This is a genomic window from Haloferax chudinovii (assembly GCF_042663345.1).
Classification (GTDB): domain Archaea; phylum Halobacteriota; class Halobacteria; order Halobacteriales; family Haloferacaceae; genus Haloferax; species Haloferax chudinovii.
The window spans coordinates 164,429-600,866 of the sequence record NZ_JBHTAB010000002.1; the positions used below are offsets into that span (position 1 = coordinate 164,429).

At 67.4% G+C, this 436,438-nt stretch carries 452 protein-coding genes, 12 tRNA genes and 1 pseudogene (2 of these 465 cut by a window edge); 225 read left to right on the top strand and 240 right to left on the bottom strand.

The genetic code is table 11. The features are described 5' to 3' along the window. A protein-coding gene (locus tag ACFQI8_RS05040) for a cation-translocating P-type ATPase (RefSeq protein WP_390243175.1) crosses the window boundary here: on the top strand, nt 1-862 show its end. It extends 1,985 nt beyond the left edge of the window; the window shows 862 of its 2,847 coding nt (coding positions 1,986-2,847); the start codon falls outside the window, past its left edge; its stop codon occupies nt 860-862. Here ACFQI8_RS05040 and ACFQI8_RS05045 read toward each other — a convergent pair. Both ACFQI8_RS05045 and ACFQI8_RS05050 read right to left on the bottom strand, forming a co-directional pair. Continuing rightward, nucleotides 852-1,553: a TVP38/TMEM64 family protein gene (locus tag ACFQI8_RS05045; RefSeq protein ID WP_390243176.1), complete on the bottom strand. Its 702-nt coding sequence runs from the start codon at nt 1,551-1,553 to the stop codon at nt 852-854. The genes ACFQI8_RS05040 and ACFQI8_RS05045 overlap by 11 nt on opposite strands. A 45-nt stretch (nt 1,554-1,598) precedes the next feature. After that, the gene (locus ACFQI8_RS05050) at nt 1,599-2,024 is read right to left on the bottom strand and encodes a universal stress protein (protein ID WP_390243177.1); all 426 of its coding nucleotides are present in this window, start codon (nt 2,022-2,024) and stop codon (nt 1,599-1,601) included. A gap of 170 nt (nt 2,025-2,194) precedes the next feature. Here ACFQI8_RS05050 and ACFQI8_RS05055 point away from each other — a divergent pair, with 170 nt between their 5' ends. From ACFQI8_RS05055 to ACFQI8_RS05065, 3 genes are all read left to right on the top strand, one after another. Next, the gene (locus ACFQI8_RS05055) at nt 2,195-2,665 is read left to right on the top strand and encodes an HTH domain-containing protein (RefSeq protein WP_390243178.1); all 471 of its coding nucleotides are present in this window, start codon (nt 2,195-2,197) and stop codon (nt 2,663-2,665) included. A gap of 176 nt (nt 2,666-2,841) precedes the next feature. Next, the gene (locus ACFQI8_RS05060; protein ID WP_390243179.1) at nt 2,842-3,828 is read left to right on the top strand and encodes a class I SAM-dependent methyltransferase; all 987 of its coding nucleotides are present in this window, start codon (nt 2,842-2,844) and stop codon (nt 3,826-3,828) included. Between the two features lie 92 nt (nt 3,829-3,920). After that, nucleotides 3,921-3,993, top strand: a tRNA-Thr gene (locus tag ACFQI8_RS05065). Between the two features lie 578 nt (nt 3,994-4,571). Here the strand turns inward: ACFQI8_RS05065 and ACFQI8_RS05070 are convergent. Next, nucleotides 4,572-6,749 (bottom strand): amino acid permease, encoded by a 2,178-nt coding sequence (locus ACFQI8_RS05070; protein ID WP_390243181.1) that lies wholly within the window; start codon nt 6,747-6,749, stop codon nt 4,572-4,574. Then, a complete protein-coding gene (locus ACFQI8_RS05075) occupies nt 6,746-7,168 on the bottom strand; it encodes an NAD-binding protein (RefSeq protein WP_390243183.1) in 423 nt (140 codons plus the stop codon). The genes ACFQI8_RS05070 and ACFQI8_RS05075 overlap by 4 nt, the downstream gene beginning before the upstream one ends. A gap of 234 nt (nt 7,169-7,402) precedes the next feature. On the opposite strand from ACFQI8_RS05075, the gene ACFQI8_RS05080 reads away from it, so the two are divergent. After that, on the top strand, nt 7,403-7,882 hold the full coding sequence (locus ACFQI8_RS05080) for an Lrp/AsnC family transcriptional regulator (RefSeq protein WP_390243184.1): 480 nt from the start codon (nt 7,403-7,405) through the stop codon (nt 7,880-7,882). Between the two features lie 354 nt (nt 7,883-8,236). On the opposite strand, the gene ACFQI8_RS05085 is transcribed toward ACFQI8_RS05080, so the two are convergent. Next, entirely contained in the window at nt 8,237-8,446 is a 210-nt protein-coding gene (locus ACFQI8_RS05085; protein WP_390243186.1) for a DUF7542 family protein, read from the bottom strand. 86 nt (nt 8,447-8,532) lie between these two features. Next, nucleotides 8,533-9,108 (bottom strand): DoxX family protein, encoded by a 576-nt coding sequence (locus ACFQI8_RS05090; RefSeq protein WP_390243187.1) that lies wholly within the window; start codon nt 9,106-9,108, stop codon nt 8,533-8,535. A gap of 116 nt (nt 9,109-9,224) precedes the next feature. Between ACFQI8_RS05090 and dph5 the strand changes: the two genes are divergently transcribed. Next, a complete protein-coding gene (gene dph5 / locus ACFQI8_RS05095; RefSeq protein WP_390243188.1) occupies nt 9,225-10,031 on the top strand; it encodes a diphthine synthase in 807 nt (268 codons plus the stop codon). Between the two features lie 37 nt (nt 10,032-10,068). On the opposite strand, the gene artA is transcribed toward dph5, so the two are convergent. Both artA and ACFQI8_RS05105 read right to left on the bottom strand, forming a co-directional pair. After that, the gene (gene artA, locus ACFQI8_RS05100; RefSeq protein WP_390243189.1) at nt 10,069-10,989 is read right to left on the bottom strand and encodes an archaeosortase A; all 921 of its coding nucleotides are present in this window, start codon (nt 10,987-10,989) and stop codon (nt 10,069-10,071) included. A 160-nt stretch (nt 10,990-11,149) separates the two neighbouring features. Further along, a complete protein-coding gene (locus ACFQI8_RS05105; protein WP_390243190.1) occupies nt 11,150-11,929 on the bottom strand; it encodes a VOC family protein in 780 nt (259 codons plus the stop codon). A gap of 135 nt (nt 11,930-12,064) precedes the next feature. On the opposite strand from ACFQI8_RS05105, the gene ACFQI8_RS05110 reads away from it, so the two are divergent. Then, nucleotides 12,065-13,507: an MATE family efflux transporter gene (locus ACFQI8_RS05110; RefSeq protein ID WP_390243191.1), complete on the top strand. Its 1,443-nt coding sequence runs from the start codon at nt 12,065-12,067 to the stop codon at nt 13,505-13,507. 73 nt (nt 13,508-13,580) lie between these two features. Here the strand turns inward: ACFQI8_RS05110 and ACFQI8_RS05115 are convergent, their stop codons facing one another. Then, complete coding sequence (locus ACFQI8_RS05115; RefSeq protein WP_390243193.1) at nt 13,581-14,072, bottom strand: TIGR04206 family protein; 492 nt, start codon at nt 14,070-14,072, stop codon at nt 13,581-13,583. After that, nucleotides 14,069-15,178, bottom strand: a complete 1,110-nt coding sequence (locus tag ACFQI8_RS05120; protein WP_390243195.1) for an OBG GTPase family GTP-binding protein — start codon at nt 15,176-15,178, stop codon at nt 14,069-14,071. Before ACFQI8_RS05120 ends, ACFQI8_RS05115 begins: the two co-directional genes overlap by 4 nt. Nucleotides 15,179-15,335: 157 nt before the next feature. On the opposite strand from ACFQI8_RS05120, the gene ACFQI8_RS05125 reads away from it, so the two are divergent. From ACFQI8_RS05125 to ACFQI8_RS05150, 6 genes are all read left to right on the top strand, one after another. Further along, nucleotides 15,336-15,539 carry a VNG_1110C family protein gene (locus ACFQI8_RS05125; RefSeq protein WP_390243197.1) on the top strand — a complete coding sequence of 68 codons (204 nt, stop codon included), beginning with the start codon at nt 15,336-15,338 and terminating at the stop codon, nt 15,537-15,539. 45 nt (nt 15,540-15,584) lie between these two features. Beyond that, entirely contained in the window at nt 15,585-15,950 is a 366-nt protein-coding gene (locus ACFQI8_RS05130; protein ID WP_390243198.1) for a DUF7541 family protein, read from the top strand. Nucleotides 15,951-16,053: 103 nt separating this feature from the next. Continuing rightward, entirely contained in the window at nt 16,054-16,413 is a 360-nt protein-coding gene (locus tag ACFQI8_RS05135) for a DUF6684 family protein (protein ID WP_390243200.1), read from the top strand. Between the two features lie 98 nt (nt 16,414-16,511). Beyond that, on the top strand, nt 16,512-18,269 hold the full coding sequence (locus tag ACFQI8_RS05140) for a cbb3-type cytochrome c oxidase subunit I (protein ID WP_390243744.1): 1,758 nt from the start codon (nt 16,512-16,514) through the stop codon (nt 18,267-18,269). Nucleotides 18,270-18,685: 416 nt separating this feature from the next. Beyond that, nucleotides 18,686-18,937 (top strand): DUF7520 family protein, encoded by a 252-nt coding sequence (locus tag ACFQI8_RS05145; RefSeq protein ID WP_390243202.1) that lies wholly within the window; start codon nt 18,686-18,688, stop codon nt 18,935-18,937. Nucleotides 18,938-18,991: 54 nt separating this feature from the next. After that, nucleotides 18,992-19,387: a universal stress protein gene (locus ACFQI8_RS05150; RefSeq protein WP_390243203.1), complete on the top strand. Its 396-nt coding sequence runs from the start codon at nt 18,992-18,994 to the stop codon at nt 19,385-19,387. 5 nt (nt 19,388-19,392) lie between these two features. Here the strand turns inward: ACFQI8_RS05150 and ACFQI8_RS05155 are convergent, their stop codons facing one another. The 6 genes from ACFQI8_RS05155 to ACFQI8_RS05180 form a co-directional block, all read right to left on the bottom strand. Beyond that, complete coding sequence (locus ACFQI8_RS05155) at nt 19,393-20,073, bottom strand: thioredoxin family protein (protein ID WP_390243204.1); 681 nt, start codon at nt 20,071-20,073, stop codon at nt 19,393-19,395. Nucleotides 20,074-20,075: 2 nt separating this feature from the next. Then, nucleotides 20,076-20,819: an ABC transporter ATP-binding protein gene (locus ACFQI8_RS05160; protein WP_390243205.1), complete on the bottom strand. Its 744-nt coding sequence runs from the start codon at nt 20,817-20,819 to the stop codon at nt 20,076-20,078. After that, the gene (locus ACFQI8_RS05165; RefSeq protein WP_390243206.1) at nt 20,816-21,574 is read right to left on the bottom strand and encodes an ABC transporter ATP-binding protein; all 759 of its coding nucleotides are present in this window, start codon (nt 21,572-21,574) and stop codon (nt 20,816-20,818) included. The genes ACFQI8_RS05160 and ACFQI8_RS05165 overlap by 4 nt, the downstream gene beginning before the upstream one ends. Continuing rightward, on the bottom strand, nt 21,571-22,752 hold the full coding sequence (locus tag ACFQI8_RS05170) for a branched-chain amino acid ABC transporter permease (protein WP_390243207.1): 1,182 nt from the start codon (nt 22,750-22,752) through the stop codon (nt 21,571-21,573). Before ACFQI8_RS05170 ends, ACFQI8_RS05165 begins: the two co-directional genes overlap by 4 nt. Next, nucleotides 22,749-23,717: a branched-chain amino acid ABC transporter permease gene (locus ACFQI8_RS05175; RefSeq protein ID WP_390243208.1), complete on the bottom strand. Its 969-nt coding sequence runs from the start codon at nt 23,715-23,717 to the stop codon at nt 22,749-22,751. The genes ACFQI8_RS05170 and ACFQI8_RS05175 overlap by 4 nt, the downstream gene beginning before the upstream one ends. A gap of 122 nt (nt 23,718-23,839) precedes the next feature. After that, nucleotides 23,840-25,201 carry a substrate-binding protein gene (locus ACFQI8_RS05180; RefSeq protein ID WP_390243745.1) on the bottom strand — a complete coding sequence of 454 codons (1,362 nt, stop codon included), beginning with the start codon at nt 25,199-25,201 and terminating at the stop codon, nt 23,840-23,842. Between the two features lie 564 nt (nt 25,202-25,765). Between ACFQI8_RS05180 and ACFQI8_RS05185 the strand changes: the two genes are divergently transcribed. Beyond that, nucleotides 25,766-26,374, top strand: coding sequence for a Tat pathway signal protein (locus ACFQI8_RS05185; protein ID WP_390243209.1), 609 nt, complete (start codon nt 25,766-25,768; stop codon nt 26,372-26,374). Between the two features lie 84 nt (nt 26,375-26,458). Here ACFQI8_RS05185 and ACFQI8_RS05190 read toward each other — a convergent pair whose 3' ends face one another. Beyond that, nucleotides 26,459-28,081 (bottom strand): long-chain-fatty-acid--CoA ligase, encoded by a 1,623-nt coding sequence (locus ACFQI8_RS05190; RefSeq protein ID WP_390243210.1) that lies wholly within the window; start codon nt 28,079-28,081, stop codon nt 26,459-26,461. A gap of 176 nt (nt 28,082-28,257) precedes the next feature. On the opposite strand from ACFQI8_RS05190, the gene ACFQI8_RS05195 reads away from it, so the two are divergent. Further along, on the top strand, nt 28,258-28,503 hold the full coding sequence (locus tag ACFQI8_RS05195; protein ID WP_390243211.1) for a hypothetical protein: 246 nt from the start codon (nt 28,258-28,260) through the stop codon (nt 28,501-28,503). A 28-nt stretch (nt 28,504-28,531) separates the two neighbouring features. Here ACFQI8_RS05195 and acs read toward each other — a convergent pair whose 3' ends face one another. After that, a complete protein-coding gene (gene acs / locus ACFQI8_RS05200) occupies nt 28,532-30,520 on the bottom strand; it encodes an acetate--CoA ligase (RefSeq protein ID WP_390243212.1) in 1,989 nt (662 codons plus the stop codon). A 181-nt stretch (nt 30,521-30,701) separates the two neighbouring features. Then, the gene (locus tag ACFQI8_RS05205; protein ID WP_390243213.1) at nt 30,702-32,402 is read right to left on the bottom strand and encodes a methylmalonyl-CoA mutase family protein; all 1,701 of its coding nucleotides are present in this window, start codon (nt 32,400-32,402) and stop codon (nt 30,702-30,704) included. A gap of 222 nt (nt 32,403-32,624) precedes the next feature. Here ACFQI8_RS05205 and ACFQI8_RS05210 point away from each other — a divergent pair, with 222 nt between their 5' ends. From ACFQI8_RS05210 to ACFQI8_RS05220, 3 genes are read left to right on the top strand one after another with little or no spacing between them, the layout of a single operon-like run. Continuing rightward, complete coding sequence (locus tag ACFQI8_RS05210) at nt 32,625-34,550, top strand: NosD domain-containing protein (protein WP_390243214.1); 1,926 nt, start codon at nt 32,625-32,627, stop codon at nt 34,548-34,550. Then, nucleotides 34,543-35,376, top strand: coding sequence for an ABC transporter ATP-binding protein (locus ACFQI8_RS05215; RefSeq protein ID WP_390243215.1), 834 nt, complete (start codon nt 34,543-34,545; stop codon nt 35,374-35,376). The genes ACFQI8_RS05210 and ACFQI8_RS05215 overlap by 8 nt, the downstream gene beginning before the upstream one ends. Next, nucleotides 35,373-36,194: an ABC transporter permease gene (locus tag ACFQI8_RS05220; protein ID WP_390243216.1), complete on the top strand. Its 822-nt coding sequence runs from the start codon at nt 35,373-35,375 to the stop codon at nt 36,192-36,194. Before ACFQI8_RS05215 ends, ACFQI8_RS05220 begins: the two co-directional genes overlap by 4 nt. 26 nt (nt 36,195-36,220) lie before the next feature. Here the strand turns inward: ACFQI8_RS05220 and ACFQI8_RS05225 are convergent, their stop codons facing one another. After that, nucleotides 36,221-36,865, bottom strand: coding sequence for an FAD-dependent oxidoreductase (locus ACFQI8_RS05225; protein ID WP_390243218.1), 645 nt, complete (start codon nt 36,863-36,865; stop codon nt 36,221-36,223). 305 nt (nt 36,866-37,170) lie between these two features. Here ACFQI8_RS05225 and ACFQI8_RS05230 point away from each other — a divergent pair, with 305 nt between their 5' ends. Both ACFQI8_RS05230 and ACFQI8_RS05235 read left to right on the top strand, forming a co-directional pair. Further along, nucleotides 37,171-38,931: a 2-oxoacid:acceptor oxidoreductase subunit alpha gene (locus ACFQI8_RS05230; RefSeq protein WP_390243220.1), complete on the top strand. Its 1,761-nt coding sequence runs from the start codon at nt 37,171-37,173 to the stop codon at nt 38,929-38,931. Further along, a complete protein-coding gene (locus ACFQI8_RS05235; protein ID WP_390243221.1) occupies nt 38,928-39,791 on the top strand; it encodes a 2-oxoacid:ferredoxin oxidoreductase subunit beta in 864 nt (287 codons plus the stop codon). Before ACFQI8_RS05230 ends, ACFQI8_RS05235 begins: the two co-directional genes overlap by 4 nt. 33 nt (nt 39,792-39,824) lie before the next feature. On the opposite strand, the gene ACFQI8_RS05240 is transcribed toward ACFQI8_RS05235, so the two are convergent. Together ACFQI8_RS05240 and ACFQI8_RS05245 are read right to left on the bottom strand one after the other, a co-directional pair. Then, nucleotides 39,825-40,535, bottom strand: a complete 711-nt coding sequence (locus ACFQI8_RS05240; RefSeq protein ID WP_390243222.1) for a DUF6517 family protein — start codon at nt 40,533-40,535, stop codon at nt 39,825-39,827. Nucleotides 40,536-40,681: 146 nt separating this feature from the next. Beyond that, the gene (locus ACFQI8_RS05245; protein ID WP_042663541.1) at nt 40,682-40,879 is read right to left on the bottom strand and encodes a hypothetical protein; all 198 of its coding nucleotides are present in this window, start codon (nt 40,877-40,879) and stop codon (nt 40,682-40,684) included. Between the two features lie 226 nt (nt 40,880-41,105). Here ACFQI8_RS05245 and ACFQI8_RS05250 point away from each other — a divergent pair, with 226 nt between their 5' ends. After that, on the top strand, nt 41,106-41,888 hold the full coding sequence (locus tag ACFQI8_RS05250) for an aldo/keto reductase (protein ID WP_390243746.1): 783 nt from the start codon (nt 41,106-41,108) through the stop codon (nt 41,886-41,888). A gap of 87 nt (nt 41,889-41,975) precedes the next feature. After that, nucleotides 41,976-42,167: a DUF7333 family protein gene (locus tag ACFQI8_RS05255; protein WP_390243223.1), complete on the top strand. Its 192-nt coding sequence runs from the start codon at nt 41,976-41,978 to the stop codon at nt 42,165-42,167. Between the two features lie 31 nt (nt 42,168-42,198). Here ACFQI8_RS05255 and ACFQI8_RS05260 read toward each other — a convergent pair whose 3' ends face one another. The 3 genes from ACFQI8_RS05260 to ACFQI8_RS05270 form a co-directional block, all read right to left on the bottom strand. Next, entirely contained in the window at nt 42,199-43,335 is a 1,137-nt protein-coding gene (locus ACFQI8_RS05260; RefSeq protein ID WP_390243224.1) for a DUF373 family protein, read from the bottom strand. A gap of 43 nt (nt 43,336-43,378) precedes the next feature. Beyond that, entirely contained in the window at nt 43,379-44,380 is a 1,002-nt protein-coding gene (sppA, locus tag ACFQI8_RS05265) for a signal peptide peptidase SppA (RefSeq protein WP_390243226.1), read from the bottom strand. Nucleotides 44,381-44,470: 90 nt separating this feature from the next. Then, the gene (locus ACFQI8_RS05270; RefSeq protein WP_390243228.1) at nt 44,471-45,394 is read right to left on the bottom strand and encodes a coiled-coil protein; all 924 of its coding nucleotides are present in this window, start codon (nt 45,392-45,394) and stop codon (nt 44,471-44,473) included. Between the two features lie 299 nt (nt 45,395-45,693). Here ACFQI8_RS05270 and ACFQI8_RS05275 point away from each other — a divergent pair, with 299 nt between their 5' ends. The 3 genes from ACFQI8_RS05275 (at nt 45,694) to ACFQI8_RS05285 (ending at nt 48,583) form a co-directional block, all read left to right on the top strand. Beyond that, entirely contained in the window at nt 45,694-46,119 is a 426-nt protein-coding gene (locus ACFQI8_RS05275; RefSeq protein ID WP_390243229.1) for a DUF371 domain-containing protein, read from the top strand. Nucleotides 46,120-46,194: 75 nt separating this feature from the next. Continuing rightward, entirely contained in the window at nt 46,195-46,980 is a 786-nt protein-coding gene (locus ACFQI8_RS05280) for an endonuclease III domain-containing protein (RefSeq protein WP_390243230.1), read from the top strand. A 94-nt stretch (nt 46,981-47,074) separates the two neighbouring features. Beyond that, entirely contained in the window at nt 47,075-48,583 is a 1,509-nt protein-coding gene (locus tag ACFQI8_RS05285; RefSeq protein WP_390243231.1) for a DUF7344 domain-containing protein, read from the top strand. Nucleotides 48,584-48,690: 107 nt separating this feature from the next. Here the strand turns inward: ACFQI8_RS05285 and ACFQI8_RS05290 are convergent, their stop codons facing one another. The 3 genes from ACFQI8_RS05290 to ACFQI8_RS05300 form a co-directional block, all read right to left on the bottom strand. Beyond that, the gene (locus ACFQI8_RS05290) at nt 48,691-49,122 is read right to left on the bottom strand and encodes a DUF7332 family protein (protein WP_390243232.1); all 432 of its coding nucleotides are present in this window, start codon (nt 49,120-49,122) and stop codon (nt 48,691-48,693) included. Nucleotides 49,123-49,236: 114 nt separating this feature from the next. After that, nucleotides 49,237-49,620: a methylglyoxal synthase gene (locus ACFQI8_RS05295; RefSeq protein WP_390243233.1), complete on the bottom strand. Its 384-nt coding sequence runs from the start codon at nt 49,618-49,620 to the stop codon at nt 49,237-49,239. A 240-nt stretch (nt 49,621-49,860) separates the two neighbouring features. Then, complete coding sequence (locus ACFQI8_RS05300) at nt 49,861-51,783, bottom strand: beta-CASP ribonuclease aCPSF1 (RefSeq protein ID WP_390243235.1); 1,923 nt, start codon at nt 51,781-51,783, stop codon at nt 49,861-49,863. 248 nt (nt 51,784-52,031) lie between these two features. Between ACFQI8_RS05300 and ACFQI8_RS05305 the strand changes: the two genes are divergently transcribed. Further along, on the top strand, nt 52,032-52,511 hold the full coding sequence (locus ACFQI8_RS05305) for a hypothetical protein (RefSeq protein WP_390243236.1): 480 nt from the start codon (nt 52,032-52,034) through the stop codon (nt 52,509-52,511). 35 nt (nt 52,512-52,546) lie between these two features. On the opposite strand, the gene ACFQI8_RS05310 is transcribed toward ACFQI8_RS05305, so the two are convergent. Then, nucleotides 52,547-53,044, bottom strand: coding sequence for an HTH domain-containing protein (locus ACFQI8_RS05310; protein ID WP_390243237.1), 498 nt, complete (start codon nt 53,042-53,044; stop codon nt 52,547-52,549). Nucleotides 53,045-53,207: 163 nt separating this feature from the next. On the opposite strand from ACFQI8_RS05310, the gene proS reads away from it, so the two are divergent. The 3 genes from proS (at nt 53,208) to ACFQI8_RS05325 (ending at nt 60,444) form a co-directional block, all read left to right on the top strand. Then, the gene (gene proS / locus ACFQI8_RS05315; RefSeq protein WP_390243238.1) at nt 53,208-54,674 is read left to right on the top strand and encodes a proline--tRNA ligase; all 1,467 of its coding nucleotides are present in this window, start codon (nt 53,208-53,210) and stop codon (nt 54,672-54,674) included. A 160-nt stretch (nt 54,675-54,834) separates the two neighbouring features. Continuing rightward, nucleotides 54,835-59,367, top strand: a complete 4,533-nt coding sequence (gene gltB / locus ACFQI8_RS05320) for a glutamate synthase large subunit (RefSeq protein WP_390243239.1) — start codon at nt 54,835-54,837, stop codon at nt 59,365-59,367. An 87-nt stretch (nt 59,368-59,454) separates the two neighbouring features. Further along, entirely contained in the window at nt 59,455-60,444 is a 990-nt protein-coding gene (locus ACFQI8_RS05325; protein WP_390243240.1) for an NAD-dependent epimerase/dehydratase family protein, read from the top strand. 51 nt (nt 60,445-60,495) lie between these two features. Here ACFQI8_RS05325 and ACFQI8_RS05330 read toward each other — a convergent pair whose 3' ends face one another. Further along, the gene (locus ACFQI8_RS05330; protein ID WP_390243242.1) at nt 60,496-61,188 is read right to left on the bottom strand and encodes an HD domain-containing protein; all 693 of its coding nucleotides are present in this window, start codon (nt 61,186-61,188) and stop codon (nt 60,496-60,498) included. A 195-nt stretch (nt 61,189-61,383) separates the two neighbouring features. Here ACFQI8_RS05330 and ACFQI8_RS05335 point away from each other — a divergent pair, with 195 nt between their 5' ends. Continuing rightward, nucleotides 61,384-62,103: an alanyl-tRNA editing protein gene (locus tag ACFQI8_RS05335; protein WP_390243244.1), complete on the top strand. Its 720-nt coding sequence runs from the start codon at nt 61,384-61,386 to the stop codon at nt 62,101-62,103. 25 nt (nt 62,104-62,128) lie between these two features. Here the strand turns inward: ACFQI8_RS05335 and ACFQI8_RS05340 are convergent, their stop codons facing one another. The 8 genes from ACFQI8_RS05340 to ACFQI8_RS05375 form a co-directional block, all read right to left on the bottom strand. Then, complete coding sequence (locus tag ACFQI8_RS05340) at nt 62,129-62,887, bottom strand: FkbM family methyltransferase (RefSeq protein WP_390243747.1); 759 nt, start codon at nt 62,885-62,887, stop codon at nt 62,129-62,131. Between the two features lie 204 nt (nt 62,888-63,091). Next, nucleotides 63,092-63,195, bottom strand: a tRNA-Gln gene (locus ACFQI8_RS05345). A 132-nt stretch (nt 63,196-63,327) separates the two neighbouring features. Beyond that, on the bottom strand, nt 63,328-63,780 hold the full coding sequence (locus tag ACFQI8_RS05350; protein WP_390243245.1) for a metal-dependent transcriptional regulator: 453 nt from the start codon (nt 63,778-63,780) through the stop codon (nt 63,328-63,330). Between the two features lie 4 nt (nt 63,781-63,784). Next, a complete protein-coding gene (locus tag ACFQI8_RS05355) occupies nt 63,785-64,276 on the bottom strand; it encodes a ferritin-like domain-containing protein (RefSeq protein WP_390243748.1) in 492 nt (163 codons plus the stop codon). A 144-nt stretch (nt 64,277-64,420) separates the two neighbouring features. After that, on the bottom strand, nt 64,421-65,629 hold the full coding sequence (sufD, locus tag ACFQI8_RS05360; protein ID WP_390243246.1) for a Fe-S cluster assembly protein SufD: 1,209 nt from the start codon (nt 65,627-65,629) through the stop codon (nt 64,421-64,423). Nucleotides 65,630-65,632: 3 nt separating this feature from the next. Next, complete coding sequence (gene sufB, locus ACFQI8_RS05365; RefSeq protein WP_390243247.1) at nt 65,633-67,063, bottom strand: Fe-S cluster assembly protein SufB; 1,431 nt, start codon at nt 67,061-67,063, stop codon at nt 65,633-65,635. 12 nt (nt 67,064-67,075) lie between these two features. Continuing rightward, a complete protein-coding gene (locus tag ACFQI8_RS05370; protein ID WP_390243248.1) occupies nt 67,076-67,984 on the bottom strand; it encodes an ABC transporter ATP-binding protein in 909 nt (302 codons plus the stop codon). Nucleotides 67,985-68,202: 218 nt separating this feature from the next. Beyond that, nucleotides 68,203-72,210 (bottom strand): DNA polymerase domain-containing protein, encoded by a 4,008-nt coding sequence (locus tag ACFQI8_RS05375; protein WP_390243249.1) that lies wholly within the window; start codon nt 72,208-72,210, stop codon nt 68,203-68,205. A gap of 104 nt (nt 72,211-72,314) precedes the next feature. Here ACFQI8_RS05375 and ACFQI8_RS05380 point away from each other — a divergent pair, with 104 nt between their 5' ends. Genes ACFQI8_RS05380 through ACFQI8_RS05390 form a run of 3 tightly spaced genes read left to right on the top strand, consistent with a single transcriptional unit; the run spans nt 72,315 to nt 73,595 of the window. After that, nucleotides 72,315-72,500, top strand: coding sequence for a DUF7331 family protein (locus tag ACFQI8_RS05380; protein ID WP_390243250.1), 186 nt, complete (start codon nt 72,315-72,317; stop codon nt 72,498-72,500). Between the two features lie 48 nt (nt 72,501-72,548). After that, nucleotides 72,549-73,139 (top strand): DUF7322 domain-containing protein, encoded by a 591-nt coding sequence (locus ACFQI8_RS05385; protein ID WP_390243251.1) that lies wholly within the window; start codon nt 72,549-72,551, stop codon nt 73,137-73,139. 27 nt (nt 73,140-73,166) lie between these two features. Further along, a complete protein-coding gene (locus ACFQI8_RS05390; RefSeq protein ID WP_390243252.1) occupies nt 73,167-73,595 on the top strand; it encodes a DUF7346 family protein in 429 nt (142 codons plus the stop codon). Between the two features lie 24 nt (nt 73,596-73,619). On the opposite strand, the gene rad50 is transcribed toward ACFQI8_RS05390, so the two are convergent. Genes rad50 through ACFQI8_RS05410 form a run of 4 tightly spaced genes read right to left on the bottom strand, consistent with a single transcriptional unit; the run spans nt 73,620 to nt 78,329 of the window. Then, on the bottom strand, nt 73,620-76,301 hold the full coding sequence (rad50, locus tag ACFQI8_RS05395) for a DNA double-strand break repair ATPase Rad50 (protein WP_390243253.1): 2,682 nt from the start codon (nt 76,299-76,301) through the stop codon (nt 73,620-73,622). Then, nucleotides 76,298-77,623: a DNA double-strand break repair protein Mre11 gene (gene mre11 / locus ACFQI8_RS05400; protein ID WP_390243254.1), complete on the bottom strand. Its 1,326-nt coding sequence runs from the start codon at nt 77,621-77,623 to the stop codon at nt 76,298-76,300. Before mre11 ends, rad50 begins: the two co-directional genes overlap by 4 nt. Continuing rightward, nucleotides 77,620-78,033 (bottom strand): hypothetical protein, encoded by a 414-nt coding sequence (locus ACFQI8_RS05405; protein WP_390243255.1) that lies wholly within the window; start codon nt 78,031-78,033, stop codon nt 77,620-77,622. The genes mre11 and ACFQI8_RS05405 overlap by 4 nt, the downstream gene beginning before the upstream one ends. A gap of 26 nt (nt 78,034-78,059) precedes the next feature. After that, entirely contained in the window at nt 78,060-78,329 is a 270-nt protein-coding gene (locus tag ACFQI8_RS05410; protein ID WP_004044086.1) for a helix-turn-helix domain-containing protein, read from the bottom strand. 171 nt (nt 78,330-78,500) lie between these two features. Here ACFQI8_RS05410 and pan1 point away from each other — a divergent pair, with 171 nt between their 5' ends. Continuing rightward, nucleotides 78,501-79,718, top strand: a complete 1,218-nt coding sequence (gene pan1, locus ACFQI8_RS05415; protein WP_004971162.1) for a proteasome-activating nucleotidase Pan1 — start codon at nt 78,501-78,503, stop codon at nt 79,716-79,718. An 87-nt stretch (nt 79,719-79,805) separates the two neighbouring features. Here pan1 and ACFQI8_RS05420 read toward each other — a convergent pair whose 3' ends face one another. Next, nucleotides 79,806-79,940, bottom strand: coding sequence for a hypothetical protein (locus ACFQI8_RS05420; protein ID WP_390243763.1), 135 nt, complete (start codon nt 79,938-79,940; stop codon nt 79,806-79,808). A 101-nt stretch (nt 79,941-80,041) separates the two neighbouring features. Here ACFQI8_RS05420 and nth point away from each other — a divergent pair, with 101 nt between their 5' ends. Further along, nucleotides 80,042-80,725, top strand: a complete 684-nt coding sequence (gene nth, locus ACFQI8_RS05425) for an endonuclease III (RefSeq protein ID WP_390243257.1) — start codon at nt 80,042-80,044, stop codon at nt 80,723-80,725. A gap of 4 nt (nt 80,726-80,729) precedes the next feature. On the opposite strand, the gene ACFQI8_RS05430 is transcribed toward nth, so the two are convergent. Further along, nucleotides 80,730-81,212 carry a DUF7321 family protein gene (locus tag ACFQI8_RS05430; RefSeq protein WP_390243258.1) on the bottom strand — a complete coding sequence of 161 codons (483 nt, stop codon included), beginning with the start codon at nt 81,210-81,212 and terminating at the stop codon, nt 80,730-80,732. 264 nt (nt 81,213-81,476) lie between these two features. Here ACFQI8_RS05430 and ACFQI8_RS05435 point away from each other — a divergent pair, with 264 nt between their 5' ends. The 8 genes from ACFQI8_RS05435 (at nt 81,477) to ACFQI8_RS05470 (ending at nt 86,280) form a co-directional block, all read left to right on the top strand. Next, on the top strand, nt 81,477-82,307 hold the full coding sequence (locus tag ACFQI8_RS05435) for a DUF7319 domain-containing protein (protein WP_390243259.1): 831 nt from the start codon (nt 81,477-81,479) through the stop codon (nt 82,305-82,307). 85 nt (nt 82,308-82,392) lie between these two features. Continuing rightward, the gene (locus tag ACFQI8_RS05440) at nt 82,393-83,031 is read left to right on the top strand and encodes a halocyanin domain-containing protein (RefSeq protein WP_390243260.1); all 639 of its coding nucleotides are present in this window, start codon (nt 82,393-82,395) and stop codon (nt 83,029-83,031) included. Next, a complete protein-coding gene (locus ACFQI8_RS05445; protein WP_007275091.1) occupies nt 83,031-83,420 on the top strand; it encodes a DUF7318 family protein in 390 nt (129 codons plus the stop codon). The genes ACFQI8_RS05440 and ACFQI8_RS05445 overlap by 1 nt, the downstream gene beginning before the upstream one ends. A gap of 3 nt (nt 83,421-83,423) precedes the next feature. Further along, nucleotides 83,424-84,218 (top strand): cytochrome b, encoded by a 795-nt coding sequence (locus ACFQI8_RS05450; protein ID WP_004044094.1) that lies wholly within the window; start codon nt 83,424-83,426, stop codon nt 84,216-84,218. 10 nt (nt 84,219-84,228) lie between these two features. Continuing rightward, complete coding sequence (locus ACFQI8_RS05455; protein WP_390243261.1) at nt 84,229-84,993, top strand: cytochrome b family protein; 765 nt, start codon at nt 84,229-84,231, stop codon at nt 84,991-84,993. 39 nt (nt 84,994-85,032) lie between these two features. Further along, nucleotides 85,033-85,422 carry a DUF7315 family membrane protein gene (locus ACFQI8_RS05460; RefSeq protein WP_390243262.1) on the top strand — a complete coding sequence of 130 codons (390 nt, stop codon included), beginning with the start codon at nt 85,033-85,035 and terminating at the stop codon, nt 85,420-85,422. Next, nucleotides 85,415-85,696 carry a DUF7314 family protein gene (locus ACFQI8_RS05465; protein WP_390243264.1) on the top strand — a complete coding sequence of 94 codons (282 nt, stop codon included), beginning with the start codon at nt 85,415-85,417 and terminating at the stop codon, nt 85,694-85,696. Before ACFQI8_RS05460 ends, ACFQI8_RS05465 begins: the two co-directional genes overlap by 8 nt. Before the next feature lie 140 nt (nt 85,697-85,836). Continuing rightward, entirely contained in the window at nt 85,837-86,280 is a 444-nt protein-coding gene (locus ACFQI8_RS05470) for a DUF7313 family protein (RefSeq protein WP_390243265.1), read from the top strand. A 111-nt stretch (nt 86,281-86,391) separates the two neighbouring features. Here the strand turns inward: ACFQI8_RS05470 and ACFQI8_RS05475 are convergent, their stop codons facing one another. After that, the gene (locus ACFQI8_RS05475; RefSeq protein WP_390243266.1) at nt 86,392-87,117 is read right to left on the bottom strand and encodes an NAD(+)/NADH kinase; all 726 of its coding nucleotides are present in this window, start codon (nt 87,115-87,117) and stop codon (nt 86,392-86,394) included. 126 nt (nt 87,118-87,243) lie between these two features. Further along, on the bottom strand, nt 87,244-88,551 hold the full coding sequence (locus ACFQI8_RS05480; protein ID WP_390243267.1) for a M28 family peptidase: 1,308 nt from the start codon (nt 88,549-88,551) through the stop codon (nt 87,244-87,246). Nucleotides 88,552-88,752: 201 nt separating this feature from the next. Here ACFQI8_RS05480 and ACFQI8_RS05485 point away from each other — a divergent pair, with 201 nt between their 5' ends. After that, on the top strand, nt 88,753-89,919 hold the full coding sequence (locus ACFQI8_RS05485) for a thiolase domain-containing protein (RefSeq protein WP_390243269.1): 1,167 nt from the start codon (nt 88,753-88,755) through the stop codon (nt 89,917-89,919). After that, nucleotides 89,916-90,296, top strand: coding sequence for a Zn-ribbon domain-containing OB-fold protein (locus tag ACFQI8_RS05490; protein WP_390243270.1), 381 nt, complete (start codon nt 89,916-89,918; stop codon nt 90,294-90,296). Before ACFQI8_RS05485 ends, ACFQI8_RS05490 begins: the two co-directional genes overlap by 4 nt. Nucleotides 90,297-90,320: 24 nt before the next feature. On the opposite strand, the gene ACFQI8_RS05495 is transcribed toward ACFQI8_RS05490, so the two are convergent. From ACFQI8_RS05495 to ACFQI8_RS05525, 7 genes are all read right to left on the bottom strand, one after another. Next, complete coding sequence (locus ACFQI8_RS05495; RefSeq protein WP_390243271.1) at nt 90,321-90,464, bottom strand: hypothetical protein; 144 nt, start codon at nt 90,462-90,464, stop codon at nt 90,321-90,323. 72 nt (nt 90,465-90,536) lie between these two features. Then, nucleotides 90,537-91,463: an alpha/beta fold hydrolase gene (locus ACFQI8_RS05500; protein WP_390243273.1), complete on the bottom strand. Its 927-nt coding sequence runs from the start codon at nt 91,461-91,463 to the stop codon at nt 90,537-90,539. A 102-nt stretch (nt 91,464-91,565) separates the two neighbouring features. After that, a complete protein-coding gene (gene meaB / locus ACFQI8_RS05505; RefSeq protein ID WP_390243274.1) occupies nt 91,566-92,693 on the bottom strand; it encodes a methylmalonyl Co-A mutase-associated GTPase MeaB in 1,128 nt (375 codons plus the stop codon). A gap of 2 nt (nt 92,694-92,695) precedes the next feature. Continuing rightward, the gene (locus tag ACFQI8_RS05510) at nt 92,696-93,115 is read right to left on the bottom strand and encodes a cobalamin B12-binding domain-containing protein (RefSeq protein ID WP_390243275.1); all 420 of its coding nucleotides are present in this window, start codon (nt 93,113-93,115) and stop codon (nt 92,696-92,698) included. A gap of 57 nt (nt 93,116-93,172) precedes the next feature. Next, on the bottom strand, nt 93,173-94,999 hold the full coding sequence (locus ACFQI8_RS05515; RefSeq protein WP_390243276.1) for a S9 family peptidase: 1,827 nt from the start codon (nt 94,997-94,999) through the stop codon (nt 93,173-93,175). 39 nt (nt 95,000-95,038) lie between these two features. After that, a complete protein-coding gene (locus tag ACFQI8_RS05520; RefSeq protein ID WP_390243277.1) occupies nt 95,039-95,761 on the bottom strand; it encodes a hypothetical protein in 723 nt (240 codons plus the stop codon). Nucleotides 95,762-95,774: 13 nt separating this feature from the next. After that, entirely contained in the window at nt 95,775-96,032 is a 258-nt protein-coding gene (locus ACFQI8_RS05525) for an MTH865 family protein (RefSeq protein ID WP_390243278.1), read from the bottom strand. 151 nt (nt 96,033-96,183) lie between these two features. On the opposite strand from ACFQI8_RS05525, the gene ACFQI8_RS05530 reads away from it, so the two are divergent. Continuing rightward, complete coding sequence (locus tag ACFQI8_RS05530; RefSeq protein WP_390243280.1) at nt 96,184-97,230, top strand: M42 family metallopeptidase; 1,047 nt, start codon at nt 96,184-96,186, stop codon at nt 97,228-97,230. Between the two features lie 156 nt (nt 97,231-97,386). Continuing rightward, nucleotides 97,387-98,013: a halocyanin domain-containing protein gene (locus ACFQI8_RS05535; protein WP_390243281.1), complete on the top strand. Its 627-nt coding sequence runs from the start codon at nt 97,387-97,389 to the stop codon at nt 98,011-98,013. A 105-nt stretch (nt 98,014-98,118) separates the two neighbouring features. On the opposite strand, the gene ACFQI8_RS05540 is transcribed toward ACFQI8_RS05535, so the two are convergent. From ACFQI8_RS05540 to ACFQI8_RS05570, 7 genes are all read right to left on the bottom strand, one after another. Continuing rightward, the gene (locus ACFQI8_RS05540) at nt 98,119-99,177 is read right to left on the bottom strand and encodes a glycosyltransferase family 4 protein (RefSeq protein ID WP_390243282.1); all 1,059 of its coding nucleotides are present in this window, start codon (nt 99,175-99,177) and stop codon (nt 98,119-98,121) included. 99 nt (nt 99,178-99,276) lie between these two features. Next, the gene (locus tag ACFQI8_RS05545) at nt 99,277-99,918 is read right to left on the bottom strand and encodes a DUF420 domain-containing protein (RefSeq protein WP_390243283.1); all 642 of its coding nucleotides are present in this window, start codon (nt 99,916-99,918) and stop codon (nt 99,277-99,279) included. A gap of 270 nt (nt 99,919-100,188) precedes the next feature. Continuing rightward, nucleotides 100,189-101,235 carry an NAD(P)-dependent glycerol-1-phosphate dehydrogenase gene (locus tag ACFQI8_RS05550; RefSeq protein ID WP_390243284.1) on the bottom strand — a complete coding sequence of 349 codons (1,047 nt, stop codon included), beginning with the start codon at nt 101,233-101,235 and terminating at the stop codon, nt 100,189-100,191. Nucleotides 101,236-101,368: 133 nt separating this feature from the next. Beyond that, nucleotides 101,369-102,016 (bottom strand): LysE family translocator, encoded by a 648-nt coding sequence (locus tag ACFQI8_RS05555; protein WP_390243749.1) that lies wholly within the window; start codon nt 102,014-102,016, stop codon nt 101,369-101,371. Nucleotides 102,017-102,175: 159 nt separating this feature from the next. Beyond that, nucleotides 102,176-102,877 (bottom strand): TMEM165/GDT1 family protein, encoded by a 702-nt coding sequence (locus tag ACFQI8_RS05560; RefSeq protein ID WP_390243286.1) that lies wholly within the window; start codon nt 102,875-102,877, stop codon nt 102,176-102,178. Continuing rightward, nucleotides 102,874-103,569 (bottom strand): metal-dependent transcriptional regulator, encoded by a 696-nt coding sequence (locus ACFQI8_RS05565; protein WP_390243287.1) that lies wholly within the window; start codon nt 103,567-103,569, stop codon nt 102,874-102,876. The genes ACFQI8_RS05560 and ACFQI8_RS05565 overlap by 4 nt, the downstream gene beginning before the upstream one ends. An 86-nt stretch (nt 103,570-103,655) precedes the next feature. Further along, nucleotides 103,656-104,825, bottom strand: a complete 1,170-nt coding sequence (locus ACFQI8_RS05570) for a threonine synthase (RefSeq protein WP_390243288.1) — start codon at nt 104,823-104,825, stop codon at nt 103,656-103,658. A gap of 94 nt (nt 104,826-104,919) precedes the next feature. Between ACFQI8_RS05570 and ACFQI8_RS05575 the strand changes: the two genes are divergently transcribed. Further along, nucleotides 104,920-106,200 carry an NAD(P)/FAD-dependent oxidoreductase gene (locus ACFQI8_RS05575; RefSeq protein WP_390243290.1) on the top strand — a complete coding sequence of 427 codons (1,281 nt, stop codon included), beginning with the start codon at nt 104,920-104,922 and terminating at the stop codon, nt 106,198-106,200. A gap of 51 nt (nt 106,201-106,251) precedes the next feature. Here the strand turns inward: ACFQI8_RS05575 and ACFQI8_RS05580 are convergent, their stop codons facing one another. Further along, nucleotides 106,252-106,944 (bottom strand): metallophosphoesterase, encoded by a 693-nt coding sequence (locus ACFQI8_RS05580; RefSeq protein ID WP_390243291.1) that lies wholly within the window; start codon nt 106,942-106,944, stop codon nt 106,252-106,254. Between the two features lie 130 nt (nt 106,945-107,074). Here ACFQI8_RS05580 and ACFQI8_RS05585 point away from each other — a divergent pair, with 130 nt between their 5' ends. Then, the gene (locus ACFQI8_RS05585; RefSeq protein ID WP_390243292.1) at nt 107,075-107,854 is read left to right on the top strand and encodes a DUF7839 domain-containing protein; all 780 of its coding nucleotides are present in this window, start codon (nt 107,075-107,077) and stop codon (nt 107,852-107,854) included. Nucleotides 107,855-107,895: 41 nt separating this feature from the next. Here ACFQI8_RS05585 and ACFQI8_RS05590 read toward each other — a convergent pair whose 3' ends face one another. Next, complete coding sequence (locus ACFQI8_RS05590; protein WP_390243750.1) at nt 107,896-108,495, bottom strand: J domain-containing protein; 600 nt, start codon at nt 108,493-108,495, stop codon at nt 107,896-107,898. A gap of 77 nt (nt 108,496-108,572) precedes the next feature. Between ACFQI8_RS05590 and ACFQI8_RS05595 the strand changes: the two genes are divergently transcribed. The 13 genes from ACFQI8_RS05595 (at nt 108,573) to ACFQI8_RS05655 (ending at nt 122,858) form a co-directional block, all read left to right on the top strand. Beyond that, nucleotides 108,573-108,821, top strand: a complete 249-nt coding sequence (locus ACFQI8_RS05595) for a DUF8075 family protein (protein WP_390243293.1) — start codon at nt 108,573-108,575, stop codon at nt 108,819-108,821. Nucleotides 108,822-108,938: 117 nt separating this feature from the next. After that, nucleotides 108,939-111,218, top strand: coding sequence for a phosphoenolpyruvate synthase (ppsA, locus tag ACFQI8_RS05600; protein ID WP_390243294.1), 2,280 nt, complete (start codon nt 108,939-108,941; stop codon nt 111,216-111,218). Nucleotides 111,219-111,349: 131 nt separating this feature from the next. After that, a complete protein-coding gene (gene mfnA, locus ACFQI8_RS05605; RefSeq protein WP_390243296.1) occupies nt 111,350-112,423 on the top strand; it encodes a tyrosine decarboxylase MfnA in 1,074 nt (357 codons plus the stop codon). A gap of 49 nt (nt 112,424-112,472) precedes the next feature. After that, nucleotides 112,473-113,039: a YqaA family protein gene (locus ACFQI8_RS05610; protein ID WP_390243297.1), complete on the top strand. Its 567-nt coding sequence runs from the start codon at nt 112,473-112,475 to the stop codon at nt 113,037-113,039. A 286-nt stretch (nt 113,040-113,325) separates the two neighbouring features. Beyond that, nucleotides 113,326-115,452 (top strand): methionine--tRNA ligase, encoded by a 2,127-nt coding sequence (metG, locus tag ACFQI8_RS05615; protein WP_390243299.1) that lies wholly within the window; start codon nt 113,326-113,328, stop codon nt 115,450-115,452. Between the two features lie 158 nt (nt 115,453-115,610). Further along, the gene (locus ACFQI8_RS05620; protein ID WP_390243300.1) at nt 115,611-115,916 is read left to right on the top strand and encodes a DUF7979 domain-containing protein; all 306 of its coding nucleotides are present in this window, start codon (nt 115,611-115,613) and stop codon (nt 115,914-115,916) included. 71 nt (nt 115,917-115,987) lie between these two features. Further along, on the top strand, nt 115,988-116,275 hold the full coding sequence (locus ACFQI8_RS05625) for a DUF7979 domain-containing protein (RefSeq protein WP_390243302.1): 288 nt from the start codon (nt 115,988-115,990) through the stop codon (nt 116,273-116,275). 114 nt (nt 116,276-116,389) lie between these two features. Next, nucleotides 116,390-118,147, top strand: coding sequence for a pyruvate kinase (gene pyk, locus ACFQI8_RS05630; RefSeq protein WP_390243303.1), 1,758 nt, complete (start codon nt 116,390-116,392; stop codon nt 118,145-118,147). A 44-nt stretch (nt 118,148-118,191) separates the two neighbouring features. Beyond that, entirely contained in the window at nt 118,192-118,428 is a 237-nt protein-coding gene (locus ACFQI8_RS05635; RefSeq protein WP_390243304.1) for a DUF7312 domain-containing protein, read from the top strand. Nucleotides 118,429-118,823: 395 nt separating this feature from the next. Next, a complete protein-coding gene (locus ACFQI8_RS05640) occupies nt 118,824-120,056 on the top strand; it encodes a restriction endonuclease (RefSeq protein WP_390243305.1) in 1,233 nt (410 codons plus the stop codon). An 80-nt stretch (nt 120,057-120,136) separates the two neighbouring features. Then, nucleotides 120,137-120,739 (top strand): NfeD family protein, encoded by a 603-nt coding sequence (locus ACFQI8_RS05645; protein WP_390243306.1) that lies wholly within the window; start codon nt 120,137-120,139, stop codon nt 120,737-120,739. A gap of 126 nt (nt 120,740-120,865) precedes the next feature. Continuing rightward, nucleotides 120,866-122,152 (top strand): SPFH domain-containing protein, encoded by a 1,287-nt coding sequence (locus ACFQI8_RS05650; protein ID WP_390243307.1) that lies wholly within the window; start codon nt 120,866-120,868, stop codon nt 122,150-122,152. Between the two features lie 82 nt (nt 122,153-122,234). After that, on the top strand, nt 122,235-122,858 hold the full coding sequence (locus ACFQI8_RS05655) for a winged helix-turn-helix transcriptional regulator (RefSeq protein WP_390243308.1): 624 nt from the start codon (nt 122,235-122,237) through the stop codon (nt 122,856-122,858). A gap of 222 nt (nt 122,859-123,080) precedes the next feature. On the opposite strand, the gene ACFQI8_RS05660 is transcribed toward ACFQI8_RS05655, so the two are convergent. Next, nucleotides 123,081-123,350: a DUF7123 family protein gene (locus ACFQI8_RS05660; protein ID WP_390243309.1), complete on the bottom strand. Its 270-nt coding sequence runs from the start codon at nt 123,348-123,350 to the stop codon at nt 123,081-123,083. A 282-nt stretch (nt 123,351-123,632) separates the two neighbouring features. Between ACFQI8_RS05660 and aglD the strand changes: the two genes are divergently transcribed. Then, nucleotides 123,633-125,507, top strand: a complete 1,875-nt coding sequence (gene aglD, locus ACFQI8_RS05665) for a flippase domain-containing glycosyltransferase AglD (protein ID WP_390243310.1) — start codon at nt 123,633-123,635, stop codon at nt 125,505-125,507. A 9-nt stretch (nt 125,508-125,516) separates the two neighbouring features. On the opposite strand, the gene yjjX is transcribed toward aglD, so the two are convergent. After that, nucleotides 125,517-126,038, bottom strand: coding sequence for an inosine/xanthosine triphosphatase (yjjX, locus tag ACFQI8_RS05670; protein WP_390243311.1), 522 nt, complete (start codon nt 126,036-126,038; stop codon nt 125,517-125,519). A gap of 20 nt (nt 126,039-126,058) precedes the next feature. Then, nucleotides 126,059-126,847, bottom strand: a complete 789-nt coding sequence (locus tag ACFQI8_RS05675; protein WP_390243312.1) for a helical backbone metal receptor — start codon at nt 126,845-126,847, stop codon at nt 126,059-126,061. Between the two features lie 264 nt (nt 126,848-127,111). On the opposite strand from ACFQI8_RS05675, the gene ACFQI8_RS05680 reads away from it, so the two are divergent. The 3 genes from ACFQI8_RS05680 (at nt 127,112) to ACFQI8_RS05690 (ending at nt 129,918) form a co-directional block, all read left to right on the top strand. Then, entirely contained in the window at nt 127,112-128,119 is a 1,008-nt protein-coding gene (locus ACFQI8_RS05680) for a transcription initiation factor IIB (RefSeq protein WP_390243313.1), read from the top strand. Nucleotides 128,120-128,315: 196 nt separating this feature from the next. After that, nucleotides 128,316-129,407 (top strand): DNA-methyltransferase, encoded by a 1,092-nt coding sequence (locus tag ACFQI8_RS05685; protein ID WP_390243314.1) that lies wholly within the window; start codon nt 128,316-128,318, stop codon nt 129,405-129,407. Between the two features lie 115 nt (nt 129,408-129,522). Further along, nucleotides 129,523-129,918 (top strand): DUF7575 domain-containing protein, encoded by a 396-nt coding sequence (locus ACFQI8_RS05690; RefSeq protein ID WP_390243315.1) that lies wholly within the window; start codon nt 129,523-129,525, stop codon nt 129,916-129,918. A 70-nt stretch (nt 129,919-129,988) separates the two neighbouring features. Here ACFQI8_RS05690 and ACFQI8_RS05695 read toward each other — a convergent pair whose 3' ends face one another. From ACFQI8_RS05695 to trpC, 6 genes are all read right to left on the bottom strand, one after another. Continuing rightward, nucleotides 129,989-131,167 (bottom strand): 3-dehydroquinate synthase II, encoded by a 1,179-nt coding sequence (locus tag ACFQI8_RS05695; RefSeq protein ID WP_390243316.1) that lies wholly within the window; start codon nt 131,165-131,167, stop codon nt 129,989-129,991. Between the two features lie 656 nt (nt 131,168-131,823). Continuing rightward, nucleotides 131,824-132,240, bottom strand: a complete 417-nt coding sequence (locus ACFQI8_RS05700; RefSeq protein WP_390243317.1) for a methylated-DNA--[protein]-cysteine S-methyltransferase — start codon at nt 132,238-132,240, stop codon at nt 131,824-131,826. A gap of 80 nt (nt 132,241-132,320) precedes the next feature. Next, complete coding sequence (locus ACFQI8_RS05705; RefSeq protein WP_390243318.1) at nt 132,321-133,121, bottom strand: 2-amino-3,7-dideoxy-D-threo-hept-6-ulosonate synthase; 801 nt, start codon at nt 133,119-133,121, stop codon at nt 132,321-132,323. A 24-nt stretch (nt 133,122-133,145) separates the two neighbouring features. After that, on the bottom strand, nt 133,146-134,063 hold the full coding sequence (trpA, locus tag ACFQI8_RS05710) for a tryptophan synthase subunit alpha (protein ID WP_390243319.1): 918 nt from the start codon (nt 134,061-134,063) through the stop codon (nt 133,146-133,148). Then, entirely contained in the window at nt 134,063-135,331 is a 1,269-nt protein-coding gene (gene trpB / locus ACFQI8_RS05715) for a tryptophan synthase subunit beta (protein ID WP_390243320.1), read from the bottom strand. Before trpB ends, trpA begins: the two co-directional genes overlap by 1 nt. After that, nucleotides 135,328-136,137 carry an indole-3-glycerol phosphate synthase gene (gene trpC / locus ACFQI8_RS05720; RefSeq protein ID WP_390243321.1) on the bottom strand — a complete coding sequence of 270 codons (810 nt, stop codon included), beginning with the start codon at nt 136,135-136,137 and terminating at the stop codon, nt 135,328-135,330. Before trpC ends, trpB begins: the two co-directional genes overlap by 4 nt. A gap of 162 nt (nt 136,138-136,299) precedes the next feature. Between trpC and ACFQI8_RS05725 the strand changes: the two genes are divergently transcribed. After that, a complete protein-coding gene (locus tag ACFQI8_RS05725) occupies nt 136,300-136,755 on the top strand; it encodes an MGMT family protein (RefSeq protein WP_390243323.1) in 456 nt (151 codons plus the stop codon). Between the two features lie 37 nt (nt 136,756-136,792). Here ACFQI8_RS05725 and ACFQI8_RS05730 read toward each other — a convergent pair whose 3' ends face one another. The 3 genes from ACFQI8_RS05730 to lonB all read right to left on the bottom strand — a co-directional run bounded on the left by ACFQI8_RS05730 (nt 136,793) and on the right by lonB (nt 140,340). Beyond that, nucleotides 136,793-137,131 carry a hypothetical protein gene (locus ACFQI8_RS05730; RefSeq protein WP_390243324.1) on the bottom strand — a complete coding sequence of 113 codons (339 nt, stop codon included), beginning with the start codon at nt 137,129-137,131 and terminating at the stop codon, nt 136,793-136,795. Nucleotides 137,132-137,232: 101 nt separating this feature from the next. Further along, the gene (locus ACFQI8_RS05735) at nt 137,233-138,249 is read right to left on the bottom strand and encodes a CPBP family intramembrane glutamic endopeptidase (RefSeq protein ID WP_390243325.1); all 1,017 of its coding nucleotides are present in this window, start codon (nt 138,247-138,249) and stop codon (nt 137,233-137,235) included. A gap of 6 nt (nt 138,250-138,255) precedes the next feature. Next, complete coding sequence (lonB, locus tag ACFQI8_RS05740; RefSeq protein ID WP_390243326.1) at nt 138,256-140,340, bottom strand: ATP-dependent protease LonB; 2,085 nt, start codon at nt 140,338-140,340, stop codon at nt 138,256-138,258. A gap of 169 nt (nt 140,341-140,509) precedes the next feature. Here lonB and ACFQI8_RS05745 point away from each other — a divergent pair, with 169 nt between their 5' ends. Genes ACFQI8_RS05745 through ACFQI8_RS05755 form a run of 3 tightly spaced genes read left to right on the top strand, consistent with a single transcriptional unit; the run spans nt 140,510 to nt 142,528 of the window. Continuing rightward, entirely contained in the window at nt 140,510-141,058 is a 549-nt protein-coding gene (locus ACFQI8_RS05745; protein ID WP_390243328.1) for a nicotinamide-nucleotide adenylyltransferase, read from the top strand. 1 nt (nt 141,059) lies between these two features. Next, entirely contained in the window at nt 141,060-141,848 is a 789-nt protein-coding gene (locus ACFQI8_RS05750) for an SAM hydrolase/SAM-dependent halogenase family protein (protein ID WP_390243329.1), read from the top strand. After that, on the top strand, nt 141,848-142,528 hold the full coding sequence (locus tag ACFQI8_RS05755) for a trimeric intracellular cation channel family protein (RefSeq protein WP_390243331.1): 681 nt from the start codon (nt 141,848-141,850) through the stop codon (nt 142,526-142,528). The genes ACFQI8_RS05750 and ACFQI8_RS05755 overlap by 1 nt, the downstream gene beginning before the upstream one ends. Before the next feature lie 29 nt (nt 142,529-142,557). Here ACFQI8_RS05755 and ACFQI8_RS05760 read toward each other — a convergent pair whose 3' ends face one another. From ACFQI8_RS05760 to ACFQI8_RS05775, 4 genes are all read right to left on the bottom strand, one after another. After that, entirely contained in the window at nt 142,558-143,877 is a 1,320-nt protein-coding gene (locus ACFQI8_RS05760; RefSeq protein ID WP_390243332.1) for an APC family permease, read from the bottom strand. Nucleotides 143,878-144,064: 187 nt separating this feature from the next. Beyond that, nucleotides 144,065-145,627, bottom strand: a complete 1,563-nt coding sequence (gene thsA, locus ACFQI8_RS05765) for a thermosome subunit alpha (RefSeq protein ID WP_390243334.1) — start codon at nt 145,625-145,627, stop codon at nt 144,065-144,067. A gap of 176 nt (nt 145,628-145,803) precedes the next feature. Further along, a complete protein-coding gene (locus tag ACFQI8_RS05770) occupies nt 145,804-146,085 on the bottom strand; it encodes a HalOD1 output domain-containing protein (protein WP_390243336.1) in 282 nt (93 codons plus the stop codon). Nucleotides 146,086-146,139: 54 nt separating this feature from the next. After that, the gene (locus tag ACFQI8_RS05775) at nt 146,140-146,790 is read right to left on the bottom strand and encodes a helix-turn-helix domain-containing protein (RefSeq protein WP_390243337.1); all 651 of its coding nucleotides are present in this window, start codon (nt 146,788-146,790) and stop codon (nt 146,140-146,142) included. 173 nt (nt 146,791-146,963) lie between these two features. Here ACFQI8_RS05775 and ACFQI8_RS05780 point away from each other — a divergent pair, with 173 nt between their 5' ends. Beyond that, nucleotides 146,964-147,788 carry an amidohydrolase family protein gene (locus ACFQI8_RS05780; RefSeq protein ID WP_390243339.1) on the top strand — a complete coding sequence of 275 codons (825 nt, stop codon included), beginning with the start codon at nt 146,964-146,966 and terminating at the stop codon, nt 147,786-147,788. A gap of 6 nt (nt 147,789-147,794) precedes the next feature. Here the strand turns inward: ACFQI8_RS05780 and ACFQI8_RS05785 are convergent, their stop codons facing one another. Both ACFQI8_RS05785 and ACFQI8_RS05790 read right to left on the bottom strand, forming a co-directional pair. Further along, entirely contained in the window at nt 147,795-148,697 is a 903-nt protein-coding gene (locus tag ACFQI8_RS05785) for a glycosyltransferase family 2 protein (protein ID WP_390243340.1), read from the bottom strand. A gap of 70 nt (nt 148,698-148,767) precedes the next feature. Beyond that, the gene (locus tag ACFQI8_RS05790; RefSeq protein WP_390243341.1) at nt 148,768-149,523 is read right to left on the bottom strand and encodes a class I SAM-dependent methyltransferase; all 756 of its coding nucleotides are present in this window, start codon (nt 149,521-149,523) and stop codon (nt 148,768-148,770) included. 114 nt (nt 149,524-149,637) lie between these two features. Here ACFQI8_RS05790 and ACFQI8_RS05795 point away from each other — a divergent pair, with 114 nt between their 5' ends. The 5 genes from ACFQI8_RS05795 (at nt 149,638) to ACFQI8_RS05815 (ending at nt 152,380) form a co-directional block, all read left to right on the top strand. Continuing rightward, nucleotides 149,638-149,799 (top strand): hypothetical protein, encoded by a 162-nt coding sequence (locus ACFQI8_RS05795; protein WP_390243342.1) that lies wholly within the window; start codon nt 149,638-149,640, stop codon nt 149,797-149,799. Nucleotides 149,800-149,920: 121 nt separating this feature from the next. Then, complete coding sequence (locus ACFQI8_RS05800) at nt 149,921-150,193, top strand: winged helix-turn-helix domain-containing protein (protein ID WP_004971253.1); 273 nt, start codon at nt 149,921-149,923, stop codon at nt 150,191-150,193. A 113-nt stretch (nt 150,194-150,306) separates the two neighbouring features. Further along, nucleotides 150,307-151,089 (top strand): MBL fold metallo-hydrolase, encoded by a 783-nt coding sequence (locus tag ACFQI8_RS05805; RefSeq protein ID WP_390243344.1) that lies wholly within the window; start codon nt 150,307-150,309, stop codon nt 151,087-151,089. Between the two features lie 93 nt (nt 151,090-151,182). Further along, nucleotides 151,183-151,911 carry a YkgJ family cysteine cluster protein gene (locus tag ACFQI8_RS05810; RefSeq protein WP_390243345.1) on the top strand — a complete coding sequence of 243 codons (729 nt, stop codon included), beginning with the start codon at nt 151,183-151,185 and terminating at the stop codon, nt 151,909-151,911. A gap of 64 nt (nt 151,912-151,975) precedes the next feature. Then, nucleotides 151,976-152,380: a TRAM domain-containing protein gene (locus tag ACFQI8_RS05815; RefSeq protein ID WP_089778982.1), complete on the top strand. Its 405-nt coding sequence runs from the start codon at nt 151,976-151,978 to the stop codon at nt 152,378-152,380. 176 nt (nt 152,381-152,556) lie between these two features. On the opposite strand, the gene ACFQI8_RS05820 is transcribed toward ACFQI8_RS05815, so the two are convergent. Next, complete coding sequence (locus ACFQI8_RS05820; protein WP_390243347.1) at nt 152,557-154,254, bottom strand: radical SAM protein; 1,698 nt, start codon at nt 154,252-154,254, stop codon at nt 152,557-152,559. A 121-nt stretch (nt 154,255-154,375) separates the two neighbouring features. Between ACFQI8_RS05820 and ACFQI8_RS05825 the strand changes: the two genes are divergently transcribed. Continuing rightward, on the top strand, nt 154,376-154,534 hold the full coding sequence (locus ACFQI8_RS05825) for a DUF7559 family protein (RefSeq protein WP_390243349.1): 159 nt from the start codon (nt 154,376-154,378) through the stop codon (nt 154,532-154,534). Beyond that, nucleotides 154,531-155,025 (top strand): Hsp20/alpha crystallin family protein, encoded by a 495-nt coding sequence (locus ACFQI8_RS05830; protein WP_390243350.1) that lies wholly within the window; start codon nt 154,531-154,533, stop codon nt 155,023-155,025. The genes ACFQI8_RS05825 and ACFQI8_RS05830 overlap by 4 nt, the downstream gene beginning before the upstream one ends. 45 nt (nt 155,026-155,070) lie before the next feature. Here ACFQI8_RS05830 and ACFQI8_RS05835 read toward each other — a convergent pair whose 3' ends face one another. Together ACFQI8_RS05835 and ACFQI8_RS05840 are read right to left on the bottom strand one after the other, a co-directional pair. Further along, a complete protein-coding gene (locus ACFQI8_RS05835; RefSeq protein ID WP_390243352.1) occupies nt 155,071-156,231 on the bottom strand; it encodes an NAD(P)/FAD-dependent oxidoreductase in 1,161 nt (386 codons plus the stop codon). Between the two features lie 263 nt (nt 156,232-156,494). Beyond that, nucleotides 156,495-157,277: a DUF7388 family protein gene (locus ACFQI8_RS05840; RefSeq protein WP_390243353.1), complete on the bottom strand. Its 783-nt coding sequence runs from the start codon at nt 157,275-157,277 to the stop codon at nt 156,495-156,497. 429 nt (nt 157,278-157,706) lie between these two features. Between ACFQI8_RS05840 and ACFQI8_RS05845 the strand changes: the two genes are divergently transcribed. Then, a complete protein-coding gene (locus tag ACFQI8_RS05845) occupies nt 157,707-158,195 on the top strand; it encodes a DoxX family membrane protein (RefSeq protein WP_390243751.1) in 489 nt (162 codons plus the stop codon). Between the two features lie 125 nt (nt 158,196-158,320). Here the strand turns inward: ACFQI8_RS05845 and ACFQI8_RS05850 are convergent, their stop codons facing one another. The 4 genes from ACFQI8_RS05850 to ACFQI8_RS05865 form a co-directional block, all read right to left on the bottom strand. Next, on the bottom strand, nt 158,321-158,917 hold the full coding sequence (locus tag ACFQI8_RS05850) for an NUDIX hydrolase (protein ID WP_390243355.1): 597 nt from the start codon (nt 158,915-158,917) through the stop codon (nt 158,321-158,323). 29 nt (nt 158,918-158,946) lie between these two features. Next, nucleotides 158,947-159,435, bottom strand: coding sequence for a DUF7109 family protein (locus ACFQI8_RS05855; RefSeq protein ID WP_390243356.1), 489 nt, complete (start codon nt 159,433-159,435; stop codon nt 158,947-158,949). Continuing rightward, nucleotides 159,432-160,538, bottom strand: a complete 1,107-nt coding sequence (locus ACFQI8_RS05860; protein ID WP_390243357.1) for a glycosyltransferase family protein — start codon at nt 160,536-160,538, stop codon at nt 159,432-159,434. Before ACFQI8_RS05860 ends, ACFQI8_RS05855 begins: the two co-directional genes overlap by 4 nt. Nucleotides 160,539-160,622: 84 nt before the next feature. Further along, nucleotides 160,623-161,783 (bottom strand): MFS transporter, encoded by a 1,161-nt coding sequence (locus tag ACFQI8_RS05865; protein ID WP_390243752.1) that lies wholly within the window; start codon nt 161,781-161,783, stop codon nt 160,623-160,625. A 156-nt stretch (nt 161,784-161,939) separates the two neighbouring features. On the opposite strand from ACFQI8_RS05865, the gene ACFQI8_RS05870 reads away from it, so the two are divergent. Next, entirely contained in the window at nt 161,940-162,110 is a 171-nt protein-coding gene (locus ACFQI8_RS05870; protein ID WP_390243358.1) for an HVO_0758 family zinc finger protein, read from the top strand. 48 nt (nt 162,111-162,158) lie between these two features. On the opposite strand, the gene ACFQI8_RS05875 is transcribed toward ACFQI8_RS05870, so the two are convergent. The 12 genes from ACFQI8_RS05875 to ACFQI8_RS05930 all read right to left on the bottom strand — a co-directional run bounded on the left by ACFQI8_RS05875 (nt 162,159) and on the right by ACFQI8_RS05930 (nt 175,682). Then, nucleotides 162,159-163,250 (bottom strand): aldo/keto reductase, encoded by a 1,092-nt coding sequence (locus ACFQI8_RS05875; protein ID WP_390243360.1) that lies wholly within the window; start codon nt 163,248-163,250, stop codon nt 162,159-162,161. A gap of 71 nt (nt 163,251-163,321) precedes the next feature. Continuing rightward, complete coding sequence (locus ACFQI8_RS05880) at nt 163,322-164,506, bottom strand: DHH family phosphoesterase (protein WP_390243361.1); 1,185 nt, start codon at nt 164,504-164,506, stop codon at nt 163,322-163,324. 101 nt (nt 164,507-164,607) lie between these two features. Next, on the bottom strand, nt 164,608-165,504 hold the full coding sequence (locus tag ACFQI8_RS05885) for an SDR family oxidoreductase (protein WP_390243363.1): 897 nt from the start codon (nt 165,502-165,504) through the stop codon (nt 164,608-164,610). Next, nucleotides 165,501-165,920, bottom strand: coding sequence for a DUF5791 family protein (locus ACFQI8_RS05890; protein WP_390243364.1), 420 nt, complete (start codon nt 165,918-165,920; stop codon nt 165,501-165,503). Before ACFQI8_RS05890 ends, ACFQI8_RS05885 begins: the two co-directional genes overlap by 4 nt. Before the next feature lie 58 nt (nt 165,921-165,978). Next, entirely contained in the window at nt 165,979-169,044 is a 3,066-nt protein-coding gene (locus tag ACFQI8_RS05895) for a DUF7286 family protein (RefSeq protein WP_390243365.1), read from the bottom strand. Continuing rightward, nucleotides 169,032-169,916 carry a DUF7284 family protein gene (locus tag ACFQI8_RS05900; protein WP_390243367.1) on the bottom strand — a complete coding sequence of 295 codons (885 nt, stop codon included), beginning with the start codon at nt 169,914-169,916 and terminating at the stop codon, nt 169,032-169,034. Before ACFQI8_RS05900 ends, ACFQI8_RS05895 begins: the two co-directional genes overlap by 13 nt. Next, the gene (locus tag ACFQI8_RS05905) at nt 169,913-170,305 is read right to left on the bottom strand and encodes a DUF7285 family protein (RefSeq protein WP_390243369.1); all 393 of its coding nucleotides are present in this window, start codon (nt 170,303-170,305) and stop codon (nt 169,913-169,915) included. Before ACFQI8_RS05905 ends, ACFQI8_RS05900 begins: the two co-directional genes overlap by 4 nt. Next, on the bottom strand, nt 170,283-170,753 hold the full coding sequence (locus ACFQI8_RS05910) for a DUF7283 family protein (protein ID WP_390243371.1): 471 nt from the start codon (nt 170,751-170,753) through the stop codon (nt 170,283-170,285). Before ACFQI8_RS05910 ends, ACFQI8_RS05905 begins: the two co-directional genes overlap by 23 nt. Nucleotides 170,754-170,807: 54 nt before the next feature. After that, nucleotides 170,808-172,583: a pilus assembly protein gene (locus ACFQI8_RS05915; RefSeq protein ID WP_390243373.1), complete on the bottom strand. Its 1,776-nt coding sequence runs from the start codon at nt 172,581-172,583 to the stop codon at nt 170,808-170,810. Beyond that, complete coding sequence (locus tag ACFQI8_RS05920) at nt 172,577-174,559, bottom strand: ATPase, T2SS/T4P/T4SS family (protein ID WP_390243374.1); 1,983 nt, start codon at nt 174,557-174,559, stop codon at nt 172,577-172,579. The genes ACFQI8_RS05915 and ACFQI8_RS05920 overlap by 7 nt, the downstream gene beginning before the upstream one ends. Before the next feature lie 32 nt (nt 174,560-174,591). Then, nucleotides 174,592-175,053, bottom strand: coding sequence for a DUF7311 family protein (locus tag ACFQI8_RS05925; RefSeq protein ID WP_390243375.1), 462 nt, complete (start codon nt 175,051-175,053; stop codon nt 174,592-174,594). Continuing rightward, nucleotides 175,050-175,682: a DUF7310 family coiled-coil domain-containing protein gene (locus ACFQI8_RS05930; RefSeq protein WP_390243376.1), complete on the bottom strand. Its 633-nt coding sequence runs from the start codon at nt 175,680-175,682 to the stop codon at nt 175,050-175,052. The genes ACFQI8_RS05925 and ACFQI8_RS05930 overlap by 4 nt, the downstream gene beginning before the upstream one ends. Nucleotides 175,683-175,801: 119 nt before the next feature. Between ACFQI8_RS05930 and ACFQI8_RS05935 the strand changes: the two genes are divergently transcribed. Together ACFQI8_RS05935 and ACFQI8_RS05940 are read left to right on the top strand one after the other, a co-directional pair. After that, complete coding sequence (locus tag ACFQI8_RS05935; RefSeq protein ID WP_390243377.1) at nt 175,802-176,884, top strand: tubulin/FtsZ family protein; 1,083 nt, start codon at nt 175,802-175,804, stop codon at nt 176,882-176,884. Between the two features lie 204 nt (nt 176,885-177,088). Further along, entirely contained in the window at nt 177,089-178,192 is a 1,104-nt protein-coding gene (locus tag ACFQI8_RS05940; protein WP_390243378.1) for a glutamate-cysteine ligase family protein, read from the top strand. A gap of 21 nt (nt 178,193-178,213) precedes the next feature. On the opposite strand, the gene ACFQI8_RS05945 is transcribed toward ACFQI8_RS05940, so the two are convergent. Further along, nucleotides 178,214-179,563, bottom strand: coding sequence for an alkaline phosphatase family protein (locus tag ACFQI8_RS05945; protein ID WP_390243380.1), 1,350 nt, complete (start codon nt 179,561-179,563; stop codon nt 178,214-178,216). A gap of 430 nt (nt 179,564-179,993) precedes the next feature. Between ACFQI8_RS05945 and ACFQI8_RS05950 the strand changes: the two genes are divergently transcribed. The 3 genes from ACFQI8_RS05950 to ACFQI8_RS05960 are packed head-to-tail and all read left to right on the top strand — an operon-like array spanning nt 179,994 to nt 182,738. Then, the gene (locus ACFQI8_RS05950) at nt 179,994-180,434 is read left to right on the top strand and encodes a DUF5788 family protein (protein ID WP_390243381.1); all 441 of its coding nucleotides are present in this window, start codon (nt 179,994-179,996) and stop codon (nt 180,432-180,434) included. Continuing rightward, nucleotides 180,431-182,182 (top strand): DNA polymerase/3'-5' exonuclease PolX, encoded by a 1,752-nt coding sequence (gene polX, locus ACFQI8_RS05955; protein ID WP_390243382.1) that lies wholly within the window; start codon nt 180,431-180,433, stop codon nt 182,180-182,182. Before ACFQI8_RS05950 ends, polX begins: the two co-directional genes overlap by 4 nt. Then, nucleotides 182,175-182,738 (top strand): Mut7-C RNAse domain-containing protein, encoded by a 564-nt coding sequence (locus ACFQI8_RS05960; protein WP_390243384.1) that lies wholly within the window; start codon nt 182,175-182,177, stop codon nt 182,736-182,738. Before polX ends, ACFQI8_RS05960 begins: the two co-directional genes overlap by 8 nt. Nucleotides 182,739-182,783: 45 nt before the next feature. Here ACFQI8_RS05960 and ACFQI8_RS05965 read toward each other — a convergent pair whose 3' ends face one another. After that, nucleotides 182,784-183,794 (bottom strand): cell division protein CdpA domain-containing protein, encoded by a 1,011-nt coding sequence (locus ACFQI8_RS05965; RefSeq protein ID WP_390243385.1) that lies wholly within the window; start codon nt 183,792-183,794, stop codon nt 182,784-182,786. A gap of 171 nt (nt 183,795-183,965) precedes the next feature. Here ACFQI8_RS05965 and ACFQI8_RS05970 point away from each other — a divergent pair, with 171 nt between their 5' ends. The 4 genes from ACFQI8_RS05970 to ACFQI8_RS05985 are packed head-to-tail and all read left to right on the top strand — an operon-like array spanning nt 183,966 to nt 186,089. After that, nucleotides 183,966-184,247, top strand: a complete 282-nt coding sequence (locus ACFQI8_RS05970; RefSeq protein ID WP_390243386.1) for a DUF5789 family protein — start codon at nt 183,966-183,968, stop codon at nt 184,245-184,247. A gap of 2 nt (nt 184,248-184,249) precedes the next feature. Continuing rightward, nucleotides 184,250-184,921 (top strand): CPBP family glutamic-type intramembrane protease, encoded by a 672-nt coding sequence (locus ACFQI8_RS05975; RefSeq protein WP_390243388.1) that lies wholly within the window; start codon nt 184,250-184,252, stop codon nt 184,919-184,921. After that, nucleotides 184,918-185,583: a GrpB family protein gene (locus ACFQI8_RS05980; protein WP_390243389.1), complete on the top strand. Its 666-nt coding sequence runs from the start codon at nt 184,918-184,920 to the stop codon at nt 185,581-185,583. The genes ACFQI8_RS05975 and ACFQI8_RS05980 overlap by 4 nt, the downstream gene beginning before the upstream one ends. A gap of 50 nt (nt 185,584-185,633) precedes the next feature. Beyond that, a complete protein-coding gene (locus ACFQI8_RS05985; RefSeq protein ID WP_390243390.1) occupies nt 185,634-186,089 on the top strand; it encodes a DUF302 domain-containing protein in 456 nt (151 codons plus the stop codon). 31 nt (nt 186,090-186,120) lie between these two features. Here the strand turns inward: ACFQI8_RS05985 and ACFQI8_RS05990 are convergent, their stop codons facing one another. The 3 genes from ACFQI8_RS05990 to ACFQI8_RS06000 form a co-directional block, all read right to left on the bottom strand. Next, the gene (locus ACFQI8_RS05990) at nt 186,121-186,294 is read right to left on the bottom strand and encodes a hypothetical protein (RefSeq protein WP_390243391.1); all 174 of its coding nucleotides are present in this window, start codon (nt 186,292-186,294) and stop codon (nt 186,121-186,123) included. A 37-nt stretch (nt 186,295-186,331) separates the two neighbouring features. Continuing rightward, complete coding sequence (gene nreA, locus ACFQI8_RS05995; RefSeq protein WP_390243393.1) at nt 186,332-187,594, bottom strand: DNA repair protein NreA; 1,263 nt, start codon at nt 187,592-187,594, stop codon at nt 186,332-186,334. A gap of 97 nt (nt 187,595-187,691) precedes the next feature. After that, nucleotides 187,692-188,672, bottom strand: a complete 981-nt coding sequence (locus tag ACFQI8_RS06000) for a transcription initiation factor IIB (RefSeq protein WP_042663705.1) — start codon at nt 188,670-188,672, stop codon at nt 187,692-187,694. A 118-nt stretch (nt 188,673-188,790) separates the two neighbouring features. Between ACFQI8_RS06000 and rnhA the strand changes: the two genes are divergently transcribed. After that, nucleotides 188,791-189,384 (top strand): ribonuclease HI, encoded by a 594-nt coding sequence (gene rnhA, locus ACFQI8_RS06005; protein WP_390243394.1) that lies wholly within the window; start codon nt 188,791-188,793, stop codon nt 189,382-189,384. After that, nucleotides 189,377-189,937 (top strand): DUF7108 family protein, encoded by a 561-nt coding sequence (locus tag ACFQI8_RS06010; protein ID WP_390243395.1) that lies wholly within the window; start codon nt 189,377-189,379, stop codon nt 189,935-189,937. Before rnhA ends, ACFQI8_RS06010 begins: the two co-directional genes overlap by 8 nt. A 35-nt stretch (nt 189,938-189,972) precedes the next feature. Here the strand turns inward: ACFQI8_RS06010 and ACFQI8_RS06015 are convergent, their stop codons facing one another. Then, nucleotides 189,973-190,332 (bottom strand): PadR family transcriptional regulator, encoded by a 360-nt coding sequence (locus tag ACFQI8_RS06015; RefSeq protein ID WP_390243396.1) that lies wholly within the window; start codon nt 190,330-190,332, stop codon nt 189,973-189,975. A 335-nt stretch (nt 190,333-190,667) separates the two neighbouring features. Between ACFQI8_RS06015 and ACFQI8_RS06020 the strand changes: the two genes are divergently transcribed. The 4 genes from ACFQI8_RS06020 (at nt 190,668) to ACFQI8_RS06035 (ending at nt 194,310) form a co-directional block, all read left to right on the top strand. Continuing rightward, a complete protein-coding gene (locus ACFQI8_RS06020) occupies nt 190,668-191,201 on the top strand; it encodes an inorganic diphosphatase (RefSeq protein ID WP_390243398.1) in 534 nt (177 codons plus the stop codon). 454 nt (nt 191,202-191,655) lie between these two features. Then, entirely contained in the window at nt 191,656-192,555 is a 900-nt protein-coding gene (locus tag ACFQI8_RS06025; RefSeq protein ID WP_390243399.1) for a rhomboid family intramembrane serine protease, read from the top strand. A 1-nt stretch (nt 192,556) separates the two neighbouring features. Next, nucleotides 192,557-193,384, top strand: a complete 828-nt coding sequence (locus ACFQI8_RS06030) for an endonuclease V (RefSeq protein ID WP_390243400.1) — start codon at nt 192,557-192,559, stop codon at nt 193,382-193,384. An 80-nt stretch (nt 193,385-193,464) separates the two neighbouring features. Continuing rightward, nucleotides 193,465-194,310 carry an SDR family oxidoreductase gene (locus ACFQI8_RS06035; protein WP_390243402.1) on the top strand — a complete coding sequence of 282 codons (846 nt, stop codon included), beginning with the start codon at nt 193,465-193,467 and terminating at the stop codon, nt 194,308-194,310. A gap of 39 nt (nt 194,311-194,349) precedes the next feature. On the opposite strand, the gene ACFQI8_RS06040 is transcribed toward ACFQI8_RS06035, so the two are convergent. Continuing rightward, nucleotides 194,350-195,573, bottom strand: a complete 1,224-nt coding sequence (locus ACFQI8_RS06040; RefSeq protein WP_390243753.1) for an ArsA family ATPase — start codon at nt 195,571-195,573, stop codon at nt 194,350-194,352. A 149-nt stretch (nt 195,574-195,722) separates the two neighbouring features. Here ACFQI8_RS06040 and ACFQI8_RS06045 point away from each other — a divergent pair, with 149 nt between their 5' ends. Continuing rightward, a complete protein-coding gene (locus ACFQI8_RS06045) occupies nt 195,723-196,247 on the top strand; it encodes a CinA family protein (RefSeq protein ID WP_390243403.1) in 525 nt (174 codons plus the stop codon). 70 nt (nt 196,248-196,317) lie between these two features. Beyond that, the gene (locus tag ACFQI8_RS06050; protein ID WP_390243404.1) at nt 196,318-196,842 is read left to right on the top strand and encodes a metal-dependent hydrolase; all 525 of its coding nucleotides are present in this window, start codon (nt 196,318-196,320) and stop codon (nt 196,840-196,842) included. 51 nt (nt 196,843-196,893) lie between these two features. On the opposite strand, the gene ACFQI8_RS06055 is transcribed toward ACFQI8_RS06050, so the two are convergent. Next, complete coding sequence (locus ACFQI8_RS06055; RefSeq protein WP_390243405.1) at nt 196,894-197,658, bottom strand: PHP-associated domain-containing protein; 765 nt, start codon at nt 197,656-197,658, stop codon at nt 196,894-196,896. 98 nt (nt 197,659-197,756) lie between these two features. On the opposite strand from ACFQI8_RS06055, the gene ACFQI8_RS06060 reads away from it, so the two are divergent. Further along, nucleotides 197,757-198,059 carry a DUF7565 family protein gene (locus ACFQI8_RS06060; RefSeq protein ID WP_390243407.1) on the top strand — a complete coding sequence of 101 codons (303 nt, stop codon included), beginning with the start codon at nt 197,757-197,759 and terminating at the stop codon, nt 198,057-198,059. A 172-nt stretch (nt 198,060-198,231) separates the two neighbouring features. Here the strand turns inward: ACFQI8_RS06060 and ACFQI8_RS06065 are convergent, their stop codons facing one another. From ACFQI8_RS06065 to ACFQI8_RS06090, 6 genes are all read right to left on the bottom strand, one after another. Continuing rightward, nucleotides 198,232-198,684 carry a transcription elongation factor Spt5 gene (locus tag ACFQI8_RS06065; protein ID WP_004970097.1) on the bottom strand — a complete coding sequence of 151 codons (453 nt, stop codon included), beginning with the start codon at nt 198,682-198,684 and terminating at the stop codon, nt 198,232-198,234. Between the two features lies 1 nt (nt 198,685). Then, nucleotides 198,686-198,859: a protein translocase SEC61 complex subunit gamma gene (locus ACFQI8_RS06070; protein ID WP_004044219.1), complete on the bottom strand. Its 174-nt coding sequence runs from the start codon at nt 198,857-198,859 to the stop codon at nt 198,686-198,688. 231 nt (nt 198,860-199,090) lie between these two features. After that, the gene (gene ftsZ / locus ACFQI8_RS06075; protein ID WP_390243409.1) at nt 199,091-200,236 is read right to left on the bottom strand and encodes a cell division protein FtsZ; all 1,146 of its coding nucleotides are present in this window, start codon (nt 200,234-200,236) and stop codon (nt 199,091-199,093) included. A gap of 158 nt (nt 200,237-200,394) precedes the next feature. Next, nucleotides 200,395-201,714 carry a D-aminoacyl-tRNA deacylase gene (locus ACFQI8_RS06080; RefSeq protein WP_390243410.1) on the bottom strand — a complete coding sequence of 440 codons (1,320 nt, stop codon included), beginning with the start codon at nt 201,712-201,714 and terminating at the stop codon, nt 200,395-200,397. A gap of 57 nt (nt 201,715-201,771) precedes the next feature. Further along, nucleotides 201,772-203,121 (bottom strand): sodium:calcium antiporter, encoded by a 1,350-nt coding sequence (locus ACFQI8_RS06085; RefSeq protein WP_390243412.1) that lies wholly within the window; start codon nt 203,119-203,121, stop codon nt 201,772-201,774. Nucleotides 203,122-203,218: 97 nt separating this feature from the next. Then, entirely contained in the window at nt 203,219-204,190 is a 972-nt protein-coding gene (locus tag ACFQI8_RS06090; protein WP_390243413.1) for a calcium/sodium antiporter, read from the bottom strand. A 162-nt stretch (nt 204,191-204,352) separates the two neighbouring features. On the opposite strand from ACFQI8_RS06090, the gene ACFQI8_RS06095 reads away from it, so the two are divergent. The 5 genes from ACFQI8_RS06095 (at nt 204,353) to ACFQI8_RS06115 (ending at nt 209,167) form a co-directional block, all read left to right on the top strand. Further along, on the top strand, nt 204,353-205,162 hold the full coding sequence (locus ACFQI8_RS06095) for a shikimate dehydrogenase (RefSeq protein WP_390243415.1): 810 nt from the start codon (nt 204,353-204,355) through the stop codon (nt 205,160-205,162). A 44-nt stretch (nt 205,163-205,206) separates the two neighbouring features. Further along, nucleotides 205,207-205,890: a helix-hairpin-helix domain-containing protein gene (locus ACFQI8_RS06100; RefSeq protein ID WP_390243416.1), complete on the top strand. Its 684-nt coding sequence runs from the start codon at nt 205,207-205,209 to the stop codon at nt 205,888-205,890. A gap of 114 nt (nt 205,891-206,004) precedes the next feature. Beyond that, a complete protein-coding gene (pabB, locus tag ACFQI8_RS06105; RefSeq protein WP_390243417.1) occupies nt 206,005-207,519 on the top strand; it encodes an aminodeoxychorismate synthase, component I in 1,515 nt (504 codons plus the stop codon). Further along, the gene (locus tag ACFQI8_RS06110) at nt 207,516-208,226 is read left to right on the top strand and encodes an anthranilate synthase component II (RefSeq protein WP_390243418.1); all 711 of its coding nucleotides are present in this window, start codon (nt 207,516-207,518) and stop codon (nt 208,224-208,226) included. Before pabB ends, ACFQI8_RS06110 begins: the two co-directional genes overlap by 4 nt. Next, the gene (locus ACFQI8_RS06115; protein WP_390243419.1) at nt 208,223-209,167 is read left to right on the top strand and encodes an aminotransferase class IV; all 945 of its coding nucleotides are present in this window, start codon (nt 208,223-208,225) and stop codon (nt 209,165-209,167) included. Before ACFQI8_RS06110 ends, ACFQI8_RS06115 begins: the two co-directional genes overlap by 4 nt. A gap of 21 nt (nt 209,168-209,188) precedes the next feature. Here ACFQI8_RS06115 and ACFQI8_RS06120 read toward each other — a convergent pair whose 3' ends face one another. From ACFQI8_RS06120 to ACFQI8_RS06135, 4 genes are all read right to left on the bottom strand, one after another. Continuing rightward, nucleotides 209,189-209,614, bottom strand: coding sequence for a Rieske (2Fe-2S) protein (locus ACFQI8_RS06120; RefSeq protein ID WP_390243420.1), 426 nt, complete (start codon nt 209,612-209,614; stop codon nt 209,189-209,191). A gap of 339 nt (nt 209,615-209,953) precedes the next feature. Then, a tRNA-Met gene (locus ACFQI8_RS06125) sits at nt 209,954-210,028 on the bottom strand. Between the two features lie 60 nt (nt 210,029-210,088). After that, nucleotides 210,089-210,556: a GtrA family protein gene (locus ACFQI8_RS06130; protein WP_390243422.1), complete on the bottom strand. Its 468-nt coding sequence runs from the start codon at nt 210,554-210,556 to the stop codon at nt 210,089-210,091. Further along, nucleotides 210,549-211,334 carry a glycosyltransferase gene (locus ACFQI8_RS06135; RefSeq protein WP_390243423.1) on the bottom strand — a complete coding sequence of 262 codons (786 nt, stop codon included), beginning with the start codon at nt 211,332-211,334 and terminating at the stop codon, nt 210,549-210,551. Before ACFQI8_RS06135 ends, ACFQI8_RS06130 begins: the two co-directional genes overlap by 8 nt. A 96-nt stretch (nt 211,335-211,430) precedes the next feature. On the opposite strand from ACFQI8_RS06135, the gene ACFQI8_RS06140 reads away from it, so the two are divergent. Further along, nucleotides 211,431-213,794, top strand: a complete 2,364-nt coding sequence (locus ACFQI8_RS06140; RefSeq protein WP_390243424.1) for a DUF2298 domain-containing protein — start codon at nt 211,431-211,433, stop codon at nt 213,792-213,794. On the opposite strand, the gene ACFQI8_RS06145 is transcribed toward ACFQI8_RS06140, so the two are convergent. Then, on the bottom strand, nt 213,791-214,051 hold the full coding sequence (locus tag ACFQI8_RS06145) for an HAH_0734 family protein (protein WP_390243426.1): 261 nt from the start codon (nt 214,049-214,051) through the stop codon (nt 213,791-213,793). The genes ACFQI8_RS06140 and ACFQI8_RS06145 overlap by 4 nt on opposite strands. A 198-nt stretch (nt 214,052-214,249) precedes the next feature. Here ACFQI8_RS06145 and ACFQI8_RS06150 point away from each other — a divergent pair, with 198 nt between their 5' ends. Genes ACFQI8_RS06150 through ACFQI8_RS06170 form a run of 5 tightly spaced genes read left to right on the top strand, consistent with a single transcriptional unit; the run spans nt 214,250 to nt 216,557 of the window. Further along, nucleotides 214,250-214,531 carry a 50S ribosomal protein L44e gene (locus ACFQI8_RS06150; RefSeq protein ID WP_004044234.1) on the top strand — a complete coding sequence of 94 codons (282 nt, stop codon included), beginning with the start codon at nt 214,250-214,252 and terminating at the stop codon, nt 214,529-214,531. A gap of 3 nt (nt 214,532-214,534) precedes the next feature. Then, a complete protein-coding gene (locus ACFQI8_RS06155; protein ID WP_390243427.1) occupies nt 214,535-214,729 on the top strand; it encodes a 30S ribosomal protein S27e in 195 nt (64 codons plus the stop codon). 18 nt (nt 214,730-214,747) lie between these two features. Further along, on the top strand, nt 214,748-215,548 hold the full coding sequence (locus ACFQI8_RS06160) for a translation initiation factor IF-2 subunit alpha (protein WP_390243429.1): 801 nt from the start codon (nt 214,748-214,750) through the stop codon (nt 215,546-215,548). A gap of 4 nt (nt 215,549-215,552) precedes the next feature. Further along, nucleotides 215,553-215,738 (top strand): RNA-protein complex protein Nop10, encoded by a 186-nt coding sequence (locus ACFQI8_RS06165; protein ID WP_390243431.1) that lies wholly within the window; start codon nt 215,553-215,555, stop codon nt 215,736-215,738. 51 nt (nt 215,739-215,789) lie between these two features. Then, a complete protein-coding gene (locus ACFQI8_RS06170; RefSeq protein ID WP_390243433.1) occupies nt 215,790-216,557 on the top strand; it encodes a proteasome assembly chaperone family protein in 768 nt (255 codons plus the stop codon). Between the two features lie 77 nt (nt 216,558-216,634). On the opposite strand, the gene ACFQI8_RS06175 is transcribed toward ACFQI8_RS06170, so the two are convergent. Further along, the gene (locus ACFQI8_RS06175; RefSeq protein ID WP_390243434.1) at nt 216,635-217,534 is read right to left on the bottom strand and encodes a PhzF family phenazine biosynthesis protein; all 900 of its coding nucleotides are present in this window, start codon (nt 217,532-217,534) and stop codon (nt 216,635-216,637) included. A 121-nt stretch (nt 217,535-217,655) separates the two neighbouring features. Continuing rightward, nucleotides 217,656-217,826 (bottom strand): DUF7563 family protein, encoded by a 171-nt coding sequence (locus tag ACFQI8_RS06180; protein ID WP_187367306.1) that lies wholly within the window; start codon nt 217,824-217,826, stop codon nt 217,656-217,658. Between the two features lie 210 nt (nt 217,827-218,036). Between ACFQI8_RS06180 and ACFQI8_RS06185 the strand changes: the two genes are divergently transcribed. The 3 genes from ACFQI8_RS06185 to mtnP all read left to right on the top strand — a co-directional run bounded on the left by ACFQI8_RS06185 (nt 218,037) and on the right by mtnP (nt 220,814). After that, nucleotides 218,037-218,750, top strand: a complete 714-nt coding sequence (locus ACFQI8_RS06185) for a phosphoribosyltransferase (RefSeq protein WP_390243436.1) — start codon at nt 218,037-218,039, stop codon at nt 218,748-218,750. A gap of 162 nt (nt 218,751-218,912) precedes the next feature. Continuing rightward, nucleotides 218,913-219,908: an AEC family transporter gene (locus ACFQI8_RS06190; protein ID WP_390243437.1), complete on the top strand. Its 996-nt coding sequence runs from the start codon at nt 218,913-218,915 to the stop codon at nt 219,906-219,908. 45 nt (nt 219,909-219,953) lie between these two features. Beyond that, nucleotides 219,954-220,814, top strand: coding sequence for an S-methyl-5'-thioadenosine phosphorylase (mtnP, locus tag ACFQI8_RS06195; protein WP_390243439.1), 861 nt, complete (start codon nt 219,954-219,956; stop codon nt 220,812-220,814). Nucleotides 220,815-220,821: 7 nt separating this feature from the next. Here the strand turns inward: mtnP and ACFQI8_RS06200 are convergent, their stop codons facing one another. From ACFQI8_RS06200 to ACFQI8_RS06230, 7 genes are all read right to left on the bottom strand, one after another. After that, complete coding sequence (locus ACFQI8_RS06200; protein ID WP_390243441.1) at nt 220,822-221,298, bottom strand: DUF8108 domain-containing protein; 477 nt, start codon at nt 221,296-221,298, stop codon at nt 220,822-220,824. A gap of 32 nt (nt 221,299-221,330) precedes the next feature. Beyond that, the gene (locus tag ACFQI8_RS06205) at nt 221,331-222,503 is read right to left on the bottom strand and encodes a segregation/condensation protein A (RefSeq protein ID WP_390243442.1); all 1,173 of its coding nucleotides are present in this window, start codon (nt 222,501-222,503) and stop codon (nt 221,331-221,333) included. After that, on the bottom strand, nt 222,496-226,137 hold the full coding sequence (gene smc / locus ACFQI8_RS06210) for a chromosome segregation protein SMC (RefSeq protein WP_390243443.1): 3,642 nt from the start codon (nt 226,135-226,137) through the stop codon (nt 222,496-222,498). The genes ACFQI8_RS06205 and smc overlap by 8 nt, the downstream gene beginning before the upstream one ends. Nucleotides 226,138-226,220: 83 nt before the next feature. Further along, entirely contained in the window at nt 226,221-226,541 is a 321-nt protein-coding gene (locus tag ACFQI8_RS06215) for a DUF7518 family protein (RefSeq protein WP_390243444.1), read from the bottom strand. A gap of 141 nt (nt 226,542-226,682) precedes the next feature. Further along, the gene (locus tag ACFQI8_RS06220; protein ID WP_390243445.1) at nt 226,683-228,020 is read right to left on the bottom strand and encodes an amidohydrolase; all 1,338 of its coding nucleotides are present in this window, start codon (nt 228,018-228,020) and stop codon (nt 226,683-226,685) included. Nucleotides 228,021-228,099: 79 nt separating this feature from the next. Then, nucleotides 228,100-228,564, bottom strand: a complete 465-nt coding sequence (locus tag ACFQI8_RS06225) for a hypothetical protein (protein ID WP_390243447.1) — start codon at nt 228,562-228,564, stop codon at nt 228,100-228,102. A gap of 1 nt (nt 228,565) precedes the next feature. Then, entirely contained in the window at nt 228,566-229,450 is an 885-nt protein-coding gene (locus ACFQI8_RS06230; RefSeq protein ID WP_390243448.1) for a DUF3100 domain-containing protein, read from the bottom strand. A gap of 165 nt (nt 229,451-229,615) precedes the next feature. On the opposite strand from ACFQI8_RS06230, the gene gatB reads away from it, so the two are divergent. Continuing rightward, a complete protein-coding gene (gene gatB, locus ACFQI8_RS06235; protein WP_390243449.1) occupies nt 229,616-231,106 on the top strand; it encodes an Asp-tRNA(Asn)/Glu-tRNA(Gln) amidotransferase subunit GatB in 1,491 nt (496 codons plus the stop codon). A gap of 88 nt (nt 231,107-231,194) precedes the next feature. Here the strand turns inward: gatB and ACFQI8_RS06240 are convergent, their stop codons facing one another. Beyond that, nucleotides 231,195-231,374: a hypothetical protein gene (locus ACFQI8_RS06240; RefSeq protein ID WP_390243451.1), complete on the bottom strand. Its 180-nt coding sequence runs from the start codon at nt 231,372-231,374 to the stop codon at nt 231,195-231,197. A gap of 259 nt (nt 231,375-231,633) precedes the next feature. Between ACFQI8_RS06240 and ACFQI8_RS06245 the strand changes: the two genes are divergently transcribed. Further along, nucleotides 231,634-234,201 (top strand): DNA topoisomerase I, encoded by a 2,568-nt coding sequence (locus tag ACFQI8_RS06245; protein ID WP_390243452.1) that lies wholly within the window; start codon nt 231,634-231,636, stop codon nt 234,199-234,201. A 190-nt stretch (nt 234,202-234,391) separates the two neighbouring features. Here the strand turns inward: ACFQI8_RS06245 and ACFQI8_RS06250 are convergent, their stop codons facing one another. Together ACFQI8_RS06250 and ACFQI8_RS19445 are read right to left on the bottom strand one after the other, a co-directional pair. Next, complete coding sequence (locus tag ACFQI8_RS06250) at nt 234,392-238,102, bottom strand: Eco57I restriction-modification methylase domain-containing protein (RefSeq protein ID WP_417373273.1); 3,711 nt, start codon at nt 238,100-238,102, stop codon at nt 234,392-234,394. A gap of 37 nt (nt 238,103-238,139) precedes the next feature. Continuing rightward, nucleotides 238,140-238,463 (bottom strand): hypothetical protein, encoded by a 324-nt coding sequence (locus ACFQI8_RS19445; protein WP_417373275.1) that lies wholly within the window; start codon nt 238,461-238,463, stop codon nt 238,140-238,142. Between the two features lie 131 nt (nt 238,464-238,594). On the opposite strand from ACFQI8_RS19445, the gene ACFQI8_RS06255 reads away from it, so the two are divergent. Continuing rightward, complete coding sequence (locus ACFQI8_RS06255; RefSeq protein WP_390243453.1) at nt 238,595-239,317, top strand: phosphoglycerol geranylgeranyltransferase; 723 nt, start codon at nt 238,595-238,597, stop codon at nt 239,315-239,317. A gap of 45 nt (nt 239,318-239,362) precedes the next feature. On the opposite strand, the gene ACFQI8_RS06260 is transcribed toward ACFQI8_RS06255, so the two are convergent. Further along, nucleotides 239,363-240,103, bottom strand: a complete 741-nt coding sequence (locus ACFQI8_RS06260; RefSeq protein ID WP_390243455.1) for a DUF4013 domain-containing protein — start codon at nt 240,101-240,103, stop codon at nt 239,363-239,365. Between the two features lie 78 nt (nt 240,104-240,181). Next, nucleotides 240,182-240,733, bottom strand: coding sequence for a cupin domain-containing protein (locus ACFQI8_RS06265; protein ID WP_390243456.1), 552 nt, complete (start codon nt 240,731-240,733; stop codon nt 240,182-240,184). Nucleotides 240,734-240,892: 159 nt separating this feature from the next. On the opposite strand from ACFQI8_RS06265, the gene aspS reads away from it, so the two are divergent. From aspS to ACFQI8_RS06285, 4 genes are all read left to right on the top strand, one after another. Next, the gene (aspS, locus tag ACFQI8_RS06270) at nt 240,893-242,197 is read left to right on the top strand and encodes an aspartate--tRNA(Asn) ligase (protein ID WP_390243458.1); all 1,305 of its coding nucleotides are present in this window, start codon (nt 240,893-240,895) and stop codon (nt 242,195-242,197) included. Nucleotides 242,198-242,454: 257 nt separating this feature from the next. Continuing rightward, nucleotides 242,455-242,907: an SHOCT domain-containing protein gene (locus ACFQI8_RS06275; protein ID WP_390243460.1), complete on the top strand. Its 453-nt coding sequence runs from the start codon at nt 242,455-242,457 to the stop codon at nt 242,905-242,907. Between the two features lie 82 nt (nt 242,908-242,989). Next, complete coding sequence (locus tag ACFQI8_RS06280; protein WP_390243461.1) at nt 242,990-243,823, top strand: pantoate kinase; 834 nt, start codon at nt 242,990-242,992, stop codon at nt 243,821-243,823. 102 nt (nt 243,824-243,925) lie between these two features. Next, a complete protein-coding gene (locus ACFQI8_RS06285; protein WP_390243462.1) occupies nt 243,926-244,684 on the top strand; it encodes a 4-phosphopantoate--beta-alanine ligase in 759 nt (252 codons plus the stop codon). A gap of 94 nt (nt 244,685-244,778) precedes the next feature. Here the strand turns inward: ACFQI8_RS06285 and ACFQI8_RS06290 are convergent, their stop codons facing one another. Next, nucleotides 244,779-245,852: a molybdopterin-dependent oxidoreductase gene (locus tag ACFQI8_RS06290; protein WP_390243464.1), complete on the bottom strand. Its 1,074-nt coding sequence runs from the start codon at nt 245,850-245,852 to the stop codon at nt 244,779-244,781. A 94-nt stretch (nt 245,853-245,946) separates the two neighbouring features. Further along, a complete protein-coding gene (locus tag ACFQI8_RS06295) occupies nt 245,947-246,927 on the bottom strand; it encodes a glutathione S-transferase family protein (protein WP_390243466.1) in 981 nt (326 codons plus the stop codon). Nucleotides 246,928-247,177: 250 nt separating this feature from the next. On the opposite strand from ACFQI8_RS06295, the gene ACFQI8_RS06300 reads away from it, so the two are divergent. From ACFQI8_RS06300 to ACFQI8_RS06310, 3 genes are read left to right on the top strand one after another with little or no spacing between them, the layout of a single operon-like run. Further along, nucleotides 247,178-248,212: a thiamine pyrophosphate-dependent dehydrogenase E1 component subunit alpha gene (locus tag ACFQI8_RS06300; protein WP_390243468.1), complete on the top strand. Its 1,035-nt coding sequence runs from the start codon at nt 247,178-247,180 to the stop codon at nt 248,210-248,212. Continuing rightward, nucleotides 248,209-249,219: an alpha-ketoacid dehydrogenase subunit beta gene (locus tag ACFQI8_RS06305; protein ID WP_390243469.1), complete on the top strand. Its 1,011-nt coding sequence runs from the start codon at nt 248,209-248,211 to the stop codon at nt 249,217-249,219. Before ACFQI8_RS06300 ends, ACFQI8_RS06305 begins: the two co-directional genes overlap by 4 nt. Then, on the top strand, nt 249,220-250,260 hold the full coding sequence (locus tag ACFQI8_RS06310; protein ID WP_390243470.1) for an NAD(+)/NADH kinase: 1,041 nt from the start codon (nt 249,220-249,222) through the stop codon (nt 250,258-250,260). Between the two features lie 7 nt (nt 250,261-250,267). Here ACFQI8_RS06310 and ACFQI8_RS06315 read toward each other — a convergent pair whose 3' ends face one another. After that, complete coding sequence (locus tag ACFQI8_RS06315; protein ID WP_390243471.1) at nt 250,268-251,767, bottom strand: 2-oxo acid dehydrogenase subunit E2; 1,500 nt, start codon at nt 251,765-251,767, stop codon at nt 250,268-250,270. Between the two features lie 90 nt (nt 251,768-251,857). On the opposite strand from ACFQI8_RS06315, the gene ACFQI8_RS06320 reads away from it, so the two are divergent. After that, the gene (locus ACFQI8_RS06320; RefSeq protein ID WP_390243473.1) at nt 251,858-252,781 is read left to right on the top strand and encodes a sulfide-dependent adenosine diphosphate thiazole synthase; all 924 of its coding nucleotides are present in this window, start codon (nt 251,858-251,860) and stop codon (nt 252,779-252,781) included. A gap of 129 nt (nt 252,782-252,910) precedes the next feature. Here the strand turns inward: ACFQI8_RS06320 and ACFQI8_RS06325 are convergent, their stop codons facing one another. From ACFQI8_RS06325 to ACFQI8_RS06340, 4 genes are all read right to left on the bottom strand, one after another. Then, complete coding sequence (locus ACFQI8_RS06325) at nt 252,911-253,624, bottom strand: class I SAM-dependent methyltransferase (RefSeq protein ID WP_390243474.1); 714 nt, start codon at nt 253,622-253,624, stop codon at nt 252,911-252,913. A gap of 12 nt (nt 253,625-253,636) precedes the next feature. Beyond that, nucleotides 253,637-254,536 carry a thiamine-phosphate synthase family protein gene (locus ACFQI8_RS06330; protein ID WP_390243476.1) on the bottom strand — a complete coding sequence of 300 codons (900 nt, stop codon included), beginning with the start codon at nt 254,534-254,536 and terminating at the stop codon, nt 253,637-253,639. Next, nucleotides 254,533-255,120, bottom strand: coding sequence for a dCTP deaminase (gene dcd, locus ACFQI8_RS06335; RefSeq protein ID WP_390243478.1), 588 nt, complete (start codon nt 255,118-255,120; stop codon nt 254,533-254,535). The genes ACFQI8_RS06330 and dcd overlap by 4 nt, the downstream gene beginning before the upstream one ends. A gap of 96 nt (nt 255,121-255,216) precedes the next feature. Then, nucleotides 255,217-255,957, bottom strand: a complete 741-nt coding sequence (locus ACFQI8_RS06340; protein WP_390243479.1) for a YIP1 family protein — start codon at nt 255,955-255,957, stop codon at nt 255,217-255,219. A 97-nt stretch (nt 255,958-256,054) separates the two neighbouring features. Here ACFQI8_RS06340 and pth2 point away from each other — a divergent pair, with 97 nt between their 5' ends. Together pth2 and truD are read left to right on the top strand one after the other, a co-directional pair. Next, nucleotides 256,055-256,393 (top strand): peptidyl-tRNA hydrolase Pth2, encoded by a 339-nt coding sequence (pth2, locus tag ACFQI8_RS06345; RefSeq protein WP_004970196.1) that lies wholly within the window; start codon nt 256,055-256,057, stop codon nt 256,391-256,393. Beyond that, the gene (truD, locus tag ACFQI8_RS06350; RefSeq protein ID WP_390243481.1) at nt 256,393-257,760 is read left to right on the top strand and encodes a tRNA pseudouridine(13) synthase TruD; all 1,368 of its coding nucleotides are present in this window, start codon (nt 256,393-256,395) and stop codon (nt 257,758-257,760) included. Before pth2 ends, truD begins: the two co-directional genes overlap by 1 nt. 21 nt (nt 257,761-257,781) lie before the next feature. Here truD and ACFQI8_RS06355 read toward each other — a convergent pair whose 3' ends face one another. After that, nucleotides 257,782-258,594, bottom strand: a complete 813-nt coding sequence (locus ACFQI8_RS06355; protein WP_390243482.1) for a hypothetical protein — start codon at nt 258,592-258,594, stop codon at nt 257,782-257,784. A gap of 119 nt (nt 258,595-258,713) precedes the next feature. Between ACFQI8_RS06355 and ACFQI8_RS06360 the strand changes: the two genes are divergently transcribed. Then, the gene (locus ACFQI8_RS06360) at nt 258,714-259,439 is read left to right on the top strand and encodes a DUF2103 domain-containing protein (protein WP_390243484.1); all 726 of its coding nucleotides are present in this window, start codon (nt 258,714-258,716) and stop codon (nt 259,437-259,439) included. A gap of 38 nt (nt 259,440-259,477) precedes the next feature. Here the strand turns inward: ACFQI8_RS06360 and ACFQI8_RS06365 are convergent, their stop codons facing one another. Continuing rightward, nucleotides 259,478-260,482 (bottom strand): NAD-dependent epimerase/dehydratase family protein, encoded by a 1,005-nt coding sequence (locus ACFQI8_RS06365; protein WP_390243486.1) that lies wholly within the window; start codon nt 260,480-260,482, stop codon nt 259,478-259,480. A gap of 102 nt (nt 260,483-260,584) precedes the next feature. Here ACFQI8_RS06365 and ACFQI8_RS06370 point away from each other — a divergent pair, with 102 nt between their 5' ends. From ACFQI8_RS06370 to ACFQI8_RS06395, 6 genes are all read left to right on the top strand, one after another. Next, a complete protein-coding gene (locus ACFQI8_RS06370; protein ID WP_008577433.1) occupies nt 260,585-260,854 on the top strand; it encodes an eL43 family ribosomal protein in 270 nt (89 codons plus the stop codon). 34 nt (nt 260,855-260,888) lie between these two features. Further along, nucleotides 260,889-261,023, top strand: a complete 135-nt coding sequence (locus tag ACFQI8_RS06375) for a DNA-directed RNA polymerase subunit P (RefSeq protein WP_390243488.1) — start codon at nt 260,889-260,891, stop codon at nt 261,021-261,023. 1 nt (nt 261,024) lies between these two features. Next, on the top strand, nt 261,025-261,294 hold the full coding sequence (locus tag ACFQI8_RS06380; protein WP_390243490.1) for a KEOPS complex subunit Pcc1: 270 nt from the start codon (nt 261,025-261,027) through the stop codon (nt 261,292-261,294). A gap of 43 nt (nt 261,295-261,337) precedes the next feature. Further along, a complete protein-coding gene (locus ACFQI8_RS06385) occupies nt 261,338-261,721 on the top strand; it encodes a prefoldin subunit beta (RefSeq protein ID WP_390243491.1) in 384 nt (127 codons plus the stop codon). Continuing rightward, entirely contained in the window at nt 261,722-261,976 is a 255-nt protein-coding gene (locus tag ACFQI8_RS06390) for a DUF3194 domain-containing protein (protein WP_390243492.1), read from the top strand. A 184-nt stretch (nt 261,977-262,160) separates the two neighbouring features. Next, the gene (locus ACFQI8_RS06395; RefSeq protein WP_390243493.1) at nt 262,161-262,367 is read left to right on the top strand and encodes an HVO_0649 family zinc finger protein; all 207 of its coding nucleotides are present in this window, start codon (nt 262,161-262,163) and stop codon (nt 262,365-262,367) included. Nucleotides 262,368-262,503: 136 nt separating this feature from the next. On the opposite strand, the gene ACFQI8_RS06400 is transcribed toward ACFQI8_RS06395, so the two are convergent. From ACFQI8_RS06400 to ACFQI8_RS06410, 3 genes are all read right to left on the bottom strand, one after another. After that, nucleotides 262,504-264,417: a DUF2070 family protein gene (locus ACFQI8_RS06400; RefSeq protein WP_390243495.1), complete on the bottom strand. Its 1,914-nt coding sequence runs from the start codon at nt 264,415-264,417 to the stop codon at nt 262,504-262,506. Between the two features lie 255 nt (nt 264,418-264,672). After that, nucleotides 264,673-265,224: a GMP synthase subunit A gene (locus tag ACFQI8_RS06405; protein WP_390243496.1), complete on the bottom strand. Its 552-nt coding sequence runs from the start codon at nt 265,222-265,224 to the stop codon at nt 264,673-264,675. Nucleotides 265,225-265,383: 159 nt separating this feature from the next. Beyond that, complete coding sequence (locus ACFQI8_RS06410; protein ID WP_390243497.1) at nt 265,384-265,920, bottom strand: DUF7097 family protein; 537 nt, start codon at nt 265,918-265,920, stop codon at nt 265,384-265,386. A gap of 102 nt (nt 265,921-266,022) precedes the next feature. Between ACFQI8_RS06410 and ACFQI8_RS06415 the strand changes: the two genes are divergently transcribed. Both ACFQI8_RS06415 and ACFQI8_RS06420 read left to right on the top strand, forming a co-directional pair. Then, on the top strand, nt 266,023-266,370 hold the full coding sequence (locus ACFQI8_RS06415; protein ID WP_390243499.1) for a DUF192 domain-containing protein: 348 nt from the start codon (nt 266,023-266,025) through the stop codon (nt 266,368-266,370). Between the two features lie 207 nt (nt 266,371-266,577). Then, nucleotides 266,578-268,116, top strand: coding sequence for a (R)-citramalate synthase (locus tag ACFQI8_RS06420; RefSeq protein WP_390243501.1), 1,539 nt, complete (start codon nt 266,578-266,580; stop codon nt 268,114-268,116). A gap of 93 nt (nt 268,117-268,209) precedes the next feature. Here the strand turns inward: ACFQI8_RS06420 and ACFQI8_RS06425 are convergent, their stop codons facing one another. Then, nucleotides 268,210-268,389 (bottom strand): hypothetical protein, encoded by a 180-nt coding sequence (locus ACFQI8_RS06425; RefSeq protein WP_390243503.1) that lies wholly within the window; start codon nt 268,387-268,389, stop codon nt 268,210-268,212. 101 nt (nt 268,390-268,490) lie between these two features. Next, entirely contained in the window at nt 268,491-268,655 is a 165-nt protein-coding gene (locus tag ACFQI8_RS06430) for a hypothetical protein (RefSeq protein ID WP_390243505.1), read from the bottom strand. A gap of 102 nt (nt 268,656-268,757) precedes the next feature. Between ACFQI8_RS06430 and bluB the strand changes: the two genes are divergently transcribed. After that, on the top strand, nt 268,758-269,423 hold the full coding sequence (gene bluB / locus ACFQI8_RS06435; RefSeq protein WP_390243507.1) for a 5,6-dimethylbenzimidazole synthase: 666 nt from the start codon (nt 268,758-268,760) through the stop codon (nt 269,421-269,423). Nucleotides 269,424-269,605: 182 nt separating this feature from the next. Here the strand turns inward: bluB and ACFQI8_RS06440 are convergent. Further along, a tRNA-Ser gene (locus ACFQI8_RS06440) sits at nt 269,606-269,690 on the bottom strand. A 210-nt stretch (nt 269,691-269,900) separates the two neighbouring features. Here ACFQI8_RS06440 and ACFQI8_RS06445 point away from each other — a divergent pair. Next, complete coding sequence (locus tag ACFQI8_RS06445; protein WP_390243508.1) at nt 269,901-270,851, top strand: AAA family ATPase; 951 nt, start codon at nt 269,901-269,903, stop codon at nt 270,849-270,851. 50 nt (nt 270,852-270,901) lie between these two features. Here ACFQI8_RS06445 and ACFQI8_RS06450 read toward each other — a convergent pair whose 3' ends face one another. The 4 genes from ACFQI8_RS06450 to ACFQI8_RS06465 are packed head-to-tail and all read right to left on the bottom strand — an operon-like array spanning nt 270,902 to nt 274,189. Next, nucleotides 270,902-271,408: a DUF7519 family protein gene (locus ACFQI8_RS06450; protein ID WP_390243510.1), complete on the bottom strand. Its 507-nt coding sequence runs from the start codon at nt 271,406-271,408 to the stop codon at nt 270,902-270,904. After that, nucleotides 271,396-272,664, bottom strand: coding sequence for a DUF58 domain-containing protein (locus ACFQI8_RS06455; RefSeq protein WP_390243512.1), 1,269 nt, complete (start codon nt 272,662-272,664; stop codon nt 271,396-271,398). Before ACFQI8_RS06455 ends, ACFQI8_RS06450 begins: the two co-directional genes overlap by 13 nt. After that, nucleotides 272,661-273,233 carry a DUF7269 family protein gene (locus tag ACFQI8_RS06460; RefSeq protein WP_390243514.1) on the bottom strand — a complete coding sequence of 191 codons (573 nt, stop codon included), beginning with the start codon at nt 273,231-273,233 and terminating at the stop codon, nt 272,661-272,663. The genes ACFQI8_RS06455 and ACFQI8_RS06460 overlap by 4 nt, the downstream gene beginning before the upstream one ends. Continuing rightward, entirely contained in the window at nt 273,230-274,189 is a 960-nt protein-coding gene (locus tag ACFQI8_RS06465) for a DUF4129 domain-containing protein (protein ID WP_390243515.1), read from the bottom strand. The genes ACFQI8_RS06460 and ACFQI8_RS06465 overlap by 4 nt, the downstream gene beginning before the upstream one ends. 737 nt (nt 274,190-274,926) lie before the next feature. Here ACFQI8_RS06465 and ACFQI8_RS06470 point away from each other — a divergent pair. From ACFQI8_RS06470 to ACFQI8_RS06480, 3 genes are all read left to right on the top strand, one after another. Next, nucleotides 274,927-276,153 carry an orc1/cdc6 family replication initiation protein gene (locus ACFQI8_RS06470; protein ID WP_390243516.1) on the top strand — a complete coding sequence of 409 codons (1,227 nt, stop codon included), beginning with the start codon at nt 274,927-274,929 and terminating at the stop codon, nt 276,151-276,153. A gap of 138 nt (nt 276,154-276,291) precedes the next feature. Next, on the top strand, nt 276,292-277,746 hold the full coding sequence (locus tag ACFQI8_RS06475; protein ID WP_390243518.1) for an ATPase domain-containing protein: 1,455 nt from the start codon (nt 276,292-276,294) through the stop codon (nt 277,744-277,746). Further along, nucleotides 277,743-280,319 carry a PAS domain S-box protein gene (locus tag ACFQI8_RS06480; protein ID WP_390243519.1) on the top strand — a complete coding sequence of 859 codons (2,577 nt, stop codon included), beginning with the start codon at nt 277,743-277,745 and terminating at the stop codon, nt 280,317-280,319. The genes ACFQI8_RS06475 and ACFQI8_RS06480 overlap by 4 nt, the downstream gene beginning before the upstream one ends. A gap of 23 nt (nt 280,320-280,342) precedes the next feature. Here ACFQI8_RS06480 and ACFQI8_RS06485 read toward each other — a convergent pair whose 3' ends face one another. From ACFQI8_RS06485 to ACFQI8_RS06505, 5 genes are all read right to left on the bottom strand, one after another. Further along, entirely contained in the window at nt 280,343-280,744 is a 402-nt protein-coding gene (locus ACFQI8_RS06485) for a DUF7268 family protein (RefSeq protein WP_390243520.1), read from the bottom strand. Nucleotides 280,745-280,750: 6 nt separating this feature from the next. Beyond that, on the bottom strand, nt 280,751-281,686 hold the full coding sequence (locus ACFQI8_RS06490) for an ABC transporter permease (RefSeq protein ID WP_390243521.1): 936 nt from the start codon (nt 281,684-281,686) through the stop codon (nt 280,751-280,753). Then, nucleotides 281,683-282,702: an ABC transporter permease gene (locus ACFQI8_RS06495; protein ID WP_390243523.1), complete on the bottom strand. Its 1,020-nt coding sequence runs from the start codon at nt 282,700-282,702 to the stop codon at nt 281,683-281,685. The genes ACFQI8_RS06490 and ACFQI8_RS06495 overlap by 4 nt, the downstream gene beginning before the upstream one ends. 25 nt (nt 282,703-282,727) lie before the next feature. Next, nucleotides 282,728-284,449: an ABC transporter substrate-binding protein gene (locus ACFQI8_RS06500; RefSeq protein WP_390243525.1), complete on the bottom strand. Its 1,722-nt coding sequence runs from the start codon at nt 284,447-284,449 to the stop codon at nt 282,728-282,730. A 148-nt stretch (nt 284,450-284,597) separates the two neighbouring features. After that, the gene (locus tag ACFQI8_RS06505; RefSeq protein WP_390243526.1) at nt 284,598-287,300 is read right to left on the bottom strand and encodes an ABC transporter ATP-binding protein; all 2,703 of its coding nucleotides are present in this window, start codon (nt 287,298-287,300) and stop codon (nt 284,598-284,600) included. A gap of 169 nt (nt 287,301-287,469) precedes the next feature. Here ACFQI8_RS06505 and ACFQI8_RS06510 point away from each other — a divergent pair, with 169 nt between their 5' ends. Next, a complete protein-coding gene (locus ACFQI8_RS06510; protein ID WP_390243528.1) occupies nt 287,470-287,979 on the top strand; it encodes a DUF7529 family protein in 510 nt (169 codons plus the stop codon). 220 nt (nt 287,980-288,199) lie between these two features. On the opposite strand, the gene ACFQI8_RS06515 is transcribed toward ACFQI8_RS06510, so the two are convergent. From ACFQI8_RS06515 to ACFQI8_RS06530, 4 genes are all read right to left on the bottom strand, one after another. Continuing rightward, nucleotides 288,200-288,595, bottom strand: coding sequence for a type II toxin-antitoxin system VapC family toxin (locus tag ACFQI8_RS06515; RefSeq protein WP_390243529.1), 396 nt, complete (start codon nt 288,593-288,595; stop codon nt 288,200-288,202). After that, nucleotides 288,592-288,792 (bottom strand): DUF7557 family protein, encoded by a 201-nt coding sequence (locus tag ACFQI8_RS06520; RefSeq protein ID WP_390243530.1) that lies wholly within the window; start codon nt 288,790-288,792, stop codon nt 288,592-288,594. Before ACFQI8_RS06520 ends, ACFQI8_RS06515 begins: the two co-directional genes overlap by 4 nt. Nucleotides 288,793-288,979: 187 nt before the next feature. After that, on the bottom strand, nt 288,980-289,447 hold the full coding sequence (locus tag ACFQI8_RS06525) for a zinc ribbon domain-containing protein (protein WP_390243531.1): 468 nt from the start codon (nt 289,445-289,447) through the stop codon (nt 288,980-288,982). 98 nt (nt 289,448-289,545) lie between these two features. Continuing rightward, nucleotides 289,546-289,974, bottom strand: a complete 429-nt coding sequence (locus ACFQI8_RS06530) for a MoaD/ThiS family protein (RefSeq protein WP_390243532.1) — start codon at nt 289,972-289,974, stop codon at nt 289,546-289,548. 132 nt (nt 289,975-290,106) lie between these two features. Here ACFQI8_RS06530 and ACFQI8_RS06535 point away from each other — a divergent pair, with 132 nt between their 5' ends. The 9 genes from ACFQI8_RS06535 (at nt 290,107) to ACFQI8_RS06575 (ending at nt 300,363) form a co-directional block, all read left to right on the top strand. Then, nucleotides 290,107-291,000 carry a UbiA family prenyltransferase gene (locus ACFQI8_RS06535; protein WP_390243534.1) on the top strand — a complete coding sequence of 298 codons (894 nt, stop codon included), beginning with the start codon at nt 290,107-290,109 and terminating at the stop codon, nt 290,998-291,000. Nucleotides 291,001-291,112: 112 nt separating this feature from the next. Further along, nucleotides 291,113-292,894 (top strand): histidine kinase N-terminal 7TM domain-containing protein, encoded by a 1,782-nt coding sequence (locus ACFQI8_RS06540; protein ID WP_390243536.1) that lies wholly within the window; start codon nt 291,113-291,115, stop codon nt 292,892-292,894. Nucleotides 292,895-293,115: 221 nt separating this feature from the next. Further along, nucleotides 293,116-295,479 carry a type II/IV secretion system ATPase subunit gene (locus tag ACFQI8_RS06545; RefSeq protein WP_390243538.1) on the top strand — a complete coding sequence of 788 codons (2,364 nt, stop codon included), beginning with the start codon at nt 293,116-293,118 and terminating at the stop codon, nt 295,477-295,479. Beyond that, complete coding sequence (locus tag ACFQI8_RS06550; RefSeq protein ID WP_390243539.1) at nt 295,476-297,395, top strand: type II secretion system F family protein; 1,920 nt, start codon at nt 295,476-295,478, stop codon at nt 297,393-297,395. Before ACFQI8_RS06545 ends, ACFQI8_RS06550 begins: the two co-directional genes overlap by 4 nt. Further along, nucleotides 297,392-298,105 (top strand): DUF7289 family protein, encoded by a 714-nt coding sequence (locus ACFQI8_RS06555; protein WP_390243541.1) that lies wholly within the window; start codon nt 297,392-297,394, stop codon nt 298,103-298,105. The genes ACFQI8_RS06550 and ACFQI8_RS06555 overlap by 4 nt, the downstream gene beginning before the upstream one ends. Then, a complete protein-coding gene (locus tag ACFQI8_RS06560; RefSeq protein ID WP_390243542.1) occupies nt 298,077-298,667 on the top strand; it encodes a DUF7266 family protein in 591 nt (196 codons plus the stop codon). Before ACFQI8_RS06555 ends, ACFQI8_RS06560 begins: the two co-directional genes overlap by 29 nt. After that, nucleotides 298,660-299,355: a DUF7263 family protein gene (locus ACFQI8_RS06565; RefSeq protein ID WP_390243544.1), complete on the top strand. Its 696-nt coding sequence runs from the start codon at nt 298,660-298,662 to the stop codon at nt 299,353-299,355. Before ACFQI8_RS06560 ends, ACFQI8_RS06565 begins: the two co-directional genes overlap by 8 nt. Further along, on the top strand, nt 299,348-299,821 hold the full coding sequence (locus ACFQI8_RS06570) for a DUF7262 family protein (RefSeq protein ID WP_390243546.1): 474 nt from the start codon (nt 299,348-299,350) through the stop codon (nt 299,819-299,821). Before ACFQI8_RS06565 ends, ACFQI8_RS06570 begins: the two co-directional genes overlap by 8 nt. Then, entirely contained in the window at nt 299,818-300,363 is a 546-nt protein-coding gene (locus ACFQI8_RS06575; protein ID WP_390243547.1) for a DUF7261 family protein, read from the top strand. Before ACFQI8_RS06570 ends, ACFQI8_RS06575 begins: the two co-directional genes overlap by 4 nt. A 436-nt stretch (nt 300,364-300,799) precedes the next feature. On the opposite strand, the gene ACFQI8_RS06580 is transcribed toward ACFQI8_RS06575, so the two are convergent. After that, the gene (locus ACFQI8_RS06580; protein WP_390243548.1) at nt 300,800-301,441 is read right to left on the bottom strand and encodes a TetR/AcrR family transcriptional regulator; all 642 of its coding nucleotides are present in this window, start codon (nt 301,439-301,441) and stop codon (nt 300,800-300,802) included. A gap of 422 nt (nt 301,442-301,863) precedes the next feature. Between ACFQI8_RS06580 and ACFQI8_RS06585 the strand changes: the two genes are divergently transcribed. Together ACFQI8_RS06585 and ACFQI8_RS06590 are read left to right on the top strand one after the other, a co-directional pair. Then, the gene (locus ACFQI8_RS06585; RefSeq protein ID WP_390243754.1) at nt 301,864-303,252 is read left to right on the top strand and encodes a COG1361 S-layer family protein; all 1,389 of its coding nucleotides are present in this window, start codon (nt 301,864-301,866) and stop codon (nt 303,250-303,252) included. Further along, the gene (locus ACFQI8_RS06590) at nt 303,252-305,732 is read left to right on the top strand and encodes an efflux RND transporter permease subunit (protein WP_390243549.1); all 2,481 of its coding nucleotides are present in this window, start codon (nt 303,252-303,254) and stop codon (nt 305,730-305,732) included. The genes ACFQI8_RS06585 and ACFQI8_RS06590 overlap by 1 nt, the downstream gene beginning before the upstream one ends. A gap of 117 nt (nt 305,733-305,849) precedes the next feature. Here ACFQI8_RS06590 and ACFQI8_RS06595 read toward each other — a convergent pair. The 5 genes and pseudogenes from ACFQI8_RS06595 to ACFQI8_RS06615 all read right to left on the bottom strand — a co-directional run. Further along, nucleotides 305,850-306,451 (bottom strand): annotated as a pseudogene (locus ACFQI8_RS06595) (IS6 family transposase); the annotation flags it as partial. A 317-nt stretch (nt 306,452-306,768) separates the two neighbouring features. Continuing rightward, the gene (locus ACFQI8_RS06600) at nt 306,769-307,416 is read right to left on the bottom strand and encodes an MBL fold metallo-hydrolase (protein ID WP_390243551.1); all 648 of its coding nucleotides are present in this window, start codon (nt 307,414-307,416) and stop codon (nt 306,769-306,771) included. Between the two features lie 126 nt (nt 307,417-307,542). Continuing rightward, nucleotides 307,543-307,974: a universal stress protein gene (locus ACFQI8_RS06605; RefSeq protein ID WP_390243552.1), complete on the bottom strand. Its 432-nt coding sequence runs from the start codon at nt 307,972-307,974 to the stop codon at nt 307,543-307,545. 566 nt (nt 307,975-308,540) lie between these two features. Further along, nucleotides 308,541-310,022: a tripartite tricarboxylate transporter permease gene (locus ACFQI8_RS06610; protein ID WP_390243554.1), complete on the bottom strand. Its 1,482-nt coding sequence runs from the start codon at nt 310,020-310,022 to the stop codon at nt 308,541-308,543. Next, nucleotides 310,022-310,537: a tripartite tricarboxylate transporter TctB family protein gene (locus ACFQI8_RS06615; RefSeq protein ID WP_390243555.1), complete on the bottom strand. Its 516-nt coding sequence runs from the start codon at nt 310,535-310,537 to the stop codon at nt 310,022-310,024. The genes ACFQI8_RS06610 and ACFQI8_RS06615 overlap by 1 nt, the downstream gene beginning before the upstream one ends. A 295-nt stretch (nt 310,538-310,832) precedes the next feature. On the opposite strand from ACFQI8_RS06615, the gene ACFQI8_RS06620 reads away from it, so the two are divergent. Then, nucleotides 310,833-311,480 (top strand): MBL fold metallo-hydrolase, encoded by a 648-nt coding sequence (locus tag ACFQI8_RS06620; RefSeq protein WP_390243556.1) that lies wholly within the window; start codon nt 310,833-310,835, stop codon nt 311,478-311,480. 223 nt (nt 311,481-311,703) lie between these two features. Here the strand turns inward: ACFQI8_RS06620 and ACFQI8_RS06625 are convergent, their stop codons facing one another. Then, the gene (locus tag ACFQI8_RS06625; RefSeq protein ID WP_390243558.1) at nt 311,704-312,747 is read right to left on the bottom strand and encodes a zinc-dependent alcohol dehydrogenase; all 1,044 of its coding nucleotides are present in this window, start codon (nt 312,745-312,747) and stop codon (nt 311,704-311,706) included. A gap of 237 nt (nt 312,748-312,984) precedes the next feature. Here ACFQI8_RS06625 and ACFQI8_RS06630 point away from each other — a divergent pair, with 237 nt between their 5' ends. The 3 genes from ACFQI8_RS06630 to ACFQI8_RS06640 all read left to right on the top strand — a co-directional run bounded on the left by ACFQI8_RS06630 (nt 312,985) and on the right by ACFQI8_RS06640 (nt 315,878). Then, on the top strand, nt 312,985-313,995 hold the full coding sequence (locus ACFQI8_RS06630; RefSeq protein ID WP_390243560.1) for a Bug family tripartite tricarboxylate transporter substrate binding protein: 1,011 nt from the start codon (nt 312,985-312,987) through the stop codon (nt 313,993-313,995). A 197-nt stretch (nt 313,996-314,192) separates the two neighbouring features. Then, the gene (locus ACFQI8_RS06635; protein ID WP_390243561.1) at nt 314,193-314,882 is read left to right on the top strand and encodes a 4-carboxy-4-hydroxy-2-oxoadipate aldolase/oxaloacetate decarboxylase; all 690 of its coding nucleotides are present in this window, start codon (nt 314,193-314,195) and stop codon (nt 314,880-314,882) included. Nucleotides 314,883-315,104: 222 nt separating this feature from the next. Then, nucleotides 315,105-315,878: an IclR family transcriptional regulator gene (locus ACFQI8_RS06640; RefSeq protein WP_390243563.1), complete on the top strand. Its 774-nt coding sequence runs from the start codon at nt 315,105-315,107 to the stop codon at nt 315,876-315,878. A gap of 60 nt (nt 315,879-315,938) precedes the next feature. Here ACFQI8_RS06640 and ACFQI8_RS06645 read toward each other — a convergent pair whose 3' ends face one another. Next, nucleotides 315,939-316,835: an NAD-dependent epimerase/dehydratase family protein gene (locus ACFQI8_RS06645; RefSeq protein WP_390243564.1), complete on the bottom strand. Its 897-nt coding sequence runs from the start codon at nt 316,833-316,835 to the stop codon at nt 315,939-315,941. A 330-nt stretch (nt 316,836-317,165) separates the two neighbouring features. On the opposite strand from ACFQI8_RS06645, the gene ACFQI8_RS06650 reads away from it, so the two are divergent. After that, a complete protein-coding gene (locus tag ACFQI8_RS06650) occupies nt 317,166-317,834 on the top strand; it encodes a type I 3-dehydroquinate dehydratase (RefSeq protein WP_390243565.1) in 669 nt (222 codons plus the stop codon). A gap of 569 nt (nt 317,835-318,403) precedes the next feature. Next, nucleotides 318,404-319,078 (top strand): type I 3-dehydroquinate dehydratase, encoded by a 675-nt coding sequence (locus tag ACFQI8_RS06655; protein WP_390243755.1) that lies wholly within the window; start codon nt 318,404-318,406, stop codon nt 319,076-319,078. Between the two features lie 75 nt (nt 319,079-319,153). Here the strand turns inward: ACFQI8_RS06655 and ACFQI8_RS06660 are convergent, their stop codons facing one another. Then, nucleotides 319,154-320,104: a homoserine dehydrogenase gene (locus tag ACFQI8_RS06660; RefSeq protein WP_390243567.1), complete on the bottom strand. Its 951-nt coding sequence runs from the start codon at nt 320,102-320,104 to the stop codon at nt 319,154-319,156. After that, a complete protein-coding gene (locus ACFQI8_RS06665) occupies nt 320,101-320,634 on the bottom strand; it encodes an amino acid-binding protein (protein ID WP_390243569.1) in 534 nt (177 codons plus the stop codon). The genes ACFQI8_RS06660 and ACFQI8_RS06665 overlap by 4 nt, the downstream gene beginning before the upstream one ends. Before the next feature lie 568 nt (nt 320,635-321,202). On the opposite strand from ACFQI8_RS06665, the gene ACFQI8_RS06670 reads away from it, so the two are divergent. Further along, the gene (locus ACFQI8_RS06670) at nt 321,203-321,649 is read left to right on the top strand and encodes an ester cyclase (RefSeq protein WP_390243571.1); all 447 of its coding nucleotides are present in this window, start codon (nt 321,203-321,205) and stop codon (nt 321,647-321,649) included. Between the two features lie 241 nt (nt 321,650-321,890). Here the strand turns inward: ACFQI8_RS06670 and ACFQI8_RS06675 are convergent, their stop codons facing one another. The 4 genes from ACFQI8_RS06675 to ACFQI8_RS06690 all read right to left on the bottom strand — a co-directional run bounded on the left by ACFQI8_RS06675 (nt 321,891) and on the right by ACFQI8_RS06690 (nt 324,639). After that, entirely contained in the window at nt 321,891-322,622 is a 732-nt protein-coding gene (locus ACFQI8_RS06675) for a hypothetical protein (RefSeq protein ID WP_390243573.1), read from the bottom strand. 109 nt (nt 322,623-322,731) lie between these two features. Next, nucleotides 322,732-323,196 (bottom strand): OsmC family protein, encoded by a 465-nt coding sequence (locus ACFQI8_RS06680; RefSeq protein WP_390243574.1) that lies wholly within the window; start codon nt 323,194-323,196, stop codon nt 322,732-322,734. Between the two features lie 64 nt (nt 323,197-323,260). Then, nucleotides 323,261-323,869, bottom strand: coding sequence for a DUF8054 family protein (locus tag ACFQI8_RS06685; protein ID WP_390243576.1), 609 nt, complete (start codon nt 323,867-323,869; stop codon nt 323,261-323,263). Beyond that, nucleotides 323,866-324,639, bottom strand: a complete 774-nt coding sequence (locus ACFQI8_RS06690; protein ID WP_390243578.1) for a nucleotide-binding protein — start codon at nt 324,637-324,639, stop codon at nt 323,866-323,868. Before ACFQI8_RS06690 ends, ACFQI8_RS06685 begins: the two co-directional genes overlap by 4 nt. A gap of 108 nt (nt 324,640-324,747) precedes the next feature. On the opposite strand from ACFQI8_RS06690, the gene ACFQI8_RS06695 reads away from it, so the two are divergent. After that, nucleotides 324,748-324,870, top strand: coding sequence for a hypothetical protein (locus ACFQI8_RS06695; protein ID WP_013035259.1), 123 nt, complete (start codon nt 324,748-324,750; stop codon nt 324,868-324,870). Nucleotides 324,871-325,004: 134 nt separating this feature from the next. Here ACFQI8_RS06695 and ACFQI8_RS06700 read toward each other — a convergent pair whose 3' ends face one another. The 10 genes from ACFQI8_RS06700 to ACFQI8_RS06745 form a co-directional block, all read right to left on the bottom strand. Further along, nucleotides 325,005-326,018 carry a pyridoxal phosphate-dependent aminotransferase gene (locus tag ACFQI8_RS06700; RefSeq protein ID WP_390243579.1) on the bottom strand — a complete coding sequence of 338 codons (1,014 nt, stop codon included), beginning with the start codon at nt 326,016-326,018 and terminating at the stop codon, nt 325,005-325,007. 98 nt (nt 326,019-326,116) lie between these two features. Further along, nucleotides 326,117-326,854 carry an adenosylcobinamide amidohydrolase gene (locus ACFQI8_RS06705; protein ID WP_390243580.1) on the bottom strand — a complete coding sequence of 246 codons (738 nt, stop codon included), beginning with the start codon at nt 326,852-326,854 and terminating at the stop codon, nt 326,117-326,119. Further along, on the bottom strand, nt 326,847-327,869 hold the full coding sequence (cobD, locus tag ACFQI8_RS06710) for a threonine-phosphate decarboxylase CobD (protein ID WP_390243582.1): 1,023 nt from the start codon (nt 327,867-327,869) through the stop codon (nt 326,847-326,849). Before cobD ends, ACFQI8_RS06705 begins: the two co-directional genes overlap by 8 nt. Then, nucleotides 327,859-328,899 (bottom strand): nicotinate-nucleotide--dimethylbenzimidazole phosphoribosyltransferase, encoded by a 1,041-nt coding sequence (locus ACFQI8_RS06715; RefSeq protein ID WP_390243584.1) that lies wholly within the window; start codon nt 328,897-328,899, stop codon nt 327,859-327,861. Before ACFQI8_RS06715 ends, cobD begins: the two co-directional genes overlap by 11 nt. Beyond that, the gene (locus ACFQI8_RS06720) at nt 328,890-329,531 is read right to left on the bottom strand and encodes an NTP transferase domain-containing protein (protein WP_390243756.1); all 642 of its coding nucleotides are present in this window, start codon (nt 329,529-329,531) and stop codon (nt 328,890-328,892) included. Before ACFQI8_RS06720 ends, ACFQI8_RS06715 begins: the two co-directional genes overlap by 10 nt. Beyond that, the gene (cobS, locus tag ACFQI8_RS06725) at nt 329,531-330,295 is read right to left on the bottom strand and encodes an adenosylcobinamide-GDP ribazoletransferase (RefSeq protein ID WP_390243585.1); all 765 of its coding nucleotides are present in this window, start codon (nt 330,293-330,295) and stop codon (nt 329,531-329,533) included. Before cobS ends, ACFQI8_RS06720 begins: the two co-directional genes overlap by 1 nt. Next, nucleotides 330,286-331,194 carry a CobD/CbiB family cobalamin biosynthesis protein gene (locus tag ACFQI8_RS06730; protein WP_390243587.1) on the bottom strand — a complete coding sequence of 303 codons (909 nt, stop codon included), beginning with the start codon at nt 331,192-331,194 and terminating at the stop codon, nt 330,286-330,288. The genes cobS and ACFQI8_RS06730 overlap by 10 nt, the downstream gene beginning before the upstream one ends. Beyond that, a complete protein-coding gene (locus tag ACFQI8_RS06735; protein ID WP_390243589.1) occupies nt 331,185-331,820 on the bottom strand; it encodes an HAD family hydrolase in 636 nt (211 codons plus the stop codon). Before ACFQI8_RS06735 ends, ACFQI8_RS06730 begins: the two co-directional genes overlap by 10 nt. A gap of 64 nt (nt 331,821-331,884) precedes the next feature. Continuing rightward, nucleotides 331,885-332,868 carry an aldo/keto reductase gene (locus tag ACFQI8_RS06740; RefSeq protein ID WP_390243590.1) on the bottom strand — a complete coding sequence of 328 codons (984 nt, stop codon included), beginning with the start codon at nt 332,866-332,868 and terminating at the stop codon, nt 331,885-331,887. A 209-nt stretch (nt 332,869-333,077) separates the two neighbouring features. After that, nucleotides 333,078-333,151, bottom strand: a tRNA-Tyr gene (locus ACFQI8_RS06745). 112 nt (nt 333,152-333,263) lie between these two features. Here ACFQI8_RS06745 and ACFQI8_RS06750 point away from each other — a divergent pair. From ACFQI8_RS06750 to ftsZ (ACFQI8_RS06760), 3 genes are all read left to right on the top strand, one after another. After that, nucleotides 333,264-333,857 carry a double zinc ribbon domain-containing protein gene (locus ACFQI8_RS06750; RefSeq protein WP_390243591.1) on the top strand — a complete coding sequence of 198 codons (594 nt, stop codon included), beginning with the start codon at nt 333,264-333,266 and terminating at the stop codon, nt 333,855-333,857. A gap of 218 nt (nt 333,858-334,075) precedes the next feature. After that, the gene (locus ACFQI8_RS06755; protein WP_390243592.1) at nt 334,076-334,261 is read left to right on the top strand and encodes a ribbon-helix-helix domain-containing protein; all 186 of its coding nucleotides are present in this window, start codon (nt 334,076-334,078) and stop codon (nt 334,259-334,261) included. A 2-nt stretch (nt 334,262-334,263) separates the two neighbouring features. Next, on the top strand, nt 334,264-335,478 hold the full coding sequence (gene ftsZ / locus ACFQI8_RS06760; protein WP_390243594.1) for a cell division protein FtsZ: 1,215 nt from the start codon (nt 334,264-334,266) through the stop codon (nt 335,476-335,478). A 176-nt stretch (nt 335,479-335,654) separates the two neighbouring features. Here ftsZ (ACFQI8_RS06760) and ncsA read toward each other — a convergent pair whose 3' ends face one another. After that, the gene (gene ncsA / locus ACFQI8_RS06765) at nt 335,655-336,620 is read right to left on the bottom strand and encodes a tRNA 2-thiolation protein NcsA (RefSeq protein WP_390243596.1); all 966 of its coding nucleotides are present in this window, start codon (nt 336,618-336,620) and stop codon (nt 335,655-335,657) included. A 134-nt stretch (nt 336,621-336,754) separates the two neighbouring features. Here ncsA and ACFQI8_RS06770 point away from each other — a divergent pair, with 134 nt between their 5' ends. Continuing rightward, a complete protein-coding gene (locus tag ACFQI8_RS06770; RefSeq protein WP_390243597.1) occupies nt 336,755-337,399 on the top strand; it encodes a DUF7095 family protein in 645 nt (214 codons plus the stop codon). Nucleotides 337,400-337,426: 27 nt separating this feature from the next. Here ACFQI8_RS06770 and ACFQI8_RS06775 read toward each other — a convergent pair whose 3' ends face one another. After that, entirely contained in the window at nt 337,427-337,705 is a 279-nt protein-coding gene (locus tag ACFQI8_RS06775; RefSeq protein ID WP_390243598.1) for a hypothetical protein, read from the bottom strand. A gap of 75 nt (nt 337,706-337,780) precedes the next feature. Between ACFQI8_RS06775 and ACFQI8_RS06780 the strand changes: the two genes are divergently transcribed. Beyond that, complete coding sequence (locus tag ACFQI8_RS06780; RefSeq protein ID WP_390243600.1) at nt 337,781-337,996, top strand: zinc ribbon domain-containing protein; 216 nt, start codon at nt 337,781-337,783, stop codon at nt 337,994-337,996. Here the strand turns inward: ACFQI8_RS06780 and ACFQI8_RS06785 are convergent, their stop codons facing one another. Together ACFQI8_RS06785 and ACFQI8_RS06790 are read right to left on the bottom strand one after the other, a co-directional pair. Further along, the gene (locus ACFQI8_RS06785) at nt 337,997-338,749 is read right to left on the bottom strand and encodes a class I SAM-dependent methyltransferase (RefSeq protein ID WP_390243757.1); all 753 of its coding nucleotides are present in this window, start codon (nt 338,747-338,749) and stop codon (nt 337,997-337,999) included. Between the two features lie 138 nt (nt 338,750-338,887). After that, complete coding sequence (locus ACFQI8_RS06790; RefSeq protein ID WP_390243602.1) at nt 338,888-339,769, bottom strand: deoxyribonuclease IV; 882 nt, start codon at nt 339,767-339,769, stop codon at nt 338,888-338,890. A gap of 96 nt (nt 339,770-339,865) precedes the next feature. Between ACFQI8_RS06790 and ACFQI8_RS06795 the strand changes: the two genes are divergently transcribed. Further along, nucleotides 339,866-340,390 carry a redoxin domain-containing protein gene (locus ACFQI8_RS06795; RefSeq protein ID WP_390243758.1) on the top strand — a complete coding sequence of 175 codons (525 nt, stop codon included), beginning with the start codon at nt 339,866-339,868 and terminating at the stop codon, nt 340,388-340,390. Nucleotides 340,391-340,470: 80 nt separating this feature from the next. Here the strand turns inward: ACFQI8_RS06795 and ACFQI8_RS06800 are convergent, their stop codons facing one another. Continuing rightward, a complete protein-coding gene (locus ACFQI8_RS06800; RefSeq protein ID WP_390243604.1) occupies nt 340,471-341,298 on the bottom strand; it encodes a lipoate--protein ligase family protein in 828 nt (275 codons plus the stop codon). 156 nt (nt 341,299-341,454) lie between these two features. Between ACFQI8_RS06800 and ACFQI8_RS06805 the strand changes: the two genes are divergently transcribed. From ACFQI8_RS06805 to ACFQI8_RS06825, 5 genes are all read left to right on the top strand, one after another. Continuing rightward, a complete protein-coding gene (locus ACFQI8_RS06805) occupies nt 341,455-342,105 on the top strand; it encodes a VOC family protein (RefSeq protein WP_390243606.1) in 651 nt (216 codons plus the stop codon). 48 nt (nt 342,106-342,153) lie between these two features. Next, complete coding sequence (locus tag ACFQI8_RS06810; RefSeq protein ID WP_390243608.1) at nt 342,154-343,209, top strand: sensor histidine kinase; 1,056 nt, start codon at nt 342,154-342,156, stop codon at nt 343,207-343,209. A gap of 247 nt (nt 343,210-343,456) precedes the next feature. Further along, nucleotides 343,457-344,368 (top strand): serine/threonine-protein kinase RIO2, encoded by a 912-nt coding sequence (locus ACFQI8_RS06815; protein WP_390243610.1) that lies wholly within the window; start codon nt 343,457-343,459, stop codon nt 344,366-344,368. 397 nt (nt 344,369-344,765) lie between these two features. Continuing rightward, nucleotides 344,766-345,356: a 50S ribosomal protein L15e gene (locus tag ACFQI8_RS06820; protein WP_390243612.1), complete on the top strand. Its 591-nt coding sequence runs from the start codon at nt 344,766-344,768 to the stop codon at nt 345,354-345,356. Nucleotides 345,357-345,463: 107 nt separating this feature from the next. Further along, nucleotides 345,464-345,697, top strand: coding sequence for a hypothetical protein (locus ACFQI8_RS06825; RefSeq protein WP_390243613.1), 234 nt, complete (start codon nt 345,464-345,466; stop codon nt 345,695-345,697). Nucleotides 345,698-345,748: 51 nt separating this feature from the next. On the opposite strand, the gene ACFQI8_RS06830 is transcribed toward ACFQI8_RS06825, so the two are convergent. Further along, on the bottom strand, nt 345,749-346,111 hold the full coding sequence (locus ACFQI8_RS06830) for a rhodanese-like domain-containing protein (protein ID WP_390243614.1): 363 nt from the start codon (nt 346,109-346,111) through the stop codon (nt 345,749-345,751). Between the two features lie 141 nt (nt 346,112-346,252). Between ACFQI8_RS06830 and ubaA the strand changes: the two genes are divergently transcribed. Further along, nucleotides 346,253-347,065 carry an SAMP-activating enzyme E1 gene (gene ubaA, locus ACFQI8_RS06835; RefSeq protein ID WP_390243616.1) on the top strand — a complete coding sequence of 271 codons (813 nt, stop codon included), beginning with the start codon at nt 346,253-346,255 and terminating at the stop codon, nt 347,063-347,065. Nucleotides 347,066-347,112: 47 nt separating this feature from the next. Here the strand turns inward: ubaA and ACFQI8_RS06840 are convergent, their stop codons facing one another. From ACFQI8_RS06840 to ACFQI8_RS06850, 3 genes are all read right to left on the bottom strand, one after another. Beyond that, a complete protein-coding gene (locus ACFQI8_RS06840; protein WP_390243618.1) occupies nt 347,113-348,771 on the bottom strand; it encodes a methyl-accepting chemotaxis protein in 1,659 nt (552 codons plus the stop codon). A 246-nt stretch (nt 348,772-349,017) separates the two neighbouring features. After that, complete coding sequence (locus ACFQI8_RS06845; RefSeq protein WP_390243619.1) at nt 349,018-351,480, bottom strand: methyl-accepting chemotaxis protein; 2,463 nt, start codon at nt 351,478-351,480, stop codon at nt 349,018-349,020. Continuing rightward, a complete protein-coding gene (locus ACFQI8_RS06850) occupies nt 351,477-352,655 on the bottom strand; it encodes an ABC transporter substrate-binding protein (RefSeq protein WP_390243759.1) in 1,179 nt (392 codons plus the stop codon). The genes ACFQI8_RS06845 and ACFQI8_RS06850 overlap by 4 nt, the downstream gene beginning before the upstream one ends. Nucleotides 352,656-352,936: 281 nt before the next feature. Here ACFQI8_RS06850 and mutS point away from each other — a divergent pair, with 281 nt between their 5' ends. From mutS to ACFQI8_RS06875, 5 genes are all read left to right on the top strand, one after another. After that, nucleotides 352,937-355,711 carry a DNA mismatch repair protein MutS gene (mutS, locus tag ACFQI8_RS06855; RefSeq protein WP_390243621.1) on the top strand — a complete coding sequence of 925 codons (2,775 nt, stop codon included), beginning with the start codon at nt 352,937-352,939 and terminating at the stop codon, nt 355,709-355,711. Beyond that, nucleotides 355,708-357,939 (top strand): DNA mismatch repair endonuclease MutL, encoded by a 2,232-nt coding sequence (gene mutL / locus ACFQI8_RS06860; protein ID WP_390243622.1) that lies wholly within the window; start codon nt 355,708-355,710, stop codon nt 357,937-357,939. Before mutS ends, mutL begins: the two co-directional genes overlap by 4 nt. A 118-nt stretch (nt 357,940-358,057) precedes the next feature. After that, nucleotides 358,058-358,360 carry a hypothetical protein gene (locus tag ACFQI8_RS06865; RefSeq protein WP_390243623.1) on the top strand — a complete coding sequence of 101 codons (303 nt, stop codon included), beginning with the start codon at nt 358,058-358,060 and terminating at the stop codon, nt 358,358-358,360. 87 nt (nt 358,361-358,447) lie between these two features. Then, entirely contained in the window at nt 358,448-359,404 is a 957-nt protein-coding gene (gene kdgK1 / locus ACFQI8_RS06870; RefSeq protein ID WP_390243625.1) for a bifunctional 2-dehydro-3-deoxygluconokinase/2-dehydro-3-deoxygalactonokinase, read from the top strand. Between the two features lie 83 nt (nt 359,405-359,487). Beyond that, on the top strand, nt 359,488-360,132 hold the full coding sequence (locus tag ACFQI8_RS06875; protein ID WP_390243626.1) for a DUF6663 family protein: 645 nt from the start codon (nt 359,488-359,490) through the stop codon (nt 360,130-360,132). 151 nt (nt 360,133-360,283) lie between these two features. Here ACFQI8_RS06875 and ACFQI8_RS06880 read toward each other — a convergent pair whose 3' ends face one another. Then, nucleotides 360,284-360,781: a DUF7344 domain-containing protein gene (locus ACFQI8_RS06880; RefSeq protein WP_390243627.1), complete on the bottom strand. Its 498-nt coding sequence runs from the start codon at nt 360,779-360,781 to the stop codon at nt 360,284-360,286. A 260-nt stretch (nt 360,782-361,041) separates the two neighbouring features. On the opposite strand from ACFQI8_RS06880, the gene ACFQI8_RS06885 reads away from it, so the two are divergent. The 9 genes from ACFQI8_RS06885 to ACFQI8_RS06925 all read left to right on the top strand — a co-directional run bounded on the left by ACFQI8_RS06885 (nt 361,042) and on the right by ACFQI8_RS06925 (nt 367,811). Further along, nucleotides 361,042-361,467 (top strand): CopG family ribbon-helix-helix protein, encoded by a 426-nt coding sequence (locus ACFQI8_RS06885; RefSeq protein WP_004970423.1) that lies wholly within the window; start codon nt 361,042-361,044, stop codon nt 361,465-361,467. A 73-nt stretch (nt 361,468-361,540) separates the two neighbouring features. Continuing rightward, on the top strand, nt 361,541-361,801 hold the full coding sequence (locus tag ACFQI8_RS06890; protein ID WP_390243628.1) for a glutaredoxin family protein: 261 nt from the start codon (nt 361,541-361,543) through the stop codon (nt 361,799-361,801). Nucleotides 361,802-361,861: 60 nt separating this feature from the next. Continuing rightward, nucleotides 361,862-362,281 carry a DUF7539 family protein gene (locus ACFQI8_RS06895; RefSeq protein ID WP_390243629.1) on the top strand — a complete coding sequence of 140 codons (420 nt, stop codon included), beginning with the start codon at nt 361,862-361,864 and terminating at the stop codon, nt 362,279-362,281. Between the two features lie 10 nt (nt 362,282-362,291). Further along, complete coding sequence (locus ACFQI8_RS06900) at nt 362,292-362,474, top strand: hypothetical protein (protein WP_390243630.1); 183 nt, start codon at nt 362,292-362,294, stop codon at nt 362,472-362,474. 120 nt (nt 362,475-362,594) lie between these two features. After that, on the top strand, nt 362,595-365,408 hold the full coding sequence (locus ACFQI8_RS06905; protein WP_390243631.1) for an aconitate hydratase: 2,814 nt from the start codon (nt 362,595-362,597) through the stop codon (nt 365,406-365,408). Between the two features lie 120 nt (nt 365,409-365,528). Further along, on the top strand, nt 365,529-365,978 hold the full coding sequence (locus ACFQI8_RS06910; protein ID WP_390243632.1) for a DUF6069 family protein: 450 nt from the start codon (nt 365,529-365,531) through the stop codon (nt 365,976-365,978). A 317-nt stretch (nt 365,979-366,295) separates the two neighbouring features. Next, nucleotides 366,296-367,105: a DUF7260 family protein gene (locus ACFQI8_RS06915; RefSeq protein WP_390243633.1), complete on the top strand. Its 810-nt coding sequence runs from the start codon at nt 366,296-366,298 to the stop codon at nt 367,103-367,105. After that, entirely contained in the window at nt 367,102-367,536 is a 435-nt protein-coding gene (locus ACFQI8_RS06920) for a metal-dependent transcriptional regulator (RefSeq protein ID WP_390243634.1), read from the top strand. The genes ACFQI8_RS06915 and ACFQI8_RS06920 overlap by 4 nt, the downstream gene beginning before the upstream one ends. Before the next feature lie 107 nt (nt 367,537-367,643). Then, a complete protein-coding gene (locus tag ACFQI8_RS06925) occupies nt 367,644-367,811 on the top strand; it encodes a hypothetical protein (RefSeq protein ID WP_390243635.1) in 168 nt (55 codons plus the stop codon). 148 nt (nt 367,812-367,959) lie between these two features. Here the strand turns inward: ACFQI8_RS06925 and dpsA are convergent, their stop codons facing one another. Then, on the bottom strand, nt 367,960-368,490 hold the full coding sequence (gene dpsA, locus ACFQI8_RS06930; protein WP_390243636.1) for a DNA starvation/stationary phase protection protein DpsA: 531 nt from the start codon (nt 368,488-368,490) through the stop codon (nt 367,960-367,962). A 444-nt stretch (nt 368,491-368,934) separates the two neighbouring features. Here dpsA and ACFQI8_RS06935 point away from each other — a divergent pair, with 444 nt between their 5' ends. Next, the gene (locus ACFQI8_RS06935) at nt 368,935-369,615 is read left to right on the top strand and encodes a hypothetical protein (RefSeq protein ID WP_390243637.1); all 681 of its coding nucleotides are present in this window, start codon (nt 368,935-368,937) and stop codon (nt 369,613-369,615) included. 45 nt (nt 369,616-369,660) lie between these two features. Here the strand turns inward: ACFQI8_RS06935 and ACFQI8_RS06940 are convergent, their stop codons facing one another. The 5 genes from ACFQI8_RS06940 to ACFQI8_RS06960 form a co-directional block, all read right to left on the bottom strand. Further along, entirely contained in the window at nt 369,661-370,812 is a 1,152-nt protein-coding gene (locus ACFQI8_RS06940; protein ID WP_390243638.1) for an ABC transporter ATP-binding protein, read from the bottom strand. A 117-nt stretch (nt 370,813-370,929) separates the two neighbouring features. Further along, complete coding sequence (locus ACFQI8_RS06945) at nt 370,930-371,874, bottom strand: carbohydrate ABC transporter permease (RefSeq protein ID WP_390243639.1); 945 nt, start codon at nt 371,872-371,874, stop codon at nt 370,930-370,932. After that, entirely contained in the window at nt 371,871-372,938 is a 1,068-nt protein-coding gene (locus ACFQI8_RS06950; RefSeq protein ID WP_390243640.1) for a carbohydrate ABC transporter permease, read from the bottom strand. The genes ACFQI8_RS06945 and ACFQI8_RS06950 overlap by 4 nt, the downstream gene beginning before the upstream one ends. Before the next feature lie 10 nt (nt 372,939-372,948). Continuing rightward, nucleotides 372,949-374,106 carry an ABC transporter substrate-binding protein gene (locus ACFQI8_RS06955; protein ID WP_390243760.1) on the bottom strand — a complete coding sequence of 386 codons (1,158 nt, stop codon included), beginning with the start codon at nt 374,104-374,106 and terminating at the stop codon, nt 372,949-372,951. Between the two features lie 926 nt (nt 374,107-375,032). After that, a complete protein-coding gene (locus ACFQI8_RS06960) occupies nt 375,033-376,085 on the bottom strand; it encodes a tyrosine-type recombinase/integrase (protein ID WP_390243641.1) in 1,053 nt (350 codons plus the stop codon). A 532-nt stretch (nt 376,086-376,617) separates the two neighbouring features. Between ACFQI8_RS06960 and ACFQI8_RS06965 the strand changes: the two genes are divergently transcribed. After that, nucleotides 376,618-376,881: a winged helix-turn-helix domain-containing protein gene (locus ACFQI8_RS06965; RefSeq protein WP_390243642.1), complete on the top strand. Its 264-nt coding sequence runs from the start codon at nt 376,618-376,620 to the stop codon at nt 376,879-376,881. Between the two features lie 53 nt (nt 376,882-376,934). Here ACFQI8_RS06965 and ACFQI8_RS06970 read toward each other — a convergent pair whose 3' ends face one another. From ACFQI8_RS06970 to ACFQI8_RS07030, 13 genes are all read right to left on the bottom strand, one after another. Beyond that, the gene (locus ACFQI8_RS06970; RefSeq protein WP_390243643.1) at nt 376,935-377,810 is read right to left on the bottom strand and encodes a DUF7961 domain-containing protein; all 876 of its coding nucleotides are present in this window, start codon (nt 377,808-377,810) and stop codon (nt 376,935-376,937) included. Continuing rightward, nucleotides 377,770-378,762, bottom strand: coding sequence for a hypothetical protein (locus ACFQI8_RS06975; protein WP_390243644.1), 993 nt, complete (start codon nt 378,760-378,762; stop codon nt 377,770-377,772). Before ACFQI8_RS06975 ends, ACFQI8_RS06970 begins: the two co-directional genes overlap by 41 nt. 121 nt (nt 378,763-378,883) lie before the next feature. Continuing rightward, nucleotides 378,884-379,264 carry a hypothetical protein gene (locus ACFQI8_RS06980; protein WP_390243645.1) on the bottom strand — a complete coding sequence of 127 codons (381 nt, stop codon included), beginning with the start codon at nt 379,262-379,264 and terminating at the stop codon, nt 378,884-378,886. Next, a complete protein-coding gene (locus tag ACFQI8_RS06985; protein ID WP_390243646.1) occupies nt 379,261-380,124 on the bottom strand; it encodes a DUF8125 domain-containing protein in 864 nt (287 codons plus the stop codon). Before ACFQI8_RS06985 ends, ACFQI8_RS06980 begins: the two co-directional genes overlap by 4 nt. Next, the gene (locus ACFQI8_RS06990) at nt 380,121-380,711 is read right to left on the bottom strand and encodes a hypothetical protein (RefSeq protein WP_390243647.1); all 591 of its coding nucleotides are present in this window, start codon (nt 380,709-380,711) and stop codon (nt 380,121-380,123) included. The genes ACFQI8_RS06985 and ACFQI8_RS06990 overlap by 4 nt, the downstream gene beginning before the upstream one ends. Nucleotides 380,712-380,742: 31 nt before the next feature. Then, nucleotides 380,743-380,916 (bottom strand): hypothetical protein, encoded by a 174-nt coding sequence (locus ACFQI8_RS06995; protein WP_390243648.1) that lies wholly within the window; start codon nt 380,914-380,916, stop codon nt 380,743-380,745. A 1-nt stretch (nt 380,917) separates the two neighbouring features. Beyond that, nucleotides 380,918-382,426 carry a hypothetical protein gene (locus ACFQI8_RS07000; RefSeq protein ID WP_390243649.1) on the bottom strand — a complete coding sequence of 503 codons (1,509 nt, stop codon included), beginning with the start codon at nt 382,424-382,426 and terminating at the stop codon, nt 380,918-380,920. A gap of 111 nt (nt 382,427-382,537) precedes the next feature. Further along, nucleotides 382,538-382,945 carry a hypothetical protein gene (locus ACFQI8_RS07005; RefSeq protein ID WP_390243650.1) on the bottom strand — a complete coding sequence of 136 codons (408 nt, stop codon included), beginning with the start codon at nt 382,943-382,945 and terminating at the stop codon, nt 382,538-382,540. After that, the gene (locus ACFQI8_RS07010; RefSeq protein WP_390243651.1) at nt 382,945-383,313 is read right to left on the bottom strand and encodes a hypothetical protein; all 369 of its coding nucleotides are present in this window, start codon (nt 383,311-383,313) and stop codon (nt 382,945-382,947) included. Before ACFQI8_RS07010 ends, ACFQI8_RS07005 begins: the two co-directional genes overlap by 1 nt. Before the next feature lie 85 nt (nt 383,314-383,398). Continuing rightward, the gene (locus tag ACFQI8_RS07015) at nt 383,399-385,216 is read right to left on the bottom strand and encodes a DUF8148 domain-containing protein (RefSeq protein ID WP_390243652.1); all 1,818 of its coding nucleotides are present in this window, start codon (nt 385,214-385,216) and stop codon (nt 383,399-383,401) included. 153 nt (nt 385,217-385,369) lie between these two features. Beyond that, the gene (locus ACFQI8_RS07020; RefSeq protein WP_390243653.1) at nt 385,370-385,765 is read right to left on the bottom strand and encodes a hypothetical protein; all 396 of its coding nucleotides are present in this window, start codon (nt 385,763-385,765) and stop codon (nt 385,370-385,372) included. A 172-nt stretch (nt 385,766-385,937) separates the two neighbouring features. Next, a tRNA-Ile gene (locus ACFQI8_RS07025) sits at nt 385,938-386,012 on the bottom strand. 98 nt (nt 386,013-386,110) lie between these two features. Then, a tRNA-Asn gene (locus tag ACFQI8_RS07030) sits at nt 386,111-386,183 on the bottom strand. 136 nt (nt 386,184-386,319) lie between these two features. On the opposite strand from ACFQI8_RS07030, the gene cca reads away from it, so the two are divergent. Beyond that, nucleotides 386,320-387,687, top strand: a complete 1,368-nt coding sequence (gene cca / locus ACFQI8_RS07035) for a CCA tRNA nucleotidyltransferase (RefSeq protein ID WP_390243654.1) — start codon at nt 386,320-386,322, stop codon at nt 387,685-387,687. Here the strand turns inward: cca and ACFQI8_RS07040 are convergent. From ACFQI8_RS07040 to ACFQI8_RS07055, 4 genes are all read right to left on the bottom strand, one after another. Further along, the gene (locus ACFQI8_RS07040) at nt 387,666-388,679 is read right to left on the bottom strand and encodes a histone deacetylase family protein (protein WP_390243655.1); all 1,014 of its coding nucleotides are present in this window, start codon (nt 388,677-388,679) and stop codon (nt 387,666-387,668) included. The genes cca and ACFQI8_RS07040 overlap by 22 nt on opposite strands. Beyond that, nucleotides 388,679-389,110 (bottom strand): histone, encoded by a 432-nt coding sequence (locus ACFQI8_RS07045; RefSeq protein WP_004970449.1) that lies wholly within the window; start codon nt 389,108-389,110, stop codon nt 388,679-388,681. The genes ACFQI8_RS07040 and ACFQI8_RS07045 overlap by 1 nt, the downstream gene beginning before the upstream one ends. 199 nt (nt 389,111-389,309) lie before the next feature. Next, nucleotides 389,310-390,782 carry a single-stranded DNA binding protein gene (locus tag ACFQI8_RS07050; protein ID WP_390243656.1) on the bottom strand — a complete coding sequence of 491 codons (1,473 nt, stop codon included), beginning with the start codon at nt 390,780-390,782 and terminating at the stop codon, nt 389,310-389,312. Between the two features lie 192 nt (nt 390,783-390,974). Further along, the gene (locus ACFQI8_RS07055) at nt 390,975-391,484 is read right to left on the bottom strand and encodes a hypothetical protein (protein ID WP_390243657.1); all 510 of its coding nucleotides are present in this window, start codon (nt 391,482-391,484) and stop codon (nt 390,975-390,977) included. A gap of 148 nt (nt 391,485-391,632) precedes the next feature. On the opposite strand from ACFQI8_RS07055, the gene ACFQI8_RS07060 reads away from it, so the two are divergent. After that, nucleotides 391,633-391,705, top strand: a tRNA-Arg gene (locus ACFQI8_RS07060). Between the two features lie 393 nt (nt 391,706-392,098). Here ACFQI8_RS07060 and ACFQI8_RS07065 read toward each other — a convergent pair. Beyond that, the gene (locus ACFQI8_RS07065) at nt 392,099-392,323 is read right to left on the bottom strand and encodes a DUF7564 family protein (protein ID WP_390243658.1); all 225 of its coding nucleotides are present in this window, start codon (nt 392,321-392,323) and stop codon (nt 392,099-392,101) included. Nucleotides 392,324-392,467: 144 nt separating this feature from the next. On the opposite strand from ACFQI8_RS07065, the gene ACFQI8_RS07070 reads away from it, so the two are divergent. Next, nucleotides 392,468-393,079, top strand: a complete 612-nt coding sequence (locus tag ACFQI8_RS07070) for a DUF309 domain-containing protein (protein WP_390243659.1) — start codon at nt 392,468-392,470, stop codon at nt 393,077-393,079. Nucleotides 393,080-393,104: 25 nt separating this feature from the next. Here the strand turns inward: ACFQI8_RS07070 and azf are convergent, their stop codons facing one another. Continuing rightward, nucleotides 393,105-393,893, bottom strand: coding sequence for an NAD-dependent glucose-6-phosphate dehydrogenase (gene azf, locus ACFQI8_RS07075; RefSeq protein WP_390243660.1), 789 nt, complete (start codon nt 393,891-393,893; stop codon nt 393,105-393,107). 101 nt (nt 393,894-393,994) lie between these two features. Here azf and ACFQI8_RS07080 point away from each other — a divergent pair, with 101 nt between their 5' ends. After that, nucleotides 393,995-394,336 carry a dihydroneopterin aldolase family protein gene (locus tag ACFQI8_RS07080; protein ID WP_390243661.1) on the top strand — a complete coding sequence of 114 codons (342 nt, stop codon included), beginning with the start codon at nt 393,995-393,997 and terminating at the stop codon, nt 394,334-394,336. A 94-nt stretch (nt 394,337-394,430) separates the two neighbouring features. After that, nucleotides 394,431-394,868, top strand: a complete 438-nt coding sequence (locus ACFQI8_RS07085) for a DUF5790 family protein (RefSeq protein WP_390243662.1) — start codon at nt 394,431-394,433, stop codon at nt 394,866-394,868. Nucleotides 394,869-394,924: 56 nt separating this feature from the next. On the opposite strand, the gene ACFQI8_RS07090 is transcribed toward ACFQI8_RS07085, so the two are convergent. The 5 genes from ACFQI8_RS07090 to ACFQI8_RS07110 form a co-directional block, all read right to left on the bottom strand. Then, nucleotides 394,925-395,647 (bottom strand): creatininase family protein, encoded by a 723-nt coding sequence (locus tag ACFQI8_RS07090; protein ID WP_390243663.1) that lies wholly within the window; start codon nt 395,645-395,647, stop codon nt 394,925-394,927. Between the two features lie 44 nt (nt 395,648-395,691). Next, nucleotides 395,692-397,629 carry an ABC transporter ATP-binding protein gene (locus ACFQI8_RS07095; protein WP_390243664.1) on the bottom strand — a complete coding sequence of 646 codons (1,938 nt, stop codon included), beginning with the start codon at nt 397,627-397,629 and terminating at the stop codon, nt 395,692-395,694. Between the two features lie 62 nt (nt 397,630-397,691). After that, nucleotides 397,692-398,585: a NosD domain-containing protein gene (locus ACFQI8_RS07100; protein WP_390243665.1), complete on the bottom strand. Its 894-nt coding sequence runs from the start codon at nt 398,583-398,585 to the stop codon at nt 397,692-397,694. A 135-nt stretch (nt 398,586-398,720) separates the two neighbouring features. Then, nucleotides 398,721-398,990 (bottom strand): DUF7538 family protein, encoded by a 270-nt coding sequence (locus tag ACFQI8_RS07105; protein WP_390243666.1) that lies wholly within the window; start codon nt 398,988-398,990, stop codon nt 398,721-398,723. A gap of 40 nt (nt 398,991-399,030) precedes the next feature. Beyond that, complete coding sequence (locus ACFQI8_RS07110; protein WP_390243667.1) at nt 399,031-399,528, bottom strand: DUF192 domain-containing protein; 498 nt, start codon at nt 399,526-399,528, stop codon at nt 399,031-399,033. A 93-nt stretch (nt 399,529-399,621) separates the two neighbouring features. Here ACFQI8_RS07110 and ACFQI8_RS07115 point away from each other — a divergent pair. Beyond that, nucleotides 399,622-399,695: transfer RNA gene (locus tag ACFQI8_RS07115), tRNA-Val, on the top strand. Between the two features lie 97 nt (nt 399,696-399,792). Here ACFQI8_RS07115 and ACFQI8_RS07120 read toward each other — a convergent pair. Then, nucleotides 399,793-399,996, bottom strand: a complete 204-nt coding sequence (locus ACFQI8_RS07120) for a DUF8141 family membrane protein (protein ID WP_390243668.1) — start codon at nt 399,994-399,996, stop codon at nt 399,793-399,795. A gap of 104 nt (nt 399,997-400,100) precedes the next feature. Here ACFQI8_RS07120 and ACFQI8_RS07125 point away from each other — a divergent pair, with 104 nt between their 5' ends. From ACFQI8_RS07125 to ACFQI8_RS07160, 8 genes are all read left to right on the top strand, one after another. Beyond that, complete coding sequence (locus tag ACFQI8_RS07125; protein WP_390243669.1) at nt 400,101-400,499, top strand: VanZ family protein; 399 nt, start codon at nt 400,101-400,103, stop codon at nt 400,497-400,499. 44 nt (nt 400,500-400,543) lie between these two features. Continuing rightward, nucleotides 400,544-401,212: a hypothetical protein gene (locus tag ACFQI8_RS07130; RefSeq protein ID WP_390243670.1), complete on the top strand. Its 669-nt coding sequence runs from the start codon at nt 400,544-400,546 to the stop codon at nt 401,210-401,212. Nucleotides 401,213-401,273: 61 nt separating this feature from the next. After that, nucleotides 401,274-401,347: transfer RNA gene (locus tag ACFQI8_RS07135), tRNA-Phe, on the top strand. A gap of 617 nt (nt 401,348-401,964) precedes the next feature. Further along, nucleotides 401,965-403,506 carry a phospholipase D family protein gene (locus ACFQI8_RS07140; RefSeq protein ID WP_390243671.1) on the top strand — a complete coding sequence of 514 codons (1,542 nt, stop codon included), beginning with the start codon at nt 401,965-401,967 and terminating at the stop codon, nt 403,504-403,506. Between the two features lie 463 nt (nt 403,507-403,969). Continuing rightward, complete coding sequence (locus tag ACFQI8_RS07145) at nt 403,970-404,164, top strand: cold-shock protein (protein WP_004057907.1); 195 nt, start codon at nt 403,970-403,972, stop codon at nt 404,162-404,164. A gap of 160 nt (nt 404,165-404,324) precedes the next feature. Continuing rightward, nucleotides 404,325-404,519, top strand: a complete 195-nt coding sequence (locus tag ACFQI8_RS07150) for a cold-shock protein (protein ID WP_004057909.1) — start codon at nt 404,325-404,327, stop codon at nt 404,517-404,519. 171 nt (nt 404,520-404,690) lie between these two features. Beyond that, on the top strand, nt 404,691-405,416 hold the full coding sequence (locus ACFQI8_RS07155; RefSeq protein WP_390243672.1) for a DUF2270 domain-containing protein: 726 nt from the start codon (nt 404,691-404,693) through the stop codon (nt 405,414-405,416). Between the two features lie 49 nt (nt 405,417-405,465). Further along, nucleotides 405,466-405,539 (top strand) — tRNA-Phe (locus tag ACFQI8_RS07160). Between the two features lie 232 nt (nt 405,540-405,771). Here the strand turns inward: ACFQI8_RS07160 and ACFQI8_RS07165 are convergent. The 7 genes from ACFQI8_RS07165 to ACFQI8_RS07195 form a co-directional block, all read right to left on the bottom strand. Beyond that, a complete protein-coding gene (locus tag ACFQI8_RS07165; RefSeq protein ID WP_390243673.1) occupies nt 405,772-406,164 on the bottom strand; it encodes a helix-turn-helix domain-containing protein in 393 nt (130 codons plus the stop codon). A gap of 93 nt (nt 406,165-406,257) precedes the next feature. Next, nucleotides 406,258-406,905, bottom strand: a complete 648-nt coding sequence (locus ACFQI8_RS07170) for a helix-turn-helix domain-containing protein (RefSeq protein ID WP_390243674.1) — start codon at nt 406,903-406,905, stop codon at nt 406,258-406,260. An 87-nt stretch (nt 406,906-406,992) separates the two neighbouring features. Then, entirely contained in the window at nt 406,993-407,454 is a 462-nt protein-coding gene (locus ACFQI8_RS07175; protein WP_390243675.1) for a pyridoxamine 5'-phosphate oxidase family protein, read from the bottom strand. A gap of 109 nt (nt 407,455-407,563) precedes the next feature. Continuing rightward, nucleotides 407,564-407,710, bottom strand: coding sequence for a DUF7560 family zinc ribbon protein (locus ACFQI8_RS07180; protein ID WP_390243676.1), 147 nt, complete (start codon nt 407,708-407,710; stop codon nt 407,564-407,566). A gap of 106 nt (nt 407,711-407,816) precedes the next feature. Continuing rightward, on the bottom strand, nt 407,817-407,978 hold the full coding sequence (locus tag ACFQI8_RS07185; RefSeq protein WP_390243677.1) for a DUF7560 family zinc ribbon protein: 162 nt from the start codon (nt 407,976-407,978) through the stop codon (nt 407,817-407,819). Between the two features lie 112 nt (nt 407,979-408,090). Then, nucleotides 408,091-408,492 (bottom strand): helix-turn-helix domain-containing protein, encoded by a 402-nt coding sequence (locus ACFQI8_RS07190; protein WP_390243678.1) that lies wholly within the window; start codon nt 408,490-408,492, stop codon nt 408,091-408,093. A 151-nt stretch (nt 408,493-408,643) separates the two neighbouring features. After that, nucleotides 408,644-409,099, bottom strand: coding sequence for a pyridoxamine 5'-phosphate oxidase family protein (locus tag ACFQI8_RS07195; protein ID WP_390243679.1), 456 nt, complete (start codon nt 409,097-409,099; stop codon nt 408,644-408,646). 122 nt (nt 409,100-409,221) lie between these two features. On the opposite strand from ACFQI8_RS07195, the gene nucS reads away from it, so the two are divergent. Beyond that, nucleotides 409,222-410,067: an endonuclease NucS gene (gene nucS, locus ACFQI8_RS07200; protein ID WP_390243680.1), complete on the top strand. Its 846-nt coding sequence runs from the start codon at nt 409,222-409,224 to the stop codon at nt 410,065-410,067. Here nucS and ACFQI8_RS07205 read toward each other — a convergent pair whose 3' ends face one another. Beyond that, entirely contained in the window at nt 410,068-410,718 is a 651-nt protein-coding gene (locus tag ACFQI8_RS07205) for a type 1 glutamine amidotransferase (protein ID WP_390243681.1), read from the bottom strand. It lies immediately after the preceding gene. Nucleotides 410,719-410,925: 207 nt separating this feature from the next. Here ACFQI8_RS07205 and ACFQI8_RS07210 point away from each other — a divergent pair, with 207 nt between their 5' ends. Together ACFQI8_RS07210 and ACFQI8_RS07215 are read left to right on the top strand one after the other, a co-directional pair. Next, a complete protein-coding gene (locus ACFQI8_RS07210; RefSeq protein WP_004970478.1) occupies nt 410,926-411,456 on the top strand; it encodes a 50S ribosomal protein L16 in 531 nt (176 codons plus the stop codon). Nucleotides 411,457-411,541: 85 nt separating this feature from the next. Beyond that, nucleotides 411,542-412,414: an ATP-grasp domain-containing protein gene (locus tag ACFQI8_RS07215; RefSeq protein ID WP_390243682.1), complete on the top strand. Its 873-nt coding sequence runs from the start codon at nt 411,542-411,544 to the stop codon at nt 412,412-412,414. Between the two features lie 24 nt (nt 412,415-412,438). On the opposite strand, the gene ACFQI8_RS07220 is transcribed toward ACFQI8_RS07215, so the two are convergent. Next, nucleotides 412,439-412,801, bottom strand: a complete 363-nt coding sequence (locus ACFQI8_RS07220; protein ID WP_390243683.1) for an Hsp20/alpha crystallin family protein — start codon at nt 412,799-412,801, stop codon at nt 412,439-412,441. A gap of 267 nt (nt 412,802-413,068) precedes the next feature. Between ACFQI8_RS07220 and gap the strand changes: the two genes are divergently transcribed. The 3 genes from gap to ACFQI8_RS07235 all read left to right on the top strand — a co-directional run bounded on the left by gap (nt 413,069) and on the right by ACFQI8_RS07235 (nt 415,990). Continuing rightward, a complete protein-coding gene (gene gap, locus ACFQI8_RS07225; protein WP_390243684.1) occupies nt 413,069-414,121 on the top strand; it encodes a type I glyceraldehyde-3-phosphate dehydrogenase in 1,053 nt (350 codons plus the stop codon). Nucleotides 414,122-414,196: 75 nt separating this feature from the next. Beyond that, complete coding sequence (locus tag ACFQI8_RS07230; protein WP_390243685.1) at nt 414,197-415,402, top strand: phosphoglycerate kinase; 1,206 nt, start codon at nt 414,197-414,199, stop codon at nt 415,400-415,402. 99 nt (nt 415,403-415,501) lie between these two features. Further along, entirely contained in the window at nt 415,502-415,990 is a 489-nt protein-coding gene (locus ACFQI8_RS07235) for a metallophosphoesterase (protein WP_390243686.1), read from the top strand. A gap of 106 nt (nt 415,991-416,096) precedes the next feature. On the opposite strand, the gene ACFQI8_RS07240 is transcribed toward ACFQI8_RS07235, so the two are convergent. Beyond that, nucleotides 416,097-417,164 (bottom strand): type II glyceraldehyde-3-phosphate dehydrogenase, encoded by a 1,068-nt coding sequence (locus tag ACFQI8_RS07240; RefSeq protein ID WP_390243687.1) that lies wholly within the window; start codon nt 417,162-417,164, stop codon nt 416,097-416,099. Between the two features lie 189 nt (nt 417,165-417,353). Between ACFQI8_RS07240 and ACFQI8_RS07245 the strand changes: the two genes are divergently transcribed. From ACFQI8_RS07245 to ACFQI8_RS07270, 6 genes are all read left to right on the top strand, one after another. Further along, nucleotides 417,354-418,313 carry an aminopeptidase gene (locus ACFQI8_RS07245; protein WP_390243688.1) on the top strand — a complete coding sequence of 320 codons (960 nt, stop codon included), beginning with the start codon at nt 417,354-417,356 and terminating at the stop codon, nt 418,311-418,313. Between the two features lie 120 nt (nt 418,314-418,433). After that, complete coding sequence (locus ACFQI8_RS07250) at nt 418,434-419,090, top strand: HVO_0476 family zinc finger protein (protein WP_390243689.1); 657 nt, start codon at nt 418,434-418,436, stop codon at nt 419,088-419,090. A gap of 125 nt (nt 419,091-419,215) precedes the next feature. After that, on the top strand, nt 419,216-420,154 hold the full coding sequence (locus ACFQI8_RS07255; RefSeq protein ID WP_390243690.1) for a class I SAM-dependent methyltransferase: 939 nt from the start codon (nt 419,216-419,218) through the stop codon (nt 420,152-420,154). A gap of 21 nt (nt 420,155-420,175) precedes the next feature. Then, nucleotides 420,176-420,910 carry a protein-L-isoaspartate O-methyltransferase family protein gene (locus ACFQI8_RS07260; RefSeq protein ID WP_390243691.1) on the top strand — a complete coding sequence of 245 codons (735 nt, stop codon included), beginning with the start codon at nt 420,176-420,178 and terminating at the stop codon, nt 420,908-420,910. 119 nt (nt 420,911-421,029) lie between these two features. Continuing rightward, nucleotides 421,030-421,305: a YgaP family membrane protein gene (locus ACFQI8_RS07265; protein WP_390243692.1), complete on the top strand. Its 276-nt coding sequence runs from the start codon at nt 421,030-421,032 to the stop codon at nt 421,303-421,305. 123 nt (nt 421,306-421,428) lie between these two features. Next, nucleotides 421,429-422,712 (top strand): phage NrS-1 polymerase family protein, encoded by a 1,284-nt coding sequence (locus ACFQI8_RS07270; protein ID WP_390243693.1) that lies wholly within the window; start codon nt 421,429-421,431, stop codon nt 422,710-422,712. A 32-nt stretch (nt 422,713-422,744) separates the two neighbouring features. On the opposite strand, the gene ACFQI8_RS07275 is transcribed toward ACFQI8_RS07270, so the two are convergent. Further along, nucleotides 422,745-423,848 carry a pyridoxal-phosphate dependent enzyme gene (locus ACFQI8_RS07275; RefSeq protein WP_390243694.1) on the bottom strand — a complete coding sequence of 368 codons (1,104 nt, stop codon included), beginning with the start codon at nt 423,846-423,848 and terminating at the stop codon, nt 422,745-422,747. Nucleotides 423,849-423,939: 91 nt separating this feature from the next. Next, nucleotides 423,940-424,896, bottom strand: coding sequence for a succinylglutamate desuccinylase/aspartoacylase family protein (locus ACFQI8_RS07280; RefSeq protein ID WP_390243695.1), 957 nt, complete (start codon nt 424,894-424,896; stop codon nt 423,940-423,942). Between the two features lie 70 nt (nt 424,897-424,966). Here ACFQI8_RS07280 and ACFQI8_RS07285 point away from each other — a divergent pair, with 70 nt between their 5' ends. Further along, nucleotides 424,967-425,284 carry a DUF7536 family protein gene (locus ACFQI8_RS07285; protein ID WP_148416006.1) on the top strand — a complete coding sequence of 106 codons (318 nt, stop codon included), beginning with the start codon at nt 424,967-424,969 and terminating at the stop codon, nt 425,282-425,284. 43 nt (nt 425,285-425,327) lie between these two features. Here ACFQI8_RS07285 and ACFQI8_RS07290 read toward each other — a convergent pair whose 3' ends face one another. Next, a complete protein-coding gene (locus ACFQI8_RS07290; protein ID WP_390243696.1) occupies nt 425,328-426,536 on the bottom strand; it encodes a potassium channel family protein in 1,209 nt (402 codons plus the stop codon). Nucleotides 426,537-426,834: 298 nt separating this feature from the next. Here ACFQI8_RS07290 and citZ point away from each other — a divergent pair, with 298 nt between their 5' ends. Continuing rightward, a complete protein-coding gene (gene citZ, locus ACFQI8_RS07295; RefSeq protein WP_390243697.1) occupies nt 426,835-427,974 on the top strand; it encodes a citrate synthase in 1,140 nt (379 codons plus the stop codon). Nucleotides 427,975-428,079: 105 nt separating this feature from the next. Here the strand turns inward: citZ and ACFQI8_RS07300 are convergent, their stop codons facing one another. Further along, a complete protein-coding gene (locus ACFQI8_RS07300; RefSeq protein ID WP_390243698.1) occupies nt 428,080-429,471 on the bottom strand; it encodes an MATE family efflux transporter in 1,392 nt (463 codons plus the stop codon). A 357-nt stretch (nt 429,472-429,828) separates the two neighbouring features. Between ACFQI8_RS07300 and ilvA the strand changes: the two genes are divergently transcribed. Further along, the gene (gene ilvA / locus ACFQI8_RS07305; RefSeq protein WP_390243699.1) at nt 429,829-431,040 is read left to right on the top strand and encodes a threonine ammonia-lyase; all 1,212 of its coding nucleotides are present in this window, start codon (nt 429,829-429,831) and stop codon (nt 431,038-431,040) included. A gap of 43 nt (nt 431,041-431,083) precedes the next feature. Here the strand turns inward: ilvA and ACFQI8_RS07310 are convergent, their stop codons facing one another. Further along, the gene (locus ACFQI8_RS07310) at nt 431,084-431,290 is read right to left on the bottom strand and encodes a hypothetical protein (protein ID WP_390243700.1); all 207 of its coding nucleotides are present in this window, start codon (nt 431,288-431,290) and stop codon (nt 431,084-431,086) included. Between the two features lie 328 nt (nt 431,291-431,618). Between ACFQI8_RS07310 and ACFQI8_RS07315 the strand changes: the two genes are divergently transcribed. The 9 genes from ACFQI8_RS07315 to thsB form a co-directional block, all read left to right on the top strand. After that, a complete protein-coding gene (locus tag ACFQI8_RS07315) occupies nt 431,619-433,043 on the top strand; it encodes a cytochrome ubiquinol oxidase subunit I (protein WP_390243701.1) in 1,425 nt (474 codons plus the stop codon). Next, nucleotides 433,036-434,034 (top strand): cytochrome d ubiquinol oxidase subunit II, encoded by a 999-nt coding sequence (locus tag ACFQI8_RS07320; RefSeq protein WP_390243702.1) that lies wholly within the window; start codon nt 433,036-433,038, stop codon nt 434,032-434,034. Before ACFQI8_RS07315 ends, ACFQI8_RS07320 begins: the two co-directional genes overlap by 8 nt. Nucleotides 434,035-434,071: 37 nt before the next feature. Further along, nucleotides 434,072-434,278: a hypothetical protein gene (locus tag ACFQI8_RS07325; protein ID WP_390243703.1), complete on the top strand. Its 207-nt coding sequence runs from the start codon at nt 434,072-434,074 to the stop codon at nt 434,276-434,278. 84 nt (nt 434,279-434,362) lie between these two features. Continuing rightward, nucleotides 434,363-434,749, top strand: coding sequence for a Rid family detoxifying hydrolase (locus tag ACFQI8_RS07330; protein WP_390243704.1), 387 nt, complete (start codon nt 434,363-434,365; stop codon nt 434,747-434,749). A 1-nt stretch (nt 434,750) separates the two neighbouring features. Next, nucleotides 434,751-434,957, top strand: a complete 207-nt coding sequence (locus ACFQI8_RS07335) for a hypothetical protein (protein ID WP_390243705.1) — start codon at nt 434,751-434,753, stop codon at nt 434,955-434,957. Nucleotides 434,958-434,986: 29 nt separating this feature from the next. Beyond that, nucleotides 434,987-435,067 (top strand) — tRNA-Ser (locus ACFQI8_RS07340). Between the two features lie 470 nt (nt 435,068-435,537). Beyond that, complete coding sequence (locus ACFQI8_RS07345; RefSeq protein ID WP_390243706.1) at nt 435,538-435,720, top strand: hypothetical protein; 183 nt, start codon at nt 435,538-435,540, stop codon at nt 435,718-435,720. 63 nt (nt 435,721-435,783) lie between these two features. Then, nucleotides 435,784-436,176: a DUF7383 domain-containing protein gene (locus ACFQI8_RS07350; RefSeq protein WP_390243707.1), complete on the top strand. Its 393-nt coding sequence runs from the start codon at nt 435,784-435,786 to the stop codon at nt 436,174-436,176. 215 nt (nt 436,177-436,391) lie between these two features. Then, nucleotides 436,392-436,438 carry the 5' end (the start) of a thermosome subunit beta gene (gene thsB / locus ACFQI8_RS07355; RefSeq protein ID WP_390243761.1) on the top strand. 1,597 nt of this gene lie beyond the right edge of the window, so 47 of the gene's 1,644 nt are visible here — the first part of the coding sequence; the start codon lies at nt 436,392-436,394; its stop codon lies beyond the right edge, outside the window.

The following is a 436,438-nucleotide window of genomic DNA, read 5'->3' on the forward strand; positions in this document are numbered from 1 at the left end:
GGTCCGCATCCTCCGGGCGCTCCAAGACGCGGGCTACACGGTGGCGATGACCGGCGACGGCGTCAACGACGCGCCCGCGCTCGGCAACGCCGACGTGGGCATCGCCATGGGCGACCGCGGGACGCAGGTCGCACAGGGCGCGTCGGACGTGGTGCTCCGCGACGACAACTTCGTCACCATCCGCGACGCCATCGCGGAGGGCCGCGGCATCTTCGACAACATCCGCAAGTTCGTCAACTACCTGCTGTCGGCGAACGCCGGCGAGGTGCTCGTCGTCTTCCTCGGGACGCTCCTCGGGGCCGCGCTGTTCCCCGCGGTGTTCGCGTCCGAGTCGGCGCTCGTCATCACGCCGGTCGCGCTCCTGTGGCTCAACCTCGTCACCGACGGCTTCCCCGCGCTCGCGCTCGGCGCGGACCCCAAGTCGAGCGACGTGATGCACAGGCCGCCGCGCCCCCGCGACGAGGGCGTCCTCGACCGCCGGACCGTGGCCTCGATTCTCGGCATCGGCGTCGCGCTCACCGCGACCGGACTGGGCGTGTTCTTCTACGCGCTCGACCGGTCCGGCGACCTCGTCGTCGCCCAGACGGTGCTGTTTACCTTCCTCGTCACCGCCGAGTTGGTCCGCACGCAGTCGGTTCGGCTCCGCTACCGACTGTCGCCGCTTTCGAACCCGTGGCTCCTCGGCGCGGTCGGCCTGTCGCTCGCGCTCCACCTCGTCCTGCTGTACACGCCGGTCGTGGACCTCTTTGGCGTCGTTCCGCTCGGGCTCACGGAGTGGGGCTGGGTCGCGGGCGCGTTCGCCCCGTTCCTCGCGGCGAACCTGTGTCTGGTGTGGCTTAACGACCGGCTGTTCACCCCGTAAGCGACCCGAGTGCGCCCATGAGTCGGTCGCGGTAGAGGTAGCCGAGGACCGAGGCGGCGAGCAACGCGCCCACGAACACCGCGGTGAGTTCGGCGTTGCCGTCGGCGGCGGCCGCGCCCGCGAGGTTCACGAGCAGGAAGCCGGGGAGCCGACCCACCGCCGCGACGAGGACGACCCTGCGGACCGGGATGTCGGTGAGGCCGGCGGCGAAACAGACGGCGTCGTCGGGGAGGCCGGGGACGAGGAAGACGAGAAAGAGGACGGCCAGCCCGTGGGTCTCCATCGCGTCGTCGAACACCGAGAGCGCGTCGACGGTGACGACCCGCTCGACGTACGGGCGGCCGAGAGCGCGCGCGAGGGCGACCGCGAGCGCCGTCCCGAGGACGATGCCGACCATGCTGTAGACCGTTCCCCAGAGCGCGCCGAACAGGTAGCCGCTCGCGAACCCGAGGGCCTGTCCGGGGATGGGCGCGACGATGACCTGCACGATTTGCACGCCGACGAACGCGAGGGGAGCGAGCGCCCCGAATCCGAGGAGCCACGTCCGAAGCGCGGTCGGGTTGGCGAGAAATGGAAAGCGGTCGACGAGCGCCGTTCCGACCAGCGCGACGACCGCCACGACGACGACGGCGAGCGCGAGCGTCCGCCACCGGTCCCGCCGCGATTCGAACAGTTCGGGGACGGATAACACGGGTGGCTACTCGCACGCCGCGGGGAAAAGCCCGGCGCGACCGAATCAGTCGTCGCCAGCCGGCGGCACGCACAGCACCGGGACGTCCGAGAGCCTGACGACCCGCTCTGCGACGCTCCCGAGGAGGTAGCGTTCCAGTCCGCTCGTCCCGTGGGTCCCCATCACCACGAGGTCGATGTCGCGCTCTCGGCCGTAGTCGATTATCGTCTCGTGGGGCAGGCCGACGCGAATCTCCGTCTCGACGGGCACGTCGCGGTCGGCGGCGCGGGCGTCGACATCGCCGACCGCCCTCTCCCCGCGCGTCTGTAACTCGTCGTCATCGGCGGGCGCGTCCGCGTGGGCGACTCGAACGTCGACGACGTAGAGGACGTGCAGGGCGGCCCCGTAAGTCGCCGCGAGGTCGACCGCGTACCCGGCGGCGCGGGCCGCGTGGTCGCTACCGTCGGTGGGGACGAGGATGTGGTCGAACATGTCGTCACAGACGCGAGCAGAGCGAATAAAACCGAACCCGGCCTGCCCCGTCGCCCACCCCACACAGCCGTCGCGTCACGCTCGCTCGCGTTCTCGATTCCCGGCCACCGGGAAGGATACGCTCGCCTTATGGCCGAATCGGGCGTACTCTCTACCGGGTGGTGAGAAGCATGCAGACCAACGGCGAACGGAGGGTGGAACTGTGGATTCGGCCGATTCGAGACGGCCTCGGTGAGGAACACCAAGCGCTGATCGTCCGACTCGAACGACTCACCGACGGGGGGGTCGTCGACGACGTGTGCGTCCGGACGTGGGGGCGGAACGTGGACGTGGAGTCCGACCTCGCACCGACGAATCGAGACGCCGTCGTCCGCGAGCGACTCGCCGAGTGTCGCCACTGGGCGCGAACCGAGGAGGTCGCGCTCCCGACGCTCGACGAGCGGTCGACGGTCGGTTCCGGTCGGATGGGGCCCGAACACGACGCAGTCGTCCTTCCGCGGACGCTGGGTATCGTCTTCCGGGGCGACGAAATCGAGGCCGTCTTCCCCCACGAGCGAGACGAGGGGACTCAAACGTTCGCCGATTGGGTCGAGACCGCGGAGTCGTTCCTCGGCATCGACCACGAACACGTCGAGGTGTGATTCGGGGGTTGCCGCCCGGAACACCCAGCGAATCGGGGGGCGAACCGGGGAAACCCGGATTTTTTCGAACGCCGACCGCCGCGAGCGGCGCGCCCGCCGGAAGGGGTGACTCGCGGCGTCCGCGGAGCCCTGCGGCGAAGCGTCACCCTTACTCGGGACCGCGCAGTGGTGGAGATATGAACGTCCCCTGCGTCCGCGTGCCCCGCGAGTCGGGCGAGGCGGCGCGCCGACGCCTCGCCGACGCCGGCCTGCTCGACCACGACCACGAGATTACCGTCGCCGAGGGGACGCTCTACATCCCCGTCGTCGACGCCGACGCCGTCCCCGACGACCTGGCGGTCGTCGACTACGAACCTCCCGCCCGCGAGACCCAGACCACGCCCGCCGACCTGCTCGGCTTCGAACCCTCCTACGAGCGCCTGGGCGATATCGTCATCCTCGACGAGGACGACCCCGACCGCGCCCGCGACATCGCCGACGCCATCGTCGCCTCCGACCTCACGGCCGAAACGGTCGTCAACCGCGCCTCGAAGGTCAAAGGTGAACTCCGCATCCGCGACTGGGACGTGCTCGTCGGCGAGTCGACCGAGACGGTCCACCGCGAGTACGGCCACGAGTTCCGCCTCGACATCGACACCGTCTACTTCTCGCCCCGACTGGCGACCGAGCGCCACCGCGTCGTCGAGGCGGTCCGCGAGGGCGAGCGCGTCTTCGACATGTTCGCCGGCGTCGGTCCGTTCGCCGTCCCGGCCGCCGCCGCGGGCGCGGCGGTCGTCGCCTGCGACCTCAACGAGGCGGCCGTCGCGTTCCTCCGCGAGAACGCCGCGCGAAACGACGTGGCCGACCGACTCACCGCGATTCACGGCGACGTGCGCGAGGTCGCCGACGACTACGAGGGCTGGGCCGACCGGCTCATCATGAACCTCCCGCACAGCGCCAGCGACTTCCTCGACACCGCCGTCCGCCTCGCGAGCGACGACTGCGTGATTCATCTCTACGACATCCAACACGAAGACGACCCGTTCGGCCCGGGACTCGCCGCCGTCCGCGCCGCCGCCGAACCGACCTACGAGGTCGACGTCGTGACCGAGCACGTCGTCCGGTCGTACGCCCCCCACGAGTACAACGTCTGTCTCGACGTTCGCCTGACGAAGCGGGCGTGAGCGGGCTGGTGACGACCGGCAGACACCGGGCTGATTCGCAAGTCTTAATTACGTAACCGGGGTACGGAAGAATGCGTTCGAAATCCCACCGCGCCGGTGTAGCTCAGCTGGCAGAGCGATTCCTTCGTAAGGAATAGGCCGAGGGTTCAAATCCCTCCACCGGCTCTTTCTATCGAACACAGTGAGGTTGAAGAGCCTTGCGTGGAGGGATTTAAGCCAGCGAGCAACGCGGAGCGTTGTGAGTGAGGTTCACAATCCCCTCCACCGGCTTACTTTTTCACCGAACTAACTCGTCGAACACCTCGTGTGCTCGACCCCTCGTGAACGGATACGGGCGCAACTGGACGGATTCGAGCCAGAGCGAAGCGAACCTTCGCGACCGGAATTCGCATCCGTTCCACCGACGACTACCGATTCCGTCACCGTCCCGCGACGCAACCCCTGAGAGACGCATCCCGGCTCAGGGGTGGGTTCGCCTGACCGTCGACTGTGTCACAGGCAGTTTTGCAGTGAGAAACGGGAGTCTCGGGAAGGCTCTCGCAGAACGCTTCGCCGAGGGGGTGCTTCGGTGGTCCTCACCGCCCGCAGTGAAGACACGCTGAACGAGACGGTGAGCGGAACCACGGCCGCCGGAAACGAGGCCACTGTCACCATCGAACTCGCGGACAAGCCACCGTCCTGAGCGCCGGTCCCCCCGACCGAGGCGAACCCGCGGCCACTGACCCAAACGCAGTACGCGTCGGTTAGAACGTCAGCCGTTCGAGCAGTCGCTGTGCGACTCCCGGCCGGCGCGAGCCGTGCGGGTAGACGGTTATCGTCGTACACCGCGGACTCGAGGCGGGCGGGCGGGCGGCGAAGCGGACGTTCCGAAGCCCGCGGGCGGGGGCGCGACGGACCACCACGTCGACGTTCGTCGGCCGCCCGCCGTCCGCTCTGAGCGACACGGAACGAACCGGGACCGAGAGCAACGCCGAGAGGTCGGCCTGATACTCGCCGACCGTCCGTTCGTGCTGTTCGGTCATCTCCGGGTTCGGCGGGTGCTGAAGCAACAGTTCACTCGCGTTGGCGGCGGCGACGGCCGCCGCGACGCTGACCGCTCGCGGCGGGTACGGCCCGCCGTCTCCGGAGAGCACGACGCGCTCGGGACGGTCGTAGCCGAGGTTATCGACCAAGAGCACGTCGCAATGAGCGTGCCGGACGACCCAGTCGATGGGGTCGCCGAACAGCCGCGAGCGGAGTCGAAGCGGTTCGTGTTCGGCCACGATGGTGTCGACCCCGCGGCCCTCCGCGAAGTTGACGACCGCGTGTTTCGTGTCGTGGCTCACTATCTCGTCGGCCTCGATGGCGACGTCCAGTTCCGCCGCGAGCGCCTCGATTCGCGCCTCGTACGAGCGGTCCGCGGACGACTGCGCCGTGACGGCTTCGGTGAGGGGGACCTGGTCGGGAACCTCCTCGAATCGGACGACGACGACGCGGCCGTCGTCGGGGCGAACGAGGTCTGCGGCGACGGTCACGAGCGACCGCTCGCGCCCGTCATCGAGGTCCTTCGTGAGCGCGACGAGCACCTCGCGAGGCGGCTCGTCCATCGCCGATTCCGTTCGGCTGAGCGCGCTCTCTCCGACTTTCCGGCGAACGGCGTCCGTGACGACACCCTCGCGGCTCACCCGCGGACGGGCGTACAGCACGTACCAGACGACGCTCCCGAGCGTGATGGCGACGGCTCCGAGCAGGGCGGTCGACCCCATCTGCGTCAACAGGAGCGCCGCGGTGACAGCGCCGAACACCTGGAGCCACGGGTACAGCGGCGAGGTGAACTCGGGGTCGTACTCCGCGTTCCCCTCGCGGAAGGCGACGACGGCCACGTTGATGAGACCGAACACCAGAATCTGGAAGGCGCTCGCGAGCTTCGCGATGTCGAGAATCGGGACGAACGCGATGAGCACCAGCAACACCGCCCCGGTGAGCGTAATCGAGGTCACGGGCGTTCCGAACCGTTCGCTCACCGCCGAGAACGACGGCGGCGCGAGCTTGTCTCGGCTCATGGCGAACGGGTACCGCGACGAGGAGAGTACGCCCGCGTTGGCCGTCGAGACGAGCGCGAGGATGGCCGCGAGGATGACCACGACCACACCGACCTGCCCGAGCGTCGCCTCGGCGGCCACCGCCATCGGCGTGAGCGACCCGGCGACGCTTCCGGGGTCGGTCACGCCGACCAGCACCGCCACGATGGCGACGTACAGGACCGTCGTGAACGCGAGCGAGCCGAGGATACCCAGCGGGATGTTTCGCCCCGGGTTTTCGACCTCCTCGGCGACGCTCGCGACTTTCGTCACGCCGGCGTAGGAGACGAACACGAGGCCGGTCGCGGCGAGGAGGCCGCCGAGACCGGCGTCGAAGAAGCCGGCGTAGTTGGCCTGCTGGACGCTGGGGGCGCTCCCCGCGGCGAACCAGCCGAGGGCGGCCAGCATGACGACGACGATGCCGACCTGTAGGCGACCCGTCTGCTTCGCGCCGACGACGTTGACGAGTATCAGCACTGCCGCGACGCCCAGCGCGACCGGTCGAAGCGGGAGGTCGAACAGGAGAAGCAGATACGGGACGCCGCCGACCAGCGCGAGCGCGCCCTTGAACGACAGGGAGAACCACGTGCCGACGCCGGCGACGGTTCCGAGCAACGGACCCATCCCCCGCTCGATGTAGATGTACGTCCCGCCGGCCTTGGGCATCGCGGTCGCCATCTCGGACTTCGACAGCGCGGCCGGCACGACGAGCAGGCCCGCGAGAGCGTAGGCGAGTATCACCGCCGGGCCCGCGACTTCGAGCGCCAGTGCAGGCAGAATGAAGATACCACTGCCGATCATCGCACCGATGCTTATCGCGAAGACCGACGGCAGTCCGAGGTCGCGTTCTAACTCCTTCATACGGCCCCCGCGAGCGTGCCCGACAGGACGGACGTCGCACAGACCGGCTCGTGGCCGGCGTCGGCGAACATGTCGAAGCGGTCCGGCGTGTTGACCAACACGACGACGTGTTCGACGTCGAAGCGGGCCCGGACGAGTTGGGCGATAAGTAGGTTGCGACTGTCGGACGCCGTGGCGACGACAACCGTCGACGCGGCCGCGACACCAGCCGCCTCCAGCGTTCGGACGTCCGCCGGGTCGCCTCGTACGCCGTCGATTTCTGACCGATCGTGGAATTGGTCGATTACGTAGACGGCGCGACCGGCCGCTTGGAGATGTCGGGCGATGGCAGAGCCGAGGTGTCTACCGCCCAAGACGTAGTAGATACGCTGTTCACAGTCCGTGCGTCGCTCGTCTACGACGGGGGGATTCGACGTCATGTGTGTGCTGATTGTGGAGTCGGCATTCGGTCCGGCCGTGTGTCCCCTCGTCGGTGACGGAAGACCTTAAACTAGCGCATTATTTTGACAGTACGTCAAATAAATGGATTAGAAAACCCAATCCGTCATTCCAGCTCGAGTCTCTCGTCGGCGTCGTCGGCGACGGCGAACGACCGCATCGAGCGCGGGTATGGAACAGACTGATAATCACACCGAGTCCAGAGTAGGTCACGTATGAAAGACGGTGAGTTAGACTCGACAGACAAGCGCATCCTCTACTATCTCCAGCAGGACGCCCGAGGAACGTCGTCCAGCGACATCGCGGAGAAACTCGGCCTCTCGTCGAGCACCGTCAGAACGCGTCTCAACAGACTCGAAGACAGCGGTATCGTTCGCGGATATCACGTCGACATCGACTACGACCTCGCGGGCTACCCGCTGTACACGAAGATAATCTGTACCGCGCCCGTGCCCGAGCGCTCCGCGTTGGCAAACCGGGCGCGCGACGTACACGGCGTGACCGCGGTTCGAGAGATAATGACCGGAGAGCGGAACGTGTACGTGAACGCCATCGGCACTGACCACGACGACCTCAACCGCATCAGCGAAGAACTCGACCGAGCCGGGCTGGTCATCGTCGACGAACAGCTCATCCGCGACGAGTTCGTCTGCCCGTATCACGGGTTCCTCGACGAGGACGGCGCTGACCAGTAGGCGACCAGTATATCGCCTTCGCGACTCGCGTTCCGGACCATCGGACGAGGCTATCGAGCCAGCCGAAACAGTCGCTGTCGGCGCACGCACGGCGTCCGCGAGGAGCGGCCCCCGAACCGAGACCGCCGATTACGCCGAAGTGAATCGATTCCACACCGCGCGACAGTCGCTACAGAGGAACCCAGTGAACTCGTCTATCGCGTGCCTTCGGACCGTCGTATCTCGTCCGCACCGTTCACACCACATACCCACTCGTTCGGGGGACTGTCGTATTGTTATGACTCTCATAGTCGCTGACTCGATGCTCGACGCGACTCGGAGCGAGAGCCCGACCCGAATCGGTGGGGGGCCGGTTCAGCGGTTCTCGTCGAGGTTCACGCCGCAGACGCCCGCCTCGTCGCCCATCTGCTCCACGCCGGGGGCGAACCGGCCCAACTCCCACGCGGGGTCGTGGCCGGTCTCGGCGCGGTGTTCTTCGATTCGGAGGCGCGCGTCCGCGAGCTTCGAAAAGCGCTCTTCGAGTCCGCACGTCGGACAGGAAACCGTCGCACGAGGAGTCGACATCAGTCGGACCGACCACGGCACTCGAGATAGTTCCGTCGAGTTCGTCCGCGGAGAACGGTGAAACAAGCGCTCTCGGCGCGCGGCGTTCAGCCCATGACGAGGCCCATCCACCGGTTGCGCCGCACGAACTCCATGTTTTCGAGATAGGCGTCGACACCGAGGATGCGGCCCGCGCCGAACGCGCCGAGGCCGAACAGCAACACCGCGTAGACGATGTGGTCGTCGACGACCCAGCCGTGGGCCAGCGGCAGTCCCGCGAGGATGCCGCCTTCGAGCGCCGCCGCCCAGTAGAACAGCATCATAATCGCGCCCCAGAAGGCGCTGAATCGGACGAACGCGCCGAAGATAATCGCCAGCCCGGCCAGCGTCAACCCCCACATGTTCAGCATATCGATAAGGGGACTACCGGCCATCGAACCCCACACCCCCATCAGGGGATTCCCCTGCGGGATTCCGTTGGCGAGAAAGCCCGCCGCAGTCCAGTTGTTCGAGGGGTCCGCATCCAAGTAGGTTACGAGCTTCGTGACACCGCCCTGGAACAGCGTCCACCCCATCACCACTCTGAGCAGGAACAGCGAGTAGCCGACCCAGCGCTCCGAGTAGTCGAACCGCACCGGCCGCCCGAACAGCTCCGTCTCTAGTGTACGATTATCCGTTGACATACAGAGGTAATATTTTCCGTCAAACTACAATAGTGTGTTGGGTAATCTCACGCAATGAGGTCGGCCGTCTCACCGGAGTTCACGCCGCTTATCACCGCTCGCGACAGAACACGGGCATGCTCACGTTCATCGGACTCGGCCTGTACGACGAGCGCTCCGTCACCGTGGAGGGACGCGAGGCGCTCGCGGACGCCGACCGCGCGTTCGCGGAATTCTACACGAGTCACCTCGTCGGCGCGACCGTCGCGGAGCTCGAAGCCTACCACGACATCGATATCGAGGTCCGGGACCGCGCCGGCGTCGAACAGGACCCCGACCCGATACTCGACGCCGCGGAAGACGAACACGTCGTGTTTCTCACCGCCGGCGACACGATGATTTCGACCACGCACGTCGACCTCCGCCTCCGCGCGGAAGACCGCGGCATCGAGACGCGACTCGTTCACGGCGTGACCGCCCAGTCCGCCGCCAGCGGTCTGACGGGACTTCAGAACTACCGCTTCGGGAAGGCCGTCACGCTCCCGTTCCCGTACGTCCACGGCGGCGACCCGGTGCCGAAGAGCGTCGTCGACTCCCTCGAAGCGAACCGCGACCTCGGCTTACACACGCTCGTCTACCTCGACATCAAGGTCGACTGGGAGGGCCGCCGCGGCGTCGAGGTCGACGGCGACCAGTACATGACCGCCGACTACGCGGCGGAACTGTTCGCCGAACACTGGGACGGCGACGCCCTCGGCGTGGCCGTCTGCCGGGCGGGGAGTCCGGACCCCGTCGTCGCCGCGGACCGCCTCTCGGCGCTCGCGGAACGCGACTTCGGCGAGCCGCTCCACATGCTCGTCATCCCCGGCGAGGTCCACCACGTCGAGGCCGACGCGCTCTCGGCGCTCGGCGGCGCGCCCGAAGAACTGTTCGACGACCACTAACGCGACGCGAGACGGGAAAAAGAGAAAACCGAACCGATTACGCCTGCTCGTCGAGGCCTAACTCGCTTCTGAGGTCGTACTCGTCGCCGGTCACCATGTAGAGCACGTCCTCGATGACGGTGAGGAGCTCCGGAACCTCCTGTACGACGAGATACGTGATGCCGACGAGCGCGACGACCGCGAGCGCCTGGCTGATGATGCGGTCGGAAATGAAGAACGACACCATGTAGGGGTCCGACGAGCCGAAGAGGAACAGCACTTTGTCGACGAACAGTTGGAAGAACTGCTTGCCGACCGAGATGGTGATGAACGTTGTCCGAAGCAGGTTCAGCGCGTAGATGATGGGGACGGCGATGGCGAGTCCGCGGAGCTTCCGGCGCATCGGGGCGTCGACGGCGGCGATGAGGCCGGCGAAGATGGCGATGCTCCCGAGGCCGGTGCAGGCGAGGACGACCGAGATTTCGAGTCGGTGAGAGCCCTGCATCCACAGGAACGTGTTCAGGTAGCCCTCGTCGCCGGGAATCATCTGCGGGGTGTAGCCGAGCGATTCGATGAGGAAGCGCGTCTGCGCCGCGACGGACTCCATGAGAATGCCGCGGGGAGCGGGGACGGTCGTTCCGAGGAGCGTAAACGCGGGTATCGTCTCGAACGGGAGGTAGACCACGCCCATGGCGGCGACGGCGCGCGAGAGGACGAACAGCGTGTCGCGGCCGTTGTAGAGGAGCCAGCCGGCGTACAGCGACGCCGGGACGGCCGCGATGGTCAGCAACCCCTCGATGTAGCTCTTGTGGACGAGCGTGAAATGCGGGATGAGTTGGAGCCAGAAGACCGCGAACAACACCCACGCGGCAGTCATCACCCGTCGCCCGAGTTCGCGGTCCCGCCCGTTTGCGACCGCGCCGGCGACGAAGGTTCCGATGACCACCCACGCGAGGATGTCGGAGAGGAGACCGGGCATACGTATTGGATGTGGTGGACCGATTAAATCCCTTGTCGTTCCGTACACCGACTTCCGGTGCGGCCCGGCGGCCTAAACCCGCAGTGCCGCCGCTGTGTCGATAGTCGACAGTCAACAGCGATGCGAAAACGAGACGCCGGGGCGTCAGAACCGAGGCGGGTTATTCCGGTGACTCGAAGTCGGCCGGGATGACCTCGATTTCGTGGCCATCGGGGTCTTTCGTGAACGCGAACATGTCGTCGCAGGACTCGGGGTCGCGGTAGTCGTCGGCCTCGCGCTCCATGAGCGTCTCCCAGTAGTCGTGGAGGTCGTCGGCGCTGACGGCGAGGTGGCCCCACGCGTCGCCCATCTCGTAGCTCCGACCGTCGTAGTTGTAGGTGAGTTCGACGGCCATCGCCTCTTCGGCCGCGCTCTCGGGCTTCATGAAGTAGTTCGCGAAGGTGTCGGACTCCCAGCGACCGGTGTGCTCGTAGCCGAACTTGCGAGTCCAGAAGCCGAGCGCCTCGTCGGCGTCCTCGACGCGAATCATGGTGTGGTCGAGGCTCCACTTCGCGCCGTGGTCGCGCTTGACGATTTCGACCTCGTGGCCGTCGGGGTCCTTGACGAACGCGTAGCGGCCGCCGCAGGACTCGGGGTCGCGGTAGTCTTCGACGCCCTCGTCCATCAACTGCTGGTAGGAAGATTCGAGTTCGTCCTCGGGGACGCGGACCGCGATGTGGCCCCACGCGTCGCCCATCTCGTAGGTGTGGTCGCCGTGGTTGTAGGTGAGTTCGAGGACCGCGCCCTCCTCGTGGAGGTTCTCGGGGCCGAGGTAGACGTTGGTGAACGTGTCGGCCTCCCAGCGACCCTTCTCCTCGTAGCCGAGGTGGGTCGTGTACCAGTCGAGCGACTCCTCGAGGTCTTCGACGCGAATCATCACGTGGTCGAGGGCTCCGGACATATCGAACAGATGTGTCGCGCCGGCGAAAAACGTACCGAACGCGGAACCGACCGTCGATGGTTGTCACACGCCGTCTACCGGAGCTTTCGGTCCGTTGCGAGGTGCATAAGTACTTCCCGAAGGTACGATTCGGCAGTGTCTCCGGTCCCCAACCCCGTTCGCCTCCTCATCCTCGGCATCGGCCTGGCGCTCGCCCGGCTCGGTCTTCTCGACCGTGAGCGCGCCGTCCGCATCGCCGACCTCTCGTGGCCGCGCGTCGTCACCGGCATCGCCCGGATGTCGAAGAACGCCGTCGACGTGGCGATGGTTGGAATCGCCTCCGGGACCGTCGCCATCACCGGCGTCGGGTTCGCCGGGCCGTACTGGGGACTCGCCTTCGCGCTCGGCGGCGGCATCGCGGGGGGGACCATCGCGCTCGTCTCCCAGCGCTTCGGCGCGGACGCGAGAGACGAGTTGGGGCTCGCGGTCCGGTCGAGCGCGCTTTTGACCGTCGTCGCCACGGTCCCGGTCACGGCCGTCTTCTGGCTGTTCCCCACCGAGCTCATCTCCGTGCTGAGTAGCGACCAAGGCGCCATCGAGCTCGGAGCGGCCTACCTCCGAATCGTCGGTCTCGGCGTCCCGTTCGCCGGCCTGAACCTCATCGGGAGTCGCGTCCTCGTCGGCACCGACGACGCGTACACCGCGATGATTCTCCGCGCGACCGGGGCGGTCATCAACATCGTCCTCAACGCGGTGCTCATCTTCGGGCTCGACCTCGGCGTCGAGGGCGCGGCGCTCGGGACCGTCCTCTCGAACGTCGTCGTCACCGGCGCGTTCGCGGTCGGCCTCTCGCGGGGGTCGCTTCCCGGCGTCGGCGCGTTCCCCGTCACCATCGACCCGTTCGGCCCCTTCCTCGACACCGAGACGATACGCGACCTCGTCAAAATCGGCGTCCCGGTCATGGGTCGAAGCCTCGTCTGGACGGTCGCCGAGTTCCCGATGCTCGCCATCCTCGACAGCTTCGGTCCGGACGTGGTCGCGGCGTTCGTCATCACCCGCCGCATCTGGGGGCTGATGAACACCCCCGGCTGGGGTTTCGGACTGGCGTCGTCGAGCCTCGTCGGGCAGGCGCTCGGGAAAGACGACGAACAGACCGCCGAAGCCTACGGCAACGAAGTCATTCGGTTCGCCGTCGCCACGTACCTCGTCTCGGCGGCGCTCGTGGCGATATTCGCCCGCCCAATCGTCCTCGGGTTCGTCGATAACCCGGCGGACCCGGCGGTCCCCATCGCCGTCAATCTCGTCTACGTCGCCTGTCTCGCCGTCATCTTACAGGGCGTCTCCGGCGGCTCCGCGGGGCCGCTCGACGCCAGCGGCGACACGCGTTGGACGTTCGGAAGCCAGTTCGTCGGGATGTTCCTCGGGTCGATTCCGCTCACCTATATCGGCTCCGTCACCTCGCTCGGCCTCACCGGGCTCTATCTGGCGTTCCTCGCCGAGACGACCATCCCGGCGGTGCTGAACTACTACCGCTTTAAGACCGGGACGTGGAAGGCGGTGAGTCGGAACTACCGACCGAAGGCGGCCGCGGACGACTGAGAAGAGGCGACGCGGCTGTTCGGGGCGGTTCGGGCCGGTCCGATTTGGTTCGTCACAGTCGGCGAGATGCTGATTACGCGCGGCGCGAGGAGCCGTCAGCATCGAGACGCGCGCGTGACCAATACAAGAACCCCGCCGCGGCCCACAGCAGGACCGTACCGACCGGCCACGCGGTTCGACCGGGTTGGACCGAAAAGCCGCGGGCGACCTCCAACTGAGTCACGCCGGCGAGGAGGAGTCCGGCCGCGGTGAGTCGAACGTCCTCGCGGCCGAACAGGACGCCCGAGAGCGCGCTTCCGAGCGCGACGAGGTAACAGGCGACACCGACCGGCCAGACGAGAATGTAGTCCGGCAGTCCCATCGTAAACCGCAGGAAGAAGTCGGTGATGGTCGTCACGCTTCCAGTCGCGGGACCGACGAGTCCCCACGGGAACAGGAGCGTGGCGGCCCCGGCGGTGAACGTCTGGACGGACCACGGAACGAGACCGAGGACGGAGACGATGAGGATGTGGCCACGGCGCGCGGGTGACCGCGGAGCCGACCGAGCCGCCGGGTCGGTCGTCACCGCTGGGCGATGATGCGGAGCACGTCCTCGTCGGCGAGGACGTGGTCGCGGCCGACCTGCTGGTCGTCGTGTTTCGCGCTCGGGCCGGAGACGCGGGCGAACCGGAACCGCTCGTCGAGTTTGGCACCGAGTTCGTGGATGGCGTCGTCGATGGTGTCGCCCTCGCGGAGGACGAGCGGTTCGTCGTAGTCGACGCCGCGGCCCGGTTTGTCCATGTAGATGCGGATGAGCCCGAGCGCGTCCCAGAGTTCCTCTTTGAGCGCGTCGAGCCCCTTCTCGGCCTCGGCGCTGATGAACGTGACCTCGTCGGGGTCGAGACCGACCTCGCGGAGGTTCTCCTCGACCGTCGGGAGGTAGTCCTTATCGATGAGGTCGGCCTTGTTGACGGTGACGATAGACGGCAGGTACACCCGGTTTTTCATGATGCCGTCGACGAGTTCGTCGATGGTCGTCTCGCCGCGGAGCGTCACCTCGGCGTTGACGAAGCCGTGCTCGCGGAGGATGCCCTTGATGGTCTCCTCTTCGAGGTCGACGCTGTCGCTTTTGGTCACGTTGATGCCGCCTTTGCCCTTTTTGTTGATAGAGAGGCTCGGCGGCGACGTGTCGAGCCGAATCTTGTTGTTGTAGAGCTCCTGTTGCAGTCGCTCGTAGCGCTCTATCTCGAACACCGAGAGCATGAACACGACGAGGTCGGCGGTGCGGACGACGGAGAGAACTTCCCGGCCGCCGCCGCGACCGCCCGCGGCCCCCTCGATGAGGCCGGGCACGTCGAGTATCTGGATGTTCGCGCCCTTGTACTTCAGCATCCCCGGATTCACGTTGAGCGTGGTGAACTCGTACTCGCCGGTCTCGCTGTCGGCGTTGGTGAGCGCGTTGATGAGCGTCGATTTGCCGACGCTCGGGAAGCCGACGAGCGCGACCGTGGCGTCGCCGGTCTTCTCGACGGCGTACCCTTGGCCACCGCCGGCCGAACTCTGGTTTTCGAGTTTCTCTTTCAGTTCCGCGAGTTTCGCCTTCAGCCGGCCGATGTGCGCCTCGGTCGACTTGTTGTACGGCGTGTTAGATATCTCCTCGCGGATATCTTCGATCTCCTCCTCCAGTCCCATCGTCAACAGTTCCGCCGCGTCCGTCGAAAAACCCTTTCCTTCCGCGCGGCGGGGTCCGCCGCACCGACGCGTCGGATATCGTGGTCGTCTCGCGTGCGCGAAGCGACGAGTTTCGGCACGGTTATACACGACCCCTTCGACCGCCCGATGAACACCGATGCCCGACCCCCGAACGCTCCGCGACAGCACGCAAATCGTGCTCCCCTGCGACCTCTTGGAGAGCGTGCGCGACGACCTCGAAGCGGAGTTCGTCGTCTCCGTCCACCGGGCGGGCGGAGACACGTGCCGTATCATCGGGAGCCCCGTCGAGATTCGCGCGGTCAGCGACTTCCTCGCCCGACAGGGCATCTCCCTCCGCTAGTCGCGGTTCCGAAGGGCTTGTTACCACACAGTCCAACGGACGCGTATGGACGAAGCGCCGGGACTCTCAGACCAGTACCGCACGGCCAGTCCGTGGCCCGTGTTCATCGCGCTCGGAATCCCCATCTCCGAGTTGGGCCTGTTGTTCGGCCTGTTTCCCCTCGCCGTCGGTGGACTGCTCCTGTTCGGCGGGAGCATCGTCGGCATCCTCAAGGAGTCCGGTTACGTCACCTCGACGATTCGGGCCGTCTCCGCGCTCGCCGCCGTCCTGTTCGTGTTCGGCGTGGCACTCGCGTTCACCGACATCGCCCTCGTGACCCGCGGATACGCGGTTATCGCCGCCGCGATTCTGCTTGTGGTCGGCGGCGTCGTCTTCGAACTGTTCGTCCGCGACCAGCGACAGGCCTTCTGACCGCCACGGACGCCTCCGCGGACGCCTCCGCGGCCGCTCCCACTCGCCTCGACCGGACGAGAAACCAACAATCTATTTGAACGGCGTCCCCCACTGTCCCGATATGGCAACCAAGACGTTCGACAAGGACACCATCCTCGACCTCACGGTCAACATGGTCCCGCTGGCCATCATCCTGTTTTTCGTGGTGGCGTTCACCTTCGTCAATCCGTTTGGGTTCGAATCGCTCACCTCGGGGCTCCAGTACACGCTTCTCATCGCGCCGTTCGTGCTCCTCGCGGCGCTCACCTATCTCTCGGGGAAGGCCATCGCGGGCTCCGAGGAGGAAGGCACCGTCTACGCGCCGGGGCAGGCGACGGTTCCGGGTGCGAAGCCGCTTCACGAAGAAACGGGCGAGGTGACGGCTGAGCTCGAAGAATCGCCGGATGACGACACCGTCGAAGCCGCAGACGAGACGGCTTAAAGCACCTCGAATCGCAGGGCGGTCCCGAATCTTTCATTACCCTGCACTACTCAGGCACTTCCATGGAGGTTAACGGACAGTTAGCACTGACGGTGCTCATGGGGGTCTTCCTCATCGCCGTCGCCGCGTGGCTCGCGCGGGTCGAAGACTGGCGGTCGTACACCCCGCTCGCGGGCGGAGGCACGGTCGGCGGTACCGCAGAGCAGTACGTCTCGGAGGAGAAACCATCCGGGGTCATCCGTTGGTTGACGACGGTCGACCACAAGGACATCGGGATGCTCTACGGCACCTACGCGCTCGTCGCGTTCGCCGTGGGCGGTCTCATGGTCGTCCTGATGCGGATTGAACTGGCGGACCCGTCGATGACGCTTATCTCGAACACGTTCTACAACTCGTTGCTCACAAGCCACGGGATTACGATGTTGTTCCTGTTCGGGACGCCCATCATCGCCGCGTTCTCGAACTACTTTATCCCGCTTCTCATCGGCGCGGACGACATGGCGTTCCCGCGTATCAACGCCATCGCCTTCTGGCTCCTGCCGCCGGCGGCGCTCCTCATCTGGGCCGGGTTCTTCCCCATCCCGGACGTCATCCCGGCGCAGACGGCCTGGACGATGTACACGCCGCTTTCGGCCGGTGTCGGCTCCGGCAACCAGGTGAACGCCGGCGTCGACCTGATGCTCCTCGGCCTGCACCTCTCGGGTGTCTCGGCCACGATGGGTGCGATCAACTTCATCGCGACCATCTTCACGGAGCGTGACGAGAAGGTGTCGTGGGCGAACCTCGACATCTTCTCGTGGACGATTCTGACCCAGTCCGGGCTCATCCTCTTCGCGTTCCCGCTTCTCGGGAGCGCCATCGCGATGTTGCTTCTCGACCGGAACTTCGGCACGATGTTCTTCTCGGTCGACGGCGGCGCGATTCTGTGGCAACACCTGTTTTGGTTCTTCGGCCACCCCGAAGTGTACATCCTCGTGTTGCCTCCGATGGGTATCGTGAGCCTCGTGCTTCCGCGCTTTGCGGGCCGGCGGCTCTTCGGGTTCAAGTTCGTCGTCTACTCCACGCTCGCCATCGGCGTCCTCTCGTTCGGCGTCTGGGCGCACCACATGTTCGCGACGGGTATCGACCCCCGGCTCCGCGCCTCGTTCATGGCCGTCTCGCTGGCCATCGCGATACCGAGCGCGGTCAAGACGTTCAACTGGATCACGACGATGTGGAACGGGAAGATTCGCCTCACGACGCCGATGCTGTTCTGTATCGGCTTCGTCTCGAACTTCATCATCGGCGGCGTGACGGGCGTCTTCCTCGCGTCGATTCCGGTGGACCTCGTGCTCCACGACACCTACTACGTCGTCGGACACTTCCACTACATCGTCATGGGTGCCATCGCCTTCGCCGGCTTCGCCGGGCTCTACTACTGGTTCCCCATCTACACCGGCCGGATGTACCAGGTCACGCTCGGTAAGTGGCACTTCTGGCTCTCGATGGTCGGGACGAACCTGACGTTCTTCGCGATGATTCTGCTCGGCTACGGCGGCATGCCGCGTCGCTACGCGACCTACCTGCCGCAGTTCGCGACGCTCCACCAGGCCGCGACGGTCGGGGCGCTCATCCTGCTCGTCGGCCAGATCATCTTCGTCTGGAACTTCGCCCAGTCGTGGCTCGAAGGCCGCGAGATCGAAGACGGCGACCCGTGGGACCTCGCCGACGACGACCTCACCACCGCCGAGTGGACCTGGTTCGAGCGCAAACTGGAGACGGCCGTCACCGACGGCGGCGAAGAGGAGAGCGAACTCGCCACCGACGGCGGGCAGGCGGTCGACGACACGGACGCGGACTCCGCTGAGGACGCGTAACCGACGCCGCTCGCCCGCGGTTCGGTCGCGACTCATTTTTCGGACGCTGGGCTTCGAGAGCGAACGCGCCCGACGCCGCCGACCGTCCCGTCAGCGCCGCCGGAGTCCTCTCGGGCGTGTCGCGGCGTCCGTCCCATCAGCGCCGCCGCTCACGAGCGAGGGTGGTTACGGTGAATCGAAGCGGCCGCTGTCGACGGTGGTGACGCGGAAAAGCGAGCGCATTCAGACGACGAGGAGAATGCCCGTCGCGAACATCAGTATCGCGATGGCCCCGAGCACGAGTCCGAGGATATCGGTATCCGACATACTCGAACCTTGGTGCGTGCGGTCAAAGGTGCATCGGTACGCGGACGCCGACTCCCCGAGCGACGTGGCGAACGGAAACGCCTAACAGCGTCCGCGCCCGAGCGTGAGCCGTGAGTTCGAACGTCGGCGGTCACCGCTTCGTCCTCGGGTTGTACGCCGCTCTCGTCGCCGTCGCCGGAGTCGCGGGCTACCTCACGGGCACGTTCGTCTCGGGCCTCAGCGCGCCCCGGTTTCTCTTTCTGGTGCCGTTTCCCCCGACGCCGGTCGGCTTCGCGACCTACGGCGCGCTGACCATCGCGCTCGTCCTCGGCGTCCCGCTCGGGCTCGTCGTCTACGTCTCAGCGGGACTCGACGACGACTGATTCAGCATTATCGTTCAGCACAAATACTAAGACGGGCGGCCGGGACGTGGTAGTATGTACCACGTGGTAATCGGCATCGATGACGACACGGAGCACGCGCTCGCGTGCGTCGAAGAGGTCGCGAAACTCCCCGGCGAGCCCGGCGAAAAGGAGGTGACGCTCATCCACAGCTTCACCGACAACCCGACCGGGGCCTCGGCGACACAGATTCAGTCGGTCCGGGAGGCGTCCGAGTTCCTCGAAGACCGCGGTGTCGAGTACGACGTCAACGAGTCGTCGGGCGACCCCGCGGAGGTCATCCTCGAATTCGCCGAAGAAGAGGACGCCGACCTCATCGTCACCGCCGGGCGGAAGCGCTCGCCCGCGGGCAAGGCGCTTTTCGGAAGCGTCACGCAGACGGTGATTCTGAACTCCGACCGGCCCGTCATGGTGACGGGGTCGACGAAGTAGAACCGCTAGTAGACCCGGTCGACGACGGCCGCGACCTCATCTGGGGTCTGGCGGCCGGACGCTCGTTCTCGCAGTTCTCCGTCGCGGACGCACAGGAGCGTCGGCGCCGCGTCGACCTCGAAGCGCCGACAGCACTCGTCGGCCGCTTCGCCGTCGACCCCCGCGGTCGCGACCCCGTCGGGAACGCGGTCGAGAATGGCGTCGAGGTCGTCTTTCATCGCGTCGCAAGGGTCGCAGAAGCGCCGCCACACGAGGACGACGGCGTCCGGGTGCGCGTCGAGGTACGACTCGAAGGAGTCGTCGTCGAGTTCGTCGAGCGCGCTCGGCACCGGCGACGACGAGGTCATTTCGACGAGCAGACCCGCCATGACGAAAAGCAGGTCACGCTCGACCGGCACGTCGAGAAACGACTTCGCCGCGAGGTACGCGACCACGTCGGCTCTGGTGACGTCGAACTCGTCGAGTCGCGCCTCGACGTTCTCGGGCGGGACGCCGAAGAGCTCCGAGACGGTCTGGTGGAACTCCTCGGTCGAGACCGCACCGTAGATGTCGTGGTAAACGGCGAGCGTCTTCTCGAACTCCTCCGTGGTCGAGAGCGTCCCGTCGGGCGCTTCGTCGACTGCACCGGCTTCGATGAGCGTTTCGAGCGCCGTCTCGGGGTCGGCGTCGATGTCGGTTGCGGCCATCGTCAGACCCCCAGATACCGCTCGCGCGTCTCGTCGTCCTCGCGGAGTTCCTCGGCGCTCCCGTCGAAGACGATGCCGCCCTGGTCGATGACGTACGCGCGGTCGGCGAGCTTGATGGCCGCCGCGGCGTTCTGCTCGACGAGGAGAATGGTCGTGCCCGCGTCGCTGATGCGTTCGACCGCGTCCTCCACGTCCTCGATAATCTTCGGCGCGAGCCCCTCGTAGGGCTCGTCGAGAAGGAGCAGGTCCGTGTTCTGCTTCAGGGCGCGTGCGATGGCGAGCATCTGCTGTTCGCCGCCCGAGAGCGTCCCCGCGCGCTGGTCTCGCCGCTCGTCCAGCCGGGGGAACTGGTCGTAGACCTCCTCGGTCGACATCCCCTTGTGGCCGAACGACAGCGCCCGACCCCACGTGTTCGACTTGTTGTTGACGACCTCCGCGAGGTGGAGGTTCTCGGCGACAGAGAGGTTCGGGAAGATGCGTCGCTCCTCGGGCACCAGCGAGATGCCTCGGACCGAGACGTCTTCGGCGGGGACGCCGGTGATGTCGTCGTCCTTGAACCGGATGTTGCCTTTCCGCACGTCGGGCGGCGTCGCCCCGGCGATACACCGGAGCGTGGTGGTCTTGCCCGCGCCGTTGCGGCCGAGGAGCGCGCATATCTCGCCCTCCTCGACGCTCATCGAGAGGTCGCGGATGATGTGACTCTCGCCGTAGTAGGCGTCGATAGCGTCGATTTCGAGGAGGCTCACAGCTCGACACCTCCGAGGTAGGCCTCTTGGACGGCTTCGTTGCCCCGAATCTCGTCGGGGGTGCCCTCGGCGATGATGCCGCCGCGGCTGAGGACGACGATGCGGTCTGAGATGCTGAAGACGATTTCCATGTCGTGTTCGACGAGGACGAACGTGAGCCCGAGGTCGCGTTTGACCTGCTCGATGAGGTCGACCGTCGACTTCGTCTCCTCGGGAGACATGCCGGCGGTCGGTTCGTCCATGAGAAGCAGGTCGGGGTCGCTCGCGAGCGCGATGCCGATTTCGAGGCGGCGCTTGTCGCCGTACGGGAGGTCCGTCGCGACGGTGTTCGCACGGTCCAACAGGCCGACCGAGTCCAGCGTGTCGCGGGCGACGTCGTGGACGTCGGTGAGGCTGTCGCGGTGTTTCAGGAACTCGAAGCCGAACGCACCGCGTTCGGACGCCAGCGCCGCGATTTCCGCGTTCTCCCGGACGGTCAGGTCGGGGAAGATAGAGGCGGTCTGGAACGACTTCGAGACGCCTCGCTGGACCACCTCATGCGGTTCGAGGCCGACGATGGACTCGCCTTTGAACCGGATGTCGCCGTTGGTCGGGTCGAGCCGCCGCGTGATGAGGTTGATGAGCGTGGACTTCCCCGCGCCGTTCGGCCCGATGATGGAGACGCGTTCGTCCTCCTCGACGGTGAGGTTCACGTCGTCGGTGGCGACGAGGCCGCCGAACTCCTTGACGAGGTTCTCGGTTTCGAGGAGCGTCATCGACCGTCACCTCCGTTTCCGGAGCGCGCGCGGAGTCGCTTCGCCGCCTTCGAACCGAGGTCGGCCGCGAGGGTACGGAGCCTGTCCAAGATACCCCACAAGCCCTCCGGGACGACCCAGACGACCACGACGAAGACGAGGCCCAAAAGCAGGTGCCAGTAGAACCCGAAGTCCCTGATGAGCACGATATCCGTGAAGGGAATCGTCAGGGCCTGGATGGTGCTGACGATGTTCTCGATGTAGAGGTACAGTCCGACGCCGAGGACCGGCCCGAACATCGAGCCCGCGCCGCCGAGCACCGTCATGACGACGATGTCGCCGGACTCCGTCCAGAACAGCGACTGGAGCGGGACGTACGCCCCGTGGATGGTAAAGAGGCTCCCGGCGACACCCGCGAACGCCCCCGAGATGATGAACGCCATGAGCTTGTAGCGCCAGACGTTGAGTCCGACGAACTCGGCGCGCTGTTCGTTCTCGCGGATGGCGCGGAACACCATCCCGTACGGCGAGTTGAGGATGCGGTAGGCGACCGCGATTGCGCCGACGAAGAAGACGCCGACGAAGGCGTACAGCCACGTTCCGAGGAGCATCCCACCGACGGACGGAACGTCCGCTTCGAGGTGGATGACGCCGAGGAAGCTCCCGACCTCGACGCCGGTCAGGCCGTTTTCGCCGTTGGTCAGGAACGCCAGCGGCGACGCGGCCATGTAGTAGAACATCTGGGCGAACGCCAGCGTCAGGATGGAGAAGTAGATGCCGCCGCGGCGAAGCGACAGGAAACCGAGTACCCACGCGAGCAACACGGCGAACAGCGTCCCCGAGACGACCATCACGATGGGGTCGCCGCTGACGTTCTTGGCGACGATACCCGCGGCGTACGCCGCGCCGCCCCAGAAGGCCGCGTGGCCGAACGAGAGCAGTCCGGTGTAGCCGAGAAGCAGGTCGAAGCCGATGGCGAAGATGCCCCAGATGAGGATGAGCGTCGCGAGGCTCTGGTAGCCCTGTAGAATCCCCGAGACGACGGGCGCGCGGGCGAAGAGGTACGGGAACACCGCGACGAGGACGGCCGTGATACCGACGACCGTCCCCTCGCGGCCGCGGAGCTTCTCCCAGCGGCCGAAAAGCGAGCCGCCGACGAGCGCGTCCTTCGCGCTCGGGTTGGCGTCCTTTTCGCTCATGGCACTACCTCCTCGTCCCCGAGCAGACCCTGCGGCCGCGCCAGGAGGACGATGGCCGCGATGGCGTACAGGCCGACCTGCGACCACGCGGGCGCGAAGGCGACGAGCGCGGCGGTCGTGAGACCGAAGACGATGCCCCCGACGACCGCGCCGGCGATGCTTCCGACACCCCCGATGACGACGGTCAGGAACGCCGGGACGAGGATGTTCGTCCCGATGGTCGGGTTGACGACGTTCAGCGGCCCGCCGACGACGCCCGCCACCCCGGCGAGCGCCGCGCCGATGCCGAAGACGACGATGTACGGCCGCGTGATTTTGATGCCGAGGAGCCTGACCATCTCGGCGTCGCGAGTCCCGGCGCGGACGACGAGACCGAAGTCGGTGTACTCGACGAGCAGGTACACGAGCGCCACGAGGACGGCCGTGATGCCGATGACCCAGAGCCGCCACTGCGGGAAGTTACCGACGATGGGTAGCGCAATCGGGCCGGAGACGGGAATGCCGGGGAACGAGCCGACAGAGAGGATTCGCTCGGGCTGTTCGAACGGCAGGCTGTTGCTACCGAACAGGACGCGAAACAGCTCTTGGACGACGATTGCGAGGCCGAACGTGACGAGAATCTGCTCGGTGTCGGGCCGGTCGTAGAACGCCCGCGCGAGGTACCGCTCCATCAGCAGGCCGACGCCGAAGACGAAAAGCGGCACGAAAAGCAGGGCCGCCAAAAAGCCGATGTCGAGCCCGAAGCTCGAAAAGCCCCACTCGGCCAGTTTCCCGTTCGAAAGCGGCACGTTCAGCGCGACGAACAGCCCCGCGTAGGTGCCGACGAGGTACAGCGCGCCGTGCGCGAAGTTGACGAACTTGAGCGTGCCGAGGATGATTGAGAGACCGACCGCCAAGAGGACGTAGATGGCCCCCTGCTGTAGTCCGTTGAGCAGGATGACGAGCACGTCCGACAGGAGGCTCATCGACCACCACCCCTCCACCAGCTATTCGAGGCGTGAACTGCCATGGGTATGATAATCTTACTCATTTACGTGTGCGTAGTTGTCTGCGATTAACTTTCATTAAGATAACGGTGGGAGGGTGGCTATTCGTAGGACCCGAGTTCACACTCGGCGGCCGGGCCGGCGTCGCACGCGTAGCCGAGGTCGTCGCGGCTGGTGACGTTGACGATGTTGAAGTACGTCCCCTCGCTCTGTTCGGAGGCGGAAAGGCCCTGGACGACCGGCACGTCGCGCTGTGCTTGGTGGTCACAGCCGCGCATCGTCTCTGCGCCCATGCCGATGTTGTCGTACTCGTAGTCTTCGAGCTGTCTGATGACCTCCGGCGGGTAGAACGTCCCCGCGCGCTCGACAGCGGCGGCGTACTGGAGCGTCTGGGCGTACGCCAACTGGGCCGGACCCGAGGGCGTCCGGTCGTACTCGTCGCGGAACGCCTGCGTGAACTCCTGTGACGGCGTGTTGTCTATCTGGGAGTCCCACGCGACGGTGCCGTAGATGCCCTCTATCGCGCCGCCGGCCGCCTCCGCCATCGGACGGTTGTACAGCGGGACGATAATCTCCATCTCCTCGTCGATACCGGCGTCGATGGCCTGTTGCATGGAGTTCGCGCCGTCGAGCCCGTAGTGGTTCAAGATGAGCACGTCCGCGTCCGAACTCTGTGCGCCCGAGAGGTACGTCGAGTAGTCGGACGTTCCCAGCGGGGTCGCAACGGAATCCACCTGCTCCCAGCCGGCGACATCGGTCATGAACTGCTCCATCGACGCCTGCTGGGTCTGCCCCCAGCTGTAGTCGGCGTAGAGCTGGTAGAACTGCAGGTCCTCGCCGTAGGCGTCGCGGACGACCGGCGCGAGCGCCTGCCCCGTCATGTAGGCGTTGAACATCTCCCGGAAGGAGTAGCGGACGCAGTCCGTCCCGGTGGTGTCGTTCGAGTGCGTCAGACAGCACATGAACATGACCTTCTCGTTTTGACACAGCCCCTGCACCGCGATGGCGACCGCGGAGGACGACCCGCCCGAAATCATGATGGCGTCGTCGCGCTGGATCATCCCCGAGGCGGACTGCCGCGCCTGGTCCGCGTCCGTGGCCGTGTCGCCGTCCACGTGGTCGATGGTGTAGCCGAGGACGCCGTCGCCGGAGAGGTCGTCGAACTGCGAGTCGACCCAGCCGCCGCCCTCGTTGAGATGCTTCACCGCGAGCTGATAGGCTCGAAGCTCGTCTTCACCCTCCGAGGCGTACGGTCCCGACTGCGGGACGTTGAACCCGAACGTGGCCGTGTCGCCCTCGATTGGGAAGTTGCCCAGCGCCGGGTACTCGTCGCCGCCGTCGCCGCTACCGCCATCGCCGCCGCCACCGCCGCCACCGTCGCCGCCGTCGCCGCCGTCGCTAGTGTCGCCGCCGTCGCCGCTACCGCCGTCGCCACCGCCGGTACACCCCGCCAGCCCTGCCAAGCCAGCGGTTCCAACAGCACCAGTCGCCTTCAACACGTCTCGTCGATTGAGGGGCTTGCTATCCCGTGCCATAGACACATCGGCGGATACATCGTTAATAATAGTTATGTATTTATTCCCTATTATTTGTATAATCAATCATTATAGACTGGGCTCGTCTATGGCACAATATAAGGGCGATGTCAAGCGACGGCCGCCGGCCGACTCCCGCGGTGAGTTCTCCGCGTCACGGGACGTGCCACCGGCGCAAACGACACGCCGGTGTCGGACTAGCTCGCCGTAGTCGTCCGCGCCGTACGGGCGTCGAGAGCGACGAGTCAGCCGTGCGGTTCGTCTCGTCTCGAAGCACGTCGCACCAGTCTCACCGCGTCGGCGACCGCGCGAGCGGGCCGAACGGCCGGCGGACAACTATCAGAATACTAGATATATATTCCCGAATAACACCGTTTCAACGCGCTTGCCCCGCGTTCGCTGACCAGTTAATCTCGTACCGTCGTGAATGTGGAGTTTATAACTAACCCCGCAAAGCGCAACTAGCGCGGTAGCCACGCCCGTGGCACCACTATGACAAACGATACGAACGACGGATTCAGACCGACAAGACGCTCCGTACTCCGACTCGGCGCGATGTCGGCGCTCGGCATCGGCATCGGCATCCCCGCGGTCTCCGGCTCCGTGGCGGCGACCATGTGTCCCAAGACGCCCGGCTACTGGGCGAACAACCCGGACTACAGCAGTCCCACCGACAACTGGGCGGTCCTCGGCCCGAATGGCGGCACGAACTATACCCTCCGGGGCGTCACGATGACCCACGACGACTGGCGCGAGTTCCTCGTCGCGCCCACGAAGGGCGACAAGGCGAACATCATGGCGAAACACTACCTCGCCATCGTTCTCAACCTCCGGAACAGACCGGGTGACGACCCGGGATGCACGAGCGACGACGCGACCATTCAGCACGGCGACTACGCGGGCTACACCATCGAGGAAGTCAAAAACATGGCCGGCGCGTGGCTCGGTAACTCCGCGTGGTCGAACGGCGGCCGGCAAAAGAGCTGGTACGTCAGCGTCGGCGGCGACATGGTCGACGGCGAGACGCTCAAAGACACCCTCGACGCGTTCAACAACAGCCCCGGGTCGCTCGGCCTCGACTGCCCCTGCAACGACCGCTGAACCGCGTTCGCTCCCGAAACGAGACACCGCGGCCGCGGTTAAGTGCCCGCTACCCGCCGAAGCGCGAGCTTAACGCGGCCGTTCCTATCCCTCACCCACCATCCGCTCTTCGTCTTCCCACTCGCGTTCGCGCAGTTCGTACTTCTGAATCTTCCCGGTCGCCGTCTTCGGGAGTTCGGCGACGAACTCGATTTCCTTCGGCACCTTGTACGTCGCGATGCGCTCCCGACAGAACGCGATGAGCGTCTCGGCGGTGACGCCCGGCGCGTCGGGGTCGCCGCCCGTCGGCACGACGAACGCCTTCGGCGACTCGCCCCACTCGTCGGACGGGACGGGGATGACCGCCACGTCGGCGACCGCGTCGTGGTCGAACAGCGCGTCCTCCAGTTCGATGCTGGAGATGTTCTCGCCGCCGGAGATGATGATGTCCTTCTTGCGGTCCTGGATGCTGATGAAGCCGTTCTCGTCGACGACCGCGAGGTCACCCATGTGGTAGTAGCCCTCCAGCCGCGCCGAGAAGGCCTCGTCGGTCTCCTCGGGTTTGTTCCAGTACTTCTCCATCACCTGATTGCCCGCGACGACGATTTCGCCGACGGACTGGTCGTCTCTCGGCACGTCGTTTCCGTCCTCGTCGACGACGCGAACGTCGGTTCCGAGGTAGCCGATGCCCTGTTTTTTCTTCACGCCGAAGCGGTCGTCGCCGTCCGTCAGGTAGCGCCCGGCCTCCGAGGTCGTGATGAGCGGGCCGGTCTCGGTGGCCCCGTAGACGTGCATGAGTCGCCAGCCGAACTCGTCTTCGACGGTCCGAATGGTCGCCTCCGGCGGGGCCGCGCCCGCGGTCGCCGCCCGGACGGGGCTCGCGCCGGTCGTCTCGACGCCGCCTTCCTCGCGGTAGTGTTTCATCAGGACGTTCAGCACCGTCGGCGCGGCGCAGAGATACGACACGTCCTCGTCGCGGATGGCGTCCAACACGGCCTCCGCTTCCACCCCGCGGGTGCAGACGTGCTTCGCGCCGTGGCCGGTAATCGCGTAGATGTGGCCCCAGCCGTTGACGTGGAACATCGGGAGCGTCCAGAGGTAGACGTCGTCGTCCGCGATGTCTTGGTGCATCGAGACGAGGTAGGCGTGAATCGTCTCGGCGCGGTGGGTCCGACAGACGCCCTTCGGGTCGCCGGTCGTCCCCGACGTGTAGTTGATGGTGACGACCTCGTCTTCGTCCATCTCGGGGCGGTCGTAGTCGGTCGACTCCGCGACCAGTTCGTCGAAGTCGAGCCACTCGCGGTCGGTCGATTCGGCGGCCTTCTCGGGGTCGTTCGTGATGAAAATCTCCGTCGGAACCTCGTCGCGGACCTCGTCTATCTTCTCGGCGAAGGCGTAGTCGGCGTAGACGGCCGTCACGTCCGCGTCGTTCAGCATGTACTCGAAGTCCGCGGGGACGAGTCGGTAGTTCAGCGGCATGTGGACGGCCCCCAACTGCATCGACCCGTAGGCGGCTTCGAGGTGGTAGTGCGTGTTGGGGTCGAGCACCGCGACCCGGTCGCCCTTCTCGACGCCGCGGGACTGGAGCGCCGCCGAGAAGCCGTCGGCGCGCTCGCCGAGTTCGTCGTAGCTGAAGCGCTCGCCGGTCATCGCCACGACCGCCTCCTCGTCCCCGTAGTACCGCCGCGCGCGGTCGAGGAACTCCGTCACCAGGAGTGGTTTCTTCATACGCGGTATTCTTCACTAACGTTCAAAATAAATATGCGGGCCGGTGTCAGACCGTCCTCGAATGAGAATAATTAGCATATCTGGTCGCAATATATCGCGATTCGGGGCGCGAGGGACTATATTACTACACAATCTATACAGGAAAATACCTTATTCGTGGAGTTCGTAGCGCGCGTATGGCGCTTTCAGACTACACCGGACGCTCGCCGACGGGCCGGGACGAGACCATCGTCCGCGTCGTCCCCCATCGGCTGTGGCGACCGGGCGACGAGCGAATCGAACCGTGTACCTACAGCGGCGAGCAGATTCGGCTCTCCGAGAAGCATCTCCTCGCGGTGGTCGAACACGACGGCGTCCGCGAGCGGCGCTACTTCCGCGACGAGCAGTCGCTGTCGGCGTGGATGAAAGAAAATCCGCAATGAAGCGGGCCGACGGCGGCGGAACCGGTCGTTACTCGCTTTCGACCTGCCGCTGAATCGACTCGACGACTTCGGGGTTCCGAAGCGTCGTCGTGTCGCCGAGTTCCTCGCCGTTCGCAATCTCTTCGAGGAGCCGACGCATAATCTTTCCAGAGCGCGTCTTCGGCAGTTCGGGCGTGAACACGACCATCTCGGGGCGAGCGATTGGGCCGATGGCGTCCTCGACGCCCTCGATGATGCGCTGTCGCATCGCCTCGTCTTCGTCCTGTCCCTCCTCGGTGATGACGTAGGCGTAGACGGCCTCGCCTTTCACCTCGTGGTTGCCGCCGACGACGGCGGCCTCGGCCACGCCCTCGACGCCGACGATAGCCGACTCGATCTCCATCGTTCCGAGGCGGTGGCCCGAGACGTTGATGACGTCGTCCACGCGCCCGAGGATGGTGATGTAGTCGTCGCCGTCGATTTTCGCGCCGTCCTCGGGGAAGTAGACCCAGTCGTCGGGGTCGTCGCTATCGGTGTCGGAGTACTCCTGCCAGTACTCCTGGATGAAGCGCTCGTCGTTGTTGTAGAGCGTCCGGAGCATCCCCGGCCACGGCTTGTTCACCGTGAGATAGCCCGCGCGACCGGCGTCGACCTGTTCCCCGCTCGTGTCGACGATTTGGGCGTCGATGCCCGGGAGCGGCGGCCCGGCGGAGCCGGGTTTCATCTTCTTGACGCCCGGCAGGGTCGTTATCATCATCCCGCCGGTCTCGGTCTGCCACCACGTGTCCACGACCGGACACTCCTCGTTACCGATGTGCTTGTAGTACCACTTCCACGCGCGCGGGTTGATGGGCTCGCCGACCGTCCCGAGCAGGCGCAGGCTCGATAGGTCGTGCTGTTCGGGGAACCGGCTTCCCCACTTCATGAACGCGCGAATCGCCGTCGGCGCGGTGTAGAAGATGTCGACCGCGTACTTCTCGATGATGTCCCACAGGCGGTCGCGGTTGGGAAAGTCGGGCGTCCCCTCGTACATCACCGTCGTCGTACCGAGCGCCATCGGGCCGTAGACGATGTACGAGTGGCCCGTAATCCAGCCGATGTCGGCCGAACACCAGTAGGTGTCTTCCTTCTCGATGTCGAGGACCGCCTGCGAGGTCCACGCCGCGTACGCGAGGTAGCCGCCGGTGGTGTGTTTGACGCCCTTCGGCTGACCCGTCGTCCCCGACGTGTACATGAGGAACAGCATGTCCTCGGCGTCGCGCTCGACGGGGTCGATGCGCTCGCCCGCGTGCTCGTCGAGGAGGTCGCCCCAGTCGTGCTGGTTGCCCTTCAGGTCGTGGCCGAAGCCGTCGTCGCCGAGGCGGTCGACGACGACCGTGGCATCGACGCCGTGGTCGACGCCGTCGAGCCCCTCGTTGGCCTTGTCGAGGTGGTCGAGCGGGTCCCCGCGGCGGTAGTAGCCGTCGCAGGTGACGAGGAACTGAGAGTCCGCGGCGTTCATCCGCGTCGCCAGCGCGTCGGCGGAGAAGCCGCCGAAGACGACCGAGTGCGGCGCGCCGATGCGGGCGCAGGCCAGCATGGCGATGGGTAGCTCCGGAATCATCGGCATGTAGAGCGTGACCACGTCGTCTTCCTCGACGCCGAGGTCGCGCAGGGCCGCCGCGAACTCGTTGACCTCGCGGTAGAGGTCCTGATACGTGTACGTCCGTGTCTCGCCGTGTTCACCCTCCCACTTGATCGCGACGCGGTTCTTGTCGCCGTTTTCGACGTGGCGGTCCACGCAGTTGTACGAGACGTTGAGCTTGCCGCCGGTGAACCACTCGTAGAACGGCGGGTTCGAGTCGTCCAGCACCTCGTCGTACGCTTCGTCCCAGTCGAGCATCTCGGCCGCCCGCTCCCAACACTCCGGCCAGTTCTCCTCGAACTCGTCGTAGACGGCCGGGTCGGAGACGTTCGCTTGCGCGACGAACTCCTCGGAGGGTTCGAACTCCTCTTGCTCGACCAGCCGTGCCTCCAGTTCGGTGTCTCCGTCTGCCATAGTACGTGTTACCTACACTAATCCTCCATGATAAATCTATGTAGTCACGCAGTCCGGACGGCGGCGTTGTCAGCGGGCGGTCGCCGGGCTGTCGGTCGGTTACGAATCCCCGTCGACACGCGTTTCCATCAACCAAAGTCGTGTCATTCCGGTCGGGGGTGGCGGTACCGCGTCGGAGCCCTCACATCACGCCGATGGTCTCGCGGTAGGTGCCGTACTCCTCGGCGAACACGTCCATGATTTCGCCCATCGTGACGTACTCCTTGACGGCGTCGACGAGCACCGGCATGACGTTGTCGCCGTCGCGGACAGTCTCGCGGAGGTCTGAGAGCGCGGCTTCGACCGCCGCGTCGTCGCGGTCGTCCTTGACGGATTCGAGGCGCGCGAGCTGTCGGTCCTGTACCTCGTCTTCGACGTGGAGCAGGTCGGGGCGGGTGTCCCCCTCGGTGTCGTACTTGTTGACGCCGACGACGACCTCTTCGCCGTCTTCGACCCGCGACTGGTACTCGTAGGACGCCTCGCTTATCTCGCGGTGGTAGTAGCCCTCGTCGATACCGGCGAGGACGCCGTCGCGGACGGAGCCGTCGCCCATCTCCCGAATCTCCTCGATGTAGGCCATCGCCTCGGCCTCGATTTCGTCGGTCAGCGTCTCCACGAAGTAGCTCCCACCGAGGGGGTCGATGACGTCGGCCGCGCCGGACTCCTCGGCGATTATCTGCTGGGTGCGGAGTGCGACGGTGACAGCCTCCTCCGAGGGGAGCGCCAGCGCCTCGTCGAAGCTGTTGGTGTGGAGCGACTGCGTGCCGCCGAGGACGCCCGCGAGCGCCTGAATCGTGACGCGGACGATGTTGTTGAGCGGCTGTTGGGCCGTCAGCGACTGCCCCGCCGTCTGGGTGTGGAACTTCAACTGCGTCGAGCGCTCGTCCTCGGCGTCGTACCACTCCGACATCACGTCGTGGTAGATGCGGCGGGCGGCGCGGAACTTCGCCACCTCCTCGAAGATGGAGTTGTGAGAGTTGAAGAAAAACGACAGCTGGGGGGCGAACTCGTCCACGTCGAGGCCGCGGTCCACGGCGTCTTCGACGTAAGCGAAGCCGTCGGCGAGGGTGAAGGCGAGTTCCTGTACCGCCGTCGACCCGGCCTCCCGGATGTGGTAGCCCGACACCGAGATGGGGCGGATGCGCGGGGTCTCCTCGGCGGCGAACTCGACGGTGTCGGTGACGAGTTTGAGCGACGACTCCGGCGGGATGACCCACTCCTTCTGCGCGATGAACTCCTTGAGCATATCGTTCTGGAAGGTACCGCCGATGCGCTCGCGGGGGACGCCGCGGTTGTCCGCGAGCGCGACGTACATGGCGAAGACGACCGGCGCGGAGGGGTTGATGGTGAAGGAGGTCGTCACCTCGCCGATGTCGATGCCGTCGAACAGCACCTCCATGTCGCGGAGGGTGTCGACCGCGACGCCCTCCTTTCCGACCTCGCCGTCCGAAAGCGGGTCGTCGGAGTCCTTGCCCATGAGCGAGGGCATGTCGAACGCCGTCGAGAGGCCGGTCTGGCCGTTCTCGATGAGGTAGTGGAAGCGCTCGTTGGTCTCCGTGGCCGTGCCGAAGCCGGCGAACTGCCGCATCGTCCACGTCCGCCCGCGGTACATCGTGGGGTACACCCCGCGCGTGTACGGGGGTTTACCGGGGAAGCCGAGGTCCGACTCGTAGTCGAGGTCGGCCACGTCGGCGGGGGTGTAGAGGTCCTCTACCCCGTGGTTGGAGACGGTGGCGAACCGGTCTTTGCGCTCGCCGCCCTTCTCCACGAACGGGTCGCGGGTCTCCGACTCCCACTCGTCGCGCGCCTCGCGGATAGACGCCAAATCATCCTCGTCGTACATGCTCCCCAATCCGTATGGATGATGATTAAGGATTTGGGTCGGAATCCGTCCCCCGGCCGGCTCGTCACGGGCCGCGAGAGTTCGACGCACAGACCATCGTACATATCATCCCCGGACCGCCTAGCCCTCGCCATGCACGACCGCGCGACAGCCACGGCGCGCCTCGAAGCGGCGGCTCATCCCGCCGCAGGCCCCGAATCCGTCGGAGCCGAGCGCTGACCGATGGCGCTTCTCACGCCCGAGACGACCCGCTGGGTCGCCGCCGCGACGGCGCTCATGTTCGTCTTCGCCAGCGTCTCCTTTGTCGTCCCCGTCTCCGGGTCCGTCTCGCCGGTCGCCTTCGACGACACGGTCAAAACCGGCGGCACGTCGGTCGACGTTCGCACGGCCGAAGTCGACGGGTTCGAGGTCCCGCTCGCGCAGGCCCACTTCTCGCGGTACCGCTACATCATCGGCTACTACGACGTTCGCACGGCCGCCGCCGACGTGTCCACGCCCGAGAGCGCGCGCCAGTTCGGCGACCCCCTCGCGGTCTTCGTCACCGACTACGCGACCGTCTCGCCCGACCTCGACGCCGACGGCTACCTCCGAACCGAACACAACCGCACCCCCGGCTGGACGAGGGCGTCCGCGGCGTCGTTCGTCGTCGACTCCGGCGCGCGGGTCCCCTCTGGCCCGATTGCGATTCCGTTTTCCGACGCCGACGCGGCGCGCTCGTTCGCGGACGCCCACGGCGGCGAAGTCGTCGATTGGGCGACGCTCCGCGACCGCGCCGGCGACCCGCTTTCGTCCCGGCTCGCCGCCTTCGAGTCGTCGGTCGCCGCCCACCACGAGTGGGCGAACCGGACTACCGCCGCGAGTGACGCACTGTTCGACAGACCCGTCTCGACCGTCGTCGGCGACGACGCGCCGACCGTCGAAGCCGCCGTCGAATCGGCCCCCGCGAACACGACCGTCTACGTCCCCGCGGGCACCTACTCGGTCGACGCGGTCGAACTGAACCGCTCGGTGACGCTCCGCGGTGCCGGAAGCGACACGCGACTCGTCGGCGACGGGAACGGGAGCGTCGTCCATCTCCGCGCCGACCGGAGCGCGGTCGGTGATCTCTCCATCTCCGGCGTCGGCGAGGTGGGGACGCGACGGGTCCGCGCCCAAAACGAGTCCGTCGACTGGGACACCCGCGTCGAACTCGCCTACGGCCGCGGCGACGCCGGTATCGTCCTCGACGGCGCGAACGGGTCGGCGGTCCGCGGCGTGGAAATCGACACGCCCGCGAGCGGAATCATCGCCCGCGAGAGCACCGACAGCGTCGTCGACGGCGTGACCGTCCGCGGGGCCGACGAGCCCGCCGACGGCTTCATGGGCGTCGTCCTCATCGGCGAGCGGGCGGTCGTACGGGACTCGACGTTCCTCGGCGGCCGCGACGGCGTCTACACCCACCGCGCCGACGGGAGCGTCGTCCGCGACAACCGCATGGAAGACGGTCGCTACGGCGTCCACCAGATGTACACCTCCGACGCGCTCGTCGCCGACAACGTCGTCCGCGGGGACCGCATCGGGGTCGTCCTCATGACCCGACCCGTCGGCAATCTCGTGGTCGGAAACGACGTACGCGAGTCGGATTTCGGGTTCATGCCCGCCGGGAGCGACACCTACGTCGCGGACAACGTCTTCGCCGGCAACGACTACGGCATGGACGTGAGCGGCGACCGGCAGGTGTACGTCGGAAACGTCGTCGCCGGCAACGGCGTCGGCGTCCGCGGGAGTTCGACGTTCCCGACGAACGTCGTCGTCCGAAACGACGTCGTCGGCAACGACGTGCGCGTCGAGTCGTCGCTCGGCCCGATGCGGACGTGGACCGCCGGCGGCGCGGGCAACTACTGGGGCGACCTCCCGCTCGAAGACGCCGACGGCGACGGGGTCTACGACCGGGCGTATCAGCCCTCCGGGGCGGTCGACGCCGAACTCGGCCGCGAGCCCGGCGCGCTCGCGCTCTCGGAGTCGCCCGCGATGCGCGCGCTCCGCCGCGCCCGCGACGCGGTGTCCGGCCTCCGCGGGTCGGGCGTGGTCGACGCCGCGCCCCGGACCGAGCCAGTTCGACCGGAGACGCTCGCCAGCCTGAACGCGACGGAGGAGACCGATGACTGACGAATCCACCACGATGCCGAACCCCGAACCCGCGACGACCGCCGAGACCGTCCCCGACGAATCGACGGGCGAGAACGCCGATGTCGACGCTGAGCCTGACGCCGAGGGCGGCCGGCCGGCCGTCGCCGCGACCGACCTCAGACACGCCTTCGGCGACGTGGGCGTCCTCGACGGCGTCTCGCTGTCGGTCGCCCCCGGCGAAATCGTCGCGCTCGTCGGCCCCAACGGCTCGGGGAAGTCCACGCTCCTGCGGTTTCTCGCGCGAGTCCGCGCGCCCGACGAGGGAACCGTCACGGTGGGCTCGACAGATACCGGCGGCGGGCGCGCCCGCGTGGGCTATCTCCCCCAGCAACCCGGCTTCCGCGCCGGCTTCTCCGCGGCCGACACGCTCGAGTTCTACGCGCAGTTCGTGGACGAAGACGTGGACGTGGCCGGGGTGTTGGAACGCGTCGGCCTCGCGGACGCCGCGGGCCGCCGGGTCGGTGCGCTCTCCGGCGGGATGACGCGCCTGCTCGGTCTCGGGCGAGCGCTCGTCGGCGACCCGGCCGTGGTCGTCCTCGACGAGCCGGCCAGCGGTCTCGACCCCGGCATGGTCGAGCGGCTGTTCGACATCGTCTCCGACCTCGCCGACGCGGGCATCGCGGTCGTCCTCTCGTCGCACAACCTCGGTCCCGTCGAGCGGACCGCCGACCGCGTGGTCGTCCTCGACGGCGGGCGGTTCGTCGCCGACGGCGACCCGCGGGCGGTGGTCGAGTCGGTCGGCGCGGCGGACCTCCAGACCGCCTTCGGCGACCTCGTGGCGACCGAGGAGGTGACGGGCAGATGAGCGGCGGCGACCTCGACGGCGTCGGCGACCTGTTCGCCATCGCGGCGCGCGAGCTTCGGACGGTCGTCAGAACGCCGGCGGTCGTCGCGCTCTCGGTCGTCTTCGGGCTGACCGTCGTCGCGGTCGCGGCCGCGGGGTCGGGCGCGCGCGGCGGGTACGTCCCGCTGGTGCTCGACTTGCTCCCGTTCGTGGAGGCGCTCGTCCCGCTTCTCGCCGTCGCGCTCTGTTACCGCGCGGTGCTCTCGGACCGCGAGTCGGGCGAACTCGACGTGCTCCGCACGTTCGACGTGTCTCGACCGGCCTACGTCGGCGGCGTCTACCTCGGCCGGGGGCTCGCGGTCGCCCTCGTCGTCTTCGGGTCGCTCCTCGCCGCGGGGGCGACCGTTCCAATGCTCTCGCCGCCGGATCCGACGTTCCTCGCACTGAACGAGGCCGCCGACTCGCCGGTCGCGTTCCTCCGCTTTTCCGTCCTCGCGGTCCTGTTCGCGCTCGCGGTCGCGGCCGTCGCGCTCGCCGTTTCGGCCGCCGCGCGGACCGCGAGGCAGGCGATTGCGCTCGCCGTCGGCCTGCTCGTCGCCTTCGTCGTCGGCGTCGACGCCGCCGCCATCGCCGGACTGGCCTCGGGGACCTTCGGAGTCGACGCGGTGCCGCTCGCGCTCGCGGTGAGCCCGAACGGGGCGTTCCGGTCGCTCGTCCTCGGCGTCGCCGTCGAGACCGGCGGGGCGGGGTCGCCGGTCGCGGCGCTGGCGGGACTCGTCGGCTGGGTCGTCGTCGCGCTCGCGGTCGCGGTGCTGACGGCGTGGCGACCCGTAGAATAGTGTCGCGGGCGGCGCGCGTGAACCGGTTATCCGAAGTTCTCGACTTTCGCCGCGTCGGCGTCGCCGCCGGCGGCCTCGACGGCGTCGGTCGCGTTCTCGACGAAGTCGGCGAAGCCGTAGACGAAGACCTGTTCGCCCTCGTCGCCGGTGAGCGCATCGACGACGGCGTCGGCAAGGTCGGACTCGTCGCCGGTGACGACGACGCTCGCGCCGTCGTCGCGGAGCGCGGAGAGCCGTTCCTCGTGCGCGGGCGCGTCGTCGAGGTAGACCACGGCGGCCTCGTTGCCGTCGGCGACCGCGGCCTCGGCGATGCCGACCGCGGGGCCGACGCCGGGCCCGCCCGCGAGGACGACCACGCGCGACTCGCCGTCGTAGTAGCTCCGACCGAACGGCCCGGAAATCTCGACATCGTCGCCGGCCGCGAGCGAGTCGAGGTGCCGGCTGAACGGCCCGGCCTCCTCGGGGTCGATGCCGACGGTCACTTCGAAGGTGTCGCCGACGCCGGGCGACGACAGCGTGTAGAACCGCGCGTACGACTCGCCGTCGACCTCGGCGGAGAGCTTGACGAACTGGCCCGGTTCGGCCTCGAAGCCGTCGGGCGTCTCGAACTCGATGGCGACCGTGCCGGGGCCGACGTCGCTGACCGCGGCGACGGTGACGATTGCGTCCATGCGACCGGGTTGGTGGCAGTCTCACAAGGGCCTTGCCTTCCCGGACGCGCGCACCGGAGACCGGTGCGAACCGTGCGAGCCGCCCGCACAGTGTAAGCCGGAAATAATTGTCACGAGAGGTCGAAACACACCATGATTTGACATTCGTTCAATAAAATACCATCTACACACCGTTTGGATAGACAAATACGTCTCAATATCGATATATAACCTTGTTCGTGAGATTCCTATCGATTATCAGCACCGACGTTTAACACCAATTTTCAGAAGGCTTTTGACCCGGCTATGGGTAGATTTTACCCAGCATGCCTGCGGACTTCAACTGGGCCATCGGCGGCGAGGCTGGCGATGGCATCGACTCCACGGGGAAGATTTTCGCTCAGGCACTCTCCCGGGCTGGACGCCACGTGTTCACCTCTAAGGACTTCGCTTCGCGAATCCGGGGCGGATACACCGCGTACAAGGTTCGGACTGCCATCGACCCCGTGCAGAGCGTCGTCGACAGACTCGACGTGCTCATCGCGCTCACACAACGAACAATCGACGAGAACCTCGACGAACTACACGAGGGCTCCGTCATCATCTACGACGGCGACCGCTCCACCATGGCGGACGTCGAAATCCCCGAGGGAATGGTCGGGCTGGACGTCCCCCTCAAGGCGCTCGCCGAGGAGGCGGGCGGCGCAATCATGCGCAACGTCGTCGCGCTCGGCGCGGCGTGCGCCGTCGCGGACTTCCCCATCGAGAACCTCGACAGCGCGCTCCAGAAGCGCTTCGGGGGGAAGGGCGAGGCCATCGTCGAGAACAACAAGAAGGCGGCTCGCGCGGGCCTCGAATACGTCCACGACGAGTACGACCACGAGTTCGACTACGACCTCGAGACGACCGACGAGGACTACGTGCTCATCAACGGCGACCAGGCCATCGGCATGGGCGCCATCGCCGCCGGCTGTCGCTTCTACGCCGGCTACCCCATCACGCCAGCGACGGACGTGATGGAGTATCTCACCGGCCGCATCGAACGCTACGGCGGGCACGTCGTGCAGGCGGAAGACGAGCTCGCGGCCATCAACCTCGCACTCGGTGCGGCACGCGCCGGCGCGCGGTCGATGACCGCCACGTCCGGTCCGGGTATCGACCTGATGACCGAGACGTTCGGTCTCGTCGCCACCTCCGAGACGCCGCTCGTCATCGTCGACGTGATGCGCTCGGGTCCCTCGACGGGGATGCCGACCAAGCAGGAACAGGGCGACCTCAACATGATGCTCTACGGCGGCCACGGCGAGATTCCGCGCTTCGTCGTCGCGCCGACGAGCATCGACGAGTGCTTCTGGAAGACCATCGAGGCGTTCAACTTCGCCGAGAAGTATCAGGTTCCGGTGTACGTCGCCGCCGACCTCGCGATGGCGGTCACGGAACAGACGTTCTCTCCCGAGACGTTCGACATGGACGAGGTCGAAATCGACCGCGGTAAGGTCGTCGACGACGACTCCATCGACGAGTGGCTCGACGAGGAAGGTCGCTTCCAGCCGCACGCGCTCACCGACGACGGCGTCAGCCCGCGCGCGTTCCCCGGCACGGAACAGGGCGCGCACATGTCGACGGGCCTCGAACACGACGAGCTCGGTCGGCGGACCGAAGACCGGTCGATGCGCGTCGACCAGGTCGACAAGCGCGACCGGAAGGTCGAGACCGCAACGGAGACCGAGGACTTCTCGCCGCGCGAGTTCGGCGACGCCGACTCCGACACGCTCATCCTCTCGTGGGGCTCCAACGAGGGCGCGCTCGTCGAGGCGCTGGACCTCCTCGAAGAAGACGGCATCGACGTGCGGTTCCTGTCGGTCCCGTACATGTTCCCGCGACCGGACCTCACCGAGGAAATCGAGGCGGCAGACGAGGTCATCGTCGTCGAGTGTAACGCGACGGGGCAGTTCGCCAACGTCGTCGAGCACGACACATTGACCCGTGTCAAGCGCGTTAACAAATACGACGGCGTCCGCTTCAAGGCGGACGAACTCGCAGACGAAATCAAAGCCACCCTCGACACAGAGGAGGTCTCAGCATGAGCTCAAACGTCCGCTTCACCGACTTCAAGTCAGACAAACAACCGACCTGGTGTCCCGGCTGTGGGGACTTCGGGACGATGAACGGCATCATGAAAGCCCTCGCCAACTCCGGCACCGACCCCGACAACACGTTCATGGTCGCCGGTATCGGCTGTTCCGGGAAAATCGGGACGTACATGCACTCGTACGCCATCCACGGCGTCCACGGGCGCTCGCTCCCGGTCGCCGCCGGCGTCAAGTTGGCGAACCCCGACCTGACCGTCGTCGCCGCCGGCGGCGACGGTGACGGCTACTCCATCGGCGCGGGCCACTTCATCCACGCCGTCCGCCGCAACGTGGACATGGCCTACACCGTCATGGACAACCGCATCTACGGCCTCACGAAGGGGCAGGCCTCGCCGACCTCGCGCGAGGACTTCGAGACCTCGACGACCCCCGAAGGGCCGAAACAGCCCCCGGTCAACCCGCTCGCGCTGGCGCTGGCCGCCGGCGGCACGTTCATCGCGCAGTCGTTCGCGACGGACCACAAGCGCCACGCGGAAATCGTCCAGGAGGCCATCGAACACGACGGCTTCGGCTTCGTGAACGTGTTCAGTCCCTGTGTCACGTTCAACGACGTCGACACCTACGACTACTTCCGCGACAACCTCGTCGACCTCGCGGACACCGACCACGACCCGACCGACTACGACGCGGCCAAAGAGAAGATTCTCGACTCGTCGAAGGAGTACGAGGGCATCATCTACAAGGACGAAAGCTCCGTCTCCTACGAGGAGAAGTTCGGCGTCGACCAGGACATGTCGGACATCCCGTCGGGCGCGCCCGACGACGCGATGGACCTCGTCCGCGAGTTCTACTAACGCCGACCTCGCCGAAGACGCCGCTCCGACCGCTCACCGACCTTCGACCGTTCTTTCGACTGTCCCCGGATGCTCGACAGCGCTCGCGAGCGCCGCGACCGCCTCGGTCTCGTCCACGTCGGCCCCGTGGACCGCGAGGACGACCACCACGTCGCCGTCGTGTTCGACCGTCGCGAGGTGGAGTCGCACCTCGGCCGTCCCGCCCTCATAGGCGACTGTCTCTCCGTCGACGGCGGTCTCGCCGGCTTCGACCTCGACCGTCCCCGCGTAGGTGACGAGTTCCGTCTCCGACCCGAGCATCGTGACGGTCCGCGCGCTGACCTCGCGGACGCCGTTGACCTCGGGGACGTTTCCGAGCGCCTGCGCGTCGGCCAGCAAGTCGAGACCGGCCGCGACGAGTTCGCGGTTGCCGAGGTTCGAAAGCGGGTTGACCGACTGGCCGGCGACCTCGGCGTTCGGCGACGAGACGACCACGAGCGCCGTGATGTCGTCGTCGTCGGTCGTCTTCGAGTACCCGGACACCCAGACCTCCGCGCCGACGGAGCGAGCGGCGGGGCCGACGCCCACGTCGTACGAAAGCGGGACGGCGGTGCTGTTGCCGTGGACGTAGCCGTGAGCCTCGTAGGCCGACGCGGGAATCGTCGCGGGCTGGGCCGCGAACGTGGTCGAACCGCCGACCCCGCCGAGGCAACCGGCGAGGGTGACGACGATCGCGAGTGCGAGGGCTGTGCGTGGTTGAGGCATGCGACCTAGAGGCGCGCAGAGAGTATGACAGTCTCGCCGCCGCGAAAAAGCGCCGAGCGACCGACCGAGTCGGTCCGAGCGGGACCAAGCGGGTCCGGGTGACCGAGGTGACCGAACCGCCGCTGGGTCTCCCGCCGACCCGCCCGTTACTCCACCGTCTCGATGTTGAGCCGGTAGCGCGTCCCACAATCGAGACACCGCGCGTCGTCTGACTCGATGAGCTCCGTCACCAACACCTCGCCGAACTCGCAGTTCGGACACTCGTAGACGAGCGAGTCACCCGCGATGCGGTGTGCGAACGCGTTCGTGTTCTCTTCTGTCAACGGCTCTGATGCGGACGACATTCTTGACCACCGTACATATATGCTATCACATGACACATAAACTATCCGCCGCCGAGCGTCGGTTGACGTCGAGTGACGAACATCCGAGCCCCCGTGTGACACACTCTCAGGCCGTGAAAGCCGGAAATTCGTCCGCCCTTTCGGAACGCCTTTTCAACTCGCGGCCCACCACTCACCCATGACGGAGAACCCTACCTCAGTAGACGACACACCGCGAGCGAACGGGATGCCGATGCTCGGGCTCGGAACGTGGCAGAACACGAACGCCGACGAGTGTCGCAACGCGGTCCAGACGGCGCTTGAGATGGGCTACCGCCACATCGACACCGCCCAAGCGTACGGAAATGAGGCGGAGGTCGGCGAGGGCATCGCCGCCGCCGACGTCGACCGCGACGAGGTGTTCCTCGCGACGAAGGTGTGGATCGACGAACTGTCCCCCGACGACGTCATCGAGAGCACCGAAGCGAGCCTCGAAAAGCTCGGCGTCGACTACGTCGACCTCCTGTACGTCCACTGGCCGTCCCGCGAGTACGACGCCGAAGAGACCCTCGCGGCCTTCGACGAACTCGTCGACCGGGGACTGACCGAGCGCGTCGGCATCTCCAACTTCGAACCCGAACAGGTCCGCGAGGCCGTCGAACTGTCCGACTCCGGCGTCTTCGCCAACCAAATCGAGATGCACCCGCTTCTCCAACAGGAGAGTCTCCGCGAGGTCTGCGCCGAGGAGGACATCGAAATCGTCGCGTACTCCCCGCTGGCCCGCGGGGCGGTGTTCGACGTCGACGTGCTGTCCGATATCGCCGAGAAACACGACGCGAGCGAGGCGCAGGTGTCGCTGGCGTGGCTCCGCGAGAAGGGCGTCACCGCGATTCCGAAGGCGACGAGCGAGGGCCACGTCCGCGACAACTGGGAGTCGCTCGCGCTCGAACTCGACGACGAGGACGTGGCCGCCATCGACGCTATCGAGACCGAAGACCGCCGCGTCGACCCCGACTTCGCGCCCTGGTAAGCGGCCGAACTCACGTTTTCCGGTTCGACGCTCGATTCGCAGTTCAGAGCCGCAACGGATTTGTCGAACGAGTCCCGACAGATTTTCATGGAGTTCGACCTCCCCAAGACAGTCGCGTTGCTCGTCGCGCTCGTCGTCGTCGGAACCGCGGCGCTCGTCGGCATGGGCGCGATGGCCACCAGTACGGTCCTGATGATGGTGACCCCCGCGATGCTCGTCTTCGGGGCCGTCTGTCTCGCCATCGGCGTCAAACACGGCGAGTACCGCGCGTCGGACTAGCGATACGAACAAAAAAGCGGAACGGAAGGCCTCAGCTCTCGTTTTCTCGCGGCGTGTCGACCACGTCGTCCAGCGTCTCGTCCGAGACGCTCGCCGAGATGCGGACGCCCACGACGCTCACGACGATGCCAGCGACGATGAAAATCACCAGCCGCTGGACCGGCGTGAGCGCGAGTCGTCCGAGCAGTTCGAGGTGCGCCAACTCCCCCTGCCGTTCGAGGAGGAAGCCGGCGAAGCCGCGGACGACCAGCCCGATGGCGACGACGCCGAACGGGAGGTTCATGTACGACGTCGAGACGCGCTCGCTCCTGATGAGTTCGTCCAAGAGGCGACCCGCGCTCGCGGTCAGCGCGGCGAGCGCCAGCCACGGGACGCTGTGGTAGACGAACAGAAGCGACGGGACGAGCACCTCCTCGGTCCCACCGACGCCGGGCGACCGAATGGCGAGTGCGCCGAGGAACAACCCGACGATGGCCAGCCCCGCGGCGACCGCGTAGGTGACGACCGACACCTGTCCGGAGTAGAGGGCGTCGCGAACCTGGTCCGGGGCGTCCGAGAGGAACTCGTCGATGGCCAGCCCCTTGTAGAGGAGCACCGCGCCCATCAGAGCGGCGAGGCCGGCCAGCGCGACCGCGGGGGTGAACTGGACGAGAAGCAACGGGACGAGCAGTAGCCCGACGCCGAGCGGGACGAGTATCGTCGAGCGAAGCTCCTCGTCGCCGAGGAACTGCTTGAGCAGGTAGTACGTCGACTCGATGTCGTGGGCCTGCCGGACGACCACGCGGTCGACCGCGTCGACCCGGAGCCTGCTCTCGACGACGGGGACGAGCCGCTCGTCTTCCGCGCTGTCGATGACGACGACCGCGGACTCGACGTCGTACCGCTCGACGAGGTCGTCGAGCTGTCGCGCGACGGCGCGGTCGGCCCCGACAGCGCCGTCGCTCGTCCCCGAGACGACCGCGATTTCGGCGTCCTCGCGCTCGTCTCTGAGTTCGCGCGTCGTCCGCAACGCCGCGAGAAGACAGTTGACGCTCGAATCCTCGGGGTCCGCGAGCCCCACGTCCGTCACGAGCGACCTGACCGCTTCCCAGCCGACGACGGGCGTCGAGAGCCCGGTCTTCCGGCCGATATCGTTCGCCCGGTCGACACAGAGGACGAGCGTTGTCACGTGGCAGACGAACGCGGGCGCGGGCTAAAAAGCCTCCCAGTCGTCAGAACCGAAACGAGAAGCCGTCGTCCGCTTCGACCGACGAGGCGAGGCCCGCACCGAAGGCGTACGCCGCCCCCTCGACGCCGCCCCGGAGGCGGTCCGTGAGGCCGACCTCGGGGGTGAACTCCTCGACTGTGACCTCGTCGCGGTCGAGGCGTTCGGCGAGTCGGTCTTCCACGTCGTCGCGGGTACCCAGCGAGTCGACCAGCCCGAGTTCGTGGGCCTCCTCGCCGAGGTAGACGCGGGCTTCCGTGTCGCGGACGACCTCCGGGTCCATATCGCGACCCTCCGCCACGCGCTCGACGAAGTCGTCGTAGTAGTCGTCGATGAGTCCCTGCAGGTACTCGCGTTCGTCTTCGGTCGGCTCCTTGAGGGCCATCCCGGCGTCCTTGTACTTCCCCGCGGCGAACCGCTCGTAAGAGAGTCCGAGTTTGTCGGCCAACTCCGAGGCGTTGACCGACGAGCCGATGACGCCGATAGAGCCGACGACGCTCACGTCGTGGGACCACAGTTCGTCACAGCCGCTTGCGATCCAGTAGCCGCCCGAGGCGCAGGTGTCGGTGGCATAGGCGACCGTCGGCCCGTCGAAGTCGGCGGCGGCCCGGCGGATGTCGTCGCTCGGTAGTACCTCGCCGCCGGGGGTGTTCAGTTTGACGAGGAGCGCGTCGACGCTCTCGTCGGCGGCCGCGGCGTCTATCTGGTCGACGATGTCGTCGGCGGGCGTGCCGCCGCCGCGACCCGGAACCGGGCCACCGCCGCCGTCGCGGGAAATCGGCCCTTCGACGGCGACCTCGGCCACGTCGTAGTCGGGGAACGCCGAGGCGGCGAGCCTGCCGCCGACGCGGAGCGCGGCGACGACCGTTCCGATGACCAAGAAGAGCCCCGCGAGGTCGGCGAGCGTGTCGGGGACGCTGTAGAACAGGACCCAGCCGACCGCCGCCGCGACGACGGCGAGGACGACCACGATAGCCAGCCGGGAGACGCGCGTGAAGCTGTCGGTCACGGTGAATCACTCATGGCTGTCGCTCGGGCTTCGAACGGGATAAAAATGACACGTCGCAAGCGCGACGAAGAGAGAGAAAGTGACCGGAGTTTAGAGCAGACCGGACTTCTGGAGCTTCATCAGGTCCTCGGTCTCGAGGGTCTCGCCTTCCTTGAACTTCTGGTAGATTTCCTCGGCCTCGGCCTTGGCGGCCTCGCGCTCCTCGGCGCGGGAGTCCTTGCGCTGGCGCTCTTCCTTCTTGTCCAGCTCGCGGAGGCGCTTCTGGACGCGGACGAAGTCCTCGTGGTGACGGTCGGCCGCTTCCTGGGCTTCGACGAAGAGCTCGTGCATCTCGTCGGCCTTGTCGCGGATGTCGTCGGCCTCGCGGTAGGCCTCGATCATCTGGTTGTGGTGTTCCTGGGCGTCGTCGGCCAGCTCGGTCACCTTCTGGTGGTGCTGGGACGCCTCGGAGCGGACCTCTTCTGCCTCTTCGATGAGCTCTTCGAGGTCACCGCTCTCTTCGACCTTGTCCTTTTTCTGGCGAAGGTCTTCGCGCTTGTTCTCGATCTTCTCGATGAGCTCGCGCTCGTCTTCGGTCGAGAGGACTTCGGTCTGCTGGCGGAACTCGAGTTGCTCGATCTCCTCTTTGAGCTCGTCGATGTCCTTGCCGTCGTCGAGCTCGAGGTCGCTTTTCATCTCGTCGACCTCGTCGAACAGCTCGTTGGCCTTCGCGTTGAGCTCGTTGCGGCTCTGCTTGTGTTCCTGCACCTGCGAGTTCATCTCGTCGCGCTTCTCGCGGTGCTTCTGGGCTTCGTCGACCTTCTCGCGAGTCTTCGCGTTGAGGTCGTCGCGCTTGGACGCGCGCTCAGAAGCCATCTGGTTCAGTTCATTGCGGCGGTCACGGAGTTGACCGGCGAGTTTGATGAGTTCGCCTTTCGAGCCGCTCTCGAGCTTTTCGTCTGGGAGATCGATGTTTCGTGCCTCGTCGAGTTCCTGCACGTCGAACTCGCTAAGTACTTCCTGCTTCGTTACCATGCGTAATCAATCCTCGATACCATCACCACTCCGTGCGTGGCGGCTGCTCGTGAGAGTGCGACCGGCCGTGGATAAGAATTCCCGATCATTCTGCGTGCGATGCCGCCGGAACGCCGGAGGCGCTCAGGTACATACACGTACAGGCGACCAGTTAATAAATACTTCGGTGGAAATTCGGGTGAAAACAGTTACCACACCGCTCGTATCGACCGTATTCACCATGTTAGTCATTAGCATAGAGATATATAAATGGGGTGTGAATCGTGGGGGCTAAACCCAGTCGGGTCGGATGCCACGCCATGAGAGAGGTCATTCGCGCACGCGGCCACGAACACGTGCGCGCCGAACACGCGAGCACCTTCGAGGTGACGACAGACGACTGGCTCACCCCCGCGGGAGACTGCATTATCGGCGTCGAGGCCGACCGCACGCCCGCCGACTTCGACCCGGCGTTCGTCGAGGCCTGCCAGTCCCCCGAGGCGACTATCGACGTGCACGTCCGCGTGGCCGCGAGCGACGACGCCTACGAGCAGACCGTCCGCGCCCGCGGGCACCCGGACCTCACGTTCGAGGGCGACCGCAGTATCGTCTTCCGCACGAGCGACTACGTGGACGACCGGACGGGCGCGGTCGGCGCGGCCCACGCCGCGGCCGGCTTCGACCGCGACCTCGTCTCGGCGCTCGCCGACGGCGCGGAACTGACCGTCACTCTCGAAGTCGAGTAACCCCGCGACCGCGACGGGCCGACGCGAGCCGACCGACGGCGTGGGCTTTTCACCGCGCGGTCGTAACCTCCGGCCATGCCCGAAGAACCCTCCGAGAACATCAGCGGCGGCGCGAGCGGCGGCGGCCGAGACACGGCGTTCGACCCCACTGACCCCGAGACTGCGACGCGCGCCGAGGTCGTCGTCGACCGGCTCGGCGAGCGCTACTGGCGGAAGGCCTACGGCGGACAGGGCGGCTTCGAGTGTCTCGTCCGAACCATTCTGAGCCAGAACACGAGCGACAAGGCGAGCCAGCCGGCCCACGACGAACTCACGGCGCAGTACGGCGGCGGCGACCTTGCCGAGTCGCTGGCGGCGGCCGACCGCGAGGGCATCGTCGACGCCATCCGCTCCGGCGGGCTCTACAACCAGAAATCGAAGCTCATCCAGGGTGTCGCAGAGGAGGTGCTGGTCGACTTCGGAAGCGAGGCCGACTTCGACCGCTACGTCCGCGAGGACGACCCCGCGACGGTCCGCGACCGCCTCTTGGAGATGAAGGGCGTCGGCCCGAAGACCGCCGACTGCGTCCTCCTCTTCGCGGGTGGCCGCGGCGGCGTATTCCCCGTCGACACCCACGTCCACCGCATCGCTCGGCGAATCGGACTCGCGCCCGCCGACGCCGACCACGAAGGGGTCCGCGCGGCGCTCGAACGCGATATCCCCGACGAGAAATGTGGCTTCGGCCACACCGCGATGATTCAGTTCGGCCGCGAGTTCTGCAAGGCCCGCAAGCCTGCTTGTCTTGATGGACCAGAAGCGTGCCCGATGGCCGACGTGTGCGATATGGTCGGAGTAACCGACAACTCAGGTCAAGAGACATAGCGTCGATTGCCGAGAGATATCGATGCAGGTCGAACAGCTACGAGAGGAGGTATGACAGAGAAAACGATATGTAAGACGGATAGAATTATTCGGCATGGAGTCGACAGACCGACTGATCGGTCTTGGAACTAAATCCGTCGCAGTCGGGGCATTCATAATTGGCTACGTTCAGTGGGCACCGAGTAGAATTGCGGAACTGCTGAACTCTCCAACGTATATCGGCTATCTGATATCGCTTCAATTCGGTCTCTTAGTCGTCATCGTGTTCTCGATTTTGTACATCATCTCTCATCTGAACGAGGTTCAAAAAGAGATCGAGGACAACATCGACCAGAGCGTGAATTATTATATATCCAACTTGGATTCAATTAATGACGAATTCTTAGAGACGTTCCAAGAGGGAGACGACGACGACCGAGACGAACAAGCCGAAGAGATAGCCACAGACGGTGGCTCTCAACCACTCGACAGTCACGTACAGAAATCGAACAGTGATTCGGCGGTCGGTCAGCAAAACACGGCCGATGACGAAGAAGGACCCCGAGTGGAGACGGAATCCGTGAGCCGTCTCACGACCACGGGGCGAGGGATGTTAGTCGGAATCGTCGTCGGAATCCCTCTTGGGTTGTTGTCTTCTCTCGATGCAACGGTGATCGGCGGGGTACTCGGTGCGCTAGCCGGAAACGAAATCGAATATCAGGCGATTAGACGGCAGGCGCACCAGCGGGAACCGGATACCGATTACCGCACGTCCAGTGAAATCTCAAAAGACGAAGTATTTGACATACTGAAAAGCTCGAGGCGGCGTTCAACCATACGGATGGTATCTCAGTCGGGGTCTCCACTGACCATCGAAGAGATTGCCGAGCGAATCGCCGCTCAAGAGAACGATAAAGCGCGGTCTCAACTGACGTCTGATGAGCGCAAAAGAGTGTACATCGCCCTCTATCAAACGCATCTGAAGAAGTTGTCCGAGAAGGGTGTAATCGAGTTCGATGAAGCGAACGGAACCGTGCGTCGCGGGGAGCTATTTGACGCGTATCTTCGTTCGCTTCGCGAATATATCCCTGAAAACGGCGGAGGACAACGGGAACTGGACAACCGTTTCCACATCCTACAGAACGCGCGGCGTAGAATGGTCATCGATATCCTCGAAGACGTTGATTCTCCGGTGTCTATCGGCGACCTCGCCGAGCGAATCGCATCCAACGAGACCGATAAAGCGATTGGACAGCTCACCTCGTCGGAGCGAAAGAGGGTCTATACGGCCCTGTATCAGGCTCACCTCCCGAAGTTAGACGACGCGAACGTAATCGATTTCGACAAGCACCGCGGGAAAGTGAGCCCGGGAGATAGCTTTGCGGACTATCTCAGAACGAGTGCAGGACGGACATCGCCAAGGAGGCGATGGTTGAATACGAATCTGGGGATGCTCACAGAACCGATATATTATCTCCTCATCGGTATCACTGCTATCGTCATCCTCCTCGGAAACGTCGGCGAGCTAGCGCTGATTTCCAACATCAGTTCGAACGTCTGGTTCGCAATCTATACCGCACTGGTGTTCGTTCCGATCATTTATCGATTCACACGGAGTCCCTGACTGTCTCGGAGTCAAGCCCCGACACTCTGCCTTGCTTGCTGTAGAATTCCCACAGGGTGACTGTTTGAGTTTTCATCGCAGTTCTGTCACCAAACGCAGACGACTGACTAACAGGCCGTCGCGTCGAGTCCGCTCACCGGCGAGCCGTCGTCTTCGTAGCTCGATTCGATGCCAGAGTCGGCGAACATCGGGAGGCGCATCGAGTAGTCGTAGACGACGCTGAACCGCGAGAAGGGGTTCGAAAGGAACGCCGCGGCGGGGCCGACGCCGTCGAACGCGACGCCCGCCCGGAGTTGGACGATGGAGTCGTTGCCGATGGAGCCGCTGGCTTCCATCCCGAAACCGCCCTCGCCGCCGAGGTTCTCGAACACAGAAAGGAAGACCGCGAGGTCGATACCCGCGCCCTCGCCGCCGATGTCGAACTGGTGGCCTTCGCCGGAGAAACACGGCGAAGTCGCGGCGGTCGCGGCGGCGACCGGGGCGGTCGCGACAGTGAGAATCACGGCGAGTGTCAGGGACGCGCGAGTCGCGGCGTGCATACCGTCGCCTCCGGCGCGCTGGTAATTAAGGGTACGCCGCGATTCTCAGGCGTGATACCGTATCTCGAAACGAGGCGATGGACGCGCGCGTCGCGTCGTAGCCCGGTCCCGGTGTTACTCCTCGCCGTCGAGCTGTCTGATGAGTTCGTCGAGGACGGCGTCCGCGCTGGCGAGGTTGGTCGCCAGCGGCGTCTGGTGGACGTCGCAGATGCGGAGCAGGGCGGTGATGTCCGGTTCGTGGGGCTGGGCGGTCAGCGGGTCGCGGAGGAAGATGACGCCGTCGCAGGTCTCGCTGGCTATCTCCGCGCCGATCTGCATGTCGCCGCCGAGCGGCCCGGACTGCTTGCGCTCGATATCGAGGCCCGTGGCGTCGATGAGTCGCTGGCCGGTCGTGCCCGTCGCCATGAGTTCGAAGCGTTCGAGGTCGGCTTTTCGCTCTTCGGCGAACGAGATGAGGTCCGGCTTCTTCTCGTCGTGCGCGATAAGTGCGAGACGCATGGCAACCACTCGTTCGAGAGTACTGATTAATCTTCGCCCGGAAGCCGTCCGTGAGAAACCGTCGCGCGGCGGGCGATTGACGCGTCGATGCGGGTCACCGTGGTCGCGAGTCGTTACCTGAATTGAGGCGCTAAGGCCCCTTCCTCAACGAGCGAGCGGAGCGAGCGAGTAGGGAGGGGATACAGCGCCGCACGAGTAGCAAACACGTTCGACGCTCGGCCCACAGGCCCACCGCCATCTTTATTTGAAGCGGAACGTCTCGAGGTTCTTCGGCGCGAACGTCCGCATGTTGTAGTCGTGGTAGAGCGCCGACGAGAGGTCCTGCACGGACCGCTCGTCACCGTGGACGCACAGCACCTTCTCCGGGCGCGGGTTCATCGTCTTGACGAAGTTTTCGAGGCCCTGCCGGTCGGCGTGGCCGGAGAAGCCGTCGACCGTCTCGACGTCCATCTCGAGCTTCAGCGTGTCCGACCGGCCCATGCCGTCGCGGCCGTTGACCGGAATCTCGTCCCAGCCGTTCTGGATGCGGCGGCCGAGGGTCCCCTGCGCCTGGTAGCCGACGAAGACCAGCCGGGACTTCGGGTCGGGGCCGACGTGGCGGAGCCACGACATGATGGGACCGCCGGTGACCATCCCGGAGGTCGAGAGGATGATGGCCTGCTCGCCGTCGGCGACGTCCTGTCGCTCTTCTTCGCCGCCGTCGATGTGGTTGAACTCCTCGGCGAGGAACGGGTTTTCGTCCTCGTGGAAGATGCGGTCGCGGAGGTCGTCGCGGAGGTACTCGGGGTACGTCGTGTGGATGGCCGTCGCCTCCCAGATCATCCCGTCGAGGTGGACGGGCATCTCCGGAATCTTGCCCGAGCGCATCGCCTCTTCGAGGACGAGCATAATCTCTTGGGAGCGACCGACGGCGAACGCCGGGATGACGACCTTGCCGCCGCGGTCGTACGTCTCGTTGATGACCTCGATGAGGCGCTTTTCGGAGTCCTGCTGGTCGGTCTGGTAGTCGTTACGGCCGCCGTAGGTCGATTCGAGGACGAGCGTCTCCACGCGCGGGAAGTCGTTGACCGCGCCGTTGAACAGGCGGGTGTCCTCGTAGTGGATGTCGCCGGAGAACGCGACGTTGTAGAGGCCGTCGCCGATGTGGAAGTGCGAGACTGCGGAGCCGAGGATGTGACCCGCGTTGTGGAACGTGAGCTTCACGTCGGGGGCGATGTCGGTCACATCGCCGTACTCTAGCGGGATGGTGTGCTTGATTGCCTCGCGGACCATCTCGGACTCGTACGGCGGAGTGCGACCCTCCTTCGAGGCGACGTCGAGGTAGTCGAGCGTGAGCAGACCCATGAGGTCGCGGGTCGGCTCGGTCGTGTAGATGGGGCCGTCGTAGCCGTACTTGAACAGAAGCGGGATGAGCGCCGAGTGGTCGAGGTGAGCGTGGGTGAGAACGACCGCGTCGAGCGAGTTCGCGCCCGACCCGAGCGCCTCGGGGACCTGCAGATACGGTACGTCGTCGGAGCCGGGCTTGTCGCCGCAGTCGACGAGGATGCGGGTCTCGGGCGTCGAGACGATAAACGAGGCGCGGCCGACCTCGCGGCAACAACCGAGGGTCGTGATGCGGACCCACTCGTCGTCCGAGAGCTGTTCGCGGTGAATCTGCCGGCCGGTCCGTTCGAGGATGCGGCGGCGGTCCTCGCGTTCCTGTTTGAGGAAGTTGCGGACGTTCGAGACCGTCGAGGACTCGATGGGCGGGGTGCGGACGACTTCGGGCGTCCAGCCGACTTTCTGCGTGATTTCGCGGAGCGTCGACCCGTGACGGCCGATGACCATGCCCGGTTTCTCGGCCTCGATGACGACTTCGCCGGTGTCGATGTGGAAGTCGAGGTCGGTGACGCCGGCCTCCTCGGGGATGACGCTCAAAATCTTGGGTTCGGCCTCACGGGGGTCCGACAGCACGTCCGGGTCCGGGCGAACCGTGATTCGCTTTCGGAGCTTACTCGCGAGTTTCCGGATGAGGTCGCCGTTCTGAGCGAACTTCTTCGGGTCGCGCGTGTAGACGACGAGTTCGGGACCCTCGTACTTGACGTCGGAAACCGAGATGTCGCGGGGGAGTTCGTTCGTAATCTCTGCCTTCAGATTCTCGAGTTGTTTATCTACGGAGCTCATAGTTACGAGCGACCCGTCCGGTCCTGCGCCGGCAGGTCTCGGGAACCCCTACCTCAGGAACGTCGACGCGAGCCGGTCCACGTGTACGAGTGCCAGTCTCGGCCGACTGCGGAGAGAGCATAGTGAACTGAATACGGTTGTATCTCGACTGCGGGAAGAGGCAGGGAAAACCCGCTTACTCGACAGTACCATGTCGCCAGTATAAAACCCTTCGCAAAGCCGAAGCGTCTCGGGGCCGTTCGACGACCATGGACCTCACACCGGCGGCCGTCTCGGCGGAACACGACTGGGTTCGAGAGCGCGCCGACGTGGTCGTCCCGCTCATCAACGAGACGCGACGGCGGCTCGGCGAGCAGTTCGACACCCGCGTCGGCGACGTCGACGACGCGGCCTACCGCGAGGCGGTCGACGCGGTGTTCGCCGACGGCGAGGTCGGCGTCAACGTCGCGGCCTACGTCCGCATCCTCAAGCAGTTAGACGTACAGGACGACTATCCGGGGTTCGTCGTCGACGAGGTGCTCGGCCGCGAACTCGCGGCGACCATCGCCGGCGGCGAGCCGCTCCGACTCCTCGCGCAGGCGACGTTCCACTTCGCGGACGTGGCCGTCCACACCGACGGCCCCGCCGGGCGCGACGACCTCGACGCCGCGCTCGCCGCGGGCTTTCAAACGCGCCTGCCGGGGTGGTCGTGGCGCGACGGCGACTCGCCGTTCGACAGCCGGCGCTGACGGGGGTATCGCCGAAAAAGCGACGTTCGGGCCGCTTACCACTCGGTTCGGAGGGTTTCCGACGGCCGCTCGGACTCGGATTCTCCCTCCGTGTCGAGTTCGCGGAGCCGTCCCCGGAACGCGCCGACGCACTCCTCGCACGCGGTCACGTGCGCGAGCACGCCGTTTTCGTACTCGGCCATGACCGCTCGCGGGATTCGCCGCGTCACCCGCTCCGGCCCCATCCGCCCGACGCCGCGCACGCCGAGGTCGCCTAATCCCGTCAGCCGCTCGCCGCGCGTCGCCGTCCACTCCGCGTACGACGCGAGCCGGTCGCGGGCGCGGCGCTCGCGCGGGCTCAGCTCCCCGCTGAGGTCCACGAACCGGTCCCACGTTTCGACCGTGTACTCCGAGACGAGGCCGCGCTCAACGGCGTCGTCCAGTCGCTCGATGACCGGTTTGAACTCCGCGCGCCGCCCGCTCGGTACCCACAGTTCGATTCGGACCGTCTCCTCCCGAGGAGTCGGCCGCTCGCCGCTCACAATTGTGTCCATTGTTAGCACGCCAACCACCATGTTCTGGTAGGACTGCCGGCGGTATGTATCTATGTGTCCGCCGGAACCGCCGACCGTCGCCGGCGAGAGACGGTCCGCGCGGCGGGGCGACGCGCCGGCACCTTCGGGGCGTTTAAGGGTTCGCTACGGCTACCGATGGGCAATGAGCGACGAGCAGGAACTCGGTATCACCGAGTCGAAGCAGTACAACACCGGCGAGTGGTACGCCGAGGTCGTCCAGAAGGCGGGCCTCGCGAACTACGGCCCGGAGGGCATGAGCGGCTTCATCGTGACCCGCCCGCGCGGCTACGCGCTGTGGGAATCCATCCAGAACTACCTCGACGGCGAGTTCAAAAAGACGGGCGTCCAGAACGCGTACTTCCCGCTGTTTATCCCCGAGAGCTATCTCGAACGCGAGAAGGACATCGTCGAGGGTTTCGACCCCGAGGTCGCGTGGGTCACCCACGGCGGCCACGAGGAACTCGAAGAACGCCTCGCCGTCCGACCGACCTCCGAGTCCATCATCGCGCCCTACATGGCCCAGTGGGTTCGTAGCCACCGCGACCTCCCGCTCCGCGTGAACCAGTGGGCCTCCGTCGTGCGCTGGGAGGCCACGGAGACGAAGCCGTTCTTCCGTACCAAGGAGTTCCTCTGGCAGGAGGGCCACACGGCCCACGAGACCCGCGACGGCGCGTGGGACGAGACGATGACTCGTCTCTCGCAGTACCAGTCGCTCTACGAGGACGTGCTCGCAATCCCCGTGCTCCGCGGCGCGAAGCCGGAGCACGACAAGTTCCCCGGCGCGGACACGACGACGGCCGTCGAGGCGCTCATGCCCGACGGCAAGTCCGTGCAGGCCGGCACCTCCCACTACCTCGGCACCTCCTTCGCCGAGGCGTTCGACCTCACCTACACGACCGAAGGCGAGGACGAAGAGCCCGCCCACACGACTTCGTGGGGACTCTCGTGGCGCTCGCTCGGCGCGCTCATCATGACGCACTCGGACGACCAGGGCCTCGTCCTGCCGCCGACCATCGCGCCCGAGCAGGTCGTCATCGTCCCCATCTGGCAGGCCGACACGCAGGAGAAGGTCCTCGACTACGCCGAGGACATCGCCGAGGACCTCGAAGCCGCCGGCGTCCGCGTCGAACTCGACGCCCGCGACGAGCGCAACCCCGGCTTCAAGTTCAACGAGTGGGAGCTCAAGGGCGTTCCCGTCCGCTTCGAAATCGGTCCGAACGAGGTCGACGACGGCGTCGTCACCGCCGTCCACCGCCCCGACGGTGAATCGGTCGAACTCGACCGCGAGAACATCGCCGAGGCCGTCGAAGAACAGTTCGACGAGGTGTACGCGAAGCTCTACGCCGCCGCGGAGGAGAACCTCGAAGCGAACGTCCGCGAGGCGTCCGCCCGCAACGAGATTCTCGGCACTATCGGCCAACACGGCGGCTACGTGAAAGCGCCGTGGTGCGGTGACGAGGACTGCGAGGACGAGATTAAAGACCAAATCGCCGCCGAAATCGTCATGGTGCCCCTGAACGACGAGGACGCGGAGATTCACGACGGCGAGGACTGTGCGGTCTGCGGCGACGACGCTGAGGAGACCGCGTACTTCGCGAAGTCCTACTGAGCCGGCCGCCGCGCCGTTCTACACGATTGTTCATATTTTTCGTCGTGCGTCGAATCATCATTAGTCGACATACTATGTATGGATACATCCTTATATGACATTGTAACACCCTTATGGTTTCAGGAAAAGTTGCTTATGGTGGTAGCTGTACCATTGGCGTATGACCAAGCCACACATAGACGCACCCTTCGAGAGCGGGTTAGCCGACCCGACCGACGAGCGGTCGAACTGCGGCGTTGGGGCCGTCGTAGACCTCGAAAACGGCGCCTCGCACCGAGTCGTCGCAGACAGCCTCGAACTCCTGGAGAACCTCGAGCACCGCGGCACCACGGGCGCTGAGGAGAACACCGGGGACGGGGCGGGCATCTTGTTCCAACGACCTGACGAGTTCTTCGATTCGGTCCTCGACGGGGAGCTTCCGGACCGCTACGCGGCCGGTTCGGTGTTCATGCCGACCGACGACGAGGTCCGCGAGCGCGTTTCGGCGGTTGTCGAGGAGTCGCTGGCCGACCACGGGCTGTCCGTGTTCGACTGGCGTGACGTGCCGACCGACAACGCAGACCTCGGCGCGACCGCGCTCGAATCGGAGCCCGACGTCTGGCAACTGTTCGTCGAGCCGGCCGACGAGCTGACCGAAGACGAGTTCGACCGAGCGCTGTACCTCGGGCGTCGAGCCGCCGAGAAGGCGGTCGACGACCTCGTCATCGAGGGCGCGGGACGATTCTACGTCTGCTCGCTCGACCGGAAGACCATCGTCTACAAGGGACTGCTCACGGCCGAACAGCTCCCGAACTACTACCCCGACCTCGGCGACGAGCGGATGACGACCGAGCTCGCGCTCGTTCACGCGCGGTTCTCCACTAACACGCTCGGCGCGTGGCATCTCGCCCACCCGTACCGACAGGTCATCCACAACGGCGAGATAAACACCATCCGCGGCAACGTCAACTGGATGCGCGCCCGCGAGACGGACCTCCGGCACGAGGCCTTCGGCGACGACATCGAGACGCTCATGCCCATCACGAAGGCCGACCAATCCGACACCGCGAGCGTGGACAACGTGGTCGAACTGCTCCTCAAGAGCGACCGCGAGCTCCCGCACGTCCTGCGGATGCTCATCCCCGAGGCGTACCGCAACGACGACGCGATGGACCAGGCGCGCCACGACTGGTACGACTTCCACGCCTCGCTGGTCGAGCCGTGGGACGGCCCCGCGCTCGTCGCCGCGACCGACGGCGACCGCATCGCCGCCGTCCTCGACCGAAACGGTCTCCGCCCGTGCCGCTACGAGGTGACGACCGACGGCCGCCTCATCGTCGCCAGCGAGGTCGGCGCGCTCGACACCGACCCCGCGGAACTCGAATCCCGCGGTCGACTCCAGCCCGGCGAGATTTTCATGGCCGACCCCGAGGAGGGCCGCGTCATCCCCGACGCCGAGGTGTTCGACTCCCTCACCGACGAGACGTACGGCGAGTGGGTCGACGAACAACAGCGCCACCTCGACGACATCGCCGGCGAGGTGGACTCCACCTCGCGCGGACAGGTGGAGTCGCTTCGCGCGACGCAGGCCGCGTTCGGCTACACGCACGACCAGCTCAACCACATGATAGAGCCGATGGCCCGCGACGGCAAGGACCCCGTCGGCTCGATGGGCGACGACACGCCGCTTTCGGTGCTGTCGGACCTCAACCGCCCGCTGTTCACCTACTTCAAACAGCTGTTCGCGCAGGTGTCGAACCCGCCTATCGACTACATCCGCGAGAAGCTCGTGACGAGCCTGGAGTCGCGGCTCGGCTTCCAGCGGAACCTGCTCGACGAGTCGGCCGACCACGCGCGCCAACTCGTCCTCGACTCGCCGGTCCTCACGGACGCCGAGACGGCGGCCATCAAGGACCTCGACGACGACATGCGGAGCGCCGTCGTCGACACCACCTACGAGAAAGGCGGCGACATCCGGGAGGCCATCGAGGCCGTCCGCGAGGAGGCCAAGGAGGTCATCGAAGGCGGCGCGGACATCGTCGTCCTCTCCGACCGCGCGGTCGGCCCCGACCGCGTCGCCATCCCGAGCCTGCTTGCGACGGGCGCGGTCCACCACAGCCTCGTCCGCAACGGCCTGCGGAACCACGCCGGCCTCGTCGTCGAGTCCGGCGACCCCCGCGAGGTCCACCACCTCGCCACGCTCGTCGGCTACGGCGCGGGCGCGGTGAACCCCTACCTCGCCTACCAGACCATCGAGGACGTCGTCGCCGGCCCCGACGGGGCCGACGAGGGCGAGGCCATCGACGCGTACGTCCACGCGCTCGAAGACGGCCTGCTCAAGACGATGGCGAAGATGGGCATCTCGACGGTCGAGAGCTACCGCGGCGCGCAGATTTTCGAAGCCGTCGGCCTCGACTCCAAATTCGTCGCCGAGTACTTCGAGGGCACCGAAATCCGCACGGAGGGTATCGGCCTCGACGTCATCGAGGAAGACCTGCTGACCCGCCACGCCGCCGCCTTCGGCGCGGACCCGAAGCTCGAACGGCAGGGCGAGTACGAGAACCGCTCGGCCGGCATCCACCACGGCTGGAACCCCCAGACCGTCGGCACGCTCCAGCAGTCCGTCCGCGCCGGCGACTACGAGAAGTACCAAGAGTTCGCCGAGCTGGTCAACGACCAGTCGAAACAGCTGAAGGCGCTCCGCGGTCTGCTCGAGTTCGACTCCGACCGCGAGCCCGTGGACATCGACGAGGTCGAACCCGTCGAGGACATCGTCAAGCGCTTCTCGACGGCCGCGATGTCGCTCGGCAGTCTCTCGCCGGAGGCCCACGAGAACAACTCCATCGCGATGAACCGCATCGGCGGCAAGTCCAACTCCGGCGAGGGCGGCGAGCCGCCGGAGCGCTTCGGCACCGAAAAGGAGTGTAACGTCAAGCAGGTCGCCTCCGGCCGCTTCGGCGTCACCTCGGAGTACCTCTCGTCGGCCGACGAGATTCAGATCAAGATGGCACAGGGGTCGAAGCCCGGCGAGGGCGGCCACCTCCCCGGCAAGAAGGTAAACGAGATGATCGCCCACGTCCGCTATGCGACGCCGGGCGTCGGCCTCATCTCGCCGCCGCCGCTACACGACATCTACTCCATCGAGGACCTCAAACAGCTCATCTTCGACCTGAAGTCGGCCAACCCCGACGCCGACATCAACGTCAAACTCGTCTCGGAGGCCGGCATCGGCACCATCGCCGCCGGCGTCTCGAAGGCGAAAGCCGACGTGGTCCACATCTCCGGCTACGACGGCGGCACCGGCGCGTCGCCGAAGACCTCGATCAAGAACGCGGGGCTCCCGTGGGAGCTCGGCCTCGCCGAGGCCAACCAGATGCTCCGCGCGACGGGGCTTCGCTCCCGCATCCGCGTCTCTGTCGACGGCGGCATGAAGACCGGCCGCGACGTGGCCGTCGCCGCCCTCCTCGGCGGCGAGGAGTACGTCTTCGGGACCGCGTCGCTCGTCACCTCGGGCTGTGTCATGGCCCGCCAGTGTCACGAGAACACCTGCCCGGTCGGCGTCGCCACGCAGGACGAGAACCTGCGTCGCCGCTTCCCCGGCGAGCCCGACCACGTCATCAACTACATGACGTTCATCGCGCAGGAACTCCGCGAGATTATGGCCGACCTCGGCTTCACCTCGCTCGACGAGATGATCGGTCGTCCGTCGCTCCTCCGGCAGGTCGAGACGGACCACGAGAAGGCAAAGCACCTCGACCTCTCGTCGGTGCTGGCCGAACCCGAAACGGGCGCGCGCCGCAAGACCGAAGACCAGGTCCACGCGGACATCGAGACGCACGTCGATCACAAGCTCATCGACGAGGCCGCGGAGGCCATCGAGAACCGCGAACCGGTCGTCATTCGCCGCGACCTCTCGAACGTCGACCGCGCGGTCGGCGCGATGCTCTCGAACCGCATCTCCAACGCCCACGGCGGCGAGGGGCTCCCGGACGACACCATCCGCTGTGAGTTCGACGGCATCGCCGGCCAGACGTTCGGCGGCTTCCTCGCCCGCGGCGTCACGATGCGGCTCACCGGGGCCGCGAACGACTACGTCGGCAAGGGGCTCTCGGGCGGCCGCGTCATCGTCAACACGCCCGCCGAGGCCAACTACGAGGCCGCAGAGAACATCCTCATCGGCAACGTCGCCCTCTACGGCGCGACGCAGGGCGAGTGTTACGTCAACGGCCTCGCCGGCGAGCGCTTCGGGGTCCGCAACTCCGGCGTGAAGGCGGTCGTCGAAGGCGTCGGCGACCACGGCTGTGAGTACATGACCGGCGGCGTCGTCGCCGTCCTCGGCGAGACGGGCCGCAACTTCGCCGCGGGCATGTCCGGCGGCGTGGCCTACGTCTACGACCCCGACGACGAGTTCGCCGCGAAGGCCAACACCGAGATGGTGACGCTCGAAGACCACCTCGACGACAAGGACGAGGCGATGGTCACCCGACTCGTCGAGAACCACCTCACGTACACCGACTCCGACCGCGCGGCCGAACTGCTCGACGACTGGCAGTCGGTCCTCGGTGACTTCGTGAAGGTGATGCCCGACGCGTACGCCGAGGTCATCGCCGAAGACGGCCGCGAAGACGTCCGGAACGAGCTCCCCGCGAAGGCGGGCGCAATCGTCGACGCCGGTGCCGACAAGGTCGGCGCGGCGACGACGAGCGACGACTGAGACCGGCGCTCTCGGACCGCGAGGAGGTCCCCGGAATCCGCCGCCGGTTCTCCCACGTTTTTCACCGCGCGCGCCCTCGGCCGAGACATGGACAACGCACTCGTCATCGGCGGCACGCGCTTTATCGGCCGTCACCTCGTCTCGGAACTCCTCGACAGCGGCTACGCCGTGACCATCTTCAACCGCGGGAACCACGACAACCCCTTCGAGGACGACCCGCGCGTCCAGCACGTCCAGGGCGACCGGACCGACGACGAGGCGCTCCGGACCGCGAAGCTGACCGTCGAGCCCGACGCGGTGTTCGACTGCGTGGCGTACAAACCCGCGGAGGTCGCTTCGGCGGTCGACATCTTCGCCGACGTAGACGCCTACGTCTATATCTCCAGCGGCGCGGCCTACGGGTCCGAGGTCATCCCGAAACGCGAAAACGAGACCGCGCTCTGCGACTGCACCGACGAGCAGGCGACGGACGACTCGGGTGCGAGCTACGGCCCGCGGAAGGCCGAGGGCGACCGCGTCGTCTTCGAAGCGGCCTCGCGGGGCATCAACGCGATGTCGGTCCGTCCCTGCATCGTCTACGGTCCCGAGGACTACACCGAGCGCCTCGACTACTGGATTGACCGCGTGCTGAACTACGACCGCGTCGTCGTTCCCGGCGACGGGACGAACGTCTGGCACCGCGCGTACGTCGAAGACGTGGCGAGCGCGATGCGCGTCGTCGCCGAGGCGGGCGAGCCGGGTGAGGCCTACAACGTCAGCGACAGACGGCTCGTGACGCTCGAAGAGCTGGTCGAGGTCATCGCCGACGCCGCGGACACCGACGTCGAGGTGGTGCACGCGGGCGAGCGCGAACTCGCCGCGGCCGACCTCTCGATGGACGACTTCGTCCTCTACCGCGACTACCCGCACGTTCTCTCGACGGACAAACTCGCCCGCCTCGGCTGGGAGTCAACCCCCGTCGAGGAGGCGATGCGCCGGTCGGTCGCCGACCACCGCGAGAGCGACCGCGACGGCTCCGAACACGACCCCGGCCGCGACGCCGAAGCGCGCGTGCTCTCGATTCTCGACACGCTCTGAGTCGGGGTGACTCGCTCGAAAACCTGAGGCAACGAGGCGGCGACGACGAACTCAGCCGCTGAACTGGCCGTCGTGGTCCATCTCGGGGACCTCCTCTTCGAGCCACTCGCGGAACCACTTGACACGTTTGAGCCGCTGGTGTGCGAAGCTCTGGGCCGTGTCGGTTTCGAGTCGCGCGGAGGCGTCGCGGCCGCGTTCGAAGACGCGGTCGACCATCTCGGCGGCGTCCATGTGCGTCCGCGCCTCGTAGCCCATCCGCAGGAGCATCAGCGCGGTGCCGTTCGCGCCGATTTTGTCGAGGATGTCGGCCTCGATGAGACAGCGCGTCTCCAGCGAGACGTCCGTCAGCGACCCCTGATACGAGTGGTCGGAGACGACCTGACACACTTGCTCGACGAACGACTCGGGGTAGTCGCCGTGGCTACTGAGGAACTCGCGGGCGACGCGAGCGCCCTCCTCGGCGTGGACGTCTTGGTCGGCTTCGAGTTTCGAGATGTCGTGAAAGAGGGCGGCCACGCGAACGACGTTCACGTCCGCGCCCTCGTGGTCGGCGATGCGCGTCGCGAGGTCGACGACGTTGAGGATGTGGTTGAACCGGTACTCCGCGGAGTGCCACGGGTACCAGCGCATCCGCCCGCCGTCGTCTTCGTTTTCGACGCTCGCAGAGAGATAGTCCGAGACGAAGCGCTTCATGTCTTCGAACTCCGCGTCAGAGACGGCCGACTCTTTGATTTCAACGCCCACGGCAGAACCTCCGTCGGTGTTGGCACGTGCGTATTCTCATTACACGGAATGAGGGTCGTTCCACTCTTAGGCGTTACGACCACCCTGAGTCGCGGGAACCGGGCTCTCGGGCGAACAGACCGGGTCTCGTGGCCGGTGGTGTGAACCCATGTCACATCGGAGAGAGTTAACTCGCCCGGCCGCATCGTCTCGGCCGTGACCGACGCACGATACCTCGACGACGGAGCGACAGACGAGTTCGAGGCGACCGTCGAGACGGTCCGCGGGAGCGACCGCGTCGTCCTCGACCGAACCTACTTCTACCCGACTGGCGGCGGCCAACCGCACGACACGGGGACGCTCTCGACCGGCGGGGAGCGCTGGGCCGTGACCGACGTCCGGAAGCGCGACCGAATCGAACACGTCGTCGCGGGCGACGCCCCCGAACCGGGAACGACCGTCACCGGGCGCGTCGACGCGGCGCGGCGGCGCGCGCACAGCCGCTACCACACGGCCCAGCACCTCCTCTCTGCGGTCCTCCTCGACGAGTTCGACGCCGAGACGACGGGCAACCAACTGTACGCCGACCGCGCGCGCCTCGACTGCGCTTACGACCGCTTCGACGACGACGACCTCCGGACTATCGAGACGCGCCTGAACGACCTCGTCGCGTCCGACCTCCCCGTCCGGTGGTACAGTCTCGGCCGCGACGAGGCCGAGGCGATGCTCGACCCCGAGCGAACCCGCCTGCACCTACTCCCGGACTCGATTCGCGAGGTCCGCATCGTCGAAATCGGCGACGCGGACGACCCCTTCGACCGGACCGCCTGCGCGGGGACCCACGTCGCATCGACGGGCGACATCGGCGCGGTCTCCGTCACCGGCCGAACGACCCAAGGCTCGGCGCACGAGCGCGTGAACTTCGTCCTCGAATAACTGGGTCGACTCAACGGGCCGCGACTTACGCCGACTGGGTCGCCTCGGTCCGCGCCCGCGGCTCGCACACCCACCCCTCGCGGACCGGGACTAACTCGTAGCCTACCTCGCGGAGCAGGGCCTTCGCCGCCGCCTCGTCGTGGCTCCCGCGGGCGTCGTGCAGTTCGAAATACACCGTCGGCCGGTGCTCCCGGAGGACCGTTTCCGCCCCCCGGAGCACGTTCAGGCCGAACCCTTCGACGTCAATTTTCAGGTGGTCAGGCGACGGGACCGTCCCCGAGTCGACGAGCGAGTCGAGCCGCCGAACCGACACCGACGCCGTGTCGACGACCCGCGCCTCCCACGCGCTCGCGTGGTCCCGCGAGAACGAGCCCAGTTCGTCGTAGCTCGACAGGTGGAACGCCCGCGATTCGTCGGCGTCGCCGAGGCCGCAACCGAGCAGGTCCACCCGGTCGTCGAAGCCGTTGACCCCGACGTTCGCCCGTAACTGGTCAACGACTTCGGGGTGCGGCTCGACGGCGACCACTCGCGCCGAGGACTCGCTGGCCGCGACCGCGAGCGTGTAGGTCCCCGTGTTCGCGCCCACGTCGACGACCACGTCGCCGTCGTCGAGACCGAGCAACAGCGCCTGCAGAAGCACGTCGTTGCCGTGGCGGTTGTACAGTTCGTAGCTCCTGAAGCTCGTCCGCCCGACGTGTTTCTTCGTGGCGACGAGCCGTCGCTCGTAGTTCGCCCGGACGAGCGCGTAGTGGAGGGTGTACGCGAGGTGGCGAGCGGCCGACACCGGGTGCAGGAGAGACACGTTAGTACACTGTCATTGTGTGGCGATAAAAATCGCTCGGCGGCGACGCGACTCGGCGTGTTATGGATTCGCCGGAGTCGTTCGAGTAGTCCCGGGCGGATTCGAACCGCGAGGTCTCGAATCCGCTCGACCTCTGGGCGTCGAATCCGCTGGACTATCCGCTCCTCACGTTCGTTCGTCGCAGGATAGTCCCGGGCGGATTCGAACCGCCGTCAGCGGCTGTCTTCTCGGCACGCATCGAACCGTACCAATCCAAAGGCCGCTATGATTGGCCACTACACCACGGGACTTCGGTCGCGTCGTTCACTCGTCCCATGTGCCTCGCAATCTCTTCGAGATTGCTCACCGCACGGGACTGCGCACTCGTCGGTTATCCGCTGGTAAATGAAAACGCTTCGGTTCCGGTCGGTCGTCGTCGGCGATTAATCGGCGACTTCCGTCTCCGTCTCCGTCTCCGCGCCGCACACGTCGAGATACTCGCAGGCGTCCGTCTCGGGGTCGAAACAGTCGGGACACTCCGAGTTGCGGTCGATGATGGTGTCGAGCCGCTCCGCGATCATCCCGTCGATGACGGGTTCGAGCTCGCGGGCCTCCGCGCGGAACTCCTCGACGTCGAGGACGTTCGAGAGGAAGCGCTCGATGATGCAGTAGGTCTGGAGCGCGTCGCGAGCGCGGACGATGCCGTCGTCCGTGAGCGTGACGCCCTTGTACTTCTCGTGTTCGGCGAGGCCGCGGGATTCGAGTTTGCCGATCATCTCGTTCGCGCTCGCCGGACTCACCTCCATCATGTCCGCGAGCGCGCCGGTGGCCGCCGGGCCGTCCTCCATCTCCTGCAGCAGGTAAATCGCCTTGACGTATTGGTCTGCCGTGTTCATCGTTTCACTCCCGTGCTTCCATGATTCGCGTCACTTCTTCTACGCCCTCCGCCTCCTCGTCGCGAATCGCCGACAGCGTCGCGACGAGTTCCTCGCGGTCGATAGAGAACTGTGCCTCGCTCGCCTCGATGGCCTCGATGACGTCGTCGTAGAACTTGTAGGCGGTCTCCTCGTTGCAGAGCTGGTCGTACAGAACGCCGTCGAAGTCCTCGGGTTTCGTCTGACCGTACTGGGCCTCGACCAGCGCCTCTATCTCCTCGAAGGGGACGCTGTCGACCTCCAGCCGGTCGATGACGGCTTCGAGGCGTTCGCGGTGGTCCGCGGACTCCTCGGCGGCGTGCGAAAGCAGGGCCCGAATCTCCTCGTCGAGCGCGTCTTCGTCGAGTTCCTCGTGGTGGTGATAGGCGCGCGCCTCCACGACCTCTTCGAGGACGATACCGATCTGGAGGAGTCGGGCGAGCTGGTGGTCCGAGCTGACCTGATACCCGACGCTCACGGACTCGTCCCCCTCACCGTTCGAAGACACGGTCCCGCGACGTACATACACACCTCTCCGGGAGTAACCGACTTAAGCGGTTCCCTCGCGGGCGGCGAAACGGCCAAAAAACGGTCGGCGAAGCCGCGCCGCGGAGCGGTCGGACTACCGCAGGCGGGCCGCGATGAGTTCTTCGAGGTCGTCGCGGAACTCGTCGACTGCGATCTCTTCGAGGACGGGCACGAAGAAGCCCTCCACGAGCATGTTACGGGCCTGTTCTTCGGGGATGGACCGAGAGACCATATAAAAGAGGTCCTCGGCGTCGACCTGCCCGACGGAGGCGGCGTGAGACGCCTCGGTGTCGTGGTTGTTGATGATGAGCTTCGGCGACGCGTCGGCCTCGGACTGGTCCGAGAGCATCAGCGTGTTCTCGCGCTGGTAGGAGTTCGTGCTCCACGCGTCGCGGCCGACGTCCTGAACGCCCTCGTACACCGAGCGCGCCTCGTCGTCGAGGACGCCGCGGGTCACGAGGTCGGCCGTCGTGTTCTCGGCTTTGTGCCAGACGCGGGCGTTGATGTCGAGGTGTTGGTCGTCGTGACCGAAGAACGCGCCGACGATTTTCGTCTCCGACGCCTCGCCGTTGAGTTCGGTCTCGATGTCGCTTCGAGTGAGCCGCGAGCCGAGGTTCCCCTCGATCCAGTTGACCGTCGAGTAGGTGTCGGCGTCGGCGCGCTTGAGCGAGTACGTGTACGTCTCCTCGTCGAGGTTCTGCAGGGAGCCGTACTGGACGTACGAGTTCTCGCCCGCGTCGATTTCGACGAGGTTCGAGAAGTACCGCGCGTCGTCGACGCTGTCGCCGGACTCGATGGCCTCGAGGATGGTGACCGACGAGGACTTCTCGGTGACGACGAGCGTGTGGCTGAACAGCGACCGAGAGTTCATCTCGGCGCGAATCTTCACGTCCTCGGCGTCGACGCCCTCGGGGACGTAGATGAACGTGCCCGTGGTGAAAAGCGCCGCCGAGAGGGCGGTGAGGTAGTTCGTCTCGGGGTCGACGACCGAGCCGAAGCGCTCCTCGATGAGGTCGCCGTACTCCGGAAGCGCCTCCGTGAAGGGGAGGACGACGACGCCCTCGGGCGACTCGCGGGTCGTCTCGTCGGCCTGGTTCAGCGGGTCGACGAGCGACTCGAAGTCGAGGGCTTCGAGGTTCGTCCAGCGGCGACCGGGCGTCTGGATGACGTCCGGCAGGTCGAGCTCGTCGAGCGCGTCGAGGGCTTCGAGGCGGGCCTCGAGGAGCCACTCCGGCTCGTCCCGTGCGTCCGAAATCTCTCGTACCGTCTCTGCGGACAGGTTCGCGGGAAGTTGCGCACTCATTGGTTATCCGAGGCTACCCTCCATCTCGAGTTCGACGAGTCGGTTGAGTTCGACCGCGTACTCGATGGGCAGTTCCTCCGTGATGGGTTCGATGAACCCGGAGACGATCATCTGCTTCGCGTCGTCGTCGTCGAGACCGCGCGACTGGAGGTAGAAGATGTCCTCGTCGCCGATCTTGCCGACGGTCGCCTCGTGGGCGACGTCCACCGTGGACTCGTTAATCTCCATGTACGGCATCGTGTCCGAGGTGGACTCGTTGTCGAACATGAGCGCGTCACACTCGACCGCGGTCGAGGAGTTCTTCGCGCCGTTGGCGATGTGGACGAGGCCGCGGTAGTTCGTGCGGCCGCCGTCCTTCGAGATGGACTTCGACTCGATGGTCGACTTCGTCTCGGGGGCGTTGTGGTACACCTTCGCGCCGGTGTCGATGTTCTGGCCCTCGCCCGCGAAGGCGATGGTGATGTGGTTGTCCGACGCGCCGCGGCCCTTCAGAATCGAGGCCGGGTAGAGCATGGTGGCCTTCGAGCCCATCGAGCCCGAAATCCACTCCATGCGGCCACCCTTCTCGACGATGGCGCGCTTGGTGTTGAGGTTGTAGGTGTTCTTCGACCAGTTCTGGACGGTCGAGTACTGGACGTGGGCGTCCTCGCCGACGAACACTTCGACGCCGCCGGAGTGGAGGTTGAACGCGGAGTACTTGGGGGCCGAACAGCCCTCGATGTAGTGGACTTCGGAGCCCTTCTCCGCGACGATGAGCGTGTGCTCGAACTGGCCCATGCCCTCGGAGTTCATGCGGAAGTACGCCTGCACCGGCATCTCGACCGTCACGTCCTCGGGGACGTAGACGAACGAGCCGCCGGACCAGATGGCGCCGTGGAGCGCGGCGAACTTGTTGTCGCTCGGGGGGACGCACTTCGTCATGAAGTACTCCTTGACGATGTCTTCGTGCTCCTGGACCGCCTGGTCCATGTTCATGAAGACGACGCCTTTCTCCTCCCAGCGCTCCTGCATGTTCTGGTAGACGACTTCGGACTCGTACTGGGCGCCGACGCCCGAGAGGGCGTTCTTCTCGGCTTCCGGGATACCCAGTTTGTCGAAGGTGTCCTTGATGTCGTCCGGCAGGTCGCGCCAGTCGTCGACGCCGCCGCGGACTTCCACGTCGGGTCGGATGTACGGGACAATTTTGTTTACGTCGACCTCGGAGAGGTCGGGCTGGCCGGGCCAGTCGGTCGGCATCGGCATCTTCTGGAACTGCTTGAGCGCGCGAAGGCGGCGCTCAAGCATCCATTCGGGCTCGTCTTTGTCCTCCGAGATGACGCGAATGGTCTCTTCTGTGAGACCCTTCTCGGCCACGAACGCGGCCTTCTGCTCCTTCTTGAACTCGAAGCGAGCTTCCGTGTCTGTCTCTTTGAGGTGGTCTTGGTCGGAACTCATGATGTTGGGGGATTACGCGGCTTCGTACACTTCCTCACGGACCCAGTCGTAGCCCTTGTCTTCGAGTTCGGACGCGAGCGAGGCGTCGCCGCTCTTGACGACCTTGCCGTCCAGCATGATGTGGACGTGGTCCGGCTCGACGTATTCGAGGATACGCTGGTAGTGAGTGATCTGGAGGATACCCGTGCCCTGCTCGTCGCGCAGTGCGTTGATACCCTTCGAGACGTCCTGCAGGCGGTCGATGTCGAGACCGGAGTCGATCTCGTCGAGCACCGCAATCGACGGTTCGAGAATCGCGGCCTGAAGGACCTCGTTTTGTTTCTTCTCGCCGCCGGAGAAGCCGGCGTTGAGGTAGCGCTGCATGAACTTCTCGTCCATGTCGAGAAGCTCCATCTTCTCTTTGAGGAGCTTCTGGAACTCGGCGACGCCGACTTCGCCGTCGTCGACGTTACCCTCCATCGGGGAGGTTTCGTAGCCGGCTTCCTCTTCTTCTTCTTCCTCGTCGTCCTCGCCGAAGAGGAGCTCCTCGCGCTCGTCGATCTTCGCGTTGAGCGCGGTGCGGAGGAAGTTCGTCATGGTGACGCCTTCGATTTCCGCGGGGTACTGGAAGCCGAGGAAGATGCCGAGCGCGGCGCGCTCGTTCGGCTCCAGTTCCAGAAGGTTCCACGTGCGGGCGTCGTCCGGGATGTCGAGGTCGCCGAAGTCGTCGTCCTCCAGGTGAAGGAGGATTTCGCCATCGGTTACTTCGTAGGCGGGGTGCCCGGCGATGATTTTAGAAGTCGTAGACTTGCCGGAGCCGTTGGGACCCATCAGCGCGTGGATCTCGCCGGATTTGACTTCCAGGTCGACACCTCGCAGAATCTGCTCACCGTCTTCCTCCGCGACTCGTGCGTGGAGGTTCTTGATCTCGAGAGTTGCCATCGTTGGTTCGTTGCCTCGTACTCGAAAGGTGGGGAGTATCGCCCATAATGCTTGCGCATTCACCCCCGCCACCTTTTACAGAAAGAAAATTTGTTTTCAAATCCGCAAAGAATCGCGCCGGTTCGCGACACGTGTCCGGGTTTCGGACAGCCGAACGACGTTACGGTCCCGCCGTCTATGTAACCGAATATAGTTTCGTTAGCCCCCGTTGCGAACGCTCAGATGAAACTGCCGAGGCCCGTCTGTTCCTGTCCGCTTTTCACCTCGTCCCACGACATCCCGAGCGCCTCGATGACGCGGGAGATGGGGCCTTCGAGCGTCTTGGTGAGCATCGTGTCCCAGTCGACTTCGAACGCCTCGGGAAGCTGGTCCGCGTACTCGAAGCAGATGACGTCGGGGTCCCGCTTGAACTCGCGGTAGAGGTCGTCGACCTGCGGGTCGAACTCGCCGGACTCCATCTCGCGGAACCACGACGGGTGGACTTTCTTGAGGTAGACCCGCTTCGGCTTCGACCCGCGGCCGAAGTTCGTCCCGAGGAAAGCGTTGGCGTACTGCGCCCCGCGGACGTGCGCGGTCGGCGTCTCGTACGCCGAGAGGCGCTTGCCGATGCCGCCGGGGATACCGGCCTGTTCGAGCGGCAGGTTCCCCGACTCGAAGTTGGTGATGATGTCGTGGAGGTAGTCTTTGATGACCTCGGTGTCCTCGCCGTGGACGATCATGTCGATGACGTTCTTCTGGACCTCTTTGGTTATCTGTGCGATGTCCGACCGTTTGTACTCGAAGCCCGTGATGTCGATGTCATCGACGTCCTTGCCCTCCTTCCAGACGATGTGGCCCGCGTAGCGCTTTTTCTTGCCGGCCTGGAAGAACCGCCGGTAGAGCTTCTCGAACTCGATTTGGAAGCGGTGTTCGTCCGCGCCCAGTTCGTCGCGCGCGAAGTCGTCGTAGGCGGCGTTGATGTGCTCCTCGATGTCGAACGACTGCTCGATGGCCTCCTGTTTCGACACGTCGGGGCCGAGTTCGAGCATGACGCTGTCGGTGTTGTGAAGGACAATACCTCCAACACCGTCGACGAAGTTTTCGTTTTCTTCGACGCTCAGGTCGTACACATAGCCGTCGTGGTCGACTTCGGTCAGCACGGGGTCTCGGCCTTTCCGGTAGGTGCCACACGTCCGAATAGTGTACGAGTCTTTGCTGTTGCGATACTTGAGCGAGTGTTTTTTCCCCCGTTGCGTGAGCAACATCGAGAGACCGGCAGCAAGTTCTCGGCTCGTCGTCTCGAAGTCGAAGTTCCGCTGTGCGTACGCTTCGGTGTATCGTGGGAATTCGCGGGACCCGTCGCCTTCGACGAGCAACGTCAGGAACAGGTCTTGCTTCTCCTCAGGAAGGTGGAAGACGAATGAAGGAATCCGTTTACCACGCGACGTCTGCCCTGCGAACTCGCGGAAAAACACAGCAGCGAGTTCGTTCATCATCTGCAGTTTCAGCGTCTCGTCATTGTACGTGACCGACGCACCGCCTGTGTCCGTTTGATACTCGACGGTTCGCTCCGCTCGTCGGTCGCTCGTAATGATACCGGCGGTCGTGTTCTCGAACAGTCGAGAGTAATCTCGCTGGAGTTGGGCTAGCCACTCACGGTCGGATTCAGCGATACTTGCCCCGAATTTCGACGTCGCCGTCTCGCCAGTGGATGCGCTTCCTTCAGGGACGTACGCACCGAGGAGCCGAATGAGTGCTGCACCATCTTCACTGTCGATATCGACGAATCGTTTGACTTTGACGGTCGAGTCGACGTCTCGGTGGTGCTCGTGGCCGAACCAGACATACTCGTCGTCCGCGTGGATTTGTTTCCGCTTCGTTATCGAATTATCGCTCCCGACGCTCCGTCCGTCCTCGTACTCGCGTTCGTACCCACGAAGGACCTCGTAGACGTCGACCCGCTCGACAGGCTCGACGTCGGGCACCCCGGAGACGCGATACGGCTCCGCCACGTCGTCCGGAGAGACAGTTGTGAGGCCGTCTTCACCGGGGACGACGTACGAGTGGTCTCTCGTCGTCGTCGACTCACCGAACTTGTGTTGGAGGTTCACCACCGGTTTGTCCGTTCTATGGCGAATCGCCTGCGCAATCGGTTGCCACTCCGCCTCTCCATCTTCGTTCACAGAGAGGGCGTCCCACCCGTCGAGCGCTCGGCGAGTCTTCCCGGGAGTGGCACTTGCGACGACGTCCCCGTCGGCAGCGATGAGTACCTCAGATTCAGTCGTTCCGCGGGCAAACAAGTCCTCGATAGGAAGGATTCGAACAGTCCCACCGGGGTCTCTGGCGACGACCGGGCGATCTCCCGTCACGCTGTCGCCGTAGGCCACGTCGTAGCCGATTTCGTTCGCGGCCTGTTCCGTGAACTCGATGACCTTCCGGCCGGTCGCCGTCACCGCCGCACCCATCTCCTTGTCGTAGAGGCGGAAGCGGTCCCAGCCCAGCACGCCGTACAGCGAGTTCATGATGACCTTCACCGCGGCCTGCTGGCGGTCGAACTGCTCGTACTGCGACGAGCCGGGGTCGTGGGAGTTCCGCAACGACTTCTTTTCCTCCCGCTCGGTGAGGAGTTCGTCGACCATCTCCCGAATCATGCCGTCAGGCTCCTGTTGGAAGTGCGTCCCGTTGGGCGCGCGGAACATCTCCCCGTCGTAGCTCTCGGGGTCGACCTTCGTCTCCGGCGACGCGTTGATGGTCACCATGCACATCGGGTACAGCGACTTCAGGTCGAGCACCGTGACGTTCTCCTTGACGCCGGTGATGGGGTCGAAGACGGCCCCGCCCTCGTAGTCCTCCGACTCCTGTTTCCCCTTCGAGGGGAGCGCGAACTCGCCGTGGACCTTGTGGAGGACGTAGATGTCGACGGTGTCGCCGGGCGTCGGCGCGTCTTCGAGCTTACAGCCGACGAACGTCCGCACCTCGTCCCAGAAGGCGATGATGTCCTGTTTCCGGTCGATTTCGACGCACAGCTCCACGTCGCGGAGGTTGTATTCGAGCAGGCGCTCGGGGTCTTCCTCCCAGAGGTCGCCGATGTCGCCCGAGTAGCGCTCCTTGCCCGCGTCGAGCTCGAGTTCGCCGACCGCGTCGAGGCGGTAGGATTCGAGTTCGGTGAACTGAGTGCGCTTGTAGGCGTACAGCAGGTCGAAGACGACGCGGCCCTTGATGTCCGGGCCGCCCCAGCCGCCGCGCCAAACCTCGCCGAGCCGCGATATGCGGTTGTAGTCGAGGTTCAGGTCGGTCGTCGGGTCGACCTCCGCCAAGCGGTCGAGGAAGTACGGCGCGTCGAAGTCCTCGAAGTTCCACCCGGTGAGGAGGTCCGGGTCGGTCTCCTCGATGTACGCGAGGAAGGCATCGAGCATCTCGGCCTCCTCGTCGAACGTCCGAACGTCCACGTCCGCGTCCTCCCCGAGAAAGTCGTAGTTCGGAAGCGAGTCGGGACGCTCGCCGAGGCCGTCTTCGGCGACGGCGTGCCAGACGACGTACTCGTCGCGGGAGGAATCGTGGCTGGTCAGACAGACAATCGGCTCTTCGCCGTCCTCGGGGAAGCCGTTCCGGTCGTTGACCTCGATGTCGAAGGTGTTGACCCGGAGATTCGCGTCAACCTCCGCGGGCGCGACCTCCTGATGGGGAATCTGAATCGTCCCGTCGTCGAGGCGGCGCGCGGGGACGCGGACGCCGCTTTTGATGTCCTTGTCGATGAGCAGGCGGTTCGGAAAGAGGATGTCCGCCTCGTAGTGGTCGAACTCGTCGCGAATCTGCCCGACGTCGCGGGGGGTGCGGCCGAATATCTTCGTCAGTTCCTCGCCGCGAATACTCTCGAAACCGTCCTCGGTGCCGGTGATGACGTCCCTGTCGAGCGTGTCGTCGTCGAGGCTGTCGGTCGGCGCGTAGAAGTACGGCCGGAATCCGAGCACGCGGACGTGTTCGGTCTCGTCGTCCGCCGTCCGACCGAAGATATGAATCACCGGGTACTCGTCGCGGCCCGCGCCCTCGATGGTGTAGTCGACCTGCGTGACGGCCAGTTCGACCGTCCCCTCCGGGTCGGGAAACCGCACCTCGTCCGCGTCGATGACGTCGGAGACGTGCTGGCCGGCGTCGCCGGCGACGATGGCGGCCTCCTCGTCAGGCCGCGTGTCGCCCGCGCCGTCGGCGTCGTTCCCCCCGAAGTCGGTCAGACCCGTCTGCGTCATGGCAGTCGCTTCGGCGGCGCGGCTAAAAACCCCGGCGTTTCCGCGAACCGCACCCGAACCACGGAAAGACATTTATCCGAGTATGACATTCCTTGCCACACGATATGACCGACCACGCAACTCCGGAGCGGTGGGATGGCACGATCGACGGCGACGGACCGGTTGGTCCGACAGGAGCCGAGACGGTCGAATCCTACGATATCGACGGTGGCGTGGTGTTCTACGACGCGGAGAACCCACTCGCGTGGGTCGAGGCCTCCCGCTCGATGCGCCTCGACGACTGCGCCTGACCCGGCCGAAACGGACACTTTTTCTCGGCCCGGCGTCTCGACGCGAGCGTGACGGACGACGAGCGACGAGAGGGAATATCCGCCGACGGGACCGACGGGGACGACGACGCGGAGCGTCCGTCGGCGGACATGGCCTCGAAAATCGACCCCGAGACGCGGTGGGGCGACCCCGAGGCCCGCTGGGACCCGGAAGCCCGCTGGGGGAACCCCGAAAAGGACCTCCCGACGATTCCCCGCGTCCGCATCCCCGGCGAAGACGCCGGCGACGCCGGGGACTCCAACGGCGACGGCGACGACGCGCCGGAGTTCTCGCCCGACGTGAACCCCGAGGTCGCCCGGCTGTTCTGGGCGAGCGTCGTGCTCGCGAACGTCGGCCTCGCGGGACTCACGGTGGGCCCGATGCTCGTCTACTTCCGCGGCGACACGCTCCTCGGCGGCGGCCTGTTTCTGTTCGGCGCGGTCGTGCTCGTCCGCGTCTACTCCATCTACCGGGAGTTCAAGCGGGGGGAGTGGCGGGACGACGACGGCGACGGCGACGGCGACGACAGCGACGGGGATGACCGGGACGACGGCGACTCCGCCGAGAGCGACGGCGAGGCGCACGGCCCCGCCACGGACGCCCCCGAGCGCAACCGCTAACAGTCGCCGCACCCTTCGCGGAGACATATGCGAACCGTCCGCGGACCAGACGGCCGGACGTATCTCCTCGTCAAGCAGTCGAGCGACGCCAGCCGCGTCCGCGACCCGGAGACCGGCGAGGAACGACACCTGCCGAACGACGACCTCGAAGCCGTGAGCGGCGAGTCCCCGCTCGAAACCGCCGCGCGCGCCGTTCCCGAGCCGGTCCGTCGAATCCTCGTCGCGGTCCCGACCGAGCGCGGACTGGGCCTGCTCGTCGACCTCGTCGACCGCGGGCCGCTCCCCGTGGTCGACCTCCTCGGAGCCTACGACCTCTGCGAGAGCGACCTCCACGGCCTGCTGACCGAGTTCCGGGTCGCCGGTCTCGTCGCCGAGACCACGGTCTACGGGGAGCGCGGCTACGAGGCGACCGACGCCGCGAAAGAAGGGGTCGAGCTCCTGCGGGCGAGCGAATAAGCGCCGAGGAGAGGACGACCGCCCTCAGTCGTCCGCGAGCGCGCTCTCGACGGTCGCCGCGTCGGTCCGCTCGACCGTCGAGCGGTTCGTCGTCGGGTTCTTCTCCACGCGGACGAGGTCGTCGGCCGCGCCGACCAGGTTGTCGTCGTGGCTGACGATGAGAATCTGCTTGACGCCACGGCTCTGCATGTCCTCGACGAGGCCGACCAGCCGCGAGACGTGGCCGTCGTCGAGGAAGACCGTCGGCTCGTCGAGGATGAGCGGGGGGAGCGGGGCCGCGCCGTCGATGCCCTCGGCGAGGAGCCGGTAGATTGCACACCGGAGGCTGAGGTTGAACAGGGCGCGCTCGCCGCCCGAGAGCTGTTCGGGTTCGAGCGCGGTGCCGTCCTTCTGGAACACCGTCAGCCCGTACTCGCCGTCGAGTCGGATGCGCGAGTAGGCGTCGTTAGCGTAGACGAGGTCGAACGTCTCGTTGAGCATCCGTTCGAGCACCTCGACGTTGCGCTGTCGAAGCTCCGCCCGGAGGTCGCCGTAGGTCGATTCGAGCGTCGAGACCTCCTCGTGGACCGATTCGAGGGCGTCGACGCGCTCGGCGAGGTGGTCGCGACGCTCCCGGAGGATGTCCAACTGTTCGAGTTCGGCTTCGACGCCGCCGACGCGGCTCTGGAGTTCGTCGCGGTCGTCGCGCAACTCCGGAAGCACCTCGTCTTCGACCCGTTCGAGGTACGCCGCCGCGTTTTCCTTGCGCTGTTTCGCCCCCTCGACGGCCTCCTCGTCGACCGTCTCGCGGAGCTCGTCGCGGCGCTCGCGGCGCTCTCGGAGGTGTTCGCGGCGCTCGCGGTTCACCTCAGCGAGCGTCTCGCGCTTCTCCCGGAGTCGGTCCCGCATGTCGATTTTCTCGGCCCGCGCGTCGACCAGCGACTCGACGCGGTCGAGTCGGTCTCGCCTGTCGTCGAGGGCGTCGAGGGCAGATTCGAGCGAGTCGACCGTCTCCGCGACTTCCTCGGCCCGCTCGGCCTGCGTCGTCGCGGCTTCGCGTTTCTCTTCGGCCTCGGCTTCGAGTTCCGCGGCGGCCTCGCGCTTCTCCGCGGCGGCCTCGCGGCGGCTCTCGACGGTCTCCTCGCGGTCGGCGATGCGTTCTTCCACGAGGTCGAGTCTGTCGCGCTGGGAACTCGCGCGGTTCTCGACCTCGACGAGCGCCTCGGCCGCCTCGACGGCCGCCGAGCGCGACTCGACGGCCGATTCGAGCGATTCGCGGTCGGCCTCCAGCGACTCGACCGCGGCCTCGCGCTCGCTGATGGCGTCGACGTGGGGCGACCCCTCGACCGGTTGCCCGCACTCGGGGCACTTGCCCGCGTCGCGGAGGCGCTCGGCCTCGGCGAGGCGCTCGCGCGCGTTCTTCAGTTCGGTCTCCGTCTCCGCGAGCGACTCGCGGGCGTCGGAGCGCGCCTCCCGTCGTTCTTCGAGGAGGTCGGCGGCCTCGCCGAGTTCGACGGGGGCGTCTTCGAACCGCGCTTCGGCGTCGTCGAGCGACGACCGAAGCTCCCCGCGCGTCTCGCAGAACGAGTCGAGTTCTCGCTCGGCCTCGGCGGCGGTCTCCGCGTCGGCCTCGGCGGCCTCGCGTTTCTCCGCGGCGCGGGATTCGAGGTCGTCGGCGCGCTCGGCGAGTCGCTCGGCCTGCGTCTCGAACGCCTGCGCCCGCGTCCGCGCTTCCGAGAGGTCGTCGCGGAGTTCCGCCTCACGCTCCGAAAGCGCCTCCCGCGCGTCGGCTATCGCCTCGTCGCTCGCGTCGGCGAGGTCGGTCCGGGCGAGGGCGTCGTCGATGTCCGATTCGAGCTCGTCGGCGGCGGCGTCGAGGTCGCGGATTCGCTCCGAGAGGTCGTCGCGCTTCGTCTCGTCGGCGGCGATTTTCGCGGTCAGGTCCTCGATGGCCGCCTCGATTTCGTCCAGTCGCTCCCGCTTTTCGGCGTGCTCGTCGAGCGTCGCCTCGGCGGCGTCGAGCGCCGACTTCGCCTTGTCGCGTTGGGCCTCGTAGTTCGAAATCTGCTCGTCGAGGGAGTCGAGTTTGGATTCGAGCGCGTTGAGCGTCGCGTGGAGGTCCGCGTCCTCCTTGGCCTCGATTTGCGACTCGACGTCTTCGAGCACGCTCCGCTTTTTCGTCAGCACGTCTTCGACCCCGAGGCGTGCGTTCCCGGCGCGTTCGCGGTAGGCTTCCAGCTTCCCGAGCTGGAGGAGGTCGTCTATCATGTCCTGCCGCTGGCTGGGCGTCGCGTTGATGAGCTTGTTGACCTCGCCCTGCTGGACGTACGCGCAGTTCACGAACGCTTCGGCGTCCATCCGCAGGAGCGACGCGACGTGCCGGCGAACGTCGCGCGCGCCTTCGACCGTTCCCTCGGGGCCGTCGAGGACGCACTTCGCCGTAGTCGCGCGGTCGCCGGAGACGCGAATCCGGCGGTCGATGCGGTACTCGCCGCCGTCGTGGACGAATTCGAGCGCGATTTCGGCGTCGTCCGCGCCCGTCGTCACCACGTCTTCGAGCGTCCCAGCGAGCGCCTTCGAGCCGTAGAGCGCGAAGAAACACGCTTCGAGGAGCGACGACTTGCCGCTTCCGTTGACGCCGTGGATAACCGTGACGCCGTCTCTGAGGTCGAGTTCGGCGTCCTCGTAGGGCTTGAAGTTCCGGATGGCGATATGGGTGAACCTCACGCGAAATCACCCAGCGAACTGTCGCGGCTCGCCGCCGGTTCCGCGGTGGCCTCCGAATCGGGTTCGGCGGTCGTTTCCGACTCGGTGTCGGTCGCCGCCTCGGCGTCGACATCGGCCGGGTCCGAGTCGATGGTCTCGGCGTTGGCGTCCGACGAGACCGCTGTATCCGCCGCATCCTCACTCTCGCCTTCGCCCTCCCCCTCGGCGGCGACGAAGGCGTCGGGGTCCTCCGAGAGGAGCGATTCGACGCGCTCGCGCACCTCGTCGCGGACGTTCGAGTCGGCGACCTTGCTCGCGCGGACCGTCTCGTCCACGTCGAGGGCGGCGCTCGACAGGCCCATCTCGCGGACCCGCTCGCGCACCGCGTCGTCGGGGTCGGCGAAGGTCACGTCCGCCGCCAGTTCGGCGTCGTCGTCGATGTCGCGTTTGTCGTTGACGCGGGCGACGAGCGCGCCCTCCTCGACGGCGAACGACTCGACTGCCGCGGGCGTGACGGCGTCGCCTTCGCCCCGCAGTTCCACGATGACGACCGCGTCCTCGAGGTCGAACTCGCGGACGCGCTGACGGACGCGCTCGATGCCCTCGTCGCCGGCGAGGTCGACCTCGACGAACGCGAACGGGCGCGTTTCGAGGGTCCGCCGGCGGATGTCGACCGCGTCGGGCGTGAACTCGACGAGGTTGTACCCGCGGGGGTCGCGCTCGCTCGCGCTCGCGCGCTCGGTCGACCCGCAGTAGGTCACCCACGTCCCGTCGAGGTCGGCGGTGTCGGGGACGTGGTTGTCGCCGAGGAGGACCGCGTCGAAGTCGACGTTCGACTCGTCGAGGACGGTTTCCGTTTCCCAGTCGGCGTGCGCGAACGGCGTAAAGAGGCCGTGGGCGACGAGCACTGAGCGCTCGGCGTCGACGGGGTCGAACTGGTAGTCGAGTTCGTCGCGTCGGGAGCGCGGGACGTGGTCGAGGCCGTAGAACGCCACGTCGCCGACGACGTGGGGGTCGCGCCCCAGTCTCGTCGCCAGTCCGAGGCGCTCGAAGAGGTCGAGCCACTGCCCCCCGCGGGTCGACTCGTGGTTGCCGACGATGGCGAGGAAGGGAATCCCGGCGTCGTCGAGGCGGCGGAGCGCGGCGAGCGTCCCGAGGAGGTCGGGAAGTTCGGGGCGGCGGTCGTGGTAGAGGTCGCCCGCGTGGACGACGGCGTCGACGGTTTCGTCGAGCGCGTCCGCGACGACCCGCTCGAAGGCGTCGAGGAAGTCCTGTCGGCGCTCCGGCGAGTGGTACTGCTGATACCCGATGTGGGTGTCGCCGGTGTGTATCACCCGTGTCATCTATCACTCGGTTCGCCACCGCCGCTGAAAACGGTTGTGCGACCGGAGCGGAAGTGGTCGGCGTCCCGCAGTCCTCCCCGAGTGGCGTGGGAAGCCCGGTTGGATTCCTCGGCCGGGCCCGCGTCCCCGAGCGCGCCGCGCAGTCGGTCGAGGTCCGCGAGGAGCGCCCGCCCGGAACGCGCGCAGTCGTGGTGCCCGCGTCGAGTGGCTTCACCGACCGCTCGGCGGAGTGTCAGTTCGCCGCCGTCGGAGAGAAAGCGGGCGGCAGAAGAGAGCGATTGGAAGGCGCTTCGCGCGTCGGCGACGACCTCGGTGGGCGGGCGCGCCGCGGGCCGGTCGTCGATATCGGCGTCGGCGTCGGCGAGCGCGGAGAGCGCGCGGCCGACGTCGTCGGGAGCGGGCGAAGACATACGACGACGTGGCCGCGCCTTCGGATTTAAATGTTGAGCGTGTAGAGCCGCTTGCGCGCGTCGGAGAACGAAAACCGGGAGTCGACCGCACCCTCGTCTTCCAGTCGGGAGAGCGCGTAGCGGACGGTGCGCGGGGGCAGGAGCGACTCCTCGGCGATCTGACTCTGGGTGAGCGTGTCCTCGTAGTCGAGAATCTTCGCGACCAACTTCGCGCTCGGGGGCATGTCTCGAACCGACGCCCAGCGGTCGTCTGCGTCGGGTTCGGACTCGCGTTCGACTGCTTCCGTAGTGCTCATCGTACGAGATACCAAGCAATGCTATTAGATAATATTTGCTATCCAAAAATATTACTGAAAGGAATTTGTGTGACGCACGTCAGACTCGTCATCCGGGCGGCAGACGCGCCCTAGGCGGCGAATCCCTCACACACCCGAAGCCTCTTATGAACCTGCACCCTATGCCGGATGATGACCGATACTGTGGACGACGTCGATCTCCCCTACGATAAGGACTCGGCGTCGCAGCAGGAGAAGATCACCGCCCTTCAAGAGCGGCTCGAAGTTCTCGAAACGCAGAACGAGGAGATGCGGGACAAGCTCCTCGACACGAACGCCGAGAACAACAAGTATCAACAGAAGCTCGAGCGGCTTACCCACGAGAACAAGAAGCTCAAGCAGTCGCCGCTCTTCGTTGCGACGGTTCAGGAAATCACCGACGAGGGGGTCATCATCAAGCAGCACGGTAACAACCAAGAGGCCCTCACCGAAGTGACAGACGAGATGCGCGAGGAGCTCGAACCCGACGCGCGCGTCGCCGTGAACAACTCCCTCTCTATCGTCAAGCGACTCGACAAGGAGACGGACGTCCGGGCTCGCGTGATGCAGGTCGAACACAGCCCCGACGTGACCTACGAGGACATCGGCGGACTCGAAGAGCAGATGCAGGAGGTCCGCGAGACGGTCGAGATGCCGCTCGACCGCCCCGAGATGTTCGAGAAGGTCGGCATCGACCCGCCGTCGGGCGTGCTCCTGTACGGCCCGCCGGGCACCGGCAAGACGATGCTCGCCAAGGCCGTCGCCAACCAGACGAACGCCTCGTTCATCAAGATGGCCGGCTCCGAGTTGGTGCACAAGTTCATCGGCGAGGGCGCGAAGCTCGTCCGCGACCTGTTTGAGGTCGCCCGCGAGAACGAGCCCGCCGTCATCTTCATCGACGAGATAGACGCCATCGCCTCGAAGCGGACGGACTCGAAGACCTCCGGCGACGCCGAGGTCCAGCGCACGATGATGCAGCTGCTCGCCGAGATGGACGGCTTCGACGAGCGCGGCAACATCCGCATCATCGCGGCGACCAACCGCTTCGACATGCTCGACCCCGCGATTCTCCGCCCCGGTCGGTTCGACCGCCTCATCGAGGTGCCCAAGCCGAACGAGGACGGCCGCGAGATAATCTTCCAGATTCACACCCGGAAGATGAACGTCTCCGACGACGTGGACTTCGTCGAACTCGCCGAGATGGCCGACAACGCCTCCGGTGCCGACATCAAGGCCGTCTGTACGGAGGCGGGGATGTTCGCCATCCGCGACGACCGCACGGAGATATACATGCAGGACTTCCTCGACGCCTGGGAGAAGATACAGCAGGAAGCCTCGGACGAGACGGAAGTCTCCCGCGCGTTCGCGTAATCGACGCGAATCGCGTTTCACTCCGTCCGAGCTCGGGTTTCGACTCCGTTCGAGTTCACGTTTCGCGCGACGCCGACCGCCGAGTGGCTACGCGGCGAACGCGACGTACGGAAGGACGAACAGCGCGAGGAACATCGCGACGAGGATGAGGCCATACCCGCCGAGCGTCGCGGCCGCGGTCAACCACGATTCGCGCCGGCCGGGGAGTTCGAACGCGGACATACTCGGTCGGTCTCGGTCGTGAATCATAAATCGTCGGTATTCCGGCACCGGTGACCGCCCTAACCCGAACGACTGAAACCGACCGGGTCGAACCCACGGGTATGGGCACGCCACTCGAAAGCCGCGAGGCGCAGGCCGAGGAGGTCCTCGACCGACTGTACGAGGAGTACCCCGACACCACCATCTCGCTTTCCTACTCGAACCGCCTCGAACTGCTCATCGCCGTCATGCTCTCGGCGCAGTGCACCGACGAGCGCGTCAACAAGGTCACCGCGGAGCTGTTCGAGAAGTACGACGACGCCGCGGACTACGCCGCCGCCGACCAAGCGGAGCTGGCCGACGACATCAGCTCTATCACCTACTACAACAACAAGGCGAAGTACATCCGCTCCGCGTGCGCGGACATCATCGAAAAGCACGACGGCGAGGTGCCGGACACCATGTCCGCGCTGACCGACCTCGCCGGCGTCGGCCGGAAGACCGCGAACGTCGTCCTCCAGCACGGCCACGACATCGTGGAGGGCATCGTCGTCGACACCCACGTCCAGCGGCTCTCGCGCCGCCTCGGGCTGACCGAAGAGGAGTACCCCGAGCGAATCGAGGAGGACCTGATGCCGGTCGTCCCCGAGCCCGACTGGCAACAGTTCACCCACCTGTTCATCAGCCACGGGCGGGCCGTCTGCGACGCACGCAACCCCGACTGCGACGCGTGCGTGCTCGAAGACGTCTGTCCCTCGTCGAAGCTCGACCACGACGTCGACCTCGCCAGCGGCGAGGCGTGGTGAGCGCTCAGCCCAACACGTAGCCGCTCAGGTAGCGATAAATACCGAGCAACCACGCGAGAACCCAGAAGACGACGTAGCCGAAGACGCCGACCCGCAGGCGGCCACGCCACGCGCCCATGTTCTCGTGGAGGTCGTCGAGCGACACGGTCTGGTCCGGGTCGCGGTAGAGGTTCGCCCGCCACTTGGCCTGAAAGATGCGGACGATACCCGTGAGCGCGAAGACGAGCATCGCGTACGCCTGCAGGCCGAGAATCGCGTGGAGGGCGCTGAGACCGTTGAGTTGCTGAAAGAGCCGCGGGAGCATCCACGAGACGACCGGGACCGTGTTCAACACGAGGCCGGGGAAGATGATTTTGAGGTGGTAGACGAGCACGTCCCACGACACCGTCTCGGCGTCAATCATTATCCACGCGCCGTAGAGGTAAAACGGGAAGCTGGCCGTGACGGTGATCGCGGCGAGCGTGGCGAGCGTCGTCTCGTCTGCCATCGCACGCCGTTCGGACCCGGGCGGCCTAAAGGGTCCGATGCGCGGCGTCCCGTTCGAGCGCTAGACCACGGAGCGGGGGTCGAACGTCGGCCGCGACGCCCCCGATTCGAGGGTTGAACCACGGTTTTCGAGCGCCGAACCAACTAGACGCCGCGTTTCGGGGCGTCGCACCGCGTTTCGGAGCGTCGCATGACGAGCCGCACGCGACGACCGCGCGGTTCGGGGTCGGAACACGTTTACCGGCGTGGACCCTACTCCGGGCCGATGTCAGACTCGTCTTCCGCCCCGGCCGGCGACGGCTCGTCACCGGACGCGGACGCCGACGCCGCGATGTCCGACGCGGAGCTCGCGGCCCTCCGCGAGGAGGTCGAAGCCAAGTACGACTTCGAGAACTTCGGCCCGGCCGACATGGCGAAGATGACTCCCGAGGAGTGGGACGCCGCGTTCGACCCCGACTCGTGGGTCGTCGGCGAGGAGCTACTCGACCGGGTCGAACAGGAGCTCCGCTACCGCGTCGCGATTCGAGAGGTGTTCGCCGTCCTCGAACGCGTGACCGAAGACGGCGAGCCCCGGATTCTCGCGTACTCCGACGAGGGCTACGCCGTCGTCTATCCGGACGGGAGCGTCGAGGGCGAGGGAACCGTCCTCCGCGACGTGAAACCGACCGTCGCGCTCTGTTCGATGGAGGAGTTCGAGCTGAACGACGCGCCCGAGACCGTCAGGCTCCCCGAACCCGAGGAGGTCGCACAGGGGACCGGCGACTTCGGCAATCGGATGCTCCAAATCGTCGCGTTCGGGCAGTTGCTCGGCGGGGTCGCGCTCATCGGCGCGTGGCTCGTCCTCCCCGACCTCGACTCGATTATCGCGCCGCTGGCCGGCCTGGGGTTTCTCGTCATCGGCTTTTTCCTCTTCGTCGTCGTGGCGAACGCCCGGCTCTCGGACCGCTTCCGCGCCGAAGAGTACCGGGACAGACTCCGCGTCATGGGTCTCGAAGGCGGGTCGCGTCCCGAGTTCGTGCCCGCGTTCGACGGGGACGAAACCGCCGCGCCGTTGATCGAGGCCCCCGAGGGAGACGCCCACAGTTCTGAGGGCTGAACTCGACACGAACCCGCCTCGGAAACACCCTCCGTGACGGCATAGTCGGTGGGTTTAAGCGCGTCCCATCCTGACGAACGACCGTATGAAAAGGCGGGAGTTTCTCCGAACGGCTGGCGGTGCGACAGCCGCCGCGACCGCTGCCGCCGGGACCGCTGCTGCGCAGGAAGGCGGCGGTGGAGCGCAGGTTCAACCCGACTTCGGTGGCCACCTCGACGGCGTCGACGGAGGATACGAAGACCTCCGCGGCCAAAGCGAGGTCACCATCGAGGTCGGCGCGTCCGGCAACGGCGGGAACCTTGCGTTCGCACCGGCTGGCATCTGGATCGACCCCGGCACGACCGTGACGTGGGAGTGGACCGGCGAAGGCGGCGGGCACAACGTCGTCTCGAGCGAGGGTGCGTCGCTCGACTCGGGCGCGGCCGTCTCCGAGGCCGGAAGCACCTACGAGTACACCTTCGAGAGCGGTGGTATCACGAAGTACCACTGCGTGCCCCACGAGGCGCTCGGCATGCTCGGCGCGGTCGCCGTCGGCGGCGACGTGGCGACCGTCAGCACCGGGGGCGGCGGCGAGAAGGAACTGCACGAACTCGGCGTCCCGATTCAGGCACACTGGGTCGGTTCGGCGACGATTCTCGGCATCATCGTCACCATCATCTACACGTTCTTCATATTGAAGTACGGCGAGTCCCCAAACACGGGTAACACTGGAGGTGGCGAGTAATGTCTTCGACCGGCAGCACGTACGGCGACATTCACCGATACGAACCGGCGCGCGAGAGCACCGCCGCGGCCATCGCAATCGTCCTCCTGACGATTATCGAGGTCGTGTTCGTGTTCCTCTTTACCTACGGCTTCGTCTCCGGGTGGGGACTGACCGACACGGGGAACATGTTCCTCGGCGGCATCCTCGCCGTCATCTTCGTGGACCTCGCGTTCATCCTCGCGCTGTACCGCAAGGAGTTCCTCCCCGACGTGATGATCGTCAAAAAGCGGCGTCGCAAGTGGGAAGACCTCTACGTCCGCGAGGAGGACGTCGACGGAGTCACCTTCAGCAGCGACGACGCGTGGGAACAGGTCAAACGCGCGGTGTACCCCTACTACAAGCGATAAACCATGAGTCTCGAACGCAAAGACGACTACGACCACAAGGCCTGGATGAAAAAGAAGGACCTCACCCCGGTCGAGGCCACCTTCCTCACCACGCTCATCTGGCTGGATAAGCGACTCCGCATCGTCGATTATCTGGAACTTCTGGAGACACTCTACTACCGAGTCAACCTCCAGATGCCAAAGAGCCACACCGAGCAGTACAACCTCGACAACAAGTTCTGGTACTGGTATCCCCTGTACACGCTCGGGTTGTTCTCGACGCTCGCATACGTCGTCGCGGCGATTAGCGGGGCCCTTCTCGGGTTCTACTACTCGCCCGCGACGACCGGCGACCCGACCACGGCCTACAACAGTATCGAGTTCATCATGCGCGACCTGCAGTTCGGCTTCATGCTCCGCTCCGTCCACCGTTGGGCGGCGCAGGTCATGGTCGCGGCCGTGTTCTTGCACATGCTCCGTGTCTACTTCACGGGGTCGTACAAGGAACCCCGCGAGCTGAACTGGCTCCTCGGCATCGTCCTCATCAGTCTGACGATGGTGTTCGGGTACACCGGATACCTCCTGCCGTGGGACCAGCTCGCGTTCTGGGCCGGCCAGATCGGCGTCGAGATGGCGCTATCGGTCCCGCTCGCCGGTGAGTGGGTCGCACAGCTCCTGTTCGGCGGCTTCTCGCTGGGCCAGTCGACGCTACAGCGCATGTACATCATTCACGTGTTCCTGCTCCCGTTCGTCGTGACGACGCTCATCGCGATCCACATCGGCATCGTGTGGGTGCAGGGCATCGCGGAGCCGCACTGAGGTGACAATTATGAGCGACAACGAACCCGAAAACGAGGAGATTCGATCCGACGGCGCGGGCATCGTGGCCCCGGACGACGAGACGCCGACGTGGAGCGAGCGCAAGGCTCGCAAGACCGGCCTCTCTCGGCTTACCTACGAGTACTTCGAGCGCGCACGCCGCGAAGACCAGGACCTGCGCACGGAGTCCGACTACGTCGAACGCGACGTGCTCGCGTTCCCCACGTGGCCCCACGAGACCGTCCGCAACCTCTCTATCGCGTCGTTCTTCGTCGGGATGATTCTGTTCCTCTCGGCGACGATGCCGCCGCACATCGGCAACCCCGCGAACCCGTCGACTACGCCGGCGGTCATCCTCCCCGACTGGTATCTCTACTGGTCGTTCGGCCTGCTCAAACTCGGTCCCCTCAACCCGGAAATCGCCATTCTGGGCGATCAGATGCTGGTGGCAGACCGAACGTACGGCGTGCTGGCGAACGGCGTCGTCGTCGGCTTCATCGCCATGGTGCCCTTCCTGAACAAGGGCTCGGCCCGACGCCCCGTCGAGCAGCCGTTCTGGTCTGCGGTCGGCGTCTTCGGCGTGGTGTTCGCGCTGACCATCTCGCTTCTGGCCATCAAGAACCTCATGCCGATGAACATCCACCTGCTGTTCGACCTGACGTTCCTGCTCCCGTTCGTCTTCGGGACCATCACCTACGCGGTGCTGAAGACGATGCGCGAGGGGTACATGTACAACCTCAACCGCCGCTACTACCGGCTTCGCCCGCCGAGATAGAGCGGAACCACTACCACCCGTCCCTTCTTAGCGCCACTGATGACAGACAGCGACGCAACCGGTCGAACCGGCGAGAGCGACGGGGCGCGAGGCGGACGTCGCGGCCGGCGCGACATCGTCGTCCCCATGCGGCTCTACAAGACGATTACCGTCTTTTCGACGCTCATCGCCGTCGTGGGCGTGGTCCTCGGCTTCGTCTTCCTCGACGCCGCAACGCTCCAAGTGAGCGCCCTCCGCGCGGTCGTCGCCGGCGCGCTCGGCGCACTCGGTATCGGCGTCGCCGACGGGCTACTCAGCACGGCGCTCGCGGTGGTCGGGCTGAGCATCATCGCCTTCGGCGCGGTCGTCTACACGCTCGGGACTCGATTCCGCGCCCGAGGAATGGGAAAGTCTCAAGAGGACTCCGGCGAAGATTCGAACAATGGCTGACGAATTCATCAAGGGACTGGGTATCCTGACCGGGTCCGGGCTCGCGTGGCTGGTGCTCGCGTCGTGGTATCGGACGAGCAGTTTCGAGAGCAGTAAACAGCTCATCGAGCCGCTGTCGTCCGGCGCGACCGAGGGACTGTTCAACATCATCGCCGTCACCCTGATGGACGTGTTCCTCTGGTTCGCACTCCTCGGCGCACTCACTTTCTGGGTGCTCATCCCCGCGGGCCACCAGATCATGTCCGCGCTCGAAGAGCGCCGCAACGCGCAGTAAGCCGACCGGGCGGCGCGGTCAGTTCTCCTCTCATTTCGACTCGTGCCGCGGAAAAGTCCCTCAGAATAGCGGTCGCGCTCGGGGCGGCCCGCCGCGTCGGATTGGAAAAACTCTAATGACTCTCGCTCCGACGGTCCTGTATGCACCCACTACAGTTCCTCGTCCCGCTCGACCAGTTGGCGGCGGTCGAACCCATCGTCCCGCACGTGGCGCTCGTGCTCGTGCTCGCGAACTTCGCGACGCGCTTTCTCGCGCATCGGTCGCACGTCCGGCAGGCCGAGGAGGGTGGTGCGGAGGCTATCTCCCGGTACCTCCCGCACTCGCTCACGTCGGGCGGGCTCGTGCTGGCCTCGTTCCTCTATCTGCTCGTCGAGCCGCACGGCGGCATGGTGCTGAGCGTGCTGGTCGTCGGGATGTTCGTCACCGACTTCTTCGAGTTCGAAGCGCGCCAAGTCGAGGCCCGGACGGACAAGCCGCTCGAACGCCCGAACGGGTCGCTCGTCGCCGCGACGCTCGTGCTCCTGTACGCCGCGTTCCAGAGCCTCTTTTTCCTCGTCTCGGACTACTGGAACCTCATCATCTAAGCACGCGACGCGCTCTTCTCCGCGTCACCGCGCTCGCATCGCTCGCGAGGAACACGTATTTTCGGCGCGTCGAGCCTCGCCGCTCGGCGGTGACGCCGGCGGTTGCGGCGCTCACTCGACGAGAAGCGGGACGCTCCCGTCGCGGTCGACGACCACTGACTCGAACGGACGTATCTCCCGGACGACCTCGTCGTCGGCGACGAGCGAGACGCGGGCGTCGTCGCGTTCGACCGACAGTCTAATCGGGGGCTGGAGGACCCACGAGTTCGTCTGCGTCGCGTAGGGCGAGACGGGTACGACGGCGAGTCCGGCGGCCGGACCGACGACTGCCCCGCCAGCGGCGCGCGCGTAGCCGGAACTCCCGAGCGGGGTGGCGACGACGACGCCGTCGGCGCGGAACTCGTCGACGGGCGTCCAGCGCGTCGCCGCGCGCGACTCGTCGGTCGGGTCTGCTGAGAAGGGGACTGCCCTCTCCGCGTGGGCGACGCCGTACTCGGAGATGTGCGCCGGTTCGCTCGTGACGAGCATCGCGTCGAAGAGCGCGCGAGCCGACGAGTCCCCGCCGACCGAGAGCGTCGGATGGTCGACGACGCGGCCGCCGCCGGCGACGAACGTGGACAGTCGCGGCTCCAGTTCGTCCCGCTGGGGCGACCACGGCGCGGCGCAGTCGACGGGAACGACCGGACACGACCACTCGGAGCCGAGCGCGACCGCCGAGAGCGCCGATTCGCCGACGGCGACGACGGCGTCCGCGTCGGCCGGCTCCGGTTCGACCGACGCATCGGCCGCTCTGACGGCGGTGGCGACCGAGTCGTCACCGACGATACCGAATCTCATCGTCGTCCACCCGCGGCGAGCCCCCGTAGCATCGTCCTGTGCTACGCCGCCGCGAATAAAAGCCCTCGTGGTTCGGTCCGGCGGTGGGAAGCGGGGATGCCGCGGACCGTCCGCGTCGCCGACGCCTCAGAACGGCCAGTCGCCGGTGACCTTCATCCCCTTGGCCTGGTCTTCGGCTTCGAGCGCCGCCGCGATGTCCGCGGGGTCGGCGTGGGGTATCTCGCGGTCGGCGTCGGCGAGTTCGACGGTCAGTTCGGTCAGGAGAATCGCCTGCTCGCGGAGCGTCCGCGACTCCAGTTTCTCGATGGTGTCGGCGTGGGTGTGACCCCAGCCGCGGCCGCGGCCTTCCTTTTCGCTACCGACCATGTACGCCGGGACGCCGTGGGCGACGAATGGCCAGTGGTCGCTGTGGGGGAGCTGTTCGGGGAGCGTCGAGACGTCGTGGTCGAACCGCTCGGCGACGGTGTCGGCGGCGGCTTCGAGCTCATCGAAGCCGTGGGTCGTGAGCTTGAGCGTCCGCCCGGCGACGACGCCGTCGTTGTTGACGATGGCCTTCACGTCGCTTCGGGCGTCGCCGAGACGGTCGGCTTCGTACTCGGAGCCGACGAGGCCGACCTCCTCCGCGCCGAAGCAGACGAACCGGACGCGCGTGTCGAGTTCGTCCTCGCGGGCGGCGAGCGCGCGGGCGACTTCGACCACCATCGCGGTGCCCGCGCCGTTGTCCATCGCGCCCTCGGCGATGTCGTGGGCGTCGAGGTGGCTCGTGACGAGCACCTCCTCGTCGGTATCGGGGCCGAGTTCGGCGTGGACGTTCCCGCTTTCGGCCGCGGGCGCCTCGCAGGTCACGTCGACGGTCACCTCGTCGCCGTCGAACCGGCGGCGGAGGCGCGCGCCGACCTCCTTGCTCACGCCGACCGCGGGGATGTCGCCGATGGGCGCGTCGGCGGTGCCGACGCTCCCCGTGGGCGGGAGTTGGCCGGGGACGTGGTTGGCGAAGACGAACCCGGCCGCGCCGGCCTCGACGGCGTAGTAGTACTTCTCGCGGCGGTGGATGAAGCGGTCGTAGTGGTCGGGGACCGTCGTGGAGACGACGACGACCTTCCCCGAGAGGTCGCGGTCGAACTCCTCGGGCAGGCCGTAGCCGAGGTCGACCAGTTCGCCGCTCGCGGTGCCGGCGGGACTGCGCGGGAGCGCGATGCAGTCCTGCGTGGTATCGGCGGCGTAGACGGCGCTGTCGCCGCGCTCCCAGCCCTGAATCTCGAAGGGGTCGATGCGGACGTTCCGCGCGCCGACGCGGTCGAGGGCGTCTCGGGTCGCCTCCATCGCCTCGCGCTCGCCGGGCGAACCGGTCATTCGGTTGCCGATGTCGACGAGTCGCTCTAAGTGGTTCCAGCCGACCTCGCTGGTGAACGTGTCGCCTATCCAGTCACTCATAATGGACCGTCTCGCGGGGCCGTGGTAACCGTTGCGATGGGTCGAAAACGAGCGTCAGCCGAGGCCGAAAACCGACCGACTTCGACGGGAATCGCGGCACGTCGCGTCGCGGCCGCGAGCGCGGGGGAGCGAGTGCCGAACCGCGATCCGCTCCGCGGGGGAGCGGCAGGTTCAAGGACCATCTATCACGTACGTTCATCCATGACCGACGTGCGAATCGCCGGGGTCGGACTGACGAAGTTCGGCAGTCACCCCGAGCGAACCGGCCGCGACCTGTTCGCGGAGGCCGCCCTCGCCGCCCGCGAGGACGCCGGCGTCTCCCGCGACGACTACGAGGAAATCTTCTACGGCAACTTCATGGGGGAACTCGCCGAGAAACAGGGCCATCAGGGGCCAGTCATGGCCGAGGCCGCCGGCCTCGACTGCCCCGCGACCCGCTACGAGCAGGCCTGCGCCTCCGCGGGCGTCGCCTTCCGGCAGGCCGTCGCGACGATTCGGAGCGGCGCGGCCGACGTGGTCCTCGCCGGCGGCATGGAGCGCATGAACAACCTCGGCACCGCGGAGGTGACGCAGTCGCTCGCCATCGCCGCGGACGAGCTGTTCGAGGTCCGCGCGGGCGTCACGTTCCCCGGCGCGTACGCGCTCATGGCCCGCGCGTACTTCGACGCCTTCGGCGGCGACAGCGAGGACCTCGCGCACGTCGCGGTGAAGAACCACGCCAACGCGATGCAGAACGACTACGCGCAGTTCCACCGCGAAATCACGGTCGACGACGCGCTCGAAAGCCCCATCGTCGCCGACCCGCTTTCGCTCTACGACGCCTGTCCCATCACCGACGGCGCGAGCGCGGTCGTCCTCGTCAGCGACGACTACGCCGAGCGACACGGCCTCGACGCGCCCGTCTCCGTCACCGGGTCGGGACAGGGCGGCGACAAGGCGGCGCTCCAAGACCGGCCCCACCTCGCGCGGACGCCCGCCGCGACCAAAGCCGCCGACGCGGCCTACGCGGACGCCGGTATCGGCCCCGACGACGTGGACGTGGCCGAGGTCCACGACTGCTTCACCATCGCCGAGGTGCTCGCGCTCGAATCGCTCGGCCTCTACGACCACGGCGAGGGAGTCGGCGCGGCCGCCCGCGGCGAGACGACCCGCGACGGCGACCTCCCGGTGAACCTCTCGGGCGGCCTCAAGGCGAAGGGCCACCCCGTCGGCGCGACGGGAACCGCCCAAGTCGTCGAGATGACGAAGCTCCTCCGCGGCGACCACGGCAACAGCGACGCCGTCCCCGACGCTCGGGTCGGCGTCACCCACAACGCGGGGGGGACCGTCGCCAGCGCGGTCGTCCACGTCCTGGAGGTGGACCGATGACCGACACCGGCTACGACGAGTGGTTAGCCGCAATCGCGGACGGCGAGGGCTACTACCTCGCGTGTCCCGACGGCCACGGCTCGCTTCCGCCGCGGCGGTCCTGTCCGCACTGCGGCGCGGCCGAGTTGACCGAGGAGTCGCTCCCGGAGACGGGCGAGATACGCACCTTCACCGAGGTCCACGTCCCCGCGCCGGACTTCGCCGACGAAGCGCCCTACGTGACGGCCATCGCGTCGTTCGGCCCCGTCAAACTCACGGGCGTCGTCCGCGACCTCCCCGCCGACGAGGTCGACCTCGGCACGACCGTCTCGGTCGGCGCGGGCGCGAACGCGACCACCGACGAGCGGTTGCTCGTGTTCCGGCCCGCGAGCGAGTAGCGCCGCGCGGCCGGTTGCCGGTTCTCAGTCATCGCGCGCCTCCACGGCCTCCAGCGGCGAGCGCCAGCCGAAGACGTACGAGCCGAGGAGCCACCCCCAGAAGCCGGCCGCGAGGAGCGCGATGGCTCCGTACAGGAACAGCGAGAACAGCGAGAGGGAGTCGAGCATCGGTTCAGTTCGGATGGTTGTTCGGGTTGGGGTCGGTTCGACTCGTGGCCGCGGCCGCGGCTTCGGCCCCGTTCAGTCGAGAGCGTTTCGGACGGTGTCGACGAAGGCGTTCGGGAACTCGACGTGCGGGAGCAACATCGCGTCGTCGAAGACGACGAGCCTGCAGTCCGCCGCGTCCGCGAGGTCGCGGCCCCGCTTCAGCGGCGTGATGTCGCTCTCGCGGCCCCAGACGAGCGTCGTCGGCACGTCGAGGGCAGACAGCGCCTCCGCGAGGTCGATATCGGTGTTGAGGTAGCCGGAGATGAACGACGCCGGCGCGAAGCGTGCGCCCGCCTGATGGGCGGTGCGCCACTCGTACTCCTGCCACTCCTCGCCCGCCTTCTCGGGGTCGTAGTAGCCGTGGTCGGCGTTGAAGTAGCGAATCGACGGGCGGGAGGCGACGACGTTGAAAAGCGCCTCGCCGACGACCGGCGCGCGGACGAGCTCGCGGAGCCACTCTTTCGGGTCGGGACCGCCGCGCGCCGTGGGGCAGACGAGGACGAACCGCGAGACCGACACGTCGTCCCGCGCCGCGGCGGCGACGGCGTAGGCCGCGGTGAGCGACGAGGCGACGACGGCGGGGTCGTCGTACTCGGCGAGGAAGTCGCCGACGAAGTCCTCGTAGAGCGCGGGCGAGTAGTACAGCGCCGGGCGGTCCGACAGGCCGAACCCGGGGAGGTCGGGCGCGACGACGTGGTAGTCCTCGGCGAGGGCCGAAAACACCTCGCGGAACTCGCCGGACGACCCCGCGGCGTTGATACCGTGGAGGAGAACGAGCGTCGGGTCGTCCTCGTTTCCGGCCTCGACGGACGACACGTCCATGCCGCGCCAGCGGTACGTCCCGTGGGTTCCGGAGAGCGGCGGTTCGAGAGGGCCCACGCGGTTCGAGAGAGCGGCGTTGGTCGCGGCGGTGAGACCGACGCCGGCGGCGGCCAGTCCGATGGCTCGTCGGAGTTTCATGTCACGTTGATGGTGCGCGGTGGCCTTAATTCGCCCGCCCGTGGCGGGGTAGTCGGCGGCGAGCGTCCCGCCCGAACCGCGGCCGCCGCAGTCGCCTCGGTGTCAGTCGTCTCGGTCGTCCAGACACTCCCGGAGCGGTTCGAGCACGTCCTCGGCGACCGCGTAGGGGTCCGTCTCCTTTTCGACGACGGCCTCGGCGAACGCGTCGACCCCGCCGCGTCGGTCGATTTCGGCTTCGAGGAGCCGGTTCACGTCGCTTCGGAGGAGCTGTCGTATCTCCTCGCCGGCGCGCTTGCGGGCCTTCTCGGCCAACTCGCCAGAGGCGTCGAGGTAGTCGCGGTGGTCGTCCAGCGTCTCGACCAACTCGTCGATGCCCTCGCCGGTCGTGGCGACGGTCTCGAGAACCTGCGGCGTCCAGACGAGCGGTTCGTCGGCGTCGGAGGCGTCGTCCTCGGCGTCCGCGTCGGGTTCGGTATCGGCGTGCCCGCCGTGGCCGCCTCCGTGGCCGTCGTCTCTGTGCCCGGCGTCGTCGAGCGCCTCGGTCCCGTGGTGGCCAGTGTCGAGGTTCGCCCGCGGGTCGTCGCGGAGGTGAATCATCTCCTGTAGCTCGGCGACGGTGCGGGACGCGCCCTCCATGTCGGCCTTGTTGACGACGAACACGTCGCCGATTTCGAGGATGCCCGCCTTGAGCATCTGTACGTCGTCTCCGCTCCCGGGTTGGACGAGGACGACGACCGTGTCCGCGGTCTTCACCACGTCCACCTCGTTTTGCCCCGCGCCGACCGTCTCGATGATGATGCGGTCTTTCCCGAAGGCGTCGAGCGCCTTCACGGCGTCCGCGGTGGCCGTCGAGAGGCCGCCGAGCTGGCCGCGGGCGCTCATCGACCGGAAGAACACGTCCATGTCGCCGACGTTCGAGGCCATGCGGATGCGGTCGCCGAGGACGGCCCCGCCGGTGTACGGCGAGGAGGGGTCGACGCCGATGACGCCGACCGTCTCACCGTGGTCGCGGTAGTGCTTCGCCAGCTTGTCGACGAGCGTGGACTTACCGGCACCCGGACTGCCCGTGATGCCGACGACGGACGCGTCGCCCGTGTGCGCGTGAAGTTCCGAGACGATGTCCCGATAGCCCGGCGACTGCGACTCGATTTTCGTGATGGCGCGCGCGAGCGCCCGGTGCTCGCCGTCGAGGAGTCGCTCGACGAGGTCGGATTCGACCGCCCGACTCATCGTCACGCTCGCTCGGGCGCGTGTTCCTTCACGAAGTCGATAGTCTCCTGCATCGGCGTGCCGGGGCCGAAGATGGCGTCGACGCCCTCGTCGAGGAGTCTCGGTCGGTCTTCTTCGGGGATGATGCCGCCGACGATGACGAGCGTGTCGTCGAGCGCGCCGTACTCTTCGAGACCCGCCATTAGCTTCGGGACGAGCGTGTTGTGCGCGCCGGAGAGGATGGAGATACCCAGCACGTCCACGTCCTCTTGGACCGTCGCCTGAATAATCTCGTCCGGGGCGCGATGCAGGCCGGAGTAGATGACTTCGAATCCCGCGTCGCGGAAGGCGCGAGAGATGACGTGTGCACCGCGGTCGTGGCCGTCCAGTCCCACCTTGGCGATGAGACACCGGATCGTTCGCTGTTCGGAGTCCGCGCTCATAGACGGGGATTCGACGTCCCGTGCTTTGACTCTAACGGAAAATGAGGCAGGTCCGGCTCAGTCGTCCGCGGTGGGCGCGTTCCGGACGTACTCGTCGAGGAAGTCGGCTATCTGGGAGTACGCCTCGATGCGGTTTTCCAGCTTCGAGAAGCCGTGACCCTCGTCGTCGAAGATGAGTTCGCGGACGTGGGCGTGTTCTCTCGCCTCCTCGACGAGCTGGTGGGCCTCGCTGACCGGTACCCGGGGGTCGTTCTCGCCGTGGAGGACGAAAAGCGGCGCGCGAATCTTCTCGACGTTGTTGATAGGCGAGATAGATTCGAGGAACTCGCGGTCGGCTTCGAGCGAGCCGTACTCGGCCTCGCGGAGTTCGCGCCGCCAGTCGCCGGTGTTTTCGAGGAACGTCACGAAGTTGGCGATACCGACGATGTCGACGCCGGCGGCCCACAGGTCGGGGTACTCGGTCAGCGCCGCGAGCACCATGAACCCGCCGTACGAGCCGCCCATGGCGACGACTTTGTCGGGGTCGACCGCCGGGTGGTCGTGGAGCCATTCGACGGCGGCCTCGATGTCCGCGACGGAGTCCATCCGCTTTTCCACGTCGTCGAGGTGGCCGTAGGCCTTCCCGTAGCCCGCCGACCCGCGGACGTTCGGCTCGAAGTAGGCGTACCCCCGCGAGAGGAAGTACTGCTTGACCGCCGAGAACGACGGCCTGCGCTGGGACTCGGGTCCGCCGTGGATGTCCACGATGACGGGCGTCTCGCCCTCGGGCGACTCCTCGGGGAGCGTGAAGAACGCCGGGATGTCGCGGCCGTCGAACGTCGGGTAGCGGACGAGTTCGGGCGGGACGAACGTGTCGCGGGGGATGCCCGCGGTCGCCGCGAGCGTCCACCGCTCGGCGTCGCCCGTGGCCAACTCGACCACGTAGACGTTCGCGGTGTCGGCGCTGGCGGTGACGGTGACCGCGGCGCGCTCGCCGTCCGGCGAGAACGAGACGCCGCCGGCGACGCCGTTCGGCAGGTCGGGCTGGGGGAGCGCGTCGATGCGGTCGGAGGTCGTGAGTTCGCCGAAGGTCAGTTCCGTGTAGCCCTCGACGTTCCGCGAGTAGACGAGCCGGCGCGAGTCGTGGTCGATGCTGATGCCCTCCAGTTCGTGGTCACCGCCGGTCTCGACGGTCGTGAACTCCCCGGAGGCGAGCTCGTAGCGGACGAGTTCGAGCGTGTCGCTCCCGCGGTCGGTGACCATGTAGACGTTCTCGCCGTCGGGTCCCCACTCGGGGCTCTGGAAGCGAACCGTCCCCTGATGCGGCGTGAGGTGGGTCAGCTCGCCGGTGGCGAGGTCGAGCACCGACACGTCTTGGTCGAAGTTCGAGTACGCCTCCTGGACGATGAGCTTCGAGTCGTCGGGCGACCATCCGCCGACCGTGAGCCAGCCGTCGCCCTCGTGGACGAGTTCGGCGTCGGTGCCGGTCCCGTCGCGGGCCTGCACGTACACGTCGAAGACGGCGTTGTCGCGGCGGTTCGAGGTGAACGCGAACCGCTCGCCGTCGTGGCTCCAGCCGCCCCAGCGGTGCTTGGCGTCGGGGTGTTCGGTCAGGTTCTCGATGACGCCGGTGTCGGGTTCGAGCCGGAACAACTGCGCGCGCTCGTTGCCGCCTCTGTCCATGCCGAAGGCGGCTTCGGGGCGCTCGGGCGACCACGAGGCGAAGGTGACGCGCTCCTCGTAGAACGTCCGCTGTTCGGGCCACGCGCCGGGCGAATCGACCGTCCAGACCTGTGGGACTCCCGTCGTGTCCATGAGGAACGACAGGCGCTCGCCGTCCGCCGAAAAGGACGCGCCGTAGGCGCTCCTGATGTTCAGGTAGCGCTCGATGTCGTACGTTCGCATACCCCGAATTGCGCCGGCGACGAGAAATCGGTTTGGGTGTCAGAAGTCCGAAAGTCGGGTGTCCTCGCGGTCGGTCCACCCGCGCATCCTCGCGTAGGCCGCCGGGTTCGTCGGCACGCCCTCGGTGTTGAGCAGGCGCTCGGGATACAGTTCGAAGGCGATGCCGATGAGTTGGTACTCCAGTTCTTCGAGGTACGGCCGCGTGTCGGGGTACGGTCCCTCGGTGCCGACCGCCCACGGCTCGACCCAGAAGTACACCGGCTCGCGGAGCCGCGGCGGGTCGGTCGAAGCGAACAGTGCGTCCAGCCAGCGGTCGTACTTCCCCGGCCCGTCGTCGCGGAAGGCGGCCGACGAGAGGTCGCCGAAGTGGTAGTAGTTCCCGTAGCCCCAGCGCGCGAGCTTGCCGTCGTTGGTGTCGACGTTCTTGAGGTTGCTGTTGAGGTCGGTGCCGGACGCGCCGAACTTCCCGCACTTGCCGAGGTACCGGGGGACGACCTCGTCGCCGTCGAGGGTGTACATCATGTAGACGAGCCCCTCGTAGCGACCCTCGCGGCGGTCGTAGTCGGCGACGACGCGCCCGCCGGCCTCGCGGAGCCGGCGCTCCATGCGCTCGCCGCGGCGGAGCGTCCGCCGGCCGGAGCGACCGTACGCGATGGTGTCGACAGTCCCGTCGGCGGCCGCCTCGAAAAGTGAAATCGGGTCCGCGGCGTCGACAAAGCGGTCGACGAAGCGGTCCCAGAGCGCGCGTTTGGTCTCGGTCACGCGACGACCGAACTCAGATGACGCCTTCTTCCTTGAGACCGGCGATGATGTCGTCGACGAGGCTCTCGGCGTCCTCGTACGGGAAGTCCTGATGCTTGCCGAGCTTCGCGGCCAGCTCCATCGCCGTGACGGTCACGTCGTCCGTCTTGAACTTCGTGCCCGGACCGTTCGGGAGCGCGGGGACGAGCGACATCTGGTTTTTCACGGGGAAATCCGCGTTTTCGAACGCGTCCATGAACTGCTCGCGGAGCTGAGATTCGGTGTCGGACATACGGTGTACCTACGGAGAGAAGTGGAAAAGGGTTCCGGAAAAACAATGACTATATTTAGAGTTCTTACGGGACGGCGCGGCGGGCCGTCGAGTGTCGGCACGGTCGCCCGGGAGTGATGGACTTATCTACACCGGCAATTCATGCACTCGCATGGACTTCGATTTCGACCGCCTGAAACAGCTCACCGAGACCAGCGGCGTCCCCGGCTACGAGGACCGAATCCGCGCGCTCGTCCGCGAGGACCTCGAAGCGACGACCGACTCCGTCCGGGTCGACGCGATGGGCAACGTCGTCGGCACCATCGAGGGCGAAGGCGACTACGAGGTCGCCGTCGCCGCCCACATGGACGAAATCGGCTTCATGGTCCGCCACGTCAACGACGAGGGCTTCCTGCAACTCGACGCCCTCGGCGGCTGGGACCCCCGCGTCCTGAAGGCCCAGCGCGTGACCGTCCACGCCGAAGACGAGGACCTCACCGGCGTCATCGGCTCGGTTCCTCCGCACACGCTGACTGAAGAACAGAAGAAGAAGGAGCCGAAGGTCGAGGACGTGTACGTCGACCTCGGCCTGCCCGCCGAGACCGTCGCGGAGACCGTCTCCGTCGGCGACCTCGTGACGATGGAACAGACGACCGTCCGCATGGGGAACCACGTGACGGGCAAGGCCATCGACGACCGCGTCTGCCTGTTCGCCATGCTGGCGGCCGCCCGGCGCGTCGAGAACCCCGAGGTGACGATTCACTTCGCCGCGACGGTCCAAGAGGAAGTCGGCCTCCGCGGCGCGCAGGCGCTCGGCGTCGACCTCGACCCCGACCTCGCGCTCGGCCTCGACACCACCGTCGCCAACGACGTGCCCGGCTTCGACCCCGCAGACCACGTCACGAAACTCGGCGAGGGCGCGGGCATCAAACTCAAGGACTCCAGCGCCATCGCCAACCCGAAGGTCCACCGCCGTCTCCGGCGCGTGGCCGAGGACAACGACATCGCCCACCAGATGGAACTGCTCCCGGCGGGCGGCACCGACACCGGCGGCTTCCAGAACAGCTACGGCGCGAAGCCCGTCGGCGCGATTTCGATGCCGACGCGCTACCTCCACACCGTCACCGAGAGCGTCCACGAGGACGACGTGGTCGCCTACATCGACCTCCTGACGGCGTTCTTGGAGAGCGAGACGGGCGAGTTCGACTACACGCTGTAGGCGGCCCCCGTCGGTGACCGCCCGGCGCGGACGCGACCGACGCCGACGGCGGCGCGGCCGACATCGCGGGGATACCCCCCTATATCGAGGCGCGACACCCTCGACCGGCGGACGAGAACCAAAGTATTCACTACAGGCCCACACCAAGCGGCGGACATGACCGACGGCAACGTGGATATGTCTCGGCGGGCGTTCCTCGGGGCGGCCGCTGGCGGCGCGGCGGTCGCCGCCACTTCCGGAACGGCCGCGGCGCAAACGGAAGAACCAGATTTCGGCGGCCACATCGACGGCGTCGACGGAGGCTACGAAGACCTCCGCGGCGAGAGCGAGGTCACCATCGAAGTGGGCGCGGAAGGTAACGGCGGGAACCTCGCGTTCTCCCCCGCCGGCGTCTGGATAGACGTCGGCACGACCGTGACGTGGGAGTGGACCGGCGAGGGCGGCGGCCACAACGTCGTCGCGAGCGAGGGCGCGTCGCTCGACTCGGGCGCGGCCGTCTCCGAGGCCGGAAGCACCTACGAGTACACCTTCGAAGAGGGCGACGCGGGCATCACGAAGTACCACTGCGTGCCCCACGAGGCACTCGGCATGCTCGGCGCGGTCGCCGTCGGCGGCGACGTGCCGACCGTCAGCACCGGTGGCGGCGGCGGCGGGTCGAACCTCCCGCGGGTCCCCGACAGCGCGAAGTCCCTCGGCGTGGCCACGACGTTCGCCATGGTCGCGACGCTCGGCCTCGCGTACTTCTTCATGAAGTACGGCGGCGACTACGACGTCCAGGACTGACGCGCTCGCCGCGCCTCTCGATTTTCACCAGTCCCGAGCGGCCGCGCTCGCCGCGCTCGCCCGGTTTCGGTCGCCGCCGCGACAGCCGCCGGCGCGGCGGCCGACTCAGAAGAAGCCGTAGTCGTCGCGCTCGGTCTCGTAGACGGACACGTACTGCTCGATGACCCGCCGGAAGTCGTAGGCCGCGAAGTCGTCGTCGACCGTCTCATGGTCGAACCTGCGGGCGGCGACGATTTCGTCCGCCAGCTCTTGGGGGCTCGTGACGAGCGACCCGCGCTCGCGCCCCTCGACGAGTTCGTGGGCCGACGACCGCGCCTGATACTCGACGATAGACACACAGCCGCAGGCGAGCGCCCACAGCAGGTTCGTCGCGAACGGCTCGACCGTCGCGGTCTGCGCGAAGACGTGCGCGCCCTTCATGATTGGCACCGCCTCGTTCGCGGGGAGTTCGCCGAGGAACTCGACGCGGTCGTCGATGCGGAGGTCGCGGGCGGTCTGTTCGGCCGTCGAACGCTCGGGGCCGTCGCCGATGACGGCGGCGGACCAGTCCTTGTCGCGGAGCTCCGCGAGCGCGAGGAGGAAGCTCTCGACGTTCGCGTACTCGTCGAGGTCGCGGGCGTACACCACGTCCGCGCGCTCCTCGGCGTCGGCGCTCCTGACGAGGTCCATGCTAATCGGTTCCGGGACGAGATGGGTCGAATCGACCGCCGCGCCGAGTTCGCGGACCTGCGTGCGGACCATCTCCGAGGGGACCAAGACGGCGTTCGGGGCCTTCGCCGCCCGCCGGTAGGCCCGCGAGCCGCCGCGGTCGTCGCGGGTCCACCAGTCGGCGACGACCGGCGTCCGGAGGAACCGCGCCGCGGTCCTGACCGCCGTGACGTGCGACGGCGGGTAGCTCGCGACTTGAATCACGTCGGGGGAGACCTCGCGGAGGGCGAAGGGGACGCGGGAGGCGAAGCCGCCGACGGAGGGCGCGTCGGTCACGCGGTGGTAGGTCACCCCGTCCTGCTTGAACTCGACGACCTCGCCGTCCCACCACTTCGCACAGAGCACTGTCACCTCGTGGTCGCGCTCGGCGAGGAGCTCTGCCGTCCGTCGGAGCCGTCTGGTCGCTCCCGTCTCCTCGTGGTGCGTCGTGTACATCGAGACGAGCGCGACTCGCATATTCGCCGCCACTACGCCGCGCAATAAAAATCCACAGTTTTCGAGGGCGCGACGCGGGGACGCCGACGCGCCGCCCGGGGGTCGCCGGGGCGACGCGCTTCAGAACCCGACGGCGGGCGCGAGGAGCGCGCCCGCGGACTCGACGGCGGTGACCGTGTACTCCCAGCCGTAGACGTGGTTGAGAAGCAGGTACGTCACGACCCCGAGGGCGAGCGAGACGAGCCACGCGCCCGCCGCGATGCGGCCGACCTTCCGGTGGGGCGTCTCGGTCCGCAGTTCGCGCTCGGAGTGGGTTATCCCGAGAATGAGCGCGTAGAGGACGACCGGCACCGAGACGATAGAGAGGATGATGTGAATCGCCAGCATCGCCAGATACGGGTAGTACGCGAACGCGGGGCCGACGAACTCCTTGGTGCCGCCGCCGCCGATTTTCGCGAGATACATCACGAGGAAGACGAGGATGAGGCCGAACGACGTGACCATCGCGGCCGCGTGCTTCCGGACCTCGTCGCGGCGAATCCAGCGCCAGCCCGCCGCGATGACGAGGACGTTCACCGTGTTCACGACGGCGATGGCGTCCGAGAGGAGGTTCACCTGTGGGAGCGACAGGTCGGGAAAGACCCTCCCGGGGACGACGCCGAGGAACGTCCCGATGACGAGGGCGTACCCGACCACCGAGAGGACGGCGGTCGCGGCCGCGGGGTGTTCCTTCAGGGGGTTGTCTGCGCTCGCAGTTGCCATGGCCGGGGGTTGGGAAGGAGCCGTCTTGCCTCTTCGGGTTCGGGACGGCGTTTGAGAGTGGTACGACCAAGACTCGGCTCAATCCAGCGACTGTGCGAAGTCGACTTGTTACGGTCGGAACCCCGTGTCACGGAGTCCCCAGAGCACCACGTCGTGTGACACGAACGTGCTGTCCCACGAGCGAGGCCGGAGGCCGAGTCTCGTGGCTTTTTGCCTCCAGGTTTTTGCGCCGAGTGGTCGCCCCGCGACCCGAGGCGTAAAACGGTGGGCTCAGATGACGCCGGTGATGGTCGCGGCCTCGATGGCCGCCTCCTCGCTCACGCCGTTGCCGAGAATCGTGTAGCGGTCGCGTATCTCGTGGGCGGTCGTGAGCGCCTCGATAATCGTCCCGTCGTCGATGCCGAGCTCGTCGGCGGTCGTCGGCGCGCCCATCGTCGACAGGGCGTCGCGGATGTCGGTCCACTCGCCGCGCGCGCCGCTGTGGAAGTACTCGGTCATGATGGAGCCGACGCCGACCTGGTGGCCGTGGAGGGCGCGGCCGGGCGCGATGCGGTCGAGCTGGTGCGAAAAGAGGTGTTCCGCGCCCGACGCGGGCCGCGAGGAGCCGGCGATGGACATGGCGACGCCCGAGGAGACGAGCGCCTTCGTCACGATCCACGCGGACTCTTCGAGCCCCGGTTTGATGGAGTCCGCGCTCCCGACGAGCATCTCGGCGGTCATCTGCGAGAGCGCGCCCGCGTACTCGGAGTACTCGACGTTCTTCAGGCGGTGGGCCAGCTCCCAGTCTTTGACCGCGGTGTAGTTCGAGATGATGTCGGCACAGCCGGCGGTCGTGAGCTCCCACGGGGCCTCCGCGAGCAGTTCCGTGTCGGCGACGACCGCGAGCGGCGGGTCGGCGGCGACCGAGTGTCGGGTGTCGCCTTCGGGAATCGACGACCGCCCCGAGACGATGCCGTCGTGGCTCGCGGCCGTCGGGACCGAGATGAACCCGCAGTCGAGGCGGTCGGAGGCCATCTTCGCCACGTCGATGGGCTTGCCGCCGCCGAGGGCGATGAGATAGCCCGCGCCGGCCTCGCGGGCCGCGTCGACGACGCGCTCGACCGACTCGAAGCTCGCGCGGTCCAAGGAGACAGAGGAGATGCCGTCGAACTGGTCGCGGACCCGGTCACCGGCGATGCGGTCGGGCGACGGGCTCGTGACGAGAAACGGGTCGCCAGAGAGGTACAGCTCGTCGACCGCGGCCGAGAGGTCGTCGAGCACGCCGTGGCCCTGAAGCACGTTCCTCGGTAGCTTAATCCACGTCGATTTATCGAACATACGCGGAAATCGGCCACCACGGTTCATAGTGTTTCTCGTCTCGGAGACGGAGGCGCGCCGGGCCCCCGACGGGAATCGCGGGACTGCGAGCCGAGAGAGCGGCCGCGATTCTGAGCAGTCGCGCGTCCGAGCGTCAGAGCGCGAGCGCCCGCACCGCGTCCCAGACGAAGACGACGCCGAAGCCGCCGAGGACGACGGCGCTGACGGCGGCGACGGCGGGCGCGAAGGAGTCGACGCGCTGTTCGGCCGCGACGAGCGCCGCGGGGAAGCCGGTCACCCAGACCGCGATGCCGCCGAAGAAGCCGAGGATGAGCGCCGGGCTCCCCGTCTCCACGATGAGGAGGTTCGACAGCGACGCCCCGAGATACGGCGTGTGGGCGAGCACGTCCACGGTGCCGGTCTCCAAGAGGCCGACGCCGATGGTGAGCCAGAACAGAATCTGGTAGGGGTTCGTCAGCGCGAGCACGAACGCCTTCGTGAAGCCGGCGCTGTCGTCGTCGGGGTCGGCCGCCTCGCGGAACGTGGTGCCGGTCTCCTGTGCCGCGCCGTAGGCGAAGTAGAGCATGAGGACGCCGCCGGCACCGACCATGACGGCCCGCACCGTCGGGAACTGCTCGACGAACGCGACGAGGCCGAGCGCCGCGAGGACGAAAAACAGCGCGTCGGCGCTCATCGCACCGAGGCCGGCGCGAGCGCCCGCGGTCCACCCGCGGACGACGCTCTCCTCGGCGATGACGGCGTTCATCGGGCCGGGCGGCGCGGCGAGCGCCAGACCGAACACCAACCCGGCACCCAGGGATGGAAAGAGGGTAGACATGGCTCTCTCTTGGGCGCGATTCCGTGAAAAGTGGCGCGGAAGCGACGGCGCGGGGGAGTGAGACCGTCCCGCGGGTGGTTAGCCGACCGGGAAAAGAGAGGAGGGGAGGGCACCCGTGGCCGGTCAGAACAGCGCGAGGACGGCGTCGCTGGCGGTGCCGACGAGCGTCTCCCAGACGGAGAAGCCGGTTCCGATGGCGAGCAGGGTGTCGAACGCGAAGAAGCCGAACAGGGCGGCCGCGCCGAGGTACGCCTTGCGTGTGTCGAACCGGTGGGAGAACCGGTGGAAGAAGTACGCGTTGGCGACGCTCACCGGGATGATGGCGAGCATTTCCCCCGCCCAGATAGCCGAAGTCGCGCCGTACTGCACGGCCAGTCCGATGGTGACGAGTTGGGTCTTGTCGCCGAACTCGCCCGCGGCCATCATGGCGAAGATGGGCAGGAAGCCGCCGAACCCCTGCGTCGATAGCTCGCGGCCGAACACCGTCGGCGCGTCGTCGAAGCCGGACACCCCGCCGTCGGTGGTCGCGGCCTCGCCCCCCGCGGACGCGTCGGGCGCGGAGCGGTAGAGCAACACCGCGAAGGTGGCGAACAGGACGGCGGTGATGGCGTCGAGCGCGACCGGCGGGAGCGCGTTTTTGAGCGCCTGCCCGAGCATGATTTCGAGCGCCGTCCAGATGGCGAACGCCGAGCCCGCGGCGGCGACGACGACCTTCGGGTCGAACCGGGTCGAGAGGCCCGCGATGATGAACTGAACCTTCTCGCCCGGCAGGACCGCGAGCTGGGTGACGAGCGCGACGACGAGAATCTCCCACCAGCCGGTCACGCCGGCGACACCTCCTCGCTACTCGGCTCGTCGGGCGGTCGGACGCGAATCGTTCGGGCCACCGATTCCGGGAGGCTCTGCTCGCGGCCGCCGTCGCCGACGCGGACCGTCACCATCCCGAAGGGGGCGATGTCGGTCACCTCGATAATCGTGCCGGGCGTGACGCCCGCCTCGGAGAGGTACTCCAACTCCGCGGGGTCGCGGTCGCTGACGCGGGTGACGATGAGCAGGTCGCCCACCTCGCAGTCCGAGAGCACCGACAGCCCCGAGGAGTCCGGCGGCGTGAGGTCGGCGCTCGGGATGGGGTCGCCGTGGGGGTCGACCTCCGGCTCGCCGAGGGCGGCGGCGACCCGCTTTTCGAACTCCTCGCTGATGTGGTGTTCGAGCGCGTCGGCCTCGTCGTGGACCTCGCTCCACGAGTAGTCGAGGTGTTCGGTGAGATACGCCTCCAAGAGGCGGTGGTGTCGAAGCACTTCGAGCGCGACGGTCTCGCCCTCCGTGGTCAGCTCGACGCCCTTGTACTTCTCGCGGTCGACCAGTCCGCGGTCTTCGAGCTTGCCGACCATGCTCGTCACGGTCGGCGGTGTCTTCCCGAGGTACTCCGCGATATCGGAGGTCGAGACCGGCGGTCCCTGCTCCATCTGGAGCGTGTAGATTGCCTTCAGATAGTCCTCCATCACGTCGCTCAACATACCACGGATTAGATGCGTCTAAAATAAAAGTCTGATGGAGGCAACGAGTGAGTTCGAGCGGGGACCCAGTCGGCTGAATCGGGGGCTCAGACGCCCTGTCCCATCAGGTGGCTACGGAGGATGTCGGCGTTCTTCGTCCCGGACTCGGTGTTGACGACGACGACCGTGTCGTCCTCGTCGAACTCGTCGGCGAGTTCCCACGCGCCGGCGAGCGCGACGCCGCCCGCGGGACCGACTTCGACGCCGACGGTCTGGGCGGCCGTGACGGCGGATTCGAGCGCGTCGTCGTCGCTGACGGCGACGGCCGCGCCGCCGGACTCGCGGACGGCGCGGAGCGCGAGCGACCCGCCGGCGGGGTCCGGAATCTCCAGTTCGCCGACGATGGTGTCCGGCTGGTTCCACGCCTCGTGGGCGTCGCTGTCGGCCTCCCACGCGGTGGCGACGGGCGAGCACCCGACGGACTGCGCGGCGACGAGTTTGGGGACCGACTCGACCAGTCCGAGTTCGACGAGGTCGGCAAAGCCCTTGTAGACGCCGTAGGCGAGTTCGCCGGTCGAGACGGGGACGACGACCCAGTCGGGGACCGACCAGTCGAGGCGCTCTGCGACCTCGTAGGCGATGGTCTTCGCGCCGTCGTGGCGGAAGGGGTTGTCGAACTCCTGCAGGGAGTACCAGTCGCTCTTGAGCTGTTCGTGAAGCGCCGAGACGGCGTCGGGGTAGCGCCCGCCGACGACCTTCATCTGGCCGCCGTGGACGTTCACCATGGCCTTGTTCGGGAACGGGGTCCGCGAGGGGACGAAGCCGTAGGAGCGGGCGTCCACGAGGCCCGCGTAGGAGGCCGCCGACTGCGCGCCGTTGCCGGGCGAGGCGTGCGCGACGACCTCGGCGTCGACCTCGCGGGCGGCGGTGACGGCGAGCGAGAAGCCGCGGTCGAGGAACGTCCCGGTGGGGTTGCGGCCCTCGTCTTTGATGAGAAGCGACCCGACGCCGGCTTCCTCGCCGAGCGCGTCGGCCGCGACGAGCGGCGTCGCGCCCTCGTTGGCCGTCACCGGCTCCGCGAAGGGGAGCAGTTCGCGGTAGCGCCACATCGTGTCGAAGGGGCGCTCGGCGAGCGTCTCGGCGTCCCACTCGACCGCGTCGAGGTCGTAGGTGGGGTCAAGCGGCGCGCCGGCGTCGCTCGCGCCGGTCGCGGCCGCGTCGTACTCGTCGCCGGTCTCCGTGCACACCAGCCCGGAGAAGCTGTCGGACGTCTGCATGGCCGGGGCTTACGGGGGGAGGGACTAAGCCCTTCCCGTCGGTCGATGGCCGCCACCCGTAGCGGCTTTGTGTCGCCCGTCCGAGAGACGTGGTATGGACGATAGCCACATCGCGGTCGTCGGCGCGGGCCTCGCGGGCCTCGTCGCCGCACGACACCTCGCCGCCGACGGGGCCGACGTGACCGTCGTGGAGCGGCGCGACGACGTCGGCGGGCGGGTCCGGACCCGGACGAAAGACGGCTTCACGCTCGACCGCGGGTTTCAGGTCCTCCTCACCGACTACCCCGCGGTCCGGCGGGAGCTCGACCTCGACGCCCTCGACCTCCGGCGGTTCACGCCCGGCGCGACCATCTGCCGACCGAGCAGGCGGGCGGTGCTCTCGGACCCCCTCCGCGACATCGGCGGCCTGTTCGAGTCCGTCCGCAACCCCGAGGTGACGACGAGCGACAAGCTCCGGACGCTGGCGCTCAGACAGGACCTGAGTACCCGCGACGAGGCGGACATCTTCACCTCGGCGGACCGGAGCATCCGGTCGTACCTCCGCGACTGGGGCTTCTCCGAGGACTACATCGAGCACTTCGTCGCCCCCTTCTACGGCGGCATCACGCTCGACCGCTCGCTCTCGTCGTCGAAGCGGGTGTTCGAGTACACGTTCAAGATGCTCTCGACGGGGAGCACCGCGGTCCCCGCGGCGGGCATGCAGGCGGTTCCCGAGCAACTCGCCGACGCCGCCCGCGACGAGGGCGCGACCGTCCGCCTCGGCGAGCGCGTCGAGTCGGTCCAGTCCGACGGCGACGGCGCGGTCGTCACAACGGGCCGCGAGTCGCTCGAAGCCGACGCGGTCGTCGTCGCCACCGACCCCAAGGAGGCGCGCCGGCTGACCGGCGTCGGGTCGGTTCCGACCGAGGCCCACGGCTGTGTCACCCAGTACTACACGCTCCCGAGCGGGAGCGGCCTCGACGCGGGCAAGCGCATCATGCTCAACGCGCCGAATCCCGACCCCAACACGGTCGTCCCGCTGTCGACCGTCGCGCCGGAGTACGCCCCGACGGGCACGGAACTCCTGAACGCGACGTTCCTCGGCGCGGCCGCGCAGGACGAATCCGAGGAGGAGCTGTTCGAAAAGACCCGCCGGACGCTCGAAGCGTGGTACCCGGAGCGCTACTTCGACGACCTCGAACTGCTCCACACCGATTACGTCTCCTTCGCGCAGTTCGCCCAACCGCCGGGGGTCCACGAGTCGCTCCCGGACGCGCGCGACGCCCCCGGTCGCGCGTACCTCGCCGGCGACTACACCGCGTGGTCGTCGATTCAGGGCGCGATGCGGAGCGGAAAAGAGGCCGCCGACGCCGTCCGCGACGACCTCACGTCGTAGTCTCTGACGCGCTTCACCGACGTTTTTCGACTCGCCGCCCGCCTCGGCTACTCAGAGCAACCGCCGAAGCTTCCCCAGCGGCGGGAACGTGAGGGTCTCCCCGGCGTCCTCGTCTCGCACGAGCGGCCGGAACCGACCCGCGTCGCGCACCAGCGGCGAGTCGAAGTCGGCCGTCCGCATCTCGTTTACTTCGACGCCCGCGGCGAGGCGGGTGAACGCCGGCAACATCAGCACGTCGCCGCCGCGGTAGGCGTCGGGGCCGTAGAGAACGCAGGGCCGCCGCCGGCCCTCGACGGCGAGCGTCGGGTGGTCGTGGCCGACGACGTACCGGTCGGCGTCGGGGTCGGGGTCGCGGTGGCCGTGACAGACGAGCGTCCCGTCGGCGAGGCGGTACTCGTCGTGTACGTCGCCCGACCGGACCTCGTCGAGCATCGTGTCGTGGTTGCCGGCGACGAACACCGGGTCGGAACCGGCGTCGTCGCAGGTCGCCGCGAGGGTGTCGAGGGCCGCGACGTGGCGCTCGGAGACGCGGTCGAACCGGTGGAGCACGTCGCCGGCGAAGACGACTTCGCGGGGGGCGAACTCGACGCAGTAAGCTCGCAGGCGCTCCGCGAGGTCGGTTGCCTCGCCGAGCGGGAACGCGACCGCCGAGGCGTCCGCCCGGCCGACGTGCAGGTCCGCGAGGACGAGCGCGTCGGCGTCGGGGAGGAACACGGCTCGCTCGCGGACGGAGACGCGTGTCACGACCGAGTGGACGGCCCTCGAAGACAAATCTCCACCGACAGCGCGCGTCGCACCGAAGCCACCCGAGAGGGCGGTCGAACCGCGTGGTGGAGCAGGGGCCTTTTTACTCGGTGCGTCCCACGTTCGGCATATGAGCGGCGCACTGGAGGACAAGCGCACCGCGACCCGCTTTCGCATCCTCGCCGAGATAGCCGACCGGCAACCGGCCGTGAGCCAAGGCGAGATTGCCGAGGCGGTCGGGGTGACGAGTCAGGCGGTCTCCGAGTACATCCGCGACCTCGTCGAAGACGGGCTCGTCGACAAGCAGGGCCGGTCGCGCTACCGCGTGACGAAAGAGGGCGTCGACTGGCTGTTTCAGGAGGCTCGCGCCCTCCAGCGCTTCGCCGAACACGTCACCGACGACGTGCTGGAGAGCGTCAACGAGGACGCCGCAATCGTCACCGACGACGTCGCGGCCGGCGACACGGTGACGCTGTCGCTCCGCGACGGTCTGCTCCACGCCACGCCCGGCGACGACGGCCCGGCCATCGGCGTCGCCACCACCGACGCCGAGGCGGGCGACGCGGCCAGCGTCACCGGCTTCGAGGGCGTCATCGAGATGGAACCCGGCTCGGTCCGCGTCCTGCAGGTGCCCCCCGCGCGGGTCGGCGAGGCCGACGCGGTCGATTCGGACGCGCTCGCGGCGGCGTGCGACGACGCCGACATCGTCGTCGCCGCGGGCGTCGAGGCCGTCGTCGCCTGCCGCCACGCGAGAGTCGACGTGCGGACGTGGTTCGCGCCGGGCGAGGTCGCCGCCGACGCCGCGGCCCGCGGCCTCGACGCCGCGGTCGTCGCGAGCACGGACGCCGCCGGGCGCGTGACCGATGCGCTCCGCGACGCCGGCGTGCTGTTCGAAGTGACGGAGCCGTAGCTCCGCGCCGAACTCGGCGCGTTTCGTAGTCCGGTTCGCACTCAGCCCTCGGCGTGTTCCCGCGCCATCGTGTACGCCTCCCGTAGCTCGTGGAACCGCTCTCGGTCGCCGCCGTGGTCAGGATGCACGTCCTTCACTCGCGCTCGATAGGCGTCCTGAACGGCCTCCGTGGACGCGTTCGCGGGGAGGTCGAGCCGGTCGAACGCGGCCGACACGGGGTCGTCGAGGTCGGCCAGTTCGGGCTCGACGTCCGGCACGTCGAACGGGAGGCGACGGCCGAGTTGGCCGCCGGGCATCTCGTGTTCGCAGAGGACGGCGTAGACGCCGGCGCGTTCGAGGCGGAAGAACGCCTGCGCGTCGAAGGTGATGGCGACGCCGCGGTCGGGGAGGAAAAACGCCACCGTCTCGCCGCGGACCGGGCGGTCCTCGACGAACCGCTCGTCGATGGAGGTGAGGTAGTCGCGGATTTCGACGCGGCGGCGGCCCGTCCCGTCGACGCGGGGGCCGCGGGAGACCCGCCGCTCCGGGAACACACGGCCGCCGACGACGAAGACGCCGGCGACGACGACGGAGACGACCGCGCCCGCCGCGAGCCCGACGAGGAGCCACGGCGGGAGCAGAAAGACCCACTCCGGAAGCACGCTAGAAGTCACGGGACGAGCGATTATGAACCCCTCGCTGTGCGTAACGATTTGCCGCCGGCGACCCAAGGGCCGGTATGCGACCGATTCGCTTCGAGGAGGCCGACAGCGCGGAGCGCACCCAAATCGGAGAGGGACTGACCCGGCCGGCCGTCGCCGCCGGACGGCTGGAGACGGGCCGCTCGGAGGGGAAGTACTTCCTCCGCCACGACGACGGCTGTGCCGTCTGTGGGAGGCCGGTCGAAGCCGGGTCGCCGTTCTACCTCAACCCCGACGCCGGCGAAATCCTGTGCGAGGAACACGGCCGGGAGCGCAGAGAGTCCTGAGAGCGGCCGTCTCCCCGCCGAGGCCGCAATTTCATACTCGGCTTCGAGTGAGTTTTCATTCATACTTGTTTCGTTCGCAAACTTCTTTATCGGGGTGCGGGACCATACGAACATCACATGGCTGTAGTCTGGCTGGACGACGTACGGGCCGACGACCTCGACCTGGTCGGCGGGAAAGGCGCGTCGCTGGGTGAACTCACGGGTGCGGGGCTCCCCGTGCCGCCGGGATTCGTCGTGACGGCGAGCACGTACCGCGCGTTCATCGAGGACGCGGGCATCGACGACGAGTTGTTCGCCGCGGTCGAGGTCGACCACGAGGACTCCGCGGCGCTACAGGCGGCCCACGAGACGGCTCACAACCTCATCATGGAGACGCCGATGCCGGACGACGTGCGAGAAGAGATTCTCGACGCCTACCGGAGCGTCGGCGGGGGCGACGCCTTCGTCGCCGTTCGGTCGTCCGCGACGGCCGAGGACCTGCCGGACGCCTCCTTCGCGGGCCAGCAGGAGACGTTCCTCAACATCACCGAGGAAGACCTCCTCGACCGCGTCAAGGAGTGTTGGGCCTCGCTGTTCTCCGAGCGCGCCATCTACTACCGCAACCGAAAGGGGTTCCCCCACGACAAGGTCGACATCGCGGTGGTCGTCCAGCAGATGGTCGACGCCGAGAAGTCCGGCGTGATGTTCACCCGTCACCCCTCGACCGGGAAGAGAGAGCTCATCATCGAGGCGGCGTGGGGCCTCGGCGAGGCCGTCGTCTCCGGCACCGTCTCGCCCGACAACTACGTCGTCAACCGCGAGACCGGCGAGGTCGAGACCGCGACCATCGCGGACAAGAAGACGATGTGCGTCCGCGACGAGGAAAGCGGCGAGACCGTCATGCGCGACGTGCCGAACGACCGCCGCCACGAGCGCGTCCTCACCGACGACGAGGTGTCCCGCCTGCTCGAACTCGGCGAGCTGGTCGAAGACCACTACGAGACGCCGCAGGACGTGGAGTGGGCCGTCTACGAGGGAGAGGTGTACATGCTCCAGTCGCGCCCGATTACGACCATCGCGGAGGGCGACGACGGCGAGGAAGACGAAAGCGAAAGCGGCGGGAGTTCGCGGGCGACCGCGACCGGCGACGACGTGCTCATCCGCGGCCTCGGCGCGAGCCCCGGTATCGCCTCCGGCCGCGCCCGCATCGTCACCAAACTCGACCACCTCGACCAGGTCGCCGAGGGCGACATCATCGTCACCGAGATGACCATGCCGGACATGGTGCCCGCGATGAAGCGCGCCGCCGGCATCGTCACCGACGAGGGCGGGATGACCTCCCACGCGGCCATCGTCTCCCGCGAGCTCGGCGTGCCCGCGGTGGTCGGCACCGGCGACGGGACGAAGACCCTCGAAGACGGCGAGATAATCACTATCGACGGCGACAAGGGCACTATCCGCGAGGGCGAGGAACCCGAGGAGAAACAGCGCCAGCCCGTCGAGGAGGCTCGCCCCAAGACGCCCGTCAAGCCGATGACCGCGACCGAGGTCAAGGTCAACGTCTCCATCCCCGAGGCGGCCGAGCGCGCCGCCGCCACGGGCGCAGACGGCGTCGGCCTGCTCCGCATCGAGCACATGGTCCTGACGCTCGGTAAGACCCCCGAACGGTTCATCGAGCAGAACGGCGAGCGCGCCTACGTCGACGAAATCGTCTCGGGCGTCCGCGAGGCCACAGAGGAGTTCTACCCGCGGCCGGTCCGCGTCCGCACCCTCGACGCGCCGACAGACGAGTTCCGACAGCTGGAGGGCGGCGAGAACGAGCCGCGCGAGCACAACCCGATGCTCGGCTACCGCGGCATCCGCCGCGGCCTCGACAACCCGAGCGTGTTCCGCCTCGAACTGCAGGCGTTCCGCCGCCTGTTCGACATGGGCTACGACAACCTCGAAGTCATGTTCCCGCTCGTCAACGACGCCGAAGACGTGCTCCGGGCGAAAGAGCACATGCGCGAGGCCGGCATCGACCCCGAAAAGCGCGAGTGGGGCGTCATGATAGAGACGCCCGCGGCGGCGCTCTGCATCGAAGAACTCGCCGACGCCGGCATCGACTTCGCCTCCTTCGGCACGAACGACCTGACGCAGTACACCCTCGCGGTGGACCGCAACAACGAGCACGTCGCCGACATCTACGACGAACTGCACCCGGCGGTGCTCAAACTCATCGGCGACACCATCGAGACGTGCCGCGAGGTCGGCGTGAAGACGAGCATCTGCGGGCAGGCCGGCTCGAAGCCCAAGATGGTCCAGTTCCTCGTCGACAAGGGCGTCAGCTCCATCTCGGCCAACATCGACGCCGTCCGCGACGTGCAACACGAGGTCAAGCGCGTCGAACAGCGGCTCCTCCTCGACTCGGTCCGCTGAGGACCGCCGAACGTCGAGGCCCGACCACCCGCGTTCCGGTTTTCTCTTGTCCGCGTAGCGGCCGCTGTCGGCTGGGCGACGCGGCGCACCGGAGCGGAACCGATATACTGGGTGTGGGTATAATGGGATGCATGCAGCGCGCGGCACCGCAGGAGTTCGACCGCGTCCTCTCTTCGATGTGCACCCGACCGCATCCGGCCGCCCGGCAGGCCGCAGAGCGGTTCTTCGCAACCAACCCCGGCGACCCGGCGACCTATCAGGCCGTCGCCGCACTCGAAGAAGACGCACTCTCGTACCTCGGCGATATCACCGGGCTCTCGGCCCCCCACGGCTACGTGACAAGCGGCGGGACCGAGGCCAACATCCAGGCCATCCGGGCCGCGCGAAACCACGCCCGCGACGACGACCCGAACGTCGTCGCCCCCGAGAGCATCCACTTCAGCTTCCAGAAGGCCGCCGACGTGCTCGACGTGGAGCTCCGCGTCGTGCCCGTCGACGACGACTACCGCGCGAACGTCGCGGCCGTCCGCGAGGCCGTCGACGACCACACCGTCCTCGTCGCCGGCGTCGCCGGCACGACCGAGTTCGGCCGCGTCGACCCGATTTCCGAGCTGACCGCGGTCGCCCACGACGCCGGCGCGCTGATGCACGTCGACGCCGCGTGGGGCGGGTTCGTCCTCCCCTTTACCGACCACGAGTGGTCGTTCGCCCACGCGCCAATCGACTCGATGACCATCGACCCCCACAAGTACGGGCAGGCGGTCGTCCCCGCCGGCGGCCTGTTGTTCCGAGACAAGGCGGTCGTCGACTCGCTGGCGGTCGACACGCCGTACCTCGAATCCGCGTCGCAGGCGAGCCTCACCGGCACCCGGAGCGGCGCGGGCGTCGCCTCCGCGGCCGCCGCGATGCGCGAGCTCTGGCCCGACGGCTACCGCGACGCCTACGAGCGCCAGCAGGCGAACGCCGACTGGCTCTACGACGAACTCCGCGCCCGCGGCTACGACGCCGTCGAACCCGAACTCCCGCTCGTCGCCGCGACCGTCCCCGACGGGCAGTTCGAATCGCTCCGCGACCTCGGCTGGCGCATCTCGCGGACCGCGAGCGGCGAACTCCGCATCGTCTGTATGCCGCACGTCTCCCGCGAGTCGCTCCGGGGGTTCCTCTCGGACCTCGACGACCTCCGGTCGGGGCCGGCGCACAACTGAGCCGGTCCGAACCTGAAAACTTACAACCGACTGGCTTCGACCCTCTCGTGTGTCCCTCACCGCGTTCGCATCGCTCGCAGACCTGACGTTCAGTCTGTACCCCGACTTCTCGTGGCTCTCGTCGCTCGTCGAGACGGCCACCGGCTGGGTCGGGCTGGTCATCATCTTCGCCTACTCGTTTCTCATCGCCTTCGCCCTCCCGGGCGTGAGCGAAATCGTCCTCGCCGCGCCGCTCGACCTCGGGCTCCCCTACGGCGCGAAGCTGGCGGTCATCATCCTCGTCAGCGGCGCGGGCAAGGCCGCCGGGAGCGTCTTCGCGTTCCACATCGGCCGCCAGACGCGGGAGTCCGGCTACGTCGAGCGGGCGCTCGAACGGCTTCCCGTGGACGTGATGGGCTGGACCGAGCGCAAGGCCGTCCAAATCGCACAGAACTGGGGGTTCGCCGGGCTCGCGGCCGCGCTCTGCGTGCCGGGCTTCCCCGACACGCTCTCGATTTACGCGTTTTCGGTCCTCGAAGACGACTACCTCAGGTTCGCGGCCGCGACGTTCGTCGGCTCCTGCGGCCGACTCGTCGTGACGGTCATCGGCATCGAGGCCGCGCTGGCGTTCCTCTGAGCGGGTCGAGAGGCGCGCGAGCGCCCCGAACGCCCCGGGCGTCGCCCGAGTAGCCCGACAATTTATACGCGCGCTCGGCGTCAATACCGGTGTGACAGCGACGGGGCTCCCCGACAACATGCGTATGCGCGCTCCCTTTTAGCCGCGGGTGGACCCGCCTCCGGCCGTCGACTCGGTAACGTGAGACGACGGTCGGACCCGGCGAACCTCGGGGCGATATCGCACCGCCAAACAGACGCATCCGAAGCGGCGGGCTTTAGGCCCGCTTCCGAGATACACGACACAGATGAGTCACGAGGACTTCCCCACGGAGAACCCAGCGGTGGTGACGTGTGGACTGCCGTACGCGAACGGCGACCTCCACATCGGTCACCTCAGAACGTACGTCGGCGGCGACATCTACAGTCGCTCGCTACGAACACTCGGCCAGCAGACGGCTTTCGTCAGCGGGTCGGACATGCACGGCACGCCGGTCGCCGTCAACGCCGAGAAGGAGGGCGTCACGCCCGAGGAGTTCGCGCTCCGCCACCACGAGAAGTACGAGGCGACGTTCCCCCGCTTCAACATCGAGTTCGACAACTACGGCCACACCCACGACGAGACGAACACCGAACTGACGCAGGAAATCGTCCGCACGCTCGAAGCCGAGGGCTACGTCTACAAGAAGGAGATTCCGGTCGCCTACGACCCCGACGCGGACCAGTGGCTCCCCGACCGCTTCGTCGAGGGTGCCTGTCCGTACTGCGGCGCGCACGCCCGCGGCGACGAGTGCGACGAGGGCTGTGGTCGTCACCTCGAACCCGGCGAAATCGAAGACCCGACCTCGACGCTCACCGGCAACCCCGCGGAGTACCGCGAGCGCGAGCACAAGTTCTTCGCGGTCTCCGACCTCCAAGACTACCTCCAGGAGTTCATCGACCGCCTCGAAGGCACCGCGAACGCCCGGAACCAGCCCCGCGAGTGGATAGAGGGCGAACTGCAGGACTGGTGTATCACCCGCGACATGGACTGGGGCATCGACTACCCGGGTGACGAGGGCGACGAGTCGGACGGCAGTTCGTCGCCGTCCGACACCTCCGACCTCGTGCTGTACGTCTGGGTCGACGCGCCCATCGAGTACGTCTCCTCCACCAAGCAGTACACGGAGCGCGTCGGACCCGACACGTTCGACTGGGAGGCGGCGTGGAAGGACGCCGGCGACATCGTCCACATCATCGGCCGCGACATCATCCAGCACCACACCGTCTTCTGGCCGGCGATGCTCCGCGGCGCGGGCTACGTCGAGCCGCGCGCGGTCATGGCCTCCGGCTTCATCACGCTCAACGGCAAGGGCTTTTCCACCTCGCGCAACCGCGCCGTCTGGGCCGACGAGTACCTCGACGAGGGCTTCCACCCCGACCTGCTTCGGTACTACCTCGCCACCAACGGCGGGTTCCAGCAGGACGTTGACTTCTCGTGGTCGAAGTTCAAAGACCGCGTGAACAGCGAACTCGTCGGCACGGTCGGCAACTTCCTCTACCGGTCGATGCTCTTCGCGTACCGCAACTTCGAGGGGACGCCGGACACGGAGGTGTCCGAGGAGGTCGAAGCCCGCATCGAGGAGGCCATCGACGACTTCGAGGCCGGCATCAACGACTACTCGGTCCGGCAGTCCGGCAACGCCGCCGTCCGCCTCGCGCAGTTCGGCAACGAGTACATCCAGCGCAACGAGCCGTGGAAGCTCACCGACGAGGACCCCGAGGCCGCGGCGCAGGTCATCCGCGACTGCGTCCAGATTGCGAAGGCCATCGCCGTGCTGTTTTTCCCCGTCGCGCCGGGCAAGATGCAGGCGCTCTGGGAACAGCTCGGCGAGGACGGTTCCGTGACCGACACCCGCGTCGACGCCGCCTTCGAGGCCCCACCGGCGACCTTCGACGAGCCCGAGGCGCTGTTCGAGAAAATCGAAGACGAGCGCGTCGAGGAGCTCAACGAGAAGCTCGAAGCGCGCGTGGCCGAGACGGAATCCGAAAGCGACGAGTCCGACGAGGACGCCGAAGCGGATATGGACGCAGATACCGACTCTGACGCCGACATCGACCTCGAACCCATCGCCGACGACCGCATCAGCTTCGAGGAGTTCCAGGAACTCGACCTGCGCGTGGGCGAAATCGTCGCCGCCGAGGGCATCGACGGCGCGGACAAACTCGCCAAGCTCACCGTCGACATCGGCGTCGAAGAGCGCCAAATCGTCGCCGGAATCAAACAGCTCCACGACCTCGACTCGCTCCCCGGGTCGAAGGTCATCATCGTCGCCAACCTCGAACAGGCCGAACTGTTCGGCGTCGAGTCCAACGGGATGCTGTTGGCCGCGGGCGACGAGGCCGACATCCTGACGACCCATGGCGACGCCGTCCCCGGCACGAAAGTCCAGTAAGCGACCCTTCCGACCCGATACGCGACCGCCTGCGACTGACCGCGGCCGCCAGCGGCCGTCCACAACCCGATTTTTTCGACGCGCTGTGTTCGCCCCACATCGCCCCGTGTCAGACGCGGACCACAGCGCCTAACTGCGCCGCCCCCCGAGCGTCGCCCATGCGAATCGGAAGACGGGAAGCGGTCGGAATCGTCGTCGCGCTCGCGGTGTTCGCGGGCGTCGTCGCCGCGGTCACTGGCGGCGGCGCGGGCACCCTGACCGTCGAACGCGTGGACGACCTCCCGCAGGGACAGGGCGCGGTCGCCTTCGGCAACCTCGACCCCGACCAGCGCGAGACGTTCGCGGAGGCCGTTTCGACCGGCGAGCCGGTGGCGATACCGAACGAGGCGGCGCGAAACGAGTTCGTTGACCCCGGCTACGTCCGGTACGACGGCGGTATCTACCGGACGACTGTCTCCGACTGAGCCGGCGTTCGGCGCTCGAATCCCACGCCGAGACCGGAGCGGCTTTTAACGGTGACACTGGAGCGCCGACCATGCGAGTCAGCGTGTTGCTCGCCGCGGCGCTCGTCCTCTCGACGGGCTGTCTCGGCGGCGGAACCGGGACGGCGAGGCTGAGCGTCACCCGAGTCGACGACCTCCCGCAGGGCGAGGGAGCCGTCTCGTATCAGAACCTCGCGCCGGACCAACAGTCGGCGTTCCGGCAGGCGCTCGGAGGCGAGACCGTGACGCTCCGGAAGAGAACGGACAGAAACGAGTTCCGCGACCCCGGCTACGTCAGATACGACGGAGAAATTTACCAAACAACCATTATAGTTGCGTGAGGTCGAACGAGCGGTCAGTTCGATGGGCGAACTATAGAGGGTACGTATGCGAACCCGTTACTCGGCACCGAGTTTATCATCGGGCTTTTTTACCAGTCACTCGTAGGCGACGCCATGAGAAACGCAAAAATCGTCTGTACGCTCGGTCCCGCGTCGTTCGACCGAGAGACGATTCGCGGGCTCGCCGACGCCGGCATGAGCGTCGCTCGGATGAACGCGAGCCACGGCAACGTCGAACACCGGTCCGACGTCATCGACAGCATCCGCGCCGTCGACGACATGACCGACGAACCGCTCGCGGCCATGCTCGACCTGCAGGGTCCCGAAGTCAGAACCGCCGACATCGACGAGGACATCTACCTCGAAACCGGAAGCGAGGTCCGCTTCTACGAGGGCGACGAGGCCACACCGGAGGCCGTCGGTCTGTCGTACTCCATCACCGCCGCGGAGTCAGGCGACACCATCCTCCTCGACGACGGCCGCATCGAGGCGACCGTCGAGTACGTGGAGGATGACGGGGTCCACGCGACCATCGTCTCCGGCGGGAAGCTCAGTTCGCGCAAGGGCGTGAACGTTCCCGGCGTCAACCTCGACATCGACCTCATCACCGACTCCGACTACGAGAACCTGAAGCTCGCCGCGGAGAAGGAAGTCGACTACGTCGCCGCCTCGTTCATCCGCGACGCGGAGGACGTCTACACCATCAGCGACACCCTCGAAACCCTCGGCGCGGAGATTCCCATCATCGCCAAAATCGAGCGCGCCGGCGCGGTCGAGAACCTCGACGAAATCATCCAGGCGGCCCACGGCGTGATGGTCGCCCGCGGCGACCTCGGCGTCGAGTGCCCCCTCGAAGAGGTGCCCATCATCCAGAAGCGCACCATCCGCAAAGCGCAGGCCGCGGGCGTACCGGTCATCACCGCGACCGAGATGCTCGACTCGATGGTCCGCTCGCGCCGCCCGACCCGCGCGGAGGCGTCCGACGTGGCCAACGCCGTCCTCGACGGCACCGACGCCGTGATGCTCTCCGGCGAGACTGCCGTCGGCGACCACCCCGTCCGCGTCGTCGAGACGATGTCCCGTATCGTCGAGGAAATCGAAGCCAGCCCCGAGTACGACGAGAGCCAAGAACAGCGCGTCCCGACCGCCGACGAGGGCTCCCGAACCGAGGCGCTCGCGCGCTCGGCGCGCTACCTCGCCCGCGACGTGAACGCCGCGGCCGTCGTCGCCGTCTCCGAATCCGGCTACACCGCCCGGAAGACCGCGAAGTTCCGCCCCGGCGTCCCCGTCGTCGCCGTCACGCCGAACGACCGGACGCGCCGCCAACTCGCCGTCTCGTGGGGCGTCTCGGCGCAGTACGCCGACTACAGCCCGAGCGTCGAGGGCGTCATGGACGACGCCGTCACCGCCGCGCTCGACGCCGGCGTCGCGGAGTCCGGCGACACCATCGTCGTCCTCTCCGGCATGATGACGGAGCTCGAAGGGACGAACACGACGAACATGCTCAAGGTCCACGTCGCCGCCGAGCCCGTCGCCACGGGCCGGAAAATCGTCGGCGGCCGCGTCGCCGGCCCGCTCTACCGCACCGAGGACGGCGACCTCACGGACGTCCCCGAGGGCGCGATTCTCGCGCTGTCGGCCGAGTTCGACGGCGAGTTCGACGGCGAGGCCGACAAGCTCGCCGGCATCGTCGACGCCCGCGCGGGCATGACCGGCTACCCGGCGCTCGTCGCGCGCGAGCTCGACATCCCGATGGTGTCGGGCGCGCCACTCCCGAAGACCATCGCGCAGGGCGCGACCGTCACGCTCCACGCCGAGCGCGGCATCGTCTACGAGGGCGACGTCATCAACCACGACCGCGACAGCCGGTAGGAGTGCGGTAGCCCTTTCCCGCCGCGACGCCTACGCACGAATCGATGTCCCGCGCACCCTCTCCCGAGGCCGACGACGACCGCGACGGCGACGCCGACGGCGAGTGGCGCTTCGGCGTCGACGACGTCGGTCCCGACGGCATCATCGACGACCAAGCCGAGGTCGAACGGCTCCCCATCGAACCCGAATCGCCCCGGGCCGAGAACGTCGCGTTCGTCCTGCTCGGCGTCCTGCTCGCGGTCGGGCTCATCGCCGTCACCGTGTTCCCGGGCGCGTTCTGAGCGACCCGCCGGACGCCGACCGCGACTCGTCGCGAACGCCGAGTGCGGCCGCTGTCCCGCCTCCGACTTTCCGTTTTGATAATCGGGACTGTTGATTTATGTGACCCCAAGGGAAACCACCGCCAACCACCCGACCGGGACGAGCGAAGTGAGCTACACAGCGCACCCTCCGCGTCGGTCGCCGCGTCGATTCTTCCCGCGGCGACTCGGGTTCCGACGCCGACGGTCCCGCGCCGGGACGGACGCGACCGCGGCGACGGCCTCCCTCCCGGTCATCGTGCGGCCACCAAAACCGGCCGCCGCCGGGACGAACACCGAGACGACAAGATGACACACGACCGACGACCCGGACACGACCGACGACCCGCCCCACCCGAGCCGGAGGGACGCGAGCAGTGACGAGACTCGTCGAACTCGACCCGGCGAAGTTCGTCCGGTTCCTCGCGGACCGCTGGACCCAGCGGAACTGGCAGACGAACGTCCAGCCCCGCGGCGAGGGGAGATACCTCGTACAGGGCCAGCGCGGCGACGGCACGAAGGGACTCATGCTCGCGCTCCCGGCCGTCGAGATGACAGTCGAGAAACAGCACGTCAAGGGCTTCGTCGCGCACGCGAAAAAGCGCGATATCGACACCGTCGTCGTCGCCACCCAAGGCGAGTTCGCCGACGGCGTCCGCGGATTCGCCACGAACCACGACGTGACGCTTCTCGACCGCGACGAACTCGGCCGGACCGTCGCCGACGAGGGCCTCGAACAGACCGTCAAGCAGTACACCGACGGCGAGGTGTTCGAGACGGCGGAAGTCGAGTTCGGCCTGCCGTTCGACCTGCCCGAACCGGTGGAAGAAGCGCTCGCGTCGCTCCCGTTAGCCGCCGCGCGCGAACGGCTCGCCGGACTCGTCGGTGACCGCGGCGGCGACGGCGGAGGCGGAAGCGGCGGCGGAAGTAGCGGTGACGGCGACGGGGGAGGCCGAAGTAGCGGTGACGACGACGGAAGCGGCGGCTGGAAATCCGTTGGGGACACGCTCCACGACAGACTCCCGTCGTCGGTCGGCGACCTGAAATCGGGGTCGCCGCCGAGCGTCCGCGTCGTCGTGGTCGCCGTGCTGTTGCTCGTGCTCGCGCTCGGCTTCGTTGCCGTGGTCGGACCGGTAGTTGACGGACTCGGCGGACCGACCGGCGACGGCGGCGGAGACGAAGGCGGCGTCGCCGTCTCCGCGCTCTCCAGTGCGAGCGTCGACTCGGCCGACGTGGTCGCCCGGTGGAACGCCCGGACCGCCGACACGCTTCAGGTGGGCAATCGAACGTACGCCGCGCCGGAGGGAGAGCGGTTCGTCGTCATCGGGCTCAACGCCACGGCCGCGGGCGACGCGCCGGGGTCGCTCCCGGAGTCGGCGCTCGCGTTCGAGACCGACGGCGTCAGCTACGGCTACCAACCGCTGTCGAACGCGACCGGCTTCCGCAACGGCGGGCTGTTCGCCCCCGACGAGCGAGCGCACGTCTGGACCGTCTTCTCCGTGCCGACGAACGCGACCACCGGGACCGTCTTCGTCCGGCCGACGAACGGGGACACCGTGGCGTTCGTCCACGACCGTTCGGTCTCGACCGATCCGAACGGCGACGACTGAGCGCGGAGCGACCACCCCTCGCAGAACCCGCGCCGCGTTCGACCCTCAATCCTTAATCGGGCGACGGCCCTAGACCCGGTATGGCATACCCGCCGCTCCCGTTACAGACCGGTCTCGTCAGTCCCGAGACGCTCCCGCTTTTGCTCGTGCTCGCGGGGCTCGGCCTGTCGCTCGCGGAGGCCATCGCCCCCGGCGCGCACTTCGTCGTCCTCGGCGTCGCCCTCCTCGCGGCGGGGCTGGTCGGCCTCTTCATCGCGCCGCTCGCAGGCCCGATAGCCCTCGGCCTGCTCGTGTTGGTCTTCGGTGCGCTCGCGCTCTACGGCTACCGGGAGCTCGACATCTACGGCGGGAAGGGGGAAGGAAAGACGAGCGATTCGGACGCGCTGACGGGCAAGATGGGGCGCGTCACGGAGCGCGTCACGCCGACCAGCGGCGAGGTCAAACTCGACGAGGGCGGGTTCAACCCCTACTACGCCGCCCGGTCTGTCCGCGGGGAGTTGGAGGTCGGAAGCGAGGTCATCGTCGTCGACCCCGGCGGCGGCAACGTCGTGACCGTCGAGGGAGTCGGCCCCGGCGAGGACGAAATCGACCGCGAACTCGCCCGCGAGCGGGCGCGACGACGACGCGAGGAGTCCGCGGAGCGAGACGAAGAACTCGAACGGGAGGGCACGGAAGGCGTCTGACCGGCGGCCGCCGCGCGCGGTCGGCGCTCGGTTCGGGTCGACTGCGTCCCCATCGCCGCCGAAATCGTCCGACGTGACGGTCGGACCACACGAATACTTATCATTCTGCCAACCCAAAGCGGGCTTATGGACCTACTTGCCCTCCAGGCGGGGCTGGGTATCGGAGGCGTCGTCGCCGGCCTCCTCGTGCTCGTCCTCGCCATCGTGACGGTGTATCAGATGGTCGAAATCGTGGACGCCTACGAGAAGAAGGCGCTCACGGTGTTCGGGGAGTTCCGACGGCTCCTCGAACCGGGTATCAACTTCATCCCGCCGTTCGTCTCTCGGACCTACGCGTTCGATATGCGGACCCAGACGCTCGACGTGCCCCGGCAGGAAGCGATTACGCGCGACAACTCGCCGGTCACCGCCGACGCGGTCGTCTACATCAAGGTGATGGACGCCAAGAAGGCGTTCCTCGAAGTCGACGACTACAAGCGCGCCGTCTCCAACCTCGCCCAGACGACCCTCCGGGCCGTCCTCGGCGACATGGAACTCGACGACACGCTCAACAAGCGCCAGGAAATCAACGCGCGCATCCGCAAGGAGCTCGACGAGCCGACCGACGAGTGGGGCGTCCGCGTGGAGTCCGTCGAGGTCCGCGAGGTCAACCCCAGCGCCGACGTCCAGCAGGCGATGGAACAGCAGACCTCCGCCGAGCGCCGCCGCCGCGCCATGATTCTCGAAGCGCAGGGTGAGCGTCGCTCCGCCGTCGAACAGGCGGAGGGTGAAAAGCAGTCGAACATCATCCGCGCGCAGGGCGAAAAGCAGTCGCAGATTCTCGAAGCGCAGGGTGACGCCATCTCGACGGTCCTCCGCGCGAAGTCCGCCGAGTCGATGGGCGAGCGCGCCATCATCGACAAGGGCATGGAGACGCTCGAACGCATCGGACAGGGCGAGTCGACGACGTTCGTCCTCCCGCAGGAACTCACCTCGCTCGTGGGTCGCTACGGCAAACAGCTCACCGGCTCCGACGTACAGGACATGGAGGGGCTGTCGAGCAAGCAGTTCGACGAGGAGACCCGCGAACTCATCGGCCTCGACGACATCGAGGAGATTCTCGGGCAGATAGACCAGGCCGCCGAGATGGACGTCGAACAGCTCGAACAGGAGGCGGAGGCCATCAAGGCCGGCGCGGAGGTCAACGACATCAAGTCGCCCGACGAGATCATCGCCGAGGCCGACGAGGACGAACAACCAATCAAGTCGTCCGACGAGGTCGTCGCCGAAAACGAGGGCGCAGACGGCGCGGCCGACGAATCGGCGGACGCGGCCTCCGCGGGCAACGGCCAACCGACCACCGATGCCGCCAACGAGGGCGACGGCGACGACGACGACGAAAGCGAGATGTCCTTCGAGAAGGACCTCGAATAGTCGCATCGACCGACCGTCCGGGATTTGGACGGGTGTGAATGCCGAAGCCCTTTTCTTCGCGCCGTCTCGTATGTGGTGGTAGATGTCGAATCGCCGGGTAGACGAAGACAAGCGCGCGACGCTCCGCCGGTTCGCCGCGCTCGGGGCCGCCACGCCGCTCGTGGGCCTCGGAGGCGGCGACGACGGCGACGACGACTCGTCGGGGTCGAGCGACGCGCGGGACGCCATCGTCGGCTACGTCGCGTCCACGCCCGGCGCGCACTTCTCGAAGGTCCGCGACGACCTCCAGTTGGGGACCGGCGAGACGCAGTACCACCTCCGGAACCTCGTCGACGACGACACGCTCGAGGTGCGCCGCGACGGCGACTACAAGCGGTTTTTCCCCGCGAGTCGGTTCTCGGAGTTCGAGCAGGTCGCCCTCGGCTATCTGCGCCGCGACACGCCGCGCGGGATGCTCGTCCACCTGCTTCGGGACCCCGACGCGACGGGGAGCGAACTCGCCGACAGACTGGGCGTCTCGCGGGCGACGGTGAGCACCTACGCGAAGGAACTCGACGCCGTGGGCCTCCTCTCGCGGGAGGACGGCTACGCGGTCCGCAACCCCGAGACGGTCATCACGCTCCTGATTCGCTACGCCGACTCCTTCGGCTCCGACGCCGCGGCGTTCGCCGACGACGCGGCCGAACTCATTCGGTTCGACCCCTGACCGGGGCGAGAGTCGGGGAGTCGGTGACGGCGCTTCTCCGTCGGTTCGGAACACTCAGCGGCGGCGCTGAGACGCGAGAAAACCCGAAAAGCGGGATGGAACGACGTGGGGGGGGGAGACGACGGCGTTCCGGGCGGGGTGGCGCGAGGGAGGGCGCGCCGGGGTGCACGCCGGGGACGGGGACGGCGTGCGGCGGGGCCGGAGTGAAGCGTCAGCGGGGACTCAGACGGTCACCTTCCAGGTCGTGCCGGAGGAGTAGCCCCACTTCTCGACGGTCACGTCGAAGTCGCCGTCGAGGATGGGGCGCATGTTCGCGCCGACCTCCTTCGCCGAGAGGTCGAGGTCGTCGGCGATGAGGCGGGACTTGAAGTACGTCTTCGCGCCGGCGTTCGAGCGGAGGTAGTCGAGGATGCGGCGCTGTTTCTCCGAGAGGCTGGGTTTGGTGTCGAGGGCATCGCCCTCGACCGCGGCGGCGGAGGCGGTCGTGCTCATACCTACACAGAGAGACGAGACGCCTATCAGGGGTTTGGTACGGGAGCTTAACACGGCGCTGTCTTGCGGTTTTTGCCAAAAACGAGCCGTCGGGGCGGTCCCACCGCGCCGTCGCAGGTACAGTCGCCTAACACCCACGCGACGCGGACACATCAACGGGGAGACAGTCGGGGGTGACCGGCAAGCCGCCGAACGCCCGAGCGTTCCGAACTGTCCGTCTAAGCGGAGCGTAACGACTCCAAGACAGAAAATTCATACGCGGATAGCGGCCATACGACCACAATGGGTCGCCCGACAGAACGACGCCCGGCCGCCGCGACCGCGGCCGGCGTCGAAGTGAGCGTCGTCCTCCCCGCCTACAACGAGGCGCGGACCATCGAGAACACGGTCCGCGTCACCGTCGAGACGCTCGAATCGTTCCTCCCCGCCGACGCCTTCGAGGTCATCGTGGCCGAAGACGGCTGTGACGACGAGACGCCGGAGATAGCCGACCGACTGGCCGCCGAGGACGACCGGATTCGCCACTACCACAGCGACGCCCGCCTCGGCCGCGGCGGCGCGCTCGAACGCGCCTTCGAGGCCGCCGCCGGCGACACGCTCGTCTACTTCGACACGGACCTCGCGACGGACATGCGCCACCTCGAAGAGCTGGTCGAGCGCGTCCGCTCCGGCGAGTACGACGCCGCCACCGGGTCGCGCTGGATGCCCGACCGCGTCGCCGACCGCCCGCGGAAACGCGGCGTACCGAGTCGCGCCTACAACGGGCTCGTCCGGCTGTTCCTCCGCTCGGACCTCCGCGACCACCAGTGCGGCTTCAAGGCCTTCAGCCGCGAGACGTTCGAGGCGCTCCGCGACGACGTGGAAGACGACCACTGGTTCTGGGACACGGAGATGCTCGTCCGCGCACAGCGCGCGGGCTTTCGAGTCGCCGAGTTCCCCGTCGACTGGGAGCCGAAAGGCGACACGAAAGTCGACCTCGTCCGCGACATCCTCGGGATGGGTAGCCAGATTCTCCGGACGTGGTGGCAACTCACGGTCCGGCCGCGCATCACCCGCCGGGTGACCGTCGCCGCCGGCCTGCTTTTGACCGTCTTCGCGCTCGCGCTGATGACGCTGTACATCGACCCCTCGGAGGTCATTTCGGTGCTCGGCGACGCCGACCCCGCGCTCGTCGCGGCCGCCGCGGTAATCTACGTCGTCTCGTGGCCGCTCCGGGGGATTCGCTACCGCGACATCCTCGGCGAGCTCGGCTACCGCGAGAAGGCGAGTTTCCTCACGGGGGCGATATTCATCAGTCAGACTGGGAACCTCGTGTTCCCCGCCCGCGCGGGCGACGCCGTGCGCGCCTACGTCGTGAAGGCGCGCCGGAACATCCCGTACCCCTCGGGCTTCGCGTCGCTCGCGGTCGAGCGCGTCTTCGACCTGCTCACCATCGCGGGGCTCGCTGGCGTCGTCCTCGTCGGCCTCGCGGCGACCGGCGGCCTCGACGACATCGCCACAGTGCTCGCGACCGGTGTGAGCGGCGGCTCGGTCGACGTGTCGGCCGGCGACGTGCGCACCGTCGCCTCCGTCGCCACCGGCGTCGGCGTCGTCGCCATCCTCGGCGTCCTCGGCATCGCGCTGTCGGCCCGCGCCGACCGGAACGTCGTCCGGGCGTTCGTCGGCCGGTTCTCGTCGGACTCCTACGTCGAACTCGTCGCGGGCGTCATCGAGCAGTTCGTCTCCGACCTCCAGGCGGTCGCCGGCAACCGCGCCGCCTTCGGCCGCGTCGGGCTGACGAGCCTCGCCATCTGGACCGTCGACGTGGTGACCGCGGTCGTCGTCCTGCTCGCGCTCGGCGTCGACATCGACCCGGTCGTCCTCGTCGGCGTCTCGTTTTTCGCCGTGAGCGTCGGCAACCTCGCGAAGGTGCTTCCCCTCTCGCCCGGCGGCGTCGGCCTCTACGAAATCGCGTTCACGGTGTTCATGGCCGCGCTCGCGCCGGTCACGCCCGCCGCCGCGCTCGCCGCGGCGGTCCTCGACCACGCCGTCAAAAACGGCGTCACCGTCGTCGGCGGCGTCGCCTCGATGCTGTCGCTCAACGTCTCGTTGACGACCGCGGTCGAAGAGAGCGCGGACGTGCGCGACCGCGACCGCGAACTCGCCGAGTCCGAGTGAGCGAGCCACTCAGTACAGTTCGCAACAGAACGGCGCGAACGCGCCCGTCACGGCCGATTCGAGCGCGTCGGTGCGGGTGAGCCGGCCGCCGGTGAACACGCCCGCCGCGCCCTCGTTTCTCGCGATGTCGTCGGTGCCGAGCACGTCGTCCATCACCGGGCCGAGCTCCTCGCCCGCGTCGATTCGGTCCCCGATGCGGGCGGGAAGCGGGAGGCTCGGCCCCGCCGCGCGGCCGACGCGCTCGCCGTCGGTCACGGCCGCCCACATCACGAGGTACAGGTCGGTCTCGTCCGTGCCGTCGCCGGCCGAGAAGGTCGCAACGCCGCCTTCGATGCCGACGCCGAGGTCGTAGTCGCCGGCGTCGAGCGCCCGCTCAGCGCGGATGACCGCGCCCGCGATGGTCTCGTCGTGGCCCGTCGGCTGTTCGGAGACGCCGGAGTCGACGGCGACCGCCGCCACGGAGGCGTCGGGACAGGTTCGTTCGACCGTGCGCCGCTTCACCGGGTTGCCGCTTCCGACCGCGATGTCCATGTCGGAAGCGCGTCGCCCGGTTATTTCCCTTCGTCGGATTCGGACGGGGTTGCGGCCGCCCACGGGTCGGGGAGGTCGGCGTCGGGGTGCAACAGCCTCGCGAGGCGGTCGACGCCCGAGACGACGGCGGGACTCGGCTGATTGAGAAGCGAGTCGTCGACGGCGTGGACCGCGGCGTCGAGATTCCACCCGCGGGCCTCGAACGCCTCGGGGTCGCCGCGCTCGCCCTTCCCGCAGGGGTGGAGAATCACGTGGTCCGGGTCGGCGGCCGCGACGACCGCGGGGTCGACTTCGGCGGACCGCTCGCCGGGCGCGACGAACGGGGCGGAGCCGCCGGCGGCGCGGACGAGGTCGGGGACCCAGTTGCCCGCGGCCATCGGGGGGTCGGCCCACTCCTCGCAGTAGACGGTCGGCCGGTCGCGGCCGGCGACCGCGTCGGCGACGCGGCCGAGGTGGTCGCGGCAGTCCTCGGCGAGCGTCGCCCCCGCGCCGGCGTCGCCCGCGGCGTCGCAGACGACGGGAAACGAGTCGAACACCTCGTCGAGCGTCGCGGGCGCGACGTGGACCACGTCGTAGCCGCGGTCGCGGGCCGCCGCCGCGACGTCCGACTGGAGGTCGTCGCAGGTGCAGACGGCGTCGGCGTCGAGTTCGTCGACCCGGTCGAAGTCGGGGTTCAGCCAGCCGCCGACGACCGGCTTGTCGGTCGGCGAGTGAACGGTCGCCCCGACGACGTGGGCGTCGAGACCGGCGGCGTCGAGGACGGCCGTCGCGCTCGGAGCGAGCGAGACGACGCGAGGGTTCGCGGCCATGCGTAGTCGTAGCAACGCCCCTTCGCGAAAAGTATGTATCGCGTCACCGGTCGCCGGTGAGCCACCGATGAATCGGCGATGAGCCGCCGAATCCATCACGAACCTCAATCGTCCGTGCGACAGCCTCACACGTGCAAACGCCGCCGCTCGCCGAAAGCGATACCAAACCATTTATGCGGTCGTCTGCGGTTTCTGGTGTTACGGACAGCATCCGGGTTCTAGCCGCCTCTAACACCCCATCCCGGAGCACCCGCCGTCGTATCCATGAGTGAACGAATCTGGACCCGAAACCCCGGCGCACAGGAGCAGGAACAAACCACGCAGAACGGCCGACAGGAGGCCGAGACCGAGCAGGAAGACACGAAGGGCGACACACTGCAGTGCCCCGAGTGCGGCGGTCACGTCGTCACCGACGACGAACACGGCGAGACAGTCTGTAACGACTGCGGCCTCGTCGTGACCGCCGACTCCGTCGACCGCGGCCCCGAGTGGCGCGCGTTCGACGCCCGCGAGAAAGACGAGAAGTCCCGCGTCGGCGCGCCGACGACCAACACGATGCACGACAAGGGGCTGTCGACGAACATCGACTGGCGCGACCGCGACGCGTACGGCAACTCCCTCGGCGCGCGCCAGCGCCAGAAGATGCAACGGCTCCGCAAGTGGAACGAGCGGTTCCGCACCCGCGACTCCAAGGAGCGCAACCTCAAGCAGGCGCTCGGCGAAATCGACCGCATGGCCTCCGCGCTCGGCCTGCCCGAGAACGTCCGCGAGACCGCGTCTGTCATCTACCGCCGCGCGCTCGACGACGACCTGCTCCCGGGTCGTTCCATCGAGGGCGTCGCCACGTCGTGTACCTACGCCGCCGCCCGTATGGCCGGCGTCCCGCGCTCGCTCGACGAAATCGCGGAGGTCTCGCGCGTCGAGAAGAGCGAGGTCGCCCGCACCTACCGATACATCGCGCGCGAGCTCTCGCTTGAGGTCAAGCCCGCGGACCCCGAGCAGTACGTCCCGCGGTTCGCCAGCGAACTCGGCCTCTCCGACGAGTCGAAGATGCGCGCGCGCCAGCTCCTGAAGAACGCCAAGGAGAAGGGCGTCCACTCCGGTAAGTCGCCGGTCGGCCTCGCCGCCGCCGCCGTCTACGCCGCCGCCCTCCTCACCAACGAGAAGACGACGCAGGCCGCCGTCAGCGACGTGGCCGACATCTCCGAGGTCACCATCCGCAACCGCTACCACGAGCTCCTCGAAGCCGAGGAGAACCTCGGCCTCGTCTGAGCGCGCGCGCCGGACGCCCGCGCCGAGTGAGGGTTCGACCGGACGAAACGACTCGATTTTCGCTTATTCGCCCGCCAGCGGCGGCGCTCGACACGATGTCTCCCCTGAGAGTCACACCGCGTGGCCCGGCGACACCGCGGTGACCGCCCCCGCGCCGAGGCGAAGGGTTTTGTTTCGAGGCGAACACGTCCGTACGATGCGCACGACGCACGCCCTCGCGGTGGGCGACGCCGCCGACACCGGACTCGCCGACGAGAGCGTGAACCTCGTCGTCACGTCGCCGCCCTACCCCATGATAGAGATGTGGGACGACCTCTTTTCGGCGCGCGACGACGCCGTCGCGGCGGCGCTCGACGCGGGCGACGGCGACGCCGCCTTCGAGGCGATGCACGAACAGCTCGACGCCGTCTGGGACGAGGTGGCCCGCGTGCTCGCGCCCGGCGGGATGGCCTGCGTGAACGTCGGCGACGCGACCCGGAGCCTCGACGGCTCGTTTCGGCAGTACGCCAACCACGCCCGCGTGCTCACCGCGCTCGCCGAGCGCGGACTGACGCCGCTCCCGGACGCCATCTGGCGCAAGCCGACCAACAGCCTGACGAAGTTCATGGGGTCGGGGACGCTCCCGCCGAACGCCTACGTCACGCTCGAACACGAGTACGTGCTGGTGGTCCGCAAGGGCGACCCGCGGTCGTTCCCGCCGGGCGACGACCGGCGCTACGAGAGCGCCTTCTTCTGGGAGGAGCGCAACCGCTGGTTCTCCGACCTCTGGGAGTTCGGCGGAACCGACCAGCGCCTCGATTCGGGGGCCAGAGAGCGCTCGGCGGCGTTTCCCGTCGAACTGCCGCTTCGCCTGATTCGGATGTACTCCGTCTACGGCGACACCGTCTTCGACCCCTTCGTCGGCACCGGCACCACGACGCTCGCGGCCATGCTCGCGGGCCGGGACTCCGTCGGCTACGACCTCGACGCCGACCTCGTCTCGGGGTTCGAGCGCCGACTCGACGACCTCCCGGAGCGCTCGCGCGCGGAGGTCGAACGCCGACTCGACGCCCACCGGGAGTTCGTCGCCGACCGCGACGAACGACCCGGTCACGACGCCGAACGCTACGACTTCCCGGTCGTGACGAACCAGGAGCGTCGCATCCGCCTGTATCGCGTGTCGTCGGTCGAGGCGTCGGCCGACGGGGCGAACCGCGAGTTCGTCGTCGAACACGAACCGTTCGACGGGGCAGAGGCGGCCGAGTCGTCGGAGCGGCCCGAACTCTCGGAAGACCCGACGACCGACTGAGTTCGGAACGCTCGAATTCGGGGGTTCAGATACATGCCGGCGTGCTTCGGTACGAGTTAACCGACTGTCCGACAATCCAGACGTTTAAGAGCGCGGACGACGACGCCAACGAACAATGCCCGATGCTCGTCGTCGCGCCGTCGTCGCCGCCCTCGTCGGCGTGGTTGGTGCCTCGCTCGGAATCGCCGGGGCGGGGCACGTCTACCTCCGCGAGTGGCGACGCGCGGTCGCGTGGTTCACCTTCGTCTTCGGCGCGGCGCTGGTGTTGCTCTCGACGTTCGCCGACCCGGCGACCGTGACGGTGGACTCGCTCCCCAGAGAGGTGCTGTTCCCCGTCGTCGGACTGCTGGTTCTGAGCGCGCTCGACGCCTACCGCGTCGGGCGTCGCCCGCGGGGTCGCAACGCGAACGGCGAGCCGACCTGCCCGGTCTGCGGCGGCGAACTCGACCGGAACCTCGACTTCTGTCCGTGGTGTGCGACGGAACTCGAATGGTACACGGTCGACGGATAGAGAAGGGCGACGAACGCCGGCCGCCGCGCGCGACGCTGAGTTCGACTTCGAAAAAACGTTCCTCCGTCGGTTACTTCTCGATGATGCTCTCTTCGACCGCCTCGCCGAAGTGGCGAGCCGTATCTTCGTAGTAGATGAGCATCTCGTCGCCGGGTTCGAGGTCGGTGACCGCGGTCCGGCCCTCGCGGGTGTGGACCTTGATCGTCTCGGCGTTCTGGAGGAGCGTCGTGACGCGGTCGCCCTCGTAGTCCGCGGAGATGCGGAACATCGGCCGCTTTTCGATCTTCACGCGCCCGACGATGGCCTCGCGGGTGTTGCCGTTCGTGTCGATGAGCTGTACCTCGTCGCCGCTTTCGAGTTCGGAGAGATAGACCGTGCCGCCGTCGGGGGTCCGCGCGTAGGCGTGGACCGCGCCGGCGTTGACCCTGAACGGCCGAGACGCGACGTACGGAGACTTCGCCGTCTCGGCGTGGACAAAGAACAGGCCGCGAGCCATCGAGCCGACGAGCATCCCCTCGTCGTGGTTCATGATGGTGCCGGTGTCGACGCAGACGCGGTCGGCCATGCCCGTGCGTTCGACCTCCGTGACCTCGGCCCACACGAGGTCGAGCGACTCGCGTTCGGCCTCGTCGCGGACCTCGACGGTCTTTCGAATCTCGTCGGGGTCGTCGCTGTCGAGGAGGACGCCGTCGGAGCCGAGTTCGAGCGTCTCGAAGGCCGTCTTGGCCTCCTCGGCGGTCGTGACGCCCGCGATGAGGTCGGTCTCCTCGCCGATGCGGGCGATGAGGTTCTCCAGCGGGATGATGGTCCAATCCTCGCCGATGACGATGGTGTAGTCGCCGTCGCGGGCGGCCTCCTCGGCGAACGCCTCGTAGTCCTTGCTCAGGATGCGGACGTACGACCCGTTGGTGTGGTCGTCGCCGCGGCGGAGCGTCGTCAGGTCGGCAGACCCGGAGAAGTCCGAGGGGAGTTCGACGGTCGCGTCGCCCTCGCCGTCCTTGCCGACGATGTAGGCGTCGGCGAGCGCCGCGGGCTCTCCGTCGTCTTCCTCTGCTTCCATCACGTGGACGTCCGCGTCGGTCCGGAACGCGGCGACGTTGACGTCGCCGAGTTCGCGCACCGTCTCAACGTCGGCCTCGTCGACGAGGACCCAGTCGACGCCGGCTTCCAGTCCGGCCGTGATGCGTCGCTTCCGCGTCTCCCAGTCGCCGACCGCGTCGTCGGCTTTGAGCCAGACGCTTCGTGTCATTATCGACTTCACTCGGTGGGCGGGCTTGAACGTGGCGAATGAATCAACGGACGGCGAACGGGTCGCGGCGAGACGGTGCGGACGCGTTCTGCTATTCTGTATCGCGTTATGGTGTTTATTTGGCTGGCGGAGACACGATTCAACCCGGATTCGAGCCTGCCGGCGCGAGTCGAAGGTTCGGCGGGCGAGTGTTCAGTGGGCGAGTGTTCGGCGGCGGGGTCAGCCGCGACGGTCAGTCCGGGAACCGAGCCAACCGTATCGGCCCGGAGTCCGTTCGGCCGGCCGACGCTCTCCGGGTTCGGAAGGCGAACCGACCGGGTCGTCGGGAGGCGGTCGGCTCACGGAACATCGGTCGGGAGTCGCCACGCGCACCCCGGTTTGTCGCACGAAACTCCTTGCGGTGGGAAAGACGCACGTCCGTCAGCCGACATCGACGCGGAGGGTCGCGACCCCCTCGCGTTCCGGGAACGGTACGCCGCCGACACGGGCAACGGGGGCAATCGAACGCGGGGTTCGAGCCCGAACGCTCGGCGAGCGTCGCGCGGAGAGTCGGGTGCGCGGGTCAGCCGAGAGTCGTCGAGAAACACCGACCACCTCCGCGTGGGTCGTCCCTCGACTGAATCCGCAATCGGTAAATCAATTACGGCGATATGAAATCAGTCGCGATACGCGTCCAGCCCCGTTTGGACCGCGCCGCGCTCGTGGTCGAGAAGTGCGCGCTTCAGGTCGACGCCGCCGGCCGCGGAGAAGCCGCCGAGAGAGTCAGCGCCGACGACGCGGTGACACGGGACGACGACCGGGACCGGATTCCGCCCGCAAGCCTGTCCGACGGCGACCGCGTGGCTGTCGAGTTCCGCCGCGACCTCACCGTAGGTGCGCGTCTCGCCGTGCGGAATCGACGCCATGACGCGCATCACCTCGCCGGTAACGGAGTCGGGAAACCGAACCTCGATATCGAACTCGCGGCGCTCCCCGCGTTCGTACTCCGCGAGTTGTTCTCGGAGCGAGTCGGCAGAACACCCGACGAGCCGGTCGTCCACGTCGACCGCGAACCCCCACATCGTGACGCGCATGGGCGGAGTACGGACTCGGCGGGTATCTATCTATAGGCCGTCGAACGAAGCCGAAAAGCGTCGGAACGCCGCGAGCCGCGTTACGCCTCGATGCCGAGTCCGGCGCGTTCGAGCGCGGTGTCCACGTCTGCGTCGTCGTGGATGACGGCGCTCACGGCGCGGGTGATGGCCTCGGGGTTCTCGTGCTGGAAGATAGAGCGACCCATGGAGACGCCGGCCGCGCCGGCGTCCATCGTGCCGCGGACCATCTCGACCGTCTCGCGGTCGGTGCCGCGACTGCCGCCGGCGATGACGACCGGCAGGCGCGTGGCCTCGACGACGCGACCGAAGGAGTCGGGGTCACCGCTGTAGGCGGTCTTCACCACGTCGGCACCGACCTCCTCGGCGAGGCGGACGGCGTGGGCGAGCGCCTCGGGGTCCTGTTCGTCGATGCCGGGGCCCCGAGCGTAGGACATCGCGAGGACGGGAACGCCGAAGTCGGCGGCGCGGGAACAGAGGTCGGCGAGTTGCGTCATCTGGTCGGGCTCGTAGTTCGAGCCGACGTTGATGTGGAATGAGACGGCGTCGGCACCCACGCGGAGGGCGTCTTCGACGGTCCCGGTGAGTCGCTTGTCGTTTTCGTCCGGGCCGATGACCGTCGAGCCGTTTACGTGGACGATGTAGCCTTTGCCGTTCTTGTTCGGGTGGACGCGCGGCGCGGTGCCCTTGTGCGTGAGGACGGCGTCGGCGCCGCCGCGCGTGATGCCGTCGATGGTGGATTCGATGTCGACGAGGCCCGTAACCGGGCCGAGGGTGATGCCGTGGTCCATCGGGACGATGAGGTATCGCCCGTCTGTGGAGATGCGTTCGAGTCGTGCGGAGAGTCCGATATCTGTGTTCATGTATGAGAAAGGGTGGCAGAGTGGTTATGTGCGTTCCGGATGCGGTGGGCGTTGCGACGCGCCCGCCACCGCCCCGTCTTTAAGTTCGCGGGCGAGCGCTTCGAGGCGGTCGGCGACGGTTTTCGCGTCGTCGCCGTTCTCGTGACCCCCGGCGACGTCGTCAGACGCGGTCTGACGAGCTGTCCCTTCGGCAACGATGTCCACGAGCGCGCTCCCGACGATGATGCCGTCTGCGCCGCTCGCGACGATGCGCTCGGCGTGGTCGCCGCTACTGATGCCGAAGCCGACCGCCTTGGGCACGTCGTAGTCTGCGAGTCGTTCGAGCGACGAGCCGGTCTGGTCGGAGACGCTCGACTGCGCGCCCGTCGTGCCGAGGCGCGCCTGCACGTAGACGTAGCCCGAGACCTGTTCCATCATGCGGTCGAGGCGGTCGCCGCGGGTCGTCGGCGCGACGATGAACACGAGGTCGAGGCCGAACTCGTCGCAGGCCTCGCGGAGCGGGCCGGCCTCCTCGGCCGGCAGGTCGGGGACGACGAAGCCCTCGATACCGACCTCGGCGGCCTTCTCGACGAACGGCCGCGGACCGTTACTCACGGTTTCACCGCTCGTATTCGAGGCGCGTTGCGCCTCGCTCTCGTCGCCGTAGCGGTAGATGAGGTTGTAGTAGGTCATACAGACCAGCGGCACCGACACGTCGAGATCCTCGACGAACTCGAAAAAGCGCGTCGGCGTCATCCCGCCTTCGAGCGACCGAACCACCGCGTTCTGGATGGTCGGCCCCTCGGCGATGGGCTCCGAGAACGGAAGCCCGAGTTCGATGATATCCGCGCCGCCGCGGTCGAGCGCCTCGACGTATTCGAGCGAGGACTCGTAGTCGGGGTCGCCGGCGGCGAGGTACGGAATGAACGCCGGCCCGTCGGCGAAGGCGTCTTCGAGCGACATCACAGCCCCCCCGTGAACTCGTCCATGTTCGGTGCGATGTCGATGTCGCGCTCGTAAGTCTCCTCGATGGCCGATTCGAGATCTTTGTCGCCGCGGCCGGAGACGTTGACCACGACGTACTTGCCGAGGTCGTCCGCTTCCTCGGAGTCGGGCGCGTCGGGACCGACGACCGATTCGAGGTAGCCGAACGCGTGAGCCGACTCCAGCGCGGGGATGATGCCCTCCATCTGGGAGAGCCGGTGGAACGCGGTCAGCGCCTCGTCGTCGTCGACGTTGACGGCGGTGACGCGGCCGGTGTCGACGAGGTGCGCGAGTTCGGGGCCGACGCCGGCGTAGTCGAGACCCGATGACACCGAGTGCGACTCCATAATCTGGCCGTCGCGGTCCTGTAGGAGTCGGGTTCGCGCGCCGTGGAGAATGCCTTCCGTCCCGGTCGTGAGCGACGCCGAGTTGGGCGCGACGCCGGCTTCCTCGTCGACTTCGAGCGTCGAGCCGCCGGCCTCGACGGCGTAGAGCGCGGTCTCCTCGTCGTCGACGAACTCGGCGAACGCGCCCATCGTGTTCGAGCCGCCGCCCGCGCAGGCGACGACGGCGTCGGGGAGCCGACCCAGTTTCTCTCTGGCCTGCGTGCGGGCCTCCTCGGAGATGACCGACTGGAAGTCCCGGACCATGCTCGGGAACGGGTGCGGGCCGACGACGGAGCCGATGACGTAGTGGGTGTCCTCGACGTTGGTCGCCCAGTCGCGCATCGTCTCGGAGATGGCCTCCTTGAGCGTGCCGCGGCCGACGGTGACGGGGTTCACCTCCGAGCCGTTGAGCTTCATCCGGAAGACGTTGGGGCGCTGGCGGTTGATGTCGCGTTCGCCCATGTAAATCTCGCAGGGCATATCGAGGTGCGCGCAGGCCATCGCCGTGGCGGTGCCGTGCTGGCCCGCGCCGGTCTCGGCGATGATGCGCTCTTTGCCCATGTACTTCGCCAAGAGGACCTGCCCGAGGGCGTTGTTGAGCTTGTGCGCGCCGCCGTGGAGGAGGTCCTCGCGCTTGAGGTAGACCTCGCGGCCGTAGCGCTCGGAGAGCCGGTCCGCGCGCTGGAGGGGCGTCGGACGCCCGCCGAAGTCCCGCAGTCGCGCGCGGAAGTCGTCCATGAAGCCGTCTTCGTTGTCGAGGACGTACCGCTCGTAAGCGTCGGTCAGTTCCTCGATGGCCGGCATGAGGGCCTCGGGAACGTACTGTCCGCCGTAGTCGCCGAATTTGCCGTCTGCGCTCATTGTGTGAGTGTCTCCGTGTTCTGTCGCACGTCGCCGTCCATGATGGCCGTCCCGACGAGGAGGGCGTCGGCACCGGCCCCGCGCATCCGCCGCGCGTCTTCGACCGTCTTCACGCCGCTTTCGGCCACGAGGAGCACGTCCTCGGGCGCTTCGGGCGCGAGTTCCTCGAACGTTCCGAGGTCGACTTCGAGCCGTCCGAGGTCGCGGTTGTTGATGCCGATGATGTCCGCGCCGGCCGCGAGCGCCGCCGTGAGTTCCTCGCGCGTGTGGACCTCTACGAGCGGCTGGAAGCCGCGGTCGCGGGCCGCCTCGACGAGGTCCGAGAGGTCGTCGCGTTCTCCCGGGCCTCGCTCGCTCGAATCGTCCGCGGAACGCCGTTCCGCGCTATCGACGAACCGCGCGATGAGGAGCACGAGGTCGGACTCGACGACGTCCAGTTGGGCCTCGTGCATGATGAAGTCCTTGCGGAGGACGGGCACGTCGACGGCCTCGCGGATGCGTCGAAGCGACTCGACGGAGCCGCCGAAGTGCTCGGGTTCGGTGAGGACCGACAGCGCCGTCGCGCCGCCGGCGACCATCTCGCGGGCCAGTTCGACCGGGTCGTCCTCGCGGACGCCCTCGGTCGTCGGACTCGTGGGCTTCACCTCGGCGATGACGGGGACCCGGCCCGCGGCCTCCGTTTCGGCCACGGCCTCGGGGAAGGACCGCGCGTCGACCGACACGCGGGTCTCCCCGCCGGGTCGCTCCCGCGCGGCCTCCAGGATGGCGCGCACGTCGGGAGCTAATTCGTCTCCACTAGCGTTCATTAATGTACACTAACGCACGTATCTGTACATAAGACTTGCGTCGGCGGGGACACTCACCGTCTCTCGCGTACTCGCGCTCGCGGGCGAGCGCGGGCTGTTAAAGGGGCGAACCCCCACGCCGTCGCCGGAAGGGTCAAGCCTCCGGCGACGGGAGCCGAACGTATGCCCGTCTCGGGAATCTACGCGCGCGAATCGTCGACGCTCGGCCGCCCCGTGCAGGTCGGCGTGGTCAGCGGGAAGGTCATCGACGTCTCGTTTCCGAACTCAGTGCCGGCGGACGCCGAGTCCGACCACGACCACCTCGACGCCGTGTTGGCCGCCATCGACCGGGGCGAGACGGACCTCTCGTCGGTCCCTATCGGCCTGACCGTCCCGACCGACCAGCGGAGCGTGTTGGAGTCCCTGCGGAACGTCCCGCGGGGTGACACGGTCGACGTGGGCCTGCTCGTCCGTATGGCCGGCCTCGACCCCAAAGACGACGACTCGGAGCGCGTCGTCCGCGAGGCGCTCGCGGCGAACCCGGTCCCGGTCGTCGTCCCCGACCACCGGGTGACAGACGGCCCGAGCGCCGCCCCCGACGACGTGGTCGAGGCGCTCCGGACGTCCGAAGGAATCTGAGTTTCGCTACGTTTCGGCGACACCATCGCCGCCGAGCTCAGAACGGCATCGCGTCGGTCTCGCGGCGGAGCGCGAGGTAGCCGAGCAGGCCGCCGAGGAGGAACAGCGTGCTGGCGAGTCCGACCGACTGGACGCCGGTCGCGAGCTCGGCGAACTGCGAGAGCCCCGCGAGGACGAAGCCGCCGCCGGCGACGTACGTGAGTTTGCTGTCGACCGGCGTCCGGAGCGTGACGACGCCGAGGAGGACCGCCGTCAGCCCGAAGGCGGCGTCGGCGGCGAGTCGGAGCGTCGGGTTCCCCGTGGCGAACGCCGCGACGACGAGCGCCAGATAGCCGATGAGCCCCGCCTGCGTCAACTGCCGCGTGTCGATGTCCATACCGGCTACGCGTGGTGCGGACACTTGAACGCATCCCCGCGCCGCGGCCGCGACGGCGGGTGTTCTGCGGTCGTCGCCGACGCCGACGCGGCGACGCCCCGCTACCAGCCGAACAGCTCGTGGCCCGCGAACTCCAGCGCGTTCACGAGGTAGTGGGCGACGACCACGACCAGCAGGCTCTCGGTGAGGACGAACGCCGCCGCGAGAACGAACCCGAGGAGGCCGGTGACGATGATGCCGAGGCGGCCCTGCGCTCCGTGGCCCGCGCCGAAGGCGGCCGACGACACGGCCGCCATGAGCCACGGCGACACGCCGAAGCCGGCGGCGACCGCTCCCACGAGCGCACCCCGGAACAACAGCTCCTCGAAGCCGGCGATGAGGGGAAGCGCGACCGCGAACAGGAACACCCACCCCGCGGTGGTCCGCGGCGTCAACGACTCGCGGACCGCCTCGTCGGGCGCGATGCCGAATCGCTCGCTGACCGTCGAGCCGACCCGGTTGGCCCCGTAGAGCGCGATGCCGAGCGCAACGCCGAGAGCGAGCTTCGTCGGGAGCGCGTCGACGGCGAAGCCGAGCGCCGCGGCCGGGACGCCAGCGTACCACGCACCGAGACCGAGAAAGCCGCCGAGGAACGCCTGCGAGAGCGCGACGTTAGCGAGCAGGAGGTGCGGCGGAAGGTCCCCGGCGGACGCGGGGCGCTCCGAGGCGGCCGAGACAGGGGCCGCGGTGACGCCGGGCGGGGTCGCCCGGTCGGACTCGGGTTCGGAACCGGCCGTCGCGTCGGGGTCGGCGTCGTCCGCACCGTCGCCCCCGGCGAGCGTCGGCGGCTCGGGTCGCGGCGACGCGTCGGTCGAACCGACCGAAAAAGAGGCCAGCGAAACGGTGTCGGGGTCGGCCGACCCGTCGGAATCGGCCGGTTCGGCGGGAGGCGAAACGGGGTCGTCCGGCGTATCGACTCGGGCGTTTTGGGCGGGGTCGGAGTCAGCGTCGTCGGGCGCGGCGGGCGCGGCGGAGCCGGTCCCCTCAGCGTGCGGGACGCCGCGAGAAAAGTGCGCGAGAGAGAGTAAGACGGCGAGGACGAGGCCGGTGAAGCCCGCAAACGCCGCCCAATCGGTCATCCGGCGTTACTGCGGGCTGGGGCTGGACGGCCCTTTGACGCCCTGACCCTTGTTGAGGGCGGAGCCGGTGATGCTCTTGAGGCGGTCCACGAGCGAGTCCTTCTCGGGTTCGCCTTCGAGGGCGACGTCGAGGACCTCGCTGATGTGCGAGACGGGGATGATGTCGACCATCTCCTTGTACTCGTCTTCGATCATCACGTCCTGCTCGTTGGCGGCGGGGATGATGACCGTCGAACAGCCGGCCTTCGCGGCGGCCTCGATCTTGTGGGTGACGCCGCCGACCGGGAGCACGTCGCCGCGCACCGACAGCGAGCCGGTCATGGCGACCGACTGGTCGATGGGGATGTCCTCCAGCGCGGAGATGACGGCGGTCGCGACCGTGATGGACGCGGAGTCGCCGTCGACGCCCTGCTGGCCGGTCTGGACGAACTGCACGTGCACGTCCATCTCCGAGAGGTCCTGGTTGGAGAACTTCTTGATGATGGCCGAGACGTTCTGGACGGACTCTTCGGCCATCTCCTTGAGCTGGCCGGTCGCGATGACCTGACCGGGGCCCTGCGAGGGCGTGACTTCGGCCATCACGGGGAGCATGATGCCCGAGTCCTCGCCCATGACGGCGAGGCCGTTGACGCGGCCGGTGACGAAGCCGTCGTTGACCGACAGCTCGTAGTCCTTGCGGCGCTCGATGTACTGGTCCGCGATCTGCTGTTCGATGGAGCGCGCGCGGCGCTTGGCCTGGAGCACGTGGTCGCGGGTGGTCAGCTCGGCGTCCTCGCCGCGGGCGATGTCGCCGGCGACGCGGACGAGGCCGCCGAGGTTACGGAACTCGAGGGTGAGGTGGCCCTTGCGGCCGGCGCGGCGGCGGGCTTCGAGGATGAGCTCTTCGACCGCCTCCTCGGTGAAGTGCGGGAGCCGCCCGTCGTTGGTGACCTCTTGGGCCACGAAGCGCGCGTACTTGCGGCGCATCTCGGGGGTGTCCTGGATGGTGTCGTCCATGTACACCTCGTACCCGTACCCCTTGATACGGGAGCGGAGCGCGGGGTGCATGTTCTCCATCGCGTCGAGGTTACCCGCGGCGATCATGATGAAGTCCGTCGGGACGGGTTCGGTCTGGACCATCGCGCCCGAAGAGCGCTCGGACTGGCCCGTGATGGAGAACTCGCCCTCCTGAATGGCCGTCATCAGGTGCTGCTGACTGCGCACGTCGAGGGTGTTGATCTCGTCGACGAACAGGACGCCCTTGTTCGACTTGTGAATCGCGCCGGGTTCGACGCGGTCGTGGCTGGGCGTCTCCATGCCGCCGGACTGGAACGGGTCGTGGCGGACGTCGCCGAGGAGCGCACCCGCGTGAGCGCCCGTCGCGTCTTGGAACGGCGCGGACTTCTGGTCGGCGTTGTTCACGATGAGGTTCGGAATCATCGCGTCGCTTCCGCGCGAGCCGTAGCGGAACGCGAGGTAGATGATACCCGCGGCGAGGATGCCGAGCAGGACCTGCTGGGCGATGATGAGCGAGTAGCCCAGCACGACCGCGATAATAATCCACATGAGGAACGAGCGCATCTGGTTGCGCTTGCGTGCCTCTTCTTTGTGCGCCTCGACGATCTGGTCACCCTTGCCCGCGGGGACCGTGCGGACCTTGGGGCGATTGCCGTCGTCGGGGTTGTGGTAGACGAGCACGTCCTGTAGCTCCTCGCGGGGGAGAAGCTCGGACATCGCCTTGGCGAGCATCGACTTCCCCGTCCCCGGGGAGCCGATCATCATGACGTGGCGGCGCTGTTTGGCCGCCTTCATGATGACGTCGCGGGCGTGCTCCTGCCCGATGACCTGGTCGACGAGGCGGTCCGGGACGGGAATCTCGTCGGTCGTCTCTATCTGGAGACCACCGAGGAGGTCGTCCTCGTCCACGTTCTCGGCCACGTCGGCGTCGATTTCGACATCGCTCCCGAGGTCGTCTATCGTCTTCTTGTCGACCTCTTCGGCCTCGTCGTGCTGGAGCGTCCCCCCGTCGTCGATACCCTCTTCCGAGGGCGCGTCGTCGGGTGAATCCTCCCGCTCGTGGAGGCTGTCGTCGGTGTTCGTATCGTTACTCATAGAACTGTCGTCGCTACTTCTAACGTAGGCCCTGCGACTGATATACTTTCTCCCCGGGTGCATCCGGCGTACCTTGCCGTAACCTCGGGTTTCGACCGCCCTACCACCGGAATACCGTGATTTTCGTGACTCGGCGTATTTATAAGTAATCCGGACTAACGGCCGACGCATGCGGGGGTTCTACATCGGCCGCTTCCAGCCGTACCACAACGGCCACCACCGAATGGTCGAAGAGATTGCCACCGAAGTCGACGAACTCGTCCTCGGCATCGGGTCCGCGGGCGACTCGCACTCGCCGCGGAACCCGTTTACCGCGGGCGAGCGAATCATGATGGTCAACAAGGCCGTCTCCGACTTCGACATCACGACCTACGCGGTCCCCATCGAGGACCTCGACCGCAACTCGGTGTGGGTCAGCCACGTCCAATCGATGTCCCCCGCGTTCGAGGTGGCGTACTCTAACAACCCGCTCGTCATCCAACTGTTCACAGAGGCGGGCGTCGAGGTCCACCAGTCCCCCATGTTCAACCGCGAGGTGCTGGAGGGCACGGAGGTCCGCCAACGCATGATAGAAGACCGCGACTGGGAGTCGCTCGTCCCCGACGAGGTGGCCGACGTGGTCCGCGAAATCGACGGCATCGAGCGCCTCCAGCGCGTCACGGCCACCGACGGCTCGGAACGCGTCGGCGACGACGACCGGGACCCGAACCCCTGTTGAGATGATAACGCTCGCGTCCGACTTCGGGCTCGCCTACCCCGCCGCGATGAAGGGCGTCGTCCTCTCGCGGACCGACGCGAGACTCGTGGACGTGGCCCACGACCTCCCGCGACAGGACGTTCGCGCGGCCGCCTTCTGGCTCCGCGAGACGCTTCCGTACTTCCCGCCGGCGGTCCACCTCGTCGTGGTCGACCCCGGCGTCGGCACCGACCGCCGCGCGGTCGTCCTCCGGGTCGGCGACCACGTCTTCGTCGGCCCCGACAACGGCGTCCTCCGTCCGCCGGCGAGGCGCGTTGCCGCCGAACTCGCCGACGACGCAGGCATCGAGGCGTACGAAATCGACGTTCCGAACCCCGACTCGACGACCTTCCACGGGCGGGACGTGTTCGCGCCCGCGGCCGCCGACGCCCACGTCGCCGGCGCGTCGGCGCTGGCGTCGGTCGACCGGTTCGAGCGGGTTCCCGTCGGCTCGCTCGCCGAGTGCCGCCTCCCCGAGGCGACCGTCTCGGCCGACGGCCGCGAGGCGACCGGCGAGGTGCTCGTCGTCGACGACTTCGGCAACTGCATCACCAACGTTCCGGGCGCGTTCGTGCGCGACGCGGCGGGAGACCACGCGACCGTGAACGGCGAGTCGGTGCCGGTCGGCCGCACCTTCGAGGCCGTCCCGCGCGGCGAGCGACTGGTCACCGTCGGCAGTCACGGCAACGTCGAGTGCGACGTGAACCACGGCCGCGGCGACGAGGCGTTCGACCTCGCGCCCGGCGACCGCGTCGAACTCCGGGTCGACTGATGGGGGTCGCCGCTCTCGCCTCCGGTTCCGTTTCCGGTGCCGTTTCCGTTCCCGCCACGGTCGCCGTCCCCGAAATCGACCCCTTCGCGGTGATGAACGTCGTCGGCCTCGTCGCGTTCGCGGTCGCGGGGGCGCTCAAGGCCGCCGAGGCCGGCCTCGACGTGTTCGGCGTCTCCGTGCTCGGCATCGTGACCGCCCTCGGCGGCGGGACGACCCGCGACGTGCTCGTGGACCGACTACCCGCCTCGCTGGCGGGGACGTGGGACATGAGCGTCGCGCTCGTCGGCGTCGCTCTCGCAATCGTCCTCATCCACTCGATAGAAGGGCGCGTCCGCGACCACCCGGGGTTCCTGACCACCGACGCGGTCGGGCTGTCGGCGTTCGCGGCGACCGGCGCGCTCGTCGGCGTCGACGCCGGCGTCACCGCGTTCGGCGTCGTCATCCTCGCGACCATCACGGCCGTCGGCGGCGGCTCAATCGCCGACATCCTCATCGGGCGCGTGCCGGTCGTCCTCCGCGACGACTTCTACGCGACGCCCGCGGTCGTCGGCGGCCTCGTCTTCCTCGCCGCCCGCGCGGTCGGCGCGCCGACCGGCGTCCCCTCGGGAGTGTGCGCCGCGGTCGTCTTCTCGGTGCGGGTGCTCGCGCTCCGCTACGACTGGCGGCTCCCGCGCGTCTGAGGCCGGGACTGGGAGCGCGCGGAGAACCCCTAAAGCTCGTGTTCCACGCGCCGCTCGGCCGAGCGGACCTCGTCTGCGATGCTCTGGCGCTCGAAGTAGAGCACCTCGACGCCCACGACGACCACCGCGAGCGCGAGGACCGTCCAGAACGTCCCGCGCTCGGCGTCGAACAGGTGCCACAGGAGCGCGGCCGCCGAGCCAATTCCGCCGACGGTCCCGACCGCGGGAATCACGGCCGTCGCGAGCTCCTCGCGCTCCCGGAACGCGAGAAGCGAGAGGCCGCCGAAGATGCTGATGAACGCGAGCGACGCGAACGAGCTGATGGCGTCGAGGCTCCCGAGGAAGGCGAACCCGGCCGCGAGCACGCCGAGCGTCACGAGCGGGCGAATCGGTTCGTCGGCGGACTCGTCGCGGAGTCGACTCGGGAGCAGGTCGTCGGCGACGAGGCGCTTCGAGAGCCGCGCGGAGCTGAACAGCGTGGCGTTGATGGCGCTCCCCGTCGAGAACAGCGCCGCGACCGAGATGAGGACGAACCCGGCCTGCCCGAGAAACGGCCGGGCGGCGACCGCGAGCGCGGTCTCGGCGTGCCGTTGGATGGCGTCGATGCCGGCGAGGTTAGTCGTGACGAGCGCCACCAAGATGTACAGAGCCGTCGCGCCCGCGATGGAGATATAAATCGCCTTCCTGACGGTCTCGCGGGGGTCGGCGATGTTCTCTTGGTCGAACAGCAGGAGCTCCCAGCCCTCGAAGGCGACGAAGGAGACCGCCGCGGCGACGAGCGGGCCGATGCCGAGGTTCGACAGGCCGAAGCCGAGGCCGCCGTGGGTCGCGCCGTAGGCGACGCCGCCGACGCCGAACACGAGCAGGATGGCGACCTTGAGGCCGACCAGCACGTCTTCGGCCCGCCCCGAGGCGTGCGCCCCGAAGACGTTGAGGCTCACGAACGCGGCGACGGTGAGCGCGGAGACGAACGGCTGTACCGAGGCCGACGCGACCGTCGAGACACCGGTGAGTTCGACGAAGTAGCCGCCGAAGGCGTAGGCGTACATCGCCATCGTCCCGACGTAGCCGAAGACGAACGTCCAGCCCACGACGCCCGCGAGCGTGGTGTTATCGTCGGTGAACCGCTCGACGTAGCCGACGGGCGACCGCGGCGACTCGCACAGACTGTTCAGTCGAAGCAATGAGTAGCCGGCACAGACCGCGAGCACGCCGGCGACGACGAACGCCGCCCACGCGAGGGTCCCGGCCGCGCCGGCGACGACGCCGAGCACGGCGAAGATACCCCCGCCGACCATTCCACCAATCGCCATCGACACGGCTTCCGGAAGCCCGACTTCGTCGGACATGGAGTGCAGTTCGACGCTCGCGACGGAAGAACGTAGCGGCCAGTTGATAGCTGTCCGTTCGGCGGCGCGGCTCCGGGGCAATCGTCTGCGGGCGGCACGACCGCGGAAGGCGACACGAAGTGGCCCGGCGACGGAGCGCGTCGCCGGTGGGTGGGGTGTGGGGTGAGGTGTTCTGCGGGCGGGTCGGTTACTTGGCGGCGATGACGTCGTCGATGCGGACGATCATCGTCGCGGCCTCGGTCGCGGACTCGATGGCTTCGCGCTTGACCGCGACGGGGTCGATGACGCCGAGTTCGACGGGGTCGCCGATTTCGCCGGAGCGACCCGACGAGATGATGCCGGCGATGCCCTCCTTCTCGTAGCGGGCGCGGAGGTCGACGAGCGCATCGATGGGGTCCATGCCGGTGTTCTCGGCGAGGGTGCGCGGGAGCGCCTCGACGGCGTCAGCGTAGGCCTCGACGGCCAGTTGCTTGCGGCCCTCGATGCCGGCGGCCTCCGAGCGGATGCGGTCGGCGATGGCGATTTCGGTCGCGCCCGCGCCGGGGACGACGCCGCCCTTGTCGATGGCGGCGACGACCACGTCGACGGCGTCCTCGATGGCGCGTTCGAGCTCGTCGACGACGTGTTCGGTGCCGCCGCGGAGGAACAGCGTGACGGCCTTGGCCGCCGCGCCGCCCTCGACGAACGCGAGGTCGTCGTCGCCGAAGGTGCGGATGCTCACGGAGTCGACGCGGCCGAGGTCGGAGTCGTCGAGCTCCGAAAGCGAGCCGAGGCGCTTCGCGCCGGTCGCGCGGGCGAGGGCGCGAGCGTCGGACTTCTTGACGCTCTTGAACGCGAGGATGCCCGCGTCGGCGAGGAAGCCCGCGACGCGGTCGTCGATGGACTTGGTGCAGAACACCACGTCGACGCCGGCGTCCGAGAGGGCCTTCGCGTAGCCGCGGAGTTCGCTGTCCTCGGCGTCGATGGCCGCGGTGAGCTGGTCGACGGACGTGATGTTGTACTCGGTGTCGACCTCGCTCTTGCGAACGTCGAGTGTCATGTCGAGGACCGCGACGGTCGCGTCGGCGACGGACCGGGGCATGTTCTCGTTGACGGGTTCCTTGTCGAGGACGACGCCCGCGACGAGTTCGGTCGCCGAGGAGGACGCGCCCGTGCGGGTGAGCACGCGAACGTCGTCGCGGTGGAAGGCACCGCTGTCGTCCTCGTGGACCATCCGGACCGCCTTGACGACGTGTTTGGCGAGCACGTCGGCGGTCACGTCGCCGGTTCCCTTGCCGGTCATCGACGATTCGGCGACCTTCCGAAGCAGGTCGTCGTCGAGGGCCGCGTCGAGGACCATGTCGTCGATGGCGTCTTGGGCGATGCGGGCGGCCTCGGTGTAGCCCTCGACGATGACCGTCGGGTGGAGGTCGTCGTCGAGGAGGTCTTCGGCGTGCGCGAGGAGTTCGCCGGTGAGGACGGCCGCGGTGGTCGTGCCGTCGCCGACCTCCTCCTCTTGGGTCTGGGAGACTTCGACGATCATCTGCGCGGCGGGGTGCTCGATGTCCATCTTCTCCAGGATGGTCGCGCCGTCGTTCGTGATGACGACCTCGCCCGAGGAGTCGACGAGCATCTTGTCCATACCGCGCGGGCCGAGCGTGGTCCGTACGGCTTCGGCGACCGCCTTCCCCGCGCGGATGTTGGAGTCCTGTGCGGAGCGGCCGTGCGTTCGGTTCGACCCCTCTGCGAGAATATATAATGGTTGTTGCATTCGTGAAGCCATGTTGAAACCTCAACCGCTATCAACGATTGCAGTTCTATAAATACGTTTCGGCGGGAGTGCGCTACGAAATCGCACGACAGGGCGACGCTTTTCCGAATCCCGGAGGAGACGACCGCGGACCGATTCGGCGGTCGAGCGAGGCTCCGCCGAGCCGGGGGGTGTCGCTACTCGTCGAGGGTGTCGACGGTGAGCGTCCCGTCGCCGAACAGCGAGACGAGGTGGCCCGCGTACTGGAACGAGAACCGTCGAGACGGGTCGTGAGAGGGATGAAAGAGAACGTCGAGCGCTTCGGGGTCGACGCCGATATCGGAGAGCGGCGGGAGTTCGAGTGGGCTGAGTTCCGTGGCCGTCGCGACCGCCGAAGCGATGGCGACCGCCACCTCGTCGTACCGTTCGACGGAGGTAGTTACCACGGACCCTGCTCCATCTTCGAGCGGGTCGTCCATACAGTCCGAATGGGTAGTCGGCGACCTATTCGTGTGGGTTGATTATGTAACCCGTTATTGTGGGGGTCGCTCGTCCCGAATCCGCTCTGCGAGCGTCCGGTACGCGCGTTTCAGTCGGGCGGCGACCGCCTGTCGCGAGATGCCGAGTTCCGCGCCGAGTTCGTCCAGCGACGTGCCCCGGTGTTCGTCGAAGTAGCCGCGTTCGAGCGCGAGAAGCAGGGCTTCGAGTTGCGTGTCTGTCAGCCGCTCGCCCGCCGGTGCCTCTTCGGCCGCGACCGACGTGATGCGGTCGAACTCGGTGTCGATGCCGTGTGCCGCCCACTCGCGTCTGAGATCAGTGAGCACGCGGTGTGACGACACCCGGAGCTTGAGCCACCACGAATCGGCGGTCGAGCGACATTCCAAGAGAACCGCATCGCGCGCCACCAACGCCGCCAAAATAGGCGTCTCGGAGACGTTCCACGTGACGCCGTAGAGCGCCCGGTCCGAGACTGACTCGATGAGCGTGAGGTCGTCGACGCTCGGAAGCGACCCCGCTGGCCTCCCGAACGACGCGGCGTCGGGGCCGCGAACCCAGACGAACGACGCCGCCCGCGAGGCGGTCGGGACGGACCGCTCCAGTTCGAGTTCGACGTCGTGTTCCTCGACTGCGGGACCGAACGGGAGCGCGGACAACGGCGCGACGACCTCGACGATGAGGCACACGAGTGATGGTTCGCGGAGGAGGGCAAAAAACCGCGCTTCAGCGTCTCTCCGTACCGTCGTGAACGAATGAACGTCAGGCGTCGGTGAACGAACGACACGGTACTGTGAACTCGGTGAAACGAGCGCGGCGGATTCTGCAACCTATTTGGCGGCCACCGGAGAGTGACTCCACAATGCTGGAGTTGGAACACGGGTTCAGGGTCGTGGACGTGAACGCCCGTCTCGACCCCGACGAGCGGTCGGTCGCGGCGCGCGGGCGGGAGATAAGCCCCGAGCGACTGGAGCGCGAACTACATCAGGCGGGCGTCGTCCGCGCCGTCGTCTCGCCGGGCACACGGCGGGGCGAGGAGAGCTACCTCCGGCCGAACAACGCGGTCGCGCGGATGAGCGTCGACCGACCGTTTCTGGCGTTCGCCCGCATCAACGGCCCGCGCGACCCGAGCGGCCGGCCCTCGGCGCGACTCCGGAACTTCACGTCGTCGCGGGCGGCCCACCACGCCGACCCCGACGACATCGAGCAGTACGCCTACGACGACCGCTTCCACGGCTTTTCGCTCGCGCCGGCGGTCGACGGGCTCCCGGACGACGAGACGCTCGCGATGCTGGAAGACGTGGGGCTCCCCGTCTTCGTCGAAGGCGGACGGGACTTCGAGCCGAGCGCCGTCGCCGAGTCCCTGCTCGGGCGGTTCCCGGTCATCCTGTCGAGCTTCGGCGGCTTCCCGCTCGACCGCGAGCTGATGGACGAGGCCATCGACCTCCTCGACGACCACGACGGCCTCTATCTCGACACGAGTTTCGTCCGCTATCGGAGCGTGCTCGAACGCGCACTGCTCGAACACCCGGACCGCGTGCTGTTCGGGAGCGGCGCGCCCGAGACCCACCCGAACGTGGGCGTCATGGAGATTCTGACGCTCGACGTGTCGGAAGACGCGCTGGCGAAGGCGTTCTCGAAGAACGCGGCACGGGTCATCGAGGCGCTCGCTCCCGGAGAACAGTGACGCGAGTCAGCGCCAGTCGTAGCGGGCGACGGCGCGGTCGGCGCGCTTCGACCGGCCGTGGGGGTTCCGCGTGCGGGTTCGGTCGCGGGCGCGGGCGACCAACCCGTCGGAGACGCCAGTGGCGATACCGCCGAGCACGTCGCGGCCGGTTCCCGCCCACCCCGACGGCGTCACGTCGCCTTTCACGACGCCGAGGGCGGCTCCGACGCCGTCCGAAATCGCGTGTTTCGCCGTCCGCGTGACGGTCCCGGGTCTGACGCCGTAGTTTTTCACGAGTCGATAGGCCAGAGAGCGGTACTTCCAGCCCCAGTCGCGCTCGGAGACGCCGCCGTCGGCCTCGAACTCACGGCGGACGCACATCTCGGGTGCCCACGCGACCGAGCGGCCGAAGCCGGCGAGGCGGTGGGCCGCGTCGCGCGCGCCGCCTGTCTGGAGGTATTCGTCGAAGCCGTCGAGGGCGTCGATGGCCCCTCGGCGGAACGCGACGTTGCCGCCGTTGAAGTACGTCACCGAGCGGCCGCCGATGGCGTTCCGTTCGAGGGACTCGGTCGTCATGCCGTTGCGGAGCGTCTGGTGCATCGGCCCGGTGACCACGTCGGCGTCTGCGATGCCGTCTTCGAGCGCCGACAGCCACGACGACTCGACGGAGAGGTCGTATCGAAGGAGTGCCACCACGTCACCGTCGGCGACTTCGAGGCCGGCGTTGCGAGCGACGTTGAGGTTGCGGTCGGAGATTTCGACCAGCACGTCCACGTCGTCGCGCTCTCTCACCATCCCGGTCGTGCCGTCGGCGGAGGGGCCGTTGACGACGACGACTTCCGCGTCGGGAGCGTGCTCGGCCAGCGCGTCGAGGCTGGTGGCGAGCCGGTCCCGACCGTTGAGCGTCGGGAGCACAACCGAGAGGTCCATACCCGACAGTTGCGGTGGACGTACTTAAATGTGAATCGAGAACCGTGTTAAAAACTGCCGTGAGAACGCCTCACTCGGCGTCGCTCGCCCGCGTCGCCGCGCGGGACGCCTCGTCTGCGGATTCGGCCCGCGCGTCCCAGTACGACACGGACGCGAGGTCGTCGCCGACCGGCGAGTCGCCGACGGCGAGGTCCAGCGACCGGAAAGGCTGTGCGATGCCGTTGGGGACCTTCCGGTAGAAGCCGAACGGGATGACGAAGTCGTGGTTCGCGCCGGCGAGGTCGAGGCCTGCGTCGCCGAGCAGTCGCCGCACGTCGCCCTCCGAGTAGAGACGCGACCCCATCGGGAGCAACCAGTTGTAGGCCACCCGGAGGCTCCCGTCGTTGAAGGTGTCGAAAAACACCTGCCCTTTCGAGACGCGGGCCATCTCGGCTAAGAACTTCGCCGGGGTGTCCGCGAGGTGGAAAAAGCGCATCGCGAACACCGCGTCGAAGTGGTCGTCCGGGAACGGCAGTCGCGCCGCGTCGCCGCGGAGGAACTCGATGCGGTCGGCGACCCCCGCCCTGCGAGCCTTCTCCCGGCCCTGTACCATCATCGCCCGCGAGATGTCCAGTCCGACGACGTTCGCCCCCTCTTGGGCGAGCATCACCGTGAACCGGCCGGTCCCGCAGGCGATTTCGAGGATGTTCTTGTCCTCGACGGGACCGAGCGCCGCGAGGACCGCCTCTTTCTCTCGCCGGTCGATGAGCCGACCGCCCTTGGAGAACCGCTTCGAGTCGTACTCCTGGGCGACCTCGTCGGCCTGGTACCACTCCTTTCCTTTCACGCTACGCATAGTCGCGGGGGGGACCGTAAAACGGTACTGGATACGCGGTGCGGTAGCGGGGTCCGGCGAGCGATGGGAGTGAGGTGTTCGTCCGCTGAGCGCGTATTGTGCGACATGCCAACATGCAGAAACTGTGGAGAGACCTGCGAGACTGACGTGCTAACACGGCACATCGGCGAGGGGCGGCTCGTCGTCCACTGCCCGGACTGTCACGCGCCGCTCGGGAGCTATCGACTCGGCACTCAGCCGGTCGATACGATTCGAAACACGGAGTGAGACGCCTACTCGCGGTCGATTTTCCAACAAACGCACGATATTAATATGTGTATTATGTGTCTGGATTCTTTTCACACACTTGTAGCTAACTCTTAACACGGAGCAACCGACTGTGACGGGTATGAGCACCACCTCTGCAGAGCCAGATACTGAAGACCTGCTCTCGGAAGCCGAGTTCCGAGAGCGCCTCCGCGAGCTTCCCCCGAGCGCGAAGCTCGTCGCGAAAGTCCTCGAAAGCGACGCGCCCCTCTCGCAGGGCCAACTCGCCGAGGAGTCGCTGCTGCCGGACCGCACCGTCCGCTACGCGCTCAACCGTCTCGAAGAGTCCGACCTCGTCGGCTCGCGCTACTCCTTCAAGGACGCGCGAAAGCAGGTTTACTTTCTCAACACGTAAGCGCGCGGTCCACCGATAGCGCGACAGACCACCGCCCGCGGGGGCGCACTCCCGCAGACCAAGCCACCACTTCTCTCGAACCACCTAACACGCCGGCGAGCGTAGCCGCCGCCATGCACGTCACGCGCATCTCCGTCCCAGTCGCCACCCGCGCGCCGACCGGCGCGACCAACGCCTACCTCGTCGCCGAGGGCGGGGATAGCCTGCTCGTCGACCCCGCGGCCCGCACCGACGACCTCGACGACCTCGTCGCGCGCGAGGACGTCGACCACCTCGCGGTCACCCACACCCACGCGGACCACGTCGGCGCGGTGGCCGCCTACGCCCGCGAGACGGGCGCGACGGTCTGGTGTCGCCGCGGCCGCGAGCGCGCCTTCTCGGCGGCGACCGGAATCGAACCCGACCGGACGTTCGCCGAGGGGACGACCGTCCCCGTCGGCGGGGGCGTCGATGTGCTCGACACGCCGGGGCACGCCCGCGACCACGTGAGTTTCGTCGCCGGCGACGCCCTCATCTGCGGCGACCTCGCGGTGGCCGAGGGGAGCGTCGTCGTCGGTGCGCCCGAGGGCGACGTGCGCGCGTACCTCGTCGCGCTCAGGCGACTCCACGCGCGCGGCCCCGAGCGACTGCTACCGGGCCACGGCCCCGAAATCACGGACCCGCGGGCGACGCTCTCGCGGCTCGTCGCGCACCGAAACGACCGCGAGCGGGCCGTCCTCGACGCGGTGCTCGCCGGGAACGCGACGCCGGACGCCGTGACCGACGCCGCCTACGACAAGGACGTCTCCGCAGTGCGCGACCTCGCCCGCGCGACGGTCGTCGCGCACATCGAGAAACTGGCCGCCGAGCGTCGGGTCCGGTGGGACCCCGAGACCGAGCGGGTGGAACCGCGGTAGCTCGTGCGTCGTCGGCATCGGAGTCGTGGGTAGCCGAGGCTCGCGCTCCCCGAAAACCGCGCCCCTCTTTGGGCTCGCGCTCGCATCGCGGGTATGGACCTCGACGCCGAGCTGGACCGCGCCCGCGACCTCGACGTGTCGGAACTCGCCGACGCAATCGAGTCCATCGGCTTCGAATGCACGCGCTGTGGCGCTTGCTGTAAGGGCTACGACGGTGACGACGGCCCCGAACCGCACACGGCGACCGTCTTCCCCGGCGAGGTGCGCGCCCTGCAGGACGCCGCCGGAGCCGCCGACCCCGACGGCGATGGGGCCGGCGGAGACGACTCGGGCGGCGAGTCGGGAACCCCGATGGAGTGGCGAGACGTGGCCCGTCCGATGCCCTACGGCCTCGCCGAGGGCGACGACGGCCCCGAGGGAGAGACGTTCGAGTGGGCGCTCCAGACGACCGCCTGCGGCGACTGCCGATTCTACGAGGAAGACGACGACGGACGGGGTGGCTGTCGAGTCCACGAAAACCGGCCGCTCATCTGCGAGACCTACCCGTTCAGCGTCGCCCTCGGCGGCACGAGCCAGCCGATGGGCGAAGCCGTCGACGAGGAGGGCGTCGTCCGCGCCCACGAGTGCGAGGGCCTCGGCCGGGACATCTCCCGGGAGGACGCCGAGGAACTGGCGCGGACGCTGAAAGAGCGAGCGATTCGAGAGCTACGCGAGGCGCGGGGCGTCACCGACGCCTACGAACCGGTCGAGACCGGCCCGGGCGAGGTCGTCGTCCACGACTCGGAGGGGGCGAAACGGCCCGACGGGACGCGGGTTCAGTAGTCGAATCCGCTGACTGCGGTACATCTTTAACACTCCGGCCTGACCACATATTGGAGGTCTTACGGTGGAAATCTCAGATAAACTCCTGTGTCTGTTCAATGCTGACGTTCGCACCGAGGACGACCGCTACGTCGTCGAAATTCCGCGCCGCGAGGTCGAGACCGGGACCGTCGAACCCGGCGAGACCTACCGCGTCGCGCTCATCTCCCGCGAGTCGAACGAACCCGCCGAGTCCGAATCGAACGCCGGACCGACGCCCACGAACGAACCGCAACCGCCCGTCGAAGCCGGCGAACTCCGCTACGTCGAAATCGAGGACATCGGCAAGCAGGGCGACGGTATCGCCCGCGTCGAGCGCGGCTACGTCATCATCGTCCCCGGCACCGAAGTCGGCGAGCGCGTGAAAGTCGAAATCACCGAGGTCAAGTCTAACTTCGCCGTCGGCGAAGTCGTCGAAGACGACTTCTGACGGCGCTCTTTTCGCGGTTCGACGCCCCTCGCTCGATGGGACGTCTCCCCCGGGTCGACAGACCACGACTGCAAGTGAACGACGCACCACGCTTGCGAGTGAACGCGCCGGGCGTTTCGAGCGCGAAGGGAGAGCGCGGTTGCAGGTGAAGAGCGGAGTTTCGAGGGCTGAAAACCCTACTGAACGTACTTCGTCACGTCGGCGTCGACGCCCACGTCGGCCGCGTCAGTGTAGGGGCGATTCACCACGATGTCGCCGGCGGTCGAGCGACCGATGCCGGGGATGGCGGTGAGTTCGTCCATCGACGCCTCGTTGAAGTCGAGCGGGTAGGGAACGCCGGTGACGGAGCGGTAGCCGTGGTCGACGACGGCCACGTCGATGGTCTTTCCGAGTTCGCGCTCGCCCGGAATCCCGACCAAAAGCGGGTAGGTTCCGAGCTGACGGCCGAACGTCCGACCGTCTTGGTGGTATTCGAGGTGGACGTTCGGGAGGACCGTCCCCGCGGGGGCGACCCGGCGGAGCATCGGCTGGTCGATTTCCTCGCGGACCTCTTTTTTGTACGTCTTGAACAGCTGTTTGTGGTCGCGGGCGATGTCGGCACCCGTGTCGGACATGTCGGTGCCGTCGAACGCCATCACCTGCCGGATGTTGATGCGGCGGACCATGAGGCCCTCGTCGTAGACGCGCTGGAGGAACCGCTTGTTGTGCTCGAACGTCTCCTCGCGCTCGCCTTTCAGCCCGTGGAGGAGGTTGATGCCGGGGAGGAGCTTCGGTAGGCGGCTCGCGGCGTTCGAGCCGTGAGTCGGCGCGTCCGCGGGGTCGTCGCCGGGCCGCCAGCCGGCGACCTCGTTGACGATTTTGACCGCCTCGAAACACTCGTCGGCGGAGACGTTGAGGTTGTTCTCCTCTTGGACCACGGGGTCGGCGGATTCGAGGCCGAACGCCGCGGTGTCGCCCGCCGTGTTGTGCTCGGCGATGATGCGGAGCGCCTCGCGTGACTTCTCGGGCCAGCCGACGATGGTGATGGGGTTGACGTTGTCGAGGTGGAGCGTGCCGAGGTCCGGCGCGACCTCTCGGATACCGCCGTAGAGGCGGCGGAGCGCGTCGGGGTTCGGGGCCTCGCCGTCGCCGCCGAACGCGAGGATGTCGGCCTGCCGGCCGAGCCGGAAGTGTCGCGCGCCGCGGTCGTAGAGGTTCTCGACCTCCTTGACGACGGAGTCAGCGGTGCGGAACGCCGGGTTGCCGTACAGCGGTTCGGTACAGAACGAACAGCGGTAGGCACAGCCCCGCGAGGTCTCCATCTCGCAGATGAGATGGTCGGGGTGGTTCGGGTGCTGTTCGATCACGAACGCGCCCGTGGCGGCCCAGCGGTCGAGTTCCTCGTTGTCGCGCATGCGGTTGCCGAAGCCTTCGAGCCCGGAGTCGACGAGGTCGTAGGCGGCCGCCTCGATGTCGCCTTTGGCGACGAAGTCGTAGTCGAGGTTCTTGCGCTCCATGTCCTGGCCGCCGGCGTTCTCGTCGCCGACGCCGAAGCGAATCGGCCCGCCCATCAGGGCGGTGCCTTCGGCGACCCACGCGAGTTCGCGCACCTCGTCGGGTTCGGCGGGCGTCCCGCCGACGTACTTGCCGGGGACGGTCATGCCGCCGATGTAAATCATGAGGTCGGCGTCGGCCACGTCGCGCCACTTCTGTCTGTCCTCGCGGAGTTCGTCGATGGTGTGGTAGACGACGTTGGACTCGGGGACGCCCGCGTCGACCACCGCACCCGCGGTGAACCTCGGATACGTCGAGATGTACGGCGGCACGCCGAAATGCGCCGGCTCGTCGACGTATCCGTCGACGATAGTCACGGTGAGGTCGGCGGGGTCGGTCATCGGTCGCGGTTCGGGTTCGACGCGGAAAACCCAACCGGTCGGCGGTCGCGGCCCCGCGCCGCGTCGTGGGGGCGCTTCCGCCTCCCGCGCGTTTATGAGCGTGGGAGCGTAACTGACGGCCATGCCCGCGACCCTCGAAGTCAAGTGCGCCAACGAGGACTGCGAACTCGACATGTTCGAGCTGCACTACACCTACGATATGCCCGACGACGTGACGGTGGCGGAGTTCTCCTGTCCGTACTGCGGCGAGTCCCGCTTCCTGGAGGAGATTCAACTATGAGCGACCTGCGGAAGTTCGGCGAGTCGGCGGCCAACGCCGTCCTCGAACGTGTCGGCCGCGGCGTCAGCCAGATGCAGGAGCGCAAGCCGCTGGCCCACGACCTGCTCGAATCCGAAGACGCCTATCTGGTCGTCTTCGACGCGCCCGGCGCGCGCGCAGAGGACGTGCAGGTCCGCTTCCTCGACGGCGAGGTCGAGATTCGCATCGACCGCTTCCGCGACTTCCACGAGGGCTACGAGATGCGGTTCCCCGGCCGCGGTCTCACGCTCTCGGGGAAGGCGACCATCCCCTCCGACGCCTCGGTCGAGGCCGCCGAGGGGACCGCCACGGTCGGCAAGAACGGCACGCTCCAGATTCGGATTCCCAAGGACGAGCGCGCGAGCGACATCGCCGTGACCGAAGAAGAAAACGAAGGCGACGCGGACGCCGACGACGGGTCCGACGCCGACGACGAGGTCGACTTCGGCGACGTGGACGACCAAGACGCCTGAGTCTCAGTTTCGACCGCGACGACCCCGACGCATCTCCTTTTCGCGTTAGTCGCCGTCGAGCGTCATCCCCTCGACCACCGCGAACTCCTCGTCGCCGTCGAAGCGGCGGGGGTCGAACGCGTCCGGTATCGACGCCTCACCGTCGCCGAGCACCGCCTCCGCGAGTCGCTCGCCGATTGCCGGAGCCCACATGAAGCCGTGGCCGTGCCAGCCGGCGGCGACGAAGATTCTCTCGGTGACTGCGCCGACGAGCGGGTTCCGGTCCGGGGTCGCCCCGCAGAGGCCGGCCCACGCGCGGTCGACCGGTGAGTCGGTCTCGACGGTCGCCTCGTCGAAGCCGCCGATGCCGGTTCGGTGTCGAACCGCGTCGAGGGCGTCGGTGACGAACCAGTCGTCCGCGGTCGGGTCCCAGTCGTCGGGGTCGGGTTCGACCGGTTCGACGCCGTCGCCCGCGAGGACGCCCGCGGGGTGCGGCCGCAGGTACGACTCCGCTGTCGCGTCGTAGACGGTCGGCCCGCGGTAGTCGCAGTCGGCGACGAGCGCCTGCGCCCGGTAGGGTCTGAGCGCGATGGGGTGGCCCGCGTCGGCGAGCAGGCGGCGCGAGTGGACGCCGGCCGCGACGACGACGGCGTCGAAGCGGGCGGTCACCACGTCGTCGGCGGCGACGCCGGGCGGGTCGACCCGGAGCGACACCGCGTCGCCGACGCGGAACTCGACGCCCGCGGACTCGCACTTCTCGACGAACAGGTCCACGTAGGCCGCGGGGTCGACCCAGCCGGCGTTCTCGGCGACGCCCGCGAGGAGCACGTCGTCGGTTCGAATCGGGAACCGGTCGGCCAGTTCGCCGGCGTCGACGAGCGACACCGCGCGGTCGTGGACGCGCATTCGTTCGACCGACTCTTCGAGCGCCGCGGCCGCCGCGTCGTCGCCCTCGCGCGCGAGGAAGACGTACGGCGTCTCGTGGAAGGCGAACTCGCCCTCGCCCGAGAGGCTCCGAAAGCGGTCCATCGCGCGGTCGGCGACGGCCACGTCGATGTCCTCGGCGTAAGCGTCGTAGCAGATGCCGGCGGCGCGGCCCGTCGTCCCACCGCCGGGCGCGTCGCGCTCGAACAGCGTGACCCGCGCCCCGCGCTCGGCGAGGTCGAAGGCGGTCGTCAGGCCGACCGCGCCCGCGCCGACGACCGCGACGCGCGCTGATTCGTTCATGCCCCGTCTCCGTCGGCGACCGACTTGAATGGCGGTTGCTCGCCGGTCGTTCGAGTGGTCGAGAACTGCGCGGTGCAGTCGCTCGGGATGTGTAGAGAGACGGGGTAGGTCGGCCGGCCGTGGCCCGCGTGGAAACCACGTGGGTCCGAAAGGAGCCACCCGACCGTGCCGTCACCTGTCCTCTTCGGCGACCGCGTAAAAGGCCACCGGTGTCGGTGGAGAGGACGCGAGGGGAGAGTACGGAGGTGCGGGCGGTGGACGACTTACTCGGCGAACTCGTCGACGCCGCGAGCGGGGTAGCCGACCACGAGGTCGATACCGGCGTCGCGGAGGTCGTCGACGCGCCGGCGCACGTCGGCCACGGAGCCGATGAGCGCGTAGTCGCGCGCGGCCTTCAGGAGCACCTCGCGGGCGCGCCCCTCGGCCGAGGCGTCGGTCGCGGCGTCGTCGGGGAGCGCGCGAGCGACGGGGCGGCGGCGGGAGACGTACGCGCCGACGGCGTCGAGAATCTCGTCGTCGTCGTCGGTGAGGGCGGTCGGGGCGTAGACCGCGACCTCGCCGTCGAAGCCGGCCGCCCGGAGCGCCCGCACGTCTCCCCGGGTCGACCGCGAGAGGAGTTCGTACTGGGTGCCGCCGGCGGCGAGGGCGATTCGCTCGATGCCCTCGGTACCGACCCACGCGTCGGGCGCGCGCTCTCTCGCGGCGCGGAGACGGGGCGCGACCGCGCGACGCGCCTCGTCGTCGGTCAGGTACGCGCCGTGGCCGGCCACGAGCACCTGCCGAATCCCGTCCGGGAGCCACTCGTACAGCGAATCGTCGCCGAGCGGGTCGAAGCCGTCGGCGCGGACCGGCGTGGTCAGTCGGACCTCTTTTTCGCCCGCGAGTTCGCGCAACACGTCCTCGTCGGGGAGTCGCTCGCGGCCCTCGTAATCGATGGCAACGACGTCGAGCGGGACCGAAAGCGCCTCGCGCACGTCGCACTCGGCGGGCTTGAGTGCGACTGCGTCCAGACCGGCTTTCGAGACCGCGCGCTCGGCGGTCAGCATACTATCACCACAGAAATTTCAGTACCGTCGCGGAACGCGATCCATCGTCTGTGCGACCATGTGAGAACTGATAGCGTAGAGGAGGGCAAAATCCTGTCGATGACGGCGATGCTGGCTCGCCGCGGCGGTGTTTATATGTCTCGGATCGGCCCGACTGCGAGCGCTCCGAAGCTCGTGTCAGCCGGTCTCACTGCGAGAGACCGCCGCGTTCACCCGCGTACCAACACGATTGTATTCAGGACACAATTCTAAGTTCCAATCAGTATTCGAAAGCGAACCGTGACAGGCTCAAACGCCCGTTTTCGGTCATTCCCAGTTCTATGGATTCGGAAATCGCGTCGCCGTTATATGGGGTTCGCGGCCGACGATTCAGATGTAAGGTGAACCGAGATGCCCGCTAACGCACAAATCGAGATGCTGGGGAACAGAATGGACTTCGACTACTCGCGGGGCGTCACGGGCTACGTGCTCGTGTTGACCCGCCTCATCACCGGCTACTGGTTCCTCCACGCGGGTTGGGGGAAGCTGACCGGTGAGGCGTTCAGCGCCGCGGGCTACCTCGCGAACGCCCCCGCCGCCTCGCCCCTTCAGGGCTTCTTCGCGTGGGCCGCCGCGACCCCGTGGCTCCTCGACCTCACGAACGTCATGGTTCCGTGGGGTGAGACGCTCATCGGTCTCGGGCTCCTCGTGGGCGCACTCGTCCGGCTCGCCGCTTTCTTCGGCGGCGTCCTGATGGTGTTCTTCTACCTGGGGAACGCCGACTGGGGCCACGGCGTGGTCAACAGTGACCTGTTCGGGCTGATGATGTTCGCCATCGTCGGGACGCTCGCGGCGGGCCGCATCCTCGGCCTCGACGCCATCATCGAGAAGATGGAGTTCGTCCAACAGCACCCCGCGCTCAAGAACCTCCTCGGCTGAGGGGGTACACGCGGGCTGAAGAAGAGAGGGGAGGGAGTAACGGAAGCGACGTCGACGACGCTGTTTTTCACTGATTCAGATGCCGCCGAGCGACCGCACCCGTGGTCGGCGCGCGCCGAGGGGCACTACACCGGGTAGTCGGCGTCGGGGTCGACCACGCGGTCGACCTCCTCGGGGACGCGCCAGTCGGTCGTGAGTTCGAGCAGTTGCACGAGCATTCGCCCGGTCGCGCCCCAGACGGTGTAGCCGTCGACGTGGAAGAAATGGAGTCGAATCTCGCCGTACTGCGGGTGGTCACGGCGCTCCGACTCGTAGTTCGCGCGGTCGGTCAGGTCGTCGACCGCGAGCACCGCGATTTCGGCCACCTCGCGCTGGTCGGGTTCGTACGCACGGTCGGGCACCGCGGCGACGAACGGCGAGACGGCGTAGTCGGTCACGGTGAGGATGTCGTCGAGTCGGCCGTGAAACGCGGTCTCCTCGGCTCGAAGCCCGATTTCCTCGTTGGACTCGCGGAGCGCGGTCGCCCGCAGGTCGGCGTCGCTCGGTTCGCGCCCGCCGCCGGGGAAGCTCATCTGTCCCGGGTGCTCGCCGAGGTGGTCGGCGCGCTTGGTAAACAGGATGTGCGGCCGCTCGTCGCGGAACAGGACGGGGGCGATGACGGCCGCCCGCCGGCCCGCGTCGACGGTCACCGGTTCGTGTCGGCTGACGCCCGCGAGGTCCATCGTCACGATTCGTAAAGAGATGCCGCGACTTAGGCCTGCCCCTCCGCGTCCAGCGCGGCGTCGAGGCGCTCGCGAATCGACCCCACGTCGGTGTCGGCCCACGCTTCGAGGTCGTACGTGACATCGAGCAGACGCTCGATTTCGTCTTCATCTGCCGACTGCACCGCGCTCGCGGCCGCCGCGCGGAGCCGCGCTTCGACCTGCGTGGCGAGTTCGCCCCGCGGTACCTCGCGGGTCGGGTAGTCGAGGATGTGCGGTAGGTCCTCCGCCCGCTCGGGGAGCGTCGGAAACGCCATCGGGCCGACCGTCAAGAGTTCCGCGTCCGTCTCGTCGTCCTCGTAAGGGACGAGATAGTAGGCGTCGACCGCGTCGGAAATAGTATCGGAGAGGGCGTCTGCGTCCGTCTCGCGGCTCTGTTTGAACGCGAGTTCGCCCAGCGCGGTCGCCAGCTCCTCGCGGGTGAGCGCGCCGAAGAGGTCGACGACGCCCGCGAGGTCGTCGTAGGTCGCCTCGCTCATCGGCCCGCGCCCTCCCGCACGTCGCGGAGGTCGTCGCTCGCGGCGGCGAGCACCTGGTCGGGCGACAGCGACGTGTCCGTCCACGCCGGGAGCCGCGTGTCCTCGCCGGGTTGCGAGATGGCATCGGCGTAGGTGGCGACCTGCTCGCGCTCGTCTCCGCGGTCGTAGTCGAAGCCGTTGAACGCCGCGTCGGCCGCGTACTGCTCGACCAGCCGGTGTCCGGCGTCGCGGTAGCGGTCGGCGAGCGTGTCGAACTCGACGCTCCCGCCGTGTTCGACGACCGCCCGGAGGAGCGTCCGTCCCACCGACTCGCTCATATCCGAGAGGCCGGTCGGCCCGCTCACCGAGCGGTGGTCGTGTTCGTACTCGCCGAGGTCGACCTGCGCGCTCCGGTCGAAGCCGGCGTGGGCGAAGGCGTCGCCGAGAGTGCCGACTTCGAGGCCCCACTTCCGCGGCGACCGCATCCGCACCGCGAGGTCCGAGGTGGCCGCGAACTCCCCGGCCAGCGCGTACCGGAACGAGTCGAGGTACCGGACGACGGGGGCGTCGGTCTCGGCTTCGAGCGCGCGGACGAGCGGGGCGTAAAACAGCCTGAACAGCCGGCCGTAGAGCCGCCCCTCCTCGACGCGGGCGTAGTAACCCTTCGAGAAGTCGTGGCCGTGCGCCAGCGGGAACAGGAGCCGCGGGACGTAGCGCTCGTCGTAGGTTTTCGTGTCCGCGTCGTGGACGACGACGTACTCCTCGCTGGCGGCACAGCCGAGCGCGAGCCACACGTCGCGTCCCTTGCCGCGCTCGCCGTCGAGACCGTGAGAGTCCAGCAGGTCGGCGACGCGGGGGCCGTCGCACCACAGCACGTCGAGCGGCAGGTCGTACTCGTCGAGCCAGTCGGCGAACGGGGCGACCCGGTCGGCGGGCGCGCGAAGGGGGACGACGACCCGCGCCGGCGAGAGCGACTCCAGCGTCGAGAGCACCCGGTCGGCGGCGAGGCCGGCGTACTCCCGCTCTGTCATCGGCACGACCACGGCGGCGCGGTCGGTCGGGGCGTCGGGGACCGAACCGGCGAGGTCGTGGAGCGTCGTGACCCGCTCTTGTACGTACTCCATCGTGTCGGTCGTGGGACCGGGCGAGCAAAAGTGCGGCGAGAGCCGAGTCGTCTGCCGGCTTCGGACTCCCCTCGCCCGGCCCGCTCAGTTCGGGATGCGCCCGGCGCGCTGGAACGCGATGAGGCCCGCGACGACGACCGCCAGCCCGACGGAGAACCAGAAGAACACCTCGTCGAACGCGTAGCCGATGTCGGTCAGGGCCCCGACCGCGCCCGACCCGCTGGCCTGGAATATCATCATGCCGAACGAGTACACCGAGTAGGCGCTCCCGCGGCTCTCGTCGGGGAGCGTGTCGAGCAGGTAGGCGTCGAGCGCCGGAAAGAGGCTGTGGATGACGTAGCCGACGACCGCGGTGACGACGACGAGACCGACGAGGGTCGTCGTCATCGTGAGGACGAACACCGAGACGACAAAGGAGACGAGCACGCCGAGGATGTACGGGATGCGCGGGAGCCTGTCGGCGAGCCGCCCCGAGAGGAAGAACGCCGGCACGCCCGCGCCGAAGATGACCGTCAGCATGTTACGCGCGGTCGTCGCCGGCAGGCCCTTCGACACCATGTACAGCTCGTAGAAGTTGAACAGGCCCTGCCAGACGAAGCCGGTGAACCCGAGGATGACGATGCCGGTGAGGATGACCCGCCACTCCGTGCGGGCCGCGCCGAGGAGGTCGCGGTCGGCCGCGCCCGCGTCCGGGAGGTCCGTCGAGCGGGCCGTGACGAAGAGCGCGAGCGTCACGACGGCGGCGGCGAGACCGACACAGACGAAGACGAGTTGCCACGCCGCGGAGACGAACGGGACGCGGTCGACGAGGTCGGGGCCGACCGCGAGGACGACCGTGACGAAGGGGGCGACGCCGACGGCCGCGAGCTGGCTGGCGGTGCCGTGGATGCCCATCGCGCGGCCGACGCGGTCGGGGAACAGCTCGCTCACGAGTGGGTTGGCGGCGACGAAGTACGCGCCCGAGGCGAGGCCCATCGAGACCGCGCCGACCATCAGCGTCTCGACGGTGGTCGCGCTGGCGGTGACGCCCGAGGCGACGACGAGGACGACGCCGGTTCCGAGCACCACCCGATGTCTCGGAACGCGGGTGAGAAGCCAGCCGGTCGGGACGCGGAGGGCGGCGCTTCCGAGCCAGACGAGGGTGGCGACGATGCCGACGGTGGCGCGGTCGACCTCGAAAAAGAGAATGAACTCCCCGAGAAGCGGTGCGAAGACGACCCGCGCGAGGTTGACGAGCAACACCATCCCGCAGAGCGTTCCGAAGAGGCGGCCACGTGACACGGTCGGAACCGCGCGCCGCGAGGTGACAACAGTTTCGGCTGAACGAGACCGCGGGGCGTCGTGCGGGGTGAAAACGGGGTTGTCGTCGGGTTTTTATGTTCGTTGCACAAACGGGAGCGTATGAAGACAACGCGGAAGGGGCTCCGAGACGGGGAGTTAGAGAAGGATACCTACGGGCGGCTGACGTGTTCCGAGTGCGGCGAGTCGCTGAAGAAGCAAAACGACCCGGACGAGGTGTTCTCGGTCCGCATCTGCGGCGACTGCGGGCGCGAGTGGAAAGAGCTCAGATAACCGCGAACCGACCGCCGACTGCGAGCGCCCGTCGGAGTCTGCGACCGCTCACTCGAAGACCGAATCGAACGCCCGCGCCCCGAGGGGGTCGAACGTGCCGGCCGCGACGTTCTCCGCGACGTGTTCTACCGACGACGCGCCGACGAGCGCCGCGGTCACGCCGGGCGCGCTCCGCGAGAAGTTGAGCGCCCGCTGAACCGCCGTGTCGCCCGCGAGCACCGAGTTCACCGACGCCGGAATCTCGGCGGCGAGGTCGCCCTGTGCGAGGCTGGCGCTCGTGAAGGCGTGCAGGCCGTGTTCGTGGGCGTACCAGAGCGCGCTCATCGCCTCGCCCGCGTCGGTGTCGTGGCTCTCGACTGTGAACGCGTCGGCCATCACGACGTTGAACGGAAGCTGAATCGCTTCGAGCGAGTGGTCGTCGTTGCCGACGGTCTCGGCCGCGCGCTCGGCCCGGCGGACGAGTTCGGGGAGCGACAGGTACGAGTCGTGGTCCGGCGCGACCCGGAGGCACTCCCACGTGGCGACGCCGTACCGACCGATATCGTCGGCCGCGACCCGGCGTTCGAGCACCTCGAAAGCGGCTTCGACGCGGTCGTACACCGTCTCGCGGTCGACGGCGGCCAACTGCGTCTCGGGGTTGTGGAGGTAGTAGCAGTCGATGTGGTCCAGTCCCGTCAGGTCGAGCGACCGGTCGACCATCTCGTCGACGAAGGCGGGCGCGATGGTGTGACTGCCGTGTGCGAGTTCGTCGGGGTCGGCGAGGCCCGCGTCGAGGACCGTCTCGCGGACGTACGCGCCGGGGTCGGCGGGGCGCTCGCGGTCGAAGGGGACGAACCCGGCCTTCGAGGCGACGACGACGGCGTCGCGGTCGACGTCGGCCCTGCGGACCGCGTCGCCGACGACCCGCTCGGAGCGCCCGTGTCGGTAGTTCGACGCCGTGTCGACGAGGTTGACGCCGTGTTCGAGCGCGGAGACGAGCGACTCGCGGTAGCGCTCGTCGACCGCGTCGGTCGGGTCGCCGAGGTAGGTTCCGATGCCGATACTGGAGACGACGCCGGGGCCGAACCGCCGGTAGAAGGTGCGGCCGAAACTGTCGCCGAACCGGTCGCGGTAGGCCCACGTCGCCCGTCCTGTAGCCATGGGCGAGCCTACGGCGGCCGGCTGTTAAGGGCCACCGGTCCGCGTCCGGCGATGGCCGTCAGGTCCGAGGGTCAGATATCGCCCGACAGCGCCTCGAAGATGTGTTCGACGAGTTCGTCGCGGGGGACGGACTCGCCGTCGCCGCCGTCGGTGACGGCGTCGGGACGGATTATCTGTCCGCCGCCCATCCGGGCGTGGCCGCCGGCGCTCGCCCCGCGGTAGTGGTCGAGCACGGACTCCAGCGTCCGGCCCATGTGGACCCGGTCGTCGCGGGAGCGCCCCGAGAGGTAGACGTTGCTCTCGCGTTCGCCGCAGACGACCGCCGCGGTAACGCCTTCGAGTTGGATGAGTTCGTCGGCCGCCTGCGGGATGGCGTCGACGTTCGAGATGGTGCCGATGTCGGCGACGGCGAAGGGGCCGCGCACGTCGCGGCCGGCGATGGCGCGGGCTTTCGCCTCCAGCACCTCGCGGGAGACCTCGGGGTTGGCGATGCGGTCGAGGTGGTCCTCGTTGACGCCGGGAAAGAGGAAGCCGGCGGCGGCGAAGTCCGCGGCCGAACAGCCCGCAGTGAGGTGTTTGGTGTCCGTGAGAATCCCGTAGACGAGGCCCGTGGCGACCTGCGAGGGGACGGTGTAGGAGGCGTTCACCTCGCTTGCGTGCATGTCCGGCGGGACGGGTTTCGCGCCCACGTCGCGGAAGTACTCGGCCACGATGCTCGAACACGCGCCGTAGTCGGTCCGCACGTCGGTGAACGCCTCGCCGGTCCCGTCGCCGGGGTGGTGGTCGACGACGGCGTAGGGGAGGATTCCCTCCGCGCCCGCGAAGCCGCGGGGTTCGTTGTGGTCGACGAGGACGACCGCTTCGGCGGCGAGGTCGCTCACGTGGTCGATTGGGTCTAAGTCGAGTTCAAGAACGGTTCGGAACGCGCGATTTTCTTGGTGTCGAATCTGGCCGGCGAACTGGATGGTCGGTGTGGTCCCGACCTGCTCTGCGAGACAGGCCACGCCGATTGCCGCGGCCATGGCGTCGGGGTCCGGGTTCGGATGCATGAGGACGGCGATTTCGTCGACGTCCGCCAACGCCTCGGCGAAGCGCGTGCCCATCGGCCGCTTGAACCGAATCGCGGCGTAGACGACGAGCGCGAGGGCACCGAGCGCGACGACGAGCGCCGCCGCAACCTCGGGGTGAGTGCGCACGAACGAGTCGAGAGACTCGAAGATAGCACCCGTGTCGAACTGCCCCACCGGACCCAACATACACAACACGACCGGGGCCTACCGTATGAATATTCCCCCTAATCGAGTTATCCCGAGCGACAGAATTTCGGCGGCTCGAACCTGTCGAGCCGTGAATACGCTCAGTCGCCGCCCGCCCGATACGCGTCGATTGCCGCTCGGTAGCCCTCCCGATAGGTCGGATACGCGAACGAATAGCCGAGTTCGCGGAGGTGGTCGTTCGAACAGCGCTTGCTCGTCAGGATGCGGCGGCGGGCGGCCGCAGAGAGGTCGCCGTCGGCGAGGCGCTCTTGCTTGGTGCGCTTTTCGGGGCGCGGGACGCCACATTCGTCGGCCAGCCAGTCGGCGAACTCGTGTTTCGAGACGGGTTCGTCGTCGACGACGAGGACGGTGTCGTCGCGGGCGCGGTCGGTTTCGAGGAGGGACGCGACGACGCCCGCGGCGTCGTCCCGGTGGACCATGTTGAGGTAGCCCGCCGTGACCGGGCCGTGCAGATAGCGGTCGAGTCGATAGCGGTCGGGACCGTAGAGCCCGGCGAACCGGGTGACGGTCCCTTCGATTCCGCGCTCTGCGGCGTGCTCGCGGGCGACGCGCTCGGCCTCCGCGAGAACGCGCGTCTTGTCGGTCGTCGGGTCCAGCGGCGTCGACTCGTCGACGAAGTCGCCGCCGTGGTCGCCGTAGACGCCCGTGCTCGACGTGTAGACGAGTCGCTCGGGCGGCGAATCGCGGGCGGCGAACTGGTCGATTGCCGTTCGGAGTCCCTCGACGAAGACGGTGCGGGCGGCGTCGGCCCCGCGGCCGCCGGAACTCGCGGCGAAGACGACGTGGTCCACGTCGGGGACCGCCCCGAGGGAGTCGGCGTCGGTCACGTCGGCGCGAACCGCTTCCGCGCCGGTCGCTTCGACGGCGGCGAGACCCTCGTCGGAGCGGCGGACGCCCCACACGTCGTGGCCGTCGGCGACGAGCGTGCGGGCGAGTTCGAGGCCGACGTAGCCACAGCCGAGGACGGCGACTCTCATCGCTCGTTTCGGACGGCGATGACGTGGTGGATGGCGGCCAGTTCGTTCAGCGTGGCGGCGGTGCGGCCCTCGATGGCCTGCTGAATCTCCTGTCCGGAGAGGTCGAGGTCGACCTCGGCGGCGAGCGTGTCAACGTCGAGGATGCCGCTCGTCATGCCCATGAGGAGGTGGTCGCGGAATTCCCAGACGATGGCGTCAGCGTCGGGATTGCCGTCGGCGAGTTCGAGGACGGCCGCGGCCTGTTCGAGCGTGAGGTCCAACACGCCGTTCGAGAGCGCGGCCTCCGAGACACCGGCGGCCTCGGCGGCCGTCTCCGGCCCTGCGGCGTCGACTGCGCGGCGAATCTCGTCCTCGTAGGCGGCCCGCAACTCGTCGGCCGAGAGGGTTCCGGGCTCCGCGGCGGCGTCGTGCAACATACACCGCGGGTTCGGCGTTCCGACGGCAAAACGGTTGCCACTCGGGTCGTATTGACGGCTACTCGTCGAGGGGGCAGTCGGCCGCGACGGTACAGCCCGGTCCTCCCTGCCAGCCCTCGGAGCGCTCGTCCGCGTTGCCGTCGATGTCGCCGACGCCGACGCCAGACGGAGGCACCGCGACGACGATTGTCGTCTCCACGTCGAACGAGACGCGGTCGCCGCGGCCGACCGTCTCGGCGGCGCCGTCGTCGTCCCAGTCGAGCGCGACCGTCGAGCCGTCGCGGGCGTACGTCAGCGACTCGGCGTCGCCGCGGGCGTGGACGCGGAACTGCGCGAACTCGCCGGCGACCGCCACGTCCCAGACGTTGACCGTCGCGTACCAGTACCCCGGGACGGGCGCGACCGGCATCCCGGCGGGGACGCGCTTGAACGACGTGTCGAACCGCGAGTCGAGCGTGTCGTTCAGGCGGTCTGCGACCGCGTCCTCGGTGGCGTTCATCGCCGCGTCGGTCGCCACGTCGGCGACGGCCTGCTGACGGGCGGTTCGCGTGGGTTCGACCGTCCGGTTCGTGAGCCGCTGTGGGACCGTCGTCGAGCGGTCTCGGCGGACGGTTCTGAACGCCACGTCGAGGCGGCGTTCGAGGAGGTCGGCCTCGACGGTTCCCGGGGCGGCCACCTCGACGGCGATTGCGCGCGCCGCGGAGCCGTTCGTAATCGCCAGCGCCCGGTGAGCAGGGTCGTCCCACGCGCCGAGCGAGCGCTCCAGAATCCGCTGGCGCTCCGTCACGGAGTGGTTGGTGTGTTCGCGAAGCGTGTGTCGGGCGGCCTCCTCCGCGGGAACGACCGACCGGTCGACCGCGGTTTCGAGCCTGTCGCGGCGGTCGGCAATCGTCTCGTTCGTCCCGTTCATGTTCGCGAGGACCGAGTCGGCCGCGAGGAGCGCGCGAGCCGCGACGCGAAGCGGGACGCGGCGGTTCGCGCCGAACACCGGTTCGAGAACGGTGTCGGCGGCGTCGCCGTAGGGGAGCGTAAACAGGTTGGTATTGCGGGCGACGAGCGGGTGATAGGTACCGCCGCGGGCGACCGTCGGGACCGCGGCACCATCGAGCCCGCCGAGCGAGAGGTACATCGGGTCCGCGTCGGGGACGAATCTGACGCCGCCGGCCCGGGCGGTCCCGTTCGTGCCGTCCGCCCGCGTCTCGCCGAGCGCCGCGCGGGCGACCTCCTCGGCGCGGACCGCATCCGAGAGCGACCCGAGGTTCGCGTCCCTGGTCGCGTTGTCGGCCGCGCCGGTCGCCGCCGCGCTCCGGTTCGCCCGGCGGTCGAGCGCCGCCAGCACGCGGTCGAGGTAGGTCGCGCGAACCGCGACGCGCGTCCGGTCCGCGACACCGTCGTAGGCGGCCGGTGCGCCCACGAGGTCCCGGCGGTCTGCGCGGAGGTCGGCCGCGAGTTCCGCGGCGAGGTTCACCTCGCCCGCGGCGACTCGCCGTGCGGACGCCGTCACGCGTCGGTCTCTGACCCGGTCGGCGAGCGCGACGAGGTCCGAGCGAACCCAGCGGTCGAGGCCGGCGGCCGACGGCGCGGTCGCCTGCCGCGGCTCGGGCGGGTTGCCGGTCGCAACGTCGCAGGCGATGTCGTCGAATCCGCCGCGCGTCACGACCGCGTCCGCCGCCGCGTCGGCGGCCGCGGCGAAGTTCTCGCCGTCGAGCGCGCCGCCGGGGGTACTCGCGGGGTCGATGGGGCGCACGGGGGCGGAGACGGTCGCCGGGTCGACGACGGCCGCGAGGTCGACGCGCGTCCTCGTCTCCGTCCGCGCTTCGGTCTGGAGCGTTTCGTTGCCCCGACGGAACGTTCGAGTGGTCGTCTCGACCGTCGTCACGATGCGAGAGCCGGCGTCGACGACGACAGTGTCGGCTTCGACCGCCGGAGTTCTCGTCGGCACCGTCTCGGCCGACGACGACGTGTCGGTCGAGATGCTGACGAGTGTCCACCCGCGTCCGGAGTTCTCCGGCGGGTCTTCGGTCCGGGAGAGAACGTCCGTCTCCGCGTCGATTTCGACCGCGGCGCGGTGGGCGTCCGCGACCACGCCGTCGTAGGTCGGCGCGTCGCCGCGACCGTCAAGGAGGCCGACAAGCGCGTGGTCGGCGGCGGAGCCGACGGAGGCGTTGATGGTCCGGTTCGTCGGTATCTCGCTCGCGGCCGACTCCGCGGACGGGTTCGGGGCGGGAAGCGCGTTCGCCAGTTCGGGCGCGGCCGGAGCGCCGGTCTGCGAAAGCAGGCTCTGGGCACCGACGCGGACGGCGGCGCGACCGGTCGCACCGCGGCCGTCGGCGTCCGTCGCCCCGAACGCCTGCTGTTCGGCGAGGAGGACGCCGGCGTTCGTCGCCAGCGCGGCGTGGTCGTTCGAGACGACGTTGTCCACGGGCGCGCCGGCGTACTGACTCCAGCCGCGGGTCCACGCCGAGGCCCACAGCGCGGTCGTCACCGTCGCGTCGAGCGTCCCGCCGTCCAGCGCGTTCGCGTCGAGGCGGCGCTCGAAGGATTCGGTCCGGTCGTGGAGCGCGAGGACGGGCGTCCGAACGCCGACCGTCGCGGTGACAGACTCCGCGGCGACGGTGCGGCCGCCGCGGGCGACTTCGACCGAGACGTTCTCGACGGTCGCGACGAGGACGGTCCCGTTCTCGCGACTCGAAATGGAGACGCGGTCCATCGCGTCTCGCAGGCTCGACTCGTTCGTCGGTCGCGGCAGGGTCGCAGTCGCGTTCACGTCGCCGCGGGCGACCGAGACGGCGCGGAGTCGCTCCGTCGCGGCCAGCGCGATGCGGAGCCGGAGATAGTCGCGGAAGGGGCGCTCGTCGGAGAGCAGTCGTCCGACGGTCGTGTTCGCGGGCGAAGTGACGGGGTTCGCCGCGGCCGCGCGCGCCGCGTCGCCGACGGCCGCGCGGATGGCGGCGTCGGATTGCGCAGTTGCGCGGTCCATCGCGTCGTCGACGCGCCGGTCGGCCACGGGGTCGTGGCCGGCGAGCGCGCCGGAGAACGTCGCGCTCCCGACGAGCAGTAACACGCCGAGCAGGGCGAAGGGAACCCGGCCCCGGTCGTCGTCGGCGAGTCTCACGGCGACCACGTCCTGACGACGACGGTGACGCGCCCAACGGAGACGGCCTCGGCGGCGGCGCGCGGGGTGTCGTACCGGTCGCGCATCGTCTCGGCGAACCGCGGGTTCAGCGCCGCCGCGAGGTCGGCGTTGGCGGCGCGGGTCTCCTCGCGGGCGACCTCGGGCGCGACGGACGCCCCCGCCAGCGCGCCGGCCCGCTCGTACCGATGGGCCATCAGAGTCGAAACCGGTTCGTCGCCACGGAGCGCGAGCCGGGCGAGCGCCGGCGGGAACAGCCCGGCGACGGTCCGGTCTGCGACGAGTCGAGCGACGGCGTCGAAGCCGTCGGTGCTGGCGGCGACCGCGTCCTCGCGCGCCGCGGGGAACCCGCTCGGCACGTCGAGCGTCGCGGAGTGAACCGTCGCCGAGGACGGCGGCTCGGGACCCAGTGTGTCGCTCGCGCGGACCGACGAGCCGGGAAACGGCGTCCACGAGACGGCGACGGAGACGCCGCGGGTCGGGAGTTCGGAGGCGACGCGGGCGGCGGTCCGCTTGCGGAAGTCGTCGTGAGCGCGGCTCAGGCGAGCGCCGTCGACGGTGACCGCACCGAGCGTTGCCCGGGCGAGGAGACCGGCGAGACTGCCGTGGGCGGTGCGTTCGAGCTCGCGGGGGTCGACGCCGTCGGCATCGAGCAACGACGGGTCGGCCGCGTCGACGCCGGGGGCGAGCGAATAGTTGACCGTCGCGGTGCTCGTCGCCAGCGACGAGGCGACCCCGTCGGCGTCGACCGCGGCATCGCCGCCGAGGCCGGTGTTCGCGCCGGCGTCCGCGGTGACGACGAGGCCGATACTCGCGCTCACGAGTAGCAGACACACCGTCACGTCGAAGACGAGGTCCGTCATCGCCACACCTCGACGCGGAGCGTTCCGAAGCCGACGCGTCCGGGTTCGACGCGGGCGGTGATCCGAGTCGAGTCGGCGTCGGCGTCGGCGGGCGCGTCGGGACCGACGGTGCGGCGGTCGTCGTCGATTGCGACGACGACGCGACAAGAAAAGCCGTCAGGACAGGCGTCGCGGGCGTCCGAGAGCCGCGAGACGACGACGACGCCCGAGTCGTCCGCGAGCGTGGACTCGACGTTCGACAGCGCGGCGGGTGCGAGGTCGCGGTCGGCGGTCGGCAAGGAGTCGTCGAGTACCGTCGCGTAGCACGAAATCGCCGCGCAGACGACGACCAAGGCGGTGAGTGCGGCGACGGGCGAAGTCTGGGCCCTACGCCGAGACGACGGTGACATCCGTTCCCTCCCAGTTGACGTGGCGGACGACGAGCAGTTCGCTGGCGGGGCGCCACGAGGCGTCCCGGTCGCGTGCGGTCTCGGCCGCGGCGGCGAACGCGGCGGGCGAGTCGAAGACGGCGCTCGGCGGTGTGCCGGCGGCGACCGACCCGAGTCGAGAATCGGGCGTCGCCGGCGTGACCGGCCCGAAGCCGAACGTGGCGTGCGCCGCGCCGCCGTCGTTTCGGAGCCCGATGCGGTGCGGGCCGAGGCGGACGGCGTCGGCGTCGAGGTGGTGTTCGGCTGTCGCGTCGTACTCGGCGACGGCCACGGTGTCGACGGCGTCGGCGACTCCCGAGGCGTCGGGCGCGGGCGTGGTCGGAAGCCCGGCGACCGTCCCGACGAGAACGGTCGCGGCCACCGAGAGCGCGGCCCACGTGTAGAGCGTATCGAGCGGTGCGTCGAGCATAGCCCGGGGTGGTCCCGTCCGAGTATATAAACCTCAGCACGGACTCGCGGCGGCTCAGACGAGCGCCCCCGCGGCGGCGAACGCGACGGCGAACGTCGTCGTCGCCGACACGAGCGCGCGGCCGACGCGAGAGGCCACGAGGTGGCGGTCGAGGCCGTGTTCGACGCCGACCGAGAGCGTCGTCAGGATGACCGCCGAGAGGAGGACGTACGCGCCGACGGCCAGTCCGAGGTCACCGGTCGAAAGCGGCGCGCCGATGGCCGTCTGGTCGAGCGTCTTCGCGGGGGCCATCCCGTCGGCCAGCGCGACGGTCGCGCCGGCGACGAGCGGCCCGAAGACGGCGGCCGTGTTCGACAGCGTCTCCGTGACCGACGCGAGTTCGCGGCGGGCCTCGGCGTCGAGTCGGGACAGGGCCGAGAGCTGGTCGGCCATTGAGACGATGGCGCGGCCGGCGGGGCGACCCTCGCTGGCGGCGAGGCCGAGGAGCGTCGCCACGCCCGCGACGCGGGGGCTCGGGGTCGATTCGAGGACGCCGTACTCGCCGCGGAAGGATTCGACGACGCCCACGCGGAGGCGGCGCTGGACGCCGACCGCTTCTTCGAGCAGGTCGCCGGTTTCGCCCGGGATGGAGGTCGCCGCGCGGGCGAGTGCGGATTCGACGGCCTCGCCCTCGCCGACGGCGCGGCCGACGAGATAGAGCGCGTCGGGGAGACCGTCTTCGACCGCGCGGACGCGCGCTCTGAGCGCCACGACCGGACGGGCCGCGACGAACAGCGCGGTCCCGGTTCCGAGACCGACGGCCGCGAGCGGTGCGAGCCACGGCGCGACGAGCGCGTCGGCGGCGACGAAGCCGACGACGCCGGCGACCGCGCCGCCGGCGACGCCGGGGAGCCGGTGGTCGTCGACCGCGGGGTGGGAGGCGGCGACCGAGAGCGGCGCGAACGCGACCGGCCGGCGGACGAGCACCCACCCGACCGCGGCGAGGAGGCAGACGGGAAGCACCGCGTCGTAGACGAATGCGACGTGCGCGGCGGTGACGCCGACGCCGGCGACGCCGGCGGCGGGGAGCGCGCCGACCAGCGCGAGCGGGAGTAGGACGCCGAAGGCGTAGACCGCCGTCACCGGTCCGCGGACGGAGCCGACGAAGTCGGCGAGTCGGTCGCGGGTCCCCTCGCGGACGACCTCGTGGGCGCGGTCGAGCGCCCGGTCGCGCTCGCCGGCGGGAACGTCCGCGGCGGTCTGCAGGAGCGCGGTCGAGCGGTCGAGCGCCGGGAACCACGCGCGCCACGCGTCGGCGAACTCCGAAAGCCCCGCGGTCGGCGTTCCGCGGGCGCGGTCGGTGTGCGCGGCGAGCGAGGCCGAAAGCGGGTCGTCGCCGCCGCGTGCGGCGAACGCGCTGGCCCGCTCGACCGACGGCTCGATGCGCATCCGAAGCGCGATGCGGCCGACGAGTTCCGGCGCGTTCCCGAGCGCCCGCGTCCGGCGGAGCGTCGCCAGCCAGACGGGGAGCGTGTGAACCGCGTGGGTCGCGCCGAGCGCGGCCGCGAGCGCGACGAAGACGACCGTGACGGTCGGGAGTCGAGCGACGAGGGCGACGAGTCCGCCGAGCACTCCGGCGGGGAGCGCCGCGCCGTAGCCCGCGGCGACGACCGTCTCAGGGGCGAGGCCGGCGTCGAGAAACGCCAGCGAGCGGCGGAGCTCGTCGCTCGGCTCGGCGTCGATGGAATCGGGTGAGAGCCGTGCGAGCGTCGTCGCGGCCGCGTGGGCCAACCGGGACATATCGGAGTCAGCGCCCGCGTTCGTGGCCGTTTCCGGGTCCGGGTTCAGCATCCCGAACCACGCTCCGCGCGGGCCGCGGCGAGGTCGTCCGGTGTCGTCTGCCCAGTTTCGGCGAGCGAGGCGAGGCGACCGGCGCGGGCGTCGAGCGCGTCGAGCACGTCCGCGTACGACTCGCCGGGGCGCGCGAGCGACTCGACCGCGAGGCTGTCGCCGCGCGCGACCGACCCCGTGGGTTCGAGGGCGCGACCGTCGTGTTCGAACAGCGTCTCGAACGCCGCGTCGTCGCCGACGGGACGGACCTCCTCGACCCGGCCGACGCGGTGTGCGTCAGCGCGTTCGCAGGTGACCACGAGGTCGGTCGCGGCGAACGACGACGCCGGGACGCCGAGGTCGGAGACGACGCGTTCGCGCACGTCGGCGGCTCCGTCGCCGTGGATAGTTCCGAGGACCGCGTTGGCGTTCGCGCCGACGCGCATCGCCTCGTAGAGGACGGCGGCCTCCTCGCCCCGGACTTCCCCGAGTGCGAGCGCGCCGTCGCCCAGTCGGAGCGCCGCGTGAAGCGCCTCCTGCGGCGTCGGCTCCGGGCCGCCGGTCGTGTCGGTTCGGAGTGTCTGCACGTCGCGGTCGGCGTTCAGCAGGCTCGACGCCGGGAGCTCCGGCGTGTCCTCGATGAGCACCGTGCGAACGTCGCGCGGGAGTTCCCACAGGAGCGAGCCGAGAAACGTCGTCTTGCCGGCCCCGCGCGAGCCGGCGACGAGGACCGAGGCTCCGCGTTCGACCGCGAGGGAGCAGAGCGCCGCGGCGTCGGCCGACAGCGTCCCGTTGGCGACGAGCGCGGGGAGCGTCAGCGGCGTCTCGTCGTGGCGGCGGAACGCGAAACCGAGGCCATCGCTGGCGGGCGCGGTCACACCCGCGACTCGGACGTTCGCGCCGCCGGCTTCGACGACAGTGTCGAGCGTCGGGTCGGCGCGGGAGAACGACGCGCCGCTCACGCGACGCAGGCGGGAGGCGAGCGACTCCGCGCCGCCGGGCGCGAGGCGGATATTCGTCGGCATCGAGACGCCGTCGACGACGACGCGAATCGGGTTCTCCTCGGCGGGCGTCGAGACGTACACGTCCGAGACCGCGGGGTCCGAAAACAGGTCGTCGAGGACGCCGTTGCCCGCGGTATGCTTCGCCAGAATCGCCGCGAGCGTCTCGACTGGGGCGTCCGCGTCCGCGGCGAGTCGGACGGCGCGCCCCGGTGCGCGCGGCCCGGCGTCGACGGTGCCGCGGGCGAGTCGGTCGTGGGCGGCTTCGAGCGTCCGCGCGGCGCGCTGGTCGAGCGTCGATTCGGGCGGCGTGAGGTGGTAGACGGGACCGCGCGGGCGCTCGTACTGGCGGGCGACCGCGCCGGTGTCGAGGTCGGTCGTCCCGACGAGTCGCCCATCGGCCGGCGGACGGGGGTCGACGCGAGAGCGCGCGAGCGTCGGCCCGACGACCGCCCGGAGGGCGTCGCCGTAATCGGCGCTCCGAGATGCGCCTTCCGCGAGCCCGGTCTCGACGGCCGCGCGGCGGACCGGCCCCGCGCGACCCGTCGCCTCGTGGGCGGCTCCGAGCGGGTCCTCGCGGGCGCGGTCGGCGAGGCGGTCATCGCGGAACCGGACGCGCTCTGCGAACCGGCCGGCGGCGACGAGCAGGCCGGTCGCGTCGGCGTCGTACCGGCGTTCGAGTCCGTCGGCGCGGACGACGAGCCGGTCGGCGTCGCGGGCTTCGAGCGCCTCGACGACCGCCGCGCGACAGGCGGCCGAGGTCGAAAGCGACCCGCGGTGCGGGCAGTCGCCGGCGTCGACCGCGAGCGTCACGGTGTCGTCGTCGGGGCGGTCAGTAGGCGTCGAGAAGGTGGGTTCACAGCCGCAGTCGGCGGCGGAATCGCGGGACGCGTTCCGACTGCCGGTCGCGTCGGCGAGTCGGTCGCCGAGCGCGTCCGGGAGCGCCGCGGCGACGGTTTCTGAGAGGGAGCCGATGGAAGGTGAGCCGAGGGGCATACAGGGGCGTGGTCCCGTCCGGGTATTTGAACCTACGCCGCCGACGAGTTGGCCGTCGCGGGGGCGATGACGACGACCGAACCGCCCGCGTCGGCTTCGAGCGTCAGTCTGAGCCGGTGTTCGCCCGGTTCGAGGACGAGGCGGTCGCCGGCGACGCGAGTTCGAGGGCCGCCGACGCGACGGACGACGGTCGGGCCGCCGGCGACACCCGCCGCCAGTTCGACGCCGTCGCCGCCGCGAACCGTGAGGTTGGAGACGCCGGCGGCCCGCCACGACCCGGCGGGAACGTCGAGGACGACGTGCCGTCGCGCGCCCGCGACGCCGGCCGGCGTCGGGTCTTCCGCCGCCGCGAGCGCCGTCGCGGCGTGCGCGATGTCGTCGGCCATCGAGCCGACTTTCACGGTCGTCGCGTCCGCTCGGGCCGCGTCGGCCGCCGGGAAGACGACGCCCGCGATGGCGACCGCGAGCAGACACGTGAGGACGACGCGAATCACAGCGCGTCGCGGAGGCGAGCGGCCAGTCCGCGGTCGGCGGAGTCGTCGCGGGAATCGGTGGGTGCGCGAGAGTCGGTGGATGTCCGGGAATCGAGCGCGGCGCGAGACTCGGGTGCGGGGCCGGTGGCAGTGCTGGTCCCCTCGGCGCGCTGGGAGTCACCGCCGTCTCCGCCATCCGACCGGCCGACGTGCGACGCCGCTTCCGTGGCGAGCGCGTCAGCCGACCGCGACCCCACGGGCGACGCCGTCTCGTCGATGAGTTCCGATTCGAGCGACTCGGCCTTGGCGAGCGCGGCGTTCGCCCGGCGTTCGACGTCCTCGTTGACCGCGCGGACGCCGCCGAGGTAGCCGCGCATCGCCTGCGTCGCGGCGTCCATCTCGTCGAGGCGCTCGGTGAGCGATTCGACCGACGATTCGAGGTCGGAGACCCGGCGCTCGACGGCCGCGAGGTCTTCGAGCGACGAGAAGTCGGCGTCGCCGTCGGTGATGGTGCGTTCGACCGCGTCGAGTCGCGCGGCGAGGTCGGCGGTGCGGGCGGCCGTGCGGTCCGCCGCGGGCGGGGCGCTGGAAGCGGGCGAACCGAGTTCGGCGTCGATAGCGGCGTCGGAGCGAGTCGGGTCAGTCGTCATGGAGCGGCGTGGTCCCGCCATCCGTCATAAAGCTCCGGGTCATCGCCCGCGTCGAACAGTCGCGTGCTAACCGTTTGCACGTGAGGAATGTTCAAGGCGGCCGCCCGAGTGAATCATGTATGAAAACCGTCCTGATTGGTGTGGGGCAGGCGGGTGGGAAGCTCGCGTCGGCTCTCCAGTCGTTCGACCGGGAGATGGGGTTCGGTGCGGTGCTCGACGCGGTCGCGGTGAACACCGCGAAAGCGGACCTCCAGTCGCTTCCAGTCGAGACCGTACTCATCGGCCAAGACCGCGTCAACGGCCACGGCGTCGGCGGCGACAACGAACTCGGCGCCGAGGTCATGGAAGCCGACCAGACAGAGGTCATGTCCGCCCTCGACGGCCGCGTGACGGCCGAGGCGGAGTCGGTTTTCGTCGTCGCCGGACTCGGCGGCGGCTCCGGCTCGGGCGGCGCGCCCGTCCTCGCGAAGGCGCTTCGCCGCGTCTACGACGTGCCGGTGTACGTCCTCGGCATCCTGCCCGGAGAGGACGAAGGGGCGCTGTATCAGGTGAACGCCGGCCGGTCGCTCAAGACCGTCGCCCGCGAGTCCGACGCCGTCCTCCTCGTCGACAACGACGCGTTCCGCTCTGCCGGCGAATCGATGAGCGAGGGCTACGACGCCATCAACGAGGCCATCGCTCGCCGCGTCGGACTGCTCCTCGCGGCCGGCGAAGCCACCGAGGGCGTCGGTGAGAGCGTCGTCGACAGTTCCGAGGTCATCAACACCCTCCGTTCCGGGGGCATCGCCGCGCTCGGCTACGCGAGCGCCGAGGCTTCCCCGAGCGCCGAGGACAACATCAACGCGGTCATGAGCACGACCCGCCGCGCCGTCCTGACGGGCACGAGCCTGCCGGATGCGAGCGACGCGGACTCCGCGCTCGTCGTCGTCGCCGGCGAACCCGGCACCATTCCGCGGAAGGGCGTCGAGCGGGCGCGCCGCTGGGTCGAAGAGGAGACCGGCAGTATGCAGGTCCGCGGCGGCGACTTCCCGCTGGAAAGCGGCCGACTCGCGTCGCTCGTCCTCCTCGGCGGCGTCGAACGCTCCGAGCGGGTCGAGGCGTTCATGGAGCGCGCCCGCGAGGCCATCGACCGGGCGAAGACCGACACGCGAGCGGACTCCACGGAGCTGTGGCGCAACGACGACCTCGACGACCTGCTGTGAGAACGACCGAGGCCTCTAACGGGGAAAGCGACCACCGAAATCCACGTTTCCAGAACGTTCGTCCACCGATTCGGCGAACAGCGTTTGGTCTGCGAATACTTTTTTAGTAGGGACACACATGCGCGTCATGTGTTAACTATGCTCGTAGAAGGAGGAACAAAGCGATGAGTCTGATTGTCAACTCGGCGCGACGCCGGAATCGTCATGTCTGAGTCGACCTCGGACCCGCTCCGGCGAAGTGTCGAAGTCGAGTACTGGGTCGTCGAGGAGGACGGGTCGCTCACCGAACCGGGCGAGCTCGTCGACGCCTCGCCGGGGGCCGAACGGGAGTTCGTCGAGCCGGTGTTGGAGGTGAAGACGACGCCGTGCGACTCGCCGGCCGAGTTGCGAGCGGAGCTGTACGAACGGCTCGGCGACGTCCTCTCGCGGGCCGAGGACGTCGGAAAGCGACTCGTCCCGCTCGCCACGCCGGTCAGCGACGAGGCGGTGACAGAACTGAAGAGCGACCGGACGCGCATCCAGAACCGCGTCGTCGGGTCGGACTTCCAGTACGCGCGACACTGCGTGGGGACGCACGTCCACGTCGAACAGCGCCCCGGCCGCGAAATCGACCAGTACAACGCGCTCGTGGCGCTGGACCCCGCGCTGGCGCTCGTGAACTCCTCGCCGTACTTCGACGGTCGTCGGCTGGCGGCGGGCGCGCGGTCGAAGCTGTACCGCCGGATGACCTACGACGACGTGCCGCATCAGGGTCGGCTGTGGCGCTACGCCGACGACACGCGGGAGTGGTCGCGCCGCCTCGAACGCCGGTTCGAGGAGTTCGTCGTGCGCGCCGAACGGAAGGGCGTCGACCGGGCGACCATCGAGGCGAGCTTCGACCCCGAGAGCGCGGTCTGGACGCCGGTGCAACTCAGAGCCGAGTTCGGCACGGTCGAGTGGCGCTCGCCGGACTGCGCCCTCCCGAGCGACGTGGTCAGACTGGCGAACAGCGTCGCGGGCGTGGTGAAACACCTCGACGACGCGACCCTCAGAATCGACGGCGACGGCGGGCGCGTGACGGACGACCACGTCGTCCTCCCCGAGTTCGACGCGGTGCTCCGGTACGTCAACGCCGCCATCGAGGACGGACTGGACTCCGCGGAGGTGCGGTCGTACCTCGACCGGATGGGGTTCGACGTGGACGCCTACAGCCCGGTGTCGCACGAGATAGAGGGCCGCGAGACGGTCACGGCCGCGGACGCGCGAGAACTGCGACTGACTCACGCCGACCGGCTCGAACGGGACGTTCGGAGCGCGGTCCGGCAGTGAGAGTGAGAGACCGCAGACCGCTTACTGCTGGATGAGGCTCGCGCCGTCGAGGTCGGTGCGGCTGTACTCGACGTCCATCAGGTCGAGGATGGTCGGCGCGATGTCGTAGAGGTCGGCGTCCTCGATGACTGCGCCGGGGTCGTCGACGTACAGCGTCGCGTTGTCGAACGAGTGCATGCCGTTGCGGGGGCCGACGCCGAAGACGTCGTCGTGGCCCTTGAAGCCGGACTTCAGGTCGAAGCCGTGGTTCGGGATGACGACGAGGTCCGGGGCGATGTCGTCGTGGTCGCCGCGGAAGGCGTCTTCCTTGATGACGACGCGGTCTGCGACCTTGTTGCCGTCGGGGCCTTCGAGCGCTTCGAGTTCGGCCTTGAGCTCGTCGCGGACGTCCTCGTACTCCGACTGCGGGACCGACCCGCGGGGCTCGCGCCCTTCGAGGTTGATGAAGAACCGACCGGGGATGAGCGAGTACGCCTTCGAGTCCTCGTCGATGTCCGAAAGCGAGTCGTGGTCGTCGTCCTCGTAGGAGAGCCAGCCGTTCTCTTCGAGCCACGTGTTGCAGTGGACCTCGTAGTCGAGGGAGGTAAAGCCGTGGTCGGACGCGACGATGAGCGTCACGTCCTCGGGGAGGGCGTCGCGGATGCGACCGAGGTAGTCGTCGACGGTGCGGTAGAACTCCATGAAGGCGTCTTTGTTCTGCTCGTCGCGCTCGTAGTCCTTGAACAGGAAGTGGTTGACGCGGTCGGTCGTCATGAAGACGCCGAAAAAGAGGTCCCAGTCGTCTTGGTCGATGTAGCGCTCGAACGCCTCGTAGCGCCGGTCGAGCGTCTTCCGGGCGTCCTCCATGAACGCGGTCTTGTCGTCGTCGTGACCGAGTTTCGCGTTCACGTCGATCTTGTAGTTCATCTCGGAGAGCGCGTCGCGGAAGTCGTCGGGGTAGGCGGCCTTGTCGACGCCGGGCGAGAGGAACCCCGAGACCATGCGCTGGACGTTGCGCTGGGGCGGGAACGTCACGGGGACGTTCATCACGGTGGCCTTGCGACCGGCGTCGGTGACGCGGTCCCAGACGCGGGTGGCCTGCACGTCGCGGCCCATCGGGACGTACGTGTCGTAGGAGCCGACCTCGCGGTCCTGGAAGCCGTAGACGCCGGTCTCGCCGGGGTTGACGCCGGTCGTCAGCGCCGGCCAACACGCCGAGGACTCCGGCGGGACGATGCTGTCGATGTCGCCCGCCGAGCCCTCGTCGGCCAGCGCCGCGAAGTTGGGGAACTCGTCGGGGTGCTCAGAGAGGAGAGTGAACGGGACCCCGTCGATGCCGATGAAGGCGACGCGGGGGTGGTCTTTGCCGCGGAGACGGTCGAACAAACCCATACCTCACGGTATCCGAGACGAACCATAAGAAGGTTCGTCTCTCCGCCGGGGCTTGCGACGAGAGACGACGGAGACGCGGCCGCTGTCGGAGAAAGCGGCGAATCTCTCCGGGCGACCGTGGGATGCTGACCCGTCGAGGACCTGTCAGACGCGAACCAGGCCATCGACACCCGGCGACGGCGTGAACCTCGCCGGTCGCTTGCAGGTCGAACTGGTTGGCCGCGAACGCGCGCACCGGAAGCGCCCGAAACGCCACACTATTAAGAGTGTTGTTACCGATTAATAAATTTCAGGAGAGAGTACGACAGCCGAGAGAATACCCGCTATTCGGGGGCTTCGGACCTGTTTCTCGGTGGAACGCTCAATTCGACGGGGGGGTTGCACCGCGTCGGGCGAAGGAGCGAAGTGCCGTGCGGGACAACGACAGGGCGTGAAGGAGTTCGAGCGTAAACAGCTCTTGGAGCGCGTCAATCGGGAGGGTGCGACCGTCGGCACGCAGATTCCCGACCGCATCGAGGTCCAAGGCGAGGAGATAGACCTCAGGGAGTTCGTCTTCGAGATAAAGCGCCGCGACACCGTCCCGTCGGGCGAGAAAGAGCGCGTCGACCAGGCGAAGCGGAACCTCCGCCGCGAGCGCCTCGAACGGCTCCAGCGAATCGAGGATAACGAGGTGAGCTACGACGAGGGCCAGCGACTGGCAGAGGACATCGTCGGCATCGACCGGGCGCTGAACGCCCTCGAACAGCTTCGGCCGGTCGACCTCGAACAGGAAGAGAACCTCCAGAACGCCGCGGACCAGAAGCGCTGGATGAACTTCCTGAAGAAGGCGCTGGGGCGCGACGGTGGCAAAGGCAAACGGGGCGGTCGATGAGCCGAAACGACGAGATAGCGAGCCTGCTGGAGGAGTTCGCCGACCTGCTGGAGGCGAAAGACGTGGCCTACAAGCCGTCGAGCTACCGCCGCGCCGCCGAGAACGTCCGCGAGCACCCGACGCCGGTCGAGGGACTCGCCGAGGACGGCGAGGACGCGGTGCAGGAAATCGACCGCGTCGGCGACGCCATCGCCTCGAAAATCGTCGAGTACGTCGAGACGGGTCGCATCGAGGAGTTGGCCGAACTCCGCGAGGAGTTGCCGGCCGACATGGCCGGGCTGACGAGCGTCGAGGGCGTCGGCCCGAAGACGGTCGGCAAACTGTACGAGGCGCTGGGCGTCGCCGACCTCGACGACCTCGAAGCGGCCGCCCGCGAGGGAAAGATACAGGAGGTCAAGGGGTTCGGCGCGAAGACGGAGGCGAACATCCTCGACGGCATCGAGTTCGCCCGCGAGGCGACCGGCCGCGAACTGCTCGGGAAGGCGCGGCCCGTCGCCGACGACCTGCTCGCGTATCTCGGCGACCACGACGCCGTCGGGCGGGTCGAACCCGCGGGGTCGATGCGGCGGTGGCGCGAGACGGTCGGCGACATCGACGTGCTCGCCGAGAGCGCCGACGCCGACGCCGTCATCGACCGCTTCCTCGCGTGGGACCTCGTCGGCGACACCATCGAGGCGGGCGAGCAGAAGGCGAGCGTCCGGGTGAACGGGATGCGGGTCGACCTCCGCGTCGTCGACCCCGCGGAGTACGGCGCGGCGCTCCAGTATTTCACCGGGAGCAAGGACCACAACGTCCACCTCCGCAACATCGCCATCGACCGCGGCCGCAAGATGAACGAGTACGGGATGTTCGACGTCTCGGACGTGGCCGACCCCGACGACGGCCCGCGGGCCGGAACGCGCGTCGCCGGCGACACCGAGGCGTCGATGTACGCCGCGCTCGACCTCCCGCTCGTCCCGCCGGAGATGCGCGAGGACACCGGCGAAATCGAGCGCGCCGCCGACGGTGACCTCCCGGACCTCCTCGCGGAGGGCGACCTCCGCGGCGACCTCCACACCCACACCGACTGGTCCGACGGCGACAACACGGTCGCCGAGATGGTCGCGGCCGCCGCGGAGCGCGGCTACGACTACCACGCCGTCACCGACCACGCCACCGGTCCCGGCATGGTCGGCGGCGTCGGCGTCGAGGACGACGACCTGCTCGACCAGATTGCCGAGGTGCGCGCCGTCGCCGAAGACGCCGACGTCGCGGTGTTCACCGGCGTCGAGGCCAACATCGACGCCGAGGGCGGCATCTCCGTCGCCGACGACGTACTCGACCAACTCGACGTGGTCGTCGCCTCGCCTCACAGCGCGCTCGACCAGGACCGCGAGACGGCCACCGAACGGCTCGTCACCGCGATGGAACACCCCGCGGTGAACGTCCTCGGTCACCCGACCGGCCGACTCATCAACCGGCGACCCGGCCTGCCCCTCGACTACGAGCGACTCGCCGAGGCCGCCGTCGAACACGGTGTCGCGCTCGAACTCAACGCCAGCCCGTACCGCCTCGACCTGAACGGCGAGGCGCTCAAAGTCGCCGTCGAGGCGGGTGCGACCGTCGCCATCGACACCGACGCCCACCGACCGGGCGAACTCGACCACGCCCGCTACGGGGTCCACACGGCCCGTCGCGGCTGGGTAGAGACCGCGGACGTGCTGAACGCGCGGTCGGTCGAAGAGCTGTCCGACTTCCTCCGTGACTGACGACGTTGGGGCCGACCACCCCGGCACGGTCGCCTCGGGCGTCGACCGCGCCGCCCCCGGCGACACCGCGCTCCTCGCGGACGTGATGCTCGGAAAGCTCACAACGTACCTGCGGATGTGCGGCTACGACGCCGCGTACGCGCTCGACCGCGGCGGCGCGGCGGAGGACTCCGACGGGGCCCGCGACGCCCGAGCCGACCCCGGCGACGACGGACTGCTCGCGCGAGCGGACGCCGAGGAGCGCGTCCTCCTCACTCGCGACGTGCGACTGGCCGAGCGAGCGCCGCGGAGCGTCCTCCTCGCCGAACGGGAGCCAATCGCGCAACTCCGCGAACTCGAATCGGTCGGCTTCGCGGTCTCGCTGGACGAGGAGCCGTCGCGCTGTGGGGTCTGTAACGGCCGCGTCGAGGCGGTCGACCGCGGCGAGTCGGTTCCCGACTACGCGCCCGACCCGGCGGAGACGGCGCTGTGGCGGTGTCGGGACTGCGGACAGGTGTTCTGGCGCGGGAGCCACTGGCGCGACGTGGAAGCGAGATTGAACGGCGAAGAACGGTAACGGTCTGCAGTGTGCCGGCACCCCGCCGGCGGTGCACCGACGGGACTACTCGCGGCGGCGCGGGAACCACTCGTCGCAGGCTTCCATGTCCTGCATCATCTCGTCGTGGGCCGCGCAGTAGGGTTTGAGTCCGTCCGAGGTGCGAACGTACTCGAAGTACGTGCAGTTGCCGCAGTAGCGGTCGCCGACCGTGGCGTTCGCGGGGCGGTCCGCGTCGGGGTGGTCGGCCGCGCCGGCCGGCGAGCGCGCGGACTCGGTCGACTGGACGGTGTCGACGCCGGAGCGGTTCGTCGCCGCGCCCGTCGAACCCGGCGACCGAGTCGCGTCCGCCCCGTCGGACGAGGGCGACGCCGAGGGTTCGACGTCGAGCGGGGTGATGTCCTGCGTCGACGCGCCGCCGTCGGTCGCGCCGGCGCTCGCGGTCGCCCCCGACCCGGCGGTCGAGGTCGACTGGTTCGTCTGCGTCTGGACGTCGCCGTCGGGCGTGCCGCCGAGGAAGCCGATGCCGCCGAGTCCGCCGCCGCCGGCGTTCTCGACTTCGACGACGCGGGTCTCGCCTTTCTTCGTCACCTGCACCGTGGCCGTGCCGCCGGGGTCGTTCCGCGTCTTGAAGTTGGCGACGCCGACGAACAGACACCAGAACGTCGTGACCGTGCCGAAGAAGTAGACGGCGATGGTTTCGAGCGTGAGGTCGGGGAGGCCGGCCCCGCAGGTCGCGCCGGTCCACTGGCAGGGGTACGCGTGCGAGAAGAGCGCGACGCCGAGGACGGCGATGCTCGCGCCGATGAGGGACGCGGCGCGGGTTCGACGGCTCGCGGGGAGGACCGCGAGGACGCCGAGGAAGACGGCGGGAACGCCGATGCCTCCGAGGATGCCCCCGAGTTCGCGCGCTTCGCCGAGGCTCGCCCCGCCGGACGTGTACACGTCGGTGGTCGCGACGACGATACCCGCGACGACGAGCAACACGCCGAGGAGGAACCCCCCGAAGCCCAGGGACAGCCGTCGGAGACTCGGCCCGCCCCGGCCACCGTGGTACGCCTCCGAAAGACTAGTCATGGCCCCGACTACGAAACCAGTCCCTAAAACGATGCGTCAGACGAGTATCTACTTCTCGACACGTCGCAGGGCGTCGACACGCGCACGGCGACCCGATACGCCGCCGGCGGCGCGACGGCGACACATGCGAATCTCGAAGGGATTATCATGCGCGGTGGCTAATCCCCGCGCATGGCTGACGAGGAAGCAGACGAGGCACCCGCCGTCGAACTCGGCACGGGCGCGTCCGTCGAAGGTGCGCCTCTCGCGCGCGTCGCCTCCCGACTGACGTGGCCGCAAGAAAAGAGCAGTATCCTGAACAAAGAGGGCGACGCGGTCATCCGCACGCCCGACGGTCCCCAGAGCCTCGACGACGTGCTCGCCGAGGCCGACGAGACGTACTTCGAGACGCGACAGGCCTTCGTCGACGACGTGCTCGACATCGTCGGTCGCGGCCCGGTTCAGACGGACTAACGGTGTTACGCCGCCGGCTCGCCAGACTTTCGTGGCTCTCCCGCGCCCTCCTCGTCGGGGGCGTCGTCGGGGCCGCGTGGAGCCTCTGGCCGCTTCCCGCCGGCGACCTCACCTACCGCGCGGTCCACGACGCCCTCCTGTTCATCCTCGTACCCGGAGCGCTCGCGCTCGCCCACGGCCGCAACCTCGGCTGGAACGTCGACCGCGCGGCGCTCCGAAACACGCTTTTGCTCGCGCTGTTCGTCCTCCCCTTCTACCTCGTCGGGTCGAGCCTGCCGTCGATTCGGGCGTACTATCCGATGTGGCACACCTCGACCGCGCTCGCGGACTTTCTCCCGCACGCCGCTCAGCAACTGCTCGTCGTCGTCGCCGCCGAGACGTACTACCGCGGCCTGCTCTGCGTCGGCGTCCGCGAAATCGGTCGGAAGAGCGCGCTTATCAGTCCGATTCTCTACGCCTTTCACCACGTCGGCAAACCCCCGATAGAGATTCTCCTATCGGCCCCGACGGACGTGCTGTTCGGCCTCGTCGACTACGAGAGCGACTCCATTCTTCCCTCCATCGTCGCCCACGGCGGCGGCCTCGTCCTCTTGGACTGGCTCGTGCTCCGCCCGCCGCTGTTCCCGCCCGACCGGGTCGCCGCGGCGCTCCAGTGGCTCCCGATTCCGCTATGAGCGACGGCGACGGCGAGGACCGGCCCGCGGAGGACGGCGAACGATATCCGTCGCTCGGCCTCGCCCGCGGCACCGTCGGACTCGCCGTGCACGACCCGCGCTGGCACGAGGCGTACGAGCGCGAGGTCGAGCGTCTTCGACCGCGACTCTATGCCGACAACGAGAGCGGTGGTGACGCCGACGGCGACGACGGGGGCAATGGCGGCGACGGGTGCGATGGGGGTGAGGGCGTCCGATTCGAACACGTCGGGAGCACCGCGGTTCCGGGGCTAGCCGCGAAACCCATCGTCGACCTGCTCGTCCTCGTCTCCGACCTCGACGACGCCGAGGGCGTCGCGCGGGCACTCGAAGCCGCGGGCTACGAGGAGCGCCCCGACGACGACGTTCCCGACCGCCGATTTTTCGTTCGCGGCCCGCCCGAGCGGCGGACGCACTATCTCTCCGTGACCGAGGTTGGGAGCGACTGCCACCGCGAGCAGGTCACCTTCCGCGACGCCCTCCGCGCAGACGGCGACCTCGCGGCCGAGTACGAGCGACACAAGCGTAGGCTCGCCGAGGCGCACCCGGACGAGCGGAGTCAGTACACGAACGCGAAGGCTTCGTTCGTCGAATCCGTGCTCGACGACGCCGCGTCGTGGGAAGACGACGACTCGCTCGTGTAGGACAAGCACACTACCATACCTTTTCCCCGCCGGGGAGTCAAGGGAGATGCATGGCACTCCCAATCGACCCCAGCGCCATCAAACCGGAAGACATCGGCGAGGAACGCGTCGTCCTCGAGATGGAACACGAAGCGGCAATCGAGCGCGTCCGCGAGGCGTTCACCGACGCCGGGTTCGGTGTCGCCACCGAATTTTCGCCCTCCGAGATGCTCAACGAGAAGGTCGACGCCGGCCGCGACCCCTACTACGTCCTCGGCGCGTGTAACCCGAACATGGCGGACCGCGCGCTCGACGCCACCGACAAGAAGATGGGCGGACTGTTCCCGTGCAACGTGGTCATCTGGGAGGAAGAGCCGGGCACGCAGGTCGTCTACCACCTGAGCATCATGCGCGTCGCTCGCCTCATCGGCATCGCGCCCGACAACGACGAGATGGCCGACATCATCGCCGACACGGGCGAACTCGTCGAACAGGCGCTCGCCAACCTCGACGCGGCCGAGGCGTAGTCGGGTACCGAGCTGAATCGGGCGTTTCGAGTTATACCCCGTCTCGCGCGTCGAGCGCGTCCGCGATGCGTTTCACGTCGCCGCGAATCTTGTACAGCAGGTAGAGCGCGACGAGCGCCGCGACCACGGGGAGGAGCGCGAAGATACCGTAGATGAGGATGATGATGAGCAGTTCGGGACCGCCGGGGACCTGTAACGGGACCATACGAAAACGTATCGTCCGGCTGTCAAAAGTACGTTGCTCAGGCGAAGTCGAAGATGTCGGTCTGGAGGCCCGCGGCCATCGTGGACTTCCGGCGGAGGTCCGCGAGCGACACCGGGAGGTACTCCGTCACGTCGCGGACGGCGTCGCCGAACGTCTCGGCGGCGGCCACCTCGCCCTCGAAGGCGTGGCGGATGGACTCGCGTATCTGCCAGACGCCGACCGGGCCCCAGTAGTCGTCGGAGACGTGTCTGATGACCAGCGCCTTCGCTTGTCGGCCGCGCTCTTGGAGGTGTTCGAGGACGCCGAGCCGGGAGGCGTGGTACGCGCCGGCCGTCTCGTTCACGTAGCCGGTCCGGCCCTCGTAGCCCTCGCGGTCGGCCGCGAGGTACATCCCCGCTTCGGGGTCGGGGTTCCAGACGCTCCCCGGCGCTTTCAGCTCAATCAGTTCGAACTCCCAACGCCCCGGCGCGAGGATGACCCAGAAGGCGTTGCCGATGAACTCGTTGCGGTAGATTTCGACGCTGTCGACGCTCTCTGCGTGTTTGACCTGCCCGCGGAGGTACTGGCCGAGGGTGTCGTCGACGGCGGTGATGGACCACCGCGTCGGGACGAGCCGGCGCTGTTCGGTCTGGCCGAGCGCGCCCGCCGAGAGGATGGTGTTGATGTCGTACACGTCGAAGCCGCGGCGGTAGAGGTACGTCATCGCGCCCTCGGCGTTCCAGTCGTCGTCTTCGAGCGTCTTTTTCACCAGTTTGGGGACGTGCGGGTTCTCCGCGAGGTCGGCCGAGCGGGCGCGGGCCCGCGGGCCGACGGGCGTCGCTACGTCGTCGGCGCGGGCGTCGAGGTCGAGCGAGGGCGTCCCGTCGAGGCCGATTTCGACCGTGACGGGGCGGTCGGCGATGGCGACCTCGCGTTGCGTCCCGAGGAAGCCGTCCCACGAGTCGGCGACGTTCGTCACCTTCGTCCCGCGGTTGGAGTTCAGAAGCGAGGTGCGCCGCTGGAACACGTCGTCGATGCTCACGCCCTCGTCGTACCACGCCGCGCTCGTCTCGAAGGAGGCGGCGTTCTCGTCGTGGCCGACCGGCGAGAGGATGCCCGTCGAGACGTTCGGGTAGTTCGACCGCCCGACGAAGATAGACGGGGAGACGCCACCGTACAGCGAGTCTCCCTGAACCGTCTCCTCGAACCGGTCTTGGAACGTTTCGAGGTGGTCGAGGATGCCGTAGGACTTCTCCTCGGCGAGTCGCCGCCGCTCGGCGTTCTCGTCCCGCTCGATGTCCATGTACTCGTCGAGCCGCATTCACCGGATGTGGGTCGTCCGCGGGTATGAACCTTCGGCGACGCGTCCGGAGTCAGACCGGGGGGTCAGAACGGGATGCGACTCGCGCGGACGGAGTTCAGGTGTGGATTCCCATCGCTTCGATCTGTTCCTGGTAGCGGTTCCGGATGGTGACTTCTGTCACCTGTGCGACCTCCGCGACCTCGCGCTGGGTCTTCTTCTCGTTGCAGAGAAGCGACGCGGCGTAGATTGCGGCGGCGGCGAAGCCGGTCGGCGACTTGCCCGAAAGCAGGCCCTGTTCCGCGGTCGTCTCGATAATCTCGTTGGCCTTCGACTGGACCTCCTTCGAGAGGTCGAGTTCGGACGAAAAGCGCGGGACGTACTTCTTCGGGTCCACCGGCCGCATCTCCAGGCCGAGTTCCTGGGAGATGTAGCGGTACGTGCGGCCGATTTCCTTGCGCTCGACGCGCGACACCTCGGAAATCTCTTCGAGGGAACGTGGGATTCCCTCCTTCCGGCAGGCGGCGTACAGCGCCGACGTGGCGACGCCCTCGATGGAGCGGCCGCGAATCAGGTCCTCGCTGAGCGCCCGTCGGTAGATGACCGACGCGACCTCGCGGACCGACCGCGGGACGCCGAGCGCCGACGCCATGCGGTCGATTTCGCTGAGCGCGAACTGGAGGTTGCGCTCGCCGGCGTCCTTCGTCCGGATACGCTCTTGCCACTTGCGGAGGCGGTGCATCTGCGACCGCTTCTTCGAGGAGATAGAGCGGCCGTAGGCGTCTTTGTCCTTCCAGTCGATGGTCGTCGTCAGCCCCTTGTCGTGCATCGTCTGCGTGGTCGGCGCGCCCACGCGAGACTTCGACTGGCGCTCGGAGTGGTTGAACGCCCGCCACTCCGGGCCGGGGTCGATGCGCTCTTCTTCGATGATGATGCCGGTCTCCTCGTGAATCAACTCGCCGTCGCCGGTCCGAACGACTTCCTCGGGGTCGAGGTCGTCGAGGTCCAACTCCTCTTCGGATGTCTCGTCGTCCTGTGACTCGTCTCCCCATCGAGTCCGGTCGTGCTCACGCTCCCGCTGGCGGGTAGGCCGTTTCATCGCATTTATATATTGTCTATTTCCTTGCACTTCAACCTTTGGCGGCGTTCGTCGGAGTGTCACCGCGGCCGCAACGACGAACGGAGCGCCTTTACCGAATCACCGGTGAGGTGACGGTATGCCGACCGTCGAGTGCGACCCCGACGAAGCCCGACGACGACTCGAAGCCGCGGGCGTGTCCGTCTCGCCCGGAAACACCGACCACGAGCGCTGGCGCGCCGAACGCGGCGACGCCAGCGCGGTCGCCTACGACGGGAAGGTCGTCGTGCAGGGGTCGAGACCGACCGACCTGCTCGCGCTCATCCGGCCGACGGGCGGCCGCGCGCACGTCTACTTCGACGGCGCGAGCCGGGGAAATCCCGGCCCCGCCGCCATCGGGTGGGCCATCGTGACCAGCGACGGCATCGTCGCCGAGGGCTCGAAGCGAATCGGCGAGACCACCAACAACCGCGCGGAGTACGAGGCGCTCGTGGAGGCGCTGTCGGCCGCAGAGGAGTACGGCTACGACGAGGTGGACGTCCGCGGCGACTCGCAGTTGATCGTCAAGCAGGTCCGCGGCGAGTGGAACACGAACGACCCCGGTCTGAGAGAGCGCCGCGTGAAGGCCCGAGAGCTCCTATCGGCGTTCGACCGCTGGTCGCTGGAGCACGTACCGCGAGAGATAAACGACCGCGCCGACTCCCTAGCCAACGAGGCCCTCGACGATGCCTGAGTCTGAACTCCCCGAAGACGTGCTTTCCGAAGCCGAGCGGCTGACGCGACTGGCCCGCGACGCCGTCGACCCCGACGAGGCCAAGGCGTATCGGTCCGTCCGCGACGACATCGTGGGCGAGTACGAGTTCCGCGCGCGACACCGCGAGGAGGACGACGTGTTGGTGCTCCACCCCGACGAGTGGGTCGACGACGGCGGCGTCGTCGACCCCGCGGAGATAGACGATGTCGACCGCGGAATCGAACGCCCGCTGTCGGGAACCGGCGAGGGCCACGAGTGGAGCGCGGTCGAAGAACACAACGCGTCGTGCGTGGCGGCCGTCGCCGAGGAACACGGTGCGGACCACGCGGCGAACGCCCGGGCGTTCGCGGACTTCCTCGGGAATCACTACGTCCGGCGAATCGAGACGGCCGGCGCTCCCGAGGTGCGCGAGTTCGTCGAAGAATATTATCCACGCAATGCGTGGCCGACCGCTGAACAGCAGTCGTTGTTGCCGGAGTCGCTCGAGTTGCTCTTCGACGCCGCAGACGCCGAAGTGCCCGAATACAACTGAGCGAACCCCGCGGTTCGTGCGGTGTGTCCTGCCGATTACAGCTTGTTTTCGACGAGCTCCGAGACCATCTCGGCGCGCTCGTCGTCGGTGACGAACTTCGAGAGCATCCAGTCGAAGCGGTCGAGGACCGCCTGGAGGCCGTCGTCGGTCAGTTCGTACTGGTTCGTCCGCTTGTCGAGTTCGCTCTTTTCGACCAGCCCCATCTCGACGAGGTCGTCGAGGTTGGGGTACAGACGCCCGTGGTTGACCTCGGTGTCGTAGTACGATTCGAGGTGACGCTTGATAGCCAGGCCGTACATCGGCTCCTCGGCGAGAATGACGAGGATATTCTGTTGGAACGCGGTGAGGTCCCGAGCCACACCGGACTTGGTGCCAATTGTTTGTGCCTCTGACATGCATATGGAAATGTCATCGGTCTATTTAAACTTTGTCAACGAGCAGTCCGTTTCGCCGCCGAATGTGGGGGCATTATACGATGGATTTGGGGCGGAGCGGACATGAGTGCCGGGTATTGCACAGAGGCGGGCCGTGGCGTCGAACGCGAGACCGCGCGTGGTGGCCGAGTGGTCATACCCGGGGAATATCTCAGGCGCATAGGAGTACTGTCTGGGGATTCTATGGAGAATACCTCTACATATAGAGGGGTTCGAAGCGGCCGACGAGACTCGAGTGGTACTCGTAGGAGACCAATCCCGAAAGGACTTTTGCCCGTATCGAGGATGGGTTCGGTATGGTGAACCTCTGGGAAGACATGGAGACCGGACCGAACGCGCCGGACGAAATCTACGCAGTCGTCGAATGTCTCAAAGGCGAGCGCAACAAGTACGAGTACGACAAGGACATCCCCGGCGTCGTCCTCGACCGCGTGCTTCACTCCAACGTCCACTACCCGTCGGACTACGGCTTCATGCCGCGGACGTACTACGACGACGAGGACCCCTTCGACGTGCTCGTCCTCGTCGAGGACCAGACGTTCCCCGGCTGTGTCATCGAGGCCCGTCCGGTCGCGCTCATGAAGATGGACGACGACGGCGAGCAGGACGACAAGGTCATCGCCGTCCCCATCGAGGACCCCCGCTACGACCACATCGAGGACCTCGAAGACATCCCCCAGCAGACGCTCGACGAAATCGACGAGTTCTTCTCGACCTACAAGAACCTCGAAGCCGGCAAGGAAGTCGAAACGCTGGGCTGGGAGGACAAGCAGGCCGCCAAGGACGCCATCGAACACGCGATGGACCTCTACGAAGAGAACTTCGCGTAAGCGACTCCGCCGCGCGTTTTTTCGGACGCTGAACCGAACCGACAGTGTCGACCGCGGCGATGACGCCGAGAGCTCCGCCGGCCCGAAACCGACTGCCGTCGGCGACCCGGATACCCGACAGTTATCGCCGACGCGCCCGCCGATGAATTATGCGCATGGGTAATTTTTAGTCCCTCTGTCCGGTAGCTTGAGACACGAATGGCAGCCAAGCAACCCCGCCTCGGGCTTCAGCACCCGACCGTCGTTCCCACGAACTTCACGCCCGCCGACGAGGCGGACGAAGACGCGGACGAGCCGTCCGTCGAAGACGCGTAACACCGAATTTCTCGCGTGACGACCGTCGAGAGCGGCGGCGTCGCCGACGCGGATACACAGACTCGCACTCGAGCTATGCGTTCACACACCGCATTCGTGAGGGAACCCCTTTTTATCTCGCCGCTGTAAGGCGTTGGTAATGCCTATCTGCGACGTGTGCGGCAAAGACGAGAGTCTGCCGTACCGCTGTTCGCGGTGTGGCGGGACGTTCTGTTCCGAACACCGCCTCCCCGAGAACCACGACTGCGCGGGGCTCTCCGAGTGGGACGACCCCGCGGGCGTCTTCGATAGCTCCTTCGACGATTCGGTGAACAATCAGGGCGGCCGCGGCGGCGGACTGCTGAGCTCGCTCACGGGCGCTGGCGGCGTGCTCGGCTACTTCCGCGGGAACGTCAGCTACCTGTTCCTCGCGCTGATGTGGCTCACGTTCTTCGCCCAGCTCGTCTTAGAGCGGTTCCTCGGACTGCCCAACCTCTCGATTAACGTCTTCTACCTCACGAGCATCCACCCCGAGTACGTCTGGACGTGGGTCACCTCGATATTCGCCCACGGCGGCTTCTACCACATCGTCGGCAACTCCATCGTGCTGTTCTTCTTCGGCCCGCTGGTGGAGCGCTACGTCGGCTCGCGGAAGTTCGCGGCGCTGTTCCTCGTCAGCGGGATGCTCGCCGGGCTGGCGCAGGTCGGCTCGTCGATGCTCCTGTCGCCCGGAAGCCTGAGCGCCGTCGTCGGCGCGAGCGGTGCCATCATGGCCGTCCTCGGCGTCCTGACCGTCCTCAACCCGGGGCTCCGCATCTATCTGTACTTCATCATCCCCGTCCCGCTGTGGCTGTTCACGCTCGGTTTCGCCGGCATCTCGGTGTTCTTCTTCGTCAGCCAGAGCGCCGACGGCATCGCCCACTTCGCGCACCTCATCGGCCTCGTCATCGGCCTCGCCTACGGCCAGCGCGTGAAGGGCCGCCGAAGCGTCCCCTCCCAGCTCTCGCTCGGCGGACGCGGCCCCGGTGGTCCCGGCGGCCCCGGCCGCGGTCGGTTCTGAGATGCGACCGGCCCGCCCCGACCTCGCGCCGCGCCCCGGGCTCTCGCGCGACGAGATGGAGTCGCTCCAGCGCCGCGTCGCCGAGACCGCCGTCTTCGAGGACGACCTCCCGTTCGACCCGGCGCGCGTCTCGCTCGACACCCCAGAAACGGAGAACCGGACGCTCACGGAGGCGACGGCGCTCGGCGGCGACGCCGACGGCGACTCGCCGCCGCTCGTCGCCGGTATCGACCAGTCGTTTCTGGACGACCGCGCGCTGAGCGCCGTCGTCGTCCTCCGCGGCGGCGAGGTGGTCGAGCGCGTCCACGCCGTCTCGGACCTCGATTTGCCGTACATCCCCGGCCTGCTCTCGTTCCGCGAGGGTGGCCCCATCCTCGACGCGCTGGCCGAACTCGACTGCGACCCCGACCTGCTCGTCTTCGACGGCTCCGGGCGCATCCACTTCCGACAGGCGGGCCTCGCCACGCACCTCGGCGTCGTCTGCGACGCCCCGAGCATCGGCGTCGCCAAGTCCCTCCTCTGCGGGACGCCGGACGAGGACGTGGACGGTCGGCCGGAGGGCTGGCGAACCCCGATTCGCGCCGACGACTCGGTCGACGCCGTCGGCGGCCACCCCGCCGACCCGGAGACGACCATCGGCTACGCCTTCCAGTCGCGGCAGTACGACTCGCGGCCCATCGTGAACCCGCTGTACGTCAGCCCCGGCCACCGCCTCTCGGCGGCGACGACCGTCGACCTCGTCTCCCGACTCTCGGGGTCGTACAAGCTCCCCGAGCCGACCCGGCTGGCCGACGCCTACGCCGACGAGGCGAAGGCCCAGTACGAGTGAGGGCGAATTCGACCGACGTTCCCCGTCTGGCCTTGTGGCGAACCGAGTACACTTAACAGCGCGCGGTTCGACCTACCGACGTGCATCAAAAGACGGTCCTCATCACCGGTTGCTCCTCGGGAATCGGGCGCGCGACGGCGCTCGACTTCCTCGACGAGGAGTGGGAGGTCTACGCCACCGCCCGGAACCCGGCAGACATCGAGACGCTGGGGGAACGCGGCGCGAACATCGCGACGCTCGACGTGACCGACCAGGGGGACGTCGACCGCGTCGTCGACCGCATCGTCGACGAGCAGGGACGCATCGACTGCCTCGTCAACAACGCCGGCTACGGCCAGATGGGTCCCGTCGAGGACGTGCCGACCGAGAAGGTCCACGACCAGTTCGACGTGAACGTCTACGGCCCGCACCGACTCGTCCGCGCCGTACTCCCTCACATGCGCTCGCAGGGCGACGGCACCATCGTCAGCGTCTCCAGCGTCGTCGGCCGCGTCGCCTTCCCCGGCACCGGCGTCTACGCCGGCTCGAAGTTCGCCCTCGAAGCGATGACCGACGCGCTCCGCACCGAGGTCGAGGAGTACGGCATCGACGCCGTCCTCATCGAACCGGGGCCGGTCGAGACGCAGTTTTCGAACCGCGTGGACGACGAGGTCAACGGCAACGGCGAGGACGCCGACGGACTCGACCGCTCGGGCGCGTACGAGACGCTCTACAAGCTGTTCGACGACTCGCAGGCGCTCGGCGGGAGCGGCCCCGGCGCGATTCCGCCCGAGCGGGTCGCAGAAGACGTCCTCAACGCCGCGAGTTCGACAAAGCCGCGGGCGCGCTACCAGCCCGGAACCGTCGCCCGCGTCGGCGTCCTCGCCCGGTTCCTGCCCGACGCGTGGCGCGACGCGCTCTACGGCTTCGCGCGAAAGCTCCCCTGAGCACGTCGCCGGTGGCCTTCGAAATCGTTCGTCTCGGCGTCAGTCGAGACAGGTCGCGACGACCCGAAGGGCGTCTTCGCCCTGTACCTGTTCTGCGAGTAGTGGCACTCGCTTGACGTCGCGGCCGCGGAAGAGATTCGTCGCCGAGCGGAGCGCGTCCTGCTGGACCTGCCAGCGACGCTGGCAGAAGCCGCAGTTCTCCAAGTCGGGCGACTCTATCCACTCGGGGTCCACGTTTGCCACGTCCTCGACGGACTCCATCACGCGGTTGACGACGAGCGTCTGGACGGGGATGCCGAACTCGTCGAGCCGCGAGACGAGCCGCTTGGACTCCACGACGCTCATCTCCTCGGGTATCATGACGACCCGGAAGTCGGTCCGCGTCGGGTCCCGAAGGACCGCGCGCAGGCGCTCGATGCGCTCGCGGAGGTCGTCGAGGTCCGCCATCCCGGCCTGCGGGTCGTCGGGGCCGCCGCCGAACATCCCCTTGAGGTTGTCCATCATTCCGGAGAAGCGCTGGCGCATGCGGGCGATGCGGCCGAGCATGGAGTCCATCAGCTCGGGGAGTTCGAGCAGGCGGAGCGTGTGGCCCGTGGGTGCGGTGTCGACGACGACGCGGTCGAACCGCGGGTCATCCATGTATTCGAGGAGCTGTTGCATCGCCGCGGCCTCGTCCGCACCGGGCATCGGCCCGCCCATCCCCATCGGCCCGTCGCCGCCGAGGAGGTCTTCGAAGCCGCCCATCCCACCGCCCATGCCGCCGAGCGGGGAGTCCGCGTCGCCGTCGGCGAAGGGGTTGTCGTCCCCGTACTCGCCGGTCTCGAAGTCGGTCTCGTCGTCGAAGCCCTCGCCCGCGCCGTCGCCGCCGGCGAACGGGCCTTCCATGACCGCGTCGGGGTCGATTTCGGCCGCGTAGAGGGGAATCTCCTCGCGGATGCGACTCGGCTTGTCCGGGACCGGCACGCCGAGCGTGTCGGACAGGGAGTGTGCGGGGTCCGTGGAGACGACGAGCGTCGCGGTGCCGTCGGCCGCGCTGGCGAGCGCAGTCGCCGCGGCCATCGTGGTCTTCCCGACGCCGCCTTTCCCGCCGTAGAGGACGTAGTCTGGGGCGTCGATTCCCTCAGGGAGGTCCTCGGTGTCGGTCGAGGTGACCTCGTCGGGGTCGGTGACTTCCACCTCGATTTCGGCCGGCCCATCGTCGCCGGCGTCGTCGTCGTCTTCGTCGGCGTCGGGTCGCTCCGTCGGCTCAACGTCGATGTCCATGTCGGACTCGACACCGCGGGGCTTTGTGTACTTCTCGGTCTCGGAACCGCCGGAGGACTTTTGCCCGGTCGCGTCGGTGCCGACCGCGACGACACCCCCGCCGCTCGCCTGCCCGTCAGCTTTTGTCCCGACCGCCCGTGGTCGGTCGTATGCGCGAGTTCGCATCCGACCCGCCCGAGGAGGTCCGCGTCGGCGACGCCCTCCGCGAGGCGGGCCACACCGTCGCCGTCGCGGAGTCCTGTACCGGCGGTCTCATCGGGTCGCTCCTGACCGACGTGCCCGGCTCTAGCGACTACTTCGACCGCTCGCTCGTCACCTACTCCTACGACGCCAAGCGCCACGAACTGGCGGTCTCGCGGGAGTCGCTGGACGAACACGGGGCCGTCTCCGAGCCCGTCGCCCGCGAGATGGCCGCCGGCGTCCGCGACGTGGCCGACGCGACGTGGGGACTGGCGACGACGGGCATCGCCGGGCCGGACGGCGGCCTCCCCGGCAAGCCGGTCGGCACCGTCTTCGTCGGCGTCGCCTTCGCCGCGCCGTGGGGGTCAGGCGACTCCTACGCCCGCGTCGAGCGCGTCGAATACGACGGGTCGCGGACGCAGGTGAAAGAACGGATCGCGCGCGGGGCGCTGGCGCTCCTCCGCGGGGAAATCGAGTCCGCGACGACCGACTGAATCGGCCGGAGGGCCGCCGTCTGTCGGTTCCGTGGGAAAGCTTTGTATCCCGGCGGACCAGTCTGCATCCATGAACAAGAAGGGACACGTGCTCAACGCCATCCTGTTGGCGCTCGGGCTCGGCGTCATCCTCACCGTGGACCCGCGGTCGTTCGAACCGACGGTCGACTCGGCGTTCCTCCTCGCCCAGAAAATCGGTCAGCTGTCGCTTCCGGTCGTGCTCGGCGCACTGTTTCCCGACGTCGACACCGCCTTCGGCAAGCACCGGAAGACGCTCCACAACCTCCCGGTGTTGGCGATATTCCTCGCGTTCCCGCCCGTCTTCGGCAACCTCCAGTTCGTCTGGATCGGCGTCGCCACCCACTACGTCCTCGACATGGTCGGCTCGAAGCGCGGCATCGCGCTGTTCTACCCGCTTTCGCCACAGGAGTACAACCTGCCGACCGGCGTGGCGACGAGTTCGAAACACGCCGACGCGGTGACCGTCATCGTCACAGTCGCCGAACTCGGCGTCCTCGCGGGCGTCCACTACTACCTCTTTTCGCTCGACGTGTCCCTCGCGGACGCCGCGGCGTCGTTCAGCGCGGTGCTCTGAGGGCTTCGGAGCGCGGGCGCGTTCGGTCGGAGCGTTCGACTGCCCGCGAACTCAGTAGACGCTCACGTCGTCGAATCGGCCGTCGTAGGCGATGTGGTTCGGGTGCGTCGGCTCCATCCCCGAAAGCAGGAGTCGGTCGACCTTCCCCCACGAGTTCTCGTAGCCGAGGTGGGCGAACTCGACCGCGCCGCGGAGCGCGTGGGAGCCCCCGGTGCGGCGGACGACCCGGCGGTCTGCCCCCTCGCGGAGCGCGGCGACGAGGGCCGCCTCGGAGTCGATGTCGCGGTCGAACTCGGTCCACGCCTCGCCGACGGTGCCGCGGAGGTGCGCGTAGGACGACCCGAACCCCGGAAGCCCCGTCTCACGGGCGATGTCGCGGGCGCGCCGGTTGTCCCGCGGGAGGGCCTTCGTGTTGTACGTCTCGACGGCGTCGATGTCGTCGCGGCGGGCGGCCACGTCCTCGGCGGTGAGGCTCACCGTCAGGAACTCGGGGTGGGGGACGAGCGTCGCCGCGCCCTGCCGGTCGAACTCCGCGAAGGCCCCGTCGAGGGTGATGAAGTCGGGGACGGGGTCCGAGATGCCGACCGCGAGGACGTGTTTCCGGTCGCGCCACGACCCCGTGAACACCTCGCGGGCGGGGACGACGAGCAGGTCGTCGTCGGAGAATCGCGCCGCGCGGGCGCGGATGTCGGGCAGGCGGACGAAGTGCGGCGCGTAGACGAGCACGTCGATGCCGCGGGCTTTCGCCCGCGAGACGACCCGCTCGTCGAGAATCTTCACGTGCATATCGACCCGCGTCGTCGTGGTCGCGCTCACACGGTACGGTCGGGTCAGCGACCAGTTAGTGGTTGCTATTTGTCGAACGGCGGCCGGTCGAAGAAACGGTTTTGTGGCTCACGGCCGTCGGGGGGAACATGTCCCGGTGGAAGTGCGGAATCGAAGGGTGTGACGGTCGGTTCGAAGACGTGGAAAACGCGGTCATCCACCAGACGGTGGACCACGAGCGCCACGAGTGCAAAGTGTGTGGGACCGTCGTTCCGGAGGGCTACTTCGCGATTCGACACGCCTTCGACGAGCACACCCGCGCCGAGTTCGTCCGCGCGTACGACGCCGATTCCTCGGCGGTCCGCATCCGCGAGGACGTGAAAGACGCCGTCGAGGCGGACGCGGACCTCAACAGCGTCGTCGAGACGCTCCGCGAGCAGGGCGCGCTGTAGGCCCACGCGAGACGGGGGGTTGCAGTCGCGATGGGGCGCGACGCGGCTCGCCCGAGACGGCGCTCCTCGGGGACTGTCGGGGGACATGGGAGTCACCGAGGGCGCGCGGCTCGTCGCGCGCGTCGAGTCGAGTCGAAACTGAGAGAGAAGAAACCCTCGTCGGGGCGGACGCTTACCGCTCTTCGGAGTCGAGGACGCGAATCTGGTCGCCGCGGACGGTGACCGGAATCGGGACCGTCGCCTCGTAGAGTTCGACGGTGACCTGGTCTTTCGTCTCGTCGATGCGCTGGACGCGCGCCTTCTCGCCTTTGAACGGGCCGGCGATGAGTTCGACGATGTCGCCCTCCGCGATGCCCTCGACGTCCGGCGTCGGAGAGAGGAAGTGCTCGACTTCGGCCATGCTGGAGGTGCCGACCGCGCCGCCGCTCTCGACGAGACCGCGAGCGTGGGGAATCTCTTCGAGGACGCGCGTGACGATGCCGTCGTCGTCGGCCTCGACCATCACGTAACTCGTGAGCGAGTCGGGCGCGAGGACGGCGTGAATCTCGGCGAACTCCTTCGTCGCGATCATGTCCGCAACCGTCTGCTCCTGCCGAGCGGTGGTCTTTACGGCGAAGATGGGCATCTCAGACTCCCCCGGGGAGGAAGCTCATAACCGCGAAGATGATGAAACCGAGCAGTCCGACGAGGAAGATACCCGCGCCGGCGATTTTGGAGATCTGGGAGAACTCCTGCCACGACGGGGTGCTCGCGAGTTTCAACACGCGAACGTAGCTGTTCAGGTCGTACTTGACGTCCATGTTGCTGGGGGCTAAGGCGTCGGGCTTTTTCTATCTATTGATGCATCGACGGGGAGAGCGGGCGCTCGCGAACGGGGTGACCCCGACGAGTTCGGCCCGGTGCCGCCGCTTGACGGGAACGAGCGGGAACGAGCGGGAACGAGCGGGAAGCGAGACGCGGCGGGCAATCGAACCCGCGAGGGCGCGGGAGCGAAAGCGAGTCCCCCGCGGCCGACGGGGCGGCGACGCCGACTACTCGACGTAATCGATGTCTTCGAGACGCTCTTCGGCCTGCGCCTGCACCTCGCCGTTGCGGCCGTAGATTTGGGGCGACTCGACGCCGGTGACGACGATCATCGTCCGCATCATGCCTTCGAGTTCGTCGTCGACGGAGGTCCCCCAGATGATGCGCGCGTCGGGGTCGATGCGGTCGTAAATCTCTTCGACGACGCCCTCGGCCTCCTCGATGCTCATGTCGGAGCCCCCGGTGACGTTGACGAGCGCGGAGTTCGCGCCGGAGATGTCCACGTCGAGAAGCGGCGAGCGGAGGGCGGACTTGACGGACTCTTGGGCCTTGGACTCGGAGTCGGACTCGCCGAGACCGATCATGGCGACGCCGCCGCGCTCCATGACGGTCTTCACGTCGGCGAAGTCGAGGTTGACGAGACCGGGCTTGGTGATGAGTTCGGTGATGCCCTTGACCGAGCGCATCAACACCTCGTCGGAGACCTTGAACGCCTGCCGGACGGGGAGCTTGCCCACGGCGTCGAGCAGGCGGTCGTTCGGGACGACGATGACCGTGTCAGAGACGTCGCGGAGCCGTTCGAGACCGGCCTCGGCGTTCGTTCGTCGCACCTCGCCTTCGGCCGTAAAGGGCGTCGTGACGATGGCGATGGTGAGCGCGCCCGACTCGCGGGCGGCCTTGGCGACCACGGGGGCCGAGCCGGTGCCGGTGCCGCCGCCGAGACCGGCGGTGACGAACACCATGTCGGAGCCCTCGATGGCGTCGTAGATCTCCTCTTGGGATTCGAGGGCGGCCTCCTCGCCGACCTGCGGGAGCGAGCCCGCGCCGCGGCCCTGGGTCTTCTGTTCGCCCATGAGAATCTTCGTGTCGGCCCCGATTTCCACGAGGTGTTGCACGTCGGTGTTGGCGGCGACGAGCTTCGCCCCCTTGATTCCCTCCTCGTGCATCCGGTTGACGGTGTTGCCGCCGGCACCGCCGCACCCGACCACCGTGATGTTGGTTTGGAGGTCTTTGAGAACCGCTTTCAGTTCGTCGTCAGTCATCGTCCCGGACCGGTTGATGTTGGTCGAGCCGTCGACCTGAGCCGACCCGTCCCCCACGTCCTTGGCCTCGGCCTCGGCCTCGTCAATTGCGTCACCGACGATAGAGTCCATATTTATGGAGACGGTTTACGGAGGACGACTAATTATCTTTCCCCCTTCCGTCAGACATCTGTCTGACGAGCCGCCGATCCGTGGCGAAACGTGACATGTGAGCCCGCGGCACAGACCGTCTCTCGGGGCGAAACCGGTCGGGCGCGTCTCGATGGCGACTACACGACGAACTCGACGAGTCGCTCTTTCGACACGTCTTCGGGCGCGACGGTCTCGCCGTCGACTTCGACGGACTGTCCGGCCGAGAGCGTGCCGAACGCCGGGCCCTCGGGGACGCCGAACTCGCGCGCGGCGGCGGGGTCGAAGGCGCGCGTCGTCGCCGTGACCGCCCCGTCGTCGCGGACGACGCTGTCGTATTTCTCGCGGAGCACGTCGCAGAGCCGCGACACGAGTTCGTCGTAGCCGTCGCCCGCGACGGCGGCGCGGCCCACCGCGCGCGTCCCGCCTTCGGTCGTGTGGAAGGCGACGGTGGTCTCGCGGACGGCGTCGAGCGCGGCGTCGAGGTCGATGCCCTGCGCCTCGCCGAGCAGGCCGTCGGGAAGCGAGACGACCTCGTAGTCGTCGGCACCGATTCGCGCGCCGAAGCGGAGGCCCTCGTCGATAGTCGTGACGTCGGCTTCGAGGGCGGCGACGCGGTCGAGGGGGACGCCCGTGGTCTCGCGGACCCACGTCTCGGAGACGACCCGGAACCCCTCGGCTTCGAGGGCGGCCGCGAGGTCGTCGCGGTCGCCGTCGACCAGCGCGAGGTCGGCCGCGGAGGCCTCGAACGCCCGCCGAAGCACGTCGCGGTTCGTCTCGGGGCCGCCCATCGCCTTGAGTTGCCAGTCGGCGGCGATGTGGCCGACGCGCCAGTCGGTCTCGCGGAGGACGCGCTCGAACCGCGGGGCGTAGTGGCCGCCGCCGAAGCCGACGAGCTGGCGGTCCGCGTCGGCCGCGACCCCCTCGATGTCGAGGACGGCCGCCGCGACGGCGCGGGCTCCCTCGGGGTCGTCCCACTGCTCGTCGTCGCTCCCGAGTTCGACGAACATCGAGGGGACCGTCGGCTCGGTCGGGCCGTGGTGGGTCGCCTCGATGCCGACTTCGTAGTCGTCGGGCGCGCGGTCGCGGAGCGCCTCGACGACGGCGCGCTGGGCGTTGGGGCACGCGCGGGCGAATCGCCCCGGCTCGCCGCCGTAGTCGGCGGGACCGAAGTTCCCGGTGAAGTGCGCGGTCAGGAGCGCGCCGGTCTCGCCGGCGTGCCGGGAGACGACGACGAGAAAGTCGAGGTCGGCGTCGAACGCCGCGGCCGGGTCGTCGAGGTCGATGTGCAGGGCATCGAACTCGCGGAGTTCGAAGCCGTCGCGGGCGAAGACGGTGCCGCCGCCGTCGGCGTCGGGTCGGTCCCCGTCGGTTCGTTCGTCCCAGTCGGCGAGTTCGAGCAGGCGCTCGCCGATGTGAACCGATGCGCTGTCGGCGCGGCTGACGACGATTCCGATCACGATACGAGGGTAGCCGAGGTCGGCGAAAAGGGCGTCGGAAGCGGCGAGGGGAGCCGGTCAGTCCTCGACCGCGGCCGAGACCTCGGTCGCGCCGTGGTCGCCGCGGACGCGCCGGGCAGAGAGCTTGACGACCGCGGCGAGTTGCCTGCGCCGCCGGACGAAAAGCGCCGTCCCGATGACCAGATAGACGACCGAGAAGCCGACGAGCGAGGTCGGGCCGTCGAAGGTGACCGCCCCGAGGCCCGGAACCGGGAGCGTGACCGCCAGTCCGGTGACGGAGTAGACGAACTGCGCCAAGAACAGGCCGAGCAGGGCGACCGCCTCGCGGAGGCTGATGGAGAACGTGACGAGGATGGCGATGGCGAAGTAGCTCTGAGCGGCCGTCAGCCAGAGTTCGCCCATCTGGTGCGTGTCGAGCGGGAGCGGCGCGTAGGTGCCGACAGAGAGGCTGTAGACGAGGACGAGCGTCCCGATGAGGAGCGTCCACTGGTTGAGCTTCGAGGAGATGAGCGCGTTGAAGCCGGCGGTCGCCCGCGCCTTGTTGACGAGGTAGGCCACGACGATGAGTTCGGGGCTCTCGCTCGCCAGCGGCGCGACCCACTGAATCATCAGGAACGAGGGGATGCCGACCGACTCCCCCAGCGCTTCGAGGCCGTGGGCGAACGGCTCGACCGCGGCGAGGATGACGACGCCGGAGAAGACGAACAGCGCGAGCGTCGTGGCGATGCGCTTGGGTCTCCGGTACGACTGGAGGTACGCGGGCACGCCGATCTGTTCTTCGTCCTCGTGCGGCGAGTTCATCGCCACGAAGATGTACGCGGCGTAGAGGCCGACGAGGACGACCATATCGACCGCGCCGATGCCCGCGCCGAGCGGGACGAAGAAGGCGAACACGGTCGCGGCGAAGAGGAACAGAATCTCGGTGGCGATGCCGTGGTCGAGGCGGACCACGTCCGCGAGGAAGCCGGGTCGAGACTCGACCGCCTCGTCGCCGGTGTCGCGGGCGCGGTAGACGGTGAAAAGCGCGATTGCGGACCAGCCGATGCCGATGAGGATGCGGTTCGCCCCGGTCATGTTGGCGACGGCGAGGCTCGCGGCCTCGGCGGACTCGGGCGAGCCGGGGTTGATGCCGGCCTCCCACGCGTAGAGCGCGTCCACCGCGTACTCGGGGGCGACCGCGAGCACCGCGAGGATGGCGAGCGCGAACGCTCGCGGCACGTCGGCCTCGGCGGTTTCGGCCCCCCACGCGAGGAGGAACGAGGCACCGAGGACGGCGATACCGCTGAGGGCGACGGTGACGCCGGTCGCGAGGTCAACGCCGAACACCGTGTGGAGGGCCAGCCACGGGACCGTCAGGAGCGCGGCCCCGAACACCGCGGTCAGCGGGTGGCCGAGTCGTCGTAGCATCGTCACTACAAGCGCGAAGCCGAAGCCGGTAGCTCTTGTGCTTCGAACTCCGGGGCGACCGACTGACTGGGGGCCGAACGCTCCCGGGAGGGGACCGTCAGGGGAGGATGAGCCAGAAGAAGACGAGATAGCCGCCGACGAGGATGCCGCCGTCGAGACGGGACACGTCGCGGTTGCGGAGCATCAGGGCAATGACCCCGAAGGTGAACACGAGGAGCGCCGGGAAGTCCAGCGAGATGGTGCTCGCGGGGACGTTCACTGGGACCATGATGGCGAGGATACCGAGGACGGCGACGACGTTGTAGATGTTCGAGCCGACGACGTTGCCGATGCTGAACTCCGACTCGCCGCGGACCGCGCTGATGACCGACGCCGCGAGTTCGGGCAGTGAGGTGCCGAACGCGAGGACCGTCAGCCCGATGAACCGCGGACCGAACCCGAAGGATTCGAGCAGTCCCTGTCCGCCCTGAATGAGCCAGTTCGAGCCGACGAACAGGAGGAGGAGACCGAGACCGAGGTAGACCACGTCTCTGAGTTGCGCCGACACCTCGTCTTCGTCCTCGATGTCGATTTCGTCCGTGCCGAGAGCGTCGGCCGTCGCCGACCGCGCGCGGTACAGCAGGTAGCCCGTGAACGCGACGAGGATGACCAAGAGGACGCCGCCGTCGACGGCGCTGAGGTTTCCGTCCATCCCGAGCGCGACGAGCGCGACCGCCGCGGCGATCATGAACGGGACGTGTCGTCGGAGCGTCGTCGTCGAGACGCCCATCGGCCGGATGAGCGCCGAGATGCCGAGAACGAGGCCGATGTTGGCGATGTTCGAGCCGACGATTGCGCCGAGACCGAGGTCGGCGCTGTAGCCCAACCCGCTCAGCACCGCGACGAACAGTTCGGGGGTGGTCGTCGCGAACGCGACGATGGTCACACCGACGATGGCCGCCCGGAGGCCGAGACCGATGGCGAGCCGAGACGCGCCCTCGACGAGGGCTTCGGCCCCGAGGTAGAGCGCGACGATACCCGCCACGAGGAGCGCGGTATCGAAGGAAAGCAGGGTTGCGAGTGCCGACATACGCGGGAGTAGACCAACGGGAGACCAAAAGCGCGCCGGTACACAGCGAGTCCCCGACAATCGCGGGCGCGATACGGGGCGACCCCGCGCGGGGGCCGTCGGGTCCCGGCGGAATCCGACGCGGACGGGCGAGTTATATCGACGGCAAAACACCACCCGCCCATGCAAGTGTACGGTCTCGTCGGCAACCCGGTCGGCCACTCGCTGTCGCCGCCGATGCACGAGGCGGCCTACGGGGAAACCGGCCTCGACGCGCGGTACGTCACGTTCGAACCCGCCCGCGACGACATCGCGGCCGCCGTCGACGGCGCGGACGCCCTCGGCGTCTCGGGGCTGAACGTCACCATCCCGTTCAAACAGGACGTGCTCGAACTGGTCGACCCCGACCCGCTGGCCGAGCGCATCGGCGCTGTCAACACCATCGACTTCGGCGCGGAGACGCCGACGGGCTACAACACCGACGCGGCGGGCGTCACGCGGGCGTTCGACCGCCACGGCGTCGACCTCGACGGAGCGGACGCCGTGGTGGTCGGTGCCGGCGGGGCGGGCCGCGCCGCCGCGTTCGCCCTCGCCGACGCCGGCGCGTCGGTTCACGTCGCCAACCGGACCGCCGAGAGCGCGGTCGAACTCGCCGCGGCCGTCCCCGGCGCGACCGGCGGCGGACTCGACACGCGCGACCGGATTCGGGAGGCGGACGTCCTCGTCAACGCGACGAGCGTCGGGATGGAATCGCCCGACGAGACGCCTGTCCCGGCTGACTATCTCCACGGCGGCCTCGCCGTGCTCGACGCGGTCTACACGCCGCTGGAGACCCGACTCCTCCGCGAGGCGGCCGCGACCGGCGCGGTCACCATCGACGGCGCGTGGATGCTCCTCCTGCAGGGCGTCGAAGCGTTCGAGCTGTGGACCGGCCGCGACGCGCCCGTCGAGGCGATGAACGCCGCGCTCCGGAGCCACCTCGAGAGCGACTGAGGCCGCCGGTTTTTAAATAACGGGATTGCATAGGAGAAGGTAACATGGGCTTGCTTGACACTATTTCGTCGCTCTGGGAATCCCTCGTTGGTGGCACCTCGTCGTCGTCCTCGACAGACGGACGTGACGACACGGCGACCGTTACGGTCGAACGCGACACCAGAACCGAGCGCGAGGAACCGAACGTCGAGGCCGAGGCCGCGGTGAAGGAACCTGTCGACGAGGCGGAATCGGCGGACGAACCGGCCGAAGAAGCCGAAGAAGCGGCCGACGATGCGGTCGAACCCGAGGCCGACGCCGAGTCCCACACGGACGACGAGGACACCCGCGACGACGCCGAAGTAGCGGCCGACGCCATCGAGGAGGCCGAACCGGAGGTCGAAGCAGAGACCGAAGCGGAAGCCGAAGACGGGGGCGACGACGGCGAAACCGAGGACGAAGCCGAGCCAGCACTCGACGAATCCGAGGACGAAGCCGAGCCAGCACTCGACGAACCCGAAGCCGAAGAGACCGACGACGAAGACGAGGAAGCAGAATCCGAAGACGGAGATGCGCCGACCGTCGACACGGTTCGCGGCATCGGCCCGGCGTACGCCGAGCGCCTCTCCGAGATCGGCATCGAGACCGTCGCGGACCTCGCCGCGGCCGACGCCGACGAGGTCGGCGACGAAATCGATGTCTCGCCGAAGCGGGTCCAGCGCTGGATCGACCGCGCCGGCGAGGCGTAACCGACGCGCGTTCGGAAGCGACCGAGACGAGTTCTCTCCCGGCCGGCGACCGCGCTCGATGCTCCGGTGACGCGTCACGAAACCGTTTACCCGGCGGACGGACTGGTGTGGGTAATGACCGCACCGACCGTCGTCACCGACCGCGACGACTTTCGCGCGACCGCCGCGGTCGCGCCCGCCGGCGCGCGCGTCCCCGTCGAGGTCCGTGTCGCCGTCTCGGACCCTTTCGACGCGTACCGACGCGCCCGTCGGGACTCCGGCGGCTTCTTCTACGAGACGACCGGCGGGCAACCCGGCTGGGGCGCGTTCGGCGTCGACCCCGCGGAGCGCCTGACCGCTGACGACCCGACCGACGACGACTGGGGCGACCCCGGCGACGACGCCGCGCCGAGTCTCGCCGCGCTCGAATCGCTCGCCGACTCGGAGACGCTCGCTCGCGGCGACTGCGACGTGCCGTACCCCTGCGGCCTGTTCGGCTGGCTCTCGTACGACGCGGCCCGCGAGCTCGAATCACTCCCCGAGCACACGACCGATGACCGGGGACTCCCGCACCTGCAACTCGGCCTGTACGACCTCGTGGCGTCGTGGGCGGAACCCCGGCCCGACGACGGCGAGACGACGCTCCGCGTCACCTGCTGTCCCGCCGTCGAGGACGGCGCTGACCTCGACGCCGTCTACGACGAGGCGCGGGGTCGGGCGACCGACCTCGCCGTCGAAGCCGTCGAGGGCGACCCCGAACTCGTCTCTGCGCCCGTCGAGGCCGACGAGGCGACGTTCGAGAGCGCCCCCGGCCGCGAGGCGTTCGCCGACCGAGTCCGCGCCGCGAAGCGGTACATCCGCGACGGCGACACGTTTCAGGCGAACCTCTCACAGCGACTCGTCGCCCCCGCCGCGGTCCACCCGGTCGACGCCTACGCGGCGCTCCGGGAGGTCAACCCCGCGCCGTACTCGGGACTGCTCGAACGCCCCGGCGTCGACCTCGTGAGCGCCAGCCCCGAACTCCTCTTGCGCGTCGAGGGCGACCGCCTCGTCACCGAACCCATCGCCGGCACCCGCCCGCGGGGGGCGACGCCCGAGGAGGACGACGCGCTGGAGGTCGACCTGACGACCGACGAGAAAGAGCGCGCCGAGCACGCGATGCTCGTCGACCTCGAACGCAACGACCTCGGGAAGGTCTCCGAATACGGGTCGGTCGAGGTGACGGAGTACCGCCGGGTGGACCGCTACTCCGAGGTGATGCACCTCGTCTCGCTGGTCGAGGGAACCCGACGCGAGGGGACCTCGCTGGCCGATGCCGTCGCCGCCGTCTTCCCCGGGGGGACCATCACGGGCGCGCCGAAGCCCCGGACGATGGAGATTATCGACGAACTCGAAGCCACCCGGCGCGGCCCCTACACCGGGAGCATGTTCGCCGTCGGCTTCGACGACCGCGCCGTGCTGAACATCGTCATCCGGACGCTCGTCCGCTTCGGAGACGAGTACCACCTCCGCGTCGGCGCGGGCATCGTCCACGATTCGGACCCCGAAGACGAGTACGACGAGACGCTGGCGAAGGCGCGGGCGCTCGTCACCGCCATCGACGAGGCGCTCGGCGAGCGCGCGAGCATGGCCGTGGAGGCCGAACGATGACGCGCATCCTCGTCGTCGACAACTACGACTCGTTCGCCTACAACCTCGTGCAGTACGTCGGCGAGGCGGTCGCCGAGGCGCGGGACGAAAGCGCGGACGGGAGGGGAGACGGGTCGGACGACGTGCTCGTCTATCGCAACGACGCGGTCTCGGCCGACGACATCCGCGACATCGACCCCGACGGGGTCGTCGTCTCGCCCGGCCCCGGCACCCCCGCGGAGGCCGGCGTCTCGGTCTCTGTCTTCCGCGACCTCGACTACCCGACGCTCGGCGTCTGTCTCGGCCACCAGTCGCTGTGTGCCGCCCTCGGAAGCCCCGTCGGGCACGCGCCCCACGTCGTCCACGGGAAGCCCTCGCTCGTCGAACACGACGGCGCGGGCGTCTTCTCCGGGCTTCCAGACCGAATCGAGGTCGGCCGCTACCACTCGCTCGCGGTCGAACACGAGGACGTGCCCGCCGAGTTGGCGGTGACCGCCTACACGGTCGCAGAAGGGTTCGAAGCCGGGGGTTCGGACGACGACAGAGGTCCCGAGGACGACGACCCCGCGGTCGTGATGGGCGTCCGCCACCGCGAGAAGCCCCACGTCGGCGTGCAGTTCCACCCCGAGAGCATCCTCACCGATTCGGGGAAGGACATCGTCCGCAACTTCGTCGCGCTCGCCGCGGGTGACGGCCCGGCGGCGGAGGCGTGGGAGGGCGAGCGATGAGCGACGACGGCGACGGAGACGCCGGTGGGCGGTCGCTTCGCTACCACGTCGACGGCGAGCTCGTCCCCGCCGAGTCGGCGTCGATTCCGGTCACGGACCGCGGCTTCCTCTACGGCGACGCGGCCTTCGAGACGCTCCGCGCCTACGGCGGCGAGGTGTTCCACTGGGATGCCCACGCCGACCGACTCGCCGAAACGTGCGACGCGCTCGGGATGGACCACGGCCTGTCCGACGCCGACCTGCGCGCGCGAATCGACGAGACGCTGGCGGCGAACGGCCTCGACGAGGCGTACGTCAGGCTCTCCGTCACCCGCGGCAGTCAGGGCGGCCGCCTCACGCCGGCCGAGGCGGTCGACCCCCGCGTCGTCGTCATCGCGGAGCCACTCGCCCGCGGCGGCCGCGGCTCCGACCCCGTGTGGGACGGCCCCGCGTCGGTCCAGACGGTCAAGACCCGGCGCACTCCCGACCGGTCGCTCCCCGCGGGGGCGAAGACGCACAACTACCTCAACGGCATCCTCGCCCGCGTCGAAACCCGCGTCACCGGCGCGGACGAAGCGCTCATGCTCGACGCCGACGGCTACGTCACCGAGGGCGCGACGAGCAACCTCTTTTTCGTCGACGACGACGCGCTCTGCACCCCGAGTCTCGACGGGCCGGTCCTCCCGGGCATCACCCGCCGCGTCGTCCTCGACCTCGCCCGACAGGAGGGTATCCCGATTCGGGAGCGGCGCTTCACGCCCGACGATGTGCGCGGCGCGAACGAAGCGTTCCTCACGAACTCGACGTGGGAGCTCCGACCCGTCGAGACGGTCGACGGCATCGAGGTCGGCGACGGCCCGGTGACGAAACTCCTCTCGCGGCTCTACGACGACTACGTGGAGCGACGCCACTACGGGGGCGAGGGGGACGACAACGACGACAGCGACGACAACCAGAACTGAGTCGTTCCGCCGCGCTCGGCCTCAGAACTCGACGTTCGAAGTCGAACTCCGGTCGGCGGGGTCGGTCTCGATTTCGCCCTGTCCGACGTAGTCGAACTCGTCGTCCGAGAGGAAGACGTGGTCGCCGTCGACCGTGAGTTCGAGGTCGTCGAGCACCGCGCCCTCGCAGGGGCCGTAGTTGCAGTAGCCCGTGTCGGCCTCGAAGTACGCGCCGTGGTTCTGGCAGATGACCTCGCCGTTGCGCATCGGCGCGCCCGAGCCCTTGTCGAGTTTGATGTGCGTCAGGTGCATGCAGTAGTTCAGCCACCCTTGGACGCCGTCGTCGGTGCGGACGAGGATGGCCTCGCGCTCCTCGGCATCGGCGTCGGCGGCCGGACGGACCCGAAAGAGAAAGGTCGTGTCGTCGGGCACGTCGCCGACCGCGCAGATTCGTTCGAGGTCGCTCATTGTGCTCTCGTTGGCTCGGGGGCGAAAATCTCCTTCGAAAGCGGTCAACTGGTGGCAGTCGCTCCTGCTGTGAGAACGGGCGGTAGAGTTGAACGACGCGAATCTCGCTTCGCTCGATTCTCTCGTTCAAACTACCTGTTGCAATTGCCACAGAACACGGGCCGCCGCAGTGCGATAAACCGCACTGCTTGGGGTGTAGGTTTCAGGAGAATAGCGGGAGGTAGATTTGAACCCCGGTCGCTGACGCTCCCCGGTTCAAATCTACTGTGCTATGAGGCCGACCTCGTGGGTCGCGCCGAGCCGAGACTCGGCGCTCAGGAGTTGAGGTCGGCAAAACCATAGCGGGAGGTAGATTTGAACTACCGATCTCCGGGTTATGAGCCCGGCGGAATCTCCTGGCTATCCCATCCCGCTGAATCAACAAACGAGTCTGCTATTGTTAAGACTTCTGTTTCGGGAGCCGTGTGTCAATTTTCACCGTGAGTCGCCCTGACTCGAACGGGCCGCGATGCGCCACGTGAACAGGCTTTCTGCGACGTAGTTCAGGAGCATCGACGCGCCGATAGCGAGGGGGAGCGGGATGAGTTCCCAGAGGTCGAGACCGGCGACCGGAATCGACAGCGGAACCTCGCCGAGCGCCCGGACGACGAGCACCTGCACGAGGAGGCCGCCGCTCCGCACGAGGTTCGACTTCACGAAGCGACGCACCTTCGCGGTGAGCAGGTCCGAGCCGGCCCCCGCGAACGTCCAGCGGTCGTTGATGACGAACATGACGACGATTGCGAGCTCCGCGCCGGCGAGCTTCGCGAGTTCGTTGGCGACGCCGAACGAGACGATGAGGAGACTGCTCAGAGAGAGGTCGAACACCGCGCCGATTGCACCCACGGAGGCGAACTTCCCGAACCGGACGCCGGAAGCGAGTTCCGAGAGGCGGTCAGTCATCCGTGACCTCCGCCGAGAACCGCTCGACGAGGCTCCGCTCGTCGCTCCGAGCGTCGAGGAGCTCGTGGAGGCGGTCCTCGCGAATCGTCCGGGCGCGGTGGCGCGACCGGAGGAGCCCGCGGGCCATCTTGACCGTCGTGTCGACCGGCGAGACCGTCGAGTTGGGCTGGTCCTCCCAGACGACCGGCACCTCGGCCACGCGGTGGCCGAACGCGCCCGAGACGGCGATGAGTTCGATATCCCACGCGAACCCCGACTCGTACAGGTGGGTCCGAACGTCGTTCCACGCCGCGGCGGTGACAGCCTTCGCGCCGCACTGGTAGTCGTACAGCGGGACCTCGGTCAGGTGGCGGGCCAGCCACGCGAAGCCGTCGCCGAGGTAGCGCCGGGCGACCGTCTGGTGGGAGGCGACAGTCGCCTTCGGGTGGCGGCGCGACCCCACGGCGAGGTCGGCACCGTCGCGGACGGCGGCGACGACGTCGGCCATCGACGCGGCCGGCGTGCTCCCGTCGGCGTCGGCGAACGCGAGGACGTCCGTGCGGAGCGACTCGAACCCGGCGGTGATGGCCGCGCCCTTGCCACGGCGGGCGTCGACGGCGTTCACGTCGGCGACGGCGGGGAGGGCGTCGAGGGCGTCGAGCGTCTCGGACCGCGGCGCGTCGAGTTCGACGCGGACCGCATCCGGGTCCAGCGCCTCGACGAGGGCGTGGACGTAGGGGACCAGACGCTCGGGGTCGGGCCGATAGGCGGGGACCACCACCCCGACAGACTGCGACATGCACGACCATTCACTCAATGGGGTAAAAAGCGAACCGCTCTGTGACGCACCGGCCATCACAAAACGTATTGCACCTGCGGCGCAGTCATCGGACAGATGGAGTACGCCCTCGTCGTCCGGTGGTTACTGCTGTTCGCGGCCCTCTGGGCGGTCGGCCTTCCACTCTCTGCCCGCCTGTTCCGACGGCTTCCGGGTCGCGGTGCCGGATTCGCCCTCCCCGTCTCGCTCGTCGCGTTGACCCTCCCGGCCTACTACGTCGGCCACCTCTCGTTCGGTCCCGCCGCCCTCGTCGCCGGCGTCGGGACGCTCCTCGTCGCGTCCGCGGTCGCCGGCCTCGAACGCGGCGCGCTCCGCCGCGGCGACCTCCGGCTCGCGCCCGGCCTCGACGTCGACCGGCGCGCCGTGGCCGGGGCGGCCGCGGTGTTCCTCGTCGCCTTCCTGTTCGCGGTCTCGCTCCGCGCGCTCGACCCGGCGGTCCACGCCGGCGGCGGCGAGAAGTTCCTCGACTTCGGCCTCCTCCAGTCGCTCGCCCGCGCGTCGGTCCTCCCGCCGGAGGACATGTGGTTCGCCGGCGAGCCGGTCCGCTACTACTACGGCGGCCACCTCGTGTCGATTCTCCTCGCGCGGCTCACCGGCACCGACCCGGCGTTCGCCTACAACCTCGCGCTCGCCGGCTTCTTCGGCCTCCTCGTCACCGCGGCGTTCGAACTCGGACGCGGCGTCGCGGCCGCCTCGGGCGCGAACGGTCGGCTCGCCGGCCTGCTTTCGGCGTTCTTCGTCGGCTTCGCCAGCAACCTCGTCACCGCGGGGCGCTTTCTCCTCGCCGCGCTCCCCGAGGGGCTCCGCCGCCCCGTCGCGCAGGCCGTCGCCGAGCGCTCGCAGTACACCGTCTCGCAGGTGCTCGGGGGCACGTCGAGTTTCTCGTACTGGGACGCAAGCCGCGTGATTCCGGGCACTATCAACGAGTTCCCGCTTTTCGCGTGGCTCAACGGCGACCTCCACGCCCACATGATGGGCACGCCATTTCTGCTCCTCGCGGCCGGCCTCGCCTTCGCGTACTTCCGGTCGCCGGAGGAGGCCGTCGGCGAGCGCCGGCTCCTCGTCGCCGCGACGACGCTCGTCGGCGCGCTCCAGGTCGTCGTCGACACGTGGAGCTTCCCGTCGGTGTTCGGCGTGCTGTTCCTCGGGATGGTCTTTGCACCCGCGCGCCCGTGGACGTTATTTCCCGGTCGGGAGCGCGTTCGCTCGGTCGTCGGCGACAGCCCAGTCGCCGGTGAAGTGGCCCGCCTCGTCGGCACGGTCGCGGCGGTCGGGCTCGCGGGCGTCGCCGCCGCCGCCCTCGCGAGTCCGTTCCTCCTCGGCGCGGTCGCGGGCGGGGGAAGCGCCCGGACGGTCGAGCTTCTGTCGCCCGACCAGCGAAGCGGGTTCGGCGCGCTGGCGCTCGTCCACGGGGCGTTTCTCGCGGCCTTCGCGGGCTACTACGTCCGCCGCCTCGGCTCCCGAGACGGACTCGGCGGGCGCGAGTGGGCCGTCCTCATCGGGAGCTTCGCGGCGCTGACCGTCGTCGCGGCCGTCCAGTCGTTCGCCGCGCTCGCGCTCGTCGCGCCCCTCGTCGCCGTCGGCTGGGTGCTCCTCCGATTCGCCGACGACCCGCGGTTCGAGACGGTGCTCGTCGTCGCCGGCGCGGGCCTCGTGACGCTCGTCGAACTCGTCTACGTGAACGAGCAGGCCGGCCCCGGCCGGATGAACACGGTGTTCAAGACGTACATGCAGGTGTGGGTGCTCTGGGGGAGCGCGATGGGGGCCGTGCTGGCCGGCTTCGTCGGCGACGCGGTCGCCGCGAGCGACACGTCGCTCCCGAGCGTCGACCTCGGCGTCCGCGGGGGCGCGGTCCGCGCCGTCGGCGTCGGCTTCGTCGTCCTTCTCGTCGCCTCCACGTCGGTGTACGGGGGGCTGGCCGTCGCCGACCACACCGGCTCGCCCAGAGAGGCGGCGACGCTGGACGCGACGGCCTTCGCGGAGTGGCGGCACGGAAACGAGTCGGCGGCCATCGCGTGGCTCGACGAGACCGTCGAGGGCAATCCGACGATGCTCACCGCGCCGGGGACGACGTGGTCCGAGACGGTGACAGACGACCGCGAGACCGTCATGTACGGTTGGCGCGGGAACCCCGAATCGAGCTTGACGGGCGTGCCGACGGTCGCCGGCTGGGCGCACGAAATCGGCTATCGCGGCCCCGACGCATATTACGACCGCGTGCGCGATGTGGACGCGATGTACGTCGGCGACGAGTCGACGCGAGCGCGGCTCGTAGAGCAGTACGACGTGCAGTACGTGTGGGTCGGGCCGGGCGAGCGCACCCGCTATGGGGAGATAGAGACGGACGTGGCGTGGCTGACGCCGGTCCACCAGTCGGGGTCGGTCGCGGTCTACGAGGTAGAAGAAGCGAGACTACCTTAGGCCGCGCCGCGCTCGCGGACGACCTCGACGGCCTCGGCCTCGACGCCCTCGGTGTCGAGCCAGTGCGGGACGAACTCGCGCTTTTCGAACGCCTCGCGCTCGTCTTCCGTGCCGACGGTACACCACAGCTGGACGCGGTCGGGGCCGTGCCAGTCGCCCTGTCGGTCGACCGAAAACAGGACGTACTCCTCGCCGTCGTACTCGATGACGCCGTCGCGCCGGACGCCGGGGTCGCCGTGGATGATGAGCTTCTTCATGTGCCGGGATTGGCACAGTCACCGCTTAATCGCTTCGGCTTCGGGCGTGCCCCGCGAGACGAACGCCTCGCGGTCGCCCTCACCGTGGCCTGCCCACACGTGACACGGCAAACGCCCGGTCCCGGCGGGTTCAGGGGCCGCGTCGAACCAAACGGGTTTTAACGGGCCACACCAAAACCCACCACAAGGTCGATATCTATGCAGATGCCACGCCGTTTCAACACGTACTGCCCGAACTGCAAGGGTCACCACGAACACGAAGTGGAGAAAGTCCGGACGGGACGCCCGACCGGGATGAAGTGGAACGCCCGTCAGACGCGACGCGGCAAGGCCACTATCGGTAACGCCGGGAAGTTCTCCAAGGTTCCCGGTGGCGACAAGCCGACGAAGAAGACCCACCTGAAGTACATCTGTTCCGACTGCGGCAAGGCCCACATGCGCGAGGGCTGGCGCGCCGGTCGCCTGGAGTTCCAGGAGTAAATCATGGCAGGAAACTTCTACAAGGTCGCGTGCAGCGACTGCGAGAACGAACAGGTCGTCTTCGGAAAGGCCTCCTCGGTCGTCAACTGCGCCGTCTGCGGGACGACCCTCGCCACGCCGACCGGCGGCAACGCCGAGTTCCACGGCGAGGTCCTCGAGACGGTCGAGCGTCGCGACAGCGACGAACTTGAGGCGTAACTCCCCGGAGGACCTCGTATGAAGTACAGCGGATGGCCTGACCCCGGCGAACTCGTCGTCGGAAAGGTAGACGATATCGCGGACTTCGGCGTCTTCGTCGACCTCGAGGAGTACGAAGACAAACGCGGCCTCTGCCACATCAGCGAGGTCGCCAGCGGATGGATCAAGAACGTTCGCGACCACGTCCGCGAGGGACAGACAGTCGTCGCTAAAGTGCTCGAAGTCAACGAGAGTTCCCAGCAGATTGACCTCTCGATCAAGGACGTCAACGAGCACCAGCGCAAAGAGAAGATTCAGGAGTGGAAAAACGAGCAGAAGGCCGACAAGTGGATGGCGCTGGCGTTCGGCGAGGACATCGCCGACGACCGCTACCAGTCCATCGCCAACGCCCTGCTCGCCGAGTTCGAGTCGCTCTACGACGGCTTCGAGCAGGCCGCGATTCACGGTCTCGAGGCGCTCGAAGGCGTCGAACTCGGCGACGACGAGCTCGAAGCCATCGTCGAGACCGCGCGTCAGAACGTGTCGGTGCCCTACGTCAACGTCACCGGCTACGTCGACCTGCGCTCGCCCGCGGGCGACGGCGTCGACGACGTGAAGGAAGCCCTGAAAGCCGCCGAAGGCGACGGCGAAATCGGCGACGAAATCGAGCTGTCTGTCACGTACGTCGGCGCGCCCGAGTACCGCGTCAAGGTCAAAGCGCCCGACTACAAGACCGCCGAGACGGAGCTCGAATCGAGCGTCGCTCGCGCCCGCGAGGTCATCGAGGCCGCGGGCGGGACCGCGGAGTACCACCGCGAACGCAGCGGCGACGAAGAGTAATCGCATGAAATCGGACATCCGGGTGTGTAGCGCGTGGCGCGGCCGCCACGACCGCCCGGTGTACTCGCTTTCCGAGACCTGTCCGGAGTGCGGCGCACCCACGGAGAACAGCGCGCCCGCCCCCTACAATCCCGAAGACCCCTACGGCGAGTACCGCCGCGCGCGGAAGCGCCACCTCGCCGAGAAGTAGCCGGCTCCGGCTACCGACGCTCTCTTAACCGGCGCGTCCGCCACTACGTGCATGGACGATATCGAAATCGAGGCTGTCGAGGAGGTCGACCTCACCGACCCCGTGCTCATCGAGGGGCTACCGGGCGTCGGGAACGTCGGCAAACTCGCCGTCGAGCACCTGCTGGAGGAGTTCGAGGCGGCCACGCTGGTCCGCCGCGTCTACGCCGACGTGTTCCCGCCGCAGGTGACCATCGACGAGGGCGTCGCCGAGCTGACCCACGTCGCGATTCACGCCGTCGAGACGCCCGGCGAGGGGCCGGACCTCCTCCTCCTCACGGGCGACCACCAGGCCCAGTCGAACGAGGGTCACTACCACCTCACCGACGCCTTTCTCGACATCGCCGAGGAGTTCGGCGTCGAGCGCCTGTTCGCGCTGGGCGGCGTCCCGACCGGCGAACTCGTCGACGAGCCCTCGGTGCTCGGGGCCGTCGCCGACGAGTCCCGTCTCGACGAACTCGAAGACGCCGGCATCGAGTTCCGCGAGGACGAACCCGCCGGCGGCGTCGTCGGCGTCTCCGGGTTGCTTCTCGGCCTCGGCGGCCGCCGCGGGCTCGACGCGACCTGTCTGATGGGCGAGACGAGCGGCTACCTCGTCGACCCCCAGAGCGCGCAGGTCGTTATCGAAGTCTTACAGGACCTCCTCCAGTTCAGCGTCGACTTCGAGTCGCTCGAAGAGCGCGCGGAGGAGATGAAGGAGGTCGCCGCGAAGATTCAGGAGATGCAACAGCAACAGCAGGGAACCATCGCCAGCGACGACGACCTCCGCTACATCGGCTGAGGCCCCCACCGTCGCGGGCCGTCGAATCTCGACTCCTCTCGTCTCGTCTCGCACCGACTCGTTTTCAGACCGGCAGTTCAGGCTTCGATGATGTCGTCGTCTGCGAACTCCGGAACGACGATTTCGCCGTCGAGCGACTGCACCGCCCGGCCGCCGACGCGTATCTCCGCGCCGACCCGCACGCGGACGGTTCCCGGCCGGTCCACGAAGTGACCCTGTTCGATGCGGAGTTCGTCCGGCACGGAGTCGAACGCGCCGACTTGCCGGAGGTACGCGCCGCAGGCACCGGCGGCGGTGCCGGTCGCGGGGTCCTCGGAGATACCGATACCGGGCGCGAAACACCGCGCGTGGAGCGTGGAGTCGCCGTCGATGGCGTCGAACGTGAAGGCGTAGACGCCCGCCGCGTCGTGGTCTGCGGCGAGGTCGGCGATGGCGGCGTCGTCGGGGTCCGCACCCGAGAGGTGTTCGAGGAAGTTGACCGGGACGATGAGGAAGGGAAGCCCGGTGGAGGCGACCGCGACGGGGAGGTCCGCGCCAACGTCGCGGAGGGCGGCGTCGTCGACGCCGAGCGCCGCCGCGAGGCGGTCGTAGTCGGTTTCGAGCGGGCGCACCGTCGGGGCGTTCTGCGTCATCCACACTTCGCCGAGGTCGCCGAGTTCGATGTCGAGGGTGCCGACGTTCGTCTCCAGCGTGTGCGTGCCCGGTTCGAGGTCGCGCTCGGCCGCGAGGTGGGCGTGGGCCGCGACGGTCGCGTGCCCGCAGAGGTCGACTTCCTGTTGCGGCGTGAAATAGCGGATACGGCGGTCCGCGGCGGCCGACGAGCAGACGAACGCCGTCTCGCTCGCGCCGAGTTCGGCGGCGATGGCGCGCATCTGTTTCGCGTCGAGGCCGTCGGCGTCGGGGACGACCCCGGCCGCGTTGCCGGACAGCGGTTCGGTCGTGAAAGCGTCGACGAGGAGGGCGCGTCGGCTATCCATGGGAAGGCGCACTACACGACGATGTATCAAACCAGCGGGTCGGCGGTCGGGTCGTGTGAGAAGGGAGGAGGGCGATACGAGCGGGCGCGGTTCGGGCGCGAGTTGGTCGACCGCGACCGATTCACGCGCGGGTCCACCGGACGCGGCCGCTCGTTTGAGCCGCACCGTCGCCCTGCATCACTTCGCGCATGTTCATACAGCTGGGACACCCGACGACCTCGTCCATGTCGTTGCCGAAGACGCGAACGAAGTCGCGGGAGACGAACTCACCACAGTTACCACACGTGTGCATTCTGTTTCACCTACAAATCCGCATACTCCGGCACTCGACATAACTATGCCCCTCGTTAACACACGTTACTGTCTGCCTGAACGAGAGGTCGTCCGGTTAGTCGCCGAATAACCCCGGTTCGAGCGGTTTTGGCACGCCGACACACGGGCGGGGCGAGTCGTACAGATTAAAGGGCGTCAGGCGCGGCAGTACGCACGGTGAACAGAAGATATGGGCGACCTCCCCGACGAGTTTAACTGTACTATCACGAACTGGGAGTACATCTACGGCCTCTGCCGCGACGTTTCGGACGAGGTCAAGACATCCGAGTTCGAACCCGACGTCATCGTCGCGTTGGCCCGCGGCGGCTGGTTCGCGGGCCGGTGTATCTGTGACTTCCTCGGGCTGGACGACCTGACGAGCCTGAAGATGGAACACTACGTCGGGACGGCCCAGAAGTCGAACGAGCCGGAGGTCCGCTACCCGATGCCGGAGGGTAGTGTCGAGGGCAAAGACGTCCTCATCATCGACGACATCGCCGACACCGGCGGCTCCATCAAGCGCGCACACGAGTACGTCAACGAGCGCAACGCGGGTGAGGTCCGGACCGCGACGCTCCAACTCCTCCAGACCAGCGAGTTCGAACCCGACTACGTCGGCGAGCGCCTCGAGGAGTGGGCGTGGGTCGTCTACCCGTGGAACTTCATCGAGGACATGATAGACCTCACCTCGGGCGTCATGGCGAAAGCCGACGACGACACCTTCGAACTCGACGACGTCCGTCACTACCTCGCCGAGTTCCACGACGTGGACCGCATCGAGATGGAGATCGCCCAACCCGACCGGATGCCGGAAGTCATGTCCGAAATGGAGCGCCGCGGCTACGTCGAGTCCACCGGCGACGGCGCGTGGCGACTCCTCGAAAACGACGGCGTCGGGGCCTGAACGCGGACTCGTTCGGTCCGCCCGACGGTCGTCGGTTGCTTCGGCGTCGTTCGACTTCGCGCTCGTTCGGGCGGTCGGCTTCGACCCCCAGTCTCGGCTTTCTCTCCGAGCGCCCGCGTCCGACTGCCGTCCGGACCCACTCGAAGCGAAACGTTCGTTTGCGTGACGCTCGTCGGCACGCGCATGTCGCTGTTTTCTATCTTCGTCAGCGCACTTCTCCCGATTCTCGCCATCGGGGCGGTCGGCTTTCTCCTCGGGCGCGTCCGCGACGTGGACCCCGAACCGCTCAACACGGTGACGGTGTACGTCCTCGCGCCGGTGCTCGTGTTCTACAGCCTCGCGACGACCGAACTCGCCGGCAAGACGCTCGCGACCATCACCGCCGGCGTCGTTGCCTACCACGTCGCCATGCTCCTCGTCGCGGGCGGCGTCGCCCGACTCGCCGGCGTCTCCGAACCCCTCCTCGGCGCGCTCGTCCTCGTCGCCGCCTTTCCGAACTCCGGGAACTACGGCATCCCCGTCAGCTCGTTCGCCTTCGGCGACACCGGCCGCTCGACGGCCGTCGTCTATCTCGCCGTCCAGAGCGTCCTCGTCTACACGTTAGGCGTGTACATCGCCGGTCGCGGGGCCGATCGCGACGGCGGCGCGCCGGGGTGGCGCGTCGGCCTCGAACGCATCGTCCGCATCCCGCTCGTCTACGCCGTCGTCGCCGCGCTCGCGGCCCGCTGGCTCGGCGTCGTCCCGCCGACGGGCGTCCCCGCGATGGAGACGCTCAGGCTCGTCGGCGACTCGTCGATTCCGATGATGCTCCTCATTCTCGGCATCCAGCTCGCGGGGGCCGACCTCGGCTCGACGCTCTCGGAGGTCGGCGTCGTCGCCGCGCTCAAGATCGTCGTCGCGCCCGCGGTCGCGGTCGGCGTCGCGCTCGTCGCCGGCTTCGGCGACCCGACAGTCGCGCGGACGTTCGTCCTCGAATCCGCGATGCCCGCCGCGGTCACACCGCTCATCCTCGTCGCGGAGTTCGGCGACGCCTCGGGGACCGGTTCGGCCACCTCGCTCGCCGAGTTCGTCTCCGCGGCCGTCTTCGCGACGACGCTCCTCAGCGTGCCCGCGCTGTCGGTGCTCATCTACCTCTTGGACCACGGCGTCGTGGTGTAGCCCCGGATTCGCCACGATTTTGTGCGCCCTGCCCGACCTTCGAGTATGAAAATCGGATTTATCGGTGGTAGCGGTATCTACGAGGCGCTCCCGCTGGAGAACACCCGCGAGGAACCCGTCGAGACACCGTTCGGCGAGCCCTCGACGACGCCCGTCGTCGGCGAGTTCGGCGACACCGGCCGCGAGGTCGTCTTCCTCCCGCGACACGGCCCGGACCACCAGCACTCGCCGACGACGCTCCCCTACCGCGCGAACATCTTCGCGCTGAAGCAACTCGGCGTCACCCACGTCCTCGCCAGCAACGCCGTCGGGAGCCTCAAAGAGGACCTGCCGCCCCAGACGCTGGTCGTCCCCGACCAGATTTACGACCGCACGAAACACCGCCCCCTGACGTTCTTCGACGAGGGCATCGTCGTCCACCAGCCCTTCGCGATGCCGTACGACGAGGAACTCGTCTCCATCCTCGCCGAGGCCGCCGCGGAGGCGACCGACGCACAGGTCCAAGCGGGCGGCACGTACGTCTGCATCGAGGGCCCGTCGTACTCCACGAAGGCCGAAAGCGAGCACTACCGCGCGCAGGGCTGGGACGTCATCGGCATGACGACCATCCCGGAAGCCAAACTCGCCCGCGAGGCCGAGATGGCCTACGCGACCATCACCGGCGTCACCGACTACGACGTCTGGAAAGAAGACAGCGAAGTCACCCTCGACGAGGTGCTGAAGAACGCCGCCGCCAACGAGGAGGCCATCAAGGAGACCGTCGAGGCCGCCATCCGCAAGATTCCCGACGGCCACGAGACCGACAGCCACACCGCGCTCGACGGGACCATCAACACCCCCGACGAGGCCATCCCCGCCGAGACGAAAGCAAAACTCGCGCCGCTCATCGACGAGTACGTCGACTGAACCGACTTCAGCCGTTCAGTTCTGCGGATTCCCCCGGGCCGCCCTCCGACTCCGCGACCTCGCGTTCGCCACGCGCCGCCTCGTCGGTCGGCGAGAACTCGACCGCGTGACAGCGCGTGCAGTACTCGTTTTCCCCGCGGTCGGTCGTCGAAAGCGGGACGCCCGCGACGACGAACTGCGTGCTGAACGCCCGGACGACGCCCCGGTCGTCGGCCTCGCCGCAGACGACACAGTCGCGGACCGCCCCCGGCGACGTGACCACCTCGCGGACGCGACCGAACGAGGTCGGACTGTACGAGACGTAGCCGGGGACGTAACAGTGCACCCAGAAGATGGGCAGGAAAAACAGGAGCGCCCACGTCCAGATGGCCGACTGGGGAAACAGAATCGCCGCCGCGAGTGCCGCGAACAGCGTCGACGTGACGAGCGAGACCGCGACCGTCAGCCGTCGGAGCGTGCTGGAGAGCAGGGTCGGGTGAGGCACGTCCGAGACTGACGGCGGGTCCGATAAAATAGCTAGTCGTCGGCGACGGCCTCGGCTTCGAGTTCGGGGTCGTCGGAGCCGTCAACGTCGTCAGCGGCGTCAGCGGCGTCGTCGGAACCGCGGTCGTCGACCGTCTCCGTCTCGGCGTCCGCTCTCTCGGCGTCCGCCGCGTCCGAGTCCACTTCCGACCCCGCGCCGGGGTCGGCGTCGAACACCTCGGGGTTCCGAATCCAGAGGTCGCCGAACAGGTCGTCCTGTTTGAGATAGACCGCGCTCCGGTGGGACAGAAACAGGAGCGCGAGGTAGGTCGTCATCACGGTGTCGGCCACATCGCGTATCTCGGCGAACAGCACCTCGTCGCGGCCCTTCTCGTAGTGGGTGGCGAGCACGTCGCCGACGGCTTCGACGACCGCCTCGATGTCCTCGTTGTGGGCGGTCCCCGTCACGTCGTCTTCGGTGGGTTCGCCCGCGCCGCGCATCTCGCCGGGCGTGTGGTAGTCGAGCGTCTGCGTCCCGCGGGAGAAGCCGCGAGGCGACTGGGAGGTGTCGTACTCGCGGCGGCGCTTCCACCACGACCCGCGTTCGACCTCCCGGAGTTCGCGCACGAGCTCGTCCAGCGTCTCCGGCGACCCGCGAGCCTGCTTGCGTTCGAGCCGGCGGTCCATCTCGTCTTCCAGCGCGTCGATGGGGTCGAACCCGGGCGGCCCGTCGCCGTCGTCGCCGGGATGGCCCTCCTCGCCGCCGCCCTGTAAGGCGAGTTCCCACGGTTCGAGTTCCTCCTCGTCGGGGTCGTCCGGCGCGAGGAGTTCGTCCGATTTCATTCGGAGGAGGACGCTCGCGTAGAACAGCGCCCGGCCGGTCGTCCGGAGGTCCATCGCGTCGAGGCGGTTCAGGAAGGCGTCTGTGACCTCCACGATGTCGATATCCCACGGGTCGATGGTCCCCTCTCTGGCGAGTTGAACGAGGAGTTCGACGGGTTCGACCTCGTCGTCGTCGGTCTCGGACACGTCTTCCGGGAGCACCTCGTCCACCGCGCCGGGTTCAGTCGGAGCAGGGGCTGGGGAGTCGTTGGGGGCGGTGCCGGTCACGGAACCCGAATCGGCGTCGTCGCCGGCGAACGAGAAGACCGCGTCGTCACCGTCGGCTTCTCGTTCCTCGCTGTCGCGGCCGCGAGAGAGGTTCAGTTCGGGGATGTCGTCAGTCATCCGCCGGAACCTCCGCTTCCATGTCCGCGTCGTCGTCGCCCGAACCGTCCGCGTCGGTTCCGTCGCCGTCGGCCTCGCCGTCGCCGAACTGGATGCCCGTGACGGCGCTGACGTTGTCGCCCTGCATCGTCACGCCGATGGCGCGCTCGGCGCGTTCGAGGAGCGCCGAGCGGTGCGAGACGACGACGAACTGGGCGTCGCCCGCGAGGTCGTCGACCATCTGGCCGACGCGCTCGGCGTTCGCGGCGTCGAGGAAGGCGTCCACCTCGTCGAGCGCGTAGAACGGCGCGGGGTTGTGCCGCTGGATGGCGAAGATAAAGGCGAGCGCCGTCAGCGACTTCTCGCCGCCGGACATGGCGTCGAGACGCTGGATGGGTTTGTCTCCCGGCTGGGCCTTCATCGTCAGCCCCTCCTCGAAGGGGTCTTCGGGGTTCTCCAACTGGAGGTGCCCCGTCCCGTTCGACAGGCGCTCGAAGATGTCGGTGAAGTTCTCGGCGATGGCGTCGAACGACTCCATGAACGTCGCCTGCTTCTGGGACTCGTACTGGTCGATGCGGTCGGCGATGGCGTCGCGCTCTTCGACCAGCACGTCGCGGCGCTCCCGGAGGGCTTCGAGGTCGGCCTTCACGTCGTCGTACTCGTCGATGGCGAGCATGTTGACCGGTTCGAGCGCGTCCATCTCCGCTGTGAGTCGCTCGATTTCCGACTCGACCGTGTCGTGGTCGGGAATCTCGTCGGGGTCGTACTCGCCGACCTGCGACTGGAGTTCGTCGATTTCCCACTCGAGCCGTTCGGCGGCCGAGCGCATGCTTTCGAGCTTGGATTCGACCGCGTTCACCCGGTCTTTCTTCTCGTCGCGGGCGTTCCGGGCCTCGCGGAGCTCGCCCTGGAGCTCCGTGCGGTCCTCCTTGAGGTCGACCAGTTCCGCCTCGAGTTCGGCGACCGCCTCGCGCTTGGCTTCGAGGTCGTCCTCGCGCTCCTCGATGTTCGACTCCGCCTCGGATATTGACTCCCGAGCTTCAGCCTTGCGGTTCTGGGCGGCCTCGACCGTGTCGTGGAGGTCGTCGACCGCGTCCTCGGCGTACTCCTTTTCGAGCTGAATCTCGTTGAGCCGGCCGTCGAGCGTCGACATCCGGTCTTCGAGGTCGTCGATGTCCGCGCGAATCTCGTCGGCGCGGGCGGTGAGTTCCGGAATCTCTGAGTCCGCGAGCTCGGTCTCGATGTCTTCGATTTCGGCCTCGACCGTCTCGATTTCGTCGTCGAAGTCGGCGATTTCGTCGTCGAGGTCGGACATCTGTTCGTCCACCGACTCGCGTTCGGACTGGAGTTCGTCGAGGCGGTCGTTCAGCCGGTCGATTTCGGCTTCGGCGTCCTCGATGTCCCCCTCGGCGTCCTCGATTTCGCGCTCGATGGTCCGGACGCGGTCGGCGGCGTCGGAGGCCCGCCCGCGGGCGTCGTCAAGGTCGTCGTCGATGTCCCGAATCTCCTCGTTGAGCGAGCGGCGGCGGTCTTCGAGCTTCGTAATCTCCTTGGCGAGGCGGTCGAGTTTTCCCTCGCCGGACTTCGAAAACGAGTAGCGAGAGCCGCCGCCGGAGCCGCCGGTCATCGCGCCGGAGCGCTCCACGAGGTCGCCGTCAAGGGTGACCATGCGGTAATCGCCCATCAGGTCGCGGGCGGTCTCCATGTCCTCGACGACGAGCGTCGACCCGAGGACGTACGAGAAGACCGACTCGTACTGCGAATCGTAGTCGACGAGGTTGCGCGCGAAGTCGACGACGCCGGGGGCGTTGGGCTTGCGCGGCAGGCTTCGGTTGTCCATCTTCGTGATGGGCAGGAACGTCGCGCGGCCCGCGTTGCGGGACTTCAGGTGGTCGATACACGACGAGCCGACGCCGTCGTCGTCGACGACGACGTTGGCGAGGCGGCCGCCGGCGGCCGTCTCACAGGCTTTCGCGTACTCGCCGTCGACGGAGGCGAGTTGACCGACCGCGCCGTGGACGCCGGAGATGCCGGCGTTGAGGATGGTCGTGACGGCTCGGGGCCACGAGTTGTCGCCGTCCTTCCCGGCGCGGGCTTCGAGGCGGGCGTACTCGGACTGCTTGGTCTGGAGTTCGTCCGTGACCGCCGAAAGCTCGTCGTTCAGGTCGGCCTTCTCGGCCTGCAGATCCTCGATGACGCCGTCTATCTTCGCCTCGTTTTTCTCGGCGGTGTCGAGTTCGCTGTGCAGGTCGGAGATCGTCGCCTTCAGTTCGGGGATGCGCTCGCGGGCGCGTTCGAGTTCGTCCCGCGTCTCCGAAATCTGGTTCGAGCGGCGGCGCGCGTCGTCGAGCAGGCGGTCCTTGGCGCGCTGGCGGTCGTTCTTCTCGTCTTTGAGCTCGTCGAGCGTCTCCTTTCGCGCCGCGAGTTCGGACTTCAGCTCGTCGAACTCGGTGTCGACCGAGTCGATTTCGGCCTGCACTTCGGACAGTTCGACCCGCTTGGACTGGATGTCGCTTTTGACCGACGCCTTCTCGACTTTGACCTCGCGGATGTCGTCTTCGAGGTCGTCTATCTGCTCTTGCTTGCGGTCGATGTCGACGAACGCCTTTCGGCGCTCGGCCTCGGCGTCGTCGCGCTTTTCCTCGGCGGCCTCGATGGCGTTCTCCAGCCGGGAGATATCGCCTTTTATCTCCTCCATCTCCGACTTGATGCGGAGCTGTTCGTCCTCGCCCTTGCGCTCTATCTCGCGGGTGAGGTCTTCGAGGTCCTCTTCGAGACGGGTGACCTTGCCCTGTCGCTCGTCGAGTTCGGCCTGTAACTCTTCGAGGTCGGCCTCGGTGGACTCGATGCGCGATTCGGTCCGCGAGAGGTCGTCGCGCTTGTCTTCGAGTTCCGCGGCCTTCAGGTAGCCCTCGTACTCTTGTTTCTCCTCGCGGAGTCCCTTGTAGGTGAGCGCCGTCTCGCGCTCGTCGGCGAGCTGGTCGAGGCGCGTCTCCTTTTCCTCGATGCGGAGGTCCGCCTCGTCGACGCGCTCTTCGACCGCCTCCAACTCCTCGAAAGCGGCGTCTTTCTTCTCGTCGAACTCGGCGACGCCCGCGATTTCGTCGATGATGCCCCGCCGCTGGTAGGGCGTCATGTTGATTATCTCAGTCACGTCGCCCTGCATGACGACGTTGTAGCCCTCGGGGGTGATGCCCGCCTGCGCGAGCAGGTCCTTGATGTCCGAGAGGTTGACCGAGCGCTCGTTGAGGTAGTAGTAGGAGTAGTAGTTATCCGGGGTCTCCTTGACCCGGCGCTTGATGGTTATCTCCTCGACGTCGCCGACCTTGTCGGTCCCGGCGGCGTTGACGACCTGCGACCGGTCGAGCGTCCCCTCGGAGTTGTCGAGGACGACCGTGACGCTGGCCTCGTTGGGCTGTGTGGCGGCCTCGTCGCTGTCGTCGGCGTGACCGGGGTTGTAGATGAGGTCCGTCAGCTTCTCGGCGCGAATCCCGCGGGTGCGGGCGAGGCCGAGCGCGAAGAGGACGCCGTCGATGATGTTCGATTTGCCGGAACCGTTTGGGCCCGTAACGACCGTGAAATCCTCGTAGAACGGGATGCGAGTCGGCCGCCCGAAGCTCTTGAAACCGTCAAGGACGAGCTCTTTGATGTGCATGGGTTGGTGTTCACGCGGGCGACGCCCGCAGGTGGAGCGCGCCGCATGAACACGGGGCGCGCTCGCTCGGACGGCGCGCCCGATTACGCGACGATGATGTCGTCGTCGGGCGTCTCGCCGTCGCCTTCGTCAGTCTCGTCGGTCTCGTCCGGTTTAGTCTCATCGCCGTCGGCCGACGCCACCTCGTCGGCTTCGGCGGTCTCCGCAGTGGCGGCCGCGGCAGCGTCGTCTTCGGTTTCCCAGTCGCCGCGACGGGTCGCGGCCCGCGAGGGGACTTCCACGTCGTTGGCGTCTTCGAGCTGGCGAAGCCGTTCTTTGGTCTCGACGAGCTCCTCGGTGAGTCCGTTCACGGCGGCCTGCAGTTCTGCGACTTTGGATTCGAGTTCCTCCACCCGGTTACTCATGGGTAACATAGCCCCCCGCGTGAGACATAAATGTGCGTCAGACAATCACCGAAAATGTGATACGTGTGCGAGTAGTCCCGCTCTCGGGGCCGCGCCGCCGGTCGCTCTGCTGTCGCCGGTGGCTCTGCCGTTGCCGGTCGCTCAGTCGCGGTACGATTCAGTCGTCGTCGCCCGGAGCGACCGGACCGCGTCGAGGTACTCCTCGCGGCCGCGCTTTTCGGCTTTCGCCTCGCGAACCGCCGCCATCGCCTCGGGGCTGGTGAGCAGGTCGACCAGCGTGCAGGCGGTGAGTTTCGCGGGGATGACGTAGGCCATCTCCTCGTCGACGACGCGGAAGTCGCGGGCGTGGACCGCGCCCTCGAAGCCGCCGGTCCACGGGTGGATGCCGGGGACGAGTTGCGTGATGTCGCCCATATCGGTCGACCCCGAGAGGTGCGGCGTTCCCGCCGTGACCGCGTCGGGGCCGACGATGTCGCGGGCGTTGTCGTCGTAGAACGCGACTATCGTCTCGTCGGTCCGAAGCGGCATGTAGCCGGGGTAATCCTCGATTTCCACGTCGCCGCCGACGCCCATCGCGCCGGCGGCGAGCGCCCGGTTGACCGACTCGTTGGCGTCCGAGACCGCTTCGACCGAGGCCGCGCGGACGTACGACTCCATCGTCACCTCGGCGGGGACGACGTTGACGCCGTCGCCGCCGCGGGTGATGATGGGGTGGACGCGGACGTGGTCCTCGTCGCGGAAGCGCTCGCGCTGGGCGTGGACCGCGTTCATCCCGAGCATCGCGGCGTTGAGCGCGTTGACGCCCTCTTCGGGGGCCGCGCCGGCGTGCGCCTCGGTCCCGCGGTAGGTGACGAACTTGCCCACGAAGCCGTTGGTCGAGAAGTCGCTCGTTATCGTTCGCTCGGGCGTGTCACTGCCGGCGTGCATCATCGCGGCGGCGTCCCAGTCGTCGACGTAGCCGCGGCGGATGAGCTCCTGCTTGCCGCCGAAGAACTCGATGTCGCCGGCTTCGAGCAGGTCGCGCCGGTAGTCGAGGTCGAGGTACTCCTCGGCCGGCACGGCGACGAACTCGACCGCGCCATCGAGGTCGTCGATGACGCCGCTTCCGACGAGGCCGAAGGCGGTCCCCACGAGGTTCGCGAGTTGGGCGTTGTGGCCGCAGGCGTGGACCGCGCCGGTCTCGGGGTCCGCCATCGGGTGGTCCGGGTTGACGAGCGCGTCGAGTTCGCCGAGCACGGCCGCGACGAAGTCGCCCGACCCCGCCCGGGCGCGAGCGCCGGTAATCGCCAGTTCCGTCTCCACGTCGAGGTCGAGGTCCTCGAAGAGCGAGACGACCTTCTCGGTCGTCTTCACCTCCTTGTAGCCGAGTTCCGGCTCCGCCTGCACGTCCTTCGCGAAGGCGATAATCTCGTCCGCGCGGTCGTCGATGGCGTCGCAGACGCGGGCTTTGAGGGCCGCGGTGCGGTCGTCGCCGGTCATCGCGTCTCACCCCGGCGCGCGCGGCGGTCGTTCGCGGGGGTCGCGGTCGCGGAGGTTGCGGAGGTTGCGGAGGTCGTCATCAGATAATCCCCTGTGCGGAGAGCACGGCCTGTGAGATGAGCGCCGAGCCGAAGAACGTCCCGAAGAAGACGAACACCGCCACGACGACGAGCTTCCAGCTGACCTCCTTCATCTTCCCGGTCTGGAGGCCGATAGAGAGACCCGCGTAGGCGAGAATCGGCGTCGTCGTCGCGAGGAAGTCGACCTCGCCGACGGCGGCGAGAAACGGCGCTTGCACCGGCGAAAACGGCAGTGCGAGCGCGAAGGCGAGAATCATCGCGTAGGCGAACGCCGGCAGGTCGAGGGGAATCAGCCGCCCCATGAGCAGGGCGACGAGGCCGATGAGGACGATGAGCGCCATACCGGGGAGCGCGGCGACGAAGCCGGTGCCGGTGGCGATGAGGTTGGCCGTCAGCGTCAGGAACGCGACCACGAGCAACATCTTCAGCGACTCGACGGAGAACTCCGGCGTGGACATCGACATCTCACTCACCTCCGTCGGTCGCGGCGGTGTCGCGGCCGAACACGGGCGCGAGGAACGCGTACAGGCGCGTGATGACCGGGAGGCCGACGAGGATGACCATGTAGAGCCCCGTGATGCCGGTCAGGAGGTTGCTCGTCGCGGCGAAGCTCAGAATCTGGTCCTCAGCGACGCCCGCGCCGCCGGCGGCCGCCGCCAGCGACGTGGAACAGGCGGTCATCATGCTCGCAGAGCCCATGCCGCAGGCCATCGAGAGCGCGAGCGGGTGAAGCCCCGTCGCGGGGGCGAAGCCGCCGAGCAGACCGAAGAAGACGGTTCCGAGGACCGTCCCGGTCACGTAGGTACCGAGGACGCCGCGGCCCTCGGGCGACTCGATGCCGTACTTGTCGGTGATGACGCCGAGAGTCGGTTCCCGGGCGATGCTGACCGCGGCCCCGATTGACTCGCGCTTGAGGCCCAAAAGCAAGGCAAGCGGAAGCGCGATGAGAATCGTGCCGAGGTTGCCGAACTCCTGTAAGACGAACGCCGGCCCGGCCGCCACGAGGTCGTAGAACGACGGCGCGACGAGCGTCCCGTACTTGACGCCGAGCGGCATCAGCGCGATGACGAGAAGCGGCGAGGCGATGCGGCTCACGTCCTCGTCGACGACCGACCGGAGGGGTTCGATGACCGACCCGAGGACGCTGTAACTGAGGCCGAGGCCGAGAACGACCGCGTACAGAAGCGGCAGGAGCACGACCTGTCCCGGTCCGAGCGGGAACGTTATCGTGCCGATGAGTTCCGCGACGACGACGATGAGAAGGACCGTCAGATGCGTCCGGAGATGTGCCGAGAGCCGGCCGCCGGTCCGAATCGGTGCCCATCTATCAGAGGTGGTGTCGTTTGTCATATGTGAACAGACTCTGTGAACTATACAGATGGAACACCCATATAAAACCATTGACAGAGATTATCAACCGTGTGTGACGACCGCGCGCCGGGACGCCACCCGCGGCCGAGCGGCTCTGCGACCGGTCCCGTTAGTCTTTAGCCCACCGCCGTCGAAGCGCGGCCAATGACTGCGCAAGCGCTCGAACAGCGCGAACTCGCGGTCGTCATCGGGTTGGAAGTCCACGTCCAACTCGAGACGGCCACGAAGATTTTCTGTAGCTGTTCGACCGAGCCTGCCGAGGACGAAGCGCCGAACACCCGCGTGTGCCCCGTCTGTCTCGGACTACCGGGCGCGCTCCCGGTGCTCAACGAGGCGGCGGTGGAGTCGGCGGTCAAAATCGGCAAGGCGCTGAACGCCGACATCGCCGAGGACACCCGCTTCCACCGGAAGAACTACTACTACCCCGACCTGCCCAAGAACTTCCAAATCACCCAGTACGACGCGCCCATCTGTGCCGACGGGACGCTGGAGGTGTCCGTCGAGGGCACCCGCCGCGACATCGGCATCACGCGCGCCCACCTCGAAGAGGACCCCGGGAGCCTCCAGCACAAAGGGGGCAGTATCGACACGGCGGACTACACGCTCGTCAACTACAACCGCGCCGGAACGCCGCTGGTCGAAATCGTCACCGAACCCGACTTCCGGAGCCCCCAAGAGACCCGCGCGTTCCTCGCCAAGCTCGAAGAGGTGCTCGAATACCTCGGCGTGTTCGACGCCACCCGCGACGGCTCGCTCCGCATCGACGCCAACATCTCGCTCGTCGCCGCCGACGAGGTCGACGACGACGGCGCGGTTTCCGACGAGGCGCTCGAAGCGGCCAACCGCACCGAAGTCAAGAACATCTCCAGCCACAAGGGCGCAGAGAAGGCGCTGGCCTACGAGGTCACCCGCCAGAAGAACGCCATCAAGCGCGGTCGCGCCGTCGAACAGGAGACCCGCCACTGGGACGAGTCCCGTGGCATCACCGTCTCGATGCGCTCGAAGGAAGAAGAAAAGGACTACCGCTACTTCCGCGAAGCCGACCTCCCACCGCTCCAGGTCGCCCACTGGAAAGAAGAGATTCCGATTCCGGAGCTACCCGACGCCCGCCGCGAGCGCTTCCACACCGAGTACGGCATCGACGAGGAGTCCGCCTCGAAGCTCACCTCGACCAAGGAAGTCGCGGACTTCTTCGAGGACGTGGCCGCCGAGTTCGACGCCGACCTCGCCGCGACGTGGGTCGCCGACAACCTGCTCGGCGAACTCAACTACCGCGACATGCAGATCACGGACGTGTCGGACCGCCTCGACGAGTTCACGCGGCTCGTCGAGCTCGTCGACGCCGACGAGGTGACGACGAAGAACGCCGAGGAGATCGTCCTCCGCGAGATGCTCGACGAGGGCAAAGACCCCGACACCGTCGTCGACGAGGCGGGACTCGGCAAGGCCGACGACGACGAAATCGGCGGCTTCGTCCAAGCGGCAATCGACGAGAACCCCGACGCCGTCGAGGACTACCACGACGGCGAGGGCGGCGCGCTGAACTTCCTCGTCGGGCAGGTCATGCAGAAGTCCAAGGGGAGCGCCGACCCCGGCACGGTGAACCAGTTGCTCCGCGAGCGACTTGACGAGTAACGCGAACGACCGCAGTGAAGCGACGCCGCACCGACGCGGCGCGCGTCAGGTCCGTTCCGACTTTCCACCCTCGATTCGTCGCGCCGCTTCAGCCGAGCACGTGGTTCACGTACTGGTCGAATTGAACGAACTCCGTCGAGTCGCAGGCGGCGCACTCGTCGGGGGCGCTGTAGTGGTACAGTCCGTCTTCGTGCGTTACCGACCCGACGTAGACGGCGTGACAGTCGGTGCAGACGTATCGGTCCGGTAACTCAGGCGTGTGTGCCATACGTCCCTATTGTACCCGGTCATACATGATTCTACCTTGCCAAAAGGTGACGGCTGTGGCTACGAGTCCGCGGCGTCGAGTCGCAGAGCGAATCCGCGAATTCAGACGGGAGACGCGGCGTGTCGCGGACGCGTCGGCAGACACACACCTTCGCGCGCGAGAGCGCTCACCCGCACGCCCGTATCCGCGCGCGTCGGGGTCGCTACTGCACGAATTCGGCACGAAAGGTTTAGGACAACCCACATCATATCGCCGCTCAATGAGCAGGGGTCCGGAACTCATCATCACGGAGAAGGACAACGCCGCGAGGCGAATCGCCGACATCCTGAGCGGCGAGACCGCCTCCGCGGAGCGGATGAACGGCGTGAACGTCTACAAGTGGGGCGGCAAGCGCTGTATCGGGCTGTCGGGCCACGTTGTCGGCGTTGACTTCCCGCCGGAGTACAACGACTGGCGCGACGTGGAGCCGGTCGAACTCATCGGCGCGCCCGTCGAGAAACACCCCACGCAGGAGAACATCGTCGCCGCGCTCCGCCGACTCGCCCGCCGCGCGGGGAAGGTCACCATCGCGACCGACTACGACCGCGAGGGCGAACTCATCGGCAAGGAGGCGTACGAACTCGTCCGCGACGTCAACGAGGACGTGCCCGTCGACCGCGTGCGGTTTTCCTCCATCACGAAGCGCGAGGTGACGGAGGCGTTCGAGAACCCCGACGACCTCGACTTCAACCTCGCCGCCGCGGGCGAGGCCCGACAGATTATCGACCTCGTCTGGGGCGCGGCGCTCACGCGGTTCCTCTCGCTTTCGGCCCGCCAGCTCGGCAACGACTTCATCTCGGTCGGCCGCGTGCAGGGGCCGACGCTGAAGCTCATCGTCGACCGCGAGCGCGAAATCGAGGCGTTCGACCCCGAGGACTACTGGGAGCTGTTCTCCAAGCTGACGAAGGACGCCGACGGGGACGCCGAGTCCTTCGAAGCGCAGTACTTCTACCTCGACGACGACGGCACCGAAGCCGAGCGCATCTGGGACGAAGAGTCCGCCGAGTCGGCCTACCAGACGCTCCTCGGCGTCGAGGCCGCGGAAGTCGCGTCGGTCAACCGCCGCACGCGGACCGACACGCCGCCCGCGCCGTTCAACACCACGCAGTTCATCCGCGCCGCCGGCTCTATCGGCTACTCCGCACAGCGGGCGATGAGCATCGCCGAAGACCTCTACACGGCCGGCTACATCACTTACCCGCGGACCGACAACACGGTGTACCCCGACGACCTCGACCCCCGCGAACTGCTCGGCGCGTTCGAGGGCGACCGCCGGTTCAAGGAGGACGCCGAATCCCTCCTCGAACAGGAGGAAATCGAACCCACCGAGGGCGACAACGAGACGACCGACCACCCGCCGATTCACCCGACCGGCGAGCTCCCCTCCGCGTCCGACCTCTCAGACGACGAGTGGGACGTGTACGAACTCGTCGTCCGGCGCTTCTTCGCCACGGTCGCCGAGGACGCCGTCTGGGAGCACCTCCGCGTCGTCGCCGAGGTCGAGGGACTCTCGCTGAAGGCTAACGGCAAGCGCCTGCTCGAAGCCGGCTACCACGACGTCTACCCGTACTTCAACTCCACCGAGTCGTTCGTGCCGGACGTCGAGGAAGGCGAGTCGCTCGCGCTGTCCGACACGCACCTCGACGCCAAGCAGACCCAGCCACCGCGGCGCTACGGCCAGTCACGGCTCATCGAGACGATGGAACAGATGGGCATCGGGACGAAGGCGACCCGCCACGACGTGATTCAGAAGCTCTACGACCGCGGCTACATCGAGAGCGACCCGCCGCGGCCGACCCGGCTCGCGCGGGCGGTCGTGGAGGCCTCCGAGGACTTCGCGAAGCTCATCGTCAGCGAGGAGATGACCTCGCAACTCGAATCCGACATGCTGGCTATCGCCCGCGGCGAGGCCACCCTCGAAGACGTGACCGAGGAGTCCAAAGAGATGCTCGAAGACGTGTTCGAGGGGCTGATGGAGTCCCGCGAGGAGCTCGGTACGCAACTGCAGGACTCGCTGAAGGCCGACAAGACGGTCGGCACCTGCCCCGACTGCGGCGGCGACCTCGTCGTCAGAAAGAGTCGTCGCGGCTCGTACTTCATCGGCTGTGACTCCTACCCCGACTGCACTTACACCCTGCCGCTTCCCTCCACGGGCAAGCCGCTCATCATGGAAAACTCCTGTGAGGACCACGACCTCCACCACATCAAGATGCTCGCCGGCCGCAAGACGTTCGTCCACGGCTGTCCGCTCTGTAAGGCCGAGGAGGCCGACGAGGAAGACGACCTCGTTATCGGGGCGTGTCCGGAGTGCGGTGAGGGTGCGACGTCGGAGACGTCGCAAGGCGAAGGCGGTGAAACCGCCGAAGCGGGCGGGAAACTCGCTATCAAGCGGCTCCGCTCCGGCTCCCGGCTCGTCGGCTGTACCCGCTACCCCGACTGCGACTACTCGCTCCCGCTCCCCCGCCGCGGCGACATCGAGGTGACCGACGAGTCCTGCGAGGAACACGGCCTCCCGGAGCTCCGGATTACCTACGAGGGCGACCGCGAGCCGTGGGAACTCGGCTGTCCCATCTGCAACTACCGCGAGTACCAAGCCCAGCAGAACGGCGAGGGCGACTCCGAGTTAGAGAGCATCAGCGGCATCGGCGCGAAGACCGCCGAGAAACTGAAAGACGCCGGTATCGAGGACGTGAAGACGCTGAAGGCGTCCGAACCCGACGACATCGCGGCGAAAGTCGAGGGTGTGGGGGCCGATACGGTTCGGAAGTGGCAGACGGCGGCGGATTAACTACGACGTTTTGCGCTGCGTTCGGCGCGGTACAACCGCGCCTCACTCGGCAAAACCTCGACTAAAAGCACTCCTCCCTCACTTCGGCCTGTCGGCCTCCGTTCGGTCGTCGGCCGAAAATCGCGGCGCGATTTTCGTATAGTACAGAAATCCGACGCCGAAATCGAGAACGCGAAACTCCAGCGGAAGTTCAGTTCCCGACCGACTCCTCGACGATTGCGATCTCCTCGTCGGTCAGGCCGTACAGTTCGTAGACGATTTCGTCGATGAGTTCGTCGGTTCGCTCGATCTTCTCCTCCAGTTCATCCGCTCGTTCCTTCGTCTCCAGATACTGCGCCAGTCCGTCGCGCACGTCGTCAACCGCGGGAAGCGTCAACTTCTCCAGTCTGTCGAGGGGCGAATTGGTTTTCGTCGCGTTCGTACGGAAGTTCGCGAACCCACCCGCCTCGTCGACGGCGACGGGGACGAATGCCTCTATCAAGTCCGCTTCCGTCTCCGTGAGGTCAGTGATACGGAACGCGGGTTGTGGGTCGACGTAGTGGTAATCGTACTGGTCGGTTTCGTACTCTTCGGGGTTATCGGGTTTGTACCGGACACCGACAGAGACTGTGAGTGAGGTTGGGTTCTCACGCTCGAACACGACGTCCGTGATGCCGAGTTTGGTCTTGTCTTCGGTGGTGTCGTGGAGAATCGAGTCGGCGGAGCTTTGAGCCGGCTGCTGGAAACCGATTTCGCCGAGGGTGTCGCCGTCCGAGTAGTTGCCGAGGTAGTCGAGGAGGGAGAGGTTGAGATCATTCCTCGACTCATGAAATGATACAGCGTGATCAGCCATATGTGATATCACGCCATGAGCACTTTCGATATTTGACGATATCTTCGAGACAGGCACAGAGCCGATTTTGGTATTCGAGCGTACGAAAGAGAGACACGTCTCAATATCAGTTTGGTCTGCAGCAGTATCAGTAGTAGCGGGTAGCTCAGGGACGGGTAGAGATTCGATATGTGATTTTTGTACGTGAGGGAACTTGACTTCGTCATTTTGGAAGGCGTTGAAATACCAAAAGTTCAGTAACTTTGACGATAGAAGCCCACTCAAGAACTCAACATGGCCATCACATTGAACGTGGTAGACCAAGTTAGTGGATACGTACCCTGTATCATCAATTGCTACTCGAAGATCTGGTGCTAAAAACCGGACCAACAATTTGGGGACCGTCTTATAGATGTCAATTGACTTGAGAACAGAATCATCAATCCGATTAGTGTCAATTTGTTGTCCGGAGTAATTCACCGCATATGGACCAACATCAAGGTGATCAACAATTGGCAAAGAAGACTCAGTAGGTTCGTTAGAGATCGACTCATGATTCATACCACATTCTGCCCCGCGCTCAATAGAGACGGATCGACCTAGCGAAGTACCCGAATTTGTGACTTTTTTCACAACATCTATCTCTGACGAGCTACTATTGACAGGAATAATATTGAACGGGAGAAGCTTGGATATGTCTGAAGGCACACTCCACAATTTAAATTGGGTCCGATCTACACGCTCACCAAATACGGATTCGTCGTTATCTGTCTGACCAATTATGATCACTAACGCATCATTGTTTACGCCTTCAAACGCGACACCCAGATCAATAGCTGAGAGAATGTTTCTATCAATAGTTAGTCCACGTCGAAGGTCTTCGTACGATTCGTTGGTCGCGATTCGTTTAGGAACAACGAACCCAACAGACTGGTCAGAGCTAACCAAAGAGACACCTTGGTCTAAGAAAACTGCAGCAAGATCGAATTGGCCTGTTGCAGAAATATATTCCTCTCTTAGATATTCGACTAGTCCCTCAGCCATTATTCCAGTCCTAGTTCCCAACCAAGGCGGATTCCCAACAACCGCGTCGAATCCCGCGTCCTCGGCCATTTCTCCGTCGTCTCCGAAGAACACCTCAGGGAACTCCAGTTCCCAGTGGAAGAACTGCTCGCGGGAGGCCATCGCCTGTGCTTCCGCGAACCACGGCTTCTCCGCAACCTCTTCCCACTCGGCTTCGTCTTCGACCGCGCCGGCCATCGTCTCGTAGACGCCTGGCGGCACGTCGAGGCCGAACTGCTCGGCCGTGTGGACGTTCGCGAGTTCGAACAAGCGGTGGTACAGGGGGTCGTCTCGAATCTCGCCGTACAGTTCCTCCATCGACTTGATGTCGTCCAGCGTCTCGTTGTCGATGGCGAGGAGTTCCTGAAACAGCTCCATGACGTGTTCGAGGGTGTGCTGTCGGACGCGGGCGAACGACTGGGTGAGCGTGAGCTGGCCGCCGTTTTCTTCGGTATCGTCCGTCAGCACCTCGGTGATGTCAGAGCCGACGAGCGAGTTCCCGGCCTTGAGGTGGTGGTCCAAGAAGGCGAGCGGCTGGTCGGCCGCGAGCGTCTCTAACCACATCGAGAGCTTGGCGAGTTCGACGGCCATCCCGTTGAGGTCCACGCCGTAGATGCACTCCCGCGAGACGCGGCGGCGGATATCCTGTTCGTCGAATACGCCGGCCGCTTCTTCGACCTCGCGGACGCGTTCCATGACTTGCTCTGCGAGGTAGCCCGTCGCTTTCGTGAGGAAGTGTCCGCTCCCCATTGCAGGGTCCAATACCTTGAGCGAAAGCACCTCGTCGGCGAAGCGAAAGACGTACTCCTGGCTCCCGCGTTCGAGCCCCGATTCTTCGAGCGTGTCGTCGATATCCTCAATAAGGGGATCGACCGTCTCCTCGACGATGTAGGTCACGACGTAGTCGGGCGTGTAGTACGCTCCCGTCGCCTTGCGCTCGCCGTCGTCGTTGACGACGTAGAGCCCGCCCGCTTCAACAGTCTCGACTGACTCCGCGACGCTTACTTCGGCCGCGTCTTTCCAGATCTGACCGCCATCTTCGGTGACCGCCGCGTACTGCGTCGGTGCGATTCGGAACTCGTGTTCGAGGAGCCCTTCGTAAATCGTTCCGAGGTGCCGAGTATCGAGATCGGCGTAGTCCGCGGGGACGAACCCGTCTGCCGTCTCAGTCGTCGAAAGGCGGTAGATCACCTCCGCGAGATATCGGTCCGCGACATCGTTGTCCGCGAGGAATTCGTGGCTCTCCTCGTCGAACAGACCGCCGTTGTACGGCGGGATTCCGAGCGACTCCTGACCGGCGTCGATGAGCGAAAAGAGGTTCTGGAGCCGGCTCCACATCGACGTCGAAAACTCGCTGTACGAGTCATCGAACGTCTTCGACGACCCGACCTCACCGACCGTATCCAGGATGTCGAGGCGAAGTTGATCGAGGCTGAAGTTCTCTTCGTACTCCTGTTTTCGGTCCGCGTCGTCGGGGTCGATGAGATGCCGCGACTCGGCGTACAAGATGAACATCAGTCGATACAGAAGAACGAGCGACTGCTCTTTCAGTTCGTTCCGTGCGATGGTATCGTCGGGGTCGATATCGAGGTTGTTCGTCTCGACGAAGCCCTTTCCGAGCACGCGGAGTGCGGTGAAGACGTTATCCTGTAAGTCCTCGCCGAGTTCCTGAGCCGCGGTTTCGCTCTCGTTCCAAACCCTATCGAGGAACGTCGTTCCCGAGGTCTCATGGAACGCGGCGGGACGGAAAAACAGATAGAAATATTTGAACCGCGCTAAATTGCCGGACTCCAGAATCTCCGGCAGGTCGACCTCGTAAAACGTCTCGGTTTCGTAATCCTTCGTACCGTACAGTCGCCACTTTCGGCCGTCAGTCAGGATGCCCCACTGAACCGAGTCGGGCGTTCGTTCGAGGTAGTACTTGATCTGGTGCGACGCGTCCCGATATGACCGACGCTCGTTGAACCGCTTCGTGAAGTCAGCGTCCCACTGCTTAGCTTCGAGAACTGCCGAAGCGAGGCCGTACATCGCCTCCGAGCGATTGTCTTTCTTTTCGAACGCGGCTTCACGGCGCTTGTCCGCCGATTCGAACAGGAGGCGGTCGTTGTATCCGCCCCCCCCCCCCACCCAGAAGCGTGGTTTCCGAGAGCGTCCCGAAGCCAAGAATATCGAGAACTTCGTCGACCCACGAATCGAGCAGTTCGTCTTCTTTGTACGAGTCGACGAGTTCACGTTCGAGATCGTAGAGGCTCCGGAGCTCCTCGAAAACCCGCCGTGCCTCCTCGTCGCATTCCCATTCGTCGAGATCGTCAACTCGCTCGTCAAGATAGTACCCCGAGAACAGATTAGAGTTCAGATAGGGCGTCTGCGAGAGCGTCGCTTGGCTCATTGATAATTGATTTGGCCCGCGCAATTGACAAAAGGGTATGGTCTTCATCGTTTAGCAGAGCCGACACTACGACGCAGGAACCCCCAGTCCATCCGCACGCTTTTTACGCCCCCTCAAGCATAGAGCGACCAATGAGCTATCCGTGGGAAGACTGGGACCATATCACCAAAATCGACCCGGACAAGGACCTCGCCGACGGCGAGACGTTCGAAGACGTGTGTGAGACGGGCACCGACGCCCTCGAAATCGGCGGCACGCTCGACATCACAGAGGAGAAGATGGAACGCGTCATCGAGGCCACCGGGAAGTACGACGTGCCCATCTATCAGGAGCCGTCGAACCCCGGCGTCGTCATCGACGACGACGCGCTGGACGGCTACCTCATCCCGACGGTGTTCAACGCGAGCGACTCGTTTTGGATCACCGGCGCGCACAAAGAGTGGGTCCGCATCGAAGACGGCCTCGACTGGGACCGCACCCACACCGAGGCGTACATCGTGTTGAACCCCGAGTCGTCCGTCGCCGAGTACACCGACGCCGACACCGACCAGTCCGCCGAGGACGTGGCTTCGTTCGCCCGCGTCGCCGAGAAGATGTTCGGGCAGAAAATCATCTACGTCGAGTACTCGGGCACCTACGGCGACCCGGAGAAGGTCGGCGCGGCCCACGACGCACTCACCGACGCGACGCTGTTCTACGGCGGCGGCATCCACGACTACGAGTCGGCCTACGAGATGGGCCAGCACGCCGACGCGGTCGTCGTCGGCAACCTCCTGCACGACGAGGGCGTCGACGCGGTGCGCGAGACGGTCGAGGGCGCGAAAGACGCGACGGCCGAACTCCTCGCCGAGTAATCCCACGGGCGCGGTTTCGCATCCCCGACGCTGACCTGTCTTCTTCTACGCCGATTCCGGGCTTGCGCCGCCAGCGTGCGAATCGCGAGGAGCGTCGACGCCGAGCGACGGCGCATCCGGCGCGCCGCGACCGAGGAGCGTCGCCGACACGACCAAAAAGAGGAACGACGCGGTCGCGGCGAGGACGGTCCCGGCGACGGGCACCGAAGCGCAAAGGAAGACGAACAGGCGGGCGACGAAGACGACGAGCGCGACGGCGGAGGCGACGCGAACGAACGAGCGGTCGAACGCCAGGTCGCGCGCGACCGGGACCGCCGCGGCGAGCGACCCCTCGCGGGCGAGGGCGACCGTCGCCACAAGCGAGAGATACGAAGCCGCCAGCGCGGCGAGGCCGGCCGCGGCGAGCGTGGCGGTGTCGAGCGCGGTGAGACCGAGAAGCCCGAGCATCGTTGGGTCGGCCGCGTACGAGAGCATCGCAATCGACGGCCCGGAACCCGGGAGGGCGGCGGTCGCGAGCCCGACCGCGGGGAGTTGGAGCGCGACGAGCGCGGCCGAGAAACGAGCGCCGTCGACGGCCATGCCGGTGAGGTCGTCGAACGACGGGAGCGCGGCCGCCTCGCGGTCGCCGGCGCGAACGAGGCGGACGACGTAGCCCGCGAGCAAGACGCCCGCGAGCGGCGTGGCGAGCGACGCGAGTGTCGAGACGATGCCGATGACGGCCGTGTCGGCCGAGCTGTCTTCGGCGAGCGGGAGTGCGAACGCGGCTTCGAGGTCTGAAACGTCCATGTCCGAGGCGGAATGGCCGCGGGTTCGTATATAAATCTCAGCGCCGGAGCCGTCGCCGTGACCCGGCGCGTGGGCGAGTCACTCCTCGGTCGTCGGTTCGTCCTCCCAGTAGCCGACTTCGGCGTCTCGTGGAAAGTAGCCGTGGAGCGTCCGCGCGCTTGTGTCGCCGCCGGGGGGCGCGCCGCAGAACACCCCGACTTTGTCGGAGTCCGGGTAGACGGTCACGTCGGGGTGATTCATGGTCGAGAGCGCGAGGTACCGGAGCGGTTCGTCGCCGTCGTTCTCGATTTGCCTGACGTAGTCTTCCCCCGCGGGGAGCGCGACGTAGGTGTCCGGTTCGAGGTCGAGGTCGGCCGCGCCCTCGCGCGTCAGGAGCGTGCCCGACCCCGAGAGCACGTACAGCGCCTCCTCGTTGCCCTCGTGGTAGTGCGTCGGCCACGGCCGCTTGCCGGGCGGGACTTCGTAGAGCGAACAGCCGAGGTCGCGGCCGCCGGCGCGGTCCGCGAGTCGCTTCCGGCGGAACGCGAAGCGGTCGCCCCGCCCGCTTTCGGACCAGTCGAGGTCGGCGGCGCGAGCGGCGTTCGGTGCCGGGTCGGACTCCGAGGGCGCGTCCGGTGAGTCGGGAGCCATACCGGGGCCACGCGCGCCGCGGACTAAGTACCGCGGGACCGACTGCCACGAGAAATCGTGACCCGCCTTCGACCCACCGTGGGCGAGACTGGACGGTCGAACGCCTCAGAGCGAGGCGAAGACACGATGTTTAAGACGAACGGTCGGGAACCACGTCGTATGCGAAACCGAACGTACACGGCCGACGCCGAGCCCGGTGACACGGTCACCGTCGCCGGCTGGGTCCACGAAGTCCGTGACCTCGGCGGCATCGCGTTTCTGATTCTCCGGGACACCTCCGGCAAGATTCAGGTCAAGTTCGAGAAAGACGAGATGGACGACGACCTCGTCGAGACGGGTCTCGGCGTCCACCGCGAGAGCGTCATCTCCGTGACCGGCGAGGTCGCCGAAGAGCCGCGCGCGCCGACGGGCGTCGAAATCACGCCCGAGAGCCTCGACGTCATCGCCGAGGCCGAGGCACAGCTCCCGCTCGACCCCTCCGGTAAGGTCGACGCCGAGCTCTCGACGCGCCTCGACAACCGCACGCTCGACCTCCGTAAGGACGAAGTGAAGGCAATCTTCGAGATTCGCGCCGAGGTCCAGCGCGCCGTCCGCGAACAGTTCCGCGACCTCCGCGCGACCGAAATCAACACGCCGAAAATCGTCGCCACGGGGACCGAGGGCGGCACCGAACTCTTCCCCATCACGTACTTCGGCAAAGAGGCGTTCATGAACCAGTCGCCCCAGCTGTTCAAACAGCTGATGGTCGGCTCCGGTCTGGAGCGCGTCTTCGAGGTCGGCCCCATCTTCCGCGCCGAAGAGCACAACACGCCCCGCCACCTCAACGAGGCGACCTCCATCGACTTCGAGTCGGCGTTCATCGACCACACCGAAGCGATGGACGTCTGTGAGGCGGTCGTCACGGCCGCCTACGAGGCCGTCGCGGAGAACTGTCAGGACGAACTCGAAGCGCTCGGTCTCGCCGAGGAGTTCGAAGCGCCGTCCGGCGAGTTCCCGCGGCTCACCTACGAGGAGGCCATCCAGCGCATCAACGCGACCGGCAAGCTCGACGAACAGCTCGTCTGGGGCGACGACCTCCCCACGGAGGGCGAGAAGGCGCTCGGCGAGGACGTCGGCGAGCACTACTTCATCACCGACTGGCCCAGCGAGATCAAGCCGTTCTACATCAAGGACCACGACGACGACGAGACGCTCTCGACGGGCTTCGACATGATGCACCCGAACATGGAGCTCGTCTCGGGCGGCCAGCGTGAACACCGCTTCGACAACCTCGTCGCCGGCTTCGAACAGCAGGGTCTCGACCCCGACGCGTTCGAGTACTACACGAAGATGTTCAAGTACGGCATGCCCCCGCACGCCGGCTTCGGGCTCGGCGGCGAGCGGCTCATCATGACGATGCTCGGACTGGAGAACATCCGGGAAGCGGTTCTGTTCCCGCGTGATCGCCAGCGTCTCTCTCCGTAGAGACGCACCTGACGAGCGGGAACAGGGAGCAACGCGAAGCGTCGCGAGTGAGTTCCCGCGTGATCGCCAGCGTCTGAGCCCGTAAGGGCGAAGACGTGGCGAGCCAACGAGACGAGCGCACGCGGGTCACGTCAGCCCGCCAGCCCTGTCGCCCGAGGCGACGGCGCACTACCGACGCGCCTCACTGTTTGCGAAACAGTCGTTAGCTCCCGGACGCGTTAGACCACCATGCACGAACGTCGTCGCGGGGGGAACCGATGACCGACCCGAAGCGAATCGTCGACGAGGCCGTTGAAGACGCGGGCGACGACGAGGATTCGGCGCTCGAACAGTTGGTCACCGGCGTCGTCGTGGCGCTCATTTTTCTGGTCGGCTTCGGCCTGCTCGCGCTCGGGGAGTGGTGGTTCTGGGTCGTCTTCCCGGTCGGCTTCGCGGGCGTGCTCCCCGCCGCGATAGCCCTCGTTCGCATCTACGAGTCCCGTCGCGGCGACGACGCGGACGAGTCGCTGACGAGCGAGACCGAAGACGCGCTCGAAACGCTCCGGCGGCGCTACGCGACCGGCGAGCTCTCAGAGGAGGCGTTCGAGGCGAAAGTCGAGCGGCTGTTGGAGACGGAGACGGTCGCGGACGCTCGGGAGTCAGCCGCGGCGCGTCGGCCCGAGGGCGACGCGAGCGAGGCGAAGCGAGAGGCGGAGTTCGACCGCGAGTGAGCGCGAACCGCGAACGAGGCGCGTGGGGTTCGGACGCGACGAAACGCAACACCGTTAACCGACCCCCGTCGTAGAACCACCGATGAGCGACGACGCGACGGCGTTCGTGCCCGGGCACGTGACGGGGTTTTTCAGCGCCCACCCCGCCGACGACCCGGCGGTCGCCGGCTCTCGCGGCGCGGGACTGACGCTCTCGCACGGCGTCACCGTGACGGTCGAACCGGCACCGGAGACCACCGTCAGCCTCGACGGCGAGGCGGTCGAGATGCCGCCCGTCGCGGACGTGCTTCGGGCGCTCGGCGTGACGGCCGCCGTCGACGCCGAAAGCGACCTCCCGTTGGGTGCGGGCTTCGGCGTCTCGGGCGCGATGGCGCTCGGGACGGCGCTCGCGGCGAACGCGCTGTACTCCTGCGGTCGGTCGGAGAACGAACTCGTCACCCTCGCCCACGTGGCCGAGGTCCGCGCGGGGACCGGCCTCGGCGACGTGGTCGCGCAGGCCCGCGGCGGAATGCCCGTCCGGGTCGAACCCGGCGCGCCGGAGTACGGCCGGATGGACGGCATCCCCGCGCGCCCCGAAATCGAGTACGTCGCGTTCGGCGGTCTCTCGACGGCCGACGTGCTGTCCGGGGACACGAGCGCACTCACGGCGGCCGGGGAGACGGCCCTCGAAGAACTGCGCGCAGAGCCGACGCTCGACCGATTCATCGCCGAGTCGCGGCGGTTCGCCCGCGACGCCGGCCTCCTGACCGACCGGGTCGAAACCGCTATCGACGACGTGCGCGCGGCCGGCGGCGACGGCTCGATGGCGATGCTCGGCGAGACGGTGTTCGCGGTCGGGTCGGGGCTGTCGGACGCCGGCTACGACCCGGAGCGCTGTCGCGTCCACCCCGCCGGCGCGACGCTTCGGAGCGAGTAGGCGGCAACCGGGGCGGCGACCGGGACCGGCGGCGGACAGGGGAGTCTGCCCGCCCGTTCCGATGAGAAAACGTGTTACTGCCGCGGCGACGACCCACCACCAATGAGCGACATCGAGATTCCCGAGAGCCACCCGAGATACCAGTCGCTTCTCACCCGCCACCGCATCGAGGAGGGCGTCGAGAAGGGTATCACGAGCCGGCAGGGACTCATCGCGCAGGGGCGCGGCGAGGCGTTCGACTACCTCCTCGGCGAGCGGACGATTCCGAGCGCGGACGAGGCGGCGCGGGCGGCCGCGGCGCACCTCCTGCTCGCGGACCACCCGGTCATCTCGGTCAACGGGAACGTCGCGGCGCTCTGCCCCGGCGAAATCGTCGACCTCGCCGAGGCCGTCGACGCCGACATCGAGGTGAACCTGTTCAACCGCACCGACGAGCGCATGCGGGCCATCGTGGACCACCTGCGCGACCACGGCGCGGACGAGGTGAAAGGACTCACCGCCGACGGGCGGATTCCGGGTATCGACCACGAGCGCGCGAAGGTCGACGCCGACGGCATCGGAAGCGCCGACGTGGTCGTCGTCCCGTTGGAGGACGGCGACCGGGCGGAGGCGCTCGGCGCGATGGACAAAGTCGAAATCGTCGTCGACCTCAACCCGATGTCGCGGTCGGCGCGGGTCGCCACGGTCCCCATCGTGGACAACATCGTGCGCGCGGTGCCGAACGTCGCGACTCACGCCCGCGACCTTCGGGACGCCGGCGCGACGCGCGAGGAACTGGAAGCCATCGTCGCCGACTTCGACGCCGACGCCGCCCTCGACGCCGCCGAGCGGACGATTCGCGCGGGCGGAGACGACGAGTAGGCGACCGACGAACCCGCGACGGAGACGCCGAGCGCGGCCGACGATTCTGGACCGCCTCGTCGACGTGCTGTGGATGCTCCCGTGGTGAGCGCCGCTATCCGAACCCGCTCACCAGCACCGCGAGCCACTGCGCCGGGTCGCGTCGCCGGCGCACCTCGACCGTATCGACCCACTTGACCCACTGGAACCCGCGTCGGTTCGGCGCGACCAGTCGGAGCGGCGCGCCGTGGCCGTGGGAGAGCGGGTCGCCGCCGACGCGCGTCGCCAACAGCATCTCGCGGGCCTCAGCGATGGGAAACGACCACCGAAAACCCGTCACCGACCGGACCGTCACCCACCGCGCCGACGAGTGAAAACCCGCGGTATCGAGCGCGTCGCCGAGTCTGACGCCGGTCCAGTCCTGTTCGGTGTACCAACCGCTCGTGCAGTCCAAGAGGGCCGACCACGTCTCGTCGGGCGCGAGGTCGCCCCGGTCGAGTTCGAGCGGGCGGTCGACCAGCCCCGCGACCGAAAGCGACCACGAGTCGGGGTCGACGGGGTCGGGGTCGTCGGCGACCCAACTCGTCACCGGAAAGGCGTCGTTGCCCTCACCGGGCGGGAGCGGCCGCGACCCGGTGAACCGCCGGCCGACACCGCGGAGCGACCCGACCGTCTCGGTCGCCCGGTAGGTCGCCGCGCCGAAGACGAGTATCGCGCCGTACTGGAGCGCCCGGCGTCGGTCCGCGAAGTCGACCCTGCGGGGCGGGCGGAAGCGCGCCCGGAGGTGGACGAAAAGCACCGGGAGGACGAGCAGGCCGAAGCCGATGTGGACGTTGAGGAGCGTCCAGAAAGCGATTCGGACCTCGACGCCGAGCACCCACGCGACGCCGGTGCCGAGCGCCGCGAGCGCGACGACCGCGAGGAGGACCGAGAGCGCGGTGTGGCGGTCGCGGAGCCGCGAATCGAGCACGCGGTGGCGGACCCGATAGAGTTTGAAGCCGACGAGAAGGATGAGCGAGAGGCCGGCGACGCCGTGGGCGACGAACAGGACCCCGTTGGCCGGGTGGCCGGCCCCGAGGCTCAGCACGCCCGAGAGCGTCTCGAAGACGACGAGCGCGAAGATGGACCAGTCGACCGCCCGCGGCGGCGGTTCGAACCGCCGGAGCGCGCGGGCCGCGCGGCTTGCCATGAGAAATAATAGCGTTTCGAACGGCAATAGGGTGTCGCGGAAGGCGACGAGAGCGGAGACGGGACGGAGACGAGTGCGAAAACCGAGTGGCGGCTCAGTCGTCGACCGTCAGCGCCGCGGGGAGGGCAACCGGGAGGCGGTCGCGGTCGTGTTCCGCGTCGAAGTCAAGGTCGGGGCCGACGCCGTAGATGCGCTTGGGGTTGATGTCGCCGTGACTGACGAAGTAGTGCCGGACGATGTGGTCCATGTTGACCGTCTTTGCGACCCCCGGAAGCTGGTAGAGCTCCTTCGTGTAGTTCCAGAGATTGTCGTACTCGTGGACGGCCTTCTTGTTGCATTTGAAGTGCGTGTGGTAGACGTGGTCGAAGCGAATCAGCGTCGCGAACATCGCGATGTCCGCCTCGGTGAGCACGTCGCCGGCGAGGAACCGACGGTCGTCGAGCACCTCGTCCCAGTGGTCCAGCGCGTCGAACAGTTCCTCGACGGCTTCTTCGTAGGCCGCTTGGGTGGTTGCGAACCCGGCGCGGTAGACGCCGTTGTTGACCGGCTCGTAAATCTCGTCGATGAGGCGGTCGACCTCCTCCTCGTAGCCGTCGGGGTTGAGGTCCACGTCGTTGTCGGCGAGGGGGTCGAACGCCTCGTCGAGCATCCGCATTATCTCGCGGGACTCGTTGTTGACGACGGTCTCGCGCTGTTTGTCCCACAGCACGGGGACGGTGACGCGCCCGGTGAACTCGTCGTCGGCGCGGAGGTAGATGTCGCGGAGGAACGCCTCGCCGTACAGCGGGTCCGGGAGGTCCTCGGAGAACTCCCAGCCGTCGTCGATGCGGACGGGTTCGACGAGCGACAGCGAAATCGCGTCTTCGAGGCCCTTCAGCGCGCGCGTCATCGCGGTGCGGTGGGCCCACGGACACGCGCGGCAGATGTAGAGGTGGTACCGCCCGGCCTCGACCGGGAACCGCTCGTCCTCGCCGACCCAGTTGCGGAAGTCGGTCGTCTGGCGCTCGAACTCGCCGTCCTCGTTGTTGGCGACGAACTTGTCGGTTCGCCACTCGCCTTCGTAGAGCATGTTCATGCTACCACGACCTGGAGTGCTTGCATAGCCGTCCGTTGGGACGTGACCACCAAAAGTTGGGAGGCGACATCGGTGTAACCGGGCGTCGAACGGGATTGCCATCTCGCAATCGCCAACTCGTGACAGTAATCTGTTAAGATTGACCCGTGCTGACGTGGTTCGGTTACACAGTCTTCGTCGCCTGACTAACCTAGTGGCTGTCAGTTTGAGTAAAAGTCATCATAGTTCATGGTAATTGTTGGGACGTCACATGGTGGTACTAGACATCGAGACGGAGGATGGACAGCGCGAGGCGCTTCGTCGGATGCTCACGATTCGGGCGTTCGACACGAAGGCGGCCGACCTATTCAGCGACGGCGAACTCCCCGGGTTCGTCCACCTCTACGTCGGTGAGGAAGCGGTCGGGGTCGGCGCGTGTTCGGCCCTCGAATCGGACGACTACATCACGAGCACCCACAGGGGTCACGGTCACTGTATCGCGAAGGGGCTCGACCCGGACCTGATGATGGCCGAGCTGTTCGGGAAGGCCAACGGCTACTGCAACGGCAAAGGCGGGTCGATGCACATCGCGGACGTCGACGCGGGGATGCTCGGGGCGAACGGCATCGTCGGCGCGGGACCGCCGCTGGCGACGGGTGCCGCGCTCACGTCGCACCTGAAAGGCGAAGACACCGTCTCGCTGGCGTTCTTCGGCGACGGCGCGGTCGCACAGGGACAGGTCCACGAGGCCATCAACCTCGCGTCGACGTGGGGCCTCCCGGCGGTGTTCCTCGTCGAGAACAACCAGTACGGCGAGGCGACGCCCGTCGAGAAACAGCACAACGTCCAGAACCTCAGCGAGACCGCGGAGGCGTACAACATCCCCGGCTTCACCGTCGACGGGATGGACATCACCGCCGTCTACGAGGCCGTCAAGGAGGCGCGCAAGCGGGCCGTCGACGGCGAGGGGCCGACGTTCATCGAGGCCGAGACGTATCGGTACCACGGCCACTTCGAGGGCGACCAACAGCCGTATCGGACCGAGGAGGACGTGGCGATTTGGAAGGACCGCGACGCCATCGAGACGTTCAAGCGACGGCTCGTGGACGCGGGGACGATAACCGAAGACGAGTTCGACGAGATGAAAGCCGAAATCGACCAGCAGATCGAAGACGCCGTCGGGAAGGCAAAGGACACGGCGTACCCGGACCCGAGCGAGGCGTACGAGGACATGTTCAACGCGGCCGTCCCGGAGATTAGCGACTTCTCCAGCGGGATGCGGGCCGACGGAGGTGAGGACCGATGAGCACCGAGACCAGCAGTGGGACGGGCCCGGATCAGACGAAGGAGATGACCATCCGAGAGGCGATTCGGCTCGCCCTCCGCGAGGAACTCGAACGCGACGACGACGTGTTCGTCATGGGCGAGGACGTCGGGGAGTTCGGCGGCGTCTACGAGGTCACGGGCGACCTCGTCGAGCAGTTCGGCGAGAAGCGCGTCCGCGACACACCCATCAGCGAGGCCGGCTTCATGGGCGCGGCGGTCGGCGCGGCGGCGACCGGGACGCGGCCGGTCGTCGAAATCATGTTCTCGGACTTCATGGGCGTCTGCTCCGAGCAGATAATCAACCAGATGGCGAAGAACCGCTACATGTTCGGCGGCAAGACGGAGATGCCCGTCACCGTCCGAACGACGGAAGGCGGCGGGAGCGGTGCGGCCAGCCAGCACTCCGGGACGATTCACACGTGGTTCGCCCACTTCCCCGGCGTGATGGCCGTCGCGCCCGCGACGCCGGCGTCCGCCAAGGGACTCCTGAAGTCGGCAATCCGGTCGGACGACCCAGTCATCGTCTTCGAGAACAAGCAGATATACGAACAGCAGGGCGAGGTGCCGCTCGACGATGACTTCACCATCCCAATCGGCACCGCGAGCGTCGAGCGCGAGGGCGAGGACGTGACCGTCGTCGCCACCCAGCGCATGGTCGGCGAGTCGCTCGAACTCGCCGAGGACCTCGCGGGCCAGACGAGCGTCGAGGTCATCGATCTCCGGTCGCTCTACCCGATGGACACCGAGACGCTGGTCGAGAGCGTCAAGAAGACCGGTCGCCTCGTCATCGCCGACGAGAGCCCGCTGTCGTACGGGACCCACGCCGAGGTCGCGACGCGCGTCATGGAGAACGCGTTCTACAGCCTCGACGCCCCCATCCAGCGGGTCGGCGTCGCCGACGTCCACATTCCCTTCAGCCCCGCGCTCGAAGAGGAGGTGCTCCCCCACGGCTCCGACGTGGAAGCCGCAATCAACCGCATCGTGTGAGTGACGACCACAATCGGTCTCGTCGTCAACCCCGCCGCCGGCCGCGACATCCGCAGGCTCACCGGCGGCGCGAGCGTCAGTAACAACTACGCCAAACGCCGCACCGCGGGTTGCGTCCTCGCGGGGCTGACGCTCGTCGACGACGTGGAGGTGCTGGTCATGCCGGACAACACGGGTCTCGCCGACCGCATCGTCGACGACGCGCCCGACCGAATCGGCATCGACTTCGTGGACATGACGGTCACCGCGTCGGGACAGGACAGCCGAGCGGCCGCGGCCCACTTCGCGGACCACGCCGACGCCGTCGTCGTCCTCGGGGGCGACGGCACGACGCGAGACGTGGCCCAGACCATCGGCGACGTGCCGGTCGTGAGCATCTCGACGGGGACGAACAACGTCGTCCCGACGCCCGTCGACGGCACCGTCGCGGGCGCGGCCGCCGCGCTCGTCGGAAGCGGTGCGGTACCCGCGGCCGAGACAACCACGCGCCACGGGACCGTCAAGGTCGACGTCGTCCGGTCCGAGGAGACGACGGTCATCCGCGGACTCGCCACCGTCGGCATCCTCGACCGCCCCTTCGTCGGCACGCGGGCGATTCTCGACCCGAGCGACATCGTCGGCGGCGTCGTCTCGCGCTCGTCGCCCGCGGAAATCGGGCTCTCGGGCATCGCCGGCGGTCTCGTCACACACCGACCGGACGACCCCGGCGGCGTCGGCTTCCGACTGGCCCGCGACGGGGCTGACGGGACAGACGCGCCGGATGCGGCGGACGCGGCGACCGGCCCGGCCACGACGGTCAGAGCGATTACCGTCCCCGGAAACCTCTCGACGGTCGACGTGGCCGAACACCGCGTCCTCGACGACGGCGAGGACTACGCGTTCGAGGTCGACCGCGGGGTCATAAGCGTCGACGGCGAGCGCGAACACGAGGTGCGAAACGGGACCGTCCACCTCCGACCGGTGAGCGACGGCCCGCGACTGGTCGACGTCGAGGCGGTCCTCGAACGGGCGGCCGACGACGGGCGCTTCAGGCTCGAGTGAGCCTTTTTCACCGCCCGCCGGCGGCGATGACGAGCGACCACGGGTTCTCGACGTGTTCGACGAGCGTGCCGAGCATGCGGGCGGCGTCCGCCCCGTCGACGATGCGGTGGTCGAACGACAGCGAAAAGGAGATGACCCGCCGGACGGCCACGTCGCCGTCGTCGGTCGGCACGGCCTCCCGGCGAATCGCGTTGACGCCGAGGATGGCGACCTGCGGCGGGTTGATGACCGGGTCGAACGACTCGACGCCGAGGACGCCGAGGTTCGAGACGGTGAACGTCCCCCCCGAGAGGTCGTCCATCGTGAAATCACCCGACAGCGCCCGCTGAGTAGTCTCGGCGCGGGTCTCGGCGAGTTCGGCGAGCGACAGCGAGGCCACGTCGCGGACGACCGGCGCGATGAGTCCCTCGTCGATGTCGACCGCGACACAGACGTTGTGCTCCTCGTGGAGCCTGTGGACGCCGTCCTCGAAGGTCGCGTTGAACTCGGGGTGTTCGTCGAGCGACGCCGAAAGTGCGAGGAGCAGGACGTCCGTTATCGACACGTCCACGCCGAGGGCGTCGTCGGCGGCGTTCGCCGCGGCGAGCAGTTCCTCCGCGTCCGCGCGGCGGTCGACCGTGACGTGGACTGCCTCGCGGTAGCTCTCGCCGAGGCGGTCGGCGATGGTGCGGCGCATCCCGGATAGCGGGCGTTCGGTCTCGACCGGCTCGCTCGCGGCGGTCGCCTCGGCTCCGGCGGCCGCCGCGGAGTCGGTTGCCGCCGCGCTCGCGCCGCCCGCCGCCCGCACGTCGGACTCGGTGATGCGACCGTTCTGTCCCGTGCCCTCGACCGCCGCGATGTCGACGCCGAGCTCGCGGGCGAGGCGGCGGGCGCTCGGCGGGGCGAACACGCGCTTGTCCGCCGTGTCGGCGGTCCCGGCGGCGGCCCCCCCATCGTCGGTCTCCGCGGCCGTCCCGGATTCGGCCGCGGCTTCCACGTCGCGTTCGGTGATTGCGCCCTGCGGCCCGGAGCCCTCGACGGTCGTGAGGTCGACCCCGAGGTCGTCCGCGAGCCGCTTCGCGCGCGGCGACGCGCGGACCTCGCCGTTCCCCGACGGGCCATCCGACCCGCTCGGGCGTTGCTTCGCGACAGACGAGGCGTCTCCGGTCGCCGCCGCCGTCTCGGTCGTCTCGGCCGCGCCCGAGTCCGCCGCGGAGTCGTCGGTCGCGGCGGGTTCGTCGCCGCCCGCACCGACGCCCGCGTCCGCCTCCAACCCGGAGATGTCCTCGTCCGCCCCGGCGACGATGGCCAACGCGCCGCCGGGCGCTATCGACTCGCCCTCGGCGAGCACGACGCGCCGCAGAACGCCGTCTTCCTTGGCGTCAATCTCCGCGGTCGTCTTCTCCGACTCGATTTCGGCGATTGGCTCGCCCTCGGTGACCTCGTCGCCCTCCGAGACGAGCCACGCCGAGAGCTCACCCGACTTCATCTCCAGTCCCAGTTTGGGCATCTTGACTACGTACGCCATGACAGTAACATACACAATAGACCGTGATATAGCTAGGTCGCCGCGGCCGCGACCACCAGACTTTACTACTAGGTGGTATCGCTAGGTAGTATGCCGTTCGACGGATTCACCGACGCGACGGAAGCACAGGTCACGCGCGCGATTTCGGACTCGTGGATGGAGGAGTTCCGCGAGCGCACCGACACCGAGGTCATCGTCGTCGGCGGCGGCCCCTCCGGGCTCGTCGCGGCCAAGGAACTCACCGAACGCGGCGTCGACGTGACCATCGTGGAGAAGAACAACTACCTCGGCGGCGGCTTCTGGCTGGGCGGCTTCCTGATGAACAAGGTGACCGTCCGCGACCCGGCCCAGCGCGTCCTCGACGAACTCGGCGTCCCCTACGAGGAGAGCGACGAGGCCGAGGGGCTGTACGTCGCCGACGGCCCGCACGCCTGTTCCGCGCTCATCAAGGCCGCCTGCGACGCCGGCGCGAAAATCCAGAACATGACGGAGTTCACCGACGTCGTCCTCCGCGAGGGCGACCGCGTCGGCGGCATCGTCATGAACTGGACGCCGGTCCACGCGCTCCCGCGGGAACTCACCTGCGTCGACCCCATCGCGGTCGAGTCCGACCTCGTCCTCGACGCGACCGGCCACGACGCGGTCGTCCTCTCGAAGCTCTCCGAGCGCGGCGTCCTCGACGTGAGCGGCATCGAACACGCCAAGGAACACAACACGGGCATGGACAACACCGCCGACGGCGAGTACGGCGCGCCCGGCCACGACTCGCCGGGCCACGACTCGATGTGGGTCGCAGAGAGCGAAGACAGCATCGTCGACGCGACGGGCGTCGTCCACCCCGGCGTCGTCGCCTCCGGCATGGCCGTCGCCACCGCGCACCACCTGCCGCGCATGGGGCCGACGTTCGGTGCCATGTTGCTCTCCGGTCGTCAGGCGGCGCAGTCCTGTCTCGACGAACTCGGCCGCGATGCACCTGAAGTGAGCATCTCCGGGCCCGCTCCGGCCGACGACTGACGCCCGCCTGCGGTCCGATTGTCGGCACCCCCGACGCCTCTGACACTTTTTCGGGTCGCTCCCGGCCCGTTTTCGCTCGTATCGAAGACTCCCGAAACGTAGCGACAGCGCGGCTCCCGAATCTGTTCCTTACTCCACCACGCCCGCACGAACCCGCGCGAAGCCGAGCGCGTGGGTCGTCCGGTGGGTCACCCGACACCGCGACTCGAGCGCCCGGTGGGCCGCGACGAGCCGCCGGTTCAACAGCTTCGTCGGCGACGCGCGCATCGTGCGCGACCCCGGCGGCGCGGTGACGCGGACGAGCGCCCGAAACACCGGATTGAGCGGTCGCCAGCGCGGGTCGGTCGTCGCCGCGAGGTCGACGAGACAGAGTCGCCCGCCGGGGCCGACGAGGTCCGCCCACGACGAGACCACGGTCGCGGGGTCGCCGAACATCCCCGAGACGAAGGTGGCGAGGACGGCGTCCGGCGACTCGGCGAGTTCGGGGGCGACCGGCGGCCGGGTCGCGTCGGCGCGAACGAGGTGGACGTTCGGGTACTCGCGGGTTCGCTCGCGGGCCACGTCGAGGACGCCCGGAGAGAAGTCGACGCCGACGACGGTCCCCGCGGGGCCGACGCGCTCGGCGAGATACGGGAGATTCGCACCCGTCCCACAGCCCATCTCGACGACCGTCTCGCCCGGGTCGAGCGCGAGCGCATCGGCGGCTTCGGTTCTGACGCTCCCGACGCCGGGCGCGCGGCGGGCGAGCGCGTCGTAGAGCGTCGCCCAGCGGGTGTAGAACGACTGGGCGACAGACGACGGGGAGCGGGGGCGAGAACCAGAGGTGGACTGTTCGGCTGTCATGGGACGGGAGCCTCAGAGCAGGACGCGGACCACGTCGGCGACGGCGGGCGCGTCGGGGCCGAGGATGTACGTGATGGGTTCGATACCGTAGCCGCCGCTCTGGTAGACGACGAACGTCTCCGGGAGGTCGCGGGCGGTGAGGAGTTCGCGGACCGGGTCGGTCGGCGCGTCGGGGTCGAACTCGATGCACTCGTAGCCCGCGGCTTCGAGGTCCGCGATGACGCCCGCGTCGTAGACGATGTTGAGCGCGGCGTTCACGTCGGCCCCGGCGGCGCGGGCCGAAAGCAGGACGCCCGCGACGTGGCCGCTGACGCCGAACTCTGGTTCGCCGGGGACGGTCGCCTGTCCCTTCACGTCGAAGATGCGGCCGGGGATGGCCGCCACGTCGTCCACGCTGTCGGCGTCCGGAAGCGACTCCACGAGGTTGGAGCCGACGTTCGGGATGAGCCCCGCGAAGCCGGAGGTGTTCGTGAGCATGCGGAGGCCGCGGCGGACCGACGAGCGGACCTGCTCGACGGTTCGGAGGCGGCCCTCGGGGTCGTGAATGCTCCGGAAGCCGTCGTGGGAGGCGAGTTCGGGCATCTCCTCCTCGTGGAGGTCGGACAGCAGGTCGCCCTCCTCCAGTTGGCGGATGAGGACCTCGGCCTCGACGAGCGCCTGCACGGGCGTCATATCGCCCGTGGCGAGGCCGTCGCCGACGCGGGAGACGAGGTCGACGACGCGGGGGTCGGCGGCGACCCGCTCGTTCGTGCTGACCTCGCCGTGGGCGTACTTCGAGACGGCGCTCTGGCTGATGCCGAGCGCCTCGGCGACCTCCGACTGGGTGAACCCGCGGTCGCGGAGGTCCTCCGCGAGGAGCGCGCGGAACGTCGGGAGGAACGCGTCCACGACGATTTCCTCGATGAACTTCATTCGTCACCACCGAACTCGGGGTCGGAACTGAGCCGCGACGCCTGCGGCCCGCGCTGGCCCTGATACTTCGAGCCGCGTTCGACCCCGTAGGGGCGGTCCGCGGGCGACTTCATCTCCGTGAACACGAGTTGCGAGATACGCATACCGGGGGTGAGCGCGACCGGCGCGGTGCCGAGATTCGACAGTTCGAGCGTGATTTGGCCCTCGTAGCCGGGGTCGACGATGCCCGCGGTGGCGTGGATGACGACCGCGAGGCGGCCGAGTGACGACCGGCCCTCGACGGTCGCCAGCAGGTCGGCGGGAATCTCCACGCGCTCTTTGGTCGTGCCGAGGACGAAGTCGCCGGGATGGAGGATGAAGTCGTCGCCCTCCGGGACGTGGGTTTCGCGGACGTACTCGGAGACCTCGCTCTCGCGGTTCGGGTGGATACAGGAGATGTTCGTGCGCTGGAACTCCAAGAATTCGGTGCCGAGACGGAGGTCGACGCTCGCGGGCTGGACCTGCATGTCCACGTCGTCTATCGGGTCGACCACGAGGTCACCCTCGGCGAGGCGGGCGAGGATGTCCGAGTCGGAGAGTATCATACTCGAAGGGAGGGCGTCGCGGACAAGTAAATCCACCTTCTCGGCGGGGCGACAGCGCCCCCGCCTCGACGGAGCGACGCCCCCACCCCGCGCGGCTCAGAGGAGTTCGAACAGGAGGCCGACGAGGCTCAGGCCGACGGTGACGACGGCGGCCGACCCCACGTCGAGGTCGCGGGCGCGGGCCATCCCGTAGGTGCGGACGTACGTCGCCCACGCGACCGTGACGACCACGACGGCCCCGCTGACGAGGCCGAAGCCGGAGAGCGCCGACTGCATCGCGGCGACCGCGGCGTCGGGCGTCGACGGGAGGTCGATTCGCGGGAGGACGTAGGCGAGGGAGCCGGCGAGCGCGAGAGCGCGGGCCGCGCTCGGGACCATTCCCCACGCGGCGACCGTCAGCGTCTCGGCGAACCCGCCCTCGCCGCCGACGAGCGACGTGCCGAGGTGGAGCACCGCCGCCTCGAACAGCCAGAACAGCGGCACGCCGACGAGCATCGCCCACGGGACCCACGAGAGTTCGTCCCAGACGAGGTCGCCGAGGCGCTCGTCGAGCTGTTCGGGCACGGACGGGTCACAGCCCGCTGGCGCGTCCATGTCGGCGAACGGGCCGCCCTCCTCGTAGTTCTCGCACATCCAATCCGGCGCGTGTGCGGGGTTGTCGACGCTGACTCGCTGGTCGAGCTGTTGGGTGAACGTGACGAGGATGCCGCCGGTGGCGGCCGCGACGACGAGCGTCACGAGCCCGACGACGGCGAGTGCGCGCCCGGTGTCGAGCGGTCGCGGCCGCGACGCGAAGTACTCGCGCGGCTTGCGGAGGGGCGTTCGGGGACCTGTCATCGGTCGAACCACGGAGATGTCGGGGAAATGTCTTCTGCCCGCCGGCGTGACGCCCGCGATGGGAGGACATTTACCGCGTCGGCGGGGAGTAGCGGGCATGAAACAGGCCATCGTCGCACGCGCCGACCTCGGCATGGGCCGGGGAAAGCTCGCCGCGCAGGTCGCCCACGCCTCGCTGTCCGCCTACGAGGACACCGACTCGCAGACGCGGAAGCGCTGGAAGGGCGGCGGACAGAAGAAGGTCGTCCTCAAGGCCAACGGCGAGTCCGAACTGTTCGCACTCGCCGACAAGGCCGAGCGGGCGGGCATCCCCCACGCCATCATCCGCGACGCGGGGCACACGCAACTCGACCCCGGCACGGTGACGGCGCTCGCCGTCGGCCCCGCCGATGACGACGAAATCGACCGCGTGACCGGCGACCTCTCGCTGTACTGATGCGCGAGGCACACCCGCTGGAGCGCGCGGTCGGCATCGACAGCTACGTGAGCGACGCCGACGGCGTCGGCGGCCGCCTCCGCGTCGCCCCCGAGGACTTCCGCGTGCGCGAACTCGAACTCGACTCGCTGAACGTCCGCCCGCCGGACGCGCCGACCGGCGACTTCCCGAACCTCGTGCTCCGCGTCACCCTCCGCGGCTGGGACACCAACGACTTCGCCGGGCGGCTCTCCGACGAACTCGGCGCGAGCAGAGAGCGCGTCGCGTGGGCCGGCACGAAAGACAAACACGCCGTGACGACCCAACTGTTCACCGTCAACGGCGGTGACGCCGCCGCCGTGCCCGAGATTCCGAACGCGGACATCGAGGTGGTCGGCCGCCTCGGCCGCACGCTGAACTTCGGCGACCTCGCGGGCAACGGCTTCCGCATCCGCGTCCGCGACCCCGAAAGCCCCGAGCACGCCGCGGCCGTCACCGACGCGCTCGCCGAGTTCGGCGGCCGCGAGGGCCGCGTCGGCGTCCCGAACGTCTTCGGCCACCAGCGGTTCGGTAGTATCCGCCCGATTACCCACACAGTCGGCCTCCACGTCGTCCGCGGCGAGTGGCGCGAGGCCGTGTTGGCGTACTGCGGCGGGCCGACCGAGGACGAACCCGAGGAGACTCAGGAGGGTCGCGCCGTCGTCGACGAGGAAGCCGCGTCGGGCCACCCCGACTGGCACCGCGCGCTCGACCGGATACCGGGCTACCTCGGCTACGAGCGCGGCATGCTCCACCGCCTCGCCGAGGACGGCGCGGAGACCGACGAGGACTGGCGCAACGCGCTCGAATCGGTCCCGTCGAACCTCCAGCGCCTGTTCGTCAACGCCGCGCAGTCCTACGCGTTCAACCGGATGCTCTCGGAGCGCCTCGACCGCGGCCTCCCGTTCGACGAACCCGTCGAGGGCGACGTGGTCTGCTTCGCCGACCGCGACGCGCCCGAGGGGTTGGAGCTCCCCGACGTGAGCCGTCTCCAGACCGCGACGGGCCGCCGCGTCGACGTCATGAGCCGCCACATCGAACGCGGCCGCGCGTTCGTCACGGCCCCGCTCGTCGGCACCGACACCGAACTCGCCGAGGGCGAACAGGGCGACATCGAGCGGGCCGTCCTCGACGACCTCGACCTCGAGCCGGGCGACTTCGACCTCCCCGGCAACTTCCGGTCGACCGGGACGCGACGGGCGATTCTCGTCCGCACCGACCTCGACGTGGACCGCGAGGGCGACGCCGACGGCGCTGATGACCTCGTCTTCGACTTCGCGCTCCCCCACGGCTCGTACGCGACGGCCGTGATGCGCGAGTACCTGAAGGCCGGGCCGCTCGACCTCTGAAAATCGAATCGAGACGCGAACCTACTGTTCTACGGCGCTCGCGGCGGGACCCGTTCCGGCCCGTCGCGTCGCGTCCGCGGTGCGCGTGGTCGCGTAGCCGATGGCCGCGAAGGGAAGCGAGAGGAGCGTCGCGGCGACCGCGAAGCCGACCGCGAGGCCGACCGACTCCGGGTCGAAGCCGGTGGCCTCCGCGGCCGGCGGGAAGTACGACCACGCGGGGACGGCGAACGCGAGCGCGGAGACGGTCGCGGCGAGGCGGAATCGGCCGCGGGCACTGGCGACGCCGAGCACGTAGCCGATGGCCAGCGGGAGCGCCAGCGTGGCGGTTCGGGCGACCGTGGGCCCCGCGGCGAGCGACGCGACGACACTGGCGAGGGCGACGGGTGCCATCGCGTACAGCGACCCGGTGACGACGCCCTCGGCGTTCGAGCGGCCGGCGAAGACGGCTCCGGCGGCGGCGAGGAGCGCGACGCCCACGCCGGCGACGACGACGGGCCTGTCTCGGGCGAAGACGGCCACGAGCGGGACGGTCGCCGAGGCGACGAGCGCGAACGCGTGTTCGGCGGTCGTCCGCGTGTCCGAGGGGTCGCGGTGGGCGACGAAGGCGCGGAAGCTCCCGGCGGCGACCCACGCGAGGGCGGCGAACAGCGCGGTCGAAAGCGGTGCGGCCCGACTGAGATACGAGGCGACCCCCCGGGCCGTGTCGAGCGCCGACCGGCCCAGTTGCGTCGCGAGGCGGACGGTCGTCTCGGGGTCCGCCGCGAGCGCGACCAGTCCGACGAGGCCGGCGAGCGCGAGCGGCGACAGCGACGCGAGAAGGGCGCGGCGGCGCATACGGAGTGGAGTCTCGGACACGGGGACGAATATGTTTCGCCGGTCGGGTCCCGGGTCGGGGCGGAGGCCCGCTCGAATCGCATAAACGACCTTTTGTACGCGCACACCCGACAGTCGATATGCACTGTCGGCGGTGTGGAAACCCGTTAGAGAAGCCGGGAGACTACTGTCTCACCTGCAACACCGCCAACTGCGACGCCGTTGTGGCCGTCTTCGCGGCCGACCGCGCGACGCTGACGTTCCTCGACGAAGAAGGCGTGCTCGGCGAGACGACGGTCACGACGATACCCGAGTCGGACGACGAGACGAAGGTGGTCCAACTCCGCAACTTCGCCGGCCTCGTCGCCGACGAGATTCGGCGCAAGCGCCCCGAAACCGTGTACGCCGCGGGCGAGCGCGACCCGTTGCGCGAGACGCGCGCGCAACTCCACCACGAGTTCTACCGCGTCTCCGACGACGACCCCGTCCAGCGCGTCCTCGATACCCGCGGCGAGCGGACGCTGGAGGTCGTCGACATCCCGCCCGCGGAGAAACTGGGCGGGAGCCACAGCACGCTCATCGGCGGGCGACGGGGCCGCCGGGCAATCGGCGTCGTCGCCGGCCACCCGCACGTCAAGAAGGTCATCCCCGGCCCCATCGACGCCGGCGGCACCGGGTCGCGGACGGGGCTCCGGGCGAAGGTCACCCGCGCCGACGGCAACGGCAACGTCAGGCTCCTGCTCCGCGACGGGTCGAGCGTCCAAGAAAACCGCATCGTCACCACGGCGATGAACCGCGAGACGGGCGAGCGCGTCCGCGACGACCTGAACGAGGCACTGCGCGAAGACGGGTTACAAGACGAGTAGCGGCGGAAAACACGCCGAGCCGGAATCGAGTGAGCGACTCAGGCCGACTCGGCGGCCCCCTCCGGAAGCGTCTCGATTCGAATCGGTTCGGCGTCGGCTTCGTCGCGTTGTGACTCGTACCACGCGACCGTCTCAGCGACGGCGTCTCGCAGGGGAGTCGGTTCGACGGCGTCGCCGAACGCCTCGCGGAACTTCGCGTCGCGGACGACGTACGGCTCCTCGAAGGCGTATCGCATCTCCGCGAGCCCCTTCAGCGGTGCGCTCAGGTAGCCGCCGAGAGTCAGCGCGACCCCCGGCGCGGCGATGATGTGCGGGAAGCCGGGGTCGATGTCGGCGGCCTCGTAGACGAGGTCGACGAAGCGGCGCGTCGACACCGTCTCGGGGTTCGGGACGTGCCAGACCTCGCCGAGCGCCTCGTCACGCTCGCCGAGGAGGACGAGCGCCCGCGCGAAGTCGGGGACGTAGGTGTAGGTGTGGGCGAGTCGCGGGTCGCCGAACACCTTCGCGCGCTTGCCGGCGACGGCGGCCCCGAACACCTGCTCGCCGACGGCCGACTCGCGGACGCGCGGGCCGAAGAAATCGCTGGCCCGGCCGATGGTGGCCTCGATGCGGCCCGCCTCGTGGGCGTCGAGGACGATGTCGGCGCACTCGGCTCTGGTCTGTCCCTTCGGACCGGTGGCGGCATAGGGGAGGTCCTCGGTGAGACGGACCTGCGCCGGGCCGTACATGTAGAGGTTCTCGGCGACGACGAGGCGCGCGCCGGCGGCTTCGGCCCCCGCGACGACGCCGCGGGTGAGGTCGGGGAACAGTTCGGGCCACTCGTCGTACGGCGGTTGAGCGCAGTGGTAGACGACGTCCGCGCCCGCGAAGGCGGCGACGGCGCGGTCGGGGTAGAGCACGTCCGCGAGGCGGCTCTCGACGCCCTCGGGAAGGAACTCCGGCTCGTGACGGGTCACCGCGGCCACGTCCTCCCCGCGTTCTCGGAGCTGTTCCATCACCGCGAGTCCGACGGGACCGGCACCCACCACTATGTGTCGTGTCATAACCTCCCGTACGCGCGCCGGCGACAAAGCGGTGTCTAGGCCCGTCACATCCCGAGACGACTCGTAGGGTTTATCCATACCGGCGAGGTAGTTCGCGGTACTATGGCCGAAAAGAAGGCACGATCCGTCGGTAGTTCCGGGCGCTTCGGCGCGCGGTACGGCCGCGTCGCTCGGCGCCGCGTCAAGGAAATCGAAGCAGAGATGCGCAACTCCAAGGTCGACGGCGACGACGTCACCCGCGTCGAAACCGGTGTCTGGAAGAACGAGGAGACCGGCGAGATTTTCACCGGCGGCACCTACCGCCCGCAGACCCCCGCCGGCAAGCAGGTCCGTCGTTCCATCCGCGCCGCGCTCACCGGCGAGGACGAATAACTCCCAAGTAGCCTCGACGCTTTACATCTTCACAATGAGCTACAAGTGTTCCCGGTGCAAGCGCGATGTCGAACTGGACGAGTTCGGTGGCGTCCGCTGTCCGTACTGCGGCCACCGCGTCCTGCTGAAAGAGCGGTCGCCCGACGTCAAAGAAGTCGCCGTCGAGTAGCGTGCGCCCAGCGCACAGCGCTTCGCTCGAATTCGACTATTCTACCGAGCGGCGCGCACGCGTCGTCGAGCGAAGCGTCGCCGTCGAAAAGGGCGAGATAGACGACGCTCGGTCGGGTGCGCGCGTCGCCCGCGAGGGGCGGACCGTCATCGTCACCGTCGAGGCCGGCGACCTCGTCGCGCTCCGCGCGGGCGTGAACTCGTGGATACGCCTCGTAGAGACCGCAGAGCGCGTCGCTTCGACGGGGAGCGCGCTGTCGGAGTCCGCGTAGGAGACCGCGGGTGTTTTAGGGCCGGCGTCCCGTCGGTTCGGGTATGCAGGGAAGTCTACCGCCGGAAGCCCAAGAGAAGCTCGAAGAACTGCAGAACCTTCAGGAGACCGCACAGAACGTCTCCGAGCAGAAGCAGTCCTCCGAGACCGCGCTCAACGAGGCACAGACGGCGCTCACGACGCTCGAAGAGACCGACGCGGACTCGAAGATGTACCGCGAGGTCGGCGAACTCCTCATCGAGACCGACTACGAGTCGGCCAAAGACGACCTCGAAGAGAAAGTCGAGAACCTCGAAGTGCGCGTCGAACAGCTCACGAAGCAGGAGACGCGCGTGCAGGAGAAGTTCGAGAGCCTGCAGGAAGAGCTCCAGCAGATGCTCCAGGGCGGCGCGGGCGGCGCGGGTCCGATGGGCCCCGGCGGCGCGTAAATGCCACAGCCGACGGACGAAGAGGTGGTCGAGACCGCCGCGGAGGCGGCTGAAGGCCTCATCTTCGCCCGCTTCAAGCAGTCTCGCGTCAAGGACTTCGACGTCACCGTGACGTTCGAAGACGGCGTCCTCGACGTGGACGTATACATCAACGCGCCCGACGACGCCGACGACGCGGAGGCGGTCGCCGAGGAGGCGGCGCTGACGGCGCAGGAGGCCGTGGACGAGTTGTTCGCGGCCGCCGACGAGGAGTAAGGGACGTTCTCGCGGGCACCCCCCGCACTCGGTTTCTCCCGCCGAGCGGCCGCGCTGTCGCGGCCGTCGCGCGGAACGAACGCGAAGCGATTCGCTCACAAAATTTTGGATTCCGCAAGTATCACCACTGGCCGGTGTGAAACCACCCGACACAATTAAACATGATAGTGATGTATGTTACCTCATGTCAATTAGACGGACGCCGAGAGGAACGACGGCGTTGGACCGGTTACGAGAGCGATACAGCGAGGCCGACCTCACCTGTTCGAAGTGCGGCTTCACCGACGACGACGGCGAGTGGTCGGCCAAGACGACCGGGTCGAGCGTGTTCTACCGGCGCGTCTGTCCGAGTTGCGGCGCTATCGAGACGCGAACGCTCTCACTGAGGTAGTGCGGCGGGCGGTCACTCGTCGCTTGAATCGACCCGCGAGTGGCGACGCCGGAACCGCAGAGAACGAGAGGTGAGAGAGCGCCGGACGAAGAGAGCTCAGTGGGAGCGCCGGACGAATACGAGCCGCCGGCGTGGCCTACGCGAGGAAGAACACGAGCAGGCTGACGGCCATCGCCGCGAGGATGAGCGCGATTGCGAGCGCCCCGCCCATCGAGACGACGACGTTGGCGTGGCTGGCGAGCGTCTCGGTGCGGTCGTTGCCGAAGATGGTCACCTCGGCGCGCTCGGTCGCCATGCCGGCGACGACGGGTTCGGTGTCCGCGAGCGCGTCGTCGACGAGGCGCTCGATGGTCTCCCGGAGTTCGTCGGCGTCGATGGCCGCACCGACCTGATTTTCCGCTTCGACGGTGTTGACGATGTGGGTGTCCGTCGTCATCACCTCGGCCACGTCGGCTCTCGCCTCCGGGCCGGTCGTCAGCCCCTCGACGATGCGGTCGCGCAGGCCCGGTTCCATGTTGTTGCCGTCGATGAGGACGTACGCGGTCGTCTGGTCGCCGATGGTCGTCGCGGCCACGCGGATGCCCAGCGGGCCGATTCCCTCCCGCGTCGTCCAGTCGGTCGGGTCGAACGCCGTTCCCAGCGAGAGCGACCCGGACGGCGACGCCGAGAGTTCCTCCCCCGCGAGTCCGGCGGCAGTAATCATGTCGAACGACCGCTTGCTCCCCGGCGTGACGTGGCCGAGGTCGGGGCCCTGAAGCCCGTTGTTGCAGTTGTGGGCGTCGACGAGAAGCACGTCGTGCAGTCCCGTCGTGCGGGCCTCTGCGGACGCCGAGAGGCCGACCGCGTACTCGACGTCGTCGGCGAACTGCGGGGCGTACGTCGAGACGAGAAGCGCGTCGTCGCCGAAGCGCTGACCGAGCATCTTCGCGTCGCCGGACTGGACGCGAACGCTCTCGGTCACGTCGGAGCTGTACTCGATGCGCTCGTAGGCGTCGTCGGCCGCGTCGAGGACCACGTCCACCTCGCGTTCGGTCACGAGGTTGAAGTCGTGGCCCGCGGTCGCGTGGGGCGGGAACACGAGTCCCTCGGCCCGGCGGGCGACGCGCTCGGGGAAGTTGCCGCCGCCGATTTCGCCCATCGGACCGGGGTGAATCATCGGGAGGACGAACCGGGCCTTCTCGGTGCCGTCCTCGCGCTCGAACGAGAGCACGGTGACGGGGACGATGGCCTCCTGTCCGAGCTGTTCGAAGAAGTCCTCCAGTTCGCGGGTGCCCTCGGCGATGTGGCCGATGAAACCGCGGATGAAGTCGAGGACGGACACGCCGAGCCCGCGACGCCACGGACGGTCGACGATACGGAGGAAGACGTAGACGCCGAGGGCGTACATCACGCAGGTGATGGCGAGGAGTTGGAAGTGGCTCAGCGCGATGGCCGACAGCTCAGGCGGTGCCCGGTCGGGGCGGGCGAGGTAGGGCATCAGATAGGCGTCGAGGATGGGGCCGCCGACCTCGAAGAAGCGGAGCGTCCCGCTGTAGACGAACAGGAGGGCGGCTGACGTGAGCGTCTGGATGCTCGCCGGGACCGCCGCGATGAGCAACGACGACCGGGAGACGGCCATCACGATGAGCAGGCGGAAGGCGAACACCGACGCGAGGGCGACCACGAGCGCGTCGAAGATGAACGTCTGGCCGAGGCCCGTGAAGACGGAGACGATGGCGGCCCCGGTGAGGAACGTGACGATGATCACCTCGCCGGCGAGCGCGAGGAGCGACGAGCGGTTGTGCGTCAGTTTCCCGCCGACGAACCGGTCGACGCCGGTGGTGCCGAACGCCGCGACGACGGTCGGAATCCCGATGAAGAAGATGCCTTCCCAAGCGTCCCGGCCGAGGAAGAAGATACCCCGCCACGACCCGGCGAGGTCCCCGGAGTCGAACGCGCCGATACCCGCCATCGCGGCGACGAGCAGGGCGAACCCGAGACTCGTGTACCAGCTGGGCGCGCGGAAGATGAACCGCGAGAGCCCAGCGAGGTCGCTCTGGGTGGAGGTCATTTCCCGAACAGACAGAACGGAGGCCAGTAAATGTCTCGGCTTGCTTCCGATAAACGACCGTGGAAGACGACGCGTCGCGTCGCCGGTGTGCGGTTTTCCGCGACGGCGACAGGGAGAGAGCTGGGCCGCGACGACAGGAGAGAACGCGGCGAGTCACAGCAGAGAACGCGGCGAGTCACAGCAGAGAACGCGGTCGCGGTCGAACGCGGTCGCCGCGGTCGCGGTCGAAGACGGCCGACCGCTCGCAGATGTCGACTACCGCTCGCAGATGTCGATGAAGTTCTCGAACACTTCTTCGCCCTCGTCGGTGTGGGCGACCTCGGGGTGCCACTGGACGCCGTAGAGGTCCCGGTCGGCGTCGCTCATGGCCTCGATGGTGCACACGTCGCTCGTGGCAGTGTGGGTGAAGCCCTCGGGGACTTCTTTGACCTCGTCGGCGTGGCTGGCCCAGACGCGGGTCTCGGGGGCGAGCGAGCCGATAAGGGGGTCGTCCTCGTCGAGGATTTCCACGTCCACGTCGGCGTAGCCGCCGTAGTCGCCGGAGCCGACGCGACCGTCGAGTTCTTCCGCGAGAATCTGCATGCCGAGACAGATGCCGAGGACGGGCACGTCGAGGTCGAGATAGTCGGGACTGCGACCGATGCGGTCCATGTCGGGGCCGCCGGAGAGGACGATGCCATCCGCGTCGATGTCCGCGGGGTCGGTGTCGTTGTCGACGAGTTCCGTGTCGACGCCGAGGTCGCGGAGCGCGCGTCGTTCGAGGTGGGTGAACTGCCCGTGGTTGTCGATGACGACGATGCGGGTCATGCCCCGGATTGGACCACCGTGCCTAAAAGTCAATCGAAGAACGCCCGATATGCGCGTATCCGTGCATCAGATTGGCACGTCGAGGCGGCTGGGCCGCGGGAGTTCGCTTCAGTGTTTGGTGGGGTCGTCGCCGCTGGTCGCCTCGTCCGCTTCCGCAACTCACTCGTCGCCGGCGCGGTCCCGCGCCGTCTGGAACCCGAGTTCGTCGAGTTCCTTCGTCCGGCGGCCCTCTCGCTCGGCGAGTGCCTCGACGTCGGGTGAGGCGTCGTCGTCGATGCGGGCGAACGACTTGTGGACCTTCGTGTGGCACCACCGACACAGCGCGACCGTGATTTCGTGGGCGGGTTCGTCGCCGTCGCCGTCGCCATCGCGGCCCCCGTACGAGAGGTGGTGTGCTTCGAGTAACGGACGGGCGGTCGAGTCGTGGGCCATGCGGACCTCTTCGAGCCCGCACCGAACGCACTCGCGGCCGCTCGTCGTCGAGGCGTAGTGCGGGCAGTCGCGGAAGTCACAGCCCTCGGCGGCCGCGACGCAGTCGTAGTCCGCTCGGGCACGCTCGCGGGCGAACGCCGGGTCGCGGTCGGCGTACTCGCGGGCGAGGCGGCACGTGCCGTCGCTCGTGAGGTGGTCGCAACGGCCGGCGTGGTCGTAGGGGTCGTCGACCCCCACGGGCGTCCCTGTCGGCGTCCGCTCCATGGGGCGCGTTCGGGGCGGGGCAAGCCTAAACGTTGCTCTCGGCGGCGGACGGCCCGCCGTCTCGACGGTGGTTTCATCACGTCCGCCGTCGAAGCCGGCGACGTGAGACTCGTTCACCGACGGAACGGAGACCAATCGACTCTCGCGTCGAACCTCGAGACGGCCGACTCGTTCCTCTCGCAGGCGCGCGGGCTGATGTTCCGCGGCTCCGTGCCGGACGACTACGCCCTCGTCTTCCGGTTCGACGACGCCGACCGCCACAGCCTCCACATGGTGTTCGTCCCGTTCGACATCGACGCGCTCTGGCTCGTCGGCGACGAGGTGACGAAGAAAAAGCGGCTGTCGGCGTGGACGGGTATCGGCTTCGGGATGGCCGACACCATCGTCGAACTCCCCGCGGGCGCGGCCGACGGCGTCGAACCCGGCGACTTGGTCGAGATTTCGGAGTGACTCGTCGGCCTCGAATCGACGCCCGTCCAGCGCGGTCCCCGGCGAGATACCAATTTCTGTCGGAACCATCTCTTTTATCCCTTCATCGACAAATGTGTTCAACTACTATGTCGGAACCTACCACACCGACGGAGGATAGAGTAAGTCGTCGCGAGACGGCTGGCTGTGAAATTCGACGGTTCTAACCCACAAGGACACGATTCTACCGTGAACGAACGATTCGGGAAGACCCCCGAGCTACGCACTTCTGATTCAGTACAGCTCTTAGACACCACGCTCCGCGACGGCGAGCAGGCCCCCGGCGTCTCGCTGACGCCGGCCCAGAAGGCCGACATCGCCCGCGCGCTCGACCGCGCCGAAGTCGATTACATCGAGGCCGGAAGCGCCTGCACCGGCCCCGGTGAGCGCGAGACGATAAAGCGCGTCACGTCGCTCGGCCTCGACGCGACGGTGACGAGTTTCGCCCGCGGCGTCAAGAACGACGTCGACCTCGCGCTCGACTGCGACGTCGACGGCGTCACGCTCGTCGTCCCAGCGAGCGACCGGCACGTCGAGTCGAAAGTCGGGACGACCCGCGAGGGCGTCGTCGAGACCACCGACGAGCTCGTCGCCTACGCAAAGGACCACGGCCTCTGGGTCGAGGTCATCGGCGAGGACGGCTCGCGGGCCGCCCCGGAGTTCCTCGAATCGCTCGCTCGCGCCAGCCACGACGCCGGAGCCGACCGCTTCTGTTTCGCCGACACGGTCGGCCACACGAGCCCCGAACACACCTACGAGGTCGTCTCCCGACTCGCCGAACTCGGTCCGACCTCGACGCACACCCACGACGACCTCGGCCTCGCGATGGCGAACGTCCACGCCAGTCTCGCCGCGGGTGCCGACCTCGTCCACACCACGGTCAACGGCATCGGCGAGCGCGCCGGCAACGTCGCGCTCGAAGAGGTCGCCATCGCGCTCGACCACTGCTACGACGTGGAGTCGGTGAAGCTCGACGAGCTGTACGCACTCGCCCAGAAAGTCGCGCAGGCCACGGGCGTCTCGCTCCCGCCGAACAAGGCGGTCGTCGGCCAGAACGCGTTCACCCACGAGAGCGGCATCCACACCGACGGGACGCTCAAGGACGACGCGATGTACGAGCCGTACCCGCCGGAGACGGTCGGCCGCGAGCGCCGCCTCGTCCTCGGAAAGCACGCCGGTCGCGCCGGCGTCAAGGCCGCACTGGAGGAACACGGCGTCGACGCCACCGACGAGGAGGTCGCGGCCGTCGTCGAGCGCGTGAAGGAACTCGGCGACCGCGGCAAGCGCGTCACCGACGCCGACCTCCTCGCGTTCGCAGAAGACGTACAGGGCCGCGAGCGCGCCCGACAGGTCGAACTGCTCGACCTCACGGCCGCCTCGGGCGGCGGCACGCCGACCGCGAGCGTCCGCCTCCGCGTCGAGGGCGAGGAACGCGTCGCCTCCGGCACCGGCTCCGGCCCGGTCGACGCCGCGGTGAAGGCCGTCCGCGAAGCGCTCGGTCCCGACGCCGACGCCCAACTCGACGAGTACCACGTCGACGCCATCACCGGCGGCACCGATGCCGTCGTGACCGTCGAGGTGACCATGTCGCTCGGCGACCGAAGCGTCACCGTCGCGGCGTCGCACGCCGACATCACGCGGGCGAGCGTTCAGGCGATGGTGGACGCGCTCGACCGACTGCTCGCGCCGAACCACACGTCGCCGACGCCCGCCTCTGCCGACGACTAAAGAAACCGAAATCAAGACTGTCGCGTTCGCGTCCGCTACGTTTCTCGCGGACGACCAACTCCAACTCCGTACAGCGGCCGCGAGGGCTCCGGCTTACTGCGTTTCTGTCGCGACGAGGCAGGTCCAGCCGCCGCGGCGCTCGAACCCGATAGCGGCGTCGCCGAGTTCCGTCTCAGCGAAGTCGGCGACGCGGCCGGTTCGGACCGTCGTCACGTCGATGCGTCGCGTCCCGCCCCGTTCGCTCGTGTCCGCGCTTGCTACGTTCGCACTCATACTTGCGCTGACGCGGGCAGGGGATATGTATCGAATCCTAGGAGAGTGAACGTGAAATCGAGGGACTGCGCGGGGATGCCCTCCCACGGCGAGAACGCGACTCAGGACGAACTCGGCTCCGAGCCCACTCCGTAGGTGAAGACGACGCCGAGAATGATGACGAGTGTGGCCCCGAAGTAGCCGGCTACCCGATAGCTCTCGATGAGTAGGAGCAAAAATAGGAGGGCGATGATGATGTCCAGTTTGCGTTCGAGCGCGGTGTCCATACGGACACCATTCGTATCTGATTGGTAACGTTTTCGAGGGTGAAGAGCGCTCAGTCGGGCGTATCAGAACCGATTTGCAAGCCAGTCTGGACTATCGCAACGATGGTTGGATTCACGGAGCGCGAGCGGTCGGGAGTGTACAAGTCGATATACGCGCGGCGGGACATCCGGCGGTTCGGCGACGACCCGGTGTCCGAGGAGACGCTGGTGCGACTGCTCGACGCCGCGCATCACGCCCCGAGCGTCGGCTTCTCGCAACCGTGGGACTTCGTCGTCATCGAAGACGACGAGACGAAGGCCCCAGTCGCGTCCATCGCGGAGCGGGCCATTGCCGCGGCCCGCGAGGGCTATCGAGCGCCCCGAAAATCGGAGTTCGGCCGGCTGAAGTTGGAGGGCATCACCGACGCGCCGGTGAACATCTGCGTCACGTGCGACCCGACGCGGGACGCGCCGCACGTCCTCGGGCGCAACACGATGCAGGCGATGGACGCCTACTCGACGTGTCTCGCCGTGCAGAACCTCTGGCTGGCCGCGCGGGCCGAGGGCGTCGGCGTCGGCTGGGTGTCGTTTCTCTACCCGCACGAGGTCCGCGAGGTGCTGGGTATTCCACACCACGTCGAGCCGATTGCGTATCTCTGTGTCGGCTATCCCGAAGACGGCTTTCCGGAGGAGCCGGTGCTTCAGCGGGAGGGCTGGCGCGAGCGCATCGACACGAGCGAACTCGTTCACTGGGGAGAGTGGGAGTCGAGAGAAGGCATCGAGGAGTGAGACGGTGGCGCGACGAGACGCGCGGCTCAGAGTGTTGTGGCCGCCAGAAGCGCCGAGGGTGAGATTTGAACCTCACTCGCTCACTGCGTTCGCTCGCTGGTTCAAATCTCGGGCCATCGCACATCCTCGTCACGCGGGGGGAGAGAGATAAACGTCTCTCGCGAGGTGACGTTCGGAAGAAGCGCCGAGGGTGAGATTTGAACTCACGTGTCCGAATGGACAGTAGATTTCGAATCTACCGCCTTGGCCGGGCTAGGCTACCTCGGCTTCCATCGTCTTCTCTCTCGCGGATAGTTTAATCCGTTTCGATTTCCGGGGGCCGCGGCGGAGAGTCACACGGGTGCGGTCGGCGGGTCTGCGCCGGGAGGAACCGGAGGGAGTTGGCGAGGTCGACAACGGGCGACGGACGACGGGCGACCGGCCGGCCCGATTCCCGCCGACCAACGGGAATAAGTCGCACGCAGACCCGAGAGATGTATGGACATCGACACGGCCAGCGAGACGTGCGCCGAGGTGCTCGACGCCATCTCGGAGGCCGTCATCGCCGACCGAGCCTTCCTCGAAACCGTCCTGACGGGCGTCCTCGCCCGTGGCCACGTCCTCCTCGAAGACGTTCCGGGAACCGGAAAGACACTCACCGCGCGGAGCGTCGCCACCGCGCTCGGGCTGTCGTTTTCCCGCGTGCAGTTCACCCCGGACCTGCTTCCCGCCGACGTGACCGGGACGAACATCTACGACGAACGCGAGCGGACCTTCGAGTTCTCCCCGGGGCCAATCTTCGCCAACGTCGTCCTCGCCGACGAGATAAACCGCGCGCCGCCGAAGACGCAGGCCGCGCTCCTCGAAGCGATGGAAGAGGGGCAGGTGACCGTCGACGGCGAGACCCATCAGCTTCCGAGCCCCTTTTTCGTCATCGCCACGCAGAACCCCGTCGAACAGGAGGGGACGTTCACCCTGCCCGAGGCGCAGGTCGACCGGTTCGTCGTGAAGTCGGCCATCGGCTACCCCGACCTCGACGGCGAGGTCGAACTCCTCCACCGGCGCGCCGGCCGGAGCGAACAGAGCCCGAGCGTCGAGCGCGTCCTCGACCGCGACGCCGTCGCCGCCATCCGCCGCGCGCCCGAGTCGGTCCGCGTCGAGGACGACCTGCTCGAATACATGGCGAAGCTCGCGCGGGAGACGCGCACCGACCGCCGGGTCCGCATCGGCGTCTCCCCCCGCGGGACCCAGCGGCTGTTCGAGGCGACCCGCGCCCGCGCCGTCATCGAGGGCCGCGAGTTCGTCACGCCCGACGACGTAAAGCGCGTCGCGCAGTCCGTGCTCGCCCACCGCCTCGTTCTGACGCCGGACGCGCGGGTCGAAGACGTGCGGAAATCGGACGTCGTCGACGACGTGCTCGGCCGGGTGACCGTACCGACGCTGGAATAAGGCGGGAACCGAGAGGAACCGAGACGGCCTCAGGCGGCGATTTCAACGCCTCAACGCGCGACGACCGCCACGAGCGCGACGACGCCGACCAACAGTAAGACGACGGCCGTGATTGGCTGGCCGCCGGCGGCCGCCCGGTCCGCGCCGTAGACGACGGCCGCGCCGACCGCGAGCACGACGAGCGTCGCCGCCGCGTGGACGAGTTCGAGCCGGAGCGTGTCGGTCTCGCGACCGAGGTGTTCGCCGACCGAGCGCGCGTTGTCGGCGAGGTCCCACGCGAGTATCGACCCGACCGCGGCGAGCAACAGCGCCTCCGTCTCGGCCCCGCTCGCTCCCGCGAAGAGGAGCGAGAGGAAGAACAGCCCGCCGGCGGCGTCGACGACGCGCCGCGACCCCCGGAACAGTCCGGCGGCGAGCGCGACCGTCGCGGCGAGGCCGCCGACCCCCGCCGTCGACGTGGTGAACCCGAGCGCGAGCGTCGCGAAGCCGGCGACCGACAATGCCATGGCGGTCCCCGTGCGGGTCGGCTCGCGGGTGATTTCGCTCACCGCGACCACCCCGCTTCGGCCCGCGCGAGCGCGACGCCGAGGGGTTCGTCACCCCAGTCCACGACGCGGATGCCGCTCCGCCGGAGTTCGCGGAGCCGCAGGTCGCGCTCGATGCGGGCGAGTCGCGCGCCGACGGTCGCGGTCGCCGTCGGGTCGGGCGAGACGACCGTCACGGCGTGGCCGTAGGCCTCCAACCGACGGGCGACCGACACCGCGTAGTCGTCCACGAGCGGCGAGCAGAAGACGACCTGCGCGTCGCTGGCGAGCCGACGACGGAGCCGTCGGAGGGCGACGGAGGCGAAGAACGACCCGTCCGGCGGCGTCGGCGCGAACGCCGGGTGCGTCGCGAACAACCGGCGGGCGCGGGCGCGGTGGTCGACGCCCGACGAGGGGGCGAGCCAGCACTCGTCGGGACCGAACGCCGCGACGCCGACGCTGTCGCCGCTGTCGAGAAGCGCCGAGAAGGCGACGCTCGCGGCGTCGACGGAGCGTTCGACCGCGGTCTCGGTCTCGTCGTCGGGGGCGACGTGCGCCTCCACGCGGGTGTCGACGACGAGGACGACGGCCGCCGCGCGCTCCTCTCTGAACTCCACCGTGGCGAGTTCGCCCGTGCGGGCGCGGCGGTTCCAGTCGATGCGCCGAATTGGGTCGCCGTGGCGGTACTCGCGGATGGAGGCGAACTCGAGCCCTGACCCCGGCACGTCAGTCTCGACGCGCCCGGCGTACTTCGAGGTGAGTCCCCGAAGCGGCAGGTCGGCGGTCGCGGCGAGTTCGGGCTCACAGCGGAGCGTCGTCTCGGCGTCGACCGTCTCGCGGGACTCGACGGCACCGCTCGGGTCGCGGACGACGACGACCGTCTCCTCCCACGCGTGCTCGCCGCGGACGGCCGTGACCGTGTAGGTCGCGGTGGCGGTGGCCCCCGGCCGGAGCGCCGTTCCCAGTCGGGCGGAACCGTCGTCGACGCCGAGCGCCGGCGGCACGCCGTCGACGACGCGGAGGTCGAACAGTGTCCGAGACCCCTCGTTGGTGACGTGGAGCGTGACTTCGACCTCGTCGTCGGGGTCGGGCGTCGCGTCGGAGAGGTCGCGCTCGATGCGGAGCGACACCTCGGGAATCGACGCGACCCGGACGTAGGCGAGGACGACGACGCCGAGACCGGCCGCGAGGAGGAGCGACGGCTCGCGGGTGAACACGCCGGCGGCGGCCGCGACGAGGACGAGACCATCGAGGCCGGTCCAGCGCTCGGTGTCGAAGCCGCCGCTCATCGGCGCTCACCCGCGGGGGCGTCGGCGGTGCCGACTCGCTCTATCGCGGCGACGGTGCGCTCGACGCGGTCGGCGAGCGACGACTGCCCGGACAGGAAGAGGCGGACGCGCTGTCGGAGCGGAATCGAGACGGACGCGCCGAGGAACCGCGCGGCGACCGGGTCGTCGGTCCACCCGCCGGTGTCGAGGAGTGCGGCCGCTTCCTCGGGAGCGCGGCCGCCCCGAGCGACGAGCGCCGCCTTGGCCCGCGCTTTGAGGCGGTCGACGACCCGTTCGCGGGCGGCCCAGCGAGTTCGCCGACCCGCCGCCGACACGAGGTCGTCGTCGAAGTCGGAGCCGGGTGTCGGGACCGTGACCCGCGCTTCCGGGTCCCCGGTGACCGTGGGGTTCGGGGTCGTGTCGCGGCGGCGCTGGACGTACCGAAGCCCCTGAATCGCCGCCAGCACCGCGACGAGGCCGAGGAAGACGTCCGTCAGTTCGAGGCCGAGCGAGACGCCGGCGACGACGGCGAACCCCGCGACGGTGGCGACGACGCCGACGAGCAGGAACAGCCGACGCGTCAGCGTCATCGGTCGGCCTCCGTCGAGTCGGCGTAGGCGTCTTCGATGTTCCTGAGCGCGTCGACCGCCCGGCGCTCGCGCTCCGACGTCGCCTCGAAGCCGCCGTAGCGGACTTCCTCGAACAGCGTCGTCAGGGCGCTCACGTCGTCGCGGTCCATGCCGGCGGCGACGGCCGAGTCCGCGAACTCGGCGGGCGTCGCGGCGCGGCGGTTCGGCACGTCGAGGAGCGCGGTCATCTCCCCCCACGCCCGGAACACCTCGTTTTCCACGTCTGCGTCACCGTCCTCGATGCGCCGGGCCGCGGCCCCGGCGGCGCGGCCGACGGCGGCGACGTTCGACCCCTCGTCCTCGACGGCCGGCGCGACTTCGTCGTCGGCCTCGGGCGAATCGCCGGTCCCCGTCACGAGCATGAACACCGCGACGACGAGCGCGACCGCGAGCAGGAGACCGAACAGGAGCGTCGGCGGCGAGACGCTCTGGGCCGCGCCACCGCCGCCGAGACTGCCACCGCCGCCGGCAGGGAGAAACGAGACGTTCCGCGCGGCGGCCGCGGCGCGAGACGAAAACGAGAACTCGCGGCGACACGCCGTGAGGAGGGCGAACAGGAGGACGACCGGCGGCCCGAGCGCCGTGAAGATGGCGAGTGGCGGGAGCACCGAACCGGTCTCCCGATAGGCGTACGCGCCGAGGAGGACGAAGATGAGGGCGACGACCGCGAGGATTCCGGGCGAGAGCAACCACGGGAGACACGGCGTCGGGAGGCTGAGATTGCCGGACGAATCGCCGGTCGGTCGGACGCCGGTCTCGTCTGTATCACCAGCGACTGCACCGCCGGTCTCGCCGCCACCGAAGCCTATCGAGCCGCCGCTGGTGACGACGGTCGAGTCGATGGTGGCGGCGACGACGGAGAGGGCGACGACCGCGAGGAGGGCCAGTGCGAGCGCGCGGAGGGCGGAACGGTCCACGGTAGAAGATAACAGTATCCGGGGTAAAGACATTTCGAGGGACGGAGCGGTCGTCAGAGGGACGAACGAAAGTCAACCGACCGGCCAAATCAAGCGGGATTCCTGCCGTTCGGCCCGCAAATGACGCGGCCGGACAGACCACCCGTGCAAGTGAACCATCCGCGGGTACGGCGGACGAAAGCCGAGTCTCGACACTCACACACCACGGTTGCAAGTGAATTTGCGCTGGGAGGGAGGGGGAGGGGACACACACAGACACCACCGTTGCACGTGAAGAGCGGTGACGCCACAAAGGGGGTGGCACGGGCGGCTACTCGGAGAGAGCACCGATGCAAGTGAACCTCGGTCGCGACTCGAACGCCCGTCACCCACCACCGTTGCAGGTGATTTGGGGCGTTTCAGGCCGGTTAAGCGTCGTTCACAGCAGACACGTCACACAGAGACTCGCATTGTGAGCACCAATACATATCAAAGCTTTAGTTGAAAGCGTGCTCTGTTGTTCTACTAGTCACTCTCGCGTACCCCTCTTCACTTGTAATAGTAGTGTGTGTCTGTTCAAACGAGTTCACACAGACCACAGTATGAGTAAGCAAACAACAAGGAAAGGAGGGCGGCAGGAGATACCGACAGAGTGGTCAATCACGCTCCGACCTCACGACGACACCGCCGCCCCAATTCACATGAATCAGATGAAATCGGGGTTTTAAATAAGGAGACGCCACAACGGACCGACGCTAATGCGCCGGTTCGAGCGAAAACAAAACGTCTTCACCAATAAGGACGCCCTCGGGGAGTCCTACAAGCCCGAGCGCATCGAGGAGCGCGACGACGAGATTTCGGAGTACATGGACGCGCTCCAACCCGTCGTCGACGGCTGGGAGCCGAACAACGTCTTCCTGTACGGCAACACCGGCGTGGGGAAGACCGCGGTCACCGAGTTCCTCCTCGAGATGCTCCTCGAAGACGTCTCGCAGTACGACGACGTCGACCTCAGCGTCATCTCCATCAACTGCAAGACGCTCAACTCCTCGTATCAGGTGGCGGTCGAACTCGTCAACGAGCTTCGACCGCCGGGCGCGGAGATCAGCTCGACCGGCTACCCCCAACAGACCGTCTTCAAAAAGCTGTTTCAGGAGTTGGACGACGTGGGCGGGACGGTCCTCATCGTCCTCGACGAAGTCGACTCCATCGGCGACCGCGACGAACTCCTCTACGAACTCCCGCGGGCGCGTTCGAACGGGAAGCTCGAAGACGCCAAGGTCGGCCTCATCGGCATCTCGAACGACTTCAAGTTCCACGACCAGCTCGACCCGCGCGTGCAGGACACCCTCTGCGAGCGCGAACTCCACTTCCCGCCGTACCAAGCGCCCGAACTCCAGAACATCCTCGAATCGCGCGCGACGGTCGCCATCGCCGAGGACGCCTGCGAGGAGGGCGTGCTCAACCTCTGTGCGGCGCTCGCCGCCCGCGACAGCGGGAGCGCGCGACAGGCGCTGGACCTCCTGCGGCTGGCGGGCGAACACGCCGAGAACAAAGACGACGAGCGAATCACGCTCGACCACGTCGACATCGCCCGGCAGAAACTCGAACAGGAGCGCGTCGTCGAGGGGATGCGCGAACTCACCGAGAACGGCCACTTCGCGCTCCTCGCGGTCGTCTCGAAGGCCGCCCACGACGAGACGCCGTGTCGGATGCGCGACCTCTATCAGGAGTATCTCCGGCTGTGTAACTCCGCCGGCATCGACCCACTCGCCCAGCGGTCGGTCCACAACCACCTCTCGGACCTCCGGATGCTCGGTATCCTCTCGGCCGAGGAGAACCGCACCGGCTCGCGCGGAAACTACTACAGCTACGCGCTCGACGTGCCCTTCTCCAGCGCGATGGAGGCGCTGTCCGACGTGCTCGCTCTCGACTCGGTCCTCGACGAGATTCGAAAGACCGCGACGCAGGCGGAGGCCGCCTGAGTCTCATCGGGCGTCACCACCCCACCGACCGAACGCCACCGCTCTCGTTCCGACACCCCCGACTGAGATGTGCTGTTCCGAAGCGTGACAGACCGAGACGGTGGTAGTTTCTTAGTGCGCCGGACAGATATATACAGCATGACGACTCTCCCTCCACGACTCTCTACGGGAATATCCGGGCTCGACGCGGTATTAGACGGCGGACTGGTGCCGAACCGGACGTACATGGTCCGCGGGGAATCGGGGGCGGGAAAGACCATCGTCGGCTACCACTTCATGGCCGCCGGACGCGAAAACGACGAGGACGTGCTGTTCATCTCTTTCGAGGAGTCGAGCGCCGACCTCCGGGCGAACGCCGAGACGCTCGGGTTCGACCTCTCCGAGGTGCCGATTCTCGACTTGGGGCCGTCGCCCGAGGCGTTCCTCGACGACGAGGCCTACACGATGCTGTCGCCGGGCGAGGTCGAGGGGAAGTCGACGGCGAACGAACTCCGGGAGGCAATCGAGGAACACGACCCCGACAGGGTCGTCATCGATCCGCTGAGCCAACTCGGTCGGCTCTCGTCGGACAGATACCAGTTCCGCCGGCTCGTCTCGTCGCTTCTGAGCTACCTCAAGCGGTCGGGTACGACGACGCTGTTTACGAGCCAGCCGTCGAGTGGTGACACCGACGAGACGCTCGCGTACCTCTGTGACGGCTCGATGTCGCTGTCTCGGTCCGATTGGGGCCGGTCGGTCCGCATCGAGAAGTTCCGCGGGTCGGACTCTCAGACGGGGCCGCACGCCATGCGAATCGACGGCGGTCGCGGGATGCGCGTCTTCCCGCGGCTCGTCCCCGACTCGCACCACCGCGAGTTCACTATCGAGCCGCTCTCGTCGGGTATCGACGACCTCGACGCCCTGCTCGGCGGCGGCATCGAGCGGGGGAGCATCACGCTCGTCAGCGGCCCGAGCGGCGTCGGCAAGTCCACCACTGGGGCCGCGTTCGCGCGGGCGAGCGCCGACCGTGGCGAGCGCGCCGCCATCTACCTGTTCGAAGAGAGCAAACAGAGCTTCCGACACCGCACTGAGTCCATCGGCATCCCGATAGACGACCGCGTCGATTCGGGGGACCTCCGGGTCGACGCCGTCGAACCGCTCTCGCTTTCGACCGACGAGTTCGCCCAGCGGGTGCGCGCCGAGGTCGAGGCCAACGACACCAAATTCGTGCTGATAGACGGCACCGCCGGCTACCAACTCAGCCTCACCGACGAGCGAAGCGACATCCGCCGCGAACTCCACGCACTGGCGCGGTACCTCAAGAACATGGGCGTCACCGTCCTGTTGACCGAGGAGGTACAGCAGGTCACCGGCGCGTTCCACGTCTCGGACAACCACGTGAGCTACCTCGCGGACAACATCCTGTTCATTCGCTACATCGAGGTTCGCGGCGAGATTCGTAAGGCCGTCGGCGTCCTCAAAAAGCGGTTCGGGGGCTTCGAACCGACGCTCCGGTCGTTCGAAATCGGGACGGACGGCATCACCGTTGGCGAACCGCTCGACGAGCTTCGAGGCATCCTCACGGGGACGCCGACGTGGAACGAGGCTGAGTGACTGTGAGCGAAGACGCGTCTCGGAACGGAGCACGTTCCGCGCGTGGCGCGTCCGGAGACGAACGGATACTCCTCGCGGTTCGCGGCGCTCGCGACCGCGAGCTACTGGCGGACCTCCTCGACGCGTACGAGGTCGTCGTCTGGGAGCGCGGCCGTGAGGACGGACCCCCACTCCCGGAGTTCGACCTCTGTATCGTCGACATGGCGACCTACCCCGCCGTCGCCGACGCCCTCGAAGCGCGCAAATCGGACGCGGGCGACCGCTTCGTGCCAGTCGTGTTGACGGTCGAACAAGACGAACAGCGCGTCGCCGCGCGACGCCTCGAGGACGTCCCCGACGACGTGCTCGCGGTTCCCGCGCCGAGCGCGGTCATCCGGTCGCGGGTCGAGTCGCTCCTCCAGACCCGACGCCAGTCGCTCCAGCTCGCGCTGTACCGCCGCGCGATGGACAGCGCGACCGTCGGTATCACTATCACCGAGGCCGACGACGACCACCCGCTCACGTACGTCAACGACGCATTCGAGGAGATGACCGGCTACGACCGCTCGGAGGTCGTCGGCCGGAACTGCCGGTTCCTGCAGGGAGCCGAAACCGACTCCGAGCCGGTCGAGACGCTTCACGAGGCGGTCGAGTCGGGTGAAAAGGCCGCTGTCAGCCTCACTAACTACCGGAAGGACGGGACGCCCTTCTGGAACGAACTGAAGATATCGCCGGTCTACGAGGACGACGAACTCACTCACTTCGTCGGGTTCCAGACCGACGCGACCGTCCGTCACGCGCTCAGGAACCAACTCGTCCACGAGACGCAGACGCTCAAACAGCTCTTCGAGACGAGTCCGGTCGGCATCGCGGTCCTCAACGAGAACGAGGTTATCATACGCGCCAACGAGGCGGCCCAGAGGATTCTCGGTCTGCGGCGGTCGGTCGTACTCGGACAGCCGTACGACGCGCCCGAGTGGGACCTCGTCGACGGGGACGGAGAGCCGCTCAACCCCGATGACCTCCCCTTCGACCGAGTGCGAGAGACCGGCGAGATGGTCAGAGGCTACGAACACGGCATCGACGTCGCCGACGAGCGCCGATGGCTCGTCGTCAACGCCGCCCCCCTGACCGGAAGCGACGGGGAGCGAATCGGCGTGATTGCCGCCATCGAGGACGTGACAGCACAGAAGCAACAGGACCGCGAGCGCGAGCGATTGCTCGACCTGTTCGACCAGAGCCAGCGAATCGCCTCGGTCGGCGCGTGGGAGGTCGACACCCGGACTGATTCGGTGCTGTTCACGAGCGGCCTCGCAGAACTCGTCGGCGTCGACGACCAGACCACGTTCACCCTCTCGGAGGCGTTTGCTTTCTATCACCCCGAAGACGAACCCGTGGTCCGAGCGGCGTTCGAGCGCCTCGTCGAGACCGGCGAAGAGCAGTCCGTCGAGTGTCGACTGGAGACGACGAGTGGCGAGACGCGCTGGGTACACGTCCGCGGCGTCACGACGCCGGAAACCGACGGCCCCGTCTTCCGGGGAACCGTCCAAGACATCACCGAGCGGAAGGCTCGCTCGAAGGAACTGGAGCGCTACGAGCGCATCGTCGAGACGACCGCCGACTCGATTTACACGCTGGACGACAACCTCCGGTTCGTCCTCGCGAACAGCGCGACCGCCGACCTACTGGGCCGCGACCCCGACGACCTCGTCGGCAAACACGTTTCGGCGGTGTTCGGCGAGCGACACTCCCAAGCGCTCTTGGAGACCATCGCGTCGCTTTTCGCCGGAGAGAGCGTCGAAGAGAGTATCGAGACGGTCGTCGTCGACCAAACCGGTGCCGAACGGCAGTTCCAGACGACCATCGCGTCGAAATCGTCGGGCGGCGAGTTCGATGGCATCGTCTGTGTCGGCCGCGACGTGACCGATATCCAAGAGCGCGAACGGCGGCTCTCCGTCCTCGACCGCGTCATCAGACACAATCTCCGGAACAAGATGAACATCGCGCAGGCGCATGCGACGATGGTGCTGGAGCGGACCGACGACGACGACGTGCGCGAGTCGGCGGCGGCCATCGAGCGGGCGACGAGCGAACTCCTCTCGCTCGCCGAGACGGCTCGGAGGTTCAGTTCCGCGCTGGACCCCAACGTGGCGGAGCGAGTGCAACTGCAGAACATCGCCGACTGCGTTCGCAACGTCGTCGAGGGCGCGCGCCTCAGCTATCCCGAGGCGACCATCACCGTCGACGCGCCGGAAGTCGCGAACGCACGAGCCCACACGACGTTCGAACTCGTGGTGAACGAACTCGTCGACAACGCCGTCGTGTACGGCGGCGACGAGATCCAAATCGAACTCTCAGTCACCGACGACGACGGTCCGGAGCAGGTGGTCGTCCGCGTCGCCGACAACGGCCCGGGGATGCCGTCGCTCGAACGCGAACCGCTTAACTCCGGTCGGGAGTCGCCGCTTCGGCACACGAACGGGCTCGGGCTCTGGTTCGTCCGCTGGGCCGTGACGAACAGCAACGGCTCGATGGAAATCGTGGACAACGAGCCGCACGGGACGATTATCGAGCTTCGACTGCCGAAGGCCTGACTCCGAGTTTCCGTTCGGCCGACTCAGGAGGCGGCGGCGACGAACACGGAGACGGCAGAGCCGACCGCCGTCGCCCCGAGCATCACGCCGAGTCCGAACCCGAGAATCCGGGCCATCGCCCGCCGAGCGTCCGCTTCCGTCCAGTCCGTGTCGGTGTCGAGGTGCGTCTGCATCGACTCGATACCGCGGCCGACCGCGACCGCCCCGGACCACCCGAGGAGGCCGAACCCGAACGCGAGCGAGCCGAGCGCGAACGTCGTCTCGACGCTCCCCGCGAAGTCACCGACGACCGGCTGAGCGGCCAGCCAGACGGCGGCGACGAGCGCGCCCACGAGGGCCGCGGTGCCGACGAGGCGGAACCGAACCGCCGCCCGTTCGAGTGCGGGACGCGCGTCCGCGTCCCCCGGTTCCGGTGGCGCTGACACGGTCGGTCAGTCGACCGCTTCGCGCATCCGCGGGTCGAGCGCGTCGCGCATGCCGTCGCCGAGGAGGTTGAACCCCAGCACCGTGAGCGCGAGGAAGAATCCGGGGAAGAACGACCACCACCAGACGCCGGTGAGCAGGCCCTGACTCACGCCGTTCGAGAGCATGAGGCCCCACGAGGGCGTGCCGGCCGCGGCACCGAAGCCGAGGAACGACAGCGCCGCGAGGTCGATGATGGCCAGCCCGAAGTTGAGCGTGCTCTGGACCGTGATGGGCGCGAGGCAGTTCGGCAGGACGTGCCGAACTAGCACCCGCGGGTCGGCCGCGCCGAGCGCGACCGTCGCGTCGATGTACTCGTTTTCGAGTACGGTCAGCGCGGCCCCGCGGACGACGCGGGCGAACCGCGGCGTGTAGACGAGCGTCAGCGCGGCGACCGCCCGCCACAGCCCGAGGTCGTCGGGGAAGATGGCGACGAGCGCCAGCGCCAAGAGGAGCGACGGGAACGCGAGCAGCACGTCCATCGTCCGCATGATGACGTTGTCGGTCACGTCGCCGTAGTAGGCCGCGATGATGCCGAGACCGACGCCGAGGACGGTCGAGGCGGCGACCGTGACGGTGCCGAACAGCATCGCGTACCACGCGCCGTACGCCACCCGCGGCAGGAGGCTCCGGGCCTGTCCGTCGGTCCCGAAGAGGAAGTCGAGACTCGGCGCGGCGCGGTTCGGGTTCGTCCCGAGTTGCGACTGCGTGATGACGTCGAGGTCCAAAAACAGCCGCGCGTACAGCGCGATGACCACCATCGCGACGATGATGGCGATGCCCGCGAGCGCGAGGCGGTTCGACAGCAGGCGGGAGACGAACGGCGACGCCGTGACGCGGTCGACGAGCCCGCGCTGGTCGACGTCGGTCGACGTCTCGTTCGTGGTCGTGGTTTCCGTGCTCATTGTTCGATCCTCGGGTCAAGGACGGAGTAGGTGATGTCGACGCCGAGGTTGACCAGCGTGAACAGGAACGCGAACGTCAGGACCGTCCCCTGCACGATGGGGTAGTCGCCGACCTTGATGGCCTCGACCAGGAGCGTCCCGATGCCGCCGATGGCGAACACCGTCTCCGTGAGTACTGCGCCGCCGAGCAGGCCACCGAACTGGATGCCGATGACCGTGATGACGGGAATCATCGCGTTGCGGAAGCCGTGTTTCAGGACCGTTATCTTCGCGCCTTGGCCCTTCGCGCGGGCGGTCCGCATGTAGTCCTGCCGGATGACCTCCAGCATCGACGAGCGCATCATCCGGGAGATGAGCGCCATCGAGTAGACGCCGATGACCGACGCCGGGAGAATCATGTGGCGGACCGCGGAGACGAACATGTCCCAGTTGCCCGCGATGAGGGTGTCGACCGTGACGAGTCCCGTCACCCGGATGGCCTCGACGTTGTAGAGGACCGAGATACGGCCGCTCGTCGGGAGCCACCCGAGCATCTGCGCGAACAGCAGGATGAGAAGCGGACCGCTCCAGAAGATGGGCACGCTGATGCCGGCGAGCGCGCCGATGCGGGTCAGGTGGTCCGTGATGGTGTCCTGTTTGACGGCGCTCAGAATGCCGAGCGGGATGCCCAGCGAGATACCGATGAGCTGGCCGTAGATGGCGAGTTCGAGCGTGACCGGCAGTTTGTTCGTGAGCACCTCGCGGACCGCGGTGTTCCGCTGGATGATGAAGGACTCGCCGAACTGGAACTGCGCGGCGTCGACGAGGAACCTCCCGTACTGCACCCAGATTGGGTCGTTCAGGCCGAGGCTCTCTTCGACCTGCCGGACGAACTCCTCGCTGGCGCGCTCGCCCGCGATGGTGAGCGCCGGGTCGCCCGGCGAGAGATGCAGGATGGAGAAGACGAGCGACGCCACTCCCACCAGCACGGGGACGAGCAACAGCAGCCGCTTGAGTACGAATCGTGTGGAAATCATGAAAGTCGAAGGCGCGGTCAGTTCCTCAGTTCAGGCTGACGAGGTTGAGGTACGGACCGCTGATAGCGGCGACCTGGAACCCGCTGACGCGGTTGGAGACGCCGCGAAGCTCGTCCGCGTAGTCGAGGTAGACCCACGGGGCCTCGTCGTGTGCAATCTGGTTCGCCTCGTTGTACAGCGACTCGCGCTCGGCCTCGTCGTAGGTGCTCTGACCCTGTTCGACGAGGTCCATGTAGTCGCGGTTCGCCCACGCCGAGCGGTTACTGGTGTTGTAGCCTTCGGCGTCGAAGCTGACCCAGTCCTGTCCCTCCGTGAGTTCGCCCTCCTCTACCTGCGGGTGCAGGAGGACGTACATGAAGTTGTCCGGGTCGGCGTTGTCGGTGTACCAGCCGAGGAAACACGCGTCGTGGCGGCCCTGAGCGGTGTATTCGAGGAACGGCCCGAACGACTGCTGGTTGATGTCGACCTCGATACCGATTTCGCCGAGGTTGGACGCGACGGTTTCGGCGGTCTGAATCGGCGACGGGTTGTAACCGCGGGGGTTCTGGAACGTCGCCAGTTCGAACGAGAAGCCGTCGCCGTAGCCGGCCTCTTCGAGGAGGCGCTGGGCCTCTTCGGGGTCGTACGGGTACGGGTCGATGTCGTCGTTGTGACCGAGGACGTTCGGCGGGAGCGGCTGGCTCGCCTGCGTCGCGAAGCCCGAGTAAATCTCGTTGACGATGGCTTCGGTGTTGATGGCGTGGCTGACGGCCTGCCGGACGCGGCGGTCGCGGAACTCCTCGCGGCTCGCCATGTTGAACGCCATGTAGCCGATGTTGATACCCTCGGTGCGGACGAGGTTCGCGTTGCTGGCGTTCTCGACCTGGACGGACGACTGCGCGCCGAGCCCGTCGATGATGTCGAGTTCGCCCGACGCGAGCGACTGGGCGCGCGTCGAGTTCTGGCCGATGGTGACGAAGACGGCCTCGTCCACGTTCGGCCCGTCGCCCCAGTAGTCGGGGTTGGCTTCGAGGCGGATGATCTCGTTCGCGTCGTCGAGATTGCTCAGCTGGAACGGGCCCGTTCCCACGGCGTTCGAACTGAGGTCCGTGCCGTACTCCTCGATTGCGGCGCGGGAGTGGACCGCCGCCGCGAACATCGCCAGGTTACGCAGGAACGGCGCGTACGACTGGGTCAGTTGAATCGTCATCGAGTAGTCGCCGTCGACCTGAATCTCGTCGATCCACGAGCCGAGGGTGAACGGCCCGTACGCCGAGACGTAGTCGTCGCCGGCGTAGTACTCGTAGTCGCTGTCGACGAAGCGGCGATACGTCGCCACGAAGTCCTCCGCCGTGAACTCCTCACCGTTGTGGAACATCACGCCCTCGCGGAGCGTGATGGAGGCCGACTGGCCCTCAAGGGAGTACTCGGTGGCGAGCCCCTGCGTCAGCGTGGACTGCCCCGGCTCGAAGTTGATGAGCGTGTCGTAGATCTGTTCGGTCACCTTGGCGACCTCGCCGCTCGTGCTGTTCTGGAAGTCGAGCGTCGGCGAGTGGCTGCCGCGACCGTAGCGAAGGACCGAGTTCGAACCGTCGTCTTCGGTCTGTTCGGTCTGGTCCGTCTCTCCCTCGCCGGTCGTCTCGCCGGATTCGGTGGTGGTGTCCTCGCCGCCGCCGCCGGAACAACCCGCGAGTGCGGCCGTCGCTGCAGCGGTCCCCGCGGCCGTCAGGAACCGACGCCGCGAGACGTTATTGCCATCTTGTGACATACCTGTACCTATCGATGTACCCCTATAAAAATAACGAAGGTAAATCCACGGGAACGAGCGACACAACCGACCTGTTCCGGTAAAAATACGAGACAATCAAAAAACGTCGGACACGTGACGAACGGCCGTTTCGGCCCCCAATCGCCGCCTATTCGTCGACGAGGTGACACGCCGCGGGGTGCGTCTGTTCGCCCAACTCGGGTGCGTCGCGCTCGCAGACGCTCTCGAATCGCTCGCGGAGAATCTCGCCCGCCTCTTCCCAGTCGTCGGCGACGACGCGTTCGAGCGCGCGGTCGACGACGCCCCGGAGTTCGGCCGACAGCGAGTGCGACAGGTGGGACTCGCGGAGCTCGTCCACGACGGCGTCGGCGTCGGCGGTGCCGCCGTCGGCGCTCACCGTCGCCTCGGCGCTCGGGTCGCCCGCATCGAGCGCCGCGTCGCGGGCGCTCTCGACGTCCAGCGCCTCGCGTTCGACGCGCTGGCGGAGGTCCATCACCTCGCGGTAGGCCGCCTGCTCGATGTCGAGGTCCGCCGGCGGGATGACCTGCGGACACCGCGTCCGGAAGTGACAGCCCGACGGGGGATTGATGGGGCTCGGCACGTCGCCTTCGAGGATGATGCGGTCGCCGGTCTCGGCGGCCGGGTCGGGCTCCGGAATCGCCGACAGCAACGCCTGCGTGTAGGGGTGTCTCGGGTCGTCGAACAGCTCGTCGGTCGCCGCCACCTCGACGATTTCGCCGAGGTACATCACGGCGACGCGGTCGGAGATGTGTCGGACCACGGAGAGGTCGTGCGCGATGAACAGATACGTCAGGCCGAAGCGCTCTTGGAGGTCTTCGAGCAGGTTGAGAATCTGCGCCTGCACGGACACGTCGAGCGCCGACACCGGCTCGTCGGCGACGATGAAGTCCGGGTCGACAGCGAGCGCGCGGGCGATGCCGACGCGCTGGCGCTGGCCGCCGGAGAGTTCGTGCGGGTAGCGGTCGTACTGGCCGACTTCGAGGCCGACCGCGTCGAGCAGTTGGTGGACCCGGCGACGGCGGCGCTCGCTCGTGGAATCGCCCGGCGTGACGCGAACGGTGACGCCCGAGACGACGTCTCCCTCGCGCTCGACTTCGACCTCGGCGCGGAGGCGCTCTTCGACGGCCACATCGACCTCGCTGTCAGCGACGGTCACGGTCACGGTGGCGGTGGCGACGCCGTTCGAGGAGCCGACGATGGCGTCGATTTCGTCGCTCGCGGTGACCGAGACGCGGTCGGCGTCGATACCGGTCACGGTGACGTCGGCCTCGCCGCGCACGTCCGGGTCGGACTCGGGGAGGTCGTGGACGTCGAGCGGCTCGCGGATGGTCTGGCCGACGGTCATCCGGGGGTCGAGCGACGACATCGGGTCTTGGAAAATCATCTGCATGTCGCGGCGCATCGCCCGGAGTTCGTCGCTGTCGAGCCCCGAGAGGTCCGTCCCCGAGAAGACGACGCGCCCGCCGGTCGGCGGCGTCAGATGCAGGAGGCTCCGCCCGGCGGTGGACTTCCCACAGCCCGACTCGCCGACCAGCCCGAGCGTCTCGCCCTCGTAGACGGTGAAGTCGATGCCGTCGACCGCCTTCACGCTCCGGTCGTCGGCCCCGAGGAACCGGTCGAGGATGCCGTCGGCCTGCTCGTAGTACTTCTGCATCCCGTCGACTTCGAGAAGCGGCGTGTCGGTCGGCTCGGTACCCGTCGATGACTCGATGGCGTCGCCGCCGTACTCGTTGGTGTCGAAGTCGTCGAGGACGCACTTCGAGCGGTGGTTCACGTCATCGCCGCCGTGTTGCTTGTACGGTATCTCACCCGAGGTGCACTCCGGCTGAGCCCACGGGCATCGGGGCGCGAAGTGACAGCCCTCGGGCATGTCGATGAGGTCCGGCACGTTGCCCTCGATGGGCGTCAGGCGCTCTTTTTCCTCGCTCGGGAGCGATTCGAGGAGCGTGTACGTGTAGGGGTGCGAGGGGTTGTGGAAAATCTCTTCGACCGGCCCCTCCTCGACGATTTCGCCGGCGTACATGACCGCGACCCGGTCGCAGGTCTCGGCGACGACGCCGAGGTCGTGGGTAATCATGAGCACCGACATGCCGAGGTCCTCCTGCAGGTCGTCGATGAGGTCGAGAATCTGGGCCTGAATGGTCACGTCGAGCGCCGTCGTGGGTTCGTCGGCGACGAGCACGCGCGGCTGGCAGGCGAGCGCGATGGCGATGAGGACGCGCTGGCGCATCCCGCCGGAGAACTCGTGGGGGAACTCGTCGACCCGCGCGCCGGGTTCGGGGATGCCGACCGATTCGAGCACCTCGATGGTCCGCTCGACGATTTCGTCGTCGATGTCGCGGCTGATTCGGGGGAGCAGTTCGCGGACCGCGTTGAACCACGAGTCCTTGCGGCGGCCGCCGTACTGGTGGAGCCGAAGGCTCTCTGCGACCTGCTCGCCCACCGTCAGCGAGGGGTTCAGCGAGGTCATCGGGTCCTGAAAAATCATCCCGAGTTCGCGCCCGCGGACGGCCCGAAGCGCCTCCTCGGGCGCGTCGACGAGGTTGACCACGTCACCGTCGACGAAGGCAGGGTTGTTGTACTCCGCGCGGAACTCGTCTGCGAGCCGGGCGCTTTCGAGTTCGACCGACCCCGAGACGATTTCGCCGGGGTCGTCGACGAGCCCCATCGCCGACAGCGCCGTCACGCTCTTTCCGGACCCCGACTCACCGACCAGTCCGACCGTCTCGCCCTCACCGACCGTGAGGTCGAGACCGTCGACGGCCTTGACCCGACCGCGGCCGGTCGAGAACTGGGTTCGGAGGTCCGAAAGAGAGAGTAGATTCCTCATTGAATGGGAATGACCTGCATGGGGTGAAATAGCTTTTCAATTTTTGCCAGTTGATGGGCGGCTGTTGACAAGTCTCAGGGGACCCGCCATCGCCCGCGTGACGCGCGAACGCGAGCGACAGCGGCGAGAGAAGCCAAAGTTTAGGTAGCGGACTCCGACACCATGCCGCATGGAAGAACATCCGCTCTCGGACGAGTCGGGCACGTGGGAGACGGTGGTCGCAGAGTGCGAGTCGCTCGCCGACGACTATCGGGAGCGAGACTGGACCGTCGTCGTCGCCCTCCCGGGGGACGTGGTTCCGGTTCCCGGCACGGGCGACGAAGTGGTCGAACACGTCGGTCTCGATGTGGTCGTCGGCGACGACGTCTACCCCGACCTCGAAGCCGCGGTCGAGGGCGCGACGTTCGACGAGTACGAGGCGTTCCGCGCGGTCTCCGGCGGTCTCGTCTACCTCGCGCTCGTCGTCCGCGCCACCGACGACGAAGTCGCCGTCTGCCTCCCCCTGTACTACCGGCTCGCGGAGTCCGAACGCATGTTCTCGCTCCTCGACGCGGGCGAGACGATGCGGACGAAAGTCCACCCGCTCGACCCCGACAAGGGCGTCGAGTTCGTCCACGAGGACCCCGACCCGCTCCTCCCGCCGGACTGGGACGCCGACCTGTCGAGCGAGTCGGCGTAGTCGTCGCGTCGCCGACTGTCGAACACTGGATGCAAACTGAACTGCACCGTACCTCGAACAGGGCCCTCGACGCCGCCCCCAACGTCACTCGTATCCCGATGCGATGACGAACTCGAATCCACCGTGGCCGCCGTCGGATTCGAAGAACTCTCGCGTCTCCGCGACTCGGAGTTCTCGGTGCGCGATGTCGCGTCGAAATCGTCCGAATCAAACACCAAACTCAATACGGCCCGAGTTTCCGGACACAGAGTAGTTCACGAAGTCCTTCTGTATCGAAGTCAGCGTCCGAGACGACCAGTTCTTTGCCTTCCGATCTAGCTGTAGCCGCAATCATGAGGTCACGTGGTGACACCGGGTCGCCTGATTCGAGAAGGCGGTTCTGCATCCGGGCAGCTTCGAATGCGACCTCTTCGGAGAAGTCGAGAGCGGTGACCCGTCCGAAGTTCTCACGCGCCCCGATGAGGTCTGTCTCACCTGCGGTAAACACCTCTCCAGCGAGCACTTCGTAGACACAGATGCTGGAGGTGGCTATGGCCGGTTGTTCATCGACGAACTCGACGACTTCCTCGATACCATCGAGGTAATCGATGATAACCGATGAATCGAGAACGGTCACTGCTCGCAGCTCTCTCGAGAACGCTTGATTGCCTCGCGCGCCTTTTCGGCTTTGTCAGTTCCCTTCCACGCGCCAGCCTTCATCCCTGACCCTTCGTTCGCCAATCGGTCGAGGAACTCATCCCAACTCTCATCTTCACGCTTCAGCCTCGCCAGTTTCTCTTTTGTCTCGTCAGAGACGCGAATTGACGTGCTCATGTGCATACATTGCGTATGCAATCGGAAGTAGTTTGAGGACCTCGGTCTCAATGCACCACGAGCTCCGAGTCCAAGGCTTCTGAGTCCGTAGATTTCAGGGAGAACCACATCGGTCACTCCCACACTCTCGACGCCGCACGACGTCCAGAACAAAACCTTCCCAACGGACACTCCAGCCTCTTCGCGTCTACTCCTCGCGCTCGTCGTCCTGCTCCTCGCTGACCGAAATCTCCGTCTCGTGTTCTCGGTCCGACTCCCGCCGTAACTCCTCGGCCCGGAGTTCGGCCCGCGTGTAGGCGTCGTACACTGCGTAGAGCCACACCGCGGGCGCGAGGAGGAAGCCGACGAAGACCAGCACCGAGACGGACGCGACGATAAAACCGACCGCGAAGGCGAGGCCCCGTTCGAGTTCGCGGTTGTACAGCTGTCCGAGGCCGGGGAATATCGCCGACAGTACCGCCGCAACGAAGGGGTTGCCGCCGTCGAACAGGTCGTCGAGCGCCGAGTCGACCGACGACTGCGGCGGGTCGCGCTGGCGGACCCCGCACTCGGGGCAGATTTCGGCGCGCGCGTCGATGACCGCGCCGCAGTCGCGGCAGAACGCCTCGTCCGGGCCGCGTTCGCGAGTCGAATCGTCCGTGGAGGGCGATGGCATACCGACTCTCTGTCGGCCGGGAACGTCAGTCCTGCGGCGGTCGAGCGTCGCGCCGACTCGCGCCGCGACCGAGGGGACTCCCCCCTCAGGTACCCCGCTCACAGGCAGAACAGAAACGGCTTCATCAGCGCGACGCGGTCGCCGTCTTCGAGTCGCGTGTCGAAACCGTCGAGGTTCTCGTTGAACACGCCGTTGACGAGCACGCGGGCGTAGGGCCGCGTCTGCTCCCCTTCGGGGTTCTTCCGCCACGTCCCCGGCGGGCGCTCCACTCGCGCCCACCCCCGCGTCGTCGCGTCCGCCTCGCGCTCGGCGATGACGAGGTCGCGCACGTCGTACGCCGCGAAGAACGCGTCGAGGAACGCCCGGAGCGTCTCGCCCTCGAAGGTGAACTCCGTCCGGTGGGTGCCCGCGGCCGACCTGACGTGGCCGGTCAGTTTGACCTCGACGGTCGTCTCCACCCGCTCGGCTGTCGCCGCCGTCTCTCCTGTCGCCGTCGTCTCCGCCCGCTCGGCTGTCGGCGTCTTCATGCGTCCTCATACGCGCCGAGGGGGAATGAGCGAGGCCCCGAACACGTTCGACCGCGAGCGCGAAACGAACAACCGGGGAGAACTGTTTCCTGCCGCACATCTAATTCGTCGGCGAACCGATTCGAAGGTGCAATGCGAATCGTTCCACCCCGTCTGTACGGTGCGGTCGTCCACAGTTCAGTGTTCCTCGGCGCGTCGACCATCGCCGAAGTGTTCGTCGCGTCCTCGCTCGCCGGCATCCCGCCGAACGCCGCGCTCGTCGTCGGCTTTCTCATCACCGTCGGCATCTACAACTTCGACAAGCTCGCGGACCTCGACGCCGACGAAGAGAACTACGCCGAGCGGACCGCGTTCGTCGCCGCCCACCGGCGGGTGTACGCCGGCTTCTCCGCGCTCGCAATCGTCGGCGCGCTCTGGCTCGCCGTCCGGCACGGCGGCGTCTACGGACTCGGGCTGACGCTGTTTCCGGGCGTCATCGCGGTGTTCTACAGCGCCCCGCTCGTGCCGGTTCCCTCGGTCGACCGGCTCAAGGACGTCTTCCTCGTCAACACCGCCTCGGTGTCGCTCGCGTGGGCGGTCCTCGTCGGGTTCGCCCCGCTCGCGGTCGCCGCGACGACGCCCGAATACGCCGCCGGCGCGACCGTCGCGGCGGTCTGGTTCTTCATCCGCTCGGCCATCTCGGTCGAGGTGCACAACGTCCGAGACGTGTCGGGCGACGCGCGAAACGGCGTCGAGACCCTGCCGACGGTGGTCGGGGTCCGTCGCACGCAACTGAGTCTCTACGCGCTGGAACTGGTGTCGTTCGGACTCCTGGGGGCCGCGGCGCTGACCGGCGTGGTCCCCGCGTGGGCCCCGGTCGCGCTCTCGCCCGCGGTCGCCTACTCGACGTGGATTACCTACGCGCTCACCGGGTCGGACCGCTCGGTCGAGCGACTCTGTACGCTCCGCGACGCCGAGGGCGTGCTGATGGCCGCCGGCATCGCGGTCGTCGCCGCAGTCGCCGGAACCGGCGGGACGCTCGGGTGACGCGTCGACCGGAGCCGAGACGCTGAGACCGACGCGGCGTCGGAACTGCGTCGAGACAGCCGCCGCAAATTCTCGAATACTCTTTTGTTACACGGTGTGAATTACCGCTGTAGTGACTCCGAACCTCGAGTGGGGACCCATCGACCAGCTGGTGTTCGGAGGAACGGTGAGTTCCCAACTCCTCACACAGCCGACCTCCCTCGTGGTCGTCATCGTCGGGTTGATGATCACCACCGGGGTCGTAAGCGGCTACGTCGCCCTGTTCGCGTGGCGGCGGCGGTCGATGCCCGGAGCCCGCGGGCTGGCCGTGCTCGCGCTCTCCAGCGGCTGGTGGTCGTCGGGCTATCTCCTCGAACTCGTCGTCTCGGACGTGGCGCTCAAGCTCACGCTCGCCGAACTGCAGTGGGTCGGCGTCCTCGCGGCCCCCGTCGCCTGGTTCTTCTTCGCGTTCTCCTACGCCGGCCGAGACCGCTTTACCTCGCCGCCGTCGCTTTGCGTCCTCTCGTTGGTCCCGGCGGTCGGCCTCGTCGCCGTCTGGACCAACGCCGCACACCACCTGATGTGGACCTCGGTCACCGTCGTTCCCGCCGTGGGTCGGACCATCACCGTCCTCCAGACGGAGTGGGGGCCGCTGTACTGGCTCGTACTGGGATACAGCTACCTGCTGTGGCTCGCCGGCGCAATCGTCATCTTCCGGACGGCGCTCGACATGCCGAACATCTACCGCTTGCAGGCGACCACCCTCATCCTCGGGACGCTGATGCCCGTACTCGGGAACTTCGCTACGAGCCTCCTCGAACTCTACGGCGCGGCTATCGACATGACCCCCGCGGCGTTCACGTTTGCGGGGCTCGCCTGCACCGTCGCCATCAGCCGCTACGAACTCCTCGAATCCCGGCCGGTCCCCCGGTGGGTCGCCCGCGACCGCGTCGTCGAGACGATGACCGACGCGGTGGTCGTCACCGACACCAAGTGGCGCGTCACCGACGCCAACCGGGCGGCCGCGCGGGTTCTGAACGACACCCCCGCCGAACTCAAAGGCCATCCCGTCGGCGACGTCGTCGAGGAGTTCTCGCCCGACCAGCGGGACACAGACCAAGTCACGGTCAGACTCGGGTCGAGCCAGCGGTACTTCGAACTCCGGACGAGTTCCTTCTGCGACCACCACGGCCGCGACATCGGCCACGCGCTCGTCTTCCGCGACGTGACCGACCGCCGGCTGAACCTCCAGCAACTCGAAGTGATGAACCGCGTCCTCCGCCACAACCTCCGGACCGAGGCGAACCTCCTCGAAGGCTACGCCAACCTCGTCTTGGACGACATCGACGGCGGCGAGTTCGACGACGCGCGGGACCACGCGCAGACGCTCCAAGACCACGCGCAGACGCTCGTCAACATCAGCCAGAAGGCGCGAAAGCTCGGCGCGACCCGCGGCAGTGACGGGAACGGCGATGCTCGACTACACCCCGCCACCGTCCAGATACGCGCCGCCGCGGACGCCGTCCGCACCGACTTCGCCCGTGCGAACGTCCGGCTCCTCGAACTCCCCGACGACGACGTGGTCTGTGCGCCCACGCTCGAACCCATCGTCCGGGAACTCGTCGAAAACGGCGTCCAGCACAACGGGTCGTCGACGCCGGTCGTCTCCGTGACGGCGGGCTGGGAGGGCGACGAGCTCGTGATTCGAATCGAGGACAACGGCCCCGGAATCAACGCGAGCGAACTCGCCGCCATCAACGCCCACGGCGAGACGCAACTCAAACACGCGAGCGGTCTCGGCCTCTGGCTGGTGAAGTGGGGGGTCGACCAGCTCGGAGGCACAGTCGTGTACCACCGACGCGAGGTGGAGGGGACCGAGGTGGTGCTTCGGATTCAGGCGGTGCGGGCCGAGTAACGCGAGCCGAGAACGCCCCCGACCGAACGCTCGTCAGATTCCAGTTTTGATAACTGGACACGGAAATAAAATTCAAATCACCGACAGGTACTGAACGGTTCGTGTCGCCATATCCGAAATATGAGGCCATAAACCCCCGATTTGCGCGTTTTCAGAATCACTCATCTGGGTAACACGACGCGGTAAATTCTTAAATACGAACGCTCGGCAAACCACGATGTATGCCTACGCAAGGCGATAACGATGGGGCGGGGCCGTCGACTCCGACCCTCGAGTTCGGAGCTCCCTCCACCCCCGCGGCGACGGGTGCAGTCCCGGCACCAGTCCCCCCGGACGACCCCCGCGCGTGGTACGCGCCGACTGTCCGCTCGCAGTACGAAGTCGCCCCCGACACCGTAGTCACCATCAGCGACGCGGACCACGGCTTCGACTACGCGGTCCGAGCGGCGACGCTCGGCGCGCGCGAGACCGAGGCGCTGGAGACCGTCCGCGACCATTTCTCGACGGTCGTCCGCCGACGACCGCTCACCCGCGAGGGGACCGTCACCCGCGCAGAGACCGGCCTCTCGCCGAAGTACCGCCGCCTCTTCGACCGACTGCTCGACCTGACGCCGACCGCTCGCAGGCGCGTCGAACGCCACGCGCTGTCCGAACTGCGGCTCCTCGGGGACGTCACGCCGCTGGCGCTCGACGAGCGAATCGAGGTCGTCGACGCCGGCCGCGGCGACGGCTCCGAGCGGCTCGTCGTCCACACCGAGGACTTCGCGCCGGCGACGACAGGGTTCGACTCGGACGTGCCGTTCGCCGACCGCATCGCCGCCGAGCGGGTCGCCAACTACACCGTCCCCTTCGCCGGCTACGACGTGGACGTGGTGGTCTACCGCGACCGGCTCCTCGGCGACGACCGCTTCGCCACGAAGTACGCCGTCCTTGAACCGGACCTCGTCCCCGGCGACGCCGAACTCATCGAGGAGTGCAAAGAGCGAATCTGGGAGGCGAACGTCGACGACGTGGTCGCCGACCGCATCGAGTTCGTCCGCGACCGCGCCCGCGAGTTCCTCTCGCGGCGGCTCACCGCCCGCAACACGCGGGCGTGGGTCGACGCCACGACGTTCCGCGCCCGCGCCGCGCTCTCGGAGTACGGCCTCGCGCTCCCGCCGGTCGACCGCCGGTTCGCCGAGGACCGCCTCGACGACCTCGTCTACTACGTCCTCCGCGACTACGTCGGCGAGGGCGTCCTCACCGTTCCCATCCGCGACCCCCACCTCGAAGACGTGGAAGCGAACCGCGTCGGCGAGCGGGTGAAAGTCATCCCGCGGGCCGGCGTGACCGGCCGCGGCGGCCTGCGCGTGCCGACGAATCTCGTCTTCGAGGACGAGACCGAGTTCACGAACGTCGTCACCCAGCTCGCCGCGGCCGACGGCGTGGAGCTGAACGCCTCGAACCCGAGCGCGAAGGTGAACCTCCGACCCGGCGCGGTCGGCGGCGCCCCCGAGTCGGCCGCCACCGACGAGACGATTCGCTGTGCGGTCGCCCTCCCCGTCATCTCCGAGGGCGGCCCGCACGTCTCGATTCGCAAGCAGACCAGCGACGTGCTCACGCCGGTCGACCTCGTCGAAGGCGGGTCGCTGTCGACCGAGCTCGTCACCCTGCTGTGGCTCTGTTACGAGCACCACCGCGTCGTCCTCTACTCCGGCGCGACCGGCGTCGGGAAGACCACCCTGATGAACGCCTGCATGCCGTTCGTCCCCTACGACCACCGGCCCATCAGCATCGACGAGGGGTCTCGGGAGGTGCATCTCCCCCACGAGACGGGCGTCTCCCTGACGACGCGCGACCACGAGTCCGAGTTCAAGCGCGTCACGATGGCCGACCTGATGACGGAAGCGAACTACCTCAACCCCGACGTGGAGGTCATCGCTGAAATCAACACGCCCGAGTCGTTCGCCACCTTCGCGGAGACGCTCAACACCGGCCACGGCGTCATCGGCACGACCCACGCCGCCGACATCGAGACGCTCGTCAACCGCGTCATCGAACAGGGACTGCCGCCGTACCTCCTCCGCGAACTCGACCTCGTCGTCTTCCCGCACAAGGTCGACGGCGAACGCTACGTCTCGGAGGTGGTCGAACTCGTCCCCGAGTCCGAGTACGACGAGACGTGGGGCCGACGCGGCGTCATCGAGAAAGACGGGCGCACGCTCCACTGGAACACGGTCGCCCGGCGGACGCCCGACGGCTCGTTCGACCTCTCGTACGAGCACCCGCAGTTGGGCGACGACCGCCGGCGCGTCGGCGTTCGGCTGTTTCACCGCATCGCCGAGGCGACCGACCGCGACGTGGAGGCCGTCGAGCGCGAGTTCCACCGGAAGCACCGGTACGTGGAGTATCTCGTCCGCGAGCAGGTGACCGACGTGGACCGCCTGTTCGGCTTCCTCTCGGACCTCCGAACCGACGAGGCCGCGACGGTCGAGCGGGTCCGGCGGCGGATGGCCGAGCAGGCGTCCGACGGCGACAGCGCCGCCCGCGACGGGACCGACGACGGCGTCCACGGCCGCGACCGCGGCGACGAGGCCGACCCGTGACCGAGTTCGACGCCGCCCACGACGAGCGACGAGTGGGCCGCGTCCGCTCGCTTTCGGTCCTCGACAGGGCGCTGTACGCGCTGTTCGCCCGCCACGTCGACGCCGCCAAACACGACCGGGACCGCCGCCGCTACCGCGGCACCGACATGCGGATGAGCTTCGACCTCTACCTCGCCCGCGCCTACGGACTCGCGTGGGCGACCGGCCTGTTCGTCGCGTTGCCGACGGCGCTCGTCGCGCTCGCGGTCCCCGACTCGACGGTCGACGCCGCGCTCTCCGTGTTCCGCGCGGCGCTCCCGCTGTTCGAACACGTCCCGATACCCGTCGTTCCGCGGCTCCCCGTGGCCGGGGCGGTCGCGCTCGCGGTCGGGGTGGCGATTCGGCAGGTCGTCCTCGCCGTCGCCGGCCGGTATCTCGGCTGGCGGGCGACCGCCCGGCGAGAGAACATCGAGCGGACCCTGCCCGGCGCGGTCCGCTACCTGCACGTCCTCTCGTCGGGGAGCGACGGCCCCCGCGAGATGCTCCGGCGCGTCGCCGAGACCGACGCCTACGGCGAGACGGCGGTCGCCTTCCGGGGCGTCCTCAACACCGCCTCGCTGACCGGCAACGTCAACGAGGGCCTGCGGCGGGTCGCCCGAGACACGCCCTCCGAGGGGATGCTCTCTCCCTTCCTCCTGAAGTTCCGCGAGCACGCCGGACAGGGCGACGACGCGCTCCGGAACTACCTGCGGATGGAGAGCCGGATGCTCGGTCACCGACAGGACCGCGCCCGCGACCGCGCCGAGGGCTTCCTCGAACTGCTCGCCGAGCTGTTCATCGTGCTCCTCGTGCTCCCGTCGTTGCTCGTCATCGTCCTCACCGTGATGAGCGTCATCGCGCCCGGCCTCTCCGCGCCCGTGGCCACGCCACTCGGACAGACGACCACCCGCGGCGTCGTCGTCTACGCGAGCGCCGTGTTCATCGTCGGCGTCGGCCTCGGCGCGAGCGTGCTCGTCGCCGGCCTCCGCCCGCCGGACCAGTCCGTCGAGTACGACCGCCCGGTCGACGCGCTCAGCGTCCTCGACTCGGCGCTGTCGAACCCGGCAAGCGCGGCCGTCGCCTTCGGCTTTCCCGCGGTCGTCTGCGCCGGTATCGCGGCGCTCGTCGGCGCTGACGCCGTCGGCGTCGCGCTCGCCGGCTACGTCGCCTACGCGGTCCCGGTCGGGCTCGTCGGCGTCCGCCGCGCCCGCCTCGACGACGCGAAGGACCGCGAACTGAAGGACTTCGTCCACGCCGTCTCCGGCCACGTCAGCCTCGGGCGACCCTTCGGGGACGCCGTCGAGCGCGTCGGCCGCGACGTGGACCTCGGCCCGCTGGACTCGGACGTGGCCGACCTTGCGCTCAACCTCCGCTTTACCGCGCCGAGCTCCGGGACCGACGTGAACCTCCGGACGGCCGCGTTAGCCCGGTTCGTCGACCGCGTCGGGACGCCGATGGCCGAACAGACAATCGGCCTCGTCGTCGGCGCGCTCGACGGCGGGAGCGACACCGGAACCGTCTTCGACACGCTCCAGACCGAAATCGGCCGCCTCTACCACGAAAAGCGCGCGCTCCGGTCGGGACTGCTCGTCTACGTCGCGGTCGGCTGGACGACCGCGCTCCTCGTCGTCGGCATCACCGTCGCCGTCAACGTCCACGTCTTCGACGGCTTCGCCCAGCTCTCGACGCTCTCGACCGGCAGGTCGTTCGCCATCAACGCCGGCGCGGTGGACCTCGACCGCGACCGCTACCAGCTGTACGTCGTCACGCAGGCGACGATGCTCGCCTCCGGCTGGTTCGCCGGCACGGCGAGCCGCGGACGCTACGAGGCGCTTCTTCATTCGGGCGCGCTCGTCGTCGCGTGCTACCTCGTCTACGCCGGGGTGGGGCTGATATGAGCGCGAAACGGGGGCAGGCGAACGTCGTCGGCGTCGCGCTCCTGCTCGGCGTCGGCGTCGTCGCCATCGGCCTCCTGACCGCCAGCGTCGGCGGGCTCGTGGACGCCCAAATAGCGACCGCGGACGCCGCCGCCGCCGCGGACGGTTTCTCGTCGCTCCGGGACGGCGTCGTCGCCGCCGCGAACGACAGCTACCCGATTCGCGTCACCGACGGCGACCTCTCGCGGGTGAACAGGACGGTCCGAATCGTCTCGGAGACGAGGCCGACCGAGACCTACGACGCCGACGGATACGTCGCCGACCTCGGCGGCCAGCGGGTCGCGTTCGTCGGCGGCGCGGTCGTCCGCGGCACCGGCGACGCGGCCTCGCTCGTCACGCCCGTTCCGGTGTCTGTCGCCGGCGACGCGGCGTTTCTCGCGCTTCCCGTCCTGACCGCCAACGCCACCGACGGCGGCGGGCTCGGGTCGGGCGCGGCGCTCCGAACGCGAACGACGCGAACCGTGACCGACCGTTCGGCCGACGGCTACGCGGTCGCCGTCGAGACGGCAACTCCCGAGGCGTGGGAGCGAGCGTTCGAACGCCGCGGCTTCGAGACGACTAGGGCCGATTTCGACGGCGACGGCACCGAGAGCGTCGTCGCGGCCGTCCCCGACGAGCGGACGCTCACCGTCGCCCGGTACGATGTCTCGGTGGTGGTCGACCGTGGCTGACGCGCCCGACTCGCGGCCGACCGCGGCCGACGCGTCCGGGGTGGCGACGCCCGCGACCGGCGTTCGAGCCGTCGAGCGCGCCGTGGTTCCCGTCGTCGGGAAGGCGCTCGAAGCCGCAATCGCCGTGCTGTTCATCGGGCTGTTGACGACCGTGCTGTTCGGCGGCGTCGTCCCCGACCACCGCGCCGCGGTCGGCGACGAACTCGCCGACAGAACGCTCGCGGCGGCGACGGAGCGAGTCGAGGCGACCGCCGTCGTCCCCGACTCGGCGGTCCGCGGGACCAGACGAACCGACGCGGACCTCCCCCGAGCGATTCGCGGGCGGGCCTACCGAATCGCGTACGTCCCGAACGCCACCCTCGCGACCGACCCGAACGTGACCGCGCCGGCGCTCGTCCTCGACCACCCGAACGACGCGTTCGACCGGCGGCTTCCGGTGACGCTCCCCGACTCCGTGACCGTCTCCGGCGAGTGGGACAGCGGCAACGACTGCGTGGTTCGCGTCGCCGTCGGCGACGATGGCACGACGCTCGAACTCGCGAACGGAGGGGCGGATGCGTAGTCGCCGCTCGACGCGCGCACAGACGACGCTCGCCGGCCTCGCGGTGGCGCTCGTGCTCGTGACCGCGGTCACGGTCGGAGCCGTCGCCGCCGCCGACCGAGCCCTCGCGGGCGCGACCGGCGACTCGCTCGAACAGCAACGCGCCGAGCGCGCCGCGGAGGCACTCCTCACGGACTCGCCCATCACCTGGTCCGACAACGGAAGCGACGCCGTCGACCTCACGCTCGCCAACGACACGAACGCGACCGTGCTCGCCGCCGCCGTCCCGTCGCTTCGCGACGCCGCGTTCCGAGTGCGCCTCGACGGTCGGTCGGTCGCCGAGCGGGGCGACCCGTCGGGCGGTGCCACGGTCAGCCGCGGCGCTGTCGCCGTCACCCGGCGGAGCGTCCGCGGGTCGATCAACCTCTCTGCGGAGACCAACACGACGCTCACCGGGCGGACGAACCGCACCCAACTCGACGTGGACCCCGACCCGAACACGACGGTGCAGACGGTTCGGGTCGGAAACAGGGTCGTCCTCCACCGGCCGGGCGGAATCGAGGGGCGGCGCATCGTCGGGGTGCCGTCCCGCTCCGACCCCGTGATTCGCGTCGAGACCGCCGGCTCCGACCCGTCAGGGAGCGTCGACGTGTCGGCGACGGCGTTCGACTCGACGGTCGTTCGAATCGAGGTGACCGTCGATGCGTGAGCCGCGCGAGGAGCGCTCGCGACGACGGCACCGCAAACGCGCGGACGCCGACCCCACCCGCCCGGCCGACCGCGGACAGCTCTCGTTGACGGTCGTCGAGGCGACCGTCGCCACGCTACTCGTCCTCGCCGTTACGACGGGCTTCGCGCTCGCACCGCCCGCGGCGGCCCCCGAATCGGACTCGCTGGCGCGGCAGGCGACCGATGCCGCATCGCTCGTGGCGTCGGTCCCGGCGGCCGGGTCGGGAACACTTCTCGGCGAGGCCTGCGCTTCGCCGAGCGACTTCGACGACCGAGCGACGCGACTTCACGAGGCCGCCTCGGCGGGCCTCCCGGACGGGGCGTTCGTCTCGCTTCGAACCGACGTCGGGTCGGTCGGCAGGCCGCCGCCGGAGACCGCGCGCGTGCGGACCGCGACCGCCGTGGCCCCGCGTTGTACCGCGAGGCTGGAGGTGTGGTATCCGTGAGCCGACCCACCCGCGGTTCGGGCGACCGCGCCGCCGCATCGACCGGCGACCGAGGACAGCTGGTGCTCGTCTCCGGAGCCGTCGTCGTCGTCGCCCTGTTCGCGCTCCTCGTCGTCCACGCGCAACTCGGGTTCGCCGGCGCGACCGAGACGGCCGAGGCACCCCCGCTGGACGACGTCGTCGAGACGACCGAAGACGCGGTCGAACTGGCGACCGCGGGCGTTGCGGGTCGGTACGACTGGGCCGAGAGAGACGTCGCCGTCGCGGACTTCCGCTCGCGGCTCACCCCCGCGCTGGCGAACGTCGAACGCGCGCGGGCCGGCGGCGTCGCACTGACGACGAACTCCTCGGCGGCCGGAACCTGGGCGTTCAGGAACTGCCCCGACGGTCCGTACCGGGAGTTCGGCCCCTGCGTCGCCGACGATGGCGTCGTCGTGCAAGAGCGCGCGGGCGAGACGGCCGTCGTCGCCGTCCTCGTGGACGTCCGAATCGCCACGCCACGGTCGCGGACGGACCTGACGGTCGCCGTGCGCCCGAACTGAACGCCGCCGCGACGGAACGGTCCCGCTCGCCTCGCGTCCGGAGAAACGGCCGGTCCGTCGGGCATTCGCGTTAACGACAAAAATCAGACTAAACCCATGAATTACCTTCGAACGATACGTTCCGACGACTCGTACAGCGAAGAGAGACTGTAGGAGCGAACCACCCCACAGGATGCCTAAATCAGCGATTCGTGTAGATATTAGCAGTGGTGAGTTATTGTCAAACTACGAGAAAACTTGTGACCGAGAAATGCGCGAAGTTAGCCATTTCGCCCGTGTATAGTGGGAATATTCCGTTTTCGAACCGTTAATCGGACCAATCCCCCGATACAGAACTGTCTATTTTTCAATATATCGGCGAGTATTATATATGTCGGATTCTCGGGGCACCGTCTAGTTGAGGGATGAACAGTTGGAGAGCTGTCTTCCTACGTTCTCAGACGTTGTCTTCTGCGTCTGCCAAGAGTCTGTATTTGATATAGTTATCCAGTTCTGACTGGATGGGGCGAGAGATTCCTGTCGTCACCCGTTCAAAGGTACGCCCGCTCACGAGTGTGACCAGAAAGTTCGTGACTAGCTCTGGATCCACTTCTCTAAAATCGCCGGATTCGACCCCGTCCTGCAGTATCTCCTGTATCGTTTCGCGGAAAACGTCTTGAGACCGATTGAAACACTCTTGGAACGCTTCGTCCTGTGCAGCCCGCATCCGCAACTCCGTCAACACCGTCTCGTAATCCTGGACTCCCCGGTCGTTGGGTTCGGAGATGACTTGGTCAAAGAGGCTCCGGAGTCGGGTTTCTGGGTCTCCATCGTCAGAGACGGGCATTCCAACCTGTGCAAATCGTTTAAGCAAGTAGTCGAGAAGGTCCAAAAGAACGTCGTCTTTTCCGTCATAGTGGTAGAAGACCAGCCCCTCTGACTTGGAAAAATGCTGACTGATTCGCTCGATCGTCAGATTGGCATATCCGTGCTCGGCAAGGGCGTCAAACGTCGCTTTCAGTATCTCCGTCTTGGTATCGTCAGGCTCGTCGACAAAAAGAGGGCCCCGTTTGTCCATGCTGTTGAGTTGCCTCTCCACCTAATTAGCGGTTACCCTCTTCGAATGGGCGTCGCTGTGGTCGAAGCTATCCGCCATCTACGCAGTCGTTTCCCGTCCGAGTCGCGAACTCTGTCGTCAGAGACCGACACATTGATACTTCTGTCCTGGTTTTGACTGAGTACTCAGTAAGGATTAGAATGATACAGAATATATCTCGGAGCACGCGGTCGTTGGCCATCGCGCTTACTACCGTCCTGGTCGTGGGATTCGTCGCGGGTGCGGTCCCTACGATCGCGACCGCTCAGACATCGCAGTCCGGAAGTGTCGTTGGGAACCCAGACATCACGTTTGCAACTTCGTCTGGGACGCTCTCAGCCGGCACGACCGACGAGCTCACAATCTCGGTCGTCAATCGCGGTCTGATTATCGAACACGGTCCATCGCAGTACGAAGAGGAAGTGATGACTGCAAGGGGATTAACGTTCGAAGTAGACGACGAAGACGCTCCAGTCGACGTCCAAACCGGACAGGTCTCTATCGGGAACTTCCCGACTGGAAGCACGGAGAAGACAGTCTCGGTCACCATCCCGGAAGACGCCGAACCGGGAACGTACCAACTCCCGGTCACCTACGAATATTCGTACACTCGTCACGTTCGGTATAGCCCCAGCGGAACCACTGAGGGAACCGATTCCACGCGAACAGAGACCGGTTCGATAACGATCGATATCAAGGATGACGCTCGGTTCGAAATCGTCGAGACAAACGCGACGACCCAAGTCGGTGATGACAGCGACGTTTCGTTCACGCTTAGGAACACCGGATCGGAAATTGCGAAAGCCGCGAGTGTGAACGCAGAGTCAAAGAGTAGCTCCCTGACGTTCGAGTCGGGCGACACGTCCTCGACGGCATCCGTTGGCGACTGGGAGCCGGGTGAAAACCGGACGATTACGTACCGTGCCGCGCTCCAATCTGGCTCCGCCGTGCGTGCATACGCGCTAGATCTGATGGTCAATTACGACGACACTGACGGTATCAGCCGTACGTCCAATCCCATCACGACCACCGTCGAGTCGCTCCCCGAGCAGTCGTTCGCCTTCTCGGACGTGTCCTCGTCGCTCCGAGTGGGCGAAGACGGGGATATCGTCGGTACGATCGAGAATACCGGTCCTCACACGGTCCGAAGTGTGACAATTCGACCGGTGAACAATCCGGAGACAGTTATTCCGGGTGAGGACTCTACCGCCGTCGGGTCGCTCGCGCCGGGAGAATCCAAGTCCTTTCGACTCCCGATGGAAGTTACGAGTGAGGCAGAGGTCGGCGAGAAATTATTCAATGTCGAGGTTCGGTATCGTGACGGCGACGGAGATCAGCGGACCTACGACAAACTCGACCTCCTGGCGACTATCGGCCCGGACCGAGACGAATTCGGACTCGCGGTTTCCGACCGGACGATTACTGTCGGTAAATCACGGGTCGTCACCGTCGAAGTGACGAACAACCTCAACGAGACGGCCACCGATATCGAAGCGCGGCTATTCGCCGACGACCCCCTCAGCGCCGCTGGCTCGGACACGAGTTACATCGAGTCCTTAGAGCCCGGTGAGTCCGCGACGCTGGCGTTCGAAGTGACGGCGGCGTCGTCCGCGACGGCGGGAAGTACGTATCCCATTTCGTTCGACTTCCGCTATACGGACGGTGACGGCCGTACGCATCTCACGGACACGTTCAGGAAACCGCTGGATGCCGTTCAGCCCCAGAGCAGCGGCGTGTCGCCGATTACGCTCATCTTAGGTTTGGGGGTGGTTGTCGCAGGGGGTGTCGCAGTCGTCTACTGGAGGCGGAAGTAATGTCACTAGCTGAGAGGATTGAAACGGCGACAGAACGCCTCAACACGACGATCGTGGACCGCCCACGTGTAGTTATCGTCGCCTTTTTGCTGCTCACGGGTGTGTTCATCGGCGGGTTAGGGTCTGTGCAGATGAGCGCTGGCGGACTCGACGCGTTCACAGACGACTTACCCGAACAGAAGACCCTCGATGAGGTCGAACAGAACTTCGAGCAGCCGTTCGAGACAGATGCTCAGACGACGACGCAACTCATTCGGACGAAGAGCAACGTCCTGACTCAGGAGGCGCTCGTCCGCGACGCTCGCCTACTCGAACGCGTTGCCGAACACGATGAGTACCGGATGGAATCGGCTCGTGGCCCGGCTCCAATCATTGCGCAGCATCTCAATCCGTCAGCGACGACACCGGCAGACTACCGGCGAACGCTCGAACGGGCGACTCCGTCCGAAATCAGACAGGCTGTTCGCGAACTTGACGACTCGTCCCGACTGTCCGGAGTGGTCTCAAATGATTTCAATCCGACCAGCGTCTCCGCGTCGGCCTCAATCACGACGATTTCGCATGACTTCCCCGGGAGCTTCGGTGACGACGACCTGACTGCTGTCCAGACGGACCTCCAAGCGATTGCTGACGATACGCCGGGCGATGTTCGTGCGTTCGGGTCGGGAACGACCGAAACAGAGATTTCGCAGTCTGTGCAGGACTCGCTTCTGATCGTGATGCCCGTCGTAATCCTGTTGTTGCTCTTCTTCTTGGTGGTCGCGTATCGTGACCCCATCGACGTACTGTTAGGATTAGTCGCACTCGTGATGACGATCATCTGGACGTTTGGGTTCCTCGGGCATTCGGGGATTCCGTTTAGCCAGCAGATGATTTCAGTCCCGGTATTACTGCTTGCGGTCGGTGTCGACTTCGGGATCCACATCATCAACCGCTACCGAGAAGAGACCGAACGCGGGTTCGAAGCGGTCGAAGCAATGCGAGAAGCGAACGCCCAGCTCCTGATCGCGTTCGTCATCGTCACCGTGACGGCGGTGTTCGGATTCGGCGCAAACGTCATCTCTGATCTGACGCCGATTCGGAATCTGGGTATCGCTTCGGCGGTCGGGATTATCTTCACGTTCCTCATCTTCGGGCTGTTTTTACCCGCAGCCAAGCTGGTGTGTGATAACGTGCGTACGCGGCTTGGAGTCCCGGAGTTCAACACCTCTCCAATCGCGTCAGAAGAGTCGGCCCTCGGACGAGTGTTAGCATTCCCCGCGCGGGTGAGCCAACACGCCCCGGCAGTGATTGTCCTGCTATTGCTGCTATCGAGTACTTTCATGGGCGCGTATGGGGCCGGCGTCGGCACCTCGTTCGAAAACGAGGACTTCCTGCCGCCCGAGGAGCTTCCAGCCTACGTCACAGGGCTACCTGAACCGTTTAGCCCAGGGGAGTATACGATCACGTCAACCATCAACTTGCTCGATGATAAATTTGGGAGCAGTCAGGGGAGCACTGTGAAGATATATGCCCAAGGAAACTTCAAGGAAGATTACGCGCTCGAAGCCCTCGTAGCTCCAAACGACAACCCCCCGGAGTCGTTTGCAGTTGGATCCGGCGGGCAAGCACAGGCACAGAGCATCGTGACAGTCATTAGGTCCCACGCGGATCAAGACGAAGAGTTCGCTGCCTTAGTCGCTCGGAACGACCAGAACGATAACGGGATACCCGACCAAAATCTCGAACGAATTTACGACGAACTGTTCGCATCCTCGGCGAGTGGGCGGGCCGAACAGTACCTCACTGAAGATTACCGGTCCGCGTTGATCGAATATCAGACAGATTCTGATGCCTCACAGACAGAAGTAACAACTGGTGGGGATGAATTGGCAGACAAGTTCCAGTTTAAAGCGACGTCCACGGGAGATGTCGTCGTCCGTGCAGCGGTGATGGATCGTATCTTCCAGTCGGCGATTCAGGGACTCGCCCTCGCAGTCGTGCTGACCGCCGCGTTCCTCGTGGCGATATACGGAATCCTGGAACGCAAACCGATGCTCGGCGTGGTTAACGTCTTCCCGATACTGATTGCAATCGCGTTCTTGCTCGGGACGATGCGATATCTGGATATCACGCTGAACGCATTGACAGCAACGATTCTCTCCATCTCGGTCGGGGTCGGTATCGCCTATTCGGTACACACGACCCATCGCTTCATCGACGAATACGACGCGACGACGGGTGCGCACGAAGCGATGATGATCACGCTGACCGGAACGGGAGGCGCGTTGTTCGGCAGTATGCTGACGACCGCGTTGGGGACCGGTGCGCTCGCGCTCGCGATCACCCCGATCCTCGGCAACTTCGGCGTCCTGATCGGCCTGAGCGTCACTTATTCGTTCTTGGCAGCGGTGATCGCACTCCCGCCCGCAGTGTTGCTCTGGGAACGAATACAGCAATGGGATCTCGATCTATTGGCGCGTCTCCGTCCAGCGATGTAAAGCGGACGAACGACGGTCACAATTTCGCGCCGCTGGTGGGTGGTCGAGCGTCGGCGCGCTCGTCGGAATCCTCTGTAGTTATTGAGAAATCTAACACGTTTCCCCCGCTGGAACGGTCTAGTTAGTGACCACCTCGACCGGTGTTTTCCGTCGAACGATTGATGCGGTCGTTGGACGCATAGTATTTCACAAATAAGACAAGATAACCGCAGACGACCCCATGACTGACCACCGAGGTGTCACAGAATCGTTCGACTCGAATTTCGCGGGTGTGAAACTACGTTCCGGCGAGGTTTCGCTCAACGTAATCAAGCTGACCGCTCAATCCTAATCGAGAGATTGCAGTCGGATAACTGTAACCGTCAACGAGAAGAACAGCGCCTGATTGTCCGTGTTTCTCAGAGAGCCGATGGAGAAACGCGGCAGTCGGATCAGCAATATTTCGTCCGAACGATTCGATGTCAAGAATCGGTTTCGTCTCGATGTTTATTGTATTAGATAAGCAAGACTACTCGCCATTGATTTTGACAGCGGACTCGTCGACCGCAATCCGTTTCGGTTTCGTCTCAGGCGGATTGTAACCACTAACAGCCAGCCGACATGTGAACTTCCAGACGCCTTGATGAGAGCGTTGAACGCCAAGCAACCGGAGAATCCTTTTGTTCTTTAAGTGGACAGTTGGTCGCCCGGATCTGGGCGTCGAACGCCCTAACGGGCGTCCTCAGAACGCTCCGCGTTCTGACGGGCGCACGAGAGCTTTGCGCTCGTGAGCGTCCGAAAGACGCGGTTCGTCTTTCGAGCCCACAAACTCGCTTTTCGAGTCTGGGACGTCGCCGTCCACTCACGCGCTCAAGTTTCTTGATAACCCGCCGCAAAGCGCTCGCTGAGCGGGTCTGCGGACATCATTCCGAATCAGCTCAACGACCTGCTCGTTCCTCAAACTGACTTAACTAGACAGTGCCGGCTCTCGAATCGCCGCTAGCTGTGCGTCTCCGCGGCGGCCCGTCGGGCGCGTCGCCGACCGACTCGAAACGGCTCAGTACGACAGCGTCCACTGGCGGTCGATGAGCCAGTCGTCCAACTTCCCGAGGGGGTCGTCTTCGACGTGCGTGCCGTGGCTCACGAGGACTGTCTCGATGTCGTAGTCGAACAGTTTGACGAGATTCCGCTCGGCTTCCTCGTGGCTCAGGTCGTTGAACTGCGCCGCCGGCGGGACGAGGAACCCCGGCGGGAGGCCGCGGCGGTCCGACCCTTCGACCACGTCGCCGGCGATGAACACGCCGTCGTCCGCCAAGAGCAGGCCGCTGTTTGCGACCGTGTGGCCCGGAACCTGCACGATTCGAATCCCGCCGTCGAGCACGTCGTCGTGGCGGAAGTGGCGGTCGGCCTCGACATCGAGCGCGTCGTAGAATCCCTTCGCACCGCCGGGGACGAGCAGTTCGGGGTCGAACGCGTCCAGCACGGCGGGGGTCCCGCCGAAGTGTCCCTCGTCGCCGTGAGTGATGACGAGTCGGTCGACGCCGCCGAACTCCGACTCCAGCACGGACACCAACTCCTCGGCGTCGTCGGGGAACGCCGCGTCGACCAGCGTGGTCGTGCCGGTCGGTCGGTCTTCGACGACGAACACGCGGACGTGGTCGAACTGTATCGTGTACACTCCGTCTGCGACTGCTGTCACGGTCATGTGCAGTCGACGCTACGACGAGCCACGTTAAAAAAGGGGGACGCGCGTTCTCATTCGCGTGTAACGGGTGTCCGACAGTCGGCAACGAGCGGCGGGGAGCCGGAGAGTTGCCACCCTCGAACGACGCTACTCCCCGTCGGCGAGGGACGACACGACGGGACACGGCGCATTCAGGAGAATCGACTGGGCGACGCTCCCGAACAGCATCTTCCCGGTGCGCGAGCGGCGTCGCGGGCTCACCACGATGTAGCTCGCGTCTTGTGCTTCGGCGTACTCGATGACTTCGTCGGCCGGGGTGCCGACCAACCCCACCGTCTCGTACGGGACGTCCAGCCTCGACACCGAGTCTTCGGCCATCTCGGCGGCGGCCGACCGAATCTGTTCCATGTCCTTCGGCGCTTCGGCCTGCGCGCTCGTCAGTCCGAGATCGACGAACTCCGAGCGGGTCAGTGCGTGGACGACGTGGACCGATTCCTCGAACGCCGCCGCCAGCGATGCGGCTTCCGCGACAACGTGTGATGACCGACCTGAACGGTCGACCGCTGCAACAACGACCATATCAGGTGTACCACGGTGGGATATAATATCGTTTCGCCGAATCCCACCCGGAGCGACCGCGACCCACCGCGTCGACGCGACTCGCGGTCGGCATCCGACGCGACTCGTGAGCTCGACCGTCGAATCCGACGGAGTATCAACGATGTCGTAACTCAGCCGAAATCGGCCGAGACGCGTTACACAGATAAGTCTGTAATTCCGATGCAGATAGATAGAAAATTACCCCTGTATTTCAACATCATCGAAATGAAGACGGTCAGTTCAAGCGGCTCGCCCGCGACATCGACGCGGTCGCGTGGGGTCTGTGGGAAACGGGAGAAAACAGAGGGGGAACTGGAGCGGACGGGTGAGAAACGAGGTTGACAGACGGAGAACGGAGGGAACAACGCTCAGCCGGCCGTCCTATCCCTTCTCGGTGTCGGTGCCGGGTGCTCGCCTCGCCGGCTGTCGAAGCGCCGCACGCGTCGAGAGCGCCGGACGGTGCGCTGTTCGGGTGAAGACCACGGGACGAAACCAGACGGGGGAACGAACGCGGCGTGAGAAAGGCGACGAGGTCCGCGGCGTCGTTACGCGCGAAGCGAGCGCACGGTGGGGAGCGCAATCGCGCCCAGACCGAGCAGGATGATGACGAGGGCGATGGGGCTCGTGAGGAAGATGGTCGGCGAGCCGCCCGAGAGGACGAGCGACCGGCGGAGGTTCTCCTCCGCGATGGGCGCGAGGATGAGCCCGAGCACCATCGGAGCCAACGGGTAGCCCCGGAGCCGCATCGCGTACCCCAGCACGCCCGCACCGAGCATTATCCACGCGTCGAAGACGTTGCCGCGGAGGGCGATAGCTCCGATGACACACAGCACGAGGATGGCGGGCCAGATGTGGGACTTCGGGATGTTGATGAGGCGCGCCCAGTAGTTCGCGCCGAGCATGCCGAAGATGAGGATGAACACGTAGATGAGGAGGAACCCGACGAAGATAGTGTACAGCAGGACCGGCTCTTCCTGATACAGGCCCGGACCGGGGTTCACGTCGTGGACCAACAGCGCACCGATGAGGATGGCGGAGACGGAGTCACCGGGGATACCGAGCGTCAGCGTCGGAATCAGCGCGCCGCCGGTGCTCGCGTTGTTCCCGGACTCGGCGGCCGCGACGCCGCGGATGTTCCCCTCGCCGAACGACGGGGCGCTGTCTTTGAGCCAGCGGGTTGCCTCGTTGTACGTGATGAACGCCGCGATGTCGCCACCAGCGCCGGGAATCGCGCCGATGAACGACCCGAGAATGCCCGACCCGACGCTGACCGGCGCGATGGACCGCAGGTCCGAAACCGAGGGGAACACGCCGGTTATCTCCTGGTCGACGCGGTCGTTCCCGCTGTTGATGCCTTGGGAGTACTTGCGGAGTCCCTCGGCGATGCCGAACAGGCCGATCATGACCGCGATGAACTCGACGCCGGTGAGCAGTTCGGGGATGTCGAACGTAAAGCGGTGGAAGCCGGTCACGGGGTCGATACCGACCGTCGCGACGAGCATCCCGAACAGACCCGAGACCATCCCTTTGGTGAGCGAGTCGCCGCTCACGCTGGCGATGATGGTCAGTCCGAAGAAGGCGAGCGCGAAGAACTCCGGAGACCGGAACCGGAGGGCGATGTCGGCGATGACCGGCGAGAAGAACATCAGCGCGATAACGCTGATGACGCCGCCGACAAACGACGCGATGGTGCTCACGCGAATCGCGCGGCCGGCCTCGCCCTTCTGGGAGAGCGGGTGACCGTCGAAGATGGTCGCCGCCGCCGACGGGGTGCCCGGCGTGCGGATGAGAATCGCCGGAATCGACCCCGCGTAGACCGCACCGCCGTAGATACCCAACAGGAGAATCATCCCCTGACTCGGCTCCATCGTGAAGGTGAACGACAGCAGGACCGCGATGGTCATCGTCGCCGTCATCCCCGGAATCGAACCCATGAGGATACCGAGTAATATCCCGCTGACCATGAGCAGAAGGACGAACGGGTCGGCGAGGTTGACGAGCGCCTGAGTGATGTATTCGACGACCATCAGAAGGTCACCACCAGCGGAAGTTGCGGCAGTAGCCGCGACACCGGGATGACGCCTTCAGGCAGGCGCACGAGGAATATTCGGGCGAAGATGTAGAACAGCGCGATGGGGAACCCAATCGACAGCGCCGCACCCAGCAGTTTCGACCGGATGTTCGAGTAGTAGAGGACGACCGGCATGAACAGCATGGTCGACACGAGGAACCCTAAAACCGGCATCAACAGGACGTATCCGACGAGGAACGCCGCGACGGCGGCCGCCGGTCTGAAGTCGAACTCCGAGATTTCGAGTTCCGTCTCGGAACCGGTCAACACGTCGATACCCGCGAAGAAGATGATACCGACCGACACCGCTATCGGGAAGAACGACGGCCCGACGCCGTCGCCCGACGGGAACTGGCTCGCGAAGAAGATGACGACGGCCGAAAACAGGATGAAGAAGACTGACAGCGGACTTGAACGAACGCTCTCCAAGCCGATTCTATCAAGGACGGCCCCGACTTTCTGAATGACCATTATTTGTTCTGCCTCGTGGTATGATACCAAGCAATCGTATGTAATAAACATATTGGTCTTTCCGCGCCCGCTCGGGGCTGAAAGTCACGATTTCGACACGAAGGCTAAGTGCGGGCGAGACTATCGGCCGGTCGCGGTCGGAACTCGCCGTCGGGAGTGGACGTTCGCACACGCCGAGGCGGGTCTCGGCGGGCGAGCGATACAGTAGTGAATCCGACAGCTCTGCCGTCGAGGGCGCCGCGTTTCGCGTCCATCGATAGAATTAACCAGCGTTACGAACTACCCTTCCATCGGAATGAGTGTTAGCAACGTCACCGAGGGTATCGACCAGATTCAGTTCGAACACGTCCGCGTCCTCGTGCTGAAGGACACGCCGGCGGGGAAGACGACGCTCGTCGACACCGGCTTCGACGAGGACGGCGACGAGTTAGTCGAGATTCTGGAGCGGGCGTACGGCGGCGTCGACCGCGTCATCATCACCCACGGCGACCACGGCCACCACGGCGGCCTCCCGTCGGTGATGGAGGCGTTCGACCCCGAACTCGTCGCGTCGGCCAACGAGTCGAAGCTCCACGAGGCCATCGACTACGAACCGGACGTGGCGTTCACCGACGGCGACGTGCTCGACGGGAACATCCGCGTCATCGAGGTGCCGGGCCACACGAAGGCGACGTCGGCGCTCCTGCTCGAAGACCGCGGCATCCTCATCTCCGGGGACGCCCTCGACGGGGCCGACCGCGCGGGCCTCCCCGCGGGGTATCTCCTCCCGCCGCCGGCGCTGTTCAACGACGACCACGAGGCCGCCGAAATCAACCTCTACGACCTCCTGCAGTACGACTTCGAGACGCTTCTCGTCTTCCACGGCTCGCACGTCTTCGAGAACCCCAAGGAGAAGCTCGACGCCTTCCTCGTCGAGCGCGAGTGGGACCCCCGGCCGGAGTGACCCCGCCCCGTCGAACCGAGCGACACCGGCGGCGTCACGCTCCTCGATAGCCCACCAACGGCATGCTTTTCCGACGACCGATCGCGGAGCGGCCGCGCCGTAAACGGCGTCCGACCGAGACACGAACGAGCGGAGTGATGAGTGACCTGTGTCTGAGAAAGACGGCGGTTGAGAGATGAATCGCTGAGCACAGTCGGATGCGAGCGAGACGAAATCGGTCGCGTCAGTCTCGAAGGACCGAAACGTCGAACACCGGCTTGCAGGTCTCGCCGGCGAGGAACGCCTCGAAGGCGTCTTCGGACTCGGTGAGCCGGAACCGGTCGTCGAGGAACGTGGCGTGGTCCACGTCGCCCGAGCCGATGAGTCGGAACGCCCGCTCGAAGTCCTCGAAGGTCGCGCCGTAGGTACACTGGAGGTCGACCTCCGCGCGGACGAGCGGCGTGTACTCCATCGTGGTCTCGCCGGTCTGGCCGACGAGGACGATCTGGCCGCCCTTGCGGACCTGCTCGACCGCCATCGGCAGTCCCGACGGGTGGCCGGTCGTGTCGAAGACCACGTCGAAGCCGACGCCGCCGGTCAGGTCGCGCTGGGTGGCGGTCAGGTCGTCTTCCTCGATGTTGACCGCGGGGTAGCCGAGTTCCTCTGCGAGCGGCAGTCGGTAGTTCGTGTCCCGACCGACGCCCGCGACGACGACTTCAGCGCCCTGCGAGGCGGCCACCTGCGCGCAGAGCAACCCGATGGGCCCCGGCCCGGCGACGAGCACTCGGTCGCCCGCCTTGACACGGGAGTTCTGAATGACCGCGCGCGTGCAGATCGCCGTCGGCTCGACGAGCGCCGCGTGTTTCGGTTCGACGTTCGACGGGACCGACTGGAGCGCTGACTCGGGGACGGAGATATAGCCGGCGTACGCCCCATCGAGGTCGATACCGGTCAGGACCGCGTCCTGACAGATGCTCTCCTCGCCGATCTGGCACTGGAAACACTCGCCACAGCCGCGAATCGGTCGCTCGACCACGCGCTCACCGACGGAAAACCGGGTGGCATCGTCGCCGCGCTCGACCACGCGGCCGGTGTACTCGTGGCCGATGATGGTCGGCGTCTCCATCCGCTCGAAGGCGGACTTGAACTTGTAGATTCCCGCGTCGCTCCCGCAGAGTCCGGCGTAGTCGACTTCGATGAGGACCTCGTTCGACGCCGGCTCGGGTGTCTCGACGTCGACGAGTTCCATAGCTCCGGGCTCTCGGCTCGTTTTGGCTAACCCGCGCATACATCTCCTTGAATACCGCCGAGGTATAAATCTACGCTCTTGGGGGAGAAGCTTGCGGGGTCGGTCGGCGGGGACCCGCGGCTCGCGGGGGCTGAAATCGCGGCGCGCGCGTTTCTCGGTACTACCCGGCGCTCGCGGCGGCACGAACCGCCCGACTGCACCGCGATATCGACCGTCGCGCCATATTCGGAGGGACCACAATGCTTATTGTATGGATTGTTCAAACATTCGGATACAATGGGAGACGACACCATTAGCAATCGGAGTGGACACAGCGCACTGAACAGACGGAACTTCATCAAGGCCGCCGGCGTCGGCGGAGTGGCGCTCTCTGCCGGCTGTCTCGGCAGTCTCTCCGGCGAGCAGGAGTGGCCCTCTCGGCCGGTCGAAGTCATCTCCCCGTGGTCGGCCGGGGGCGGGGCCGACCGGACCAGCCGCGCGGTCGCCGACGCGGCCGAGAACCACACCGAAGTCTCGTGGAACGTCAGCAACCAGACCGGCGGCTCCGGCTCGGTCGGGATGAACGCGGCGGCCAACGCCGAGCCCGACGGCCACACCATCGGCTGTACGGCCCCCGAAATCGCGCTGTTCGAGCACCTCGGAATCGCCGACCTCAGCCCCGACGACATCACGCCCATCATGCAGTACACCGAGTTCCCCGCGGCGCTCGTCGTCAGCGAGGACGCCGAGTTCTCCACGCTCGACGAGTGGATTACCTACGGGCAGGACAACACCCTGCAGATGGCGAACTCCGGGTTCGGCTCGTCGTGGCACATGGCGGCCGCCGGCATCGCCAGCGAGGCCGGCGTCAACGTCGAGCACATCTCCTATGAGGGAGCCGCACCGGCCATGACGGCCGTCGTGAACGGCGAGGTCGACTGTACCGCGGTCGGCGCGGCCGAGGTCGCCCCGCAGGTCCAAGACGGCGGACTGTCCGCCCTCGGCGTGGCGTTCGACCGGCAGGTCGAGGCGCTCCCGAACACGCCGACGCTCGCGGACCAGGGCCTCGACATCTCCATCGGCTCGTGGCTCGCGCACTTCGCGCCCGCCGGCATCGACGACGAGCTGAAACAACAGCTCGCCGACGTGTACAGCGCCGTCTACGAGGACGACTCGTTCGTGGAGTTCATGGAGAACAACAACTTCATCCGCGTCGAGCGCGGCCCCGACGAGCTCGCCGACTTCCTCGACCAGCAGTACGAGTTCTACGGCAACCTCGTCGACGAACTCGGCATCGAAGAGCAGTAACGCCGCACTCGAACTCCGTGCCCCGCGACTGACCGACTCACCACGCGACACCTACCTGCGCCCTTCTCCCTTTCGTCGGCTCTCACGTCACCGCGAGCGACGGCACTCCCGACCGGGGCGCGCCCGCGACCCCGGCGCGGACTGCAAGCGTTCGACCGACCGGTAGTTTAACGTGAATCGTCCGCATCGGGTCGTGTATGCACACGATAGAGCCCGACGTAGAGCGACCGGACCGCGAACTCGTCGAGGCGTTCGAGGAGATTCCGAGCACCATCGTCTCCGACGTGACCGGCAACGTCGGACTGACCATGGACGCCGGCCTTCGCCCCGCCTACGACGGCGTCGAGATGGCCGGGACCGCGGTCACGGTGAAGGCCGCGCCCGGCGACAACCTCATCATCCACAAGGCGATCACGCTGACCGAGCCGGGCGATGTGCTCATCATCGACTGCGACGGCTACACCGACACCGGCCACGTCGGCGAACTGATGTGCACCTCGTGTCAGGCCAACGGCCTCGCCGGACTGGTCATCGACGGCGCGTACCGCGACAGCCGGGAAATCGCCGAGATGGAGTTCCCGGTGTACGGCCGCGGCGTCAACCCGCAGGGGCCACTCAAGCAGGACCCCGGCTCCATCAACGTCACCGTCTCCGTCGGCGGCGTCAGCGTCGACCCCGGCGACATCGTCATCGGCGATGACGACGGGCTGGCGGTCATCCCTCGCGAGGGAGCCGAGGAGGTCCTCGACCGCGCCCACGAGAAGCTCAGCGCCGAGGACTCCGTCCGCGAGGAAGTCCTCGAGGGCGCGTACCTCTACGAACTCAACGGCTACGACGAGCTGTTCGAGAACCTGACCATCGTCGGTCCCGAAGACTCGGTTCAGTAACGCCACCGAAGACGCGGCGGACAGCGACTGCGAACGCCCCGACCAGTCCGCCCACCGACAGTCATGCCATCCGCGCGGCCCGCGTTTTTTCGCGAGAACCCGACCGACGACGAGCGACGCCTCGACACGTGACGCCGGTGGCCGAAGCGTTCGCCACCTCGAACTCCAACATCGTTGAAACGAACCGGTGCTATTAGGGACGCGGTGGCCCATCGTCGAGGCATGACGAACTCCACCGAATCGGGCTCGCGGCGGATACAGAGCGTCGAACAGGCGTTCGATATCATCCGATACCTTCGCGAGGTCGACGGCGCGACGCTGTCGGAGACCGCTGAGGACATGGAGATGCCGGTCAGCACGGCGCACATCCACCTGGCGACGCTCGTGGACACCGACTACGTCGTCAGGGTCGGAAGCGAGTACCACTGTAGCCTCCGGTTTCTGGAGATGGGAGGGTCGATGCGCGACGGGATGGCGCTGTACCGGGTCGCCAAGCCGGAGCTCGACGAACTGAAAGAACAGACCGGCGAGCACACCAACGTGACGGTCGAGCAAAACGGATTCGCCGTCCAGCTCTACAAGGCCCAGAGTCCGGAGTCCATCGACGACGACGCGCCGCTCGGCGACCACCTCTACCTGCACTCGACGGCGACGGGGAAGGCGATGCTCGCGGAGCGCTCGCGGGACGAGGTCGACCGCATCGTCGACCGCCGCGGCCTCCCCGCCCTGACCGACGACACCATCACCGACCGCGAGGCGCTCCACGAGGAACTCGAAGCGATTCGCGACCGGGGCTACTCCATCAACCGCGGGGAACACTACCCCGGCGTCTGCGCCGTCGGGACCGCCATCGTCTCCGAACCGGACGACGCCGTCGGTGCGATAAGCATCAGCGGCCCGATGAGCCGCATCGAGGACGGACGCATCGAAGAAGAGCTCGGCCCGGCGCTCCTGAACAAGAAGAACATCATCGAGCTGAAAATAAAGCAGTACTGAGCGAGTGGTCTCAGCGCCGTCGGGTGCGGTCGCCGCGCTCGGCGGCGGTTCCCTGTCGTCTCACTCGGGCGGGCTGTCCCACTCGGAGCCGTCGTCCGCCGGTTCGTAGTCGAGGACCGCCTTCGCGTGGTCGATGTCGAACCAGCGGGCCTCGTTGCCGCTCACGGCGTAGAACGTGTCGTAGGTGACCGACTCGTCTTCGAGACAGCATTCGAGCAGGTGCGCGAAGTCCCGCTGGGAGGTCCACGTCGCCTTGAGCCGCTCGACCATCTCCTCGTACTCGGTGCTCCCGCGCTCCCACGACCCGGTCTGCGACTGGTCCCACACCTCGCCCTCCTCGACTTTGTGCTCGTCGCCGCGGTCGACGCCGCGCTCCGCGTCGCCGTAGGGGTGGTCGTACCGCTCGGTCCGGACGCTGGAGATACGAATCGAGTAGACCTGATTCGGCGCGCCGTCGCGGCGGGCGTGCGTCCGACAGATGTGCTCGCCGAACACCTTCGAGGCCCCGTAGTAGCCGTCGGGTTTCGGGAGCGTCTCGTGGGTGAGTCGGAGGGGGTCGTACTCGCTGGGGTAGTCCTCTTCGTAGAGGTCGGGCGCGAGGTCCTCCTCGTACAGCCCCATCACGCGCTGGGAGGAGGCGTAGATGAGCTTCTCGACGCCGGCGTCCTCCATCGCCTTGAGGACGTTGTACGTCCCCATGATGTTCGGCTCGATGATGTCCTCGAACGCCGCGCCCGCGTCGGACTGCGCGGCGAGGTGGATGACGGCGTCCTGGCCGTCGAACGCCGGGCGAATCGCTTCGTACTCCGCGATGTCGGCGACGAACGTCTCGTACTCCGGATGTTCGGTCCGGTCGAGATACGTGAACTCGTACTCGTCGCGTTCCGCGAGGTGGTTGAGAATCGCTTCGCCCGCCTCTCCGAACGGACCCGTGACTAGGACTTGCTGCGTAACCATCGTTACTGAGGGATACGGAACTCCCCGATTTAAATCTTGGTGGCGGCGGTACGTCCGTCTCGGTCGAAACCACTGCCGCCGCTGACCCTCGGTTTTCGACATCGTTGAAACAGTTTCGACCTGTAAGACCATGATAATTACAGATATAAAGTTGTAATGTGTATCGGTGAAACCGCGTCGTTGACCGAGATTCCGCGCTCTCACACGGTTCCAATACTGTCGAAACGGCGGCGTGCGTGACTGTGTATCGGGTTTCGAGGGGCTGACAGGTAACGCCGAAGCGCGCTCGGCGGGGAACTATTTTTATACGAGTGCTTGGTACCCAGTTCCATGGCTGGGGACGCATACGCGCTGGCCGGAGTGACCGAGGCGCTAACCGAAGCGGTGGCCGCGGAGGGCATCGCGGACTACGTCGAGTTCCGGATGGACGGGGCGACCCACCCGCTCGACGCGCTCGACGACTACGACGGGTCGCTCCCGCTCATCGTCTCGAACCGGCCGGAGTGGGCCGGCGGCACCGCCGGCGAGTCCGACCGACTGGAGACCCTCGCGGCCGCCGCCGCGTTCGACGCCGTCGAGATGGTCGACGTGGAACTGCGGACGATTCGCGAGTGCGAGTGGCTTCGGGACGAACTGCGCGAGCGTGACGTCGAACGAATCGTCTCCTACTACGACCGACAGAGTACCCCTCAGGAATCAGAGTTGTCGAAGATAATGTCAAAATGCAGTGACTACGGCGACGTGGCGAAGCTCGTCGTCTCCGCCGAGGAGAAATCGGACTCGCTCGCGCTGTTGCAGTCGTTCAACGCCGCCTCCGAGGAGGGAGTGCGAGTCACCGGATACGCATTGGGTGATATCGGCCGCCACACCCGCGTTATCGGGGTTTTCTACGGTGCATCTATCGCCTATGCGCCCATCGTGAGCGACGAGCGCTCTCCGAACGACATCGACCTCGAAACGCTGTCGAACCTCCTCGAATGGGTCTCGTCGGCGCGGTGAACCCCGGAGGTCCACGCGTCGCGCTTCGACGCGGTCGTTCGCGCCGAAGCGGCCGGTGCGTCCGCGGTTATCGGCGGGGCGGCGCGTCTCGATTCGGAGATATCGCGGTCGAGTCTGCGACAGTACTATCAGGGAGATAGGAATAATTTTGATTTGTTAGGTTCTGTTCGAGATGGGTGCTGGCCGGCTGAGCATTGGTCGGACGAGGGACCGAACAACGGGTTCCGAGTGTCCACTCGCGGACCCCCCGTCCCAACGGATACCGACTCCGGGGTTCGTTCGGGCCGTCGGGGAACAGATGACCGCCCGTGCGGGTCGAACGCCGACGATTTCTTGGATGTATTCAAGTCGCCACCTCGTAAGCCTCGGCTCAGCCTCGATATCGTCGATGAACGTTCCGGAGAAACCGCCGAAAACGGCGTCTCGCACCGCCTACGAGGAGGTGAGAACTCTTGCGCCGACAGCTAACATTTATAGGCGATGGGGTGATAGGCGTTCACATGAAACTCGACGAGTCTGCACTGGCGGCGACAACAAACGACCTCACACGAGAGGTAGACGCACGAGGGGTGGCAGACCTCATCGAATTCCGAATGGACCAGGCGGACGACCCGCTCGAACAACTCGCCGCGTACGACGGCGAACTCCCGATAATCGCGACCAATCGCGCTCGGTGGTTCGGGGGAAAGGCGAGCGACACCGGACGGCTGGACGACCTGTTTTCCGCATCTCGGTACGACGCCGTGGAGTTCGTCGACATCGAACTCGAGACCGTTCGCGCCAAGGAGTGGCTGGCTCACGAGTTCCGCGAGAACGACGTTCAGCTCATCATCTCGCATCACGACTTCGAGGAGACGCCCGACCGCGACGTGCTCGACGCGATTATCGAGCAGTGCGCGGAGTTCGGCGACGTCGCGAAGGTGGCGGTGTTCCCCCAGAATCAGGGTGACACGCTCACGCTCTTGGAGGCCGTCAACGACGCGACCAACCGCGGCATCGACGTCGCCGGCATCTCCATGGGCGAAATCGGGAGCCACACGCGGGTCATCGGCCACCTCTACGGGTCGAAGCTCGGATACGCGCCCCTCCTCGCGGACGACAACGACTACGCGCCGGGGCAGATTCCGCTCGAAAAGCTCGCCTCGCTCATCGAACTCACCGAGAACGAGCACGTCGACGGACAGGTCATCGACACCATTCGGAGCGAGGTGTCGGTGCCGAAGGAACTGACGCTCTCGGACTGACGCCGGGGACCCTGCGGCCGCCCGCCGTCAGCAGACTCGTTTCATCTCTTCTCGCCGCGGACTCGGCCGCCGGGGTCAGTCGGCAAGTCGCTCGACGTCCGTCAGCACCGCGCTCGCCGTCTCGGGGCCGCCGGCCCCTTGGCCGGTGATACCCAGTCGGCCGCAGTAGTCGGCTTCGATTTGGACGGCGTTTTCCGTTCCCGACGGGGCGACCGCCGCGTTTTCGGGCACTAATCGCGGGCCGACGCGAACCGCGCCGTCCGCGACTTCGACGATGAGTCGAATCGTCTGGCCGTCCTCGGCGGCGAGGTCGAGCATACTGCCCGAAAGCTCCTGAATCCCGTCGACTTCGGCGTCGTCGAGCGTGTACTCCGTCTCGCCGTCTGCGAGGACGTTGGCGACGATGACGCCCTTGAGCGCCGTGTCCGTGCCGTCCACGTCGAAGGTCGGGTCGGCCTCGGCGACGCCGAGGTCCTGTGCCTCCGCGAGCACGTGTTCGTAGTCGAGTCCCTCGGCGGCCATCCGCGAGAGGACGAAGTTCGCCGTCCCGTTCAGCACGCCGTACACCGCCGACACGCGCGACGGGCCCACGTCCTCGATAGTCGAGAGGATGGGAAGCGCGCCGCCGACGGTCGCCCCGAAGCGGACGGTCCCCTCGCTTTCGGCTTCGAGCGCGCGCAGGTCGGCGTAGCGCTCTGCGACCGGTCCCTTGTTCGCGAGCACGACGTCGCGGTCGTCGGTCAGCGCCCGCTCGACGTGCGAGAAGCCGGGTTCGGCGTCGCCGAGCGTCGTCGGCGTCGCCTCCACCAACACGTCGTAGTCGGCGTCGAACACCGACTCGGGGTCCCCGTCGCCGACCACGCCGTCGGCGTGTTTCTTCGACAGCACCGCGTCGGCGTCGATGCCGTCGGCGTCGACGACGGCGCTTTCCGAGTCCGCGAACCCGGTCACGACGTGGCCGTGCTCGGCGGCCAGTTCGACGACGGCGCTTCCGACCGCGCCGGCACCGAGGACGCAGAGCCTCACGCGCGGCCCCCCACTGTCAGCGGCTCGACGAGCTGGAGGTCCTTCTCGTCGGTGATGTCGCGCATCGCCGAGAGGACGGCTTCGGTGGACCCCGATTCGGCGGCCAGTTGCAGGCGGGCGCTGGAGACACCGATAGAGCCCGCGGGCGCGGACAGCGAGATGTCGGTGACCGTCGCGTTCCGCGTCGCTTCGATCTGCGTCAGCGTGTCCGAGAGGTCCGTCTCGATGAGGTGACCTGAGAGGATGATGGTCAGGCGCTCGCTGTACCGCTCGGTTCCGGCCTGAATGACGTTGATGCCGGCCTCGCTCAGCCCCTCGACGATGTTGTCGAACCGGTCGGGCGTCGCCTCGATGTCGACCTCCACTGGAATGTAGCCGCGCGGGGTGACGTTGCCGCGCTCGTGGAAGATCGAGAGGAGGTTCCCCCCGTGTTCGGCGATGGGTTGTAACGAGCGCAGGAGTTCGCCGGGCTCGTCGACGAGTTCGAGTCGGAGCGTGTACGCCTGAACGTCGTTGCGGACCTCACTCATCCGCACAACACCGTACTACCGTGTCGTTCATTGTCGGAAATCGAGCGAGCACACCCATATACGTATTGCGTTCGAACGGGTCGGTCGCCGACTGCGACCGCGACCGTCGACCCGTCTGCTGTGAGAGAGTCATCACTGAGGGTTCGCCGTACGGGCGTCGGCCCGAAATGTACTCAGGTTCGCTACAAAGATTACCGCACCGAGACACCCTGCGCGGAGGGTAGTAGTGCAATTATTATGCACGACAAACGACGAGAACGATAAACCAGCCACAAGAGAGAATACGAAAATAGTCCAGATAGACCGGAATAAGATATAAAATTCTTATTCTATGGCCTTAATTGGTATATGAAATCACATTATTCATTTTTTACTTTGTGGACGTTCGTCGGCTATAGTCGTGAACGCCGCGAGTTGTGTCTTTATCAAACACAGACGGTTTCGAGACACTCCATTCCAGACGAACAATAGTTAACATCTCACACGGCGTATAAGCAAATGTATCCGCCGCCGACTGGAAGCGAGAGCCTGCCGTCCGCGGACGGGTGCGACAGAGGGAAACACAGAGATGGCATCAGCAAGCACACCGACACCGACGCCGACCGAAAACGAGCGAATCGCTCGACGCTTCCCGGAGGAAGTCGCGAGCGAGGGGAACATCGGCCTCATCGACGAGCTCTGCGCCGAGGACGTTCTCGACCACAGCCCGCTCGGCGAGGTCCGCGGACGCGACGAACTCAAAGCCCAGATTTCGGGGCTCAGAGAGTCGTTCAGCGACTTCTCGGCGACAGTCGAAGACGCGATTTCGGCGGGCGACACGGTCGCAATGCGCGTCACGCTCCGCGGGACCCACGACGGCGCGTTCATGGGCATCGAACCGACGGGGAAGTCCATCGAAGTCGGCAACATGGTGTTCACCCGCATCGAAGACGGCGTAATCGCCGAGCGGTGGGTCCACCCGGACATGCTCGGCATGCTCACGCAACTCGGCGCTGTCGAACTCCCCGAGGCGTGACCGACGCCGAAACGGATACGTTTCGGGCGACGAACGCGCGGTTCGACGGATGAGAAGGAAGAGCGCGGGCGACCGGGCACCCGCCCGCACTCCACGGACACTGGGGAAAAACCTCCCCGGTATACGCAACCCAAGTGCAGGTATCTACCTGCAGTAGACGCGTACTACGTCCACTGTTAAAACATTTTTCAAATGTCATATGTGTCATGTGCACGGAACGCGCACCTCGGCGACCGGACGGTCAGCCGTCGACCGTCGACAGGCGGCGGCGCTCCCGCGCGAGGATTCGCGCCCAGTAGTCGAACAGGACGCCGTCGACGTCGTACACGTCGGCGATGCGGCGGACCCACTCGTCGTCCGAAAACAGCAGTCGCTGGAAGGTCCGCACGTCGGGGTCGAGTTCGGTCCGCCGGCCGGCGTAGTAGGCGACCGTCTGCTCGCGGGTCCGCTCGACCAACGTCGGGGGAACGAAGATGCCCGACTCGCGGGCGACGTAGGCGAACCACTCCAAGTGGAGGACGGCGTCGGCGAGGACGAACCGCTCGGCGAAGCCGTCGACGTACGCCGTCGCGGGCCGGCCGTCGACGTACACGTCTTCCGGGCGCGAAAACCGCGGCACCGACAGGTGCGGGAGGTCGTCGGCGTAGCGCTCGGCGACCCGCCGGAGTCGGGACTCGGCGTAGGCACACGGGGCCGCGAGGCCGAGTTCGTACCACAGCGGCATCCACTGGCAAAACGGGTCACAGAACACCGCGTCGGCCAGCAGGTCGGCGGCGACGGAGCGGGCGAGGTCCGGGGGCAGGTCGGTCCGCCCCGCCCGCATGGCGTCCGTCGCGCGGACCACCCGCGACTCGAAGTCACCGACGCGAAGGCCCATGCCCGCCGCCACGTCGTGGACGTACTCGGCACCGATTCGGTACCAGTCGGCGAAGTCGGCGGGACGGCGGAGTCGAAGGAGGCGCAGAACGGTCACAGGAGCACTACGGAGGACGGCGGTTTGGCTCTATCCCCGCGGCGCGAGGGCGAAAAAGGCGGCGCGGCCGGCCGGGCAGGCGGTTCCGGTTCGCGTGGGCGACCGTCGCTCACTCCCGCCGCTCGAACGAGAGCGCGAGCGACGTCGCGTCGCTCAGGTTGTCGCTGACCGGACAGCGCGCTTCGACCGCGGAGAGCCACGCGCCGCTGGTCTCGGCGTCGGCGTCGACGTCGGCGGTGACCGCGACGCGAATCTCCTCGTAGCCGGCGCGGCCGTCCTCGCGCTTGCCCATGAACTTCGCGGGGTCCAGGTCGCCCTCGATGGCGATTGCGAGGTCTCGGACGTCGAGGTCCATCTCGCGGGCGACGACGTGGGCCGTGACGTTCAGACAGCCGGCGAGCGCGCCGAGGACGTACTCGACGGGGTTCGGCCCGGCGTTCGCCCCGCCCAGCGACTCCGGTTCGTCGACGACGAACTCGAAATCGCGGACGGAGACGCGGGTCTCGGTCGACGATGCGGCTTCCGCGGCGACGGCGAAGGTCAGGGTCTGCGTCTGGGATTTCTCGGCGGACATACCTAGAGGGACGCACGGCGGAACGATAGCCACAGAAGACGGTTCTCAACCGACGGGAAGCGTGTCAGCGACTGTCTGGGCCGACGTCAATCGCGGCGGTGTCAGCGTCGTCGTCGGTGTCAGCGTCGTCGGCGTCGTCTGCCAACACGTCGTCGAGCCCCCACTCCGACGCCCTCGCGCGGGCCTCCTCGCGGGCCTCGGACCGAATCTCCTCGATTGCGTCGGCGTCGGCGAGGAACGATTCGACCGCGCTCTGGTCGCGGCCCTCGTCGCGGCGGGCGGCGGGGGCGGCGTCGGTGGTCTCCGCCGCCAACCGCTCGTCGCCGGCGAGGACGCGGGCCGGTTCGCCCGGCGGGACGCGGAACGCCTCGACCTCGTGGGCGTCCGCGAGGGCGTCGGCGTCGACGGCGTGGACCGCGGCGCGGGTCGGACCGGTGACGGCGAACCCCTCCAGTCCGTCGCGGCCGCCGACCTCGCGTTCCGTGTCGTAGGCGAGGACGGGAACCCCGTCTTCGAACGTGACGACGCCGCGGGTGGGCTCGCCGAGGAGGAGCGCGTCCTGCGGCTCGAAGACGACGTAGCCGGTGAGTTCCTCGTCGAGCACCGTCCGAAGCACCGCCGCCGCGTCGTCGACGACGCGCGACCGGCGGAGCTCGCCCCGCGGGATTCTCATATCCGCTCGGGGACGACGGCGTTTTTGAACCGCTCTGCGACCTCGCGGCCGTCGCCGTCACAGACGTCGAGTCGGGCGGCCGCCTCGCGGAAGGCGTCCGCGGCCGGACCGTCGGGCGCGTGTGCGAGGAGGGGTTTACCCTCGCGGCGGGCCGCGCGGACCGCGTCGCTCTCGGGGACCGACGCGAGCGTCTGGCCCCCGAAGTAGCGGCCGGCCTGCTCCGCGATGCGGTCGACGTTCTCGTCGGGGCGCACGCGGTTGAACACCACGCCCGCGGTGTCGGTGCCGTAGGAGTGGGCGTACTCCTGGACTTTCAGCCCGTCTGACAGCGACGGCACGGTGGGCTGGAGGACGACGACGATGCGGTCCGCGAGGACGACGGGGAGCACCGCGCTCTTCGAGCCGAGCGCCGCGGGCGAATCGAGGAGGAGCACGTCCGTATCGGCCGCGAGCTCGGCGACCACGTCGCGGAGGCGACCGGGGTCCGCGGCCTCGAACGCCGTGAGGCTCGTCCCGCAGGGGACGACCGACATACCGAACCGCTCGTACACCGCGTCGGACACCGCGGCGTCGCGCTCGTCGACGAGTAAGTCGTGGAGCGTCACGTCGGCGTCGTCCAACCCGGCGTGGAAAAGCAGGTTCGCCATGCCCGTGTCCGCGTCGATGACGGTCACGTCGTAGTCCTCGGCGAGCGCCATCCCCAGCGCGAGCGTACTCGTCGTCTTCCCGGTGCCGCCCTTCCCGCTGGCGACGGCGAACGCCTCGACCATGCCACCACGTCCCCGGTGATTTCGCATAAGTGTTCGGAACGGGGTGGACGCGCGCCGACGAATATCGTGTCAATTAGTAACAAACATTAATAGTGAGGCCACCATGGTGTGAAACGACCACCGATGTTCCGAATCGTCATCCAATCGTTCGCTTTCGCAGTCGAGGACTCGACGTTCGCGGTGTACGCGACGCTCCTCACCATCGCGTTCATCGTGTACCTGAATCGGTGACGTGGGTTCGAGCCGGGCCGTGCAACCGAGGTCCACGGCCCCGCGCGGAACGAAGCTGAGACCGCCGGTCGGCGTCGGCTCGCGTCGGTGAGTCGGCGTTCGTCGGGTCGGCGGCGGCGACGCGGTTGCTCAGGTCAGGTCGCCTCGGCGAGCGCGTCGAGCAGACTGTCGTTTTCGTCCGGGCGGCGGACGTTGATTCTGACGTGCGAGTCGAGCCGCTGGTAGTCGCGGGCGTCGCGGACGACGAAGCCGCGCCGCCGAGTCTCGCGGAGCACGCGGTCGACGTCGGCGGCGCGGAACAACACGAGCGCGCCGTCGGCGGGGTGGGGGTCGTAGCCGAGTCGGTCCAGTTCCGCGAGTATCCGCGGCCGCTCCCGCTCGACCCGGTCGCGCGTCGCTTCGAGGAAGTCGTCCTGTTCGAGACAGAAGGTCGCGACCTCCACCGCTGGAGACGAAAGCGCCCACGAACAGCGCGCCCGCGAGAGTCGGTCGCCGAGGTCGCCCGTCGCGGCCGCGAAGCCCGCGCGGAGCGAGGGGACGCCGAAGACGTTCGTCACCGAGTGGAGCGCGATGACGCCGTCGAGGCCGGCCGTGCTCGGGAGGCGCGTGAAGCCGAGGTACGTCTCGTCGACGATGACGGGCGTGTCTGCTCGGCGACAGTCGTCGATAAACGCCCGAAGTTCGTCTCTCGGATACGCCGTTCCGAGGGGGTTCGCGGGGTAGCCGAGAATCACCGTCGCGTGCTCGGCGGGGTCGACGCGCTCCAGGAGGCTGTCGTGCGGCACGTGCACCGGTTCACCGCCTTGGAGCCGGATTTCCCGTGCGTACTCGCCACAGCAGGGGGCCGGAAGCGCCACGCTGTCGCCCGGCGAGACGGTCACGCCCACCGCGAGTCGGAGCGCTTGGACGACGCCCGCGGCGGGAACGACCTCGTCGGGGTTGCAACCGACGAACGCCGCGGCGGCGACGCGGAACCGCGAGTAGTCGTCCAGCGAGTCCCGCCGCGCCGTAGAGAGCGCCGACTCGTAGACGCCGGCGAGACCCGGCGGGTGCTCCGGGTTCGAGCCGGTGCTGAAATCGACGAGCGAGTGGTCGGCGGTCCCGCCGTGGGTCACGTGGTCGACGTCGGAAACGGAACCGGGGTCCATACCAGCGTGCTCGCAATCGACCGTAATCAAAGCTTCTACGGGGACCATTTAGCTACCACCGTGGATTTCTCGGTCGAGCAGTCGTTTCACCGGCGTTCTCAAATCGGGGAGACGGTCGCCCGGTCGTCGGCGACGACGCCGTAGCGCGCCTCGCCGACGCCCCGTGGCATCGGCTCGGCGTCGTACCGCGAATCGAGGCTCGCGCGCACCGCGTCGCGGACGCAGACCCGCGCCGCGTTGCCGACCTCGGTCGCGCTCCCCGAGAACGTCACCCGGTCGCCGGCGGGGTCGCACGCGGCGACCACCGCGTCGGTCGTCGTCCCCGGCGCGCCGCAGTGCGCGAGGAGCGTCGCCGCTTTCGCCTCGGCGGCCACGGCGACGAGGTTCGCGAGCGCGCCCGGCTCCAGCGACCGGGACGTCCCGACGAAGACGTTGACCGTGCCGACCGGGTCGCCCCGGTCGCCTCGGTCGTCGCCGGCCGCCGCGTCCGAGGCGGGCGACGCGTCGCCCCGGTCGCTCGGGCCGCTCGCCATCGGCAGTTCCGCCGGGTTCGACACGCCCGCGGTGGCGACGACCTCGACCGGGCCGAACCGGGCGCGCCGGGCGTGTTCCTGTCCCACGCCCGTCAGGAGCGTCGGCCCGCGCTCGTCGAAACCGGCCGCCGAGAGCCGCCGCGCGACGTACGCGTCGAGGTCGGTCTCGGGCCAGCCCTCGGGGACGGTGACGTTGAACGCGGCGTCGCCCCGCGACTCGCCGCCGGCGTAGCCCGTCGAGAGCCACCGCGTATTCGGTCGAACGAGCCGACAGACGCCGTCGCGGCGCGTCGCCTCAAACATCGGTGGCGACGGCGGCGAGCGCCCGGAGCAGTTCGTCGTTCTCGTCGGGGCGTTTCACCGCGACGCGGACGTGTGAGTCGAGCGTCGGAAACGTCGTCGCGTCCCGGATGGCGACACCGCGGTCGCGGGCGGTCTCGACTACCGCGTCGACGTCGCGGTCGCCGACGTCCAAGAGGAGAAACGGCGCGTCCGAGGGGAACACCTCGAAGGCCTCGGACAGCGTCTCGCGGAGTCGCTCGCGCTCGGTCGCGACGCGCTCCCGCGTGTGCGAGACGAACTCGGTGTCGTCCATGCAGTGCGCGCCGACGGCGGCCGCGGGCGTCGAGAGCGACCACGCCCGCCGGGCGACGGCGAGTCGGTCGCCGAGGTCGCCGGTGGCGACGGCGAAGCCGGCGCGGATGCCCGGCAACCCGAACATCTTCGTCAGCGACCGGGCGACGACGACGCCGGGCTCGCCCGCGAGACTCGGCTCGTCGGTGAAATCGAGGAACGCCTCGTCGACGACGAGGACCGTCTCCACCTCCCGACAGCGCGCCGCGAACGCCCGGAGGTCGGCGGCGGGCGCGAGCTCGCCCGTCGGGTTGTTGGGCGTACAGACGACCGCGACCGCGTGGGGTTCGGGGTCGGCGTCGAGAACCGCGTCGTGAGCGACCGCCACCGGTTCCGCGCCCTGCAGGCGAATCTCGCGGTCGTACTCCCCGAAGCTCGGTTCGGGGACGAGCGCGGTGTCACCGGGCGAGAGCGTCACCTCGAACGCGAGTCGCAGGGCTTCGAGGCCGCCGGCGGTCGGCATGACCGACGCGGGGTCACAGCCGACGTAGTCGCCGGCGGCCGCCCGGAAGTCGGCGTAGTCGTCGTCGGGGTAGCGGGTCGAGGCCTCGAACGCCTCGCGGTAGACGGTCTCGACGCCATCGGGGCGCTCGGGGTTGGTGTTCGCGCTGAAGTCGAGGACGGTCGGGTCGGTGGTGCCGCCGTGGGGGACGCGACTCCCCGCCCGGACGGACTCAGGGTCCATCCTCGATGTCGGCGTCAGCGCCGCCGGCGTCGCCCGCCGCGGCCCCGGCCTCGGCCGCCTCGGGGTCCAGGGTCGAGAGCACGTCGAGCGTGGCCGCCTCCACGTCGTCGAGGACGCCCATCCGGTCGGCGAGCATGAGCGCGCCGCCCATGCCCGCGCCCTCCTTGGCCTCGCCCGCGTCGTAGCGGTCCAGCGGGTGCGTCTCGAAGCCGGGGTCGGTGACGGTCAGTTCGAGGTCGAACGCCTCGGCGGCGTCGGCCAACTCGGGCACGTCCTCGGCGAGGTACGAGGTGGTGGCGAGCGTCAGGTCGCCGTCCGCGCCGGCGTGGCGGGCGAGCGCGGCGGCCGCGAGCAGTTGGGTCCCGCCGCCGAGCGTCACGTCGATGCCGTTTTCGAGCGCGCCGACGGTGAGTCCGGCGACGACCGGGAGCACCGGGTCGCCGAGGTAGCGAGCGGCGCGCCGGGGTTTGTGGGCCGCGAAGCCGGGTTCGACGCCGCTGGCCTCGAACGCCTCGGCGACGACCTCTTCCTTCAGGTTCGTCGGGTTGTCCGGGAGCGACGACGAGACGGGGAACTCCTCGCCGAGCGCGCGGAACACGGCGAGCGCGGTGGTCGTCCCGCCGGGGACGGTCTCGCCGACGACGAGTTCGTCCTCGGGGAGCGCGAGGCCCATCCGCCGGGCCGCCTCGAACGCGCCGGGCGCGGTCGGGACCGGCTCGCTCTCCCGGATGTCGCGGCCGGGTCGCGCGCCCACGTCGATGGTCGGCGCGGCGCTCGGCTTGGCGAGACCGGCGTCCACGGTGAGCACGTCGAGTCCGGTGAGTTGCTTGACGGCTCGGGTGACGGCCGCGGGCGTCGGACAGCCCGTCGGACTGACCGGCGTCACCGGCGAGCGGACGGGCTCGCCGTACTCGATGATTTCGGCGTCGGCGCTCGGCGTGTGGCCGACGAGCGACGGGTCCGCGCCGGCGGCGCTGATGCCGGGAATCTTCGCCGTCTCGGTCGTGCCGGCGACGAGGACTACTCGCATCGGTCCTCCGCGAGCGCGATGTCTGTCGGGCGGTTCACGTTGAGTGCCAGTCTGGTGTCTGTGGAGAGGTACATAGTCGGGTGAGTGTCGGTGTCGGCGTTGGTGCCGGAGTCTGTGTCGCTGTCGGTGTCGGCGGTCGTCTCGGCGTCAGTATCGGGAGCCGAGTCCGCGGTCGCGGGACCGACGACGCCCAGTCCGGTCGGGCAGACGGCGGTCCCCTCGTGGTCGAAGACGAGCGCGTCGTCGACGCTGGCTCCGAGCGCTCGCTTCAGTTCGACGGGGACGCACGCGGTGGCGGCCCCGCCGTCCGCGGTCGCGACGACCGCGTCGACGTGTTCGGGAGCCACGAGCGGCAGATCGGCGACGACGGTCACGGTCGGCCGGGAGACGCGGTCGAGCGCGAATCCGAGGTCGGAAACGTAGCCCTCGCCCGGGGCCTCGATGGGGTCGAGGCCGAGGTCGGCGGCTCGCTCGCGGGTGTGCGGCGTGTGCGGCGAGGTGACCGCGCGGACGCTCTCGACGCTCGAATCGCGAAGCGCCGCGGCGACCCGGTCGAGCATGGGCCGCCCGCAGATGTCCACGAGCGGCTTTTCGACCGGCGCGTCGAGGCGGGTGCCGCGGCCGCCGCACATCACGAGAGCGTCCACGTCACCACCCCCACGTGGACGGCCGCGGCGCGAGCCAGTTCGTTCGTCGCGCCGAGCAGGTCGCCCGAGACGCCGCCGAGTCGGGCGCGGCCCCACGAGCGGACGAGGAGCGCGACGACCGGCCCACAGCAGAGCGCCGCGACGACGGCGGGACCGCCGGTGACCGGCGCGAGCGCGACGACCGGGAGACAGGCCACGGCGACGGCGAGTAGCCCCGACGGACTGTTCTCGCCGACGAGCGCCGAGCCGAGTCCCTCGTGGGCGGGCGCGCCGAGACAGACCAGCGTCGCCATGCCGGCCTTCGCGCCGACCTCGGCGGCGAGCGCGATTGCGACGGCGGCCGTGAGGCCGACGCGACCCCCCGCGCCCGCGAGGCCGAACGCGCCGAGCGCGAGGACGACGAGCGTCAGCCCGAACGCGAGCAGGCCGCCGACCCCCGTCTGCGAGTCTTTCAGGACCGACAGCCGGCGGTCGGCGTCGCCGTGGACGACCGCGGCATCGCCGAGGTCCGCGAGGCCGTCGGCGTGGGTGACGCCCGTCACGAGGTACAGCGTCACGAGGTACAGCGCGGCCGCGGTCGATATCGGCAGGGGGAGCAAAAACGGGAGCGCGGCCAGCGCGCCGACGACGTAGCCGACGAGCGGGAACGCCACGGGCGCGCGCCTGAAGGCGTCCCAGTTCGACTCGTCGCCGCCGACGGGGAGGCGAGTGAGGAAGCCGAGCGCGCCGCGGAGCGCGGTCAGAACCACGCGACCACCCCCGCGACGGCGAACGCGGCGAGCCCCGCCCGCGAGACGAGTCGGACGCCCCGCGCGGCGGTCGCCGCGTCGGGTGCCTCGGGACCCCCGTCGAGCAGGTAGTGACCGGGTTTTTCGAGTCGCGTGCCGAGGAGGGCCGCGAGCGTCGCCATCGGCCACCCCGAGTTGGGCGACGACGGGCGGCGCGCCAGCTCGCCCACCCGGGTCACCGTGGCCGGCGCACCCGCGACGACGGCCAGCAAGACCGCCGAGACGCGCGCCGGGAACCACATCACGGCGTCGTCGAGGCGGGCCGGCACCCGACCGACCGGCTTGTGTCGGTAGCCGAGCATCGAATCGAGCGTGTTGACGCCCTTCATCCACGCGGCCGCGCCGACCGCGAACGGGAGCGAGACCGGCGCGAGGAGCGCAAACGCCGACAGCGGCGCGACGAGGCCGTCGGCGAGGTTCTCGGCGGCGCTCTCGACGGCGGCGCTCCGGATGTCTGCCGCCGAGAGCGACGACGGGTCGCGCCCGGCCAGCGCCCGGAGTTCGTCCCGGGCGGCGTCGAGGTCTGACTCGTCGGCGGTCGCCGAGACGACCGCCTCGGCCGCGTCGAGAAGCATCCGGAGGCTCGTGGTCGAAAACAGCGCGAGGGCGGCGACGGCCGCACCGAGCCACGGCGAGACGAGCGACGCGGCCCACGTCGCGCCCGCGGCGACGCCCCCGGCGAGCGCCGGAAGCGCAACAGCCGCGACCGCGCCGACGAGCGTCGGACGGGACCACTCGCGGTCGACGGGCGAGACGAGTCGGCCGAACAGCGCGACCGGATGGAGACGCGCCGGGGGTTCGGCGAAGCCCCGGTCCAGCGCCGCGGCGGCGACGACGGCGGCCGCGGCGGTCACGGGCACGGGTCCTCCCCGGCGCGCAGTCTCGCCGCGACCGATTCGAGCGTCGTCTCCCGCAGGTTCACGAACCGGCCGCCGACCGCCTCGACGCCGCCGTCAGCGTCCGGGTCGTCGCCGACGTGAACCAGTTCTCCCGCGTCGACGTCGAGGCCGCGGGCGGCCGCCTCGAACGCCTGCCGGTGGGGTTTCCGCCAGCCGCAGGCGACGCTCGTCGTGACGTCGTCGAAGCCGCGCCGGTCGAGGTCCGACCGGATGAGCGTCCGAGCGACGAGTTCGGGAACGGAACAGTTCGAGAGGAGGCCGACCGAACCGGCCTCGCGGGCCGCCGCGACCGCGTCGACCGCGCCGTGACGGGTGGTCACCTCGGGGTCGAACGCCGTAACGACCGCGCGACGGGCGGCGTTGTCCGGCGAGTCGACGCCCCGAGAGCGGAGCGCCGCGGCGACGTGGGCCGGAAGCGGGACTTCCGCGCCCTCGGGCGCGTCGATGTGGACCTCGCGGTAGGCGTCGTCCCAGTCGTCGGGGACGGCGACGCCGTACTCGCGGAGCGCGTCTGCGACCGCCGCACCGGGGTCTGACGGGTACTCGGCGTCGACGAGCGTGCCGAAGAGGTCGAACGAGACTGCCACTAGAGTTTCATTGGCGAAACTGTACTTGAATATAGCGAAGCGGGGGGTTCGGCCGCTGACTCACTCACCAGCGGTGGTGGACGTGTTCGCGCGCGTACGCGTCGTAGACCTCTTCGACGCGCTGGAACTGGTCGGCCGACAGCGGCGGGAGCGACGCCGCGGCGACGTTGTCGCGGATGTGCGCCGGCGTCTTCGACCCGGGGATGACGGTGCTCACGGCGTCGAACGAGAGAATCCAGCGGAGCGTGAACTGCGCGAGCGAGACTCCCTCGGGGACGACCTCCTGTATCGCGTCCGCGGCGGCGAGGCCGTCTTCGAACGGGATTCCGGCGAAGGTCTCGCCCACGTCGAACGCCTCGCCGTGTCGGTTGAAGTTCCGGTGGTCGTCCTCGCCGAACTCGGCGTCTTCGGAGAGGGAACCGGTGAGCAGTCCCGACGCGAGCGGGACGCGAACGATGACGCCGACGTTCCGGCGCTTCGCCTCCCGGAAGAACAGTTCCGCGGGTCGCTGTCGAAGCGGGTTGAAGATAATCTGGACCGTCTCCACGCCGTCGTACTCGATGGCCTTGAGCCCGTCTTCGACCTTCTCGACGCTCACGCCGTAGTGGTCGATTTTCCCGGCGTCGTGGAGCTCCGAGAGCGCGTCGAACACCTCGGGCCGGTAGTACACGTCCCGCGGCGGGCAGTGAAGCTGGACGAGGTCGAGCGAGTCGACGCCGAGATTATCACGGCTTCGGTCCACGAACCGTTCGAGGTTCTCGCGGTTGTAGCCGTCCGCCTCGTGCGGGTCGAGCCGACGCCCCGCCTTGGTGGCGACGACCACGTCGTCGTCGCGGCCGGCGAGCGCGTCGCCGATTCGGCGCTCGCTGTCGCCGTCGCCGTACACGTCCGCGGTGTCAAGGAAGTTGATGCCCGCGTCGAGGGCGGCCTCGATGGCGTCGGACGCCTCGTCGTCGGTCACCGAGCCCCAACTTCCGCCGAGTTGCCACGTGCCCAGCGCGATTTCAGAAACGTCGAATCCGGTCGTGCCGAGCGGTCGAACATCCATGGTGTTCGCTTCCGAGTAGACGGGGGTAAATCACGGGGTCGCGGCGACATATACTCCGAACGTTCGTGAGAGTCCGGGGAGACGGAACGGGGGACGCCGGGCTACAGACGATAATCGACGACGGTCCGCGCTCCCCGAGTTGGACTCACTCGCAACGCTTCGCGTTGCTCGCTGTTCAAATCGACTCGACCGGATTTTGCAAGCAAAAATCCGCTCTCCCCGATTTGAACGGGGGACAAGCCGATCTACAGTCGGCTGCTCTGCCAGGCTGAGCTAAGAGCGGTCACCGATTCGTATCCGGTCGACGCCTTTAACCATTATCATTCTCGCCGCCGCGTGTGCTGTGTGTCAGACAGGTGCGAACATTGATATGGTGCCGAGATAATCCCGGAGTAATGAGTAAGATCACGTTCCGCGCCGACGACGCCCTCGTCGAGCGCTTGGACCGCCTCGACACCTCGAAAAGCGAGGTGATGCGGGAGGCGCTCCGTCAGTACCTCGACGAACTGGAACGTGACGACGCCGCGGACGACGACACCGCCGCCGGAGACGACGGACTGGACGGTGCGCTTTCGGCGCGGGTCGAGGAACTCGTCGACGAACGACTGGACGAACGGCTCCCGACGCTCGTCGAGGAGGCCGCGGCGGCCCGCGAGGCCGAGCGTCCGACGCCGTCGGAGTTGAACGTCAACATCAACGTCGATGGTTCGAGCGACGAATCCCGCGTAAACGCGGGTGTCGACGGCGAATCGACCGCGAATACGGTTCGTAAGACACGAGAGGAACTGGAGTCTACAGACGCGGACGACTCCGAGATGAGCTGTGGCCAATGCGGCGAATCCGTGGGTTCAGACCACGTTTACTGCCCGAATTGCGGCGAGAAAACGTCCCACCGCGTGTTCTGCGAGTGCGGCGACGAACTCCGGTCTGACTGGGCGTTCTGCCCCGATTGCGGGCGTCGGACGCCCGCGGCCGACGTTCTGGAATAAGCATAACCGGCGATTAAAGCCCCCTATACGGGATATTCAGCTCCTGTCTTACAACCGCCGTTACATTTATATTCTATCCCTCTGTGGTGATTATCGCGTAAGACGGTTGTCTTACAGCCACCCGACGGCGGCCCGAAACCCGGCGTCGTCCGTCGGTTTCCGGGTGTAAGACACACGCACACGAGTGCGGCGCGCCGTCTTACCGGGGGAATGTAAATATGGAGCGTGTGACACTACGAATTCCGAAGCAGCAGATCGAGGAGGTCGAGCGGATGGTCGAGACGGGAGAGTTCCCGAATCGATCCGAAGCCATCCGTTCCGCCGTTCGCGAGATGCTCAACGAACAGACAGCTGACAAGCGACAGCGCGAATCTACCAGCAAGCGCGGCTGGGCAAAGGTGTAACTATGCAGGATATCGTTCGCGAGGCGATGGAACGGGACGAGGCCGAGCGCCAGACGCAGTCGTCGCTCGACGACAGCGACGACCAGTTCGGTGACCCGCGAATCGTCATCGTCGGCGCTGGTGGCGCCGGCAACAACACCATCAACCGCCTGTACAACATCGGTGTCGAAGGGGCCGACACGGTCGCCATCAACACCGACAAGCAACACCTGAAGATGATCGAAGCGGACACGAAAATCCTCGTCGGGAAATCCCTGACGCAGGGGCTCGGTGCCGGTGGTGACCCGTCGATGGGTGAGCGCGCGACCGAGATGGCACAGGGCACGATCAAGGACGTGCTCGGCGACGCCGACCTCGTGTTCGTCACCGCGGGGATGGGCGGCGGCACCGGGACCGGTGCGGCCCCCGTCATCGCCAAGATCGCAAAGGAGCAGGGCGCAATCGTCGTGGGCATGGTTTCGACTCCGTTCAACGTCGAGCGCGCCCGCACGGTCAAGGCCGAGGAGGGTCTCGAAAACCTCCGCAACGAGGCCGATTCCATCATCGTGCTGGACAACAACCGCCTCCTCGATTACGTCCCGAACCTGCCCATCGGCAAGGCGTTCTCGGTCATGGACCAGATCATCGCCGAGACCGTCAAGGGCATCTCGGAGACCATCACCCAACCGTCGCTCATCAACCTCGACTACGCCGACATGTCGACTATCATGAATCAGGGCGGCGTCGCGGTGATGCTCGTCGGCGAGACCCAAGACAAGAACAAGACCCAAGAAGTGGTCAACGACGCGATGAACCACCCGCTTCTCGACGTGGACTACCGCGGTGCGTCCGGCGGGCTCGTCCACATCACGGGCGGCCCCGACCTCACGCTGAAGGAGGCCGAGGGAATCGCGAGCAACATCACCGAACGGCTGGAAGCCGCCGCGAACGTCATCTGGGGCGCTCGCATTCAGGACGAGTACAAGGGGAAAGTCCGCGTCATGGCCATCATGACGGGCGTCCAGTCCGCGCAGGTCCTCGGCCCGACGACGCAGAAGCAGGCCGACAAGTCGCGCCAGAGCATCCAGTCGCACGAATCACAACAACAGCACTCGGGTTCGGGTTCGGGTTCGGAGTTCGATAGCTCGGAGCGAGCCCAGACGGCCCAGAGCGGCACGTGGTCCGACGGCGGCCGCGACGAAGTCGAGAAGAACAACGGTCTCGACGTCATCCGGTAACGCCCTGTCAGACCCGCGCGGACGCCGCCGCGCCCGTCGGGTTTCGTGGGTTCTTTTTCACGAACGACGGTTTCCGCCCGCGAGCGTCGCCGCCGATTCGGTTGACGCGAGTGCACCCGGTTCTCTCTGACCGTGAGACGCGTCCGAAAACGAGTTCCGTGCCGTTCCGTAACCGCTCAGACAGCTTCTATCGACTCGATGAGCCGGCACTTCCGGCAGACGTCGCCGGCGGTCTTCGACCCACAGCGCTCACAGTCGTTGAGGTCGACGCGGCCCTCGCCGCGGTACTCGCGGGCGGTGAGTTCGGCCAACTCCTCGTAGCCCGCCATGATGGAGTGGCGGGTGCCGGGGTGGTTCTCTTCGAGTTTCAACAGTAACTGCTGAATCTCGGCGCGGTAGGCCTCAGAGGAGTGGGGGCACTCGGTGATGTGCGCGGGGAGGTCCTTCAGGTGAGCGTAGAGCGCGACCTCCTTTTCGGGTACGTCGCGGAGCGGTTTGGCCCGCGGGATGAACTCACCGGCGTCGCGGCGCTTCTCGAAGTCGCCGATGCTGGCGTCGAAGTGCTTTGCGACCTGCTTGAGGTCGCCCTCGAAGAAGTTCATGAGCGCCGTCTGCGCCTCGTCGTCGAGGTTGTGTCCCGTGAGCAGTTTGTCCGCGCCGAGCTCGTCGGCGAAGCGTTCGAGCAGGTCCCGGCGGAACACGCCGCAGTAGGCGCAGGCGGCCATGTTCTCGGGGTCCTTCTCGACCACGTCGTCCATCTGGACGCCGAACTCGTCCTCGTAGGTGACCAGTTCGTGGTGGATGTCGAGGTCCTCCGCGAGTTCGACGCAGGCGTCGACGGACTTGTCGCGGTAGCCCTCGATGCCCTCGTGGATGGTGAGGGCGACGAGTTCGATGCGCGGGTCGCGCCCGAACGTGTCGTCAAGGATGTGTGTGAGGACGACGCTGTCTTTGCCGCCGGACAGCCCGATGACCCACGTCTGGGGGTTCTCGGGGCTGGCGTCGCGGGGGAGCATGTTGTCCTCGCGGATGCGGCGGCGAACGCGTTTCTCGACCGAGGCGCAGAGATGGTCGTCACAGAGATGGGCCCCGGAGTAGGCCGCGTGCATCACCGCGTCGCGGCCGCACTTGTCGCACTCCATTGCCGGTCGGTTGCCCGGCGGGAGGGATACGGGTTTCGCCTCGGGACGACCGCGGCGTCGCTCGCGCACTCGGCCGACGACCCGACCGCGCTCGGTCGCAACCGGTTTGGCCCTCCGACCCCCACGGACAGTCGATGGACAGAGACGCCGCCCTCGACCGAGTCGCCGCCGTCGTCGACGCCGTCGAGTCCGAGACGCTCCCCGTCCCGGTCCGCGAGGTGTGGGTCTACGGCGACGTGGCGCTCGGCCTCGACCCCCTCGACCGACTCGACGTGTACGTGACGAAAGACATCCTCCTCCGCGGCGACCCCGACGCGGCCGAATCGTTCGAGCGGTCCCACGGCGTGAAGGGCGTCGGTAAGAGCGTCCGCGCCGAGTGGGCGCGCGAGCATCCCGACCTGTTGCGAGCCAACGCGAACGGCTACGCGGCCCCCGAGAAGTGCCTCGCCGCCCACCTACTTCCCGACGACGAACCGGTCCACCTCGAAGTGTGCAACGCCTCCTTCGAGGACAACGTCACCCAGCGGCTGAAGGGCGCGGTCGAACGCGAGGCCTACGAGCAGATTCTCGACCCTCGCGGCGTCTGCCTCTACGCCGACGGCCAGCGCTCGCCGGACGCGATGTCGAAGCTCCGAAACGGCGAGTTCGCCTTCCCGACGCTCTCGGGCGCGCTGGAGATGCTCGGACTGGAGGGCGACGACGCCGAGACGGCCGTCGAGGCGATGCGGGCCTACCGGGCCGAACAGACCGGACCGTCGGTCCGCGGCGACGTGGTCTGAGGCCGGAGCCGAGTCGGGTGCGACCGGCTACCAGTCGTGGTCGTCGCGGTTGCGGCCGCGGTCATCGGTGCGGTCGCCGTCGCGGCCGAACTCGTCGCCGCGGCCGCCCCCGCTCTGGCGTCGGTCGGTCCCGCGACCGCGCGTCTCGTTGTAGCGCCGCCCCTCGCCGCGGGCGCGACGCTCCGCCTCCTCGCGACCCATCGTCGGTAAGTCGCGCGTCTCGTCTCGAATCGCGGCGTAGAGGGCGACCGCGGCACCGATACTGAGGAGGACGAAGAGGAGGAACACGAGGCCACCGGCGGGCATACGCTCACCAGCGGGCGCGAGAAAGGAAGTGATTTCGGAGGTACATTTTTTACGTGGGTAGTTCAACGTTTCAACATGAGCCCTCCACCAAGCGCCGACCGTGACGGCTGTCCGAAGTGCGGCCACGCCGAGACCGAAATCGACTCTATCGCCACCTCCGGCACCGGTCTCTCGAAGATGTTCGACATCCAGAACCGACAGTTCACCGTCGTCTCGTGTGCGAGCTGTGGCTACTCCGAACTCTACCGCGGGCAGTCGAGCGGGAACTTCGTCGACCTGTTCCTCGGCTGACTACACCCGCCCCGTCGTCACGTCGAACGGGACGACTTCGGCCCGGCGGTACTCCCCGTCTCGAATCTGCTGGACGACCTCGCGGCCCATCTCCCGCCACTCTCGGCGGACGGACTCGTAGGAGTCGTCGGCGAGTCCCCGTCGGAGGTCGGCCTCGTGGCGGTCCAACCCCTCGCCGGTCGCCTTCTTGGCCGCGCTCCGCACGTCGTGGTCGTCGTACGGCGGCTCGGTCAGCTTGCGGTGGTGGTACCGGCGGGTCCCGACGACCGACAGGCCGGCGTCGTCGAACAGCCCGCGGACGCGGTCGCCGAGCGCCACGTCGGTCGCCACGCCGTCGCGGAAGGCGTCTCTGACGCGGCGGTCGAGCGCGGCCTCGGACTCGACCGTCGAGTCGACGCCGACGGCGGCGTTGTCGGGTTCGACCGTCGCTACGAGGTCAGACGAGACGCGGGCGAACTCGGAGAGCGCGGCCGTCGGGTCGGGGAGGTTCACGAGGAGCGCCTGACAGACGACCAAATCGAACCCGTCGTCGGCGAAGGGGAGCCGAGTCGCGTCGCCGGCGACCGTCTCGATGCTGGCGCGGCCGGCCGCGACCGAAAGCAGGTCGGTGTCGGCGTCGACGCCGACCACGCGGGCGTCCGACGCCTCCGCGAGGACGCGCGTGAACTCGCCGGTCCCACAGCCCACGTCGAGAATTCGGGTCCGACCGCCGAGGTCGAGGTCGGTGAGGGCCGCGCGGGAGTCGTCCCACATGCCGTCTCGCGTCCGCCGGAGGTACGATTCGGAGAAACGTCGCACACGCGGTCTCGGGCGCGGCGACCCAAAAAACAGTCGAAACGGTCGATACGGGGACTCAGCGGCGGCCGCTGAGCTTCCGCCCCGTTCGGCCTCTTACTCCGCGTCGGCGCGGAGTTCGCGGACGCGGTCGATGTTCCACGCGAAGCCCTTGCCGTCCTCGGTGGGCGTCTCCAAGACGAGCGGCACGTCGTCGTCGACGACGGCGTCGTGGTTGATGAACGCGCGCATGCCCTCCTCGCCGATGAGGCCCTCGCCGATGAGGGCGTGTTCGTCCTTGTTCGTCCCGCACTCGTGTTTCGAGTCGTTGAGGTGGACGCACTTGAGGTGCTCCAATCCGACCTCGTCGTCGAGTTCCGCGAACGTCTCGTCGACGCCCGCGGGCGTCGAGAGGTCGTAGCCCGCGGCGAACGCGTGGGCGGTGTCGAGACAGACGTCGAGGTCCTGTTCGGACTCTTCGAGGACGTAGCCGAGGTGGGCGAAGTCGTCGCCCATCTTGGTTCCCGAGCCCGCGTCGGACTCGATGAGGACGGTGACGCCGTCGGGGATGTCGAGGTCGTCGAGGACGGAGACGGCGTTGTCGAGGCCCTGCTGTTCGCCCGCGCCGGTGTGGGCCCCGAGGTGGACGTTCACGTACTCGATGCCGAGTCTGTCGGCCATGTCGACCTCCGTCTGCATCGAGTCCAGCGACTTCTGCCGGAGGCCCTCCTTGGGCGTACAGAGGTTGACGAGATACGACGAGTGGATGACCCACGGCCCCGCCAGTTTGTCGGCGGTCTCCTCGCGGAACAGTTCGGCCTCCTCGTCGGAGATGTCGGGGTCGCGCCACACCTGCGGCGAGGTGGTGAAAATCTGCCCGCAGTTGCCGCCGAAGGCGACCTGCCGGAAGACGGCGTTGGCGACGTTACCGTGCGGTGGCGTCTCGTCGTCGGACGAGACCTTCGAACTGGACATCGAGACGTGTGCGCCGACTTGCATGCGGAGTCCGACGGGGTACCCGAACAAAGGGACTTCGGAGTCGGCGGGGCCGGGCGAAGCCAGAACGGCTATCGTTCACGCGCGGAATCACGTCATATTACCGGACTTTCCGTCGGGGCGACGGCACCCGACGTGACGCAGACGCTCGTTGCGCCCGACGGCGATGTTCGCGAGCGCAGTCTCTCGGGGCTCGCCGCCGACAAACCCGTCCTGCTGTGTTTCTACACGGCCGACTTCAGCCCCGACTGCATCGAGGAGTGGTGCGCCCTCCGCGACTTCGACTGGTTCGCGAACGGGAACGAGGTTCGCGTCGTCGGGTCGAGCAAGTCCGGCATCGAGATGCACCGCCGCTTTATCGACCGGTACAACCTGCTGTTCCCGCTGTACGCCGACACCGACCTCGAACTCGCCGCGGCGTTCGACGTGGTCTACCGGACCTTCGGCGTCTCGAAGCGCTCCCGACGCTCGTGTTTCCTCCTCGACGAGAACCTGACCGTTCGCTACCGCTGGCTGGGCGATCATTGGCTCGACCCCACCCGCGATGTGCCGCCCCTGACCGAGGTCTACGAAGGCATCACCGAAGCCCTCGACCTCGACGAACCGGAGACGTTCGGCTTCTGAGTCGGGAGCGACCGCACGCGCCCGGCGCACAGTTCTCGGCCGCCCTGTGTTCGCCTGCCCTGTTCTCAGCCGCCCGGCTCTCAGTCGGACCGCGACCCCGGGCGGCGGCGAACCCAGTCGTCGGCGCGGTACTTCTCGTCGACCTTCTCTCGCGCGCGGTCGAGTTCCGCGTCGGTCCACGACCCCTCCGCGGCGTCGACGAACCCCGAGAGCGACTCGGTCAGCGCCCCGACGAACTCCTCGCGGGAGGCGTCGACGAGTTCGTCGATACCGACGACGCGCTCGCGGAACGCCTCGGGCGTCACGTCGTGGCCGTCGAAGACGCCGAGGTGCGTCTCGGCGTCAACCGAGTAGGTGAGAGAGCCGTGCTGGACGACGGCGTCGCGGCGGCGGTACTGGGCGTTGCCCGCGACCTTCCGGCCCGCGGCGACCATGTCGTGGGCGGGGTGGAGCGCCCGCAGGTAGCAGGCGGGGTGCCAGATGACGGGCACGTCGTCGTCGACGAAGTCCACGTCCACGCCGACCGCGCGAATCGCGTCGAGAATCGGCTCGCACAGCAGGTGATAGCAGTCGATGAGGTCGCCCGGCAACTCGGCTTTCGGCGCGGCGATGGAGTACGCCACGTCGCCGCGGCGGTCGTGGTAGATGCCGCCGCCGCCGGTCTGTCGGCGGGTCACGTCGATTCCCTCGCGGTCGCAGTAGTCCCAATCGACCGTCTCGGGGTCCTGTCCGTAGCCCAGCGAGAGGCAACTCGGCTCCCACGAGTAGACCCGGACGGTCCGGGGGCCGCCCGCGGCGGCCGTCTCGCCCGCGACCTCGTCGAGCGCCATCTGCATCGGTCCCGGTCGGACCTCCTCGCGAATCACCCGCCACTCGCGGTCAGTAATCGACCCCTGCGAGTCGTTCATACGTCGGCTTCGTCCATCCGGAAGAAAGCGATTTCGACGCTCGGCCGCCGCGGCGAGCCGCCCGGCCTCGCCGCGACGGGCACCAGTCGGGCGACCGACCGCCGCCGCGGCCGACGCGAGCGATTCCGTTAAACCGCGTCGCGGTGACGTGAACGCATGAAGTTCAACCGCGTCGCCCTCGCCGCGACCGACCCCATCTCGCTGTGTGAGTTCTACGTCGAGACGCTCGGCTTCGCGGCCGTCTCCGGGTCACAGCGCTCGGCGACCGCCGGGGAGACGACCCTGTGGTTCGAACTCGGCGACACCGACCCCGGCCACCTCGCCTTCACCGTCTCCGCCGCGGTGGACTCCGTGGTCGCGTGGCTGAACGACCGCGCGGGCGTGGACGTGCTCGACACCGACGAGGGGCCGAGCGTCCGGTTCGACTTCCTCGGCTGTGACTCCGTTTACTTCGAGGACCTCGAGGGCAACGTCATCGAGTACGTCTGCTACGACGGCGACGCGACGGGCGAGTTCGACCCCGCGACTGACCTCCGCGGCGCGACCGAGGTCGGCATGGCCGTCCCCGACGTCGAGGGATTCGTGGCGTCGCTGACCGAGGCGCTCGGTATCGAGCCGCTGGAGTCGTTCGAGGGCGGCGACCTCGTGTTCGTCGGCGACCGAGATGCCCGCTTTGTCGTCTCACCGGTCGGCCGCGCGTGGTATCCGACCGACAGCGAGGCGACGGTCGGCCCGGTGTCGGCGCAGTGCGATGCCGACGGCGTCTTCGACCCCGAGGGGCTTCCGTACCGCGTCAACGTCGAGTGACAACTCGTTTCAGAGAAGCGTTATTACTTCCACGAGAGTCAGCGAACCATGAACGTCTCTCGTCTCGTCAGCGCGGGGTCGCTCAGCCTCACCGGGGTGGCCCTGTTCGCCATCGTCTCGAACAGCGTCGCCTCGGTCGCATCCGATCTCGCGGGGCTCGTTGCCGCGGGCTTCGGACTCGTCATCTCGGTGCTCTTCGTCGCCATCGGCCCCGCGGTCTACCGAAGCGACCTCACGACCACCCACGCCGCCCGCGTCGCCGGCTGGAACCTCCTCGGCGTCGTCGTCACCGTGTTCGTCCTCGCGCTCATCGGGAGCTACCAGCGAGCCGCGGGCGGGACGGTCAGCGAACCGCTTTTCAGCGCCGCCGTGGTCGTCGGCGTGAGCGCCGTCGCGCACGTCCTCATCGGCATCAACGACGTGCGCCGGATTCGGTCCCAGGAGCTGTCCGAGCAGTACAAACGCTCCGCGGTCATCAATCGGCTCGTCCGCCACAACCTCCGACACACCGCGCAGTTGCTCCTCGGCTGGGGTGACCTGCTCTCCACCGACGGCGGCGACGAAGAGACCGTCCACATCGGCCAGCGACTGAAGGCGACCGGCGACGACCTCGGCACGATGAGCGACCAGGTCAAGACGGTCACCCAACTCGTCGATAGCGACCCCGAAGGCGAGACGGTCGACCTGCGCTCGCTCCTTGAACCGCTCGTCGACGACCACTCGGCGGACAACCCGGAGGCGACCATCACCGTCAGCGGTGACGGCCCCGGGGCGGTCGTCGGCGGGACGAAGCTGAAAATCGCGTTCCGCGAAATCGTCGACAACGCCCTCGAATACACCGGGAGCGCCCCGACGGTCGAGATTACCTACGAGCGCGTCGGCGGCGAGGTCGTCGTGCGAATCGCGGACGACGGGCCGGGCATCCCCGACCACCAGCGCGAACTCATCGAGCAGAACATCGAAGAGAGCGACCTCGCCCACGGCAACGGGCTGGGACTCTGGCTCTCGAAGTGGATCGTAGAGGCCTACGGCGGCGAACTCCACCTCCCGCCGGCCGGCGACGGCGCGGGCGCAGTCATCGAGTTCCGCCTCGACGCGGCCTGAGTCACAGCCTCAAAGACGGTTGACACGTGAATTGTTTGTTCGATTTTATTGCTTGAATGCAAGACACTCGCTTATACGTAGCAACGTCCCCGTTCAGTCCCGACGCGAGACGCCGACGTTCCAGAACCTCCGCCGAAACGGTGGGTGAGTCGTCACACCCCGAATTTCGTATCGTTGTATGTGATTTATCGCGGGTGGGGTTCGCCGACTCGCGGGCCTTTTACGCCTCGCCGACGGACGGACGTGCATGGTACGGAACGTCGCCGGCGTCATGGCCGAACTCGAGCCCGAGGACTTCTACCTCCTCTCGGGCGTCGAGCAGGGCATGCGCTTCAGCGAGTGGGTCAACCGGGAGAAGCTCCCGAAGAACTCGGGGCTGTCCGCCGAAGAGGTCGACTACCGCATCGACCGCTGTATGACCCGCGAGCTCGTCGAGCGCAAGACCATCCGGTACGAGGGGTACAAGCTCACGGTCGAGGGGTACGACGCGCTCGCGCTCCGGACGTTCGCCCAGCGAGACACCATCCAGGGGTTCGGTGCGCCCCTCGGCGTCGGCAAGGAAAGCGACGTGTTCGAGGTGCAGTCGTTCAAACCGCTCGCGCTGAAGTTCCACCGCGAGGGGTACACCAACTTCCGCGAGGTGCGCCGCGAGCGCGACTACACCTCCGAGAACCACCACGTCTCGTGGCTCTACACCGCCCGCAAGGCGGCCGAACGCGAGTACGAGGCGCTCGAAACCCTGTTTCCGAAGGTGTCGGTCCCCCGCCCCGTCGACCACAACCGCCACGCAATCATCATGGCGAAACTCGACGGCGTCGAACTCGCCAAGGCGAAGCTCGAATCCGAGCAGGTGACGGGCGTCCTCGACCTGATTCTCTCCGAGATGGCCGACGCCTACGAGGCCGGCTACGTCCACGCCGACATGTCCGAGTACAACGTCGCGGTCGGCGAGCGCGGCATCACGGTGTTCGACTGGCCGCAGGCCGTCCCGACCGACCACGACAACGCCCGCGAACTCCTCGCGCGCGACGTGACGAACATCGTCGGCTACTTCCGCCGCAAGTACCCCGGCGAGATGCCCGACGACGTGGACATCGACGCGCTGTCCGACGCCATCGCCGAACGCGAGTTCGAGCGCGTCGGCGAGTTCGCCGTCTGAACTACCGAGCCACCCGGAGCGCCGCTTTCTGCCGTCACGAGTGAGGTTTCGAGAGCCTTGGCAGTAGCCGGCTTCCGCGGTGATACATCAGATGGCGCGATATGAAATGCTGATTTCGAGGGAACTGGCGCTGGCGGTCAGAGCGTCGTTCGGCGGGATGGAAGGCTGAGCCGCGGCAGACGCACCCTCAATATCGTCTTTTTCGGCCGCCTCGCCGCGTGAGTCGGTCGCACACGCGCCGCGAGAATCCGAAGTCCTTAACCCTCCCCTGCCGGTAGGTCCGCCAACTCGCTGGCAATGCGGGCACGCCAGAGGGCACCCGTCACGCACGGGACGAAATGTGGTCTCGGGGGAGTTCCCCGACGGACTGAATCGCAAGCGCCCGCGGTGATACACAATGGCACGAAGCTTCTATTCCCACATCAAGGAAGCGTGGAAGACCCCGAAGGAAGGCAAGCTGGCCGAACTCCAGTGGCAGCGAAAACAGGAGTGGCGCAACCAGGGCGCTATCGAGCGTATCGAGCGCCCCACCCGCCTCGACAAGGCCCGTGAGCTCGGCTACAAGGCCAAGCAGGGCATCGTCGTGGTCCGCGTCTCCGTCCGCAAGGGCGGCGCGCGCAAACAGCGTCACAAGGCCGGCCGACGGACGAAGCGCCAAGGCGTCAACCGCATCGGCCGCCGCAAGTCCATCCCGCGCATCGCGGAGGAGCGCGCCTCGCGCAAGCATCCCAACCTGCGCGTGCTGAACTCCTACGGCGTCGGACAGGACGGCTCCCAGAAGTGGCAGGAAGTCATCCTCGTCGACCCCGAGCACCCGGCCATCCAGAACGACGACAACCTCAACTGGATCTGCGATGACACCCACGAGGGCCGCGCCTTCCGCGGTCTCACCAACGCGGGCAAGAAGAACCGCGGTCTCCAGAACCGCGGCAAGGGCACGGAGCACATCCGTCCCTCCATCCGCGCCGGCAACGGCCGCGGCAAGTAACGCCCCGCGCACCGCGCCGATTTCTCTCTTTATCGACCGCCGAGCCGTGGCTCCGTCTCGAAGCACCCACGCTTATCGCGGCGGGGCCGGACCATCGAATCGACTGCATGGTCAGTATCGAACTCGGTGGGCCGGTGCTCGTTGCCGCCGCGGTCCTCGGCGCGGCGTGGATATACCGCGACGCGAAGCGCCGGGCGATGGACACGGCGGACGTGTGGGCCGTCGGGTTCTTCGTCGCGTTCGTCCTCCTGCCGGTGCTCGGCGGCCTCGTCGTGTTCGTCTTCTACATCCAGAACCGAAACCGACGACGCGGGTCGCCCGTCACCGTTCCCGGCGAGTGAGTCCGCGTCGCTCGCTGGGCGTCGAGAACCGTCGACAAAAACCGGAGCGACTCAGAACGGCGACGTGGGACCGAGGTCCGCCTCGCCCTCGCCTTCGGTGCCGTCTTCGACCGCGCCGTCCCACGCGTCGAAGCCGCCGCGGAGGCTGGACACGTCGGCGTCGACGTTGCTGTCCAGTACCGAGGCGACCTGCTTCGAACTCTTGCCGACGTAACACGAGACGACGACCTCGGCGGGCCACTCGCGGTCGAACACCTCGGGGCCGAGCGTCGCCGCCGGGAGGTTCTCCGAGTCGGGGATGTGGCCGGAGGCGTACGACGAGGGGTCTCGGATGTCGACGACGGCGAGGTCATGGTCATCGTCGTCGTCGGCCAGTTTCTCGCGTAGTTCGTCGGGCGTCGTCTCGGCGACCATACCCGACGTGACGGGCGGAGCGTCAAAGGCGCGTCGCTTCCGGCGATGCCGTCGCCAGCGGCGACGGTCCGCGTCCCGAGCCACGGGAATCGGTCCCGCCCGTGCCGCGGCTTTATTCGGGGGCGACGCCAACCTCGGGATATGACGCTCTCACTCGACGCCACCCAGTTGGACCGCTACTCGCGGCACATCATCATGGACGAGGTCGGCCCGGAGGGCCAGGGGCGACTGCTCTCGGCGCGGGTCGTCGTCGTCGGCGCGGGCGGGTTGGGCGCGCCGGCCATCCAGTACCTCGCGGCGGTCGGCGTCGGCGAACTCGTCATCGTCGACGACGACGTGGTCGAGCGGAGCAACCTCCAGCGGCAGGTCATCCACCGCGACGACGACGTGGGGACGCCGAAGGCCGAGAGCGCCGCCGCGTTCGTCCGTGGGCTCAACCCCGACGTGTCGGTCGAACCGGTCGAAACGCGGGTCGACAAGTCGAACGTTCACGAGGTCGTCGCGGGCGCGGACGCGGTGGTCGACGCCTCGGACAACTTCCCGACGCGCTATCTCCTCAACGACGTCTGTCGCTTCGAGGGACTCCCGCTGGTCCACGGGGCGATATACAAGTTCGAGGGACAGGCGACGACGCTCGTGCCGGACGGTCCGTGTTACCGCTGTCTGTTCCCCGAAGCGCCCGAGCCGGGGACCGTCCCCGACTGCGCGACGACGGGCGTCCTCGGCGTCCTCCCCGGGACGGTCGGCTGTATTCAGGCGACGGAGGCGATGAAGCTCCTCCTCGACGAGGGCGACGTGCTCGACGGACGGCTCCTGTTTTACGACGCGATGGACATGACGTTCGAGACGGTCCCGTACCAGAAGAACCCGGACTGCCCCGTCTGCGGCGAGGGCGGCGTCGGCTCCATCGAGGACATCGACTACGTCGAAAGCTGTGCGATCAGCCTCGACTGAGAAGAGACCGGAGAGAATTCGGGGACGTCGACCGCTCGGCGGGCGGGCTATCGGTCGAACTGGAACCCGCCGACCCCGTCTTCCGACCCCCCGTCGGTCGCCGCGCGAACCGAGTCAGCGTCCGCCCCGTCGACCACGTCGTCGAAGTCCATCGCGTCCAGTTCCTCGACCGCCGCGGCGTCGCCGCCGACGAGGGCGTCCACCCGGTCGGCGAGCGCGTCGAGCGCGACCGTCTGGTCGGCCGTCGCGTCGGTGATGTCGGTCGTCGACGCCTCGGCGGCGGTCGCGTGCTCTTGGGCCATCTGAATCGTGGTCGTGACCTCCTCGATGTTCGTCGCCTGCGAGTCGGTCGCGCGGGCGACCTCGGTGACGCCGTTGGCCGCGGAATCCGCGGCGTCCGCGATTTCAGAGAGCGAGGCGAGCACGTCCTCGATTTCGCCGGAGGCGACCTGAATCTGCTCGTGTGACTGCTCGGAGGCCAGCACCGTCTCGTCGGCCTGTTGCTGAATCTCGGCGATGCTGTCGGCGATTTCCTCCGTGTGCTCGTGGGTCTGGTTCGCAAGCTGTTTGACTTCGTCAGCGACGACCGAAAAGCCCTCGCCGGCCTCGCCCGCGCGGGCGGCCTCGATGTTCGCGTTGAGCGCGAGCAGGTTCGTCCGGTCGGCGACCTCCGCGATGACCTCGACGACCTCCTCGATGACGCCCATGCGCTGTTGGAGTTCGGTCACGCTGTCGAGCAGTTCGTCGGAGATGTCGATGACTTGGTCGGTCGCGCTCCGGATGCTCTGTCCCGCCTCGTGGCCGTTTTCGGCGGCCACGCGGGCCTGATTCGCCGCCGACGCCACCTCGTCGGAGGTGGCCGCAATCTCCTCCATGCTGGCAGAGAGTTCTTGCATCTCCTCCGCACCGGTCGACAGGAGGTCCGCCTGTTCGGTGACCTGCGACTCGATGTCGGTCGCGGCGGTCGCGGCGCGCTGAATCGCGCCGCCGAGGTCCGCCGTCGTGGCGTCGACGTCGTTCGCGAGGCGGTCGAACCGGGTCGCCATCTCGTTGAGGTCCGAGACGACCGCCAGCGTCTCGTCATCGAGAACGTCGCGGTCGTCCGTGAACGACGCGCGCGCCGAGAGGTCGCCGGCCGTGAGGCTCCCGATGGTCGACGAGACCTCCTCGACGAGCGCCTCGGAGGCCCGCTGTTTCTCCACCGCGTCGGTCCGGTCGTGGACGGCCTCGACCACGCCGACCAGTTCGTCGCCCTCGAACAGCGGCTGGGCGGTGAACGCGATGTGGCGCTTCGCGCCGTGTCGGTCCGTCATCGTGCTGGTGTCGCGGTAGAGCCGTCGGGCCTCGTCGACCACGTCGAGGCCGTGGACGACGTCGGCACCCCGCGGGTCGTCGAGCACCTTGTCGGCGAGCGTCTTCGCCCGCCGGCCGTCCGGGTAGAACAGTTCGCTCACGTGGACCGACCCGAGCGCCTCCGCCGCGGGAACTCCCGTGAGCGTCGTAATCGGGTCGTTCCACGCGATGACCCGCCCGTCGGTGTCGAGGACGAACACCGGCATCCCCACGCCGTCGAGCAGGGCACCGGTGTGCAACTGCTCGGCCGCCGCCGCGACCGTCCCTCGTTCGTCAGCCTGTGCGCCGCCGTCGGTCCGCGTCCGAGCCCCGACCCCCGGGACCAGCGCCGCGAGTCGCGAAAGCAGGTCCATACGTCCTCCCCACGCGGATTGCCGGTATAACGCTACGCTCTCGGTTATCAAATTTAATACCCGTTGGTACAGAATCGGTACACTCCGGCGGCCGGGTGCGGGAAACGGACGGTTCAGAAATGCGGTCGTCGCATGGAAGGGCTGAACGGGGAACCCGAGAGGTCCGAAACGAGGGTGGAAGGACCGAGTCTGGGGACAGCGGCTCAGACGGTTGCGAAACCGCGCTTTGGCGGAGCGGTCGCGGCGTCAGTCGATTCGGGCGGAACGGTCGTCGGCAGAGCGGTCGGTGTCGTCGTCGCGTCCGCCGTCGGTCGTCGGCGCGTCGAGTTCGGCGACCGAAGCGCCGTCAGAGTCGGCGAGCGCGCCGTCGCGGTCCGCGGCGTCGTGGTCGACGGTGAACTCGGAGACGAGCGACATCAGCCGCTCGGACTGGGTGGCGAGGCGGTCCGCGCCGTCGGAGACCTCGCTGAGCGAGGCGGTCTGTTGTTCGGCCGCGGCCGCGACCGACTCGGCGCGCTCGGCGGTCTCGTCGCTGATATCGGAGACGCGGTCCATCATCGACGCGACCTCCTCGGTCGAGGCGGCCTGCTCGTCGGTGGTCCGGCTGATTTCGTCGACGCCGTCGGTCGTCTCGCGGACGTTCTCGACGATGGTGTCCAGCGAGTCGCGGGCGGTCTGGACCGCGTCGACGCCGGAGTCGACGGCGTCGCGGGTCTCGCGCATCTCGGAGACGGACGCCGCGGACTTCGCTTGAACCTCCTCGATGGTCGCCTCGATTTCCTCGGCGGAGGCCTTGGTCTCACCGGCGAGTTCCTTGACCTCGTTGGCGACGACCGAGAAACCCTCGCCGGCCTCGCCCGCGCGAGCGGCCTCGATGTTCGCGTTGAGCGCGAGGATGTTCGTCTGCTCCGCGATGTCGGTGATGAGTTCGACGATGTCGCCGATTTCGGCCATGTCGCCTTCGAGGTCCTCGATGCGGTCGACCGTCCGGCTGGTCTGGGTCTCGACGGTCTCGATGGTGTCGATGGCGTTGGCGGCCGCCTCGTGGCCGTCCTCGCTCGCTTCGAGGGTGTGTTGGGCCGTGCGTTCGAGTTCGCTCGCCGAGGAGGCGACCTCCTCGATGGTCGCAGAGAGGTTGCTCGTCTCGCCCGTCGTCTGCCGGAGGTTCTCGCGCTGTTCGTGCGCGCCCTCGGCCATGACCTGCGTGGACTCGCTGACCTGTCGACTCGCGCGCTCTATCTCCTGAGAACTCGCGGTGACCTCCTGACTGGCCGCGGCGACGGTCTCGGCGAACTCGACGACCTCCGCGACGGTCGCTTCGAGCTCGTCGGCCATGTCGTTGAACGACCGCGCCATCTCGTTCATCGCGTCGTTGTCGGCGTCCTCCGACATCCGGCGCGTGAGGTCGCCGTCGGCGGCGTCGGCCATCGTCTCGCTGAACTCGGCGGCCTTCGCTTCGAGTTCGGTGATGAGCGCTTCCAGTTCCGTGTGCGTCTGGCCCATCGACTCGCCGAACGACCCCGGGATGTCCTCGTCGAGGACGGGGTCGTCGAAGCGCTTGTCCGCGAGCGCTTCGGCCTGCCCGGCGACGGTCGTCAGGTACGTCTGCATCGACTCGAAGGAGTCGTACAGCCGACCCATCTCGTCGATGCGGGCGGTGTTCGGGAGGTCGCCGTCGACCTCGCCGTTGGCGATATCGTCGGCGTTGCGGGCGACGACCGAGAGGGACCGCGCGGTGCCGCGGCCGATGGTCGCGCCGACGAGGAACAGCGCGCCGACGGCGAAGGCGACGAGGAGCATCACGTTCGTCGTCACCTGCGACTGGAGCGCGAACGCCCGGTCGGCCGGGACGTGGTAGGTGAGCACCCAGTCGGTGCCGGTGATGGGCGCGTACGCCATCGCGTAATCGCCGGGCTCCATGCCCGTGCGGGCGGAGACGACCTCGTAGCCGGTCTGCCCCGATAGCGCGGCGTCGATGGCCTCGATGGACGAGCCATCGGTGGCCGCGTACTCGTCGAGGATGGACGCCTTGCGGTTGTCGAACAGGATGGTTCCCGACTCGGAGACGACCTTGGTGTCGCCGGTCGCGTAGGGCGATTCGAACTGGTGGGAGCCCGCTTCGAGCGACGCCGTCAGGACGACTGCGCCGTTGGCTCCGGACACTGGCGCGGCGAACGCGACGACCGGTTCGCCGCCGGACTCGTAGGGCGCGGAGACGGTCACGGACTGGCCCGACGCCAGCGCCGCGGCGTCGTCGGCCCACGGCGCGGACAGCGAGTCGAGCGACTGCCCGGTCGCGCTGTCGGTCGTACTGGCGACGACCGCGCCGGTGTCGGCGTCGACGTAGTGGAGCGAGCGAACGTCTCCCGAGAGTTGGATGAGTTTCCCTTCGAGCCACCGCTGGTGGTCGGCAGGCGGAGTGCCCGCCGGTTGGTCCGCGAGCGACTCGGCGAGGAACGAGACGGTCGACTCCTTCGAGGCCGCCCAGTCGGAGACCGACTTGGCCTCCGTCGACGCCGCGCCGCGAATCTGCGACTCGGTCTGCGACTCGACGACCGACTTGGTGTCGAAGTGGATGTACGCGCCCGCGCCGCCCATGACGACCACGATGAGGAGGAGCACGACCCCGAACTTCGCCGCGTAGCGCCGTCGAATCACGTTCGGAAGCGCCCGTTCGAGGAGGCTCGTCAGCCGCGAAAACGGGTTCATTGTCCACCTCGGGACTCGAAGAACTGGCGCTGGAGGAGTTCGACCTGCTCGACCGAGCCGTTGCGGACGCGCTCGACGAGGTACGAACTCAGCGGTTCGAGCGCGGCCGTGAGGTCGACCCCGCTCGACGCGCCCTGATAGTTCAGTTCGCGGCCGGCGTCGACGAGGGTCCGAACCCGGTCGAACTCGCCGACAGAGACGGTGTGTCCGGTCCCGCCCGAGACGGCCTGCAGGGCGTCGGCGATGGCCGGACCCGACGCCTCGCCGGCGTACTCCGCCGCCGTCGCCATGAGGAACAGAGCGTCGTAGGCGTTCGCCGCGTAGGGCTGGAGCGGCGCGATGTCGGAGAGCCGCTGGGTGAGGTGGAAGTAGCCGTCCGTCCGAACCGACGACAGCGAGGCGCTGTAGAAGCCCTCGTAGTAGGGCGGAATCTCGCCGTCGAACATGCCCGCGGAAAAGACCCACGGGGCCTCGTAGTCAGACGCGCCGTAGGCGTCGAGGACGCCTCCCTCCTGTCCGGGGACGCTGACGAAGCCGACCGCGTCGGGCGAGTCGGCGAACGTCTCGTCGACGACGCCGCCGAACTCCTCCGCGCCCGGGTCGTAGCTGACCTCGGTGACGACCTCCGCGTCGAGCTGGTCGCCGAGTGCGGTGCCGAGGTCGGAGCCGAAAGCCCCGTCGACGGTGAGGAGGGCGACCCGGTCGGCGTCGGCGTACTGCGGCGCGTCGAGAATCTTCGCCATCGCGGTCGCCTGCAGGCTGTCGCTCGGGACGGTCCGGCCGAAGAACTTCCGGCCGTCGGCTCGCCCGGCGTCCGAGAGCCGCGGGTTCGTGCTCGCCGGGGACATCTCCATGACGGCGTCGTCGGCCGCCTCGGGGGCGAGCGCGAGCGACACGTCGCTGACGAGGCCGCCGACGAAGCCGACGACGCCCGCGTCGGCCAGCGAGGCGTAACCGTCGGTCGCGACCGACACGGACCCCTCGGTGTCCACGGTGGTCAGTTCGACCGGCCGCCCGAGCACGCCGCCCGCCCGGTTGACGTCCTCGACCGCCTGCTCGGCGGCGCGCTTGCCGTGCGTTCCGACCTGCTCCAGCGACCCGCTGACGGGCAACATCGCCCCGAAGCGAACGGGCTCCCCGGACTCCGTTCCGAACGTCCCCACGCACCCGGACAGCGAGCCGAGCCCCACCGCGCCGGCGGCGGTGCGGAGAACCGTTCGTCTGTCGTACCTGGCTGTCACAGATTTCCCGAGACGAGTCCAGTATATAATGATGGGCCGCCAATTATCAGACGCTGTATTTTTGACAGAATTGTCCAACATCGAACACGGAATATGAATGTGCGACCACGAAACAGCCGAGCGGGTCATTTGGCCGGGGGCAGTCTCGGGGCGCGCGCACCCCCGACGGTCGGGGCATCGTAGCGTTTTATCCGCCGGCCCGCCCACGTGCGGACATGACTACTCAGGGAATCGTCGGACAGTTCCTCTCGTTGAAAGAGGAGACCGACGCCGACCTGCTCGCCATGCAGTGCGGCGACTTCTACGAGTTCTTCGCCGACGACGCCGAGACGGTCGGCCGCGAACTCGACCTCACGGTCTCCCAGAAGTCCTCGCACGGGTCGTCGTACCCGATGGCGGGCGTGCCGCTGAACGACCTGACGCCCTACCTCAAGGCGCTCGTCGAGCGCGGCTACCGGGTCGCCGTCGCCGACCAGTACGAGACCGAGTCCGGCGACCTCCGCCGGGAAATCAAGCGCGTCGTCACGCCGGGGACGCTCCTCGAAACGTCCCGCGCCGACGCGCAGTTCCTCGCGGCCGTCGTGACCGACGGCGACGGCGTCGGCCTCGCGTTCGCCGACATCACCACCGGCCAGTTCCTCGTGACCGAGGCCGCGACCGTCGACGACGCCGCGGCCGAACTCTACCGGTTCGCCCCCGTCGAAGTCCTCCCCGGCCCGGACCTGCGCGGCGACGACGAGACGCTCTCGCGCCTGCGCGAGGCCACGGACGCCTCCTTCTCGCTTTTCTCCACCGAGGCGTTCGCGCCGGGTCGCGCCCGCCACGCCGTCCGCGAGCAGTTCGGCGCGTCCACGGTCGACAGCGTCGGCCTCGACTCCGACCTCGCGACCCGCGCCGCCGGCGGCGTCCTCGCCTACGTCGAGGAGACGGGCGCGGGCGTCCTCCGGTCGATGACGCGCCTGCAGGTCTACCACCCCTCGGACCTGCTCGAACTCGACGCGACCACCCAGCGCAACCTCGAACTCACGGAGACGATGCACGGCGACCGCTCGGGGTCGCTGTTCGACACGATAGACCACACTGTCACCTCGCCCGGCGGCCGCCTCCTCCGCGAGTGGCTGACCCGCCCGCGACGCGACCGCGACGAACTCGCCCGCCGCCTCGACGCCGTGGAGTCGCTCGCGTCGGCGGCCCTCGCCCGCGAGCGCGTCCGCGAGGTGCTCGACGGAGCGTACGACCTCGAACGGCTCGCCTCCCGGTCGGCGTCCGGGAGCGCCGGCGCGTCAGACCTGCTTTCGGTCCGCGACACGCTCTCGGTGCTTCCCGACCTCGCAGACGCCATCGAGGGGACCGAGCTCGCGGGCTCTCCGCTCGCGGAGGTCGTCTCGCGGCCCGACCGGGACGCCGCGGCCGACCTCCGGGCGGAACTCGCCGACGCGCTCGCCGAGGACCCGCCGAAGACGGTCACCCAAGGCGGGTTGTTCCGGAAGGGCTACGACGACGACCTCGACGACCTCATCGAGCGCCACGAGTCGGCGAAGTCGTGGCTCGACACGCTCGCCGACCGCGAGAAGCGGGCCCACGGCCTCTCGCACGTCACCGTCGACCGCAACAAGACCGACGGCTACTACATCCAGGTCGGCAAGTCGGTCGCCGACCAAGTGCCCGAGCACTACCGACAGATAAAGACGCTCAAGAACTCCAAGCGCTTTGTCACCGAGGAGTTAGAGGAGAAGGAACGCGAGATTCTCCGGCTCGAAGAGGCCCGCGGCGACCTCGAATACGAACTGTTCGGGGACCTCCGCGAGCGGGTGGCCCGGCGCGCCGAACTCCTGCAGGACGTGGGCCGGACCATCGCCGAGGTTGACGCGCTGGCGTCGCTCGCGACCCACGCCGCCGGCAACGGGTGGACGCGCCCCGAACTCACCGAGGCCGGCGCGCTCGATATCGAGGCCGGTCGCCACCCGGTCGTGGAGACGACGACGGACTTCGTCCCGAACGACCTCCGCATGGACGACGACCGCGGCTTCCTCATCGTCACCGGGCCGAACATGTCCGGCAAATCGACGTATATGCGACAGGCGGCGCTCATCACGCTCCTCGCGCAGGTGGGGAGCTTCGTCCCCGCGCGTTCGGCGACCGTCGGCGTCGTCGACGGCATCTACACACGCGTCGGCGCGCTGGACGAACTCGCACAGGGGCGCTCGACGTTCATGGTCGAGATGCAGGAGCTGAGCAACATCCTCCACTCGGCGACCGAGGACTCGCTCGTCATCTTAGACGAGGTGGGCCGCGGGACCGCCACCTACGACGGCATCTCCATCGCGTGGGCGGCCACCGAGTACCTCCACAACGAGGTGCGCGCGAAGACGCTGTTCGCCACGCACTACCACGAGCTGACGAGCCTCGCGGACCACCTCGACCGCGTCGCCAACGTCCACGTCGCGGCCGACGAGCGCGACGGCGACGTGACGTTCCTCAGGACCGTCGTCGACGGGCCGACCGACCGGAGCTACGGGATTCACGTCGCCGACCTCGCGGGCGTCCCGCGCCCGGTGGTCGACCGCGCCGGCGACGTGCTCGACCGACTCCGCGAGGAGAAGGCAATCGAGGCGAAAGGGGCCGGCAGTTCGGAGCCGGTACAGGCCGTCTTCGACGTGGGAAGCGGGCAGATGAACGTCGCCGAGGCCGGCGGGTCTGGCGGGTCTGGTGGCAGTTCGGCCGGCTCTGGCGCGCCCGCGAACGGCGCGACTGGCAACGACGCGGCGGGCAACGGCTCGGTGGACGCGGCCGCGGCCGTCGAGTCGAGGTCCGAAACGGGCGACGCCGGGACCGAGGCGGAGGCCGAGGGCGAGCCCGCGCTGGACCCGGAGACCGCGGCCGTCCTCGACGAACTGCAATCGACCGACGTGAACGACACGTCGCCGCTGGACCTGATGGCGAAGGTGCAGGCGTGGCAGTCGAAACTGGACGGCGGTGACGGCGAATGAGCGACATCAGACAGCTCGACGAGAAGACCGTCCAGCGCATCGCCGCCGGCGAGGTGGTCGAGCGGCCCGCCTCGGTCGTCAAGGAGCTGTTCGAAAACAGCCTCGACGCGGACGCGACGCGCATCTCCGTGGCCGTCGACGCCGGCGGCGTGGAGGGCGTCCGCATCCGCGACGACGGCGTCGGCATGAGCGAGGAAGACCTCGAACTCGCCGTCCGCGAGCACACGACGAGCAAAATCGGCGACATCGAGGACCTCGAAGCCGGCGTCGGCACGCTCGGCTTCCGCGGCGAGGCGCTCCACACCATCGGCGCGGTGTCGCGGCTGACCATCCGGTCGAAGCCCCGCGGCGGCGACGTGGGCACGGAACTGCAATACGAGGGCGGCCAGGTCGAGTCGATTCGACCCGCCGGCTGTCCCGAGGGGACCGTCGTCGAGGTCGACGACCTGTTTTACAACACGCCCGCCCGCCGGAAGTTCCTCAAGACGACGGCGACCGAGTTCGACCACGTCAACGCGGTCGTCACCCACTACGCGCTCGCTAACCCCGACGTGGCCGTCTCGCTCGAACACGACGACCGCGAGGTGTTCGCCACCGAGGGCCGCGGCGACCTGCAATCGACCGTGCTCTCGGTGTACGGCCGCGAGGTCGCGGAGTCGATGGTCCCCGTGGACCACGACGCCCCCGGCGTCTCCGTCTCGGGACTCGTGAGCCACCCCGAGACGACCCGGAGCACCCGCGACTACCTCTCGACGTTCGTCAACGACCGCTACGTCACCGACCGCGTGCTCCGCGAGGCCGTCCTCGAGGCCTACGGCGGCCAACTCGACGCCGACCGCTACCCCTTCGCGGTGCTGTTCGTCGACGTCGCGCCCGACGCCGTGGACGTGAACGTCCACCCGCGGAAGATGGAGGTCCGCTGGGACGACGAGGCGGGCGTCAAGCGCGAGGTGACCGAGGCGGTCGAAGACGCCCTCTTGAGCAACGGTCTCGTCCGGTCGTCGGCTCCGCGGGGCCGGTCGAAAGCCGACGAGGCGGCCATCGAACCCGGTTCGCCAGACGGTGACGACGCCGCCCAACTGGACCCCCACGAGGTCCGGGAAGCGGAGCCAGATGACGAATCGGGAGACGCGGACTCCACGTCAGCGCGAGACGTGCAGTCGGCGCGGGAGGCTCGGGAGTCACGAGCGGCCCGCGAATCCGACGCCCGGGCGAACCCTGACGCGACGGCGACCGACGACGCCGACCCGGACACCACGACTGCAACTGAACGCGAGGCGGGCATCGACGCCGGTACTCCGGCTGACGGCGACGCCGATGCATCCACCGAAACAGCCGCCGAGTCGCCCGACCAGACCTCAACGCCGTCGTCCGCGCCGCCGACGCCGCCCCGCGAGTACGACCTCGCGCCGGGACCGGAGACGACCGAGCAGTCGTCGCTTTCGACCGACGACGGAGGCGAGTCGGAACCGACGCCGGACGCGGAGTCGTCGGCCGAATCCGAGGCGGACGAGAGAGCGTCCCGAGGCCCTCCCTCGCGCAGTACCGCGCCGACGACCCAGCGCGACCTCTCGGGCGAGGAGGCGGACCTCTCGCCGGCGTTCGACTCGCTCCCGCCGATGCGAATCATCGGCCAACTCGCGGACACCTACATCGTCGCCGAGACCGACGAGGGGCTGGTCCTCGTCGACCAGCACGCCGCCGACGAGCGCGTGAACTACGAGCGCCTGAAGGGCGAGGTCGAAGGCGACACGCCGACGCAGGCGCTGGCCGAGTCGGTCGAACTCGAACTCACCGCGCGCGAGGCGGCGCTGTTCGCGGAGTACCGCGAGGCGCTGGCGCAGGTGGGCTTCCACGCCGGGCGAACCGGCGAGCGGACCGTCTCGGTGCGGACCGTGCCGGCGGTGTTCGACGCCGCGCTCGACCCCGGCCTGCTCCGCGACGCGCTGACGGCGTTCGTCCGCGAGGAGGTCGACGGCGGCCGGAAGACCGTCGACGCCGTCGCCGACGAACTGCTGTCGGACCTCGCGTGTTACCCCTCGATTACGGGTAACACGTCGCTCCGGGAGGGCTCCGTGCTCGACTTGCTCGCGGCGCTCGACGACTGCGAGAACCCCTACGCCTGCCCGCACGGGCGTCCGGTCATCGTCGAGTTCGACCGCGACGAAATCGCCTCGCGCTTCGAGCGCGACTACCCCGGCCACGGCGGGCGACGACGCGAGGAGTAGCCCGGGCGGGTCGGTCGGCGCGGCCGACTCGTCACGGTGGTCTCGCCACCCGCTCCCGGTTCTCGGAATCGATAGCCGCGGCGAGGATTCAAGTCCGGGCACCGAGACGGTGGAGGCGATGAACCCGTTGGTCGCGCTGGGCATCTGCTTCGGGCCGCTGGTGCTCGTCGTCTCGTATCTCTTCACCGCGGCGACGGGGCCGAGCGTGCCGCCGTGGGCCGACGCGGCCGGGCAGGCGATTCGGCTCTACGGGACGGCGGCCGCCGTAATCGTCGGGCCGCTGGCGCTCCACGCCGACCGGCTCGACCTCGCCCGCGAGAGCGACTGGGTTCCCTCGCCCGTGTACTACCTCGTGGCGGTTCCGTTCCTGAGCATCCCCATCGCGTTTATCTACCTCGTCCGACGGTTGACCGCCGCGTGACCCGGCCGGGAGGGCGGCCGAATCGACCGCGGGCGCGAGCCTCGTCGGCAACGCCGGAGGTTTATATCGCGCCCGCGAACGGCCCCCATGACCGAATTCGTGACCTTCGGCGAGACGATGCTTCGGCTGTCGCCGCCGCGTGGCGAGCGACTCGAAACCGCCCGCGAACTCGAAGTGCAGGCGGGCGGCGCGGAGTCGAACGTCGCCGTCGCCGTCGCCCGACTCGGACGGGACGCCGCGTGGTTCTCGAAGCTCCCCGACTCGCCGCTCGGACGGCGCGTCGTCGGCGAACTCCGGAGCCACGGCGTCGACACCGACGGCGTCGTCTGGGCCGACGACTCCCGACAGGGCGTCTACTACCTCGAACACGGGGCGGCCCCGCGCCCGACGAACGTCGTCTACGACCGCGCCGACGCGGCCGTGACGACGCTGGAGACGGGCGAGTTCGACCTCGACGCCGTCCGCGACGCCGAGGTGTGCTACACGACCGGCATCACGCCCGCGCTCTCCGAGACGCTCCGCGAGACCACGGCCGACGTGCTCGACGCGGCGCGGGACGCCGGGACGACGACCGCCTTCGACCTGAACTACCGGACGAAGCTCTGGTCGCCCGACGAGGCGGCCGAGGCCTACCGCGACCTGCTCGGTTCCATTGACCTGCTTTTCGCCGCCGAGCGCGACGCGGCGACCGTCCTCGGGCGCGACGGCGACGCCGAATCCGTCGCCCGCGGACTCGCCGAGGACTACGGTATCGAAACCGTCGTCGTCACCCGCGGCGAGGCTGGGTCGCTCGCGGTGTCCGACGGCGCGGTGTTCGAACAGGGCGTCTACGAGGCCGAGACCTACGACGCCATCGGCACCGGCGACGCGTTCGTCGGCGGCTACCTCGCAAAGCACCTCGACGGCGGGAGCGTGGCCGAGTCGCTGGAGTGGGCCTCGGCGACGGCGTCGTTCAAGCGGACCGTCGAAGGCGACATCGCCGTCGTCACCCCCGAAGACGTCGAACGCGTCGTCGCCGACGAGGGCGACGGCATCTCGCGGTAACGCCGACGGGCGTCCCGACGACCGGACGGCCGGCCGGCAGGCCGACCGGCAGGCGTATTTTCGTCCGTCCGGTAGCGGTCGGCATGGAGGTCACGACGGCCGGCCGGTTCCGGGTCTATCGCAGTCCGCGCGACGGAGACGAACTCCTCTTGCTCGAACTCCCCGACGAGCGCGTCGACTGGACCGACCCGGCCGTCCAGACCGACGCCGACGACGCCTACTCGCCGACGTACGTGCCGCAGGCCGGCTACGGTGGCGACCTCGCCGAGCGCGTCTCGGCGCTCGAACCCGGCAACGAAATCGAGGCCACCCTGCGCTGGGAGGACGGCGACCCGCGCTTTGCGGCCGTGACGGTCCGCGACCGGACCCGCTTTCGGTTCGTCGGGGCCGCGACGGGGCTGTTCGAGGCCGCCCGCGAGACGTGGCGGGCGACCGGCGACGGCGAGGCCATCGGCTCGCGCGTCACCTACGGCACCGACGGCGACCCGAACGCCGTGCTCTACGCCTTCGCGAAACAGCCCGGCGCGCGCGACCTGTTCGACGAGTTCTGCGACGGCGTCGTCCCGCTGGACCCGCTTTTGGACCGCCTCGACGACGAGACCGACGAGACCGACGCGCCCCGCGAGGTGTTCGTCTTGCGCCCCCTCGACGAGGAGTTCGTCCTCGTCGCCATCGCGCTCGACCGCGAGGGGCTGTTCGCGCGGACGATGCGCGACACCTACTGCTGACGCGCCCCGCGAATCGCGCGGGCCGACGCCGACCGCCGTGGCTCACGCGGGAGCGTTGTCCGCGGCCCGTGCGGGTCGGTCGCGGAGGACCGGGTCGGTTGCGAAGCGCCGGGGACGAGAGATTCGACAGAAAAGCGGGCGACGGAGCGCGTCAGTTCTCTTGGGTCCACCGCTGGTAGACCGCGGAGCCGCCGAGGACGGCGAAGACGAGCGAGGCGAGGCCGGGCGCGCCGACGGCCGAGATGACGGGGACGTCGACGACGACGGCAATCATGAGGACGACGCCGAGCGCGGCGAGGGCGGCGTAGTACTCGCTCCACGAGAGTTCGCCCTCGGGGACGACCTCCATGTAGACCGTCACGTCGCCCGCCTCGGCCAGCGAGACGACCTTCGACTCCTCGTCGTAGTGCACGATGTCCAGTTCGACGAGCTTCGGGATGTGGGTCTGCTGTAGCGAAACGTAAGCGCTCTGGCGGATGTTTCGCGGCGGCGGCGACTCCCCGGTCTCGGCTTCCGCGATGCGCTCCGAGAGTTCGCGGAGGGTCAGGTCGCCGTTCTGGAGGAACTCGATGGCCATCCGCCGGCGGTCGTTACTCAGTACCTCGTGGATTCGCGTCTCAGAGAGCCCGGTTTCGGATGTTGTCGCCATACGAGGATTCGATCGATTTGTGACTGGTCGCTTCTCCTATATCAACGGTTCGCCTCCGGTATCGGAATCGAAAACGGCGACAACGGCCGAATCCCCCGACAGGACCCACGTCAGCCCCGGTTTCGGAGCGGAGTGGTGACCGACAGTGGCCGAGCGCCGGCTAATAGATACTTCAACTACTGTTCTCCCGTCGCGGGGTGAGTGAAGGCGATTCGGGGGCGATACGAATCTTTAATAGGATTACCGGCCGGAGTTAATATATGACCGTCGTCAGCGTCTCCATGCCGGAGGAGCTTCTGGAACGCATCGACTCGTTCGCCGGCGAACACGGCTACACGGGGCGAAGCGAAGTCGTCAGGGAGGCCGCCCGGAACCTCCTCGGCGAGTTCGAGGACAAGAAGCTCGAAGACCGCGAGCTGATGGCCGTCGTGACCGTCATCTTCGACTACGAGACGACCGCCGTCGAAGAGCGGATGATGGGCCTGCGACACGAGTACGAGGGCCTCGTGAAGTCGAACTTCCACAACCACGTCGGCAACCACTACTGCATGGAGCTGTTCGTCCTCGAAGGACAGCTCTCGGACATCTCGACGTTCGTCGGGAAGATTCGCGCGACCCGCGACACCCTGAGCGTCGACTACTCGGTGATGCCGGTCGACGAGTTCACGGGCATCGTCGAGGACTGACGTCTCGGGACGAACGCCGCCGGAGACGACGCCGACGAGAAGACTCAACAGGCCGCGGCGGCGACATCGGGCGATGAGCGACGCCGTCCCCATCGTCATCTACACGCGCACGGAGTGTCACCTCTGCGACGAGGCCGAAGCGACCGTCCGCGACGTCGCCGCGGAGGCGAGCGTGCCTGTCGATATCGACCTCGTGAACGTCGACACCGACGACGAACTCCGCGAGACGTACGGCGAGCGCGTGCCGTACGTCTACGTCGACGGCCGGCCCGCGTTCAAATTCCGCGTCGACCCGGACCGTCTCCGGGAGAAACTGACCGCGGCGCGAGAGTGAGCGCCGCCGCCCGGACGGGGCGGGCCTACGCCTATCACCCCGGCGCACCTCTTGGTACGCATGGAAGCCGACAGACGACTCCTCCGACAGGCGCGAGAGCGACTCGATGGATGGACGTACACGGCCCGCGACCGGGCGTACCGCGAGCTGTTCGTCGGGGACGACGCCGCCGTCACGGCCGAGGAGCGACAGCTTCTCGACGAGGTGGACGCGGAACTCGCGGGCGGCGGCGACGACGGGCTCTGGGGCACAGACGAGTACGCCGCCGTCATGGGACATCCGAAGAACCACCCGATTTCGGTCGTCTGCACCCGCCACCCCGAGATTCCGGCGTCGTGGTCGCGGGGCGGCGAGAACCTGACCGAACCGGAGCGCGAGCAGTTCAACGACCTCCTGTGGGACTACTGCGAGCGCGTCCGCCGGTACGTCCAAGACGAGGTCAACGAGTTCGTCGGGGTCGCGGGCGTCCCGGAGGAGTAGCCCGAGGGCGATGCGCGTCATCCACCCGGCGGACCACCGGACCTGTTACCGCTGTGGCGAGCGCGCCGACGTGACCGTCGCCCGCGGTCACGACCTGCGGTACAGCTGTTGGGACTGTTCGTACTCGCTTCTCGAACACGGCGGCGTCATCGTCGCGGGCGAACTCGGAAAGTCCCACCCACGGTCTCCGTGAGCCGCGGCGGCGGCCGACCGATATTCCGACTGCGACCGTTCTGTCCCTCCGTTCGCCTCGATTCCGACGCCGTGAGAACGAGTCTCGTATTCAAGCCGCCGGAGACCCTAACGGTCGACTATGAGTGATAGAGAGACGCTGGACGCCGTCCGTGAGTTCGAACACGACGGAACCACGTACAAGATGGCGGACCTGACCGTGCTGGAAGAACAGGGCCTCTGCGAACTCGACAAACTCCCGGTGAGCATCCGCATCCTGTTGGAGTCCGTACTGCGAAACGTCGACGGCGACATCGTCACCGAAGACGACGTGCGGAACGCCGCCTCGTGGGAGCCGGACGTGCCGAACGTCGAGGTTCCCTTCACGCCGTCTCGCGTGGTGCTACAGGACCTGACGGGCGTGCCCGCGGTCGTCGACCTCGCGGCGCTCCGGTCGGCGGCCGACCGCGCCGGCAAGGACCCGAAACTCGTCGAGCCCGAGGTGCCCTGTGACCTCGTCATCGACCACAGCGTGCAGGTCGACTTCTTCGGCTCGTCCGACGCCTACGAGAAGAACGTCGAGTTGGAGTACGAGCGAAACGCCGAGCGCTACAAGGCGCTCAAGTGGGCGCAGAACGCCTTCGACAACTTCAGCGTCGTCCCGCCGGGGACGGGCATCGTCCACCAGGTGAACCTCGAACACCTCGGGCGCGTCGTCCACGACCGCGAGTGGCGCGGCGACCGCTGGCTCCTCCCCGACACGCTCGTCGGCACCGACAGCCACACGCCCATGATCGGCGGCATCGGCGTCGTCGGCTGGGGCGTCGGCGGCATCGAGGCCGAGGCGGCGATGCTCGGCCAGCCCATCACGATGAAACTCCCCGAGGTCGTCGGCGTCAGACTCGACGGCGAACTGCCGGAGGGCGCGACCGCGACCGACCTCGTGTTGCACGTCACCGAACAGCTCCGCGAGGTCGGCGTCGTCGACCGGTTCGTCGAGTTCTTCGGCCCCGGCGTGGGGAACCTGTCTGTCCCCGACCGCGCGACCATCTCCAACATGGCCCCCGAACAGGGGTCGACTATCAGCGTCTTCCCGGTCGACGAGGCGACGCTCGACTACCTCGAACTCACGGGCCGCGAACCGGAGCACATCGAACTCGTCCGCGAGTACCTCGAATCGCAGGGGCTGTTCGGCGAGCAACATCCCGAGTACACGGAGACGGTCGAAGTCGACCTCTCCGCCGTCGAGCCGAGCCTCGCCGGGCCGAAGCGCCCGCAGGACCGCGTCGCCATGGGCGACATGAAGACGCACTTCCGGAAACTGCTCCACGGCGAGTTCGAGGAGGTCGTCGACGACGTCGACGAGGAGGCAATCGCCCGCTGGCTCGGTGAGGGAGGCGACGGCGGCGACGGCGAACTCGCGGGCGACGGCGGGACGCTGACCGAGACGCCCGAGGCGGCACCCGAAGAACCCGACCTCGGCGAACTGACGAAACGCGTCGAGGTCGACCTCGGCGGCGAGACGGTCGAAATCGGCCACGGGAGCGTCGTCGTCAGCGCCATCACGTCCTGTACGAACACCTCGAACCCCTCGGTCATGGTCGCCGCGGGCCTCCTCGCGCGCAACGCGCTGGAGAAGGGCCTCGACGTGCCCAAGTACGTCAAGACGAGCCTCGCGCCGGGGAGCCGCGTCGTCACGGAGTATCTGAAGAAGGCCGACCTGCTCCCGCACCTCGAAGCGCTCGGCTACGACGTGGTCGGCTACGGCTGTACCACCTGTATCGGCAACGCCGGGCCGCTCCCGGAACCAATCGAGAACGCCATCGACGAACACGGCCTGTGGACGACGAGCGTCCTCAGCGGTAACCGCAACTTCGAGGCGCGCATCCACCCGAAGATTCGCGCGAACTACCTCGCCAGCCCGCCGCTGGTCGTCGCCTACGGCCTCGCCGGGCGGATGGACATCGACCTCGAGACCGACCCGCTCGGCACCGACGACGAGGGGAACGCCGTCTATCTCGCCGACATCTGGCCGGACGCCGACGAGATACGGGAGACCATCCACGACAGCGTCGACCCGTCGATGTTCCGCGAGAAGTACGCCGAGGTGTTCGAGGGCGACGAGCGCTGGAAGGCGCTCGAAGCGCCGACCGGCGACGTGTACGACTGGGACGACGACTCGACCTACATCCGCGAGCCGCCGTTCTTCACGGACTTCCCACTGGAAGCGCCCGGCGTCTCCGACATCGAAGACGCCCGCTGTCTCCTGACGCTCGGCGACACGGTGACGACCGACCACATAAGCCCCGCCGGGCCGTTCGGGTCCACGCTCCCGGCCGGCCAGTGGCTCGTGGACCACGGCGTCGACCCCGTGGACTTCAACACCTACGGCTCCCGCCGCGGCAACCACGAGGTGATGATGCGCGGGACGTTCGCCAACGTCCGCATCGAGAACCAGATGCTCGACGACGTGGAGGGCGGCTACACGATTCACCACCCGACGGGCGAGGAGACGACCGTCTTCGAGGCCAGCCGGCGCTACCGCGAGGAGGGAACCCCGCTCGTCGTCCTCTCGGGCGTCGAGTTCGGGACCGGCTCCAGCCGCGACTGGGCGGCGAAGGGGTCGGACCTCCTCGGCGTGCGCGCGACCATCGCCGAGAGCTACGAGCGCATCTACCGCGACAACCTCGTCGGCATGGGCGTCCTCCCGCTCCAGTTCGAAGACGGCGACTCGTGGGAGTCGCTCGGCCTCGACGGCTCCGAGCAGTTCGACATCCGCGGCCTCGACGACGGCCTCGAAGTCAACGACGAACTGACTGTCGTCGCCACGACGGCCGACGGGACCGAAATCGAGTTCGACGTGACCGCGCAGGTCGGCACCCCCGCCGCGGTGACGTACGTCGAAAACGGCGGCATCCTCCACTACGTGCTCCGTCGCCTCCTGACCGAGAACTGAGTCAGGGAACCGAATCGGAGCGGCAAGCCGACCGTTTTCGGCCCACGCGTCGGACTTGCCGACCGTCACGGGCCGCCGAAGACGCGTAGATTCTTCACCCGAGCCATGGTATGTTTTCACATGGCGACCATAACACCCGCGGCCCGCCCGACGTGGACGGACCTCACGCGTCGCGGGCTGGCGACCGCCGCGGTCGCAACCGTCGCGAACGCGCTCCTGTTGACGCTCGTCCTCGAAACGGGGCTCGTCGAGCCGTTCGCGCCGCTTTCGTACCCGCCGGTCGTGCTCTTTTCGGCCGTCGGCGCGGTCGCGGCGACGCTCGTCTACGGGCTTTTCGCGGCCCGCGTCGCCGACGCGGACCGGACGTTCGTCAGGGTCGCCGCCGCGGTGCTCGTGGCGTCGTTCATCCCCGACATCGGACTCCTCTACGTCGACCCCGGCGCGACGGTGCCGGGCGTGGTCGTGCTGATGGTGATGCACGTCGTCGTCGCGGCGGTCTGCGTGGCGTCGTTCACCGAACTCGGCTGGGGCGTCCCGAAGGGAACCCACCCGAACGCGACCGAGGAGTGACCGCCCGACCGCCGGCGTCCGGCCCCGACTGCACCACCGCGAGACGTCCGTATCGACGCGACCGGTGCCCCGGACCCCACTGTGCGACCACCCGTTAGGATAGCCTAAAGACCGAAGACACTATGTTGTTTTAGGCTGGCCTAAACAATATGGCCGACAAGGAGTCCCAACGGTCGTCGGGACCGAACCGACGCGGCGCGCTCGCGTGCGGCGGCGGAACCGCCGCGGGTGCGTGGTAAACATGCGCGATTGCCTCGGCGTCGAGACCACCGGGTCGGGCGCACCTGACAGACGGAGACAGAGACGGGGACGGGGACGTGGTTGGTGACGAGACCGCGAGCGTCCGAGACGCGCTGGGCCGCGTCGAGCGCGAGCGCGAGCAGGTGCTGGCGAAGCGGCGGGCCATCGAGCGGTTCGAGCGGCGCGTGCGAAAGCTCGCCGCACAGTCGGCGCGCCCGCCGGAGGGGACCGTCCGAGCGACCGCGTGCGGGACGGCGTCGATGCCGGCGGCGACCCGGCGAGACGCCGCCGGCGGGGGACGGCGACGCGTCCGCGAACTGTTCGCGGAGACGATACGCGCCCACAGCGTCGCCGACGGGGACGAGTCCGAACCGCTCTCGGTGACGATTCGCGAGGAGTTCGGGCCGGAGGTCGCGGCGGCGCTCGATTCTGACACGGGAGGCCGGTTCACGCCGGCGGTCAAGGAAGCGGTCGTGTCGGCGGCGACGGACCGGAAACGCGGCCTCGACGGGATGCGTCGGGCGCTCGACGGCGAGGAGCGGTCGCTCCGAGCGGCGCTCGCCGTGCTCGACGAGTGCGAAGACTGGCTGGTGCGGGCGGACGAGACGCCGCTTTCGGGACTGGGGTTCGACGCCCTCCGGCGGCGTCACGAGGCGCTGGCTGACCACCGCGAGGCGTGCGACCGACTGGTCCGCGAGCGACAGCGGCGTCTCACCGGGGCGACCCACCACACCGCGGCGGTCGAAGTCGACCACCGACTGCTCGCGGCGTATCTCTACGAGGACCGCGCGACCGACTACCCGGTCTTGGCGGCCGCGACCCGCGTGGACGGCGTCTGTGCGGACTGTCAGCGGGCCGTCCGCGACCACCTCGTCCGCCGCGTATGATCGGCGCGCCGCAGTACCTCCTCGCGCTGTACATCGCCGAGCGAGAGGACGACGAGGAGACGCCGATTTCGCCGGGCTACGTCGCCGACGCGCTCGACCGCTCGCCGCCGGCGGCGACGGAGCGCCTCCAGAACCTCGACGCCAAGGGACTCGTGGACTACGAGCCGTACGAGGGCGCGACGCTCACGGCGGAGGGTCGCGACGCGGCCGCGGACCTCTACGACACCTACCGGACCCTCTCGCGGTTCTGCCGAGACGTGCTCGGCCTCGACGACCACGAAGACGAGGCGATGCAACTCGTCGGAAACGTCAGCCGGACGGTCGCCGAGCGCCTCGCGGCGACACTGCTCCGCGGGGGAGCCGACCGCGACGAGACCAACGGGAGCACCGAGACGAGGTCGCAGTCGTCGCCCGACACGCCCGCGGAGTGAACGAGTCGAGCAGGACCGCCGCATAACGTGTTATCTGTCAACGATTGTATGACTACGCCGAGTCAGAACCGTACCCTTTTTGTTTTAGGTATCCCTAAAGACTCGCAATGGCCGCAGGTACGCAGTCGAACGCTGAATCCGCGTCGGAACCCGACCGACCCGACTCCCCCGAGATATCCGTCTGTAAGGGCGGACCGGGGAAGTCGGTGTTCATGGAGTCGGGCAACAGCGACGGCTGGATTTCGAGCGACGTGACTATCGACGTCACTCGGTAACGACCGACTACACTCGGTCCCGTCCCGTTCGAAGGGTGTGTTCGGGATGTGAGCGCGGCGAGTACGGTCGCTACGCGTCCGAAGGAGTTCCGCGAGAAACCGGTCGTGGGAGCGGGGACCCAGTCCGCCGACGCGTCGGCGACGACGCTTACTGAACGAGCGTGTCGTCTTCGAGGTAGTGGTCGATGACGTGGGCGTGTTCTTCGATTTCGATGAGTTGCTCGCGGAGCATGTGCGCCGTCGCGTGGTCGCCGAGACCCGCGGCGAGTTCGATGTGCTCGCGGTAGCTCTCGATGATGTCGCCGTACAGTTCGAGGTCGTTCTCCAGCGACGTGCGGATGTCGTAGACGTCTTCGTCTTCGGGTTCGACCGTCGCGGCCTCGCTCAGTGCGGGCATGCTGGCGTGGGGGACACCGCCGATGGACTGGAGGCGCTCTGCGATTTCGTCCGCGGCCTCCTCGACGTCCTCGTAGGCCTCCTGAAGGAACTCGTGGAGGCGGAGGTGTTCCGCACCCTCGACGTTCCAGTGGTGCTTGTGGAGTTGGTGATAGAGGACGTACGCGTCCGCGAGGTCGGTGTTCAGCGCTTCGATTATCTGTTCGGCCTTCTCGGTGTCGAGTCGAACCGGGTTGTCGCCGACACTGCCTGCTTCCTTCAGGACTGACTTCTGTGTGCTCATCTCGACTAGTAGTTGGGACTGGCACCACTTAATACTTATCCGAGAACAAACAATTTTTCGTGTCGCCTAAAACCTCGTTTGTCAAAATCGGTTAATCGCTTCAAAAATAGCGAGTGAAGCGTGTGAACTGGGTGCATGGGGTCGAGCGGTCGAGCGAGAGATAGCGTTCGATTCGGATCATACATCATATCCGTTATACTATTTTTTCGTCCGGCCAGTCGCCGTCTCGTGCGGCGTAGTCGGCGCGAACGGAGACCCAATTCCTTCGAGTCCGAGCCGGCCGCGAACCACCGTGCGCCCCACCGTATCCGCGACAGTTCGGTCGTTCGACCAACACCCTTTTGCGCGGTGCCGTCCAGCGAATAGCCGTGTTCCGACCAGTGTCTAGCGCGGCCGACGACTCGCCGACGCGCGGCGTCACCGACCGCATGCGGGGAGCGTGACGTGTTCGCCGACGCCCTCCGGTACCCGTTTGCGGACCGTACGCGAGTGGACGGCACCGCGACGTGCCTCGTCGCACTCCTTTTCGGGGGGACGCTCCTCCGCCTTGCCGCGCGACTCTGGCCCGACCTCACGTTTCTGGCACCGGCGGCGCTCGGCGTCGTTCCGCTCGTTGCCTTCTTCGGTCTCGTCGGCGGCGTGCTCGCCGGCGACGGCTTTCCCTCACTGGCGACGGCCGAGACGCTCGGGTTCGCCGGGCGACTGCTCGGTATCGCCGCCGTCTACCTCCTTCCGGCCGCGGTCACCGTCGTTGCCGTCGCCTACGTGACCGCGACCGGTACGGTTCCGGCCGTACTGACCGGCGTGACGACGGCGATGCTCGCGACCGTCGCGCTACTCGTCACGGTCGTCTGCGCGTATCTCTTGCCAGTCGCGGCCGCCGTGAGCGTCCGCGAGGGACTCCGCGCCGGACTTCGACGAGACGCCCTTCGCGGGTCGGTCTCGGCGACGTACTTCCTCGCGTGGGTGGGCGCGGCCGTCCTCGTCGTCCTCTCGTGGAGCGCGCTCGCGGCGACGATTACGCGGAGCGTCGCCGCCCTCCTGGCGCTCGGGTGGTGCGCGTACGCCCACGTCGCCGCCGCGGCGCTCATCGCCGACGGCGTCGACCGAACCCACCACTGGTGAGAAGCGGCGTGCGGTCGAACGACGGGAAAAGAAGCTCCGATTCGGTCAGCCGAGGTCGATCTGCTGTGCGGCTTCGTCCATCGACCGGTTGTGGAGCGACGTCCCCGTGTTCCGGTCGAAGAGGTGAATCGCGTCCTCGGGAATCCGCGCGACGACCGTCTCGCCCGAACTGATGCGTGTGAGACCGTCCGTGGTCGCAACCAGCGTCGCCGCGCCCTCGGGGTCCGCGTCGGGGTCGAAATGCAGGTACAGCGTGTTCTCGTCGCCCATCGGTTCGACGACGTCGACCGTCATCTCCAAGTCGTGGTCGCCGCCCCCGGTCTCGACGAGTTCGACGGACTCGGGTCGAATCCCGAGGACGAGGTCGGTCACGTCGCCGACGTCGTCGCGTATCTCCGCGCCGACCGGGTACTCGAAGGCCTCACCGACCAGGCGGTCGCCTTCGAGCGTCACGTCGAAGAAGTTCATCGACGGCTCGCCGAGGAAGCTCGCGACGAACTGGTTTGCGGGCTCGTGGTAACACTCCAGCGGCGTCGCTACCTGCTGGAGTTCGCCGCCGTCGAGGATGGCGATGCGGTCGCCCATCGTCATCGCCTCCGTCTGGTCGTGGGTGACGTAGACCGTCGTGACGCCGAGGTCGTCCTGAAGCCGCTGGAGCTCAGTCCGCATCTGCGCGCGGAGCTTCGCGTCGAGGTTCGAAAGCGGCTCGTCCATCAGGAACACCTCGGGGTCGCGCACGATGGCGCGGCCGAGCGCGACGCGCTGTTGCTGGCCGCCCGAGAGATCGCTCGGCTTCCGGTCCAACAGGCTCGGGATGTCGAGCAGGTCGGCCGTCTCCGAGACCATCCGACCGATCTCGTCGTCCGGGAGGTCCGTCGACTCCTCCAGACCGAACGACATGTTCTGGCGGACGGACATGTGCGGGTACAGCGCGTACGACTGAAACACCATCGCGATGTCGCGGTCCTGGGAGGCCACGTCGTTGATGACGCGGCCGCCGAGCGAAATCGTTCCCGACGTAATCGTCTCCAGGCCCGCGATCATCCGGAGCGTCGTCGACTTGCCACAGCCCGACGGGCCGACGACGACGAGGAACTCCCCGTCGTCAATCGACATCGAGATGTCGTCGACAGCGACGATTTCGTCGTCGCCGTCCCGGAACGTCTTCGTTATCGAATCGAGTTCAAGCGTTGCCATATCTCTGAGTAGGTATCGTTAGTGAGCTGTCGGTTCCGCGCCGCGGCGAGCGTCTCCGGCGGCCGCGGTCGCCGTTCGAGTCGGCCTCGACGGCGGCCACGTCACCGTGACGACCCGTCACGCGGCCACCCCCTCGGCGAACTCGTCGCCGAAGAAGATGTACACCGCGAGCGTCGGGAGCGCCGCGAAGAACGCCCCGGCCATCCGGAGCGCGAAGTCCTGTCCCTCCATCGAGGTGCCGAGTCCGGCGAGAATCAACACGACGGGGGCCGCGGGACTCGACTCCGTCGAGACGAGCACCAGCGTGAACAGGAGGTCGTTCCATATCTGGGTGAACTGATAGATGAGGACCACGGCGAACATCGGCCCCGAAAGCGGGAAGACGATGCGCCGGTACACCCGGCGGAGCGTCGCCCCGTCGAGGCGGGCGGACTCGATCATCTCTTCGCTCATCGTCTTGTAGTACGTCCGGAACAGCAGTGTACAGATCGGAATCCCGTAGGCGACGTGAGTCACCACGAGCTCGACGATGCCGACGTAGTCGTCGGGAATACCGAGCGCCCAGACGAACGAAAGCAGGTCCGTGAGCTGAGCCCACTGCGACCAGAACTGCGTCAGCGGCACCAACACGGCCTGGTACGGGATGAAGATGCCCGCGATGATGAGCGCCAGCACCAGCGCCTTGTACGACTGCTTCCAGTCGGGAATCGTCAGCCCGTACGCCGTGATGCTCCCGACGAACGCCGAGATGACCGTCGCGGGCACGGCGTACAGCATGCTGTTGCCCATCCCTCGCAGGAGGGCCTCGACCGCCGCCTGCCACTTCTCCAGCGTGAACCCGGACGGTCCGGGCGGGGCGAACGGTGCCGTCTCGACGATTGCGGTCCCGGTCTTGATCGACGTGACCAACCCGGACTCGATTGGGACGAGGTAAAACCCCGCCGCCAACAGCAGGACGACGTACAGACCGGCGTCCGCTATCGTCATCTGCTCGACGTTCCGGCGTAGCCGGTTCGTGATCGTCGCCGTTCCGCCGTCCGTTCGAAGCGTGTCGTCTTTCATAGGTTGTTCCTCCGGTATTCGTAGACGAGGTACGGGCCGATGACGCCGAGCGCCATCGCGAACAGAACGATTGCGATCGCCGCGCCGTACGCCCAATTGAGGTTCGCATACGCCTCGCGGACCATCTTCGTCGCCAGGATGTCGGCGCCGTTCGGCGGCCGGTAGCCGCCGACCAGCGAGTAGAGGAAGTCGAACGCCTTCATGCCGAACACCATCAGCACGACGGCGGCGCTTATCGTCGCTCCTTTCAACTGCGGGATGATGACCCGCCAGTACATCTTCACCGTCGACGCGCCGTCGACTTTCGCCGCCTCGTAGTGTTCGTCCGGAATCGCGCGGAGCCCCGCGAGGTACACGACCATCGCGTAGCCGGAGAACTGCCACATCAGCGCGAAGATAATCGCCCAGAGGACGATGGTCTGATCGCCGAGCCAGCTAATCGGGCCGAGCCCGAAGACGCCGATGACGCGGTTGGCAATCCCGTTGTTGAAGTTGTAAATCCACAGCCAGAACTGAGCCGTCACGACGAACGAGAGGCTCATCGGCAGTAGATAGATCGTCCGGAACGAGTTCTCGAACCGGATTCCGCGGTCGATCAGAATCGCCAGTATGAGGCCGACCGCGAGCGTCCCTGCGGTGAACGCGACGAGTAGGATGAACGTGTTGACCGCGGCGTCGACGAACCCCGAGTCCGCGAGCGCCCGCGTGTACATCTCGAAGTCGAGGTTCGAGTAGTCCGGCGCGTTCGCGAACCGCTGGTAATCGGTCAGCGAGATGAGGAAGTTCCAGATGACCGCGCCGTAGACGAAAAGCCCCATCAGCAGGAACGGCGGGACCCAGAAGATCGACGATTCGAGGAAGTCGCTCCCGAGCCGACCGTCTATCCCCGCGGCGAGACGGCCCAAGACGCCCGATTCGGCCCCCGAATTCCGGGAGTCCTCGCTCACGACGCCACCGTCGGTACGGACCGTGTCGCGCCCGGCTTCGTCACCGTCGTCGACCCGCTGGTCGTCGCCAGCGCTGAGGTTGATCGCACGGCGCACTCGTTGATAAAAATCTGACATTTCTCGGGGTTCAGTTCGAGACCGCGTCCAGGAACCCCTGCGTCGCGGCATCGACGTTGTACGGCCCGGTGAACTCCGAGGAGATGACTTCGTTGAGCGCCGTCATCGTCTCGGAGGGGACACCGAGTCCGTGCTGGAGATTCGGCGGACGGTACTCCGCGTTGGCGAAGTCCTCGGCGGTCTCCTGGAGGTACGGTCCGAACTCCTCCATGTCCACGTCGGTCCGCGTCGGGATCGAGCCCTTGTACTGGTTGAACGCGATCTGCGCCTCGGGACTGCCGACGAACGCCGACCAGGTCTTCGACGCCTCCGGCGTCGGGTTGTCCGCCGGGTAGAGGAACGAGTCCATGTGGAGCGTGTACATCCCCTCCGTGCCGGGGAACGTCTTGAAGCCCCAGTCGTCGTTGTAGTCGAAGTTCTCGGCGTTCCGGAACGCGCCGGCCGCCCAGTTACCCTGGTGGATGAACGCGGCGTTGCCGTTGATGATGTTCTGGTTCGACGAGGTGAGGTTGAGCGAGGCCGCGTCGTCGGAGATGTAGTTTTCGAGCATCTCGGCGGTCGTCTCGAAGGCCGAACGAACCGCGCTCTCGGAGCCCTCACCGTTGAGGAAGTCCATGTACGGCTGGTAGCCGTTCACGCCGAGCATCACGGCACCCCACAGCTGTGTCGTCGTCCACGTGCCGGACATCGCGTGGGTCATCGGAACCGCGTCGGTCTCGCTTTGCACCGTCTCGAACGCGTCGATGAGCGCCGAGGGGCTGTTCAGAGACTCGACGTCGATGCCGGCCTCGTCGACGACCGAGACGTTGTAGAACAGGCAGTTCAAGCGGTGGGAACCCAGCGGGACGGCCCGGTAGCTACCGCCCTGCTGGTGGAATTCGACCGCCTCGTCGATCATCACTTCCTCGAAGTTGTTCTCCTCCCAGACGTCGTCGACGCTTCCGAGGACGCCCTCGTAGCGGAGGAGGTTCGGGCCCGGCCAGTTGGCGAACGAACCCGGCGGGTCGTCGCTCTGGAGTCGGTTCGCCACGACCGCGTCGAGGTTCTGATTCCCGCCGCCGCCGATGGGGCTCATGTCGAGGCCGACGTCGGGATAGGCCTCGTTGAACGCCTCTTCGAGCGCGTCGGCCGCCGCGGCGCCGTCGCCGCCGGTCCAGCCGTGGAGCACCTCGACCGGGGCGCTACTACCGCCGTCACCGCCGTCGCCACCCGCTTCAGTAGTACCGCCGTCGCCACCCGCTTCAGTAGTACCGCCGTCGCCGCCCCCGGAACCGTCGCCGGAACCGCCGCCGCCGGAACAGCCGGCGAGCCCCATCGTCGCGAGCGCTCCCGCGCCGGCGACGTACTGACGCCGACTGAGTCGACTATCATCAGACTGGCTATCGCGTGACATGCATAAAAAATATCGAACCCATCATACTTAACGATTGATATTCATTTACTCGGGATAATAGTAAAAATTCTCAGATGGAGCTACTCATCTGAATCCCGGGGGTAGACGCCCGTGAAAGCCAGTTATCGCGTCCAGGACGCAATCACCGTTTCCCGCTGTGTGGCTCGTCGTCGCCATCAACGACGAACGCTGAGCAGTTGGAAGCGTGGCGTGGGCGGGAAACGAGATGGAAACTGTGAGAACGGCAGTCGCGTCAGTTCGGGTCGGGTGCGGCGTAGAACATCCCCTCCGCGCCCCGCTCGGCGAGACCCCTCGTCGCCTCGAAGCCGAGGCCACTGTTCGCCGCCGTTAGATGGCCGACCCGATGTGCGGAGACGCACCGAATACCGTCTCGGTGATGTCTGTAGAATCGTTGTGTTCAAACATGCCCGTATATACGCGACAAAACAGCATGAGGAGTGTGCTAACCAGTTATCCCAGTTATCTTTTCTTGGGTGTTGCGGCCGACGGCGACGCACCACTGACATACGGAGAGCGTGCACCTCTCACGACGCGGTGTGCAGTCCGAAATCGGGGGAGAAAGCCGTGTCGTCCGCTGTAAACGGCTCGGAGTCGTAACGGGACCGTATGGGCCCCATGGGTTTTGATATATCGGTCGCTCGACCGGCAGACGTAGCCCGGAAACGTGTACCTAAACATTCTTATAGGTCGTCCGGAATGAAGTCTTGACGGCGGCGCATGCGCTGGCGAGACGAAGCACGGTCGTAGTGCTTCTCCAGAACCGTCTCGCTCACGTCTCCTCGGTCCGACAGCACCTCCCGAGGAGTACCGGCATCACGATACGCAGTAATCGAGCCAGCACGGAACGGGTGCGACGAAACCGAGAACGGACACTTACTCGCGTGCTCGATGTACGTCGCGTCGCACTCCTCGATAACCCGGTTATCCGGGCATCCCTCGCCAATCGCGCACGGTCGCGTCCACTTGTAGCACCACATCCGAATCGTCGTCGTCGACGGCCGGCCGTGGGTCGTCGTAATCAGCGGAGCCCGACCGTGTTCGTCCGTCACCCGGTCGCGGTGCGGGCCGTCGATGTACTCCTCGACGACCTTCGCAACGCGCGGCTTCAGCGACACGTCGCGTTCACCGTGCGACCCGTTCTTCAGGCCAGTCCCGGTTTCCGGTCGGTGCCGGAAACACAGCGCGTTGTCCTCTCGGTCGAAATCGGACACGTCGAGCGCCCGCAGTCCGCCGAGTCGGCACGACGTTCTCCAGAGAAGCAACAGCGCGACGTGTTCGACGGTCGCGTACTCCCAGCGATTGAGGTAATCGAGAATCGTGCGCGCACGCTCGGCCTCGAGCACAGCATCCGACACTCCATCCCCGTCGTCAATCCGGGGAATCCGAATGCGCTCGGCGAGGTCCTCCGAGACGGCGTCGATGTCAGCGATAAAGCTCAGGAACGTCCGAAGCGTCGAGACCTGCCCCTTCATCGTCACCGCGGCGCACGGGTCGTCGCCCTCGAAATTCTCCTCGCGCTTGAACACGCGGTAGGCGTGAACCGTCCGCAGGTCCACGTCGTTCATGTTCATCACTTCGCCCGACCCGTGGTCCGGCGACTGGAGCCAGCGGACGAACGATTTCAGCCGGTACCGATGGGACTGAATCGTGTCGTCTGAGAGGTCGTATCGACGAGCGTCGAGGTAGTACGACATCGCCGACTCGGGGGTAATCGGGTCGAGCTCGTCGCTCATCGAATCACCTCCGAACCGGATTCACTTCCGGCCCATTCGCTACGCTTACAACCGCGGTGTGGTAACTGAATCATGGCTTCCATTGTGAGGCCGCGGTCCGGGTCGGGGGTGCTAACTTTGGTAGGGTGAGCGCCCTCGAAGGGGACCGTCAGCCGGGTAATCCATTCGAGAGGGCTAGGTAAAGTACTGAGCCATGACCCCGGAGTGAAAGTGTACGTTTGAGCGAAAGTGATACTACTTCCTGTCAGTCTATCAACAGCCGTCGGTCGTGGGGCTTCAATAGCCCGAGTCGTGTAGGCAAACATGCTTCCGTACCTCGGTTACGGGAGCCACCGCGGGCCGGTGTCCTTGCACCGGGTCCGCTTCTGACGCGACTGAACACCAGTCAGCGTCTCGTGTAGCTTCCGTTGATCATGACCTCACGGTATGGGTACAAAAATATTCTCACTAATCAGTGTAGTTCACAGCATCAATTAATCTAATTATTCACTCACATAGGCAAGTGTAAGAAGCTTGATTCTGAGCAATTAGTATGCGCAAGCCGGGAGAATGGATGCAGATGCCCATCGACGAGAGAATCTTGGAAGCTCTCGATACATCTGAGATGATTCTCTCCCCGGCAGTCATTGCGAAGAACATCGACAAGACCCGATCAGAGGTCAACAGGCGGCTATCTGTTCTCGTTGAGCAGGGCTTTGTCACGCGCGTCGAGCGAGGGTACTACGAAATCGCAGACCGAGGAAGCAAGTACCTTTCTGGCGATTTTGACGCGTCCGCGCTTGACGACGAGGAGTAAGCACCCACCACCCTTACCCGTAAAGGGGGCGGGTGGATGGGTGGGTTGAAACGTCAGTCTTCGTCGGCGAATTCGAGATTCGAGTGCTTGTACGTGTAGAGCCTGATATTCTGGTCGTAGCAGTACGACGCATACAGGGCCGGATGAATCGTTTCCCAGTTCCCCGGACCGTCGTCGAGGCTGGACGGGAACGCAACGCTGACCGCTTCGCCTTCCATCTCCACACCGTACGCGCCGGTGTTCTGTTCCGGTGGCAGAACTTCAACGACAATCGCAACTGAGGCGTCCTTGTCGCCTTTCTTTTTTACTCGGTCGCCGGGGGAGAACGGATTCTCCGGCTTCTGGTTCATGTACGCTGTGTTCGGTCCGAGGTCGATGAGTTCGTTCATCGGCCGGGCCGCGAGGTGATCCAGTTTCTCAGGTTCTTCGCCGGAATACGTCTCCTGCGAGGCCGCTTTCGATTTCAGCGTCTCGGTGCGCTCCCAGCCGAGCATGATGAGACTGTCCTCCTTGTCCCGGTGCCAGACCATCACGATGATGTCGTCATCCGGGTCGTTGTCGAGGAGAGTTTCGGGGAGGAAAGCCGACACGTCGCGCGAGGTCTTCACATCGACCTCGTAGCCGAACACTTCGAAGTCGTACGACGAGAAACTTTCAGGGTTGCATCGCCGCATCGCTTCTTCGTTCTTCCACTCCCACAGCTCGACAGGAAGGTATTCGCGGCAGAACTGTTCGAACGCGAGTTCTCCAAGATTTCCGATTCGCTTCACGTCGAGGTTCTTTCGGTCCTGAACTTTCGCTTGGTGGTTGGCGCGTTCGTAGTCGATTTCGTCCGGGGTATAGCGGTACACTACATACAGAGATTTCGTATGAGAAATTATATCTTTCTCAGCGTTTCTCCACAGAGTCAGCGCGTTGCAGGAGGTCATGAAACTCCGTCCAGTTTTCGAACTGCTCCTGAAACAAATCACTCGGCAGGTTCCACGCCCACGGCGCGGCGTCGTCCGGGTCGTATTTCTCTAACGTCGGTTCGAGGTTCACGAGCGAGCCGCCGAACAGCTCACCATCGGGCGAGTCTGAATCGGCGTCCCAGTCGCGGTAGAACGTCACTTCGTCCTGCGCTTCTTTGTAGAACGACAGCGTCGAGAGCCGTTTCTGTTCCGGGTGAACGTCTTTCCCGGTGTGGCTCACCACGCCGACCGATTCGACGCCAAGCTTCGAGAACCGCTTAATCGCGGGCGTCCACTGGGACGCCACTTCCCGGCTGAACGTCCGGGCGTCGAAGTGCGTCGAGCCTTCGTCGATAGTGACGGTCTTCGGCCGTTCGCGGTGGGTCAGCAGTACGTCCATCAGGTTGTACATCGACCGCACCACGATGTCCGCGCCGTCCCACGTCCCCACGTTCGAGATGACCAGCAGGTCATCGCCGAAGTGCGCCCGCGCGAGGTCGCCGTTCAAGAGGAACATCGTGTTCGTCTTTCCAGTGTTCGGGTTCCCCGCGCCGGTGATCGTCGTGAGACCACCGCCGTTTTCGAGTTCGTCGACGAGCCGAAGCGGGAGCGTCAGCGAACTGGCGTCGAGGTCCTGCTGGGTGACGCCGACGAGGTACGAAAGCGCGGTCGCGTGCGACGACTGCACCGCGCGGGTCGCGGCTTGGGTCCGAAGCGACGAATCGACGAGCTGACCGAGCGAGGTCTCGGCGAACGAGTCGGCCAGTTCGTCGTCGTCGGTGAGGTCGAGCGAGTTCAGGAACGACAGGTTCGCGTGGTCGCCCTGCGAGACCGGCAGGCCCGCGTGGTCGAGCAGTCTGTGGTCGCCGTCGATGCGCCCGCGAACCTGCTCGTACAACTTCGCCGCCGTCAGCAGTCGTTCGTCGGTCACAGCCGGTCACCCACCTGAATGTCGTGGAGACAACGCCGGCAGAGGTGCCCCTTCGCCGTGGGGTTTCGAGGAGTCACCGACCAGCCGCAGTACATGCACTTCGCGGAAGTGTCCGAGTCGGTCACGCGGAGTCACCTCCGTCGAGGGGATGCGGGCCGAACTCGCGGGTCGAACTGCCGTCGAGGTCGTGAGCGCAGTCGCGCCCGTCTCCGTCACCGTCGGAGCGGTCAGGTGTGAGTTCGTCCGAGTCGTCGTCCCGCGCGTGGTTCCGCACGAAGTACGCCGTCGCCAGCGGCAGGGCCGCCGAGACGAACACGTGCATGTTCGTCACCGGGTAGTACGACGCCGCCACCGCGCCGTCGTCGAAGAAGCGCATCGGCACGTCGAGCGCTCGCGGCGGTATCATCAGGATACCGAACCACAGGCCCGCGACGATGCCGACCGACAGCGAGAGGGCGATTATGTACTGTTCGCGCGTCGAGAGTTCGAGTTCGAGTTTCATTCTGCTTCACCGTTGGCCGCGTGTTGCTTCCGTCGCTGGTCGAGGTCGGCCAGCGGGTCCGGTGCAGGGTCGCCGTCACCTGGTGCCCACTCGGTCGGGTCCTCGTCGAAGATGGAATCCGAGCCGTCGAGGTCGAAGTCTTCGAGCACGCTATCAATCTCCGAGTGAAGCGCCTCGCCGTCGTCCGGGAGCGCGCCTTTCTCGAACGTCCGCACGACGTGTTTCACGGTCTTGACCGCCGCCGCTCGGACGATAGCGAAGGAGTTGATTTCGAGCGATTCGCCCTTCCGAGCCTTCGGTTCCAGCTGTTTCCGATTGTACCGGAGGTATTCGAGCGCCCGCGCCAGCACCGGGTCCGGCAGTGAGCCGACCCACGTCCCGGCGACTTCCCGCGCGTCGAGGTCGACGCCGCGGCCGAACGCGAGGTTCGGCGTGGCCCACCAGAGTTGTCCATCGACGACTGTCCACTCGGACCACCGCGGCGTCGGGCAGGTGTAGACACCCGCGCCGTCGCGGTCGAGCAGGTCGACGTCGACGAGCCACATCATCTGCGGACCGCCCATCAGGTCGACGGCCTGTCCGCCGACCCAGCGCCCGGCGATGAGCGCCGAGAGGCCAGCCGTCAGGCCGATGATTTGGAGCGAGCGCGGCACGCGCACGTCGAAGACGAGCACGAGGCCGACGAGCAACAGCGAGCCAGCGACAGCGAGGTGAACGCCGTAGCGCATCACCCACACGAACGCCGTAACGAGCCGACCCGCGTCGCGGTCCGGCGCGACCGTCGTCGAGGCCGCGCCCATTTCTGGTTCGTCCGGGGTTTCCCGCTGAGCCTCAGCTGAGCTTTCGGCGTCGTCGCTCATGCGACACGCTCCATGCCTCGATGGAGGCCGAAGCGCCGCCGGACGATTATCAGGAGCGCACCGAACGACGTGCCGAGCGCGCCGCCGATAGCCGCGTCTCGAACGTCCGTTCCGGTGAACGGCCCGGCGATGAGCGCCGAGCCGTCCTCGAACCGGAGTTCCGTGTATTGGCCGTTCTCGATGGAGTACGACGTGACGATAGTCACCCGCGGTTCCGGGGAGTCGATTCGAATCGTCGTCCGTCCGGGCGGAATCGGTCGGTTAACCAGATTCCCGGCCGCGGCACCGGCCGAGCTCGAGCCGGTCGGCGCGGTCACCGTGACCGTCCGCGGCAGGTCCGATTCGAGCACGAGCACGGCGGTCCCGTCGCGGTACTCGGCGGAGACGATTCGAACCGCACGGTCGCCGGCCACATCGCCGAAGTACGCCGTCTCGTTCGACGACTCCGAAGCCGTGGTCGGAGCCGCGGCTGTCGTCGTCTCTGTCGGAGCAGACGCGGTCGCGGTCTCTTGGGCGGCGACTGTGCCGGGAACGGCGAACAGCAGAGCGATACAACTGACGAGTATGATGGTGTGTATTCGAGTCATACGAAGGGGTGGGGCAGGAAGTGAGCGAGCGTTACAACAGCGACCCGAACCAGTCACCCGACCAATCGGGCACGCCGAGCAGGTCGAGCAGGAGGTCCGAACCCATGCCGATGAGGTCGACACCGAGGAGTTGCAGGGCACCAGCGATGATGACCACGCCAGCGATGGTTCCGATTGGGAGTCGCTTCAGTAGAAAGACGAACATCCTACTCGTTGCCCTCCCGCTGGATGAGCAGTACAGCACCAGCACCCACGAGAAGCGCAATCCCGAGCGCCTGCGAGTTGAGGCCACCGGAGCCACCAGAGCCGCCACTTGACTGCTCCCGTTCCTCGATATCTTGGCGAAGGGCTTCGAGTTCGTTCGTCATGTTGACGAACTCACTCGTGTTGGCAGTCTTGTACACGTACGTCGTCGTGTTCTGCGACTGCACCGAAGACCCGTCGCGGGCAGTTATCTCGGTGATGGTGAAGTTCCCGTCGAGGTCGACCTTCTCGCCGGTCGCGGTCGCGATGAACACCGGGCCGTCGATGGTCGAGGCGTTGTAAGTCGTGTTGACCGACCACGACCCATTCGGCGCGGAACGAGCCAGCACGAGGCCCTGATACGTGATATTCGTTGTTCCAGACTGGTCGGTGACGTTCATCAGCCCGGACGACTGCATATCCGGCACATCGAAGCCCATCAGAGCGAGCGCCGCCGTCGAGTCGTACAGCGAGTCCGAATCAGAACCCGACTGGGTACCGTATTCGAACATCGCCGTGTTCGCGCTAATCACGTCGGATGAGTTGATGTTTCCAGCCGCGAAGTCGTCGTAGGTCGCATTCACGAAGTTACCCGCCTCGGCTTGGAGGTCGTCGTTCTTCGTCTCGTAACGCGACCAGCGGTCCGCAAACGACTGGTATTTAACGAACTTGCTGGACTCGTAATTCTCGTTAGGCGGCTGGATAGTCCAGCCACTCACTTCGAAGTAGAGGGCACCGTTCGGATTCCACTGGTGACGCGCCGCAGTCACGTAGTAATGGTGAGTACGGTCGTAACCTTGGTACCCCTCTCGGAACGTGAAGTTAAACCCGAGAGCATCAGCAGACGAGCCATTGACAAGACTCACCGAGGTCGTGTCAACGCCCTCGTACGTCTTCGAGTATTGCCAATTCGTAGCAACGTCCCAAACACGCTCATCTCGAGTGACAAACGCAGAGTCGTTAATCGGGTCGCTTTCAGAGCGATTTTCAATGGTCGTCGTCGCCGTCAACGACGCATTCCACCGCGCGAGGTCGTTCTTCTGCTTGATAGCGTAGTAGTCAGCAATCGCCTGCTTCGCGTCGATACGGGCCTGCTCTTTCGTCTTGCCGTCCTCATACGCTTCAGCGACCGCTACCTGCGCTTTCATCCACGCGACGGACTCAGTGTCGTTCAGGTAGTTGTCCATCGCCGTGTTGTACGAGGCGAGCGACGTCTTCTCAGCTGACGCCGCAGAATAAAGTTCGACTTTATCCTGCGTTCCGTCGAGGGATTGCGTCGAGTCGGTCGGGTTAAACCGACACTCGTCGCCGTTCGGGTTAATCAGACTGTTGATGAACGCCGATATCGCTGAATCGGAGATATCGCAGTCTTGGAACCCGAGCGCCGCCGACGCCGGACCAGCCGCGCCAGCAGTCACTATCAGCACGGACAGCAGAACGACGAGGAAGCGCCGCGGATGCACACGCGCCATCAGAGACCTCCGGTGATGATGAACGCGGTTGCACCGAGACACGCGGCGAGGTAGCCGAGCGTCGCAGTCGCTTCCAGTCTGGTGAGGCCGAAAGGAAGGGTCATGGGCTGGTTACCTCACGGCGACCGCCCAGCCGACGACCGTAATCAGGAACGCGACTTGCGCGCCCAGCGGGTCGCCCAGTCCGAGCAGGAGGTCCTTGATTTCGGTCACGTACTGCCACCCGAGGATGACAGCAGGCGACGCCACGATGAACGCCATCTCCCAGTACTCGTAGTGTTCGAGCGATTTCGTCTCGCTCGACATGAACGCCACAGCGTACACGAGAATCCCGCCGAGCGTCGCGTGCTCGCTCGTCAGCGTGTAGTTCGACAGCCACGTGATGGTGATGTCGGAGATGCCGCCGAAGGCGTACAGGCCCGTTGCAACGAACACGACCGACAGGAGCGCCGGGATGGTCCGAAGCATCGCGTAGTCCGACGCGAGGCCACCGAGGCCCTGCGAGTAGCGCGACGCCATTACTCGCCCCTCACGTCGAAGACGTGGTACTCACGCTCCTCGGTCGAGCCGTCGTCGTGCTCGATTTCGTACGTCCGCGTCTCGGCGGTCTTCTTGACCGCGAGCCAGCTCCCGTTGCCGAGGCCCTTCTTGTCGATGGTCCGGCGAATCTGGCCGTTCGACCAGAACTTCACCCGGTCGCCGAGGTCGCCGCCGCGCGCGAGGTGAATCACGTCGTTTTCGTTCGGTCCCACGTCGTGGTCAATGTCGACGATAACGCCGATGACCGGCTGGTCCACTTCGAACTTGATTTCCTCTACTCCGTCGTCGTAGTCGTCTTCGACTTGCGTTTCTTCGAAGTCGTCGAACGACATTGGTTCAGACGCCATTACAACTAGACATTCCGATAGTTGGTACTAGTCGTACCTACCAGCCGTGTGAAAGTGGAATCACCGGGTAAGGTAGGAACCTACCTCATCCCCACACGTCGGCGACCGGCGGGGGTTTCTCGCCGCCAACATCGGGGTATTCGGGCTGTCCTCCCGACGCAACATAATCTTCGACGTGTTCAAGATTCGTAGCCGTCGCGTCGGCCGTCGGCATATCCCAGTAGGCGTAGCAACCCAGGTAGTCGATGTGGCAGTAGAAATCGGCACTCTCCGGGAGCGTCGATTCGACGCCTGGTGTCACTACGTCGTCGAGGTCGAGTTCTTCGACTGTCGCGCCATCGCACGCGAGCTGTAGAGAGTCGATAGAGAGCTCCCGAACAGCGTGCCGAACGTCCGGGTCTTGCAGATGTTCGGGTCTCTCTATCGCTTTCTCGATGTCTCGTGAGATGGACCAGAATCGCCTACCGGTCGCCCAGTAGAGGCCGAGTTTCCACGTCGCCGCCTTGTCCGCGTACGAATCCGATTCTTTCGCGTCCTCGAACGACTCGGAGGCCTCGAGCAGGGACCCGAAGGTGGCCGAGAGGTACTTTCCGAGGTACGCGCCAGCCGTTCGGCTTTGCATCTGTTCGTCGCTGTCCTCTCCGCTCTCGTCGTCGTAGAACTCGATGAGGTCGTGAGACCGCGCATTCTTCGCTATCCACTCCTCGCTGTGGTCGTGGTCGCCGTAGCGGTACCAGTCCACGAATCCTTTCGAGACCGGTACTTCGAACTGGTCGCCGTCGTCGTCGACGAGCGTTTTGGTGCCGAAGTTCCCGACTTCATCGAGATCGTCCCGAAACACGAGCGGGTAGAGGTCGACGATTTGGCCCTGACCGTAGTCCTTCCACTTCCGTTCAAGCTCCGCTTTGTCTATCAGGAACGGCATCCCGTCGCTCTCGCGGGTCGGCACGTCGAACATCAGGACGTGCAGGTGCGCGTAGCCTTTCTCGGTGAACTCCAGGGCTTTCAGGTACGGTGGCCGGTAGCGAGGTCGCCCGGTCACCTTGCCGTTGAGCGCCGGTGACCAGCTGGGAACGCCGTCCTTCCTGGTGTCGTCTTTCGTCGACGGGTCCGAATCGAAGTACGAAAGGAGCCGATTGAAGTTCGGGTTTATCGACGAGATGCCGTCGTACAGCGAGCGCGGGTCGGGTCGAGTCGGGTCGTCGAACGTGCCGGGGTCCGTCGTCAGCGTCATCAAGACAGCGTTGTCGTACTTCTCGTAGGCGTGTTCGAGCGCGCTGTTGTAGCGCGCCCACGTCTTTCTCAGTCGCCCTTGGGAGTTGAAGCGGGTGTTGTACTCTTTCGTCATCCGGCGGGTGGTGTCGCCACCACGTCGCCCGCAGAAGTGGACGTCGAACAGCAGTTGGTAGTTCTCGATACGCTTCAGGTACCGATGTAAAGAGTCTTCCAGCAGGTCCCGACCCCAGTCATCGACCTCATTCGCGGTTCTCAGGTAGTTTTCGCAGAAATGCCGGTCGTACAGCAGGTCGTCGCGTTCCCTGGTTGTTTGAGTAATGCCTTCTGATATCAAGTCAAGTAGGCAAATTGTCGGGGTGACCATCGTCATGCCGTCAGACTGGCGTTTTTCGATGAGTTGGGGGTCGTGCCCGTCGAGGTCGTTCAAGAACCGGTAGACGAACTGGTAGTCCGGGTCGCTCCCGTCGAACCGCTCGCACTGCCCGATGTACTGACCCTTGACGCACTCGGAGACGAGCGTCGGCAGGTAAATCCCCTCTGGCGAGGTCGAGATGCGTTTTACCAGCCGTACGCGGTCGCGGTCGCGCCCGCGAAGTTCGAGGTCGTCGTCCGGGTCTGCCGGGTCGTACCCGTAGGCCAGCAGGCCGAGGTCGCCCAGATAGTCCACGAGGTAGGTATCTTTACATCGGTCTAGGCGGAGGCGAGAACCCCACACGTCGGCAATTTCGGACGATGAGCGTTTTCCGACGCTCATTCGTCTCTCCGGGAGACCGCACGCGCGGCTGGTGAGTCGTGACCACCGGGGGCGCGGGTGCCCGCGTTACTCACGCGAACCCCCGTCTGTGCGGATGAAATCGCTCAGACGGCACTGGGCCTTACCGCCGCTCGTTTTCGGCCGGCGGCCGCCGGCCTCATGCGGACCGGCTTCCGGGTCAGGGGCAAGCCCCTGCTTCCGGCCGCTCCGGGCGGACTGGGACCCGCCCTCCGCTGTTCCGGTCCTTGCGGTGGTTTCTGCGGCCAGTTGGTGTGCCCACAACAGCGAGGTGAGTCGGTGGTCCCGAATCTCGTCCTCGATGGCGGGAATGCGCGCGCAGTCCTTGCACTCGCGCATCTTCGCGGCGCGCTCAGCGTGGTCGACGAGACACCACGCTTTGCAACTGCCGCAGACGTAGCGGACGTACCGCCACAGGTTCGTCTCTCGACGAGCCCGCGACATCTATCGAACACCCCCGGCTAAAGTTATCGCCCGACTGCGGGCCGGTCCGTAAGCAGAGCTTATGGAATTGGGATTTTTGGGCGTTTTGAGATTTCGCGGAAACGGCGAATTTAGGCGCGTTAGGGGCCGTAGTGTGCCTTTTTCATCAGCAACAAAACGACTAAAATTATTATGGGCCCCATGGGGTTCGAACCCATGACCACCCGGTTATGAGCCGAGCGCTCTGACCAGACTGAGCTAGGGGCCCTCGGTCGATTCTTTTCAGTCGTCCCTCTTATGTCTTATCAGAAGCCGTCGCCGACGAACCGGAGACGAACCGCTCGTCAGCGTGAGATTAGGGAAAAGCGCCACCGCCAGGACTCGAACCTGGGACAACCTCGTTAACAGCGAGGTGCTCTACCAACTGAGCTACGGCGGCTTTCGTCTGCACTCTCTCGTATTCGATGTTTCTTGATAGGGCTTTCGTTTTTACCCGACGGCTGGCGGATGCCACCGCCTGACGCGGTCGCGGGAGCACCGTCACGCTTTCGCCCGCCCGCGGGAAACCAGCGGGCATGACGAACTCGGACCTCGACGCGGTCGCCGCCGCGGTCCGCGAGCGCATCGACCCCGACGAGGCGGAGCGTCGGGCGCTCGCGGACGCCGCGGCGGCGCTCGAATCCCGCGTCCACGACGCCCTCGCGGACCTGCCGGTGGACGCCGACGCGCTCCAAGTCGGCAGCACCGCCCGCGGCACGTGGCTCTCGGGCGACCGCGACATCGACCTGTTCGTGCGCTTCCCGGCCGACCTCGACCGCGAGGAACTCGAAGCGTACGGCCTCGAAGTCGGCCACGCCGTCCTCCCCGACGGCCACGAGGAGTACGCCGAACACCCCTACGTGAAAGGCGACCACGACGGCTTCGACGTGGACCTCGTCCCCTGTTACGACGTGCCGTCCGCCTCGGACATCCGCTCGGCGGTCGACCGGACGCCGTTCCACAACGCCTACCTGACCGAGCGCCTCGACGACGACCTCGCGGCGGACGTGCGCGTCTTCAAGCGCTTCCTGAAGGGCATCGATGCCTACGGGAGCGACCTCCGAACCGAGGGCTTTTCGGGCTATCTCGCCGAGCTCCTCGTCGTCGAACACGGCGGCTTCGAACCGTTGCTTCTGGCGGCCGCCGACTGGAATCCGCAGGTCGAGTTCGACCCGGAGGACCACGGGACGCGGAGTTTTTCCGACCCGCTCGTCGTCATCGACCCGACCGACCCCGAGCGGAACGTCGCCGCGGTCTGCTCGGCGGAGAACGTCGCGCGACTCCAGCACTACGCCCGCGACCTGCTTTCTGACCCGCGGGAATCGTTGTTCTTCCGGCCCGACCCGCCGGCGCTCGACCCCGACGGCGTTCGCGACCACCTCGCCCGCCGCGGGACCTCGGCCGTCGCCGTCGTCTTCGACTGCCCGGACCTCGTGGACGATCAGCTCTACCCCCAGCTCAAGAAGTCGCTGACCGGCGTCGCCGACGGCCTCGATAGACGTGGCTTCGACGTGTTCCGACGCGCGACGTTCGCCGACGGCGACGGCGAGGCCGTCCTCTTCGTCGAACTCTCGGTGGACGAGCGCCCGACTGTCGAGCGCCACGAGGGGCCGCCCGTCCACGTCCGCCGGCACGCCGAGGGGTTCTACGACGCGTACGAGGGCGGCGACGACCACTACGGGCCGTTCTTGGACGGCGACCGCTACGTGGTCGAGCGCGAACGGGAGTTCACCTCGGCGACCGACTTCCTCGAAAGCGACGCGCTGTTCGACGTGGCGCTCGGAAAACACGTGGAATCGACGCTCAGCGAGGACGGCTACGACGTGCTCGTCGGGGACGACGTGGCCGCCCTCGCCGACTCGTTCGGTGCCGAGTTGGGTCGCTACTTCGTGCCGAGACCGTGAGCGGCGCGCACGTCGTCGACTAGCTCGACGTTTTTGTCGTCGGGGTCTTCCTCGGGGTCCATCGCGATGCGGCCGTCGAACGTCTCGTGGACGGTGGCGACGCCCTCCGAGAGCGTGTCGAGGCCGTAGCCGCCTTCGAGGACGAACGCGATGGCGGCGTCGGTCGCCGCACAGAGGTCCTGAACGCACTCGGTGAGCATCGCGTAGCCCTCGGTCGAGACGCGCATCCGCGAGATGGGGTCGTGGCGGTGGGCGTCGAAGCCGGCGCTCACGATGAACAGGTCGGGGTCGAACCGCTCGACGGCGGGCGCGATAGCTTCGTCGAACGAGTAGACGTAGTCGGCGTCGCCCGCGCCGGCGTGGAGCGGGACGTTGAGGGTCGACCCCTCGCCGTCGCCCTCGCCGGTCTCTTCGACCTCGCCCGTGCCGGGGTAGAGACCGTCCTCGTGGATGGACGTGTAGAACACGTCGCCGCGGTCGTAGAAGATGTCCTGCGTGCCGTTGCCGTGGTGGACGTCCCAGTCGAAGATGGCGACGCGCTCGGCGAGGCCGTCGTCGATGACCGCCTGTGCGGCGACGGCGGCGTTATTGAAGAAGCAAAAGCCCATGGCGTCGTCCTCGACGGCGTGGTGGCCCGGCGGGCGGCCGAGCGAGAACGGGGTGTCGCGGCCGTCGTCACCGTCGAGCGCGGCGCGGGCGGCCCACTCCGCCAGGCCGGCGGACGTGAGCGCGGCGTCCCACGACGCCTCGACGGCGACGGTGTCGGGGTCCCAGTTGCCGCCGCCGTCGGAACAGAAGTCGTGGAACTCGTCGACGTAGCCGTCGTCGTGGACGGCCGCGACGGTGGATTTCTCGGCGGGCGGGGCGTCGACGTACTCGACGCCGTGGCGCTTCGCCAGCCCGCGCCGGATGGCCCGGAGTCGGTCGGCCGTCTCGGGGTGTCGCGGCCCGGTATCGTGGTCGAGACACGTTTCGCTGTAGCCGAATTGCATTATTCGAAGAGGGAGAAGTAGGTCTCGATGTCCTCGGATTGGACCGTCCGCCGGTCGGCGTGGTGGGCGAGTTTGACGGCGGCGCCCGCCACGTTGACGGCGTAGTCTTCGAGGATATCGGCCAGGGCGATTCGAGCGTCCATCGCGACCCGGTAGCGGTCGTCGATTCGGAGGCGAGCGATGCGGTCGATGGGGGCGATAGGGAGGGAGAGTTCGTCGCGGTCGACGACCTGTTGAACGCCGAAGTCCTCGGCCATCAACGTCTTGCGACCGTCCGCCGTCGCCCGGTCGGCGGCGTCTATCGCGAGTTCCGCGCCGCGGTCCTGAATCCGGCGGGCGAGCGCCTCGGCGGCGCCGGCGCTCACTCGCAACTCACCTGCGTTCTGCCGGATGATCGCGTCTACCGGGGCGAACGGTAGCTCGACACTCATACCCACATATCGGGTCCGTGCGGCGTATAATCCTTTCCGTCGCGGCTCCTTCTGTATTTTATCGCATGGAACTCCCCCAAGCGGGCGGATTTCGCGCCGAGAGCCCGCGGAAACCGGACGAACGATGAGTCAGATTCGACGCTCCGCCGACCGCGGGGCGGTGGGGGACCGGTGACCGGCGAACGGTGGTCTATCCGTCCTACCGCTGTGCGCCGGTGTGGACTTCGACTGTCTCGGCGCTGATGCGGCCGTCCGTCTCCGTCCCAGAGACGGTCACCTCGTCGCCGAGACCGAGGTCGGCGTCGGTGTCGACGGTCTTGGTCTGCGTGCCGTCGTCGAGGATGACCGGTGTCCCGGCCTGCACGACCGTCCCGGTGAACTCGACCGATTCGCCGGCGGAGTTGGTCGCGGACGCGTCCGACGAGGACCCGCCGTTCGAGGCGGACGCGCCGTCTGACGACCCGGATGACCCGCCGGACGACCCATCACCGGAGAACGCGCCGAGACCCTGATCGCTCGGCGGACTGGGGGCGGACCCGCCGGCGTCGGTTCCGGCCGCGCCCTCGGGCGCCTCGTCCATCACGGCGACCGACGACCGCCAGCCTGCGGAGGCTTCGAGGTCCTCCTGCCAGCCCTCTTGTATCTCCACGTCGGTGATGACGACGTAGTCCGCGAGGTCGACGTCGGCGTCGGCCTTCTCGCCCCAGAGGGCGACCCGGATGTCGCCGGTGTCGTCCTTGAGGCGGACGTTTCGCACCTGCCCCTCCGAGCCGTCGTCGCGGTCGAAGGTGCGCTTGCCGTCGGCCTCGATGACGCCGCCGGCGATGTCGACCGTCTGGCCGAGTTCGAGCGAGCCGATGTCGGTCGTCTCGGGGACGTACTCGATGTCCTCGTCGATGACTTCGACCGCGCCGCGGGAGCCCACGTGGAGTTCGAGCGAGCCGTCGCGCTCGCGGACGTAGCCGTCGACGACCTCGACCGACTGGCCCGTTTCGAGCTCCTCGGCGAGGTCCGCCCGCTCGTCCCAGAGCGTGACCCGAACGCGGCCGGTCGGGTCCCCGACCGAGAGGTTCGAAACGCGACCCTCGGTGCCGTCGTCGCGGTCGAACGTCCGGACGGTGCCGGCGTCGAGCACCTTGCCTTCGAGATTCACGTCCGAGAGGCCGAGCGCGAGGTCCTCGACGCGGTAGGTGTCGAGCACCTGCACGTCGACCTCGGCGTCGAGGTCTTCTTCGACCTTGCTGGCGCTGACCTCCACGCCGTTGTAGCCGTCTTTCGGGCGACCGCCGATGCGGAGGACGGTGCCGACTTCGAGGTTCTCCTTCGCGCCGGCGGCCATCTCGTCCCACAGCGAGACGCGGATGCGTCCGGTCTCGTCGGCGACCTCGATATTGACGACTCGCCCGTCTTCGTCCTCGCCGTCGCGCTCGAACGTCCGCACCTCGCCGATGCTGACGACCTTCGCGAGGAACTTCACGTCCTCCATGCCGGGTTCGATGTCGGCGATACCGTGTACCTCCTCGTCGCGCAGTTCGTGGGCGATGAGCATCGCCGCCGTCTCCTCGTCGGCGAGGCCGCCCATCTGTTCGACCTTGTCGTTGACCGCCGCCTCGAACTCCTCGAACTCGACATCTGTGTCGAGGTCGTCGTAGACCTCCCGGATGACGCCCATCAGGCGCCACCTCCCGGGACGAAGCGCGCGCGCCGCCGCAGACCAAACGTCGTACTCATACTATGGTCGAACAGGGAAGGGCGGCGCTTAAGCGTTGTTTTCCTCCGGATTGGAACGCGCGAGCGACGGCACGAATCGAGCGACATAGCGGGGGTGGCCGCGCCCTCGGCTTTGAACGTTCGGACGCGACCGTCAGGCGGCCACGTCGATGCGGGCGACCTCGCGGCGGCCGTCCGCGTCGTCGTGGACGACGACCGCCCGGCCGGGAAGTCCGCTCTCGAACCGGAGGGTCGCCTCGTAGCCGCGGGTGACCGGCGATTCGGTGCAGTTCTCCGCGTCGGTTCGCTCGACCGTCTCGACGACGACCGTGGCCACGTCCGACTCCGCGTCGTAGTCGGCGCGCGCGAGTCGGGCGATGGCGCATTCGGCCGCCCCCGAGACGCACCCGACGACCGAGACGCCAGTTTCCGTCTCGGTCGCCAGCGCCGACCCGCCGGCCGGGCACGCGTCGGCGCGAACGGGAGTGAACGACCGCCCGACGAGTCGCGGACGGCGGGGCGTCTCCGTCGGCGTCGGCGACACCGGTTCGCCCCCAGTGCTGGTGCCCGCCGTCGACTGCTCCGCCGCGTCGTCGCCGCTCGAACACCCCGCGAGCGAGGCGCACAGTCCGACGGTTCCGAAGAGGAGCGCGCGTCGATTCACGTCCGGGGCTAGGCTCGCCGGCGAAAATAGTCCTTGCGTGCGGGACACACACCGACGCCCGCCTCGTGCCGTGGTCCCGCGGTTCATTGAGAGTCCACATCGTAACCGTCTTAAGTAACCGTCGAGTACCGGAGAATGCAGTAAGACAGTCCTGATAGGGTAGTGGACTATCCTCCTGGCTTGCGGAGCCAGGGACCGGAGTTCAAATCTCCGTCAGGACGTTTCTCTCGGGAACTACACGACGAGCGAAGCGAGGAGTCCGTTCCTCGTTGAAACCGCGTTCGGAGACTTGAACAGGGAGCGACCGAAGGGAGCGAGTGAGTTCAAATCTCCGTCAGGACGTTTCTCTCGGGAACCGACCGTCGAGAGCCCTCTGTGCTCTCGATTCGGTCGGGTTCTGCGACCCCGTCGAGTACCATGTCGGCCGTTCGGCGCGCCCCGTGCTCGCTGAAGTGCGTGTCGTCGGCGAAGGGCATTCCTCACCCGGTCTCGGAGCGCTCGCTCGCCTCCTTATCGGCCATCGGGAACCTACCGACCTCAAATGCGAATCGTGAGGTCGGGGAAATCACGGAACGCCGAGCGCTCTCGGCAGTCACGGCCCGCGAAACGCGCGCTTACGCCTCGTCGTAAGGGGGTTCGAGGCCGGGCGACCGCTCGTCGTCATCGCGGCGGTGAACCGACGAGGTCGTCCGCGACCGCTGTGGACGGGGGCGAGGCGTCTCCTCGGACCGGGGCTCGGCGACCCACGACCCGTGACAGTCTCGACAGTAGTTGCCTTTGTACGACCGTGAGAACAGGTACTGCTCACCACAGCGGATACAAACCGGGGAGGGAGTCATCGTTCGACACCTCGGACGAGGGGTTCGAGGGTGTTCATGTGCTATCATACCTCATATGCTCTCGAGAGGCATAAGTATGCAAGCCCTACGTCGCGGGAGCGCGTCCTTCGCGGACTCTTTACTCGTGGACGGCGAACGGTTCGCATGGACGATTCGCTTCGCGCAGGCGTCGCCATCTACAACGCGGGCGCGTATCGGGCGGCCCACGGCGCGTGGGAGTCCCGGTGGCTGTCGCTCGAACGCGACACTGACGACGAGCGGTTCCTCCACGGGCTCATCCAGTTTACTGCGGCGGTCCACCACGCCCGCGACGGCAACGACTCCGGCGCGGTCGGCCTCGCCCGGAGCGCCCGCGAGTACCTCGACGGCCTCGCCGACGACTACCGCGGCGTCGACCTCGCCGAGGTGCGGGCGTTCCTCTCACGGCTCGAAGGCGACCCCGCCGTCGCCGACGACCCGCTCGCGCTCCGACTCGATGGCCGGGTCGTCACGTACGACGACCTCGATTTCGACGCCGTCGCCGTCGCGGCCGAGACACTCGCGGATGAACTGGACGGTTACGACGAGTCGGTCGTCGCCGACGCGGTCGAATACGCCCGCGAGGAAGTCGCCGACGGGGCGCAGACGCAGTTCACGGCCATGGTGTTCGACTTCGTGCGGAACGGGGCCCAGCGCGGACTGGTGTTTCAGCGATTGAGTGAGCACGTCCGCCGTCGGCGACGGCGCGAAGACGACGTGAGCGGCCTGTTCGAGTGAGGAGAGATTGGGGGCCGACGCGGCGTCAGGCCTCGTCGAGGGGTTCGCCCTCGAAGGTGAACTCGGCGGAGTTGTCCTGCGGGTCGTAGTCGAGCACTGCGCGGGCGCGGTCGATGGAGTAGTACTTGCGGTCGTTGTCGGAGATGCCGTAGACGATTTCGTAGTCGTAGTCGGCCTCGATACAGCACTCGAAGAGGTGCGCGCAGTCGCGGTACGACAGCCACATCGCCTGGCCGCGCTCGTACTCCTTCGGCGGGTGATGCTGGGTGAGGTTGCCGATGCGGACGTTCACGACCGAGATGTCGTGGTGGTCGTGGTAGTAGCGGCCGAGCGTCTCGCCCGCGGCCTTGCTCACGCCGTAGAGGTTACTCGGGCGCGGCAGTTCCGTCCCGTCGAGTCGGAACTCGTGGTGCGGGCGGTACATGTCCGGGGTCCGGTCCATCGTCTCGTAGGCCCCGACGGCGTGGTTCGAGGAGGCGAACGCGAACTTCTCGACGCCGGCGTCGACCGCGGCGTCGAACATCTGTTGGGTGCCGTCGATGTTGTTCCGCAGGACGCTGTCCCACGGCGCTTCGGGCCGCGGGTCGCCCGCGAGGTGGATGACGGCGTAGACGCCCTCTATGGCGTTTCGCACGGCGGTCTCGTCGGTGACGTCCGCGACGTACACGTCCGTGGGGTCGACCGATTCGGGTATCTTCTCGTCGGAGAGTGGCTCGCGGTCCAAAAGCCGCCAGTCGTAGGCGTCACCGATGTGCCCTAGTATCGCCTGGCCGACGCGCCCGCCAGCCCCCGTCAGCAAAACCGGCTGGTCCATTCGGTTCTACGTCCGGCGAGGGAGGCTAAGTAAGGACCGGTTCGCGCTCGCGCGACCCCGCAGACCGGCGAACTTTACCCGCCGGCGACAGAGGTCCGGCTATGGTCACAGACCCCCAGACGGCCTGCTTCGAGGCGGGCATCAAGTTCGGGACGCTCTACCACCAGTTCGCCGGGACGCCGGTGTCGCCCGACAGCGCCCGGAGCCTCGAACGGGCCATGGCCGAGGCCATCGAGAACCAACCGTACTGCGAGTCGGTCTCCGTGCACGTCCTCGACGACGCGCTGGAGGCCGAACTCGCCGAGTCGGCCGCCGACTACACGGAACTCACGGGGCGGTTCATGGAAGTCGAGATGGAAATCGACTACGAGGACGTCCGCGTCCGGACGCGCATGGAGATGGAAGACGGCTACCCGCTTATGAAACTCGTGTCGGTCGAGTGAGGTCGGAAAAACGGCCGCGACCACGACCGAGTCGTTCGATTTCACTTTCACTTTCGGGGTCGTTTTTAAACCCCCGCGTGCCGAACGTGTGAGCATGAGTCAAAGCACGCTCGGCGACGACGACCTGTTCGGAGAGGCGGCGGCGGAGATGCGCGCCGACGTCGAGGAGCACCTCGGCGAGGCGCGGTCGGCGCTCCCCGACCCGGACGACGTGTGGGAGGCCGAGGCCGACAACATCCTCGGCGTCCTCAACGGCCTCCGCTCCTCGCTCAACGTCGAGGGGGCGGCCGAACACGTCCGACAGGCCAAGAAGTGGTACGTCATCGGCCAGCGCGCCGAGGCGTTCGACGACCCCGAGGACCTCGAAGCGGCCATCGAAGAGCTCGAAGAGCTCATCGAGATGGTCGAGGAGGCCCACGAACTCGTCGGCGACCTCACCAATACGATGCCGCAACTCCGCGGCGCGCTCACCGACGCGGCCGAAGCGGCGGAAGCCGCCGACGCGGACGACGACGAGGAAGAAGCGGAGTAACTCGCCCCGCCGGCCCGCCGCTCAGTCGGTGAGCCGGTGCGCCGCCCGCGGGTCGTTCAGTCGAGTTGTCGGCGCTCGACCGCGTCGAGGAGCGACGCGAGCGAGTCGGCCGCGAGCGATTCCAGTTCCGCGCCGCGTTGGGCGTCACCGTCGGCGGGGTCGCCGACGACGCCGTTGTCGGTGAACTCGTCGGAGTCGTGAGCGAGGTTGACGCCCGAGACCCACTCGCCCCAGCGGTCAGCACCGCCCGCGCGGGCCTCGTCGATTCGGTCCTCGCGGACCAGTTCGGGGTGCGTGTGCCGGAGTAAGGCGGTTTCTAACGGGCCGCCGTGGCCCATGTCCGAGGAGTGGTCGCCGACCGCGTCGAACCACGTAAAGGCGACCGCGTAGACGTCGCTCGTCCGCGAGACGCGCCGGCAGAGTTCCGCGAGCGCGTCGATGTTGCCGCCGTGGCCGTTGACGACGACGACCCGGTCGAAGCCGTGGTGGGCGAGCGATTCGACGGTCTCGCGGACGTACGCGCGGAAGGTGTCCGGTGAGACCCAGAGCGTCCCGTCGAAGGCGCGGTGTTCCTCGGCGACGCCGACCGGGATGGTCGGGCCGACGACGACCTCGCCGTCGAACGCCTCGGCACCGGCCTCGGCGACCGATTCGGCGTTGAGCGCGTCGGTACCGAGCGGCGCGTGCGGGCCGTGCTGTTCCGTGCTTCCGACCGGGAGGAGCGCGAGGTCGGCGTCGAGGGCGGCGACCTCGGTCCAGGTGGCTTCGGAGAGTCGCATGACGACAGAAGGGACGGCCCCGCTCTTAGTGGTGGGCGCTTCGCTCAGTCGTCGCCGGCGTCGACCTCGGCCTGCCGGCGGGCGGCGCGCTCGACGAACTCGTCGGGGAGCTGGTCGATTTCGCCGGCTTGAACCCCCCAGAGGTGCGCGTAGAGGCCGTCTTCGGCGAGGAGGTCGTCGTGGGTGCCGCGCTCGACGATGCGGCCGTCTTCGAGGACGACGATCTGTTCTGCGTCCTTGATGGTCGACAGGCGGTGGGCGATGCTGAACGTCGTCCGGTCGGCCGTGAGGTCGTCCAGCGAGCGCTGGATGAGCATCTCGGTCTCGGTGTCGACGTCCGAGGTCGCCTCGTCGAGGACGAGGATGTCCGGGTCTTTCAGGATAGCGCGGGCGATGGAGACGCGCTGGCGCTGGCCGCCCGAGAGCTTCACGCCGCGCTCGCCGACCGTGGTGTCGTAGCCGTCAGGGAGGTTCGAGATGAACTCGTGGGCCTCGGCGGCCTTGGCGGCGGCGACGACCGCCTCGTCGTCGGCGTCGAACGTCCCGTAGGTGATGTTGTCGCGGACGGTTCCGTAGAACAGGAACGTCTCCTGGCTGACGTAGGCGATGGACTCGCGGAGGCTGGAGATGGTCACGTCGCGCACGTCTTGGCCGTCGACGCTGACGCGCCCCTCGTCGGGGTCGTACATGCGCATCAGGAGCTTGAGAATCGTCGATTTCCCCGCGCCCGTGGGACCGACGAGCGCGAGCGTCTCGCCGCCGTCGACGTCGAAGGAGATGTCCTCGACGATGGTCTCGCCGTCGCCGTAGCCGAAGGTCACGTCGTCGTACTCGACGCGGCCCTCGGAGACCGCGAGGTCGGGCGCGTCGGGTTGTTCAACCAGCCGCGCGGGTTCGTCCATCAGGCCGAAGATGCGGGCGCTGGAGGCATGGGCGCGCTGGTACATGTTGATGATCTGCCCGAACTGGGCCAGCGGCCAGACGAACTGCTGGGTGAGCAGGATGAACGTGACGAACTCGCCGACCGCGAGGTCGCCGGTGAAGGGGCCGGGGCCCTGTCCGTTGATGACCCACAGGCCGCCGACGACGAAGGTGAGCGAAAAGCCGATACCGGCGAGGATGCGGAGCGCGGGGAAGAACTTGATTCGGGTGTTGATGGCGTCCCAGTTGGCGTCGAAGTAGTCCATCGAGACGCCGTCGACGCGGTCAGATTCGTGGGGTTCGGCGTTGAACGTCTTGATGACCTGAATGCCCCCGAGGTTGTTCTCCAGTCGGGAGTTGAGTTTGCCGACCGACGAGCGGACGTCGGCGTACTTCGGCTGGATGATACCGACGAACTTCCACGTGAACAGCGCGATGAGCGGCACCGGCAACAGGGCGACGAGCGCGAGTTGCCAGTTGTACGACAGGAGGACCACCGCGATGGCGACGACCATCACGAAGAGACGGAAAAACGAGTTCATCCCGTCGTTGAGGAACCGTTCGAGGCGGTTCACGTCGTTCGAGAGGATGGACATCATCTCGCCGGTCTGCTTGTCGGCGAAGAAGTCCATGTTGAGCAGTTGCATCCGGTCGTAGGTGTCGGTCCGAACGTCGTGTTGAATCTGCTGGGCGAAGGCGTTCCACCCCCAGTTGCGGAGCCAGTGGAACAGCGCGCCGGCGGTGAAGCTGAACACGATGATACCGACCGCCAAGAGGAACTGGCCGTCTCTGGTCGCGGGAACGAACGGGGCAATCCACGCCTCGGGGAGGACGGGGAACCCGGCCGCGAACGACGTGTCCTGTCGGATGATGGCGTCGATAGCGAGGCCGAGGACGACCGGCGGCATGAGGTCGAGCACGCGGGCGGCGACGCTCGCGAGGACGCCCACGAGGAACTCGAAGGTGTTGTCGCGCCCGTACTCGGCGAACAGCCGCCGCATCGGGTTATCGACCCGCGCTCGCTGGTCTTCGAACGGGTCGTCGTCGGTTTCAGGGGGCACGACAACGGTTCAGGGGGCGCGCGCAGTAAAGCGCTCGGGTGGGGGAGGGGGCCGCCGGTAGATTAACACCGGGCGTTCCGAACCGTGTTCCTGCTCGAACCGCCGGATTCGACGACCGGCTGTTGGCTGACGCCGCAGAGGTCGTTTTGGATGAGTCGGTTGCGGTGAGAGTCCTCCAGCGTGACGCCGTGGGCCGAGAGGCCGGTCGTCACGACGTTCCTGTGAATCGCGTTACGGTCGCTTCCGGTGAGTTCGAAGCCGGCGATGATGATGCGGACCTCGTTCTCGACGAAGCGGTTTCGGTGGCTGTCGCGGAGGGTGAATCCGGGGCCCTCTCCGTCGACGAGGTTCCGTTGGAAGCTGTTTCGCGTACTCTCGTACAGCGAAACTTGGATGGTGTCGGTTCTGAACTCGCAGTCGACGAACTCGTTTCGGTGCGAGTCCGTGAGCGTGAGCACGACCGGACTGATGAGCGTACACGACTCGAATCGGGTTCGCTCGACTCGGTCGAGAATCACGCCTCGGACGGTCGGCGTAACGAAACTCGTGTTCGTCACTTCGCACCGCTCCGAGTCCGTAAGGACGAACTGCGGGACCGAATCGGACTGGTCGCCCGGATAGCCGACGACTTGCGAGTCCGCTATCGTCACCCGGCTCGAATCCGTGATTCGGCCGCCCCTCATCAGCGCGATGTCGGCTATCGAGACGCGACTGCCCGAAATCGTCGTCTCGCCGTCCACGGCGTACCCCCGGCCGTCGATGCGGACGTCGTCGGCGAGAATCTCCAGACAGTCGAGGTCTCCGTCGAGGGAGTACCGCCCCGACTCGGTGATGCTCGCGCATCCCGAGAGCCTCGCCTCGTCGGTCCGCAGTTGCAACACGCCCGGCGCGAACGCCGGAAGCGCGGCGAGGCCCAGTCCGCGAAGCGCCCCTCTCTTCGTGATGTGTGTCGACATGGCACTCAGCCAACTACAACACGTCGACACAAATACAGATATTGTGAGATTGTTACCAACTACGTATCAGCGTTCGTGACGTACTGCAACGCCGACTGGTGGGGGAGTCGGGCGGGTCGGTCGCGCCGTCGGCGTTCAGACGACTCGGTCTTCGACGTCGGGGTCGACGCCGGCCTCGACGAGGTCCTGTCGGACGCGCTCGCGGAGCGGGTCGGGAACCGTATCGCGGCCGACGGGGACCGCGACCTCGCCGTCGCCTTTCACTTTCCAGTAGAGGACGCAGTCGGACGGTTCGTAGTACTCGATGCTGTAGGCGTCGTCCGCCCCGCGGTAGTGGACCCGCGCGGCGAACTCCTCGGCGCGCCAGCCTTCGAGTTCGGAGAGCGCCGCGATGTGTTCTGTCATGGTTGGATTAACGGTCGCCGGCCCTTCGGGCGTTTCGCTTCTACTCGGCTTCGACACGGTCTCCCGCGTCGATACCGGTCTCGTTCGTGTAGCCGTAGGGAAGTTCGAGGACGTATCTCCCGGTTCCGCGGTAGCGGGTGAGGTCGGACTCGCTGGTCCCCTCGGGGTCGAGTTCGGCGTGGTGGATGCGCGTGATGGTGCCGTTTTCGGCGACGAAGACGATGTCCAGCGGGAAGTCCATGTCGCGCATCACGTAGGCGTAGGTGCCCGAGGAGTCGTGGACGAACCACATTCCCTCGTTTTCGGCGAGCGATTCGGTGTCGCTCAGGCCGGTGAAGCGCTTGGCACGGGTGTCGGCGACGCGGGCGTCGACGGTCGCCAGCGTCTCGCCGGTCTCGTCCTCGACGACGGTGAGCGTGGTTCGTTCGTAGCCGTCGGTCGAGCCGGGGACGACCGCCGGGTTTGTGAGGTACGCGACGCTCGCGACCGCGACGACGGCGGCGACGACGAGCAGAGCGATTCGCGCGCGAGAGGTCATTGCCGGACGTGACGGTCGCCGCGCGTCTAAGGGTTCCGGGGGTCGGGCGAAACGAAAACCGTTATGAGCGCGAACCGGTTCGATTGAGGTGCGGGGCTCGTGGTCTAGTTGGTTATGACGCGGCCTTTACAAGGCTGAGGTCGGTGGTTCGAATCCGCCCGAGCCCATGTTTCTGTGTCGAACAGCGTGAGACCAGAAACATCTGTGAGGGCGGAATCGAACCAGGGAGCAACTTGTTGCGACCGAGGTTCGAATCCGCCCGACTCACACGCTCCGTTGCATCACGAACAGTGACATCGGGAAGTTGGCGACGACGAGGCCATAGGCGGCCCCGAGGAGCGGTTCGACACCCAGCGACGGACCGAGGAGGTAGCCGCCGACGAGCCCGAGCGGGTCGAACACCAACGCGAGGATGATGAGCTGTACGGCGAAGTTCTTGGAGGTGAACCAGCGGGGGAGTAGTGACACGGTAGTCGAAGACATGTTTTTCGCGTGCCACTTAATCCCGTGTGGTCGCATGCGAGTCACGGGGACGCGAACCCTTTAGCCGGAGGCAGACCCACCACCGAGTAGTGAACCCAACCACGCGACTCCGCGAGAACCCGCGGCGGGCGGCCGTCGCCCTCGGGTACGCGTTCGTCGTCCTCGTGGTGTCGGTCGTTCCGACCCCGCCGGGAAGCCTCACACCGATGGGTCCGCTCGGACTCGTCGGCCTCGACAAGTGGGTCCACGCGGTCGGATACACCGGCCTCGGGTTCGGTTTCGCGGCCGCGGTTCGCGCGAGGGGGCGCGAGGAGGTCGCGACGGCCGTCGTCACTGCCGGCGCGTTCGGAGCGGGTATCGAACTCGTGCAGGCGGTGCTCCCGTATCGGTCGTTCGGCGTCGCCGACGCGGGGGCGAACCTCGTCGGGGCGGCCCTCGGTGGACTCGTCTGGGTCGTGGTCGCCCGGGGTTCGGAGTCCCGGAGGTAGGATTATCTCACCCCCTCTCCAAGGGGGCACGAACGGTGAAGGCAATGGGCACGAGACGACTCATCCGGGCACTCGGTCTCGCGGGAATCGGCGTCGTCGGGACGTACCTCCTCGCGGTTCGGCCGTGGCACAGGCGCTGGGGGACGACAGACGACGAGGCGACGGGGTGGCTCCCCGGCGACGACTTCGTCGGCGAGGCGGACGTCTCCTCGACGCGGGCGATCACGATTACGGCCCCCGTGCGGGCGGTCTGGCCGTGGGTCGTCCAGTTGGGGCAGGGTCGCGGCGGCTTCTACAGCTACGAGCGACTGGAGCACGTTTTCGGCCTGCAGATTCACAACGCGGACCGAATCCTCCCGCACCACCAACGACTCGACGTTGGCGACGAGATACGACTCGGCCCGCCGGGGTCGGGCGCGCCGTCGTTCCGGGTCGCGCTGGTCGAACCCGAGCGGAGCCTCGTGCTGAGCGCGCCGGGGTGGGAGACCGGAGAGAGTCCCGCGACGTGGACCTTCGCGTTGCACGAGGTTGCGCCCGGGGTGACGCGGCTGGTCGTCAGGTTCCGCGGGCGGTCGGAGACGCTCCGCGAGCGCGCGATGAACCGGCTGGTCGTCGAGCCGGTCCAGTTCGTCATGGAGCGGAAGATGCTCACGGGGATTCGCTCGCGGGCGGAGCGGGAGCGGGCGAGTCCGACGGGGGGTCGGCACCGCTGACCCATCGCCGACGGGCGATTCGAAAGTCTTTTTGATACGGTCCGGCTTCGGGAGAGTGCGAGCCGCCTTAGCTCAGACTGGGAGAGCACTCGACTGAAGATCGAGCTGTCCCCGGTTCAAATCCGGGAGGCGGCATTTCTCTGTCCCTGACCACCGAGCGAAGCGAGCGTGGCAGGTACTGTAAATGCGATCCGACCGGGTTCTGAACCGCTCCGTCAACCTCGCTTCACTCGGTTGCCGCAAGGTTCGCCCACCCGAACCAGCGAGCGACGCGAACGAAGTGAGCGAGCGAGTGAGGTTCAAATCCGGGAGGCGGTATATTCTGATATTCGTTCTGTATATCCGTATAGCGGCTGATTTCGGCGGTGTTGCTTCCAAGAGTCTCGATGTGATTTGAAGCGGGAACCGGGCGCACCCTTCGCAGTCGGGCGTTCCATTACATTGTACGTTCCGCCCCCCTTTCGGTCCTTCCTCATTTCGGAATGAGTTTGTAGGTATTGGGTCTTCAGCGCACAGTTTTCGGTCGATACAGGTGGCGGTTATTTATGGACGTGCTGTGAGAAGGCGTCAGCAGGGCCACAAGCGCGGTCGTCACCCGACCGAGTGCATCCGTTCTGGCAGGTGTCTATTAAGTTCTGGTGGCCGTTGAATCCGTATACTGGTCGCGCCGTCTCGTCGATGTGACCACAGTAGACCGCAGTCGGCCTTGATCAGCGTGGGAACTTTCAACCGGAAGGACCTCTCTTATGCTAATGTCTCGCTTTATCTACCATTCAGAGGGTAGCTATGACAGTGCTGAATCGCCATTCGACGAAGCGATTCGGGATACAGCCGACGCGGAAAATGTTCGGATTGTCTGTCCGTATATCAACCCGAGTTACCTGAAAAGCATCCTCGCTCCTGCTAACGACTGGCGGATAGTGACCGATGTGGAAGCGTGGATTGGGACGTTCGGTGGAAGCACGCGGGACGAAATACGCGAATTGATAGCGACGAACCGGGAACAGATTCATCACTTCCCCAACGTTCACGCGAAGGCCGTCCTATCCGACGATTCGGCTGTCATCGGTTCGGCGAACCTCACAGAGAAGGGCATATTTGGCCGGACAGAGATGGGAATTCAGTTTACCGCCGAGTCAAAGATAGACGAACTGAACGAGTGGTTCACCCGACTCTGGTCTGAAAGTGACTCCGTCGATAGCGGGGAATTGGACGAGTTCGTGGAATCGTCGCCCTCAACACCAACAACCCACACCGAATCCGGCACCTCGCTTTCCTCGGACGCGCCACAAGTGAACGCAATATTCGTAGACGATACCGAACCGACCACCAAAGAGATTGACGCCAACGAAGAGGTGCATGACACGCTGGTAAATCGCGTTCAGCAGGCCCCGAATCGAGGATGGGCGGTTGACTTTTTTGGCTTGCTGAACGATCTGATAGCGGCGACTGGTCTTGCTGAAGACGACGCACGGCTGGTCACGTCCATCGCCCAAAACGACCGAATCGCCGTATCCATCAACAACCGATATGTCCTCGGTGCGTTCTTCTCGGGCGAACCGACGACCGGGTTCATCGTTGGTGCCGACACAGAGAACGTGGATGAATTAATCGAGACTGCCGACGAACACATGGCGTTCAATGCCCTCTCGGGGGAAGCGACCGACGAGACACCCCATTGGGTCGAGTTCACCGGAGAGCCGAAGCGAATGGTATCGCAGTCGTTCCGTCGGGCGTGGATTAGCGCAGTCTACGACCAGTTAGAGCAAGCGAGTGGGTCGCCGTATCAAGACTCTCACGAACCGCTGGTGTTCCGAGCGGGAGTTGAGGAAGAATATCGAGAGCAAATACTGAGAGATGCTTACAATATGAGTGATTCAACAGACACATCTCACACAAATCGTGGCATCAAGCAAGCGCTCTGTCGGAGGGCCATGCCGCGAGGCCAAGTGACTCTCTTGAAGTGCCTATACGAGAACGATAGACCCGTATCAGTAGAAGAGTTAGCGGACGAAATACGCGGAGGCGATGTTGACAGTTGTACGAGTATTCTCGGCCCACTCTCAAAGAGAATCAACAACACTCCAGAAGTGTCCGGCGAACCGGGATTCAGTGCGCTGATACGAAAAATTCAGGACGAGAAACAACACTACTACGAACTCCGCGAGGAGAGCCGTCGGATTATTGAGGATATGCCACGATTGTTGAGTGAGTTCGAACGAGATATGGACGACCTACGAAGTGAAGAGAATCCGGTGATTGAAGGACGTGAATTTGAAGAAAATCAGGGATAGGTCAAAGTTATGTCTGTCTGCCAAGTATACTGTTCACCATATCTGTTCCACAGTCGACGACGGGAAAGTCGAGACGCACCGACTCTGTTCTGACTCGGTCGACAGGTCAATTCAGTGAATGTTTGAACTCCTATTGAGAGTTCGAGATTCGGTTCTGGTACATCTTCTTGGCGCGTTCCGGCGTGATAGGTTCGAGTTTGTCTTGCGTCATTTCGACCACCGGAACACCTAATCGACGTCGGAACCGAGCGCGCCGCCATAGCCAGTACGGGGACGCAAACCGCCGGACAGGAGAGCTATCTCCGGTTCAAATCCGGGAGGCGGCAACCGAATTCTCGGCGACGCAATCGAACAATACAGAGTTCAGACGTTTCACCCCCGGAGAACCGAAAATACGGCACCACTGGACCCAGAAACGTTCTTCAGAAGACTTATCCGCGTGAGGTCGCTGGATTCAGACGCAATGGCGAAAGGTAAGGTCGACTTCTTCAACGACACTGGCGGCTACGGTTTCATCTCTACTGACGACGCGGACGACGACGTGTTCTTCCACATGGAAGATGTTGGCGGTCCGGACCTCGAAGAGGGGCAGGAGATCGAATTCGACATCGAGCAGGCCCCCAAGGGCCCGCGCGCGACGAACGTCACCCGCCTCTAAGCAGGGTTCCGTTCACCGCAGTACATTCACAGACTGACGAACTTTCTTCCGTTTTTCACGCCCGCGAGCGGCGGCGCTCGCCGGCGTACCGCGAGCCGGGCGGGCGATACCCACGCCATGCGGAAAGGTTATCCGTTCGCAGGCACGTTGTACAGTCGCAATGGCGAAAGGTAAGGTCGACTTCTTCAACGACACTGGCGGTTACGGTTTCATCTCTACTGACGACGCGGACGACGACGTGTTCTTCCACATGGAAGATGTTGGCGGTCCGGACCTCGAAGAGGGGCAGGAAGTGGAGTTCGACATCGAACAGGCCCCCAAGGGCCCGCGCGCGACGAACGTCACCCGCCTGTAATTCGGCCTCCGAATTCAGTAACAGACGAATCGATTTCTGAGAATTTTTCACACACCCTGAGCCGTGCGGCCGTCCGACGCGAGACGGCCGCGCGTCGGACAGTCGCCACCACACCAACTCGCGACCCAGAAGGCTCTTACCTCTCGGTGGTTGTGCATCAAACGAACAACAATGTCCGACGACGGGGAGCTTGAACCTCCCGCGGGAATGGACGACACCCACATCGGCGCGGGCGTCTTCGACGAGACGATGGGCCCGGGTTCGTCGTTCGCACACCTCTACCGGGGCGAGATACACCGGATGAAATCGTGGCGGGAGCGGCTGGACCGGACCAGCAACTGGGCGATTACGCTGATGGCCGGGATTCTGACGTGGTCGTTTTCCGCACAAACGCACCCACACTACATCATCCTCCTCGGGGTGGTGACGCTGAGCATCTTCCTCTGTATCGAGGCGCGGCGCTTCCGCGCGTACGACATCTGGCGCTCGCGGGTCCGGTTGATTCAACAGAACGTCTGGGCGTACGCGCTCGACCCCGACGGCGGCGTCCTCGACGAGGACTGGCGGAAGAAACTCGGCGAGGACTACCGCACGCCGAACATGAAGATACCCTTCGAGGAGGCGCTGTCGCATCGGCTCCGGCGGGTGTACCTGCCGCTTTTCGTCGTGATGCTCGTCGCGTGGGTCATCCAGTTGACGGCGTACACGGACGGTGCGACGCTCGTCGGGAGCGCCGGCATCGGCGGCATCCCCGGCAACATCATCGTCGCGTTCGTCGCGGGGTTCTACGCGACACTGCTCGGCGTCTCGTTCCGCCCGCGCGAGTGGCACGTCAACGGCGAACTCATCCCGAGCGACGTGACGGGGTGGGAAGAGTCGGAGTACAGCGGGTCGTAGCGTCGCAATTCGAAATGGTTTTTTCGCTCCTGCGCGTCTGTCGAATCGCGCCGCCTTAGCTCAGACTGGGAGAGCACTCGACTGAAGATCGAGCTGTCCCCGGTTCAAATCCGGGAGGCGGCATTTCTCTGTCCCTGACCACCGAGCGAAGCGAGCGTGGCAGGTACTGTAAATGCGATCCGACCGGATTCTGAACCAGCGAGCGACGCGAACAAAGTGAGCGAGCGAGTGAGGTTCAAATCCGGGAGGCGGCATCACTACTGTACGGTTTGAAACGGTCCCCGAGGAGAGTAGAATCTTAAGTAGGCACAGCGACGGCGGCGAAACTGGCGACTGGAACACGTGAGCCCGACGCTCAGGCCGTCACCGACGCCGACTGCGCCACGTCACGGTGCGAGACGCGGACTTCGACGCCCGACGGGGTGACGGAGACGGTCACGTCGTCGACGGTGCGTTCGTATTCGGCGGTGTGGGTACCGGACCGCGAGATACGCAGGCGCTTCGAGAGGAGGCCGGCGTCCACGAGCGGGTCGAGCTTTCGGTAGGTGGTCGAAAGCGGGAGGTCACACGCCTCGGAGAGTTCGCTCGCAGAGCGGGCGATACCGTCGGTCGCGTCGAGGATACGCCGGCAGTCGTCGTCTTCGAGAAGCGAAAACAGCGCGTCGACCTCGGCGTGGTCGTCGACGACGCGGGATTCGGAGGCGGCCGTTGCAGAGCGGAAATCGAACGGGAGCGAAGCCTGACTCATACCTCTGTAGATTCGGCGAACGGGGACTAACTGACAACCCCGATAGCGTGGGACGTTTATATACTCCCGGCGGACTCGGGTGGCGGCGAACCGCTATCCCTCTTCGAGAACGTCGCCGAGCAGTTTCGTCAGGGCGGCGGCGAGGTGTTCCGAGAACGTCGACTGGTTGATGTCGAGTTCGGCCGCGACCTCGGTCGCGTTGGCCCCGCGCGGGCGCTCGAAGTAGCCCATGTCGTAGGCGGTCTGGAGGACTTCGAGTTGGCGGACGGTGAGCTTCCCGCGGTCGACGAAGACGCTGTCGCCGGGGGCGTCCCCGGTGGGCGAGCGCACGAGGCGCTTGATGTCGAGACCGGGGAAGCGGTCGCGAAGTTCGCCGATGACGGCCTGTAACTGCTCGTAGTCGGCGGCGTGAAAGACGAGCGTCAGACTGCCGCGCTGGGCGAAGTAGCGGTCGACCGGACAGCCGAACTCGCCGAGGCACTCGCAGGGACAGCCGGCGCTCCCGTCGTGCGTGTAGCGATAGAGGTGCTTCGAGCCGTAGGAGAAGATGGGTTCGAGCGCGGACGCCTCCGGCGGGTCGTCGGCCTCGAGGACGAACTCGGAGACGCTGACGTCGCCGGGGGTGGAGACGACGCTGGTCGAGACGGAATCGACGACGGAGTCCGTCGAGTGGGCGACCGAGGCGACGGGGCAGACCGACGGCGAGGCGAATTCGACCGTGGCGCGAATACCGGCTGGCATCGTGTTACGCGCGGGCGAGTCGGGGTTCGCCGGGGGACGCGGCGACCGCCGAGACGAGCGCCGCCTCGGATGCGACGACCGCGGACATTACTGCTCGGGCTCCGAGTCGTCCAGTTCGACGGCCCGGCCGCCGAGCGTCTCGGGGGCGAGTTCGAACAGTTGGATGTCGAGGTCGCGCTTCGTCTCGCCCCAGATTTCGAACAGCGGGCGCTTGGCCTTGCCGTACTGGACGATGCGTTCGACGGTCAGGTCGTCGGGGTCGACGCGTTCGAGCGTCCCCTCGGCGATGATGCTCCGATAGCTCCCGTCGTTCGACTCGTGAACGACGAGTCGCGCCCGCGGCGACGACGTGAGGAACTGCCGCTTTTCGCTTTCGGGCGTGGAGACGAGCCGAAGATAGAAGCGACCGCTCTCGCCGTCGTAGCCGTAGGAGATGGGAATCGCGTATGGTTCGTCCGCCTTCGCGAGCGAGAGGACGCCCGTCTCGTGACGAGCGAGAACCTCGTGTATCTCGTCGGGCGAGAGTTCGGTCTGTTGGTCCAGAGACATCGGTTCGTACCACCAGACTCGCGGCCGACGTAATTACTGTTACTTCTCGGCGGCGCTCGCGCGAGTCCAGTCGGACGAAATCGGCGGACTCGGTCGCGGAGGGAGACACTCAGGCGGTCGAAAAGGCGTCCGTCGTGAGCGCGGCGCTACAGATGACACAGCCGTTTTGGAGGAGGGCGTCGCGCATGGAGTCGTTGACCAGCATGGACTCCGCACACTCCGGGCAGACGAACGTGTAGTCCGCGCTGTCGCTCATGTGGTTCGTAGTACGCGTGGTACACGTATATGTAGCCTACTGTTTCTCGAACGCCGGGCCCGCGGCGGGCCGAGCGCCTCGACCGGGCGCGGCCGAAAAGTGAGATTCACGCGGGACATTGGTCGAAGGCGTCGGTCGAGGCGGGGCTTCCGCAGATGGGACAGCCGCGTTCGAGGACCGCCGCGCGCATCCCGCCGTTGACGGCGAAGCCCTCGCCGCACTGCGGACAGGTGAACTCGTAGTCGTCCGCCGGCGGCGTCGCGCTCATCAGTCCACCTCCGGCGAGGCGAGCGCCGTTCCGGTTCGGTCCGTCCGTCGCGTCGATTCGACGCCCCGCGTCGCGGTCGGCGACGGCGACGGCGTCGACGCTCTCACTGCGGTCATCGCGACCGGCCCTCCGCGCCGTCTTCGCCGCCGTCGGTGGCGACCTGCCGGAACGCGAGCGACACGCCCGCGTCGTCGAACGAAAACGAGAGCGTGTCGAAGTTGGTCGCGAACTCCCGCGGGTGGTGCGTCGCCGTCTGGACCCGCAGTCGCTCGTCGAGAAGCGACGCCTCGGTGAGCAGGTCGAGCTTCCGGTAGACCGTCGACAGCGGCACGTCACAGAGTTCGGCGCACTCCTGTGCGGTCCGCGGGGCCTCGTCGCAGGCGGCGAGGATTCGCCGGCTGTCGCCGTCGCTGAGCGCCGAGAGGACCGCCGACGGCTCCGCGGCGACCTGCTGGTTCCGGCTCGGGTCGAACGTCGATGCGCTTTGGGCGGCGACTGCGGAAGACGAGTTCATACTTCGATAGACGACGGATAGCGGGAGGTATCTCTCCCCGCGCTATCCGGGGAGGTTTAAGTACTCGGCTCGTCGCCGGCTTCGATAACGAGACCGGCGTGCGGGGTCGACTGCACCGGTGGCCGTGGCGGGCTACTCGATGGCGCGGTGCTCACGCGCGCCGGCGTTGGAGCCCAGACCGGGAAGCGATGCGAAGTTCCCAGCCGAGGATGTCCTGCATCGGCTCCGTCTCCGAAAACAGGGTTGGATACCACGCGTTGTCTGCGAGCACGTCGTGGACGCGATCCCAGTCGCCGTCGTCGACCCGGCGGAGTTCGCCGTCGACGACGACGCTCTCCCACTCGTCGCGCGACGGGGCGTTCCAGATGGCGAAGCTCGCGCGGGCGGTCCGCTCGGCGAACTCGGTCTTCTTCGAGGACTCCCCGGGGCGGAGGAAGACGAAGTAGAGCCGCTCGCGCTCGGCGTCGTAGCCGAACGAGAGGGGAATCCCGTAGGCGATGCCGTCGTCCGCGAGCGAGAGAACGCCGACGCCCTCCTCGCGGAGCAGGCGGTCTATCTCCTCGGTCGACATCTCGATTCGGTTGTGTTGGGCGAAGTCAGGTGCCATGGTAGATATACGCACGGATATGACATAAGTCTGCCAGCGAGTCGAGCTGACGGCGTGCGTCGCGGGCGACGCGCGACGCGGGGCTTATCCCCGACGACGACGAACCGCGGGACGACATCCGGATGACGGTGAACACACTCCACCGGCCGACGCACCGAGACGCCCTCGTCCACCTCGAAGCCGCCTTCGAGCGCGGTGACATGGTGACGATATTCGGTCGGTGTACGGTCGACTACGACGGCCGCGCGACGAGCGAACTCGGTCCCGGCGACCGGCTCGTCGTCCTGAAGCCGGACGGCTCGATTCTGGTCCACACCGACGAGAAGCGGACGCCGGTCAACTGGCAACCGCCGGGATGCACCCACTCCGCGAGCGTCCGCGACGGCCGGCTTCGGGTCCGGAGTACGCGCACGAGCCCCGACGAGCGACTCGACGTGCAGTTCGAGCGCGTCGAACAGTGCTCGGCCTACGCCGTCAACGACCGGAGCGACCTCGAACTCGTCGGGAGCGAGGAGGACCTGCGACAGCACATCCTCTCGGACCCCGACAGCCTCGAACCGGGCTTCGAGCCGCTCGAAACCGAGCGGCAGAGCGACGCGGGCGCTATCGACATCTTCGGCGAGGACGCGGACGGCGTCCCGGTCGTCGTGGAGTTGAAACGCCGGCGCGTCGGTCCCTCGGCGGCGAGTCAGCTCCGCCGGTACGTGGACGCGCTCCACCGCGAGTTCGGCGACCACGAGTCGGTTCGCGGCGTCCTCGTCGCCCCCTCGGTGACGGAGCGAGCCGCCGACATGCTCGACCGCGAGGGGCTCGAGTTCGTCGCGCTCGACCCCGAGACGGGCGAACCGCCGGTCGAGGAGGACGAGAGTGAAAGCAGGGACGAAGGAGAAGGCGGGGACAGCGGTGACGGCGGCGACGGCGACGACGAAGTAACCGGCGAGGACGGCGACGACGGCGACGACCCCTAATCAGTCCAAACCGGCGGCGGCGACGAAGTTCTCCACGGTTCGGTCGGCGGTCACGTCGCCGAAGTCGCGGTCGGCGTCGTCGTCGGGCCAGCCGAAGTCGTCGGCGATGCGGTCGAGGAGGGCGGCCGTGAACTCGGGGTGGTACTGGACGGTCCAGACGGGCGCGTCCTCGTGGCGGGTCGCGAGGTGGTCGTAGTAGTCCGCGGAAGCGACGGTCACCATGCGGTCGCCGGGGGCGACGACGTAGTCGCCGTGGACCATCGGGATGCGCCCGGAGACGCCCTCGAACAGGGGGTCGTCGCCGAGGTCAACGTCGGCGATACCCCGGCGCTGGTCGCCGGCTTCGACGGTCCCGCCGAGCGCGTCGTTGACGAGCTGGTGTCCGAAGCAGACGCCGAGCGTGGGCAGTTCGCGGGCGACGAGGTCGCGGGCGAGCAGGCGCGCGTCGTCGAGCCACGGCCGCTCGTCGCTCTCGTAGACGCCCGCGGTGCTCCCGGTGAGGACGACGGCGTCGACGTTCGAGAGCGTCGGGAGACCGTCGTCGGGAAGCGAGTGAACGGTCCCCTCGCGGCCGTCGAGAGCGAGGTCGGCGAGCGCATCGGTGAAGTACGCGGGGCCGTCCGCGGGCATACAGTCGCAGACGAGCAACATGGTCCGAATCGTGGCGGCGGCGGCGCATAAGACTGTCTCCCGGCCGGGACGGTCGACCCGTCCGCCACCGGGGCTCGGTGTGGCTCGAACGCGGTTCGGCGGCCCGCCCCGACGAACCGGCGTGCCAGCGCCTGACACGACCGCGGCGGGCGAATGAAGCTTCGAAGCGTTTTTAGCCCGCCTGACCCTTCGGTTTCACAAGTAACCATGTCAGACAAACCCGCCTCTATGTACCGGGAGATTACGAACCCGGCGTACACCCGACGCGAGTACATCACGGGTATCCCCGGTTCGAAGATCGCACAGCACAACATGGGCGACCTGCAGGCCGACCCCGAGGACTACCCCGTCCAGATCAGCCTGAAGGTCGAAGAGGAAGTGCAGATTCGCCACGGGTCGCTCGAATCCGCGCGTCTGTCTGCCAACCGCCTCATGCTCAAGCACGCGGGCGAAAAGCAGTACAAGATGGTTCTGCGCAAGTTCCCGCACCACGTCATCCGCGAGAACAAGCAGGCGACCGGCGCGGGTGCGGACCGCGTCTCCGACGGGATGCGCCAGTCGTTCGGGAAGGTCGTCGGGACCGCCGCTCGCATCCCCAAGGGCGAGACGGTGTTCACCATCTACTGCGACGTCGAGGACGCGGAGACCGCGAAGGACGCCTTCCGCCGCGCGTACAACAAGATGTCGCCGCCGTGCCGCATCGTCGTCGACCGCGGCGAAGAACTGCTCGTCGCGTAAGTTCGCGTCGGCGCGCCGGCGCGTGCTCGGAACGCGCCTCGCCTCGAACCCACCACTTTTCCTCCGGGACCCCGCCTCGTAGCCTATGCTTCGGTTGGCGGTCACCACCTCCAGCGAGACGTTCGAGCGAATGCGCGGCCCGCTCGGCGACCGCGGCATCGACGTGGGGCACCTCCGCGCCGAGGGGTTCGCGCTCGACCTCTCGACGCCGCCGGCAGAGTCGTTCGACGTCGGCTTCGTCTACCCCTCGCGCCCGATGGAGGGCGGCGTCGTCACCGCCAGACACGACCTTCCGTGGGTGAACACGCGCGAGGACGTGCTCACCTCGCGGAACAAGGCGGGCGTCATCGCGGCGCTCGAACGCGCCGGCCTGCCGGTCCCGCGGAGCGTCTGCGTCTCGAACCCGGCCGACGAGTCCGACCTCCTCGACGCCGTCGAGTCGGCGGGTCTCGACTACCCCGTCGTCGTCAAGCCGAACTCCACGACCCGGGGCGTCGGCATCGCCAAGGCCCACGACCCGGACTCGCTTTCGGGCCACGCGGACGTGCTGAGCCTCGTCCACGACTTCCGGGCGACCGGCGACAAGTCGTTCCTGATTCAGGAGTGGCTCCCGGAGGCGCGAGACTATCGGGCGATGGTGCTCGACGGCGAGGTCGTCGGCGCGGTGGAGCGCCGCCTGTCCGACGGCGCGCGCGACGGCGGGCGCTGGAAGCACAACGTCCACCGCGGCGCGGAGGCGGTCGGCGTGGCCCTCCCGAAGCGACACCGCGACCTCGCCGAGGCGGTCGCCGACGAGTTGGGCATCCGCTATCTGGGGGTCGACCTGCTCGAGTCCGACGGGCGGGTCGTCGTCTCCGAGACGAACGCCCGGCCGACCATCGACGACGACGCGAAGTACGACGACGGCTTTTTCGACCGACTGGCGGCGCTCGTCGAGCGGGTCGCAAAGAAGTCCTGAACGGGCCGCGGGGAGGTCGAGTCGTTACTCGACGTCGATGGCGGCGGAGTCCTCGGCGCGGTCGAACGTGACCTGCAGGATGCCGTTGTTGAAGGTGGCCGACGCGGAGTGCTCGTCGACGCGGGCCGGGAGGCGGATGCGTTCGTCGTACTCGCGGCGGTCACCGGCGGCGCTGATAGTCAGCGTCTCACCGTCGCACTTGAGGTCGATGGCGTCTTTGTCGACGCCCGGGAGGTCCGCGACGAGTCGGAGTGTAGAGCCCTCATCGTACACGTCGATGTGGGTCTCGGAGGCGAATCCGGCGTCGCCTCCGGTCATGTCGTTCATCATCCGTTCGATTTCGTCGAAGATGTTGTCGAACGGGTCGTCGCGGTCGTCTCTGACCATGAGGGCCGCTATGAAATCGGAGGATAAAACGTTTCTGCCTGTGACAGTCACCTGCCAGCGGGCCGCCAGAATTCGGCCGCGAGCGCCCGTCTACGACCCGACTGTTCGGCCCCCGGTTGGCGTGTCAATCTCCGCCCGTGTCTGACTGGTTCTGTTCGTTTCTGTCGGTATTGTGATTGTGAATGAAAGGTAACGTTCGATTCAGCCGGATTTACCGAAACAGATATACCCCTGCGCCCGGGATATCTATACGGATACTACTCGAACATGAGTGAAAAATCCTACCTCAGCGCGGGCGAGAACGTGGACGAATCGGACGTGGTGCGGGTGGCACTCAACGGCTTCGGCCGCATCGGCCGGAACATCTTCCGTGCCGTCCTCGACAACCCGACGGTCGAGCTGGTCGCCATCAACGACGTCATGGACTTCGACGACATGGCGTACCTCGCGAAGTACGACTCCGTCATGGGCCGACTCGACGGCGTCGAGCGCGACGGCGACTCGCTTTCCATCGGCGGCACCTCGGTGAGCCTCTACAACGTCCAGTCCCCCGCGGAGCTTCCGTGGGGCGAACTCGACGTCGACGTGGCGCTCGAATGTACGGGCATCTTCCGCACGAAGGAAGACGCCTCCGCACACCTCGAAGCGGGCGCGGACAAGGTCGTCATCTCCGCGCCGCCGAAGGGCGACGAGCCGGTCAAGCAGATCGTCTACGGCGTCAACCACGACGAGTACGACGGCGAGGACGTCGTCTCGAACGCCTCCTGTACGACCAACTCCGTCACGCCGGTCGCGAAGGTGCTCGACGAGGAGTTCGGCATCGAGAACGGTCTCCTGACGACCGTCCACGCCTACACGGGCAGTCAGAACCTCATCGACAGCCCCCACGCGAAACAGCGCCGCGGGCGCGCCGCCGCCGAGAACATCGTCCCGACGACGACCGGCGCGGCGCAGGCGGCAACCGAGATTCTGCCCCAGCTCGACGGCAAGCTCGACGGCATGGCGATTCGCGTCCCCGTGCCGAACGGCTCGCTCACCGAGCTCGTCGTCCGCCTCGAAGACAAGCCCTCCGTCGAGGAGATCAACGACGCCTTCCGCGCCGCGGCCGACTCCGGCCCGCTCGCGGGCGTCCTCGGCTACACGGACGACGAGGTCACCTCCCGTGACATCCTCGGCCTGCCGTTCTCCAGCACCGTCGACCTCAACACGACCAACCAGGTCAACGACGGCGGCCTCTACAAGATTCTGACGTGGTACGACAACGAGTTCGGCTTCTCCAACCGGATGCTCGACGTCGCCCACTTCGTCACTCACCAGTAGACGCCGCCGCGAATCGCCCGCGATTTCAGCGCGAGCTACCCACCACTAAATACTCCCTCCACGTTCTTCCACCCGATGTTCAAGACTCTCGACGACCTCGACCCCGAGCAGTGCGTACTCGTCCGACTCGACCTCAATTCGCCGGTCGAAGACGGCGAGGTCCAAGACAACCGACGGTTCGACCGCCACGCGGAGACCGTCCGCGAACTCGCCGAGGTCGGCCACCGCGTCGTCCTCATGGCTCATCAGGGCCGCCCCGGCGGCGACGACTTCGTCTCGCTCGAACAGCACGCGGACATCCTCGCGGGGCACATCGACCGCGACGTGGGGTTCGTCGCCGACACCTACGGCGACGACGCCACCGCCGCCATCGACGCGCTCGAAGCCGGCGAGGTGCTCCTCCTCGAAAACACGCGGATGTGCGACGAGGAACTCCCCGAGGAGGACCCCGAGGTCAAGGCGGACACCGAGTTCGTCCGGACGCTCGCCGAGCACGTCGACGCCTACGTCAACGACGCCTACTCGGCGGCCCACCGCTCGCACGCCTCCTTGGTCGGCTTCCCGCTCGTGTTACCCGCCTACGCGGGTCGCGTGATGCAGACCGAGTACGAGGCCAACTCCGCTATCGCCACCCGCGAGTTCGACGGGCAGGTGACGATGGTCGTCGGCGGGACGAAAGCCACCGACGTCATCGACGTGATGAACAACCTCGGTGACAAGGTCGACCAGTTCCTCCTCGGCGGCATCGCCGGCGAACTGTTCCTCCGCGCGGCCGGCAACGACGTGGGCTTCGACCTCGACGGCATGGACTTCTTCGACGACCAGTGGGAGGCGAACCGCGAGACCATCGAGTCGCTTCTCGACGAGCGCGGCGACCAGATTACGCTCGCCGTCGACCTCGCCTACGAGGACGAGACCGACGACCGCGGCGAAATCGCGGTCGCCAACATCACCGAGAAGGACCGCGCGTACCTCGACGTGGGCTCGATGACGGTCGACGAGTACGACCCCATCATCCGCGACTCCGAGGCCGTCTTCGTGAAGGGCGCGCTCGGCCTGTTCGAAGACGAGCGCTTCGCGGTCGGCACGACCGGCGTCCTCCGCGCCATCGCCGAGACCGACTGCTTTTCGGTCGTCGGCGGGGGCGACACCTCCCGCGCCATCGAGATGTACGGCATGGACGAAGGCGACTTCGGCCACGTCTCCATCGCCGGCGGCGCGTACATCCGCGCGCTGACCGGCGCGCCGCTCGCCGGCGTCGAGGCGCTGAAGCAGGACTGAGTTCCCAGCGCTCCCGTTTTTCTTCTCGGCGACCCCGTCTGGCCGGCGGCACGGACGTGTCACCCAACGTTGATAGCCGACGCCGCCGAACCGACGCGCATGAAACTCGGCGTCGTCTCCGACACGCACGACAACCTCGACCACGTCGAAGCCGCGGTCTCGCACTTCGAATCGGAGGGCGTTGACGCGGTCGTCCACTGCGGCGACATCGTCGCGCCCTTCTCGGCCGCGCCGTTCGAAGCGGCGTTCGACTTCCACGCCGTCCGCGGCAACAACGACGGCGAGTGGGCGCTCCGCGAGGCGGTGGACTCGTTCGGCACCTACCACGGCGACTTCGCGCACCTGACGCTCGACGGCCAAGAGATAGCGGTCTACCACGGTACCGAGGCCGGACTGGTCGACGCGCTCGTCGACTCGGGGACGTACGACTTCGTCCTGCGCGGCCACACCCACGAGCGGGTGGTCGAACACCGCGGGAAGACGACGCACATCAACCCCGGCGGCCTGCCGATTCCCGGCGCGGACGACGAGTTCCACGTCGCGGTCGTCGACCTCGACACCGGGAACGTCGCGTCGCGGTCGCTCTGAGGGAGCGAATCGAGTGGGTGAAAAAGCCGCGACCGCACTGCACTGTACCGGGCCGCCCCGCAGTCCGCCGAACCGAACCGTCCCGAACTGAACAGGCGATTCGCCGTTAGTCGTCGGCGAACTCCGCGCGCGCCTGCTCAGCGAATCCAGACGGGCTACCGGAGATGCCGATGCCGAGCGTCTGGTCCGTGAGTTCCATGCTGTCCTGTTGGTCTTCGGTGTCGAACATCGCGCGGATGGCGTCGACGTTCTCGGGAATCACGTCGGACTGCTGGTGGATGGCCTGGAACAGGTAGAGGTCCCGGCCGTTGACGCCGATGGACTCGCCCCACACGCAGTTCTCCCACATGTCGCCGCGCGGGCGGCCCGCGTCGAGCGCGAAGTCCATGAGCTTGCCCGCCCCGTCGATGCCCATCCCCTCGGGGATGACGTAGACGCGGTTCTCGCCTTCGAGCAGTTGGCGGACGTGCGCGCCGGTCACGTCGTCTTCGAGCGTGACGTTGAGCGCGTGGACGTGCATCAGCGTCGCCGGGACCTTCAGCCCGAGCGTGTCGATTTCGAGGTCCGGGAAGATGGTCTTCACGTCGGGCCCGTGGTGAGACGGAATCTCGATTGGGTTCGGCAGGATGTCGTTTATCGGCCCGCGGGAGTTCTGGCCGGGGTCGCCGCCGCGGCGGACGAGCGTCGCCCGGACCTTCTCGACGCCGTACTCGGCTTCGAGCGGCGCGATGATGCGCGAGAGGCCGGTCGTGTTACAGGAGACGACGCGGACGTAGTCGGCGTCGCGGGCGGCGTCGAAGTTGGCCCGCGCGTTGAAGCTCACGTCGGCCACGTCGGCGTCCTCGCCGCCCTGGAAGATGGCGGGCGTGTGGTGCGTCTCGTACAGTTCGCGGTTCTCCGCGCCGATGCCGGAGGGCGTACAGTCGACGATGATGTCCGCCTCGGCGACCAGTTCGTCTACCTCGCCGGCGAGCTCGACGCCCGCCTCGGAGAACAGCGGCGAGCGTTCGGGAATCGCGGCGTACATCGGGTAGCCGCGTTCGCCGGCGGTGTGCGCTTCGAAGTTGGGCTGGGTCTTGGCCACGCCGATGAGTTCCATGTCGGGTTGCGCGTTGACCGCGTCGGCGACGCGCTTTCCGATTGTGCCGTAGCCGTTGACACCCACTCGTATCATGGGAGAGAAACGACCGGGGCCGACTATAGTTATTTCGATGGTTAATACTTAGAAATTAACTCTCGGGCGAGTGAGTCCCTCGATTACCTCCGAGGCGAGTGAACCGCCCGATTCGGGGCGACGGGGCGGAAACCGAGCGGAGAGAGCCGGATGGGAACGCCTAACAGCGCCGGCGGCGCAGGTTCTCCCATGCCGGAATCCGACGCAGACCTCCGCGCCGCCAGCGAGACGGCGGTCCGCCAGTGTCTCGACCTCCAGCCCGACGAGTCGCTCGCCGTCGTCACCGACGACAAGCGCGAGCGCATCGGCGAGGCGCTCTACGAGGTCGCCAGCGAGGTGACCGACGACGCGACTATCGCCCGCTACCCGCCGGGGAACCAACACGGCGAGGAGCCGCCCGCGCCGGTCGCCGCCGCGATGCGGGCCTGCGACGCCTTCCTCGCGCCGACGACGAAGAGCCTGAGTCACACCCGCGCCCGCGGCGACGCCTGCGACGCCGGCGCTCGCGGCGCGACCCTCCCGGGAATCACCGAGGAGGTGTTCGTCACCGGCCTCGACGCCGACTACGACGCCATCTACGACCACAGCGCGGCGATGCTCGACGCCGTCGGCGACGCCGACGAACTGCGCGTCACGACGGAGAAAGGCACGGACATCACGTTCGTCCGCGGCGACCGCGAGTGGCTCGCTGACACCGGCGCAATCGCGGACGCCGGCTCGTTTTCGAACCTCCCCGCGGGCGAAGTCTTCCTCAGCCCCGCGTCCGCGACGGGCACCTACGTCGTCGACGGGACGATGATGCCCCACGGCCGCCTCGACGAGGGACAGGAGCTCCGCTTCGAGGTCGAAGACGGCTACGTCACCGAGATTTCCGACGACGACATCCGCGAGCAGGTCGAGGCCGCGGCGGAGGAAGTCGGCGACGACGCCTACAACCTCGCCGAAATCGGCATCGGCACTAACGTCGGCGTCACCGACCTCGTCGGCTCCGTCCTGCTCGACGAGAAGGCCGCCGGCACGGTCCACATCGCCATCGGCGACGACGCCGGCATCGGCGGCGACACCGACGCGCCGCTCCACCTCGACGGTATCATCCGCGAGCCGACGGTGTACGCCGACGGCGAGGCAGTCGACCTGCCGCGGCCCTGAACGGCCTCACGCCCCGACCGCGGCCGGTCGGTCCGCTCGCCGAGCGACCGTCCTGCCACCGACTCCCACGCCGAGGCGGAGAAAGGCGGCTTTTTACGGCCTGATGGGCTAGCGACCCGTATGAGCCAACCCGACGCCGGCGAGCGCGTCCCCCTCTCCTGTCCGACGTGTTCGCCCGACGAACCCACTGTCCACGAGGTGCTGAAGCCCGGCGGTCACTCGACCGTCCGGTGTACCGAATGCGGCCACGTCCACAAGGAGACAGTCGAGGTTCCCGACGAAACCGAGATGAACGTCGTCGTCTCACAGGACGGCGAGTCCGTCTCGACCGAAGTGCCCGTGCCGGTCGGCACGACCATCGAGGTCGGCGACGAGTTCATCGTCGATACGCCGGAGGCGATTCAGCTCGTGCGCATCACGGGCATCGAGGTCGGCCCCGAACAGCGCGCCGACGAGGCCGAAGTCGCTGACGCGAAGACCGTCTGGACCCGCGTCGTCGACAACGTCGCGGTCAACGTCACCATCCACCCGAAGGACGGCAAGCGCGAGGACACCCGAAGCGTCACCGTCAACGTCCCCGGCGACTACGAGTTCGTCGTCGGCGAGACGGAGGCGTTCGGCGACGAGGAGGTCGAAATCGAAGGCCTCGTCGTCCGCTCGGACGCCCCCGAGTACCGCCACGGCAAGCTCGACCACCCCGGCGACATGGTGTACGCGAAGGACGCGAAACGCGTCTACGCCCGCGACCAGACCTCGACCGCGTGGTCGGCCTGGTAAGGGCGAATCGGCCGCCGAACCACTCCGCCCCCCTCCGACGCCGAACCACTCCGCCTCTCTCCGACGCCGGACGACACCGCCCGCCCAACGCACGACCTTTTTGTTCCCGACCCGTCGGTGCGACCATGCCTACCCGCGACCGGTCGCAGTCGTCGGTCGAATCGCTCGCGCTCCTGTGGGCCGCCCGCGAGAGCGGCGTCATCGACGCGCTCACGACGAGCGCCGGCACCGCCGAGGCCGTGGCCGAGACCGCCGACATCGACCCCCGAGCCGCCCGCATCACCGTCGAGGCGCTGGCCGCGATGGGCTTCATCAAGCGCGTCGGCGACGAGTACGAGATAACAAACCGCGCGCTCGGCTTCCTCGCCAAGCGCGACGTGCGCTCCATCGGCCGCCTCCCCCACGCGCTGGACCGCTTTTCGCTCTACGCCGACCTCCCCGAGACGATGGCGTCCGGCGAGTCGCCCGCGTTCCCGACCGACTGGCTCCGGAACCGACTCGGCGCGCAGGACGCCACGGGGGAGACGGTCGTCCGGGCCTGCGTGACCGCCGCGGTCCGCGAGGCCCCCGACGCGACGCGCGTCCTCGACCTCGGCGGCGCGTCGGGCGTCTTCGCCCGCGAGTTTCGCGCCCGCGGCCGCGGCGTGACGCTCGTCGACGACGCGGAGACCGTCGAAGTCGTCCGACCGCTCCTCTCCCGCGCCGGGGTGGACCTCGTCGCGGGCGACCGCTCTGACCCGCCGGTGTCGGGGTTCGAGCTGGTCTTCGCCGGCGACGCCTTCGCCGGGCGCGACCCGGACGAATCGCGGGCGCTCGTCGCGGGCGCACACGACGCCCTCGAACCGGGCGGGTCGGCGGTGTTCGTCGACAGCCTGCACGGCCGGTGTTCGACCGACGCGACGGCCGGGCGAGCGGTGGACGCGCTCGCCACCGGGCGCGGCGACCTCTACGACGAGTCCACGATTCGCTCGTGGGTCGAATCGGCCGGATTCGACGGCTGTGCGGTCCGAGACGTGCCGGGGACCGACCAGCAGGCGGTCGTCGGCGAGCGTGCGGTTGATTAGGACCGACCTCCGAGTTCGACTATGGACAACTCGGTGCTGCGCGACGACATGGTCGACGGCCTGGAGCACTCCTTGGAGTCGCTCCCGGAGGCCGTCGCCATCGCCATGCGCAGCGTCCCGCGACACGAGTTCGTCACCGACTCGCCGTACCAGAACCGCCCGACGGAGCATTACGACACGAACACGACCATCCTCGCGCCGACGACGGTCGCGCGCCTGCTCTCCGCGCTCGACCCGAAACCGGACGACGAGGTGCTCGTCGTCGGCGCGGGCGTCGGCTACACCGCCGCGGTCATCGCCGAAATCGTCGGCGACGCCCGCGTCCACGCGGTCGACATCACGCGCTCTCTGGTGTACGAGGCGCGCGAGAACCTCCAGCGCGCCGGCTACGGCGGCGTCCTCGTGGACTGCCGCGACGGCGCGGAGGGGCTGGCCGACTACGCGCCCTTCGACCGCATCCTCGTCGAGGCCTCGGCGGTCCGCCCGCCCGCCCGACTCCTCGCGCAACTCACAGACGGCGGCCGACTCGTCATGCCGAAAGGCGTCGGCGAGCAGACGCTCGTCGCCGTCGAGGACGGCGAGGTGGCCGAGTCGTTCGGTCCGCTGTCGTTCAAGCCGCTCCTCGTTGACGGCGAACAGACCGGGAGCATCGTCAGAAACCGGACCCGACGCGAGGACCCCGAGTACGAGGGCCGAGGCTGGCACGCCGGCCACGGCTGGGAACAAGACTGGATAGACTGGGGCGGCCGCGGGTAGACCAGCGGGGCCGAGCCCTCGACGTGTCGGCCGCCGCGACAGTCACGGTTCTCCGGGGACGAGAACCGACTGCATACGATTTAGCCGCAGAGCGCGTACCTAGTACCGGTGAATCAACCATGGAGAAGAACGTCGGCGGCTACGACCGTATCGCGCGCGCCGTCCTCGGACCGGTGCTCATCGTCGTCGGGGCGGCGAGCCTCGCGGGCTTCCTGACCATCGCGGCGGGGACGCTCGGACTCGTCATCGCGCTCGCGGCGCTCCTCGTCGGAGCGGTCCTCGCGACCACGGCGGTCACCCAGAAGTGTCCGCTCAACGACCTGCTGGGCTTCAACACCTACGAGGGCGCGAAGGCGACTGAGACCGAATCCGCGGGCAAGCCCCGCGCGCAGTGAGCTTTTCTTCGACACTCGGACCCGGCCGCGACCGACGAGCGCGGTGATACTGTCTGCCCTATTATCAAATATAATACTTTGCGGGAAACAGCTTTTGCACCGCTCCAGAGACCAGCGGTAGCGATGACGCCACCACTCCCGACGCGGGAACAGCTCCCGGACGACCTGCTCGAACGGGCTAACTGGGTCGGGTGGCGAACACGGACGTACGACGGCGAGGAGCGGCCGGTCCCGTGCAATGTGACCGGCGGCCCCGCGTCGGTGACAGACGCGTCGGCACGGGCGACGTTCGAAGAAGCGCTCGCGCGCGTCCGAGACGGCCCCGCCGACGGCGTGGGCTACGTCTTCACCGACGACGACCCGTTCGTCGGTATCACGCTCGATAGGTGTCGCGACGGCGAGACCGGCGCGACCGAGGAATGGGCGCGGGCGCTCGTCGACCGGCTCGACTCCTACGCGGAGGTGCGCCCCGCAGAGACGGGCTACCGCGTTATCGTCCGCGGGACGCTTCCGCCGGGACGCACCCGAGCCGAGGCCCTCGAACTCTCGGACGGCGCGCGGTTCTGCCCCGTGACCGGCGACCGTGTCGACGGCGCGCCCGCGGCGATTACAGAACGGAGCGACGTGCTCGCGGCGGTTCACGGGGCATACGTCGAAGTCGACCCCGACTCCGAACCGCCGACGCCGACGCCGGCCGGCCCGGTCGCACCTGATGCGGACCGAGCCCCCGCTGACGCCCTCCTCGACGAGATGAGCGGTCCGGGCAACGACCTCGACGACGACGAAATCGTCCACCGCGCCGAGACCGCCGTGAATCGCGTGACGTTCACTCACCTCTGGCGGGGTGACACGAGCGACTACGACGACCGCGACGCGGCGGACGCGGCGCTGTGTTCCATTCTCGCGTTCTGGACGGCCGGCGACGCGCGACAGATGTGTCGCCTGTTTCGGGACTCCGGGCTCTTTCGGCCGGCGTGGGACGAGGTCGCGTACGCCGACGGGTCGACCTACGGGGCCAAGACGGTCCTGCGAGCGATTCGGGAGACGAGCGAGTACTACGTCCCGTCCGGTCGGTCGAGCGCGGTCCGGCGGTCGTCAACGCCCTCGGACGGCGGCCGGCGGCGTGGCGGACGCGACGACGCGGCGACCGACTCGGGGGGACGGCCGCCGACCCCGACCGACGCGTCGCCGATTGACGAGCGCGGGGCGTTCGACCGGGTCGACGAACTCCGTGCGTGGCTCGACGACGTCGTCGACGAAAACGAGCGGCTCCGCGGCGAACTCGACGCGGAGCGGGAGCGACGGCGCGACCTCGAAGCGCGGGTGAGCGAGGTCGGAGACAGAGACAGAGACAGAGACGAAAGCGCGGGACGCGGCTGGTCGTTGTTCGGCTGGCTCCGGCGATGACCGTCGCCGTCCCGGCCGTGTACTGAGCGAGGTTACGATTTGAGTCCGCTCCCGGTGAGCGGCACGACCACGTCGGCGTCGCGGTCGAGGACGCCCGAGAGCCGCAGTTCGCGGAGCGCCGCGGGCGCGACGGCGCAGGTCGGCTCCGTGTAGAAGCCGTGGCGGTGGAGCCGGTCGAGTTCGTCTTCGACCGCGTCGGCCGACAGGGCGATGGCGTCGCCGCCGGTGTCGTCGAGCGCCGCGTGAATCTCTGCCTCGCGGACGGGGTCGAGAATCTGGATGCCGTCGGCCACGTCGTTGGTCTCGTCGGCCGTGTGGTGGCGGGCGTCGGCGATGGGCGAGTAGCCGGCGGCCTGCGCGCCGTACAGTTCGGGCATCCGGTCGGTCCACCCCGCCTCGTAGAGCGCGCGGAAACCGCGGTACGCGCCGAGGAAGAGCGTCCCGTGGCCCAGCGGCGTGACGACCGCGTCGGGGACCGACCAGTCGCGCTGGGCGGCGATTTCGTAGGCGACGGTGGCCGTCCCCGCGAAGAACGCGGGGTTCCACGCGTGGCTCGCGTACCACGCGTTGTCGGCCTCGACGGCCTCGACGCAGGCGTCGGTCACGGCCTGCCGGGAACCTTCGATTCGGACCGGCTTCGCCCCGGCACGCTCGATAGCGCGGACCTTCGAGGGCTTGACCGATGCGGGGACGTAGATTTCGGCGTCGATGCCGGCGCGGGCGGCGTAGGTGGCGACGGCGGCCCCCGCGTTGCCCGAGGAGTCCTCGACGACGCGCTCGACGCCGAGTTCGGACGCGACGGAGAGCATCGTCGTCGCGCCGCGGTCCTTGAACGAACCGGAGGGAAAGACGTACTCCAGTTTGAACGAGGCCTCCCACTCCGCGGCGTCGACGAGGGGCGTCATCCCCTCGCCGAGGCTGGCGTGCGGCTCCGTCGGGAGGAAGTCGTCGAACGCCCAGAGACCGTCGCGGTAGTCGAGGTCGGCGTCGGTCGGGTCGGCCGCCGACGGCGTCGGGTCGGTGGCGAAGTCGAGCGGCTCGCCGCAGGCACAGCGCCAGCGCCACGCGTCGTAGGTCTCGCCGCAGGCGTCGCACGCGAGTCGGAGCCGGGTCGGGAGTTCGGGTGATGTCGTCATGAACGTGAGTGGGTGGAGTCGGGGTGTCGGTAGCGTGGAGTCGGAGTGTCGGTAGCGTGGAGTCGGAGTGTCGGTAGCGCGGAGTCGGGGGTCAGTACGTGTCGAGGTCGATGCCGACGGAACAGACGTACTCGCCGGAGGCGACCTGCGGGAGGCGGCGCGCCCGCCAGAAGATGCCGTCGTGGTCGGCGGTGACGCGGGCTTTGAGCGTGCCGAACACGTCGGTCACCTCGAACACCACGTCGCCGGCGGAGACGCGCTCGCCGAGGTCGCGCTTGAACCGGACGAGGCCGCCGACCGGTGAGCCGTACTGGTCGAAGCCGCGGGCGCGGGTCTGGGCTTCGAGTTCCACGTCGCCGTCGAGGAAGTCGTAGCCGCGGAGGACGTTGTAGACGCCGCGGACGCCCTTCTCGATGCTCTCTTCGTCCCAGCCGACACAGCCGCCGAGTTCGGGGTCGATAGTCGGGATGCCCGCGTCGGGGGCGGCGCGGGCGAGCTGGCCGTCGGGGCCTTTCTGGTCGAGGACGTAGCCGCACCCGAACGTCTTGGCGAGCCGGAGACATTTGGCGTGCATCCGGTGGTGGCGGCCACAGCGGACGCGGACCTCGTCTATCATCCGGCTCGTCGAGCCCTGATGGAGGTCGACGATGAGGTCGGCGTCGCGGGCGGCGGCGAACGTCTCGGCCGCGATGCGCTCCGAGGAGGTGCCGCGCTCGTCGCCGGGGTACGCCCGGTTCATCTTCGTGTCGTCTATCGGGTTGCGGTGCTGTGCGACCTGAAAGGCGTGGTAGTTGACGATGCCGACGACGAGAATCGCCCCGGAGAGCTCCGCGGGGTCGAGTTGCGGGACGACCCGCTGGATGACGCCGACGCCGTTGAGTTCGTCTCCGTCCGAGGCCGCCTGCATGTAGAGCGTCTCGCCCGACGACGCGCCGTTGATGACGGCGACGGGCAGGCCGACGCTCCCGCCGTCGCGGGACTCGCCGACTTCGAGGCGGCCCACGTCCATCTCCCCGGGGGCCGCGCTCGCCGTTCCCAAGGTAATCATACCGCCAACCTCGGACCCGTCTCCCTTTAGGGGTTCGGTCCACTGAGGCCCCGAGGAAAGCGTTGCCGCTATGGTCTCGCGGCCGCAACCGGCGACCGTGACAGACGACGTTCCCGAACGGCCGCCGACGGGGGGACTGGTGCAGGCGCTGGACGTGCCGCGAAACGCCGCTATCGGGGCGGCCGTCGGTCTCGCCTTGGCCGTCGTCGCCTATCTCTTTCGGGTCCTCGAACTGTTCGGCCCGTTCGCCGGCACGCGCGAGTACCCGATACTCGGCCCCGAGGGCTGGTTTCTCCTCCTCGCGTTCGTCCTCGCGTCCGCGACGGCACTGCTCGTCGCGACGGTGCTGACGCTCGTCTCTGCGTATCGGCTGAGTAAAACGCTCTGAGTCGTCGAATCCGGCGGTTCGGTCTCGGTCGGGTCGGGCCGGCCTACTCGTCGAACTCGCGCTCGTCGCCGACGAGTTCGCCCAGTCGCTCCGCGCCGGCGCGGGTCCCCTTGGCGATGATGTGGTCGCCGCCGTGGAGTCGCGTTTCCGACCCCGGCGAGACGACCCACTCGCGGCCGCCCGCCCGGCGGACCGCGATGACGCGCATCCCCGTCTCGGTCTTGACGCGCCGGTCGCCGAGGGTCGCCTCCGCGAGGTCGCTTTTGGGGGCGACCTGCAGGCGGATGATGACCTCGTCCGACTCCTTGACCGCGGCGGCGACGACGGGGTGGGCGTCGATGCCGCGGAGGACGCCCTCGGCGATTTCGAGCGCGGCGTCGGAAATCATCTCGGTCGCGCCCGCCAGTTGGACGAGCCCGCGGAGCGACACGGGGTCTTCGACCCGGCTCGCCGCGCGGAGCGTCCACGCCTCGAACCGGGATTTGAGCGCGTCGACCTCGGCTTCGAGCTCCTCGACCTCCTCGGCGACGCCCTCGCTGTCGAACAGCACCGCGCCGTAGGCGAGGTCGACCGCGAGCTCGCTCATGTCCTTCATCAGGACGATGGAGTCGACGGCGCGTTCGAGGTCCTCGATGGTCGGCTCCGGCACGTCCGGCGGGTCGTACCGGAGCCCGGTGGCGGCCTCGTGGACGGTCTGGAGACCGTCGTCGCGGCCGCGGAGGAGGAGCACGTCGCCGGCGCGGAGCGTCGTCTCGTGGTCGGGGTTCGTCACCCACTCGCCGGCGCGGTGGATGGCGACGACGCGGACGCCCGTCTCGGTCTCCATGTTGATGTCGCCGAGCGCGCGGCCCGCGTACGGCGACTCGTCGGTGAGCTCGCACCGAATCGTCGTCTCGACGGCCTCGGGGAGCGCCGCGCGGATGGCGTCCGGGAGACCGATATCCTCGATGACGACCTTGGCGATGTCGCCCGCGGCGTCGGAAATCTTCTCGGCCGCGCCGACGACGCCGAGGACGGGCGCGAGTTCCTCGGCGTCCTCGGGACTGCGGGCGGCCATCATCAGGCTCATGCGCGCCTGCAGTTGGAGGATGTCCATTCGTTCTTCGAGGTCGAGGACCTCGGCCGCGAGGTCGTCGTTTCCGTGGAGGACGGCGGAGTACGAGAGGTCGATGAGTAACTCCGCGGTGTCTTTCATCTCGGCGAGGACGGCCTTGACGCTGACGGGCTCGTACTCGATGTCCTCCGGATTCATGCGCCCGCCTTCACGACGGGACGGCAAAAGGCTTGCCAGGAATAGTGGTGCCACCGTGGTTCGGTGGAACTACGCCACCGACGTATATGACTGCGAGGGTCGCCCGAGCGGCGCGCGCGGCGCGACTCGGGACAACCGTATAAATGGACCGAAAATAACGACAATCGTCGAACGCTATGTTAGACAGCAACAACCGCCGAAATCGACAGACGAAACTGCCGTCGTATGTGTATGGCGGTCGATAACATATGAGTGAAAACGATAACGCTTTTTTGATATGGTAGGCAACGTTCCGGGTATGTCAGGCGAACTGAAGCGGGGGCTGGAAGGTGTGCTGGTCACCGAATCGAAGCTCAGTTTCATCGACGGCGACGCGGGACAACTCGTTTACTGCGGGTACGATATCGAAGACCTCGCGCGGGACGCAAGCTACGAGGAAGTGCTCTATCTCCTGTGGCACGGGGAGCTTCCGACGCGCGAGGAACTCGACGCGTTCTCCGACGAGCTCGCGGCCCACCGCGGCCTCGACGACGGCGTCCTCGACGTGGCGCGCGAACTCGCCGAGCAGGACGAGTCGCCGATGGCGGCGCTCCGAACGCTCGTTTCGGCGATGTCGGCGTACGACGAAAACGCCGACTTCGAGGACGTGACCGACCGCGAGGTCAACCTCGAAAAGGCAAAGCGCATCACGGCGAAGATGCCGTCGGTGCTGGCGGCCTACGCCCGCTTCCGTCGCGGTGACGACTACGTCGAACCCGACGAGAGCCTGAATCACGCGGCGAACTTCCTCTACATGCTCAACGGCGAGGAGCCGAACGAGGTGCTCGCCGAGACGTTCGACATGGCGCTCGTGCTCCACGCCGACCACGGCCTGAACGCCTCGACGTTCTCCGCGATGGTCACGTCCTCGACGCTTTCCGACCTCTACAGCGCGGTCACGTCGGCCATCGGCACGCTCTCGGGGTCGCTCCACGGCGGCGCGAACGCGAACGTCATGCGAATGCTGAAGAACGTCGACGACAGCGACATGGACCCCACCGAGTGGGTCGAAGACGCCCTCGACCGCGGCGAGCGGGTGGCCGGATTCGGCCACCGCGTCTACAACGTCAAGGACCCCCGCGCGAAGATTCTCGGCGCGAAGTCCGAGGCGCTCGGCGAGGCCGCCGGCGACATGAAGTGGTACGAGATGTCGGTCGCCATCGAGGAGTACATCGGTGAGGAGAAGGGTCTCGCGCCGAACGTGGACTTCTACTCCGCGTCGACGTACTACCAGATGGGCATCCCCATCGACCTCTACACCCCCATCTTCGCCGTCTCGCGCGCCGGCGGCTGGATCGCGCACGTCCTCGAACAGTACGAGGACAACCGCCTCATCCGCCCCCGCGCCCGCTACACCGGCGAGAAGGGTCTGGAGCTCCCGTCGGTCGACGAGCGATAGGCGACGCGTCGCACGCGACTTTTTTTCGTCCGATACCCCCGGAGCGATGCGTCGTCCCCCGCGACCGCTCTCGTGTTCGCCCGTTGTGCCGCACGCGCGCCGCGTTCAGTCGTCTTCGCCAGCGTCCTCGACGCCGACGCTCCCGCGTTCGACCATGAGCGAGTCGGCGTGGCCCGCCCAGTCGGCGTAGTAGAACGCGGCGAGCGCGAACAGCCCCATCCACGTGAACGACAGGACGATGCCGATTCGCGCGCCGAGCGGGCCGTAGTCGAACACCTCGACGAGCAGGTACGACAGACCGACGAAGAAGCCGAACACCCCGGTCAGCCGGGCGACGAAGGGGATTCGCGTCGCGCCCGCGCCCTGTAGCGACCCGGAGAGGCCGACGAAGAGCGCCAATCCCGGCGCGGCGAGGCCGTAGGCGACCGCGAACTTCACGGCCCACTCGACGTCCGCGCCCCCGCCGGAGCCGACGAGGCCGACGATGGGTTCGGTAAACACCGCGAGCAGGAGGCCGATACCGCCGACCGAGACGACAGACAGGAGCGCTACCGCCTCGCCCTGATACCGCGCGGTCTCGCTGTCGCCCGCCCCGAGGGCCTGTCCGACGAGGACGCTGGCGGCGACGTTGTAGCCGCGCGCCAGCGGGCTGGCGACCTGCTGATAGACCCGGCGGCCGATCTGGAAACCGGCGTTGACGGCGTCGCCGAAGCCGAGGAGGAGCGCGTTGAACGGGAACTCCGCGAGTTCGGCGGCGATGCCCTCGCCGACCCGCGGGGTGGCGATGCGCACGAGTTGGCCGGCGACCGTTCGGTCGCGGGGGCGGACCAGCGAGGTCGGCGACGCGGGGCGGGCGAGCGCGCCGAGGAGCAGTCCCGCCGAGAGGACGTTGGCGGTGGAGGTCGCGAGCCCCACGCCCAGCACGCCCAGCGCCGGCAGGCCGGCAAGCCCGAAGCCGAGGCCGACCGACAGCCCGATGTTGACGACGTTGGCGAAGACGTTGACCAGCATCGGCGTCCGGGTGTCCCCGACACCCTGTAGGGACCGCGAGCCGACGAGCGAGACCAACCGCGCGGGCGAGGTAGCGAAGACGACCGCGAGATACGTCGTTCCCAGTTCCACGGCCCGGTCGCTCGCGGGAAACGCGCCGATGGCCGTCTCGCCCAGCGTGAAGCCGAAAATCAGGAACGGGACGCCCGCGAGGAACGCGAGGAGGAGCGCCGTCGAGATGGCCTCGCTCCGGTTGGCGTCCGCGCCGCTTCCCGTGTCCTGACTGGAGAGCGCGATTGCGCCGCCGCCGAGACCGAGGCCGATGCGGAGCGGAAACCGGGCGTAGAGGTCGGCGAGGCCGATAGCGACGACGGCGGCCGGGGAGAGCGCCGCGGTGACGGCCACGTCGACGGTCCGCATCGCCGTCTGGGCGGTCTGCTCGGCCATCACCGGCCACGCGAGCGAGAAGATGCGCTTCCAGACCCGCCGGAGGCGACCGAAGTTCATGCCGAGGCCACGGACCTCGCGCAGTTGATGCTACCGGAAGCGGCGGTCCCGTCGGTCGCTTTCGATGCGACGCGCGACTGCCGAGCGTCAGACGCGAGCGCTTGGTCGCCGCAGTCGTTCGGTTTCACTTTCACTCCGGGTGGGGGACGTTTATGTGTACGGGGATCAGAAAGACAGTTGCACGTCACACGCGTGCATTCCCCCTTTCCCCTTTCACCGACCGGCGAGCCACGGCGACGGCGCGCGTTTCCGGGGCCGAAGCCGAGTTCTCAACCGACGACCATGAGGGTTGACATCACGCCCCTGATGCGGACTGATTCCCGAACGATTAAACACGGACACGGGTGATTTCCGACCATGCTCACGCTTGCCGACGTACGCGCCGCCCGCGAACGCGTCGAAGCGGTCGCCCGGCGGACGCCGCTGGAGTACTCCCACACCTTCTCGGAGATGACGGGTGCCGAGGTGCACCTGAAGCTCGAAAACACCCAGCGCACGGGGTCGTTCAAGATTCGCGGCGCGACGAACCGCATCACGACGCTCTCCGACGAGGAGAAGGACGCCGGCGTCGTGACCGCGAGCGCCGGCAACCACGCGCAGGGCGTCGCGCTCGCGGCGTCGCGGGCGGGCGTAAACTCGAAAATCGTCATGCCGGAGTACGCACCGATTTCGAAGGTGAAAGCGACCGAGCGCTACGGCGGCGACGTGGTACTCTACGGCAACGACTACGACGAGGCGCAGGCGAAGGCCCACGAAATCGAGGAATCGGAGGGGCGGACGTACGTCCACGCCTTCGACGACGAGTACGTCATGGCCGGACAGGGAACTATCGGCCTCGAAATCGCGGCGGACTGCCCCGACCTCGACACCGTGGTCGTCCCCATCGGTGGCGGCGGCCTCATCTCCGGCATCTCGACGGCCATCAAAGAGCAGTTCCCCGACGCCCGCGTCATCGGCGTGCAGGCCGAGCAGGCCTCCAGCGCCGCCGATTCGCTGAACAAGGGGTCGATTCAGACCATCGACGAGGTGGACACCATCGCCGACGGTATCGCCGTCCGCAGAATCGGCGACAAACCCTTCGAGGTCATCCGCGAGCGCGTCGACGAGGTCGTCACCGTCTCCGACGAGGAGATTGCGGTGGCGCTCACCTACCTGCTCGAACGCTCGAAGACGCTCGTCGAGGGTGCGGGGGCCGTCGCGCTCGCGGCGCTCCTCTTCGAGAAGTTCGACTACGAGGAGGGCGAGGTCGTCGTCCCCGCACTGTGCGGCGGCAACATCGACATGAACACGCTGACGACCGTGGTGATGCGCGGCCTCGTCGAGACGGGTCGGTACCTCAAGATTCGGACCGAACTGAAAGACCGCCCCGGTTCGCTCGAACAGCTCATCGGGATAATCGCCGCGGAGAAGGCGAACATCTACGCCGTCAGGCACGACCGCACCTCCCGGAAAATCGCGCTGAACGCGACCGAGGTCGAAATCGACCTCGAAATGCGCGGTCCCGACCACGTCGATTCGCTCCTCGGGGAGCTCCGCGGCGCGGGCTACGACGTGGAAGTCCTCGACTGACCGCGTCGCCAGCGCGGTCGGGTTCAGGGTTCGAGACCGGTGCTCAGACGAGTCCAGTGACCCCGATGAACACGAGGAGCGCGCCGATACCCCGGTAGAGCCAGACCGGCGCGACGGACTCCTCGGAGCCGTCCGGGGATGAGCGGCGGAGGAACTCGAATCCGAACGCGTGGACTCGCGCGGGGAAAGCGAGGTACGCGACGCCGAGAACCGCAATTCCGACGTGGACAGCCTGCCACAGGAGGTTCATGTGCCAAATCCGAACTTTTCCGGCATATGCCCGTCGGTCGAAGCGGTCGGGTCGGCGCGTCGGCGGCCGGGGGTCGCCCGAGACGGGCGCGTCGCGGGAGTGTGAGACGCGGTTCTGCCCCGGACGAACGCCGACGAACGCTCGCTTTTTACCCGGACGATTATGTCGAATTCGGTCGATAGACACCGTCTACGATGATTTTCACTTTGTGGGAAGCATGCTGGGATTGACCCTCCCCAAATACGAAGGCGTTTAAGAGGGAAGTCACCACACCACCGTCTCCCGTCCCCCGGTTCGCCTCGTCGTCAGCGACCACGCACCCCACACCATGCTCGACCCAGTCATCGCCAGCCGGTTGCAGTTCGCGCTCACGACCATCGTCCACATCATCTTCCCCGTGATGAGCATGGGCCTCGCGCCCTTCCTCATCTACTTCACGTGGAAGGACATCCGCACCGACGACCCGGTGTACGAACAGCTCAGGCGGTTCTGGACGAAGATTTTCGCCGTCTCGTTCGTCGTCGGCACCGTGACCGGCATCGTCCTCGAATTCGAGTTCGGGACGAACTTCGCGGCGTTCTCGACGGCGGCCGGCGAGCTGTTCGGCGGCCCGCTGGCGACCGAGGGGATGATGGCGTTCATGCTCGAAGCGACGTTCCTCGGGGTGTTCGTCTTCGGCCGCGAGAAGGTCTCCGACGCGCTCTACATGGTTTCAGCCGTCGCCGTGGGCCTCGGCACGTGGCTCTCGGCGGTATGGATTCTCGTCGCCAACTCGTGGATGCAGACGCCGCGGGGGTACGAACTCGCGCGCGAGAGCGGCCAGCTCGTCGTCTCGCTCGTCGACCCAATCGCGGCGTACGCCAACCCGCGGTTCCCGTGGATGTTCGTCCACATGCAGAACGCCGCGGTGCTGTCGGTCGCGCTGTTCATGGCCGGCGTCGCGGCGTACCACGTCTGGCAACGCGGCATCAGCGCCGACGACGACCGCGAGGGTGCGCGCTTCTGGCGGAAGACGCTCAAGGTCGCGCTCGTCGTCCTGCTCGTGACCGCGCCGTTTCAGGCGATTCACGGCGACGCCTACGGCCGCCACGTCTACGAGACCCAGCCGCAGAAGTTCGCCGCCATGGAGGCCGTCTGGGAGACCGACAGCTACGTCCCCGAATACATCTTCGCCGTCCCGACGAGCCTCGACGGCATCACCGACCCGCGGGCGAAAGAGCTGTTCGGCATCGGCATCCCCGGAGGGGCGTCGTGGCTCGCCAGCGGCGGCGACCCGCAGGCCGAAATCACCGGCCTGAACGAGTTCGGTACGGAGGCGCCGCCGGTCGCCGTCGTCTTCTGGTCGTTCCGGCTCATGGTCGCCGCGGGGTTCTGGTTCATCCTGTTGGCCTTCTGGGCGGCCTACCGCTGGTGGACCGACGAACTGTACGACGACGACCTGTTGCACAAGGCGTTCGTCGGCTCGTCGCTCCTCGGCATCTTCGCCGTCGAGGTCGGCTGGATAGTCACCGAGGTGGGCCGACAGCCGTGGGTCATTCAGGGCGTCCTCAGGACGAGCGAGGGGGTCTCGCCGGGACTCACCGGCTTCGAGGCGACGCTCACGCTCGTCGGCTTCGCCGTCGTGTACACCGGCCTGCTCGCGCTCTACACCTACGTGATTCGCCGCATCATCCGCGAGGGACCGCCGAGCGTCGACGACACGGCGGCGGGGTCGGAGGCCGCCTCGCCCGCGGGGGTGACCGGCGATGACTGAGTACGGCGCGTTCGCCACCGACCCGCTTTTCGGCCTCCCACTGCAAGAGTTGTGGTTCGGGCTCGTCTTCTTCATCCTCGGGATGTTCCTGTTCCTCGACGGCTTCGACTTCGGCGTCGGAGCGCTGTTTGCGACCCGCGAGGACGACGAGGAACGCGAGACGCTTCTGGCCGCAATCGGTCCCTTCTGGGACGGCAACGAAGTGTGGCTCGTCGTCTTCGGCGGCGCGCTGTTCGCCGCGTTCCCGGCGGTGTACGCGAACCTCTTCAGCCGCCACTACCTGCTCATGTTCGCCATCCTCGGGGCGCTTATCCTCCGCGGGCTCGCCCCCGAGATGTACGAACAGCGCCACGACGAGGCGTGGCAGACGTGGTGGGGGCGGGCGTTCGTCGTCGGGAGCGTGAGCGCGCCCTTTTTCCTCGGCGTGTTCGCCGCCCACTGGCTTCTCGGCGTCGAGTCGCTCCTGTCGCTCCCCGGCGTCGTCGTCGGCCTCGCCGTCGTCGCGCTCACCGTCGTCGCCGGCGTCGGCTTCCTCGCCATGAAGACCCGCGGGAGCCTCCAGCGCGACGTGGCCGACTACGGCCCGCGAGCGATGGCGGCCTACCTCGCGCTCGTCGTCGTCACGCTCGGCTACCTCGTCGCCGTCCGCCCCGACCTCGGCGTCCTCGCGCCGGTGCCGCTGGCGCTCGTCGCCGTCACCCTCGCCGCCGCCGCGGGCTACCTGCTCGCGCTCCGCGAGGGGCGCTACGCGCTCGCGTTCGGGACCGTGCCGGTCCTCGTGTTCGCGTTCGTCGCGCTCGTGGCGACGCTCATGTTCCCCTTGGCCGACCCCGCGACCGGGCTGACCGTCGCGGACGCCATCGTGTCGGTGCTCCCGCTGAACATCATGAGCGTCGCGTCGGCGCTTCTCTTGCCGCTCGTGTTCACCTACTTCGGCATCCTCTACTCGACGTTCAGCGGCCCCATCGAGACCGGCGAATCGTACTCCTGACCGACCGCACCCGACACTCACACCAACCCATCTAACCATGACGACGCTTCCCACCCCCAAACCCACCGCCGAATCGCTCACGAAACCGCTGACTCTCCTCGGCCTCGGACTGGTCGTCGTCAGCGTCGCCGTCGCGGGGGTCGCACTCCGGGACGGCGACGTGGTCACCGCGCTCGGGATGGGGCTGTTGTTCGCCTCGGGCGTCCTCACGACCGGCATCAGCCTCTCCGGGAAATCGGTGTAACCCGGCGGACTGCGGCGGGGACGCCCCGCCGCGGACCCGGTCGTTCCACCCTGTTTTATCACGTCGTGGCGAAATCCACCGCGTATGAAGCGCGTCATCGAGACCGACGAAGCGCCGGCCGCGGTCGGTGCGTACAGTCAGGCGACGACGAACGGCTCGCTACTCTACACGGCGGGACAGATTCCGCTGACGCCGGAGGGCGACCTCCTCGACGACGAGGACATCGCGACGCAGACGACGCAGTCGCTCGACAACGTGATGGCCATCCTCGCGGAGGCCGGCGCGGACGCGACCGACGTGCTGAAGACGACGGTGTTCCTCGCCGACATCGACGACTTCGACGAGATGAACGAGACGTACGCGACCTACTTCGACGAGGAACCGCCGGCCCGCTCGGCGGTCGAGGTCGGCAACCTGCCGAAGGGCGTCGGCGTCGAAATCGAGGCCGTCGCCGTCGTCGACGAGGAGTAACGTGGCCCGCCGCGTCCGGTCCGCGATGGTGTGGGGCACAGCGAGCCTCCTGCTCGTGGGCGTCCTCGCGCAGGGCGCGGTTCTCCTTGGACTCGGCATCGACGCGTCGTTCGGGGGGGTCGCCGCTGTGGCGGTCGCGTCCGGCGTCGCGGTCGCGTCCGTGACATACGCCATCGAGCCGCGACTCGAACGGAAAGGAAGGGCTTAAATTATCCAGGCGGGAACGTTGCGTTGTAAGCCAGGATGGCCGAGCGGTAAGGCGCACGCCTGGAAAGCGTGTTCCCTCTGGGATCGGGGGTTCAAATCCCTCTCCTGGCGCTTCTCTGAAAACTACCACTCCGAGCGATGCGTCTCGGCGCATGGCGGATAGCAGTTTTCGTGAAGCGTTTTTGAGAGGGAATTGAACTAGGGAGCGAAGCGAACGGAGTGAGCGGAGCGACTAAGGTTCAAATCCCTCTTCCGGCGCTTCTCTGACGATTTCTCGTCCACGCATCCACTTCCCAGACACCAGCGCCGACCCACGTCGAAAACACGTCTCCGAGCCTCGCTTTTTCGCGCCCGAAGCACATAGGCTCTCTCTCAATCGCCGGCCGACGAGAACCGTCGCCGGCGTCTATCGCCCCGCCCGCCAAAGACCAGTTACGTCGAAACTGGCAGGGCACCCCCAGTTCGACGCGACCCGAGGCACTCCCACCACACACCCAACCGAGGGCACAACCAGAGACCCGACCGCACCAACTGTTCGGACAAAACATTCATGGCCATGCGAAACGATACCACGACTGACAATGCCTGACACCAAGACCGGCCGCGAGAAAAAGGGCCTCAACAAACGGACCCAACTCACCGAGCGGCTGTACGAACGCGAGTTATCGGTGTTAGACGAGGACGACGGCGAACCCCCGCTCGACGCCGCGAACGACGACGCCGACGGCGAGTTCCTCGCGGACGAACTCCCCGAGGACGACTGACGGCGCGGCCGACTCAGCCTCCGACCACGCGAATTTTTATCCGGGCCACCAGAACGTGTGAGCGTGCACCACCGCGCGAACTACGCGACCGTGTTCATCGGGTCGCATCTCCACCCCGAAGGCGAGACGCTTGACCTCGACTGGGCGGACGACGCCGGAAACGAGACGGCGACGTTCGAGTTCGACGTCCCGACCGACGACCCCAGAGAGCCGTATCTCGGCATCCAGGCGTTCGACGTGGGCGAGTACGGCCACGAGATTCGAATCAACGACGACCCGCTTTCGGGGTTCGACATCCCGCCGGGCGACGGCTGGCAGTACTGGGTCGACACCGTGACCGGGGCGCACCTCGTCGAAGGGGCGAACACCATCCAAGTCGTCCGCGACGACGAGGGCGACGACGCGTTCGCCGTCGGGACGGTGACCGTCCACTGGAAAGAGCCGGTCGAGGAGTAGCGTATAAAGCGGTTCGGGCGGGAGCAAATAGTGGTGTGAAATAACGTACCATGATTCGCCCCCGAACACCTTGAAGGGGGCCTCAGTCGCGCGTTTATCGGGAGTACGAGCCGAACGCTCGGGTTCCGGCCTCCGATTCGTCGGCGAAGCTTTTTTATAGAATCACAAACAATCAAGGCTTGTCTATGAGCCAGCGAATGCAGCAGGGTCAGCCGATGATCATCATGGGCGAGGATGCACAGCGCGTCAAGGACCGCGACGC

Excerpts from the sequence above, each read along its gene's own strand:
- ACFQI8_RS05050 (WP_390243177.1), bottom strand. The coding sequence starts at position 2,024 with ATGTTCGACCACATCCTCGTCCCCACCGACGGTAGCGACCACGCGGCC.
- ACFQI8_RS05055 (WP_390243178.1), top strand. The coding sequence starts at position 2,195 with ATGCAGACCAACGGCGAACGGAGGGTGGAACTGTGGATTCGGCCGATT.
- ACFQI8_RS05060 (WP_390243179.1), top strand. The coding sequence starts at position 2,842 with ATGAACGTCCCCTGCGTCCGCGTGCCCCGCGAGTCGGGCGAGGCGGCG.
- ACFQI8_RS05070 (WP_390243181.1), bottom strand. The coding sequence starts at position 6,749 with ATGAAGGAGTTAGAACGCGACCTCGGACTGCCGTCGGTCTTCGCGATA.
- ACFQI8_RS05075 (WP_390243183.1), bottom strand. The coding sequence starts at position 7,168 with ATGACGTCGAATCCCCCCGTCGTAGACGAGCGACGCACGGACTGTGAA.
- ACFQI8_RS05080 (WP_390243184.1), top strand. The coding sequence starts at position 7,403 with ATGAAAGACGGTGAGTTAGACTCGACAGACAAGCGCATCCTCTACTAT.
- ACFQI8_RS05085 (WP_390243186.1), bottom strand. The coding sequence starts at position 8,446 with ATGTCGACTCCTCGTGCGACGGTTTCCTGTCCGACGTGCGGACTCGAA.
- ACFQI8_RS05090 (WP_390243187.1), bottom strand. The coding sequence starts at position 9,108 with ATGTCAACGGATAATCGTACACTAGAGACGGAGCTGTTCGGGCGGCCG.
- dph5 (WP_390243188.1), top strand. The coding sequence starts at position 9,225 with ATGCTCACGTTCATCGGACTCGGCCTGTACGACGAGCGCTCCGTCACC.
- artA (WP_390243189.1), bottom strand. The coding sequence starts at position 10,989 with ATGCCCGGTCTCCTCTCCGACATCCTCGCGTGGGTGGTCATCGGAACC.
- ACFQI8_RS05105 (WP_390243190.1), bottom strand. The coding sequence starts at position 11,929 with ATGTCCGGAGCCCTCGACCACGTGATGATTCGCGTCGAAGACCTCGAG.
- ACFQI8_RS05120 (WP_390243195.1), bottom strand. The coding sequence starts at position 15,178 with ATGGGACTGGAGGAGGAGATCGAAGATATCCGCGAGGAGATATCTAAC.
- ACFQI8_RS05125 (WP_390243197.1), top strand. The coding sequence starts at position 15,336 with ATGCCCGACCCCCGAACGCTCCGCGACAGCACGCAAATCGTGCTCCCC.
- ACFQI8_RS05130 (WP_390243198.1), top strand. The coding sequence starts at position 15,585 with ATGGACGAAGCGCCGGGACTCTCAGACCAGTACCGCACGGCCAGTCCG.
- ACFQI8_RS05135 (WP_390243200.1), top strand. The coding sequence starts at position 16,054 with ATGGCAACCAAGACGTTCGACAAGGACACCATCCTCGACCTCACGGTC.
- ACFQI8_RS05140 (WP_390243744.1), top strand. The coding sequence starts at position 16,512 with ATGGGGGTCTTCCTCATCGCCGTCGCCGCGTGGCTCGCGCGGGTCGAA.
- ACFQI8_RS05150 (WP_390243203.1), top strand. The coding sequence starts at position 18,992 with ATGTACCACGTGGTAATCGGCATCGATGACGACACGGAGCACGCGCTC.
- ACFQI8_RS05155 (WP_390243204.1), bottom strand. The coding sequence starts at position 20,073 with ATGGCCGCAACCGACATCGACGCCGACCCCGAGACGGCGCTCGAAACG.
- ACFQI8_RS05165 (WP_390243206.1), bottom strand. The coding sequence starts at position 21,574 with ATGACGCTCCTCGAAACCGAGAACCTCGTCAAGGAGTTCGGCGGCCTC.
- ACFQI8_RS05170 (WP_390243207.1), bottom strand. The coding sequence starts at position 22,752 with ATGAGCGAAAAGGACGCCAACCCGAGCGCGAAGGACGCGCTCGTCGGC.
- ACFQI8_RS05175 (WP_390243208.1), bottom strand. The coding sequence starts at position 23,717 with ATGAGCCTCCTGTCGGACGTGCTCGTCATCCTGCTCAACGGACTACAG.
- ACFQI8_RS05185 (WP_390243209.1), top strand. The coding sequence starts at position 25,766 with ATGACAAACGATACGAACGACGGATTCAGACCGACAAGACGCTCCGTA.
- ACFQI8_RS05190 (WP_390243210.1), bottom strand. The coding sequence starts at position 28,081 with ATGAAGAAACCACTCCTGGTGACGGAGTTCCTCGACCGCGCGCGGCGG.
- ACFQI8_RS05195 (WP_390243211.1), top strand. The coding sequence starts at position 28,258 with ATGGCGCTTTCAGACTACACCGGACGCTCGCCGACGGGCCGGGACGAG.
- acs (WP_390243212.1), bottom strand. The coding sequence starts at position 30,520 with ATGGCAGACGGAGACACCGAACTGGAGGCACGGCTGGTCGAGCAAGAG.
- ACFQI8_RS05205 (WP_390243213.1), bottom strand. The coding sequence starts at position 32,402 with ATGTACGACGAGGATGATTTGGCGTCTATCCGCGAGGCGCGCGACGAG.
- ACFQI8_RS05210 (WP_390243214.1), top strand. The coding sequence starts at position 32,625 with ATGGCGCTTCTCACGCCCGAGACGACCCGCTGGGTCGCCGCCGCGACG.
- ACFQI8_RS05215 (WP_390243215.1), top strand. The coding sequence starts at position 34,543 with ATGACTGACGAATCCACCACGATGCCGAACCCCGAACCCGCGACGACC.
- ACFQI8_RS05220 (WP_390243216.1), top strand. The coding sequence starts at position 35,373 with ATGAGCGGCGGCGACCTCGACGGCGTCGGCGACCTGTTCGCCATCGCG.
- ACFQI8_RS05225 (WP_390243218.1), bottom strand. The coding sequence starts at position 36,865 with ATGGACGCAATCGTCACCGTCGCCGCGGTCAGCGACGTCGGCCCCGGC.
- ACFQI8_RS05230 (WP_390243220.1), top strand. The coding sequence starts at position 37,171 with ATGCCTGCGGACTTCAACTGGGCCATCGGCGGCGAGGCTGGCGATGGC.
- ACFQI8_RS05235 (WP_390243221.1), top strand. The coding sequence starts at position 38,928 with ATGAGCTCAAACGTCCGCTTCACCGACTTCAAGTCAGACAAACAACCG.
- ACFQI8_RS05240 (WP_390243222.1), bottom strand. The coding sequence starts at position 40,535 with ATGCCTCAACCACGCACAGCCCTCGCACTCGCGATCGTCGTCACCCTC.
- ACFQI8_RS05245 (WP_042663541.1), bottom strand. The coding sequence starts at position 40,879 with ATGTCGTCCGCATCAGAGCCGTTGACAGAAGAGAACACGAACGCGTTC.
- ACFQI8_RS05250 (WP_390243746.1), top strand. The coding sequence starts at position 41,106 with ATGCCGATGCTCGGGCTCGGAACGTGGCAGAACACGAACGCCGACGAG.
- ACFQI8_RS05255 (WP_390243223.1), top strand. The coding sequence starts at position 41,976 with ATGGAGTTCGACCTCCCCAAGACAGTCGCGTTGCTCGTCGCGCTCGTC.
- ACFQI8_RS05270 (WP_390243228.1), bottom strand. The coding sequence starts at position 45,394 with ATGGTAACGAAGCAGGAAGTACTTAGCGAGTTCGACGTGCAGGAACTC.
- ACFQI8_RS05275 (WP_390243229.1), top strand. The coding sequence starts at position 45,694 with ATGAGAGAGGTCATTCGCGCACGCGGCCACGAACACGTGCGCGCCGAA.
- ACFQI8_RS05280 (WP_390243230.1), top strand. The coding sequence starts at position 46,195 with ATGCCCGAAGAACCCTCCGAGAACATCAGCGGCGGCGCGAGCGGCGGC.
- ACFQI8_RS05285 (WP_390243231.1), top strand. The coding sequence starts at position 47,075 with ATGGAGTCGACAGACCGACTGATCGGTCTTGGAACTAAATCCGTCGCA.
- ACFQI8_RS05290 (WP_390243232.1), bottom strand. The coding sequence starts at position 49,122 with ATGCACGCCGCGACTCGCGCGTCCCTGACACTCGCCGTGATTCTCACT.
- ACFQI8_RS05295 (WP_390243233.1), bottom strand. The coding sequence starts at position 49,620 with ATGCGTCTCGCACTTATCGCGCACGACGAGAAGAAGCCGGACCTCATC.
- ACFQI8_RS05300 (WP_390243235.1), bottom strand. The coding sequence starts at position 51,783 with ATGAGCTCCGTAGATAAACAACTCGAGAATCTGAAGGCAGAGATTACG.
- ACFQI8_RS05305 (WP_390243236.1), top strand. The coding sequence starts at position 52,032 with ATGGACCTCACACCGGCGGCCGTCTCGGCGGAACACGACTGGGTTCGA.
- ACFQI8_RS05310 (WP_390243237.1), bottom strand. The coding sequence starts at position 53,044 with ATGGACACAATTGTGAGCGGCGAGCGGCCGACTCCTCGGGAGGAGACG.
- proS (WP_390243238.1), top strand. The coding sequence starts at position 53,208 with ATGAGCGACGAGCAGGAACTCGGTATCACCGAGTCGAAGCAGTACAAC.
- gltB (WP_390243239.1), top strand. The coding sequence starts at position 54,835 with ATGACCAAGCCACACATAGACGCACCCTTCGAGAGCGGGTTAGCCGAC.
- ACFQI8_RS05325 (WP_390243240.1), top strand. The coding sequence starts at position 59,455 with ATGGACAACGCACTCGTCATCGGCGGCACGCGCTTTATCGGCCGTCAC.
- ACFQI8_RS05350 (WP_390243245.1), bottom strand. The coding sequence starts at position 63,780 with ATGAACACGGCAGACCAATACGTCAAGGCGATTTACCTGCTGCAGGAG.
- sufD (WP_390243246.1), bottom strand. The coding sequence starts at position 65,629 with ATGAGTGCGCAACTTCCCGCGAACCTGTCCGCAGAGACGGTACGAGAG.
- sufB (WP_390243247.1), bottom strand. The coding sequence starts at position 67,063 with ATGAGTTCCGACCAAGACCACCTCAAAGAGACAGACACGGAAGCTCGC.
- ACFQI8_RS05370 (WP_390243248.1), bottom strand. The coding sequence starts at position 67,984 with ATGGCAACTCTCGAGATCAAGAACCTCCACGCACGAGTCGCGGAGGAA.
- ACFQI8_RS05375 (WP_390243249.1), bottom strand. The coding sequence starts at position 72,210 with ATGACGCAGACGGGTCTGACCGACTTCGGGGGGAACGACGCCGACGGC.
- ACFQI8_RS05380 (WP_390243250.1), top strand. The coding sequence starts at position 72,315 with ATGACCGACCACGCAACTCCGGAGCGGTGGGATGGCACGATCGACGGC.
- ACFQI8_RS05390 (WP_390243252.1), top strand. The coding sequence starts at position 73,167 with ATGCGAACCGTCCGCGGACCAGACGGCCGGACGTATCTCCTCGTCAAG.
- mre11 (WP_390243254.1), bottom strand. The coding sequence starts at position 77,623 with ATGACACGGGTGATACACACCGGCGACACCCACATCGGGTATCAGCAG.
- ACFQI8_RS05405 (WP_390243255.1), bottom strand. The coding sequence starts at position 78,033 with ATGTCTTCGCCCGCTCCCGACGACGTCGGCCGCGCGCTCTCCGCGCTC.
- ACFQI8_RS05410 (WP_004044086.1), bottom strand. The coding sequence starts at position 78,329 with ATGAGCACTACGGAAGCAGTCGAACGCGAGTCCGAACCCGACGCAGAC.
- pan1 (WP_004971162.1), top strand. The coding sequence starts at position 78,501 with ATGACCGATACTGTGGACGACGTCGATCTCCCCTACGATAAGGACTCG.
- ACFQI8_RS05420 (WP_390243763.1), bottom strand. The coding sequence starts at position 79,940 with ATGTCCGCGTTCGAACTCCCCGGCCGGCGCGAATCGTGGTTGACCGCG.
- nth (WP_390243257.1), top strand. The coding sequence starts at position 80,042 with ATGGGCACGCCACTCGAAAGCCGCGAGGCGCAGGCCGAGGAGGTCCTC.
- ACFQI8_RS05430 (WP_390243258.1), bottom strand. The coding sequence starts at position 81,212 with ATGGCAGACGAGACGACGCTCGCCACGCTCGCCGCGATCACCGTCACG.
- ACFQI8_RS05435 (WP_390243259.1), top strand. The coding sequence starts at position 81,477 with ATGTCAGACTCGTCTTCCGCCCCGGCCGGCGACGGCTCGTCACCGGAC.
- ACFQI8_RS05440 (WP_390243260.1), top strand. The coding sequence starts at position 82,393 with ATGAAAAGGCGGGAGTTTCTCCGAACGGCTGGCGGTGCGACAGCCGCC.
- ACFQI8_RS05445 (WP_007275091.1), top strand. The coding sequence starts at position 83,031 with ATGTCTTCGACCGGCAGCACGTACGGCGACATTCACCGATACGAACCG.
- ACFQI8_RS05450 (WP_004044094.1), top strand. The coding sequence starts at position 83,424 with ATGAGTCTCGAACGCAAAGACGACTACGACCACAAGGCCTGGATGAAA.
- ACFQI8_RS05455 (WP_390243261.1), top strand. The coding sequence starts at position 84,229 with ATGAGCGACAACGAACCCGAAAACGAGGAGATTCGATCCGACGGCGCG.
- ACFQI8_RS05460 (WP_390243262.1), top strand. The coding sequence starts at position 85,033 with ATGACAGACAGCGACGCAACCGGTCGAACCGGCGAGAGCGACGGGGCG.
- ACFQI8_RS05465 (WP_390243264.1), top strand. The coding sequence starts at position 85,415 with ATGGCTGACGAATTCATCAAGGGACTGGGTATCCTGACCGGGTCCGGG.
- ACFQI8_RS05470 (WP_390243265.1), top strand. The coding sequence starts at position 85,837 with ATGCACCCACTACAGTTCCTCGTCCCGCTCGACCAGTTGGCGGCGGTC.
- ACFQI8_RS05475 (WP_390243266.1), bottom strand. The coding sequence starts at position 87,117 with ATGAGATTCGGTATCGTCGGTGACGACTCGGTCGCCACCGCCGTCAGA.
- ACFQI8_RS05480 (WP_390243267.1), bottom strand. The coding sequence starts at position 88,551 with ATGAGTGACTGGATAGGCGACACGTTCACCAGCGAGGTCGGCTGGAAC.
- ACFQI8_RS05485 (WP_390243269.1), top strand. The coding sequence starts at position 88,753 with ATGACCGACGTGCGAATCGCCGGGGTCGGACTGACGAAGTTCGGCAGT.
- ACFQI8_RS05490 (WP_390243270.1), top strand. The coding sequence starts at position 89,916 with ATGACCGACACCGGCTACGACGAGTGGTTAGCCGCAATCGCGGACGGC.
- ACFQI8_RS05495 (WP_390243271.1), bottom strand. The coding sequence starts at position 90,464 with ATGCTCGACTCCCTCTCGCTGTTCTCGCTGTTCCTGTACGGAGCCATC.
- ACFQI8_RS05500 (WP_390243273.1), bottom strand. The coding sequence starts at position 91,463 with ATGAAACTCCGACGAGCCATCGGACTGGCCGCCGCCGGCGTCGGTCTC.
- meaB (WP_390243274.1), bottom strand. The coding sequence starts at position 92,693 with ATGAGTCGGGCGGTCGAATCCGACCTCGTCGAGCGACTCCTCGACGGC.
- ACFQI8_RS05510 (WP_390243275.1), bottom strand. The coding sequence starts at position 93,115 with ATGAGCGCGGACTCCGAACAGCGAACGATCCGGTGTCTCATCGCCAAG.
- ACFQI8_RS05515 (WP_390243276.1), bottom strand. The coding sequence starts at position 94,999 with ATGCGAACGTACGACATCGAGCGCTACCTGAACATCAGGAGCGCCTAC.
- ACFQI8_RS05525 (WP_390243278.1), bottom strand. The coding sequence starts at position 96,032 with ATGTCCGACACCGAATCTCAGCTCCGCGAGCAGTTCATGGACGCGTTC.
- ACFQI8_RS05530 (WP_390243280.1), top strand. The coding sequence starts at position 96,184 with ATGGACTTCGATTTCGACCGCCTGAAACAGCTCACCGAGACCAGCGGC.
- ACFQI8_RS05535 (WP_390243281.1), top strand. The coding sequence starts at position 97,387 with ATGACCGACGGCAACGTGGATATGTCTCGGCGGGCGTTCCTCGGGGCG.
- ACFQI8_RS05540 (WP_390243282.1), bottom strand. The coding sequence starts at position 99,177 with ATGCGAGTCGCGCTCGTCTCGATGTACACGACGCACCACGAGGAGACG.
- ACFQI8_RS05545 (WP_390243283.1), bottom strand. The coding sequence starts at position 99,918 with ATGGCAACTGCGAGCGCAGACAACCCCCTGAAGGAACACCCCGCGGCC.
- ACFQI8_RS05550 (WP_390243284.1), bottom strand. The coding sequence starts at position 101,235 with ATGTTCGATAAATCGACGTGGATTAAGCTACCGAGGAACGTGCTTCAG.
- ACFQI8_RS05565 (WP_390243287.1), bottom strand. The coding sequence starts at position 103,569 with ATGTTGAGCGACGTGATGGAGGACTATCTGAAGGCAATCTACACGCTC.
- ACFQI8_RS05570 (WP_390243288.1), bottom strand. The coding sequence starts at position 104,825 with ATGCAGACGTCCGACAGCTTCTCCGGGCTGGTGTGCACGGAGACCGGC.
- ACFQI8_RS05575 (WP_390243290.1), top strand. The coding sequence starts at position 104,920 with ATGGACGATAGCCACATCGCGGTCGTCGGCGCGGGCCTCGCGGGCCTC.
- ACFQI8_RS05585 (WP_390243292.1), top strand. The coding sequence starts at position 107,075 with ATGAGCGGCGCACTGGAGGACAAGCGCACCGCGACCCGCTTTCGCATC.
- ACFQI8_RS05595 (WP_390243293.1), top strand. The coding sequence starts at position 108,573 with ATGCGACCGATTCGCTTCGAGGAGGCCGACAGCGCGGAGCGCACCCAA.
- ppsA (WP_390243294.1), top strand. The coding sequence starts at position 108,939 with ATGGCTGTAGTCTGGCTGGACGACGTACGGGCCGACGACCTCGACCTG.
- mfnA (WP_390243296.1), top strand. The coding sequence starts at position 111,350 with ATGCAGCGCGCGGCACCGCAGGAGTTCGACCGCGTCCTCTCTTCGATG.
- metG (WP_390243299.1), top strand. The coding sequence starts at position 113,326 with ATGAGTCACGAGGACTTCCCCACGGAGAACCCAGCGGTGGTGACGTGT.
- ACFQI8_RS05620 (WP_390243300.1), top strand. The coding sequence starts at position 115,611 with ATGCGAATCGGAAGACGGGAAGCGGTCGGAATCGTCGTCGCGCTCGCG.
- ACFQI8_RS05625 (WP_390243302.1), top strand. The coding sequence starts at position 115,988 with ATGCGAGTCAGCGTGTTGCTCGCCGCGGCGCTCGTCCTCTCGACGGGC.
- pyk (WP_390243303.1), top strand. The coding sequence starts at position 116,390 with ATGAGAAACGCAAAAATCGTCTGTACGCTCGGTCCCGCGTCGTTCGAC.
- ACFQI8_RS05635 (WP_390243304.1), top strand. The coding sequence starts at position 118,192 with ATGTCCCGCGCACCCTCTCCCGAGGCCGACGACGACCGCGACGGCGAC.
- ACFQI8_RS05645 (WP_390243306.1), top strand. The coding sequence starts at position 120,137 with ATGGCATACCCGCCGCTCCCGTTACAGACCGGTCTCGTCAGTCCCGAG.
- ACFQI8_RS05650 (WP_390243307.1), top strand. The coding sequence starts at position 120,866 with ATGGACCTACTTGCCCTCCAGGCGGGGCTGGGTATCGGAGGCGTCGTC.
- ACFQI8_RS05655 (WP_390243308.1), top strand. The coding sequence starts at position 122,235 with ATGTCGAATCGCCGGGTAGACGAAGACAAGCGCGCGACGCTCCGCCGG.
- ACFQI8_RS05660 (WP_390243309.1), bottom strand. The coding sequence starts at position 123,350 with ATGAGCACGACCGCCTCCGCCGCCGCGGTCGAGGGCGATGCCCTCGAC.
- aglD (WP_390243310.1), top strand. The coding sequence starts at position 123,633 with ATGGGTCGCCCGACAGAACGACGCCCGGCCGCCGCGACCGCGGCCGGC.
- yjjX (WP_390243311.1), bottom strand. The coding sequence starts at position 126,038 with ATGGACATCGCGGTCGGAAGCGGCAACCCGGTGAAGCGGCGCACGGTC.
- ACFQI8_RS05675 (WP_390243312.1), bottom strand. The coding sequence starts at position 126,847 with ATGGCCGCGAACCCTCGCGTCGTCTCGCTCGCTCCGAGCGCGACGGCC.
- ACFQI8_RS05680 (WP_390243313.1), top strand. The coding sequence starts at position 127,112 with ATGAGTGAACGAATCTGGACCCGAAACCCCGGCGCACAGGAGCAGGAA.
- ACFQI8_RS05685 (WP_390243314.1), top strand. The coding sequence starts at position 128,316 with ATGCGCACGACGCACGCCCTCGCGGTGGGCGACGCCGCCGACACCGGA.
- ACFQI8_RS05690 (WP_390243315.1), top strand. The coding sequence starts at position 129,523 with ATGCCCGATGCTCGTCGTCGCGCCGTCGTCGCCGCCCTCGTCGGCGTG.
- ACFQI8_RS05695 (WP_390243316.1), bottom strand. The coding sequence starts at position 131,167 with ATGACACGAAGCGTCTGGCTCAAAGCCGACGACGCGGTCGGCGACTGG.
- ACFQI8_RS05700 (WP_390243317.1), bottom strand. The coding sequence starts at position 132,240 with ATGCGCGTCACGATGTGGGGGTTCGCGGTCGACGTGGACGACCGGCTC.
- ACFQI8_RS05705 (WP_390243318.1), bottom strand. The coding sequence starts at position 133,121 with ATGAACACAGATATCGGACTCTCCGCACGACTCGAACGCATCTCCACA.
- trpA (WP_390243319.1), bottom strand. The coding sequence starts at position 134,063 with ATGTCGCTCGAAGACGCCTTCGCCGACGGGCCGGCGTTCATTCCGTAC.
- trpB (WP_390243320.1), bottom strand. The coding sequence starts at position 135,331 with ATGAGCGCAGACGGCAAATTCGGCGACTACGGCGGACAGTACGTTCCC.
- trpC (WP_390243321.1), bottom strand. The coding sequence starts at position 136,137 with ATGAACGCTAGTGGAGACGAATTAGCTCCCGACGTGCGCGCCATCCTG.
- ACFQI8_RS05725 (WP_390243323.1), top strand. The coding sequence starts at position 136,300 with ATGCCCGTCTCGGGAATCTACGCGCGCGAATCGTCGACGCTCGGCCGC.
- ACFQI8_RS05730 (WP_390243324.1), bottom strand. The coding sequence starts at position 137,131 with ATGGACATCGACACGCGGCAGTTGACGCAGGCGGGGCTCATCGGCTAT.
- ACFQI8_RS05735 (WP_390243325.1), bottom strand. The coding sequence starts at position 138,249 with ATGACCGATTGGGCGGCGTTTGCGGGCTTCACCGGCCTCGTCCTCGCC.
- lonB (WP_390243326.1), bottom strand. The coding sequence starts at position 140,340 with ATGAGTAACGATACGAACACCGACGACAGCCTCCACGAGCGGGAGGAT.
- ACFQI8_RS05745 (WP_390243328.1), top strand. The coding sequence starts at position 140,510 with ATGCGGGGGTTCTACATCGGCCGCTTCCAGCCGTACCACAACGGCCAC.
- ACFQI8_RS05750 (WP_390243329.1), top strand. The coding sequence starts at position 141,060 with ATGATAACGCTCGCGTCCGACTTCGGGCTCGCCTACCCCGCCGCGATG.
- ACFQI8_RS05755 (WP_390243331.1), top strand. The coding sequence starts at position 141,848 with ATGGGGGTCGCCGCTCTCGCCTCCGGTTCCGTTTCCGGTGCCGTTTCC.
- ACFQI8_RS05760 (WP_390243332.1), bottom strand. The coding sequence starts at position 143,877 with ATGTCCGACGAAGTCGGGCTTCCGGAAGCCGTGTCGATGGCGATTGGT.
- thsA (WP_390243334.1), bottom strand. The coding sequence starts at position 145,627 with ATGCAACAACCATTATATATTCTCGCAGAGGGGTCGAACCGAACGCAC.
- ACFQI8_RS05770 (WP_390243336.1), bottom strand. The coding sequence starts at position 146,085 with ATGGACGACCCGCTCGAAGATGGAGCAGGGTCCGTGGTAACTACCTCC.
- ACFQI8_RS05780 (WP_390243339.1), top strand. The coding sequence starts at position 146,964 with ATGCTGGAGTTGGAACACGGGTTCAGGGTCGTGGACGTGAACGCCCGT.
- ACFQI8_RS05785 (WP_390243340.1), bottom strand. The coding sequence starts at position 148,697 with ATGGACCTCTCGGTTGTGCTCCCGACGCTCAACGGTCGGGACCGGCTC.
- ACFQI8_RS05795 (WP_390243342.1), top strand. The coding sequence starts at position 149,638 with ATGCCAACATGCAGAAACTGTGGAGAGACCTGCGAGACTGACGTGCTA.
- ACFQI8_RS05800 (WP_004971253.1), top strand. The coding sequence starts at position 149,921 with ATGAGCACCACCTCTGCAGAGCCAGATACTGAAGACCTGCTCTCGGAA.
- ACFQI8_RS05805 (WP_390243344.1), top strand. The coding sequence starts at position 150,307 with ATGCACGTCACGCGCATCTCCGTCCCAGTCGCCACCCGCGCGCCGACC.
- ACFQI8_RS05810 (WP_390243345.1), top strand. The coding sequence starts at position 151,183 with ATGGACCTCGACGCCGAGCTGGACCGCGCCCGCGACCTCGACGTGTCG.
- ACFQI8_RS05820 (WP_390243347.1), bottom strand. The coding sequence starts at position 154,254 with ATGACCGACCCCGCCGACCTCACCGTGACTATCGTCGACGGATACGTC.
- ACFQI8_RS05825 (WP_390243349.1), top strand. The coding sequence starts at position 154,376 with ATGCCCGCGACCCTCGAAGTCAAGTGCGCCAACGAGGACTGCGAACTC.
- ACFQI8_RS05830 (WP_390243350.1), top strand. The coding sequence starts at position 154,531 with ATGAGCGACCTGCGGAAGTTCGGCGAGTCGGCGGCCAACGCCGTCCTC.
- ACFQI8_RS05835 (WP_390243352.1), bottom strand. The coding sequence starts at position 156,231 with ATGAACGAATCAGCGCGCGTCGCGGTCGTCGGCGCGGGCGCGGTCGGC.
- ACFQI8_RS05840 (WP_390243353.1), bottom strand. The coding sequence starts at position 157,277 with ATGCTGACCGCCGAGCGCGCGGTCTCGAAAGCCGGTCTGGACGCAGTC.
- ACFQI8_RS05845 (WP_390243751.1), top strand. The coding sequence starts at position 157,707 with ATGGACTTCGACTACTCGCGGGGCGTCACGGGCTACGTGCTCGTGTTG.
- ACFQI8_RS05850 (WP_390243355.1), bottom strand. The coding sequence starts at position 158,917 with ATGGACCTCGCGGGCGTCAGCCGACACGAACCGGTGACCGTCGACGCG.
- ACFQI8_RS05855 (WP_390243356.1), bottom strand. The coding sequence starts at position 159,435 with ATGAGCGAGGCGACCTACGACGACCTCGCGGGCGTCGTCGACCTCTTC.
- ACFQI8_RS05860 (WP_390243357.1), bottom strand. The coding sequence starts at position 160,538 with ATGGAGTACGTACAAGAGCGGGTCACGACGCTCCACGACCTCGCCGGT.
- ACFQI8_RS05865 (WP_390243752.1), bottom strand. The coding sequence starts at position 161,783 with ATGGTGTTGCTCGTCAACCTCGCGCGGGTCGTCTTCGCACCGCTTCTC.
- ACFQI8_RS05870 (WP_390243358.1), top strand. The coding sequence starts at position 161,940 with ATGAAGACAACGCGGAAGGGGCTCCGAGACGGGGAGTTAGAGAAGGAT.
- ACFQI8_RS05875 (WP_390243360.1), bottom strand. The coding sequence starts at position 163,250 with ATGGCTACAGGACGGGCGACGTGGGCCTACCGCGACCGGTTCGGCGAC.
- ACFQI8_RS05880 (WP_390243361.1), bottom strand. The coding sequence starts at position 164,506 with ATGTTGGGTCCGGTGGGGCAGTTCGACACGGGTGCTATCTTCGAGTCT.
- ACFQI8_RS05885 (WP_390243363.1), bottom strand. The coding sequence starts at position 165,504 with ATGAGAGTCGCCGTCCTCGGCTGTGGCTACGTCGGCCTCGAACTCGCC.
- ACFQI8_RS05890 (WP_390243364.1), bottom strand. The coding sequence starts at position 165,920 with ATGTTGCACGACGCCGCCGCGGAGCCCGGAACCCTCTCGGCCGACGAG.
- ACFQI8_RS05900 (WP_390243367.1), bottom strand. The coding sequence starts at position 169,916 with ATGACGGACCTCGTCTTCGACGTGACGGTGTGTCTGCTACTCGTGAGC.
- ACFQI8_RS05905 (WP_390243369.1), bottom strand. The coding sequence starts at position 170,305 with ATGTCACCGTCGTCTCGGCGTAGGGCCCAGACTTCGCCCGTCGCCGCA.
- ACFQI8_RS05910 (WP_390243371.1), bottom strand. The coding sequence starts at position 170,753 with ATGCTCGACGCACCGCTCGATACGCTCTACACGTGGGCCGCGCTCTCG.
- ACFQI8_RS05915 (WP_390243373.1), bottom strand. The coding sequence starts at position 172,583 with ATGCTGAACCCGGACCCGGAAACGGCCACGAACGCGGGCGCTGACTCC.
- ACFQI8_RS05920 (WP_390243374.1), bottom strand. The coding sequence starts at position 174,559 with ATGCCCCTCGGCTCACCTTCCATCGGCTCCCTCTCAGAAACCGTCGCC.
- ACFQI8_RS05930 (WP_390243376.1), bottom strand. The coding sequence starts at position 175,682 with ATGACGACTGACCCGACTCGCTCCGACGCCGCTATCGACGCCGAACTC.
- ACFQI8_RS05935 (WP_390243377.1), top strand. The coding sequence starts at position 175,802 with ATGAAAACCGTCCTGATTGGTGTGGGGCAGGCGGGTGGGAAGCTCGCG.
- ACFQI8_RS05940 (WP_390243378.1), top strand. The coding sequence starts at position 177,089 with ATGTCTGAGTCGACCTCGGACCCGCTCCGGCGAAGTGTCGAAGTCGAG.
- ACFQI8_RS05945 (WP_390243380.1), bottom strand. The coding sequence starts at position 179,563 with ATGGGTTTGTTCGACCGTCTCCGCGGCAAAGACCACCCCCGCGTCGCC.
- polX (WP_390243382.1), top strand. The coding sequence starts at position 180,431 with ATGAGCCGAAACGACGAGATAGCGAGCCTGCTGGAGGAGTTCGCCGAC.
- ACFQI8_RS05965 (WP_390243385.1), bottom strand. The coding sequence starts at position 183,794 with ATGACTAGTCTTTCGGAGGCGTACCACGGTGGCCGGGGCGGGCCGAGT.
- ACFQI8_RS05970 (WP_390243386.1), top strand. The coding sequence starts at position 183,966 with ATGGCTGACGAGGAAGCAGACGAGGCACCCGCCGTCGAACTCGGCACG.
- ACFQI8_RS05980 (WP_390243389.1), top strand. The coding sequence starts at position 184,918 with ATGAGCGACGGCGACGGCGAGGACCGGCCCGCGGAGGACGGCGAACGA.
- ACFQI8_RS05985 (WP_390243390.1), top strand. The coding sequence starts at position 185,634 with ATGGCACTCCCAATCGACCCCAGCGCCATCAAACCGGAAGACATCGGC.
- ACFQI8_RS05990 (WP_390243391.1), bottom strand. The coding sequence starts at position 186,294 with ATGGTCCCGTTACAGGTCCCCGGCGGTCCCGAACTGCTCATCATCATC.
- nreA (WP_390243393.1), bottom strand. The coding sequence starts at position 187,594 with ATGCGGCTCGACGAGTACATGGACATCGAGCGGGACGAGAACGCCGAG.
- ACFQI8_RS06000 (WP_042663705.1), bottom strand. The coding sequence starts at position 188,672 with ATGAAACGGCCTACCCGCCAGCGGGAGCGTGAGCACGACCGGACTCGA.
- rnhA (WP_390243394.1), top strand. The coding sequence starts at position 188,791 with ATGCCGACCGTCGAGTGCGACCCCGACGAAGCCCGACGACGACTCGAA.
- ACFQI8_RS06010 (WP_390243395.1), top strand. The coding sequence starts at position 189,377 with ATGCCTGAGTCTGAACTCCCCGAAGACGTGCTTTCCGAAGCCGAGCGG.
- ACFQI8_RS06015 (WP_390243396.1), bottom strand. The coding sequence starts at position 190,332 with ATGTCAGAGGCACAAACAATTGGCACCAAGTCCGGTGTGGCTCGGGAC.
- ACFQI8_RS06020 (WP_390243398.1), top strand. The coding sequence starts at position 190,668 with ATGGTGAACCTCTGGGAAGACATGGAGACCGGACCGAACGCGCCGGAC.
- ACFQI8_RS06025 (WP_390243399.1), top strand. The coding sequence starts at position 191,656 with ATGCCTATCTGCGACGTGTGCGGCAAAGACGAGAGTCTGCCGTACCGC.
- ACFQI8_RS06030 (WP_390243400.1), top strand. The coding sequence starts at position 192,557 with ATGCGACCGGCCCGCCCCGACCTCGCGCCGCGCCCCGGGCTCTCGCGC.
- ACFQI8_RS06040 (WP_390243753.1), bottom strand. The coding sequence starts at position 195,573 with ATGGACATCGACGTTGAGCCGACGGAGCGACCCGACGCCGACGAAGAC.
- ACFQI8_RS06045 (WP_390243403.1), top strand. The coding sequence starts at position 195,723 with ATGCGCGAGTTCGCATCCGACCCGCCCGAGGAGGTCCGCGTCGGCGAC.
- ACFQI8_RS06050 (WP_390243404.1), top strand. The coding sequence starts at position 196,318 with ATGAACAAGAAGGGACACGTGCTCAACGCCATCCTGTTGGCGCTCGGG.
- ACFQI8_RS06060 (WP_390243407.1), top strand. The coding sequence starts at position 197,757 with ATGTCCCGGTGGAAGTGCGGAATCGAAGGGTGTGACGGTCGGTTCGAA.
- ACFQI8_RS06065 (WP_004970097.1), bottom strand. The coding sequence starts at position 198,684 with ATGCCCATCTTCGCCGTAAAGACCACCGCTCGGCAGGAGCAGACGGTT.
- ACFQI8_RS06070 (WP_004044219.1), bottom strand. The coding sequence starts at position 198,859 with ATGGACGTCAAGTACGACCTGAACAGCTACGTTCGCGTGTTGAAACTC.
- ftsZ (WP_390243409.1), bottom strand. The coding sequence starts at position 200,236 with ATGGACTCTATCGTCGGTGACGCAATTGACGAGGCCGAGGCCGAGGCC.
- ACFQI8_RS06085 (WP_390243412.1), bottom strand. The coding sequence starts at position 203,121 with ATGCTACGACGACTCGGCCACCCGCTGACCGCGGTGTTCGGGGCCGCG.
- ACFQI8_RS06090 (WP_390243413.1), bottom strand. The coding sequence starts at position 204,190 with ATGTCGGCACTCGCAACCCTGCTTTCCTTCGATACCGCGCTCCTCGTG.
- ACFQI8_RS06095 (WP_390243415.1), top strand. The coding sequence starts at position 204,353 with ATGCAAGTGTACGGTCTCGTCGGCAACCCGGTCGGCCACTCGCTGTCG.
- ACFQI8_RS06100 (WP_390243416.1), top strand. The coding sequence starts at position 205,207 with ATGGGCTTGCTTGACACTATTTCGTCGCTCTGGGAATCCCTCGTTGGT.
- pabB (WP_390243417.1), top strand. The coding sequence starts at position 206,005 with ATGACCGCACCGACCGTCGTCACCGACCGCGACGACTTTCGCGCGACC.
- ACFQI8_RS06110 (WP_390243418.1), top strand. The coding sequence starts at position 207,516 with ATGACGCGCATCCTCGTCGTCGACAACTACGACTCGTTCGCCTACAAC.
- ACFQI8_RS06115 (WP_390243419.1), top strand. The coding sequence starts at position 208,223 with ATGAGCGACGACGGCGACGGAGACGCCGGTGGGCGGTCGCTTCGCTAC.
- ACFQI8_RS06120 (WP_390243420.1), bottom strand. The coding sequence starts at position 209,614 with ATGAGCGACCTCGAACGAATCTGCGCGGTCGGCGACGTGCCCGACGAC.
- ACFQI8_RS06130 (WP_390243422.1), bottom strand. The coding sequence starts at position 210,556 with ATGACTGACCGCCTCTCGGAACTCGCTTCCGGCGTCCGGTTCGGGAAG.
- ACFQI8_RS06135 (WP_390243423.1), bottom strand. The coding sequence starts at position 211,334 with ATGTCGCAGTCTGTCGGGGTGGTGGTCCCCGCCTATCGGCCCGACCCC.
- ACFQI8_RS06140 (WP_390243424.1), top strand. The coding sequence starts at position 211,431 with ATGGAGTACGCCCTCGTCGTCCGGTGGTTACTGCTGTTCGCGGCCCTC.
- ACFQI8_RS06145 (WP_390243426.1), bottom strand. The coding sequence starts at position 214,051 with ATGAAGAAGCTCATCATCCACGGCGACCCCGGCGTCCGGCGCGACGGC.
- ACFQI8_RS06150 (WP_004044234.1), top strand. The coding sequence starts at position 214,250 with ATGCAGATGCCACGCCGTTTCAACACGTACTGCCCGAACTGCAAGGGT.
- ACFQI8_RS06155 (WP_390243427.1), top strand. The coding sequence starts at position 214,535 with ATGGCAGGAAACTTCTACAAGGTCGCGTGCAGCGACTGCGAGAACGAA.
- ACFQI8_RS06160 (WP_390243429.1), top strand. The coding sequence starts at position 214,748 with ATGAAGTACAGCGGATGGCCTGACCCCGGCGAACTCGTCGTCGGAAAG.
- ACFQI8_RS06165 (WP_390243431.1), top strand. The coding sequence starts at position 215,553 with ATGAAATCGGACATCCGGGTGTGTAGCGCGTGGCGCGGCCGCCACGAC.
- ACFQI8_RS06170 (WP_390243433.1), top strand. The coding sequence starts at position 215,790 with ATGGACGATATCGAAATCGAGGCTGTCGAGGAGGTCGACCTCACCGAC.
- ACFQI8_RS06175 (WP_390243434.1), bottom strand. The coding sequence starts at position 217,534 with ATGGATAGCCGACGCGCCCTCCTCGTCGACGCTTTCACGACCGAACCG.
- ACFQI8_RS06180 (WP_187367306.1), bottom strand. The coding sequence starts at position 217,826 with ATGCACACGTGTGGTAACTGTGGTGAGTTCGTCTCCCGCGACTTCGTT.
- ACFQI8_RS06185 (WP_390243436.1), top strand. The coding sequence starts at position 218,037 with ATGGGCGACCTCCCCGACGAGTTTAACTGTACTATCACGAACTGGGAG.
- mtnP (WP_390243439.1), top strand. The coding sequence starts at position 219,954 with ATGAAAATCGGATTTATCGGTGGTAGCGGTATCTACGAGGCGCTCCCG.
- ACFQI8_RS06205 (WP_390243442.1), bottom strand. The coding sequence starts at position 222,503 with ATGACTGACGACATCCCCGAACTGAACCTCTCTCGCGGCCGCGACAGC.
- smc (WP_390243443.1), bottom strand. The coding sequence starts at position 226,137 with ATGCACATCAAAGAGCTCGTCCTTGACGGTTTCAAGAGCTTCGGGCGG.
- ACFQI8_RS06215 (WP_390243444.1), bottom strand. The coding sequence starts at position 226,541 with ATGAGTAACCGGGTGGAGGAACTCGAATCCAAAGTCGCAGAACTGCAG.
- ACFQI8_RS06220 (WP_390243445.1), bottom strand. The coding sequence starts at position 228,020 with ATGACCGGCGACGACCGCACCGCGGCCCTCAAAGCCCGCGTCTGCGAC.
- ACFQI8_RS06225 (WP_390243447.1), bottom strand. The coding sequence starts at position 228,564 with ATGTCGATGTCCACGCCGGAGTTCTCCGTCGAGTCGCTGAAGATGTTG.
- ACFQI8_RS06230 (WP_390243448.1), bottom strand. The coding sequence starts at position 229,450 with ATGACAAACGACACCACCTCTGATAGATGGGCACCGATTCGGACCGGC.
- gatB (WP_390243449.1), top strand. The coding sequence starts at position 229,616 with ATGACTGCGCAAGCGCTCGAACAGCGCGAACTCGCGGTCGTCATCGGG.
- ACFQI8_RS06240 (WP_390243451.1), bottom strand. The coding sequence starts at position 231,374 with ATGGCACACACGCCTGAGTTACCGGACCGATACGTCTGCACCGACTGT.
- ACFQI8_RS06245 (WP_390243452.1), top strand. The coding sequence starts at position 231,634 with ATGAGCAGGGGTCCGGAACTCATCATCACGGAGAAGGACAACGCCGCG.
- ACFQI8_RS06250 (WP_417373273.1), bottom strand. The coding sequence starts at position 238,102 with ATGTACGGCCTCGCTTCGGCAGTTCTCGAAGCTAAGCAGTGGGACGCT.
- ACFQI8_RS19445 (WP_417373275.1), bottom strand. The coding sequence starts at position 238,463 with ATGAGCCAAGCGACGCTCTCGCAGACGCCCTATCTGAACTCTAATCTG.
- ACFQI8_RS06255 (WP_390243453.1), top strand. The coding sequence starts at position 238,595 with ATGAGCTATCCGTGGGAAGACTGGGACCATATCACCAAAATCGACCCG.
- ACFQI8_RS06260 (WP_390243455.1), bottom strand. The coding sequence starts at position 240,103 with ATGGACGTTTCAGACCTCGAAGCCGCGTTCGCACTCCCGCTCGCCGAA.
- ACFQI8_RS06265 (WP_390243456.1), bottom strand. The coding sequence starts at position 240,733 with ATGGCTCCCGACTCACCGGACGCGCCCTCGGAGTCCGACCCGGCACCG.
- aspS (WP_390243458.1), top strand. The coding sequence starts at position 240,893 with ATGCGAAACCGAACGTACACGGCCGACGCCGAGCCCGGTGACACGGTC.
- ACFQI8_RS06275 (WP_390243460.1), top strand. The coding sequence starts at position 242,455 with ATGACCGACCCGAAGCGAATCGTCGACGAGGCCGTTGAAGACGCGGGC.
- ACFQI8_RS06280 (WP_390243461.1), top strand. The coding sequence starts at position 242,990 with ATGAGCGACGACGCGACGGCGTTCGTGCCCGGGCACGTGACGGGGTTT.
- ACFQI8_RS06285 (WP_390243462.1), top strand. The coding sequence starts at position 243,926 with ATGAGCGACATCGAGATTCCCGAGAGCCACCCGAGATACCAGTCGCTT.
- ACFQI8_RS06290 (WP_390243464.1), bottom strand. The coding sequence starts at position 245,852 with ATGGCAAGCCGCGCGGCCCGCGCGCTCCGGCGGTTCGAACCGCCGCCG.
- ACFQI8_RS06295 (WP_390243466.1), bottom strand. The coding sequence starts at position 246,927 with ATGAACATGCTCTACGAAGGCGAGTGGCGAACCGACAAGTTCGTCGCC.
- ACFQI8_RS06300 (WP_390243468.1), top strand. The coding sequence starts at position 247,178 with ATGGTGGTACTAGACATCGAGACGGAGGATGGACAGCGCGAGGCGCTT.
- ACFQI8_RS06305 (WP_390243469.1), top strand. The coding sequence starts at position 248,209 with ATGAGCACCGAGACCAGCAGTGGGACGGGCCCGGATCAGACGAAGGAG.
- ACFQI8_RS06315 (WP_390243471.1), bottom strand. The coding sequence starts at position 251,767 with ATGGCGTACGTAGTCAAGATGCCCAAACTGGGACTGGAGATGAAGTCG.
- ACFQI8_RS06320 (WP_390243473.1), top strand. The coding sequence starts at position 251,858 with ATGCCGTTCGACGGATTCACCGACGCGACGGAAGCACAGGTCACGCGC.
- ACFQI8_RS06325 (WP_390243474.1), bottom strand. The coding sequence starts at position 253,624 with ATGACAGCCGAACAGTCCACCTCTGGTTCTCGCCCCCGCTCCCCGTCG.
- ACFQI8_RS06330 (WP_390243476.1), bottom strand. The coding sequence starts at position 254,536 with ATGAAGTTCATCGAGGAAATCGTCGTGGACGCGTTCCTCCCGACGTTC.
- dcd (WP_390243478.1), bottom strand. The coding sequence starts at position 255,120 with ATGATACTCTCCGACTCGGACATCCTCGCCCGCCTCGCCGAGGGTGAC.
- ACFQI8_RS06340 (WP_390243479.1), bottom strand. The coding sequence starts at position 255,957 with ATGACAGGTCCCCGAACGCCCCTCCGCAAGCCGCGCGAGTACTTCGCG.
- pth2 (WP_004970196.1), top strand. The coding sequence starts at position 256,055 with ATGAAACAGGCCATCGTCGCACGCGCCGACCTCGGCATGGGCCGGGGA.
- truD (WP_390243481.1), top strand. The coding sequence starts at position 256,393 with ATGCGCGAGGCACACCCGCTGGAGCGCGCGGTCGGCATCGACAGCTAC.
- ACFQI8_RS06355 (WP_390243482.1), bottom strand. The coding sequence starts at position 258,594 with ATGCGCCGCCGCGCCCTTCTCGCGTCGCTGTCGCCGCTCGCGCTCGCC.
- ACFQI8_RS06360 (WP_390243484.1), top strand. The coding sequence starts at position 258,714 with ATGCACTGTCGGCGGTGTGGAAACCCGTTAGAGAAGCCGGGAGACTAC.
- ACFQI8_RS06365 (WP_390243486.1), bottom strand. The coding sequence starts at position 260,482 with ATGACACGACACATAGTGGTGGGTGCCGGTCCCGTCGGACTCGCGGTG.
- ACFQI8_RS06370 (WP_008577433.1), top strand. The coding sequence starts at position 260,585 with ATGGCCGAAAAGAAGGCACGATCCGTCGGTAGTTCCGGGCGCTTCGGC.
- ACFQI8_RS06375 (WP_390243488.1), top strand. The coding sequence starts at position 260,889 with ATGAGCTACAAGTGTTCCCGGTGCAAGCGCGATGTCGAACTGGACGAG.
- ACFQI8_RS06385 (WP_390243491.1), top strand. The coding sequence starts at position 261,338 with ATGCAGGGAAGTCTACCGCCGGAAGCCCAAGAGAAGCTCGAAGAACTG.
- ACFQI8_RS06390 (WP_390243492.1), top strand. The coding sequence starts at position 261,722 with ATGCCACAGCCGACGGACGAAGAGGTGGTCGAGACCGCCGCGGAGGCG.
- ACFQI8_RS06395 (WP_390243493.1), top strand. The coding sequence starts at position 262,161 with ATGTCAATTAGACGGACGCCGAGAGGAACGACGGCGTTGGACCGGTTA.
- ACFQI8_RS06400 (WP_390243495.1), bottom strand. The coding sequence starts at position 264,417 with ATGACCTCCACCCAGAGCGACCTCGCTGGGCTCTCGCGGTTCATCTTC.
- ACFQI8_RS06405 (WP_390243496.1), bottom strand. The coding sequence starts at position 265,224 with ATGACCCGCATCGTCGTCATCGACAACCACGGGCAGTTCACCCACCTC.
- ACFQI8_RS06410 (WP_390243497.1), bottom strand. The coding sequence starts at position 265,920 with ATGGAGCGGACGCCGACAGGGACGCCCGTGGGGGTCGACGACCCCTAC.
- ACFQI8_RS06425 (WP_390243503.1), bottom strand. The coding sequence starts at position 268,389 with ATGAGTGCGAACGTAGCAAGCGCGGACACGAGCGAACGGGGCGGGACG.
- ACFQI8_RS06430 (WP_390243505.1), bottom strand. The coding sequence starts at position 268,655 with ATGGACACCGCGCTCGAACGCAAACTGGACATCATCATCGCCCTCCTA.
- bluB (WP_390243507.1), top strand. The coding sequence starts at position 268,758 with ATGGTTGGATTCACGGAGCGCGAGCGGTCGGGAGTGTACAAGTCGATA.
- ACFQI8_RS06445 (WP_390243508.1), top strand. The coding sequence starts at position 269,901 with ATGGACATCGACACGGCCAGCGAGACGTGCGCCGAGGTGCTCGACGCC.
- ACFQI8_RS06455 (WP_390243512.1), bottom strand. The coding sequence starts at position 272,664 with ATGAGCGGCGGCTTCGACACCGAGCGCTGGACCGGCCTCGATGGTCTC.
- ACFQI8_RS06460 (WP_390243514.1), bottom strand. The coding sequence starts at position 273,233 with ATGACGCTGACGCGTCGGCTGTTCCTGCTCGTCGGCGTCGTCGCCACC.
- ACFQI8_RS06470 (WP_390243516.1), top strand. The coding sequence starts at position 274,927 with ATGCGCCGGTTCGAGCGAAAACAAAACGTCTTCACCAATAAGGACGCC.
- ACFQI8_RS06475 (WP_390243518.1), top strand. The coding sequence starts at position 276,292 with ATGACGACTCTCCCTCCACGACTCTCTACGGGAATATCCGGGCTCGAC.
- ACFQI8_RS06490 (WP_390243521.1), bottom strand. The coding sequence starts at position 281,686 with ATGAGCACGGAAACCACGACCACGAACGAGACGTCGACCGACGTCGAC.
- ACFQI8_RS06495 (WP_390243523.1), bottom strand. The coding sequence starts at position 282,702 with ATGATTTCCACACGATTCGTACTCAAGCGGCTGCTGTTGCTCGTCCCC.
- ACFQI8_RS06500 (WP_390243525.1), bottom strand. The coding sequence starts at position 284,449 with ATGTCACAAGATGGCAATAACGTCTCGCGGCGTCGGTTCCTGACGGCC.
- ACFQI8_RS06505 (WP_390243526.1), bottom strand. The coding sequence starts at position 287,300 with ATGAGGAATCTACTCTCTCTTTCGGACCTCCGAACCCAGTTCTCGACC.
- ACFQI8_RS06510 (WP_390243528.1), top strand. The coding sequence starts at position 287,470 with ATGGAAGAACATCCGCTCTCGGACGAGTCGGGCACGTGGGAGACGGTG.
- ACFQI8_RS06520 (WP_390243530.1), bottom strand. The coding sequence starts at position 288,792 with ATGAGCACGTCAATTCGCGTCTCTGACGAGACAAAAGAGAAACTGGCG.
- ACFQI8_RS06525 (WP_390243531.1), bottom strand. The coding sequence starts at position 289,447 with ATGCCATCGCCCTCCACGGACGATTCGACTCGCGAACGCGGCCCGGAC.
- ACFQI8_RS06530 (WP_390243532.1), bottom strand. The coding sequence starts at position 289,974 with ATGAAGACGCCGACAGCCGAGCGGGCGGAGACGACGGCGACAGGAGAG.
- ACFQI8_RS06535 (WP_390243534.1), top strand. The coding sequence starts at position 290,107 with ATGCGAATCGTTCCACCCCGTCTGTACGGTGCGGTCGTCCACAGTTCA.
- ACFQI8_RS06545 (WP_390243538.1), top strand. The coding sequence starts at position 293,116 with ATGCCTACGCAAGGCGATAACGATGGGGCGGGGCCGTCGACTCCGACC.
- ACFQI8_RS06555 (WP_390243541.1), top strand. The coding sequence starts at position 297,392 with ATGAGCGCGAAACGGGGGCAGGCGAACGTCGTCGGCGTCGCGCTCCTG.
- ACFQI8_RS06560 (WP_390243542.1), top strand. The coding sequence starts at position 298,077 with ATGTCTCGGTGGTGGTCGACCGTGGCTGACGCGCCCGACTCGCGGCCG.
- ACFQI8_RS06565 (WP_390243544.1), top strand. The coding sequence starts at position 298,660 with ATGCGTAGTCGCCGCTCGACGCGCGCACAGACGACGCTCGCCGGCCTC.
- ACFQI8_RS06570 (WP_390243546.1), top strand. The coding sequence starts at position 299,348 with ATGCGTGAGCCGCGCGAGGAGCGCTCGCGACGACGGCACCGCAAACGC.
- ACFQI8_RS06585 (WP_390243754.1), top strand. The coding sequence starts at position 301,864 with ATGACTGCAAGGGGATTAACGTTCGAAGTAGACGACGAAGACGCTCCA.
- ACFQI8_RS06590 (WP_390243549.1), top strand. The coding sequence starts at position 303,252 with ATGTCACTAGCTGAGAGGATTGAAACGGCGACAGAACGCCTCAACACG.
- ACFQI8_RS06600 (WP_390243551.1), bottom strand. The coding sequence starts at position 307,416 with ATGACCGTGACAGCAGTCGCAGACGGAGTGTACACGATACAGTTCGAC.
- ACFQI8_RS06605 (WP_390243552.1), bottom strand. The coding sequence starts at position 307,974 with ATGGTCGTTGTTGCAGCGGTCGACCGTTCAGGTCGGTCATCACACGTT.
- ACFQI8_RS06610 (WP_390243554.1), bottom strand. The coding sequence starts at position 310,022 with ATGGTCGTCGAATACATCACTCAGGCGCTCGTCAACCTCGCCGACCCG.
- ACFQI8_RS06615 (WP_390243555.1), bottom strand. The coding sequence starts at position 310,537 with ATGGTCATTCAGAAAGTCGGGGCCGTCCTTGATAGAATCGGCTTGGAG.
- ACFQI8_RS06620 (WP_390243556.1), top strand. The coding sequence starts at position 310,833 with ATGAGTGTTAGCAACGTCACCGAGGGTATCGACCAGATTCAGTTCGAA.
- ACFQI8_RS06625 (WP_390243558.1), bottom strand. The coding sequence starts at position 312,747 with ATGCGCGGGTTAGCCAAAACGAGCCGAGAGCCCGGAGCTATGGAACTC.
- ACFQI8_RS06630 (WP_390243560.1), top strand. The coding sequence starts at position 312,985 with ATGGGAGACGACACCATTAGCAATCGGAGTGGACACAGCGCACTGAAC.
- ACFQI8_RS06635 (WP_390243561.1), top strand. The coding sequence starts at position 314,193 with ATGCACACGATAGAGCCCGACGTAGAGCGACCGGACCGCGAACTCGTC.
- ACFQI8_RS06640 (WP_390243563.1), top strand. The coding sequence starts at position 315,105 with ATGACGAACTCCACCGAATCGGGCTCGCGGCGGATACAGAGCGTCGAA.
- ACFQI8_RS06645 (WP_390243564.1), bottom strand. The coding sequence starts at position 316,835 with ATGGTTACGCAGCAAGTCCTAGTCACGGGTCCGTTCGGAGAGGCGGGC.
- ACFQI8_RS06650 (WP_390243565.1), top strand. The coding sequence starts at position 317,166 with ATGGCTGGGGACGCATACGCGCTGGCCGGAGTGACCGAGGCGCTAACC.
- ACFQI8_RS06665 (WP_390243569.1), bottom strand. The coding sequence starts at position 320,634 with ATGAGTGAGGTCCGCAACGACGTTCAGGCGTACACGCTCCGACTCGAA.
- ACFQI8_RS06670 (WP_390243571.1), top strand. The coding sequence starts at position 321,203 with ATGGCATCAGCAAGCACACCGACACCGACGCCGACCGAAAACGAGCGA.
- ACFQI8_RS06680 (WP_390243574.1), bottom strand. The coding sequence starts at position 323,196 with ATGTCCGCCGAGAAATCCCAGACGCAGACCCTGACCTTCGCCGTCGCC.
- ACFQI8_RS06685 (WP_390243576.1), bottom strand. The coding sequence starts at position 323,869 with ATGAGAATCCCGCGGGGCGAGCTCCGCCGGTCGCGCGTCGTCGACGAC.
- ACFQI8_RS06690 (WP_390243578.1), bottom strand. The coding sequence starts at position 324,639 with ATGGTCGAGGCGTTCGCCGTCGCCAGCGGGAAGGGCGGCACCGGGAAG.
- ACFQI8_RS06700 (WP_390243579.1), bottom strand. The coding sequence starts at position 326,018 with ATGGACCCCGGTTCCGTTTCCGACGTCGACCACGTGACCCACGGCGGG.
- ACFQI8_RS06705 (WP_390243580.1), bottom strand. The coding sequence starts at position 326,854 with ATGTTTGAGGCGACGCGCCGCGACGGCGTCTGTCGGCTCGTTCGACCG.
- cobD (WP_390243582.1), bottom strand. The coding sequence starts at position 327,869 with ATGGACCCTGAGTCCGTCCGGGCGGGGAGTCGCGTCCCCCACGGCGGC.
- ACFQI8_RS06715 (WP_390243584.1), bottom strand. The coding sequence starts at position 328,899 with ATGCGAGTAGTCCTCGTCGCCGGCACGACCGAGACGGCGAAGATTCCC.
- ACFQI8_RS06720 (WP_390243756.1), bottom strand. The coding sequence starts at position 329,531 with ATGTGCGGCGGCCGCGGCACCCGCCTCGACGCGCCGGTCGAAAAGCCG.
- ACFQI8_RS06740 (WP_390243590.1), bottom strand. The coding sequence starts at position 332,868 with ATGGATGTTCGACCGCTCGGCACGACCGGATTCGACGTTTCTGAAATC.
- ACFQI8_RS06750 (WP_390243591.1), top strand. The coding sequence starts at position 333,264 with ATGAGTAAGATCACGTTCCGCGCCGACGACGCCCTCGTCGAGCGCTTG.
- ACFQI8_RS06755 (WP_390243592.1), top strand. The coding sequence starts at position 334,076 with ATGGAGCGTGTGACACTACGAATTCCGAAGCAGCAGATCGAGGAGGTC.
- ftsZ (WP_390243594.1), top strand. The coding sequence starts at position 334,264 with ATGCAGGATATCGTTCGCGAGGCGATGGAACGGGACGAGGCCGAGCGC.
- ncsA (WP_390243596.1), bottom strand. The coding sequence starts at position 336,620 with ATGGAGTGCGACAAGTGCGGCCGCGACGCGGTGATGCACGCGGCCTAC.
- ACFQI8_RS06770 (WP_390243597.1), top strand. The coding sequence starts at position 336,755 with ATGGACAGAGACGCCGCCCTCGACCGAGTCGCCGCCGTCGTCGACGCC.
- ACFQI8_RS06775 (WP_390243598.1), bottom strand. The coding sequence starts at position 337,705 with ATGCCCGCCGGTGGCCTCGTGTTCCTCCTCTTCGTCCTCCTCAGTATC.
- ACFQI8_RS06780 (WP_390243600.1), top strand. The coding sequence starts at position 337,781 with ATGAGCCCTCCACCAAGCGCCGACCGTGACGGCTGTCCGAAGTGCGGC.
- ACFQI8_RS06785 (WP_390243757.1), bottom strand. The coding sequence starts at position 338,749 with ATGTGGGACGACTCCCGCGCGGCCCTCACCGACCTCGACCTCGGCGGT.
- ACFQI8_RS06790 (WP_390243602.1), bottom strand. The coding sequence starts at position 339,769 with ATGCAAGTCGGCGCACACGTCTCGATGTCCAGTTCGAAGGTCTCGTCC.
- ACFQI8_RS06800 (WP_390243604.1), bottom strand. The coding sequence starts at position 341,298 with ATGAACGACTCGCAGGGGTCGATTACTGACCGCGAGTGGCGGGTGATT.
- ACFQI8_RS06805 (WP_390243606.1), top strand. The coding sequence starts at position 341,455 with ATGAAGTTCAACCGCGTCGCCCTCGCCGCGACCGACCCCATCTCGCTG.
- ACFQI8_RS06810 (WP_390243608.1), top strand. The coding sequence starts at position 342,154 with ATGAACGTCTCTCGTCTCGTCAGCGCGGGGTCGCTCAGCCTCACCGGG.
- ACFQI8_RS06815 (WP_390243610.1), top strand. The coding sequence starts at position 343,457 with ATGGTACGGAACGTCGCCGGCGTCATGGCCGAACTCGAGCCCGAGGAC.
- ACFQI8_RS06820 (WP_390243612.1), top strand. The coding sequence starts at position 344,766 with ATGGCACGAAGCTTCTATTCCCACATCAAGGAAGCGTGGAAGACCCCG.
- ACFQI8_RS06825 (WP_390243613.1), top strand. The coding sequence starts at position 345,464 with ATGGTCAGTATCGAACTCGGTGGGCCGGTGCTCGTTGCCGCCGCGGTC.
- ACFQI8_RS06830 (WP_390243614.1), bottom strand. The coding sequence starts at position 346,111 with ATGGTCGCCGAGACGACGCCCGACGAACTACGCGAGAAACTGGCCGAC.
- ubaA (WP_390243616.1), top strand. The coding sequence starts at position 346,253 with ATGACGCTCTCACTCGACGCCACCCAGTTGGACCGCTACTCGCGGCAC.
- ACFQI8_RS06840 (WP_390243618.1), bottom strand. The coding sequence starts at position 348,771 with ATGGACCTGCTTTCGCGACTCGCGGCGCTGGTCCCGGGGGTCGGGGCT.
- ACFQI8_RS06845 (WP_390243619.1), bottom strand. The coding sequence starts at position 351,480 with ATGAACCCGTTTTCGCGGCTGACGAGCCTCCTCGAACGGGCGCTTCCG.
- mutS (WP_390243621.1), top strand. The coding sequence starts at position 352,937 with ATGACTACTCAGGGAATCGTCGGACAGTTCCTCTCGTTGAAAGAGGAG.
- mutL (WP_390243622.1), top strand. The coding sequence starts at position 355,708 with ATGAGCGACATCAGACAGCTCGACGAGAAGACCGTCCAGCGCATCGCC.
- ACFQI8_RS06865 (WP_390243623.1), top strand. The coding sequence starts at position 358,058 with ATGAACCCGTTGGTCGCGCTGGGCATCTGCTTCGGGCCGCTGGTGCTC.
- kdgK1 (WP_390243625.1), top strand. The coding sequence starts at position 358,448 with ATGACCGAATTCGTGACCTTCGGCGAGACGATGCTTCGGCTGTCGCCG.
- ACFQI8_RS06875 (WP_390243626.1), top strand. The coding sequence starts at position 359,488 with ATGGAGGTCACGACGGCCGGCCGGTTCCGGGTCTATCGCAGTCCGCGC.
- ACFQI8_RS06880 (WP_390243627.1), bottom strand. The coding sequence starts at position 360,781 with ATGGCGACAACATCCGAAACCGGGCTCTCTGAGACGCGAATCCACGAG.
- ACFQI8_RS06885 (WP_004970423.1), top strand. The coding sequence starts at position 361,042 with ATGACCGTCGTCAGCGTCTCCATGCCGGAGGAGCTTCTGGAACGCATC.
- ACFQI8_RS06890 (WP_390243628.1), top strand. The coding sequence starts at position 361,541 with ATGAGCGACGCCGTCCCCATCGTCATCTACACGCGCACGGAGTGTCAC.
- ACFQI8_RS06895 (WP_390243629.1), top strand. The coding sequence starts at position 361,862 with ATGGAAGCCGACAGACGACTCCTCCGACAGGCGCGAGAGCGACTCGAT.
- ACFQI8_RS06900 (WP_390243630.1), top strand. The coding sequence starts at position 362,292 with ATGCGCGTCATCCACCCGGCGGACCACCGGACCTGTTACCGCTGTGGC.
- ACFQI8_RS06905 (WP_390243631.1), top strand. The coding sequence starts at position 362,595 with ATGAGTGATAGAGAGACGCTGGACGCCGTCCGTGAGTTCGAACACGAC.
- ACFQI8_RS06910 (WP_390243632.1), top strand. The coding sequence starts at position 365,529 with ATGGCGACCATAACACCCGCGGCCCGCCCGACGTGGACGGACCTCACG.
- ACFQI8_RS06920 (WP_390243634.1), top strand. The coding sequence starts at position 367,102 with ATGATCGGCGCGCCGCAGTACCTCCTCGCGCTGTACATCGCCGAGCGA.
- ACFQI8_RS06925 (WP_390243635.1), top strand. The coding sequence starts at position 367,644 with ATGGCCGCAGGTACGCAGTCGAACGCTGAATCCGCGTCGGAACCCGAC.
- dpsA (WP_390243636.1), bottom strand. The coding sequence starts at position 368,490 with ATGAGCACACAGAAGTCAGTCCTGAAGGAAGCAGGCAGTGTCGGCGAC.
- ACFQI8_RS06940 (WP_390243638.1), bottom strand. The coding sequence starts at position 370,812 with ATGGCAACGCTTGAACTCGATTCGATAACGAAGACGTTCCGGGACGGC.
- ACFQI8_RS06945 (WP_390243639.1), bottom strand. The coding sequence starts at position 371,874 with ATGAAAGACGACACGCTTCGAACGGACGGCGGAACGGCGACGATCACG.
- ACFQI8_RS06950 (WP_390243640.1), bottom strand. The coding sequence starts at position 372,938 with ATGTCAGATTTTTATCAACGAGTGCGCCGTGCGATCAACCTCAGCGCT.
- ACFQI8_RS06960 (WP_390243641.1), bottom strand. The coding sequence starts at position 376,085 with ATGAGCGACGAGCTCGACCCGATTACCCCCGAGTCGGCGATGTCGTAC.
- ACFQI8_RS06965 (WP_390243642.1), top strand. The coding sequence starts at position 376,618 with ATGCGCAAGCCGGGAGAATGGATGCAGATGCCCATCGACGAGAGAATC.
- ACFQI8_RS06970 (WP_390243643.1), bottom strand. The coding sequence starts at position 377,810 with ATGACCTCCTGCAACGCGCTGACTCTGTGGAGAAACGCTGAGAAAGAT.
- ACFQI8_RS06980 (WP_390243645.1), bottom strand. The coding sequence starts at position 379,264 with ATGAAACTCGAACTCGAACTCTCGACGCGCGAACAGTACATAATCGCC.
- ACFQI8_RS06985 (WP_390243646.1), bottom strand. The coding sequence starts at position 380,124 with ATGAGCGACGACGCCGAAAGCTCAGCTGAGGCTCAGCGGGAAACCCCG.
- ACFQI8_RS06990 (WP_390243647.1), bottom strand. The coding sequence starts at position 380,711 with ATGACTCGAATACACACCATCATACTCGTCAGTTGTATCGCTCTGCTG.
- ACFQI8_RS06995 (WP_390243648.1), bottom strand. The coding sequence starts at position 380,916 with ATGTTCGTCTTTCTACTGAAGCGACTCCCAATCGGAACCATCGCTGGC.
- ACFQI8_RS07000 (WP_390243649.1), bottom strand. The coding sequence starts at position 382,426 with ATGGCGCGTGTGCATCCGCGGCGCTTCCTCGTCGTTCTGCTGTCCGTG.
- ACFQI8_RS07005 (WP_390243650.1), bottom strand. The coding sequence starts at position 382,945 with ATGGCGTCGCGCTACTCGCAGGGCCTCGGTGGCCTCGCGTCGGACTAC.
- ACFQI8_RS07010 (WP_390243651.1), bottom strand. The coding sequence starts at position 383,313 with ATGGCGTCTGAACCAATGTCGTTCGACGACTTCGAAGAAACGCAAGTC.
- ACFQI8_RS07020 (WP_390243653.1), bottom strand. The coding sequence starts at position 385,765 with ATGTCGCGGGCTCGTCGAGAGACGAACCTGTGGCGGTACGTCCGCTAC.
- cca (WP_390243654.1), top strand. The coding sequence starts at position 386,320 with ATGACGAACTCGGACCTCGACGCGGTCGCCGCCGCGGTCCGCGAGCGC.
- ACFQI8_RS07040 (WP_390243655.1), bottom strand. The coding sequence starts at position 388,679 with ATGCAATTCGGCTACAGCGAAACGTGTCTCGACCACGATACCGGGCCG.
- ACFQI8_RS07045 (WP_004970449.1), bottom strand. The coding sequence starts at position 389,110 with ATGAGTGTCGAGCTACCGTTCGCCCCGGTAGACGCGATCATCCGGCAG.
- ACFQI8_RS07050 (WP_390243656.1), bottom strand. The coding sequence starts at position 390,782 with ATGGGCGTCATCCGGGAGGTCTACGACGACCTCGACACAGATGTCGAG.
- ACFQI8_RS07065 (WP_390243658.1), bottom strand. The coding sequence starts at position 392,323 with ATGACTCCCTCCCCGGTTTGTATCCGCTGTGGTGAGCAGTACCTGTTC.
- ACFQI8_RS07070 (WP_390243659.1), top strand. The coding sequence starts at position 392,468 with ATGGACGATTCGCTTCGCGCAGGCGTCGCCATCTACAACGCGGGCGCG.
- azf (WP_390243660.1), bottom strand. The coding sequence starts at position 393,893 with ATGGACCAGCCGGTTTTGCTGACGGGGGCTGGCGGGCGCGTCGGCCAG.
- ACFQI8_RS07080 (WP_390243661.1), top strand. The coding sequence starts at position 393,995 with ATGGTCACAGACCCCCAGACGGCCTGCTTCGAGGCGGGCATCAAGTTC.
- ACFQI8_RS07085 (WP_390243662.1), top strand. The coding sequence starts at position 394,431 with ATGAGTCAAAGCACGCTCGGCGACGACGACCTGTTCGGAGAGGCGGCG.
- ACFQI8_RS07090 (WP_390243663.1), bottom strand. The coding sequence starts at position 395,647 with ATGCGACTCTCCGAAGCCACCTGGACCGAGGTCGCCGCCCTCGACGCC.
- ACFQI8_RS07100 (WP_390243665.1), bottom strand. The coding sequence starts at position 398,585 with ATGTCGACACACATCACGAAGAGAGGGGCGCTTCGCGGACTGGGCCTC.
- ACFQI8_RS07105 (WP_390243666.1), bottom strand. The coding sequence starts at position 398,990 with ATGACAGAACACATCGCGGCGCTCTCCGAACTCGAAGGCTGGCGCGCC.
- ACFQI8_RS07110 (WP_390243667.1), bottom strand. The coding sequence starts at position 399,528 with ATGACCTCTCGCGCGCGAATCGCTCTGCTCGTCGTCGCCGCCGTCGTC.
- ACFQI8_RS07130 (WP_390243670.1), top strand. The coding sequence starts at position 400,544 with ATGGGCACGAGACGACTCATCCGGGCACTCGGTCTCGCGGGAATCGGC.
- ACFQI8_RS07140 (WP_390243671.1), top strand. The coding sequence starts at position 401,965 with ATGTCTCGCTTTATCTACCATTCAGAGGGTAGCTATGACAGTGCTGAA.
- ACFQI8_RS07145 (WP_004057907.1), top strand. The coding sequence starts at position 403,970 with ATGGCGAAAGGTAAGGTCGACTTCTTCAACGACACTGGCGGCTACGGT.
- ACFQI8_RS07150 (WP_004057909.1), top strand. The coding sequence starts at position 404,325 with ATGGCGAAAGGTAAGGTCGACTTCTTCAACGACACTGGCGGTTACGGT.
- ACFQI8_RS07155 (WP_390243672.1), top strand. The coding sequence starts at position 404,691 with ATGTCCGACGACGGGGAGCTTGAACCTCCCGCGGGAATGGACGACACC.
- ACFQI8_RS07165 (WP_390243673.1), bottom strand. The coding sequence starts at position 406,164 with ATGAGTCAGGCTTCGCTCCCGTTCGATTTCCGCTCTGCAACGGCCGCC.
- ACFQI8_RS07170 (WP_390243674.1), bottom strand. The coding sequence starts at position 406,905 with ATGCCAGCCGGTATTCGCGCCACGGTCGAATTCGCCTCGCCGTCGGTC.
- ACFQI8_RS07175 (WP_390243675.1), bottom strand. The coding sequence starts at position 407,454 with ATGTCTCTGGACCAACAGACCGAACTCTCGCCCGACGAGATACACGAG.
- ACFQI8_RS07180 (WP_390243676.1), bottom strand. The coding sequence starts at position 407,710 with ATGAGCGACAGCGCGGACTACACGTTCGTCTGCCCGGAGTGTGCGGAG.
- ACFQI8_RS07185 (WP_390243677.1), bottom strand. The coding sequence starts at position 407,978 with ATGAGCGCGACGCCGCCGGCGGACGACTACGAGTTCACCTGTCCGCAG.
- ACFQI8_RS07190 (WP_390243678.1), bottom strand. The coding sequence starts at position 408,492 with ATGAACTCGTCTTCCGCAGTCGCCGCCCAAAGCGCATCGACGTTCGAC.
- ACFQI8_RS07195 (WP_390243679.1), bottom strand. The coding sequence starts at position 409,099 with ATGGCACCTGACTTCGCCCAACACAACCGAATCGAGATGTCGACCGAG.
- nucS (WP_390243680.1), top strand. The coding sequence starts at position 409,222 with ATGACGGTGAACACACTCCACCGGCCGACGCACCGAGACGCCCTCGTC.
- ACFQI8_RS07205 (WP_390243681.1), bottom strand. The coding sequence starts at position 410,718 with ATGTTGCTCGTCTGCGACTGTATGCCCGCGGACGGCCCCGCGTACTTC.
- ACFQI8_RS07210 (WP_004970478.1), top strand. The coding sequence starts at position 410,926 with ATGTCAGACAAACCCGCCTCTATGTACCGGGAGATTACGAACCCGGCG.
- ACFQI8_RS07215 (WP_390243682.1), top strand. The coding sequence starts at position 411,542 with ATGCTTCGGTTGGCGGTCACCACCTCCAGCGAGACGTTCGAGCGAATG.
- ACFQI8_RS07220 (WP_390243683.1), bottom strand. The coding sequence starts at position 412,801 with ATGGTCAGAGACGACCGCGACGACCCGTTCGACAACATCTTCGACGAA.
- gap (WP_390243684.1), top strand. The coding sequence starts at position 413,069 with ATGAGTGAAAAATCCTACCTCAGCGCGGGCGAGAACGTGGACGAATCG.
- ACFQI8_RS07230 (WP_390243685.1), top strand. The coding sequence starts at position 414,197 with ATGTTCAAGACTCTCGACGACCTCGACCCCGAGCAGTGCGTACTCGTC.
- ACFQI8_RS07235 (WP_390243686.1), top strand. The coding sequence starts at position 415,502 with ATGAAACTCGGCGTCGTCTCCGACACGCACGACAACCTCGACCACGTC.
- ACFQI8_RS07240 (WP_390243687.1), bottom strand. The coding sequence starts at position 417,164 with ATGATACGAGTGGGTGTCAACGGCTACGGCACAATCGGAAAGCGCGTC.
- ACFQI8_RS07245 (WP_390243688.1), top strand. The coding sequence starts at position 417,354 with ATGCCGGAATCCGACGCAGACCTCCGCGCCGCCAGCGAGACGGCGGTC.
- ACFQI8_RS07250 (WP_390243689.1), top strand. The coding sequence starts at position 418,434 with ATGAGCCAACCCGACGCCGGCGAGCGCGTCCCCCTCTCCTGTCCGACG.
- ACFQI8_RS07255 (WP_390243690.1), top strand. The coding sequence starts at position 419,216 with ATGCCTACCCGCGACCGGTCGCAGTCGTCGGTCGAATCGCTCGCGCTC.
- ACFQI8_RS07260 (WP_390243691.1), top strand. The coding sequence starts at position 420,176 with ATGGACAACTCGGTGCTGCGCGACGACATGGTCGACGGCCTGGAGCAC.
- ACFQI8_RS07265 (WP_390243692.1), top strand. The coding sequence starts at position 421,030 with ATGGAGAAGAACGTCGGCGGCTACGACCGTATCGCGCGCGCCGTCCTC.
- ACFQI8_RS07270 (WP_390243693.1), top strand. The coding sequence starts at position 421,429 with ATGACGCCACCACTCCCGACGCGGGAACAGCTCCCGGACGACCTGCTC.
- ACFQI8_RS07275 (WP_390243694.1), bottom strand. The coding sequence starts at position 423,848 with ATGACGACATCACCCGAACTCCCGACCCGGCTCCGACTCGCGTGCGAC.
- ACFQI8_RS07280 (WP_390243695.1), bottom strand. The coding sequence starts at position 424,896 with ATGATTACCTTGGGAACGGCGAGCGCGGCCCCCGGGGAGATGGACGTG.
- ACFQI8_RS07285 (WP_148416006.1), top strand. The coding sequence starts at position 424,967 with ATGGTCTCGCGGCCGCAACCGGCGACCGTGACAGACGACGTTCCCGAA.
- ACFQI8_RS07290 (WP_390243696.1), bottom strand. The coding sequence starts at position 426,536 with ATGAATCCGGAGGACATCGAGTACGAGCCCGTCAGCGTCAAGGCCGTC.
- citZ (WP_390243697.1), top strand. The coding sequence starts at position 426,835 with ATGTCAGGCGAACTGAAGCGGGGGCTGGAAGGTGTGCTGGTCACCGAA.
- ACFQI8_RS07300 (WP_390243698.1), bottom strand. The coding sequence starts at position 429,471 with ATGAACTTCGGTCGCCTCCGGCGGGTCTGGAAGCGCATCTTCTCGCTC.
- ilvA (WP_390243699.1), top strand. The coding sequence starts at position 429,829 with ATGCTCACGCTTGCCGACGTACGCGCCGCCCGCGAACGCGTCGAAGCG.
- ACFQI8_RS07310 (WP_390243700.1), bottom strand. The coding sequence starts at position 431,290 with ATGAACCTCCTGTGGCAGGCTGTCCACGTCGGAATTGCGGTTCTCGGC.
- ACFQI8_RS07315 (WP_390243701.1), top strand. The coding sequence starts at position 431,619 with ATGCTCGACCCAGTCATCGCCAGCCGGTTGCAGTTCGCGCTCACGACC.
- ACFQI8_RS07320 (WP_390243702.1), top strand. The coding sequence starts at position 433,036 with ATGACTGAGTACGGCGCGTTCGCCACCGACCCGCTTTTCGGCCTCCCA.
- ACFQI8_RS07325 (WP_390243703.1), top strand. The coding sequence starts at position 434,072 with ATGACGACGCTTCCCACCCCCAAACCCACCGCCGAATCGCTCACGAAA.
- ACFQI8_RS07330 (WP_390243704.1), top strand. The coding sequence starts at position 434,363 with ATGAAGCGCGTCATCGAGACCGACGAAGCGCCGGCCGCGGTCGGTGCG.
- ACFQI8_RS07345 (WP_390243706.1), top strand. The coding sequence starts at position 435,538 with ATGCCTGACACCAAGACCGGCCGCGAGAAAAAGGGCCTCAACAAACGG.